This window comes from Bradyrhizobium sp. SZCCHNRI1029, from assembly GCF_032487555.1.
In the GTDB taxonomy this organism is placed as follows: domain Bacteria; phylum Pseudomonadota; class Alphaproteobacteria; order Rhizobiales; family Xanthobacteraceae; genus Bradyrhizobium.
Genome location: NZ_JAUEUK010000004.1, coordinates 114313 through 573864, shown reverse-complemented (window position 1 = coordinate 573864; position 459552 = coordinate 114313). Strand labels below are relative to the sequence as shown.

General features: G+C 65.1%; 413 protein-coding genes, 1 tRNA gene, 5 pseudogenes and 1 riboswitch (2 of these 420 cut by a window edge). Of the genes and pseudogenes, 242 read left to right on the top strand and 177 right to left on the bottom strand.

What is annotated here, in order from left to right; translation table 11 throughout:
* The 7 genes and pseudogenes from QW861_RS14850 to QW861_RS14820 all read left to right on the top strand — a co-directional run.
* Window positions 1-152 carry the 3' end of a 2,3-butanediol dehydrogenase gene (locus QW861_RS14850; protein WP_315706500.1) on the top strand. The gene continues 931 nt to the left of window position 1, outside the view, so 152 of the gene's 1083 nt are visible here — the last part of the coding sequence; the start codon falls outside the window, past its left edge; its stop codon occupies window positions 150-152.
* A gap of 84 nt (window positions 153-236) precedes the next feature.
* Window positions 237-1373 (top strand): ABC transporter substrate-binding protein, encoded by a 1137-nt coding sequence (locus QW861_RS14845; RefSeq protein WP_315706499.1) that lies wholly within the window; start codon window positions 237-239, stop codon window positions 1371-1373.
* A gap of 57 nt (window positions 1374-1430) precedes the next feature.
* Entirely contained in the window at window positions 1431-2921 is a 1491-nt protein-coding gene (locus tag QW861_RS14840; RefSeq protein ID WP_315706498.1) for a sugar ABC transporter ATP-binding protein, read from the top strand.
* Window positions 2918-3883, top strand: coding sequence for an ABC transporter permease (locus QW861_RS14835; protein WP_315706497.1), 966 nt, complete (start codon window positions 2918-2920; stop codon window positions 3881-3883). The genes QW861_RS14840 and QW861_RS14835 overlap by 4 nt, the downstream gene beginning before the upstream one ends.
* Window positions 3884-4035: 152 nt before the next feature.
* Window positions 4036-4860: an ABC transporter permease gene (locus QW861_RS14830; protein WP_315750107.1), complete on the top strand. Its 825-nt coding sequence runs from the start codon at window positions 4036-4038 to the stop codon at window positions 4858-4860.
* A 288-nt stretch (window positions 4861-5148) separates the two neighbouring features.
* Window positions 5149-5226, top strand: a pseudogene (locus QW861_RS14825) (hypothetical protein); the annotation flags it as partial.
* A 43-nt stretch (window positions 5227-5269) separates the two neighbouring features.
* Window positions 5270-5737 (top strand): transposase, encoded by a 468-nt coding sequence (locus QW861_RS14820; protein ID WP_315706495.1) that lies wholly within the window; start codon window positions 5270-5272, stop codon window positions 5735-5737.
* Here QW861_RS14820 and QW861_RS14815 read toward each other — a convergent pair.
* Together QW861_RS14815 and QW861_RS14810 are read right to left on the bottom strand one after the other, a co-directional pair.
* Window positions 5713-5868, bottom strand: a pseudogene (locus tag QW861_RS14815) (IS256 family transposase); the annotation flags it as partial. The gene QW861_RS14820 and the pseudogene QW861_RS14815 overlap by 25 nt on opposite strands.
* A 743-nt stretch (window positions 5869-6611) precedes the next feature.
* Entirely contained in the window at window positions 6612-6905 is a 294-nt protein-coding gene (locus QW861_RS14810; RefSeq protein ID WP_316193222.1) for a hypothetical protein, read from the bottom strand.
* On the opposite strand from QW861_RS14810, the gene QW861_RS14805 reads away from it, so the two are divergent.
* The gene (locus QW861_RS14805; protein ID WP_316172593.1) at window positions 6891-7331 is read left to right on the top strand and encodes a helix-turn-helix transcriptional regulator; all 441 of its coding nucleotides are present in this window, start codon (window positions 6891-6893) and stop codon (window positions 7329-7331) included. The two genes, QW861_RS14810 and QW861_RS14805, sit on opposite strands and share 15 nt — an antisense overlap.
* A gap of 1334 nt (window positions 7332-8665) precedes the next feature.
* On the opposite strand, the gene QW861_RS14800 is transcribed toward QW861_RS14805, so the two are convergent.
* Window positions 8666-9871 (bottom strand): glycosyltransferase, encoded by a 1206-nt coding sequence (locus tag QW861_RS14800; RefSeq protein ID WP_316193221.1) that lies wholly within the window; start codon window positions 9869-9871, stop codon window positions 8666-8668.
* A gap of 116 nt (window positions 9872-9987) precedes the next feature.
* Between QW861_RS14800 and QW861_RS14795 the strand changes: the two genes are divergently transcribed.
* From QW861_RS14795 to QW861_RS14785, 3 genes are all read left to right on the top strand, one after another.
* Window positions 9988-10863: a DUF6502 family protein gene (locus QW861_RS14795; RefSeq protein ID WP_315714183.1), complete on the top strand. Its 876-nt coding sequence runs from the start codon at window positions 9988-9990 to the stop codon at window positions 10861-10863.
* Entirely contained in the window at window positions 10860-12062 is a 1203-nt protein-coding gene (locus QW861_RS14790; protein WP_316169297.1) for a hypothetical protein, read from the top strand. Before QW861_RS14795 ends, QW861_RS14790 begins: the two co-directional genes overlap by 4 nt.
* A 661-nt stretch (window positions 12063-12723) precedes the next feature.
* Complete coding sequence (locus QW861_RS14785; protein ID WP_316169296.1) at window positions 12724-12852, top strand: hypothetical protein; 129 nt, start codon at window positions 12724-12726, stop codon at window positions 12850-12852.
* A gap of 43 nt (window positions 12853-12895) precedes the next feature.
* Here the strand turns inward: QW861_RS14785 and QW861_RS14780 are convergent, their stop codons facing one another.
* Genes QW861_RS14780 through QW861_RS14760 form a run of 5 tightly spaced genes read right to left on the bottom strand, consistent with a single transcriptional unit; the run spans window position 12896 to window position 17856 of the window.
* The gene (locus QW861_RS14780) at window positions 12896-13747 is read right to left on the bottom strand and encodes an ABC transporter permease (RefSeq protein ID WP_316169295.1); all 852 of its coding nucleotides are present in this window, start codon (window positions 13745-13747) and stop codon (window positions 12896-12898) included.
* 15 nt (window positions 13748-13762) lie between these two features.
* Entirely contained in the window at window positions 13763-14611 is an 849-nt protein-coding gene (locus QW861_RS14775) for an ABC transporter ATP-binding protein (RefSeq protein ID WP_410051250.1), read from the bottom strand.
* Window positions 14608-15654 (bottom strand): ABC transporter substrate-binding protein, encoded by a 1047-nt coding sequence (locus tag QW861_RS14770; protein ID WP_316169294.1) that lies wholly within the window; start codon window positions 15652-15654, stop codon window positions 14608-14610. The genes QW861_RS14775 and QW861_RS14770 overlap by 4 nt, the downstream gene beginning before the upstream one ends.
* Before the next feature lie 49 nt (window positions 15655-15703).
* Complete coding sequence (locus QW861_RS14765; RefSeq protein ID WP_316169293.1) at window positions 15704-16921, bottom strand: CaiB/BaiF CoA-transferase family protein; 1218 nt, start codon at window positions 16919-16921, stop codon at window positions 15704-15706.
* Entirely contained in the window at window positions 16921-17856 is a 936-nt protein-coding gene (locus QW861_RS14760; RefSeq protein WP_316193220.1) for a hydroxymethylglutaryl-CoA lyase, read from the bottom strand. The genes QW861_RS14765 and QW861_RS14760 overlap by 1 nt, the downstream gene beginning before the upstream one ends.
* Before the next feature lie 101 nt (window positions 17857-17957).
* Between QW861_RS14760 and QW861_RS14755 the strand changes: the two genes are divergently transcribed.
* From QW861_RS14755 to QW861_RS14725, 7 genes are all read left to right on the top strand, one after another.
* Window positions 17958-18866, top strand: a complete 909-nt coding sequence (locus QW861_RS14755; protein ID WP_316169291.1) for a GntR family transcriptional regulator — start codon at window positions 17958-17960, stop codon at window positions 18864-18866.
* Between the two features lie 261 nt (window positions 18867-19127).
* Entirely contained in the window at window positions 19128-19787 is a 660-nt protein-coding gene (locus QW861_RS14750) for a TetR/AcrR family transcriptional regulator (RefSeq protein ID WP_316169290.1), read from the top strand.
* 173 nt (window positions 19788-19960) lie between these two features.
* Complete coding sequence (locus QW861_RS14745; RefSeq protein WP_316169289.1) at window positions 19961-21568, top strand: DUF2306 domain-containing protein; 1608 nt, start codon at window positions 19961-19963, stop codon at window positions 21566-21568.
* Window positions 21569-21720: 152 nt separating this feature from the next.
* On the top strand, window positions 21721-22179 hold the full coding sequence (locus tag QW861_RS14740; protein WP_315827676.1) for a 4-oxalocrotonate tautomerase family protein: 459 nt from the start codon (window positions 21721-21723) through the stop codon (window positions 22177-22179).
* Between the two features lie 113 nt (window positions 22180-22292).
* Window positions 22293-23723: an aldehyde dehydrogenase family protein gene (locus QW861_RS14735; protein ID WP_316172590.1), complete on the top strand. Its 1431-nt coding sequence runs from the start codon at window positions 22293-22295 to the stop codon at window positions 23721-23723.
* Window positions 23724-24359: 636 nt separating this feature from the next.
* Window positions 24360-25562, top strand: a complete 1203-nt coding sequence (locus tag QW861_RS14730) for an ABC transporter substrate-binding protein (RefSeq protein ID WP_316172589.1) — start codon at window positions 24360-24362, stop codon at window positions 25560-25562.
* Between the two features lie 63 nt (window positions 25563-25625).
* Window positions 25626-27299: a long-chain-fatty-acid--CoA ligase gene (locus QW861_RS14725; RefSeq protein ID WP_316172588.1), complete on the top strand. Its 1674-nt coding sequence runs from the start codon at window positions 25626-25628 to the stop codon at window positions 27297-27299.
* Between the two features lie 53 nt (window positions 27300-27352).
* Here the strand turns inward: QW861_RS14725 and QW861_RS14720 are convergent, their stop codons facing one another.
* Window positions 27353-27871, bottom strand: a complete 519-nt coding sequence (locus QW861_RS14720; RefSeq protein WP_315827680.1) for a helix-turn-helix domain-containing protein — start codon at window positions 27869-27871, stop codon at window positions 27353-27355.
* A gap of 245 nt (window positions 27872-28116) precedes the next feature.
* On the opposite strand from QW861_RS14720, the gene QW861_RS14715 reads away from it, so the two are divergent.
* Together QW861_RS14715 and QW861_RS14710 are read left to right on the top strand one after the other, a co-directional pair.
* Complete coding sequence (locus tag QW861_RS14715; RefSeq protein ID WP_315714388.1) at window positions 28117-28743, top strand: 2-hydroxychromene-2-carboxylate isomerase; 627 nt, start codon at window positions 28117-28119, stop codon at window positions 28741-28743.
* Between the two features lie 84 nt (window positions 28744-28827).
* Complete coding sequence (locus tag QW861_RS14710; RefSeq protein WP_316172587.1) at window positions 28828-30027, top strand: CoA transferase; 1200 nt, start codon at window positions 28828-28830, stop codon at window positions 30025-30027.
* Here QW861_RS14710 and QW861_RS14705 read toward each other — a convergent pair.
* Both QW861_RS14705 and QW861_RS14700 read right to left on the bottom strand, forming a co-directional pair.
* On the bottom strand, window positions 30024-30701 hold the full coding sequence (locus tag QW861_RS14705; RefSeq protein WP_316169625.1) for a glutathione S-transferase family protein: 678 nt from the start codon (window positions 30699-30701) through the stop codon (window positions 30024-30026). The genes QW861_RS14710 and QW861_RS14705 overlap by 4 nt on opposite strands.
* A 10-nt stretch (window positions 30702-30711) precedes the next feature.
* On the bottom strand, window positions 30712-31455 hold the full coding sequence (locus QW861_RS14700) for an SDR family NAD(P)-dependent oxidoreductase (protein WP_316172586.1): 744 nt from the start codon (window positions 31453-31455) through the stop codon (window positions 30712-30714).
* Between the two features lie 241 nt (window positions 31456-31696).
* On the opposite strand from QW861_RS14700, the gene QW861_RS14695 reads away from it, so the two are divergent.
* From QW861_RS14695 to QW861_RS14645, 11 genes and pseudogenes are all read left to right on the top strand, one after another.
* A complete protein-coding gene (locus QW861_RS14695) occupies window positions 31697-32434 on the top strand; it encodes an SDR family oxidoreductase (protein ID WP_315714199.1) in 738 nt (245 codons plus the stop codon).
* A 12-nt stretch (window positions 32435-32446) separates the two neighbouring features.
* Window positions 32447-33628, top strand: a complete 1182-nt coding sequence (locus tag QW861_RS14690) for an acyl-CoA dehydrogenase family protein (RefSeq protein WP_316193219.1) — start codon at window positions 32447-32449, stop codon at window positions 33626-33628.
* A gap of 24 nt (window positions 33629-33652) precedes the next feature.
* Window positions 33653-34792: an acyl-CoA dehydrogenase family protein gene (locus tag QW861_RS14685; protein ID WP_316172584.1), complete on the top strand. Its 1140-nt coding sequence runs from the start codon at window positions 33653-33655 to the stop codon at window positions 34790-34792.
* A gap of 14 nt (window positions 34793-34806) precedes the next feature.
* Complete coding sequence (locus QW861_RS14680) at window positions 34807-35991, top strand: acetyl-CoA C-acyltransferase (RefSeq protein ID WP_316172583.1); 1185 nt, start codon at window positions 34807-34809, stop codon at window positions 35989-35991.
* Between the two features lie 19 nt (window positions 35992-36010).
* Window positions 36011-37015 (top strand): nitronate monooxygenase family protein, encoded by a 1005-nt coding sequence (locus QW861_RS14675; protein WP_316172582.1) that lies wholly within the window; start codon window positions 36011-36013, stop codon window positions 37013-37015.
* A gap of 65 nt (window positions 37016-37080) precedes the next feature.
* The gene (locus QW861_RS14670; protein WP_316172581.1) at window positions 37081-37911 is read left to right on the top strand and encodes an enoyl-CoA hydratase-related protein; all 831 of its coding nucleotides are present in this window, start codon (window positions 37081-37083) and stop codon (window positions 37909-37911) included.
* Window positions 37912-37993: 82 nt separating this feature from the next.
* Window positions 37994-38617 (top strand): SDR family NAD(P)-dependent oxidoreductase, encoded by a 624-nt coding sequence (locus QW861_RS14665; RefSeq protein WP_316172580.1) that lies wholly within the window; start codon window positions 37994-37996, stop codon window positions 38615-38617.
* Window positions 38618-38730: 113 nt separating this feature from the next.
* Window positions 38731-39234 (top strand): annotated as a pseudogene (locus QW861_RS14660) (fumarylacetoacetate hydrolase family protein); the annotation flags it as partial.
* 99 nt (window positions 39235-39333) lie between these two features.
* On the top strand, window positions 39334-40131 hold the full coding sequence (locus QW861_RS14655; RefSeq protein ID WP_315714207.1) for an enoyl-CoA hydratase/isomerase family protein: 798 nt from the start codon (window positions 39334-39336) through the stop codon (window positions 40129-40131).
* A gap of 1 nt (window position 40132) precedes the next feature.
* Window positions 40133-41398 carry a CoA transferase gene (locus QW861_RS14650; protein WP_316193218.1) on the top strand — a complete coding sequence of 422 codons (1266 nt, stop codon included), beginning with the start codon at window positions 40133-40135 and terminating at the stop codon, window positions 41396-41398.
* 154 nt (window positions 41399-41552) lie between these two features.
* Window positions 41553-42056, top strand: a complete 504-nt coding sequence (locus tag QW861_RS14645; RefSeq protein ID WP_315714209.1) for a helix-turn-helix domain-containing protein — start codon at window positions 41553-41555, stop codon at window positions 42054-42056.
* Window positions 42057-42139: 83 nt separating this feature from the next.
* Here the strand turns inward: QW861_RS14645 and fabF are convergent, their stop codons facing one another.
* The 4 genes from fabF to QW861_RS14625 are packed head-to-tail and all read right to left on the bottom strand — an operon-like array spanning window position 42140 to window position 47127.
* Window positions 42140-43402 (bottom strand): beta-ketoacyl-ACP synthase II, encoded by a 1263-nt coding sequence (gene fabF, locus QW861_RS14640; RefSeq protein ID WP_316172578.1) that lies wholly within the window; start codon window positions 43400-43402, stop codon window positions 42140-42142.
* A gap of 13 nt (window positions 43403-43415) precedes the next feature.
* Window positions 43416-44270, bottom strand: a complete 855-nt coding sequence (locus QW861_RS14635) for a xanthine dehydrogenase family protein subunit M (RefSeq protein WP_315714211.1) — start codon at window positions 44268-44270, stop codon at window positions 43416-43418.
* The gene (locus QW861_RS14630; protein ID WP_316172577.1) at window positions 44267-46639 is read right to left on the bottom strand and encodes a xanthine dehydrogenase family protein molybdopterin-binding subunit; all 2373 of its coding nucleotides are present in this window, start codon (window positions 46637-46639) and stop codon (window positions 44267-44269) included. Before QW861_RS14630 ends, QW861_RS14635 begins: the two co-directional genes overlap by 4 nt.
* Window positions 46636-47127, bottom strand: a complete 492-nt coding sequence (locus QW861_RS14625) for a (2Fe-2S)-binding protein (protein WP_315714213.1) — start codon at window positions 47125-47127, stop codon at window positions 46636-46638. The genes QW861_RS14630 and QW861_RS14625 overlap by 4 nt, the downstream gene beginning before the upstream one ends.
* 158 nt (window positions 47128-47285) lie before the next feature.
* On the opposite strand from QW861_RS14625, the gene QW861_RS14620 reads away from it, so the two are divergent.
* On the top strand, window positions 47286-47783 hold the full coding sequence (locus tag QW861_RS14620; RefSeq protein ID WP_316172576.1) for a helix-turn-helix domain-containing protein: 498 nt from the start codon (window positions 47286-47288) through the stop codon (window positions 47781-47783).
* Between the two features lie 103 nt (window positions 47784-47886).
* On the opposite strand, the gene QW861_RS14615 is transcribed toward QW861_RS14620, so the two are convergent.
* Window positions 47887-49083: an acetyl-CoA C-acyltransferase gene (locus QW861_RS14615; protein ID WP_316169273.1), complete on the bottom strand. Its 1197-nt coding sequence runs from the start codon at window positions 49081-49083 to the stop codon at window positions 47887-47889.
* Between the two features lie 219 nt (window positions 49084-49302).
* Between QW861_RS14615 and QW861_RS14610 the strand changes: the two genes are divergently transcribed.
* Complete coding sequence (locus tag QW861_RS14610; RefSeq protein WP_316193217.1) at window positions 49303-49962, top strand: TetR/AcrR family transcriptional regulator; 660 nt, start codon at window positions 49303-49305, stop codon at window positions 49960-49962.
* A 9-nt stretch (window positions 49963-49971) separates the two neighbouring features.
* Here the strand turns inward: QW861_RS14610 and QW861_RS14605 are convergent, their stop codons facing one another.
* Together QW861_RS14605 and QW861_RS14600 are read right to left on the bottom strand one after the other, a co-directional pair.
* Window positions 49972-51066, bottom strand: a complete 1095-nt coding sequence (locus QW861_RS14605) for an alkene reductase (RefSeq protein ID WP_316193216.1) — start codon at window positions 51064-51066, stop codon at window positions 49972-49974.
* Window positions 51067-51179: 113 nt separating this feature from the next.
* Complete coding sequence (locus tag QW861_RS14600; protein WP_315714218.1) at window positions 51180-51965, bottom strand: oxidoreductase; 786 nt, start codon at window positions 51963-51965, stop codon at window positions 51180-51182.
* Between the two features lie 117 nt (window positions 51966-52082).
* Here QW861_RS14600 and QW861_RS14595 point away from each other — a divergent pair, with 117 nt between their 5' ends.
* A complete protein-coding gene (locus QW861_RS14595) occupies window positions 52083-52673 on the top strand; it encodes a TetR/AcrR family transcriptional regulator (protein ID WP_315714219.1) in 591 nt (196 codons plus the stop codon).
* A gap of 66 nt (window positions 52674-52739) precedes the next feature.
* Window positions 52740-53774, top strand: a complete 1035-nt coding sequence (locus QW861_RS14590; RefSeq protein ID WP_316169269.1) for an NAD(P)H-binding protein — start codon at window positions 52740-52742, stop codon at window positions 53772-53774.
* 37 nt (window positions 53775-53811) lie between these two features.
* On the opposite strand, the gene QW861_RS14585 is transcribed toward QW861_RS14590, so the two are convergent.
* Window positions 53812-55137, bottom strand: coding sequence for a 4Fe-4S binding protein (locus QW861_RS14585; protein WP_316193215.1), 1326 nt, complete (start codon window positions 55135-55137; stop codon window positions 53812-53814).
* Window positions 55138-55367: 230 nt separating this feature from the next.
* A complete protein-coding gene (gene grxD / locus QW861_RS14580) occupies window positions 55368-55694 on the bottom strand; it encodes a Grx4 family monothiol glutaredoxin (protein ID WP_315714222.1) in 327 nt (108 codons plus the stop codon).
* A gap of 498 nt (window positions 55695-56192) precedes the next feature.
* Between grxD and QW861_RS14575 the strand changes: the two genes are divergently transcribed.
* From QW861_RS14575 to QW861_RS14550, 6 genes are all read left to right on the top strand, one after another.
* The gene (locus tag QW861_RS14575) at window positions 56193-56642 is read left to right on the top strand and encodes a DsbA family protein (RefSeq protein WP_316169267.1); all 450 of its coding nucleotides are present in this window, start codon (window positions 56193-56195) and stop codon (window positions 56640-56642) included.
* A gap of 4 nt (window positions 56643-56646) precedes the next feature.
* Window positions 56647-56775, top strand: coding sequence for a DsbA family protein (locus QW861_RS14570; RefSeq protein WP_316193214.1), 129 nt, complete (start codon window positions 56647-56649; stop codon window positions 56773-56775).
* The gene (locus QW861_RS14565; RefSeq protein ID WP_316169265.1) at window positions 56772-57485 is read left to right on the top strand and encodes an SDR family NAD(P)-dependent oxidoreductase; all 714 of its coding nucleotides are present in this window, start codon (window positions 56772-56774) and stop codon (window positions 57483-57485) included. Before QW861_RS14570 ends, QW861_RS14565 begins: the two co-directional genes overlap by 4 nt.
* Before the next feature lie 146 nt (window positions 57486-57631).
* Window positions 57632-58801 carry an iron-containing alcohol dehydrogenase gene (locus QW861_RS14560; protein WP_316193213.1) on the top strand — a complete coding sequence of 390 codons (1170 nt, stop codon included), beginning with the start codon at window positions 57632-57634 and terminating at the stop codon, window positions 58799-58801.
* Between the two features lie 145 nt (window positions 58802-58946).
* Window positions 58947-60767, top strand: coding sequence for an AMP-binding protein (locus QW861_RS14555; RefSeq protein WP_316193212.1), 1821 nt, complete (start codon window positions 58947-58949; stop codon window positions 60765-60767).
* Between the two features lie 235 nt (window positions 60768-61002).
* Entirely contained in the window at window positions 61003-61491 is a 489-nt protein-coding gene (locus QW861_RS14550; protein ID WP_315714227.1) for a MaoC family dehydratase, read from the top strand.
* Between the two features lie 156 nt (window positions 61492-61647).
* Here QW861_RS14550 and QW861_RS14545 read toward each other — a convergent pair whose 3' ends face one another.
* Together QW861_RS14545 and QW861_RS14540 are read right to left on the bottom strand one after the other, a co-directional pair.
* Entirely contained in the window at window positions 61648-62583 is a 936-nt protein-coding gene (locus QW861_RS14545) for an alpha/beta hydrolase (RefSeq protein ID WP_316166543.1), read from the bottom strand.
* A gap of 124 nt (window positions 62584-62707) precedes the next feature.
* Window positions 62708-63490: an SDR family oxidoreductase gene (locus tag QW861_RS14540; RefSeq protein ID WP_316193211.1), complete on the bottom strand. Its 783-nt coding sequence runs from the start codon at window positions 63488-63490 to the stop codon at window positions 62708-62710.
* Between QW861_RS14540 and QW861_RS14535 the strand changes: the two genes are divergently transcribed.
* The gene (locus QW861_RS14535; protein WP_315827696.1) at window positions 63474-63665 is read left to right on the top strand and encodes a hypothetical protein; all 192 of its coding nucleotides are present in this window, start codon (window positions 63474-63476) and stop codon (window positions 63663-63665) included. The two genes, QW861_RS14540 and QW861_RS14535, sit on opposite strands and share 17 nt — an antisense overlap.
* Entirely contained in the window at window positions 63649-64158 is a 510-nt protein-coding gene (locus tag QW861_RS14530; protein ID WP_316193210.1) for a helix-turn-helix domain-containing protein, read from the top strand. The genes QW861_RS14535 and QW861_RS14530 overlap by 17 nt, the downstream gene beginning before the upstream one ends.
* A 680-nt stretch (window positions 64159-64838) precedes the next feature.
* Here QW861_RS14530 and QW861_RS14525 read toward each other — a convergent pair.
* The gene (locus QW861_RS14525; protein ID WP_315827697.1) at window positions 64839-65537 is read right to left on the bottom strand and encodes a helix-turn-helix domain-containing protein; all 699 of its coding nucleotides are present in this window, start codon (window positions 65535-65537) and stop codon (window positions 64839-64841) included.
* A gap of 197 nt (window positions 65538-65734) precedes the next feature.
* On the opposite strand from QW861_RS14525, the gene QW861_RS14520 reads away from it, so the two are divergent.
* The 11 genes from QW861_RS14520 (at window position 65735) to QW861_RS14470 (ending at window position 79486) form a co-directional block, all read left to right on the top strand.
* Window positions 65735-68479, top strand: a complete 2745-nt coding sequence (locus QW861_RS14520) for an MFS transporter (protein WP_316193209.1) — start codon at window positions 65735-65737, stop codon at window positions 68477-68479.
* An 11-nt stretch (window positions 68480-68490) separates the two neighbouring features.
* On the top strand, window positions 68491-72243 hold the full coding sequence (locus tag QW861_RS14515; RefSeq protein ID WP_316166544.1) for a nitrate reductase subunit alpha: 3753 nt from the start codon (window positions 68491-68493) through the stop codon (window positions 72241-72243).
* A complete protein-coding gene (gene narH, locus QW861_RS14510) occupies window positions 72240-73760 on the top strand; it encodes a nitrate reductase subunit beta (protein ID WP_315750140.1) in 1521 nt (506 codons plus the stop codon). The genes QW861_RS14515 and narH overlap by 4 nt, the downstream gene beginning before the upstream one ends.
* On the top strand, window positions 73760-74470 hold the full coding sequence (gene narJ / locus QW861_RS14505; protein ID WP_316193208.1) for a nitrate reductase molybdenum cofactor assembly chaperone: 711 nt from the start codon (window positions 73760-73762) through the stop codon (window positions 74468-74470). The genes narH and narJ overlap by 1 nt, the downstream gene beginning before the upstream one ends.
* 10 nt (window positions 74471-74480) lie before the next feature.
* The gene (narI, locus tag QW861_RS14500) at window positions 74481-75203 is read left to right on the top strand and encodes a respiratory nitrate reductase subunit gamma (protein WP_315714236.1); all 723 of its coding nucleotides are present in this window, start codon (window positions 74481-74483) and stop codon (window positions 75201-75203) included.
* A 3-nt stretch (window positions 75204-75206) separates the two neighbouring features.
* Window positions 75207-76031, top strand: a complete 825-nt coding sequence (locus QW861_RS14495; protein WP_316193207.1) for a peptidylprolyl isomerase — start codon at window positions 75207-75209, stop codon at window positions 76029-76031.
* Between the two features lie 10 nt (window positions 76032-76041).
* The gene (locus tag QW861_RS14490; protein WP_315750143.1) at window positions 76042-76335 is read left to right on the top strand and encodes a hypothetical protein; all 294 of its coding nucleotides are present in this window, start codon (window positions 76042-76044) and stop codon (window positions 76333-76335) included.
* A 45-nt stretch (window positions 76336-76380) separates the two neighbouring features.
* The gene (locus tag QW861_RS14485) at window positions 76381-76986 is read left to right on the top strand and encodes a DUF2478 domain-containing protein (RefSeq protein ID WP_316193206.1); all 606 of its coding nucleotides are present in this window, start codon (window positions 76381-76383) and stop codon (window positions 76984-76986) included.
* Window positions 76987-77263: 277 nt separating this feature from the next.
* The gene (locus QW861_RS14480; RefSeq protein WP_316172563.1) at window positions 77264-78655 is read left to right on the top strand and encodes a hypothetical protein; all 1392 of its coding nucleotides are present in this window, start codon (window positions 77264-77266) and stop codon (window positions 78653-78655) included.
* A 10-nt stretch (window positions 78656-78665) separates the two neighbouring features.
* Window positions 78666-79175 (top strand): DUF2249 domain-containing protein, encoded by a 510-nt coding sequence (locus tag QW861_RS14475; RefSeq protein ID WP_316172562.1) that lies wholly within the window; start codon window positions 78666-78668, stop codon window positions 79173-79175.
* Complete coding sequence (locus QW861_RS14470) at window positions 79172-79486, top strand: metal-sulfur cluster assembly factor (protein WP_315750147.1); 315 nt, start codon at window positions 79172-79174, stop codon at window positions 79484-79486. The genes QW861_RS14475 and QW861_RS14470 overlap by 4 nt, the downstream gene beginning before the upstream one ends.
* Window positions 79487-79625: 139 nt before the next feature.
* On the opposite strand, the gene QW861_RS14465 is transcribed toward QW861_RS14470, so the two are convergent.
* Together QW861_RS14465 and QW861_RS14460 are read right to left on the bottom strand one after the other, a co-directional pair.
* The gene (locus QW861_RS14465; protein ID WP_316172561.1) at window positions 79626-80258 is read right to left on the bottom strand and encodes a UbiX family flavin prenyltransferase; all 633 of its coding nucleotides are present in this window, start codon (window positions 80256-80258) and stop codon (window positions 79626-79628) included.
* The gene (locus tag QW861_RS14460; RefSeq protein WP_316172560.1) at window positions 80255-81781 is read right to left on the bottom strand and encodes a UbiD family decarboxylase; all 1527 of its coding nucleotides are present in this window, start codon (window positions 81779-81781) and stop codon (window positions 80255-80257) included. The genes QW861_RS14465 and QW861_RS14460 overlap by 4 nt, the downstream gene beginning before the upstream one ends.
* A gap of 101 nt (window positions 81782-81882) precedes the next feature.
* On the opposite strand from QW861_RS14460, the gene QW861_RS14455 reads away from it, so the two are divergent.
* Genes QW861_RS14455 through QW861_RS14445 form a run of 3 tightly spaced genes read left to right on the top strand, consistent with a single transcriptional unit; the run spans window position 81883 to window position 84338 of the window.
* Window positions 81883-82443 carry an SCP2 domain-containing protein gene (locus QW861_RS14455; protein WP_316172559.1) on the top strand — a complete coding sequence of 187 codons (561 nt, stop codon included), beginning with the start codon at window positions 81883-81885 and terminating at the stop codon, window positions 82441-82443.
* The gene (locus tag QW861_RS14450) at window positions 82434-83411 is read left to right on the top strand and encodes a peptidase U32 family protein (RefSeq protein WP_316172558.1); all 978 of its coding nucleotides are present in this window, start codon (window positions 82434-82436) and stop codon (window positions 83409-83411) included. Before QW861_RS14455 ends, QW861_RS14450 begins: the two co-directional genes overlap by 10 nt.
* Before the next feature lie 36 nt (window positions 83412-83447).
* Window positions 83448-84338, top strand: a complete 891-nt coding sequence (locus QW861_RS14445; protein ID WP_316169255.1) for a U32 family peptidase — start codon at window positions 83448-83450, stop codon at window positions 84336-84338.
* Window positions 84339-84595: 257 nt separating this feature from the next.
* On the opposite strand, the gene QW861_RS14440 is transcribed toward QW861_RS14445, so the two are convergent.
* Entirely contained in the window at window positions 84596-85531 is a 936-nt protein-coding gene (locus tag QW861_RS14440; protein WP_316172557.1) for a LysR family transcriptional regulator, read from the bottom strand.
* A gap of 108 nt (window positions 85532-85639) precedes the next feature.
* Here QW861_RS14440 and QW861_RS14435 point away from each other — a divergent pair, with 108 nt between their 5' ends.
* On the top strand, window positions 85640-86053 hold the full coding sequence (locus QW861_RS14435) for a hypothetical protein (RefSeq protein ID WP_315827709.1): 414 nt from the start codon (window positions 85640-85642) through the stop codon (window positions 86051-86053).
* Window positions 86054-86467: 414 nt separating this feature from the next.
* Here QW861_RS14435 and QW861_RS14430 read toward each other — a convergent pair whose 3' ends face one another.
* Entirely contained in the window at window positions 86468-87805 is a 1338-nt protein-coding gene (locus QW861_RS14430) for an MFS transporter (protein WP_315714254.1), read from the bottom strand.
* Between the two features lie 450 nt (window positions 87806-88255).
* Here QW861_RS14430 and QW861_RS14425 point away from each other — a divergent pair, with 450 nt between their 5' ends.
* A complete protein-coding gene (locus QW861_RS14425; protein ID WP_316172556.1) occupies window positions 88256-89281 on the top strand; it encodes a histone deacetylase family protein in 1026 nt (341 codons plus the stop codon).
* A gap of 224 nt (window positions 89282-89505) precedes the next feature.
* Window positions 89506-90939 carry a lysophospholipase gene (locus QW861_RS14420; protein WP_316172555.1) on the top strand — a complete coding sequence of 478 codons (1434 nt, stop codon included), beginning with the start codon at window positions 89506-89508 and terminating at the stop codon, window positions 90937-90939.
* Window positions 90940-90952: 13 nt separating this feature from the next.
* Here the strand turns inward: QW861_RS14420 and ppsA are convergent, their stop codons facing one another.
* Window positions 90953-93406 (bottom strand): phosphoenolpyruvate synthase, encoded by a 2454-nt coding sequence (gene ppsA / locus QW861_RS14415; protein WP_316193205.1) that lies wholly within the window; start codon window positions 93404-93406, stop codon window positions 90953-90955.
* A gap of 174 nt (window positions 93407-93580) precedes the next feature.
* On the opposite strand from ppsA, the gene QW861_RS14410 reads away from it, so the two are divergent.
* Complete coding sequence (locus QW861_RS14410) at window positions 93581-94708, top strand: SbmA/BacA-like family transporter (protein ID WP_315714258.1); 1128 nt, start codon at window positions 93581-93583, stop codon at window positions 94706-94708.
* Here the strand turns inward: QW861_RS14410 and QW861_RS14405 are convergent.
* The 3 genes from QW861_RS14405 to QW861_RS14395 are packed head-to-tail and all read right to left on the bottom strand — an operon-like array spanning window position 94668 to window position 97948.
* A complete protein-coding gene (locus QW861_RS14405) occupies window positions 94668-95606 on the bottom strand; it encodes a 1-phosphofructokinase family hexose kinase (protein ID WP_315827712.1) in 939 nt (312 codons plus the stop codon). The genes QW861_RS14410 and QW861_RS14405 overlap by 41 nt on opposite strands.
* 6 nt (window positions 95607-95612) lie before the next feature.
* Window positions 95613-96593, bottom strand: coding sequence for a glucokinase (gene glk / locus QW861_RS14400; RefSeq protein ID WP_315827713.1), 981 nt, complete (start codon window positions 96591-96593; stop codon window positions 95613-95615).
* A gap of 2 nt (window positions 96594-96595) precedes the next feature.
* Complete coding sequence (locus QW861_RS14395) at window positions 96596-97948, bottom strand: GH1 family beta-glucosidase (RefSeq protein WP_316172606.1); 1353 nt, start codon at window positions 97946-97948, stop codon at window positions 96596-96598.
* 212 nt (window positions 97949-98160) lie between these two features.
* Between QW861_RS14395 and QW861_RS14390 the strand changes: the two genes are divergently transcribed.
* From QW861_RS14390 to QW861_RS14370, 5 genes are read left to right on the top strand one after another with little or no spacing between them, the layout of a single operon-like run.
* The gene (locus tag QW861_RS14390) at window positions 98161-99111 is read left to right on the top strand and encodes an ABC transporter permease (RefSeq protein WP_316172553.1); all 951 of its coding nucleotides are present in this window, start codon (window positions 98161-98163) and stop codon (window positions 99109-99111) included.
* Between the two features lie 8 nt (window positions 99112-99119).
* Window positions 99120-99986, top strand: coding sequence for an ABC transporter permease (locus tag QW861_RS14385; protein ID WP_316172552.1), 867 nt, complete (start codon window positions 99120-99122; stop codon window positions 99984-99986).
* Window positions 99983-100993, top strand: coding sequence for an ABC transporter ATP-binding protein (locus tag QW861_RS14380; protein ID WP_315714263.1), 1011 nt, complete (start codon window positions 99983-99985; stop codon window positions 100991-100993). The genes QW861_RS14385 and QW861_RS14380 overlap by 4 nt, the downstream gene beginning before the upstream one ends.
* The gene (locus QW861_RS14375) at window positions 100990-102042 is read left to right on the top strand and encodes an oligopeptide/dipeptide ABC transporter ATP-binding protein (protein WP_316172551.1); all 1053 of its coding nucleotides are present in this window, start codon (window positions 100990-100992) and stop codon (window positions 102040-102042) included. The genes QW861_RS14380 and QW861_RS14375 overlap by 4 nt, the downstream gene beginning before the upstream one ends.
* A gap of 34 nt (window positions 102043-102076) precedes the next feature.
* Window positions 102077-103564 carry an ABC transporter substrate-binding protein gene (locus QW861_RS14370; RefSeq protein ID WP_316172550.1) on the top strand — a complete coding sequence of 496 codons (1488 nt, stop codon included), beginning with the start codon at window positions 102077-102079 and terminating at the stop codon, window positions 103562-103564.
* Between the two features lie 212 nt (window positions 103565-103776).
* On the opposite strand, the gene QW861_RS14365 is transcribed toward QW861_RS14370, so the two are convergent.
* Entirely contained in the window at window positions 103777-103938 is a 162-nt protein-coding gene (locus QW861_RS14365) for a hypothetical protein (RefSeq protein WP_315714266.1), read from the bottom strand.
* A gap of 245 nt (window positions 103939-104183) precedes the next feature.
* Between QW861_RS14365 and QW861_RS14360 the strand changes: the two genes are divergently transcribed.
* Window positions 104184-105083 (top strand): NAD(P)/FAD-dependent oxidoreductase, encoded by a 900-nt coding sequence (locus tag QW861_RS14360; protein ID WP_316172548.1) that lies wholly within the window; start codon window positions 104184-104186, stop codon window positions 105081-105083.
* A 277-nt stretch (window positions 105084-105360) separates the two neighbouring features.
* Here QW861_RS14360 and QW861_RS14355 read toward each other — a convergent pair whose 3' ends face one another.
* Genes QW861_RS14355 through QW861_RS14330 form a run of 6 tightly spaced genes read right to left on the bottom strand, consistent with a single transcriptional unit; the run spans window position 105361 to window position 111619 of the window.
* On the bottom strand, window positions 105361-106218 hold the full coding sequence (locus QW861_RS14355; protein WP_316172547.1) for an ABC transporter permease: 858 nt from the start codon (window positions 106216-106218) through the stop codon (window positions 105361-105363).
* On the bottom strand, window positions 106215-107144 hold the full coding sequence (locus QW861_RS14350) for an ABC transporter permease (protein ID WP_315714392.1): 930 nt from the start codon (window positions 107142-107144) through the stop codon (window positions 106215-106217). Before QW861_RS14350 ends, QW861_RS14355 begins: the two co-directional genes overlap by 4 nt.
* Window positions 107144-108136: an oligopeptide/dipeptide ABC transporter ATP-binding protein gene (locus QW861_RS14345; RefSeq protein WP_316172546.1), complete on the bottom strand. Its 993-nt coding sequence runs from the start codon at window positions 108134-108136 to the stop codon at window positions 107144-107146. The genes QW861_RS14350 and QW861_RS14345 overlap by 1 nt, the downstream gene beginning before the upstream one ends.
* Window positions 108133-109107, bottom strand: a complete 975-nt coding sequence (locus QW861_RS14340; protein ID WP_316172605.1) for an ABC transporter ATP-binding protein — start codon at window positions 109105-109107, stop codon at window positions 108133-108135. The genes QW861_RS14345 and QW861_RS14340 overlap by 4 nt, the downstream gene beginning before the upstream one ends.
* A 4-nt stretch (window positions 109108-109111) precedes the next feature.
* Entirely contained in the window at window positions 109112-110749 is a 1638-nt protein-coding gene (locus tag QW861_RS14335; protein WP_315714271.1) for an ABC transporter substrate-binding protein, read from the bottom strand.
* Between the two features lie 48 nt (window positions 110750-110797).
* The gene (locus QW861_RS14330) at window positions 110798-111619 is read right to left on the bottom strand and encodes a sugar phosphate isomerase/epimerase family protein (protein ID WP_316172545.1); all 822 of its coding nucleotides are present in this window, start codon (window positions 111617-111619) and stop codon (window positions 110798-110800) included.
* A gap of 209 nt (window positions 111620-111828) precedes the next feature.
* Between QW861_RS14330 and QW861_RS14325 the strand changes: the two genes are divergently transcribed.
* Window positions 111829-112980 (top strand): hypothetical protein, encoded by a 1152-nt coding sequence (locus tag QW861_RS14325; RefSeq protein ID WP_316172544.1) that lies wholly within the window; start codon window positions 111829-111831, stop codon window positions 112978-112980.
* Between the two features lie 41 nt (window positions 112981-113021).
* On the opposite strand, the gene QW861_RS14320 is transcribed toward QW861_RS14325, so the two are convergent.
* Both QW861_RS14320 and QW861_RS14315 read right to left on the bottom strand, forming a co-directional pair.
* Window positions 113022-113666 (bottom strand): PQQ-binding-like beta-propeller repeat protein, encoded by a 645-nt coding sequence (locus QW861_RS14320; RefSeq protein WP_316172543.1) that lies wholly within the window; start codon window positions 113664-113666, stop codon window positions 113022-113024.
* A 28-nt stretch (window positions 113667-113694) separates the two neighbouring features.
* A complete protein-coding gene (locus tag QW861_RS14315) occupies window positions 113695-114915 on the bottom strand; it encodes a helix-turn-helix domain-containing protein (RefSeq protein ID WP_316193204.1) in 1221 nt (406 codons plus the stop codon).
* Window positions 114916-115001: 86 nt separating this feature from the next.
* Between QW861_RS14315 and QW861_RS14310 the strand changes: the two genes are divergently transcribed.
* The gene (locus tag QW861_RS14310; protein WP_316193203.1) at window positions 115002-115763 is read left to right on the top strand and encodes a DUF899 domain-containing protein; all 762 of its coding nucleotides are present in this window, start codon (window positions 115002-115004) and stop codon (window positions 115761-115763) included.
* A gap of 17 nt (window positions 115764-115780) precedes the next feature.
* Window positions 115781-116068: a hypothetical protein gene (locus QW861_RS14305; RefSeq protein ID WP_316193202.1), complete on the top strand. Its 288-nt coding sequence runs from the start codon at window positions 115781-115783 to the stop codon at window positions 116066-116068.
* 307 nt (window positions 116069-116375) lie between these two features.
* Here the strand turns inward: QW861_RS14305 and QW861_RS14300 are convergent, their stop codons facing one another.
* The 5 genes from QW861_RS14300 to QW861_RS14280 form a co-directional block, all read right to left on the bottom strand.
* Complete coding sequence (locus QW861_RS14300; RefSeq protein ID WP_316193201.1) at window positions 116376-117161, bottom strand: ABC transporter ATP-binding protein; 786 nt, start codon at window positions 117159-117161, stop codon at window positions 116376-116378.
* Window positions 117158-117931: an ABC transporter permease gene (locus QW861_RS14295; RefSeq protein ID WP_316193230.1), complete on the bottom strand. Its 774-nt coding sequence runs from the start codon at window positions 117929-117931 to the stop codon at window positions 117158-117160. The genes QW861_RS14300 and QW861_RS14295 overlap by 4 nt, the downstream gene beginning before the upstream one ends.
* Before the next feature lie 215 nt (window positions 117932-118146).
* A complete protein-coding gene (locus QW861_RS14290; protein ID WP_316191963.1) occupies window positions 118147-119091 on the bottom strand; it encodes an ABC transporter substrate-binding protein in 945 nt (314 codons plus the stop codon).
* Between the two features lie 128 nt (window positions 119092-119219).
* Window positions 119220-119957 carry a histidine utilization repressor gene (gene hutC / locus QW861_RS14285; protein WP_316193200.1) on the bottom strand — a complete coding sequence of 246 codons (738 nt, stop codon included), beginning with the start codon at window positions 119955-119957 and terminating at the stop codon, window positions 119220-119222.
* Window positions 119954-121312 carry a formimidoylglutamate deiminase gene (locus QW861_RS14280; protein ID WP_316193199.1) on the bottom strand — a complete coding sequence of 453 codons (1359 nt, stop codon included), beginning with the start codon at window positions 121310-121312 and terminating at the stop codon, window positions 119954-119956. The genes hutC and QW861_RS14280 overlap by 4 nt, the downstream gene beginning before the upstream one ends.
* A gap of 87 nt (window positions 121313-121399) precedes the next feature.
* On the opposite strand from QW861_RS14280, the gene hutI reads away from it, so the two are divergent.
* The 10 genes from hutI to QW861_RS14230 all read left to right on the top strand — a co-directional run bounded on the left by hutI (window position 121400) and on the right by QW861_RS14230 (window position 133663).
* Window positions 121400-122614, top strand: a complete 1215-nt coding sequence (gene hutI, locus QW861_RS14275; RefSeq protein ID WP_316193198.1) for an imidazolonepropionase — start codon at window positions 121400-121402, stop codon at window positions 122612-122614.
* The gene (hutH, locus tag QW861_RS14270; protein ID WP_316193197.1) at window positions 122611-124158 is read left to right on the top strand and encodes a histidine ammonia-lyase; all 1548 of its coding nucleotides are present in this window, start codon (window positions 122611-122613) and stop codon (window positions 124156-124158) included. Before hutI ends, hutH begins: the two co-directional genes overlap by 4 nt.
* 9 nt (window positions 124159-124167) lie before the next feature.
* A complete protein-coding gene (gene hutU, locus QW861_RS14265; RefSeq protein ID WP_316193196.1) occupies window positions 124168-125838 on the top strand; it encodes a urocanate hydratase in 1671 nt (556 codons plus the stop codon).
* A gap of 84 nt (window positions 125839-125922) precedes the next feature.
* Entirely contained in the window at window positions 125923-126969 is a 1047-nt protein-coding gene (bchI, locus tag QW861_RS14260; RefSeq protein ID WP_316169231.1) for a magnesium chelatase ATPase subunit I, read from the top strand.
* Window positions 126966-128705, top strand: coding sequence for a magnesium chelatase subunit D (locus tag QW861_RS14255; protein ID WP_316193195.1), 1740 nt, complete (start codon window positions 126966-126968; stop codon window positions 128703-128705). Before bchI ends, QW861_RS14255 begins: the two co-directional genes overlap by 4 nt.
* A 133-nt stretch (window positions 128706-128838) precedes the next feature.
* The gene (locus tag QW861_RS14250; protein WP_315750162.1) at window positions 128839-129807 is read left to right on the top strand and encodes an alpha/beta hydrolase; all 969 of its coding nucleotides are present in this window, start codon (window positions 128839-128841) and stop codon (window positions 129805-129807) included.
* Between the two features lie 33 nt (window positions 129808-129840).
* Complete coding sequence (bchO, locus tag QW861_RS14245; RefSeq protein WP_316169228.1) at window positions 129841-130746, top strand: alpha/beta fold hydrolase BchO; 906 nt, start codon at window positions 129841-129843, stop codon at window positions 130744-130746.
* 51 nt (window positions 130747-130797) lie between these two features.
* Entirely contained in the window at window positions 130798-132336 is a 1539-nt protein-coding gene (locus QW861_RS14240) for a phytoene desaturase (RefSeq protein ID WP_316193194.1), read from the top strand.
* Complete coding sequence (locus tag QW861_RS14235) at window positions 132333-133373, top strand: phytoene/squalene synthase family protein (protein WP_316193193.1); 1041 nt, start codon at window positions 132333-132335, stop codon at window positions 133371-133373. Before QW861_RS14240 ends, QW861_RS14235 begins: the two co-directional genes overlap by 4 nt.
* 146 nt (window positions 133374-133519) lie before the next feature.
* A complete protein-coding gene (locus QW861_RS14230; protein ID WP_315714295.1) occupies window positions 133520-133663 on the top strand; it encodes a hypothetical protein in 144 nt (47 codons plus the stop codon).
* 614 nt (window positions 133664-134277) lie between these two features.
* Here the strand turns inward: QW861_RS14230 and QW861_RS14225 are convergent.
* Both QW861_RS14225 and crtD read right to left on the bottom strand, forming a co-directional pair.
* Window positions 134278-134982 (bottom strand): hydratase, encoded by a 705-nt coding sequence (locus QW861_RS14225; RefSeq protein ID WP_315827723.1) that lies wholly within the window; start codon window positions 134980-134982, stop codon window positions 134278-134280.
* Between the two features lie 155 nt (window positions 134983-135137).
* Window positions 135138-136667, bottom strand: a complete 1530-nt coding sequence (gene crtD / locus QW861_RS14220) for a 1-hydroxycarotenoid 3,4-desaturase CrtD (RefSeq protein WP_316193192.1) — start codon at window positions 136665-136667, stop codon at window positions 135138-135140.
* Between the two features lie 123 nt (window positions 136668-136790).
* Between crtD and QW861_RS14215 the strand changes: the two genes are divergently transcribed.
* From QW861_RS14215 to QW861_RS14160, 12 genes are all read left to right on the top strand, one after another.
* Window positions 136791-137660, top strand: coding sequence for a polyprenyl synthetase family protein (locus QW861_RS14215; protein ID WP_315714298.1), 870 nt, complete (start codon window positions 136791-136793; stop codon window positions 137658-137660).
* A gap of 336 nt (window positions 137661-137996) precedes the next feature.
* Window positions 137997-139142, top strand: a complete 1146-nt coding sequence (locus tag QW861_RS14210) for a methyltransferase (RefSeq protein ID WP_316193191.1) — start codon at window positions 137997-137999, stop codon at window positions 139140-139142.
* A gap of 89 nt (window positions 139143-139231) precedes the next feature.
* Window positions 139232-140173 (top strand): chlorophyll synthesis pathway protein BchC, encoded by a 942-nt coding sequence (gene bchC / locus QW861_RS14205; protein ID WP_316193190.1) that lies wholly within the window; start codon window positions 139232-139234, stop codon window positions 140171-140173.
* Window positions 140170-141180, top strand: coding sequence for a chlorophyllide a reductase iron protein subunit X (locus QW861_RS14200; protein WP_316193189.1), 1011 nt, complete (start codon window positions 140170-140172; stop codon window positions 141178-141180). The genes bchC and QW861_RS14200 overlap by 4 nt, the downstream gene beginning before the upstream one ends.
* 31 nt (window positions 141181-141211) lie before the next feature.
* On the top strand, window positions 141212-142762 hold the full coding sequence (gene bchY / locus QW861_RS14195) for a chlorophyllide a reductase subunit Y (RefSeq protein WP_316193188.1): 1551 nt from the start codon (window positions 141212-141214) through the stop codon (window positions 142760-142762).
* Window positions 142762-144213 (top strand): chlorophyllide a reductase subunit Z, encoded by a 1452-nt coding sequence (gene bchZ, locus QW861_RS14190; RefSeq protein ID WP_316193187.1) that lies wholly within the window; start codon window positions 142762-142764, stop codon window positions 144211-144213. Before bchY ends, bchZ begins: the two co-directional genes overlap by 1 nt.
* 30 nt (window positions 144214-144243) lie before the next feature.
* Entirely contained in the window at window positions 144244-144471 is a 228-nt protein-coding gene (locus QW861_RS14185; RefSeq protein ID WP_315714304.1) for a hypothetical protein, read from the top strand.
* A gap of 151 nt (window positions 144472-144622) precedes the next feature.
* Window positions 144623-144856 carry a light-harvesting antenna LH1, beta subunit gene (gene pufB / locus QW861_RS14180; RefSeq protein WP_315714305.1) on the top strand — a complete coding sequence of 78 codons (234 nt, stop codon included), beginning with the start codon at window positions 144623-144625 and terminating at the stop codon, window positions 144854-144856.
* 16 nt (window positions 144857-144872) lie between these two features.
* Window positions 144873-145061 (top strand): light-harvesting antenna LH1, alpha subunit, encoded by a 189-nt coding sequence (gene pufA, locus QW861_RS14175; protein WP_315714306.1) that lies wholly within the window; start codon window positions 144873-144875, stop codon window positions 145059-145061.
* Window positions 145062-145202: 141 nt separating this feature from the next.
* Window positions 145203-146048: a photosynthetic reaction center subunit L gene (gene pufL / locus QW861_RS14170; RefSeq protein WP_315810497.1), complete on the top strand. Its 846-nt coding sequence runs from the start codon at window positions 145203-145205 to the stop codon at window positions 146046-146048.
* A gap of 18 nt (window positions 146049-146066) precedes the next feature.
* Window positions 146067-146993 (top strand): photosynthetic reaction center subunit M, encoded by a 927-nt coding sequence (gene pufM, locus QW861_RS14165; RefSeq protein WP_315750173.1) that lies wholly within the window; start codon window positions 146067-146069, stop codon window positions 146991-146993.
* A 17-nt stretch (window positions 146994-147010) separates the two neighbouring features.
* Window positions 147011-147694: a biliverdin-producing heme oxygenase gene (locus QW861_RS14160; protein ID WP_316193186.1), complete on the top strand. Its 684-nt coding sequence runs from the start codon at window positions 147011-147013 to the stop codon at window positions 147692-147694.
* Window positions 147695-147950: 256 nt separating this feature from the next.
* On the opposite strand, the gene QW861_RS14155 is transcribed toward QW861_RS14160, so the two are convergent.
* Window positions 147951-150125: a GAF domain-containing protein gene (locus QW861_RS14155; RefSeq protein WP_316193185.1), complete on the bottom strand. Its 2175-nt coding sequence runs from the start codon at window positions 150123-150125 to the stop codon at window positions 147951-147953.
* Window positions 150126-151496: a transcriptional regulator PpsR gene (gene ppsR / locus QW861_RS14150; RefSeq protein WP_315714311.1), complete on the bottom strand. Its 1371-nt coding sequence runs from the start codon at window positions 151494-151496 to the stop codon at window positions 150126-150128.
* Window positions 151497-151813: 317 nt separating this feature from the next.
* Between ppsR (QW861_RS14150) and QW861_RS14145 the strand changes: the two genes are divergently transcribed.
* A complete protein-coding gene (locus tag QW861_RS14145; RefSeq protein ID WP_315714312.1) occupies window positions 151814-152248 on the top strand; it encodes a c-type cytochrome in 435 nt (144 codons plus the stop codon).
* A gap of 18 nt (window positions 152249-152266) precedes the next feature.
* Here the strand turns inward: QW861_RS14145 and QW861_RS14140 are convergent, their stop codons facing one another.
* From QW861_RS14140 to QW861_RS14115, 6 genes are all read right to left on the bottom strand, one after another.
* Entirely contained in the window at window positions 152267-152530 is a 264-nt protein-coding gene (locus QW861_RS14140; protein ID WP_315714313.1) for a hypothetical protein, read from the bottom strand.
* A gap of 11 nt (window positions 152531-152541) precedes the next feature.
* On the bottom strand, window positions 152542-153753 hold the full coding sequence (locus tag QW861_RS14135; RefSeq protein WP_315714314.1) for a geranylgeranyl diphosphate reductase: 1212 nt from the start codon (window positions 153751-153753) through the stop codon (window positions 152542-152544).
* Between the two features lie 3 nt (window positions 153754-153756).
* Window positions 153757-155091, bottom strand: coding sequence for a BCD family MFS transporter (locus tag QW861_RS14130; RefSeq protein WP_316193184.1), 1335 nt, complete (start codon window positions 155089-155091; stop codon window positions 153757-153759).
* On the bottom strand, window positions 155088-156002 hold the full coding sequence (gene chlG / locus QW861_RS14125; protein WP_316193183.1) for a chlorophyll synthase ChlG: 915 nt from the start codon (window positions 156000-156002) through the stop codon (window positions 155088-155090). Before chlG ends, QW861_RS14130 begins: the two co-directional genes overlap by 4 nt.
* Before the next feature lie 14 nt (window positions 156003-156016).
* Window positions 156017-157384 carry a transcriptional regulator PpsR gene (gene ppsR / locus QW861_RS14120; RefSeq protein ID WP_316193182.1) on the bottom strand — a complete coding sequence of 456 codons (1368 nt, stop codon included), beginning with the start codon at window positions 157382-157384 and terminating at the stop codon, window positions 156017-156019.
* Window positions 157385-157522: 138 nt separating this feature from the next.
* Window positions 157523-158419: a B12-binding domain-containing protein gene (locus QW861_RS14115; RefSeq protein WP_316193181.1), complete on the bottom strand. Its 897-nt coding sequence runs from the start codon at window positions 158417-158419 to the stop codon at window positions 157523-157525.
* Between the two features lie 229 nt (window positions 158420-158648).
* Between QW861_RS14115 and bchF the strand changes: the two genes are divergently transcribed.
* The 16 genes from bchF to bchJ all read left to right on the top strand — a co-directional run bounded on the left by bchF (window position 158649) and on the right by bchJ (window position 176623).
* Window positions 158649-159248, top strand: coding sequence for a 2-vinyl bacteriochlorophyllide hydratase (bchF, locus tag QW861_RS14110; protein WP_316193180.1), 600 nt, complete (start codon window positions 158649-158651; stop codon window positions 159246-159248).
* Complete coding sequence (locus QW861_RS14105; RefSeq protein WP_316193179.1) at window positions 159245-160531, top strand: ferredoxin:protochlorophyllide reductase (ATP-dependent) subunit N; 1287 nt, start codon at window positions 159245-159247, stop codon at window positions 160529-160531. Before bchF ends, QW861_RS14105 begins: the two co-directional genes overlap by 4 nt.
* Before the next feature lies 1 nt (window position 160532).
* Window positions 160533-162089 (top strand): ferredoxin:protochlorophyllide reductase (ATP-dependent) subunit B, encoded by a 1557-nt coding sequence (bchB, locus tag QW861_RS14100; RefSeq protein ID WP_316172520.1) that lies wholly within the window; start codon window positions 160533-160535, stop codon window positions 162087-162089.
* Complete coding sequence (locus tag QW861_RS14095) at window positions 162064-165654, top strand: magnesium chelatase subunit H (protein ID WP_316172519.1); 3591 nt, start codon at window positions 162064-162066, stop codon at window positions 165652-165654. The genes bchB and QW861_RS14095 overlap by 26 nt, the downstream gene beginning before the upstream one ends.
* Complete coding sequence (gene bchL / locus QW861_RS14090; RefSeq protein WP_315714321.1) at window positions 165651-166556, top strand: ferredoxin:protochlorophyllide reductase (ATP-dependent) iron-sulfur ATP-binding protein; 906 nt, start codon at window positions 165651-165653, stop codon at window positions 166554-166556. Before QW861_RS14095 ends, bchL begins: the two co-directional genes overlap by 4 nt.
* Window positions 166557-166571: 15 nt before the next feature.
* The gene (bchM, locus tag QW861_RS14085) at window positions 166572-167273 is read left to right on the top strand and encodes a magnesium protoporphyrin IX methyltransferase (protein WP_316193178.1); all 702 of its coding nucleotides are present in this window, start codon (window positions 166572-166574) and stop codon (window positions 167271-167273) included.
* Window positions 167270-168700 carry a BCD family MFS transporter gene (locus tag QW861_RS14080; RefSeq protein ID WP_316193177.1) on the top strand — a complete coding sequence of 477 codons (1431 nt, stop codon included), beginning with the start codon at window positions 167270-167272 and terminating at the stop codon, window positions 168698-168700. Before bchM ends, QW861_RS14080 begins: the two co-directional genes overlap by 4 nt.
* Window positions 168701-168719: 19 nt before the next feature.
* Complete coding sequence (puhA, locus tag QW861_RS14075) at window positions 168720-169502, top strand: photosynthetic reaction center subunit H (protein ID WP_316193176.1); 783 nt, start codon at window positions 168720-168722, stop codon at window positions 169500-169502.
* Window positions 169499-170149, top strand: a complete 651-nt coding sequence (puhB, locus tag QW861_RS14070; RefSeq protein WP_316193175.1) for a photosynthetic complex putative assembly protein PuhB — start codon at window positions 169499-169501, stop codon at window positions 170147-170149. Before puhA ends, puhB begins: the two co-directional genes overlap by 4 nt.
* Window positions 170150-170165: 16 nt before the next feature.
* Window positions 170166-170633, top strand: a complete 468-nt coding sequence (puhC, locus tag QW861_RS14065) for a photosynthetic complex assembly protein PuhC (RefSeq protein WP_316172513.1) — start codon at window positions 170166-170168, stop codon at window positions 170631-170633.
* Window positions 170630-170935 (top strand): hypothetical protein, encoded by a 306-nt coding sequence (locus tag QW861_RS14060; RefSeq protein ID WP_315714327.1) that lies wholly within the window; start codon window positions 170630-170632, stop codon window positions 170933-170935. Before puhC ends, QW861_RS14060 begins: the two co-directional genes overlap by 4 nt.
* A complete protein-coding gene (gene acsF / locus QW861_RS14055; RefSeq protein WP_315714328.1) occupies window positions 170932-171993 on the top strand; it encodes a magnesium-protoporphyrin IX monomethyl ester (oxidative) cyclase in 1062 nt (353 codons plus the stop codon). The genes QW861_RS14060 and acsF overlap by 4 nt, the downstream gene beginning before the upstream one ends.
* 13 nt (window positions 171994-172006) lie before the next feature.
* On the top strand, window positions 172007-173050 hold the full coding sequence (gene puhE, locus QW861_RS14050) for a putative photosynthetic complex assembly protein PuhE (RefSeq protein WP_316193174.1): 1044 nt from the start codon (window positions 172007-172009) through the stop codon (window positions 173048-173050).
* On the top strand, window positions 173047-174258 hold the full coding sequence (gene hemA, locus QW861_RS14045) for a 5-aminolevulinate synthase (RefSeq protein ID WP_316169203.1): 1212 nt from the start codon (window positions 173047-173049) through the stop codon (window positions 174256-174258). The genes puhE and hemA overlap by 4 nt, the downstream gene beginning before the upstream one ends.
* Window positions 174259-174351: 93 nt before the next feature.
* Entirely contained in the window at window positions 174352-175956 is a 1605-nt protein-coding gene (gene bchE / locus QW861_RS14040) for a magnesium-protoporphyrin IX monomethyl ester anaerobic oxidative cyclase (protein WP_316172511.1), read from the top strand.
* 1 nt (window position 175957) lies between these two features.
* Window positions 175958-176623 carry a bacteriochlorophyll 4-vinyl reductase gene (bchJ, locus tag QW861_RS14035; protein WP_315714333.1) on the top strand — a complete coding sequence of 222 codons (666 nt, stop codon included), beginning with the start codon at window positions 175958-175960 and terminating at the stop codon, window positions 176621-176623.
* A gap of 48 nt (window positions 176624-176671) precedes the next feature.
* Here bchJ and QW861_RS14030 read toward each other — a convergent pair whose 3' ends face one another.
* The gene (locus tag QW861_RS14030; RefSeq protein ID WP_315714335.1) at window positions 176672-177592 is read right to left on the bottom strand and encodes a LysR family transcriptional regulator; all 921 of its coding nucleotides are present in this window, start codon (window positions 177590-177592) and stop codon (window positions 176672-176674) included.
* A 146-nt stretch (window positions 177593-177738) separates the two neighbouring features.
* On the opposite strand from QW861_RS14030, the gene QW861_RS14025 reads away from it, so the two are divergent.
* The 9 genes from QW861_RS14025 to QW861_RS13985 all read left to right on the top strand — a co-directional run bounded on the left by QW861_RS14025 (window position 177739) and on the right by QW861_RS13985 (window position 187519).
* Window positions 177739-178794: a class 1 fructose-bisphosphatase gene (locus tag QW861_RS14025; protein ID WP_315714336.1), complete on the top strand. Its 1056-nt coding sequence runs from the start codon at window positions 177739-177741 to the stop codon at window positions 178792-178794.
* Between the two features lie 35 nt (window positions 178795-178829).
* Window positions 178830-179705 carry a phosphoribulokinase gene (locus tag QW861_RS14020; RefSeq protein ID WP_315714337.1) on the top strand — a complete coding sequence of 292 codons (876 nt, stop codon included), beginning with the start codon at window positions 178830-178832 and terminating at the stop codon, window positions 179703-179705.
* Window positions 179702-181729 carry a transketolase gene (tkt, locus tag QW861_RS14015; RefSeq protein ID WP_315714338.1) on the top strand — a complete coding sequence of 676 codons (2028 nt, stop codon included), beginning with the start codon at window positions 179702-179704 and terminating at the stop codon, window positions 181727-181729. Before QW861_RS14020 ends, tkt begins: the two co-directional genes overlap by 4 nt.
* 44 nt (window positions 181730-181773) lie before the next feature.
* Complete coding sequence (fba, locus tag QW861_RS14010) at window positions 181774-182856, top strand: class II fructose-bisphosphate aldolase (protein WP_315714339.1); 1083 nt, start codon at window positions 181774-181776, stop codon at window positions 182854-182856.
* A 35-nt stretch (window positions 182857-182891) separates the two neighbouring features.
* Window positions 182892-184352, top strand: coding sequence for a form I ribulose bisphosphate carboxylase large subunit (locus QW861_RS14005; protein ID WP_315714340.1), 1461 nt, complete (start codon window positions 182892-182894; stop codon window positions 184350-184352).
* Between the two features lie 75 nt (window positions 184353-184427).
* Complete coding sequence (locus tag QW861_RS14000) at window positions 184428-184844, top strand: ribulose bisphosphate carboxylase small subunit (protein WP_316172510.1); 417 nt, start codon at window positions 184428-184430, stop codon at window positions 184842-184844.
* 170 nt (window positions 184845-185014) lie between these two features.
* Window positions 185015-185959, top strand: a complete 945-nt coding sequence (cbbX, locus tag QW861_RS13995; protein ID WP_316172603.1) for a CbbX protein — start codon at window positions 185015-185017, stop codon at window positions 185957-185959.
* Complete coding sequence (locus QW861_RS13990; protein WP_315714342.1) at window positions 185956-186678, top strand: HAD-IA family hydrolase; 723 nt, start codon at window positions 185956-185958, stop codon at window positions 186676-186678. The genes cbbX and QW861_RS13990 overlap by 4 nt, the downstream gene beginning before the upstream one ends.
* A 148-nt stretch (window positions 186679-186826) precedes the next feature.
* Window positions 186827-187519, top strand: coding sequence for a TetR/AcrR family transcriptional regulator (locus tag QW861_RS13985; RefSeq protein WP_315714343.1), 693 nt, complete (start codon window positions 186827-186829; stop codon window positions 187517-187519).
* Window positions 187520-187528: 9 nt separating this feature from the next.
* Here QW861_RS13985 and QW861_RS13980 read toward each other — a convergent pair whose 3' ends face one another.
* Window positions 187529-188116: a PepSY domain-containing protein gene (locus QW861_RS13980; protein ID WP_315714344.1), complete on the bottom strand. Its 588-nt coding sequence runs from the start codon at window positions 188114-188116 to the stop codon at window positions 187529-187531.
* Window positions 188117-188729: 613 nt separating this feature from the next.
* Between QW861_RS13980 and QW861_RS13975 the strand changes: the two genes are divergently transcribed.
* Window positions 188730-189545, top strand: a complete 816-nt coding sequence (locus tag QW861_RS13975; protein WP_409977953.1) for a lytic transglycosylase domain-containing protein — start codon at window positions 188730-188732, stop codon at window positions 189543-189545.
* 95 nt (window positions 189546-189640) lie between these two features.
* On the opposite strand, the gene katG is transcribed toward QW861_RS13975, so the two are convergent.
* Window positions 189641-191821 (bottom strand): catalase/peroxidase HPI, encoded by a 2181-nt coding sequence (gene katG / locus QW861_RS13970; protein WP_315714346.1) that lies wholly within the window; start codon window positions 191819-191821, stop codon window positions 189641-189643.
* A gap of 229 nt (window positions 191822-192050) precedes the next feature.
* Between katG and QW861_RS13965 the strand changes: the two genes are divergently transcribed.
* Window positions 192051-192980 carry a hydrogen peroxide-inducible genes activator gene (locus tag QW861_RS13965; RefSeq protein ID WP_315714347.1) on the top strand — a complete coding sequence of 310 codons (930 nt, stop codon included), beginning with the start codon at window positions 192051-192053 and terminating at the stop codon, window positions 192978-192980.
* Window positions 192981-193020: 40 nt separating this feature from the next.
* Here QW861_RS13965 and QW861_RS13960 read toward each other — a convergent pair whose 3' ends face one another.
* Entirely contained in the window at window positions 193021-193338 is a 318-nt protein-coding gene (locus QW861_RS13960) for a hypothetical protein (RefSeq protein WP_316193173.1), read from the bottom strand.
* Window positions 193339-193521: 183 nt separating this feature from the next.
* Between QW861_RS13960 and QW861_RS13955 the strand changes: the two genes are divergently transcribed.
* From QW861_RS13955 to QW861_RS13945, 3 genes are all read left to right on the top strand, one after another.
* Window positions 193522-193944: a hypothetical protein gene (locus tag QW861_RS13955; protein ID WP_316193172.1), complete on the top strand. Its 423-nt coding sequence runs from the start codon at window positions 193522-193524 to the stop codon at window positions 193942-193944.
* A gap of 182 nt (window positions 193945-194126) precedes the next feature.
* Complete coding sequence (locus QW861_RS13950) at window positions 194127-194693, top strand: HPF/RaiA family ribosome-associated protein (RefSeq protein WP_315714350.1); 567 nt, start codon at window positions 194127-194129, stop codon at window positions 194691-194693.
* 51 nt (window positions 194694-194744) lie between these two features.
* Window positions 194745-195737 (top strand): ribose-phosphate diphosphokinase, encoded by a 993-nt coding sequence (locus tag QW861_RS13945; protein WP_315714351.1) that lies wholly within the window; start codon window positions 194745-194747, stop codon window positions 195735-195737.
* 22 nt (window positions 195738-195759) lie between these two features.
* Here the strand turns inward: QW861_RS13945 and QW861_RS13940 are convergent, their stop codons facing one another.
* Window positions 195760-196686: a hypothetical protein gene (locus tag QW861_RS13940; protein WP_315714352.1), complete on the bottom strand. Its 927-nt coding sequence runs from the start codon at window positions 196684-196686 to the stop codon at window positions 195760-195762.
* A 241-nt stretch (window positions 196687-196927) separates the two neighbouring features.
* On the opposite strand from QW861_RS13940, the gene QW861_RS13935 reads away from it, so the two are divergent.
* A complete protein-coding gene (locus QW861_RS13935) occupies window positions 196928-197590 on the top strand; it encodes a phosphoribosyltransferase (RefSeq protein ID WP_315714353.1) in 663 nt (220 codons plus the stop codon).
* A gap of 11 nt (window positions 197591-197601) precedes the next feature.
* Here QW861_RS13935 and QW861_RS13930 read toward each other — a convergent pair whose 3' ends face one another.
* A complete protein-coding gene (locus QW861_RS13930) occupies window positions 197602-197820 on the bottom strand; it encodes a ChaB family protein (protein ID WP_315714354.1) in 219 nt (72 codons plus the stop codon).
* 162 nt (window positions 197821-197982) lie between these two features.
* Between QW861_RS13930 and QW861_RS13925 the strand changes: the two genes are divergently transcribed.
* The 4 genes from QW861_RS13925 to QW861_RS13910 all read left to right on the top strand — a co-directional run bounded on the left by QW861_RS13925 (window position 197983) and on the right by QW861_RS13910 (window position 201920).
* Window positions 197983-199326: a nicotinate phosphoribosyltransferase gene (locus tag QW861_RS13925; protein WP_315768635.1), complete on the top strand. Its 1344-nt coding sequence runs from the start codon at window positions 197983-197985 to the stop codon at window positions 199324-199326.
* Between the two features lie 67 nt (window positions 199327-199393).
* Complete coding sequence (gene polX, locus QW861_RS13920; protein ID WP_316193171.1) at window positions 199394-201109, top strand: DNA polymerase/3'-5' exonuclease PolX; 1716 nt, start codon at window positions 199394-199396, stop codon at window positions 201107-201109.
* A 75-nt stretch (window positions 201110-201184) separates the two neighbouring features.
* Window positions 201185-201514 (top strand): hypothetical protein, encoded by a 330-nt coding sequence (locus tag QW861_RS13915; protein WP_316193170.1) that lies wholly within the window; start codon window positions 201185-201187, stop codon window positions 201512-201514.
* 58 nt (window positions 201515-201572) lie between these two features.
* Complete coding sequence (locus tag QW861_RS13910) at window positions 201573-201920, top strand: cytochrome c (protein WP_315718648.1); 348 nt, start codon at window positions 201573-201575, stop codon at window positions 201918-201920.
* A 193-nt stretch (window positions 201921-202113) separates the two neighbouring features.
* On the opposite strand, the pseudogene QW861_RS13905 reads toward QW861_RS13910, so the two are convergent.
* The 3 genes and pseudogenes from QW861_RS13905 to groL form a co-directional block, all read right to left on the bottom strand.
* A pseudogene (locus QW861_RS13905) lies at window positions 202114-202531 on the bottom strand (DUF2267 domain-containing protein).
* A gap of 110 nt (window positions 202532-202641) precedes the next feature.
* Entirely contained in the window at window positions 202642-203496 is an 855-nt protein-coding gene (locus tag QW861_RS13900) for a universal stress protein (protein WP_315718646.1), read from the bottom strand.
* A 156-nt stretch (window positions 203497-203652) separates the two neighbouring features.
* Entirely contained in the window at window positions 203653-205275 is a 1623-nt protein-coding gene (groL, locus tag QW861_RS13895; protein WP_315718645.1) for a chaperonin GroEL, read from the bottom strand.
* Window positions 205276-205400: 125 nt separating this feature from the next.
* Here groL and QW861_RS13890 point away from each other — a divergent pair, with 125 nt between their 5' ends.
* The 3 genes from QW861_RS13890 to QW861_RS13880 all read left to right on the top strand — a co-directional run bounded on the left by QW861_RS13890 (window position 205401) and on the right by QW861_RS13880 (window position 208687).
* Window positions 205401-206741, top strand: coding sequence for a hypothetical protein (locus QW861_RS13890; RefSeq protein ID WP_315729400.1), 1341 nt, complete (start codon window positions 205401-205403; stop codon window positions 206739-206741).
* Window positions 206742-206965: 224 nt separating this feature from the next.
* Window positions 206966-208054, top strand: a complete 1089-nt coding sequence (locus tag QW861_RS13885; protein WP_316172502.1) for a hypothetical protein — start codon at window positions 206966-206968, stop codon at window positions 208052-208054.
* 288 nt (window positions 208055-208342) lie between these two features.
* Complete coding sequence (locus QW861_RS13880; protein WP_316172501.1) at window positions 208343-208687, top strand: hypothetical protein; 345 nt, start codon at window positions 208343-208345, stop codon at window positions 208685-208687.
* Window positions 208688-208708: 21 nt separating this feature from the next.
* Here QW861_RS13880 and QW861_RS13875 read toward each other — a convergent pair.
* The 5 genes from QW861_RS13875 to mobA all read right to left on the bottom strand — a co-directional run bounded on the left by QW861_RS13875 (window position 208709) and on the right by mobA (window position 212642).
* A tRNA-Ile gene (locus QW861_RS13875) sits at window positions 208709-208784 on the bottom strand.
* Window positions 208785-208959: 175 nt separating this feature from the next.
* Window positions 208960-209931, bottom strand: a complete 972-nt coding sequence (locus QW861_RS13870) for a tripartite tricarboxylate transporter substrate binding protein (RefSeq protein WP_315750189.1) — start codon at window positions 209929-209931, stop codon at window positions 208960-208962.
* 83 nt (window positions 209932-210014) lie between these two features.
* On the bottom strand, window positions 210015-211226 hold the full coding sequence (locus QW861_RS13865; protein ID WP_315828332.1) for an ABC transporter substrate-binding protein: 1212 nt from the start codon (window positions 211224-211226) through the stop codon (window positions 210015-210017).
* Between the two features lie 186 nt (window positions 211227-211412).
* A complete protein-coding gene (locus QW861_RS13860; protein ID WP_315717976.1) occupies window positions 211413-212003 on the bottom strand; it encodes a cation transporter in 591 nt (196 codons plus the stop codon).
* A 9-nt stretch (window positions 212004-212012) separates the two neighbouring features.
* Window positions 212013-212642 carry a molybdenum cofactor guanylyltransferase MobA gene (mobA, locus tag QW861_RS13855; RefSeq protein WP_316193169.1) on the bottom strand — a complete coding sequence of 210 codons (630 nt, stop codon included), beginning with the start codon at window positions 212640-212642 and terminating at the stop codon, window positions 212013-212015.
* A 241-nt stretch (window positions 212643-212883) separates the two neighbouring features.
* On the opposite strand from mobA, the gene mobB reads away from it, so the two are divergent.
* The 3 genes from mobB to QW861_RS13840 all read left to right on the top strand — a co-directional run bounded on the left by mobB (window position 212884) and on the right by QW861_RS13840 (window position 216153).
* Window positions 212884-213417: a molybdopterin-guanine dinucleotide biosynthesis protein B gene (gene mobB, locus QW861_RS13850; protein WP_316169186.1), complete on the top strand. Its 534-nt coding sequence runs from the start codon at window positions 212884-212886 to the stop codon at window positions 213415-213417.
* 106 nt (window positions 213418-213523) lie between these two features.
* Window positions 213524-213787, top strand: coding sequence for a sulfurtransferase TusA family protein (locus tag QW861_RS13845; protein ID WP_409999286.1), 264 nt, complete (start codon window positions 213524-213526; stop codon window positions 213785-213787).
* 710 nt (window positions 213788-214497) lie between these two features.
* The gene (locus QW861_RS13840; RefSeq protein WP_315828329.1) at window positions 214498-216153 is read left to right on the top strand and encodes an OFA family MFS transporter; all 1656 of its coding nucleotides are present in this window, start codon (window positions 214498-214500) and stop codon (window positions 216151-216153) included.
* Here QW861_RS13840 and QW861_RS13835 read toward each other — a convergent pair.
* Both QW861_RS13835 and QW861_RS13830 read right to left on the bottom strand, forming a co-directional pair.
* A complete protein-coding gene (locus QW861_RS13835) occupies window positions 216140-216502 on the bottom strand; it encodes a hypothetical protein (protein WP_316193168.1) in 363 nt (120 codons plus the stop codon). The two genes, QW861_RS13840 and QW861_RS13835, sit on opposite strands and share 14 nt — an antisense overlap.
* A gap of 18 nt (window positions 216503-216520) precedes the next feature.
* Complete coding sequence (locus QW861_RS13830; protein ID WP_315828327.1) at window positions 216521-216973, bottom strand: hypothetical protein; 453 nt, start codon at window positions 216971-216973, stop codon at window positions 216521-216523.
* A 440-nt stretch (window positions 216974-217413) separates the two neighbouring features.
* On the opposite strand from QW861_RS13830, the gene QW861_RS13825 reads away from it, so the two are divergent.
* From QW861_RS13825 to QW861_RS13790, 8 genes are all read left to right on the top strand, one after another.
* Window positions 217414-217503 carry a K(+)-transporting ATPase subunit F gene (locus tag QW861_RS13825; RefSeq protein ID WP_042340291.1) on the top strand — a complete coding sequence of 30 codons (90 nt, stop codon included), beginning with the start codon at window positions 217414-217416 and terminating at the stop codon, window positions 217501-217503.
* A 34-nt stretch (window positions 217504-217537) separates the two neighbouring features.
* On the top strand, window positions 217538-219241 hold the full coding sequence (kdpA, locus tag QW861_RS13820) for a potassium-transporting ATPase subunit KdpA (RefSeq protein ID WP_316191928.1): 1704 nt from the start codon (window positions 217538-217540) through the stop codon (window positions 219239-219241).
* 16 nt (window positions 219242-219257) lie between these two features.
* Entirely contained in the window at window positions 219258-221375 is a 2118-nt protein-coding gene (kdpB, locus tag QW861_RS13815; protein ID WP_316193167.1) for a potassium-transporting ATPase subunit KdpB, read from the top strand.
* 121 nt (window positions 221376-221496) lie between these two features.
* Window positions 221497-222102, top strand: a complete 606-nt coding sequence (locus tag QW861_RS13810; RefSeq protein ID WP_315750193.1) for a K(+)-transporting ATPase subunit C — start codon at window positions 221497-221499, stop codon at window positions 222100-222102.
* A gap of 67 nt (window positions 222103-222169) precedes the next feature.
* Entirely contained in the window at window positions 222170-224887 is a 2718-nt protein-coding gene (locus tag QW861_RS13805; protein ID WP_316166613.1) for a sensor histidine kinase KdpD, read from the top strand.
* Complete coding sequence (locus QW861_RS13800) at window positions 224884-225573, top strand: response regulator transcription factor (RefSeq protein ID WP_316193166.1); 690 nt, start codon at window positions 224884-224886, stop codon at window positions 225571-225573. The genes QW861_RS13805 and QW861_RS13800 overlap by 4 nt, the downstream gene beginning before the upstream one ends.
* 622 nt (window positions 225574-226195) lie before the next feature.
* Window positions 226196-226375 (top strand): hypothetical protein, encoded by a 180-nt coding sequence (locus QW861_RS13795; RefSeq protein ID WP_315717991.1) that lies wholly within the window; start codon window positions 226196-226198, stop codon window positions 226373-226375.
* A gap of 183 nt (window positions 226376-226558) precedes the next feature.
* Window positions 226559-226837: a DUF6496 domain-containing protein gene (locus QW861_RS13790; RefSeq protein WP_315750196.1), complete on the top strand. Its 279-nt coding sequence runs from the start codon at window positions 226559-226561 to the stop codon at window positions 226835-226837.
* 232 nt (window positions 226838-227069) lie between these two features.
* Here QW861_RS13790 and QW861_RS13785 read toward each other — a convergent pair whose 3' ends face one another.
* Entirely contained in the window at window positions 227070-227951 is an 882-nt protein-coding gene (locus QW861_RS13785) for a Ku protein (protein WP_315717994.1), read from the bottom strand.
* A gap of 640 nt (window positions 227952-228591) precedes the next feature.
* Between QW861_RS13785 and ligD the strand changes: the two genes are divergently transcribed.
* Window positions 228592-231282: a DNA ligase D gene (gene ligD / locus QW861_RS13780; protein ID WP_316172482.1), complete on the top strand. Its 2691-nt coding sequence runs from the start codon at window positions 228592-228594 to the stop codon at window positions 231280-231282.
* A gap of 95 nt (window positions 231283-231377) precedes the next feature.
* Here ligD and QW861_RS13775 read toward each other — a convergent pair whose 3' ends face one another.
* Window positions 231378-231542, bottom strand: a complete 165-nt coding sequence (locus QW861_RS13775; protein WP_006614022.1) for a DUF3309 family protein — start codon at window positions 231540-231542, stop codon at window positions 231378-231380.
* A 170-nt stretch (window positions 231543-231712) separates the two neighbouring features.
* Here QW861_RS13775 and QW861_RS13770 point away from each other — a divergent pair, with 170 nt between their 5' ends.
* On the top strand, window positions 231713-232024 hold the full coding sequence (locus QW861_RS13770) for a polyhydroxyalkanoic acid system family protein (RefSeq protein ID WP_316172481.1): 312 nt from the start codon (window positions 231713-231715) through the stop codon (window positions 232022-232024).
* On the opposite strand, the gene treY is transcribed toward QW861_RS13770, so the two are convergent.
* The 5 genes from treY to treS are packed head-to-tail and all read right to left on the bottom strand — an operon-like array spanning window position 232025 to window position 244111.
* Complete coding sequence (gene treY / locus QW861_RS13765) at window positions 232025-234826, bottom strand: malto-oligosyltrehalose synthase (protein ID WP_316172480.1); 2802 nt, start codon at window positions 234824-234826, stop codon at window positions 232025-232027.
* A 1-nt stretch (window position 234827) separates the two neighbouring features.
* Window positions 234828-236594, bottom strand: coding sequence for a malto-oligosyltrehalose trehalohydrolase (gene treZ / locus QW861_RS13760; protein WP_316172479.1), 1767 nt, complete (start codon window positions 236592-236594; stop codon window positions 234828-234830).
* A complete protein-coding gene (gene glgX, locus QW861_RS13755) occupies window positions 236591-238666 on the bottom strand; it encodes a glycogen debranching protein GlgX (protein ID WP_316193165.1) in 2076 nt (691 codons plus the stop codon). The genes treZ and glgX overlap by 4 nt, the downstream gene beginning before the upstream one ends.
* Before the next feature lie 4 nt (window positions 238667-238670).
* Window positions 238671-240809, bottom strand: a complete 2139-nt coding sequence (gene glgB, locus QW861_RS13750) for a 1,4-alpha-glucan branching protein GlgB (protein WP_316193164.1) — start codon at window positions 240807-240809, stop codon at window positions 238671-238673.
* Window positions 240806-244111 (bottom strand): maltose alpha-D-glucosyltransferase, encoded by a 3306-nt coding sequence (treS, locus tag QW861_RS13745; protein ID WP_316193163.1) that lies wholly within the window; start codon window positions 244109-244111, stop codon window positions 240806-240808. The genes glgB and treS overlap by 4 nt, the downstream gene beginning before the upstream one ends.
* A gap of 355 nt (window positions 244112-244466) precedes the next feature.
* Between treS and malQ the strand changes: the two genes are divergently transcribed.
* Together malQ and QW861_RS13735 are read left to right on the top strand one after the other, a co-directional pair.
* Window positions 244467-246419 carry a 4-alpha-glucanotransferase gene (malQ, locus tag QW861_RS13740; RefSeq protein ID WP_316193229.1) on the top strand — a complete coding sequence of 651 codons (1953 nt, stop codon included), beginning with the start codon at window positions 244467-244469 and terminating at the stop codon, window positions 246417-246419.
* A gap of 41 nt (window positions 246420-246460) precedes the next feature.
* Entirely contained in the window at window positions 246461-248272 is a 1812-nt protein-coding gene (locus QW861_RS13735) for a glycoside hydrolase family 15 protein (protein ID WP_316172476.1), read from the top strand.
* 11 nt (window positions 248273-248283) lie between these two features.
* On the opposite strand, the gene QW861_RS13730 is transcribed toward QW861_RS13735, so the two are convergent.
* Genes QW861_RS13730 through QW861_RS13700 form a run of 7 tightly spaced genes read right to left on the bottom strand, consistent with a single transcriptional unit; the run spans window position 248284 to window position 256347 of the window.
* Window positions 248284-249108 carry an HAD family hydrolase gene (locus QW861_RS13730; RefSeq protein ID WP_316172475.1) on the bottom strand — a complete coding sequence of 275 codons (825 nt, stop codon included), beginning with the start codon at window positions 249106-249108 and terminating at the stop codon, window positions 248284-248286.
* A gap of 20 nt (window positions 249109-249128) precedes the next feature.
* Window positions 249129-249623 (bottom strand): gluconokinase, encoded by a 495-nt coding sequence (locus QW861_RS13725; protein ID WP_316166626.1) that lies wholly within the window; start codon window positions 249621-249623, stop codon window positions 249129-249131.
* A 22-nt stretch (window positions 249624-249645) separates the two neighbouring features.
* On the bottom strand, window positions 249646-250395 hold the full coding sequence (gene pgl / locus QW861_RS13720) for a 6-phosphogluconolactonase (RefSeq protein WP_316172474.1): 750 nt from the start codon (window positions 250393-250395) through the stop codon (window positions 249646-249648).
* A 2-nt stretch (window positions 250396-250397) separates the two neighbouring features.
* Window positions 250398-251921 carry a glucose-6-phosphate dehydrogenase gene (zwf, locus tag QW861_RS13715; protein ID WP_316172473.1) on the bottom strand — a complete coding sequence of 508 codons (1524 nt, stop codon included), beginning with the start codon at window positions 251919-251921 and terminating at the stop codon, window positions 250398-250400.
* Complete coding sequence (gnd, locus tag QW861_RS13710; RefSeq protein WP_315718007.1) at window positions 251918-252955, bottom strand: phosphogluconate dehydrogenase (NAD(+)-dependent, decarboxylating); 1038 nt, start codon at window positions 252953-252955, stop codon at window positions 251918-251920. Before gnd ends, zwf begins: the two co-directional genes overlap by 4 nt.
* Before the next feature lie 14 nt (window positions 252956-252969).
* Complete coding sequence (locus tag QW861_RS13705; RefSeq protein ID WP_316172472.1) at window positions 252970-255816, bottom strand: bifunctional transaldolase/phosoglucose isomerase; 2847 nt, start codon at window positions 255814-255816, stop codon at window positions 252970-252972.
* A 9-nt stretch (window positions 255817-255825) separates the two neighbouring features.
* Window positions 255826-256347 carry a hypothetical protein gene (locus tag QW861_RS13700; RefSeq protein ID WP_316172471.1) on the bottom strand — a complete coding sequence of 174 codons (522 nt, stop codon included), beginning with the start codon at window positions 256345-256347 and terminating at the stop codon, window positions 255826-255828.
* 602 nt (window positions 256348-256949) lie between these two features.
* Between QW861_RS13700 and QW861_RS13695 the strand changes: the two genes are divergently transcribed.
* From QW861_RS13695 to QW861_RS13685, 3 genes are all read left to right on the top strand, one after another.
* Window positions 256950-258893, top strand: a complete 1944-nt coding sequence (locus tag QW861_RS13695; protein WP_315718010.1) for a PrkA family serine protein kinase — start codon at window positions 256950-256952, stop codon at window positions 258891-258893.
* A 225-nt stretch (window positions 258894-259118) separates the two neighbouring features.
* Window positions 259119-260396, top strand: coding sequence for a YeaH/YhbH family protein (locus tag QW861_RS13690; RefSeq protein ID WP_315718011.1), 1278 nt, complete (start codon window positions 259119-259121; stop codon window positions 260394-260396).
* A complete protein-coding gene (locus QW861_RS13685; RefSeq protein WP_315750207.1) occupies window positions 260393-261931 on the top strand; it encodes a SpoVR family protein in 1539 nt (512 codons plus the stop codon). The genes QW861_RS13690 and QW861_RS13685 overlap by 4 nt, the downstream gene beginning before the upstream one ends.
* A gap of 25 nt (window positions 261932-261956) precedes the next feature.
* Here QW861_RS13685 and QW861_RS13680 read toward each other — a convergent pair whose 3' ends face one another.
* The gene (locus QW861_RS13680; protein WP_315750208.1) at window positions 261957-262367 is read right to left on the bottom strand and encodes a VOC family protein; all 411 of its coding nucleotides are present in this window, start codon (window positions 262365-262367) and stop codon (window positions 261957-261959) included.
* 147 nt (window positions 262368-262514) lie between these two features.
* On the opposite strand from QW861_RS13680, the gene QW861_RS13675 reads away from it, so the two are divergent.
* On the top strand, window positions 262515-263786 hold the full coding sequence (locus tag QW861_RS13675) for a TMEM143 family protein (protein WP_316193162.1): 1272 nt from the start codon (window positions 262515-262517) through the stop codon (window positions 263784-263786).
* 368 nt (window positions 263787-264154) lie between these two features.
* Here the strand turns inward: QW861_RS13675 and QW861_RS13670 are convergent, their stop codons facing one another.
* The 10 genes from QW861_RS13670 to pqqA form a co-directional block, all read right to left on the bottom strand.
* Complete coding sequence (locus QW861_RS13670; protein WP_315718016.1) at window positions 264155-265210, bottom strand: 2-oxoacid:ferredoxin oxidoreductase subunit beta; 1056 nt, start codon at window positions 265208-265210, stop codon at window positions 264155-264157.
* Window positions 265211-265340: 130 nt separating this feature from the next.
* The gene (locus QW861_RS13665; protein ID WP_315718017.1) at window positions 265341-267191 is read right to left on the bottom strand and encodes a 2-oxoacid:acceptor oxidoreductase subunit alpha; all 1851 of its coding nucleotides are present in this window, start codon (window positions 267189-267191) and stop codon (window positions 265341-265343) included.
* A complete protein-coding gene (locus tag QW861_RS13660; protein ID WP_316193161.1) occupies window positions 267161-268960 on the bottom strand; it encodes an FAD-dependent oxidoreductase in 1800 nt (599 codons plus the stop codon). The genes QW861_RS13665 and QW861_RS13660 overlap by 31 nt, the downstream gene beginning before the upstream one ends.
* A gap of 458 nt (window positions 268961-269418) precedes the next feature.
* Window positions 269419-270090 carry a DUF4286 family protein gene (locus tag QW861_RS13655; protein ID WP_315750210.1) on the bottom strand — a complete coding sequence of 224 codons (672 nt, stop codon included), beginning with the start codon at window positions 270088-270090 and terminating at the stop codon, window positions 269419-269421.
* A gap of 176 nt (window positions 270091-270266) precedes the next feature.
* Window positions 270267-271256, bottom strand: coding sequence for a prolyl aminopeptidase (pip, locus tag QW861_RS13650; protein WP_315718020.1), 990 nt, complete (start codon window positions 271254-271256; stop codon window positions 270267-270269).
* The gene (gene pqqE / locus QW861_RS13645) at window positions 271249-272442 is read right to left on the bottom strand and encodes a pyrroloquinoline quinone biosynthesis protein PqqE (protein WP_315718021.1); all 1194 of its coding nucleotides are present in this window, start codon (window positions 272440-272442) and stop codon (window positions 271249-271251) included. Before pqqE ends, pip begins: the two co-directional genes overlap by 8 nt.
* The gene (gene pqqD, locus QW861_RS13640; protein ID WP_315718023.1) at window positions 272439-272747 is read right to left on the bottom strand and encodes a pyrroloquinoline quinone biosynthesis peptide chaperone PqqD; all 309 of its coding nucleotides are present in this window, start codon (window positions 272745-272747) and stop codon (window positions 272439-272441) included. Before pqqD ends, pqqE begins: the two co-directional genes overlap by 4 nt.
* 245 nt (window positions 272748-272992) lie before the next feature.
* Window positions 272993-273748: a pyrroloquinoline-quinone synthase PqqC gene (pqqC, locus tag QW861_RS13635; protein WP_409977980.1), complete on the bottom strand. Its 756-nt coding sequence runs from the start codon at window positions 273746-273748 to the stop codon at window positions 272993-272995.
* Window positions 273749-273768: 20 nt separating this feature from the next.
* Window positions 273769-274698 (bottom strand): pyrroloquinoline quinone biosynthesis protein PqqB, encoded by a 930-nt coding sequence (pqqB, locus tag QW861_RS13630; protein ID WP_316172467.1) that lies wholly within the window; start codon window positions 274696-274698, stop codon window positions 273769-273771.
* Window positions 274699-274913: 215 nt separating this feature from the next.
* Window positions 274914-274994, bottom strand: a complete 81-nt coding sequence (gene pqqA / locus QW861_RS13625; RefSeq protein ID WP_012029362.1) for a pyrroloquinoline quinone precursor peptide PqqA — start codon at window positions 274992-274994, stop codon at window positions 274914-274916.
* A 305-nt stretch (window positions 274995-275299) separates the two neighbouring features.
* On the opposite strand from pqqA, the gene QW861_RS13620 reads away from it, so the two are divergent.
* Complete coding sequence (locus QW861_RS13620; protein ID WP_315718026.1) at window positions 275300-275557, top strand: DUF6894 family protein; 258 nt, start codon at window positions 275300-275302, stop codon at window positions 275555-275557.
* 54 nt (window positions 275558-275611) lie between these two features.
* Here QW861_RS13620 and QW861_RS13615 read toward each other — a convergent pair whose 3' ends face one another.
* Window positions 275612-276046: a group III truncated hemoglobin gene (locus QW861_RS13615; RefSeq protein ID WP_315828337.1), complete on the bottom strand. Its 435-nt coding sequence runs from the start codon at window positions 276044-276046 to the stop codon at window positions 275612-275614.
* An 80-nt stretch (window positions 276047-276126) separates the two neighbouring features.
* Window positions 276127-277230, bottom strand: a complete 1104-nt coding sequence (locus QW861_RS13610) for a lactonase family protein (protein ID WP_316172466.1) — start codon at window positions 277228-277230, stop codon at window positions 276127-276129.
* 363 nt (window positions 277231-277593) lie between these two features.
* Between QW861_RS13610 and QW861_RS13605 the strand changes: the two genes are divergently transcribed.
* From QW861_RS13605 to QW861_RS13590, 4 genes are all read left to right on the top strand, one after another.
* Window positions 277594-278988, top strand: coding sequence for an amidase family protein (locus QW861_RS13605; protein ID WP_316193160.1), 1395 nt, complete (start codon window positions 277594-277596; stop codon window positions 278986-278988).
* Complete coding sequence (locus QW861_RS13600) at window positions 278988-279464, top strand: glutathione peroxidase (protein ID WP_316193159.1); 477 nt, start codon at window positions 278988-278990, stop codon at window positions 279462-279464. The genes QW861_RS13605 and QW861_RS13600 overlap by 1 nt, the downstream gene beginning before the upstream one ends.
* Window positions 279461-279715, top strand: a complete 255-nt coding sequence (locus QW861_RS13595; protein ID WP_315718031.1) for a DUF3297 family protein — start codon at window positions 279461-279463, stop codon at window positions 279713-279715. The genes QW861_RS13600 and QW861_RS13595 overlap by 4 nt, the downstream gene beginning before the upstream one ends.
* Window positions 279716-280117: 402 nt before the next feature.
* The gene (locus QW861_RS13590; RefSeq protein WP_316193158.1) at window positions 280118-281173 is read left to right on the top strand and encodes a hypothetical protein; all 1056 of its coding nucleotides are present in this window, start codon (window positions 280118-280120) and stop codon (window positions 281171-281173) included.
* A 186-nt stretch (window positions 281174-281359) separates the two neighbouring features.
* Here QW861_RS13590 and QW861_RS13585 read toward each other — a convergent pair whose 3' ends face one another.
* Window positions 281360-281596, bottom strand: coding sequence for a hypothetical protein (locus tag QW861_RS13585; protein ID WP_316193157.1), 237 nt, complete (start codon window positions 281594-281596; stop codon window positions 281360-281362).
* A 929-nt stretch (window positions 281597-282525) separates the two neighbouring features.
* Here QW861_RS13585 and QW861_RS13580 point away from each other — a divergent pair.
* Entirely contained in the window at window positions 282526-282747 is a 222-nt protein-coding gene (locus tag QW861_RS13580) for a hypothetical protein (RefSeq protein WP_316166642.1), read from the top strand.
* A 46-nt stretch (window positions 282748-282793) separates the two neighbouring features.
* Here the strand turns inward: QW861_RS13580 and QW861_RS13575 are convergent, their stop codons facing one another.
* Window positions 282794-283873, bottom strand: a complete 1080-nt coding sequence (locus tag QW861_RS13575) for a serine hydrolase (RefSeq protein ID WP_316172461.1) — start codon at window positions 283871-283873, stop codon at window positions 282794-282796.
* A 239-nt stretch (window positions 283874-284112) separates the two neighbouring features.
* Between QW861_RS13575 and QW861_RS13570 the strand changes: the two genes are divergently transcribed.
* Window positions 284113-284529, top strand: a complete 417-nt coding sequence (locus QW861_RS13570) for an SRPBCC family protein (protein ID WP_316172460.1) — start codon at window positions 284113-284115, stop codon at window positions 284527-284529.
* A gap of 846 nt (window positions 284530-285375) precedes the next feature.
* Here QW861_RS13570 and QW861_RS13565 read toward each other — a convergent pair.
* Together QW861_RS13565 and QW861_RS13560 are read right to left on the bottom strand one after the other, a co-directional pair.
* Window positions 285376-286725: a malonyl-CoA decarboxylase gene (locus QW861_RS13565; protein WP_315718038.1), complete on the bottom strand. Its 1350-nt coding sequence runs from the start codon at window positions 286723-286725 to the stop codon at window positions 285376-285378.
* A gap of 126 nt (window positions 286726-286851) precedes the next feature.
* Window positions 286852-287658, bottom strand: a complete 807-nt coding sequence (locus QW861_RS13560) for a helix-turn-helix transcriptional regulator (protein ID WP_316166645.1) — start codon at window positions 287656-287658, stop codon at window positions 286852-286854.
* Window positions 287659-287720: 62 nt separating this feature from the next.
* Between QW861_RS13560 and QW861_RS13555 the strand changes: the two genes are divergently transcribed.
* From QW861_RS13555 to QW861_RS13540, 4 genes are all read left to right on the top strand, one after another.
* On the top strand, window positions 287721-288914 hold the full coding sequence (locus QW861_RS13555; protein ID WP_316173016.1) for an MFS transporter: 1194 nt from the start codon (window positions 287721-287723) through the stop codon (window positions 288912-288914).
* Between the two features lie 161 nt (window positions 288915-289075).
* A complete protein-coding gene (locus tag QW861_RS13550) occupies window positions 289076-290053 on the top strand; it encodes a hypothetical protein (protein WP_316193156.1) in 978 nt (325 codons plus the stop codon).
* 149 nt (window positions 290054-290202) lie between these two features.
* Window positions 290203-290436, top strand: coding sequence for a hypothetical protein (locus QW861_RS13545; RefSeq protein WP_315718042.1), 234 nt, complete (start codon window positions 290203-290205; stop codon window positions 290434-290436).
* A 165-nt stretch (window positions 290437-290601) separates the two neighbouring features.
* A complete protein-coding gene (locus QW861_RS13540) occupies window positions 290602-291399 on the top strand; it encodes a transporter substrate-binding domain-containing protein (RefSeq protein WP_315718044.1) in 798 nt (265 codons plus the stop codon).
* A 78-nt stretch (window positions 291400-291477) separates the two neighbouring features.
* Here QW861_RS13540 and QW861_RS13535 read toward each other — a convergent pair whose 3' ends face one another.
* The 3 genes from QW861_RS13535 to QW861_RS13525 form a co-directional block, all read right to left on the bottom strand.
* Complete coding sequence (locus QW861_RS13535; RefSeq protein WP_315718045.1) at window positions 291478-292272, bottom strand: substrate-binding domain-containing protein; 795 nt, start codon at window positions 292270-292272, stop codon at window positions 291478-291480.
* A 157-nt stretch (window positions 292273-292429) separates the two neighbouring features.
* The gene (locus tag QW861_RS13530) at window positions 292430-293917 is read right to left on the bottom strand and encodes an NAD(P)/FAD-dependent oxidoreductase (protein ID WP_316173018.1); all 1488 of its coding nucleotides are present in this window, start codon (window positions 293915-293917) and stop codon (window positions 292430-292432) included.
* Between the two features lie 291 nt (window positions 293918-294208).
* The gene (locus tag QW861_RS13525; RefSeq protein WP_315718048.1) at window positions 294209-294658 is read right to left on the bottom strand and encodes a cupin domain-containing protein; all 450 of its coding nucleotides are present in this window, start codon (window positions 294656-294658) and stop codon (window positions 294209-294211) included.
* Window positions 294659-294789: 131 nt separating this feature from the next.
* Between QW861_RS13525 and QW861_RS13520 the strand changes: the two genes are divergently transcribed.
* Complete coding sequence (locus QW861_RS13520) at window positions 294790-295833, top strand: AraC family transcriptional regulator (RefSeq protein WP_315718049.1); 1044 nt, start codon at window positions 294790-294792, stop codon at window positions 295831-295833.
* On the opposite strand, the gene QW861_RS13515 is transcribed toward QW861_RS13520, so the two are convergent.
* Entirely contained in the window at window positions 295823-297043 is a 1221-nt protein-coding gene (locus QW861_RS13515; RefSeq protein WP_316169159.1) for a polyhydroxyalkanoate depolymerase, read from the bottom strand. The genes QW861_RS13520 and QW861_RS13515 overlap by 11 nt on opposite strands.
* A gap of 190 nt (window positions 297044-297233) precedes the next feature.
* Between QW861_RS13515 and QW861_RS13510 the strand changes: the two genes are divergently transcribed.
* The 3 genes from QW861_RS13510 to QW861_RS13500 all read left to right on the top strand — a co-directional run bounded on the left by QW861_RS13510 (window position 297234) and on the right by QW861_RS13500 (window position 299456).
* Entirely contained in the window at window positions 297234-297887 is a 654-nt protein-coding gene (locus QW861_RS13510) for a glutathione S-transferase family protein (protein ID WP_315718051.1), read from the top strand.
* Between the two features lie 349 nt (window positions 297888-298236).
* Window positions 298237-298671, top strand: coding sequence for a cupin domain-containing protein (locus QW861_RS13505; RefSeq protein WP_315718052.1), 435 nt, complete (start codon window positions 298237-298239; stop codon window positions 298669-298671).
* 308 nt (window positions 298672-298979) lie between these two features.
* Complete coding sequence (locus tag QW861_RS13500; RefSeq protein WP_315718053.1) at window positions 298980-299456, top strand: HXXEE domain-containing protein; 477 nt, start codon at window positions 298980-298982, stop codon at window positions 299454-299456.
* 23 nt (window positions 299457-299479) lie between these two features.
* Here QW861_RS13500 and QW861_RS13495 read toward each other — a convergent pair whose 3' ends face one another.
* On the bottom strand, window positions 299480-299752 hold the full coding sequence (locus QW861_RS13495; RefSeq protein WP_315718054.1) for a hypothetical protein: 273 nt from the start codon (window positions 299750-299752) through the stop codon (window positions 299480-299482).
* Window positions 299753-299886: 134 nt separating this feature from the next.
* Between QW861_RS13495 and QW861_RS13490 the strand changes: the two genes are divergently transcribed.
* The 5 genes from QW861_RS13490 (at window position 299887) to QW861_RS13470 (ending at window position 304684) form a co-directional block, all read left to right on the top strand.
* Complete coding sequence (locus QW861_RS13490) at window positions 299887-300264, top strand: hypothetical protein (protein WP_315718055.1); 378 nt, start codon at window positions 299887-299889, stop codon at window positions 300262-300264.
* Between the two features lie 78 nt (window positions 300265-300342).
* Window positions 300343-301182, top strand: a complete 840-nt coding sequence (locus tag QW861_RS13485; protein WP_315828294.1) for an AraC family transcriptional regulator — start codon at window positions 300343-300345, stop codon at window positions 301180-301182.
* A 171-nt stretch (window positions 301183-301353) separates the two neighbouring features.
* Window positions 301354-302280, top strand: a complete 927-nt coding sequence (locus tag QW861_RS13480) for an SMP-30/gluconolactonase/LRE family protein (protein ID WP_316193155.1) — start codon at window positions 301354-301356, stop codon at window positions 302278-302280.
* Window positions 302281-302392: 112 nt separating this feature from the next.
* Complete coding sequence (locus QW861_RS13475) at window positions 302393-302986, top strand: GNAT family protein (protein ID WP_316173020.1); 594 nt, start codon at window positions 302393-302395, stop codon at window positions 302984-302986.
* A gap of 63 nt (window positions 302987-303049) precedes the next feature.
* Window positions 303050-304684: a GMC family oxidoreductase gene (locus QW861_RS13470; RefSeq protein ID WP_316173022.1), complete on the top strand. Its 1635-nt coding sequence runs from the start codon at window positions 303050-303052 to the stop codon at window positions 304682-304684.
* A 303-nt stretch (window positions 304685-304987) separates the two neighbouring features.
* Here the strand turns inward: QW861_RS13470 and QW861_RS13465 are convergent, their stop codons facing one another.
* Window positions 304988-306133 (bottom strand): ABC transporter substrate-binding protein, encoded by a 1146-nt coding sequence (locus QW861_RS13465; RefSeq protein ID WP_316173023.1) that lies wholly within the window; start codon window positions 306131-306133, stop codon window positions 304988-304990.
* A 177-nt stretch (window positions 306134-306310) separates the two neighbouring features.
* Here QW861_RS13465 and QW861_RS13460 point away from each other — a divergent pair, with 177 nt between their 5' ends.
* Window positions 306311-307102 (top strand): helix-turn-helix transcriptional regulator, encoded by a 792-nt coding sequence (locus QW861_RS13460; RefSeq protein ID WP_315718060.1) that lies wholly within the window; start codon window positions 306311-306313, stop codon window positions 307100-307102.
* A gap of 89 nt (window positions 307103-307191) precedes the next feature.
* Window positions 307192-308370 (top strand): cytochrome P450, encoded by a 1179-nt coding sequence (locus QW861_RS13455; protein ID WP_316173024.1) that lies wholly within the window; start codon window positions 307192-307194, stop codon window positions 308368-308370.
* A 45-nt stretch (window positions 308371-308415) separates the two neighbouring features.
* Here QW861_RS13455 and QW861_RS13450 read toward each other — a convergent pair whose 3' ends face one another.
* Window positions 308416-310095, bottom strand: a complete 1680-nt coding sequence (locus QW861_RS13450; protein ID WP_316173025.1) for a PAS domain-containing methyl-accepting chemotaxis protein — start codon at window positions 310093-310095, stop codon at window positions 308416-308418.
* A gap of 325 nt (window positions 310096-310420) precedes the next feature.
* Here QW861_RS13450 and QW861_RS13445 point away from each other — a divergent pair, with 325 nt between their 5' ends.
* A complete protein-coding gene (locus tag QW861_RS13445) occupies window positions 310421-311536 on the top strand; it encodes a PAS domain S-box protein (RefSeq protein ID WP_316173026.1) in 1116 nt (371 codons plus the stop codon).
* 456 nt (window positions 311537-311992) lie between these two features.
* Entirely contained in the window at window positions 311993-313369 is a 1377-nt protein-coding gene (locus QW861_RS13440; RefSeq protein WP_315715219.1) for an IS30 family transposase, read from the top strand.
* Between the two features lie 414 nt (window positions 313370-313783).
* On the opposite strand, the gene QW861_RS13435 is transcribed toward QW861_RS13440, so the two are convergent.
* Window positions 313784-315376, bottom strand: coding sequence for an ATP-binding protein (locus QW861_RS13435; protein WP_316193154.1), 1593 nt, complete (start codon window positions 315374-315376; stop codon window positions 313784-313786).
* Between the two features lie 273 nt (window positions 315377-315649).
* Between QW861_RS13435 and QW861_RS13430 the strand changes: the two genes are divergently transcribed.
* Window positions 315650-317779: a phosphocholine-specific phospholipase C gene (locus tag QW861_RS13430; RefSeq protein ID WP_316193153.1), complete on the top strand. Its 2130-nt coding sequence runs from the start codon at window positions 315650-315652 to the stop codon at window positions 317777-317779.
* 45 nt (window positions 317780-317824) lie between these two features.
* Here QW861_RS13430 and QW861_RS13425 read toward each other — a convergent pair whose 3' ends face one another.
* Window positions 317825-319339, bottom strand: a complete 1515-nt coding sequence (locus tag QW861_RS13425; RefSeq protein ID WP_315750236.1) for an ATP-binding protein — start codon at window positions 319337-319339, stop codon at window positions 317825-317827.
* 233 nt (window positions 319340-319572) lie between these two features.
* Between QW861_RS13425 and QW861_RS13420 the strand changes: the two genes are divergently transcribed.
* Together QW861_RS13420 and QW861_RS13415 are read left to right on the top strand one after the other, a co-directional pair.
* Window positions 319573-323265: a PAS domain-containing protein gene (locus QW861_RS13420; RefSeq protein ID WP_316193152.1), complete on the top strand. Its 3693-nt coding sequence runs from the start codon at window positions 319573-319575 to the stop codon at window positions 323263-323265.
* Window positions 323258-323641: a response regulator gene (locus QW861_RS13415; protein ID WP_315717853.1), complete on the top strand. Its 384-nt coding sequence runs from the start codon at window positions 323258-323260 to the stop codon at window positions 323639-323641. The genes QW861_RS13420 and QW861_RS13415 overlap by 8 nt, the downstream gene beginning before the upstream one ends.
* Window positions 323642-323668: 27 nt before the next feature.
* Here QW861_RS13415 and QW861_RS13410 read toward each other — a convergent pair whose 3' ends face one another.
* Both QW861_RS13410 and QW861_RS13405 read right to left on the bottom strand, forming a co-directional pair.
* Window positions 323669-324511, bottom strand: coding sequence for a MoxR family ATPase (locus QW861_RS13410; protein WP_315717852.1), 843 nt, complete (start codon window positions 324509-324511; stop codon window positions 323669-323671).
* 97 nt (window positions 324512-324608) lie between these two features.
* Entirely contained in the window at window positions 324609-324854 is a 246-nt protein-coding gene (locus QW861_RS13405) for a GlsB/YeaQ/YmgE family stress response membrane protein (RefSeq protein WP_315717851.1), read from the bottom strand.
* A 115-nt stretch (window positions 324855-324969) separates the two neighbouring features.
* Here QW861_RS13405 and QW861_RS13400 point away from each other — a divergent pair, with 115 nt between their 5' ends.
* The 3 genes from QW861_RS13400 (at window position 324970) to sseA (ending at window position 327631) form a co-directional block, all read left to right on the top strand.
* Window positions 324970-326145, top strand: coding sequence for a VWA domain-containing protein (locus tag QW861_RS13400; RefSeq protein ID WP_315827124.1), 1176 nt, complete (start codon window positions 324970-324972; stop codon window positions 326143-326145).
* Between the two features lie 101 nt (window positions 326146-326246).
* The gene (locus tag QW861_RS13395) at window positions 326247-326660 is read left to right on the top strand and encodes a rhodanese-like domain-containing protein (RefSeq protein WP_315717849.1); all 414 of its coding nucleotides are present in this window, start codon (window positions 326247-326249) and stop codon (window positions 326658-326660) included.
* A gap of 113 nt (window positions 326661-326773) precedes the next feature.
* Window positions 326774-327631, top strand: a complete 858-nt coding sequence (gene sseA, locus QW861_RS13390; protein ID WP_316193151.1) for a 3-mercaptopyruvate sulfurtransferase — start codon at window positions 326774-326776, stop codon at window positions 327629-327631.
* A gap of 14 nt (window positions 327632-327645) precedes the next feature.
* On the opposite strand, the gene QW861_RS13385 is transcribed toward sseA, so the two are convergent.
* A complete protein-coding gene (locus QW861_RS13385) occupies window positions 327646-328662 on the bottom strand; it encodes a hypothetical protein (RefSeq protein WP_315750240.1) in 1017 nt (338 codons plus the stop codon).
* A gap of 364 nt (window positions 328663-329026) precedes the next feature.
* Between QW861_RS13385 and QW861_RS13380 the strand changes: the two genes are divergently transcribed.
* Window positions 329027-330259: a L,D-transpeptidase gene (locus tag QW861_RS13380; protein ID WP_316193150.1), complete on the top strand. Its 1233-nt coding sequence runs from the start codon at window positions 329027-329029 to the stop codon at window positions 330257-330259.
* Window positions 330260-330341: 82 nt separating this feature from the next.
* Here QW861_RS13380 and QW861_RS13375 read toward each other — a convergent pair whose 3' ends face one another.
* Window positions 330342-331304 (bottom strand): D-2-hydroxyacid dehydrogenase family protein, encoded by a 963-nt coding sequence (locus QW861_RS13375; RefSeq protein ID WP_316193149.1) that lies wholly within the window; start codon window positions 331302-331304, stop codon window positions 330342-330344.
* A gap of 124 nt (window positions 331305-331428) precedes the next feature.
* The gene (locus tag QW861_RS13370; RefSeq protein WP_315717844.1) at window positions 331429-331647 is read right to left on the bottom strand and encodes a hypothetical protein; all 219 of its coding nucleotides are present in this window, start codon (window positions 331645-331647) and stop codon (window positions 331429-331431) included.
* A 304-nt stretch (window positions 331648-331951) separates the two neighbouring features.
* Here QW861_RS13370 and ettA point away from each other — a divergent pair, with 304 nt between their 5' ends.
* From ettA to QW861_RS13355, 3 genes are all read left to right on the top strand, one after another.
* Window positions 331952-333601 (top strand): energy-dependent translational throttle protein EttA, encoded by a 1650-nt coding sequence (ettA, locus tag QW861_RS13365; protein WP_315717864.1) that lies wholly within the window; start codon window positions 331952-331954, stop codon window positions 333599-333601.
* Window positions 333602-333743: 142 nt separating this feature from the next.
* A complete protein-coding gene (locus QW861_RS13360; protein ID WP_315717843.1) occupies window positions 333744-334322 on the top strand; it encodes a TIGR00645 family protein in 579 nt (192 codons plus the stop codon).
* Between the two features lie 131 nt (window positions 334323-334453).
* Entirely contained in the window at window positions 334454-335641 is a 1188-nt protein-coding gene (locus tag QW861_RS13355; RefSeq protein WP_315717841.1) for a lytic murein transglycosylase, read from the top strand.
* An 87-nt stretch (window positions 335642-335728) separates the two neighbouring features.
* Here the strand turns inward: QW861_RS13355 and QW861_RS13350 are convergent, their stop codons facing one another.
* The gene (locus QW861_RS13350; RefSeq protein WP_257169446.1) at window positions 335729-336010 is read right to left on the bottom strand and encodes a hypothetical protein; all 282 of its coding nucleotides are present in this window, start codon (window positions 336008-336010) and stop codon (window positions 335729-335731) included.
* A 214-nt stretch (window positions 336011-336224) separates the two neighbouring features.
* On the bottom strand, window positions 336225-336545 hold the full coding sequence (locus QW861_RS13345; protein WP_315717840.1) for a hypothetical protein: 321 nt from the start codon (window positions 336543-336545) through the stop codon (window positions 336225-336227).
* 629 nt (window positions 336546-337174) lie between these two features.
* Here QW861_RS13345 and QW861_RS13340 point away from each other — a divergent pair.
* Entirely contained in the window at window positions 337175-337459 is a 285-nt protein-coding gene (locus tag QW861_RS13340) for a bacterioferritin-associated ferredoxin (protein WP_315717838.1), read from the top strand.
* 120 nt (window positions 337460-337579) lie between these two features.
* Window positions 337580-338065, top strand: a complete 486-nt coding sequence (gene bfr / locus QW861_RS13335) for a bacterioferritin (RefSeq protein ID WP_316171679.1) — start codon at window positions 337580-337582, stop codon at window positions 338063-338065.
* Window positions 338066-338160: 95 nt separating this feature from the next.
* Here the strand turns inward: bfr and QW861_RS13330 are convergent, their stop codons facing one another.
* The 5 genes from QW861_RS13330 to QW861_RS13310 all read right to left on the bottom strand — a co-directional run bounded on the left by QW861_RS13330 (window position 338161) and on the right by QW861_RS13310 (window position 344289).
* Window positions 338161-338472 (bottom strand): DUF3240 family protein, encoded by a 312-nt coding sequence (locus QW861_RS13330; protein WP_315717836.1) that lies wholly within the window; start codon window positions 338470-338472, stop codon window positions 338161-338163.
* A complete protein-coding gene (locus QW861_RS13325) occupies window positions 338469-341543 on the bottom strand; it encodes a CusA/CzcA family heavy metal efflux RND transporter (RefSeq protein ID WP_316193148.1) in 3075 nt (1024 codons plus the stop codon). The genes QW861_RS13330 and QW861_RS13325 overlap by 4 nt, the downstream gene beginning before the upstream one ends.
* Window positions 341544-342665 (bottom strand): efflux RND transporter periplasmic adaptor subunit, encoded by a 1122-nt coding sequence (locus QW861_RS13320; RefSeq protein WP_316193147.1) that lies wholly within the window; start codon window positions 342663-342665, stop codon window positions 341544-341546. It lies immediately after the preceding gene.
* Between the two features lie 187 nt (window positions 342666-342852).
* Window positions 342853-343206, bottom strand: coding sequence for a hypothetical protein (locus tag QW861_RS13315; protein WP_410052329.1), 354 nt, complete (start codon window positions 343204-343206; stop codon window positions 342853-342855).
* A 21-nt stretch (window positions 343207-343227) separates the two neighbouring features.
* The gene (locus QW861_RS13310; RefSeq protein WP_316171682.1) at window positions 343228-344289 is read right to left on the bottom strand and encodes an alpha/beta fold hydrolase; all 1062 of its coding nucleotides are present in this window, start codon (window positions 344287-344289) and stop codon (window positions 343228-343230) included.
* 96 nt (window positions 344290-344385) lie between these two features.
* Between QW861_RS13310 and QW861_RS13305 the strand changes: the two genes are divergently transcribed.
* The gene (locus tag QW861_RS13305) at window positions 344386-344658 is read left to right on the top strand and encodes a DUF2277 domain-containing protein (protein ID WP_315717862.1); all 273 of its coding nucleotides are present in this window, start codon (window positions 344386-344388) and stop codon (window positions 344656-344658) included.
* A gap of 30 nt (window positions 344659-344688) precedes the next feature.
* Here the strand turns inward: QW861_RS13305 and QW861_RS13300 are convergent, their stop codons facing one another.
* Window positions 344689-345216 (bottom strand): collagen-like protein, encoded by a 528-nt coding sequence (locus QW861_RS13300; protein ID WP_315827118.1) that lies wholly within the window; start codon window positions 345214-345216, stop codon window positions 344689-344691.
* A 161-nt stretch (window positions 345217-345377) separates the two neighbouring features.
* On the bottom strand, window positions 345378-345647 hold the full coding sequence (locus QW861_RS13295) for a helix-turn-helix domain-containing protein (RefSeq protein ID WP_315717831.1): 270 nt from the start codon (window positions 345645-345647) through the stop codon (window positions 345378-345380).
* Window positions 345648-346089: 442 nt separating this feature from the next.
* On the opposite strand from QW861_RS13295, the gene QW861_RS13290 reads away from it, so the two are divergent.
* Window positions 346090-346530 carry a hypothetical protein gene (locus QW861_RS13290; protein ID WP_315717830.1) on the top strand — a complete coding sequence of 147 codons (441 nt, stop codon included), beginning with the start codon at window positions 346090-346092 and terminating at the stop codon, window positions 346528-346530.
* A gap of 843 nt (window positions 346531-347373) precedes the next feature.
* Here QW861_RS13290 and QW861_RS13285 read toward each other — a convergent pair.
* Window positions 347374-347874, bottom strand: a complete 501-nt coding sequence (locus tag QW861_RS13285) for a mismatch-specific DNA-glycosylase (protein WP_316193146.1) — start codon at window positions 347872-347874, stop codon at window positions 347374-347376.
* Between the two features lie 109 nt (window positions 347875-347983).
* On the opposite strand from QW861_RS13285, the gene QW861_RS13280 reads away from it, so the two are divergent.
* Window positions 347984-348604, top strand: a complete 621-nt coding sequence (locus tag QW861_RS13280) for a glutathione S-transferase (protein WP_316193145.1) — start codon at window positions 347984-347986, stop codon at window positions 348602-348604.
* Window positions 348605-348637: 33 nt separating this feature from the next.
* Here QW861_RS13280 and QW861_RS13275 read toward each other — a convergent pair whose 3' ends face one another.
* From QW861_RS13275 to QW861_RS13265, 3 genes are all read right to left on the bottom strand, one after another.
* Window positions 348638-348907: a hypothetical protein gene (locus tag QW861_RS13275; RefSeq protein ID WP_315750247.1), complete on the bottom strand. Its 270-nt coding sequence runs from the start codon at window positions 348905-348907 to the stop codon at window positions 348638-348640.
* Window positions 348908-349100: 193 nt separating this feature from the next.
* On the bottom strand, window positions 349101-349355 hold the full coding sequence (locus QW861_RS13270; RefSeq protein WP_315750248.1) for a hypothetical protein: 255 nt from the start codon (window positions 349353-349355) through the stop codon (window positions 349101-349103).
* A gap of 226 nt (window positions 349356-349581) precedes the next feature.
* On the bottom strand, window positions 349582-350841 hold the full coding sequence (locus QW861_RS13265; protein ID WP_316193144.1) for an acyltransferase: 1260 nt from the start codon (window positions 350839-350841) through the stop codon (window positions 349582-349584).
* A 549-nt stretch (window positions 350842-351390) separates the two neighbouring features.
* On the opposite strand from QW861_RS13265, the gene QW861_RS13260 reads away from it, so the two are divergent.
* The gene (locus QW861_RS13260; RefSeq protein ID WP_316193143.1) at window positions 351391-351783 is read left to right on the top strand and encodes a hypothetical protein; all 393 of its coding nucleotides are present in this window, start codon (window positions 351391-351393) and stop codon (window positions 351781-351783) included.
* 294 nt (window positions 351784-352077) lie between these two features.
* Here the strand turns inward: QW861_RS13260 and QW861_RS13255 are convergent, their stop codons facing one another.
* The 7 genes from QW861_RS13255 to QW861_RS13225 all read right to left on the bottom strand — a co-directional run bounded on the left by QW861_RS13255 (window position 352078) and on the right by QW861_RS13225 (window position 358918).
* Window positions 352078-352464: a RidA family protein gene (locus QW861_RS13255; RefSeq protein ID WP_316193142.1), complete on the bottom strand. Its 387-nt coding sequence runs from the start codon at window positions 352462-352464 to the stop codon at window positions 352078-352080.
* A gap of 576 nt (window positions 352465-353040) precedes the next feature.
* The gene (gene thiC / locus QW861_RS13250) at window positions 353041-354942 is read right to left on the bottom strand and encodes a phosphomethylpyrimidine synthase ThiC (RefSeq protein ID WP_316193141.1); all 1902 of its coding nucleotides are present in this window, start codon (window positions 354940-354942) and stop codon (window positions 353041-353043) included.
* A 324-nt stretch (window positions 354943-355266) separates the two neighbouring features.
* Window positions 355267-355875 carry a thiamine phosphate synthase gene (locus tag QW861_RS13245; RefSeq protein WP_315717820.1) on the bottom strand — a complete coding sequence of 203 codons (609 nt, stop codon included), beginning with the start codon at window positions 355873-355875 and terminating at the stop codon, window positions 355267-355269.
* Window positions 355862-356644: a thiazole synthase gene (locus tag QW861_RS13240; RefSeq protein ID WP_316191907.1), complete on the bottom strand. Its 783-nt coding sequence runs from the start codon at window positions 356642-356644 to the stop codon at window positions 355862-355864. The genes QW861_RS13245 and QW861_RS13240 overlap by 14 nt, the downstream gene beginning before the upstream one ends.
* A gap of 103 nt (window positions 356645-356747) precedes the next feature.
* Window positions 356748-356945 carry a sulfur carrier protein ThiS gene (gene thiS / locus QW861_RS13235; RefSeq protein WP_315750253.1) on the bottom strand — a complete coding sequence of 66 codons (198 nt, stop codon included), beginning with the start codon at window positions 356943-356945 and terminating at the stop codon, window positions 356748-356750.
* On the bottom strand, window positions 356936-357949 hold the full coding sequence (locus QW861_RS13230; protein ID WP_315717817.1) for an FAD-dependent oxidoreductase: 1014 nt from the start codon (window positions 357947-357949) through the stop codon (window positions 356936-356938). Before QW861_RS13230 ends, thiS begins: the two co-directional genes overlap by 10 nt.
* Window positions 357937-358047, bottom strand: a riboswitch (TPP riboswitch). It overlaps the preceding gene by 13 nt.
* Before the next feature lie 79 nt (window positions 358048-358126).
* Complete coding sequence (locus QW861_RS13225) at window positions 358127-358918, bottom strand: lytic transglycosylase domain-containing protein (protein ID WP_316193140.1); 792 nt, start codon at window positions 358916-358918, stop codon at window positions 358127-358129.
* 216 nt (window positions 358919-359134) lie between these two features.
* Here QW861_RS13225 and QW861_RS13220 point away from each other — a divergent pair, with 216 nt between their 5' ends.
* From QW861_RS13220 to QW861_RS13210, 3 genes are all read left to right on the top strand, one after another.
* Window positions 359135-360649 carry a hypothetical protein gene (locus QW861_RS13220; protein ID WP_315827105.1) on the top strand — a complete coding sequence of 505 codons (1515 nt, stop codon included), beginning with the start codon at window positions 359135-359137 and terminating at the stop codon, window positions 360647-360649.
* 122 nt (window positions 360650-360771) lie between these two features.
* Window positions 360772-361038, top strand: a complete 267-nt coding sequence (locus QW861_RS13215; protein ID WP_315717814.1) for a hypothetical protein — start codon at window positions 360772-360774, stop codon at window positions 361036-361038.
* A gap of 460 nt (window positions 361039-361498) precedes the next feature.
* A complete protein-coding gene (locus QW861_RS13210; RefSeq protein ID WP_315717813.1) occupies window positions 361499-362029 on the top strand; it encodes a PRC-barrel domain-containing protein in 531 nt (176 codons plus the stop codon).
* A gap of 68 nt (window positions 362030-362097) precedes the next feature.
* On the opposite strand, the gene QW861_RS13205 is transcribed toward QW861_RS13210, so the two are convergent.
* The 4 genes from QW861_RS13205 to QW861_RS13190 all read right to left on the bottom strand — a co-directional run bounded on the left by QW861_RS13205 (window position 362098) and on the right by QW861_RS13190 (window position 367178).
* Entirely contained in the window at window positions 362098-363510 is a 1413-nt protein-coding gene (locus tag QW861_RS13205; RefSeq protein ID WP_315717812.1) for an ATP-binding protein, read from the bottom strand.
* Between the two features lie 24 nt (window positions 363511-363534).
* A complete protein-coding gene (locus QW861_RS13200; RefSeq protein WP_315717811.1) occupies window positions 363535-364275 on the bottom strand; it encodes a response regulator in 741 nt (246 codons plus the stop codon).
* Window positions 364276-364594: 319 nt separating this feature from the next.
* On the bottom strand, window positions 364595-366232 hold the full coding sequence (locus tag QW861_RS13195) for a DUF4403 family protein (RefSeq protein WP_315827104.1): 1638 nt from the start codon (window positions 366230-366232) through the stop codon (window positions 364595-364597).
* A gap of 253 nt (window positions 366233-366485) precedes the next feature.
* Complete coding sequence (locus tag QW861_RS13190) at window positions 366486-367178, bottom strand: L,D-transpeptidase (protein ID WP_316193139.1); 693 nt, start codon at window positions 367176-367178, stop codon at window positions 366486-366488.
* 357 nt (window positions 367179-367535) lie between these two features.
* Here QW861_RS13190 and QW861_RS13185 point away from each other — a divergent pair, with 357 nt between their 5' ends.
* The 3 genes from QW861_RS13185 to QW861_RS13175 all read left to right on the top strand — a co-directional run bounded on the left by QW861_RS13185 (window position 367536) and on the right by QW861_RS13175 (window position 370110).
* Window positions 367536-368591, top strand: a complete 1056-nt coding sequence (locus tag QW861_RS13185; RefSeq protein ID WP_315827102.1) for a glycosyltransferase family 1 protein — start codon at window positions 367536-367538, stop codon at window positions 368589-368591.
* A 51-nt stretch (window positions 368592-368642) separates the two neighbouring features.
* Window positions 368643-369332 carry a class I SAM-dependent methyltransferase gene (locus QW861_RS13180; RefSeq protein ID WP_315717807.1) on the top strand — a complete coding sequence of 230 codons (690 nt, stop codon included), beginning with the start codon at window positions 368643-368645 and terminating at the stop codon, window positions 369330-369332.
* A gap of 145 nt (window positions 369333-369477) precedes the next feature.
* Window positions 369478-370110: a hypothetical protein gene (locus tag QW861_RS13175; RefSeq protein WP_315717806.1), complete on the top strand. Its 633-nt coding sequence runs from the start codon at window positions 369478-369480 to the stop codon at window positions 370108-370110.
* 291 nt (window positions 370111-370401) lie between these two features.
* Here the strand turns inward: QW861_RS13175 and QW861_RS13170 are convergent, their stop codons facing one another.
* Window positions 370402-372066 (bottom strand): aminotransferase class III-fold pyridoxal phosphate-dependent enzyme, encoded by a 1665-nt coding sequence (locus QW861_RS13170; RefSeq protein WP_410052246.1) that lies wholly within the window; start codon window positions 372064-372066, stop codon window positions 370402-370404.
* 35 nt (window positions 372067-372101) lie between these two features.
* On the opposite strand from QW861_RS13170, the gene asd reads away from it, so the two are divergent.
* The 6 genes from asd to QW861_RS13140 all read left to right on the top strand — a co-directional run bounded on the left by asd (window position 372102) and on the right by QW861_RS13140 (window position 379046).
* A complete protein-coding gene (asd, locus tag QW861_RS13165) occupies window positions 372102-372977 on the top strand; it encodes an archaetidylserine decarboxylase (RefSeq protein WP_316193138.1) in 876 nt (291 codons plus the stop codon).
* 115 nt (window positions 372978-373092) lie between these two features.
* Window positions 373093-374085, top strand: a complete 993-nt coding sequence (locus tag QW861_RS13160; protein ID WP_315750260.1) for an NUDIX domain-containing protein — start codon at window positions 373093-373095, stop codon at window positions 374083-374085.
* A 153-nt stretch (window positions 374086-374238) separates the two neighbouring features.
* A complete protein-coding gene (locus QW861_RS13155) occupies window positions 374239-374754 on the top strand; it encodes a (2Fe-2S)-binding protein (RefSeq protein WP_315750261.1) in 516 nt (171 codons plus the stop codon).
* Window positions 374751-375767: a xanthine dehydrogenase family protein subunit M gene (locus tag QW861_RS13150; RefSeq protein ID WP_315750262.1), complete on the top strand. Its 1017-nt coding sequence runs from the start codon at window positions 374751-374753 to the stop codon at window positions 375765-375767. Before QW861_RS13155 ends, QW861_RS13150 begins: the two co-directional genes overlap by 4 nt.
* A gap of 4 nt (window positions 375768-375771) precedes the next feature.
* Window positions 375772-377976, top strand: a complete 2205-nt coding sequence (locus QW861_RS13145) for a xanthine dehydrogenase family protein molybdopterin-binding subunit (RefSeq protein WP_315750263.1) — start codon at window positions 375772-375774, stop codon at window positions 377974-377976.
* 176 nt (window positions 377977-378152) lie between these two features.
* Entirely contained in the window at window positions 378153-379046 is an 894-nt protein-coding gene (locus QW861_RS13140; RefSeq protein ID WP_410052122.1) for a DUF3313 domain-containing protein, read from the top strand.
* 113 nt (window positions 379047-379159) lie between these two features.
* On the opposite strand, the gene QW861_RS13135 is transcribed toward QW861_RS13140, so the two are convergent.
* The 4 genes from QW861_RS13135 to QW861_RS13120 all read right to left on the bottom strand — a co-directional run bounded on the left by QW861_RS13135 (window position 379160) and on the right by QW861_RS13120 (window position 385795).
* Window positions 379160-380434 (bottom strand): DUF2130 domain-containing protein, encoded by a 1275-nt coding sequence (locus tag QW861_RS13135; protein WP_316173035.1) that lies wholly within the window; start codon window positions 380432-380434, stop codon window positions 379160-379162.
* A 92-nt stretch (window positions 380435-380526) separates the two neighbouring features.
* Window positions 380527-383604 carry an efflux RND transporter permease subunit gene (locus tag QW861_RS13130; protein ID WP_316173036.1) on the bottom strand — a complete coding sequence of 1026 codons (3078 nt, stop codon included), beginning with the start codon at window positions 383602-383604 and terminating at the stop codon, window positions 380527-380529.
* Window positions 383601-384677: an efflux RND transporter periplasmic adaptor subunit gene (locus QW861_RS13125; RefSeq protein ID WP_316173037.1), complete on the bottom strand. Its 1077-nt coding sequence runs from the start codon at window positions 384675-384677 to the stop codon at window positions 383601-383603. Before QW861_RS13125 ends, QW861_RS13130 begins: the two co-directional genes overlap by 4 nt.
* Entirely contained in the window at window positions 384674-385795 is a 1122-nt protein-coding gene (locus QW861_RS13120) for an efflux RND transporter periplasmic adaptor subunit (protein WP_316173038.1), read from the bottom strand. Before QW861_RS13120 ends, QW861_RS13125 begins: the two co-directional genes overlap by 4 nt.
* 315 nt (window positions 385796-386110) lie before the next feature.
* On the opposite strand from QW861_RS13120, the gene QW861_RS13115 reads away from it, so the two are divergent.
* On the top strand, window positions 386111-386749 hold the full coding sequence (locus QW861_RS13115; protein WP_316173039.1) for a TetR/AcrR family transcriptional regulator: 639 nt from the start codon (window positions 386111-386113) through the stop codon (window positions 386747-386749).
* 310 nt (window positions 386750-387059) lie between these two features.
* Here QW861_RS13115 and QW861_RS13110 read toward each other — a convergent pair whose 3' ends face one another.
* Window positions 387060-387359 (bottom strand): hypothetical protein, encoded by a 300-nt coding sequence (locus QW861_RS13110; protein WP_315717796.1) that lies wholly within the window; start codon window positions 387357-387359, stop codon window positions 387060-387062.
* A 432-nt stretch (window positions 387360-387791) separates the two neighbouring features.
* On the bottom strand, window positions 387792-388976 hold the full coding sequence (locus QW861_RS13105) for a urate hydroxylase PuuD (RefSeq protein ID WP_316193137.1): 1185 nt from the start codon (window positions 388974-388976) through the stop codon (window positions 387792-387794).
* Window positions 388977-389175: 199 nt separating this feature from the next.
* Here QW861_RS13105 and QW861_RS13100 point away from each other — a divergent pair, with 199 nt between their 5' ends.
* On the top strand, window positions 389176-389478 hold the full coding sequence (locus QW861_RS13100) for a hypothetical protein (RefSeq protein ID WP_316171704.1): 303 nt from the start codon (window positions 389176-389178) through the stop codon (window positions 389476-389478).
* 23 nt (window positions 389479-389501) lie between these two features.
* Here the strand turns inward: QW861_RS13100 and QW861_RS13095 are convergent, their stop codons facing one another.
* Window positions 389502-392216, bottom strand: a complete 2715-nt coding sequence (locus QW861_RS13095) for a molybdopterin-dependent oxidoreductase (protein WP_316193136.1) — start codon at window positions 392214-392216, stop codon at window positions 389502-389504.
* Window positions 392213-393037, bottom strand: coding sequence for an FAD binding domain-containing protein (locus tag QW861_RS13090; protein ID WP_316171706.1), 825 nt, complete (start codon window positions 393035-393037; stop codon window positions 392213-392215). The genes QW861_RS13095 and QW861_RS13090 overlap by 4 nt, the downstream gene beginning before the upstream one ends.
* Before the next feature lie 140 nt (window positions 393038-393177).
* Between QW861_RS13090 and QW861_RS13085 the strand changes: the two genes are divergently transcribed.
* The gene (locus QW861_RS13085; RefSeq protein ID WP_315717791.1) at window positions 393178-394524 is read left to right on the top strand and encodes an 8-oxoguanine deaminase; all 1347 of its coding nucleotides are present in this window, start codon (window positions 393178-393180) and stop codon (window positions 394522-394524) included.
* A 75-nt stretch (window positions 394525-394599) separates the two neighbouring features.
* Here the strand turns inward: QW861_RS13085 and QW861_RS13080 are convergent, their stop codons facing one another.
* From QW861_RS13080 to QW861_RS13065, 4 genes are all read right to left on the bottom strand, one after another.
* On the bottom strand, window positions 394600-395679 hold the full coding sequence (locus QW861_RS13080) for a BMP family ABC transporter substrate-binding protein (protein WP_316171707.1): 1080 nt from the start codon (window positions 395677-395679) through the stop codon (window positions 394600-394602).
* Window positions 395680-395760: 81 nt separating this feature from the next.
* Window positions 395761-396678, bottom strand: coding sequence for an ABC transporter permease (locus tag QW861_RS13075; protein ID WP_315717789.1), 918 nt, complete (start codon window positions 396676-396678; stop codon window positions 395761-395763).
* Entirely contained in the window at window positions 396665-397756 is a 1092-nt protein-coding gene (locus QW861_RS13070) for an ABC transporter permease (RefSeq protein WP_316193135.1), read from the bottom strand. Before QW861_RS13070 ends, QW861_RS13075 begins: the two co-directional genes overlap by 14 nt.
* The gene (locus tag QW861_RS13065; RefSeq protein WP_316193134.1) at window positions 397740-399305 is read right to left on the bottom strand and encodes an ABC transporter ATP-binding protein; all 1566 of its coding nucleotides are present in this window, start codon (window positions 399303-399305) and stop codon (window positions 397740-397742) included. Before QW861_RS13065 ends, QW861_RS13070 begins: the two co-directional genes overlap by 17 nt.
* Before the next feature lie 577 nt (window positions 399306-399882).
* Between QW861_RS13065 and QW861_RS13060 the strand changes: the two genes are divergently transcribed.
* Complete coding sequence (locus QW861_RS13060) at window positions 399883-401004, top strand: hypothetical protein (protein ID WP_316187224.1); 1122 nt, start codon at window positions 399883-399885, stop codon at window positions 401002-401004.
* 52 nt (window positions 401005-401056) lie between these two features.
* On the opposite strand, the gene QW861_RS13055 is transcribed toward QW861_RS13060, so the two are convergent.
* Window positions 401057-401581, bottom strand: a complete 525-nt coding sequence (locus QW861_RS13055; protein WP_316193133.1) for a nucleoside deaminase — start codon at window positions 401579-401581, stop codon at window positions 401057-401059.
* Between the two features lie 131 nt (window positions 401582-401712).
* On the opposite strand from QW861_RS13055, the gene QW861_RS13050 reads away from it, so the two are divergent.
* Window positions 401713-402675, top strand: a complete 963-nt coding sequence (locus QW861_RS13050; protein WP_316193132.1) for a cation diffusion facilitator family transporter — start codon at window positions 401713-401715, stop codon at window positions 402673-402675.
* Window positions 402676-402768: 93 nt separating this feature from the next.
* Here the strand turns inward: QW861_RS13050 and QW861_RS13045 are convergent, their stop codons facing one another.
* The 3 genes and pseudogenes from QW861_RS13045 to QW861_RS34005 all read right to left on the bottom strand — a co-directional run.
* Window positions 402769-403905: an MFS transporter gene (locus QW861_RS13045; protein ID WP_316193131.1), complete on the bottom strand. Its 1137-nt coding sequence runs from the start codon at window positions 403903-403905 to the stop codon at window positions 402769-402771.
* 32 nt (window positions 403906-403937) lie between these two features.
* Window positions 403938-404537 carry a DeoR/GlpR family DNA-binding transcription regulator gene (locus tag QW861_RS13040; RefSeq protein WP_410052250.1) on the bottom strand — a complete coding sequence of 200 codons (600 nt, stop codon included), beginning with the start codon at window positions 404535-404537 and terminating at the stop codon, window positions 403938-403940.
* Between the two features lie 57 nt (window positions 404538-404594).
* Window positions 404595-404711: pseudogene (locus QW861_RS34005) on the bottom strand (DeoR/GlpR transcriptional regulator); the annotation flags it as partial.
* Between the two features lie 124 nt (window positions 404712-404835).
* Here QW861_RS34005 and QW861_RS13035 point away from each other — a divergent pair.
* From QW861_RS13035 to QW861_RS13010, 6 genes are all read left to right on the top strand, one after another.
* A complete protein-coding gene (locus tag QW861_RS13035; RefSeq protein WP_315750280.1) occupies window positions 404836-405774 on the top strand; it encodes a 2-dehydro-3-deoxygalactonokinase in 939 nt (312 codons plus the stop codon).
* Window positions 405771-406412: a 2-dehydro-3-deoxy-6-phosphogalactonate aldolase gene (locus QW861_RS13030; RefSeq protein WP_315750281.1), complete on the top strand. Its 642-nt coding sequence runs from the start codon at window positions 405771-405773 to the stop codon at window positions 406410-406412. Before QW861_RS13035 ends, QW861_RS13030 begins: the two co-directional genes overlap by 4 nt.
* Before the next feature lie 95 nt (window positions 406413-406507).
* Window positions 406508-406819, top strand: a complete 312-nt coding sequence (locus tag QW861_RS13025) for a hypothetical protein (protein ID WP_316193130.1) — start codon at window positions 406508-406510, stop codon at window positions 406817-406819.
* On the top strand, window positions 406816-407142 hold the full coding sequence (locus QW861_RS13020; RefSeq protein ID WP_316193129.1) for a phosphatase PAP2 family protein: 327 nt from the start codon (window positions 406816-406818) through the stop codon (window positions 407140-407142). The genes QW861_RS13025 and QW861_RS13020 overlap by 4 nt, the downstream gene beginning before the upstream one ends.
* Window positions 407139-407486, top strand: coding sequence for a DUF3147 family protein (locus QW861_RS13015; protein WP_316193128.1), 348 nt, complete (start codon window positions 407139-407141; stop codon window positions 407484-407486). Before QW861_RS13020 ends, QW861_RS13015 begins: the two co-directional genes overlap by 4 nt.
* A complete protein-coding gene (locus QW861_RS13010; RefSeq protein ID WP_316167619.1) occupies window positions 407486-407986 on the top strand; it encodes a DUF3147 family protein in 501 nt (166 codons plus the stop codon). The genes QW861_RS13015 and QW861_RS13010 overlap by 1 nt, the downstream gene beginning before the upstream one ends.
* Here QW861_RS13010 and QW861_RS13005 read toward each other — a convergent pair.
* Window positions 407967-410621 (bottom strand): flavin-containing monooxygenase, encoded by a 2655-nt coding sequence (locus tag QW861_RS13005; RefSeq protein WP_316193127.1) that lies wholly within the window; start codon window positions 410619-410621, stop codon window positions 407967-407969. The genes QW861_RS13010 and QW861_RS13005 overlap by 20 nt on opposite strands.
* 302 nt (window positions 410622-410923) lie before the next feature.
* Between QW861_RS13005 and serA the strand changes: the two genes are divergently transcribed.
* Complete coding sequence (gene serA / locus QW861_RS13000; RefSeq protein ID WP_315750287.1) at window positions 410924-412171, top strand: phosphoglycerate dehydrogenase; 1248 nt, start codon at window positions 410924-410926, stop codon at window positions 412169-412171.
* A 21-nt stretch (window positions 412172-412192) separates the two neighbouring features.
* Window positions 412193-412672, top strand: a complete 480-nt coding sequence (locus QW861_RS12995) for a TOBE domain-containing protein (protein WP_315717775.1) — start codon at window positions 412193-412195, stop codon at window positions 412670-412672.
* On the opposite strand, the gene QW861_RS12990 is transcribed toward QW861_RS12995, so the two are convergent.
* The 8 genes from QW861_RS12990 to QW861_RS12955 all read right to left on the bottom strand — a co-directional run bounded on the left by QW861_RS12990 (window position 412581) and on the right by QW861_RS12955 (window position 420513).
* A complete protein-coding gene (locus tag QW861_RS12990) occupies window positions 412581-413003 on the bottom strand; it encodes a LysR family transcriptional regulator (protein WP_316171716.1) in 423 nt (140 codons plus the stop codon). The genes QW861_RS12995 and QW861_RS12990 overlap by 92 nt on opposite strands.
* The gene (locus tag QW861_RS12985; RefSeq protein WP_315750289.1) at window positions 413000-413590 is read right to left on the bottom strand and encodes a DUF2478 domain-containing protein; all 591 of its coding nucleotides are present in this window, start codon (window positions 413588-413590) and stop codon (window positions 413000-413002) included. The genes QW861_RS12990 and QW861_RS12985 overlap by 4 nt, the downstream gene beginning before the upstream one ends.
* Before the next feature lie 11 nt (window positions 413591-413601).
* Window positions 413602-414465: a xanthine dehydrogenase gene (locus QW861_RS12980; protein ID WP_316193126.1), complete on the bottom strand. Its 864-nt coding sequence runs from the start codon at window positions 414463-414465 to the stop codon at window positions 413602-413604.
* A gap of 205 nt (window positions 414466-414670) precedes the next feature.
* Window positions 414671-415765, bottom strand: coding sequence for a molybdenum ABC transporter ATP-binding protein (gene modC / locus QW861_RS12975; protein ID WP_316193125.1), 1095 nt, complete (start codon window positions 415763-415765; stop codon window positions 414671-414673).
* Window positions 415762-416451, bottom strand: coding sequence for a molybdate ABC transporter permease subunit (gene modB, locus QW861_RS12970; protein ID WP_316171718.1), 690 nt, complete (start codon window positions 416449-416451; stop codon window positions 415762-415764). Before modB ends, modC begins: the two co-directional genes overlap by 4 nt.
* 26 nt (window positions 416452-416477) lie before the next feature.
* Window positions 416478-417245 carry a molybdate ABC transporter substrate-binding protein gene (gene modA, locus QW861_RS12965; RefSeq protein ID WP_316193124.1) on the bottom strand — a complete coding sequence of 256 codons (768 nt, stop codon included), beginning with the start codon at window positions 417243-417245 and terminating at the stop codon, window positions 416478-416480.
* 259 nt (window positions 417246-417504) lie between these two features.
* Window positions 417505-419070, bottom strand: coding sequence for an amidase family protein (locus QW861_RS12960; RefSeq protein ID WP_315827072.1), 1566 nt, complete (start codon window positions 419068-419070; stop codon window positions 417505-417507).
* A gap of 24 nt (window positions 419071-419094) precedes the next feature.
* A complete protein-coding gene (locus QW861_RS12955; protein WP_316193123.1) occupies window positions 419095-420513 on the bottom strand; it encodes a M20 family metallopeptidase in 1419 nt (472 codons plus the stop codon).
* 301 nt (window positions 420514-420814) lie between these two features.
* On the opposite strand from QW861_RS12955, the gene QW861_RS12950 reads away from it, so the two are divergent.
* The gene (locus tag QW861_RS12950) at window positions 420815-421060 is read left to right on the top strand and encodes a hypothetical protein (protein WP_315717765.1); all 246 of its coding nucleotides are present in this window, start codon (window positions 420815-420817) and stop codon (window positions 421058-421060) included.
* Between the two features lie 6 nt (window positions 421061-421066).
* Here QW861_RS12950 and QW861_RS12945 read toward each other — a convergent pair whose 3' ends face one another.
* Entirely contained in the window at window positions 421067-421255 is a 189-nt protein-coding gene (locus QW861_RS12945; RefSeq protein ID WP_172112235.1) for a hypothetical protein, read from the bottom strand.
* Between the two features lie 53 nt (window positions 421256-421308).
* Window positions 421309-421464: a hypothetical protein gene (locus tag QW861_RS12940; RefSeq protein WP_315717764.1), complete on the bottom strand. Its 156-nt coding sequence runs from the start codon at window positions 421462-421464 to the stop codon at window positions 421309-421311.
* A 115-nt stretch (window positions 421465-421579) separates the two neighbouring features.
* On the opposite strand from QW861_RS12940, the gene QW861_RS12935 reads away from it, so the two are divergent.
* The 6 genes from QW861_RS12935 to QW861_RS12910 all read left to right on the top strand — a co-directional run bounded on the left by QW861_RS12935 (window position 421580) and on the right by QW861_RS12910 (window position 427147).
* Complete coding sequence (locus QW861_RS12935; protein WP_316171722.1) at window positions 421580-422158, top strand: cytochrome c oxidase subunit 3 family protein; 579 nt, start codon at window positions 421580-421582, stop codon at window positions 422156-422158.
* A gap of 3 nt (window positions 422159-422161) precedes the next feature.
* Window positions 422162-422425: a cytochrome C oxidase subunit IV family protein gene (locus QW861_RS12930; RefSeq protein WP_315717762.1), complete on the top strand. Its 264-nt coding sequence runs from the start codon at window positions 422162-422164 to the stop codon at window positions 422423-422425.
* Between the two features lie 101 nt (window positions 422426-422526).
* Window positions 422527-422979 (top strand): cytochrome c, encoded by a 453-nt coding sequence (locus QW861_RS12925; RefSeq protein ID WP_315717761.1) that lies wholly within the window; start codon window positions 422527-422529, stop codon window positions 422977-422979.
* A 35-nt stretch (window positions 422980-423014) separates the two neighbouring features.
* Entirely contained in the window at window positions 423015-424361 is a 1347-nt protein-coding gene (locus tag QW861_RS12920; RefSeq protein ID WP_315717760.1) for a cbb3-type cytochrome c oxidase subunit I, read from the top strand.
* Window positions 424362-424420: 59 nt separating this feature from the next.
* A complete protein-coding gene (locus QW861_RS12915) occupies window positions 424421-425230 on the top strand; it encodes a CbbQ/NirQ/NorQ/GpvN family protein (RefSeq protein ID WP_315717759.1) in 810 nt (269 codons plus the stop codon).
* Between the two features lie 3 nt (window positions 425231-425233).
* Window positions 425234-427147 carry a nitric oxide reductase activation protein NorD gene (locus QW861_RS12910; RefSeq protein ID WP_315750298.1) on the top strand — a complete coding sequence of 638 codons (1914 nt, stop codon included), beginning with the start codon at window positions 425234-425236 and terminating at the stop codon, window positions 427145-427147.
* A gap of 67 nt (window positions 427148-427214) precedes the next feature.
* Here the strand turns inward: QW861_RS12910 and QW861_RS12905 are convergent, their stop codons facing one another.
* Window positions 427215-427649: a DUF2267 domain-containing protein gene (locus QW861_RS12905; RefSeq protein WP_315750299.1), complete on the bottom strand. Its 435-nt coding sequence runs from the start codon at window positions 427647-427649 to the stop codon at window positions 427215-427217.
* Between the two features lie 1258 nt (window positions 427650-428907).
* Between QW861_RS12905 and QW861_RS12900 the strand changes: the two genes are divergently transcribed.
* Window positions 428908-429150, top strand: a complete 243-nt coding sequence (locus tag QW861_RS12900) for a hypothetical protein (RefSeq protein ID WP_315717756.1) — start codon at window positions 428908-428910, stop codon at window positions 429148-429150.
* Between the two features lie 303 nt (window positions 429151-429453).
* Window positions 429454-430242, top strand: coding sequence for a creatininase family protein (locus QW861_RS12895; protein ID WP_315750300.1), 789 nt, complete (start codon window positions 429454-429456; stop codon window positions 430240-430242).
* Between the two features lie 109 nt (window positions 430243-430351).
* Here QW861_RS12895 and QW861_RS12890 read toward each other — a convergent pair whose 3' ends face one another.
* Complete coding sequence (locus tag QW861_RS12890) at window positions 430352-431290, bottom strand: LysR family transcriptional regulator (protein WP_315750301.1); 939 nt, start codon at window positions 431288-431290, stop codon at window positions 430352-430354.
* A gap of 179 nt (window positions 431291-431469) precedes the next feature.
* Between QW861_RS12890 and QW861_RS12885 the strand changes: the two genes are divergently transcribed.
* The 7 genes from QW861_RS12885 to QW861_RS12855 are packed head-to-tail and all read left to right on the top strand — an operon-like array spanning window position 431470 to window position 437953.
* Window positions 431470-432420 (top strand): N-carbamoyl-D-amino-acid hydrolase, encoded by a 951-nt coding sequence (locus QW861_RS12885; RefSeq protein WP_315750302.1) that lies wholly within the window; start codon window positions 431470-431472, stop codon window positions 432418-432420.
* 23 nt (window positions 432421-432443) lie between these two features.
* Window positions 432444-433265: an ABC transporter substrate-binding protein gene (locus QW861_RS12880; RefSeq protein ID WP_315750303.1), complete on the top strand. Its 822-nt coding sequence runs from the start codon at window positions 432444-432446 to the stop codon at window positions 433263-433265.
* Complete coding sequence (locus QW861_RS12875; protein WP_315717751.1) at window positions 433262-434116, top strand: amino acid ABC transporter permease; 855 nt, start codon at window positions 433262-433264, stop codon at window positions 434114-434116. The genes QW861_RS12880 and QW861_RS12875 overlap by 4 nt, the downstream gene beginning before the upstream one ends.
* Complete coding sequence (locus QW861_RS12870; protein ID WP_409998623.1) at window positions 434116-434880, top strand: amino acid ABC transporter ATP-binding protein; 765 nt, start codon at window positions 434116-434118, stop codon at window positions 434878-434880. The genes QW861_RS12875 and QW861_RS12870 overlap by 1 nt, the downstream gene beginning before the upstream one ends.
* 4 nt (window positions 434881-434884) lie before the next feature.
* Window positions 434885-435703, top strand: a complete 819-nt coding sequence (locus tag QW861_RS12865) for an ABC transporter substrate-binding protein (RefSeq protein ID WP_316193122.1) — start codon at window positions 434885-434887, stop codon at window positions 435701-435703.
* The gene (locus tag QW861_RS12860; RefSeq protein ID WP_315750305.1) at window positions 435690-436583 is read left to right on the top strand and encodes a polysaccharide deacetylase; all 894 of its coding nucleotides are present in this window, start codon (window positions 435690-435692) and stop codon (window positions 436581-436583) included. The genes QW861_RS12865 and QW861_RS12860 overlap by 14 nt, the downstream gene beginning before the upstream one ends.
* Complete coding sequence (locus QW861_RS12855; protein WP_316167635.1) at window positions 436580-437953, top strand: amidohydrolase family protein; 1374 nt, start codon at window positions 436580-436582, stop codon at window positions 437951-437953. The genes QW861_RS12860 and QW861_RS12855 overlap by 4 nt, the downstream gene beginning before the upstream one ends.
* 6 nt (window positions 437954-437959) lie before the next feature.
* Here QW861_RS12855 and upp read toward each other — a convergent pair whose 3' ends face one another.
* The 3 genes from upp to QW861_RS12840 form a co-directional block, all read right to left on the bottom strand.
* Window positions 437960-438589 carry a uracil phosphoribosyltransferase gene (gene upp / locus QW861_RS12850; RefSeq protein ID WP_231327004.1) on the bottom strand — a complete coding sequence of 210 codons (630 nt, stop codon included), beginning with the start codon at window positions 438587-438589 and terminating at the stop codon, window positions 437960-437962.
* Window positions 438590-438860: 271 nt separating this feature from the next.
* Window positions 438861-440084, bottom strand: coding sequence for a URC4/urg3 family protein (locus QW861_RS12845; protein WP_316193121.1), 1224 nt, complete (start codon window positions 440082-440084; stop codon window positions 438861-438863).
* 14 nt (window positions 440085-440098) lie between these two features.
* On the bottom strand, window positions 440099-441355 hold the full coding sequence (locus QW861_RS12840; protein WP_315717746.1) for a GTP cyclohydrolase II: 1257 nt from the start codon (window positions 441353-441355) through the stop codon (window positions 440099-440101).
* Window positions 441356-441611: 256 nt separating this feature from the next.
* Between QW861_RS12840 and QW861_RS12835 the strand changes: the two genes are divergently transcribed.
* Window positions 441612-442841 (top strand): amidohydrolase family protein, encoded by a 1230-nt coding sequence (locus tag QW861_RS12835; protein ID WP_316193120.1) that lies wholly within the window; start codon window positions 441612-441614, stop codon window positions 442839-442841.
* A 143-nt stretch (window positions 442842-442984) separates the two neighbouring features.
* Window positions 442985-443911: an N-carbamoyl-D-amino-acid hydrolase gene (locus QW861_RS12830; protein WP_316193119.1), complete on the top strand. Its 927-nt coding sequence runs from the start codon at window positions 442985-442987 to the stop codon at window positions 443909-443911.
* A 256-nt stretch (window positions 443912-444167) separates the two neighbouring features.
* Here QW861_RS12830 and QW861_RS12825 read toward each other — a convergent pair whose 3' ends face one another.
* Window positions 444168-444827: an aspartate/glutamate racemase family protein gene (locus QW861_RS12825; protein ID WP_316193118.1), complete on the bottom strand. Its 660-nt coding sequence runs from the start codon at window positions 444825-444827 to the stop codon at window positions 444168-444170.
* Window positions 444828-444955: 128 nt separating this feature from the next.
* Here QW861_RS12825 and hydA point away from each other — a divergent pair, with 128 nt between their 5' ends.
* From hydA to QW861_RS12810, 3 genes are all read left to right on the top strand, one after another.
* Entirely contained in the window at window positions 444956-446425 is a 1470-nt protein-coding gene (gene hydA / locus QW861_RS12820; RefSeq protein WP_316193117.1) for a dihydropyrimidinase, read from the top strand.
* A gap of 198 nt (window positions 446426-446623) precedes the next feature.
* Window positions 446624-447595 (top strand): NAD(P)-dependent oxidoreductase, encoded by a 972-nt coding sequence (locus tag QW861_RS12815; protein ID WP_316193116.1) that lies wholly within the window; start codon window positions 446624-446626, stop codon window positions 447593-447595.
* 1 nt (window position 447596) lies between these two features.
* Window positions 447597-448358 (top strand): SDR family oxidoreductase, encoded by a 762-nt coding sequence (locus QW861_RS12810; RefSeq protein ID WP_316171556.1) that lies wholly within the window; start codon window positions 447597-447599, stop codon window positions 448356-448358.
* Between the two features lies 1 nt (window position 448359).
* Here QW861_RS12810 and QW861_RS12805 read toward each other — a convergent pair whose 3' ends face one another.
* A complete protein-coding gene (locus QW861_RS12805) occupies window positions 448360-449256 on the bottom strand; it encodes a LysR substrate-binding domain-containing protein (RefSeq protein WP_315750315.1) in 897 nt (298 codons plus the stop codon).
* 210 nt (window positions 449257-449466) lie between these two features.
* Between QW861_RS12805 and QW861_RS12800 the strand changes: the two genes are divergently transcribed.
* The 6 genes from QW861_RS12800 to QW861_RS12775 all read left to right on the top strand — a co-directional run bounded on the left by QW861_RS12800 (window position 449467) and on the right by QW861_RS12775 (window position 457802).
* On the top strand, window positions 449467-450882 hold the full coding sequence (locus QW861_RS12800) for an NAD(P)/FAD-dependent oxidoreductase (protein ID WP_315750316.1): 1416 nt from the start codon (window positions 449467-449469) through the stop codon (window positions 450880-450882).
* Window positions 450883-451025: 143 nt separating this feature from the next.
* Window positions 451026-452645 carry an ABC transporter substrate-binding protein gene (locus QW861_RS12795; RefSeq protein WP_315750317.1) on the top strand — a complete coding sequence of 540 codons (1620 nt, stop codon included), beginning with the start codon at window positions 451026-451028 and terminating at the stop codon, window positions 452643-452645.
* Between the two features lie 18 nt (window positions 452646-452663).
* Window positions 452664-453695 (top strand): ABC transporter permease, encoded by a 1032-nt coding sequence (locus QW861_RS12790; protein WP_315750318.1) that lies wholly within the window; start codon window positions 452664-452666, stop codon window positions 453693-453695.
* Between the two features lie 2 nt (window positions 453696-453697).
* Window positions 453698-454558, top strand: coding sequence for an ABC transporter permease (locus tag QW861_RS12785; protein ID WP_315750319.1), 861 nt, complete (start codon window positions 453698-453700; stop codon window positions 454556-454558).
* Between the two features lie 46 nt (window positions 454559-454604).
* Window positions 454605-456266, top strand: coding sequence for an ABC transporter ATP-binding protein (nikE, locus tag QW861_RS12780; RefSeq protein ID WP_315750320.1), 1662 nt, complete (start codon window positions 454605-454607; stop codon window positions 456264-456266).
* Between the two features lie 120 nt (window positions 456267-456386).
* Window positions 456387-457802, top strand: a complete 1416-nt coding sequence (locus QW861_RS12775) for an FAD-binding oxidoreductase (protein WP_315750321.1) — start codon at window positions 456387-456389, stop codon at window positions 457800-457802.
* A 43-nt stretch (window positions 457803-457845) separates the two neighbouring features.
* Here QW861_RS12775 and QW861_RS12770 read toward each other — a convergent pair whose 3' ends face one another.
* Window positions 457846-459327, bottom strand: coding sequence for a mannitol dehydrogenase family protein (locus tag QW861_RS12770; protein WP_315750322.1), 1482 nt, complete (start codon window positions 459325-459327; stop codon window positions 457846-457848).
* An 11-nt stretch (window positions 459328-459338) separates the two neighbouring features.
* Window positions 459339-459552 carry the final stretch of a Zn-dependent oxidoreductase gene (locus tag QW861_RS12765; protein ID WP_315750323.1) on the bottom strand. It continues 809 nt past the right edge of the window, so 214 of the gene's 1023 nt are visible here — the last part of the coding sequence; its start codon lies beyond the right edge, outside the window — the gene reads right to left on this strand; the stop codon is at window positions 459339-459341.

Below are 459552 nucleotides of genomic sequence, written 5' to 3'. Positions count from 1 at the left end.
TGGTCGAGTCTGGCAAGCTGCCAATCTCGAAGATCATCGATGGCCGTATCCGCGCCGAGGACGTGGTCTCGAAAGGCTTCGACGTCCTCACTGCGCCAAGCAACGACAAGCTGAAGATACTCGTGTCGACGCAGCTGGCGGCACCGTCGTGAGGCGGCGTAGGCAAGACCAGGGTTGATTGTCCAGAGCGACGCTCAAGTCGCCACGATCAGTGAAACCAAAGGGGAGGAACACCAATGAGAGTGACTATCGCGAGCTGCCTGTCACTGGCCTGCCTGGCCATGGTGACACCAATTGCCGTCCAGGCGGAATATTCCGGCGCGCCGCGCACGTTCCTGTTCAATCCAGCGCTCGACGTCTGCATTCGCGACACCGCGAAGTTCAAGAAGGCGCCGCCCTACACCATCGGCTTCTCCAATGCCGGCCTCGGCGACAGCTGGCGCGTGGTTGGCCTGCACTCGCTTCAGAAAGCTGCGCACGACCATGCCGACGTCGTGAAGAAGCTGCTGATCACCGATGCGGGCCATGACGATGCCAAGCAGGTCGCCGACATCCAGGATCTGGTCTCCCGCGGCGTCGATCTCCTGATCGTCAGCGCCAACACGTCGCAGGCGCTCGATCCCGCCGTCACCCAGGCGACCGAACGCGGCATCCCCGTCGTGATGGTGGACCGCCGGGTGGATTCTGACAATTTCGTCACCTTCGTCACAGCGTCCGACGCGATGATGGGGCGCCTGTTCGCGCAATGGATCGTCGAGAAGCTGAACGGCAAGGGCAACGTGATCATCCTCGGAGGCCAGGCCGGCTCCAGCCCGAACGAGAACCGTGTCAAACCAGCGATGCAGGTGTTCTCGGCCTATCCCGGTATCAAGATCCTGGAGACCGTCTACTCCGACTGGAGCCCGGTGAAGGGCAAGCAGGTGATGCAGGCCATGATCGCCAAGTACGGCCATAGCATCAATGCCGTGTTCTCGCCGCACGGATTGCAGGTGCCCGGTGCGATCGAGGCCTTTCTCGATGCCGGCTGGAAGGGAAGCGAAATTCCGCCGATCACCTCGGCCGACATGAACGGACCGATGAAGATGGCTATCAAGAACAAGTTCCCGCTGCTCGACATCGACTATCCGCCCGCGATGATGGGCACGGCGCTCGACGTCGCGCTCAAGGTGCTGTCCGGCGCCGCGGTGCCCTGCGTCTATACCATCAACAGCAATATCGTTCTGACCCACGGTGACGAGACGCCTTCCATTCCGAAGCCTGACATGTATGCGGAGCAGCACATCGTGCCCGACGGTCCCGACGACATGCTCGTGTCCGGCGGCATGGGCCCGACCTACAATCCGAGCACGTTCAAGATCGACTATCCGCACTGAACCCGGAACAATGGCGTACCGGCGAGGCCGGCACGCCAAAGGGGCAAGACGGACCGAATGCTCACACTCAAGGCCATTTCCAAGAGTTTTCCCGGCGTGCGCGCCCTCCACGGCGTAAACTTAGACGTCAAACCTGGCGAAATCCACGGCTTGCTCGGCGAGAACGGCGCCGGCAAATCCACCCTGATCAAGATCATCGCCGGCGCGGTTGCGCCCGACGAAGGCGAGATCACCCTCGCCGGTCAACGCGTGAGATGGTCGTCACCGCGCGAGGCGAAGCTCGCCGGAGTCCACGTCGTCTATCAGGAGTTCGCGCTGTTTTCGCAGTTGTCCGTCGCCGAGAACATCTTCCTCGGCAACGAGCGGCGCAACGCGCTCGGCCTGGTCGATCACGGACGGACACGGAAAGAGGCCGCTGAGCTGATGCGCAAGCTTGGCATCACCCTTGACCCTCGCGAGACGGTGGCCTCTCTCTCGGTCGCCGACCAGCAGATGGTCGAGATCGCGCGCGCGATGACGCACAATGTCCGCCTGTTGATCCTCGACGAGCCCACCGCCGTCATTGCCGGGCGCGAGGTCGAACTGTTGTTCGAGCGCCTGCGCCGGCTGCGCGAGGCCGGTGTGTCCATTCTCTTCATTTCGCATCGGCTCGACGAAGTCTTCGCGCTGTGCGATCGTGCCACGATCCTGAAGGACGGCCGTCTGGTCGGCACGACGGATACCGTCGCCGTCACGCGCGAACGGCTGATCTCGATGATGGTGGGGCGCGATCTCGGCGAGCTGTTTCCCCCGCGCTCGACCGCGTCGCGACCGGATCAACCCGTGCTACGCACCGACGGCATCTGCGTCGGCGACCGGGTCCGTGACGTCTCGATAGAACTGCATGCAGGCGAGGTCGTCGCGCTGGCGGGCATGGTCGGCGCCGGACGCACCGATCTGGCGCTCGGTCTGTTCGGCGCAGCTCCTATCTCGAAGGGCACTCTCCACATCGCCGGCGAGCGCTTTACGGCAATGACGCCCGCCAAGGCGATCGGGCTCGGCATGGGCCTCGTCACCGAGGATCGCAAGTCGCAGGGGCTTGCGATGCTGCTCGACATTGCTGCGAACATCACTGGGCCAGCACTCGGCGAGGTCACCCGCTACGGAGTGATTGATCGCGAGGGCGAACTGGCGATCGCCGCCCACGAAATCGAACGATACCGCATCGCCTGCCGCGGACCGGCAACGCCGGTCGCAACCATGTCGGGCGGAAATCAGCAGAAGGTGATCATCGCGCGCTGGGCACGCCTGTGCAGGTCGATACTGATCCTCGATGAACCGACACGCGGCGTCGACGTCGGCGCCAAGGCCGATATTTACCGGATCATGCGCGAACTTGCCGATTCAGGCCTCGCAATCCTGATGATCAGCTCGGAAATGACCGAGGTCATCGGCATGGCCGATCGCGTGATTGTCATGCGCGAGGGACGGATCGCCGGCGAGCTGCCGGGATGCGACGCCACGGAGGAAAGCATCATGTACCTGGCCACGAGCGAGCGCGCCGCATGACCGCGATCGCCGCCCGTCTCGCGATGCCTTGGTGGCTGCGCAGCAATGCGGGGCTTGCCGGCGTGCTCGTCCTGATCTGCGCGGTATATCTTGTTGGCGCAACGGTCTCCGACCGATTCCTGACGCTGGGCAACCTGCTCAATGTCTATGAGCAGACCACCGACCTTGCGCTGGTCAGTATCGGGCAAACCCTGACCATTCTCAGCGGCGGCATCGACCTCTCGGTCGGCTCGCTGATCAGCCTCACCTCCTGCCTGACATCAGGCCTGATCAACGGCAATCCGGATCGGGTCGTTCCGGTCGTGCTCGGCGTGCTCGCGCTCGGGACATTCGTCGGCGTGCTCAACGCCGGCCTGGTCGTCACCTTGCGCGTTCATCCGCTGATCGTGACGCTCGGCATGGGCGCGGTCCTGCAAGGCGTGACCTTGCTCTACGCACTGGGACCGGTCGGTCGGGTGCCGCGCAGCTTCACCGTGCTCGCCTATGGACGCATCTCGGGCATCCCCATCGGAGCGACGCTTGCAGTCGTCCTTGGCATCCTGGTCGCGCTGCTGCTGCGATATTTGCCGCTCGGCCGCCAGATCTACGCCCTTGGCGATGATGCGAATTCCGCGCGTCTCGTGGGATTGCGGCGGACGCGCATCCTGATGCTGGTCTACGGCATCTCGGGCTTCTGCTGCGGGGCGACCGGGCTTTATCTCGCCGCGAGGTTCGGCGTTGGACAGCCCTACACCGGCGTCAACTACACCTTGGCTTCGATCACTCCGGTCGTGCTCGGCGGTACCTTGCTGAGCGGTGGCAAAGGCGGCGTGATCGGCACGCTGTTCGGCGCCTTTCTGATCACGCTCCTGAACAACCTGCTCAACTTCATGGACGTGTCGAAGCACTATCAATTGGTCGCGCAGGCGGTCATCATCATCCTTGCCGTCTCCATCTATGTCGAACGCCGCAGGATCGGGTGAGCAGGATGTCAGGCTCCGTAGAAATCGCCGGCTCCGTCACCCCGTCCTGGTCGGTCCGCAGCGTCATGGAAAGCTATGGCACAGCCCTCGCTCTGCCGCTGCTGCTCGCGCTTGGTGGCGTGATCTCACCGGCCTTCGTCAGTCCCGGTAATTTGTCCAACCTGCTGCTACAAGTCGCGCCGCTCGCGATCGCAGCCATGGGGCAAAGCCTGGTGATGATCGTTCGCGGCCTCGATCTCTCTGTCGCCTCGATGATGGCGACCGCCGCCGTGATCGCGACCGGTTTCTCGGGCCTCGACCAGAATGTCCCCGCCATCGTCGCGACGGCCTTGGTGGTCGCTGTCAGCGTTGGCCTGCTCAACGGCTTTCTCGTCACCAAGCGTCAGGTGTCCCCGTTCCTGGCAACGCTCGCCACGATGATCCTGCTCCAGGGATTCAGGTTCGCCTACACGCAGGGCGCGCCGTCCGGCAACGTGCCGCCGGTACTGCGGCTGCTCGGCTCCGGAAAATTTCACGGCGTGCCCTATAACGTACTCGTTCTGCTGTTCGTAGCGGTCTTGCTGGCTGGGGTCCTGCACCGTTCCGCTTTCGGAAGGAGGATTTTCATTGTCGGCGGCAATCCAGTGACGGGGCGCCTGTTTGGCATCCGCTCCGACGCGGTCATGATCGGCTGCTACCTGATCTCGAGCTGCCTTGCGGCGCTCGCCGGGCTGATCCTGAGCGGTTATGTCGGGCTCGTCGACAACTGGGTCGGGCAGGGGTACGAGCTCGACTCGATCGTAGCCTGTGTCGTCGGACGGGTGTCGCTGCGGGGCGGCCGCGGCTCGATCCTTGGCGCCCTCACGGGAGCCGCCATCATCGTCATCCTCGCCAACGAAGTGGTGCTGCTCGGCGTGCCGGTCCAGGTCCAATTGATCATCAAGGGCGTCGTCATTGTCCTCGCTGCTGCAATCTACACTCGTAGAGATGCACCATAGCGTTTTCTAAGGATGCGATGAGAGGAAACCCACCATGAGCGAGCATTGAGAGGAAACTGTTCCGGGTAGAAAACCGGGTACTCTCAAAAAAGTCCAATTGATTGTGCCGCTGCACCGAAGTTTGTTGCACGAGCGGACAGACCGGAGCGTTGCACGTGTTGTAGCCCCTGCGGAAGAGGTCTCCACAAGCGCATTGTTATTCGGCGATTGCTGAGGACATTCCGTGTTCATTACGATTGCCGTCAGCGACAATATTGGCTGGTTCATGGAGAACTTGCCGAGCGTTGGATGTCAGCCACCAGCGGCCATGACCCACCCCACCCGCACGTGCACATGATCGTACCGGGCGGCGGCATCTCGCCCGACGGCCAGCGCTGGGTGTCCTGGCGGCCAGGATTCTTCCCTGCCAGTGCGGGCGCTTTCACGCCTGTTCCGTCGGCTGTTCCTGGAGCGCCTGGCCACCCTCCACCAGGCCGGGCGCCTGATCTTCGGCAACGACGCCCACCTCGCCGGAGAACAATCATTAGCAACGTTGCTGGCAGCGTCGGGCAAGATGGAATGGGTCGTTTATGCCAAGCGTCCGTTCGGTGGCCCCGAGGCAGCGCTGGCCTATCTGTCGCGCTATTCCCACCGCGTCGCTATCGCCAACAGCCGCCTGCTCGCCTGCGGCCAGCAAGGCGTCACCTTCAGATGGAAGGATTACCGCGTCGAAGGGCCGCGACCGTCAAAAGCGGATGACGCTCGCGACGGACGAGTTCATTCGCCGCTTCCTCATCCACGTGCTCGCCTCCGCCGCATCCGCCACTACGGCCTGCTGGCGCGAGGCGCCTGCACCGACAACGTCGCACGCGCGCGCGAGCTGCTCTTCTCGCCATAGGCGGCTCCAGTCAGCCCGGCGACCTCCATCTCCATCAACCGCTGGGCGGCAAAGCCGATCATCTCGCGCAGAAGATCCGCGTCCGGGGCCTCCTCGACGAGCGCGCGAAGGTTCATCATCTCGTCGGTCATCGGTGGTTCCTCGAATCGAGTTGGTGTCAGCAACCCGACCCTACCGGGCAATCACCGGTGACCACCGCAAAGCCGTCCGCCCGCTACGGCGCTATGGGAGAGCGCGCGGGCGGACGGCTTTGCTCTACCAAGTTACACCACGCCCGGGAACACCGCCCTTAAAAGTATCGCAAAGCGGCAACCCGGACAAGCGCAACGACGGCTCTGGGTCGCGGGCGGAAGTCTCATGCAGAGTAAATCTCGTCTGCACAACCTCGGGCAACTGATACGCGTGGCCCTGACGGGCTTCACCTGAACCGCCTCCGTACCGCGATAGGAAATCTGTGCGTCTTCTCCGTCGTGACCGAAGCGCGACCCTTCTGGCGCCCTAGCGTCCACCCGAAGTCGCCTCCGGATCCTCACCAAGGGCCTACCTCGCCACCCTCGGTCTCGCCGCTTGGCGCGGCAAAGATCGATGTTTGATAATGCGATAGGCCCCGGACGGCTAAGGCCTTGAGCCGGTTCACGGCCTATCGGGTGCTGCGGCGCTTGGTCCTGCGGCCGAGGTCCATGCCGTCAATTGGCCAGGAGACTAAGGCCGCTATCCTACTCGACTTGCCGGCCGACCATTTGGCGGCCACTGATCGCTCACGAACGGCGGTTTTTGGGCGGGTCTTCGAGATCCGACCTTCCGAATTAGGCTGCTCTCCTGTAACAAAATAGGGCTTCTGCGATAGTGGGCTTCACGATGTAGCGGACCCCCGCTACCACCTTTCCCACACTCCCTTTACTCTGCTTGGGTATGCCTCCCCGCCAATCAGCGAGTTGAGACGGCCAGCAATTTCAACACAGACCCCGCCCGGGCGCGTGTCATCTCTCGACACCGTCACCGTCTCCACAAGATCTCGAATTGCTTCGGCAGCCTCCTCGTCGCCTGCGCTCACACCTTTGCCGAGCGCATTTTCGAGCCGCACCAATTGCTCTTCGTATCGCCGAAGAATGACGGGGTGGAGCGCAATCGGCTGCGGAGCGGAGGGCTGGCTTTGCAATTCAGCCATGATCCGCTTCCGATCGGCATCCAGAGCCGTGGACCGCGGGCCGAGAATCGAAGGATCGCCATGCCCCTTGGCGATGGCGTCAGCTGGATGCCGCAGCGAAGAAAAAGAAGCTCAATTATCCAGTATGATTGCGGGAACAGTTTTGCCGGCCGCTTCACAGACTGCCTCGATAAGCAGGCGAACCGCTTTGGCATGCCAATAGATTTTCGCTCACGAATGAACGATTTGCGGGATACTGTTGCTCGGAATTTGCGTCGCCTCCGAACGGGGAAGGGCTGGACGCAGGAGGAGCTTGCGTTCCGAGCAAAAGTCGATCGGAGCTATGTCAGTCAGCTGGAGACAGGGGTATACAGCGCATCTGTGACGATGCTCGGTAAGCTGTCCAAGGCGCTCGGCGTAGAGCCCAGCGAATTTCTAAAACCTTGACCAGAGCCTCTGGTGCTCGTTTCGCTGGGGTGCTCTGGCAGAATTGGCGACAATCGCTCGGGCTATCCCCTATAGTGAAGACCAGCCACGTCGGCCGATCGGCCAGCGCCAGTAGCCCTCTATACTTGGGAGTCGCGCGACCGGGCCCAGCTTGGTGCGGTATTGGTGCGTGAGGATTTGAAGTAAGTACTGATCCCGCTAACGCGTTGATCGTCCGTGAGACCTTATCACGCTAGGGCTGCGACCGGGCCGTTATGGGCGGCAAGGTATCGATCGGCTTCGTTGATTTTGCTGCGTTCTCGTTCGTTTTCGATTGAGTTCGTTGCGGTTTGTTCGGATCGTTCTGGTGCGAGACTGGTGCGGCCCGTTGGGGGCAACATCCTCTCTAGGCTGAAACAGAGGGCGATTCCAGGAAACCTTAAGATCACTTGGCAATCAGGGGGCCACCTCGTGTTGTCCGGAAGCCATCATTGGTACACAATGCATTTTCCGAGAGCTGGGAAGCGGGTATCGACAAATTCACGATACACGACTTGAGGCGCAGCTTACGCACCGTCATGCCGCGCGCGTCTACGTCCCATCAATAAGAAGCCCGCCGGCAATCTGGGCCGTCAGCGCGAGAGCAGGGGGGTCCGGCAGAGGGCAGCGGACGAGGCACTGACGACTGCACAGTCGATGACTGCGCCCGGGGTTGCGAGAGTCTATGCTGCGGGATCGGGGCCGCCTGCTGCTGGGACAGCGACGAAGGCGGGGTTGTCGACATTCTCTGTCTGATGTCGTCTGCGACAGCTTGCAGCGTCGCAATGTTCTGGGCCATCAGCTCTTGCTTGGCGGTGAGTTGCTCTACGCTGCGCCGCACGACATCGAGATTGAACGCCAGGGGCTCAAGCTGCTGCATCGGGTCCGGGGCAGTTGAAGCAATGGCTGGCGACTTCGTCGTCGAGACGGATAACAACCAGCCCAGCGATGGAACCCGGGCCACTACCTTGTCCCTTGCTGCGTCACCGTAGGACTGCCAGGCAAGGGTGGCGCCGATACCGATGAGAACTGCAATAACAAACCGGGCAAGGGTATGGAGTGTTCGCCTGCCAGTCGACGGCCGGTCGCTCGCGATATTGTCGTCGTTGAGGCCGGAGGGGCGAGGAGAACGGCCAGGCGGTTTCATGGGCCGTCCAATCCGCGGATCGAATCGGGCGTTTGGATCGCGCGCAGGCCCGTCCCACGCATTCTCTACGAGAGGTATGCTTTGCGAGTACATAAGTAGCTCCTTCCTGACTATTCACGGATCGTGATCGCGAGCTGAGCCGGCGCGACGAGTTTCAGCACAATCAGTCTCAGCAATGTCGTTTTTCCGGACCCGTTCCGATTGTTCCGGGACGTGAAGCCAGGGTCGACCGGCTTGATGCCTTGGTCGTCACGGCATGGCGATAGACAGTTTCGATTCCTTTCCCGAAGGCGTCGACGGAATATTGCGTCGTTGCGCGAAGCCGGGCGGCATGGCCCATGCGCCAGCGCCGCTCCGGATCGCGGAGCAATGTTTCGATCGCTTCCGCCAACCGAACATGATTGCCGGGTGGAACGGTGATGGCCTCGATGCCGTGGCGTGCAACGCGTGGAACGGCCGTGTCAAGCCATGTATTGATGATCGGCCGTCCCGCCGCCATCGCTTCCAGTTGAGCGATGCCAAACGTTTCCGCATTGGTCAGGGACGGCAGGACAAAGACGTCCGCTGTACACATGAGACTGGCGAGTTTGGCCTTCGGAGCGGAGCCGAGCAGGCGGACGCGATCCGCGACGCCGAGGCTATGAATCATTCGTTCAAGCCGTGCCCGTTCTGGACCCTCGCCGATGATCCAGACCTCAAAGCGGTGGCCGACCGCCGCTCGCACCAGCACATCGAAGCCCTTGTAGGGGACGAGTTGCCCGCAAGCCAGCACGAGCCGTCCACGATCGCGTTCGGCAGCGTCATTGTCGCGCGGCTCCGGCCAATCGTACTTCGAGGCATCGACGCCGAACGGAACGACGTGACATTTCGCAGCGAATTCCTGCAGCAGCGGGCTGTTGTACAGCAGAATGGCATTGGACACGATGATTGCGTCCGCCCGCCGCAGCGTCCGGCGCAACAGCTGCTCCACAAACCACCTCAGTCCAGCATGCGAAGCGATGTCCGCATGGTAGTGCACGACCAAAGGTCGATCGCGGCCCAACCCCAGGGCGAGCATGAGATCGGCGAGCGGAAACGGTGCATGAAGCGCGAGTAGATCGTGATCGGCGACCTGGCGCCACAACCGCAGCGGATAAGTCGGCGCGGCCGGAAGCGAACATACATCGCCGAACGAGCGCACGCGCTCGATCGTTACGCCGTTCACGACGATGCGCCGTTGCCCGTTCGACTTGGAGCAGACCAGCACGCAGGCGGTGAACGCGTTTTTCAGTCCTGCGCATATGTCGCGGATCACCGACGGGGCTCCGCCGAACAGGTCGGGATAGCAGTCATTGAAGATGTGAAGCACCGAGAGGCGCCGAGAGGGAGCGAGCATAGCCGAACTCTCCATGACTGAGCGCCTCCTGTATATGTGGGAAAATTTCACACGTCAATTGATCTCGACGGAAAAGTGGGATTGTATCCCACGGGACTCGCCGCTACAATTTCGCCATGAACGCCAAATCCCGGAGATCGAAGTCGGCTTCACATCAGCCGATTGCGGCGGCGAGCCTGCGCGCGCCCTTGGCGCGCCTGCTGCGCCCGCTGGTGCGGCTATGCATCCGCGGTGGAATGACATTTCCTGAGCTGGCTCAGCTGTTGCGAGAACTCTTCGTCAATGTTGCCGAGCACGACTTTGCCCTGGAGGGAAAGGAGCAGACCGACAGCCGCGTGAGTCTGCTCACCGGAATTCACCGCAAGGAGGTTGCGCGGCTGCGCGGCGCCGGTGCGCCGGTCAATGAAACGCCTGCCACTCTGTCGCTGACCAGCGCGATCATGGCACGCTGGCTCGCCGCTCCGGAGTTCACGGACGCGAACGGCGATCCGCTGCCCTTGCCGCGCATGGCCAGTGGCGATGCGCCCTCGTTCGAGCAGCTCGTCAGTTCGATCACGAAGGATGTCCGCCCGCGCGCAGTGCTGGATGAATGGCTGGACCGCGAGCTCGTGACCATCAACGGCGATGAAGAGATCGTGTTGGTGGATACCGGCTTCGTTCCGCGCGGCGACGACGAGCGCAAATGGCACTATCTCGGCCGTAACCTGCATGATCATATCGCGGCAGCCGCCGAAAACGTATCCGGGCCAGCACCCCGTTTCCTCGAACGCGCGGTGCACTATGACGGCCTTTCAGCCAAGCTCGCAAAACGTCTCGAAGGGCGTTCGCGCGAACTGGCCATGGACGCCCTGAAGATCGCCAACCGGGAAGCAAACCGCGCGCTCGCCAGGGACAAGGGCGGCGACCACCGCTGGAATTTCGGCATCTACATTTACAGCGAAGGTCCGGACGACGCGGCGAATGGTGATGCTGACGAAGGCGGCTCGTCATGACCAGGCAGCCCGTCATCTCGCGCCGCTCGTTGCTTATGGGACTCTGGCTTGCCGGATCGTCCTCCGCCTGGGCACAGGTGCGCCGCGGCAGCGATCAGGGTATCGGCGGCACCGGTATCACCCGTGGCCACGATCAGGGCATCGGCGGCACCGGCATTGTTGGCGTCATTCAGCGTTTCGGCAGCATTTTCGTCAACGGCCAACGCATCAGCTATGCGCCGAACGTTCCGGTGCGGATCGATGGCGAACCGGTATCGGCGAAGGCGCTCAAGATCGGACATCTGGCCCGTGTGCTGGCGCTGCCGCAGGCGAACGGTTCGCTGATCACCCGCGGCGTCAACGTGGTCAGTGAGGTGATGGGGCCGATCGAAAGCGTCAGGGACGGCGAGATGACCGTGCTGGGCCAGCGGATCATAGCGGCCGGCCACGAAAGCTGGCGCCATCCGGGCGCCAATGTCGCGGTCTTCGGGGTGCGCCGCATCGACGGCGTGATCGTCTCAAGCCTGGTCGAGCAACGCCTTAACGCGACAACGCGGGTTTCCGGACCACTCGAACGCGATCGCGGCGGCCTGCGAATAGGCGGGCTGCGACTCAACGGCGCCGATGCCGCACTCGTCGGACAACGTGTTCAGGCTGAGGGCCGCGTTACGCAAGGGGTGATGCAGATCTCGCGCATAAGGGCTGACAACCTTTCTGATTTCTTCGGCGCGAATCGTCTGTCGATCGAAGGCTATGTCCGCCGCATCGGCAGCTATCTGCAATTCGGCTCGGGCTATGTCGCGCATGACGATAGTCGCTTCGCATCCTCAGGCAATGCCCGCGTGGTCGTGAACGCCACCTTTGACAGTTCCCGTGGCTTGCGGGTTGAATCCATCCAATCCGTCAACAAATTTCCGGGTGACTCGATCCAAGGTACGAGATCCGAGCAAACTCCGGGCGCGACGCCCGGCGGCTCGGACGTCCCGGGCGGTGGCGCTACTGTGCCGGGCGGCGGTCCTCCCGGGCTGGGCGGCGGCGGTCCTCCCGGGCTGGGCGGTGGCGGTCCTCCCGGCCTTGGCGGTGGTGGTCCTCCCGGTCTTGGCGGTGGTGGTCCTCCCGGTCTTGGCGGTGGCGGTCCTCCCGGCCTTGGCGGTGGCGGTCCTCCCGGCCTGGGCGGCGGCAGTCCTCCTGGCCTGGGCGGCGGCCGCGGCCGGCGATGAACAACGAAGATTTGGCAGAGCGGGCGAGAGGCGCGCGCTCGCAAATCGGGATTTTGCGATTTTTTGGCGAGCTAAGTAATTGATCTGCAAAGGGTGGGGTGTTCGATTTCGGCCGAGAATGGCTGTCGTGAAGACCTCCCCGATTCCCAAGGGCGTGGCGATGCGGGTGGATCCGCCGCGCGAGGTTTCTGCGACGCACGGAGCGACGAGCCCGCGGCTGACCAGAATATGAACAACCCGACGGCGCTCGCCGCTCTGGCGAGCGCCGTCTCGCAGACAGTGCGACGACAGAAGATTGGCTGAGTTTCTGCTGATCGGCGGAGAGACGTTTGGTGGATCGAAGCGGATGCGGAGAGCACGCTATCTTGTCGGCGACGACAACTCGATTGAGACGTCGAGCGCGCTAATTGTCTGTGTTGCCCCGTGATCCTGACGAGGACATGTGCGCCCGCTTGCCAGGCGGGGCTGAGCACGGACTCCTGGATGGACCACCAGATGTCATCGCCGCGAGATCACGACGGAAGCCGGACCAATGCTATGTTGTCGACCGCTCGTGTGCAGCCGTGTAGTATCGAACAGAGGAGACGATCACGTCGAAGATGAAGGCGGAGAGACGCCCGATGTAAGCGTCCGGCCGCTGCACATGGCCTCAGATCTTGACATGATCGGCCGGCTCGATCGCCGCCGGGTGCACGGTGACGATGTCGGAACCGGCCGCGATCTGTGCAAGCTCGGCCTCTACGCGCTTACGTTCTGCCGCGAGCTCATTGACCTTCGGGTTGTGCGCTGAGCGGGATCAGCAGTCCGAGACGAGCTATGGACAGTCGTCTTGGTCAGGCCGCGCGCTCGAACTGCGGCTGCCAGCGGAGCAAGTAGGATTGCAGCGACTGGACGGCGAGCGCCAGCAGGATGCCGACGAACATCATGATGAAGATCGCCACCATCATCTCGCTCGCATTGGCGCGGGCCTCGGCCTCGATGATCAGCTTGCCGAGCCCGCGCTCGGCGCCGATGAACTCGCCGACGATGACGCCGACGAGCGCGAAGGAGACCGCCGGGAGAAGCGAGGCGAACACCCAGGCCAGCGCGGACGGGACGACGACGGTGCGCAGCACGGTCAGCTCGCTCGCGCCCATCAGCCGGGCCGCGGCGATCTGGTCGCGGTCGACCGCGCGGGTGCCCTCGAAGGTGTTGAAGAAGACGACGAAGAACACGACGAGCCATGCGGTCGCGATCTTGGAGAGATCGCCGAGACCGAAGATCAGGATGACGAGCGGCACCAGCGCGATGCGCGGGATCGAGTTGAGCGCGATGATGTAGGGACCGAACACGCGGGCGAGAAAGTCCGACCGCCCGAGCACCACGCCGGCGGCGATGCCGGTCAGCGCGCCGAACAGAAAACCCCACCAGGTGTTCTTGAGCGTGACGAGGGTCGCGGTCCACAGATTGTTGTCGGTGGCTCCGATGCAGGCGACGACTCCGGCGGGATCGCTGAAGCAGCCGAGGCGCAGGAAGCTCTGCCAGATCAGCGAGGGCTTTGCGACGAAGTAGGGATCGAGGATCTTCGGCACGTAGGCCTTCGGCAGCAGCGCCTTGCTCCACTCGAAGCCCCATTGCCAGACCACGAGCACAATGACCAGGATGGCGATCTGCCAGAATAGGATGGCGGCGCGACGGGTCGACATGATCGGTCAGCCTTCTCAGTCAGCCTTGGTGCGGCGGAATTCCTCGCCGAGCGAATGCCAGATATGGGAATAGAGCCGGCCGAACTCGGCGGTCTCACGCAGGCTCACGGGATCGCGCGGCCTGGGGAATGACACTTCGAAATCGTCCTTGAGGCGCCCGGGCCGGGCCGACAGCAGGATGATGCGGCTGGCGAGCGTCAGCGCCTCGCCGAGATCGTGGGTCACGAACAGCACGGTCTGCCGCTCGCGCTCCCAGATCTCGAGCAGGGTCTTGTGCATCTCGAGCTTGGTGTGGGTATCGAGCGCGCCGAACGGCTCGTCCATCAGCAGGATCTCCGGCGCGAGGATCAGCGTGCGCATCAGCGCCACGCGCTGCCGCATGCCGCCGGACAGCATGCGCGGAAAGCTGCGGCCGAAGCCGGTCAGCCCGGCCTTGCCGATGGCCTCGGTGACGCGCTGCGCGCGCTCCGGCTTCGGCACGCCGGCGATCTCCAGGCCGTAGCCGATGTTCTGCTCCACCGTCCGCCACGGAAACAGCGTGTCGCGCTGGAACACGTAGCCGACCCTGGGATTCACCTTGCCGGTCTCGACCGTGTCGCCGTCGATCAGGATGCGCCCGCCCGAGCGCGGCAGCAGCCCGGCGACCATGTTGAGGATCGTGCTCTTGCCGCAACCGGACGGACCCAGGAGGGCAACGAATTCGCCCTCCCGCACATCGAAGGACACGTTGTCGACGGCGACGAATTCGCTTCCGCCGGTGCTGTAGGTCTTCATCAAGCCCTGCACCGCGATCCGGGTGCGTTCCGCGGCAGGGCTCTCGGCGCCGCGCACCGTGGCGTAGCCTGCATTGGAGGGCGGCATCATTTGGTCTTCGCCTTTGCAGCCGCGAGGAAGCTGGGATCGACGATGTCCTCATATTTGATCTCGGGAATGTCCGTCCCCTTGCGGTACCAGGGCTTGGCGCCGCGCGCATAGGACGCCTGGTCGATAAAGCCATCATAGGCCCAGGTTGAAGTGTCGAAGCCGAGCTCGGCGCTGACCGCTTCGGGATCGATGCCGGAGAAGTACTTCGGCGTCACCAGCGCCTGCACCTCGGCGAGCGGCGTGGCCTTGACCCAGGCCATGGCGCGGGTGATCGCATTGACGAAGGCCTGCACCAGCGCCTTGTCCTGCTCGATCGTGTCCTTCAAGGCGTAGATGACGAGCACCGGGACCGTGCCGCCGAAATCCTTCTCGAACAGTCCGGGCTTGGAGGTGTCGTAGATCACCTTGCCAAAACCCTTCTTCTCGACCTCGACGATCCAGCTCGGCGGCGCCATGATGGCGTCGAACTGCTTGGTCTGCAGCGATGGAAACATCGTGTTCGGTCCGCCGCCTGCGACCCAGTTCACCTTGTCGCCCAGGCCGCGCGACTCGAACACATAGGTGCCGTAGACCCAGGTGCCCGATCCGATCGCCGTGGCGGCGACGATCGGCTTCGCACCGTCGGCGCGCTTGGAGGCGGCGAGCGCCTCGACCGAGGTGATGCCGCTGTCGTAGAGATCCCGGCGCACCACGATGTTGGCGTAGGAGCACACCATCTCGGTTGCCAGCAGGATCTTGCACGGCTTGCCGCGTGCCGTGAGCTGCAGCGGGTGGCTGGCGTCGCCATGCGCGAACAGCGCTTGATCGGCGGCGAGCGTCTGGCGGCCGAAGGTGCCGGAATTGCCGGTGAGGAGCTTGGGATCGAGGCCCTCGTCCTTGAAGTAGCCCTTCAGCTCCGCGATCATTGCAATCGCGTAGACCGGCGACACCGGTCCGAACGCGATCGACGCAGGCCGCGTCTCGGCCAGCAGCCGTCCTGGCAGCAGCGAAGCGCCCGCGAAGGCCGCGCCGGACGCGAGCGCGCGGCGCCGTGTGATCGTCATGGAATCCTCCCGCAGTTCTTATGTTCTCGACGATGTGCGACGTGACCGCTCAACCTGGCGGCTTCGTAGGCGAAATCGTTCCGTCCGCTTCCAGCACGCCAATCTCGTCGGGCAGCAGCCCGATTTCGGCCAGGACGTCGCGCGTGTGCTCGCCGATATCAGGCGGATCGTAGCGGTTCGGCAGCCGCTGCCCGTCCAGCGACACCGGCAGCACCGGCGTCTTGGCGCGACGGCCGTCGGGCATGCGGATCTCGGTCAGGCCGCCCGATGCGTTGAGATGCGGATCGTCGAACAGGTCGCCGGGCTTGTTGACCGGCGCGTAGGGCAGTTCGAGCCGCTCCAGCACCGCGGCGAGATCGTCCCTCGCCCACGTCCTGAAGATCGCGGCGATCTCGGGGATCAGCCAGCCGCGATGATCGACCCGGCCCTGCGCGGTGGCGAAGCGCGGATCGTCCAGCCATTCCGTGCGCTCGAAGGCGCGACAGAACGCCACCCATTGCTCCTCGCCGACGATGGTCACGAACAGCTTCGAGCCGTCCTTGGTGTCGAACAGGTCGTAGACCGGCCACGGGCTGTCCTTGATCGAATAGGGGATCGAGGGCTGGCCGGTGACGACCTCGCACATCATGGCCTGCGCCATCAGGAACACGTTGTTCTCATACAGCGCGCTCTGCACGTAACGGCCACGTCCGGTGCGCTGACGCTCGGCCAGCGCGGCCTGGATCGCGATCACCCCGAACATGCCGCCCATGATGTCGTTGACCGATGCTCCGGCGCGCATCGGACGATCAGGCAGGCCGGTCATGTAGGCAAGGCCCCCCATCATCTGCACGACCTCGTCGAGCGCGAGGCGGTTCTCGTAAGGTCCGGGCAGATAGCCTTTCAGCGAGCAGTAGATCAGCTGCGGGGCAAACGCCGCCACGGACTCGTAGTCGAGTCCGATTCGCTTCATCAGCCCGGGGCGGAAATTCTCGATCAGCACGTCGCTGCGCGCGATCAGCCTGCGCGCAACATTCTGGCCCTGCGCCGTCGAGGTATCGAGCGCGATGCTGCGCTTGTTGCGGCAATAGGTGGCGAAAAAGCCGGCCGCCGGTCCCTTGAAGGAGCGGGTGCGATCGCCCTTGATCGGCTCGACCTTGATCACGTCGGCGCCGAGATCGGCGAGGATGAGCCCGCAGCTCGGACCCATCACCATCTGGCTGAACTCGACGACGCGCACGCCCTCGAGCGGCCGAAGCGGAGCGTCGTGCTCTCGGGCCGCGCCCATCACGCTGCCGTCCGCAGCACCTTGGGGATGCCGGCCTCGTGCAGATGGCCGGTGAGGTGCTTCGGCGCGATGTGACGGGCCAGGATCTCGCGCGTGAGCATCAGCCGGTCCAGATCGATCCCGGTCGACAATCCCATACGCTCGAGCATGAACACGAGATCCTCGGTGACGATGTTGCCGCGTGCGCCCGGCGCGAACGGACAGCCGCCGAGCCCGGAGACCGCGGCATCGAAGCGGCGGATGCCGGCCTCGAGGCCGGCGACCGCGTTGGCGAGGCCGGCGCCGAGCGTGTCGTGCAGGTGCAGGCGCAGCGTGACATCCGGCCCGACCTCGCGCCGGACGGCCGCAACGATCTGCTTGACGAGCATGGGCGTCGCGTAGCCGACGGTATCGGCGAGCCCGATCTCGTCGGCGCCCGCCTCGGCGAAACGGCGCGCCAGATCACAGACCGCCGCCTCGCTGACATCGCCTTCGAGCGAGCAGCCGAACGAGGTGGAGATCGCGCCCATCAATTGCGGCCGCTCGGCGGCCGGCCGGGCATCGATCGCGGCGCGCACGGCATGGAAGGCTTCGACCTGCTCGGCCACGGTGCGGCGGACATTGGCGCGGTTATGGGTCTCGCTGGCCGAGATCACGAAATAGATAGTGTCCACGCCTGCGGCGATGGCGCGCTCCGCGCCCTTGAAATTGGGGACCAACGCGCCGATCCTCGTCGCCTGATGAGACAGCGCATGGGCCATCACCGCATCGACATCAGCGAATTGCGGCACGACCTTCGGCGGCACGAAGGAGCCGGCATCGATCTCGCGCACCCCTGCGGCCGCGATGGCGTCGATCAGCGCGCACTTCGCTTCGGTCGGCACGAACATGTCGAGGTTCTGCAGACCGTCGCGCGGCGCGACCTCGCAGATATGGACGTCCGGCTCACGGATCATTGGCGTTGCTTCCCCGTCGCTCGCTTCTCGATTGTATATTTTTCATATAAAGAACAATCTGATCGACGATCTGTCAAGCTGAAAGAGGTTTCCTCGGCATCATGACCGATTGGGACGCATCGCCCTCCGCTGCACGGACGGGCACGACCGACCGCGCCGAGCAGCTCGCCGGCCTGATCCTGGCGTTCGCACGCCGCGAAGGCATGAAGGCCGGGGACCGCCTGATCGAGCAAAGGCTGGCCGATGCGCTCGACGTGTCGCGTGCGCCGATCCGGCTCGGGCTGAAGGCCCTGGAGGCGGCGGGGCTGGCGCGGGGCGAGCCCCATCGCGGCTTCGTGCTGACCCAGAGCCCGACGAGCGGTGCGGCACGCCCGACGCTCGCCGCGGTGAGCCGCGCCGAGCAGGCCTATGTGGACATCGCGGCCGACGTTCTCGACCGGCGCATCGAGGCCGACGTCACCGAGGCCGAGCTGATGCGCCGCTACGCGCTGAGCCGCACCGAGCTGCAGCGCCTGCTCGATCGCATCGCGGCCGAGGGCTGGATCGCCCGCCTGCCCGGCTATGGCTGGCGCTTCGCCGAGACGCTGTCGAGCCCAGAAGCCCAGGACCAGGCTGCGGCCTTCCGGGCCGTGATCGAGCCGGCAGCGATTCTGCAGCCCGGCTTCGGGCTTCAGCAGGACGTCATCGCGAAGCTTCGCCAGCATCAGCAGCGCGTACTTGGTGGCGAGCTCGACAAGATGACGATCGGCGAGGTCTATCAGTCGGGCTGCGAGTTTCACGAGGAGATCGCGCGCGGCGCCCGCAATCCGTTCTTCGTCGAGTCGCTGCGACGCGTGAACTCGATCCGCCGCCTGTTCGCCTATCGCAGCTTCGCCGATCGAGATGGCATGCGCCGGCACGTCGAGGAGCATTTGCGCCTGCTTAATCTGCTCGAAGCAGGACGTAATCTAGATGCCGCCGAGCTGATGCGCAGTCACCTTCAGCGTCCGCTATCATCGCGCTTGCCTTGAGCGTTTTGGCTCCGCGGCATGTAGTCGGAGAGCGGAACAGCAAGTAGCAACTTCTGAGCCGTTCGATTGCGATCCCTGGAAGGAGCAACAGCCGGCTATGGGCCGCAAAGGGGAAGCAAGCGTTCGAGGCGGACCCGACGACATACGAGGGGACAGATTGAAGTGTGCCAGAAGTTCGTTGTGATGCACGCCGAATAACACTTTTGAGGTTTTTCTTTTGAGCTTCTGTAGCGCGCAACGATAGTGGTAATACTGTCAATTATGGCTACCGGCACGGCGTTTCCTGATCTCCGCACCAAGTTGATTCATACCACGATCAAGCTGCTGGCCGAGCAAGGTCCGGCGGCCGTTCAAGCTCGGTCCGTGGCCAATGAGGCTGGCGTCTCTACGATGGCTGTTTACAGCCATTTCGGAGGCATGCCGGAGCTATTGCGCGCAGTTGCCGATCAAGGGTTCCGATATCTGGCCTCTGCCTTTGAGGGGACGCCGAAGACCGATGATCCCGTTACAGACGTCTTCCGTTTGGCGTTGTGTTACCGCGACGTGGCCCGGCAGAACCCGCACCTCTACGATCTCATGTTCGGGCTATCAACTCGAGGCGCCTATCGGGCGATCGAGTATGATCCTACTCCGCTGTCTCGCTCGGAATCCCCTGCATTTCAAGAAGCCTTTGGCCATGTGGTTCGAGCCGCGACTCGTCTTATCGAGGCTCGCCGGATCCGCGACGATGATCCGAATGTCATCGCGGTACAGCTGTGGGGCTTCGTTCACGGGTTCATTACCCTCGAATTGGCTGGCCTCTTGGCTCGCTTTGATGACAGCGTCGAACAGATCCTTTTCCCGATGGCAATAAATATGTTGGTTGGCCTCGGCGACACGCCGGAACGCGCCGTCACCTCCATGACGCCATGCGTCAGGTGAGGGCATCCGCTCTCTGTTGATCCTTACGCCCGTTCCCTGAAACGAATAGGGACATTCAGCACTCCTTGCGTCTGCACTATAACGATGTTATTGTCGGTTAATAACATCGTTATAGCTGCTCAAGCAGTGACGCCAGCATCTGAACTGGCGCTCGTAACAGAGGGAGGATTTGTATGGCTGTATCAGTTCTGCCTGATTCGCCTCAGGGCCGGTCGACGCCGCTTGTTCGGCTACCAGCAATTCCGTTGCGCATCTGGCTGCTCCGCGCCATCGCGCTGGCGCTCCTCCTGGCTGCGTCCCTTGATGGGTTCGCGGCGATTATGGCGGGGATCGCGTATTACAAAGGAGCCGGGAATTCTGAGATTGCTGCAAAGCGCATCGCGCTGCTGAACGCCGCCGAAGCCGGCCAAGCCGTGGATACTCCCTCAAAAGTCGAGGAGTACGCTGGCAGCACGGTCGCGCTGGTGGGATCGGTCAGTTCGTCCACTTATGCTTATGGCAAGGAGAGCATCGCCGAGCATCTCCTCGTCTACAATGTCATGAGCAAGGAAAAGGCCGCAATGCTCATGGTCCATTCCTTGCTGGGCGGCGTATGCATGCTTTTCGGCGGCCTGCAATTCTGGCCCGCTTTTCGCCGCCGCTTTCCCAAGTGGCACCGCATATCCGGTGGCATCTATATCGTCGTACTGCAGGGCACGATGATCACCGCCATGATCCATCTTGTGCGCACGTCGGTTGCCGACACGCTGGATCATCTGTTTTTCTACGTGGGACTGTGGGGGCTGGCCCTGGGCATATCGTTCAGCCTCTGGATGGCCGTACATGCGTTGTGGCGCAAGCAGATTGCCAACCACCAAGCCTGGATGTGCATAAGCTACGGGCTCTTGCTGAGCACACCCATCCAGCGTTACGGCTGGCTGCTTTTTGGCGCGCTGGATCCGGGTATCCGCTTTACCGAAGCAAATTATGCCGTCACAGGGGTGCTGATCCCCCTTTCTTTGACGGTCGGCTACCTTCTGTTTACGATCAACCGCTGGGTGCAGCCGGTTCGACGGGCCGAGTCCGCAAGCATGACTGCGGCTTCCGAAAAGCGCGCGCGTCTTGCACGCAACCTCGCGCTCGTGAGTTTCCCCGCCCTCGTCGCAGCCGCCGCCATTGTTGTTCAATACTACATGGTGACCCCCGCGCTGGAGCAGGCTTTCAGCGCCCGAGAACTGGTCCCGGCGGGTGTCATCCACCTTCATGACACCGTGATTGCAAGCGATGTCGTAAGCCGCGCGACGTTTGCTCTGGCGACGTTAGTTGGTTTGTTGAGCGGAGCGCATCTGCTGTGGATCGCCTTCGTCCGACGGCAACCGGACGGTGTTCTGGTTGCGTCGTCCTGGGCGTTGGCGTTCTCCGGCGCCGTCGCGGGAATTGTATTGATGTACTGGGGCCTGCGGATGGGTATGCCGAGCTTCGCTACCCTTGCAGGCGGTTCGATGCACATGATTGGAGGAGCCGCCACTCTGTTGTTCGCGGTTCTGCTTGCCTTCGCCTTGCGCCGCGGAGAGGTGGCCTGGGTCAAGGAATGGGGCGTATTCGTCCTCGCCTGCATCGCGGCTACGCCCACCTTCTACTTTCTACTGCCCGTTATGGGCGCGTCCGGATTTGACGCGCAGTGGGCGAGGGAGGGCCACATCTTCCGCCTGGCCCTCGCTGGCCAATGGTTGGTGGCGATAATGGGCGCCTTCATCTACGCGGCCTATGGACAAGCAACCCAAAGTAGACTGGCTCGCTGAAACCGGAGCCGCGGTGGCCATCAAGGGCGGGGACGAGTCCTCCTCGCCCACGCGCCGTGACGTGCGGAGCCCGACCCCACGAGTCCAACTGGTGCGATAACCAGAGGGTTTCTCCTGATGGGAGAGGCCACCTACAAAAAGGAGTGATGTCAATGCCAACCTATTATTGCTCCAGCATCGAGGGACGCCTTTCGGGCAGGCAGAAGAGTGCGATTGCGGCTGAGATCACGCGGATCCATGCGGAGGTGACGGGAGCGCCGACCTACTTCGCGCAAGTCATTTTCGAAGACGTGAAAGCTGAGAACTACTTTATGGGCGGCGCGCCACTGACGCATGACCAGGTGTTTGTCTACGGTCACATCCGAGGCGGGCGCGCTGCGATCGACAAGACACGAATGATCAAATTGATGGCAGAGGCCGTCGCGGTTGCCGCCTCTGCCGCGGATCACCGCAGCGTATGGGTATATGTCGGCGAGCTTCCAGCGCGGCAGATGATCGAATTTGGTCACGTACTGCCAGAGGCCGGCGATGAACCGGCGTGGACAGCCAATCTGCCGGCAGCGGATCGCGATTTCATGCAATCCGTGGGACCGCAGACAAAGGGCAACTGAAAGAAGGGCGGCAACGCCCGTGCCGCGGTTAGCCCGTCGGCAAATAGCGCTCGGACTGCCTGCAAGAGGCTGGCGATTCGATACGCGAAAATGTCAATCAGGGAAGGTCTTCAATGCGCAACTATACCCGATTCTACATCGACGGTGACTGGGTGGAACCACTCGGTGGCAACGCGATCCACGTGATCAATCCCGCCAACGAGCAGCCGGCAGGATTAATCACTCTAGGAACAGCTGCGGACGTCGATCGCGCTGTGAAGGCCGCGCGAACGGCATTTGCCAGCTTCTCCCGCAGCAGCCGCCAGGAGCGGATCGATATCCTTTCCAGCATTTTGAACGTGTACGCGAAGCGCCATGCCGATCTCGGCGCCGCTCTTACCGAAGAACTCGGCGCACCCACGAAGTTCGCGATGGAATTGCAGGCCGGCGTTGGCCTTGCGCATCTCCAGACCGCAATCAATGCCCTGAAGAATTACGAGTTCGAGCATCCGCAGGGACCGCGCACAGTGGTGCGCCGTGAGCCTATTGGGGTGGTCGGAATGATCACGCCTTGGAACTGGCCGATCAACCAAATCATGGTTAAGGTCGTTCCGGCCCTGGCCACTGGGTGCACCGCCGTGCATAAGCCTTCCGAGGTTGCCCCGTTCACTGCTCATGTCCTCGCGGAGATCTTCCACGAAGCCGGCGTTCCGAAGGGCGTCTATAATCTGGTCGACGGTGATGGGCCGACCGTCGGAGCCGCCATATCCGCGCATCCCGGTGTCGACATGGTTTCTTTCACTGGATCGACTGCGGCGGGGATTGATGTTGCGAAACGCGCGGCTGACACCGTGAAGCGTGTGCATCAGGAGTTGGGCGGCAAGTCGCCCAACATCATCTTGGATGACGCCAATTTCGCAACCGCGATCACAGAGAACATTTATCGACTGATGCTCAACTCGGGGCAGACGTGTCATGCGCCGACCCGGATGCTGGTTCCCCAGAACCAGATGGAAGGAGCCAAGCAAATTGCAAAACAGGTCGTGGCGTCGATCACTTATGGCGACCCAAAAACGGACGTGTACATGGGTCCCGTCGTTTCCGAACGCCAGTGGGATCGAATCCAGCGGTTGATCAAGACGGGGATCGATGAGGGCGCCACGCTCGTTACAGGCGGTATGGGGCGCCCGGAAAATATGAAGGTCGGATACTACGTCAAGCCCACGGTGTTTGCGGACGTTGAAAACACCATGGCCATCGCGCGTGAGGAAATTTTCGGACCTGTTCTCGCCATCATCGGCTACACGGACGTCGACGACGCAGTAACAATCGCCAACGATACCGTGTACGGGCTCGGCGCTTATGTGCAATCGGCGAGCATTGAAAAGGCCCGGGCTGTCGCTGACCGACTTCAAGCGGGCATGGTCTATATTAATGGCGCGTCAGAAGATGCCGAAGCTCCTTTCGGCGGATACAAAATGTCCGGTAACGGTCGTGAATGGGGCGAACTCGCCTTCAGTGAATTCCTCGAGACCAAGGCTGTCATTCATGCGACGGCGGACTGACAGGATCGAATATTGCGTCGAAACCGTTCGGCGGCAGTAGGTCCCAGCAGCAGAGCCGGCGGTCGTTGCGTGCACGGTCGGAGATGAACGCGCGGCGCCGGCTCGTCCAGTCCGTAGTAGTCGAGCCGAGCCCTCGCATGGTCGTTGAGGGGAACTCATATCGTGGGCGAGCCTTTCGGCGGCGACTTTAGTCGTCCGAAGGAGCCAACCGAAGTCGGTATGGACGATCAAAATCGAGAGATGTGGCTTGGCTGCGGCGCGTAAAGGCGTGAACGTCTGCTCGCCACCGGTCGGACCCGGATTAGTTCTATAAAAGAATTGAAATCAGCTTTCGAAGGCGCGCCTCCAGGAGGTACGGTGGGTCAGGGGGCGGCGCACGCATAGTCGCGGGCTGCAACAAGTAAATAGTTCAAAGATGATCTAATTTTGCGCTTTTTCCGCCGAAGCGAGCGTGCGCCTAGGTGGTCGTGAGCTTGAGCGGATGCGTCCCGCTCTGGCGATCGAGGGGGGAGACTTGAGTGGCTTGACTAGTTCCAAAAAAGAACGTTAGATCGGCGAGGAACGACGGTCGATCAAGGCCGCGCTTTGTTGGATCGTGCCACTCGGGCATGCAATCCTCATTTTTGGGAGGAAGTGATGCTGGGGCTCTTCAGGTCTGCTTTCGCGGTGCTGCTTCTGGCGTTCGGGTCATCGGCTTCTGCTGCTGATATGCCGGGGATCACGCCAACGGAGATCAGGATCGGGGGCATCTTTCCCTTTAGCGGTCCTGCTTCGTCGATCGGTCTCGTTGGTCGAGGGCTTCTCGCGTATGTCCAGTCGATTAACGACCGCGGCGGAGTAAACGGCCGAAAGGTCAACTACATTGCGTATGACGATGCCTATAGCCCACCAAAAGCGGTTGAGCATGCGCGAAGGCTCGTCGAAAGCGATGAAGTGGCCTTCATGTTCAGCCAGCTCGGCACGCCCGGCAACTCGGCCACTGCAAAGTATCTGAAGTCGAGGGGCGTGCCGGCGATCGGCATCGTCTCGGGATCGAACAAGTTCACGAATGTGGCGGAGTTTCCGCTGACGACGACCAGTCTGGTCAGCTTCGACACCGAAGGGAAAATCTACGCCAGGTTCCTGACCAAGACGCTGCCGAACGCGAAGTACGCGATCCTGTATCAGAACGATGATCTCGGAAAAGACTACCTCAACGCTTTCAAGGGGGTCCTTAAAGACGAGTTCGACAAGAAGGTCGTCGCAATTGCCTACGAGGTCAGCGAGCCGACGGTGGATTCGCAGGTGGTGAGTCTCAAGAGTTCGGGCGCCGATGCATTGTTGGTGGCTGGTACCCCGAAGTTCGCGGCGCAGGCAATCCGCAAAGCTGCCGAAATCGGTTGGAGCCCGATGATCGTACTGAACTACCCATCAAGCTCGGTTGGCGCCACGCTGAAGCCCGCAGGTCTCGATAATTCAATAGGCGTCATCGTTGGAACGGTGGCGATGGACCCGACCGACTCGCAGTGGGATAACAACGACGGAATGAAGAACTTTCGAGCATTTGTCGCGCGGTATTTGCCCGGAATCGATATCGCCGACACGAACTATCTGTTCGGGTATACGCAAGGCATGCTGCTCGAACGCCTGCTCAAGCAGTGTGGGAACGATCTGTCGCGCGAAAATATCATCGGGCAGGCCAAGAACCTCAAGAACGTCGCGCTTCCCACGCTGCTGCCTGGGATCACGGTCAATACAAGCGACAAGATCAACATGAATTTCAAGCAAATGAGGCTACAGCGCTGGACCGGGACGCGGTGGGATCAATTCAGCGAGGTTCTCGATGCCAGCTCGGAGTGATGAGGTTGGTGGTGTCTCGCTAACGCCGGTGGCGTCAATCGCTGCAGCTGAAATGAGGTTATCGTGAAAGGATTGATGCAGAATCAGCCTTTGCTGCTGTCCTCGCTCTTGAAGCATGCGGAGCGCTTCCATTCGCGGACGGAGATCGTTTCGCGCACCGTGGAGGGCTCGATTCATCGCTATACGTATGGGGATGCGGCGCGTCGCACCAGAAAGCTTGCCGATGCTTTGACCCGCCATGGCATCTTGCAGGGCGATCGTGTCGCAACTCTTGCCTGGAACACGTTCAGGCATTTCGAGATCGAGCATGGCGTCACGGGAATCGGTGCAGTATGGCATGCGATCAACCCGAGGCTTATCCCGGATCAGATCAGCTACATTGCAAATCACGCCGAAGACAAGATCCTGTTCTTCGACAGCTCGTTTCTTCCCCTCGTGGAGAAGCTGGCGGCCGGGCTTTCCTCCGTGAAGATGTTTGTCCTGATGGCGGATCGAGCCGACATGCCAAGGACGACGCTTCCGAATTTGCTGTGCTACGAGGAATTCGTGGACTTGGGAAAGGAGGAGTTTGAATGGCCGGTATTCGACGAACTTTCGGCCTCCTCCCTGTTCTACACGTCGGGGACCACAGGCAATCCCAAGGGCGTTCTCTACTCGCATCGATCGGATATCCTGCATTGCCTCTGCATCTGCGGTGCATACGCAATGGGCATTGCGCCGCGCGACACGCTTCTGCCGATGACTCCGATGTTTCACGCCAACGGGGCCTGGGACCTGACCCATGCAGCTCCCATGGTCGGTGCCAAGCTGGTCCTGCCAGGACCCAAAATGGACGGCGCCGCCATTGCGGAGTTGATCGACAGGGAAGGCGTGACCATGACCGCCGGGGTCCCGACACTCTATTCAAACCTGCTCCAGTACTTAGAGTCCAGGGGTACCGGTGCTGGGACGCTCGAGCGCATCATAGTTGCCGGTTCGGCGCCCGCGCCTAGCCTGATCGAGGGTCTTGAGCGCCTGGGCGTCTCTGTCAACCATCTGTGGGGCATGACTGAGACGAGTCCTTGCGGTACGTCTTCGCAGCCGTCGCGACGCACGGCGAGCCGTTCCCCGCAGGATCGGCTTCGACGCAAGACCAGCCAGGGGCAGCCGATCTACGGCGTCGACATCAAGATCGCTGACGAGCGGGGCAGTGAGATGCCACGCGACGGAAAATCCAGCGGCCGATTGATGGTGCGTGGACCGTGGATCATCAGCGGTTACTACGGGGAGGACAAGCCGCTGCTGGAGGACGGCTGGTTCAATACCGGGGATCTCGCTGTGATGGATGACGATAATTACATCCAGCTGACCGATCGCGCCAAAGACGTTGTGAAGTCAGGCGGGGAATGGATTTCGTCCATCGACCTGGAAAACCTGGCGAAGGGATGCCCGGGAGTCACGGAGGCGGCCGTGATCGGCGTTCCTCATCCGAGATGGGAGGAGCGACCGCTGCTTATCGTCGTGCCGACATCCGGAGCCATAACGGCGCAATCGATCAGGGCCTATCTGGACAACAAAATCGCCAAATGGTGGATGCCTGACGATATCGTCTTCGTTGACGCGCTCAGCTATGGCGCGACGGGCAAGATCCAGAAGATGGAGCTACGCCAACGCTTCTCAGGGCATTATTCCGCGCCAGCGCGAGGGGATAGTGCAAGAGTGCCACAGGGCACTTCAGCGCAGAGCAACGCATCGTGATGCGAACCTCATCGAGCCGTCGCCAGTCCCCGCCGAAAGGCAAACGCCCGGGATCACGCTGCTTGTCTGCGGGTCCTTGCCTTGCTCGGCTTCTGTTCGGGAGAGGCCTTCTCGAGCTTCGCGCGCGCGCCGGGGCCCGGATGGGTATGAACTTCCTTCGCCGACAGCGGTTCGCCGCATTCCGAGCACACCATTACGGGATCGAAGACCTTGCCGCATTTCTTATGCTCATGCAGCAGAGGTCGCCCGCGTTCGTCGACCATGTGCGTGTCGCCCCAATGGACGAGCGCCATCATGATCGGATAGAGATCGAGGCCCTTTTGCGTCAGGATGTACTCATGGCGCTTGGGTGAATCCTGATACGGAATTCGCCGCAACACGCCGTTCCGCACCAGCTTCTTCAGCCGCTCGGCAAGCAGATGGCGCGTGATCCCGAGCGCAGACTGGAAGCCTTCAAATCGTCGGGTGCGCAGAAAGCATTCGCGTAAAATCAGAAGGGTCCAACGGTCGCCAATTACACCTATGGTTCGTGCCAGTGAACATGGCTCTTCCTCGAGGGCATCCCACTTCATTCGTACTTCTCCACTCTTCCAGAGACGGGGCGCTCGAATCGCCGACGCAACCGTCTTTTCAAGAACCATTCTAGATAGGGACTACGTTCCAAACAACCTCTAACCGATCTGAGCCAAAATAGCAGAATCTGCCAGTTTATTGACAGTTCGTTTTTAGAACTGTATGAGAGTTGGCGATACGGTTCGTGCGGACCAAACATGACCACTTCAACAATGCCTATGCGGGAGAGGCCGGCGTGACAGCTCTGAAGGTTGAATTCCAGTTCGATTTCGGCAGTCCCAACGCCTATCTGGCGGAACGCGCAATACCTGGCGTCGAGCGACGGACAGGCGTGAAGTTTGATTATGTGCCGATACTTCTCGGCGGCATCTACAAGGCGACCGGCAACATGTCCCCGGCGGAGTCGCTGCACGGCATCAAGAACAAGCCCGAATACATGGCGCTCGAGACGCAGCGCTTCATCCGTCGCCACAACATCACGACATTTCGGCAAAATCCGTTTTTCCCGGTGAATACGCTGATGCTGATGCGCGGTGCGGTCGCCGCTCAGTTCGAGGGTATGTTCGAGCCGTATTTCCGGGCCGCTTACCATCACATGTGGGAGGATCCGAAGAAGATGGACGACGTCGAGGTGTTCCGCGCGGCTTTCAAATCCTCAGGGCTCGACATCGACAGGCTGATGGCACGAGCTCAGCAGGACGACGTCAAGAAGAGGCTCATCGACCTGACCACGGATGCGGTCAACCGCGGAGCATTCGGTTCGCCGACGTTCTTCGTCGGCAAGGAGATGTTCTTCGGCAAGGACCAGCTCCGGGACGTCGAGGAATCGATCGTCGAGCAGATGCGACAGCCTGCCGCCAGCATTGCGTGACTCGAAACGCAGCACGAGATAATGCGCCTGGCCGAAGGAGTTGGCGTAAAGGCCGGAAGAACCAGCCAGGAGAGGGGAAACGTCATGCCAGGGCCGCTTAGCGGAGTTCGTGTGCTCGATCTGACCGGTGTGGTATCAGGTCCGTTCGCGACGATGTTTTTGGCCGATCAGGGCGCCGACGTGATCAAGATCGAGCCCATTGGTGGCGACATCACCCGCCGCAGCCGCGCCACCATCGACAAGCGCGGTGAGTTCTCGGCGTTGTTCATCTCATCAAACCGTGGCAAGCGTTCGCTTGCGCTCGACGTCAAGAGCGAAGCCGGTCGCGAGGTGCTTGCCAAACTTGTCGCGCAATCCGACGTGCTGGTGCAGAATTTTCGGCCCGGCACGATGGAACGCCTCGGGCTCGGCGCCGCCGAGTTGCGCGGCCGCTATCCGCGGCTGATTTACGTTTCCATCAGCGGCGTCGGCGAAACCGGCCCTTATGTCAAGAAGCGCGTCTACGATCCGATCATTCAGGGTCTCTCGGGGTTCGCCGACATCCAGTCGCAGCCCGTGACCAACCGGCCACAGATGATCAGAACCATCGTTTGCGACAAGACCACGGCCGTCATGACGGCACAAGCGGTTGCAGCAGCGCTCTATGCGCGAGAGAAGAGCGGACAAGGGGATCACATCCAGGTCGCGATGCTGGATGCAATGATCTCTTACCTCTGGCCAGAAGGTATGATGCAATACACTGTGGTGGGCGCCGAGGCTGCTGCGGCCGATCCCAATGATCGCCCCGACCTCGTGTTCAAGACCAGCGACGGCTACATCACTTGCGGTACTATCTCGGACTCGGAATGGCAGGGGTTTTGTCGCGCGACAGGTGATCCGGAGCTTGGCACCGACCCACGTTTTGCGACGCCGGCGGCGCGTTCCGTCAATGCGACTGCTCGCATCAACAAGATGGCTGAATACATCGCGCAGCACAACACCGCCGAATGGCTGGAGCGGCTCGATGCAGCGGACGTCCCCTGCGCGCCGATCCTGCGCCGTGGGGAGATCATTCACAACGAGCAGGTGATTGCGCGCGATCTCATTGCCGAGTTGGACCAGCCCAGTGTTGGTCGCATTCGACAGCCCAAGCCGGCCGCTCGCTTCGAAGTCAATCCGGCTGCGATCGGTGGCCCCGCCCCCCGAATCGGTGAGCATTCGCGCGAGATCCTGGGTGCGCTCGGCTATGACAATGCCGCAATCGAGAAGATGGCGACCGAAAAATCGGTCCGGATCTCGGGTTAAGCCGGCGGAGCTTTTGGCAGCACCGGCGTAATCGGAACGAGCGGAATGTTAGCTTCCTGGCCGAGCCGATAGGCAGGCCGGGCGTGGATGCGCTCCAGATAGGGCAGGGCGTTATCGCAGACGCCCACCTCATAGGTGATCGCCCATTCGAGACACGTGGTCAGCAGGATATCGGCGCTGGTGAACTGATCGCCCATCAGGTATCGGCGTCCATCGGCAAGCGCGACCTCCACATGGCGCAATTGCTCGCGGAAATACTCGCCTGCCCTGGCGACGACTTCGGGAGCAATGCCGTAGATGGTGCCAAGCCCATCTGCCCGATGGCGCCGCATTACATAGAGGCTAGTGGAATCAAGCTCTGCAACGATGAAGAAGCACCATTCCAGCCAGGCAGCATAGTCGCGCTGCTTTTCTGGGATCAGCGCCCGGTCCCGCGTGGAGTAAGTGCGTGACAGGTACGCGACGATGGCGGCACTCTCGCCGATGCAGAAATCGCCGTCCTGTAGCAGCGGAACCTTCTGCCGCGGATTGAGCGCGGTATATTCCGCCGTCTTGGTTTCCCCAGTACGCGGCCCAATCGGCTTGCTCGTGTAGGCGAGACCGAGCTCGTACATCGCCCAGTGCGCCCGTACGGTCCGGCTGGTGCCTGCTCCCCACAGCGTCAGATTCGGCATGGTGTCCATCTCACCATTTCTCCGCGGAAGGACGGAGGTCGAGTTCATGGGTCCAGCCATCTCTGGTCTGCTCGTGCGCGAACCAATAGGCTTCCGCGATCGATGATGTTTTCGTCAGGCTGTCCGGTGGAATCTCGCTCGCCTCCATGCCTTTAGCCGCCTTCATTCGGGCATGGATCGCCGGGCTGTCGACGCCGGCATCGATAATGAGGTGCACCACGTGGATATTTTTTGGGCCCAATTCCCGGGCCATTGACTGCGCGACAGCGCGTAGACCGAATTTCGCGCTGGCGAAGGCCGCATAGCCCGTTCCGCCGCGGAGGCTGGCGGTCGCGCCGGTGAACAGGATGCTGCCCCGACCGCGCGATACCATGTAGCGTGCGGCCTCGCGGCCGACCAGAAATCCGGCGTAACAGGCGAGTTCCCACGCTTTAGAGAACAGCTTCTCGGTTGTCTCCAGTAAAGGCTTGTTGACGTTCGATCCGGCGTTGAAAAGGCAGACCTCGATTGGCCCGATCTCCTTCTCGATGCGCGCGAATATTTCCTGAACCCCGGATTCCTGGCGAGCATCGACACTAAAGGCGTGAATCCTGTGACCCGCCGCTCTCAGCTCCGCCACGAGCGCCTGCGATTTTGCTGCCTCCCGCCTGCAGATACAAACGGTATATCCGCCCTTCGCAAAGCGGCGGGCGACGGCCGCCCCGATCGCGTCGCCAGCGCCGACAAGTATCGCCACTCCGCGGGCTCTCGCCATCTCAATTCCTCCCCCATAAGTTCGTATTTGAAACTGTGTAAATAGACTGTGTCGACGATGCTGTAAACGGCGTCTGCGAGTGAGAGAACCAGTTTCGATGCACAGGCCAGGTAAATCAATCTGAAAATGTCGATTGACTAGTTCTAAAAAAGAACGTTCAATCGTCGTTAGATGCGGTGATTGAGCGGGCTGCCGGCGCTAAGCCAAAGACGCCAGACCTAGCCTGATCGGAGGAAGAGCCATGCAAAAGCGGAGCGCGACCGTCGCTGTGATCGGCGCCGGTGACTATATCGGTGCCGAGATCGCGAAGAAATTTGCTTCGGAAGGCTTCACGGTCTTCGCCGGTCGCCGCAACGGCGACAAGCTGGAGCCCTTGGTCAAGGAAATCGAGAAGGCAGGGGGCGAGATTCATGCGCGTTCGCTCGACGCGCGCAAGGAAGATGAGATCGTTTCATTCCTCGGCGATGCCGACAAGCACGCTCCGCTCGAGGTCTGCATCTTCAACATCGGCGCCAATGTCAATTTTCCCATTCTCGACACCACTGAACGGGTGTTCCGCAAAGTTTGGGAAATGGCGTGCTATTCCGGCTTTCTCGCGGGGCGCGAAGCCGCGCGGCTGATGCTGCCCCGCGGCAAGGGCAACATCTTCTTCACAGGCGCGACCGCCAGTCTCCGCGGCGGAACGGGCTATGCGGCGTTCGCCAGCGCAAAGTTTGGCCTTCGCGCGGTTGCGCAGGCGATCGCGCGCGAATTGGGCCCCAAGAACATCCACGTCGCGCACCTCGTCATCGATTCCGGCGTCGATACCGAATGGGTTCGCCAGAGACGGATCGAGGCGCTTGGGCCGAATGCACTGGACAATCCCGACCTGCTGATGCCCCCAGCCTCCGTCGCAGAATCGTATTGGCAGCTCTATCAACAGCCCCGCAGCGCGTGGACGTTCGAGATGGAAATTCGACCGTTCGGCGAAAAGTGGTAACGAGGCCTTTCGATGGAGCTTAAGCTTTCGAAAGAGGATGCTGCTTTCCGCGATGAAGTGCGTGCATTCATCGTGGAGCACTATCCGCAGGAAATGCGGGTGCCGAACCCGGAGACCGACCTGACCAAGGAGCAGACGCTCCTTTGGCATCGCATCCTCTACAAGAAGGGCTGGATCGCGCCGCTGTGGCCGAAGGAATATGGTGGGCCCGGCTGGTCGATCACGCAGCGCTTCATCTTCGAGCAGGAAACCAGCCGAGCCGGGACGCTGCCGCCTTTGGCATTCAGCGTCACCATGGTCGGGCCCGTCATCTACACTTTCGGTAGCAAGGCGCAGAAGGAGAAATTCCTGCCGCGCATTCTCTCCGGCGAGGACTGGTGGTGTCAGGGCTATTCGGAGCCCGGCTCAGGATCGGACCTTGCGTCGGTCAGAACCAAGGCCGTACGTGATGGCGACCATTACGTCGTCAACGGCCACAAGACCTGGACGACGCTGGCGCAGCACGCCGACTGGATCTTTTGCCTGGTGCGGACCGACCCGGCGGCCAAACCGCAGGCCGGCATATCCTTTCTCCTGATCGATATGAAATCGCCCGGCGTGACCGTGCGCCCGATCATCACCATCGACGGCAGCCACGAGGTCAATGACGTCTTCCTGGAAAATGTCCGCGTTCCGATCGAAAACCTGATCGGTGAGGAGAATAAGGGCTGGACCTACGCAAAATTCCTGCTCGGAAACGAGCGCACCAGTATGGCTGGCATCGGCCGTTCGACGCGCTACCTGGATCGGCTGAAGCAAATCGTGAAGGCCGAGATTCCCGAAGAAGATCCGACGTATCTCGAATTCGTGCGGGATATCGCACGGATCGAGCTGGACGTGTTGGCCTTGGAAGCAACCGAGCTTCGCGTGGTGGCACAAATGGCCCGCGGGATCGATCCAGGCGCCGCCGCGTCGTTGTTCAAGATTTGGGGTACGGAGATCTTCCAGAACATCACCGAGCTGACGCACCGGGCAATCGGTAATTTCGGTCTGGCGATCCGGGAGCATCCCGTCAGTGCCAACCACTTCATGCCGGGCCCGGCCTACGGTCACACTGCGTCCGAGAAGTACCTGAACTCACGCAAGCTCTCGATCTACGGCGGATCGAACGAGATCCAGCGCAACATCATCGCCAAGGCCGTGCTCGGACTTTAGGCCGAGCGGAGTACGGGGGATCGGATGGATATTCAGTTCACGGAAGAGCAGGAACTATTGCGGTCCAGCGTGCAGCGGCTTCTGCGGGATCGATACGACTTTGAAGCGCGTCGCAAGATCGTAGCCAGCGAAGAAGGCTTCAGTCGCAAGCACTGGGCCTCGTTCGCCGAACTCGGCCTGCTTGCCGCACCTTTTTCGGAGGATGCGGGCGGCCTCGGCGGTGGTCCCCTGGCGACCATGATCGTGATGCGGGAATTCGGCCGTCACCTCGTGGTCGAGCCATTTTTGGAGACGGTCGTTCTGGCCGGCGGCCTGATCGAGAGTGAAGCCTCGCCTGCACAGAGGGATCAGTTCATTCCCAACATCATCTCCGGGAAATCAATCTGGGCGCTGGCCTGGGCAGAAAAGAGCTCGCGCTACGATTTCGCTGACGTCACCACAACGGCGCGCCGCGAAGGTACTGACTATGTCCTGAACGGCGAAAAGGCGGTCGCGATCGCGGCCCCCTGGGCGGATTACCTGATCGTCTCAGCACGCACCTCGGGCCACCGTCTCGATTCGGAAGGCGTCAGTCTGTTCATCGTTGATCGTCGCGCCGCCAATCTTCACCTGCAAGGCTTCAAGACGATCGACGGCCGCCGAGCGGCCGAGGTCAGCCTCAAGGACGTGCGCGTCGGCAACGATAGCTTGCTAGGCGAAGAAGGAGGGGGCGCCGCCGCGCTAGAAGCGATTTCCGAACGCGTCATTGGCGCGCTGTGTGCCGAGGCCGTCGGCGCGATGGCCGAATTGAACTCGGCGACGCTGGAATACACCAAGACGCGAAAGCAGTTCGGCGTGGCGCTCGGCACCTTCCAGGTTTTGCAGCATCGGATGGTAGACATGTTCATCGCGCATCAGGAAGCGGTGTCCCTGATGCAGCATCTCAACTTAGGTCTGGCGGCAAACGAATCGGGCCTATCGAGACTGGCGTCGGGAGCCAAGGCAAAGGTCGGCTACGCCGCTAGATTCGTGGCCGATCAGGCCGTGCAACTGCATGGCGGCATGGGCATGAGCGACGAGCTCAATGTCGGCCACTACTTCAAGCGGATTTCTTCCATCAACATCCAGTACGGCGATCCCGCATTCCATGTTCTGCGCTATGCGCAGACCGATGCGGCCGCTTAAATCAGAGGCAAAATATGACAGAAGCAGTCATCGTATCGACCGCGCGCACCGGGGTCGGGAAGGCCTACCGCGGGGCGTTGAACAACACCGACGGACCGACCATGGCGGGCCATGTGATCGCGGAAGCCGTCAGGCGCGCCAAGATCGAGCCCGGCGAAGTCGAGGACATCGTGATGGGTTGCGCGATGCAGCAGGGCACCATGGTTATGAACGTCGCTCGCAAAGGCGCGATCCGTGCCGGATTGCCGGTGACGGTTGCCGGCACGACCATTGATCGGCAATGCGCATCCGGCTTGCAGGCCATCGCGGTCGCCGCGCGCTCGATCATGCTTGACGGCGTCGATGTCGCCATCGGAGGCGGCATCGAATCCATCAGCCTCGTCCAGAACGAGTATATGAACAAGTTTCACGCTGTCGACGCCGATTTGATGGCGATGAAGCCGGAAATGTACATGTCGATGCTGGAGACCGCCGAAGTGGTCGCCGAGCGCTACAAGATCGGGCGCGACCGCCAGGATGAATATTCGCTCGAATGCCAGCGTCGCGTCGGAGCCGCGCTGCAGGGTGGGCGCTTCAGTGACGAGATCGTTCCGATCACGACGAAAATGGCTGTCGTCGACAAGGACACCAAGGAGATCTCCTACCAGGAGGTTACCCTGGCACAAGACGAAGGTCCGCGCCCGGAGACCACGGCCGAGGGCTTGGCCAAAATCAAGCCGGTGTTCGAAGGCAAGACCATCAGCGCCGGCAATGCCAGCCAGCTCTCCGATGGCGCGTCGGCTTGCGTAATCATGAGCGACAAGATTGCTGCAAAGAAGGGAATCCAACCGCTTGGCATTTTCCGCGGCTTCGTCGCCGCGGGTGTCGAGCCCGACGAGATGGGGGTCGGGCCGGTGGCCGCGATCCCTCGCTTGCTGAAACGGCACGGCTTGCGAATCGACGATATCGATCTGTGGGAGCTGAACGAGGCCTATGCGGTTCAGGTGATCTACTGCCGCGACAAGCTGGGCATTGATCCGGACAAATTGAACGTCAATGGTGGGGCGATCGCCATCGGCCACCCCTATGGCATGACGGGCTCGCGACTGGCCGGCCATATCCTGATCGAGGGCCGGCGCCGCAAAGCGAAATTCGGCGTGGTGACGATGTGCATCGGCGGCGGCATGGGCGCGGCCGGGCTTTTCGAGATCGTGCACTGATCGGAAACTGGAGGCTTACGTGAAGACAGCTATCACTGAACTATTTGGCATCCAGCATCCGATTATTCAGGGCGGCATGCATTATGTCGGCTTTGCCGAACTGGCTGCAGCGGTGTCCAACGCCGGCGGCCTTGGCATCATCACCGGCTTGACGCAGAAGACGCCGGAGCTGTTGGCCAAGGAGATCGCGCGCTGCCGCGATATGACGGACAAGCCGTTCGGCGTAAACCTCACCTTCCTGCCGACCTTTTCGGCGCCACCCTATCCCGAATACATTCAAGCCATCGCCGAAGGCGGCGTCAGGGCCGTCGAGACCGCGGGCCGCAGTCCCGAGCAATACATGCCAGCGCTCAAGGCGGCCGGCATCAAGGTGATCCACAAGTGCACGTCCGTCCGGCATTCGCTCAAAGCCCAGGAAATCGGGTGCGACGCCGTCAGCGTCGACGGTTTCGAATGCGGCGGTCATCCCGGCGAAGACGACATGCCCAACATGATCCTGTTGCCGCGCGCCGCCGATGAGCTGTCGATCCCATTCGTGGCGTCGGGCGGCATGGCGGATGCCCGCAGCCTAGTCGCGGCGCTGGCGATGGGCGCGGCAGGCATCAATATGGGCACGCGTTTCATCGCTACCAAGGAAGCGCCGGTGCACGACAACGTCAAGAACGCGCTGTTGGAAGCTACCGAACTCGACACCCGCCTTGTAATGCGCAACTTGCGCAACACCGAGCGTGTGTTGAAGAACAAGGGCGTCGATCGCCTGCTAGAGATCGAGCGTGAAAAGGGCAAGAGCCTGAAGATCGAGGACATCCTCGACCAGGTCGCGGGCGTCTACCCCAGGGTCATGATCGATGGCGACATGGATGCCGGGGCCTGGAGCTGCGGCATGGTCGTCGGCCTCATCCATGACATTCCAACGGTGAAGGAACTGATCGATCGCATCATGACCGATGCGGATGCGATCATCCGTCAGCGACTAACCGGCTTCCTCGATGCCGACGAAAATTCCGTCCGAAAGGGGGCTTGAGGCGACAGACGTCCGCTAACGAGGTGGCGGATTGCTGATGGTCCTGGGCCGGGAGGCTGCGTATCATGACCGATGGATCAATTTCGATCGACACCGGAACGAACGAACTACTCTGTTCGGTCCGAGATCGCGTTGCCATTATCACGCTGAACCGGCCCGAAGCGCGGAATTCACTATCGGACCATTTGACGCCGGCGCTGCGCCGGATGATCAGGCAGACTGGCAGCGATCCTGATGTCGGCGCTCTGCTGATCACCGGCGCCGGCACCGCGTTTTGCTCCGGCGGTGATGTCAAGGGTATGGGCACAAAGTCGTCCACGAGGCCCATGGCCTATGGAGACAAGGTCGTAGGCCTGATGGAAGGGCAGCGGACGCTGACCGGGGCGCTTGTTTCTCTCCGCAAGCCAACGATCGCGGCGCTTCCGGGGCCGGCCGCCGGCGCCGGCCTTGCCATCGCGCTTGCTTGCGATATCCGGATTGCCTCCGAATCTGCCTTAATGACTACTGGTTATGCCAAGATTGCATTGACCGGAGACTACGGAATTTCCTGGCTGCTGACCCGGTTGGCCGGGACGGCGCGCGCGAGAGAGCTGATGTATTTGTCAGAACGGATCGATGCCCGCCGCTGCGAGGCGTTTGGCCTTGTCAACCGTGTAGTACCCGATGCAGATCTGCTAAGCGAAGCGTTTGTCATCGCAAGAACACTCGCGAATGGTCCGGCCCATGCGTATGCAGCGATCAAAGACAATCTCGATCTGGCGCTGTCGACAGATTTTGTGACATCGCTGGACCATGAAGCCAAAAACATGGTCATGGCGGCGGAGACTGCACAGCATGCTGAAGCCGTAAAGGCGTTCATCGAGAAGCGCGCGCCTGATTTTCGAGGCATTCCATGAAGACAGCAATTGTCATCGGAGTGGGCCCAGAGCGGGGACTGGGGCCCAGTTGTGCAAGAGATTCGCCGCTGAAGGTTTGAGGGTGATAGTCGCCGGCCGTACGAAACTCGCGCTCGAGACGATCGCAAATGACATTACCTCATCGGGCGGACAGGCTCTCCCGATAGTGGCGGATGCGACGAACGAAGCCGATGTAGTAGCAATGTTCGACAGAGCCGGCGATGAACTCGATCTGGCGATCTATAATGCGGGCAACAACACACCCGGGCGTATTCTGGAGATGGAAGCGGGGTACTTCGAGCAAAGCTGGCGTGTCGTCTGCTTCGGTGGGTTCCTGTTTGGCCGCGAGGCCGTTCGCCGCATGCTGCCGAACAAGGCCGGCACGCTTTTGTTTACCGGCGCCAGTGCTTCGCTGCGCGGAAAAGCGGGGTATGGCGCGTTCAATTCGGCGAAAGCTGGCCTGCGGATTCTCGCGCAGGCCATGGCAAAGGAATATGCCAGCGAAGGGATCCATGTAGGGCACGTCGTTGTCGACGGAGCCATCGCCGGTGACAAGATCTTCAAGCGCATACCCGACGCAGCCCAGCGGGAGAACAGCCTGGTCAGTATCGAGGGCATAGTCGACGCATTTGCGTTCCTCTACCGGCAATCACCGCGAGCATGGTCGTTTGAAGTTGATGTCCGTACCTCCCAGGAAAGGTGGTGATCGCCGTCAGGCCGGTGCGTCATTCATGGGAGGCGGGCCCGTGGCCGCCTGAAATTTCTCAGCGTCATGACGTGCGAATTGCAATCCGTGGCCTATGCTCCGCTTCACGGTGCAGGAAGGTGATGGACTACGAACTGGCGTTTGGAATCGTCACCAAGGGTAAAGGCGCGAACATTTCGGCTGCGAAGGCGCGCGATCACATATTTGGCTAAACGATTTTCAATGGTTTTTCCGCGCGAGATGCCCAGCTCATAGAGATGGCAGGCCGGCTCGGGCCGGCCAAGGGTAAAAGCTTTGATGGGGGCAATGTGCTGGGACCCTGGATCGTCACGCCTGACGAAATTGACGACTCCGACAAACTCAGGATGGAAGCTCGCGTGAACTGAGAACTACGTTCTCAAGGTACCAGCGAAGGCGTGCTTTTCTCGTTCGAGGAAATCATTGCACACGTCACCCTGGATGAGACGTTGATGCCCGGCGAGTTCATCGAGTCCGACACGGTTGGCAATGGCTGCGGCCTCGAACTCGGCTGGTACCTCGAGCATGGAGAGAGCATTGAGCTCGAAGTCGAGAAGATCGGCATCCTGAAGAACCGCGTGGAACGCCGGACTGGTTGATATCGATGACGACTTGCAAAACGCAAGTCATCATGTATTGTGCCTGCAAGGGCCGGAGTGTGCATCTGCAGGTGCGGGGCCGGAAAACAGGAGGCAACTTTGTCCGAGGAAGCGATGGTTGCGCGCGAGGAGCGTGGCAATATCTCCGTTTTGACGATGGTTTACCGGCCGTACAATCTGCTCGGCCCGAAGCTCATCAACGCTATCGTGGAGCAGGTGGAAGCATCGCGAAAGGCGGGTAGCCGTGCCATCGTGATCCGGAGCGGATTGCGCCACTTTTCTGCCGGCGCCGACCTGGACATCTTTGACAAGCGCGTAGCGGAGGGCACATCTGATCAGAGCGGTGAAAATCGGCTGCTGAGCGGGGTCGAGTTCCTCCGCTTCATGGAATTATTGCCGATTCCGTTGATCGCCAGCGTTCATGGCGTTTGCCTCGGCGGCGGGCTCGAGCTCGCGCTGTCATGCGACTATGTCATCGCAGCTTCGTCAGCAAAGATCGGCTCGGTCGAGGCGACGCTTGGGTTGCATCCGCTACTTGGCGGAATCCAGCGGCAAGTTCAGCGGATCGGGGCACAGCGAGCCAAAGAGATGTCGATGTTGGCACGGCGCTACGATGCGCCGACATTGGAGAAGTGGGGCCTGATTAATCTTACCGTGCCCGAGGAATCCTTGGAAAAGGCGACGATGTCTATCGCGGAGGAGTTCGCGCAGGGGCCGACGGTAGCGCACGCGGCGACCAAGGAGCTAGTGCATATTGCGGTCAACGACGGTGTGGTGGCGGCAGACGAGGCGATGGCAAGAGTGCAGGCGCCGATCTGGGCATCGGAAGATCTGAAAACCGGTCTTGCGTCATTCCGCAAGAACGGCCCGGGTCTCGCCAAGTTCGCGGGGCGCTGACATGGGCGGTCCTCTCAACGGAATCCGTGTCGTCGACTTCTCCCGTGTGTTGGCAGGCCCCTTATGCGCGCGAACCTTGCAGGATCTCGGTGCCGAGGTCATCAAGGTGGAGCCGCCAAGCCCGGACGTCTCACGCTTCGCCTTTCCCTCAACCGACGGGATGTCGGGCTATTACGCGCAGCAGAACGCCGGTAAACGCAACGTCAGCATCAATCTCAATGTTCCCGGTGCTTATGAACTCGCACTGAAGCTCTGCGATACCGCCGATGTCGTCGTGGAAAACTTCCGCGCGGGCACGCTTGGTTTCTTCGGCCTTGATTATGAAACCCTGTCCAAGCGCAATCCGCGATTGGTATATGCCTCGATCACTGGCTATGGCCAGGGCGGACCCTGGCGCAGCCGGATGGCCTATGCGCCGACCGTGCAGGCCGAGGCCGGCTTCACCGAAAACAGCATTCGTCACTATGGAGAGGCGTTGACTGAACCGCGCACGGACAGCCTCTCGCACGCGGACGTCTACGCCGGCCTGCAGGCCACCATCGCGATTCTTGGCGCGCTGAATAGCCGCCAAAGGACAGGTCAGGGCCAATATATCGATGTCGCGATGGCTGCGACACTGCTCGCGGTCAACGAACGTGCACATGTCGATCTTTCCGACGATGATATTGGAGCCGAGCCCGCCGTGCTCGGCGCGACGGACTGCTCATTCTTTACCGGACCTAATGGAGAGCATTTCACGGTTGCGACGAGCATTATCGGCAGCCGGACCTTCCCATCCTGGCTGCGCGCGATGCGTCGCGTGGATTTGATGGACGACCCGCGCTTTGCGAGCGCGGCCGCGCGTCGCTTGAATTTCGGTGTGCTGCACCAGATGATCCAGTCGTGGATCTTGACCTTCCCCGACATGGCGACGCTCGATGCCCAATTCGACGAAGCCAAGATCGCGATGGGCGAGATCCGCTCGATCAAGGAACTGAGCGCGTCGGAATGGAGCGATTATTGGGGCGCAGTGCAGCACGTGCCGGACCGCAGCGGCGGCGAATATCGACTGCCGGGTCGGCCGTGGCGGTTCTCGGCGGAGGAGTTGAAGCCGATCGGAGCACCTGCGTTCCAGGGAGAGCACAATTTCGAGGTGTTCAGCGAGCTGGGCGTGAGCCAGGAGGAACTGAGACGCTTGAGCGAAGCGGGTGTGCTGGTCACGCATCCCCGCGCTCTGGAGCCCGAGATTGGCGTCAAACCGCCGGCCGAGTCGGGCTATGCGGCATGAGATCCGAGAGAACCATTCGGCTGCGAAGGTTTGCAACCCGCTAGCTGGCACTGGACATACTGGGATTCCGCTCAATATGGTATGAGCTGAATTCGAAGCTAGGAAAACTATGTCCGGTGCGAAGCAGAGCCGTCTTGCCAATAAGGAATGCTCCATGGCTCGTGCCATGGAGGTGGTCGGCGACCGCTGGTCCATCCTGATTCTCCGTGAAGCCTATTATGGCGTGAAGCGGTTCGATGAGTTCGAACACTACATTGGCATTGCTCCCAATATCTTGAGCAATCGCTTGAAGAAGTTCGTCGATGCTGGTGTGATGACGCGCGTGCCGCTGCCCGAACATTCCGGACGATACGAGTACGTACTGACCGAGAAGGGGCGCGCTTTCTTTCCGGCCTACCTGGCTCTCAAGAAGTGGGGCGATGATTGGCTCGCAGAGCCTGAGGGACCGCAGGTCGTCTTCCGCGATCGTGTCGCTGGGCGCCCGATTGAATTTCCCGTACTGCGGACGTCCAGCGGCAAGCCTCTGCGGCTCGAGGACGTCGAAGTGGTGCCGGGCTCGGGCGCCGTTCCCTTCAATCGCAAGCGATTTGGTGGCACGGCTTCCGCGGAAGCCTCGGCTGGTGTGAGGGCAAGCGCCCAAAGACGAAAGCGGAAGTAACGGCTTGCCAAGATGTAGCTAAAGCGGCCGGGAGAACGCAGCAGCCGTGGCCCGCTCCGCTTTTGCTGGAGCTGAGCCCCGCTCTACTGCCAGCGCCGAAAAATGATGCTCGCGTTGACGCCTCCAAAGCCGAAACCGTTGGAGATCGCATGCTCCATCGTCATGGGCCGGGCCTGACCGGCGACAAGGTCGACACCTGCCGCGGCGGCATCGCAAGTTTCGAGATTGAGAGTAGGTGGCGCGACTTGATCGCGCAGCGCCAGAATCGTGAAGATTGCTTCCGCTCCGCCGGCCGCTCCGAGCAGATGGCCAGTTGCGGATTTGGTGGCACTCACGGCAATCTGCCCCTCGCGGCCGAAGACCGCCTTGATCGCCTCCAGTTCGGATACATCGCCAACTGGCGTTGACGTGGAATGCGCGTTGAGGTGCTGGACGTCACCGGGTTTGAGGCCGGCCTGCCGCAATGCGCCTTCCATGGCGCGGCGCGCACCGTCGCCGTCCTCGGGCCCTGACGTGATGTGGTACGCATCTGCCGTCGTTCCGTAGCCGACGATTTCCGCAATCGGCTTTGCGCCGCGGCGGATCGCATGCTCCAGATCTTCTATGACCAGGACGCCCGCGCCTTCGCCCATGACAAAGCCGTCGCGATCACGGTCGAAGGGACGGGAAGCGCGGGCGGGCGTTTCATTGAAGCCGGTCGAAAGCGCACGCGCAGCGGCGAACCCGCCCAGGCTCACGAGATCGATGCAGGCTTCCGAACCGCCGCAAACCGCGGCGTCGGCTTCTCCAGATCGGATCAGGCGTGCGGCATCGCCGATTGCCTGCACGCTCGCGGCGCAGGCGGTGACCGGCGCGCCGATGGGACCCTTGAAGCCGTAGCGGATCGAGATGTGGCCAGCCGCGAGATTTGCGAGAAAGGACGGCACGGTGAAAGGCGAGAGACGCCGGACCCCGCGCTGGTCTGTGGTGCGGACCGCTTCCACGATCGCCGGAAAGCCTCCGATGCCGGAAGCGATCACTGTCGCCGTGCGCTCGAGCGAATGCGCATCGGACGGAGTCCATTCCGCCTGGGCAATGGCCTCGGCCGCGGCGGCAAGCGCGAACAGGATGAAGCGATCCATCCTTCGCTGATCCTTAGGCGCGACGGTCAGATCCGGATCGAATCCGCCCTCTTGATCTTTGGCCCTTGTCGGCACCATTCCTGCGACCCGCGCCGGCAGGGCCGCCGCCCACTCGGGAAGGGCGGCAAGCCCCGAACGGGCCGCGAGCAGCCGTGACCACGCCAGCTCGCTGCCGCAACCCACCGGCGATACCAATCCCAATCCCGTAACGACGACTCGGCGCATCACGGATTCCGTCTCACGAGGAAAGCGCAAGTAGCGCGCGTCTGGTCTCGGTCCGGATCAGATTCGCCCGATACTCCGCCGAAGCGTAGCGATCCGAGAGGCATTCGGTGGTCTCGCTCAGCAATGTGGCCGCCTGGTCGATATTCTCCCGCGACAACGTCTTTCCGGTCAGGAAATCGGCAGCGGCCTGGCCGGCGAAAGCGTGGTTCGCCGCGCCTGTCACGCCGAGGGAGACCTCGGCCACCACGCCGTCTCGCATGCGCACGCCGACCGCAATGCCCACGACAGCAAAGCCGCTCGCGGGATGCCGGATCTTTCGGTATATGAAGCGCATGCCGGCTGTCGGCCGCGGGATATGAATGCTGGTGAGAACCTCGTCCGGTTCCAGCACAGTAGAAAAGATATCGACAAAGAAATCCTGCGCCGCGACCCGTCTGTGGCCGTTCGCGCCGGCGATCTCGATCTCTGCCTTCAGCGCGACGACGACCGCCGGCCAGTCAGCCGCCGGATCGGCATTCGCAAGCGAGCCGCCGATCGTGCCACGGTTGCGCACCTGGGGATCGGCTATCAGACTCGCCGCCTGGCGAAAGATGGGCAATTCCTCGAACAGCGTCTCTGATGCAAGCAGGTCGGCATGCCGCGTCAGCGCGCCGATCCTGACTCCGGCTTTGCCGATCTCGATGCCCTTGAGCTCGGTGATGCCTCCGATATCGATCAGAAGTTCGGGCGACGCCAGCCGCAGCTTCAGGGCCGGAAGCAAGGTATGGCCACCGGCCAGGAGCTTCGTCCCGTCGGGATCTTCCCGCAGCAGATCGATGGCCTGGGCGAGCGAAGCCGCGCGGACATAGTTGAAGGCTGCCGGGATCATTGGAGTTCTCCCGAGCGCGCCTCTTGTACCGCCTTCCAGATTCGCGGCGGCGTCAGCGGCATATCGAGATGTTTGATACCGAACGGTGACAACGCATCGAGTACGGCGTGGACCATGCAGGGGGGCGCCGCGATCGAGCCACTCTCGCCGATGCCCTTGACGCCAATCGGATTGGTCGGCGAGGGCGTCTCCTGGAACTGCGAACGGATGTTCGGCACGTGCTCGGCGCGCGGAACGGCATAGTCGAGCAGCGAGCCGGTCAGGAGTTGTCCATTGTCTGGATCGTAGCTGACCTCTTCATAGAGCGCCTGCGCGATGCCCTGCACGACGCCACCATGAATCTGGCCCGCCGCGAGACGTGGATTGATCAGGGTGCCGACGTCGTCAACCGCGACATAGTCGAGAATGTCGACGATGCCAGTCTCAGGATCGACCTCGACGTAGGTGAGGTGGACGCCTGACGGCGAGCCCATACCGGTTGGGTCGTAAAACTCCGTTTCGTCCAGGCCCGGTGTAACGCCATCCGGCAGCTTGTGGCCGACATAAGCCATGCGGGCCACCTTCGAGAACGTTAACGGCGCGATATCCGTGCCAGGCACGCTGAACGCACCGGCGGAATAGGAAACGTCCTTCTCATCCACTTCCAGCATGCTCGCCGCGATCTTCTTTGCTTTGGCCACGACGCGCTGCGAGCACACATGCACACTGGATCCGCCGACCGCCATCGAGCGGGAATTGAACGTGCCGTGGCCGGCCTGCACTTGCCGCGTGTCCCCCTGCACGATGTCGATGTCCTCAACGGGAATCTGCAGCACGTCCGCGGCAATCTGCGACAGCGACGTGATATGGCCCTGACCCTGGCTCATCGAGCCTGAATAGATCGTAGCCCGGCCGCTGGAATCGATGCTGACCCGCGCACTTTCCCAGCCGCCGCGATCAAATCCGCTGAGCGCCAGCCGCCGCGACGGCGCCATGCCACACATATGCGTATAGGCGGCGATGCCGACGCCGCGATAGACACCGCTGGCACGCAAGGCATCACATTCCTTTCGGCGCCCTTCGTAGTCGAAGGCGGCAAGCGCCTTGTCGAGCAGTCCCTGATAATTGCCGCTGTCGTACATCACGCCCGTGCTGCCATACGGTCGATACGGAAATTCCGCTGCTTGAACGAAATTCTTCCGCCGCACCTCGACCTGGTCGAGATGAAGGTGGCGCGCGACCGCATCGATCGCCCGCTCGGCGATATAGGCGCCCTCTGGTCGTCCATAGCCGCGATAGGCATCCACCGGCACCGTATTGGTGACAACGACTCGGGATATCGCCTCGTAGTTATCGATCTTATAGGTTCCGGTACCGAAGTTGACGGTGTTCACGGTGGGACCGCCGCTCGCCATGTTCGATAGATAGGCGCCGACATTACCAAGGGTCTCGACTTTCAGGCCTAGGATCTTGCCGTCGTTTTTGAACGCGATCTCGATATTTTCCGTGTGCGCGCGACCGTGGCTGGTCGATTGATGGCTTTCGGAGCGGCTTTCCCACCATTTGACTGGCACGCCGAGCTCGCGTGCGAGATAGGGGCAGAGCAAGTCTTCAGGGTAGAGGTGCATTTTGGCGCCAAACCCACCTCCGATATCAGGCGCGATCACCCGCAACTGATGCTCGGGAATGCGAACCGTCTCGGCGATCCAGCGCCGGTGCATGTGCGGAACTTGGCTGCCAATATAGACCGTCAGCGTCCCGTCTGGCTCCGGCGTGGCAACGATCGCGCGCGTTTCCATGCAGGTCGGGATCAGGCGGTTGTTGACGACGCGCAGTCCGATGACCTGATCGGCCTCGTTGGCGGCCTTCTGGTAGTCGCCGCCACGCACCTTGTAGATCGTAGTGATGTTGCCGGGAACGTTGTCATGAAGTTGCGGCACGTCCTGCCGGATAGCGGTCTCTTCGTCGATCACGGCAGGCAGCACTTCGTAACCGACGTCGATCAGCCCGACGGCGTCGTAGGCTTCGGCCAACGTTTCCGCCACTACCAACGCGACGCATTCGCCGACAAAGCGGACGCGGTCGGTCGCGACTACAGGGCGGAACGGCACCTTGCTGCCCGGAAGAACCCAGTTCGGAACAATCGGGCCAATCTTGCCGGCGAGCGCCATCCCGGAAAGGACCAAGCGAACCCCTGGTGCGGCTTTTGCTGCAGAGAGATCGACGCTTCTAATCTCGGCGTGGGCGTGCGGCGATCGCAGTACCGCCATGTGCAGCATGCCCGGCAGCCTGACGTCATCGACGTAGCGGCCCTTGCCAGCGAGCAGCTTGAAATCTTCGCGCCGCTTTAAGGGCCGACCGATATGGCGGATCGCAGGCGTGTCGTTCAAGGCTGCTGCTCCTTCGCTGCGAGGCTTTCAACGGCGCGGACAATGTTGTGATAGCCGGTGCAGCGGCAGATATTGCCGGCAAGTCCATGGCGGATGTCGTGCTCGCCGGGATTGGGATGATCCCTCAGGAGCTGCCGTACGCTCATCACCATGCCCGGCGTACAGAAGCCGCATTGCAGCGCGTGATGTTCGTGAAAGGCGGCCTGAACAGCGCTGAGTTCGCCACCGGGATCGGTCAATCCCTCGACTGTGGTGATCGACGCGCCGTCCGCCGTCACGGCCAGTACCGTGCAGGATTTGACCGCCAGTCCATCGATTTCGACGGTGCAGGCACCGCATTGGGAGGTGTCGCAGCCGACATGGGTGCCGGTGAGGCCAAGATCCTCCCGGATCAGATGGACCAGCAACTTTCGCGCTTCAACGAAAACCGTCTTGCGCGATCCGTTTATCTCGAATGTCACCAAGTGCCGGCTGTGAGGGTCGGGCATTTATCCTCCTGGGATCGGCGCGCGGTTTTTGTTATCCAATAGCCACTCTAATAATAAGAGTGACAAAAATGCAAGACATTTCTTGTCGATGTTCGCGGCTTGGCGCTTGGATGGCGTCCCGAGCATGATTATTCTGCTGAGAAGTGTTGTTAGGAGGGATGATGCGCTCGAAGGGCTTTGAAGGAATGGCGTGCTCGATCGCCGGCGTATTGAACGCTGTCGGTGACCGCTGGGCCATGCTCATCCTGCGCGATCTGTCACTGGGATTGAGCAGATATGAGGAGTTGAGGAAGTCGACCGGCGTCACACATGCCACCCTGTCCGATCGGCTCAAGCATCTCGAAGAAAATGAACTGCTCGAGCGGCGTCGGTATCAGACCGGCCCTGAACGCTACGAATACCTTCTGACCCGAAAGGGCAGGGACATTATCCTGGTGATCCAGGCGCTTGCCCAGGTCGGGGACAAGTGGGCGATTACGGGGGATGCGGGTCCGCCGCTCAAATTCATCAACAAGAACAGCGGACGTCCGGTTAAGCTCGCTCTTGTCGATGACAAGTCGGGCGAATTGGTACGCATGAGGGATGTCCGGCCGCTGGCCGGACCAGGGGCTGACGACCTTGTTCGGTGGCGGCTCGCCAAGTTCGACCAGCGATGATTCGGATTGCAGAAGGTGGACCGGGGCTGAGCTTCCCGATAGAAAATCGGCAAGCGACACCATTTGGGCCGCTTGCCAAGTGCTTTTTGCGAGCTGGCCTCGACTAGCGAACGATACGCTGGACGGCGATTGCAGTGGCTTCACCGCCGCCGATGCAGAGTGCGGCGACGCCGCGTTTGAGGTTCTGCGCTTCCAGCGCATGCAGCAGCGTCACGATCAATCGCGCGCCGGTGGCGCCGATCGGGTGGCCGAGCGCGCAGGCGCCACCATGGACGTTGAGCTTTTCGCGGGGAATGCCGAGGTCCTTCTGCGCGGCCATCGCCACCACCGCAAAGGCTTCGTTGATTTCAAACAGGTCGACGTCGCCGACGCTCCAGCCGACCTTGTCCAGGAGCTTGCGGATCGCCGGGATCGGCGCGGTGGTGAACCATTGCGGTTCTTGGCTATGGGTGGCATGGCCCCTGATTTCCGCCAGTGCCGGCAGTCCCTCGCGATCGACGAGCGAGCGCTTCGCCAGGATCAGGGCGGCGGCTCCGTCGGCGTTCGCCGAGGAAGCGGCAGGCGTGATGGTGCCGTTGGCGCGGAACGCCGCCTTCAAGCCTGGGATCTTGGCAGGGTCTACCTTCAGCGGATGCTCGTCATTGGCGATGACGCGCGGCCCTGCTTTTTCGGTCAGAGTGATCGGTGCGATCTCGGCCTTGAACGCGCCGCTTTCCACGGCCTTGCGTGCTCGGATCAGCGTCTCCATCGCATAGGCGTCTTGGTCCTTGCGGGTGAACTGATAGGCTTCGGCCGTGGCCTCGCCGAAGTCCCCCATCGAACGGCCGGTCTCATAGGCATCTTCCAGGCCGTCCATCAACATGTGGTCGATGATCCGGTCGTGGCCGGCCCGATAGCCGGCGCGCGCCTTTGCCAGCAGATATGGCGCGTTGCTCATGCTCTCCATGCCACCGGACAGCACGATGGCGGCAGAGCCCGCATTGATGATGTCGTGGCCGAGCATGGTCGCCTTCATGCCGGAGCCGCAAACCTTGTTGATCGTGGTGGCCCCGGTCGCATCAGGCAGCCGGGCGCCGCGCGCAGCCTGGCGGGCCGGCGCCTGACCCTGGCCGGCCGGCAGCACGTTACCCATGAAGACCTCGTCGATCCGCTCCGGCGCGAGCTTGGCACGCTCCAGCGCTGCCGCGATCGCGTGAGAGCCGAGCTTATGTGCCGAGAGCGGCGACAACTCACCCATGAAACGTCCCAAAGGCGTGCGTACGGCCGAAAGAATGACAACGGGATCGGTGACTGCGGACATGATGAAATCTCCCCGACAAGCGGTGTTGTTTGTATGACGATAATCATATAACTTGGCTCATCTTGCAATGAAATGTTGCGGGGAGGCATGGCGCAAAATCCAGGACTGAAACGCCGTCGCCGATGCTTAGATGTCGGCTGGAATCGGAGCGGCCGGCCATGGGGCGTTTGGCGTCTGATGAGCCGCCCAACAGATCTTCTGCAAATCGGATGAAGCACGATGCGTTACGTGAGAGATCATAAGCGTCAGACCCGCGACCGGATCGTCGAGAATGCCTCCTACGGTCTGCGCAAGAAAGGTGCCGAAGCGCTCAGCGTTGTCGATTTTATGCAGCTCGTCGGTCTGACACATGGCGGCTTCTATAACTATTTCGCGTCCCGTGCGGCTCTCGTTGCTGAAGCAACTGGCTTTGCAATGGATCAGACGATCGAGCGCTGGAAGCGGCTGACGAATGGGAGCGCTGTCCCGACGTGCGTTGATGCGATCGTTGCCGATTACCTCAGTCCTCGCCACCGTGACGATTCCACGCACGGTTGCGCGCTTCCGGCGCTCGCCGCCGACATCGGGCGATCAGAAGCGCGGGCACGCCGGAGCTTTGAGCGTAAGCTGGATCAAATGGTCGACGTCCTAGCTGAGCTAAATTCCGGCGGTTCTTCTCAAGAGGCACGCCAGATCGCCACAGGCATCATCTCGACCATGGTAGGTTCAATTCTGCTCGCCCGTGCTGTCAACAGCAAAGCAGCTTCTGACCATATTCTTGGGGCCGGTCGAGAGATCGTTGGTGAACTTGGTGCTCGACGGTCCGACCGCGCGGCCAGCAGCTTAGTTCGAAAAAGTGATCGTGATGGCGCTTCTGTTCCACACCGAGGTGTTCGGTGAGGCCCGCTCCTATGTTTTCGCCGGATCTTCGCGCCCCACGTTCTCCGGAGATTTCGGCAGTGTAGGATAGTCGGTATAACCGTGGGCATCCGGACCGTAGAAAGTTTCGGGGCGGGGCTGATTGAGCGGCGCGCCGAGCGCCAAGCGCTTAGGCAGATCCGGATTGGCAATGAATGCCTTTCCGAAGGCAACCGCATCGGCCCAACCCGCATCGAGAACCGCCTGGGCGGTTTCCGCAGTGAAACCTTCATTTGCAATGTACTTTCCGCCGAAGGCGGCCTTGAGAGACGGTCCCAAGCTGTCGGGTCCCAAGCGCTCGCGAGCGCAGATGAAGGCGATGCCGCGCCGTCCGAGTTCAGCTGCCACGTATCCGAACGTCGAGGCACGGTCGGAGTCGCCCATGGAATGCACGTCAGCCCGAGGCGCAAGATGCATTCCCACCCGGTCGGGTCCCCATACCGACACTGCAGCATCTGTGGCCTCGAGCAAGAGCCTGGCGCGGCTTTCGATTGAGCCTCCGTACCGATCCGTCCTTTGGTTGGAGCTATCTTGGAGGAATTGGTCCAGCAAATACCCATTCGCGCCGTGGAGCTCCACGCCATCGAAGCCAGCTATCTGGGCAAACTTGGCAGCATTGCGAAATGCTTCGACAACGTCCAAGACTTCTTCTGTCGTAAGCGGGCGCGGCACGCTGAAAGCCCGTTCCGGACGGACAAGGCTGACGTTGCCTTTCGCGGCGATGGGGCTGGGGCCGACCGGCGCCTGACCATCCAGGAATATTGGATCGGAGATCCGGCCGACGTGACAGATCTGCATGAAAATCCGCCCCCCACGTGCCTTCACCGCGCGTGTAACGGCTTTCCAGCCCTCGACGTGGTCTGCCGACCAAATGCCGGGAACGCCGGCATAGCCCACTGCCTGAGGCGAAACAGGAACACCTTCTGTGATGATCAGACCCGCCGAAGCCCTCTGCGCGTAATACTCCGCCATGATCGCATTGGGGATCCGGCTCTGGCCTGCGCGTAGCCTGGTCAGCGGGGCCATGATGACCCGGTTCGGCAGATGCAGATCGCCAATAGTTACGGGGTCAAACAGCGACGGCATTTAGCCTCCGGAATACGGTTGCAAGGCGTTCGCGCGAAGTTGTTGATCGGGAGGTTCAAACATCCTGTCGCGGCGATCGTGGAAATCGCTCGCGATCGACTGTTTCGACGGGATCACCCCGGCAGCCCCATCTGCTTGCGAAGGCTTTTGTCGAACATTCCTTCAGGCACAAAACGACGAAGGATGCTCACCTGGCGCGCAACCTTTCCGCAGGTGTATCGCCGACGAGGTGATGGCGTTGTCGCGGCCAAAATCACCTTCTCGGCAACAACCTCGGGACTCTCGGCTGTATTCATCACATCGCGTAGCAGCGCGCTGGCTCGGGTTCGCGCCGACACATATTCCTTCAGGTTCCGGTCCGGAAGCACCATGTTCTGCTCAAACGAGGTGCGGGTATAGGCCGGCTCAAGCAGGCAAACGCGAACGCCAAAGATCCGCACTTCGTGGTCGAGAGATTCGGAGTAACCCTCGATGGCATGCTTCGTAGAAGAATAGAGGGCGGAAAACGGCGCAGGTATCAATCCCAGGACAGAACTAATGTTGATGATCCGTCCGGCTTTTCGATCTCGCATGGTCGGGAGGACCGCATTTGTCATGCGCATCACTCCGAAGACGTTCACGTCGAACAAGGCCTTGGCCTGATCGGCCGAGGATTCTTCGGCCCCGCCCAGCAAGCCGAAGCCTGCGTTGTTCACCAGAACATCGATCCTGCCGGTCGCAGCCAGTACCTTGTCGACGGCCGCTTTCACCGAGGCGTCGTCCGTCACATCGCAGCTTAGCATCTCAGGATCGCTCGCGGCAGCTCGTCGGCTGGTCCCGAACACCCGGAATCCCGCCTCGCGCAATGCTCTTGCGGAGGACAGCCCGATTCCCGTCGAAGCCCCGGTCACGATCGCCACTTTTCCGTCCTGTCGCACAGAAGCTCTCCGTTGACGCAGTTGAACCCTAGATTAGATTAAGATATACATATCACATGATTTACATCATACAATAGGCTGTTCGTTCGGAGGGCCTGCATGCGGTATGCCAAGGGGCACAAGGATAGTTCGCACGAACGGATACTGAAGGTCGCCGCAAGGAAATTCCGGCGACAAGGCATTGCGGCGACTGGAATGACGGGAATTATGTCCGAGGCGGGCCTTACGAATGGCGGCTTCTATTCTCACTTCGGCTCGAAAAGCGATCTCGTTCGGGAAGGGCTTGAGCGGGCGCTGGACGAGCAGTTGCGGCGACTGAGTGAAGCCGACGTTGTCCCCGGGGAACTGAGCACGCTGATCCGGTCTTACCTGTCTGCGGAGCATCGCGATCGGCCGGACGTTGGATGCGCCTCGGCTGCACTGCTTCCAGAGATCGGTCGCCAACCTCGATCCGTCCGAAAGGCCTACACAGCTAGATTGCGCGAAATATTCGAGCAGCTAAAGAGGCGATTGCCGCGGAAAACGTCCAGCCGCGCCGCGCAAGAGGCCGCAATCGGAATTTTCGCTGTACTCGTCGGCTCTCTCCAGCTTGCTCGTGCCGCCGAAGACTCGTCGATGTCGGATGCGATACTTGCGGCTGGCATTCATGCAGCAAATGCGCTCGCGCTCGTACCTCAACAAGAGCGCTGAGCTTGTCTCGTCCGGCTTTCAGATAATCAGACCAAGTAAACGATCGAGATCAGGGAGGACACGAGTATGAAGAGCAAGGCGCCAATTCTGGTGACGAGCGCCGGTGGACAAACCGGCTCGGTTGGCCGAACCATTGTTCGCGGCCTGCTGCAGCGCGGCCTTCCCGTCCGTGCGTTCGTGCGGAAAAATGACGAGCGGGCGCAGAGTTTGCGCGACATGGGAGCCGAGGTGTTCGTGGGCGATCTCCTAAATCCGCGTGACGTCACGCAGGCCGTCAAGGGTGTGCGGCGCATCTATTTCAGCATGAGCCTGAACCCGTCCTACGCCGATGCCACCATCTTAATGGCCGCAGCGGCCAAGAAGGAAGGAGGCACCGAGATATTCGTCAACATGTCGGACTATGAGCAATGTTACATGACGCTCGAGACCATGTCGGCGCCGGACGCGGAGCGCATCGCCGTGCTGGGCGTGGACGTCCAGTGGTCGCCCCAGCAAAGGGCGCATTGGGCGGGCGAGCGAGCCCTCGATTGGTCAGGCCTGCCGATCGTTCATATCCAGGCGGCGATGTTCGTCGAGAACCCAATCACACTGTGGGTGCCGGCTATGACCATCAAGGAGGACGGCACGATCCGTCTGCCATTCGGCCTGGGAAAGACCGCGCCGGTGGCAACGGCCGACGTCGCTGATGTCTGTATTGAGGTGTTAGCTGACCCAGCCGGCCACGCTGGGAAGTCCTACGAGTTGACGGGGCCGGAACGAAAGGACATGTACGGGTTTGCCGAGGATTACTCGGCGGCGCTCGGTCGAAAGATCGAATACCTGCCGACGACGATGGAAGAGTTTCGGCAACGTATGCGTAAGCTCATGCCTCATATCGCTGAGCATCCTGCGTTGCATCTGGAAAACCTGTGCATGCAAAATGGCGGTGATCGGTATATTGCCGAGGTAACGCAGGACGTCGAGAAGCTGCTCGGCCGGCCGGCCACCACATTCAGGAAGGTCATTGAAAAGGAGGCGTGGCGCTTCGAGAGGGGGACGCCAAACCATCTGCAGCACCGCGAAGTGAAGGATCTGAACCCGACCCGTGTCTTGCAGGCATAGCGGCCTTGCCTCGCTCAAAACTCCGGACCTGAAAGCCCTAGAATGGAAAGCAGCGCATATAGGCGGCGAACAGATCTGCATCGCTTGGAACGATGAGCCGCGACTCGATCGCCTCCGCAAGCTCGAGATCGCGGCTAAGCACTCGAAGCCATGCCTCGCTATCGGCCGTGATCGAAAGCCGGGCGTCGCCGGCATGGGTTCCGGGCGTTACATCCAGAATCTTGTCGTTGATGCGCACTGTCCCTTGGAACGGAGTTTTTCCCGTAAAGGTCCAATGAGTGACCAGATCGAGCTTCTTTGCCTTTCCACGCTGGAAGCCGAGCCTCAGTGTAAAGAGGTACGCCTGAACGCTTCCGATCGGACGTCCTGCGCGCACATGCCGGATCGTCTTATTCGGGAACCGTCGTGGCGCACTCTCCTCGGCGTCCGATCCAGGAATCACGAACAGCGTCTCTTCTTTCTCGAGCAGAGGTTTGACCACATCATTCACATAGGACACCCGGTCATCAAGATATGGTCCGATTACATCCTCGCCAGCCGGGCAGACCGATACGCAATATGCAGCCTTGTACCCGGGCTTGAATGAGAGAGATTGCCAAATGCTCTGAGTCTCGGAAGGGCTCACGCGGGACCTGTAGTCCTTCGCGTCACGCGAGTCCGCAACCTCTTCGACCCATTTGGTAAAGTTTCCGAGAAAATCGTGGTAGTTGTGCGTGAAGCAGGTCTGAAAATCGAAGTACCCATCGTGCTTTATCGCGCCGACGGGGCAAGCTCCGACACATAGTCGGCATTCCAAGCAAGGATTATAGTCGATCGGCTGGTCATAGGCATCGATCTCGTCCGCCAGCAAGATCGTTCCAAGCAGGATGAAGCTGCCAAATTTCGGGTGGATGATGTTGCGATGAATCCCCATGCGACCCAGCCCGGCCTCGACGGCGACCGGCTTGTGCTGCACCATCATGATGCGTGCCTGGTCCATCTCCATGGGAAATGCGGCAACCGAATTGCAGGCCGCGATGCCGTGCTCCGCCAGGGCGCGGACAATTGCGCGCGAAGTCTCGTTCACATGGTCATAGGTTCCATGAAATTCCTCATTAGCCACCGAGCGAGTGGGAGAGCGTACCGGCTCGCGATTCATATGATATGCGATCGCCATCAAGGACTTCGTGCGGCCATAGACCTTTCGGATGTAGTCGACTTGGGGACTGATTGCCGGACGGCCAATCTCGACCAGCCCGACATCGTCCGCTCCACAGCTTATCGCGATCCTCTTGAAGAGCTCCGCCGACAGCGGCGCCGCGTCGGTCCGGGCCAGGCTGCGCGACCGAAAGGCCTTTACCGTCGGATGATCCTCAATGGTCAATTTTCGTCTCCTCGGATGCGTCGAGTTTCATTCCGACTGCGAAGCGACCGGCTATTGATGCAACGAAAGAATGCTGAGACTGCCACCAGGCGCTGCCCCATCCTCGATAGCGCTTGGCCCTGCACATCACACTGCAAATGACCAAACATTGCGCGGACGCTCATGTGTTTTCGCGACATCGGCGCCCTCTGATGACGGGGTAGGCCATCGACAGAGAGCCCAGCCGTGGTTCATGATCGCGCCGCTTCCTGCGGCTCCGAGAGAATGGCCTGCAGCTCTCCAGACCGGAACATCTCCGTCACGATATCGCAGCCACCTACGAATTCGCCCCGTACATACAGCTGTGGAATGGTCGGCCAGTCCGAGTAGTCCTTGATACCCTGCCGCAACTCCTCCGACTCGTAGATGTTGTGCGATTTGAACGAAACTCCCAGATGATCGAGGATGCGAACTACCTGCGCCGAGAACCCGCAGGCCGGCGACGAGGGCGTACCTTTCATGAACAGGACGATCTCGTTGGACTCCACCTCACTGCGAATGAACTGCGCAACGCTCATGTTGGTCTCTCCATCTGTCCGTCGCATCAGTTCGAATTTAGCACTTAATGGTCGGGCCAGAAAAGAGCAAAATTGCCTTGAAGCCTGCTTGGCCGGCCTCGCGCTAAGGCGCGGTAGCTATTATTTTCCGCAGAGTCCACGAAGGATGCCGGTCGATCGGACAGTCGACCATCGCTTGGAGGGATTAGAACGACCGGGCGCTCGATTAGATCGAATATCAATTCTAAAAAGGAATTGACGAGCGTTCTGTGGCAGCTAAAGTCGGGTCAATCACAAGAAGAGACTGATGGCTGTCGTCTGCGCCGAAGCCACTGTTTCAGGAGGGAAAATGGGCGCTCGACCCCAATTTTTGGAATTTGGAGGTTGTCCGCGCATCAGGGGGCGGCAAGCTCAAGGCGACCGGGGCGGTCGAATTCGTCTGGCCCAGACTCAAGGCGTCTTAACATTCCGTCTTGGCAGGCTCCGCTGCTTCTGCCGGGGAGTTGGATGACGAGCGCAATGACCAGCATCGACTTCTATTTCGACTTTCGCAGTCCTTATTCCTATCTCGCCCACTCTCAGCTCGGCACGCTGGATGCTGAGCTGAGCTACCATCCTGTAGATATCGTCGCAGCCATGAAGCAGGGCGGTAACACGCCGACGACCTTGACCTGTCCGGCCAAAGGCAAATACGCCGGCGCAGATCTACAGCGCTGGGCGAAGAGATACGGCGTACCGCTGAGCCGGCATAAGGACATAAAATCGATCGACGGCCGCAGGCTGCAGCGCGCGGTGCTCGCGGCGGAAGATTGCGGTCTCGCCAAGGAGGTCGTTGCGGCGATCTTTCCGGCGTTCTGGCGACATGGCTTGCCGCGGAGCACAGCCGGGGATCTGGTGCGGATCCTTGAAGCTTCCGGAATACGTGACCCCCAAGTTGCTTCCAGAGCCGATAGGCAGAGAATTGGATGATCGGTTGACGCAGAGAAGTGAAGCGGCGGGAGCGCGTGGCGTCACCGGCGCGCCGACCTTCATCGTGAACGACGAAATGTTTTTCGACAATGACCGCCTTGAATTCATTCGCGAAGCACTGAGGGCAGCATGAGCAAGATTGATGCGCAGCCGCTGGCAATTGTCACCGGAGTCGGACCTGGTACCGGCTCTGCTATCGTCAGGCGGTTCGCGGCCGGAGGGTATCGCGTCGCGATGCTCGCGCGCGACAAGGCGCGCCTGGACGCGCTATCGGCGGAGATTCCGTCGAGTATTCCGATGGCGTGTGACGTCTCGGACTCGGCAGCGCTCGCGCGGGTGCTCGACGAGATCGACCGGCGGTCCGGCCCGCCGAAGGTCGTTGTCCATAATGCGGTTGGCGGGGCGTTCGGAAAGTTTCAGGAGGTAGGTCCCGAGGTTCTCCGAGCCAATTTCGAGACAAACGTGATGGCACTGCTCCATCTCGCGCGGCACGTCGCGCCCCCAATGATAGCGGCTGGCGGCGGAGCGCTCCTCGTAACGGGCAACACGTCGGCTCTGCGAGGAAAGGCGAACTTCGCGGGTTTTGCGCCGACGAAGGCAGCCCAGCGTATCCTCGCCGAGTCGATCGCGCGCGACCTCGGCCCGCAGGGGATTCACGTGGCTTATCTGGTCATCGATGCGGTCATTGACGTGCCGTGGCAGCGGGAGCGAATGAAGGACGCGCCCGACGATTTCTTCATCAAACCCGCGGCGATCGCCGAGGAAATCTACCACATCGCGCATCAGGACCGCTCGGCGTGGTCTTTCCTCGCGGAAGTGCGACCGTACCGCGAACCCTGGTAGACCCGGGGCGAGCGGTCCGTCGTCGTTCGCGGTGTTGGCGCCGCGCTCCACATCTGAACCGCCATCGGGCAGCCCGCCTGACTGATCGGGAGGAAACAGCCAACTCCCGGTTGGTGCGACGACAACCTCTTTTTAGGAGAGAGCCCATGATCAAGGTTGGACTTCATCAATATCCCCCGATGGATCAGGTGATCTTCGGAAAGCCTGCCGGGCAAGCGCTGGCCGAGGAGGCGGAGCGGCTCAACGCGCACAGGGTGTTTCTGATTGCCAGCCATACGTTGAATACGAAAACCGACGAGATCGAAAAAATCCGCAAAGCATTAGGTTCCAGGTATGCGGGGACGTTTGATGGGGTCCCGCAGCACACCACCCGTACGTCTGCCGTAGCTGCAGCCGCAAGGGCGGTCGGGGCGGGCGCCGACCTGATCGTGGCCGTCGGCGGTGGTTCTGTCGTCGACGCGGCAAAAATCGTTCTGATGTGCATTGAGCACAAGATCACCGATGAGGGCGGCCTCGACGGGTTTGAAGTAGTCTCGACCCCGGAGGGCCCGCGCCCTGGTCCGTTTCGAGCCCCGCGCGTCAGGATGATCGCCATCCCGAGTACATTGTCCGGCGGCGAATACAACGCCGGTAGCCTCGTTACCGATACACGGCGGAAACTGAAGCAGATCTTTCACCATCCCTTGATGATGCCTCGTTCGATCATCCTCGATCCCGCGATTACGGTTCACACGCCCCAAAACTTGTGGCTCGGCTCCGGAACGCGCGCGATGGACCACGGGATCGAAGCCGTCTGCTCGCCGAGAGGCAATCCCCTCGTCGAAAGCGTTTGCCTGCGGGGACTGCGCTATCTCTATGACGGGCTGCTCGCGACAAAAATGAATCCGGACGATCTTGAGGCCCGGCAATCCTGCCAACTCGGGTCGTGGCTGTCCGCCTTCGGGCTGCAGTGTCGGGTTCCGATGGGGGCGAGCCATGCTATCGGGCACGTACTTGGCGGTACATGCGATGTGCCGCATTACTTTTGCACCGCGGTCATGATGCCCAGCGTGTTGGAGTTCAATCGCCCGGATACGGCTGGAGCACAAGACAAGCTCGCCGAAGCTTGGGGAGTGCCGGGGGCGAAAGCAAGCGAGACGTTCGCCGAATTTATACGACAGTTGGAGCTCCCGCGTCGATTGTCTGAAGTTGGCGTGACCGAGGACAAATTCGATCTGATCGGACGGAACGCAATGCTTTCGGTTTTCACGCGCGCAAACCCGCGTCCAATCAAAGGCCCCGAAGACATCGTTAAGATTCTCCGGATGGCCGCTTAGCGCGTGTCAGCCCGGCGGCCAGGGATGCGGTGGGCCGTACGGTCGGTACAAAGCTCGTCTATTTCAATCGGATAGACCGGCCGAACGGAAGGCGAGAAAATTGCAGAGTGTTCAAGTCGCTCGTGAATGGGAGCGGAGGAAATCCATGACGACGAATGTTGCCGCGCGCGCCACGTCTGACGTCAACTTCGCTCCACGCGAGGTCAGTATCGAAGCGCATCCCGATGGAAGCCTCATCCTGAGGTCGCCGATCAACTTCGTCGAGCCGAGCTGGTCGGTCACCGACTTTCTACCCGTATGGGCGATGCAGGAGCCCGATCGCGTCTTTCTGGCGCAACGCGAAGCTGCCGGGTGGCAAAAGATATCGTATCGGCAGATGTGGCTACGGACTCAGTCCGTAGGTCAGGGGTTGATCGATCGCGGAGCTCAGCCGGGCGAAAGGATTGCAATTCTCTCGGGGAATTCGATCGAGCATGCAATCGTCATGTTCGCGGCCATGTCGATCGGGATGGCCGTCGCTCCCATTTCGCCCAACTATACATTGATGCCGGGCGGGCTGTCCCGCTTGACGGACATCGCTCGGCTGCTCAGGCCATCATTTGTATTCGTCCAGGACGGCAGCGCCTTTGCGGCAGCCCGATCAGTTAGTGGGCTGGAGGAGGCGACTTGGATCGCATGCGGTGGATCCGACGGGCTTCTGCCGCTTGAGGCCCTGTACGAGGGACGACCAACCTCGGAGTTTCAGCGGCGGTTCGGAAACCTCGATCGTGACGCCATCGCAAAAATTCTGTTCACGTCGGGCTCGACCGGCCTGCCGAAGGGCGTCATCAACACGCATCGCATGATGGCATGCGCCCTCGAAATGGGCAGTCTGCTGGCTCCGGCAAACCAAGCTCCGGTTCAGGTCGAGTGGTTGCCCTGGCATCACACGATGGGGGGCAATGTCATTCTGCAGGGCACCCTGAAGAATGGGGGGACGCTCTACATCGACGACGGACGCCCCGTCCCACAACTCTTCCATAAGACCATCGCCAACCTGAGGGAAATTTCCCCCACAGCGATGTTCAACGTGCCCGGCGGCTACACGCTCCTGTGTGATGTTCTCGAAGCGGACGAGCATTTCAGAAATACATTCTTCAACCGCATGGAGCGAATGACCTACGCCGGAGCGGCAATTCCGCAGTCCACGCTGGACAAGCTCTATGACCTGTCGTTTCGTGCGACCGGCCGCCGCATTCCCGTCATGTCTGGGTACGGCACGACCGAAACGGCGCCAACGATCAGCACGACGCACTGGGCCACCGAGGAACCGGGAGAGGTCGGTCTTCCGGGACCTGGTCTCAGGCTCAAGCTGCTGCCTGCGGGAGACAGTTACGAGGTTCGCGTAAAGGGGCCGAACGTCACGCCGGGATACTTCGGCAGATCCGATCTCACGGAAAGTGCATTCGACGAGGAGGGCTACTACCGGGTCGGAGACACCGTGGCTTTCCTCGATCCGAAGCAGCCGCATCTCGGATTGAGATTCACGGGACGTCTTTCCGAAAACTTCAAGCTCACGAACGGGACCTGGGTGGTTGTCGGGAACCTCAGGGCGACCATCCTGGGCGCAACGCGTGGCGTTCTTCAGGACGTCGTCATTGCGGGCGAAAACCGGGACCAATGCGCGGTTCTCGCCTGGCTAAATCCCAGCCAAGCCAAACAACACGCCTCCGCGCCCGTTGGCGATCTCGAGCGAGATCCAGGCGTGCTGGCATTCCTGAGAGAGTGCTTTCGGGCACACAACGAAACAGTCGGAAGCAGCGAACGAATCCGCTCATTCAAGTTGCTGAAGGAGCTTCCGTCGCTTGCCGCTGGTGAAATCACCGACAAGGCCTATGTAAATCAGCGGGCTGTACTCGGCCACCGAGCGCATAGCGTTGAGGAATTGTATGCCGGGTCACCTGCTGAAGATGTGACCTTCATCTGAGTGCCCCAACTTCGCAAGGAGTGCTCCTGGAAGTGAGGGTCCGAGGTGGCGCTGAACCGGCTCTGAGCAAGGTCCGTCCATCTCAGACGTTGTCGTCGCGGCGAAGCCATCGGCTGAAGTTGAGACGCTCGTCGGCGCCGGACAGTCGACCTCATCAGAGGAGAGCCGATGGTCGGTGCGGCGCAGACTCGGCTCACGCGGAATAAATCATCGGTCTCTAACGAGGAAGAGGGCAATGAAAGGATCGAGCCTGCCTGACATTTCGCCGAAGGAATATGCGGCAATGGTGGGCAAGGAGGTCGGCGTGTCACGCTGGTTCGAGATTGACCAATCTCGCATCGACCAATTCGCCGACATTACGGAGGATTGGCAATTCATCCACATAGATCCGGTGAAGGCCGCCGAGACGCCGTTTGCCGGAACCGTCGCTCACGGCTTCCTGACGCTTTCTTTGCTTGCGCCGATGGCGTTTGACGCGCTTCCGAAGCTTTCGGGGAGAGTCATGGCGGTCAACTATGGTTTCGACAGGATACGATTTGTGTCCGCCGTACGATCCGGAGGTCGGGTGCGGGCCAGATTCAAACTTCTGGATATGACGGCTCGCAATCCGAAGGAGGTGGCCACCAAGTTGGAGGTCTCTGTTGAGATCGAGGGGGCGCAAAAACCCGCGTTGATCGCCGAATGGCTCGGAGTGGCCTATTTCGCCGAAGCAGTCGTCGTCTAATTTGCCGCGGATACTTTCCACCTGCGTCCGGTCGACATAGCGAAGAAGAGCCGCGAACATTATGCTCTGCTCGCAAGGTCTGCCGCGGAAGAGAGGGAGCAGTTAGCGGTTATCTCTTTTGTCCAACTGCCCCTCGCTCCGCGCCCTCGAAAATGTTCAGCCCTTGCTGGTGGCCTTGATGAAAGCGCCGATTTGGGCGGAAGCCTCGTCCGGATATTGATGATGCGGCCCGTGCCCGGCTCGCGCATAGGTGATCAGATGAAGGGTCGGCAGCTGTCGATTCAACGCATACCAGTTCTCGATCGGGAACACGATGTCGTGGTCGGCTCCCAGGTGCAGGATCGGAACCGACGTCGTCTTCAAGAGCTGCAAAATCTGGTCTGATGGAAACACCGGGTTACGCGGCGTGTTGCCGATCTGCGCCATGGCCCAGTCGGCCGGAACGTCGGGGCTGCGGTCTTTCTTTCGCGCCATGATGCGATCGAACGAGCGCTTTGAAGCCGCCCGGCTGCCTGCGTCCGCAGGTTCGAAGAACACAGTCGTGAACTGCTCCAATGCGATGCCGGGGATTGCCGCGGTATCATAGAAGAGTTGTTCGCCCGTCTTGACCAGCGGGCCCGGAGGTGTCGTGGCCAACAGAACCACATGAGTTGCCATCGGCCCGGTCATTGCCAGCAAGATCTGCGCGGCGATCCCACCGATCGACCATCCACCGATCGCGACGTCCTTGAGGCCGAGTGCCTCGATGAGATCCTTACCATCCTTCGCGAGCGACATCGGATTGTAGGATTTTTCGCCAGTCGACTGGCCGAGACCTGAATAGTCGAAGGTTACGACCTGAAAGCCCTGAGCGGCCAATCCGTCGATGAAGGCGGGATCCCAAAGATCGAGGACGCCTCGAAAACGGTTGCACAGGACCAGCGGCTTGCCCGTGCCGACGGATCGATAGGCGAGGCGGCGTCCGCCAACGTCGACGAACTGGGTGGAGGCGGTCGCCGAACTGGCGGCGGCCTGCGCCTTCAGCGGTAGCGCAAGTGCCGCAGCGCCCAGCGCTCCGGCGGTGATCATCGTGCGACGAGATTGAGAGTTCATGTCCGCAATTCCTGATGAGGCAGCATTGAGGCTGCACGCTGGATCGAAGGGATGGCTACGCGTTTCGAGATGAGGAGCGGGAGTACCGATCGGCCGGTATCGCCGGCCGATCGGAGCGTTGTGACTAGGCGCTGGCGCGCGCGCGGTAGCGCTCGGCGGGCTGCGCCCCCAAACCTGAGGGCAGAACCGCTCGTGCGCCCTCGAACGCCTCCCAGAGGCCCAGGTCCGAAAGGGGCGGTATCGTCACGGCTTCGCGGCGATCGAAGCCGACCAGCGCCGCGTCGACCAGGTCCTCGACGCCCATGAGATTGGGAATTTTCGAGAGATCGGCACCCGCCCGTTCCCAGATTTCGGTCCTGGTTGCCGCCGGTACCACGGCCTGGACGTAGACGCCCTTGGGCCCGACCTCGGCCGCCAGCCCCTGCGAGAACGTGAGCACGTAAGACTTGGTCGCCGAATAAATCCCCGGAAAAAACGCGGGCATGAACGACACCACCGAACCGAGATTGATGATGGCGCCGCTTCCGCGTTTCACCATGCCCCCGATCGCCGCCGAAGCCAGCAGCGTCGGCGCAGTCACATTGAGCTTGAGCAGTTGCTCCATGGCGGCGGGATCCGCCGCCTCGAACGGGCCGAGCAGCGCCGCGCCAGCGTTGTTGACCAGAATCTCGACTGGGCTGCCCAAATGGAGCCGGTTCGCCACCATTTGCAGCTGCGCGGCATCCGTCAAATCCGCTGTCAGGACTTCGACGGCAATCCCGTGCGCCTTGCGCAGTTCCGCGGCCAGGGCCGCCATTCGCTCCGTCGCGCGAGCGACGAGGACGAGGTCATGGCCGCGCGCGGCGAGGCGCCGCGCATAGACGGCGCCGATGCCGCTGGAGGCGCCAGTAATGAGTGCAGTAGACATGTCTTCTTCTCCGTGGGAGGGGCCAATCTGTCCCCAAAATGTAGATGACAATCATCATCTACTTGCAAAGATGATGTTTGTCATCTACATTTTTGAACTGAGGGAGATTTATTTTGGCAAGAAGCCGGGAGCAGAAGGCGGAGAGCAGGCGGGCGATCGTGAACTCGGCCGCTAAGTTGTTCCGGGAGAAGGGAATTGACGGTGTTACCGTCGCCGAGATCATGGACGCAGCGGGGCTGACGCACGGCGGCTTTCCAAGGCACTTTGCGAGCAAACAGGAGCTCGTGACCGAGGCCCTGGCGGACGTTTTCGAGGCCAGCAGGCGTCAACCCCTGCTGCCGACGGATGTCCGTGGCTTCGCCCGCGCGTATCTGCGGCCAGAACATCGGGATGCGGCGGGGGCGGGATGCGTCTTCGCGGCGCTCGGGCCCGAGATGTCGCGGGCGCCGGCGCCCACACGCCGCGTCCTGACCGAGGAGATGCGACGGCAGATCGAACAATTCATGGCCTCGGCGCCAGGTGACGATCCGCACCAGAAGCGTGTCGCGGCGATCGGCAGTTGGGCAGCGATGATTGGGGCGATGTTGCTCGCGCGCATCTCCGATTCAGAAGAACTGTCGGACGAAATCCTACGGGCGACCCGCGCGTTCCTCGGCGCGGAGCCCTGAGAGCTGGAATTCCCAAAGTGCGGTCATAGTCGCCTGTCCAAAGCCGTCGCGCAGATCCTCGCTGGCGAAGCGGGCGGTCAATTCGATACGTGCGCGAAGAGGGCGCAACGCCGAAGATCGCCAAAAGACGGTCCTGAAGGTGCTCCCGTCTAGTAGGCGCCAAACCTTTCTGTGCGCATCGCAATCACCTCTGCCGATGTCGGAACGCTTCATGGACCGCTTAGCGCAGAAATCCAACGGCGGCCCGAGCCTCGCCTGGAACGCGGGTCCGAGGCCGGAAGCGATGGTCCAGCATGAGGTGCTGACCGAGCCAGCACCAAGGAGCCTCGTTGTGCGTAGGATTGCAGGAAGTATCGTAGGTCCGCCGGCTGTGGGGAAAGGCGGTAGCGCTCCCCCGCGACCACCTTTCCCTGCACTCGCTTCATTCGGCTCGGATACGCCTCTCCGCCAAGCGGTGAGGCTGTGACCGTTTCCACCGGGTCCGGTTTGCTTTCCTCGGCATCGCCCGCGATCACGGCTTTGCCGGCCGCACGTTCCAGGGCCCATCGGTTTCGGGGCGTCCCAGCGACTGCCACGCGGGGTGGGTGTGCGGCGGAGAAGAACTATATCGACGGCTCCGTTTCCGTACTCTGCTGATTTGCCGTTCCCAACAGAGGGGCAGGACCGATCGCAAAAGAAGCCTACGAGCCGGGATCGTCGATCAGGGGCTTTGGCCGGGCAAACAGCTCCAACCGCTCCTTGTGGTCGATGACGATCTCTCGTCCGCGGACGCGAACCCCATGGCTCGTAAGTTGGGCGAGACTGCGTGACAGGTTTTCGCGCGTCGTGCCGATGTGGGAGGCCAGCGTGCCGCGGTCGAATGGGATGACGATATTCGCATGCCCCGGCTCGCGCTGGGCCTCGGCGAGGATCCAGTTGGCGAGGCGCTCGATGCTCGACCGGGCCAGGGTGCCCTTCAGCTTCTTGACAGAAGCGCGATAGGCATACGCCAGCTCCTGAGCAACAATCCGTGCGAATGCGATGTCTTCGTCGAAGAGCGCCCTTACATCGCGGGCGGGGATCAGCAGCACCCGCGACTCCGTCAGCGTGCGGGCTGAATTGAGATACGCCTGATCGACGACGACTGCAGCAAGTATGAAGGTCGACACGGGACGCAGCAGTGAGATGCCCCACTCGGCCTCGTCGAGCTCGGTGTAGATTTCCACCAACCCGCCAATCAGCACATGCAGGAAGTCGGCCTGATCTCCCTCGCGAGCCAACCGCACCCCGGGCGGAAATTGCTGCAGCAGAGCCGCGCCGAGCAGCCGCTTCAGGTTCTCCTCGCTGAGGTCCGCAAACAGCGGCAGCGTCTTCAACTGGGCGAGTTCGTCGGGGCGCAAGCGAAGCTCCAAGAGTCACTCATCCGCTATCGCGCCGAACTGTGACAAAAGTCAATTGCATACGTGCAGTCTGACAATTCGATCTGGGACATTTGGCAGATTGTGGCCGACCGGACCGTCCGGTTGATGCATCGCAAAACCTTTTCCCGGTGCCCCGAATAACTGCTGTGGCGTCGAAGCCATACGTCGAGGCCACCATGGACGCCGTAGATTTCAGCCCTGAGCACCGAACGCGAGCACTCTGGCTCTCAACAATCTCGTTCACGATCTGCTTTGCGGTGTGGACGATCTTCTCGATCATCGGCATCCGGATCAAGCAAGAGCTGGATCTGAACGAAACCGAGTTCGGTCTCCTGATCGGCACCCCGATCCTGAGCGGCTCGCTGATCCGGCTGGTGCTCGGCATCTGGACCGATCAGTATGGCGGGCGCCGCGTCTACACCGTCGTGATGCTCGCCGCGGCGGTCGCGACCTATCTCCTGACCTGGGCGCATACCTATCCGCAATTTCTCGTCGCCGCGCTCTTCGTAGGAATCGCCGGTGGCTCGTTCGCGGTCGGCGTCGCCTATGTGTCGCGGTTCTATCCGACGGCCAAGCAGGGCACTGCGCTGGGAATCTTCGGCGCCGGCAATGTGGGCGCCGCCGTTACCAAGTTCGTCGCGCCGTTCGTGCTGGTCGCCTATGGCTGGCAGACCGTGGCCCAGATATGGGCGCTCGCGATCGGCGTCATGGCGATCGTCTTCTGGCTGTTCTCCGAGGAGGACCCGGTGGTCCGCTCGCGAAGGCAGCGCAAGCAGAAGGCCGGCAGCGCCTGGCTCGAGCTCGCGCCGCTCAAGAACATCCAGGTCTGGCGCTTCGCGCTGTACTACCTCTTCGTTTTCGGCGCCTTCGTCGCGCTGTCGCTGTGGCTGCCGCAATACCTGATCAAGGTCTACGGCGTCGGAATCCAGTCGGCCGGCATGATGGCCGCCATGTTCTCGTTTCCGGCCAGCGTGTTTCGCGCCTATGGCGGACACTTGTCCGATCGCTTCGGTGCCCGTCGCGTGATGTACTGGACATTTCTGGTCGGTGTCGCGGCGACCTTCCTGTTGTCCTACCCGCCGACGGACTACGTCGTGACGACCGTCAACGGAAAGGTCGGCTTTCATCTGGAGATGGGGCTCGTCCCGTTCGTCGTCATCGTCTTCGTGCTCGGCTTCTTCATGGCGCTCGGCAAGGCCGCCGTCTACAAGCACATCCCCGTCTACTATCCGAACAATGTCGGAGCCGTCGGCGGCCTGGTCGGCATGATCGGCGGGCTCGGCGGATTCGTGCTCCCGATCGCGTTCGGCGCGCTGGTCGATCTCACCGGTCTGCGAACCAGCTGCTTCATGCTGCTCTTCCTGCTCGTCGGGGTCGCGCTGGTCTGGATGCATCTCTCGATCCGGCAGATGGAGCGCGGCGTTGCCGGCGAGGCGCTGAAGCGGCTGCCGGAGCTGCCCGAAATGGAGGAGATCCACCGGCCCGAGCACATCGGAGCCCTGTCCGGCGCGGTTCTCACCGACTGGCGGCCTGAGGACGACACGTTCTGGAGGGAGCAGGGCCGAGCCATCGCGCGACGCAATCTCTGGATCTCCATTCCGGCGCTGCTGTTGTCCTTCGCGGTCTGGCAGGTCTGGTCTGTCGTGGTTGCGAAGCTGCCTTCGGTCGGCTTCAAGTTCACGACCGATGAGCTGTTCTGGCTGGCGTCGCTGCCTGGGATCTCCGGTGCAGTTCTGCGCATCTTCTACTCCTTCATGGTGCCGATCTTCGGCGGCCGGCTGTGGACCACGCTGGCCACGTGGTCGCTGCTGATACCCGCGATCGGAATCGGCTATGCGGTGCAGAATCCCGCAACGCCCTATCCGGTGTTCCTGATACTGGCGCTGTTGTGCGGCTTTGGCGGCGGCAATTTCGCCTCGTCGATGGCTAACATCTCCTTCTTCTTTCCCCGCGCCGAGAAGGGCAACGCGCTCGCGCTCAATGCCGGCCTCGGCAATCTCGGCGTCAGCGTGGTCCAGTTCGTGGTGCCAATCGTCATCACGGTCGGCGTGTTCGGCTGGTTCGGCGGAGATCCGGCGATGGCAACGAGCGGGTCGCAGCCGATGCCGATCTGGCTTCAGAACGCCGGCTTCGTCTGGGTGCCGTTCATCGTCGCCAGTGCTTTCGCCGCCTGGTTCGGGATGAACGACATCGCCTCCGCGAAAGCGTCCTTCGCTGATCAGGCCGTCATCTTCCAGCGGCGGCACAACTGGATCATGTGCTGGCTCTACACCGGCACGTTCGGCTCGTTCATCGGCTATTCTGCGGGCTTCCCGCTGCTGGCGAAGACCCAGTTCCCGGCCGTCGACGCGTTGCAGTTCGCATTCCTCGGGCCGCTGGTGGGTGCCTTGTCGCGGTCCGCGACGGGCTGGATGGCCGACAAATGGGGCGGCGGGCGCGTGACCGTCGGGGTGTTCCTGCTGATGATGGCCGGCGTGCTCGGGGTGCTCTACTTCCTCGGCATCAAGGATCAGCCCGGTGCATTCTGGGGCTTCTTCGCGATGTTCCTGCTGCTGTTCTTCGCGACCGGCGTCGGCAATGCATCGACCTTCCAGATGATCCCCAACATCATGCGCCAGGAAATGACCCGGCTCATGCCGACCGCGGACGCGGAGACGCGGCTGCGCCAGGCCGAAAAGGAATCCGCCGCCATCACCGGCTTCACCTCCGCGATTGCCGCCTTTGGCGCATTCTTCATTCCCAAATCCTACGGCACCTCGATCGACCTCACCGGCGGCGTGCAGGCCGCCCTATGGGGCTTCTTCGGCTTCTACGTCACCTGCGTGCTGATCACCTGGGCCGTCTACACCCGCAAGGGCGGCGTCCTGCACGATGTCGAACGGCGCCGGGCGATCGCGGCCGCTGCCCAACCCGCTGAATGAGGACGTAAAAGATGAGCCATTTTCTCGATAGGCTGACCTTCTTCACCCGGGCCAAGGAGGAGTTCGCAGGCGGACACGGCGTGACGACGACCGAGGACCGTTCCTGGGAGGAGGGCTATCGCAAGCGCTGGCAGCACGACAAGATCGTGCGCTCGACGCACGGCGTGAACTGCACCGGCTCCTGCTCGTGGAAGGTCTACGTCAAGGGCGGCATCGTCACCTGGGAGACCCAGCAGACCGACTACCCCCGGACGCGCCCTGATCTTCCCAATCATGAGCCGCGCGGCTGCGCCCGCGGCGCGAGCTACAGCTGGTACCTCTATTCCGGAAACCGGGTGAAATATCCGCTGGTGCGCTCGCGGCTGCTCAGGCTGTGGCGCGAGGCGCGAGCGCGGATGACGCCGGTCGCAGCCTGGAAGTCGATCGTCGAGAATCCGGGCAAGCGCTCGGACTATGTGCAGAAGCGCGGACTGGGCGGCTTCGTGCGGGCGAGTTGGGCCGAGGTCAATGAGCTGATCGCGGCAGCCAATGCCTATACGGTCAGAGCCCATGGTCCGGACCGCGTGTTCGGATTTTCGCCGATCCCGGCGATGTCCATGGTGAGCTACGCGGCCGGCGCGCGCTATCTGTCGCTGCTCGGCGGCGTCTGCATGTCGTTCTACGATTGGTATTGCGACCTGCCGCCGGCCTCGCCACAGACCTGGGGCGAGCAGACCGACGTACCTGAAAGCGCGGACTGGTACAATTCAGGCTTCCTGATGCTGTGGGGCTCCAACGTGCCACAGACGCGTACGCCGGATGCGCACTTCTACACGGAGGTACGCTACAAGGGGACCAAGAGCGTCATTGTCTGCCCGGATTATTCCGAGGCTGCGAAATTCGCCGATCTCTGGCTGTCGCCGAAGCAGGGCACCGACGCGGCGCTCGCGATGGCGATGGGTCACGTGATCCTCAAGGAGTTTCACATCGACCGGCAGACGCCGTACTTCAACGACTATGTGCGCCAGTATACGGATATGCCATTTCTGGTGCGGCTGGTGAAATCCGAGGGACGGCTCGTTCCTGAGCGGTTCGTGCGCGCCTCGGATTTCGCCACATCTCTCGACGAGGCCAACAATCCCGAATGGAAGACCGTCGCCTATGATGAGATCAGCGGGGCCATTGTCGTGCCCAAGGGATCGGTCGGCTTCCGCTGGGGCGAAAAAGGCAAGTGGAGCCTGGAAGAGAAGAGCTCGGCGAACAACGACACCCGGCTGCGGCTGTCTCTGGCCGGCATCGAGGACGACATCGCACCGGTGGGATTCCCCTATTTCGGCAACCGTCAGCACGATCACTTCAGCGGCACCAATCATCCGGATGTGCTGACCCGCAACGTGCCGGTGAAGCGACTTCGTCTTGCCGATGGCGAGGCGGTCGTGGCCACTGTGTTCGATCTGTTCGCCGCCAATTATGGCGTCGATCGCGGCTTCGGCGGCGACCACCTCGGCAGGAGCTACGACGATCTGGAACCGTACACTCCGGCATGGGCCGAGGCGATCTGCGGCGTGCCGCGCGGCCAGATCATCGCGGTTGCCCGCGAGTTTGCCTCGAACGCGTCCAAGACCCGGGGGCGCTCGATGGTCATCGTCGGGGCCGGTCTGAACCACTGGTACCACATGGACATGAACTATCGCGGCATCATCAACATGCTGGTGATGTGCGGCTGTGTCGGCCAGTCCGGCGGTGGCTGGTCGCATTATGTGGGGCAGGAAAAGCTGCGGCCGCAGTCGGGCTGGACGCCGCTCGCCTTTGCGCTCGATTGGGGGCGCCCGCCGAGGCAGATGAATTCGACTTCGGCGTTCTACGCTCACACCGACCAATGGCGCTACGAGACGGTCAATGTCAGCGAGATTCTCTCACCGACCGCACCGGCCGGTTCTTGGGAGGGAGCGCTGATCGACTACAATGTCCGCGCGGAGCGCATGGGATGGCTGCCGTCCGCGCCGCAACTGCAGGCCAATCCGATCGAGGTATCGAAGCGCTCCGCCGCCGCGGGCCTGGAGCCGAAGGACTACGTCGCGAAGGCCTTGAAGTCGGGCGAGCTGAAGCTCGCCTGCGAGGATCCCGACCATCCGAAGAACTGGCCCCGCAACCTGTTCGTCTGGCGCTCCAATCTGCTCGGCGCCTCAGGCAAGGGCCACGAATACTTCCTCAAGCATCTGCTCGGCACCAAGCATGGCGTGATCGGCAAGGATCTCGGCGACCAGGGCCACAATAGACCGGTCGAGGTCGCTTGGCACGAAGAGGCCCCGGAAGGAAAGCTCGATCTGCTGGTCACGCTCGACTTCCGGATGTCGACCACGTGCATGTATTCGGACGTCGTGCTGCCGACGGCCACTTGGTACGAGAAGAACGACCTCAATACGTCCGACATGCATCCATTCATCCATCCGCTCTCGGCGGCGATCGATCCGGTGTGGGAATCGCGCAGCGATTGGGACATCTACAAGGGGATCGCCGAGGCCTTCTCCAGGGTCGCGCCCGAAGTGCTCGGGGTCGAGAAGGACGTCGTGCTGACGCCGATCATGCATGACAGTCCGGGCGAAATCGCGCAGGCGTTCGACGTCAAGGACTGGAAGCAGGGCGAGATCGATCCGATCCCCGGCAAGACCATGCCAGCGGTCACCGTGGTCGAACGTGACTATCCGAATCTCTACAAGCGCTTCACCTCGCTTGGACCGTTGATGAACAAGCTCGGCAATGGCGGCAAGGGGATGGCCTGGAACACCGACCATGAGGTCGAGCTTCTGAAGCGCCTCAACGGCGTCGTCGCTGACGACGGACCGACCCAGGGGCTGGCTCGCATCGACAGTGCGGTCGACGCTTGCGAGGTGATCCTCAGCCTGGCGCCGGAAACCAATGGCGAGGTCGCGGTCAAGGCGTGGTCGTCCCTGGAGCAATTCACCGGCCGCGACCATGCTCATCTCGCCATTCCGAAGGAAGACGAGAAGATCCGATTCCGCGACGTCGTCGCGCAGCCGCGCAAGATCATCTCGTCGCCGATCTGGTCGGGGCTCGAGTCGGAGAAGGTCTGCTACAACGCCGGCTACACCAATGTCCACGAGCTGATCCCCTGGCGGACGCTGACCGGCAGGCAGCAGCTCTATCAGGATCACCTATGGATGAGGGCCTTCGGCGAGGGCTTCTGCGTCTACCGGCCGCCGATCGATACCAAGACCGTCAAGCCGGTGATCGATCGCAAGCCGAATGGCAATGCGTCCGTCATCCTGAACTTCATTACGCCCCACCAGAAGTGGGGCATCCACTCCACCTATACCGACAATCTCCTGATGCTGACCCTGTCGCGCGGCGGTCCCATCGTGTGGATCAGCGAGATCGACGCAAAGGCTGCCGGTATCGCCGACAATGACTGGATCGAGGCCTACAACACCAATGGCGCGCTGGTTGCGCGCGCTGTGGTCTCCCAGCGGGTCAAGCAGGGCATGTGCATGATGTATCATGCTCAGGAAAAGATCGTGAACGTGCCGGGCTCCGAGCAGACGGGGCTGCGCGGCGGCATCCACAATTCGGTCACGCGTGTCGTTCCGAAGCCGACGCACATGATCGGGGGCTACGCTCAGCAGGCCTATGGCTTCAACTACTACGGCACGGTCGGCGCCAACCGCGACGAGTTCGTCATCGTCCGGAAGATGTCGAAGATTGATTGGCTGGACCAGCCGACTGCTGACCGGTCGGCCACGACCCCCTCGGAGGCTGCAGAATGAAGATCCGTGCTCAGATCGCAATGGTGCTCAATCTCGACAAGTGCATCGGCTGCCACACCTGCAGCGTGACCTGCAAGAACGTCTGGACCAGCCGCGAGGGGATGGAATACGCGTGGTTCAACAACGTCGAGACCAAACCAGGCGTTGGCTATCCCAAGGATTGGGAGAACCAGTCCCGCTGGAAGGGAGGCTGGTCGCGCAATCGCGACGGGTCGATCCAGCCGCGGATCGGCGGCAAGTGGCGGGTTCTGGCGAATATCTTCGCCAATCCCGACCTCCCCGAGATCGATGACTACTACGAGCCGTTCACCTTCGACTATCAGCACCTGCAAAGTGCGCCCGAGGTATCTGCGATGCCCACGGCACGGCCGCGCTCGCTGGTGTCTGGAGAGCGGATGGAAAAGATCGAGTGGGGACCGAACTGGGAAGAGATCCTGGGCGGCGAATTCGCCAAGCGCTCTCAGGACATCAATTTCGACGGCGTGCAGAAGGAGATCTACGGCCAGTTCGAGAACACCTTCATGATGTATCTGCCGCGGCTGTGCGAGCATTGCCTCAATCCGGCATGCGTCGCATCCTGCCCGTCCGGCGCGATCTACAAGCGCGAGGAGGACGGCATCGTCCTCATCGATCAGGACAAGTGCCGCGGCTGGAGAATGTGCGTCTCCGGCTGTCCATACAAGAAGATCTATTATAACTGGTCCTCGGGAAAATCGGAGAAGTGCATCTTCTGCTATCCTCGGATCGAGGCGGGGCAGCCGACCGTGTGCTCCGAGACCTGTGTCGGGCGCATTCGCTATCTCGGTGTCGTGCTGTATGACGCGGACCGCATCGCAGAGGCCGCGGCCAAGCCCGACGAGGGCGATCTCTACCAGGCCCAGCTCGACATCTTTCTCGATCCGAACGATCCGAACGTGCTTGCGGAAGCCGAGCGCCAGGGCATCCCTCATGCATGGCTGGAGGCGGCGATACGGTCGCCGATCTGGAAGATGGCGATGGAATGGAAGGTCGCCTTCCCCTTGCACCCGGAATATCGGACCCTGCCGATGGTCTGGTATGTGCCGCCGCTGTCGCCGATCACGTCGGCGGCCTCGTCCGGCAAGATCGGGCACGATGGCGAGATGCCCGACGTCAAATCCTTGCGCATTCCGATGCGGTACCTCGCCAATCTGCTGACTGCGGGCGACGAGAAGCCGGTAACGTTGGCGCTCGAGCGAATGCTGGCCATGCGTGCCTATATGCGGGCCAAGACCATCGACGGCGTGGTCGACGAGGCGATCGCGAGGCGCGTCGGCCTGAGCGGCCCGCAGATCGACGACATGTACCACATCATGGCGATCGCCAACTACGAGGACCGCTTCGTGATCCCGACCGCGCACCGCGAGCTCGGTGCCGACGCGTTTGATATCCGCGGCTCGTGCGGCTTCTCGTTCGGCAACGGCTGCTCCGGGGGCGAAAGCGAAGTCAACCTGTTCGGATCGCCGCGTAAGGCCAAGAACCCGATGGAGGTCGCCTGATGAAGACGTTCAAGGTGCTGTCGGCATTGCTGAACTATCCGAGCGGGGAATTGATCACGGCCATCCCGGAGCTCGCGCGGGTGCTCGACCAGGAAGGCCTCGTCCAGCCCGGCATTCGCCGGGAGCTCGATGTGCTGCTGCAGGAGATCGCCACGGGCGACGTCTACGACCTGCAGGAGCGCTACGGCCTGCTGTTCGACCGCAGCAAGACCCTGGCGCTGCATCTGTTCGAGCACGTCCATGGCGAAGGCCGCGACCGCGGCCAGGCCATGGTCGACCTGCGGGCCATGTATGACCGTGCGAACCTCGTCATCGCCGGCAACGAGCTGCCGGATTATCTGCCGCTGTTCCTCGAATTTCTCGCCACCCGGGAGCTTGCGGACGCGCGCGAGTTGCTTGGCCAGACCAGCCACATCATCGCCGCGCTCGCGGAACGATTGGGGCGTCGGCAGTCGAGCTATCGGGCGGTGTTCGATGCGCTGCTCCAGATCGCCGCGGATCAGCCCCGCGCGGAGATCGTCGATGAGCTGCTGAAGGCGGCGGACGTGGATCCGATGGACCTGCACGCGCTCGACGCGGCCTGGGAGGATGAAGAGGTCAGGTTCGGCCCGGGAGGGGGCGACCAGGCAGCCTGTGGGCACGACCATCTGATCGCAAAACTGCGCCACGCCAAACGTGCGGTCAACGCGCCGCCGTCACAGTTGCAATGAGGGATTGGCCATGCAAACGCTCAATGCCATCGTCTTCGGCTGGTATCCCTATCTCTGCCTGACAGTCTTTCTGGTCGGCAGTCTGATTCGGTTCGACCGCGAGCAATACACGTGGCGCTCAGGCTCGAGTCAGCTGCTTCGGCGGCGCCAATTGATCTGGGGCTCGAACCTTTTCCATGTTGGGATCCTCTTCATTTTTGCGGGTCATTTCGTCGGGCTGCTGACGCCGATCTGGGTGTTTGACATGCTCGGCGTGTCCCACGGCTTCAAGCAGATGCTCGCGATCGTCGCCGGTGGCGGTGCCGGACTGATGTGTCTGGTCGGCATTTCACTCCTCGCGCATCGCAGGCTTTTCGATCCCAGGATTCGCGCGACGTCGTCTTTTGCTGACACGGGTATCCTTCTGGTGCTGTTCGTCCAGTTGCTGCTTGGCTTGGCGACCATCCCCGTGTCGCTCGGTCATCTCGATGGTCATGAAATGGTCAAGTTCATGGCCTGGGCGCAGGGCATTCTCACGTTGCAGCCCGGAATCGCCGCCAACATTGTCGACGTCCATCCGATCTTCAAGGCGCATCTGGTCCTGGGAATGACTATCTTCCTGCTCTTCCCCTTCACCCGCCTTGTCCACATCTGGAGTGCGCCGGTGTGGTATCTCGGCCGCCGCGGCTATCAGGTGGTGCGCAGCCGCGACGGGCGCCGTCATCTTGTGCAACCAATTCAGCCCGCGGAGTAGCCGATGGACTGTTCATTGGGCGCGGCGCTTCCAAAGCCGAAGCCGGTCAGTGTGAACGGGGTCGTGATCGAACGCGACGTCATTGCCCGGGAAGTTCAGAACCATCCGTCGGACAAGCCGATCCTCGCCTGGCAGGCGGCGGCGCGCGCGCTTGCGGTGCGCGAATTGCTGAGACAGGAGGTCATGCGGCTCGGCATAACGGCCGCTCCCCTGCGCGATGCCGAAGGTCGCAGCGAAACCGAGGAAGAGGCGGCGATGCGGGCGCTGATCGCACGTGAGGTTCTGATACACGAGCCGGACGAATCGACGTGCCGTCGCTTCTACGATCAGAACAGGCAGCGGTTCCTGGTCGGAGAACTCTACGAAGCGTCTCACATCCTGCTGATCGCGCCGAGCAGCGATTCGCTGGCTCGGTCGGCTGCGCGAGACGAGGGGCGGACGATCGTGGAGGCCGTGCAGAGAAGCCCGGAACTGTTCGAGACCATCGCGCGCGATCGCTCCGATTGCAGGGTCTCGGCGGAGAATGGTGGCAGGCTCGGGCAGCTGTCGCGTGGGCAGACGACCGCAGAGTTCGACGCCGCGCTGGCCCGGATGTCGGTTGGAGAGGTCGGTCTGATTGAGACACGCTTTGGTATCCATGTCGTGCGCCTCGACCGACGGGCCCTCGGACAAGTCCTGCCGTTCGACATGGCAAGGTCGCGCATTTCGCAATATCTCACCGAGCGTGTGCGGCATCAGGCGCTCGCGCAATATGTAGCCAATCTGGCAGACCGCGCGGAGATCGTTGGCGTGACGTTGCCGGCGCCGCAATCGGTACTGCCGCAGTAGGGGGGCGATCATGCTGCTCGGGGATCTCATTCACGATCTCAGTGACGACGCGAAGTCGAGTGCGGTGTTGCAGGGGTGCGGCGACCTCACGCTCCTGGTGCGCATCAGCTCTGTCGCGGATCGCCTCGGCGAGGATGTCGGTGAGTATGCGTCGGCTGCTGTCCGGCGTTTTGCAAATCTCGCAGAGAACGAGGATTGGCTCGGGTTGATGAGCGCTATCGACCGCGCCGCCGACCCCGCGATCGTCTGTCTGACGTCCATGATCAAGTGGTCGCTGCAGAGGGATGAAATCGAGCTCTCCTAGAACGGATCCACCGCAGGCTATCCGTGCTGGAGGGGCGGGTCAAAAATGTCGAAGCGTCAAATTGATGTTGGGATTCGCATGCACGATGAGATGGTAGAGAAAGTCGGCGTTGCGGCCGCGCCGCTGGTGGCGCTCGTATACGACGACGGGAAATATCCCTACGAGACGTTCAATCACCTCGTGGATCACTCGCGTCGAGCGCGATTGAAGGTCGCCGGCGCACTGCAGCGAAGGCTGTTCCTCGACGAAAATCGCAGGTGCGACGTCCTGCTCGAGGAGATCGACACGGCAAATCAGACCCCGATCTTCGAGGATCGTGGATCGGGAGCGAGAGGTTGCCGGCTGGATGAATCGGCGCTGGCAGAGGTGACAGTTCGAGTCCTCGCCAGCCTGGATGCGCGTCCAAACATCCTGGTGCTGAACAAATTTGGTAAGGCAGAGTGCGGGGGAGGCGGAACGCTTGATCTGATTGCCCGGGCGTTGGACCTTGCGATACCGACGATTGTCGGCGTGCCGCGCAGCAATATCGATGCCTGGAGAGGTTTCGCCGGAGATATGGGGGTTGAGTTCGAAGCCCGCGGAGACGTGGAGCGGTGGCTGGAAAGTGTTCGGCAGGATCGAACCATAGACTCAGCCAGCCAGCTGCGCTGATTGCGATTGCGAGCAATCGAGAGGTCGGGGACACAGAACCGCCAAGCCAGACCGTCGAAGATGTCTGCCGGCTGACATGGATGTTCCTCGACGCGACAGGAAACCCGCCGGTCGAGCTGGAGTGGTCATCACGACGCTGATGACGCGGAATGTTGCGCTCCGACAAAGAATGGCCGGTCGGGCCAGTTTAGCATCTTTCCGATCGGGATTGTATGGCGCAAGCTCATTGTTCGCGCCCCCTTGGCTGCGTTCCTCCGGGCGCCACGGCAACTGCCGAATGGCGCATCGTCGTGGCGAGTGCTGCGTCCGCGATCAAGAACTGGAGCCGCTCATGATTGGGGCGAAAATCTCGCGCTGGACGATGAGCTATTTCGCGGCAGCGCTGGGGTGGCTGCTCGTTGCCTTGGCAATGCTGGTCGGCGGACTCGGTTACCCCGCCGCAGAGCTCGGCGCTCCCGATACGCTTGTCGTTGTGCATGCGGTCTGTATCGGTTGGCTCAGTCTCTCGGTATGCGGCGCCTTGTTCCAGTTCGTTCCCGTTCTCGTCGCAAGGCCGCTCCCCTTCGACAAATGGGCCTTGCCGGCCTTGTTCCTCATCAACGTCGGTCTGGTCTGCTTGATATTGGGCTTCCTCTCACTGGCCGGACGAATTGCTCCAGCCGTTTGGCTTCTGCCGGCCGGCAGCGTGGTGCTCGGCGCGGGTCTGGCGATGGTCGCGCTCGATCTGGGCCTGACCCTCTTCAGCCAGCCGAAGGGATCTGCTCTCTTTGTCATCGCCGGACTTGGCGCGCTATGCGCAACTGTCGCACTCGGCGCCGTGTTCGCGTTTGCTCTCGCCGGATCGGCGGGCGCCTTCGGCGACGCGCTCCTGGCCGCGGCGATTCCGATCCATGCGATTGCCGGGCTGGGAGGCTGGCTGACCCTGACCGCCATGGGGGTGAGCTATCGCCTGCTGGCCATGTTCATGCTCTCGGCGGACCTCGGCGAGCGACAGAGCACATCCGCGCTGAAATTTGGTGCGCTCGCGCTATCGGTCGCTGTCGTGGGCGGATTGTTCGCGATCGGCCTCGAGGCCGGGCTCGGAGCCGTGCTCATCGTCGCCGCCGTTCTTGGGGTGATCTCGCTTGCGCTCTATGGACGGGACATCGCGACGATCTATCGCTCGCGCAAACGGCGCCAGCTCGAGTTGAACATGCGGATGGCAACCGTGTCTTTCGCCAACCTGGCGGCGACGGTGACGCTCGGGACCGTCATCATCGTCAGCGGAAAGGTCGGCGTTCATGTCGGCGCGTTCGCGTTCTTGGCCGTGTTCGGCTGGCTGTCTGGTCTCATATTCGCGAAGCTCTACAAGATTGTCGCCTTTCTGACCTGGCTCGAAACCTACGGTCCCGTGATGGGGCGCGCCCAGACGCCACGGGTTCAGGACCTGGCGGTGGAACGTCGGTCCGAGAAGTGGTTCATCATCTATTTTCTAGGCGTCTGGGCGGCGACCATCATGTTGATGATGGGCGAGGGCCAGGCGTTTCGCGGCGCCGCGGCGGTCATGGCCGTGGGCAGTATTGGAATCATACACGAGCTTGTGCGAGTCCGACGTCTTTCCGACGTTGCGGGCTCCCGTAGGCTTCCGGCTGGAGCCATCGCGCCAAGCCTGTTGTTCGCCAGAAACTAGGAGGAGAGCCATGACCGCGTACATTGACGTCGACGTCCGACCGATTCTCAGGGCCGGAGGCGAACCGTTCTCCATCATCATGGACGCGGTCGACCGGCTGGCGCCAGGCCAGGGTGTGCGGCTGATCGCGAGCTTCAGGCCGGTTCCGCTGCTCTCCGTCATGGCAAGAAAGGGCTTCGCCCACACCGATCGACCGCTCGACGATGGCGATTGGGAAGTGCTGTTTTCGCCGCTGGCTGCCGAGGACGCCGGTCAGGAAGACGCTGGTGCCGGCCTCGCCTTCGAGCAATGGCCAGATCCCGTAGTCACGCTCGACAACCGAGAGCTCGACCCACCCGAGCCGATGGTGCGCATCCTCGCGGCTGCGGAGGAGCTGGGCCCTGGAGAGACCTTGTCGGCACTTCTGGGCCGCGAGCCGGTCTTCCTGTTCCCTGAACTTGAGAAGCGCGGCTTTCGCTGGCTCGGCGGGTTTACGCCGGATGGATCGACCTACGAACTGTCGGTGAGGGCTCCGCTATGAGCCGCGATGTCATCGACCGCATCCGCGACGCAATGCGCGTGGTCATCGATCCGGAACTGGGGGAAAACGTGGTCGATCTCGGCTTCATCTATGAGATCACGGCGACGGATGGCGTCGTGCATGTCACGATGACGGCCACAACGCCCGGGTGCCCCGCAACAGGTTTTCTCAAGGAAGGGGTCGCAAGCAGCATTGCGGAGATTGCGGGCGTCGAAGCCGTGGACGTGACGATGACATTCGATCCGCCGTGGACCCCATCCAGAATTGATCCGGCCGTTCGTGCTGCGCTGGGTTTCGACAACGTCAATTGACTGAACGAAAGCGAAAAGCTGGCAGCGGCTCGGCCGGAGAGGCGGCGTCGTTACGCCCGCTCGTCGAAGAACACGTCAACCGCCGTGGACGCCTTCGGCCCATCGCCCGAGTGCGTCTGTCGTGTTCTGTCTTCAAATCCTATCGCCTGTCTTGCTTCCCTATCTCAACAAGGTTGCCTGCTTCGGTCGTCCGGTCCGGAAGCCACTCACGCGCGTTGGCGTGGAGCCCGGGGACGCCGAGCAGGTTGATCGCGCGACAGGCGATCTGCTCGATGACGTCATCGAGCGACTGGGGCTTCAGGTAGAACGCCGGCATTGGCGGCGCGATGATCGCGCCGATCTCGGTGGCCTGCGTCATCGCTCGGAGATGACCGAGATGCAGCGGGCTCTCCCGCACCAACAGTATCAGCCGGCGGCGCTCCTTGAGTTGAACGTCGGCGGCGCGGACCAGCAGGTTGTCGAGCTGGCCCCAGGCGATCGCCGAGAGGGTGCGGATCGAGCAGGGCGCCACGATCATGCCGGCTGCAGAAAACGAGCCGCTGGCGATGCTCGCACCGATGTCGGCGACATCATGAGCATGCGCCGCCAGATCACGCAGCCGCGCGAGGCCGCCCTGGCCGACCTCCTCGTGCAAGGTGCGCACGGCAGCGCCGGACACCACGAGATGGACCGCGCATTGCGGCTGCTCCGCGAGCCGTTCGACGATGCGCGCACCGATCGCGGCGCCCGAGGCGCCGCTGATGCCGACGATGACGTGATGCCGCCCATTCATGTCGAGGCCGTTCGGTCGGCCATGGCGTCGCCGAGGCCGAGGCTCGGCCACATCGCGTCGATGCGCGCGGCTACAGCAGGGTCCATCGCCAGCACCTCGCCCCAGGCGCGTTCGGTCTCGACCCCGAGCTTGGTTGTGGCGTCGATGCCGAGCTTCCCGCCGAGGCCGGATTTTGGCGAGGCGAAGTCGAGATAGTCGATCGGCGTGTCGGCAAGCGGCACGAGGTCGCGCGAGGAGTCGCTGCGCGTCGCGACGGCCCACATTACCGCGCGCCAGTCGCGGACGTCGATGTCTTGGTCGACCACGATGAGGAGCTTGGTGTAGCTGAACTGCGGCAGCATCGACCAAAGGCCGAGCATGATGCGCCTTGCTTGGCCCGGATAGCGCTTCTTGATCGCCACCACGGCGATCCTGTAGGAACAGGCCTCCGGCGGCAGATAGCAGTCGACGACCTCCGGGAATTGTCGTCGGATCAAGGGGACGAACAGCGTGTTCAGCGCCTCGCCAATTCGAGACGGCTCGTCCGGCGCGCGTCCCGTGAACGTCGACAGATAGAGCGGACTTCGACGCGTGGTGATCGCGGTGACCTGAAGCACCGGAAAGCTCTCGACGGCGTTGTAGTAGCCGGTGTGATCGCCATAGGGCCCCTCCGGCGCGGTCTCCGTGGCCGACACGATGCCCTCGATCACGATCTCGGCGGCCGCCGGCACCGTCAGGGGCACGGTGAGGCATTCGACCAGCTCGGGACGGTCGCCGCGCAGGACGCCGGCGAAGCGCAGCTCGGAGATGGTCTCGGGCAATGGCAACACGGCGCTGAGGATGGTGGCGGGATCGGCCCCGATCACGACCGCAATCGGCATGTCGCGCCCCTGCGCCTGCCACTGCTGGTGGTGGCGGGCGCCGCCGCGATGGGCGAGCCAGCGCATGATGGCGCGATCGCGGCCGAGCACCTGCATGCGGTAGACGCCGACATTTTCCTGCTCGCCGGCGGACGCGTCCGGCGGCACGGTGATGACGAGCGGCCACGTCAACAGCGGCGCCGGCTCGCCCGGCCAGCAGATCTGGGCCGGCAAGGTGGTCAGGTCGATGTCATCGCCCATCGTGACACGTTCATGCACCGGCGCGGCTGATCGCAGCCTCGGCCGGGTCGACAGTGCTGCGCGTGCCAGCGGCAGCTTCTGCAGCGCTTCCCTGATGTCGCGCGGCGGCTGCGGGGCGCGCAACTCCGCCATCATCTCGCCGAGCTCCGCCAATCGTTCCGGCTGCACGCCCATGCCCCAGGCCACCCGCTCCACGGTGCCGAAAAGATTGGTGACGAGCGGCATTGCCGAGAGCGATCCGCATGCCTTGATCGGCCGTTCGAACAGCAGCACGGGCCCTTCGGCGGAGATGACGCGGCGATGGATCTCGGTGATCTCGTGGACGACCGAGACGTTGTCGCGAATGCGTCGCAGCTGTCCCCGCTCGTCGAGAAAGCGCAGGAAATCCGACAGCTCGCGGAAGCGAGGGACATCACGTCGCAACGATAGGCTCCGTTCAAAAAACGCCTCGTAGCTGGAACAATCAGTGTGATCTTTGTTCCGGGTCAAATACTTCCGCCGCCGATCCGGCCAGAGCTTGTGCCATGAGCTCTCTTCAGGACGCGTCTTCGACCTCACTGCCCCTGTTGCCGCCACTGCTCAGGCAGGTGCTGCGTCCGTTGCCGTTGCTGCCCCTGCAGATCGCGCTCGGCGCTTTCCTGCGTGGGCTCTTGCGCCGGCATCCGCATCTGCTCGACCGGCTCGGGTCGCATCGCGGAAAGCGCTTTGGCATCAAGCCGACCGATCTGCCGTTCGCATTCGTGATTCAGGCGGGTCCACAGCAGCCGCAACTCGCGGCGGTGCGCGAGCTGCCCACCGGCCTCGATGCCTCCATCTCCGCGTCGATCGTGAGCCTGTTGGCGCTGGTCGAGGGCCGGCTCGACGGCGATGCGCTGATGTTTTCGCGTCAGCTCGTCGTCGAAGGCGATATCGAGGCGGTGCTGGCGCTCCGCAATGCGATCGACGATGCCGGTCTGGATCTGGTCGGCGAGATCGCAGCGCTTTCGGGACCGTTCGGCGTGCCCGCGCAACGCCTGCTGGCGGCCGCGCGTGACTCGCTGCTGAGATCAACGACGAACGAAAGCGGGATGCGACGATGGAGTTGATCTGTCCGGCAGGGACGCCGGCGGCGCTGAAGAGCGCGGTCGAAGCCGGTGCCGATGCCGTCTATTGCGGCTTCGCCGACGAGACCAATGCCCGCAACTTTCCTGGGCTGAATTTCAGCCGCGAGCAGATGCGCGAAGGAGTAACGTTCGCGCATCGGCGCGGCGCCAAGGTGCTGGTTGCGATCAACACCTTCCCGCGCGCCGGCGCCGTCGAGCTGTGGCGTCGCGCGGTCGACGATGCCGTCGAGGCCGGGGCCGACGCGCTGATCCTTGCCGATGTCGGGCTGATGCACTATGCCGCGCGGCGCCATCCCGAACAGCGACTGCATGTCTCGGTGCAGGCGGCGGCGGCGAATGTCGACGCGATCGCGTTCTATGTCGAGAATTTCGGCGCCCGCCGCGTGGTGCTGCCGCGCGTGCTGAGCGTACCCGAGATCGCCGAGATCACCCGTGAGACGGCATGCGAGACCGAAGTGTTCGTGTTTGGCGGACTATGCGTTATGGCCGAGGGGCGCTGCTCGCTGTCCTCCTACGCCACCGGCAAGTCGCCGAACATGCAGGGGGTATGCTCGCCGGCCAGTCATGTCGTCTATCAGGAGACGATACTGGGCACGACCTCGCGGCTTGGTGCTTTCACAATCAACCGATTCGGACGCAACGAACCTGCCGGCTATCCAACGCTGTGCAAGGGGCGTTTCTCGACCGCACAGGGCTCTGGCTACATCTTTGAGGATCCGGTCAGCCTCGATGCCACGACCCTGCTCGCAGGCTTGCGCGAAGCCGGCGTCACCGCGCTCAAGATCGAGGGCCGCCAGCGCGGCCGCGCCTATGTCGACGGGGTCGTGCGGCATTTCCGCAGCGTGCTGGCAGCGCTCGATGCCGGCCGGTCCGCCGACGCGTCCGACCTCACGCCGTTCACTGAAGGGCAGGCCACCACGCAGGGCGCCTACCGCAAGACCTGGCGCTAGGACCACATGACAATGGCGGAACAAGGCGCAGGCCGAATGCAGCTCACTCTGGGGCCCGTGCTCTACAATTGGCAGCCCGAGCGCTGGCGTGATTTTTACTTTCGCATGGCCGACGAGGCCCCGCTCGACCGCGTCGTGGTCGGCGAGGTCGTCTGCTCGAAGCGCGCGCCGTTCTTCGAACCCCATTTGCCTGAAGTCATCGAGCGGCTTATGGCTGCCGGCAAGCAGGTGCTGCTGGGTTCGCTGGTCCTGGTGTCGTTGCGACGCGAGCGCCGGCAGACGGCAAGCCTCGCCGAGTATGGCCACGGTCTGGTGGAGGTCAACGACCTCACCTGCCTCAAATCGATCGCCGGTCGGCCGCATGCCATCGGGCCATTCGTCAACATCTACAACGAGGCCAGCGCCGCGTTTCATGCCGCCCAGGGCGCTTCCCGGATCTGCCTCCCGCCGGAGCTGCCGCTGTCCTCGGTTGCCGCGATCGCCGGCGCCGTGCCGCAGGTGGCGATCGAAGTGTTCGCCTTCGGCCGTGTGCCGCTCGCGATCTCCGCGCGCTGCTATCACGCCCGCCTGCACAAGCTCGCCAAGGACAATTGCCGCTTCGTGTGCGAGCAGGATCCGGACGGCCTCGTCGTGACGACGCTGGACAATGAAGCGTTCCTCACCATGAATGGCGTGCAGACGTTGTCGCATGGTTGCTGCAATCTGCTCGGCGATCTCGATCGTCTGACGCAGAGCGGCGTGAGATCGCTGCGGCTGTCACCTCAGGCCTGCGACATGGTCGCGGTGTCCGAGCAATTTCAGGCGGTCCTGGCGGGCCGCGTGGAAGCTGGGGCCGCCAGGGACCGCTTGCGCGAGATCTATCCGGACGTTCCATTCGCCAACGGCTTCTTGCACGGCGCCCCCGGTGCCTCCTACGTCTCGGGGTAGGTACTGCCGTGTCCTTCTGTCGAGGTGAACTCGGATATGCTCAGTGTGCATGTCGACCCATCTCAAATTGACTGACCACGGATGGACGACGTTGAGAGACGGCGCGCAGCCGTTCTTGCCGGCGTGCTGCAGATTGCTGACCGCGCCAAGGCGGAAGCCCAGGAAGCCGGGGAAATCGTGGTCTGTCCCCGATTTCCCCTCCCAAGCCGGCTGGCGTCCGACGCGCCGACCGCAGAGCCCAGCTGACGGCCGACGCCTCATCCCGATTTGTCGCTGAACGCGGCGGGAAGCGTAGCGAGGAACGCCATGACGCGCTGCGTGCGCAGCGGCGGCCGGCGGTTCGAGGTGCGCAGCATCCATAGGGGCTCCGCCGGCGCGCGCCACGGCTCAAGCACTTCGACGAGCCGACCTGTGCGCAAGTCGTCGTGGACGAGCCATGCCGGGCCCCAGCCAATGCCGAACCCATTCGCGATCAAAGCGACCGAAGCGTGCGCGTCGTCACAAATGTGCTTGGGCTTGGGCGCGACGCGAACGAGTTTTTTGCCGCGCGGGTCGGTGAAGCGCCAGGTCAGGATCTGCCCGCTCGCGGGATTGCGGAAGCCGACGTGGTCATGTTCGGAAAGCTCGTATGGAGTCGCCGGCGCACCGCGCGCGTTCAGATAGGCGGGCGAGGCGCAAGCGATCCAGGAGAACGTGCAAAGCCGCCGCGCCAGATGACCGGGCGCGCGATCGAGGGGTCCTGAGCGGATGGCGATGTCGACGCCTTCCGCCGCGAGATCAAGAATCTCGTTGCGGAATTTGATCTCGATCTCGATTTCGGGCCGCTCCCGCAGGAACGCAGGCAGTCGCGGCAGGATGCAGGCACGCGCGAACGAGGCGGGGGCGGTCACTCGCACCCGTCCGCCATCGTTACGCGCGGCTTCGCTGAGCGCGGATTGGACGCGATCGAGACTGTCGGCCAGCGCGCGTCCCGCTGCCATCAGCCGCTCGCCCTCTTCGGTCAGCGCCAGCGAGTGGGTCGTGCGATGCAAAAGCCGTATTCCGCGAGCCTGTTCGAGGCGGGCGACCGCCTTGGACATCGCCGAGGTGGTCGTCCCCGCCCGCCGCGCGGCTTCGGCGAAGGAGCCCGCCTCGACGACGCGGACGAAGGCGAGGAGGCGCGAGAGGTCGGGAGGCAAGGCCGTTGTGGACATCCAGTCCACATAGTCATGGCGGCGTGGTCGCTACAAGAGACCGTTCCGATGGGCCAAATGGGGAGCGTCAGCGCGCATGCTGCGCCGCTAGAAACCGCGAGAAGTCCCATGCACCCCATCGAAATCACGCTGCAAGCCCTCGACGTCGCCGAGCGCGCGATTCCCCCCGGCCAGCCGGTCTACATGCTCAATCTGTTGCGCTACCGCGCGTATGCGCGTTACGAGGACGGCTTCGACGCCGCGCCCTGTTCGGGCCGCGAAGCCTTTAACGAACGCTATAGACCGGCCTTCCGGCGTCTCGCAGCCGGTAAGCCGCTGGTGCGGATGTTTTCCGGGCCGGTTCTGGCGAGCCTGGTCGGCCCGCAAGGCGAACGCTGGGACGAAGCGGCGATCAATGAATACGGCGATTTCGCCGCCTTCCGCTCGATCGTCGACACCGAGACCTACCAGCGCGAAGTCGCTCCGCATCGGCACGCGGCGCTCGAGGATTTCCGGTTGTTCGCGCTCGCCAAGGCGATGTGAACGCCTTGAGGCGGCGGCCTCATGCATTTGCCTTAACCAAGCGTGACGCTCCGACGAGCCCGGGAAACCGTTCCACCGATCGCAAGAATTGGTGTCGCGGGCCCCGGGATTTGGACTTGTCCATCGGCATTTGGGCTACCCGCCGATAAGAAAACAGGGCTTCCGAAATAGTGGGTCTAGCGATGTCGCGGACCCCTGCTATCAATGTTCCCCGCGTTCCCTTTTTGCTGGGCTCGACATGTCTGTCCGCTGATCGGCGGGTTGAGATGGTGAGACCGTGTCCGTTTCCACGGGTCCGGGTTGCTTCTGATGGCTGTCGCGCGTCGCCCTGGAATGGCGGCGAGGCGCCGACAAAAAAACGGCGGCCGGGGGGCCGCCGTTGGAGTCGAGACCACGCGACGCTGATCGTGGTGCTCAGGAGGTTCGGAGCTGGACGCGCTGGATCTTGCCGACGATCAGCAAGTAGGCACACGCCGCGACCAGGGCGTTGAGGCCGACGAACACCAGCGCGCCGTTGAAGGAGCCGGTGGCCGACAGGATGTAGCCGATCACGATCGGCGTCGTGATGCTGGAGAGGTTGCCGAAGGTGTTGAACAGGCCGCCGGAGACGCCGCCGGCTTCCTTCGGCGAGGTGTCGGAGACGACCGCCCAGCCGAGCGCGCCGATGCCCTTGCCGAAGAACGCCAGCGCCATCAGGCCGACCACCAGCGCCTGGCCGTCGACATAGTTGCAGCCGATGATCGCCATCGACAGCAGCATGCCGCCGACAATCGGGATCTTGCGGGCGAGTGTCAGCGATCCCGTCTTGCGCAGGATGGCGTCGGAGATGAAACCGCCGAGCACGCCGCCGATGAAGCCGCACAGCGCCGGCAGGGTGGCGACGAAGCCGGCCTGCAGGATCGAGAGGCCGCGCTCCTTGACGAGATAGACCGGGAACCAGGTCAGGAAGAAATAGGTCAGCGTGTTGATGCAGTACTGGCCGATATAGACGCCGAGCATCATGCGGTTCGACAGCAACTGCCCGATATGCGACCAGGTCGGACCACCGGAGCTGGCCTTGGCGTCTTTCGCGCCTTCCATGTCGACCAGCGCGCCGCCGTCCTTGATGTAGTCGAGCTCGGCCTGGTTGACGCTCGCGTGCTCCTTCGGTCCGTACATGGTCCTGATCCACATTAGGCCCATGAGAATGCCGAGCGCGCCCATCACGGTGAAGACGTGGCGCCAGCCGAATTCATGCGCGATCCAGCCCATCAGCGGTGCGAAGATCACTGTCGCGAAATACTGGCCCGAGTTGAAGAACGCCGACGCCGTGCCGCGCTCGTTGCTCGGAAACCAGGCGGCGACGATGCGGGCATTGGCCGGGAAGCTCGGCGCTTCGGCGAGACCGACCAGGAAGCGCAGCGCGAACAGCGCGGTGACCGCGGCGGCGCCGGAGAAGAAGCCGATCCAGCCCTGCATCATGGTGAAGATCGACCAGATCACGATGCTGCAGGCATAGACCCAGCGCGAACCGAAGCGGTCGAGCAGCCAGCCGCCCGGCACCTGCGCGAGCACATAGGACCAGCCGAAGGCGGAGAACACATAGCCCATCGCGACGGGATCGAGATGCAGCTCCTTGGACAGCGAAGGTCCTGCGATCGACAAGGTCGCCCGGTCGGCGTAGTTCACGGTCGTGACCAGGAACAGCATGGTCACGATGAATAGCCGCACGCGCGATCGGCGCAATTCGGCCGTGGTTACGATTGCGCTCATGCGCTCCACCTCTCTTGTCACGTTCCTCGATGACTGTCCTAGAGGAGAGGGAGGGCCGGGGTCCAAACCGAAGCCTGTATCGATCGATCCAAATTTTGGATCAATCCCGGGGTCTCCATGCCGGACAAAGGCGCTCTTTCCTGAGCAGCCGCGGCGTGCGACGCATGAGCCGATCAGGCTTGCACGTCGAGGTTTTGCAGATTTCGTCGCGCATTCCGACGGCCGTCGCGGCAATCGCCAGCATGCGGATCTCTCCTCACGTCCACCGCGCTTCGCGCCAGATCGCCCGGATCCCGGCGAACCCGCTGCCGGCAAGATGCGAGGCGCAGCGTTCCGTTCCGCCGGTTGGAAGCTGCGGGCACGGACCAACGGACGTGCGAACCATCTGTGCTTGTATCGGCTGCGACTGCGTGCACAATCGTCGGTGCAAGCGAACAGGAGCCACTGCGCGTGAAGGCCGTCTACACCGAGCTGCATCGCAGCCATGATCCGCAATTCTATCTGGTGCGCGGCGTCGTCAAGCGCACCACCGAGCAGCCCGAGCGGGCGGATCGTCTGCTTGCGGGATTGAAGGCCGGCCATCACGAGGTGGTCGCGCCGCTTCATTTCGGCCAGGAAGCTCGCGCGCGCGTGCACAGTCCGGAATACCTCAGTTTCCTGGAAGAGGCTTGGGACGCTTGGGCCGCGCTCGGCGATGCCGGTGCGGAGATGATCCCGAACATCCATCCCGTTCGCAATGCCGCCACCTATCCGACGCACATCGTCGGGCGGCTGGGCTGGCACACGACCGATACCTCGGCGCCGATCGGGCCGGGGACGTGGGAAGGCGCCTGCGCCGCGACCGACGTGGCTGCGACCGCGGCGCAACTGCTGCTCGATGGCGAGGATGCGGTGTACGCGCTGTGCCGGCCGCCGGGCCACCATGCCTATCGAGACATGGCCTCGGGCTTCTGCTTCTTGAACAACTCCGCCATCGCGGCCGCGCATCTGCGTCAGCGCTACGAGCGCGTCGCCATCCTCGACGTCGACGTCCATCACGGCAACGGCACGCAGGGCATCTTCTACGAGCGGCCCGACGTGCTCACCATCTCGATCCACGCCGACCCCACGCATTACTACCCGTTCGTCTGGGGCTATGCGTATGAGCGCGGCGCAGGCGCGGGGCTTGGCGCCAACCTCAACATTCCGCTGCCGCTGAAGAGCGGCGACGACACCTATCTCAAGGCGTTCGAGACCGCGGCCAAGACGATTCATGCGTTCGCGCCCGGCGCGCTCGTGGTGGCGCTCGGTCTCGATGCCTCCGAGCACGATCCGCTCAAGGGGCTCTCCGTGACGACGCCGGGTTTCCGTCGCATCGGCGGCGCGATCGCGCGGCTCGGCCTTCCCACGGTGTTCGTGCAGGAGGGCGGCTATCTCTCGGACATTCTTGGGCAGAACCTGACCGCAGTGCTCGGAGGTTTCGAGGCCGCGCGGTAGGCCATCATCTCTTCCTCGCGATCTCTTCTTGGTGTGTACCCCAGAACGCCATCGCAAATCATTCGCATGGCGGCATCTGACGTGTGGAGGCGAGCCGCGACGCGACCACTCGAGGCTCGACGGTGCAGGCGACCGTCGAAACATCCGGCTCCAATTGCTGCACCATTTAGCAAGTGCTAGGCTTTGTGAACTACCCTCGGCTGTAGGCGGCTCGGAGGGACGTGATGAAGCGGCGAATGATCGGCCTGGAGACCCTGGTCACGGGATCCGAAGAGGCGTTGGCTCCGCCGAAGTCCAAGCCGACCGGGCCGGAGCTCAGCTCTGCAGCCTCGGCCGGCCGGCCATCCCGCCGAAGGCTGCTGGCCTCAGCCGGCCTTGGCTTCGGCGCTGCGGCATTGTCGTTCTCCGCCGGCCCGGCTGTCGCGCAGCCACGTGACGGCGCAAGCCTCGGCCAGCCGGTGCGCATCAGCAAGGATCGGCTCGATGCGCTCGCAGCGAAGCTCCACGCCGTCTTCAATGAGCACAATATCTTGCCGCCATTCTCGGCCGACAAGCACGGGGCGCGGGTCGACGTCGAACTGCGTCGGCTGACGACCTACACGCGCATTCCCGGCACCGGTGAGCGCGTCAAGGTCAGCGGCTTGCTCGCGCTGCCCGCCGATCACAAGGGCGCACTGCCGGTCGTGTCGTGGCAGCACGGCACCATCCTGTCGTTCGACCAGGTCCCGTCCAATCTCGTCAAGCTGGCCGATCCGAACTACGAGCCGCGCGACAATGTCGATTCGATCGAGACGCTGTTCAACGTCCAGCGCCTTGTCGGCAACGGCTTTGCGTTGATCGCGGCCGACTATCTCGGCAAGGGACCGTATCGCCAGGGGCGAGGCGAGGCCTATGCGGTGAAGGACGCGACCGTGCAGTGCTGCCTGGACGTGCTGAGCGCGGGTCTGCTCGCGCTCGATCATCTCCGCCTGCGAAAGTCCGGGCTGTTCCTGAACGGCTGGTCGCAGGGTGCCTTGAACACGCAATGGCTGCGCCAGGAACTGCAGCGGCGGCGCGTCGCGGTGGCGGCGAGCGCCACGCAGAGTCCGTTCAACAATCTTGCGGATTCGATGCGCTATTGGGTGTCGGCCCAACCGGGCAGCGCGTCGACCGACAGCACCTATCCGAAGCAGCCGATCTGGATAACGCCCTGCGTCATCGTCCTCCTGGGCAGCTATCGCCAGTATTACCGGCTCGGCGACCTGTTCAAGACTGCGATCAAGCCGCAGCACCTCGCGCTGGCCGAGAAATACTGGGCCGACTACAGCATGGACGAGGCGTTCAGCAAGTCGGTGCCGCAGCCCTCGGACCTGCTGGTCGACGGCTTCTTCGAGCGCTTCACCCACGAGACCAACAGCCGCTTCCTCCGTCGTCTGGCCGGCAATAGCTCGACCTATTGGGACTATGACGCCCCGATGCGGTTCTATTACGGTCTTCTCGACGAGGCGCTGCCGCCGAGCCTCGTCAAGATGCCGCTGGCGGCCGACGGCCGCTTTGCGCAAGGCATCGCGGTCACCGGCGCCAGCCATCGCGGCACGTTCCTGGCAAGCCTGTATGGCGGCGGCGACGTCACCGGCGGCGCTTCGACCGTGCTGGACTTCTTCAAGGCCAGCTCCTGAGCTTCGGCCATGATCAGCTCGCCAGCGCCTGCGGCGTGCGCGAGGCGAGCTCCCGCTCAGCGGTACGGACGATCTCCATGGTGCGCACGATGCTCGCCGGATTGACGCTGATCGAATCGATGCCGAGTTCGGCCAGATAGCGCGCGACTTCCGGATAGTTTGCCGGCGCCTCGCCGCAGATGCCGACATGGCGATGGTTGCGGTGCGCGCCCTCCACCGCCATCCGCAGCATCGCCAGCAGGCCGGGATCGCGCTCGTCGAAATCGAACGCGACGATGTCGGAGTCGCGGTCGACGCCGAGCGTGAGCTGGGTGAGATCGTTGGAGCCGATCGAGAAGCCGTCGAAATGTTTGGCGAACTCATCGATCAGGATCACGTTGTTCGGGATCTCGCACATCATGTAGATTTCGAGCCCGTTTTCGCCTCTGACGAGGCCATGCCCGGCCATCGCCGCGATCACCTTGCGTGCCTCCTCGACCCGGCGGCAGAACGGGATCATGATCTTCAGATTGGAGAGCCCCATCGTGTCGCGCACGCGCTTCATCGCCGCGCATTCCAGCGCGAAACCGGCGGCGTAGGCGGGATGCGCATAGCGCGAGGCGCCGCGGAAGCCGAGCATGGGGTTCTCTTCCTTCGGCTCGAAATCGGAGCCGCCGATCAGGCTGGCATATTCGTTGGTCTTGAAGTCCGAGAGGCGCACGATCACCGGCCGCGGGTAGAATGCCGCGGCGATGGTGCCGACGCCTTCCGACAGCCGCTCGACGAAGAAGTCGGCGGGCTTCTTGTAGCGCGCGGTCAGGCGCTTGATCGTCGCGCGGTCCTTTGCCGCGGTCACCTTTGCGGGCGTCGCCAGCGCCATCGGGTGGATGCCGATCGCCTGGTTGATGATGAACTCCATGCGGGCGAGGCCGACGCCATCGTTCGGCAGCAGCGCGGTCTTGAAGGCCAGTTCGGGATTGCCGAGATTGACCATGATCTCGGTGCGCGGCTTCTCCAATCTGTCGATCGCCAGGCGCTCGACATCGAACGGCAGTGCGCCGTCGTAGACATGGCCGGCGTCGCCCTCCGCGCAGCAGACAGTGACCGTCGTTCCGGTCTTCGCGCGCTTGCTGAAATCCTCCGTGCCGACCACGGCCGGCACGCCGAGCTCGCGAGCGACGATCGCGGCATGGCAGGTGCGGCCGCCATGATCGGTGACGATCGCCGCCGCGGTCTTCATCACCGGCTCCCAGTCCGGACTGGTCGACGCGGCGACCAGCACCTCGCCGGGGCGGAACGCGTTCAGATCCTTGGGAGTGCGGATCAAGCGGATCTTGCCGGTGGCGATCTTTTCGCCCACGGCGCGGCCGGTTGCCAGCGTTCTGCCGGTCTTCTTCAGAACGTAGGTCTCGATCGCCTCGGGCCGCCGCTGCGAGGCCACCGTCTCCGGCCGCGCCTGGATGATGTAGAGCGCACCGTCGCGACCGTCCTTGGCCCATTCGATGTCCATCGGCGTCGGCCTGCCGGCCTTCTGCGAGTAGTGCTCCTCGACTACGATGGTGGCCTGCGCGAGCTCCAGCACGTCGGCATCGCTGATGCAGAATTTCGCCCTGTCAGCCGGCGGCGTCGCCTCGGTGCGCGTCGTCGGGCCACGGCTGCGCGCGCCGGCCTTTGCGCTGGCTTTGGCATAGACCATCCGCTTGTCCTTGGCGCCGAGCCGGCGCGACAGCACGCTGCGGAAGCCGGCCGCGAAGGTGGGCTTGTGGACGTAGAACTCGTCCGGATCGACCGTGCCCTGCACGATGGTCTCGCCGAGGCCGTAGACCCCGGTGATGAAGGCGACGTCGCGAAAGCCGCTCTCGGTGTCCAACGAGAACATCACGCCGCTCGCGGCGCGGTCCGAGCGCACCATCTTCATCACGGCCACCGACAGCGCGACCTTGTCGTGGTCGAAGCCGTTGTCGATGCGGTAGGAGATCGCGCGGTCCGTATAGAGCGAGGCGAAGCAGTGGCGGCACGCCTCGAACAGGTCCTTGGCGCCGCGAATGTTGAGAAAGCTCTCGTGCTGGCCTGCGAAGCTCGCATTCGGCAGGTCCTCGGCGGTGGCCGAGCTGCGCACGGCAACCGCGACGCCGCGGCCATACTCCTGCTCCAGCTGCTTGTAAGCCTCTGCGACCTCGTGGCGTAGATCGTCACGGTCGGTCGCCGCGAACACGATCGCGCGCGCCTTCGCCGCGCGTTTGGCGAGATCGGCGATGCGGCGCTTGTCGAGGCCGGCGAGCAGCTTGCGCAGCGCGTCGTCGGCGCCGGTCGCGCGCAAGGCGTCGCGATAGGCGGCGGCCGTCAGTGCGAAGCCGTTGGGTACGCGCACGCCTTGCGACGCCAGCGCCGAATACAGCTCTCCGAGCGAGGCCGTCTTGCCGCCGACGCCGGGCACGTCCTCGATACGAAGGTCCTTGAACCAGCGGATGTAGCCGGGTGCCGTCATCGGTGATCTCCCGCATCGCAGCGCGAACTTCAGTTTGTCGCGGCGGGCGGCGACTGCCTTGCGCAAGATCAAGCAAGGCGCTTCGCGAGCCCCTTAAATCGCGGGATGACAACGGTTCCACCATAGGCGAGGATGTTTGTTAAGACCCATCAATCGTACCCATCCGGATCACCAATGATCTCCGACGACGAGAACGAGGACGGCAATCGCGAATGGTCGCGGTTCTGGCTCACGGCGCGGCAATTCTGGCTCGGATCGACGGCATGGCGGGTCTGGCTGCTCTGCGTCGCCCTGATCGTCCTCGTGGTGCTTCAGCTCTACGTGCAGTTTCGGTTCAATTACTGGAACAGGGATTTCTTCGACGCATTGGAGGGCCGCGATCCGACGCGGCTGCGGCAGCAGGCCGTTCTGCTCATTCCGCTTTGTCTGGCGAGCGTCGTGCTGGCGATCGTCTCGGTGTGGGGCCGCATGGTGATGCAACGCAACTGGCGGCAATGGTTGAGCGCCAAGGTGATCAACTACTGGGTCGAGAACGATCGCTATGCGCGGCTCGCGACGGTGCAGGGCGATCTGAAGATTCCGGAGTATCGTATTGCCGAGGATGTCCGCATCGCCACCGATGCACCGATCGACTTCGTGGTCAGTGTGATCTCCTCGCTGCTGACGGCGGTCGTGTTCGTCCAGGTGCTGTGGCAGGTCGGCGGATCCATCGGCTTTGCCGTGGCCGGGCACCAATTGTGGATTCCAGGCTACCTGGTGGTCAGCGTCGTCATCTATTCCGGGCTGGTGACCGGGGCCATGCTGTGGGTCGGTTCGCCACTCACGCGCGTCATCCAGACCAAGAACCAGGCCGAGTCGGAGCTGATCACCGCAGCCCATCACTTGCGCGACATCGGCGAAGGCATCGCGCCCAAGCAGGAAGAACGCAGCGTCGTTGCCGGGCTGTGGATGGCGCTCGACCGCACGATCCAGCAATGGAAGCGGCTGTGCTGGCAGCTGATGCGCAACACCCTGGTGTCTCATCTGAATACGCTGCTCGCGCCGATCATCGGCCTCGTGCTGTGCGCGCCGAAGTTCCTCGGCGATCAGATGACCCTGGGCGAACTCACCCAGGCAGCCGCTGCGTTCACGCTGGTGCAGGGGTCGTTCAATTGGATGGTGGACAATTTCAACCGCCTCGCAGAGTGGATGTCGTCGCTGGAGCGCGTCGGCGGGTTGCTGCTCTCGCTCGATCGGCTCAACGGTGATGCGGCGAGCGATGTCACGCCGTCTCAAGCCGCACGTCAGCCTGCAGACGGCTGACGTCGGCGGGATCGGACAGCGCGGTGCCGGTGCGCAGCAGCGCCGCGGCACCTGCGGCGACCGCAAAGCGAAACGCGTCGTCCAGCAACTCGCCCGCGGCGAGCTTCGCGACCAATGCGCCGAGAAAACTGTCACCGGCGCCGACTGCGTTGACCGGCACCATCGTCAGCGGCTGAGCGCGCAGCACGCGGTCGCGGGTGACCAGCAGGGCGCCGAGATGACCCATGGTCAGCGCGACGGTGCCGGCCTTGCCGCTCGCGACCAGCGCGTGGGCGGCTTTCTCCCACGCCGTGGCATCGGGCAGCGCGCCGCCGACCAGCTCTTGCATCTCGTGCAGCGACGGCTTCATCAGGTCGATGCCGCCGGCTACCGCCGCGGCCAAAGCTGGCCCCGAGGTGTCGAGCACGAATTGCGCGCCGCGTGACCGTGCAAGCGTCGCAACGCGCGCATAGAAGTCGGTCGGCACGCCGCGCGGCAGGCTGCCGCTGCCGACGACGAAGCGGGGAAACGGATCCTGGGCTGCGAGCAAGGCAAGGCCGGCCTGCCATTCGGCCTCGGTCAGCGTCGGACCCGGCAGGATGAAGCGATAGGGCTGGCCGCTGACGCGCTCCTGGACGAAGAAGTCCTCGCGCGTGTCCTCGGCCGTCGCCCAGGTGCGGCTGGCGACGCCTTCCTTCTCGACGAGCTGCTTCAGCAGCAGGCCGGTCGGACCGCCGACCGGATAGAGCGCGGTGACGTCGCCGCCGAGGCGGGCGATGACACGGGCGACGTTGATGCCGCCACCACCGGGATCTCGCTGTTGCGTCGTGCCGCGCAGCTTGGCCACCGGCACGATTTTCTCGACGGTCGTCGAGATGTCGACGGCCGGGTTCGGCGTGATCGTGACGATGTCGCTCATTCGATCTCAGTGGGTCGGGGAGCCGCCGCTCGCGGTGATGCCGGCCTCGAAGAACGATTTGAGACCGAGGAAGCTGATGTCGGGCTTGATAACGAGATGAACCGGGATCGGACGCAGATAGCTGTCATAGCGCCCCTTGCCCTCGAACTGCCGGCGGAAATCGGATCTGGCAAAGTAGTCGGGAAACCGCGGCGGGATGCCGCCGGCGATGTAGACGCCGCCGCGGGCGCAGAAGGTGAGCGCGAGGTTGCCGGCGACGGCACCGAGCCAGGCGCAGAACATGTCGAGAGTCGCGCGGCTGGTGGCGCAACTGCCGTCCAGCGCGGCGTGGGTGATCGCTGCGGCATCGCGCGGCGGCACCGTGACCCCGTCGACCGCGGCAATGGCCTGATAGACGTTCGAAAGGCCCATGCCCGACAGCGCACGCTCGATCGAGACATGGCCGAAGCGCTCGCGCATCTTGGCGAGCACGGCGGCCTCGCGCGCCGTCGTCGCCGGCAGCGTGGCATGGCCGGCCTCGGTCACGGCAACCGTGGGACGGCCTTCTGCCGGGAGATAGCACGCGGCGCCGAAGCCGGTGCCGGGGCCGATCACCAGCATCGGCGCGCCGTCGACCGCGGCGCTTCCGCCAAGCGGAAACAGGTCGTCGGGATGCAGCGCCGGCAGCGACCAGCCGACCGCCTCGAAATCGTTCAGGAGCTTGGCCGAGCGCAGCTTGAACCGCTCCGCCAGCTCGGCGCCGTCGATCACCCAGGTCGAGTTGGTGAGCATGCCGCGATTGCGCTCGATCGGGCCGGCGATGTCGAGCACGGCTGCGGTGGGCGGGCCGCCGGCGGCGTGTCGCAATAGGAAGTCGGTGATCGCGTCCGTGATGGTCGGGAAGTCGGCGACCTTGAGATGCGCGACCTCGCTGATGACGTGGCCGTCAAGCAGCGCGAACCGCGCATTGGTGCCGCCGATGTCACCCAGAAGAACGCGTTCGCTCATCCTCACTCTTCCGCCCGGTTGTGCCGCCCGGCGGGATCGTCGGATACCCGGTGAGCGGCAATCATGTTCGAATACCACCGCGCCGACGCCTTGGGAATGCGGCGCTGGGTGGCGCGATCGACATAGACAATGCCGAAGCGCTGCGAATAGCCCGCTCCCCATTCAAAATTATCCAGGAGCGACCAGACGAAATAGCCGCGCACGTCGGCGCCCGCCGCGATCGCCTGTTCCATCGCGGTCGTATAGGCCTTGAGATAGCCGATCCTGCCGTCGTCCTGGATGCAGCCGGATGCATCGACGGTGTCATTGGCCGCCGTTCCGTTCTCCAGCACGTAGATCGGAAGCCGGAACCGGCTGTGGATGTCCAGGAGCGTATCGCGGAACGCCTCGGGCACGACGGGCCAGCCGATTGCGCTGCGCGGCACTGCCGCGGGAGGCGCTCCGAAGCTGGCGCCCATCAGGTTGCTGCCCGCCTTGATGTAATGCGGCGAATAGTGATTGAGCCCGAACCAGTCGACGGGGCGCGCGATCTGCGCCATGTCGCCGGGTGCGATATAGGGCGCGACGGCGTCCTGGAGCTCCGGCGGGTAGCAGGCAAAGGCCTGCGGAAACGGGAAGGCATCGTTCCAATAGGCGGCGAGCCGCAAGGCGGCCGCGGCGTCCTCCGCACCGTCGCTCGCAGGGTAGCAGGGCTGCCGATTGTGGATGGCGCCGATCGAGGCGCCGGCCACGTCCCTGCGCAGCACGTCGACGGTGCGGCCATGGCTGAGATTGACGTGATGAATGGCCTTGTGCAGGGCCGCTCCGTCGGCGATCCCCGGCGCGTGCCAGCCGAGGCCGTAGCCGAACAGCGTGAACACGCAGGGCTCGTTGAAGGTGGCGAAGCGCTTGACCCGGTCGCCATAGCGCCGCGCGACCAGCGCGGCATAGTCGGCGAACCAGCCGACGATGTCGCGGTTCTGCCAGCCGCCGAGCGCCTCCAGCGCCTGCGGCAGGTCCCAGTGGTAGAGACAGAGCCACGGCTCTATCTCAGCGGCAAGCAGGGCGTCGATGAGGCGGTCGTAGAAGGCGAGGCCGGCTTCGTTGGCCGCGCCGCGGCCTTGCGGTAGCAGCCGCGGCCAGGCGATCGAGAACCGATAGGCATTGAGGCCGAGATCGCGCATCAGCGCCACGTCCTCCGCGTAGCGATGATAGTGATCGCAGGCGGTCTCGGCGGTGTCGTTGTGGCTCACCCGGCCGGGGGCGCGCAGATAGACATCCCAGATGCTGTCGGCGCGGCCGTCGAGGTGCGCCGCGCCCTCGATCTGGAAGGCCGAGGTCGAGGCGCCCCAGAGAAAGCTCGGACGGATGGTCATGATCGAGATGGGCCCTTGCGTTGTTGCGATCAGCCGCATGATGACGGTCGCCGGCGCTCCGCCGTTGACCGGGATCAAGCCGGCGATACCCCGGCGGGTGCGGTGTGCGAAGGTGCCTCCGCCCGGCAATGGCAATCATGCAGGCAATGGGCTTGCATCGGAGCCGAAAGCTGTGGAACGTGCGGCCGCCGAAAACTGGAGTCCCGGCGCGAATGAGCGTTTTTCTGCTGCGGCGCTTCCTGACCTTGCTGGCGACCCTCGTCGGCGCGTCGCTGATCATATTCCTGGTGCTCGACGCGCTGCCGGGCAATGCCGCCCAGATGCTGATGGGCGCGGATGCCTCGCCGGATGCGGTCAGGGCGCTGACCGTCAAGCTCGGGCTGGATCAGCCGCTGGCGTTGCGTTACCTGCACTGGATCGGCGGCCTGCTGAGCGGCGATCTCGGCAACAGCTACGCCTATGGCACGCCGGTGGCCGAACTGATCCGCGAGCGGCTGGCGATGACCATTCCGCTCGCGATCCTGGCGATGGGGCTCACGACCGTGCTGGCGCTCGCGGCCGGCATCTACACGGCCGCCAATCACAACCGCCTCGGCGATGTCGGCGTCATGTCGCTGACCCAGATCGGCATCGCCTTGCCGAACTTCTGGTTCGCGATCCTGCTGATCCTCCTGTTCGCGGTGAAGCTGCAATGGCTGTCGGCCGGCGGCTTTCCCGGCTGGGAGGACGGCATCTGGCCCGGTCTGCGCGCGCTGCTGTTGCCCGCTGTGGCGCTGGCAGTGGTGCAGGCCGCGATCCTGGCGCGGGTGACGCGTTCGGCCGTGCTCGACGTTCTGCGCGAGGATTTCGTCCGCACCGCGCGCGCCAAGGGCCTGACGAAGCGCGAGGTGCTGTGGCAGCACGTGCTGCGCAACGCCATGATCCCGGTGCTCACCGTGATGGGGCTGCAATTCGCCAACCTGCTCGCCGGCACCATCGTGATCGAGAACGTGTTCTATCTCCCGGGCCTGGGGCGCCTCATCTTACAGTCGATCGCCAATCGCGACCTGATCGTGGTGCGCAACTGCGTGATGCTGCTGGCGGCCATGGTGATCATCGTCAACTTCGTGGTCGATGTCCTGTATGCGGTGATCGATCCGCGCATCAAGGTGCACGAGCTGTGAGTTCCGCCGTGGTCGTTCAAACGGGCGCTGCGCCTGCGTCCAACGCGTTCTGGCGCCGCGCGCTGCGCCATCGCAGCTTCACGATCGGCGCGCTGCTCTGTCTGCTGGTGCTCGGCGCCGCGCTGCTGTCGCTGCTCTGGACGCCATGGTCGGCCTATGAGATCGATGTCGCGTCCAAATTGCGGCCGCCATCAGCAGCGCATTGGCTGGGCACCGACGTGCTCGGCCGCGACATCGTCTCGCTATTGCTGGTGGGTGCGCGCGCGACCATTCTGGTCGGCATCATCGCCGTCGGCATCGGTCTCACCTGCGGCGTCTGCCTTGGCCTGGTCGCAGCCGCGCAGCGCGGCTGGAGCGAGGAACTGATCATGCGCTTCAGCGACTTCACCTTCGCCTTTCCCGCGGTGCTGTCGGCGATCATGCTGGCGGCGGTGATCGGGCCGGGCATGGTGACGTCGATCACCGCGATCGGCATCTTCCAGATCCCGGTGTTCGTGCGCGTCACCCGCGGCTCCGCCGGTGCGGTCTGGGCGCGCGAGTTCATCCTGGCTGCGCGCGCCGCCGGCAAGGGCCGCTTCCGCATCACCATCGAGCACGTGCTGCCGAACATCTTGTCGATTCTGATCGTGCAGGCGACGATCCAGTTCGCGCTGGCGATCCTGGCGGAAGCGGCGCTGTCCTATCTGGGCCTCGGCACGCAGCCGCCGCAGCCGTCCTGGGGACGCATGCTGAACGATGCGCAGACCCTGTTGTTCCAGTCGCCGAGCCTCGCCGTGTATCCCGGTGCCGCCATCGCGCTCGCGGTGCTCGGCCTCAACCTGCTCGGCGACGGCCTGCGCGATCTGCTCGACCCACGGCTGGCGAGGCAGCGATGACGGTAGGCGATCAGCCTCTGCTCGATGTGTCGGGTCTCGGCATCCGCCTCAATACCAGCCGCGGCTCGGCGCAAGCCGTGCGCGAGGTCTCCTTCACGCTCCGGCGCGGCGAGACGCTCGGCATCGTCGGCGAGTCCGGTTGCGGCAAGTCGATCACGGCGCTCGCTCTGCTTGGCCTTCTGCCTGACAGCGCCGTCGTCAGCGGCAGCATCACGCTCGACGGCCGCGAGCTGGTCGGTCTCGGTGATGCCGATTACTGCAAGCTGCGCGGCAACCGCATCAGCATGATCTTTCAGGAGCCGATGACCGCGCTCAACCCGATGCATACGATCGGTCATCAGGTGGCCGAGCCGCTGCTGCGGCATATCGGCTGCACGGCGACCGAGGCGAAACGACAGGCGATCGCGCTCCTCGACCGCGTCGGTCTGCCGGATCCCGCCCGACGCTACGGCGCCTATCCGCACCAGTTCTCCGGCGGCCAGCGCCAGCGCATCACCATCGCGATGGCGCTCGCCTGCAAGCCCGACGTGCTGATCGCCGACGAGCCGACCACTGCGCTCGACGTCACCATCCAGCGCCAGATCCTCGACCTCATCGCCGATCTGGTCGCCGAGCGCGGCATGGCGATGATCTTGATCTCGCATGATCTTGGCGTCATCGCCGAGAACGTCCAGCGCATGATCGTGATGTATGGCGGCACGGTGGTCGAGAGCGGCACCACGGACGCCGTGTTCTCGCGCATGGGGCATCCCTACACGCAGGGCCTGTTCCGCGCGCGGCCGCGGCTCGGGGCCCGCAAGGGCACGCGCCTTGCGACCATCGCCGGTACCGTGCCGGAGCTCGCCGATCTGCCGGCCGGTTGTCCGTTCGCAGATCGCTGCGGGCTGGCGATCGACGCCTGTCGCACGGCGCTGCCGCCGTCGATCGAGATCGGCGCCGGGCACGGCGTCCGGTGCATCCGGACCGGCGTCGCGCTCGCGTGTGATCCGGCGGGAGTGGTCGCTTGAGCACCGCCGCGCAAGGAGTTGCAGAGACGCCGCTGCTCGAGGTCAGGGATCTCGTACAGCGCTACGCGCTGCCGCGCGAGAGTCTGCTGCGGCCGCCCGGCGAGGTGCTCGCGCTGAACGGCGTGTCACTGTCGTTGAAGGCGGGCAAGAGCCTCGGCATCGTCGGCGAGTCCGGCTCTGGCAAGTCGACCCTGGCGCGGCTGATCATGGCGCTGGAGCGGCCGTCAGCGGGATCGGTGCTGATGGTGGGCCGCGACCTCAACCGCCTCCCGGTGGATGAGCTGCGGCGGGCGCGCCGCGATTTCCAGATGGTATTTCAGGATCCGTACGGATCACTCGATCCGCGCCAGACCATTGCGCGCATCGTCGCCGAGCCGCTGACCGCTCTCGAACACCCGGATCGCGATTCTCTCCGCAGGCGCGTCGCGAGCGTGCTGCGGCAGGTCGGATTGCGCGATGCCGACATGGACAAATATCCGCATGAATTTTCCGGGGGGCAGCGCCAGCGCATCGCGATCGCGCGGGCCCTGATCACCCAGCCGAAGCTGATCGTCGCCGACGAGCCGGTGTCGGCGCTGGATGTCTCCGTGCAGGCGCAGGTTCTCAACCTGATGCAGGATCTGCAGGAGCAGTTCGGCCTGAGCTACGTGCTGATCAGTCATGATCTCGCGGTCGTCGACTATCTCTGCGACGAGGTTGCGGTGATGTATCTCGGCCGCATCGTCGAGCGCGGGCGGCCGGAGGACTTGTTCGGAAGTTGCGCGCATCCCTACACGCGGGCGCTCCTCGACGCCGTGCCGCGGGCCCAGGCCGGCGCGGTCCGGCGCCGTCGCGAGAGCGTTGCGATCGCTTCGCAATCCCTCGGCGCGGCCGGATGCGCCTACGCGCCGCGCTGTCTGCTCGCCGATGCCCAGTGCCGCGCGACGGCCCCCGCGTTGCGAGCGCTCACCGGACAGCATTCCGCTGCCTGCCATCGGGCGGAAAGCGTAATGGCGCTGCCGGCGCTCGTCGCAACGGAACTGCAGCCACTTGTCTCGAAGCCGCTTTGACGCGTAATTTGGCTTCCTCAGGGAGAAACAAACAATGTTCAAGAAACTATCGATCATCGCCATGGCCGCGCTCGTTGCGGCCGTCGCGCCGGCTCTCGCGCAGAGCAAGAAGGATAGCGTCGTTGTCGGCATGACCTTGGAGCCGCCGGGGCTCGATCCGACCAGCGCGGCCGCGGCGGCCATCGCCGAGGTGACGCTCTACAACGTCTATGAGACGCTGACCAAGATCAACGAGGACGGCTCGGTCTCGCCGCTGCTGGCCTCGAGCTGGCAGGCCTCGTCCGATCTGAAGAGCTACACGTTCAAGCTCGCCAAGGGCGTGAAATTCCAGAACGGCGAGGCGTTCGATTCCGCCGCGGTGAAGTTCTCGTTCGAGCGCGCCGGCGCCGCCAACAGCACCAACAAGGACAAGGCGCTGTTCCAGTCGATGGAGTCCGTGACGGCTCCCGACGCGGAGACCATCGTCGTCAAGCTGAAATATTCTGAGCCCAACCTGCCGTTCCTGCTCGGACAGGCCACCGCCTCGATCGTCGAGCCGAAGAGCGCGCCGACCAACGCGACGCAGCCGGTCGGTACTGGGCCGTACACGCTGGGTAGCTGGGCCAAGGGCTCGTCCCTGACCTTGAACAAATGGCCCGATTATCGCAACGCCGCAGCCGTGAAGCTGTCCAAGGTGACGATCCGCTTCATCTCCGATCCGGCGGCGCAGGTCGCTGCGCTGTTGTCGGGTGACGTCGATGCCTTCCCGCGCGGCACCACGGCGCGCACCATCGCGCAGTTCAAGTCCGACCCGCGCTTCACCGTGCTGATCGGCGGCTCAAAGGCGAAGACGATCGTCACCATCAACAACAAGAAGAAGCCGCTCGACGACGTCCGCGTCCGCCGCGCGATCCTTGCTGCGATCGATCGCAAGGCGATGGTCGAAGGCGCCGTCGACGGCCTGGGTACGCCGATCGGCAGCTTCTACGTGCCGGGCTCGCTCGGCTATGTCGACACCACCGACATCAATCCCTACGACCCGGAGAAGGCCAAGAAGCTGCTCGCCGAAGCCGGCGTGACCACGCCGCTGCAACTGTCGCTGCGGCTGCCGCCGCCGGCCTATGCGCGCCAGGGCGGTGAGGTGCTCGCGGCTCAATTGGCCAAGGTCGGCATCGTCGCCAAGATCGAGAATCTCGAATGGGCGGCGTGGCTGTCACAGGTCTTCAACGGACCGCATGATTTCGACCTGACCATCGTCTCGCATGTCGAGCCGTTCGATCTCGTGAAGTTCACCGACAAGAATTACTACTTCGGCTATCAGTCCGAGGCCTTTGACAAGCTCTACCAGTCGATCGTCGATACGCCGAACGAGACCGAGCGCGCCAAGCTGCTCGGCGATGCCCAGCGCATGCTGGCGACCGATGCCGCTGCGGGCTTCCTGTTCCAGCCGCAGTGGATCACAATCATCAACAAGAAGCTCAAGGGTGTCTGGAAGGACGTGCCGCAGTTCGAGAATGATTTCTCGAGCTGGTCGTGGGAATGATGACGACCCCGTTTCGCACGGCTTTGCGGTGACACTGCAGAATACAGCGCCCTCTCCCCTTGTGGGAGAGGGCATCGCAAGCCTGTCCGCAAACTCTGTCCTACTTGCCCTCTCCCATAAGGGAAGAGGGCGCAATAACGACCGCCGCGCTGTCTGGTCGAACGCAATACTTCAACTTGAGCGCTGAGGTGAGCCCCACGATCCTTGCCCAGTCAGTTCGGCCAATCGATCGGCGTGAAGCGCAACTGCCGCCGCCGCATCTCGGCCTGGAGCTCCTGCGCGTACTGCTTGGCCCGATCGCCGATCAAACGGTAGGGGCCTCCGATCCGGCTGTCGGCGGCCACCTGCTTTCGGACACTTTCGTAGTACGCCATCAAGCTTTCATCAGTCGAATTTACAAATCGCATCCACGCGCCCTCGCAACAAATCCCCTCGCTGCCAAGTTTGCACGGCTTTTCCGCCGCGGCAGCGACATAGGTTAACGTCCCTCGGTGGCAAAAGTTCCACTTGTGTTCCAGAGAGTTCCGGGTCGATTTCATCGATACGTTTGCCGAAATGTTTTCCGCGCGAGAACTTTCTGCTCCGATGCAGCTTGAGCCAAGACTGGAGCAGGGCGGCAATGCGCACCGAAGTCCTCGTCATAGGCGGCGGGCCAGCTGGACTGATGGCCGCGATTTACCTGGCCCGGTTCCGGCGTGAGGTCGTGGTCGTCGATGGCGGCGCATCGCGGGCAGCGCTGATTCCGCGGAGCCACAACCTGCCGGGGTTCCCGAACGGCGTGCCCGGAAGCGAGCTGCTCGCACGAATGCAGCGGCAGGTCGAGGAACTTCACGTTCCTATCGTCCGGAGGACGGTGAGCGCTCTCGAGACGCATGATGGAGATCTGGTCGCCACTCACGAGCGCGGTACGGTCGCGGCACAGCGCGTCATCCTCGCGACGGGTATCGTCGACAAGCAGACGCCGCTCGCCGATTGGAGAGTGGCGGTCCGTGACGGCGAGCTGCGCTATTGTCCGGTCTGCGACGGCTTTGAAACCATCGACCACAAGATCGCGATCGTGGGCGCGCTCGGTCACGCCGCTGGTAAGGCGCTGTTCATGCGCGTCTACAGTTCGGACGTCACCTTGATCCCGATCGATGATGAGCAGGATGCGGCGAAGCGGCAGGAGCTTGCCGCCGCCGGCGTCCGGGTGACGCCGCAACTTCATGCGTTGCAGCGCCGAAACGGTGCGATCGAGGCGTCATTCGTCGACGGCAGCAGCGAACGGTTCGAGATCGTGTATCCTGCGATGGGCGCCGATGTCCGCTCCGAGCTCGCCATCAAGCTCGGCGCGCGGCATACATCCGATGGCTTTCTCGAGGTCGATGCCAAGCAGCGCTGCGGCGTGGCGGGACTCTATGGCATCGGCGACGTCGTCACCGACCTGCATCAGATCGCGGTGGCATTCGGCCACGCCGCGGTCGCCGCCTGTCACGCGCATCATTCATTGCCGATGCGTCATGCGGATCCATCGGGGTAAGGCAGGCCTGGAATTGATCACAACCGGAAGTCGCGATATCATATGTAGGTGCCGTTTTCGTTGATGTGTCGGACCATGATTCATGGACAGAAGATCGGCGTGCATGACTGCGGCATTGAGCTGTCGCGAGGAGGCCGAACGCGATCCGGCTCGCCGCGATCTTTGGTTGCAGCAGGCGTCGAGATGGATGGCGCTGGCGGGCGAGCAGGCGGGGCATGCCCTGATCATCTGCGAGCATAGTGCCGCGGCGAGTCACGAGGCTCGTCGCTGATCGAGGCTATTGCAGCGTCGGATCGAGCCGGTCGCGCAGCCAGTCGCCGATCACCGAGACGGCGAGCGTCGTCACCACGATGGTGATCGCCGGTGCCAGCATGATCCATGGTGCACGCGTCAGATATTCGCGGCCATAGCCGACCATGTTGCCAAGGCTCGTCATCGGCGGCTGCACGCCGAGGCCGAGGAAGGAGAGACCGGACTCCAGCAGGATGACTTCGGGAAACACCAGCGTCATCGACACGATGAGGGTCGAGGCGATGTTCGGCAGGATGTGCCTGAGATAGACGCGCTGCGGCGTTGCGCCGAGCTGTCGGACGGCGGCGGCATAGCCTTGTGCATTGGCGGAGATGGCGAGGCCGCGCGCGATGCGCGCATAGCGCTCCCAGCCGAACAGGCCCATCAACCCGATCAAGAGCGGCAGCGAGTTGCCGAAGAAGGCGAGCACGGCGAGCGCCAGAATCAGGAACGGCATGCTGGCCTGGAAGTCCGCCAGCATCAGCACGGCCTGCTCGACCAGGCCGCGGAAATGCGCGGCGAGAAAGCCGAGCGTGGTGCCGGCGATGGCGGAGATCGCGGTCGCGCCGAACGCGATCAAGAGCGAAATCCGGATCGACACGATCAGACGCGACAGCACGTCGCGACCGAGCTCGTCGGTGCCGAGCCAATGCGCCGGGCTGCCCGGCAGCGACAGGCGATTGCGCAGATCGAATTTGGTGAAGCCATGCGGCGCGAGCTGATCGGCGAAGATCGCCAGCAGCAGCATCGCGACGATCCAGCCGACTGCGATGGTCACGGAGACGGGAATGTTCGGCCAGCACAGCCGCCGCGCGGCAGGCGATTTCAATGCAAGGTCGGTCATGCCTCGGCTCCCTTGCTACGCAGCCGCGGATCCAGCAGGCCGTAGAGGAAATCCACCATCAGGTTCGACGTGACCATGGTCATCGCCACCAGCAGCAGGATGCATTGCACGACCGCGAGGTCGCGGTTGGCGACGGCGACGACCAGGAGACGGCCGACGCCGGGCCAGGAGAACACGCTCTCGACGACGACCGCGCCGGCGATCAGGCTGCCGACCATGAAGCCGAGAATGGTGACGGTGGGGATCGCCGCGTTGGGCAGCGCGTGATCCGTGATCACCCGGCGCCACGGCACGCCCTTGGCCGACGCCGTTCTGATGTAGGGCTGGCCGAGAATTTCCAGCATGGCGCTGCGCGTGAACCGCGCCAGCACCGCGGCGCCGCCGAAGCCGAGCGTCACGATCGGCAGGATGGCGTGCCGCCACGAGTCCTGTCCGCCCGACGGCAGCCAGCCGAGCTGCACGGCGAAGATCAGCACCAGGATCAGGGCCAGCACGAAGCTCGGCACCGTGAAGCCCGCCACCGCCGTGATCATCACGGCGCGGTCGATCGCCGATCCCCGATGCAGCGCGGCGTAGATGCCGGCGGGAATGCCGAGCAGCACTTTCAGCAGGAACGCCGGAATGGTCAGCGCCAAGGTCGCGGGGATGCGCTCGATGACGAGCTGGATCGCGGGCCGGCCGTCGCGCATCGAGCGTCCGAGCTCGCCCTGGCCGATCGCCTTGAAGTAGTCGAGATACTGCATCCAGATCGGATGATCGAGACCCCACGCCTTGCGGAAGGCGGCGATGACCTCGGGCGGCGCCTCGGGCCCCATGATCATCAGCGCGGGATCGCCCGACAGCCGGAGCACGATGAAGGCGAAGGTGACGACGAGCGCGATGGTCAGCAGCGCGCGCGCCAGGCGGATGGCGAAATAGCGCAGCATCACGCGGCGACCTCGGTCTGCGACTGCGGCCCCGAAACGAGATGACAGGCCACCTGGCGCTGCCGATCCAGGGCGGCGAGCGCGGGCAACTCGTTGGCGCAGCGGGCGGTCGCGTGGCTGCAGCGCGGGTGGAAGGCACAGCCGGCGGGGCGCGCCGCCGGATTCGGCGGGTCGCCCGTCAGTACGATGCGGCTGGTGCTGCGGCGTCCCGGAGCAGGGGAAGCGGACACCAGCGCCTGCGTGTAGGGATGTTGCGGCCGCGCGAACAGGTCGTCGGCATCGCCATATTCGACGATGCGGCCGAGATACATCACGGCCACCTTGCTGCTGATCTGCCGGACGACGCGCAGATCATGGCTGATGAACAGCATCGTCAGACCGAGCCGGGCCTGGAGATCGACCAGCAGGTTCACCACCTGCGCCTGGATCGAGACGTCGAGCGCGCTGACCGGTTCGTCGCAGACGAGGAAGTCGGGCTTGGTCGCCAGCGCACGGGCGAGCACGATGCGCTGGCGCTGACCGCCCGACAGCGCGCCGGGATAGCGGGCGCCATGGCCGTCGTTGAGATCGACAGCCTGGAGCAGCTCATGCACGCGCGCGTCGCGCTCGGCGGCCGTGCCGATGTCGTGGATGTCGAGCGGCTCGCGGATCTGCGCGGCAACGGGAAGTCGTCGATCGAGCGCGCCGAGCGGATCCTGGAAGATCATCTGCATGCGCGCGCGCTGGGCGCGCCACGCCGCCGAGCCTGGTGCTGCGATCGGGGCGCCGTCGAAGCGCACACTGCCGCGGTCGGGCGGCTCGAGACCGAGCACCATGCGTCCGGTGGTGGATTTGCCGGAGCCGGACTCGCCGACGATACCGAGCGTCTCGCCCTTCTGGATCGAGAAGCTCAGGCCGTCGACGGCGTGGACGGATGCGGCGCGTCCGAACAGGCCGGTCCTCATCCGATAGGTGCGCGAGATCGCCTGGACCTCGACCAGCGGCGCTGTCATTCGGCGGCGAGCTCCATCGGCAGGCGCTGCGGCCGCAGGCAGGCCACCGCGCGGTCCGGCTCGACCGGCGCCAGCGGCGGCACGCCGGCATGGCAGCCGTCGCCGGCAAACGTGCAGCGCGGCGCGAAGGCGCAGCCGCTGGGCAGCGCGCGCGGATCAGGCACCGTTCCGGGAATGGCCTGCAGCCGCCGCCTGATGCCATCGAGCGGCGGCAGCGCGCCGATCAGGCCCTGCGCATAAGGGTGCCAGGGATCATCGAACAGCCGCGCCGCGGGCGCGCGCTCGACGATGCGGCCGGCATACATCACGCAGACGCGGTCGCAATTCTCCGCGACGACGCCGAGGTCATGGCTGATCAGGACCATCGCCATGTTGAACTCGCGCCGGATGGCCGACAGCAGATCGAGGATCTGCGCCTGGATGGTGGCGTCGAGCGCGGTGGTGGGCTCGTCGGCGATCAGCAGCTCGGGCTGTCCGGCCAGCGCCATTGCGATCATGATGCGCTGGACTTGGCCGCCGGAGAACTCGTGCGGATAGGCGGACAGCCGGCGTGCCGCATCGGGGATGCCGACGAGATCGAGCAGCCTGAGCGCCTCGGCCCGCGCAGCCTCGCCGCGCAGCCCGCGGTGCAGCGCGAGGCTTTCGCACAACTGGCGCCGGATCGTGAGCACCGGATTGAGCGCGCTGGCGGGATCCTGGAAGATCATCGCGATGCGGCGGCCGCGCACCTGGTCGAGCACCTTGCCGTCAGCGCCGAGCAGTTCGCGGCCTTCGAGCCTGGCCGAGCCTGATACTTTCGCCTTGCAGGGCAGGAGACCCAGCGCCGCGAGCCACGTCACCGACTTGCCGGATCCGGACTCGCCGACGAGGCCGATGGCCTCGCCCCTGCCGACGTCGAGATCGATGCCGTGCAGCACCGGCGTGCCGTCGAAGGCGACCTTCAGTTCGGAGATGCTGACCAGCGGCGCCACGGCGTCACGCACCGTAGTTGCCGGTGCGGAAGTCCATCGCGAAGGCCGGCGAGGCCTTCCACTTGATCGACTTCGGCTTGGCGGTGAAGGTCGCGTTCTGGTGCAGCACCGTGTAGGCGGGGTCCTCGCGCTCGGCGATCTCCAGCATGCGGCGGAACGCCTTCTTGCGCGCCTCGCGATCGGTCGAGGTCTCCAGGAATTCGGAAAGACGATTGAGCTCGTCATTGCTCCATTCGCCGACCTGCTGCTGCTGGCCGTTGGGGCCATGCTGGGCGACGAGCGAGGAGACGGGATCGTTGAACGCGGCCGAGTTGGACCAGTCGCGCACCGCGCGGGTCGGAGCGCGCTCGAGAATCTGGGACCAGTTCTCCTTGGTCTCGATCTGAACGTTGAGGCCGACCGCCTGCCACATCTCGACCAGCACCTGCGCGGTCGCGACCTGGTTGGTGTAGTAGTTGTTGAGCAGTCGATACGGGATCGGGTCACCCTTGTAGCCGGCCTGCTTGAGCAGGTCCTGTGCCAGCTTCGGATCGAATGCCGGCACGCTCCAGTCGGCGATGAACATGTCGCCGTAGAATTCCCACTGCAGGCCCTTCGGCACCCGGGTGCGGCCGGCCCACAGGCTGTCGACGATGGCCTGGCGGTCGATCGCATGGGTGAAGGCGCGGCGCACCAGCGGATTGGCGAGCTGCGGGTGGTTCTTGTCGAACACGGTGAGACGGTGATTGAGGATGGTGCCGCCCTGGACCTCGAACGCCGCGTTCTTCTCGATGCCGGCGATCTGGTCCGGCGGGATGTCGCAGGCGAACTGATATTCGCCAGACAGAAGCCCGTTGATGCGGCTCGCGACCTCCGGCACTTCCAGGAATCGGATGCGCTTCAGCGGCGGACGGCCGCCCCAATATTCGTCATGGGCTTCGAGCGTCAGCGACACGTCCGGCTTGAACTCGACGATCTTGTAGGGACCCGTCGTGATCGGCTTGCGCGCCCAGTCGAGATAGCTCGCCGCTTCCTCCCAGCCGCGCCGGCTCATGATGTCGGAGCCATAGCGCATCAGGCGGCCTTCGATGGTCACGTCGGGCGTCGCGTTGACGAAGCGCACGGTGTATTTGTCGACGGCGTCGACGCGAACCAGATCCGGCCACATCCGGCGCGCGACGCCAATCACGTCCGGCGGCAGCTCCTTGCCCGGGCGCGGCGTCGGGATCTTCTCGAAGGCCTTGATGGTGGTGCGGCTCTTGGCCTCGCTGTCGCCGAACATGCGCTCGCGGCTGAACGAGAACACGACGTCCTCGGACGTCATCTCGTCGCCATTGTGGAACTTGACGCCCTGGCGCAGCTTCAATTCGACGGTCTGGTCGTCGATGCGCTTCCACTCGGTGGCGAGGCCGGGGACGGCTTCGAGATTGCCGCGGAAGTTCTTCGAGATCAGGCTTTCCCACAGCGACGAGTAGAACACGCGCTCGCCGACATTGGACTGCTCGCGCAGCACGTCGAGCACGTTCGAATTGGTCACCTTCTGCACGGCGATGGTGACCGAGGGTCGGTTGTCTCCCTGCGCGATCGACACGCGCGGCAGGATGAAGCTGCCGCCGATCGCGGCGCCGGCGCCGAGCAGGCCGCGGCGGGTGAGCTTGGTCATGGCAATCTCTCTAGGGTGCGAGGTTGTCAGGAAATGACGGTCGTTGGCTTACTGAGCGAGGCCGAGCGCGGCGAGGTGCGCTGCGCCGGCTTTGACGTGATCGTGGTTGCGCAATTCGAGGATCAGGCGCGGATTGGAGCTGAGCTTCGCCAAAGCGCGGAACACGGCGATCCAGCGAATGTTGCCTTCGCCGGGCGCCCAGTGTCGGTCGGCATAGCCGTCGGTGTCCTGCAGATGCACATGGGTCAGCATGTCGCCGGCGGCATCGACATAGTAGTCGACCGGCGGCGCGCCGGTGGAATGATGCGCGTAGTTGGCATGGCCGGTGTCGAGCGACACGCGCACTTTGCTGCTGCCCAGCGCCTTGGCAAGCGTGACGCGATCCAGCGGATCCTTGTCCTCGATGTTCTCGATCACCAGCTCGCAATTGGCCTGCTCGGCCGAGGCGATGACGTCGGACAGCGTCGCACGGACACGCTCGATCAGCGCCTCGCGATTGTCCGGCAGCATGTCGATGTTGTTGTAGTCCCAGGTCGTGTAGGGCGAGTGGATCACCATCTGGGTGGCGCCGAGGAACTCTGCGACTTCCAGGCCCTGCAGCAGCCGCTTGGTCACCGCGCGGCGGATCATCGGATCGTGGCTGGCGATGGTGAAGCCCCAGAACGGGCCGTGGATGCCGAGCCGGCCGGTATGGCCCGACAGCATCGACTTGATATCCTTGGCGGTGCCGCGCCAGTCGCTGTCGAGCAGGTCGGCGCGGAAGAAGTCCTGGATCTCGAGATCCCGCTGGCGCTCGAGCAGCCAGTCGGTGTGGGCCGGAATCGATTTGACGGAGAGGGCGGCGCCCAGGACAGGCAGCGTGGCGGACATTTGGCGAGATCCCTTCTTGAGACCTCGTGAGCGCTAGCGGAGTTCGATGACGCCCCCATGAAGGGCTGTGGATGGCGACCGCGACATCTTGTGTGGTTGAGCCCGCGGCAGGCCGCAGTCGTTCTATTCCTGGGGTAGACGAACGCGCTCGGGATCTACTTGACGTAGCCGCGGGAATTGCAACAATGCGGCAAAAAAGGGGATGTGCGATGACGGTGCGGCGGGCAATCCTTGGCGCGATGCTGTCGGTCCTGATACTGACCTCAGTGGCGCTGATCGAGGCGTCCTTGATAGCGGCTGCCTACGCGAAGGGACCGTATGGCACGATCTCGGTCGCCGGATGGTCGGGCGGCGCCTATACTGACGACAACACCGGCAAGTTCTCCAGCTGCATTGCCTCGGCGAGCTACAAGAGCGGCATCAATTTCGGCGTGCTCGCGCTGCCGACCTACAATTGGGCGCTCGCCTTCATTCATCCGAGCTGGTCGCTGTCGCAGGGGCAGAAGTTTCCCATCGTGCTCAGCTTCGACGGCCGCAATTCGTACAACGTCGAGGGCTCGGTCTGGTCGGCCAACATGGTCGTGGTTCCGATGCCGAACGATTCCAGCCTGATCAAGGCGTTCCGGGCGGCGCGGACGATGTCCGCCTTCGCACAGGGCAACCTGTTCCAGTTCGATCTCAACGGCACCTCCGTGCTGTTGCCCTCGCTGGCGAACTGTGTGCGCATGATCAATGCCGGTGGGATGGCCGCGGCGACGAACTTCACGGTGCAGCCCGGCGCCGCTTCGGCGCAGCGTCAGGCCGCGCCCCCCGTCGCGACCACGCCGGCCGCGACGGCGAGCGTGCAGCCGGCACGTGCGTCCGAGGATTCGCCCGAGCTGCAGCTCGAGGCGATGCAGATCGCCTCCAACTTCATTCTGAAGGCGGCGCTGTCGCATCCGGCGATCCTCGGCGGCGGCGAACGGCCGGTGTGGCTGACCGCAGGCGGCGTCGCCTGGAAGGCGGACAATGCCACCGGCTTCGTTCGGATCGTGCCGCCGCAGCGCAACCTGGACGGCCTCGAGGTCGCTGCCACGATCATCGGCAACGACGCCCGCGACTGCAAAGGCAAGTTCATCTCCGCCCGCAACAGCGAGCTGGTCGACAGCGCGGTGGTGTTCCGCGGCATGTCGTCCTGCGAGGACAGCGAGAAGTCGGACATCGCCGAGTACTTCATCTTCCCGCGCAAGGCGGGCGGCTTCGTCCTGTTCTCCGTGATCACGCCGACCAAGCCGGTCAGCGGCGGCGGCCAGCAGTTGCAGACGCGCGAGGAAGCCAACGCCAACTTTCGCAAGGCGGCGTTCACATCCATCGCGAAGTAGGCTGCCTCCGCTCGCTGAGCCTGCCGTGGCTCATTTGCGTGTTACCCCCGTGCCTGCTTCGGCCGCCTGACCGCACGCACCTTGCCGCTGCCGCCGCCGCCGCAATACAGCGTCTCGCTCCCGTCGGACTCCATGCCGGAGACGCCGGTGCCGACCGGCATGTCGAGCTGATCGAGCACCTCGCCGGTCGCGGGATCGATGCGCCTGATGTCGCTGACATCGTCCTCCCAGGTGCCGTGCCAGAGCTCGCCATCCACCCAGGTCACGCCGGTGACGAAGCGCGTGCAGGAAATGCTGCGCAGGATCTGCCCAGTTGCCGGGTCGATCTGGTGGATCTTGCGGTCGCGATAGGCACCAACCCAGAGCGCCCCTTCAGCCCAGGCCAGCCCGGAATCGCCACCGCCCGAGGGCGCCGGGATCGTCGCGAGCACGCGGCCACTGTCGGGATCGACCTTGTGGATGCGATCTTCGGCGATCTGATAGAGATGCTTGCCATCGAAGGCGGTCCCGGCATGCGAGGGCACGTCGAGCGACTTGCGGACCGCGCCGTCGGCAGGATCGAACGCCTTGATGCTGGCGCCGGTCGCAATCCACACCTGCTTGCCGTCATAGCTGACGCCGTTGACGCGGTCGGTGCCGTCGAACGGGCCGTATTCGCGGATGATCTCTGCAGGTGCGCGTGTCATGATCTTCTCCATTGCTGACGGCCGAACGCTAATCGAGCGACGACCACGCCGGGAGTAACAAGCTGGTCGCGAATGCCGGCACCACCGGACAGGTCCAGCGCTGCGCGCGGCCGCGGCCGAACGACTGGACCTTGCCGGACAGAGCGAGCGCGTCGAGCGCGCGCTGCATCGTGCGCTGGCTGGCGCCGAGCGCCAGCGCAAGGCCGGAGCTCGACCACGCCTCGCCGTCGGCGAGGCAGGCGAGCACGGGCGCATTCTCGTCCTCGATCGGCTGTGCCAGTACGACGACGCGGCGGCCATCGCGCGGCAGCAGGGCAAAGCCGTCGCGCGTCGCATTGACGTCGGCCATGTCTTTCAAGAGCCGGCGCAAGCGCCCGATCTCGACACGCAAGCGGGCGCGATGCGACTCATCGGCTTCCTTGCCGCGGAAAGCCGCGGCGATCAGCTCCGATCGCGAGACATCATCGGGCGTCGCCTCCGCCAGCCTGCGGGCGAGAGCAAACAACACCGGACGCCGCGCCAACGGCACGACGAGGCTGCCCTGGCGCACCACGAGCCGGCAGGCATCGACGATCAGGCCGTCGGATCGGAAGAGCGCTTCGACCTCATCGAGCTGCAGCAGCCGTTGCTCGCCTCCTCGGATCAAGCGAGCGGCCGGCGCGGACAGCGTGGCCGCGAGCCGCTCGACCTCGGCTTGCAGCTCCGGACTCCGCGTCCGCCAGGCCATGGCTCCGGCCCGCTCGAGCGCCGCCTGCGCCGCCTTGGTCTGCAGGCGGCGCAGCGCCAGGCCGGCGACGATCAGTTCATAGATGGTGCGCGCCGCCGGCTGCAGCGGTGAGGGATCGAGATCGGCGAGCCCCCGCTCGGCGTCATCGAGGTGGCCGATGAGGACCATGCGCCGGATTTCGAGGCTCCGCGCATAGGCGGCATTGGTGCGGTCGCCGTGCTGCTCCAGCGTTGCGCGCGCCTCGGCCAGCGCCTTCGTCGGCCATGACAGATCGCGCGCCGCCAGCGCGATCTCGGCCTCCGCCACGGCGCAGCGGGCGCGCGCCATGGCCGCCTTCGGGCCGAAGCTGCGCGCGGCCTGGCGCAGCAGCGCCTTCGCCCTGATGACATCGCCGAGCCTGGCCATCGCGATGCCGCGCAGCGCCAGCGCCGGCGGATCGTCGCGCAGCGCGACGCGATTGAGCGCGCCGAGCGGATCACCCGCGGCCAGCGCCTGTGCCGCCGCCGAGATCAGCGAGTCCATGCAAATCCCGCCACACTTGTCACTCCGCATTCCTCCCGCGGCGATCCTAGTCTCAGATGCGGTCAACACGCAAAAGGAACACCGACATGACCATGCATCTCACCGGAACTCGCGAAGACTGGCTCAAGGCACGCCTCGATTTGCTGCAGGCCGAGAAGGAGTTCACCCGCCGCGGCGATGAACTGGCGCAGCGTCGCCAGGCCTTGCCCTGGGTGCGCGTCGATAAGGCCTATCGCTTCGATACCGAGGAGGGGCCTGCCAGCTTGCCCGATCTGTTCCAGGGCCGCTCGCAGCTGCTCGTCTATCACTTCATGTTCGGCCCCGACTTCCAGGCCGGCTGCCCGTCCTGCTCGATGATCTCCGACGGCTTCAACGGCTTCCAGGTCCATCTCGCCAATCACGACGTGATGCTGTGGGCGGTGTCGCGCGCGCCGCTGGCGAAGCTCAGGGCCTACAAGAGCCGCATGGGCTGGAGCTTCCCCTGGGCGTCGTCGGCGAGCAGCGATTTCAACTTCGACTTCAATGTCGCGATCACCGAGGAGCAGCAGCGCCAGGGGGGCAGCGAGTACAACTACCGCACCAGCCCGCCGATGAAGCCGTCCGACGTCCCGGCCATGGTGGCGGAAGTCGCCGCCGGCACGGGCACGGACGGCGCCACCTTCATGCGCGACCGCCCGGGCATGAGTGCCTTCATTGTCGAAGACGGCGTCGTCTACCACACCTATTCGAGCTACGCCCGTGGCCTCGATGGGCTGTGGGGCGCCTATCAGTGGCTCGACCGCGCGCCGAAGGGCCGCAACGAGCAGGGCGTGTGGTGGCGCCGCCGCGACGAATACGCGGCACGCTGAGAGCAGGGAGCGAAGCCATGGCGTTCGTCCCGTCCAAGCGGCGCGTGATGCCGGACCTCGCTGAGGCACTCCGCTTTGCTGCGGCGCCGACCTTCGCGTTGATGGCGGTGCTGAACGCCATGGCCCGCGACGGCCGGGCAGATATGATCTGCTCGGCGATGCCAGCGGGCGCGCCGCTCGGCGACATGACGGTCATGTATCTGCTGATGAGCGCGTTTCACTTGGTGCCGTGGCTGAAGCGGATGCGGCGGAGCCTGCCGAGGGCGAGGTCCGCCGGGGCTCGATCGCAGCAGCCTTTGAGTTAGTTCGGCGTCGACCAGCGTTGGTTGCCGAGAGAGACCCCTCACCTGAGCGAGCCCGCGGGTGGGCCGGCGATGCCCTCTCCTACAAGGGGCGAGGGCGCTGTATCGGGCAGTCTTGTCGCGGCGACCGTTGGGAAAGTACTGCTCGCCATTCGAGCCAGCGCAGGGCCAGTTACTGCGCCCTCTCCCCTTGTGGGAGAGGGCATGTAAGACAGCGCGGCACACTCACTTGGGTGAGGGGTATGTTTCCGCAAGCATCACCGCCAGTTTGAGCGCACAGTTAAACACCGCGCACCGCGACAGCGCGGCGTCACGCCTCCGCGGCCACCTTCAGCGCCTCGGCGCGGATCTCCTCGACCAGCCGCTCCTTCAGCGCGATGAACTCCGGCGAGGTCTTGATCTTGTAGGAGCGGGGATGCGGCAGCTCGATCTTGATGTCGGCCTTGATGCGGCCCGGGCGGGCGCTCATCACCAGCACGCGGCTGCCGAGGAAGATCGCCTCCTCGATGTCGTGGGTGACGAACAGCACCGTCTTTTGGTCGCGCTCCCAGATGCCGAGCAGCATCTCCTGCATCAGCACGCGGGTCTGGTTGTCGAGCGCGCCGAACGGCTCGTCGAGCAGCAGAATCTTCGGATCATTGGCGAGCGCGCGCGCGATCGCGCAGCGCTGCTGCATGCCGCCGGAGAGCTGCTTGGGCCAGTGGTTCTCGAAACCCTCAAGGCCGATCTGCTGGATGAAGCGGTCGGCGACGGCGTTGCGCTTGTCCTCAGGCACGCCGCGCTCGCGCAGGCCGAAGGCGATGTTCTCACGCACGGTGAGCCAGGGAAACAGCGTGTAGGACTGGAACACCATGCCGCGATCGGCGCCGGGGCCTTCGACCTCGCGGCCGTCGAGCAGCACCTTGCCGCTCGTCGGATGGTCGAGCCCGGCGACGATGCGCAGCAGGGTCGACTTGCCGCAGCCGGAGGGGCCGAGGATGGTGACGAAATCGTTGTTGCCGATCGTGAGCGCGACCGGCTCCAGCGCGCGCGTCGGCGCGTGGCCCTGGCGGGCCGGGAAAATTCGGGTGACCTGATCGATGACGAGCGTGGTCATGCGAGCTTCCACGGGAACAGCCAGGCGTTGAATGCCTTGAACAGGAAATCCGAGATCAGCCCGATCAGGCCGATGATGATGATGCCGAAGATGATTTGCCCGGTGTTGAGTAGCGCCTGGCTGTCGGTGATCATGTGGCCGATGCCGGAGGACGAGCCGATCAGCTCGGCGACGATGACGTAGGTCCAGGCCCAGCCGAGCACCAGCCGCAGGATCTCGGCTATGTCGGGCGCCGCCGAGGGCAGCAGCACGCGGCCGATGATGCCGCGATCGCTGGCGCCGAGCGTATAGGCGGCTTCGACGAGGTCGCGCCGCGTGTTGCCGACGGTGACGGTGATCATCAGGATGATCTGGAACACCGAGCCGATGAAGATGATCAGGAGCTTCTGCAACTCGCCGATGCCGGCCCACAGGATCAGGAGCGGGATGAAGGCGGAGGCAGGCAGGTAGCGCGCGAAGGAGACGAACGGCTCGAGGAACGCCTCGATCGGCTTGTAGGCGCCCATCAACAGGCCGAGCGGAACGGCGATGACGGCCGCGAGCACGAAACCGCCGACGACGCGCCACACGGTCATGCCGATGTCGGTGAGGAAGCCGAACTTGACAAGCAGGTCCCAGCCCTCGCGCAGCATGGTCAGGGGATCTGCCAGGAACGTCTTCGGTACATAGCCGCCAAACGTCGCCAGCGACCACGCCGCGACGAACACGACGAAGAAGGCGAGGCCGAGCGCTGTTCTTGACCTGGCGCTGACGGGATCGAGAGGACGGATCACGGATCGGGCTTTCGTGTTGGGTGCGGCCCGCGAGGGGGCGCGGGCCGCTGATGTTGAGTTGGCTTCGGAATACGCTGCTCAATATCGGGCGGGATGCCTCAACACCGTCATTGCGAGGAGCGAAGCGACGAAGCAATCCAGAGTCTCACGCCGGGTCCTGGATTGCTTCGCTTCGCTCGCAATGACGGATCGTGCGGGGCACGCTTCAGCGCCTACTTGATGAAGCTCGCATCATACAGATCCTCGATCTTCGGGATCTGCTTGATGATGCCGACCTCGAGCAGGAGCTCGGCCGCCTCCTTGTTGAAGGTCTTGAACTCCGTCTCGAAGAACTTCTGGCTCGCGGCCTTGTCCTGCCAGCGCAGATACTTCGCGGAGTTGCCGAACTGCTCAGCCGTCTGCTTCACGTCGGCACCCATGATCTCATAGGCCTTGGCCTGGTCCTTGGCGATCATGTCGAGCGCCTCGTAGTAGCTGTCGGCGAGCGCCTTGGCGGCCTTGGGGTTCTCGGTGAGGAATTTCGGCGTGCAGCCGAAGGTGTCCATCACCATCGGATAATCCAGGGTGGTGGCGATGATCTTGCCCTTGTCGGGAGCGGCGCGCACCGTCGACAGATACGGCTCGTAGGTCATCGCCGCGTCGTTCTGGCCGGAGACGAAGGCCTGCGCGGCCGCGGCCGGCTCCAGGTTCACGATGGTGACGTCCTTCACCGTGAGGCCGTTCTTCTTGAGCATCCAGGCCAGCCCGAAATAGGGCGAGGTGCCGGGCGCGGATGCTGCGACGGTCTTGCCCTTGAGGTCCTTGATGGAGGCGATGTCGTTGCGCACGGCCATGCCGTCGGCGCCGTAGCTCTTGTCGAGCTGGAAGATCTGCTTGGTGGCGACGCCGTTGGCGTTCCAGGAGATCCAGGTCTCGACCGTGGTCGCCGCGCACTGCACGTCTCCAGCGGCGATGGCGAGGTGGCGATCCTTCTGCGGGATCTTCTTGATGGTGACGTCGAGGCCGTTCTTCTTGAAGATGCCGGCTTCCTTCGCCAAGGTCAGCGGCGCAAAACCGGTCCAGCCGGAAATGCCGATACCGACCTTGACGTCGTCGGCATAGGCGGTCGTCGAGGCCAGGAGCGCGGCAGTTACTGCGAGTAGCCCAAATCTGCGCATCGTCATCGTCCTTTGCTGTGAGAAGAAAGCCCTTCGTGCGGCTCGCAGCCGTGACGGCTGCGATCTCCGCTCATCTCTGCAAGCGTGCTTGCAAATCCCATGCTCAGTTCGGGCGCGGGTGAGCTGTCTCATTCGCTGCCCCTGAACCGCGCCACGAGACGATGCTGCTCGCCGGGATAGAGCAGCCTGACAGCCGTGAGCGGCTGTCCCTTGCGCCAGGTGTGGCGCTCGATCACGAGGCAGGGTGCGCCGACCGCGATGTCGAGGCCTTCGGCGATTGCGTCGTCGGCGACGATGGCGCTGATCGCGTGCTCCGCCTCGGTCCAGGGCACGTGATGCAGCAGCCAGGAGCCCGGTGGATCGATCTTGAAATTCGCCTTCGCGGCATCGGGTACGGCGTCGAGATCGATCAGCCGGTCCTCGATCGCGAACGGGACGTTGTCGGCGCTGTGCCGGCAGCGGATCGCGATGACCTTGCACGGTGTCTTGACGCCGAGGCGCTCACGATCGGCGGCGTTGGCGGTGCGGCGCGTCGATGAGATCAGTTCATAGCCATAGGCGCGGCCGAGCGCGCTGATCTCGGCGCGGATGTCGGGGATCTTCAGCACCGCCGACAGGAACTGCGGACGCCGCACGAACGTTCCGGCACGGCGACGCCGCTCGATCAGGTCGGCCTGGGCGAGCTCCGATAGTGCCTTGTTCACGGTCATGCGTGAGCAGCCGTAATGCTCCATGATCTCGTGCTCGAACGGGATGCGGTGGCCGGGCGGCCATTCGCCGGTGAGGATGCGGCGCTCGATGTCCTGCCGGATCGTCTTGTAGAGCGTGCCGGCTCCCGGCTTGGCGCTGTCATCGGCGAGGCTCATGCGAGCAGCCTCCGCACCGCCGTGTTAAAGCCGCGCCTTGCCGCCTCGCGCGACCGATGATGGCCTCCCTGCACGACCTTGGCGCCGCCGGCCCAGACACAATCGATGGCGCCGTGCGACGTCGCGAAGATCCAGCCGTCGAGCAGCGCATCGCGCGTTCGCCCTGCGAGCGACGGATGCGACAGATCGAGCGTGAGGATGTCGGCGCGGCCGCCGACCTGCAGGCCGGCGAGCGGTTGCGCCAGCGCCTGTGCGCCGCCAGCAAGAGCGGCATCCAAGAGCGTGCGGCCTGTCGACGCATCCGGACCTGACGTCAGCACGTTGCGCTCACGATGCGTCAGCCGCTGGCCGTATTCGAGCTGGCGCAACTCGTCGCTCACGCCGACCAGCACGTTCGAGTCGGTCCCGACGCCGATGCGCCCACGCGCGCGCAGATAGTCGCGTGCCGGGAAGATGCCGTCGCCGAGGCTGGCTTCGGTGACCGGACAAAGGCCCGCCGTCGCGCCGCTCCTCGCAAGCGCCGCCGTTTCATCCGCCGTCATATGCGTCGCGTGGATCAGGCACCAGCGATCGTTGAGGTCGTGATGATCCAGCAGCCATTGCACCGGGCGCTGGCCGGACCAGGCGAGGCAGTCCTCGACCTCCTTCACCTGTTCGGCGGCGTGAATGTGGATAGGGCCACCATCGGCGAGCGGCAGCAGCGCGGCCAGTTCATCCGGCGCCACCGCGCGCAGGCTGTGCGGCGCGATGCCGAGATTGGCGCCATGAAGCGAGCTGATTGCCTTGCGGGAGGCCGTCAGCAGTTTGGCGAACTGATCGATATCGCAGATGAAGCGCCGCTGGCCGTCATGCGGCGCCGCGCCGCCAAAGCCGCCATGCGCGTAAAAGGTCGGTAGCAGGGTCAGGCCGATGCCGGATGTCTGGGCCGCCGCGGCGATGCGCACCGCCATCTCGGCGACATCGGCGTAAGGCGTACCGTCGCGATCGTGGTGCAGATAATGGAATTCACCGACCCGCGTGAAGCCGCGCTCCAGCATCTCGACATAGAGCAGGACCGCGACCGCCTCGACATCCTCGGGGCGCATCGACAGGGCGAAACGGTACATCGTCTCGCGCCAGGTCCAGAACGTATCCGTCGAGTGGCCGCTGATCTCGGCAAGCCCGGCCATGCCGCGCTGGAACGCGTGGCTGTGCAGGCTGGCGATGCCGGGGATCGCGACCTCATGTTGCTCGTCGTCGGAGGTCGGAGGCACGCCGGCGGATACCGACTCGATTGCGCCATTGCTGATGACGACCTGCACGTCCTCGGCCCACCCCCTGGGCAGAAGCGCGGATGCGAAGTGCAGTGACGCCATGATCGATAAGCCCGCTGGACAGGACGGCGGAGCTAAGTTTATGTATAGACATATCGCCCGTCAAGCTTTCGTGAAGGGGGAGGCAGCATGGCCCAGCGTTTCGACCGGATCTGGCAGAATGCGCGGCTCGCGACCTTGTGCGAGGGGCAGCCGGGCCTCGGCGTGATCGAGCAGGGCGTGATCGCTGCACGCGATGGCCGCATCGCCTTTGCCGGTCCGCAATCGGAGTTTCCGGCAGATGGAGATGCGCCCGAGCGCATCGATTGCGAGGGACGCTGGATCACGCCGGGTCTCGTCGACTGCCACACCCATCTTGTCTTTGGAGGCGACCGTGCGCACGAGTTCGAGCTGCGGCTCGCCGGCGCGAGCTATGAGGAGATCGCGCGTGCCGGCGGTGGCATCGTGTCCACCGTCGCGGCGACGCGCGCCGCCAGCGAACAGGAATTGATCGCCCGCGCGCTGCCGCGGCTCGATGCGCTACTCGCCGAAGGCGTCACGACGATCGAGATCAAATCCGGCTATGGCCTGGAGGCCGCGACAGAGCTGCGACAATTGTCCGCAGCCCGCGCGCTCGGCAGCCAGCGGCCGGTCAGCGTGCGCACCAGCTTTCTCGGCGCGCATGCGTTGCCGGTCGAAGCCGGTGGCGACAAGGACCGCTACATCGACCTCGTCTGCAACGAGATGCTGCCGGCGGTTGCCAGGTCAGGCCTCGCCGATGCGGTCGACGCATTCATGGAAAATATCGCTTTCTCCGCTGCGCAGACATCGCGCGTGTTCGCTGCGGCCAAGGCGCTCGGCCTGCGGGTCAAGCTGCATGCCGATCAGTTGTCGAACCTCGGCGGCGCCGCGCTCGCGGCCGAGTTCGGCGCGCTGTCGGCCGATCATCTCGAGCACACCGACGAAGCGGGTGCTGTTGCGATGGTGCGGAGCGGCACGGTGGCGGTGCTCCTGCCTGGCGCGTTCTACTTCATTCGCGAGACGCAGAAGCCGCCGGTCGAGCTGTTTCGCAAGCACGGCGTAAAGCTCGCGCTGGCGACCGACTGCAATCCGGGCTCGTCGCCGCTGACCTCGTTGCTGCTGACCATGAACATGGCGGCGACCTTGTTCCGGATGACGGTCGATGAATGCATCGCCGGCGTCACGCGCGAAGGCGCCCGGGCCTTGGGCTTGCTGGCCGAGACCGGCACGCTGGAGGCCGGCAAGTGGTGCGATCTTGCGATCTGGGACATCGGCCGTCCCGCGGAGTTGGTCTACCGCATGGGCTTCAACCCGCTGCACCGGCGCGTGTGGAGAGGCCAATGAGCGCGATCATCGCAGAGCCCGGCCACGTCAGCGTCGATGATCTTGTGCGCGTCTACACCGGCGCGTCGCTCACGCTGGATTCGGCGTATTGGCCGCGTGTCGAAGCGGCAGCAGGGATCGTGGCGAAGGCGGCGCAGGGCGCCGAGCCGGTCTATGGCATCAACACCGGCTTCGGAAAGCTGGCCTCGAAGCGCATCCCGCCTGACCAGACGGCCCAGCTCCAGCGCAATCTCATTCTCTCGCATTGCTGCGGCGTCGGCCCCGCGACGCCTGAGCCGGTGGTGCGGCTGATGATGGCGTTGAAGATCATCTCGCTCGGTCGCGGCGCCTCCGGCGTGCGCTGTGAGATCATCGAACAGTTGCAGGCGATGCTGGCGCAAGGTGTGTTGCCGTTCGTGCCGCAGCAGGGCTCGGTCGGCGCCTCGGGCGATCTCGCGCCGCTCGCGCATATGACCGCCGTCATGATCGGCGAAGGCCAGGCCTTCGTCGACGGCCGGCTCGTGCCGGGCCGCGAGGCGCTGGCGCGCGCCGGCCTCACGCCGGTTACGCTCGGGCCGAAGGAAGGGCTGGCGCTGATCAACGGCACGCAGTTCTCGACGGCCTATGCGCTCGCCGGTCTGTTCCGCGCACATGATCTGCTCAACGCTGCCCTGGTGACGGGCGCACTGTCGGTCGATGCGGCGATGGCTTCGACGGCGCCGTTCCGGCCCGAAATTCAGGCGCTGCGCGGTCATCCCGGCCAGATCGCAGCCGGCCGCGTGCTCACCGAACTGCTCGACGGCAGCGCCATCCGGCTGTCGCATCTCGAAGGGGATGAACGCGTGCAGGATCCGTATTGCCTGCGCTGCCAGCCGCAGGTCGCCGGCGCTGCGCTCGATCTGCTGATACAGGCCGCGCGCACGCTGGTGACCGAGGCCAATGCCGTCACCGACAATCCGCTGGTGCTGGCCGACGCCGGCGAGATCATCTCCGGTGGCAATTTTCACGCCGAGCCGGTGGCGTTCGCGGCGGACCAGATCGCGCTGGCGCTGTCGGAACTCGGCGCGATCAGCGAGCGGCGCATCGCTACGCTTGTCGACCCCGCGCTGAATTTCGGCCTGCCGCCGTTCCTCACGCCGGAGCCAGGACTCAATTCCGGTTTCATGATCGCGGAGGTCACAGCCGCGGCGCTGTTCGCCGAGAACAAGCAGCGCGCGCTGCCGTGCTCGATCGACTCGACGCCGACCAGCGCCAACCAGGAAGACCACGTCTCGATGGCCGCGCATGCGGCGCGGCGGCTGCACGACATGGCCGACAATCTCGCACACATCATCGGCATTGAACTCCTGGTCGCCGCCCAAGGCATCGAGCTGCGAGCGCCGCACGGCACCAGCGCGGCGCTGTCTGCTGTCATTGCCGCGCTTCGCGCGCATGTGCCGGCGCTGGTGCACGACCGCTACATGGCCGACGATCTCGCCAAGGCGGCCGCGCTCGTCGGTGGCGGTGTGCTGGCCACGGTTGCAACGCATGCACTCGGACGCGATCCGTTTCCCAAGCTTGGATGAGAGGGACCCATGAACCGACGCCTGGACAACGAACGGGTGATCCGCGCTCCCCGTGGCAGCGACATCAGCGCCAAGAGCTGGCTCACCGAAGCGCCCTTGCGCATGCTGATGAACAATCTCGATCCTGATGTGGCGGAGAAGCCGAGCGAACTGATCGTCTATGGCGGCATCGGCCGCGCCGCGCGCGACTGGGACAGCTTTGATCGCATCGTCGCATCCTTGCGCAAGCTCGAGGCGGATCAGACGCTGGTCGTGCAGTCGGGCAAGCCGGTCGGCATCTTCCGCACCCATCCGGATGCGCCGCGCGTCCTGATCGCCAACTCCAACATCGTGCCGCATTGGGCGACGCTCGATCACTTCAATGCGCTCGATAGAATGGGCCTGATGATGTACGGCCAGATGACGGCCGGCTCCTGGATCTATATCGGCAGCCAGGGCATCGTGCAGGGCACCTACGAGACATTCGTCGAAGTCGGCCGCCGTCACTACAACGGTGATCTCTCCGGCAAGTGGATTCTGACCGCGGGCCTCGGCGGCATGGGCGGCGCGCAGCCGCTTGCGGCGACCATGGCCGGCGCCTCGATGCTCGCCGTTGAATGCCAGCCGAGCCGCATCGAGATGCGGCTGCGCACCGGCTATCTCGATCGCCAGGCCACGACGCTCGACGAGGCGCTGGCGCTGATGGCCGACGCCGCGACGACCAAGAAGGCGGTGTCGGTCGGCCTGCTCGGCAATGCCGCCGAGATCTTCCCCGAGCTCGTGCGTCGTGGCGTGCGGCCGGATATCGTCACCGACCAGACCAGCGCGCATGATCCGATCAACGGCTATCTGCCGAAGGGCTGGACTCTCGCAGAGTGGGAAGCCAAGCGTGCTTCGGAGCCGAAGGCGGTCGAGCAGGCGTCGAAGACGTCGATGGTCGGCCACGTCCAGGCGATGCTCGACTTCCACGCCATGGGCATTCCGACGCTCGACTATGGCAACAACATCCGCCAGATGGCGAAGGACATGGGCCTCGCGAATGCCTTCGATTTTCCGGGCTTCGTGCCGGCGTATATCCGTCCGTTGTTCTGCCGCGGCATCGGCCCGTTCCGCTGGGCGGCGCTGTCGGGCGATCCGGAGGACATCTACAAGACCGACGCCAAGGTGAAGGAGCTGTTGCCGGACAACAAGCACCTGCACAACTGGCTCGACATGGCGAGGCAGCGCATCAAGTTCCAGGGCCTGCCGGCGCGGATCTGCTGGGTCGGGCTCGGCGATCGCCATCGCCTTGGGCTTGCCTTCAACGAGATGGTCGCCCGCGGCGAAGTGAAGGCGCCGATCGTGATCGGCCGTGACCATCTCGATTCCGGCTCGGTGGCGAGCCCGAACCGCGAGACCGAGGCGATGAAGGATGGCTCGGACGCAGTGTCGGACTGGCCGCTGCTCAACGCACTGCTCAATTGTGCGAGCGGCGCCACATGGGTGTCGTTGCATCATGGCGGCGGCGTCGGCATCGGCTATTCGCAGCATGCCGGCATGGTGATCGTCGCCGACGGCACGGCGGACGCTGCGCGGCGGCTGGAACGCGTGCTGTGGAACGACCCGGCGACCGGCGTGATGCGCCACGCCGATGCCGGCTATGAGGACGCCATCGCCTGCGCCGAGGCCAATGGTCTCGATCTGCCGAGCCTCGTCCGTTAAGCGCTGATGGGTTGAAGAGCGGCCCCTGATTGTGGTCTCATGCTGGCAACGCGGCGGGAACGCGTCGCGGCGCAGGGGACGCTCATGGGAATCGCCTTTCCGTTCTCGGCCATCGTCGGCCAGGACGAGATGAAGCTGGCGCTGATGATCGCTGCTGTCGATCCCAAGGTCGGTGGCGTGCTGGCCTTTGGCGATCGCGGCGCCGGAAAATCCACCGCGGTGCGGGCGCTCGCCGCGCTCTTGCCGCCGATGAGCGCCGTGATCGGCTGTCCCTATCAATGCGATCCGGCCGACGTCGCTGCGCAATGTGCCGCGTGTCGCGCGCGCTCCAAGCCGAGCGGCAAGACAAAGAAGCCGGCGGCGTTGAAGGCGCACCAGGTGCCGGTTCCGGTCATCGACCTGCCGCTCGGCGCCACCGAGGATCGCGTCGTCGGCGCGCTCGATCTCGAGCGTGCGCTGGCTCATGGCGAGAAATCGTTCGAGCCGGGGCTGCTCGCGCGCGCCAATCGCGGCTTTCTCTATATCGACGAGGTCAATCTGCTGGAGGATCATCTCGTCGATCTCCTGCTCGACGTCGCCGCGTCAGGCGAGAACGTGGTCGAGCGCGACGGTCTCAGCATCCGCCATCCCGCCCGCATCGTGCTGGTCGGCACCGGCAATCCGGAGGAGGGCGAGTTGCGGCCGCAATTGCTCGATCGTTTTGGCCTCTCGGTCGAGGTCAAGACGCCCAATGATCTGCCGACGCGCATCGAGGTGGTCAAGCGGCGCGATGCCTTCGAGACCGATCCCAGCGCCTTCGTTGCGCATTGGGAGAAGGAGGAGGCGAAGCAGCGCAAGCGTATCCTCGCGGGCCGTGAGCACATCGGAGCGGTCAAGGTCGCCGATCGTGAGCTCGAGCAGGCCGCACGCCTCTGCATGGCGCTCGGCACCGATGGCCTGCGTGGCGAACTCACCTTGATGCGGGCGGCGCGCGCGGTAGCGGCGCTGGAGGGCGCAAAGGCGGTCGATGACCGCCATCTGAAGACGGTCGCGCCGATGGCGTTGCGGCACCGTCTCAGGCGCAATCCGCTCGACGATTCCGGCTCGTCGGTGCGGGTCGAGCGCGCGCTCGACGAGCTGTTCGCGCCGTGAGCGATGGCGCCGCGATCTGGGCCGATGCGATGATCGCGGCCGCTCTGGCCGCGATCGACCCGTCCGCATCGGTGCTGCTGCGTGCGGGCGCAGGTCCCGTGCGCGAGCAGTGGCTGGAGCTGTTGCACGAGCTGATGCCGCCGTCGACACCCTTGCGCAAGCTGCCGCCGTCGATCTCGGACGATCGCCTGCTTGGCGGCCTCGATCTCGCCGCGACGTTGCAGGCGGGGCGGCCGGTGCTGCAACGTGGGCTGCTCGCCGATGCCGATGGCGGCGGGCTGATCGCCGTGATGGCCGAGCGCATGTCGCGGTCGACGGTCGCACATCTCTGTGTTGCCGTCGACACCGGGGCTATCAGCATCGAGCGCGATGGCATGTCGCTGCGCGCACCGGCTCGGCTCGGACTGATTGCGCTCGACGAGGGCATCGGTGATGAGCGCGTGTCGCCTGCCTTGGCCGACCGCCTGGCCTGCCATCTCGATCTCAGCAAAGTTGCGCGCGTCGATCTCGGCGAGAGCCTGTTCAAATCGTCCGACATCGCAGCAGCGCGTGCGCTGCTGCCGCGGGTCCGTTCGTCGGACGAGGCGATCGCGGCGCTGACGATGACGGCCGGCGCGCTCGGCATCGACTCGCTGCGCGCGCCGCTGCTCGCCTGTCGCGTCGCGCGCATCGCAGCGGCCCTTGATGGTGAGGTCGAAGTCGCCGAAGCGCACATCGCCTGCGCCGCGCGGCTGGTGCTGGCGCCGCGCGCCACCCGGCTGCCCGCAGCGGATGACGAGACTGAGAACAGCGAGGCGCCGGAGCCCGAGAATGAGTCGGCCGAGAGTGAGGACGACGACCGCAGCGAGGACGGTCCGCTCGAGGATCGCGTGGTCGAAGCGGCGCAGGCGGCCATCCCAGCCGACCTGCTGAAGCGGCTGCAGGAGGAACGCGCGACCCGCGTCCGCAGCAGCAGCGTCAGCAAGCAGGGCACCGCTCAGAAGGTGCCGAAGCGCGGCCGTCCGATCGGCGCGCGTCGTGGCGAATGGCGCGCCGGCGCGCAGCTGAACGTGCTCGAGACCTTGCGCGCGGCAGCGCCGTGGCAGCCGCTGCGGCGGCGGACGCAACATTCGGGCAAGAGTGGCCGGCTGATCGTGCACAAGGACGACATTCGGATCACCCGCTTCAAGCAGCGCTCGGGCACCACGACCATCTTCGTCGTCGATGCTTCCGGCTCCTCGGCCTTGCAGCGGCTTGCGGAAGTGAAGGGCGCCGTCGAGCTGCTGCTGGCCGAATGCTACATTCGCCGCGACGAGGTCGCGCTGATCGCGTTCCGCGTCAGGGGCGCCGAGCTGCTGCTGCCGCCGACGCGCTCGCTGACGCGCGCCAAGCGCAGCCTCGCGGCGCTGCCCGGCGGCGGCGGCACGCCGCTGTCGGCGGCGATCTTCGCCGCAACCGAGCTCGCGCTCGCCGTGAAGGCCAAGGGCCAGACGCCGACGATCGTTTTGATGACCGACGGCCGGGCGAATGTCGCGCGCGATGGCGGCGGCCGCAGCGAGGCCGAGGCGGAGGCGCTGGTGGCCGCACGGCAGCTCGCGTTGACCGGCATTCCGGTCGTGCTGGTCGATTCCTCGCCGCGCCCGCAGGACAAGGCCGCGCAGCTCGCCGGTGCGATGCAGGCGCGTTACGTCGCGCTGCCTCATGCCGATGCCGTACGGTTGTCGCAGGCCGTTATGGCGCAAGCCGGCCGCGGCTGATGGCGGTGGAACCCCCGGCGTCAAGCTGCGTTCCCAACGGCGACTGACAAGAGGATCGGTCATCGCTATGCTCACCCACTCGTATGGCAGCGCTTGCCTGCCGTCGCCCGATATCGTCACACAGGAGCACGCCATGCAGGTCGCCTCGACTACACAGAGTGATCATGCGGCTGACACGCGCGCTGTGACGATGCCGCCGCCGCTTGCAGCGCCAAGCTTCGAACTCGCCAATCCGCGTACGGGCCGCATCACCTGCTATGGCGACGGCCCCGCCACCCCGGCGGAGCAGCGGCCGCTGCTCTTGATTCACAGCGTCAACGCCGCGGCGACGGCCTACGAGATGAAGCCGCTGTTCGAGCACTACCGCCAGACGCGTCCGGTCTATGCGCTCGACCTGCCGGGCTTCGGCCTGTCGGACCGCGCCGACCGCATCTATACGCCGCGCATCATGACCGATGCGATTCTGCTCGCCACGAACGAAATTCGCCGCCGTCATGGCGACGTCGCGATCGACGCCATCGCGTTGTCGCTCGGCTGCGAGTTCGCCGCGCGCGCCGGCACCGAGGCGCCGAACCTGTTTCGCACCTTGGCGCTGCTCAGCCCGACCGGCTTCGATCGCCGCGCCGAGGCCGCGGCCGAGTCGGCGGGCACCAAGGACACGACCCGCGCCATGCCGTGGCTCCGCAACATCCTCAACGTCCCGCTGTGGAAGCACGGCTTCTTCACCCTGCTGACCTCGCGCGCCAGCATTCGTTTTTTCCTGCAGAAGACCTTCGGCCGCAAGGACATCGACGAGGGCCTGCTGGAGTATGACTACATCACGACCCATCAGCCCGGCGCCGAGAACGCGCCGTATTCCTTCGTCTCCGGCTATCTGTTCAGCACCAATGCCCTGAAGCTCTACCAGGCACTGGCGATGCCGGTCTGGATGGTGCATGGCGTGCGCGGCGATTTCGTCGACTATCACGGCAAGCACGCCGTCGAGGCTCTGCCCAACTGGCAGATCGAGGTGATGCAGACCGGCGCGATGCCGCATTTCGAACAGCTTGATAAAGTCGTCGCCAGCTACGATGATTTCCTGACGCGCGCGGCCGATCGTTGACGATGCCGGCGGCGTCCAACCGCGTGGGCCGGCATGAGCGACAAGCCGAACTGGAGCGTCGACGGCAGCGACTGGCCCAACCGCGCAGCCAGCCGCTTCGTCGAGGCCGCGGGCCTGCGCTGGCATGTTCAGATCATGGGCGAGGGGCCCGTTGCGCTGCTCGCCCATGGCACGGGAGCCGCGACCCATTCCTGGCGCGATCTCGCGCCGCTGCTCGCCAGGCACTTCACCGTCGTCGCGCCGGATCTCTCCGGCCACGGCTTCACCTCCACGCCGCATGGGCGGCGGCTGTCGCTCGACGGCATGTCGCGCGATCTCGCTGGCCTCTGCGAGAAGCTTGCGATCGCGCCTGAAATCGCGATCGGCCATTCCGCGGGCGCGGCGATCCTGACGCGCATGACGCTCGACAATCTCATCAGGCCGAAGCTGATCGTCAGCCTCAATGGCGCCTATCTGCCGTTCGGCGGCGCGGCCGCGCAGTTCCTGTCGCCGCTCGCCAAGATGATGGCGCTCAATCCGCTGGTGCCGCGGCTGTTCGCCTGGCGGGGCCGCGATCCGGCGGCGGTGCATCGGCTGCTGAAGGGCACGGGCTCGACGATCGACGCGACAGGCGAGCGGCTGTATCGGCGGCTGGTCGGCAGCCCCGGCCATGTCGGCGCCGCGCTCGAGATGATGGCGAACTGGGACCTGCATCCGCTTGGGCGCGAGCTGCCGCGGTTGAAGACCGCGCTGCTTCTGGTCGCGGCCGCGAATGACCGCGCCATCCCGCCAGACGTCGCGCGTCGCGTCCAGCGATTGGTGCCCCAGGCGCAGCTCGAACTCATTGAGGGCCTTGGTCATTTGGCCCATGAGGAGCAGCCGGCCAGGATCGCGGGCCTGATCGTCAACGCCGCCGAGCGCGCGGGCGTCCTTGCAGCGCAACAGGAAACGTCCAGTTAAGTTGACATTTTTGGCTGGCGAAAACGTCAATTTAGATTTACGCTTTCCTCCATGCTCGACGTCTCCACCATCAAGGCCGCTGTCCCGGCTGTGCTCGGAGACCGGCCGCATGCGGTCGTGATCGGCTCCGGCTTCGGCGGCCTCGCCGCAGCGGTCCGGCTCGGTGCGCGCGGTTTTCGCGTCACGGTCTACGAGCAGCTCGATGCGCCCGGCGGCCGCGCCTATGTGCATCGCCAGGATGGCTTCACCTTCGATGCCGGCCCGACCATCGTCACCGCGCCGTTCCTGTTCGAGGAGCTGTGGCAGCTGTGCGGTCGGAAGATGTCCGACGACGTCACGCTCAAGCCGATCTCGCCATTCTATCGCATCCGCTTCGACGACGGCACCATGTTCGACTGCTCGGGCGACCCGGCCGAGATGCGCGCCGAGGTGGCGCGGCTGGCACCCGGCGACGTCGATGGCTATGAGCGCTTCATGAAGGCGAGCGAGGCGATCTTCAAGGTCGGCTTCGAGGAGCTCGGCGACGTGCCGTTCTCGTCGCTGCTCGACATGGCCAAGATCGCGCCGGCGATGATCAAGCTGCGGAGCTTTCGCTCGGTCTACGGTCTCGTCTCACGCTACGTCCGCGACGAGCGGCTGCGCGTCATCCTCAGCTTCCATCCGCTGCTGATCGGCGGCAACCCGTTTACGACCACGTCGATCTACTGCCTGATCGCCTATCTCGAGCGTCGCTGGGGCGTGCACTTTGCGATGGGCGGCACCGGCGCGCTGGTGACAGGGCTCGTCAGCCTGATCGAGGGGCAGGGCGGCCAGGTGCGCTGCTCGGCGCCCGTGGCCGAGATCACCACGAAGAACGGCGTTGCGACCGGCGTGCGGCTCGCATCCGGTGAGACGATCGCCGCCGATGCAGTCGTCTCCAACGGCTGCGCGGCCTGGACCTACAAGCATCTGCTGCCGAGCGTGCCGCGCCGGCGCTGGACCGATGCGCGCATCGACCGTGCGCGCTACTCGATGAGCCTGTTCGTCTGGTATTTCGGCACGAAGCGCCGCTATGATGACGTTCAGCATCACACCATCCTGCTCGGCCCGCGCTATCGCGGCCTGCTCGACGACATCTTCCGCCGCAAGGTGCTGGCGGATGATTTCAGCCTTTATCTGCATCGCCCCACCGCGACCGATCCGTCACTGGCGCCCGATGGCTGCGATGCTTTCTACGTGCTGTCGCCGGTGCCGCATCAGCAGAGCGGCATCGACTGGGCTTCCGCCGCGGAGCCGTTCCGCAAGCGGATCGAGGCCGCGCTGAGCGACACGCTGCTGCCGGACCTTGCCGGCCAGCTCGTTACGTCGCGGCTGCTGACGCCGGATGATTTCGAGCATCGCCTGTCGTCCTATCGCGGCGCGGCGTTCGGGCTCGAGCCGGTGCTGATGCAGAGCGCCTGGTTCCGGCCACACAACAAGAGCGAAGAGGTCGAGCGGCTCTATCTGGTCGGCGCGGGCACCCATCCCGGCGCCGGCCTGCCGGGCGTGCTGTCCTCGGCGCGTGTGCTCGATGATCTCGTGCCCGCGCCGCATGAGCTGGAGCGGCGATGAGCTGGCAAACGGACATTGCGATCTGTCGGCGGATGTTGCGGGGCGGATCGAAGACGTTCTTTGCCGCCTCGAAAGTGCTGCCTCGCGCGGTCGGCGATCCCGCCGTCGCGCTCTACGCGTTCTGCCGCGAGGCCGATGATGCGATCGACGGGCCCCGCCGCCGCGTCGACGCCGTCGAGCTGCTGCACGAACGGCTCGACCGGATCTATCATGGCACGCCGGACGACAGTCCCGTCGATCGTGCGCTGGCCGGCGTCGTGGCGCAGTTCACGATTCCGCGCACGCTGCCGGAGGCGCTGCTCGAAGGTCTCGCCTGGGATGCGCAGGGGCGCCGCTATGAGACCCTGAGCGACGTGCTCGCCTATGCCGTGCGCGTCGCCGGCACGGTCGGTGTGATGATGTCGCTGCTGATGAACCGGCGTGAGGCCGAGACGATCGGACGCGCCTGCGACCTCGGCATCGCCATGCAGCTCACCAACATTGCCCGCGACGTCGGCGAGGACGCGCGCGCCGGCCGGCTCTATCTGCCGCGGCAATGGCTGCGCGAGGCGGGTCTCGATATCGAGACCTGGCGTGCCGCGCCGTTCTTCGACGACCGCATCGGGCGGGTCACCGCGCGACTGCTCGCGGTCGCCGACGTGTTCTATGCGCGCGCTGCTGCGGGCATCGCCGATCTGCCGTGGACCTGCCGGCCCGGCATCCATGCGGCGCGGCTGATCTATGCCGAGATCGGCCGCGAGGTCGCACGTGCCGAATTCGATTCGCTGTCGCGGCGCGCATTCGTCTCGATGCCGCGCAAGCTGCAGCTTCTCGGCAAGGCGGCGGTGATGTCGCTGCTGCAGGAGCAGCCGTCGCTGGCGCCGCCGCGGCCGGAGGCGCGCATTTTGATCGAGGCGGTCGTCGCGGCCGATGCGCAGCGCCCGCACGCGATCGCGCCGCCGCGCCGGACTGTTCACGATCGCGCGCTGTGGGTGCTCGATCTGTTCGAGCGCCTGGAGCGACGCGATCAGTTGCTGCGCTCGGGGCGGATGTCGTAGCGAGGCGAGGTCGTCGCCATCACGTATGAGACGACTCGCGTACGACGGTACGACCGCGTTGGCGCGACCAGTGTGGCTCGGCTGCGATGTCATGACACGCGAAGTCATGAGCTGGACACCAGGTGAGACGCGATGAGTGACGCGCCATGAGCGAGATGGGCGGCCTGCTCGAATTCGTCGTCGTCACCATGTGTGTGCTCGGCTGGCTCGTGCTCGAATGGCAAGGCCGCCGCCTCGACCGCCAGCGCGCCGAGCGCGAGGCCAGGGAGCGCGAGGCGGAGAAGCGGTAGGGTGGGGGAGGCGGATTCACGTCTCAAACAGCGATCGACATGGCTTCGCGTTCTCGCGGCAGAGGTTGCCCGAGTCTGCGATGATCTTGTCCCTCGCAAACAGTGCAGAGGGCGCAGGGAATGCCGGGTGAAGGCCTCACCCATGGCCCGCCTGCAGAAAAAATGCAGGCGGCAGGTACCACAGGCAAAGCCGATTCAACCGGCATTCCCTGCGCGACGGTCTTCACGCTTATACGCAGTCTCCCTGGTGCGCCGGGCTTGTTGGCCACCATCACCACGCGGCACATGAGCGCCATCGCGGCTTGATACCAGCGTCGGGGTATCAGGACGCTGCGACTTCACGTCCGCAAGACATCGTTCGTCGGCACCCTCGTCGAAGAGAATGCTGCGATCTCTCTCGGCCATCGCATCCCCACCTCGCGTGTCGTGACGATCGCGCGCTACGCCCCTCTGCGGTGAGGCGGGATGCGCGTAGACAATCATGATTTCAGATAAATAGCAAGAGATTTATTATTATCGGAATCTGTCTCGCCGCATTCCGCCGTCGTTCCGCGACCATTGCAGGTCCGCTGCGCTCGCCAGCGACTGCAGCCAACGTCGCCCCTGTCCCATCCTCACCACCGCGGCATCCGGAACGGCAGCATGGCCTGGACGATCGGCATCTGGAAGCGGTCGAGCGACAGGCTCTCATGCATCACCTCGACATCCTCGCCGTGCAGACGGGCAGCGAGATGGGAGCGCGCGTAGAACGGGGCGTCCTCCAGCGTGTTCACGACGCGCACCGGTGCGTCGGCGTCGGCGCGGGCGCTGCGGTCGACCCGCCACAGGGTCTTGCGCAAAGGCGCCTCCGTGAGCGGCGTGATCGATTCCAAACGGCCCGCGGGGTCGACGTGCAGCGCGAGCGACGTATTGGCGCCGTCGCGCGCGACCGTGTCATACGAGATCACGGTGCCGGTGCGCGTCGCCGCGCGCGACCATTGCCAGCTCTGGAAGTCGCGCTCCAGCGGCGCGTCGCCATGGTTGATGTCGAAATAGCCGTCGCCACGCCAGCGCAGATCGGGATGATCGAAATCGACCGACACGCGGCAGCATGGCGCGATCGGCTGCCAGCGGTGGCGTCCCTCGGCATCGAGCGTGAACGCGATCTCGTTCAGCGCCGTCGGCACGACGCGGACGCGACCGCGCAGCGGCAGCGGCCAGGGCACGCTGACCTCGCTGATCTCGATGGTGAGTTCGCGGCCGTTCCAGGCGAGGCTGCTCGGACCGAGCCTGAGGCTCGCAGGCTCACGCGTGAGCGCGCCGCGTCCGCGCTCGGTCATGGCCCAGCGCCGCGCGCGCGCGCCATAGAGCGCGACGTTGAGCGCACAGTGATTTTCGGGATCAGCCGCTCCCCGCCGCCGCGCCCACGCGTAGTACGGTGAGAACACGCTGCCGACGAAGGCAATGAGCGTAATGCCGAAGCGGCCGTCATCGCTCAGCGCGTCGACATACCACCACGCATAGCCGTGTTCCGGGACAAGGCGGTCGAAGCGAGGTCCGCGATCGCCCGTGCAGCGGCCATCCGGCCCGACAGCGCCGCCATCGGCACGCCCGGTCCCGGATGCGCGCTGCCCCCCGCCACGTAGAGCCCCGGCAGCTTCGTCGGTGCGCCCGGCCGCTGGAACGATGCCATCCAGCCGTGCGAGCTGCGGCCGTACAGCGCGCCCCCCGTGCCCGGAAACATCCGGTTGAAGTCCGTCGGCGTCGTCACGCGGGTCAATTCCGGCGTCGTCGCGATGCTGAGGCCGCAGCGCTGCAACAGGTCGAAGGTCTGGCGGGCACATTGGCTGATCTCCGAGGGAGCAAAGCTGTGATGGTCACCGGTGGCGGGGGCGTTGATCAGCACGAACAGCGGCTCGCTCGTCGCAGCCTCGTGCGGCTGGTCGTCGCGCGCCTGCGCGCAGACATAGACGGTCGGCTCCTGCGGCATCGTGCGACGGTCGATCAACTGCTCGAACTCGGCGCGGGAGTCGCGCGAGAAGAACACGTTGTGACGCAACAGCGGAAAGCCGTCGGCGCGCGCCATGCAGCTCCAGGTCATCGCCGAGAGCGAGCGCGCCGATTCCGGGATTGCGGGGAGGGCTCGCGCCGCCTCGGGTCCGAACAGGCCCTGCGCCAATGCCGCGACATCGGCGGTGGCGATGACGGCGTCGGCGTCGATCTGCTCGCCATTGGCGAGCCGCACGCCCGCAGCGCGGCCGGCGTTCGTCGCGATGCCCGCGACCTCGGCGTCATAGCGGATGGTGACACCGTGGCGCCGCGCCAGCGCCGCGAGGCACGCGGCGAGCTCGTGCATGCCGCCGTCGATCAGCCAGACGCCGGACTGCTCGACATGAGCGACCAGCATCAGCGTCGCCGGAGCATGGAACGGCGACGAGCCGCAATAGGTCGCGTAGCGGCCGAACAATTGCTGCAGTCGGGCATCGCGGAAATAGCCGCCGAGCGCCTTCCACAGCGTCTGGAACGGGCGGATTGCAGTGAGGTCGCGGAAGCCGGCGGTGCGCAGGAGATGCGTCATGCTCGGCGCCGGCGTGCGGATGAAGGGATCCTTGAGCACCTCGAAGATGCGGCGGGCGTCGCGGCAAAAGGCGCGATAGCCCTCGGCCTCGCTGCGTCCGGCGAAATGGCCGATGGCGTCGGCCGATTGCTCCTCATCGGCGAACAGATCGAGCGTGCGGCGATCGGTCCAGGCGTGGCGAGCGAGAACGTCGAGCGGCGTCAGGGTGAGATGATCGTCGAGTGCGGTGCCGATCTCGGCAAATAGCTCGTCGAACACCCAGCGCATCGTGAACACCGTAGGACCGGAGTCGATGCTGACAGGTCCGATCGCGATCTGGCGCATCTTGCCGCCGGGCGCGGGCGCGCGCTCCAGCACCGTCACCTCGGCGCCGTGCGCGGCGAGCGTGAGCGCAGCGGCCAGCCCGGCGATGCCGGCGCCGACCACGATCAGGCGGGGATCGGCCATTTCCTCGCACCTCCCGTCCGCAGGACCTGACACGGGAAATGTCTAGCATGATTTACATTATGGGTGTAAGTTGTAATTTACATAAGCGAGGACCGGGTGGACCTCGCGGCAGGGGAGGCGGACATGGATGTGGTGGCCCGGATCGAGAAATCCCTCGTCGCAGCGGTCGCTTTGGCCGACCGGCCCGGATGTCCGCCGCGGCTGTCGGCGGCAATGCAGGCCGCAGTGTTTCCCAAGGGCGCGCGGGTCCGGCCCCGGCTCTGTCATGCCGTGGCCGCGGCCTGTGGCGACGACGAGCCCGCGGCGACCGACGCGGCCGGGTCGGCGATCGAGCTGCTGCACTGCGCCTCGCTGGTGCATGACGATCTGCCGTGTTTCGACAACGCGGCGCTGCGACGCGGGCGGCCCTCGGTGCATGCCGCGTTCGGCGAGCCGCTCGCGGTGCTCGCGGGCGACGCGCTGATCGTGCTCGCGTTCCAGACGCTGGCCAAGTCGCGCTGCTCGCCGCTGCGGCTGGCGCAGCTGATCGCGACCATCGGCGATGCCGTCGGCGTACCGCATGGCATCTCGGCTGGACAAGCCTGGGAATGCGAGCCGCAGATCGATCTGTCGCGCTATCACCGCTCGAAGACCGGCGCGCTGTTTGCGGCGGCCACCGTGTCGGGTGCCGCTGCGGCAGGGCATGAGAATCCGGAAGCGTGGCGCACGCTCGGCGAGACCATTGGCGAGGCCTATCAGGTCGCCGACGACATTCGCGATGCCGCCAGTGACGAAGAGGAGGCGGGCAAGCCCGTTGGCCAGGACGCCGCGCATGGGCGGCCCAACGCCGTGCTGATCTATGGGCTCACTGGCGCCGTCAGCTATCTGCACGATCTCGTCGCCGACGGCATCCGCACCATGCCGCCCTGCGCCCACGCGCACGAGCTGCGTTTGCTGATGGAGCAGGAAGCCAAGCGCCTCGTGCCGCGCCGCCTGGCGGCGTCGGCGGCGTGATTGTTCGGCCGCATGGGATGGCGACGGTCTCACCACACGAGCGTTGCTCACCCTCCCCTGGAGGGGGAGGGTCGACGCGCGCGAAGCGCGCGGCGGGGTGGGGTGACAGCCCATCCGCGCGCGCAGTGCCGGTGATACCCCGCAGGCTTAGGCAGGCGCAGCGAAGAGCATCGGGACTCATAAGCACCAATTTCCGAGCCCACCCCACCCCGCCGCGCGCTTCGCGCGCGGCGACCCTCCCCCTCCAGGGGAGGGTGGGCACCTGCGTGTGTCGAGCCATTCGGACCAATCAACTGCGTCAGCCAGCGCAACCTTCGTGGTTGGAGCCCTAGCGCCATGCCTGGGGCCATCCGCCACAACGCGCCGGCGCCGGTCAGCTTCGGCGATCGCTGGCGCGGCTGGCGGGACGGGCTGCTGGCGAGTGCGGCGTTCCAACGCTGGGCGGCGGCGTTTCCGTTGACGCGGCCGATCGCGCGCAAGCGTGCCGCGCAGCTGTTCGATCTCTGCGCCGGCTTCGTCTATTCGCAGACCTTGGCGGCCTGCGTGCAGCTCGATCTGTTCGAAGGCTTGCGTTCCAGCCCCCGCGATGTCGCGACATTGGCGTCGCGCGCGGCGATGGCCCCCGACGCGATGCTCAGCCTGTGCGAGGCGGCGTCCGCGCTTCAGCTGCTCGAGCGCCGCGGTGCGGCGCGCTACGGGCTCGGGCCGCTCGGCGCGGCGCTGGTCGGCAATCCCGGCATCGCCGCCATGGTTCGACATCACGCCGCGCTGTATGCCGATCTCACCGATCCCGTGGCGCTGCTGCGCGGACATGACCGCCAGCGCCGGCTCGCACAGTACTGGCCGTATGCGCTGGACAAGACCGGCGATTCGCTGACACCCGACAGCGTCGCGCCCTACACGGCGCTGATGGCGGCGTCGCAGCCGATGATCGCGGACATCGTCCTCGCAGCCTATCCCCTGAGCGGCCACCGTTGCCTGCTCGATGTCGGCGGTGGTGACGGCAGCTTCCTCGCCGCCGCCGCGCGGGCTGCGCCGCAGCTGCAGCTCAAGCTGTTCGATCTGCCGGAGGTCGCCGCGATCGCGAAGGAGCGTCTCGCCAAGGCCGGCCTGGCCGATCGCGTCACGATCACGGCCGGCAGCTTCTACGATGATGCGCTCCCGACCGGCGCGGACGTGATCTCGCTGATTCGTGTCGTGCACGATCACGACGACGACGCCGTGGCGCGGTTGCTCGCGAAGGTGCGCGCTGCCTTGCCTGACGATGGCGTGCTGCTGCTGGGCGAGCCGATGCGCGAGGCGGCCGGCGGGGCCGACGGCGTCAGCGCCTATTTCGAGATCTATCTCCGCGCGATGGGACAGGGGCGGCCGCGCAGCGCCGCCCGCTTGCGCGACCTGCTCCAGGCGGCGGGTTTTTCACAGGTGCGAGTACTTCGTACGCGAATTCCGCTGATCGCAAGCGTGATTGTCGCGAAAAGCTGACACCCGGACTGTAAATAAATATTGACACTTCTTTCAGTCAGGCTAACCTGACACCCGTAACTAAGCGGGCGTCGCCGGGGAGTTGGGCTATGGACGCGATCGCCGTCGTACTGGGGAGGCCGAGGCAATTGTCGCTGCAGCACCTGGTGCTCGCAGACGTCCCGGACTGCCTGACCGTCGACATCGAATGGAGCGCGATCAGCACCGGCACCGAACGGTTGCTGTACGAAGGGCGGATGCCGTCCTTCCCGGGCATGGGCTATCCGCTCGTGCCGGGCTACGAGGCGGTGGGCCGTGTCGCACGCACGGACCGCAATTCCGGTTTCCGGAAAGGCGAGCGCGTGTTCGTTCCGGGCGCGGCGCGCTGCTTCGGCGAGGTCAAGAGCCTGTTCGGCGCCGCTGCCTCGCGCCTCAACGTTCCCGCGCAGCGCGTCGTCGCGATCGACGAATCCATCGGCGAGCAGGGCGTGCTGCTGGCGCTGGCGGCCACCGCCTATCATGCGCTTGCGATCGGCGGCGATGGCCGCGCCGAATGTGTGGTCGGCCATGGCGTGCTCGGCCGCCTGCTGGCGCGACTCATCATGGCCATGGGCGGCGATCCGCCTGTGGTGTGGGAGAGCAATCCGGGACGCGCCGCCGGCGCTGTGGGCTACCGCGTCATCGATCCCGCTGATGATACCAGGCGCGACTACCGCCTGATCTTCGATGCCAGCGGCGATGCCGGTCTGCTCGACAGTCTCATTGCTCGTCTGGCGCCCAGGGGCGAGATCATCCTCGCCGGCTTCTACAGCGCGCCGCTGACCTTCTCCTATCCGCCGGCCTTCATGCGCGAGGCGGCGATCCGCGTCGCTGCCGAATGGAAGCACGAGGATCTGCTCGCGGTCCGCAATCTCATCGATACCGGCCGGCTGTCGCTGGACGGGCTGATCACGCATCACGCCGAGGCCACGTCGGCTGAGAGCGCCTACCGGACCGCGTTCGACGATCCGTCATGTCTCAAGATGGTCCTGGACTGGAGAGCTGCCGCATGAATGCCCCGACCAAGATCAGCGCCGAGATCAGCGCGATGACGGATGCCCTGCGGGCCGAAGCCGCGATCGAGCCGGACGCGCCGGTGACGGCCGCGCCGAAGAAGACCACGCAGATCATCGCGATCTACGGCAAGGGCGGCATCGGCAAGAGCTTCACGCTGGCCAACCTGTCCTACATGATGGCGCAGCAGGGCAAGAAGGTGCTGCTGATCGGCTGCGATCCGAAGAGCGATACCACGTCGCTGCTGTTCGGCGGCCGCGCCTGTCCGACCATCCTGGAAACCTCGTCGAAGAAGAAGCTCGCCGGCGAAGAGGTCAAGATCGGGGACGTCTGCTTCAAGCGCGACGGCGTGTTCGCGATGGAGCTCGGCGGCCCCGAAGTCGGTCGCGGCTGCGGCGGACGCGGCATCATCCACGGCTTCGAGCTGATCGAGAAGCTCGGCTTCCACGATTGGGGCTTCGACTACGTGCTGCTCGACTTCCTCGGCGACGTCGTCTGCGGCGGCTTCGGCCTGCCGATCGCGCGCGACATGTGCCAGAAGGTGATCATCGTCGGCTCCAACGATCTGCAGTCGCTCTACGTCGCCAACAATGTCTGCTCGGCGGTGGAGTATTTCCGCAAGCTCGGCGGCAATGTCGGGGTCGCCGGCATCGTCATCAACAAGGATGACGGCACCGGCGAGGCGCAGGCTTTTGCGAATGCGGTTGGCATCCCGGTGCTGGCCTCGATTCCGGCCGACGACGACATCCGCCGCAAGAGCGCGAGCTATCAGATCATCGGCCGGCCTGGAACGCCCTGGGCGCCGCTGTTCGAGCATCTCGCCAAGAACGTCGCCGAGGCGCCGCCGCAGCATCCGCACCCCCTGACGCATGACGGCCTGCTCGGTTTGTTCAAGGGCTCGGATGTGGGACGCGGCGTCGTGCTGGAGCAGGCGACGCTCGAAGACATGTGTGGCAGCGCCGCGGTGACCAAGCCGTCGCTCGAAGTGATCTACGACAATTTGTGATGGGATCGGCCGACGAGCGGAATGTAATGCAATGAGCGATCCTGTGGTCCATCAGGCAATGAGCGCGCAGAGCGGCGCAGAGGCAGGCCTCCTGCCGGTGCAGCCCGAGGCGCTCGGCTGTCATGCCGGCAAAGCCGAGCTCAAGAAGGCGGCGGATGCCGCCGGCAAGAGCGAGGTGCTGGCGCGCTATGCCGCGGATTATCCGGCGGGACCGCACGACCAGCCGCAGAGCATGTGTCCGGCGTTCGGCTCGCTGCGCGTCGGCCTGCGGATGCGGCGCACCGCGACCGTGCTGTCGGGCTCGGCCTGCTGCGTCTACGGCCTGACCTTCACCTCCCACTTCTACGGCGCGCGGCGCAGCGTCGGCTACGTCCCGTTCAACTCGGAGACGCTGGTCACCGGAAAACTGTTCGAGGACATCCGTGAGGCGGTCTTCAAGCTGGCCGATCCCGCCAACTACGACTGCGTCGTCATCATCAATCTCTGCGTCCCCACCGCCTCGGGCGTGCCGCTGCAGATCCTGCCGAAGGAGATCAACGGCGTCCGCGTGATCGGCATCGACGTGCCCGGGTTTGGCGTGCCGACCCATGCCGAGGCCAAGGACGTGCTCGCCGGCGCGATGCTGAGCTACGCACGCCGCGAGGCGGAGCAGGGCCCGGTGCAGGCGCCGCGCGCGCCACGCGGCGATCGGCCGACCATCGCGCTGTTAGGTGAGATGTTTCCCGCCGATCCCGTCGGCATCGGCATGATGCTGGCGCCGCTCGGCCTCGCCGCAGGCCCCACCGTGCCGACGCGCGAATGGCGCGAGCTCTATGGCGCGCTGGATTGCGCGGCGGTGGCGGCGATCCACCCGTTCTATACGGCTTCGATCCGCGAGTTCGAGACGGCGGGCCGTCCGATCATCGGCTCGGCGCCGGTCGGCTGCGATGGCACCGCGGATTGGCTGGAAGCTGTCGGCAAGACCTGCGGCGTCGGGCGCGCGCAGATCGATGCGGCCAAGACCGCGGTGCTGCCGGCAATTCGCGCGGCGCTTGCGGCCACGCCGATCCGCGGCCGCATCACGCTGTCGGGATATGAGGGATCGGAGCTGCTGGTCGGGCGTCTGCTGGCCGAGAGCGGCGCCGATCTGCGCTATGTTGGCACCGCCTGTCCGCGCACGCGCTGGTCGGAGGCCGATTGTGCCTGGCTCGAGAGCCGCGGTGTGCGCGTGCAGTACCGGGCCTCGCTGGAGCAGGATCTCGCGGCGGTCGATGAGTTCGCGCCGGATCTCGCCATCGGCACCACGCCGGTCGTGCAGAAGGCCAAGGCGCGCGCGATCCCGTCGCTCTACTTCACCAATCTGATCTCGGCGCGGCCGCTGTTCGGCGTGTCCGGAGCCGGCTCGCTGGCGCAGGTCGTCAACGCGGCGATCGCAGGCAAGGCGCGCTTCGACGAGATGCGCGACTTCTTCGAAGGTGTCGGCGAGGGCGACAATGCTGGCGTGTGGCAGGGCACACCGGTCGAACGTCCCGAATTCCGCGACAAGTTCCGCAAGGCGGTCGCGGCGCAGGCCAGGAAGCGCACGTCCGAGGAGATGGTGTGATGCTGATCCTCGACCACGATCGCGCCGGCGGCTATTGGGGGGCGGTCTACGCGTTCACCGCGATCAAGGGCCTGCAGGTCATCATCGACGGCCCCGTGGGCTGCGAGAATTTGCCGGTGACCTCGGTGCTGCACTACACCGACGGCCTGCCGCCGCACGAGCTGCCGATCGTCGTGACAGGGCTTGGCGAGGACGAGCTCGGCCAGAAGGGCACCGAGCAGGCGATGAAGCGCGCCCGCGCCGCGCTCGATCCGGATCTGCCGGCGGTGGTCGTCACCGGCTCGATCGCCGAGATGATCGGCGGCGGCGTCACGCCGGAAGGCTCCAACATCAAGCGCTTCCTGCCCCGCACGATCGACGAGGACCAGTGGCAGAGCGCCAACCGCGCGTTGAGCTGGCTGTGGAGCGAATACGGCCTGCGCAAGATCCCGGAGCGCAGGCCTCGCAAGGACGGCGAGAAGCCGCGCGTCAACATCATCGGCCCGATCTACGGCACCTTCAACACGCCGTCGGATGTCGCCGAGATCCGTCGCCTGCTCGAAGGCATCGGCGCCGAGATCAACATGGTGTTTCCGCTCGGCAGCCATCTCGCCGATGTCGGAAAGCTGGTCGATGCCGACGTCAACGTCTGCATGTATCGCGAGTTCGGGCGGCTGTTGTGCGAGACCTTGGAGCGGCCTTATCTGCAGGCGCCGATCGGGCTGCATTCGACGACGAAATTCCTGCGCTCCCTGGGCGAGATGCTCGGCCTCGATCCCGAGCCGTTCATCACCCGGGAGAAGCATACGACGATCAAGCCGCTGTGGGACCTGTGGCGCTCGGTGACGCAGGACTTCTTCGGCACCGCGAGCTTCGGCATCGTCGCGTCCGAGACCTACGCGCGGGGCCTGCGCAATTTCCTGGAGACCGAGCTCGGGCTGCCCTGCAGCTTCGCGATCTCGCGCTGCGCCGGCGCCAAGACCGACAACGACGCCATCCGCAAGGCCATCCATGAGCGGCCGCCGCTGGTGCTGTTCGGCAGCTATAACGAGCGCATGTATGCGGCGGAAGCCGGCAACCGGTCGATCTACATCCCGGCCTCGTTCCCGGGGACGGTGATCCGCCGCCACACCGGCACGCCGTTCATGGGCTACTCCGGCGCGACCTATGTCGTGCAGGAGGTCTGCAACGCGCTGTTCGATGCGCTGTTCAACATCCTGCCGCTCGCCAACCAGCTCGACCAGATCGCGGCGACGCCGGCGCGACTCGAGCGTGAATTGCCGTGGGATGACGGCGCCAAGCTCGCGCTGGATCAGATCATCGAGACGCAGCCGGTGCTGGTGCGGATTTCGGCGGCCAAGCGGCTGCGCGACGCGGCCGAGCGCGGCGCGCGCCAGGCCGGGTTGGACAAGGTGACGGAGGACGTTCTCGCGCATGCGCGGTCGCAGCTCGCAACGGGCCAGGCCGCGTAGGGCACGAGGATAGCGGACAGGGAGAGGACGATGTCGTTATACGAACGCATGGATCGTGACGTCGCACCGAGATCGCGCGAGCGCATCGACTATCTCCTGGTCTACGCGGTGTGCTTCGCCGTGCTGATGGTCGAGGGCGTGCTGCGCCGGATCGGCTCCATCATCACCGGCCACCGGCCCGCGCCGCTCGGCGCGATCGTCGGTGAAGCAAGGATCAAGGCCGCGAACTGCGCGACCTCGTCCTTCATGGGACTTTGAGTTCGAGAGCTATGAGTTCGCTCTCCAAGGCTTGCTAGGAATTCGTGCGGCTCGCCGCATGGATGCCATCCCGGCGACGGGATGGCGCTTCGACGCCGCTCATCTCGGTGAGTGGCATCCGGCCGAAAGGCCAACACCAGGAGGTACCACTATGGTGGACGTACCAAACAAGGGAGGCTCTCTGTCGGGGCTGACCGAAGCGGAGGCGAGGGAATTCCATAGCATCTTCATGACGAGCTTTGTGGTCTTCACGGCGGTTGCGATCGTCGCCCACATTCTCGCCTGGATGTGGCGTCCCTGGCTGCCCGGGCCGACTGGCTACAAGGCGGCGGCGCTGGATGGGGCGACCCATTACGCCAATATCGTGCTCTCCTACCTGACCTGATCGAAAGGAGAAAACTATGTGGCGCTTGTGGTTGTTGTTCGATCCCCGCAGGGTTCTCGTGGCTCTCGGCGTGTTCCTGTTCGGGCTGGCATTGGTGATTCACTTCATCCTGCTCAGCACCAACCGGTTCAACTGGCTGGAGGGACCGCGTGCAGCGAAGACGTCGTCGATCTCCGAGCCGGCGACCCCGCTGAAGCTCAGCTAACAGCTCGACGACCAGAGGGAAGCGGACGTGCGACGGCGGCAGACCCCGTTCGCCCGCTTCCCAAATCCTCTTGTCCACGAATTCACGACACGACGACACGACACGCAGCATATCGAGCGACGGGCAGCGGAGGCAGGACCGATGGCAATGCTCAGCTTTGAACGAAAATACCGCGTCCGCGGCGGCACGTTGATCGGCGGTGACCTCTTCGATTTCTGGGTCGGACCGTTTTATGTCGGCTTCTTCGGCGTGACGACGATCTTCTTCACCTTCGTCGGCGTGGCGCTGATCCTCTACGCCACGGCGCTCGGACCGACGTGGAATCTCTGGCAGATCAGCATCAACCCGCCCGATGCCAAATACGGGCTGTCGTTCGCGCCCCTCACGGAGGGCGGCTTCTGGCAGCTCATCACGGTGTGCGCGCATGGCGCATTCGTCTCCTGGGCGCTGCGGGAGGTCGAGATCTGCCGCAAGCTCGCGATCGGCTATCACGTACCGTTCGCCTTCGGCTTTGCGATCTTCGCCTATTTCACGCTGGAGGTGATCCGTCCGGTGCTGATGGGCTCGTGGAGCTACGCCTTCCCCTACGGCATCATCACCCATCTCGATTGGGTGTCGAACACCGGCTATCAGTTCGGCAACTTCCACTACAACCCCGCGCACATGATCGCGATCACGTTCTTCTTCACGACGTGTCTCGCGCTCGCGCTGCACGGCGGACTGATCCTCTCGGCGAGCAATCCGGGCCGGGGTGAGGAGATGAAGTCGCCGGAGCACGAGAACACGATGTTCCGAGATCTGATCGGCTATTCGGTCGGCACGCTCGGCATCCACCGGGTCGGCCTGTTCCTGGCGTTGTCGGCCGTGTTCTTCAGCGCGGTGTGCATCGTCATCTCCGGTCCCGCCTGGCTGCTGCCGGAAGGCAATGCCTGGTCGGACTGGTGGGAGTGGTGGCGCAGGGTCCCGATCTGGTCGCCGCCGCAATGAGTTCAAGGAGAGGTCACCATGGCCCAATACCAGAACATCTTCACGCAGATCCAAGTTCGCAGTGCGATCTACCCGGGCATCCCGATCGAGCCCGGAATCTGGGAGCGGCTCGGCAAGGGCAGCTTCAACTACTGGTTCGGCAAGGTCGGCGACGCCCAGGTGGGGCCGGTCTATCTCGGCTTCCTTGGCCTCGCCTCGCTGATGTCCGGCTTCGTCGCGATCGAGATCATCGGTCTCAACATGCTGGCGTCGGTGAACTGGAGCCCGCTCGAGTTCATTCGACAGTTCCCGTGGCTGGCGCTGCAGCCGCCGGCGCCGGAATATGGCCTGCAGATCTTCCCGCCGCTGCAGGAGGGCGGCTGGTGGCTGATGGCCGGCTTCTTCCTGACGACGTCGATCCTGCTGTGGTGGGCGCGCACCTATCGCCGCGCCCGGGCGCTCGGCCTCGGCACGCATGTGTCGTGGGCGTTCGCGGCGGCGATCTGGCTCTATCTGGTGCTCGGCTTCATCCGGCCGATCTTCATGGGGAGCTGGAGCGAGGCGGTGCCGTTCGGCATCTTCCCGCATCTCGACTGGACCAACAACTTCTCCATCACCCACGGCAATTTGTTCTACAACCCGTTCCACATGCTCTCGATCGCCTTCCTGTACGGATCGGCGCTGCTGTTCGCGATGCATGGCGCGACGGTGCTCGCGATCAGCCGCTACGGCGGCGAGCGTGAGCTCGAGCAGATCGTCGACCGCGGCACGGCCTTCGAACGCGGTGCGCTGTTCTGGCGCTGGACGATGGGCTTCAATGCCACGGCCGAATCGATCCATCGCTGGGCCTGGTGGTTCGCCGTGCTTTGTCCCTTGACCGGCGGCATCGGTATCCTACTGTCGGGCACCGTCGTCGACAGCTGGTTCGACTGGGGCGTGAAACACGGGCTGGCGCCGCCGCGCTGACTCCTGCAGGTCGAGGCATGTTGGACAGAGTCGAATTGGATCGGATCGAGACGGCCGGACGCAGCGCGCGCCCGGCCAGTCTCTTGCAGGCGATGCGCGAGCGTACCAAGACGCTGCACGTCACCGCGGAGCGGACCGGGATCGTCGCCGAGCTGCTGCGGGGGCGCGGCACGCGGCAGGCCTACGCGTTGTTGTTGCGCAATCTGCTGCCGGTCTACGAGACGCTCGAAGCGGAGCTGCTCCGCCATCAGGGAACGCCGGTGATGGGCCGCATCGTGCGGCCGGAGCTGCATCGCAGTGCTGCGATCAAGCTTGATCTTGCGTGGTTCGACGCGAGCCCTCTGCCGCTGCTGCCCGAGGCCATCGCCTATGTCCGGGTCATCCAGGAAGCGGGAGCCGGCTCCGCCCATCGGCTGCTGGCCCATGCCTATACGCGCTATCTCGGTGATCTCAGCGGCGGCCAGATCATCAAGAAGATTCTCGCGCGTTCGCTCGAGCTACGGCCCGAGGCGACGTCGTTCTACGAATTCCCCGAGATCGCTGATATCCCGCGGTTCAAGGACGACTACCGCGACGTGCTGGAGCAGGCCGGCGCGGCGATGGCGGAGCATGAGACCGTCGTCGAGGAGGCGGCATTGGCGTTCGAGATGAACATCACGCTGTCGCAAGCGCTGCAGGAGGCGGCCGGGCTGAGAACGTGATGTGCGGAGGCCTGATTGATCCTTCGCCATCGGTTTGGTCGAATACGATCGCGTGAGACCCCGCGTCCTCCCCCGGGGGCGGTGGGCTCCGCTCCTCCTTTCCGGCAGGGCAATCGCATATGCCCTTCCAATTCGGCCCAGCCGCAACTTGGATCGCAGAGGCCGACGTCGGGAGATTTTCGAATCCAGATTGGCTCTCCGGAGGCAGGACGGACAAGGCAGTCGAGGTCGCCCGGACGAGAGCTGCGGCCCGCCGTCACTCTTCGCTCTGCGAGCGGTACCACACCAGGTGCTCGAGGATCTCCAGTGTCCGCGTGGTCGAATTGCGGATGCTCTCCAGCATCTCCGGCATGCTGCTGGCCTGTGCTCCGTGCGTCACCTCGAGCGCCGCGAGCTGCGCGTTCTCCACGGTGGAGGCAGCGAGCTCCTTGTAGATCAGGCTTGCGCTCTGATCGAGCCGCAGCGTCGGCCGGCGGGCGCCGTCGATCTCTTCCTGGAAGCGCGCGCGGGCCGCCTCGGCGGTCTTGCGCTCGGTCAAGTCCGAGAAGATCAGCACGAAGCCGAGCACGCGATCATACGGTGCGATCACCGGGTCGGCGCGCACCATCAACGGCCGTTGCGGCGAGGCGCCGCCCGTCAGTGTCAGCTCGCCGCGCCAGCTCCGCTTGTTGCGCATGAGGTCGTCGAGATTGGCGCGGAATTCCGCCGGCGCCGTGCAGTAGCTGCCGAGATCGCGCAGATGCGGGATGTGCGGATGCGGGGCGCGCAGCTGCTGCTCGAACGCTTCGTTCATCAGCAGGATGCGGCCCTCGACATCGGCGATGATGACCGGCTGCTCCGAGCGCAGCACCTGAGCGCTGATCGTGGCGAGCTGGTCCTGCGCGATCACCATGCGGACCGAACGCAGCTGCAGCGCCACGTCGGCGACCGTTTCGCTCACCGCGCGGGCGGAGGCGAGCTCGGCGCTCGACCACGGCTCGGACTTGCCTTCGACCAGCTGATGCCATTTCGCAAACGAGCGCCGCGGCGACAGATCCGACGGATCGTCGCCGATGATGACGGCCTTGAGCGGATCGCCGCCCCAGGTCACCGTCCGGACCTGCTCCGGCCGGAACCACAACAGATACTCGCCCTCGCTCGCCGACAGCGGAGCGGCGATCAAGCCGCTGGCGATCGAGCGGATGTCGGCAAAGGACGGCTCATCGAGCGTCAGCGAGCTGGTCGCCGTCAAGCCCTCGGGGGCTGCTCCCGGAGTGTTGCGCCGGCGATCGAGCCAGGCGGCGAGGTCGCGGATGCGCTGCGTCGACGGGACGTCGCCGGCGGTCGTGACCTGGCCCTCGAACAGCAGCGCCGCGCCGCTGGCACCGAGCGGCTGCAGCAGCGACTGCGAGCCGTCGAACAGCGCGGCCTGCCATTCGCCGTCGCGCGACACCGCTTCGACCAGCCGCTGCTCCAGCCGGCGCACGACCAGCTCGGACTGGCTTTGGGCAAAGCTCTCCAGCGCCGCGATCCGGATCGCGCAGGTCTCGGCCAGCGCCTCGCCTGCCGCGCGAATGTCGAACGGCACGAAGCGCGGCTCATAGTGATGGCAGGCGATCAGTCCCCACAGCCTTCCGCTGACCATCAGCGAGCACACCAGTGTCGCGCCGACACCCATGTTCTGCAGATATTTCTGGTGGATCGGCGACATGCTGCGCAGGCAGCTCAGGGACATGTCGAGATCGCGGCCGTTGAGCGGCGAGATGCGCGGCTGCAGCGGCACCGGCCTGTAGTTGACGTCGACCAGGAGGCGCACCCGGTTGCGCTCGTAGAGCCGGCGCGCGATCTGCGGAATGTCGGACGCCGGATAGCGGTTGCCGAGAAAGGCCTCCAGATCCGGCCGCCGCCGCTCCGACAACACCTCGCCATGGCCATCTTCGTCGAAGCGATAGACCATGACGCGGTCGTAGCCGGCGATCTCCCTGAAGATGGTCGCCGTCTCGTCGCACAGGCCGAGCAGCGATGAGGCCGAGGTGATGCGGTGGAAGGCGCCGTCGAGCGCAGGCGCGATGTTGGTCGTCTTCGTCGCCGGCTCCAGCTCGACGATCAGCCCGCCATTCGAGGGCCGGTGAAGCGTGCAGTCGACCCGGCGCGGCGGCGCCCCGGCGGTGCATCGCAGGGTCATCGGAGCCAGATGGAGCGGGCTGTTGAGATGCGGCAGGATCTGCAGCGCGAGATCGCCGCCAAGATCGCGTAACGGACGTCCGACCACGGAGCCGGTGTTGAGGAAGGCGGCCGCGTTGGTGCTGGCCTGGATGACGATGTTGTCGGGCTCCTTGACCGCCAGGAGAATGCCGTGCGGCTGGATCGAGCCTGCGAGATGAATCTGTTCACGCTCGCAATCCGCAAGAGTAGCGTGGCCGAAGGCCGGCGTTGTCAGCGGAACGGGCAACTATCTCCCCTTTTCGGTTTCCTCGTCGCTTTCTTCGAGCTGGCTCAGATTATACCGATCGAGCTTGGCGTAAAGACTCTGGCGGCTGAGGCCGAGAATTTCGGCAGCCGACGTCCGGTTTCCGTTGGCGAGCTCGAGCGCAGCGCGGACGTAATGCTGCTCGACGACTTCGACCGTGCTCCTCACCAGGTCGCGCAATGGTGTTTTGCCGACCGATTCGTTGATGCCCGCGAGGGCGACCCGCAGATTGTCATGCTCCGCCGTGGGCGACAACCGCCTGGCGATGTTGCGCAACACCAGGCCGATCCGGCGCTGGCCGTCGAGGCCATGGGCGGCGGCCGAGATCTCGACCTCGGTCTCGGTTCCGAGCTCGCCCTGGATCGTGGTCGACAGCAGTCGGACGGCTCCATGGCGCTCGACGTTGGAGATCAGCACCGAAAGGTCGGCGCCGGGGCGCGTCAGCCACCGGCTGAGCTTCTCGCCGATCAGCGCCTCTTTCGATCCGACCTCGACCAGCTCCAGGAAGGCCCGATTGGCGCGCTTGACGGCACCGGTGCCATCGATGCTGATGACGGCATCGGGAAGATTGTCGATCAGCGCCTCGGGATCGTCGGGCAGCGGACCGGGCTGCGCGGCCTTGCCGATCGGCGCCATCTGCAGCAGGAACATCGGGGCGGTGTCGCTGCTCATCAGCGATCCCCGGAGCATCCAGGGGGCGGTGTCCTGGCCGAGGTGAATCACGATGCCCGGCGCCTTGCCCTGGTCGCGGACGCGCCTCAGCATCAGCTCCACCGGCTCGCGATCCTTTTGCGGGATCTCCTGCAGGAACTCGCGGCCCACCAGATTGTCCCGGCGCCGGCTTGAAACGCCGAGCGCGGCTGCCGCCGTCCGATTCGCTTCGACGATGCGCAGATCTGACACCTTCGTCAGCAGCACAGCCTCGTTGGAATCCTCGATGACCAAGCGGTAGCGCGTCTCGATCTCGCGCAGCTTCCAGTAGTCGCGCTCGATGGTCTGCTGGGCCGAGATCAGCCGGGCCTGGAGCTCCGCGACCGCCTGCAGATTCTTGCCGATCGCCAGCATGCCGGCCCGGCCGCCGAGCAGCACGGTCGTGAATTCCATCGGCAGCTCGAGACCGCTCGGGAATCGCTGCGTGATCTGTCGGAACGCGGAAATGCCGGTCCGCCTGGTGTCCTGCATGATGCGCTCGATCTTCTCGCTCGCATCATCGACGATCTCGGACCAGGGACGGCCGAGCCAGATGTCGACATTCTCGGCTGACATGTTCGGCGACAGCGTCGCCTCACGGATCACGCCGTCCATGTCCAGCAGCAATGTCACGTCGGGTCGTGGACCGTGAAACTCGGCCATGGTCTTGGCACCCGTTATCTTGGCACCCTCTTGAGACGCTCGGGGGATCGCGGCCAGTTCATTTGGCGCGCATTTTGAAGGTGTTGCGCCCCATCCCGCTAACGTATTGAGAGTCTTGAGAATGTCGTTAGCCCATGCAGGGCGCTCGCTGTCAAGGCTTATTTCGGAGCATCCAGCTTTCGTTGGTATCCCTGCGCCTATTGCATGTTCGAGCTGCGACTTAATCACTCGGGTGAGAATGACAAGATATCATGACACTGATAAATGTAACGATGAGGTCACATGGGCTAACGGAACGACAAATTGGGAGGATGCACATGCTCAAGGCGGGTTTGGTTGCGGCAGTCGTGGTTGCAACGTCGGGAGGCGCCGCATTGGCGCTGGACGGCGGCGACGCTGCGAAGGGCGAACAGGTCTTCAAGCAGTGCATGACCTGCCATCGGATCGGACCGGAGGCGAAGAACGCGGTCGGTCCCGTGCTCACCGGCGTGGTCGGCCGGCCTACCGGGACCTATCCGGGCTTCGCCTATTCTGAGCTGAACAAGCATGCCGGCGAGGCCGGGCTGGTCTGGACCGAGGACAACATCTTCGCATACCTCCCAGATCCCAACGCCTTCCTGAAGAAGTTCCTCACCGACAAGGGCAAAGCGGATCAGGCCACTGGATCGACCAAGATGGTGTTCAAGCTCGCCAACGAGCAGCAGCGCAAGGACGTCATCGCGTATCTGAAGACATTCTCCGAGAAGAAGTGATCGGTATCTGCCGACCCCTCATCGCCAGCGCTGCCGCAGATCGGCGGCGTTGGCGAGACCCGAGGCCGCCAGACAGCCTGCGAGCCAGAACCAAGGCGCCCCGATCAGCGCGCAGCGCAGCGCCAGCAGCAGGAACACGCCGGCGAGCAGGTTGGGCAGCAGTCCAAGCGGGCTGATGCCGCGGCGGTGCCGCTGCCAGATCCACGCCACGGCGGCGAACTCCACGGCGACCACCGCGAGGATCAGGTCGACCAGATGCGGGCTGCGAAACAGCTCACCCATTGCGCGAGCCGCTAGGCGGCCCTCGCGAGTCCGGTGAGGTGCGCGATGTTCTTGAAGAAGATCCGCACATGCGACAGCGGTTTCGCCTTCACCAGTTCCTTGTTCATGTAGGCGTCCCAGGTCAGCTGCTGGACGTCCTTGTCACGGCAGATCGCGACGAAGCGCTCGCGGCGGGCGTCGTTCGTGTACCAGTAGCGCTGCATCATGCCGAGGATGAAGAACACGGCGCCATGCTTGCGCATGAAGGATTTGCGGGCGGTGGCCAGGGCGGCTGCGTCGCCGGTCTTGAGGAACAGGGCAACGGCGTCGGCGGCCGCGCGGCCGCCGGCCATTGCGTAGTAGATGCCTTCACCGGAGGCCGGGGCCACCACGCCCGACGCATCGCCGGCCAGCACGACGTCGCGGCCATTGTCCCACCGCGACAGCGGCTTCAGCGGGATCGGCGCGCCTTCGCGGCGGACGGTTTCGAGATCGTCGAGCGCGGCGGCCTTGCGGAATTCGGCGACTGAGCCCCGCAGCGAAAAGCCCTTATGCGCGCTGCCGGTGCCGATGCTGGTGGTCGGTCCGTGCGGAAACACCCAGCTGTAGAAGTCCGGCGACAGCCGGCCGCGATAGACGACATCGCACCGCGCGGCATCGAACACCGGATGGCTAAGGTCCGGCGAGCGGATGATCTCGTGATACGCGAACACGTAGCGCATCTCGCTGGCTTCGGGGATGCACTGGCGCGCCACGGCCGAGACCGCCCCGTCGGCGCCGATCACGGCGCGCGTCCGCACGCTGTCCTCGCGCACGCTGCCGTCGTCCATGCGCCTGACATAGTGCACCACCGACTTGCCGTCGTCGTCGCGCGCGATATGGCTGAAGGTCCCGGTGCGGCGGATCGCGCCGTTTGCGGCGGCGCGCGCGCGCAGCCATTTGTCGAAATGTTCGCGATCGACCATGCCGACGAAGCCGCCATCGATCGGCATGTCGACGTCCCGGTTGCTCGGCGACACCATGCGGGCGGAGGAGATGCGCGCCACCAGGAGTTGGTCGGGGATCTCGAACTCGGCGATCAGCCGCGGCGGAATCGCACCGCCGCAGGGCTTGATGCGGCCGGCCTTGTCGAGCAGCAGCACACGCTGGCCCTTGCGGGCGAGATCATTGGCGGCGGTCGCGCCGGCGGGGCCGCCGCCGATGACCACGACGTCGAAGGTTTCCGGGCTGGAAGAGGAAGTCATCGCTCAGGCTCCGATGTTGGCCGGCTGTGGCGCAAGGCTCGGTTGAGCTTCGCGTGGGCTCTTGATCCAGATTGCGAGCCAGGCGGCGAAGACGAACAGTGCGGCCTCGGCGGCGAACACCGCCGCATAGGCCGAGGCGGTGGTGGGCATGAAATGGCGCGCGGCGTCCGCCGCGGCGGTGCCGACGAAGCCGCCGATGCCGAACGAGATCGCCTGCGAGGCGCCCCATAGGCCCATCCGCGTGCCCTCGCGGTTGTCGCGTCCTTCGCTGACCATGTTCATCATCGCGCCGATCGCCGCGATCGCGTAGACGCCGTTGGTGACGCCGAGCAAGAGCACGGAGGCGCGCAGCGGCCACGCCGGGCCGACGGTCGCGGCTGCGACGAGGCTGAGCAGCGCCAGCGCCGAGGCGAGGCAGCCGCCGATGATCCAGGGTTGCGGCCGCGTCCGCCAGTCGGCACGCAGGCTCGCCATCGCCGGCATCAGGATCATGCCGATCAGCGCACCCATGTGCTGGACCGAGGACAGCTGCGTGGTCTGGCCCGGCGTCATGCCGAACACGCTGCCGGCGAACGGCTCCAGGATGAGGTCCTGGGCGCTGTAGGCCAGCATCGACACGAAGATGAAGATGGCGAAGCGCCGCGCCTGCGGCTCCCGGCAGATCTCGCGGAAATCCTCCATGAAGCCGCCGCGCTCGGTGGTGGCCGATGTCGGCGTCACGGAGATCTCCGGCTGCTCGATGCCCCAGACGCCGAGCAGGGTCAGAACTATGGCGACCGCCGAGACCGTGCCCGACACCAGCATCAGCCGCTCGCCGGAGAACGGATCGAGCGCCTTGCCGGCCACCGCCGTGGTGACGATGAAGCCTGCGATCATCATGATCCAGGCGATCGAGGCGGCGGCGCTGCGCCGCTCTGGCGCGGTACGCTTGGCGAGCAGCACCAAGAGCGACGTGCCGGCGGCGCCGACGCCGATGCCGATCATGATGAACGCGATCACGGCGAGCGTCAGGCCGAGGGCGAGGTGGGTCGCCATCAGCGCAGTGGCCGCTGCGGCCAGCAGGCCGCCAGCCGCGAGCACGGCCATGCCGCCGACGATCCAGGCGAAACGACGCCCGCCGACATCGGAGCCGTGGCCGAGCCAGGGCCTGAGCACCTGCATCGCATAGTGGATCGCGACCAGCAGGCCGGGGATCATCGCCGGCAGCGCCAGTTCGATGACCATGACGCGGTTGAGCGTCGAAGTCGTCAGCACCACGACCGCGCCGAGCGCGGTCTGCACCAGGCCGAGCCTGACGATGCCGAACCAGGACAGAGGAGCGGACGCAGCGCTGCTCATGCCGACAACCCCGCCAGCGCGAACGCCGTGACCAGCATGCCCAGCACGTAGAGCAGCACGCCCGTGCCGTTGTACCAGGGCGCGAGCTCGCGCGGGTTCGTCATCAGCCGCCGCATCAGCACCAGCTGGGCCGCGATCAGCGCTGCGACGATCGCGGCATGGGCCGGTCGGCTCCAGACGACCAGCAGCACGAGCACCGCGACCTGCGCCAGCGCCATCGTGATGCAGGCGAGGCGCGCGGCGCGCTCGGGCCCGAGCAGCACAGGCAGCGAGTTGACGCCGCTGACGCGATCGCCATTGATCGACTTGAAGTCGTTCAGGGTCATGATGCCGTGCGCGCCGGCGCTGTACAACAGGGCGATCGAAAGCACCGGCCACGACGGCGCCTGCGCGCTCATGATCGCCGCCGCCGTGATCCAGGGCAGCCCTTCGTAGCAGAGGCCGACAGCGCTGTTGCCCCACCAGCCGTTCTGCTTCAGGCGGATCGGCGGCGCGCTGTAGGCCCAGGCGAGCGCAAGGCCGAGCGCTGCCGCGGCAAAGCCCCAGGTGCCGAGCAGGGTGGCGACGCCGAGCGACAGCACCGTCCAGATCAGCGCGATATAAAGGCCCCAGCGTCCGGGAATGCGGCCCGACGGGATCGGGCGGTCCGGTTCGTTGAGCGCATCGACATGACGGTCGAACCAGTCGTTGACGGCCTGGCTGGTGGCGCACACCATCGGCCCGGCGAGCACGAGGCCCGCGATCACGATCGGCCAGCGCGTCGTCAGCGGCGCGCCTGACGACACCACACCGCAGCCGAACGCCCAGATCGGCGGAAACCAGGTGATCGGCTTCAACAGCTCGAGAACGGCCGAGGGCTGAAGCCTTGAAGGAATCCTTGGAGCGATCGGGACGGGCGCGATCTCGGTCATTGCAACTGTTCCACCTATTCCAACTGGCTGTCTTCTTCGCTCGGCTCGGCAAGGCCATAGCGCCGCAGCTTGACGTAGAGGCTCTGTCGGCTGAGGCCGAGCATTTCGGCCGCGGTCGCGCGGTTGTCGCCGGTCAGCTTGAGCGCCGTCTCGATGCACATCCGCTCGATCACGTCGGTGGTCTCGCGCACCAGCTCCTTGAGCGGCACGCGGCCGATCAGCTCGGCGAGCTGCTCACGGGAGCGTGGAATATAGCCGTGGTCGCCGCCGTCGCCGGAGATGCGCGGGCCGACATTGCGGATGGTGAAGCCGAGCCGGGTCTGGCCGGGCGCCCCGACCGTGCTGGCGGAGATCTCGACATCGACCGGCGAGCCGTGCTCGCCGCGGACGACGCTGGAGAACAGCTTCACGCTGCCATGCTGGCGCAGATTGGTCAGCATGACCGAGAAATCGATCGCCGACTTGCCGATCCAGCGGTCGATCGTCTCGCCCATGATCTGGTGCATGTTCTCGATCTGGGCAAGCTGGAGGAAGGTGGCGTTGGCGTGCAGCAGGCGGCCGTCCATGTCGGTGATGACGAAGCCGTCGGGCGCCGATTCGACGAACTGCACGAGCTGGGTGTTGACGTCGGACGTCCTGGGGAGCGCAGGCTGCGACGTCTGCGGCGAGAACCGCAGCAGGAACAGCGACGAGTTGTCCTGCCGGAAGAAGGTGCCGTCGAGCAGATAGTCGCGGCCACCGTCGAGCCGGATCTTGGCGCGTTCGATCTTGCCCTGCGAGCGGATCGCCAGCGACAGGGATTGCGACATCGCCATGTCGTCGAGCAGCAGCACGTCGGGAAACAGCTTGCCGATCAGATTGGCGGCGCCATGGTCGAGCAGGGCGGCCGCGGCCGGATTGGCCTCGACGATGCGATGGCTCACCGCATCGACGATCAGCACCGGCTCGGCCGTGATCTGAAACAGGATCCGGTAGCGCGATTCGGCGTTGCGCATGCGCGAGTAGTCGCGCTCGATGGCAACTTGCGCCTCGATCAGCTTCTGCTGGAGCGCGGCGGTGGCGCGCACGTCGCGGCCGACCGCGATGAAGCGCGCCGCGCCCTTGATCGCCACCACCGCGAACAGGATCGGGATGTCCGGTCCGCGCGCGGCCGGATAACGCACCTCGCGCCAGCGCGACACCTTGCGCTGGGAGGCTTCGGCGAGCAGCAGCTCTGGCTTGGTCTGGCTTTCCTCGGACACTGTTGCTTGCCAGGATCGGCCGATCCACGCGTCTGTGTTTCTCAATTCAAGCGGCAGGCCGGCTTGTTGAAAAGCCAGGTCCTGAATGTTGCCGTCGGCGTCGAGCGCGAGCGCAATGTCGGACGCTGCGGCCACCAGCATGCCCGCAACATCCGCATTGAGGTCGCCAAGCGACTCTTTCGGAGCTCTGAACGCCCTCACCAACGCCGTTGTCCTCCCAGTCAAGGAGCCTTCGCGCGGCAAGTCTCGTTCCAGCATTCATCTTCACTGCACCCTCAGCTATTGCCGTTCGGTCAGAAGACTCACGACGTGCCGGGCTTGCGAAGCCTCTCTGCTCGGATCGGAGACGACACCGTCGCCGCCGACCAGGAGAACGAGTTCAGGCCGTTCAATAAAAGCAGGACCGCAGACCAGCACGCCGACATCCTGGTTGGAGGACTCGCGCCGGACCATCCTTATGTTCGAGGCAAGATCGTCAAGCTTCTTGTCGCTGTTGGCGAAGAACTCGACGACGTTGAACCACTGCGAGCGAAGCGTCTCGACGAAGCCGCGATCGGCCGTGTCCGGCTCGATCCAGGTCTCGAAGCCGTCGCGACGGAAGAACTCGCCGGCCAGCACGAGACCGAACATCATGTGGCCCAGCTCGCGCCTGTCGCCCGGCGCCGTGGTCAGCAGCACGCGCAGCCCCGCGGGCGCGACCGAGAGCTCGGCGCAGAAGGCCGAGCTGAAATGCCGCAGCAGCTGCTGCAGCCGCCACAGCGCGAGCGTGACGTCGGCGAAGTCGCGCTCGTCGTCGGCCCACAGATGGCGCAGATGGTTCGCGGTGGGGACCAGGAGATCGAGATAGATGCGTTCCAGGGTCTCGCCGTGATCGCGATGCGCCTGGATGCAGGCCACCGCGCCAACATCGTCCGCATCCAGCACGAGTTCGGCGAAATCGGCCGCCTCCTGCGCCGAGGCCGTGATGATTGCCGGGACGCGTTCGAGCGCGGAGGCATGGGCCATCACGAGCCGCGGAATGATCTCGGCTTCGATCGCGTCGTTGAGTTGGGGGTGACGTGTGTTGCGCAGCGGCGCGATGATGCGCGGCGATGCAGGCGCATGAAAGCCGGGCTGCCCACGCTTCGTCCGAAAGCGGGCTCGCGGAAATCGGGCTGTCTCATTGAGCTCGGTCATAAGCGCCTCCCCTCCATATGAGCGCACGTCACTCGTTGCGTCAATATTATTTGACGTCAATTTTGATTGACACTCTTCCTGCCCAGGTCTAGCGTTTCCCCATCGGGCTCGCACTCGGGGATTTGCGATGCGCCACCTGCGAACTGCACAACGTAGCGCTGATCAGACCGAGTGCGGTGCACCACAAATCCCCCTGTGGTTGTCGTCATCGCATCACTGGGCACCGATGTTGTCAAATCATCTTTACACATGGTGTGACGCCCAGTTCACATCCGCCACCGATCCGTCGCTCTGGAACCAGCTCTGCTTCGCGCCTGAATCGGCGCCGCGTGCAAAGCGGCAAGCGCTTTACACGCCTGAGGAAAAGCGCCGGCGCGACGCCACGCCATGGACCCTGGTGCAGGGCATTCTGGCGCCGCTGCAATTCCTCGTCTTCCTGATCAGCCTCGGACTCGTGGCGCGCTATCTCGCGACCGGCGAGGGACTCTGGCTCGCGACCGCCTCGGTCGTTCTGAAAACAGCGCTGCTCTACACCATCATGATCACCGGCTCGATCTGGGAGCGGGTCGTGTTCGGGCGTTATCTGTTCGCACCGGCCTTCTTCTGGGAGGACGTGTTCTCGATGCTGGTGATCGCGCTGCATACGGCCTATCTGGCCGCGATCATCGGTCATATCGGCGGCGCCCAGCAGCAGATGCTGCTCGTGCTCGCCGCCTACGCCGCCTACGCGATCAACGCCGCGCAATTCCTGCTCAAGCTGCGCGCGGCACGGCTGCAGGACGAGGCGATGGCGCCGGCCGCCGTCACCAGCGTGGAGCGCGCGTCATGACCATTCCCGCGCAAGCCTGCACCGTTTCAGCTGCATCGTCACCGGATGGCGTGCTGCGCGAGCGCGGACAGCGCGAGGTGTTCTGCGGCCTCACCGGCATCGTCTGGCTGCATAGGAAGATCCAGGACGCGTTCTTCCTCGTCGTCGGCTCGCGCACCTGCGCGCATCTGATCCAGTCGGCCGCCGGCGTCATGATCTTCGCCGAGCCGCGCTTCGCCACCGCCATCATGGAGGAGCGCGATCTCGCCGGCCTCGTCGACGCCAATGACGAGCTCGACCGCATCGTCGCACAGCTGCTGGCGCGTCGGCCCGAGATCAAGCTGCTGTTTCTGGTCGGCTCCTGCCCGTCGGAAGTGATCAAGCTCGACCTGTCACGCGCGGCGCTGCGGCTGTCGCAGCGCTTCTCACCTGATGTGCGCGTGCTCAACTACTCCGGCAGCGGCATCGAGACGACGTTCACGCAAGGCGAGGATGCCTGCCTCGCGTCGCTGGTGCCGGTGCTCCCCGCAGCCGATCGGGCTGCGCGGCCATCGCTGCTGGTGGTCGGCGCGCTCGCCGATGTCGTCGAGGACCAGTTCAGGCGGACCTTGGCGGCAATCGGCGTCGACCAGGTCTCCTTCCTGCCGCCGCGCCGCTCCTCGGAGCTGCCCGCGATCGGCCCCGAGACGCGCGTGCTGCTGGCGCAGCCCTTCCTCGGCGACACCGCACGTGCGCTCGAGGAGCGCGGTTGCCGCCGCATCGCTGCGCCATTTCCGCTCGGCGGCGAAGGCACCGCGCTGTGGCTCGCAGCCGCCGCCGACGCCTTCGGTGTCTCTCGCCCCCATGTCGAGCGGACCCTCGCGCCGCTGAAGGCGCGGGCCGAGCGCGCGCTGGCGCGCTACCGCGCGCAGCTCGCCGGCAAGCGCGTCTTCCTGTTTCCGGACTCCCAGATCGAGATCCCGCTGGCGCGTTTCCTGGCGCGCGAGATCGGCATGGAGCTGGTCGAGGTCGGCACGCCCTATCTGCACCGCGATCATCTCGCCTTCGAGCTGAACCTCCTGCCCCAGGGCGTCCTGCTCAGCGAAGGCCAGGACGTCGAGCGCCAGCTCGACCGTTGCCGCGCCGCGCGGCCCGATTTCGTCGTGTGCGGGCTCGGCCTCGCCAATCCGCTGGAGGCCGAGGGTCTCACGACCAAATGGTCGATCGAGCTGATCTTCACGCCGATTCAGGGTTTTGAGCAGGCCGGCGATCTCGCCGAGCTGTTCGCGCGGCCCTTGCTGCGTCAAACCAGACTGGCGGTGTGAGATGCAGCTGTCGGTCTGGACCTATGAAGGACCTCCGCACATTGGCGCGATGCGCATCGCGACCGCGATGCGCGACGTGCACTACGTGCTGCACGCGCCGCAGGGCGACACCTACGCCGATCTCCTGTTCACGATGATCGAGCGCCGCGACCGCCGCCCGCCGGTCACCTACACCACGTTCCAGGCGCGCGATCTCGGCGGCGACACTGCGGATCTGCTTCAGAGCGCGGTGCGCGCCGCTTACGAGCGCTTCCAGCCGCAGGCGATGCTGGTCGGCGCGTCCTGCACGGCCGAGCTGATCCAGGATGATCCCGGCGGGCTCGCGCAGGCCTTGAAGCTTCCCATTCCGGTGATCCCGCTCGAGCTGCCGGCCTATCAGCGCAAGGAGAATTGGGGCGCCTCGGAAACGCTCTACCGGATTGTACGGGCGTTAGCTGCGTCTTCCGCTGATGGTTCCCCCCGCCGTGAAAGGAAAACAGGCGCCCGTCCAGTCTGCAACCTGCTTGGTCCGACGGCGCTCGGCTTCCGTCACCGCGACGACCTCGCGGAAGTGACCAGGCAGGTTGTGGAGCTCGGCATCGAGATCAACGTCGTCGCGCCGTGGAACGCGACGCCGGCCGATCTCGCCCGCCTTCCCGACGCCGATTTCAACATCGTGCTGTATCTCGAGATCGCGCTGACGACGGCGCAATGGCTCAATCGCCAGTTCGGCCAGCCTTTCACGCGCACGATCCCGATCGGCGTCGGCGCGACGCGCGACTTCATTGCGGAGGTCGCAGGCCTCGCCGGCGTCGATGCCGCGCCGGTGCTGGCGCGCAGCGAGAGCCGGCTGCCGTGGTACTCGCGCTCGGTCGATTCGACCTATCTCACCGGCAAGCGCGTCTTCATCTTCGGCGACGCGACCCATGCGGTCGCCGCGGCGCGCGTCGCGACGCAGGAGCTCGGCTTCGAGGTCGTCGGCCTCGGCACCTATGCCCGCGAGTTCGCCCGCGAGATCCGCGAAGCCGCCGCGATCTACGGCGTGGAGCCGCTGATCACGGATGATTACCTGGAGGTCGAGGCCCGCGTCGGCGAGCTGCGGCCCGAGCTCGTGCTTGGCACGCAGATGGAGCGTCACATCGCCAAGCGGCTCGGCATTCCCTGCGCCGTGATCTCCTCGCCGTGCCACGTGCAGGATTTTCCCGCGCGCTATTCGCCGCAGATGGGCTTCGAAGGCGCCAACGTGCTGTTCGACACCTGGGTGCATCCTTTGATGATGGGCCTGGAGGAGCATCTGCTCGGCATGTTCCGCGAGGACCATGAATTCGCCGATCACGCGCCGTCGCATCTCGGCGCAGCACCGGCCGCGCCGCCGCAGCAGCCGCAGCTGCGCGTCGTCGAAACCAACGTCACCACCGAGCTTGCCTGGGCGTCCGACGCCGAGCGCGAGCTGACCAAGATCCCCTTCTTCGTGCGCGGCAAGGCCCGCCGCAACACCGAACGATTCGCGCGCGAGCGCAACGTCAACCTGATCACGCTCGAGACCTTGTACGATGCCAAAGCGCATTTCGGTCGCTGACGTCACACCCATCCGGGTGGTGATCGTGACGATGGACAGCCATCTCGCCTCGGCTGCCGTGCGCGCGCGCACGGCGTTGCAGGCGGAGCTGCCCGGGCTCGATCTGAAGGTGCATGCGGCCGACGAGTGGGGCTGCAATCCGACCGCGCTCGAACATTGCCTTGCCGATATCGCCACCGGCGACATCGTCGTCGCCACGATGCTGTTCATGGAGGATCACATCCAGCCGGTGCTGCCGGCGTTGCAGGCGCGCCGCGACCAATGCGACGCCATGATCGGCTGCCTCTCGGCCGGCGAGGTGGTGCGCCTGACCCGGCTCGGCAAGCTGACGATGTCGGGCTCCGCCACCGGCGTGCTCGGCCTGTTGAAGCGGCTGCGCGGCAGCAACCGCTCCGGCAATTCCAGCGGCCAGGGCCAGATGAAGATGCTGCAGCGGATGCCGCGCCTGCTGCGCTACATCCCCGGCACCGCACAGGACCTGCGCGCCTACTTCCTCACGCTGCAATATTGGCTCGCCGGCTCCGAGCAGAATTTTGCGAACATGGTGCGCTTCCTGGTCGGCCGCTACGCCGACGGCCCGCGCGCCGCGCTGCGTGGCAAGACCAACGCGGCCGAGCCGGTGACCTATCCGGATGTCGGCCTCTATCATCCGCGGCTGTCGCCGCGGATGATAGAGCGCGCCGACCAGTTGCCGGCCCTGGCGAAGCCGGCCGGCCGCGTCGGCGTGATCTTGATGCGCTCCTATCTGCTCGCCGCCAACACCGCGCATTATGACGGCGTGATCGCAGCGCTGGAGGCGCGCGGGCTTGCGGTCATTCCGGTGTTCGCCTGCGGGCTGGACTCGCGCCCTGCGATCGAGCGCTATTTCCAGAAGGACGGCGTTGCCACCGTCGATGCCGTGATCTCGCTCACCGGTTTCTCGCTGGTCGGCGGCCCCGCCTACAATGACGCGCGCGCCGCGGAAGAGGTGATGGCCGGCCTCGACGTGCCGCTGATCGCGGCGCATCCGCTCGAATTCCAGACCGTCGAGCAGTGGCGCGATGACGCGCGCGGGCTGACGCCGGTTGAAGCGACGATGATGGTCGCGATTCCCGAGCTCGACGGCGCCGTCGGCCCGACCGTGTTCGGCGGCCGCTCGGCGATGGCCGATGCCGGCCGCGACATGGCCTCGCTGCCGGAGCGCGCGGCGCAACTCGCCGCGCGTGTGGCCAGGCTCGTCGAGCTGCGCCGCTCCGCGCGCGCCGAGCGGAAGCTCGGCGTGGTGTTGTTCAACTTCCCGCCGAACGGCGGCAGCGCCGGCACCGCCGCCTATCTCTCGGTGTTCGAGTCGCTGCACAATGTAATGACATCGCTGCGCGCGGCGGGCTACACGATCGACGTCCCCGACACCGTGGACGCGCTGCGTGCGCGTGTGCTCAAGGGCAACGCCGAGCGCTTCGGCACCGCCGCCAACGTCGCGGCGCGCATCCCGGTGGATCAGCATGTCCGGCGCGAGCGCCACCTCGCCGAGATCGAGAAGCAGTGGGGGCCGGCGCCCGGCCGTCACCAGACCGATGGCGCCAGCCTCCTCGTGCTGGGCGAGCAGTTCGGCAATCTGTTCGTCGGCCTGCAGCCGGCGTTCGGCTACGAAGGCGATCCGATGCGGCTGCTGTTCGAGCGCAGCTTTGCGCCGACGCATGCGTTTGCGGCGTTCTATCGCTGGCTGCGCGAGGATTTCCTTGCCCACGCCGTGCTGCATTTCGGCACCCATGGCGCGCTCGAATTCATGCCGGGCAAGCAGGCCGGGCTGTCCGCGGAATGCTGGCCGGAGCGTCTGATCGGCGACCTGCCGAACTTCTACATCTACGCGTCCAACAACCCGTCCGAGGGCGCGCTCGCCAAGCGGCGCGGCGGTGCCACCCTGATCAGTTATCTCACGCCCTCGATCACGCGCGCCGGCCTCTACAAGGGGCTCGCCGATCTGAAATCCTCGCTCGACGCCTGGCGCAATCTGTCGCCGGACGCGACCGAGCAGGTGAGGGGCGACAGCGCGGCGCTGATCCAGGCGCAGGCGGCGGCGGTCGATCTTGCCGCGGCCGAGCCGCTGTGGGGTGACGAGCGCGATGCCAGCATCGGCGCGCTGTCCGCGAGCGTGCTGGAGCTGGAATACTCGCTGATCCCGCATGGCCTGCATGTCGTCGGCGCGCCGCCGCCCGAGGGGCAGCGGACCGAGCTGCTCGACCTCGCCGGCATCGCCGATCCGGCCAAGCGTGCCGAGCTCGACAGGATGCTCGCCACCGACGGCGAGACGCCCGCGATCCTGCACGCGCTCGACGGCGGCTACATCCGCCCCGTGCCCGGCGGCGATCTGCTGCGCAACACCGACGTGCTGCCCACCGGCCGCAATCTCCATGGCTTCGATCCCTTCCGCATTCCCAGCGCCTTCGCGCTCAAGGATGCCGAGCGCCAGGTCGCGCGGCTGCTCGCCCGCCATGCAGGTGAAGGCCACAAGCTGCCCGAGACAATCGCGCTGGTGCTGTGGGGCACCGACAATCTCAAGACCGAGGGCGGGCCGATCGCGCAGGCGCTGTGGCTGATGGGCGCCGAGCCACGCCATGACAGCTATGGCCGCCTCTGCGGCGCGAAGCTGATCCCGCTGGAGCAGTTGGGCCGCCCGCGCATCGATGTCGTCATCACTCTCTCGGGCATCTTCCGCGACCTGATGCCGTTGCAGACCAAGTTGCTCGCCGAAGCAGCGCTGCTTGCGGCGTCCGCCGACGAGCCGGCCGACATGAATTACGTGCGCAAGCACGCGGTCGCGTTCCAGGCCGCGCATGGCGGCGAGCTGGCGGATGCGTCGCTGCGTGTGTTCGGCAATGCCGAGGGTGCCTATGGCGCCAACGTCAATCATCTGATCGATTGCGGCGCCTGGACCGATGAGGACGAACTCGCCGACGTCTACACACGGCGCAAGGGCTTTGCCTACGGCACCGACGGACGCCCTGTCCGGCGCGACGCGTTGCTCGGCCATGTGCTGGCCGGCGTCGATGCGGCGTATCAGAACGTCGACTCGGTCGAGCTCGGCGTCACCACCATCGATCACTATTTCGATACGCTCGGCGGCATCAGCCGCGCGGTGAAGCGCGCCAAGGGCGAGGCGGCGCCGGTCTATATCGGCGACCAGACCCGCGGCGAAGGCACGGTGCGCACGCTGTCAGAGCAGGTGGCGCTGGAGACCCGTACCCGCACGCTCAATCCGAAATGGTACGAGGCGCTGCTCGCCCACGGCTATGAGGGCGTGCGCCAGATCGAGTCGCATGTGACCAACACCGTCGGCTGGTCGGCCACCACGGGCCAGGTCGCGCCCTGGGTCTATCAGCAGATCACGACGACCTTCGTGCTCGACCCCGCGATGCGCGAGCGGCTTGCCTCGCTCAATCCGGCCGCGTCGGCGAAGATCGCCAACCGACTGATCGAGGCGCATGAGCGCAATTACTGGACCCCGGACCCTGACATGCTCGACGTGCTGCGCAAGGCGGGGGAAGAGCTCGAAGATCGCCTCGAAGGCGTGGGAGTTGCCGCATGAACGTGACATTACGACCGCCGCTGACGACCGCGCCGCGACGCCCCGACGGGGCCGGCAGCGTGCAGGTGCAGCTCGATCCGAACGTCGTCATCGACACCGCGAAGGTGTTCTCGGTGTATGGCAAGGGCGGCATCGGCAAGAGCACGACGTCGTCGAACCTCTCGGTCGCGCTGTCCAAGCTCGGCAAGCGCGTGCTGCAGATCGGCTGCGATCCCAAGCACGACTCCACCTTCACTTTGACCAAGCGGCTGGTACCGACGGTCATCGACATTCTCGAGCAGGTCAATTTCCACGCCGAGGAGCTGCGCCCGGAGGACTTCGTCTACCAGGGTTATAACGGCGTGATGTGCGTCGAGGCGGGCGGGCCGCCGGCCGGCACCGGCTGCGGCGGCTACGTCGTCGGCCAGACCGTCAAGCTGCTCAAGGAACACCATCTGCTCGAAGACACCGACGTCGTGATCTTCGACGTGCTCGGCGACGTCGTCTGCGGCGGCTTCGCAGCGCCCTTGCAGCACGCCGACCGTGCGCTGATCGTGGCTGCGAACGACTTCGACTCGATCTTCGCGATGAACCGCATCGTCGCCGCGATCCAGGCCAAGTCGCGCAACTATCCGGTGCGGCTCGGCGGCGTGATCGCCAACCGTAGCGCCGCGACGGACCAGATCGACAAGTTCAACGAGCGGGCCGGATTGAGGACGGTGGCGCACTTCCCCGATCTCGACGTCATCAGAAAGAGCCGGCTGAAGAAGTGCACGCTGTTCGAGATGGAGGCCTCGCCCGACGTCGAGCGCGCCCAGAACGAGTATCTGCGCCTCGCCGCCTCGCTGCTCGCCGGCAGCGAGCCGATGCAGGCGGTGCCGCTCAAGGACCGCGACATCTTCGATCTCCTTGGTTTCGATTGAGTAGGGCTCTCTCCGATGACCTCAGCGCAATATCTCGCCCGCCGCAGTGAAGTGGAGACCTATTTCGACCGCACCGCGGTCGCCGCCTGGACACGGCTGACGTCGGATGCGCCGGTCGGCCGCATCCGCGCCACGGTGCGGGCCGGCCGTGACGAGATGCGGCGGACGCTGCTGTCATGGCTCCCGCTCGATCTGCGCGGCGCGCGCATTCTCGACGCCGGCTGCGGCACCGGCAGCTTCTCGATCGAAGCGGCGCGCCGCGGCGCCGACGTCGTCGCCGTCGACATCTCGCCGACCCTGATCGAGATCGCCCAGCGCCGGCTGCCCGACGACATCAGCCGCAACGCCATTCAGTTCGTCGCCGGCGACATGCTCGATCCCAGGTACGGCGGCTTCAACTTCGTCGTCGCGATGGACTCGTTCATCCACTACCGCGCCGAGGATGCCGTGCGGATTGTCGCCGGTGTGGCCGCTCGCACCTCCGACGCGATCCTGATGACCTACGCGCCGCGCACGCCGATGCTCGCCGTCATGCATGCCGTCGGTGGCGTGTTCCCGCGCGGCAACCGCGCGCCGTCGATCGAGCCGGTCGCCGAGCAGAAGCTGTATCGCCTGATCGCCGACCATCACGATCTCGCCGACTGGCGCTGCGCCCGCAGCCGCCGCATCGCCAACGGCTTCTATATCTCGCAGGCGCTGGAGCTCCGCCCGGCATGAGCGCACGCGCACCATCGATCATGCAGGCGTGGATGCGGCTGTCGTCGCGCTATCTGCCGTTTGCGGATGCCGCCTCGACCGAGCTGCCGCTGTCGCGCCTGATGCGGCTGTCGCTGTTCCAGGTCTCGATCGGCATATCGGTGGTGCTGCTCAACGGCACGCTCAACCGCGTCATGATCGTGGAGCTCGGCGTGCCCTCCTGGCTGGTCGCGACCATGGTGGCGCTGCCGCTGGTGTTCGCACCGCTGCGGGTGCTGATCGGCTTCAAGTCCGATCATCACCGCTCGGTACTCGGCTGGCGCCGGGTGCCCTACATCTGGATGGGCACCCTGTTGCAGTTCGGCGGCCTCGCGATCATGCCGTTCGCGCTGCTGCTGCTGTCGTCGGCCGATGCGCCGGGCCAGGTGATTGCCGGCCGTCTCGGTGCGGCGCTCGCCTTCCTGCTGGTCGGCGCCGGGTTGCACACCACGCAGACGGCAGGCCTGTCACTCGCGACCGACATCGCGCCGGAGCATTCGCGTCCGCGCGTCGTCGCCTTTCTCTACGTGATGCTGATGTTCGGCATGATGGCGAGCGCGCTGACCTTCGGTGGGCTGCTCGCCGAGTTCAGCGAGATGCGGCTGATCCAGGTGATCCAGGGCGCGGCGCTGACCGAGATGGTGCTCAACGTCATCGCGCTGTGGAAGCAGGAGGCGCGTGATCCGTCGCGCACGTCGGCGGCCCGCGAGCGGCCGCGCTTCGGCGACTCCTGGCGACACTTCCGGGAGGCGGGTGGCTCGGCACGCGTGCTGCTCGCGGTCGGGCTCGGCACCGCCGGCTTCACCATGCAGGACATCCTGCTGGAGCCTTACGGGGCTGAGATCCTGCATCTGACCGTCGGCGAGACCACGGCGCTGACCGCCTTGTTCGCTGCGGGCACGCTGGCCGGCTTCGGTCTCTCCGCGCGCCGCCTCGGCAAGGGCTCCGATCCCTATCGGATCGCCGCCGTCGGCGGACTGGTCGGGCTGTTCGCCTTCTCTGCTGTCATCTTCTCGGCGCCGCTGGCCTCACCCTTGTTGTTCCGGATCGGCACCACGCTGATCGGGTTCGGCGGCGGGCTGTTCGCCGTGGGCACGCTGACGGCGGCGATGGCACTGGTGCAGAACGGCGAGAGCGGGCTTGCGCTCGGTGCCTGGGGCGCGGTGCAGGCGACGGCGGCGGGGCTCGCGATCGCCGGAGGCGGCGCCATTCGCGATGTGATGTCGCAGCTCGCGCTGGATGGCCGCCTCGGCGTCGCCCTTGCCGGTCCCGCGACCGGCTACAGCATCGTCTACCACGTCGAAATCGCGCTGCTGTTCGTCACGCTTGCGGTCATCGGACCGCTGGTGCGGCGGCGAGCGGCGGAGCCGCAGCAACTACAATTCGGAATCGCTGAATTTCCAGGTTAGCCCGGTCGGGGAGGAAACCATGCAGACGTCTTTCACGAGCTACATCGATGTCGCCCAGGTGGTGCTTTACGGGTTCTGGGTGTTCTTCGCAGCCCTGATCTTCTACCTGCGCACCGAGGACAAGCGCGAAGGCTATCCGCTGCAGTTCGAGGGCCGCGTCGGCCGCCGGACCGCCTCGAGCGGTCACGGCTTCCCGACCCCGCCGAGCCCGAAGACCTACCACATGCATGGCGGCCGCACCGCGACCCTGCCGAACTGGGACAACGACCGCGCCGATGCGCCGGTGACGCCGATGTATCCCTGGCCGGGCACGCCCTACCTGCCGACCGGCAATCCGATGCTCGACGGTGTCGGTCCGGGCTCCTTTGCCGCGCGCAAGGACGAGCCGGAGCTGACCATCGACAACATCCCTGCGATCGTGCCGCTGCGCGTCGACGGCAGCATCTTCATCGCCTCCGAAGATCCGGATCCGCGCGGCATGCCAGTGCTGGGTTGCGACGGCAGGCTCGGCGGCAAGGTTCGGGAGGTCTGGGTCGACCGCGCCGAGATGCTGATCCGATACCTCGAGGTCGAGGTCGACGGCATCGTCGGACGTCACGTGCTGCTGCCGATGACCATGGCCATCGTCGACAGGTCGCGCAAGGCGGTGCTGGTCGATGCCATCCTCGGCTCGCAATTCGCCAGCGTGCCGGGCCTTGCCAACCCCGACCAGGTCACCAAGCTCGAGGAAGACAAGATCGTCGGCTACTATGGCGGCGGTCATCTCTACGCGACTGCTGCACGGCAGGAGCCGCTGCTGTGAGTACGCGCAGGGAGATGGACACGCTGATGCTGCCGGAGGGCGAGCGGCTGCTTTGGCAGGGACGGCCCACGGTGAAGGCGCTGCTGCTGCGGGTGTTCCACCTGCGCCTGGTGCTGGCTTATTTCGCGGCGCTGTTCGGCGCGCGCGTTGTGGCGGGCGTGCTCGATCATCAGCCGCTCGCGGCCTCGGTCGCCGGCGCCTCGTCGCTGGTGACGCCGGTGGCACTGGCGACGCTGCTGCTCACCGGGCTCGCGGTGCTCTACAGCCGCACCACGCGCTATACCATTACCAGCCGGCGCGTACTGCTGCAGTTCGGCGCCGTGTTGCCGATGACCCTGAACGTGCCGTTCAAGCAGGTGGCACGGGCGGATGCGAAGCTGTTCTCCGATGGCTCCGGCGATCTGCCGCTCGGCGTCACCGCGCAGCAGCGGCTGTCGTATCTGCTGCTGTGGCCGCATGCGCGGCCGTGGCGGCTGAACGAGGTCGAGCCGATGCTGCGCGGCGTTCCGGACGCCCGCAACGTCGCCGAGATTCTTGCCAAGGCGCTGGTTGCGGCGTCGGATGGCGCCGTCGCCGCGCAGCCGCTGCCGACAGCCAATGGTCAGTCGCAAGGCGCACCGCCGGCGGCGGTCGCCAGCGCGGCGTGATCGGGAGGAGGGCGCGATGAGCAACGCCGATAGCCATGCCGAAGCCGAGATCATCATTCCGAAGGGCGCGCTCCGCGCGGCCTTCGCGCTGGTCGCCTTTGCCCTGCTCGCGGCCGGCGTCGGCCGGGTCACGGGTATCGGCACGGTGCGCAACGACCACGTCACGGCGGTGCAGTCGACGGCGCTGCGGTTCGAGGACCGTGCCGATGGCGGCATTGCGGTGGTGTCGCCCGACAGCGGCAAGCTCGTGACCGTGGTCGAGGCCGGCGGCGATGGCTTCCTGCGCACCGTGCTGCGCAGCATGGCCTTCGACCGCCAGCGTCACGCGATCGGATCGGGCCCGGCGTTCACGATCAACCGCTGGTCCGACGGCCATCTGACACTGGACGATCCCGCCACCGGCCGGCGGATCGATCTCGCGCCGTTCGGCGCCGACAACATGCGCCGGTTCACGGGATTGATGGCGATGGGAGAGCCGCGATGAGAGGATTATGGGCCGCCGGGCCGCGCCGCTTCGACATCGGCTGCAGCATCGAGATCGAGCAGACCTCCGAGACCTTGCATGCCCATGTCACGCTCGACCGCGACGTCAACATTCGTCCGGGCGACGAAGTGCTGATCCAGGGCGCGCCGATCGTGGTGAAGTTCGGCGAGCAGCTCAACCTGCGCCGCACCGCCACGGTGGTGCGGGCAGGTCCCTTGAAGCGCCTGATGATGCATGTCGCGGGCTATCTCGAGCTCACGGAATTGTACGACGTCAGCTTTTCGGACGGGAGGGTCAGATGATCGCGATGGAAGGCGGAAGCGGCAACATCTCCACCAAGATGGCATTGGAGGACACGATCCTCACGCCGCGCTTCTACACCACCGACTTTGCGGCGATGGACCGGCTCAACGTCGACCTGGTGCGCCGCGAATGGGATGCGGTCATGGCCGAGCTGCGCGCCGACCACAACCGCAAGCACTTCGTGCGCACGCCGGAATTCGAGAAGGATCTGAACGAGCTGCCCGAGGCGCTTCGCGTGGAGTTCAAGGACTTCCTGGTGTCGTCCTTGACCGCCGAGTTCTCCGGCTGCGTGCTCTATGCCGAGATCAAGAAGCGGATCACCAATCCCGATATCCGCGAGCTGTTCCAGTTCATGAGCCGCGACGAGGCGCGCCATGCCGGCTTCATCAACGAGATCCTCAAGGATCACGGCATCGGCGTCGACCTCAGCTTCCTCACCAAGACGAAGAAGTACACCTACTTCAAGCCGAAGTTCATCTTCTACGCGACCTATCTGTCCGAGAAGATCGGCTACGCCCGCTACATCACCATCTATCGCCAGATGGAGCGGCATCCGGAGCGCCAGTTCCACCCGATCTTCAAGTGGTTCGAGCGGTGGTGCAACGACGAGTTCCGGCACGGCGAGGCGTTCGCGCTTCTCATGCGCGCCGATCCGAAGCTGCTCAGCGGCCTCAACAAGCTGTGGATCAAGTTCTTCCTGCTCGCGGTGTTCGCGACGATGCATGTCCGCGACCACATGCGCCCCGCCTTCTACGAGGCGCTCGGCATGCCGGTGGACGAGTACGACATGCGCGTGTTCCGGATCACCTCGGAGATCTCGCGCCAGGTGTTCCCGGTCATGCTGGACATCGATAATCCGCGCTTCTGGGCCGGCTTGAGGCAGCTGCGCCAGGTATCGGAGGCGATTGCCGATGCAAAGGCACAGGGGGGCATCATGGGCACGCTCAAGCGCGCCGTGCTGCCGCTCAAGGCGGCGCTGACCTTCGGCCGGCTGTACATGCTGCCGGCCAAGAGCAACGAACTGCCACGGGAGATCAGGCTGCAACCCGCCTGGTGACAAGGAGCCGGCCATGGGCGCGACCGCGATTGCCATTCCCTACGTCGTGTTCGTCTGGTGGTTCTCGACCGGCGCCGTGCTGGTGCTGGTCGGGCTCGCCGCCCGCCATCCGGCCGCGTTCAAATGGGGCACGGCCGCGGCGTTCGTCGCGGCCCTGTCGGGCGTCGCGGTGTCGAGCCAGGCGGCGGAGGATGCCAACGCCTATTGCGCCTTCACCTGCGCCATTCTCCTGTGGGGCACGGTCGAGATGTCGCTGCTCGCCGGCTGGATCACCGGCCCGCGGCCCGAGTCGTGCCCGCGGGACTGCACGCCGGCCTCGCGCGTCGGCTTCGCGCTGCAGGCGATCGCCTATCACGAGTTGGCGCTGATCGCGACCGCGGGCCTCGTCTTCGCGGTGACATCGGGCGCGCCGAACCGGCTGAGCTGGTGGACCTTCGCGGCACTGCTGGTGCTGCGGCAAAGCGCCAAGATCAATTTGTTCCTTGGCGTGCGCACCCTGAACGACGAGCTGCTGCCGCAGCAGGTCCGCTTCATGCGCAGCTATTTTGCAAAGAAGTCCACCAACCCGTTGTTCCCGTTCTCGATTGCCGCGGCGACCACCGCGACCGTGATGGTCGCCGCTGCCGCGATCGGCGCTACGTCATCGTTCGACGGCGTCGCGCTGTCACTGCTCGCATCGTTGATCGCGCTCGGCCTGCTCGAGCATGGCTTCATGGCGCTGCCGATGCCGGTGATCAATCTGTGGCGCTGGAGCGCGCCAGTCGAGCCTGCCGTGCCAGCGATGGCGGTCGTGGCTGCCGCTCCCGCACCAGTGCCCGCGACGCCTTTGGTCCGGCCGGTGCTCGCGGTAGTCTCTCCTGCGCCGCAGGCCGAGCGTCCCGTCTCTGTTCAGAAGAATGCAGCAGCCGCAGCACGGCAGCGGCTCGAAGAGCAATTCCGCCAAGCCTATCGCCAGGCCCGCGCTGACGCGCAGGCGCAAACCATCACCGGACTGGCCGCGGTGCCGGTCACGCCGCCGGTCGATCCGAACACGACAGCACAGGGGGGAGTACCATGAACTACGAAGACTATTTCCGCCGCCAGCTCGACGGTCTCAGGCGCGAAGGACGCTATCGCGTGTTCGCCGACCTCGAGCGCAAGGCCGGCGCCTTCCCGCGTGCGACCTATCGTGGCCCCCATGGCGAGCGCGATGTCGCGGTGTGGTGTTCCAACGACTATCTCGGCATGGGCCAGCACCCCAAGGTTCTGGAGGTGATGCACGAGGCGCTCGACCGCTGCGGTGCCGGCGCCGGCGGCACCCGCAACATCAGCGGCACCAACCACTATCATGTCCTGCTGGAGGAGGAGCTCGCCGATCTCCACGGCAAGCAGGCTGCGCTCTTGTTCAACTCCGGCTATGTCTCGAACTGGACGTCGCTGTCGACCTTGGCTTCGCGCATGCCCGGCTGCGTGATCCTGTCCGACGAGCTCAACCACGCCTCGATGATCGAGGGCATCCGCCACAGCCGCTGCGACACCCGGATCTGGCGCCACAACGACGTCGCCGATCTCCGCGACAAGCTGTCGGGTCTCGATCCCAAGGCGCCGAAGCTGATCGCGTTCGAGAGCGTCTATTCGATGGACGGCGACATCTCGCCGATCTCGGACGTCTGCGACGTCGCCGACGAGTTCAACGCCATGACCTATCTCGACGAGGTCCACGCCGTCGGCCTGTACGGTCCGCGCGGCGGCGGCATCTCGGAGCGCGACGGCGTGGCCGATCGCCTGACCGTGATCGAGGGTACCCTGGCCAAGGCGTTCGGCGTGATCGGCGGCTATATCACGGCCTCCAACACGGTCTGCGACTTCGTTCGCAGCTTTGCCTCCGGCTTCATCTTCTCCAGCTCGCTGCCGCCGGCGGTGGCGGCGGGGGCGCTGACCAGCATCCGGCATCTGAAGGCCAGCAATGCCGAGCGCGCCCGGCACCAGGACCGCGTCGCTCGGCTGCGCCGCCGGCTCGACGAGGCCGGCGTCAGCCATCTCGACAATCCCAGTCACATCGTGCCGGTGATGGTGCGGGATCCTGTGCTGTGCAAGCGGATCAGCGACATCCTGCTCGAGCGCTATGGCATCTATGTGCAGCCGATCAACTATCCGACGGTGCCGCGCGGCACCGAACGGCTGCGCATCACGCCGTCGCCCTATCATTCCGATGCGGATATCGAGCATCTCGTTGCGGCACTCTCGGAGATCTGGGCCGAGATGGGTCTCGCGCAAGCGGCATGAGGTGACGCTTCGCGCGGCGTTTGAGTCAGATCAAATTGTCAATCGATCTTGACGTTAAGATTGATAGACAAATTGATAGTCGGGGAGAACGCCGTGCGGATCTTGTTGCTGCATCCGAATTATCACTCCGGCGGCGCCGAGATCGCCGGCAACTGGCCGCCCGCCTGGGCGGCCTATATCTCTGGCGCGCTGAAGGCGGCCGGCTTCACCGACCTCCGCTTCATCGACGCGATGACCAACGATCTCTCCGAGGATCAGGTCCGCGCCATCCTGCGCAGCGAAAAGCCTGACGTGATCGGGTGCACCGCGATCACGCCCTCCATCTACAAGGCCGAGCGTCTTCTGGAGATCGCTCGGGAGGAGCACCCGGACGCACTGACCGTGCTCGGCGGCATCCACGCCACCTTCATGTATCAGCAGGTGCTGACCGAGGCGCCGTGGATCGACGCCATCGTGCGCGGCGAGGGCGAGGAGATCATCGTCGACCTGATGCGCGCCCGCGAGGACGGCCGCTGGGCGACGGACCGCCGCAGCATCAAGGGCATCGCCTATCGCGACGGCAGCGAGGTCGTGGCGACGGTGGCGGCGCCGACGGTGAAGAACCTCGATGCGATCACGCCGGATTGGAGCGTGCTCGAATGGAGCAAGTACATCTACATCCCGATGAACAAGCGGGTCGCCATCCCCAACATGGCGCGCGGCTGCCCGTTCACCTGCAGCTTCTGCTCGCAATGGAAATTCTGGCGCGACTATCGCATCCGCGACCCGAAGAAGGTGGTTGATGAGATCGAGACATTGATGCGCGAGCACGATGTCGGCTTCTTCATCCTCGCCGACGAGGAGCCGACCATCAACAAGAAGAAGTTCATAGCCTTCTGCGAGGAGCTGATCCGCCGCGACCTCAAGATCCTCTGGGGCATCAACACCCGCGTCACCGACATCCTGCGCGACGAGGCGCTGCTGCCGCTGTACCGCAAGGCCGGCCTGATCCACGTCTCGCTGGGGACGGAAGCCGCGGCGCAGATGAAGCTCGACCGCTTCAACAAGGAGACCACGGTCGCGCAGAACAAGAAGGCGATCCAGCTCTTGCGCGACGCCGGCATCGTCGTCGAGGCCCAGTTCATCGTTGGCCTCGAGAACGAGACCCGCGAGACCCTGGAAGAGACCTACCAGATGGCGCGCGACTGGAAGCCGGATCTCGCCAACTGGGCGATGTACACGCCCTGGCCGTTCTCCGATCTGTTCCGCGACCTCGGCGACAAGGTCGAGATCTTCGACTACGAGAAGTACAATTTCGTCACCCCGATCATGAAGCCGGACGCGATGGACCGCGGCGAGCTGCTCGACGGCGTCATGAACAACTATCGCCGCTTCTACATCCTAAAGGCGCTGTTCTCCTATCCCTGGGCCGGCTCCGGCGAGCGCCGCCGCTATCTGCTCGGCTGCCTCAAGGCGTTCCTGAAGTCGGGCTTCGAGCGGAAATTCTACGATCTCGGCCGCGTTAATTACTGGGGGCCGCAGTCCAAGGGCAAGGTCGATTTCGGCTTCGATACGTCGCGCAGGCGCGCCGATCCCGGCAAGATCGAATGGAAGACGAGCCATAATCGCAAGCTGAGCGGACCGCAGCAGGCGCAGGTGATGGCCTGTGGCGGCGGCGCCGGGCAGATGAGCGACGAGACCGAGACGCGGGTGCATTGAGATGCACGGCACGTGCGCCCGGCACGTTCCGCTGCCGCGTGCTGACGCCGCGCCTGACCATCAGGACGGCGTTGCTGAAGGCCACATCGCCGGCCGCATCGGTCCCAACGCGATCATCCAGACCGCGGAGGCCTTGCGTCAGCTGCACGGCGAGGAGGCGGCGCGCCGCGTCTTCGCGGCCGCGCGGCTCGACACCTATCTCGCGACGCCTCCGGCGGCGATGGTCGACGAAGCCGAGGTCACGCGGCTCCATCGTGCGCTTCGGACCGAGCTCGACGACGATGCTGCGCGCGCCGTCAGCACCAGGGCAGGGCGGCTGACGGCGGCCTATCTGCTCGCGCATCGCATCCCCTCCGCGGCGCACCGCGTGCTCCGGCTGCTGCCGGCCCGGCTCGCGAGCGGCGTGCTGACGCGGGCGATATCCGCGCATGCCTGGACGTTTGCCGGGACCGGCACCTTCACCGTACGCCCAGGTCGGCCCACCATCTACCAGATCAGCCATTGTCCGCTGTGCCGCGGCCATCACGGCGATCACGCCATCTGCGACTTCTACGCTGGGACGTTCGAGACGCTGTTCGCAAGGCTCGTGCATCCCGACGCCCATGCGCGCGAGATTGCCTGCGAAGCCTGGGGTGACGAGGCCTGCCGGTTCGAGATCGGCTGGTGAGACGGCGCCATGCGAGACGTGACACCGCAATGGCATCGGTTGTCGCGCTCAGCTCGGCAGAAACCGCGCTCCTTCCTTGCCGAAGAAGTCCAGCATCGCCTGCGCCGGCGGCAGCAGCAGCTTGTCGGCGCGCCGCACCGCGTGCCACTGGCGGATGATCGGCAATCCCGCGACCTTCAACGTCACCAGCCGCCCCTCGCTGAGCTCATGGGCGACGGTGTGCTGCGAGATGAAGGCGATGCCGAGGCCGGCGATCACGGCCTGCTTGATGGTCTCGTTGCTGTCCATCTCCATGCTGGTCTTCGGCTTCAGACCATGCTTCTCGAAGAATGTCTCCATCAGCAGCCGGGTGCCCGATCCCGGCTCCCGGGTGATGAACACCTCGCCGGCGAGATCCTCGGCCGCGATCCGCTTGCGGCGCGCCAGCCGGTGGTTGGCTGGGGCGATGATGATGTGCGGGTGCTTTCCGAACGGCCGCATATCCACGGGAACGTCGGCCGGTGGCCGGCCCATGATGGCGATGTCGAGATCATAGCCGCGCAGTGCCTCGCGCAGGCTGTCGCGATTGCCGATCCGCAAGGTGACGTCGATCTTGGGGAAGCGCCGCGAAAATTCCGCGATCGCAAACGGCACGAAATATTTCGCGGTGCTGACCGCGCCGATCGCCACGCGGCCGCCGCTGCGTCCCGCCAGAATGTCGAGCGCCTGCTCGCAGTCCTGCAGCGCGGCTTCGACGCGCTCGGCGAGTGCCAGGACGCTGCGGCCGGCCTCGGTCAGGATCATGCCGTCGGTGGTGCGCTGGATCAGCGGCAGCCCGGCGAGCTCCTGAAGATTGCGAATCTGCAGGGTCACGGCAGGCTGAGTGAGGTTCAAACGGCCGGCCGCAGACGTCACCGACCCCGAGTTTTGCACGGCAGCCAGCGCCCGAAGCTGGCGGATGGTGAGATCGCGAGAGAAGTGCCGGCTCATGGAACCCTCGATGAGATCGCCAGTATAAGGAAAACTTTGGTCTATCCAAAGATAATGAAATTTCCCTAATTAGGCAAATCGAGTGTTGATAGCAGCGCGGCACGACGCATTCGTGCGGCTTCATCAAGTTCCCGGCAGAGGAGCTGATGGCGAGGGAGTGGCCCATGAATCACCAAATGGATCAACATCAGACATTGCAGGCACATCTGGCGGCGCAGGGTGCCGACGCCGATTGCGCCGCGGTCATCGAGGCTCTGGCCGGGGCGGCGCGCGAACTCGCGCGGCAGATCGCGGTCGCACCGCTGTCTGGCGTCGACGAAGGCGCCGCCACCGTGAACGCCGACGGCGACGTCCAGAAGGCGCTCGACATCGTCGCCGACAATCTGATGCGGGATGCGCTGCGCCGGGCTCCGGTCGCTGGCATCCTGTCCGAGGAGGTCGACCGGCCGGAAACGGTCAATGCTGCTGCCCCACTTTGCGTGGCGATCGACCCGCTCGACGGCTCGTCGAACCTGCAGAACAACATCTCCGTCGGCACCATCTTCTCGATCCGCCCGCGGGGCCGCGACGTGCTCTCCAGCTTCTTCGAGCCCGGCACGGCACAGCTTGCCGCCGGCTTCTTTGTCTATGGACCACAGACCTGCCTGGTGCTCGCGATCGACCATCGCGTCGATCTCTACGTCCTGCATCCGACCTTGCACGAGTTCATGCTCGCCAAGTCTGGCATCCGCATCCCGCAGGATACGCCGGAGTTCGCCATCAACGCGTCGAACCGCCGGCACTGGAGCGGGACCGTGCGCAACTATGTCGACGAATGCCTGTCGGGCGCGGCCGGCCCGCGCGGCCGCGACTTCAACATGCGCTGGATCGCCTCGCTGGTCGCCGAGGCCTATCGTATCCTGATGCGCGGCGGCGTGTTCCTCTATCCGGCCGACTCCCGCCCCGGCTATCGCGAGGGCCGGCTGCGGCTGGTCTACGAAGCGCATCCGATGGCGCTGATCATGGAATGGGCCGGCGGCTCGGCCTCGAGCGGCCGTTCGCGCATCCTCGAACTGTCGGCGCGCTCGCCGCATCAGCGCGCGCCGCTGATCATGGGCGACGTCCGCCTTGTCCGCGACGTCGACCAGTTGCATGAGGGCATCGAGCCGCTGTTCGAAACCAGCGATGCGCCCCTGTTCGCGCGGCGCGGCCTGTTCCGCTGAGCCCGCCTGCCGAACGCGCCTTCCGGAGAAAGTTCATGTCACGTCGTCATCCCATCATCTCGATCACCGGCTCGTCGGGCGCCGGCACCACGTCCGTCAAGAAGACCTTCGAGAACATCTTCCGCCGCGAGAACGTCAAGGCGGCCTATATCGAGGGCGACGCCTTCCATCGCTACAATCGCGAGGAGATGCGCCGCAAGATGGTCGAGGAGGCCGAGATCGGCAACAAGCACTTCAGCCATTTCAGCCCCGACACCAATCTGTTCGAGGAGCTCGAGAAGACTTTTCGCGATTATTCCGAGACCGGCACCGGCATGACGCGCCACTACGTTCACGATGAGGAGGAGGCGCGGCTCTACGACACAAGGCCCGGCAACTTCACCGAGTGGAGCCGGCTGCCGGAGGATTCCGATCTGCTGTTCTACGAAGGCCTGCACGGCGCCGTTGTCACGGACAAGGTCAACATCGCGCAGCACGCCGATCTGAAGATCGGCGTTGTTCCGGTGATGAACCTGGAGTGGATCCAGAAGCTGCACCGCGACCGCGCGTCGCGCGGCTACACCACCGAGGCGGTCACCGACACGATCCTGCGCCGTATGCCGGACTACGTGAACTACATCATCCCGCAGTTCTCCGAGACCGACATCAACTTCCAGCGCGTGCCGACGGTCGACACCTCGAACCCGTTCGTCGCCCGCTGGATCCCGACGCCCGATGAATCGATGGTCGTGATCCGGCTGAAGAACCCGCGCGGCATCGACTTCCCCTATCTGCTCTCGATGATTCCGCAGAGCTTCATGTCGCGCGCCAATTCGATCGTGATCCACGGCGCCAAGCTCGATCTCGCGATGCAGCTCATTCTCACCCCCATGATCATGCAACTGATGGACCGAAAGAGGCGCACGCTATGACCGCCACCGCCGTGCAAACGCTGGCTCCGAAAGCCGATCCCAGCCATGCCGAGATGGCGAATGCCATCCGCTTCCTGGCCATCGACGCAGTCGAAAAGGCGAAATCGGGTCATCCGGGCATGCCGATGGGCATGGCCGACGTGGCAACCGTCCTTTTCTCACGCTTCATGAAATTCGATCCCGCCGATCCGGCCTGGCCCGATCGCGACCGTTTCGTGCTGTCGGCCGGACACGGCTCGATGCTGCTCTATGCGCTGCTGCATCTGACTGGCTACGAGGCCGTCACGATCGATGAGCTGAAGCGGTTCCGGCAATGGGGCGCCAAGACGCCGGGGCATCCTGAGTATGGCCACACGCCTGGTGTCGAGACCACCACCGGTCCGCTCGGGCAGGGCATCGCGACGGCGGTCGGCATGGCGCTCGCCGAGCGCCTGATGAACGCGCGCTACGGCGACGATCTGGTCGATCACTATACCTACGTGATCGCCGGCGACGGCTGCCTGATGGAGGGCATCAGCCACGAGGCGATCTCGCTCGCGGGCCATCTCAAGCTGAATCGCTTGATCGTGCTGTTCGACGACAACGGCATCTCGATCGACGGCTCGACGGGTCTTGCCTGCTCCGACGATCAGCTCGCACGCTTCGCGGCGTCGGGCTGGGCGACGTCCCGCATTGACGGCCATGATCCCGAAGCCATCGAGGCTGCTATCGCGGCGGCGCGGCAGAGCAACCGCCCGAGCATGATTGCGTGCCGGACGACGATCGGCTTCGGCTCACCCGGACGGCAGGGCTCGGAGAAGGCGCATGGCGCGCCGCTCGGGCCGGAGGAGGTCGAGAAGACCCGCGCGGCACTGCACTGGCCGCACCGTCCGTTCGAGGTGCCAGCCGATGTGTTGGTGAGCTGGCGCGAGATCGGCGCGCGCGGCCGCAGCGTGCGCCAGGCCTGGAAGGAGCGTGCGCGCAAGCTGTGCACCGCGGACCGATCGCCGTGCCATGACGCGCTGAACAAGAAGCTGCCGGCCGCCTATACCGAGCGCATGGCGCAGTTCATCGCGCAGCTCACGGCCGAGCGGCCGAAGATCGCCACCCGCCAGGCCTCGCAGAACGTCATCGATGTCATTGCGACAGTGCTGCCAAATCTGCTCGGCGGCTCGGCGGACCTGACTCATTCCAACCTGACCAAGGCAAAGACGCACAAATCCGTCACACCGGCCGCAATGGATGGCAACTACGTGCACTATGGTGTGCGCGAACACGCGATGGCTGCGGCCATGAACGGCATCGCGCTGCATGGCGGTTTCATTCCCTATGGCGGCACCTTCCTCGCGTTCGCCGACTACAGCCGGCCGGCGATTCGGCTGGCCGCGCTGATGGGCATCCGCGTTATCCACGTGATGACCCACGATTCCATCGGCCTCGGCGAGGACGGCCCGACGCATCAGCCAGTCGAGCATGTCGCGAGCTTGCGCGCCATTCCGAACCTCCTGGTCTTCCGCCCGGCCGACGCGGTCGAGACGGCGGAAGCCTGGGACTGCGCGCTGCGCGCGGAGACCTCGCCGTCGGTGCTGTGCCTGTCTCGGCAAGCCCTGCCGGCCTTCCGCACCGAGGCATCGGATCACAACAAGGTCGCGCGCGGCGCTTACGTGGTCATCGAGCCCGAGGCTGGGCGCGATGTGACCTTGATTGCGACCGGCTCGGAGGTGGCGATCGCGCTGGAGGCGGCCAAGCTGCTGGCGGCCGAGGGCGTCCAGGCGGCGGTGGTGTCGGCGCCGTGCTTCGAGTTGTTTCGCAAGCAGTCGGCAGAGTATCGCGCCGCGGTGCTCGGCCACGTGCCGCGCATCGGCGTGGAGGCCGCGATCGAGGGCGACTGGGCGCGCTGGCTCGGCGATGCCGGCGAGTTCGTCGGCATGCACGGCTTCGGCGCCTCGGCGCCGGCCGAGGTGCTGTACCGCGAATTCGGCATCACGCCTGCGGCGGTGGCCGATGCGGCGATGCGCAACATCATCCGGGCGCGGGCTTCCTGAGCCGCGCCACCAAGCAGAACATCGAACCAGGGACGGAGACCAACATGGCGCGGATCACGCTCAGACAATTGCTGGACCATGCGGCCGAGCGCGGCTACGGCGTGCCGGCGTTCAACATCAACAACATGGAGCAGGGGCTGGCGATCATGGAGGCGGCCGCGGCCGTCGATGCCCCCGTGATCATCCAGGCCTCGCGCGGCGCGCGCTCCTATGCCGGCGACATCATGCTGTCCAAGATGATCGACGCGCTGGAGGAGATGTATCCGCAGATCCCGCTCTGCCTGCACCAGGACCACGGCAATGACGAGGCGACCTGCGCCACCGCGATCAAGTACGGCTTTACGTCCGTGATGATGGACGGCTCGCTCAGGGCCGATGCCAAGACCGCGGCCGACTACGACTACAACGTCGACATCACCCGCCGCGTCACCGACATGGCGCACTGGGTCGGCGCCTCGGTCGAGGGCGAGCTCGGCGTGCTCGGCTCGCTCGAACATGGTGGCGGCGAGCAGGAGGATGGTCACGGCCTCGAGGGCAAGGTCAGCCGCGAGCAGCTGCTGACCGATCCCGACCAGGCGGTCGACTTCGTCCGCGCCACCAAGGTCGATGCGCTGGCGATCGCGATGGGCACCTCGCACGGCGCCTACAAATTCTCGCGCAAGCCGGACGGCGAGATTCTCGCCATGAACGTGATCGAGGAGATCCATCGCCGGCTGCCGAATACGCATCTCGTCATGCACGGCTCGTCCTCGGTGCCGCAGAGCCTGCAGGACATGTTCAACCAGTTCGGCGGCGAGATGCCGCAGACCTGGGGCGTCCCGGTCGAGGAGATCGTGCGCGGCATCCGTCACGGCGTGCGCAAGGTCAACATCGACACCGACTGCCGGCTGGCAATGACCGCCATCTTCCGAAAAGTCGGCGCGTCGTCGAAGAGCGAGTTCGATCCGCGCAAATTCCTGAAGCCCGCGATGGATTCGATGCGCGAGCTCTGCCGCGAGCGGTTCGAGCAGTTCGGCGCCGCCGGCAATGCATCCAGGATCAAGGTGCTGCCGCTGTCGGAGATGGCCAAGCGCTATCGCTCCGGCGCGCTCGATCCACGAATTGGGGGAATGACCGAAGCTGCGTGACGTCCACAGCCACAACGAAAATCCAGGAGGAACACATGAACGACCAATCGATCACGGTGCGCGGCAAGGATCGCTACAAGTCCGGCGTGATGGAATACAAGAAGATGGGCTATTGGGAGCCGTCCTATCAGCCCAAGGACACCGACGTCATCGCGCTGTTCCGCGTCACGCCGCAGGACGGTGTCGATCCGACCGAGGCCTGCGCCGCGGTCGCCGGCGAATCCTCGACCGCGACCTGGACCGTGGTGTGGACCGACCGTCTGACCGCAGCCGAGAAGTATCGCGCCAAGTGCTACCGCGTCGAGCCGGTGCCGGGCTCGCCCGGCAGCTATTTCGCCTATATCGCCTATGACCTCGATCTGTTCGAGCCCGGCTCGATCTCCAATCTGACCGCCTCGATCATCGGCAATGTGTTCGGCTTCAAGCCGCTGAAGGCGCTGCGGCTGGAGGACATGCGGCTGCCGGTGGCCTATGTGAAGACGTTCCAGGGGCCGGCGACCGGCATCGTCGTCGAGCGCGAGCGGCTCGACAAGTTCGGCCGGCCGCTACTGGGCGCCACCGTCAAGCCGAAGCTCGGCCTGTCCGGCCGCAACTACGGACGCGTCGTCTACGAGGCGCTGAAGGGCGGGCTCGACTTCACCAAGGACGACGAGAACATCAACTCGCAGCCGTTCATGCATTGGCGCGAGCGCTTTCTGTACTGCATGGAGGCGGTCAACAAGGCGCAGGCGGCGACCGGCGAGATCAAGGGCACCTACCTCAACGTCACCGCGGCGACGATGGAGGACATGTATGAGCGCGCCGAGTTCGCCAAGGAGCTCGGCTCGACGATCGTCATGATCGACCTCGTGATCGGCTACACCGCGATCCAGTCGATGGCGAAATGGGCGCGCCGGAACGACATGATCCTGCATCTGCATCGTGCCGGTCACTCGACCTACACGCGGCAGCGCGCGCACGGCGTGTCGTTCCGCGTCATCGCCAAATGGATGAGGCTCGCCGGCGTCGACCACATCCATGCCGGTACCGTGGTCGGCAAGCTCGAAGGCGATCCGAACACCACGCGCGGCTATTACGACATCTGCCGCGAGGACTTCAATCCGATGCGGCTGGAGCATGGCGTGTTCTTCGACCAGAACTGGGCCAGCCTGAACAAGCTGATGCCGGTGGCCTCCGGCGGCATCCATGCCGGCCAGATGCACCAGTTGCTCGACCTGCTCGGCGAGGACGTCGTGCTGCAGTTCGGCGGCGGCACGATCGGCCATCCGCGCGGCATCGCCGCCGGTGCGACCGCCAACCGCGTCGCGCTGGAAGCGATGATCCTCGCCCGCAATGAGGGCCGCGACTACGTGCATGAAGGTCCGGAGATCCTGGCCAAGGCGGCACAGACCTGCACGCCGCTGCGCGAGGCGCTGGAGATCTGGAAGGACGTCACCTTCAACTACGAATCGACCGATTCGCCGGACTTCGTCCCGACAGTGACGCCTGCCGCCTAACAATCGTTCGATGCGACGCCGCGATGCGAGCCGGACACCGGCTCGCCCGTTTCAGCGATATCAGGAGACATCAACATGCGCGTGACCCAGGGTTGCTTTTCTTTCCTGCCCGATCTGACCGACGAGCAGATCTCCGCTCAGATCCAGTATTGCCTCGAGAAGAATTGGGCCGTGAACATCGAGTTCACCGACGATCCGCATCCCCGCAACACCTATTGGGAGATGTGGGGCCTGCCGATGTTCGACCTGCGTGACGCCGCCGGCATCATGCACGAGCTGACCGAGTGCCGGAAGATCTACGGCGACCGCTACATCCGCATCTCGGCCTTCGATTCCAGCCATGGCTGGGAATCGACCCGGTTGTCCTTCATCGTCAACCGGCCGCAGAACGAGCCGGGCTTCCGGCTCGACCGGCAGGAAACCGTCGGGCGCAATCAGCGTTATTCGACGCGGTCCTACGCGGCCGAGCGCCCGGAAGGCCAGCGTTACTGATCCCTGGCGGGCGGAGGTCGCTGCTGCGTCTGCGGGTCTGCGGCGTGGCAGGGATCTCCGCCCGGAGCGGCCATATCACCTTCTATTTGCCGTTGCTTCGTTGTTGCCAGGTTCGCAATCGAACGCACGGCGATCTGATGCGAACGTCCAGAACGGAGCACCAGTCGATGATGCAGGCCACGCAGACGGACACCACCGAGGCGACGCCGGTCGACACCGTCGACCTGCGCCGCGAGTTCGAGAGCGTCGATATTGCGCCGGTGCTGGAGCAGCTCGACCGCGAGCTGGTCGGGCTCACCCCGGTCAAGACGCGAATCCGCGAGATCGCGTCGCTGCTGATGATGGAGCGGATCCGCCGCAAGATGGGGCTGGCGACGACGTTTCCGACCCTGCACATGTCGTTCACCGGCAATCCCGGCACCGGCAAGACCACTGTCGCGCTGCGCATGGCCGGCATCCTGCACCGGCTCGGCTTCGTGCGCCGCGGCCACGTCATCAGCGTCACCCGCGACGACCTCGTCGGCCAGTATATCGGCCACACCGCGCCGAAGACCAAGGAGGTGCTGAAGAAGGCGATGGGGGGCGTCCTGTTCATCGACGAGGCGTATTATCTCTACCGTCCCGAGAACGAGCGCGACTACGGCCAGGAGTCGATCGAGATCCTGCTGCAGATCATGGAGTCGCAGCGCGAGGATCTCGTGGTCATTCTTGCCGGCTATGCCGACCGGATGGAGAAGTTCTTCCAGAGCAATCCCGGCTTCCGCTCGCGCATCGCCCACCACATCGACTTCCCCGACTATTCGGAGGCCGAGCTGCTGACGATCTCCGAGATGATGCTGGAAGGGCAGAATTATCGCTTCACGCCGGAGGCCCGCGCCGCTTTCGAAAGATACATCGCCGTCCGGCGCACTCAGCCCATGTTCTCCAACGCGCGCTCGATCCGCAATGCGCTGGATCGGATCCGCCTGCGCCAGGCCAACCGGCTGGTGTCGCGGCTCGACCGCGTGCTGACGTCCGATGACGTGATGTCGATCGAAGCCAGCGACGTGCTGGCAAGCCGCGTGTTCGCCAAGGGGGCCGACGCGGGCGACGGCAGGGCGGAGGCGCAATCATGAGTCTGGCTCTGGTGAGGAACGCGCCGCTCGACGACCTCCGGCGCCGCATCGCCGACGCCGGCGCACTGATCTTCGACGTCGACGGCACGATGGCCGAGACCGAGGAAATCCATCGCGAGGCCTTCAACGAGGCGTTCGTCGCGGTGGGCATCGACTGGCACTGGGGCCGCCGCATCTACAAGGAGCTGCTGCGTGTCACCGGTGGCAAGGAGCGCGTCCGTGCGTTCGACCAGATGCGGCGCACGGGTCCGCCGCTCAGCGACGCCGTCGTTGCCCGGCTTCATCGCATCAAGACGGAGCGGTTTGCCGCGCTGATGGCCGACAAGGGCTGCCCGTTGCGCCCGGGCGTGCAAGCATTGCTGGAGGCTGCCTCGGCCCGCGGGCAGCGGCTCGCGATCGCGACGACGACCACGCGCGCCAATATCGATGCCCTGTTGGCGCCCGCGCTGGGCGCGAACTGGGAGGCAGGATTTGCCGCCGTCGTGGCGGCCGACGATGTCGTGCGCAAGAAGCCTGCGCCCGATGTCTACCTGGAGGTCTTGTCGCAGCTCGATCTACCCGCGGCCAGTTGCATCGCGATCGAGGACTCCGGTAACGGGTTGATGGCTGCGACCCGCGCCGGCGTTCCCGTGCTGATCACGCGCAGCCTCTACTTTCATGACGACGCGTTCGACGGTGCGCTCGCCGTGTTCGACGATCTCGGGGAGCTTGTTACCTGAGGTATTTTGAGGTGTTTGTGCTGATGCGTTGCCGATTATGTACGCCACCATGCGCATAGCCGCGTGGCGTGGTCGTTCTATTGCCGTCTCGACAAGAACGTGTAATCCCTTGACGACATATCTTCATGTCGAGTCGAGGTCGTTGAGTATGGCCCGCACGCAGGCCAAATTGAAACGTACGGACGTTGCACGCACGGAAGCGTTTCGCGGGCGGGTGGGACGGCCGCCGAAGGCGCTGGCTGGAAATATCGAGGAACGTATTCTGGACGCTGCGCGCGCGGTGTTTCTCGAGCGCGGCTTTGACGGCGCCAGCATCGACGAGATCGCCGAGCGCGCCCCCGCCAGCAAGCCGACGATTTATGCCCGATACACCGGCAAGGCCGCCTTGTTTGCCGCCGTCGTCGCGCGCTCCATCAACGACGTGATGAATCTCGGGTCCTACACGCCGGTGGCCGGCACCGCACAGGAAAAGCTGGTTGGACTGGCCATCGCCATCGTCGATCGCGCGCTGAAGGACTCGCTGGGATTGTTACGGGTCACGATCGGGGAGGCTTACCGGTTTCCCGATCTCAGTTGTCAGTTTCATGACGTCTCGCGCAAGCGGGCCACCCATGCTGTGGCGGTGCTGCTCGGCGAGACGATCGGCGCCTCGGCCACGACCGCTCGCCGGACGCCGTCGAAGGCGTCGGCCGTTTCTGCCGAGATCTTCATCGATCTGATCGTCATGCCGGTGATCATGCGCTCGCTCATGGGCGAGAGCGAGAGGACGATCCGCAGGGAGCTGCCCGGCTTCGTCCGTGACCGGGTCAAGACGTTCCTGGCGCTGCAGCCGAAGGTCTGAGCAGCGCGATCAGCGTCGCCGGAGCGATGACGGTTCGAGCGTCACCTGCTTGAGATCGTTGCCGCTGACGACGACCACGACGAAGGCGAGCTTGCCGTCCTTGTTCATCAGGCCGCCACTGATCGCCCGGCCGGCCGCCGAGCGCTCGGCGATCCGAATCGCATCCGACATCTTGAGCCGGACCGTGGTGAGGGCAGCCAGGCTGTTACGATCGCTTTCGCTCAGTCCATCCACGGTGGAGAACAGCACGCTGTTGCGCACCTTCGCCGTGGTGCCGTCGATGTCGGATTCCCAGATCCGTCCGCTCTGCAGGGTTCGGACCTTGTAGACGGGCGCGTCGAGCCCACCCTCGAAGCTGATGTCCGCGGTCTTGGAGCCCGGATGAATCCTTTCGGCGATCCGCAGCGCCTGGTGCAGTGACACCTCCGTCCGCCGGAACTTGTCGAGCTCGCGATCGATCGTCTCCTGGCTCAGTGCCGGATCGGTGGAGGCTGACGGATCCCTCTCGGTCTGCATGCCGGAGCCGGTCCCGGCGACCGCGTGCGCCAGGGGCGCCCATGACAGCAGGATCAAGGTCAACAGAATGATTCGTTTCATGACGGCCTGCTGTCTCCGATCTCGGTCGGTGCTTGTAGAGCATTCCCTCGGAAAACGGTTGTGGTAAAACGAAACTGTATCGTTTTATAATTAAGGGCAGCGTATATGTCAAGGTTACGGTATCGGCGGCGTCATGTAGTCGGTGTCGAAGCCGACGCCGTGGCCCTCGGGGATGGAGGGGCGATCGCCGTTATGTTGAAGGCCAAGCCATTGTGCCTGGCGAACTGATAAGGTGGCGGGAGATAGCTCTGGATCTCGCGTTTGCTCTTCATGGCCAGCGAGCGGATCGCGATCGCCTTGGCGCTGTTTTCGACCGGCTGGAAATCGGTGGACGTCCGCCGTTTATGATGATGTCGATGGCGCTGATCACGATTGCGGGAGCTGCATCCTTGGAACCCGCACGGCCACGGATGTCGATGGGCGGCTGCGCAATCACGGGTGCTCGGCGCGTTCATCTGCGGCTAATACGCCGCCGGCTATGATTTTCTTCCATTTCCGATAGGTTGTCGCCGTTTCAACCGGGAGCGGCCGATATTGCCGCGCAGCGGCGTCCGATGTCCCGATAGGGGTCACGATGCAGGCCGCATCGGCGGACGCGACCAGAGGAGTCTGAATGATTAAGCGCCGGGCCATGATCACCTTCACGTTCACCGTCGCGACGCTGCTCGCAGCCTGCGGCGGCGTTGCGCAAGCGGCGCAGTGCGGTTCGTCGCCGGCGGGGTTCGAGGCGTGGAAGCGCGAATTCAGCGAGGAGGCGCGGGCGAAGGGCGTCGGCGGCGCCGCGATCGCCGCGCTGATGCAGACCAACTACGCCTCCGCGACGATCGCCGCCGATCGCGGCCAGCGCAGCTTCTCGCTGTCGCTCGATCAGTTCCTCGCCAAGCGCGGGGCTGCTGCGATCGTCGCGCGCGGCCGCCAGCTCAAGCAGTCGCAGGCGGCGATGTTCGCCTCGATCGAGCAGCGTTACGGCGTGCCGCCCGGACCGCTGATCGCGATCTGGGGCATGGAGAGCGCGTTCGGCAGCCAGCGCGGCAATCAGCACATGCTGTCGTCGATCGCGACGCTCGCCTATGACTGCCGCCGTCCGGAGTTCTTCACCGACCAGCTCTATGCCGCGCTCAAGCTGATCGACCGCGGCGTGCTCTCGGGCAACACCCGCGGCTCGATGCATGGCGAGGTCGGGCAGACGCAATTCATGCCGAAGAACATCCTCGCTTACGGCGTCGGCAATCTCGACGTCGCCGCCAACGCGCTGGCCTCGACCGCGAACTTCCTGCGCGCCAACGGCTGGAAGGCAGGCGCCGGCTATCAGCCGGGCGAGCCGAACTTCGCCGCCATCGAGGCCTGGAACGCCGCCGGCGTCTATCAGAAGGCGATCGCGCTGATGGGCCGCCAGATCGACGGCGGCGGCTCGGCCGCGGCGCGCTGACGGGCCCGCGACTGATAGACATGTCCAATGAAAGAAGCGGCGCTTCATCACTGAAGCGCCGCTTCTCTTTGGTGTCGGTCAGTCGGCTTGTCGCCTCAGGCCTTCAGATCGAACCGGTCGAGGTTCATCACCTTGGTCCAGGCGGCGACGAAGTCCTTGACGAACTTCTGCTTGGCATCCGAGCTGGCATAGACCTCGGCCAGCGCGCGCAACTGCGAGTGCGAGCCGAAGATCAGGTCGGCGCGGGTCGCCGTCCACTTGATCGCGCCGGACTTGCGGTCGCGGCCCTCGAAGGTGTGCTCGCCCTGATCGACCGGACGCCAGGCCACGCCCATGTCGAGCAGGTTGGCGAAGAAGTCGTTGGAGAGCGTCTCGGTCTGCTCGGTGAACACGCCATGCTTGGAGCCGTTGGCGTTGGCGCCGAGCACGCGCAGGCCGCCGACCAGCACGGTCATCTCCGGCGCGGTCAAGGTGAGCAGTTGCGCCTTGTCGACCAGCAGCTCCTCGCCCGACAGCCACTGCTTGCCGCTGAGATAGTTGCGGAAGCCGTCATGGGTCGGTTCGAGCACCGCGAACGACTCGACGTCGGTCTGCTCCTGCGAGGCATCGGTGCGGCCGGGCGCGAACGGCACGGTCACCTCGACGCCGGCCTTCTTGGCGGCCGCCTCGACGCCGGCATTGCCGGCCAGCACGATCAGGTCGGCGAGCGAGATCTTCTTGCCGCCGGAGGCCTGCGCGTTGAACTCCTTCTGGATGGCCTCGAGCGTCGAGAGCACCTTGGCGAGTTCGGCCGGGTTGTTGACCGCCCAGTCCTTCTGCGGAGCCAGGCGAATGCGCGCGCCATTGGCGCCGCCGCGCTTGTCCGAGCCGCGGAAGGTCGAGGCTGAGGCCCAGGCCGTCGACACCAGTTGCGACACCGACAGACCCGAGGCGAGGATCTTCGCCTTGAGCGCCGCGACGTCCTTGTCGTCGACAACGGGATGATCGAGGGCCGGCACCGGATCCTGCCAGATCAGATCCTCCTTCGGCACCAGCGGGCCAAGGTAACGCACCTTCGGACCCATGTCGCGATGGGTCAGCTTGAACCAGGCGCGGGCGAAGGCGTCGGCGAACTGATCCGGGTTCTCCAGGAAGCGGCGCGAGATCTTCTCGTAGGCCGGATCGAAGCGCAGCGCGAGGTCGGTGGTGAGCATCGACGGCGCATGCCGCTTCGACTTGTCATGCGCGTCCGGCACCGTGTTGGCGCCGGCGCCGTGCTTCGGCTTCCACTGATGCGCGCCGGCCGGGCTCTTGGTCAGCTCCCATTCGTAGCCGAACAGATTCCAGAAGAAGTTGTTGCTCCACTTGGTCGGCGTCGTCGTCCAGATCACTTCGAGGCCGGAGGTGATGGTATCGCCGCCCTTGCCCGAGCCGTATTTGCTGGCCCAGCCGAGACCCTGCTGCGCGATGTCGGCGCCTTCCGGCTCGGCCCCGACCAGCGACGCATCACCCGCGCCGTGGGTCTTGCCGAAGGTGTGACCGCCGGCGATCAGCGCCACCGTCTCTTCGTCGTTCATCGCCATGCGGGCGAAGGTCTCGCGGATGTCGCGCGCGGCAGCCAGCGGATCGGGATTGCCGTTCGGGCCTTCCGGGTTGACGTAGATGAGGCCCATCTGCACGGCAGCGAGCGAGCCTGCGAGCTCGCGGTCGCCGCTGTAGCGCTCGTCGGCGAGCCACTTGCCCTCGGGGCCCCAATAGATGTCCTGCTCGGGCTCCCAGGTATCGGCGCGGCCGCCGCCGAAGCCGAAGGTCTTGAACCCCATCGATTCCAGCGCGACGTTGCCGGTCAGCACGAACAGGTCGGCCCAGGAGATCTTCTGGCCGTACTTCTGCTTGATCGGCCACAGCAGGCGGCGGGCCTTGTCGAGGTTGGCGTTGTCAGGCCAGCTGTTCAGCGGCGCGAAGCGCTGCTGGCCGGTGCCGGCACCGCCACGGCCGTCGCCAATGCGATAGGTGCCGGCGGCGTGCCAGGCCATGCGGATGAACAGCGGACCGTAATGGCCGAAATCGGCCGGCCACCAGTCCTGCGAATCGGTCATCAGCGCGTGCAGGTCCTTGACCAGCGCGTCGAGATCGAGGCTCTTGAATTCCTTGGAATAATCGAACGCCTCACCGAGCGGATCGGAGAGGTTCGAGTGCTGATGCAGCACCGACAGATTGAGCTGGTTCGGCCACCAATCCTTGTTCGAAAATCCCTTCAAGCCGCCCGAGAACGGGCACTTGCTGACGTCATCCATGTTTCTCTCCTGACGTGATCGTCATGGTTCCCCCCTGGGGTGGGAGCCGGGACCCTACGCGGCTGCTTCGATCAGGGGAAATTGAGATTGGTGATCGCAACGATAAGATTATCTGATGAACCTGGTCTGACGCCATTCAAACGCATATGGACACGGTGCATGACCGCTGCATCTCAAGATTGTGGTCAGGGAAAATTGACTCCGCGGCGGTGAACGATAAGATAAACTGATGATACATTTGACGATGCGGCAGCTTCGCTATTTCGATGCGCTGGCGCGTCTCGGCCATTTCGGCCGCGCCGCGGAGGCCTGCGCGATCTCGCAGCCGGCGCTGTCGATGCAGATCAAGGAGATGGAGGACGCGCTTGGCGGCGTGCTGCTGGAGCGCAATGCGCGCCAGGTGGTGCTGACGCGATTCGGCGAGCAGCTCGCCGAGCGCGTGCGCGAGATCCTGCGCTCGGTCGATGAGCTCGGCGACTTCGCCCGCGCCTCGCGCGACAAGCTCACGGGCCGGCTGCGGCTCGGCATGATCCCGACGATCGCGCCCTATCTGCTGCCCAAGGTGATTGGGAACCTGACGCGCAGACATCCCGAGATCGACATCCACGTCCGCGAGTCCAAGACGCCGAAGCTGATCGAGGAACTGGTCGAGGGCCGCCTCGATGCCGCGATCGTCGCGCTGCCGGTGTCGGAGCCGTCGCTGACCGAGGTCGCGCTGTTCGCGGAGAGCTTCCTGCTGGTGCGGCCGCCGGAATATGAAGGCGCGGCGGTGCCGAGCAGCGAGATGCTGCGCGAGATGCGGCTGCTGTTGCTGGAGGAGGGGCACTGCTTCCGCGACCAGGCGCTGTCGTTCTGCAACATGCAGGCGCCGCGCGAGATGCTCGATGCCTCCTCGCTGTCGACCCTGGTGCAGATGGTCGGCGCCGGCATGGGCGTGACGTTGATTCCGGAGATGGCGGTCGGCGTCGAGACGCGGTCGGCGTCGGTGTCGCTCGCGCGTTTCGCCGATCCGCAGCCGCAGCGTACGGTCGGCATGGTCTGGCGCAAGACCAGCCCGCTCGCCAAGCAACTGATGCAGATTTCCGAGATCGTCGGCAGCGCGGCCGAGGGTCTGCGCAAGCAGGCCGCGGCAGCGCAGGGCCGCAAACGGCGAAGCTGATCCTTCGGGACCATCCCGTCCGAGGCGGCCTTGTCCTTCCTTAAGGAAGGACATCCTCCACGAAATTGGCCTTGATCGCATCCGCTGCTGCGCTCGCGTTGTCGAGCCAGCTCGCCTTGGCTGATAGCAGCGGCACGGGTGGCAGCAGCGCCGGCGCCTCCCGCGACGCGACAACCTCAACGCCGGGCGGACCCGGAAACGCGACGGGGACGACCGGAATGGGATCGGGCGCGGCGGGAGCCACCGCTGCGGCGGGGAACAGATCGGGGCGCACGCCACCGGCGCCGAATGACGCCCCCGGCTTGCTCGACAACAACAGCCCGAGCACCGGCGCCGACAATTCCGGCAGCTCGAGCAATCTCGGCCGGCATTGAAGGGATGTTCGCCGGCGATCGCGCTTTTGCAATGGAACGGTCGCGCCGACAGGTGGTTCGTAGCGACGAGCAACTCATTTGCTCGTCGCCGCGATCGCGGCGGAGGACTGCGCCGGATGACCTTCGCGGCAGTCATGCGTGATGACCTTGGTCGAGGAGTCCTTGCGATGCGAAGCTTGAACTATGTGGGAGCGCTGGCCCTGTCCGGCGCGCTGCTGGCCGGAGCGAGCGCTCCGGCCTTGTCTGCACCCGTTACTGCGCTGTCGGCCGCGGCGAAGGCCGACGTTGCGCCGCTCAGCACGGTTCAGGTCCGCTATGGCGGCTGGCATGGCGGCGGCTGGCATGGCGGCGGTTGGCGTGGCGGCGGCTGGGGCTGGGGAGCAGGCGCGCTCGCGGCCGGTGCGCTTCTCGGCGCCGGGATCGCGGCGACGGCATCGCCTTATTACTACGACGATCCCTATTATTATGGTCCGCCCTACGGCTATGTCGGCGTCGGCTACGGGCCGTATTACGGCCGTCCCTATTATGCCCGCCCGTATTGGCGGCATCGCTATTATGGCTGGGGCGGTCCGTGGGGCGGCCCCTGGTGAGATCGGCTGATTGGTTCCGGATGCCCTGTCGTCTGCGCGAGCGATCGCGCAGACGATTTCGTGTTTGCTGCGAGCTGATCGTGATCGCGTGGCAGCCAAAACGCTGAAGGCAAGTTGATCTTGCTCAAAGCTGCTCCTCGCTCCCGTGGTCCAATAAGTTCGACACGGGAGAGGAGCCGGAAATGCAAACACCAGTTCAAATCGAATTTGAAGGGATTCGCGTCTCCGCTGAAATCCGGGCTGCCGTTGAGCAACATGTCGCGGAACTGGAGAGCCGCTTTGGCCGGATCACTGCGGCGCGCGTCATGGTCAAAGGTCCGGGTGGTCATCACCAAACCGGCGGTCAATATCTGGTGAGCGTTCGGCTGGCACTGCCCGACGGTCGGGAAGTCCACGTTGGACGTACCCCGAAGCTGGATGAACGGTACGTCGACTTGACCTTCGCCGTAGACAACGCATTCAAACGCGCGCGTCGACAACTGCAGGACCGGGCGCGACTGATGCGTGGCGATGTCAAGACGCACGAGCCTCAACCGATCGGAACCGTTGCGCGTATCGATCCAAGCGGCCAGTTCGGCTTTCTGGAAGCCGCCGACGGCCACGAAGTCTATTTCAACTGTAATAGTGTCGTTGATGGTGGACCAAGCATCGTGCCCGGCGCCCGCGTAAGCTACGTCGAGGAGATCGGAGAAAAAGGACCGCAGGCGAGCACGGTCAGATTGCTCGGGAAACATGGGCTGCGGGCTTAGATCGGCGGCCGAGACGCGAGCGGCGAGCAGGTTTGACGTTGGAGGTAACCGATGATTGGTGATCGCCTGCGTTTGTTCTGTCTTCATGGCACGGAAGGGCTTGGCGAAAAAATCGCTCACGCGCTCGGATGCCGTCTCGCCGCTGTCGAAGAACGCAGCTTCGAGGACGGCGAACACAAGGTGCGGCCGCTGGAAGTTGTCGCCGGCTGCGACGTCTACGTTCTGCATAGCCTCCATGGCGGTCCTGACGAGAGTCCGAACGACAAGCTGTGCCGGCTGCTGTTCCTGGTCGGAGCGTTGAAGGATGCCGGTGCTGCGCGGGTGACGGCGGTCGCACCGTATCTGTGTTATGCGCGAAAGGATCGGCGCACCAAGGCCAATGACCCCGTCACGATCCGTTATCTTGCGACCATGTTCGAGGCGATCGGTGTTGATGCAGTGGTGACCCTCGAAGTTCACAACGAGGCCGCGTTCGAGAACGCGTTCCGTTGCCCATCGGTAGCGCTGAGCACGGCGCCGCTCTTGATCGGCAGGATCAAGGCGATCGCGGCTGATCGGCCGATTGCCGTGGTTTCGCCGGATCTCGGAGGCGGCAAGCGCGCGGACCTGCTCCGCGAGGTTCTGGGGAAAGCGCTCGGCCGTCCGATCGGCAAGGCATTCGTGGAGAAGCATCGCAGCTCCGGCGTCGTTTCGGGCGACTTGTTCGCCGGAGAGGTGGCGAACGCGCTGTGCGTGATCGTGGATGATCTCATCAGCAGCGGTGGAACCCTGGTGCGGGCGGCGAAGGCGGCCCGTGCCCATGGGGCCGAAGAGGTGATAGCTTGCGTGGCGCACGGCTTGTTCATGCCGGGCGCGGCAACGACGCTCGCCGACCCTGCGATCGGCCGCATCATCGCGACCGACAGCGTGCCACCGTTCAGGCTTCCGCCGGGCGCGGTTCGCGATAAGCTCGAGATTGTCTCGGCGGCGCCCCTTCTCGGAGAGACCATTCGTCGGCTGCACCACAACGAGCCGCTGACGGAGCTGCTTCCGTATCAGGATTGATCCCCGCAATTCAAATTCTGGCTCACGCCGTGAGCTGCCGCTCAAGCTGCGCTGCGTCCGCCTTGGCAAGTTTGAGATAGGTGCGCGCCAGCCGCGGCCATTTTTCCGGCGTCCGTGGATGGGCGTCGGCGAGATGAGCGATGGATAGCCTGGCGCGCAGCATGGCGCGGCCAATCCGATAGAACAAGAACAGTCCGCTGGCCGGGTCATCATTGAGCTGGACGGCCAGATATCGCCGAAGCCTCTCACCGACCCACGGTCCTCCCAGTCGAGCGCATTCCAAGTGCAGGAAGGCAATTTCGTCCAGTGCATCCGACGTCCGCAAGCGGGCATTGAACTCCAGGCAGTCGATGATGGGGAAGGGAGGGCTCAACCAGATATGTTCCGGCCGCAGATCGCCATGGCCGTCGAGGACGAGCCGGTGATGCACCCGCTGCGCCAGTAGATCGGTCCGCTGCCGCAGGAAACGGCATTGCAGGTTGGCGATGCGCTCGATGGTGCCGCGGGGCAGGTCGAAGGCCGACTCGAGCAAACCTCGCCGATCCGCCAGAACTGCCTTTTGCAGGGTCACCATGTAGCTCTCCGGATTGATCATGATCCGGCGCGCATGCGAATAGAAGCGGCTCAAGCGACTGGCCAAACCATCGATCTGGGCCTGGGAGACCTTGCGATTGCGAAGCCCGACTTCGAGTGTTTGGCCTTCGTCGAGCCGGCGCATGACGACGAGCCAATCAACGATGTGTCCGCCTCCTCTGATGGCGTAACCACCCGGCGCAGCCGTCAGCGGCACCAGGCCGTGATAGACGTCGGGCGCCAGCCTTCGGTTCAGCGAAACCTCAGCGCGGCAGGCCTCTGCGCGGCGCTCAAGGCTGGAGAAATCGAGATATGGAAAATGAACCGGCTTCTTGAGCTTGTAGACGCGCTCGTCAACCATGAAGACCCAGGACATGTGGGTCTCCCGCGTGATCACAGCGTCGGGCGCCGGGACATAACTGTCCGGCCGGCTGAGAAACGCCACCTTGCGAGCAAGAGCGGTCGCGCTGCCATTCTCAGCGTCCTCGCCCCAGGGTTCATTCTGCCATCCGGGCATATGATGCCTATCGCCAATCGAGGCAGCCGGCAGCTTGATACGGATCAATAGCAGTGGTTGTCCGGCTCATATCCTGCCCCTCTTCCGCATGAGGTCTGCCATGCTGTTCCAGAACCGAACCGATGCCGGCCGGCAACTCGCCGAGGCGCTGCTCAAATACAAGGGGCGGCACCCGGTCGTTCTTGCGCTGCCACGCGGCGGCGTGCCGGTTGCGGCGGAAGTCGCAGCAGCCCTCAATGCGCCACTCGATCTGCTGCTGGTCCGCAAGATCGGGCTGCCGGGGCAGCCGGAGCTCGCAATGGGCGCCATCGCGGATGGTGAGGGCATGACCACCATACGTAACCAGGACGTGATCGAGCTATCCGGCGTCACCTCCGAAGAATTTGAGGTCGTCTGCAGGGAGGAACGTGCTGAGATCGAACGGCGCCGCAAGCGCTATCTGGGCGATCGGGCTCGCGCCGAAGTCAAGGGGCAGGTTGCGATCATCGTCGATGACGGCGTTGCGACAGGCGCAACCACGCTTGCCGCCATCAAGGCTGTTCGGAAGCAGGAACCGAAAGAGCTCGTGCTTGCGGTCCCGGTCGCGCCGCCGGACGCCATCAGGAAATTGCATGCGGAAGTCGATGCCGTCGTCTGTCTGCATGAGCCTCAGGAGTTTGGCGCGATCGGCTATTTCTATCGCGACTTTCATCAGGTCAGCGACGACGAGGTGATTGCCACTTTGAGGCAGTTTCCATCAAGCAGATCCATGCACGCCTCCTGACGAGCCGGCGCCTAATGGTCGTGGGGCAGCGGCTCCCAGCGGTCGCCGACCTTCACGTAGGATCGCTTCACCGCTGCCCAGGCTGTGCGGTGAGCAATCTCTTCCTGCCGTTCGTCTTCCGCATGGGAGGCAAAGGCGTGGTTGAATGCTTCCCGATAGATGTCCTGCGCGTGCGATGGGAGGTGAGCGCGAACAGCAGGGGGAAGATCGATGTTTGTGCGATAGGGCATGGCTCTTGCCTCGGACGCTCACTGCCGCGCCTTGCTCGCGACGCCGCGGCGTTTCCACCAAAGAGGATAGAGGCAACTTGCTTCCGCCTCTTGACCGGCGTCAAATAGGGATGCGCAGACATCGAAGGGATGGCTGACGTCATGTGAGCGCCGAGGACATCGATGGACCCGTTACCGAGCGCGCTGCTAACCGATCTGTATCAGATGACCATGATCGAAGCGTACCTTGAATCGGGCCAGACTGATACAGCGGTATTTGAGTTCTTTGTGCGCAAGCTGCCGCCTCAGCGCAGCTTCCTGATGGCGGCCGGACTGGAGCAGGCGCTCGACTTCCTGCAAAACATACGGTTCTCGCAAGACGAACTCGGCTGGCTTGAGCGAACGGAAAAGTTCAGCAAGTCGTTGATCGACTATCTCGCCAATTTCCGCTTCACCGGCGAGGTTCATGCGATGCCGGAAGGCACCGTGTTCTTTGGCAACGAACCGATCCTTAGGGTTACGGCTCCTTTACCGGAGGCGCAGCTTGTCGAGACGCGCCTGATCAACATCCTGCATTTTCAGACGCTGATTGCCTCCAAGGCCGCGCGCATGGTCTTACTCGCGCCAGACAAGCTCCTGGTCGATTTTGGCTTGCGTCGCTCCCATGGTGCCGAGGCAGGGCTGCTGGCCGCCCGCGCGAGCTATGTCGCTGGATTCTCCGGTACGGCAACCCTCCTGGCCGAGAAGTCATTCGGCATTCCGACCTATGGCACCATGGCGCATTCGTTTGTTCAATCCTTTGATGACGAAGCTACAGCATTCGAGGCGTTTGCGCGCGCCAGGCCAGAGAATCTCGTCCTGCTGATCGACACTTATGACACCGAGGCGGCCGCGAGGAAGGTCGTCATGCTGGCGCCCCGATTGAAGGAACTTGGAATTGCGGTCAGCGCCGTGCGGCTTGACAGCGGGGATCTGTCTGCGCTCGCCAAGAAGGTGCGCTGCATTCTGGATTCCGGCGGACTCAAGGACACCGGCATCTTCGTCAGTGGCGGGATAGAGGAGGGTACCCTGATTGCCTTCGCTCGGGATGCGGCGCCGATCGACGGTATCGGCATCGGCACGGGCCTCGTCACGTCGTCCGATGCGCCAGCACTCGACTGTGCCTATAAGCTGCAGGAGTATGCGGGCTTGCCCCGTCGCAAGCGCTCGACGGGAAAGGCCACCTGGCCCGGCCGCAAGCAGGTTTGGCGCCGGTATGACAGGAAGGGCCGCATGCTCGCAGACATTCTTTCGACCGAGGAGGACCAACAAGAGGGGGAAACGCTGATCCAGGCGGTGATGCTCGGCGGACGCCCTATCGCCTCTCAACCTTCACTTCACGACATCCGGGCTCACGCGCGCCGGCAGCTCGATCTGCTGCCTCCGGAGCTGAGAACCTCCAAAGCGGTCGCGCCCTATCCGGTGCAGATTTCAAGCCATCTTGAACAGCTGGCAGCTGTCGCCGACCGGATAGGCTCGCGTCCCTGAATTCTGATCTGCATCAAGGGAAGCGGCTCGATCCCTCTCTAGCCTGTCAAGCGACGGAGGTGCATCGATGCCGGTACAGAATGCCGAAATTGCAGAGATGTTCGACCAGACCGCCGAACTTCTCGAGATCAAAGGCGACAATCCGTTTCGTTCGCGGGCCTATCGCAATGCTGCGCGGGTGATTGAACGTCTGCCCAGGAGCATCACCAACCTCTTGAAGGCGGGTGAGGATCTTTCCGAGCTGCCAGGTATCGGCAAGGATCTGGCAGGAAAGATCGAAACGATCGTCGCAACCCATCATTTCGATGTGCTGGACAAGCTCAAGCGTGAACTGCCCGGCGATCTCGGAGAGATCGCGGCACTCCCGGGCTTGGGTCCGAAACGCGTCAAACTGCTCTACGACAAGCTGGGCGTGCGGTCACTCGCGGACCTCAGGCGCGCGGTGAGGTCGGGTCGGCTGAGAGAGCTTCGGGGCTTCGGTGCCAAGAGCGAGGAAAAGCTCACCGCGGCGTTGGCCAAGCCTCGAGCCGAGAGGCGCTTCAGACTATCCGAGGCCGAAGCCGAAGCGGAAGCACTCCTCAGCTATCTGAGGCCAGACGCGACCGATGGAAAGGTGATCGTCGCCGGAAGCTACCGTCGCAGGCGCGATACCGTCGGTGATCTTGATATCTTGATGGTGGCACGTGACGGCCACGCCGCCGGCGGGAGACTCTCTCGATACGACAATGTCGCCAATGTGCTCGCTCATGGCGATACGCGGACGGCAGTGGTGCTGCGCTCCGGGCTGCACGTCGACCTGCGCGTTGTTTCTGAGGCCAGCTACGGCGCCGCGCTGATGTATTTCACCGGATCCAAGGCGCACAACATCTCCTTGCGCGGACTCGCTAACGATCACGGCTGGAAGCTGAACGAATATGGCCTGTTCGCCGGCAAGCGGCGCATCGCCGGAGCAACCGAGGAGGAGATCTATGGCAAGCTCGGGCTGCCCCTGATTCCGCCCGAGATGCGCGAGGATCGCGGCGAGATCGCGCTCGCAAAAGCAAAAAAGCTCCCGAAACTGATTACGCTGTCCGATATTCGAGGCGACCTGCACGTCCATTCCAAATGGACCGACGGCACCGCCGCGATCGCCGAGATGGCGACGGCCGCCAAGGCAAGAGGCTATGCCTATATGGCTCTGACCGACCATAGCCAACACGTCACTGTCGCCCATGGTCTCGATGCCGGACGTCTGTCGCGTCAGATCGACGAGATCGACCGTTTGAACGACCGGCTGGATGGATTTACGGTGCTGAAAGGCGCCGAAGTCGATATTCTGGCGGGCGGACGGCTTGATCTGCCCGACAAGATCCGGTCGCGGCTCGATCTGGTCGTTGCTTCCGTTCACTACAAGTTCGAGCTCTCGCGCAAGATGCAGACCGAGCGCATCATCCGGGCGATGGACAATCGCCATGTCTCGATTATCGGTCATCCGACCGGACGGTTGATCGGGGACCGCGAGCCTTACGAGATCGACATGGAAGCCGTCATTGCGGCGGCGGGCGAGCGCGGCTGTCATCTCGAGCTCAACGCCGACCCGGACCGGCTCGATCTCAACGATATCCATGTTCATGCCGCCAAGTCCGCGGGCGTCAAGCTGGCGATCTCGACGGACGCACATTCGACCGCTGGATTCGCCAACATGCGTTTCGGCGTCGATCAGGCGCGCCGAGGCTGGCTCGAAGCCGCAGACGTCATCAACACTCAACCCTTGTCGCGGACGAAGAAAATGCTGAAGCGCTAGCCGGATTGCTTGATCCTTCGCAACGTGGCGCACGCGAAGTTGCGCTCATCTTAGATGACAGCACAGGAGGGTGAAATGAGCTTCGGGAAGAAGATTGGCACGGTTGCGACCGCGGCCGTCCTGACCCTCGCGCTGCTTGCACCCACGGGTGCCGACGCTCGCAACGGGCGCATTGCCGCGGGAATCGTCGGCGGCCTGGCTGCCGGCGCGCTGTTCGGCGCGGCCCTCGGCGGCGGCTATTGGGGGCCGGATCCCTATTACGGCTATCCGGGGCCAGCCTATTACTACCCACCGGCACCGTATTGGGGGCCAGGTCCGTTCTGGGGACCGTACGGATACGGCGACTGCTATGTCCGAGCTGTCCGGCACAGGCGGCATGTGCATTACGTGCGGGTCTGCTATTAAATCCGCTTGCACTCGAGCAACGGGCGGGGCTGTTATATTGCCGCGGAGAGCCAGACGCATGTCGGGGCGTTTCAAGTTTCGGGCTCTGGGCCTCTTCGTCGGACTGCTCTCGTGTTGGCCGACAAACGTGGATGCCGCGAACCTCAGCAAGGCCGCGCAACGAGGCAGGACCATCCTGCAGGAAAGATGCGGGCGCTGTCATGCGATCAAATCGGTTGGCGAAAGCCCGCTCGAGAATGCTCCGCCGATGCGCGATATCTACGCCCGGTTCAATCGGCGCGAGTTGCAGGCGGAGCTGTCGGAAGGCATGGTGTCGAAGCACAGGGACATGCCGCAAATCGAATTTTCCGACGAGGACGTCTACGCGATCATGAGCTACCTCTACATTCTTGCAGTCAGGAAATGAATGCTCGCTGCTCAGGAAAGCGCTGATCCCTGCACATCGAAGCTCACTTGGGAAGCTCACTTGGCCGGCTGCGCGGTCCATTCGACGGTCTGACGGCATCGCCGCTGGTCTGGCGACACGCGATTGGGCCGGTACGAAGGCGTCCCGTCGCTGAGTGCGCGGCGGACGTGCCGGGCGGGGCCAGATGACCGGATTAGGATTTCAATTCGCGGAGCTGCACCGGCAGATGGTGCATCAGTTTCTCAAATTCACCGGGATCGAGCTTCTCCCACGCGATCTCGAACACCCCGCGAATGACGGTCAGCGGCGCGATGGGAAACTGCTGGGGCAGCTCCATGGCGACGTGATCCGCGAAGTCGCTGGCATGTCGCTCCTTGGTCGGCGTTCCCGCCGCGTGCCAGTTCTCGTAGTAGATCCCGCGCAGGCAGCTGGGCGCCAAGCTTGATCGCCACCTCCGGAGGTACGCGATCGCGCAACGCATGCAGAACAGCCCGGAGCGCGTTGTAGGCCTGTTGACGACTACCGAGCTCCAGCTTCTCCTCGATCGCCTTGAGCCAGAGATTGGTCTCCTGAATGGTGTGATCCAGCGCGGCAACACCTGTTACGCCCATGATGCGTTCTCCTGGATTGGCCACATCAGAACAGCGGCATCCCGGATCGACGGCGTCACCGCAATCACGTCCGTTGTCATGATCCGGCGAGCACGGATGCCGGCCTCGATTCAATGCGACAGCAGGGTCGGGATCGTCATCGTCCTCAGCATTTCATGGGTGACGCCGCCGAAAATGCCTTCCCGCAGGCGGGAATGCCCATATGCCCCCATCACCAGCATGTCGAGACTTTCGTCGGCGGCCAGGGACAGGATGGACGGCTGAATTTCGGAATGCTCTGCCGTCAGCTCGAGCAGCGTTGTCGTAAGTCCGGCGCGAGCCATGTGTTCAGTCAATTTCCGCGCTGAGGCCTCGGTGGGAGCAACCTGCGCCTCATTGATCGAAATCGTGACCAGCGCTTCTGCTTGAGAAAGAAACGGTCTTGCGTCCTTGAAAGCGCGGGCGGCAAGGCGGCTTCCATCCCAGCAGATGCCGATACGGTTGGCCCTGAAGGTGCCGCGGAAGATATGCGGCACGAACAGGACGGGTCCGCCCGCCTGGAGCAGGATCTCCGTCGCAGTCCTAGTGTCGTAGCTGTCCTGTGTTGCGTCCGTCTGCAGGACCACCGTCAGTCCATAGAGCCTGGCCGCAGCGCCGAGCGCGGACGCGGCTTCACCGGGCAGGTCCTCGACCGAGCGGCTTGCGTGAGAGATGTTCGCATTCCGGGCTTCCGTCTCGAAAATGGCGAGTGCAGCCGCGCTGCGTTGGGCGGCGCGTTGCCGCTCCATTTCGAAGATCTCTGAAGCGGCGACTGCTGCGCCCGCGCCTCCATCGACCACATACGCGCTACTGGGCGGGATGTATCCGACTGCAATCGCATCGAGATGGGCGTCGAACCGGGCAGCCAACGAGACGGCGGCATCAACGACAGGCTGCGGTGGCTGCTCGGTCGGAATATGCACGAGAATGTCGTTGATATTGATCACGACGACCTCCCTCCGGGACCCACTCCATACTCTCCGTCGGATGAAGCGGCATGTTGACTTGAATCAACAGTCAATGGCCGGCCGTCACTAACCGGTCCGCCGCAAAGTTGTGCTCCGCTCGGGGGAGGGGGCACGGCCCCGTTTCGTGGTCTAGCGTCACACCGGAATTTCGGGTTCCGCTAACCGTTCGCGCTTTGGCTCCGCGATTTCGGTCATCGTCGCCTCGGTGAGCAGGAGGATGCCGGCAACCGACACCGCGTTCTCGAGGGCTGTCCGAACGACCTTCGCGGGATCGACAATGCCGGCCTCGACGAGATCGACATATTGCTTGCGCGCGGCGTCAAACCCGAAACTGCCGACGCCACTCAGCATGCGCGCCACGACCACGCCGCCATCCGTTGCCGAGTTCTCCGCGATCTGGCGAGCGGGGGCCTCGAGCGCGCGCTTCAAGATCTGTACACCGGTCTTTTCGTCGCCTTCGCAGAGTGCTTCCTCCTTGCCGACGGCTTCGATGCATCGAAGCAAGGCAAGCCCGCCGCCCGGCACGATACCTTCTGCAACGGCCGCCTTCGTCGAACTGATGGCGTCGTCAAGCGCCTCTTTTCGTGATTTCATCTCAGCTTCAGTCGGCGCTCCGACACGGATAACGGCAACCCCGCCCGACAGCTTGGCGAGCCGCTCCTCAAGCTTCTCCTTGTCGTACTCGCTGGTCGTTTTCTCGATCTCGCGGCGGAGTTGTTGCAGCCGCGCATCGATCTGGCTGCGTTCGCCCTTGCTGCCGATCAGCGTGGTGTTTTCCTTGTCGGCAACCACACGGGCGACATGTCCCAACTGCTGCAAAGTGGTGTTTTCGAGCTTCGAACCGAGATCGTCGGAGATGACCTGGGCGCCAGTGAGGATTGCAATATCCTGCAACATCGCCTTGCGTCGCTCACCAAAACCGGGCGCCTTGACGGCGCAGCCTTTGAGCACGCCGCGAAGCTGATTGACGATGAGCGTGGCCAACGCCTCGCCTTCAATGTCTTCGGCGATGATCAGGAGCGGTTGTGCCGACTTTGCGATCTGTTCGAGCAGCGGAATGAGGTCGCGCAGAGCGCTGATCTTGTGGTCGCACAACAGGATGAATGGCTCTTCAAGAACCGCTTCCATGCGATCGGCATCGGTCACGAAGTAGGGCGACAGGAAGCCGCGGTCGAATTTCATCCCTTCCACCACGTCGAGCGACGTTTCGGTGGTCTTGGATTCCTCCACCGAGATCACTCCATCGCTGCCGACTTTCTCGAGCGCGTCGGCGACCAGCGCGCCAATCGATGGATCATTGTGAGCCGAAATGGTGGCGACCTGAGCTCTTTCCGCCTTTGTCTTGACGGGGCGCGCCATGGCATGGAGGGCCGCTATCGTCGCGTGGGCAGCGCGGTCGAGGCCCCGCTTCAGATCGATGGCACTGGCGCCGGCGACCACGTTCCTGACGCCGTCGGCAAGAATCGCATGTGCCAGGATCGTCGAGGTGCTTGTTCCGTCGCCAACGAGATCGCCGGTCTTCTCCGCGGCCTGACGCAGCACCTGCGCTCCGAGATTCTCCTCCGGATCCTTGAGGTCAAATTCCTTGGCGATCGTGACGCCGTCGTTGCATACGATCGGGGTGCCCCAGCTCTTCTGGATCAACACTGATTTTGATTTGGGGCCGAGCGTCACGCGCACGGCGTCCGCAAGCAGCGAGGCTCCGCGCAGGATCTTTTCACGGGCCGCGGAATGAAACAGCACCTGCTTGTGAGGCATCAATCGCTCCTCAGAAGGACGGCTTTCATCAGATCAAGATAGAAGTGACGCCGTTTTGGACGCTTGATCCTGATCAAGCCTAGGCCTGGGAGCAACTCGCCGGTCGGATGCCGAGTGGTCTTGCATTGCCCACCGAGCAAGCCTACGCTGTTGCAAGCTTTAGTAGAAAACAGCTTTGCTGCGGTAACGCGCCGCGCAGCTTGCGCTGCGAAATTCATTGGGAGCGGGACGTGCGCTCTATTCCAATTCCTCGGCTCAATGGGGCTTTTTGGACCATCGTCCTTCAACTGATGGCCTGCTTGCTTCCCGGCCTCACCTGGGCCGATGCTCCCGGCAAGCCGGCGTTGACGGTTATTCTCGCGCGCAATGAAATCCTCGCCGGCCAGACGATGGGCTTCAGCATATGGATCGAGAATGCGACCGAAGCCAGGATCATGGACGCGGGTCTTAGCTTGTTTGGTCCTCCTTCTTTGAAGATCGGAAGCCTCGGGCCAGACGGCACATGCGACGTGAAAGACACCATCGGTCTCGGCACCGTTGAGCCCGGTTCGACTTTGGTGCGCAGCAGAATGTGCCTCAAAGCCGATTCCAGCATCGCAGAGCGGGACGAGAACCTGGCGTTCAGTGTCAGTTATTCGCTCCAAAACGTGAAGGACAACAAAACGATCGCCGGCGCATCTGTTGCGGAAAAGAAGATGAGCATCGGTCTTTTCGGGACTGAGAGCGTGGGCGGTGTTTCGCTCCGCCTCGCGTCGTACGTCATTCCCGGCACGTTCTTCTTGATGATTTTGCGGCTATTCGCCCCCAAGGAGTCAAGAGTTGAACTGGGCGCGACCGAGTCCGTTACACTCAGCATCTTTATCTCGACTCTTTTGTTCCTTGGGACGGCGTACCTCATTCCTTCCTTGCAGCTGCATTTTGCGGGGATCGGATCGACTGTGAGCGCGATCGCGTTTCTCGCGCTGTGTGGCGCTGCAATTGTGCTTGGCGGAATCTTGGCTGCCGTCTTGCAAGGTATTTCGATGATCGGCGCCCGGGAGCGCAACGCGCGCATTGTCCAGGAAACCGACAGGGTCGGCCCGATCATTCAGAAAGCCGTGCGTGCGGCCGGGGGCAAGCTCGATCCGGTTATGATGATCGCGGATGGCAAGCAATATTTCGGCTCGCTTGTCGTGCCTGCAAGCAATGGCGGCAGGATTTTGCTCGGCTGGTTTCAGCTCAAGGCGCCTGATGCGAAGTGCCGATCGGAAATGAAAGAATGGTTCGATAAAGACGAGTTCATCAAACCCATTGATGCAGCAGCCCGATGGGGAGTCGAACCGACCATGTTCGACCCGATCAAGGAATCAAGAGCCGGCAATCTTGAGCCGACCGAATTTCTCTGGATGTACTTTGACGAAAAGGCAGCGCGGTTGCCGGCCGGGCGCGAGGATCTTGCACAAATGAAACCGCTCACCTTAACCTGAAGAGCCGGCCGGGACCGGCCTTGCGGCCGGTCCCAGGAGATCGCTGCCGCCTTGCTCGCCTGGTCGGTAAGCACTGGCGACATATTTGGGCAGTCGCCCAGCTGTACAGCTCGTTGAGAATAGCGCGCAAAGCGCGAGAAGACAATGGTTTGCGGATGACCGGCGAAGCGAGATGCCGGGGATGCTGCGCTTGTGAGGAAATCGATCTTGTGAGGAAATCGATAATGGCGCGCGCTGTCTATTGTGTTTTTGACGTTCACCTCTGGTCGCAGCCGTTCGTTGCGGCCGATTTTGATCCACGGGTTCACTTCCTTTGGTCCTCTCGTGATTATCGCGAGATGCGCAGCCAGGGGGCCAGGATCGAGCTCGCGAACCTTGTCCTTCTTCCACTGAATGATGAATTCGACCTGCGCCGGAATCACTTCTGGCCGCGCTATCAGGCGGTCGCTAGCAATATCCCGGGGACCATAACCTCGTTTGGAGATGCCTGCGATCTCGTGTGGCCTCTACGCTGCAGGCCCAAGAATCTCGACTTAACGCTGAACGAGGCCGTGTGGCACACGACGGGGAAAGTGCGGTCAACCATCTGGCTGTGGCCGTTCGGCTGGTCTTCCACGCTCGAGATCGACCTGCCTGCAGACGATGAATTTGACGGCCTGCTGGATATTGGAATCGCGTTGCGTGAGAAAGACCCGGCGCCTTTGCTCTTGAAGGGGAAGGCGGTCGGGGTATCAGGCGCGCTCGCTCATCTCTCCCAACTCGTCAGGCAGGATCTGTGCACGCCGGCCGCACAGGGAAAGGCGATGGAAACGACCCGCCTTCCGCGCTACGTAGTCTGCGCGCTTGAACTGTCGAAAGGATTTCAGATCCGTGAGAACATTCCTGTAGCGGATCAGATGCTGCTGATCGGGGCCGTGCGTGGACAGGAGCTCGACCTTGCCAAGTTTCTCAGCAATCGTCCGCTATTTACTCGGCTCGGCTACGGCAATTTTGCCGTTACAGATTTCGATGCGGGGACCGCAATCGTGCAGCGGCATTGGCAGGACCGGCCGGGCACAAAGCTCGAAAGCAATCATTGCTTCTACGTCAATACACGGAACTTTTTCTCGATTTTTCTGACACTTCACCGAATGATCGCCTACATCACCGTGAAATCAAAGGACGATGCAAGGGCGGTGGCGGCCGCATCGGTGCTTGCGTCGTTACCTATCGAGTACCAGAACAAGCTCTGCTCGGATTTCGCAGCCAACTACGCGCCGCTGCACGGTGTTCCTGTTGCCGGAAATAAGAGTCCTGCTGGGCCAGCTTCTTGAGGCAACCGTATGCAGTATCGATCCGCTGATCGTTCAGTGGATCGCAGGTTGAAGTGCAGGGACATACGAAGCGGTCTTGCGCGAGGTGCGCCGCCGGGTGCCGCGCTCACAGGTGCATCGCAGGCCTTGCGGCGCATGCGGCGGGCTCAACACGTCAATCGGCACCAGGTGCGCCTCGGAACACGTCCAAGACATCGTTCCACATTGCCGGCGTCATTTCCATCTCGTGGCGCACGTCAGGATAGAGCCTGAAGTGCGCGTCCAGCCCGGCAGCGTGGTACAGCTGCCGTGCGGGCCAACCAGCTTAACGACCGGCTCTGCGTCCTCGCCGCACGTGAAGCCAACCGTGCCATACAGACGCGTGCGGCTGTCAGGGCTGTTGCCGAAGGAGGGGAAGATCTCGCCGCACACGCTGCGCCACACGGCGGCGACGTGGCTCATGCAGCGGCACGCTATCCGGGGCAGGTCTCAGGCCTTCTCGGAATGTCGGTCAAGGTGCTGCTCGACACCTTCGGCCATCATCATCCCGGACTGCATGCGCGAGGCCGCGGCCGCGATTACCTCGAGGGATCGCAAGCAGAACGTATCGGTGGTCGAAACGGTGGTTCACCTCGAAAAACACTTGGCGCGTGAGCCGTAAACTCTTGAGCTCATTGGTGGGCCCGGCAGGACTCGAACCTGCAACCAGACCGTTATGAGCGGTCGGCTCTAACCATTGAGCTACAGGCCCCGCGACGCTGAGGTCTTGCCGGCGGCGGGCAGGAGCGGGCCTGTCCGGCGCGGCGTCGGAACCCCAACGACGGCTCGGGCTCCGTTTACAGCCTGGCCAGCCATCCGGCAATGCCGCTGCCCGATTGTTTTGGCGCGCTTCCGTCGACGCCGGTCCGTCCCGGCGCGCCGCGACGCTAGTCCACCGAAACCCCGGCGAATTCCACCACCTTGCGCCACTTCTCGGTCTCGTCGACGACCAGCTTGCCGAACTCCGCCGGTGTCATCGCGCGCGGGATGCCGCCGGTCTCGGTGAGACGCGCCACCAGCTTGGGGTCCTTCAGCGCCTCGCCGACCGCCTTGTTGAGGATCTCGACGATGTCGGGCGGCGTGCCCTTGGGCGCCGAGATGCCGTAGAAGCCGACCGATTCGTAGCCCGGCACGGTCTCGGCGATCGCGGGCACGTCCGGCACCGTCGGCCAGCGCTGCGGCGAGGTGACGCCGAGCGCGCGGACGCTGCCGCCGCGCGACTGTTCCAGCGCCGTCGGGAGGTTGTCGAAAATCAACTGCACCTTGTTGGAGATGATGTCGGGAAAGGCCAGCGCCGAGCCGCGATAGGGCACGTGCAGCATGTCGCATTTGGTCATCGCCTTGAACAGCTCGGCCGCCATGTGCACCGAGGTGCCGTTGCCGGAGGACGCGAAGGCGATCTTGCCCGGGTTGGCCTTGCAGTAGTCGATGAACTCCTTGACGGTCTTGGCCGGTACGTCGTTGCTCACCACCAGCATGTTGGTGAGCTGCATGATGCTGGCGACCGGCACGGTGTCACGGATGAAGTCATAGGGCAGCTTCTTGTAGAGCGAGGTGCTGATCGCGTTGTTGGGCGCGACGAACAGCAGCGTATAGCCGTCGGGCGGCGAGTTGATCGCGGCGGCGGCCGCGATGTTGCCGCCCGAGCCGGTGCGGTTCTCGACCACGACCTGCTGGCCCAGGTGGTCGGACAGCCACTGCGCCATGATGCGGGCGACGATGTCGACGGGCCCGCCGGGGGCGAAGCCGATCAGCCAGCGGATGGGACGGTCCGGATAGGCGGCGAGCGCCGGTCCCGGTTTGGCGGCGAGTCCCGCCGCGACGATCAACCCGAACAGCAGCGCGCGCGCCAGCTTCATGCTCGTCTTCCCCCATTGATTGTTGTCGTTCAGCTCGCATGCGGCGGCCCGGTCGCCCCGGCCGCCGATCGTTCAGTGCGCCGTCACTTCTTGATCAGCGGGCACGCCGGATCCGGCGGGCCGAACGCGTCATCGCCTTTGATGGTCGCGAGGATCTTGTAGTAGTCCCAGGGATATTTGCTCTCCTCCGGCGATTTGACCTGCGCCAGCACGAGATCATGCACCATCAGATTGTCGGCTCGCAGCTTGCCGTTGCGGGCGAAGAAGTCCTCGACCGGCGTGTCCCGCATCTTCGCGGCGACCGCGAGGGGATCGTCGCTGCCCGCCGCCTTGATGGCGTTGAGATAGTGCATGACGGCGGAGTAGACGCCGGCCTGCCACATCGTCGGCATCCGGTTCATCTTGGCGAAATAGCGCTTCGACCATTCGCGCGTCTTGTCGTCCATGTCCCAGTAGAACGAGGTGGTGAGCAGGAGCCCCTGCGCCGCCGGCAGGCCGAGCGAATGGATGTCGGTGACCAGCGCGAGCAGCGCCGCCATCTGCTGGCCTCCCTTGAGCAGGCCGAACTCGGATGCGGTCTTGATCTCGTTCATGTTGTTGGGCGGGCCGGCGGCGATGCCGATGATCTTGGCCTTGGAGGCCTGCGCCTGCAGGATGAAGGACGACAGATCGGGCGTCGCGAATGGCGGCCGCACCGCGCCCACGACCTTGCCGCCATTGGCGGTGACGACGCTGGAGGCGTCGCGCTCCAGCGAATGGCCGAAGGCGTAGTCGTCGGTGATGAAGAACCAGCTGTCGCCGCCGCGCTTGACGACCTCCTTCGCCGTGCCGGTGGCGAGTGCGCGGGTGTCGAACACCCATTGCATCGCGTAGGGCGAGCAGAACTTGCCGTGAAAATCGGCGGCACCGGTCGACTGGGTGATGAACAGCTTCTTCTTCTCGGTGGCGATGGTCTGCACGGCGAGGCCCACCGCGGAGACCGGCACGTCGACGATGAGATCGACCTGCTCGGTGTCGTACCAGCGGCGCGCGATCGCGGCGCCGATGTCGGGCTTGAGCTGATGATCGCCGACGATGACGCTGATCGGCTTGTCCAGCACCTTGCCGCCGAAATCATCGACCGCCATCTGCGCCGCGGTGACGGAGCCTTGTCCGGTCGGCGTCGAGGCCGGGCCGTTCATGTCGCTGAGCACGCCGATCTTGACGACGTTGTCGGAGATCTCGGCCTGCGCGGCGGTCGTGACCAGCAGCGCGGCTGCGGCCCACGCCGCCCGCTTCAAACAGCTGAGTTGCAATCAGTCCTCCACCGGTAGCGGCGTGACGCCGTTGTTTGTTCCGGCTCTGCCGGCCGGTCCGCCTATCTGCAATCAATCCAGGGCGGCCGTCAATCATGCCGGACGGCGGAGCGGTGGAGCGATCCCGTGCGCTGCAATGCCGCAAGCAGTGAGGTCGTCGCGCACGCGCGCAGGATTCTCGGCCGTTCAGGCCTTGGCGGTCTTTTGCTCCTCGTGCGCAGCCTCCCACACCTCGCGCGCGGCGTCCGCATTCATGAGCGCGATACCGACCCCCACGATCAGGTCGGGCCAGATCGAGGGCCACACAAAGGCGGTCACGAGACCGACCGCGATGATCGCGATGTTGGCGAAGGCGTCGTTGCGTGCGGACAGGAAGGCGGCGCGGGTGAGGCTGCCCTGGTGGTCCCTGACCCGCGCCAGGATCAACGCGCAGCCGAGATTGACGATCAGCGCGCCGAGGCCGGTCACGGTGAGCGGCAGCGGTGCGGGTACGATCGGCGTGAAGAACTTCTCGCCGGCGGTCCACAGTCCGGCGACCGCCGGCGCCAGCAGGATCAGCGCCAGCACCTTGCCGAGTAGCGCCCGCCGCGGGGCGCTCCAGCGCAGCGCCAGCGCAATCAGGATGTTGACCGAGGCGTCCTCCAGAAAGTCGACGCTGTCGGCGAACAGCGACACCGAGCCGATCGCCAGCGCCACGGCGAACTCGATGCCGAAATATCCGAGATTGAGCGCGGCAACGGCAAGCACGGCGCGGCGAACGATGGTTGTCGCGTCCATCAGGCGTCCTCAATCCTCGAGAGCTGCGAGCCGCTCCGCCTCGGCGAGGTCGACTGCGGTATTGGCATTGAAGAACGGATCCAGCGGCACCGTCGGCCAGCTCACGATCGCGACCTTGTAGCGCGCCGTGAAGCGGGTGACCTTCCGGATGTCCTCCGCGACCAGGGCGTGCCGGAGATCCTCGCGCAGCCCGACCGGCCACAGTCCGATCACCGGGTGGATCTGTCCGCCGGACGCCGCCAACGCCAGCTTGGCCTGCTCGGCCGCCTGCGCTGTTGCCAGCCGCGCGACGAGATCACGCGGCAGGAATGGGCAGTCGCCGGCGGCGCTCAGCATCCACCGGGCCTCCGGCATGTGCGCCGCAACCCAGTCGAGGCCGGCGAGAATGCCGGCGAGCGGGCCCGGGAAGCCTGCGACGCCATCCGGCACGACGGGCAGACCGTTGCCTGCGAACCGCGCGGGGTCGCCATTGGCGTTGAGGATCAGCCGGCTGCACTGCGGCGCCAGCCGCGCGATCGCGCGCTCGAGGATGGTGCGGCCGTCGACCATGCGCAACGGCTTGTCGCCGCCGCCCATCCGCTGCGCGCGACCGCCGGCGAGCAGCACGCCGGGGATCGAAGTCGAGGTCATGGCTGTCATCGCGGGTTCGTTACCACGACTGCTGCCAGGGCGTCAGCGTTGCGCCGCGCGCGATCCACCATTTGCGCCTGCCCGGCGGCCATGCCGGCATGGCCCTCCCCACGGGCCCTTGCCTGGTCCATGGGGCTGCTGGCATGACATCGCCAAGCGTGGACGTGGCGTTCCACGGGGCCTTCGGGCCATCGATCGATCCCGCGCTCCTGGCTGTGCGAAAAACGCCGGGGCCTTTCTGGAGACCGCGATGAAAGTCATCGGCCTCGCCGGCTGGAGCGGCGCCGGCAAGACCACGCTGCTGACGCGGCTGATTCCTCATCTCAGGGGGCAGGGAGTGCGCGTCTCGGTGATCAAGCACGCCCATCACAAGTTCGACGTCGACGTCCCGGGTAAGGATTCGTGGCGGCATCGCGAGGCCGGGGCCGAGGAGGTCCTCGTCGCGTCGGGCACGCGCTGGGCGCTGATGCACGAGCTGCGCGGAGCAAGGGAGCCCGCACTCGCGGAGCTTCTGGCGAAATTGTCTCCCGTCGATCTGGTCGTCATCGAAGGGTACAAGGCCGGGCCGCATCGCCGTATCGAGGTGCATCGCGCGGCCAATGGCAAGCCGCTGCTGTTTCCCGACGATCCAGGCATTGTCGGGCTCGCCAGCGACGGCGATGTCGAGACGGCGCTGCCGCGCGTTCATCTCGACGACATTCCGGCGATCGCGGCGCTCGTCCTACATCTGGCGACGCCGCGGGCGGACGTTCTCGCGCTGTGCGACAAACCTGGTGTTCCGTGATGGAGCTCGCGCGAGCTCGCACCTGTATCTTCTGGCATCCCAGGAACCCGGCTCCGAGTTCCATAGGAGGCTGCCGCCCCGGTTGACGTCCCGGAACCGCTTCTCCATGGTCGCGCGCATGATGATGACGAGGCTGGATCTGACGGGCCTGAAGTGCCCATTGCCGGTGCTGAAGACCCGGAAGGCGCTGCAGACGCTCAAGGCGGGAGAGCGGCTCGAAGTGTGCTGTACCGACCCGCTTGCCGTGATCGACATCCCGAATCTGGTGCGGGAGACCGGAGATCGGGTCGAGAGCGTCGATCGCACCGAGCACGGCATTCTGTTTCGGATCGAGAAGGCCGCGGAACCGGCCGGATCCGTGCGGCGGTGAACATCCTCTGCTGCGGGCTGCTCGAACTACGTAGTTCGCGCGCTGTCTTGGTCGGACTGTCAAGAGATTGCGCTGCTTCCTATCGTCGCAGCGGCGCCAACCCGAGCTCACAACAATGCCGCGTTCTCAGTCCAGGCTTGCGACGCTGTTGCAAGGCAAGGACAAGTTGTTCCTTCTTCACGTTTCCGCGAGCGCGCGCATGCGGCTATGAGCGTGTCCGTCGCTGACGGTCGGTACATCTCATTAGTTGATTTCATCAGGGATGGTCGTGACGCGTCGAGAAAGTAATCGAGAGCAACATGACTACAGCCGGGAGTGGCGGTCGCGTTGGTTGCACGTGAATTTGTGTGTGTGTTAGCAACACATTCGCGCTGCAGTGCGATCAATCCACCAAGATTGACCGATTATTACCATTTTACTATCGACAATTTGCCTCGGTTCTGCACCAATTGGGGCGCTTTCCGCGGAGGTTGCGGGAGACGAGTCATGCCCGCTGGGGAGCGGGCCAGGCAGACCAGCGGCACAAGAATGGTGAGGGCATAACGTCTCGGGTGGGGTGTTATGCGCATCGAGGCAGTGATGAGCGTTTGTGCGTTGCAAGACTGCTCTGGTACGCGATAGCGGGCGGGGTGAGTGGGCGTATTGATTCTGATCAAGGGGACAGAACATGACGTTGTTGCGTTGGACGAGAGTCCGTAGGGGAGGGATGCATGGCTACCATTGAAAGCGCGGGCACGCTCCCGGGCGCGCAGGCGGGGATCTTCGATCGTGAGCACACGGTCGCCAAGGCGGGGTTCAACCGCTGGCTGGTTCCTCCGGCTGCGCTGTGCATCCATCTCTGCATCGGCATGGCCTATGGCTTCTCGGTGTTCTGGCTGCCGTTGTCGCGCGCGATCGGCGTGACCAAGACCCAGGCCTGCCCGGACATGACCCTGGTGCAGGAGCTGTTCACGACGAGCTGCGACTGGAAGGTCGCGAGCCTCGGCTGGATGTACACCCTGTTCTTCGTGCTGCTGGGCGGCTCCGCTGCCGTCTGGGGCGGCTGGCTCGAGCGGGCCGGACCGCGCAAGGCGGGTGCCGTCGCAGCCTGCTGCTGGGGCGGTGGCCTCTTGATCGCGGCGCTCGGCATCTATGTTCACCAGCTCTGGATGATGTGGCTCGGTGCCGGCGTCATCGGCGGCATCGGCCTCGGCCTCGGCTACATCTCGCCGGTGTCGACCCTGGTGAAATGGTTCCCGGACCGGCGCGGCATGGCGACCGGCATGGCCATCATGGGCTTCGGCGGCGGCGCGATGATCGGTGCTCCGCTCGCCAACCTGCTGATGAACTACTTCAAGACCCCGACCTCGGTGGGTGTCTGGGAGACTTTCGTCACGATGGGCGTGATCTACTTCGTCTTCATGATGATCGGTGCCTTTGCCTATCGCGTCGCTCCGGTCGGCTGGCAGCCCGAAGGCTGGACGCCGCCGGCGGTCAAGAAGGCGATGATCTCGGAGCACCATGTGCACCTCGACAACGCGCACAAGACTCCGCAGTTCTGGCTGGTCTGGTGGGTGCTCTGCTTGAACGTGTCGGCCGGTATCGGCGTGATCGGCATGGCCTCGCCGATGCTGCAGGAGATCTTCGCCGGCAAGCTGATCGGTCTGCCCGACGTCAGCTTCAACCAGCTCGACGCCGGCCAGAAGGCCGCGATCGCGGGCATCGCGGCAGGCTTTGCCGGCCTGTTGTCGTTGTTCAACATCGGCGGCCGCTTCTTCTGGGCGTCGCTGTCGGACCACATCGGCCGCAAGAACACCTATTACTGCTTCTTCCTGATCGGCATCGTGCTCTATGCGCTGGCGCCGACCTTCGCAGCGATGGGTTCGAAGCTGTTGTTCGTGGCGGCCTTCGCCATCATCCTCTCGATGTATGGCGGCGGCTTCGCGACGGTGCCTGCCTATCTGGCCGACCTGTTCGGCACCCAGTTCGTGGGCGCCATCCACGGCCGTCTGCTGACGGCCTGGGCGACGGCCGGCATCATCGGTCCGGTGGTCGTCAACTACATCCGCGAGTTCCAGCTTGCCGCCGGCGTGCCGCGCGACCAGCTGTACAACACGACGATGTATATTCTCTGCGCCATGCTGCTCGCCGGCCTGATCTGCAACTTCTTGATCAAGCCCGTCGATGACAAGTGGAACATGAGCGCGGACGAAGTCGCGAAGTACCAGGCGGAGCTCGCCAAGAACGAGTCGGCGATCCAGCACGGGTCGTTCGGCATCGGCAAGGGCGGTCTCGACGTCAAGGCCGCCCTGTTCTGGGCCTTCGTCGGCGTGCCGCTGGCATGGGGTGTCTGGAAGACGTTGGAAAGCGCGGTCAAGATCTTCTGACCGATCGACGATGAGACAAGCGGGGCGGCCGGATCGGCCGCTCCTTTTTTTGCGGCGCAGGGGCTTGGTTTCCGGACGACTGAATCAGCGCCATCGCCGCGCAAAAGAGCGCGGTGTAGCCGATCATCTCGTCCCAATGGTTCAGGCCTGCGGCGAACACGCCCTCGCGGCGCAGCACCGCAAGCATGGCACACAGGATCATGGTCATCCAGAGCAGGGCGGCGAGGCTGCGACCGAAGCCGATGCGGCCGAACGTGGCGAACAGGATGAGGATTGCTAGTCGCAGCACAAATCGCAGCAGGACCCTGGCCGCCGGAAGCTCAGCGGGCCTGTCGGTGGGGATGAGCATCGCGCAGGTAATACCGGCTCAGAAGTTGTCGCAGCAGAGCAGGTCGGCAAGCCCGGGTTCGGCCTGGACGCCGCGCCTTGCGTCAGTCTGCGAGACGCCGGGCTCGAGACGGCGGGCCTCGGCGGCTGCGTGGAGAATGGCGAGGGCGAGATCGGCGTGGCGGGCTTCGACGCAATGATCGAGCCAGTCCGGCAATTCGCGCTGTTGCGACAATGCGCAGTGCCATTCGCCGTCATCATAGGCGATGCGCCGGAGCTGCCATCGTGGCAATTGCAGCGCGGCCAGCTCCAGCGCGGCATCGATCCGCGCGTCGGTCTCCAGCAATCGTGCGATCCGCAGCCGGCGTCGCCCTCGCGCCGACAACGGTGAGACGCCCTCGTCTTCGCCAAGCAGGGCCGTCAGCATCGCCGTCGTGGTCTGCGCGAGTTGTACCCGCTCGGGCACATCCGGTCGTGTCGTCAAGGCAGCCATGCCGGCCTCCCGTCGTCAGTGAGCGATGGCCCGATGGGCCTTGATCGGCAATGTGGTCGACGGCGGCGTAGGAATGCGAGAGGGGCGAAGGCGGGAAGAAATAGCCGGCGCATAAAGACGCCGCGGCGGCATGGCCGGTTCATATGCGGCTGCGGCCGCGCGGTTCTGCCGGGGGGCGCGAGAACGCCGCGGTCTTTATGAGTTTCCTATAACTCTGTCGGCAGTGCTGTCTCGAAAACCTATGAGGCCGGATGCCATCTGTCCGCCATGGAACGGACCGTGGCCGCACCGGCGCTCCCGGCCGCTCCAAGCGTTGCGCGTCTTTCGCGCGCATGAGGAGCACACCATGCTGGACATCCTGATGCTGGCGCTGGCCGCCGGCTTGTTCGCCCTGGCGATCGGCTACACCTACGCCTGCGAGCGGCTCTAGGAGACGAGCCATGATCTTCGACTATTCGCTCGCCGGCGCGGTATCGCTCGGCCTTCTGATCTACCTCACCTACGCGCTGTTGCGGCCCGAGCGGTTCTGACCGCCACCGTCGCACCTTCAAGGACAACATCCCCATGACTGTGATCGGCTGGATCCAGATCCTGCTCTACTGCGCCGTCATCGTCGCGCTTGCCAAGCCGCTCGGCTGGTACATGACGCGCGTCTTCAATGGCGAGCGCACCTTCCTGTCGCCGGTGCTGCGGCCGGTCGAGTCCGCAATCTACTGGATCGGCGGCGTCGACGAGCGCCGCGAGCAGCATTGGCTGACCTACACGGTCGCGATGCTGCTGTTCCATGTCGGCGGCTTCCTGATCATCTACGGCGTGATGCGGCTGCAGGCCGTGCTGCCGTTCAATCCCGCGGGACAGTCTGCGGTCGCCGAGGATCTCTCCTTCAACACCGCGATCAGCTTCCTGACCAACACCAATTGGCAGAACTACGGCGGCGAGAGCACGCTCTCCTATCTCGTGCAGATGCTCGGGCTCACGCACCAGAACTTCCTGTCGGCCGCGACCGGCATCGTGCTCGCGATCGCGCTGATCCGCGGCTTCTCACGCGCCTCGGCGCGGACCGTCGGCAATTTCTGGGTCGACGTCGTCAGATGCACGCTCTATGTGCTGCTGCCGCTCTGCATCGTCTACACGCTGTTCCTGGTCTGGCAGGGCATCCCGCAGACGCTCGGGCCCTATGTCGAGGCCACGACGCTGGAAGGGGCGAAGCAGACCATCGCGGTCGGCCCGGTGGCTTCGCAGGTCGCGATCAAAATGCTCGGCACCAATGGCGGCGGCTTCTTCAATGCCAACGCCGCGCATCCGTTCGAGAACCCGAACGCGCTGTCGAACTTCATCCAGATGCTCTCGATCTTCGCGCTCGGTGCCGCGCTGACCAACGTGTTCGGCCGCATGGTCGGCAACCAGCGCCAGGGCTGGGCGCTCCTCGCCGTGATGGGCGTCCTGTTCATCGCCGGCGTCGCCATCACCTACTGGGCCGAGGCCAACGGTACGACCACGTTGAACGCGCTCGGACTGACGGGCGGCAACATGGAAGGCAAGGAGGTCCGCTTCGGCATCGTCGCGTCGTCACTGTTCGCCGTGATCACGACGGCCGCCTCCTGCGGCGCGGTCAATGCCATGCATGACAGCTTCACCGCGCTGGGCGGCATGATCCCGCTGATCAACATGCAGCTCGGCGAGATCATCATAGGCGGCGTCGGCGCCGGGCTCTACGGCATACTGCTGTTCGTCGTGCTCGCGATCTTCGTCGCCGGCCTGATGGTCGGGCGCACGCCGGAATATGTCGGCAAGAAGATCGAGGCGCGCGAGGTCAAGATGGCGATGCTGGCAATCCTGGTGCTGCCGCTGATGTATCTCGGCTGGACCGCGGTCGCGGTGGTGCTGCCGTCGGCCGTCGCGTCGATGGCCAATGCCGGTCCGCACGGCTTCACCGAGGTGCTCTACGCCTACACTTCCGCGACCGCCAACAACGGCTCGGCATTCGCAGGACTCACGGGCAACACCTTCTTCTACAACCTCACGCTCGCGTCCTCGATGTTCGTCGGCCGCTTCTTCATGATCATTCCGGCGATGGCGATCGCGGGCTCGCTCGCCGGGAAGAAGTCGATCCCGCCCTCGGCCGGCACGTTCCCGACCACGGGCGGCCTGTTCGTCGGCCTCGTGGTCGGCGTCATCCTGATCATCGGCGGCCTCACCTTCTTCCCGGCTCTCGCCCTCGGTCCGATCGTCGAGCATCTCGCGATGGCCGCCGGCACCGTGTTTTGATCTCGGAGCAACCTCCATGGACACCATGAAACTGCAGAAGCGCTCGTCGATGTCGACGATGCTCGACCCGAAGATCGTGCTGCCGGCCATCAAGGCCGCGGTTGTCAAGCTCGACCCGCGGCTGATGATCAGAAATCCGGTGATGTTCGTGGTCGAGGTCGTCGCCGCGCTGACCACGGTGATCTTCCTGCGCGACGTCGTGACCGGCGGAGCGGATCTCGGCTTCACCTTCCAGATCATTCTCTGGCTGTGGTTCACCGTGCTGTTCGCCAATTTCGCCGAAGCCGTCGCCGAAGGCCGCGGCAAGGCGCAGGCGGATTCGCTGCGCAAGACGCGCACCGAGAGCCAGGCCAAGCTGCTGACGGGCACGAACCCGGCCGATCACACCTACAAGCTCGTGCCCGGCACCAGCCTGAAGGTCGGCGATCTCGTGCTGGTCGAGGCCGGCGACACCATCCCTTCCGACGGCGAGGTGATCGAGGGCGTCGCCTCGGTCAACGAGGCTGCCATCACCGGCGAATCCGCGCCCGTCATCCGCGAATCCGGCGGCGACCGCTCGGCGGTGACCGGCGGCACGCAGGTGCTGTCGGACTGGATCCGCGTCAGGATCACGGCCGCGCAAGGCTCGACCTTCATCGACCGCATGATCAAGCTGGTCGAGGGCGCGGAGCGGCAGAAGACGCCGAACGAGATCGCGCTCAACATCCTGCTCGCCGGCCTCACCATCATCTTCGTGTTCGCGACGGTGACGATCCCGAGCTACGCGGCCTATGCCGGCGGCTCGATCTCGGTGGTGGTGCTGGTGGCGCTGTTCGTGACCTTGATCCCGACCACGATCGGCGCGCTGCTGTCGGCGATCGGCATCGCTGGCATGGACCGCCTGGTGCGCTTCAACGTGCTGGCGATGTCGGGCCGCGCGGTCGAGGCCGCTGGCGACGTCGATACGCTCCTGCTCGACAAGACCGGCACCATCACGCTCGGCAATCGCCAGGCGACTGCATTCCGTCCCGTCAAGGGCGTGAGCGAGCAGGAGCTCGCCGACGCGGCGCAGCTCGCATCGCTCGCCGACGAGACACCGGAGGGCCGCTCGATCGTGGTGCTCGCGAAGGACAAATACGGCATCCGCGGCCGCGACATGGCCGAGCTCGGCGCCACCTTCGTGCCGTTCACGGCGCAGACCCGCATGAGCGGCGTCGATGCCGGCGGCTCCTCGGTGCGCAAGGGTGCGGTCGACGCCATCCTCAACTCCATCGGCGGCGGCCCCACCCAGCCCGTCTCCGGCAACACGGTGCGCGCGGTTCAGCCGGTCGAGAGCGAGCTTGTCCGCGAGATCCGTGCAATCTCCGACGACATCGCCAAATCCGGCGGCACGCCGCTCGCGGTCGCCAGGGACGGGCGCCTGCTCGGCGTCGTCCAGCTCAAGGACATCGTCAAGGGCGGCATCCGCGAACGCTTCGCCGAGCTGCGCCGGATGGGCATCCGCACCATCATGATCACCGGCGACAACCCGATGACCGCGGCGGCGATCGCCGCCGAAGCCGGCGTCGATGATTTCCTGGCGCAGGCGACGCCTGAGGACAAGCTCAAGCTGATCCGCGACGAGCAGGCCAAGGGCAAGCTGGTGGCGATGTGCGGCGACGGCACCAACGATGCGCCCGCGCTGGCGCAGGCCGATGTCGGCGTTGCCATGAACACCGGCACGCAGGCCGCGCGCGAAGCCGGCAACATGGTCGATCTCGACTCCAACCCGACCAAACTGATCGAGGTGGTCGAGATCGGCAAGCAGCTCTTGATGACGCGCGGCGCGCTGACGACGTTCTCGATCGCCAACGACGTCGCCAAATATTTCGCGATCATCCCGGCGATGTTCCTGGCGTTCTACCCGCAGCTCAACGTGCTGAACGTCATGAACCTGGCGAGCCCGCAGAGCGCGATCCTGTCGGCGATCATCTTCAACGCGCTCGTCATCATCGCGCTGATCCCGCTGGCGCTGAAGGGCGTCGCCTACCGCGCCATCGGCGCCGGCGCGCTGCTCGGCCGTAACCTGATGATCTACGGGCTGGGCGGCATCATCATCCCCTTCATCGGCATCAAGGCGATCGACCTGATCGTGACCGCCTTGCATCTGGCTTAAAGCCCCAACCGCCGTCATTGCGAGCGAAGCGAAGCAATCCAGGACTGTCTCGGGCCACGCGACTCTGGATTGCTTCGTCGCTTCGCTCCTCGCAATGACGGGAGAGACACAGGAGATTCCCATGCTCAAAGAAATCCGTCCCGCCATCTTGGTCCTGGTCGCGCTGACCCTGATTACCGGGCTGCTCTACCCGCTCGCCATGACCGTCGTCGCCGGCACCATCTTTCCGGCGCAGGCCGAGGGCAGCCTGATCACGCGCAACGGCAAGGTGATCGGATCGGCGCTGATCGGTCAGGAGTTCAAGGACGACAAATATTTCCACGGCCGTCCGTCGGCGACCTCGGCCGCCGATCCGAACGACTCCACCAAGACGGTTTCTGCGCCCTACAACGCCGCCAACTCGTCCGGCTCCAATCTCGGCCCGACCAGCAAGGCGCTGGCCGACCGCGTCAAGGAGGACGTCGACAAGCTGAAGGCGGAGAATCCCGCGCAGGCCGTGCCGGTCGATCTGGTGACGACCTCGGCGAGCGGGCTCGATCCGGACATCTCTCCGGAGGCGGCGCTGTTCCAGGTGCCGCGGGTGGCCAAGGCACGCGGCTTGCCGGAGGCGAGCGTCCAGGCCGTGATCGCCCGGCAGACCCAGGGCCGTCTGCTCGGACTGCTCGGCGAACCCCGCGTTAACGTGCTTGCGCTCAACCTGGCACTCGATGCTGCCAAACCGCAATGACGCCCTGAAGGTCTTGGCCTTGAAGGTCTTGGCCTTGGCGCCGAGGTCCCTCCGTCTATAATGCCGCATGGCCAGTCAACGCCGCGATCCTGACCAACGTCCCTCGCCGGAGGCCCTGCTCGAAGCGGCCCGGCGGGAGGACAGTCCTGCCGGCAAGCTCAAGATCTTCGTCGGCGCCGCCCCCGGCGTCGGCAAGACCTATGAGATGCTGTCGAGCGCGCATGCCAAGCTGAGGGCCGGCGTCGACGTCGTGATCGGCTTCGTCGAGACGCATGGCCGCGCCGAAACCGAGGCGCTGGTGCGCGGCCTGGAGGTCGTCCCGCGCAAACGTATTTCCTACAAGGACCAGATCGTCGAGGAGATGGATCTGGATGCCGTGATCGCGCGCCGCCCCAAGCTCGCGATCGTCGACGAGCTCGCGCATACCAATGCGGCGGGCAGCCGCCACCCCAAGCGCTATCTCGACGTCGAGGAGCTGCTGTCGCACGGCATCGACGTCTACACGGCGGTCAACGTCCAGCACATCGAGAGCCTCAACGACGTCGTCGCCCAGATCACCCATGTGCGCGTGCGCGAGACCGTCCCGGACTCGGTCCTCGACCGCGCCGACGCCATCGAACTGATCGACCTCACGCCCGACGATCTGATCCAGCGACTGAAGGAGGGCAAGGTTTATGTGCCCAAGCAGGCAGAGCGGGCGCTGGAGCATTATTTCTCGCCCGGCAACCTGACCGCGCTGCGCGAGCTCGCGCTGCGCCGGACGGCCGAGCGCGTCGACGAGCAACTACTCACCCACATGCAGGCCAATGCCATCGCCGGCCCCTGGGCAGCCGGCGAGCGCATCCTCGTCTGCGTGTCGGAGGACCCGCGAGCGACAGGGCTGGTGCGCTACACCAAGCGGCTCGCCGACCGCGTCCACGCGCCGTGGACCGCCGTTACCATCGAGACCCGGCGCAACCTGCAGCTCACGGACAAGCAGCGCGACCGGCTCGCCGATACGCTGCGGCTGGCCGAGACTCTCGGCGGCGAGGCGCTGACGATTCCGGGCGTCGGCCGGCGTATCGCGGATGACCTCATCAACTTCGCGCAGGCCAACAACGTCACCCAGATCATCATCGGCAAGTCGAGCCGCTCGCGCCTGTTCGAGATCATCAGGGGCTCCGTGGTCCACGACCTCGTCAGGGGCGCCGGCAACATCAGCATCCACGTCATCGCCGGCGAGGAGGCGCCGGACACCACGAGCAGCTCGGTGCAGACGCGAGCGCGCAGCGAGCCGCTGCAGCCGAAGCCCTATCTGAAGGCGCTGCTGATCACGGCTGTCGGCCTTGGCCTCGCCGAGCTGATCCAGCCCGTCTTCGGCATCGAGAACGTCGATCTGGTGTTCCTCACGGCCGTGGTCGGCGTCGCCGCACGCTACGGCCTGTGGCCGTCACTGCTGGCGAGCCTCGCCGCCTCGCTCTGCTACAACTTCTTCTTCCTGCCGCCGCTGTATACGTTCACGATCACCGATCCGACCAACATCGGCGCGTTCTTCTTCTTCATGTTGATCGCGATCCTGGTGTCCAACGTCGCCGCGCGCGTTCGCGTTCAGGCTGACGCCGCCACCCACCGCGTCCGGACCACCGAGCAGCTCTATGCCTTCAGCCGCAAGCTTGCGGGCACCGCGACCCTCGATGACGTGCTGTGGGCCACGGCCTATCAGGCGGCGTTGATGCTGAAGGTACGGGTCGTGCTGCTGCTGCCGCAGGACGGCAAGCTCACGGTCATGACCGGCTACCCGCCGGAGGATCAGCTCGACGACGCCGACCTCGCCGCCGCGAGCTGGGCCTGGAGCAACGACCGCGCCGCCGGCCGCGGCTCCGACACGCTGCCGGGCGCCAAGCGGCTGTTCCTGCCGATGCGCACCGGGCGCGGCTCGATCGGCGTCATCGGCATTGATGACGATCGCACCGGGCCGCTGCTGACGCCGGACCAGCGCCGGCTGCTCGATGCCCTGGTCGACCAGGGCGCGCTCGCGATCGAGCGCGTGCTGCTGGTCGAAGACATGGACAAGGTCAAGCGCACCATGGAGCAGGACCGGCTGCGCTCGGCGCTGCTCACCTCGATCTCGCACGATCTGAAGACGCCACTCGCCTCCGTGCTCGGCGCGGCCTCGACGATGCGCGATCTCGCGGCCCGGCTGTCCGACAAGGAGAAGCTCGACCTGCTCGCCACCGTCATCGACGAATCCGAACGGCTCAACCGCTTCATCGCCAATCTCCTGGACATGACCAGGCTGGAATCGGGCGCAATCGTGCCGAACGCCGCGCGCCACGACGTCGGCGAGATCGTCGGCAGCGCGCTGCGGCGCGCGAGCAAGATCCTCGCCGGTCATCATGTCTCGCTCGAGCTGGCCCCCGATCTGCCGATGGTCGAGGTCGACGCGGTGCTGTTCGAGCAGGTGCTGTTCAATCTGCTCGACAACGCCGCCAAATATGCGCCTCCCGAGACCTCGATCGCGATCCGCGCGGCCCGCGACAACAACTGGGTCATGCTCGAGATCCGTGACGAAGGCGACGGCATTCCCGCCGCGGAGGTCGAGCACGTGTTCGACAAGTTCTATCGCGTGCAGAAGGGCGACCAGGTGCGGCCCGGCACCGGTCTGGGGCTCGCGATCTCGCGCGGCTTCATCGAGGCGATGCATGGCCGCATCTTCGCCGGCAACCGCACCGATCGGCCCGGCGCGGTCCTCACCATCCGCCTGCCCGTGCCGGCGCAGGCCAGACCGCTGGATACGGCCGCATGACCGGCGCTCCGATCAAGGTGCTCGTGATCGACGACGAGCCGCCGATCCGCAAGCTGCTGCGGATGGGCCTGACCACGCAGGGCTACGAGATTCTCGAAGCCTCGAACGGCAGGATCGCGCTGGAGCTGTTGGGCCAGGAGCCGGCGCTGATCATTCTCGACCTTGGCCTGCCCGACGTCGGCGGGCTCGAGCTGCTGCGAACCATCCGTGGCCGCAACGAGGCCGTGCCGGTCGTGGTGCTGTCCAGCCGCGGCGACGAGGCGGGCAAGGTCCAGGCGCTCGATCTCGGCGCCGACGACTACATCACCAAGCCGTTCGGCATGGATGAGCTGCTGGCGCGGCTGCGCGCGGCGTTGCGGCATCAGTTGCAGGTGCAGGGCGAGCGTCCGGTGTTCCGCACCGGCGATCTCTCCGTCGATCTGGTGCGCCGCATCGTCAAGGTCGGCGAGCGCGAGATCAAGCTGTCGCCCAAGGAGTACGATCTGCTCCGCGTCCTGGTGCAGCACGCCGGCAAGGTGCTGACGCACCGCTTCCTGCTCAAGGAGCTGTGGGACGAATTGACCGACGCGCAATATCTGCGCGTCTATGTGCGTCAGCTGCGGCAGAAGATCGAGGCCGATCCCGAGCGCCCGCAATTCGTATTGACCGAGACCGGCATCGGCTATCGGCTGCGCGCGCCGGACTGAGCTTTGGCCGTATCGGCCGACTGGTCCTGTGTGTCAGGGGCGTTGGCATCGCCATTCGATGGGCGAGCTTGCGTGTCCCGCGGGCGGCATCAGCTCGTTTCGTTATATTTTCGAGCAATTTTGACCAGCCGGTCATCTCGCGCTGCGGCACAGTACGTCCGCAGGCGCCCGTTCTCTGGATCAACGGATGATCGAGACCGCGGTCGTGCCACCTCATCGGCGCAGCTGATCGTGCGTTTGCATGCACGACGGTGTAAACACGGGACGTGCCATGTCTCGGCTTGTCAGAACACGATCTGAATTTGGGGGGGCGAGGCTGCCGACTGCGGCGCAGAGATTGTCATCGGCGATACTGGGAAGAGCATCATGCCCGAAATTCATCTCAATCAAGGTCAGCCCGACGCGTTGCGGTGCCGCTTTGGCATGAAGGCCGGCCTATGTCCCGGTGAGGGGTTCTGCGCGTTCGATCTTTCAGCCTGCAGGGACTGTTCGAGATCGCAGCACAAGATCCAGACCTTGACGGGTTCGGAAGACCCGATGAGATCAAAGATATTGCACACCTGGATTTCGTTTGCCGTTCGTCCATCGACGTCGTTCTTGGCTCCCATCAGTGAGGTCGGTCATGGAAGAATACATTCATCTGCAGAACCTCATCCTGTTCAGGAAACGTCTCGCTGAATTCAACGATGAGTCCAAGCGGACGGTGCTCCTGAAATTGCTGACTGAGGAAGAGGCCAGGGACGCATCATTCGGACCGTCGCCTTGTCCAGTTGCGCCTCATGCGGCGGATCAGAACGTCTGATTGGCTTCTCGGTCTATCCGTCATCGAAACGATGAGCGCGAAGCTGCATTGGAATCTCGATGTATCGACGGGCTTCGATTCCCGCGATCGTGAAAGCATGGGTGGAGGTACGCGGCATCAGCTTGCGCTTTGGAACTTTCGTCTCGCCGACGCGGTTTACGTGTCGCAATCGGGAGGATGTTCATGGCACGACAATACTCGCGCAAGGCATCGGCCAAGGTCGGCCGGGCCATGAAGAAGCGCAAGGCCGGCACGCTGCGCAGCGGCGGTTCCGGTCGCAAGGTCAAGAGCCGCAAGCAGGCCATCGCGATCGGCCTGTCGGAGGCGCGCCGCGAAGGCAAGAAGGTGCCCGCGAAAAAGAGCGCGAGGGCCTCAGCGAAGAAGACGGCCAAGAAGGCGAGCAAGAAGAGCACGAAGAAGACTACCAAGAAAACGACGAAGAAGAAGTCGAAGAAGAGCTGACGAGGCGATCATTCGGGCTACGATCATCGCGCACGCCATGACCCGCAGCCGTCGTAAAATTCTCCGCTGTCGTCCCGGCGAACGCCGGGACCCATAACCCCAGGGAGATGTTATTGCGCGGGATGTGGGACAAGTCTTACAACACCCGCCGCGGAGTATGGGTCCCGGCGTTCGCCGGGACGACGGCGGTGGGTGTGGAGGCCGCTTGCGCCACGCAGGCAGCTGCTGGCTTTCACCCTGCCTTCCTCTGCCGCGCCGCCGACCGATGCGCCTTCTTCGCCGGGCGTCGATGCGTGCGCGTCCGCCGCGACGCCGCACGCGCTGTCTTTTTTCGGCTCTTGCCGTTCAGGCTCTGCTTCAGCGCATCCATCAGGCTGACGACGTTGTCGGGCCGCTCCGCCGGCTCTGGCAGCTTGATCGGCTTGCCCGAGGCCTTGCGCTTCACCAGCGCCTTCAGCGCGGTCTCGTACTGATCCTTGAACTCCGAGGGGTCGAAATGGGCTGCCTTGGTCTGCAAGATGTGGCCGGCCAGCTCGACCATGTCCTTGCTGATCTTCGGCGCCTTGATGTCGTCGAAGAACTCGGCTTCGTCGCGCAGCTCATAGGGAAAGCGCAGCGTGGTGCCGAGCATGCCCTTGCCCATCGGCTCGATGGCGATGACGTGCTCACGGTTGGTCAGCACGATCCGCGCCAGCGCCACGCGCTCCTGGTCCTTCATGGCGTCGCGGATAACCGCGAAGGCGTCGAGCGCCGCCTTGCCGTCGGGGGCGATGTAGTAGGGGTGGTTGAGATAGCGCTGGTCGATCTCGTCGCGCGGCACGAAGCTGTCGATGTCGATCGTATGGTTGCTCTCGATCTGGACCGCCTCGAGCTCCTCCGGCTCGATCTCGACATACTGTCCCTTGGCGAGTTCATAGCCGCGGCCCTTCTGGTCGCCCTCGACGATGTCGCCGGTCTCGGCGTCCACCATCTGCTGCTTGAGCCGGTTGCCGGTCTCGCGGTTGATCAGATGGAAGCGCGTCTTCTCGACCGACGTCGACGCCGGATAGAGCACGACGGGGCAGCTGACGAGCGAGAGTTTGAGCGAGCCTTTCCAGTAGGCGCGGGGGGCCATCGTGGTCTCCTTGGACAATCCGGACGAGGCTGCAACGGGCAAGCATCGGTGTGGGTTCCATGGGCCCGGCGAAGGTCGCTTCGGGAAAAAATAATTCGCTTGACGACTTCGTAAAATCAGCATTATGGTCCGACCCGTTCCGTTGCGTCGGAGGGGACGTATCGCGGTCGTCACGGACGTCGGCAGCGGAATGCGATGGGTGTGCCGGGTTGCAGCGTGATTCAGTCGCGCCGACGAACAATCCGGCATGCACGGTCAAGTCGCACGGTCCTGATACCCCGATGCTGGTATCCAGCGCAATGCGCGCAGGCGCATTGTCGCGACACGGTGGCCAACAAGCCCGGCGCACCGGGGAGAACGCGAAGCAGCCGTTAAAGCCGTCGCGCAGGGAGGGCCGGGATGTCTCGGCTGCACCTGTGGTACCTGCCGCCTGCATTTCTTTCTGCAGGCGGGCCATGGGGGCGGCGAGCTCCCGGCCTTCCCTGCGCCCTCTCGACTGGCAGAGGGCGGACGCCAGCACAGCCTGGGCCCTCCATGAGCCGCGGGAACGCGGAACTTTGCCCGAAGTTATCCTGCCGATGCGGCCGGTTCCACGAGTTCGCCGGCTTTGCTACGCTACCACTCAACGCGAGGGATCACCGTGGCGCTCGGGAAGCTTTCCACCTATCGCAAGAAGCGCGATTTCGACAAGACGGCGGAGCCGTCCGGCGACGCCAAGGTCGCGCGTACGGCGCGGCCGCGCTTCGTCATCCAGAAGCATGATGCAACGCGCCTGCACTACGACCTGCGGCTCGAATTCGACGGCGTCTTCAAGTCGTGGGCCGTCACCAAGGGGCCGTCGCTCGATCCGCACGACAAGCGGCTGGCGGTCGAGGTCGAGGATCATCCGCTCGACTACGGCGATTTCGAAGGTACGATCCCGGAAGGCGAGTATGGCGGCGGCACCGTCATGCTGTGGGACCGCGGCTATTGGGACAGCGAGGACCCGGAGCGCGGGTTCAAGAAGGGCGATCTCAAATTCACTCTCGAGGGCGAAAAGCTGCATGGCAGCTGGGTGCTGGTGCGGATGCGCCATGATCGCACCGGCGGCAAGCGGACCAATTGGCTGCTGATCAAGCATCGCGACGAGTTTGCCCGGGAAGGCGAGGCCAACGATATCCTGGATGCCGACAAGTCGGTCGCCTCGGGCCGCACGATGGAGCAGATCGCGGCCGGCAAGGGCAAGGCGCCGAAGCCGTTCATGCTCGCCAAGACGCAGCGCATGAACGCGGATGCGGTGTGGCACTCCAACCGCAGTGACAGCGAAACCAAGCCGACTACGAAGGCCTCATCGCCGAAAGCGAGGGCCGCGAAGGCAAACGGCACCAAGGCCCGCGTTGCGCCGAAGACGGTATCGTCGCTGCCCGATTTCGTGCCGCCCGAGCTTTGCACGTCGGTCGCGCAACCGCCGAGCGGCGAGGGCTGGGGGCATGAGATCAAGTTCGACGGCTACCGCGTGCAGATCAGGGTCGAGGGCGGCGAGGCAACCCTGAAGACCCGCAAGGGCCTGGACTGGACCGCCAAGTTCGGCGCGATTGCGGAGGAGGCTGCGAAGCTGCCGGACGCGATCATCGACGGCGAGATCGTCGCGCTCGACAAGGACGGCAATCCGAACTTCTCCGCCCTGCAGGCGGCGATCTCGGCGGGTGAAACCGACGAGCTGATCTTCTTCGCCTTCGACCTGATGTTCGCCGAGGAGTTCGACCTGCGCCGCCAGCCTTTGCGCGAGCGCAAGGCACGGCTGGCGAAGCTGCTGAAGGCGCATATCAAGGGCAAGACACCGCGGATCCGCTACGTCGAGCATTTCGAGAGCGACGGCGAAGCCGTGCTGGAGTCGGCGCGCAAGCTGAACCTCGAAGGCATCGTCTCGAAGAAGTTGGACTCGGCCTATCATTCGGGACGGACGGAGAGCTGGACCAAAGCCAAGACCAGGCCCGGCCACGAGGTCGTCATCGGCGGCTGGAAGACGACCAACGGCAAATTCCGATCGTTGATGGTCGGCGTCAACAAGGACGATCATCTCGCTTATGTCGGGATCGTCGGCACCGGCTTCGGCCAGGACACGGTGAAGGCGATCATGCCGGCGCTGAAGGCGGCGGCATCCGACAAGAGCCCGTTCAGCGGCAAGAACGCGCCGCGTAAGACGCGTGACGTGCATTGGCTCAAGCCCGAGCTGGTCGCCGAGATCGAGTTTGCCGGCTTCACCGGCGACGGCAATGTCAGGCAGGCCTCGTTCAAGGGACTGCGCGAGGACAAGCCAGCCCGCGAGGTCGTTGCCGAGGCGCCGGTGGTGACGACGAAGGTTGCCAGGCCGGTGGCGCGGGCCGCCGCGAGCGTCGCGACCGTCGGCACCACGCTGCACAAGACGCCGTCACGCACGAAGGGCTCGGCGACCGTGATGGGCGTTGCAATCTCCAAGCCCGACAAGGCGCTGTGGCCGGACGCCGGCGACGGCGAGCCCGTCACCAAGCTTGATCTTGCGACCTATCTGGAAGCCGTCGGCAACTGGATGATCGGGCATCTGAGGGGGCGGCCGTGCTCGATCGTGCGTGCGCCTGATGGCATCGGTGGCGAAAAATTCTTCCAGCGGCACGGCATGCAGGGCATGTCGGACCTGCTGGAGCTGGTCAAGGTCTCGGGCGACCGCAAACCGTATCTGCAGATCGACCGCGTCGAGGGATTGATCGCGGTGGCCCAGGTCGCCGCCGTCGAGCTGCATCCATGGAATTGCGCGCCGGACGCCTATGACGTCCCGGGTCGGCTGGTGTTCGATCTCGATCCGGCGCCGAACGTCGCGTTCGAGGAGGTGATCGCGGCCGCCAAGGAGATGCGCCAGCGCTTGAAGAGCCTCGGACTCGAGAGCTTCTGCAAGACCACGGGCGGCAAGGGTCTGCATGTGGTGACGCCGTTGCTGCACGGCGCGCGCGACAAGGTGAGCTGGCCCGAAGCGAAGGCGTTTGCACAGGGCGTGTGCCAATGGATGGCGAACGACCGCCCGGAGCAGTACCTGCTCAACATGTCGAAGAAGCTGCGCAAGGGGAAGATCTTCCTCGACTATCTGCGCAACGACCGGATGTCGACGGCGGTCGCCGTGCTGTCGCCGCGCGCTCGCGAAGGCGCCACCGTGTCGATGCCGCTGACCTGGGCGCAGGTGAAGAACGGGCTCGAACCCGAGCGGTACACGGTCCGAACCGCGCCGGCGCTCTTGCCCAAGACCAAGGCGTGGGAGGGCTATGACGACGCGGCCGGAGCGATCAAGCCGGCGATGAGGAAGCTCGCGAACGAAGTGTAAGGGATACGATGCGGGGGCGCAATCAAGGCCAGGCCGACGTGGCGCGGCCACGTCAGCCCGAGCTGATCAGTTGGATGGCTATGAGATCGATCGGATCAGATGCGTCCGAGCAGGACGAGAATCAGCACGATGACGATGATCAGGCCGAGGCCGCCGCCGCCGTAGTAGCCGGTGCCGTAGAACGGACCGCCGCCGATGCCGGAAAAGCCGCCGAGCAGGGCGATGATGAGAATGATGAGGATGATAGTTCCGATGGACATGTGCTTCCCTCCAGTGCCCGGCAGCGGGGCGACAACGTGCTCTGCCTTCGCCGAGGAAACTGGTTGGAACTTCGAAAGTTCCGCGTGGGAACAAGTAAAATGCAGCGTGTGTCTTTGCGGTCGTAGTCACCGATGACTACGTAGAGAGGGTTGTTAGTCAGGAGATCGCGATGTCAAGACCGCTTGTCGTTTCCATTCCGCATCGCCTCGGCAAGGACGAGGCCGTGCGCCGGCTCCAGGCCGGTCTCAGCCGCGCCGCGACCAGCGTTCCGGTCCTGAAGGTCGACGAAGAGCGCTGGGAGGGCGACAAGATGATCTTTCGCGTTCGCGCGCTCGGTCAGGCGGCCTCGGGCCATGTCGACGTCGCCGACGATCACGTGCGTGTCGAGGTCGTGCTGCCCTGGCTGCTGCAGCGCTTTGCCGAGGTGGCGCAATCCGCGATCCGCAGCCGCGGCCAGCTGCTGTTGACGAAGAAGAGCTGATCAGGTCGGCGCCGCTGCTGTCCGACGTCGACCAGGCGGGTGGGCTGCCGCGTCGGTCCGCGCCGGGATCGCCGCTGCAGGCAAATGCGTGAAGATGGAGGACACCGCCAGGATGCCGTCCTGCATGTCTGCCGGTATGTAGCCGCGGGCATGAACCTCGGCGTCGAAACCATCTGCGTGGGGCCACACCCGGCCACCGTCGGTGAAGGGTGCAAAGTTGCGCACAGTGACGACGACGACGGCGTCCCGCCCACGCCGCCGTGCGAAGGCAATGACGTGATCGGCATGACGTCCGCTCACCTCGAGCGGCTCGTAGGAGCCGTCGGTGAACACGGCGGGCATCTGGTTGCGAAGCTTCAGCAGCTCCCGCGTCCAGGCGAGCTTGATGCGGCCGTCCGGCCAATGGTCCGCGAGGTGGGCCCAGTCGGGAGTCTCGCACGCACGCAGCGCGTGCTCACGCGCGGCGAAATCGACCGGGCGGCGGTTGTCCGGATCGACCATCGAAAGGTCCCAGAACTCGGTGCCCTGATAGAAATCCGGCACGCCGGGCATCGTCGCCTTCAGCGTGAGCTGGGTCAGCGAGTTCAGCGCGCCGAGCAAAGCGAGTCGCCTGGAAAGCGTCTCCAGCGACTGCAGGAACTCGGGCGAGCGCTCGCGATCCAGGATGCGGTCGATGAAGGCGCGCAGGCCGTTCTCATAGGCCTCGTTCGGATTGAGCCAGCTGGTCTCCTCCTTGCCCTCGCGCGCGGCCTTCAGCGCATAGGCCTGCAGCCGCTCGGGCAGGGTGCCATCGGTGCCGCTTGCCGGCCAGATGCCGACGAGTGTCTGATACAGCATGTATTCGAACGCCGCCGAGGGCGCGCGCATCTTGCCATCCGTGATGACGTGCGGCGCGTTCAAGGTCTTCCAGCGCGCCATTGCGGACGTCCAATCGTTGGGCAGCTCGGTGATGGCGGCGAGCCGCGTGCGCGCATCCTCGCCGCGCTTGGTGTCGTGGGTAGCAGTGGCGGTCATGCCGTGCGGCCAATGCCTGCCGCGGTCCCGCATCAGCTTGTGGAAGTCGGCGATCGCCAGAGCATGCGCCGCTGGATCGCCACCGACCTCGTTGAGCGCGAGCAGTCGGTGGAAGCGGTAGAAGGCGGTGTCCTCCAGCGACTTCGCCATCATCGGCCCGGTGAGCTGCTGCACCTTGAGGGCGAAGCGGCGCACACGCGGGACGCTGTGGTTGGTGCTGCGGTCGCGCTTGATGAGATCCATGGTCAGCGCATCGCGCAGGAACTCGAAGATCGAGCCGTCGGAGGCGAACCATTCGGCCCGGGCGCCTGCGATGGCGTGGTCGATCAGCTTGCGGTCGGTCTCGGTCGGGCCGGCTGTGGTGAGATAGGTGCGATAGACCGGGAAGTGAAGAACATACAGCTCGAGCGCCTGGCGCAGGATGTCTTCCGAATAGTCGCGCGTCGAGTAGTGGCCGTTGGCGATGCGCGCCAGCAGGCGGGTCAGCACGGTGAACTCGCTGGTCAGCAGCGTCTCCAGCACGCGCCGCTTGGCCTCCTTGATCACAGGCGCGAGCTTCGGCGGCTTGTTGCTGATCTGGCGCCAGATCTCGTCCAAGGGCTCCAGACCTTTGCCGTCGATCAGCACCTGGGTGATGACGTTCATCCACTCGTAGCCGGTGGTGCCGTGCACGCCGGCAAAACCCGGCAGCTTCTCGTGCTCGCAGAGAATCTTCTCGATGACGACGTAGAACGGCCCGGCTGCGGGCCCCCGAGCGTCGCGGATCAGCCGGCGCAGGCGCTGAAAATATTGTGCGGGATCGCGCAGGCCATCGATATGGTCGAGCCGCAGACCCTGCAACTGACCATCCGCGATCAGCTTCTTGACCAGCCGGTGGATAGCCTCGAACGTGCCGGCGTCCTCGACGCGCAGGCCCGCCAGCGTGTTGACGTCGAAGAAGCGGCGGTAGTTGATGTCGCTGGACGCAAGCCGCCAATGGCCGAGCTTGTAGTGCTGTCGCTCCAGCAGATGATGCAGAGCGAGCGTCTGCGCACCACGGTCGGGGCCGGCCTTATAGGCCGCGATCCCCTGGGCAATGACGTCGGCCGCGCCGGGAATGGCCTTGAGGGCCGCCTTGAACGCCGGCGCTTCCTTGCGGTTCGGATGGCGCAAGCCGCGATAGCGCGACGCCAGGTCGAGAATCGCCTTGCCGGCCTCGCTGCTCTCCTCACCGGCCTCCTTGACGATGATGCGCAATACCTCGCCGTAGCGCTCCGGCGCGATCGGCAACCGATGCTCGAAGTACCAGCAGGAGAACGAGCCTTCGTCCGGGTCATAGCGCAGCTCGATGTCGCCATGTTCGAGCGCGTGGCCGTAGGAGGTGCCGATGATCGGCAGCAGCACGCCGCCGCGCGCGCGGTACGGCAACTGGTCCCAGTCGATGTCGAACGAGGCGGCGTGCGGCGAAGCCTGGCCCCATTCGAGCACGTCGAGCCACCACGGATTGTCGTCGAAATGCACGCCGACATGGTTCGGCACGAAGTCGAGGATGAGGCCGAGATCGTACTGCTTCAGCGCCGCGCTCAGTTTCGCAAAGCCGTCCTCGCCGCCGAGCTCGGGATTGAGCTTGGAATGATCGGTGATGTCGTAGCCATGCGTCGAGCCCTTCCGCGCCGTCATGAAGGGCGAAGCGTAGACGTGGCTGATGCCCAGCGCCTTCAGATATGGCAAGACGCGTGCGGCCGATTCGAAGTTGAAATCACCCGTGAGCTGCAGGCGATAGGTCGCGAGGGGAATGGCCGGAGGCATGCTATCCCCCGATGCTCCAGAACACCGACCACGGCGGCAGGCGGTCTCCAGGCGTGTCGCCCCAGATCGGGGTGCCCGGGACGCCGGTCGGCGAAGCCGCGAGCTCCTTGTCGGAGACGTTGGCAAGCAGATTTAGCCGGCTGCCATCGCCCATCAGCCAATGCGCGCTCAGGCGACCGTCATCGGTCACGTCCGCCTCGCCGAATTTCGCTCCCGGAAGCCGCGGCGCAACCTCCTTGTGACGCACCGCAAGGAGCGCGCGCACCAGCGCGAGACGCTCGCGCCCCGGCGACTCATTGCGGGAGTCCCAGTCGATGATTGCGGACTGGAAGGTTTCGATGTCGAGCGGATCGGGAACCTCGTCGCCATATTTGGCGTACGCCCACTCGTACTCCCTGCGGCGTCCGTTGCGCACGGCATGCGCGAGGTCGCCCTGGAAGTCGCAGAAGAACGGGAACGGCTGCTTCGAGCCCCATTCCTCGCCCATGTACAGCATCGGGACGGTGGGCGCGAGCAGCGTCACCGCGAGTGCCGCCGCGATCCCTTCCGGCGACGCCAGCGCCTCCAGGCGGTCGCCGAACACGCGGTTGCCGATCTGGTCGTGGTTCTGCAGGAAGTTGACGAACGCGCCGGGGGCCAGATGACCGCTCGGCTCGCCCCGCGGATCGCCGCCCCAGAATGCCGCGGGTTCGCCTTGGTAGACGAAGCCGGAGGCGAGCGCGCGAGCGAGATCGCGGCGCGGCGCCTGCTGGTAGTCGCCGTAATAGCCGCCGCTCTCGCCGGTCAGGATCACGTGCCAGGCGTGATGATAGTCGTCGTTCCACTGCGCGCGAAATTTGCCGCGCGGCGGCTCCTCTGCGGAATCCAACATGCTGGCGCGGTTGTCGCCGTTTTCGAGCACGAGATGGATGTGCCGCCCGGTTGCTTCGACCAGCTTGCCCACGGCGGCACTGAGATCGTGCAGCATCGGAATCTCACCCTCGTTGGACAGGATGTGATTCACGGCGTCGAAGCGCAGGCCGTCGAAGCGATAGTCCGTCAGCCAATGCAACGCGTTCTGAATCGCGAAGGCGCGCACTTCGGAGAGCCGGTAGTCGATTGCGCTGCCCCACGGCGTATGCGCGTCGGTGAAGAAGGTCGGCGCATAGCGGCCGATGTAGTTTCCCTCCGGGCCGAAGTGATTGTAGACGACGTCGAGAAACACCATGATGCCACGCAGATGCGCCTCGTCGATCAGCGCGCGCAGATCATCGGGACGCCCATAGACGCTGTCCGGCGCGTAGAGCAGCACGCCGTCATAGCCCCAGTTGCGGGAGCCGGCGAAGTCCGCCAGCGGCATCAGTTCGAGCGCGGTGATGCCGGTTTCAACGAGATGATCGAGCTTGTCGATCATTGCGCGGTAGGTGCCTTCCGTCGTGAAGGTGCCGACATGGCTTTCGAGGAACACGGCATCCTGCCATGGACGACCGCGCCAGTTTTCGGAGCGCCAGGTGTAGGCACGGTGGTCGATGATTTCGCTCGGGCCGGAGACATCCTCCGGCTGGAAATCCGAGCCGGGATCTGGAACGTCGAGCTCATCGTCAATACGGAACTTATACCGCGTGCCGGCGCCGGCGCCGGCGACGTCGAGCGAATACCAACCGCCATCCCCGCGTTGCATCTCATGCTTGACGTCGAGGATCAGATCGACGCGCCTGGCGGCGGGCGCCCACAGCCGGAACGTCGTGCCGTCCTGCGTGAGCCGAGGTCCGAATTGACGGCCGTTCATGACTGGCCCGCATACGCCAGCACGGAGCGGGACGGGGCCTTGAGGTCCGCACCGGACGCGAAATCGATCGGCGTCTGCTGGGCTTCGGTGGTGTTCAGGACCTGTTGCCACGTCTTGTACTCGGCAAGCTTGGGCAATTTGAATCCGATCTCTTCGGGGGCCGCGTTCAGAACGATAAAGATCGGAGCCTGTTCCTGTTCCACCGGAGCGAGCACATAGGCGAGAAATCGTCCGTCGGGAAAGGTCCAGTCGGTTTGCGTCATCTCCTCCGCCGAAGGCGTCAGCCACAGCACGCCGAAGCTGCCGTCCGGGCGGCGGCCATCGAGCCAGCGGCGTGCGCGAATCTGGCCGAAGCGGCGGCGCAGCTCGGTCATGTGCGCGATGAAGTCGATGAGATCATCGCCCTCGCGGCCCATGCCGCTCCAGTCCACCCAGCCGACCTCGTTGTCCTGGCAATAGGCGTTGTTGTTGCCATGCTGCGAGTTGCCGACCTCGTCGCCTGCGAGCAGCAGCGGCAGGCCCTGTGCGAGGAACAGACAGGCGAGCTGGTTCTTGCGCGACTGCCGCCGCAGCGCCGTGATCGTCACGTCGTCGGTCGGCCCCTCATGACCGAAATTGTTGCTGTGGTTGTCGTTGGAGCCGTCGCGATTGTCCTCGCCGTTCGCTTCATTGTGCTTGCTGTTGTAGCTGAAGAGATCGGCCAGCGTGAACCCGTCATGGACGGTGACGTGATTAACGCTGGCGCGCTGGGTGCGGCCGTCATGGTTGAAGATGTCGGACGAGCCGGTCATGCGGCTCGACACCTCGCCGATCAGGCTGCCTTCGCCACTCCAGTAGCGACGCATGGCGCTACGATAGCGGTCGTTCCATTCGGACCATTGCGAGGGGAATGCGCCGACCTGATAGCCGCCGAGACCGACGTCCCAGGGCTCAGCGACCAGCTTGACGCTCGCCAGCACCGGGTCCTGGCGGATCGCGGTGAGAAAGCCGCTGCGCCGGTCGAAGCCGTGCTTCTCGCGCGCCAGGGTGGTGGCAAGGTCGAAGCGGAAGCCGTCGACGTGGCAGACCTCGACCCAGTAGCGCAGCGAGTCCATCACCATCTGGAGCACACGCGGATGCGTCAGGTTAACGGACGAGCCGCAGCCGGTGAAATCGTCGTAGAAGCGCGGATTGTCGGGCTTCAGCCAGTAGTAGGACGCGTTGTCGATGCCGCGATAGCACAGGGTGGGTCCGAGATGGTTGCCCTCGGCGGTATGGTTGTAGACGACGTCGAGCATGACCTCTATGCTGGCATCGTGCAGCCTTGCCACCGTCGTCCGGAAGGCATCGAGCGGATTGTCCTGCGCGTAGCGAAGCTCCGGCGCGAAGAACGAGATCGTGTTGTAGCCCCAGTAGTTGACCAGCTTCTTCTCGACCAGCATGCGGTCGTCGATGAAGGCGTGGATGGGAAGCAGCTCGATCGTCGTGACGCCGAGCCGCTTCAGATGCTTGATCATCGCCGGCGACGACAGCCCGCCATAGGTGCCGCGCAGATTGGGTGGGACGTCGTCGCGCTTGTTGGTCAGGCCCTTGACATGGGCCTCGTAGATGATCGTGTCCTCCCACGGGATCTGCGGCCGCATTTCGCGCCGGCCCCAGTTGAAGGTCTCGTCGATGACGACAGCCTTGGGCATGCCGCGGGCGTTGTCGCGCCGGTCGAACGAGAGATCCTCGCGCGGCGAGCCGGCGCGGTAGGCGAAATGGGCGTCGCTCCAGACCAGCCGGCCGGCGAGCCGCTTGGCATAGGGGTCGAGCAGCAGCTTGTTGGCATTGAAGCGGTGGCCCTGCTCCGGCTCGTAAGGACCGTAGACACGGTAGCCATAGAGCTGCCCCGGCGAGACATCGTTGAGATAGCCGTGCCAGACATCCTCCGTCCGCTCCGGCAGTTCGATGCGCTCGATCTCGCGCCGGCCCTGGCTGTCGAACAGGCAGAGCTCGACCTTCTCGGCATTGGCGGAGAACAGGGCAAAATTGGTCCCCCGTCCGTCCCAGGTTGCTCCGAGACGGGCGTGGCTTCCAGCGGCCAGGCGCATTGCGTCAGGCTTCCGGGAGGAGAAATACCGCTGCCATGGGCGGGAGGATGAGGTTGAGCTGGTGTTCTTCAGAGGCATGGACCTGGCCGACGTTGCCGACATTGCTGCCGCCATAATGCAGGGAGTCGGAATTGAAAGCTTCCCTCCATCTGCCGCCGAACGGCACGCGGACCCGGTAATTGTAATACACGTTGGGCGAAAAGTTCACGACCACGACGCAGCGCGCGTGCTCATCGAAGCCCTTGCGCACCCAGGCGAAGACGTTTCGGTCGGAGTCGTCGGTCATCAACCACTCGAAGCCGTCCGGCTCGCAGTCCCGCTCATGCAGCGCCGGCACGTTGCGGTAGAGGTGGTTGAGGTCGCGGATCAGGGCCTGGATGCCGGCATATTTGGCGTCGCCGAGCAGATGCCAGTCGAGCGAGGCATCGTGATTCCACTCGCGCTCCTGGGCGAGCTCGCAGCCCATGAACAGGAGCTTCTTGCCGGGATGCCCGAACATGAAGCTGTAGTACGCACGCAGGTTGGCAAAACGCTGCCAGTCGTCGCCCGGCATCCGGCCAAGGATGGAGCGCTTGCCGTGCACGACCTCGTCATGCGACAGCGGCAGGATGAAGTTTTCCGAAAAGGCGTAGTGCAGGCCGAACAGGATCTCGCCGTGGTGATATTTGCGGTGGATCGGGTCCTTGCTGATGTAGCGCAAGGTGTCGTGCATCCAGCCCATGTTCCACTTGTAGCCGAAACCGAGCCCGCCCATGTCGACCGGGCGAGACACCTGCGGCCACGCCGTGGATTCCTCGGCAGCCGTCGTCGCCTGCGGGAAATGGCCGAACACGTCGATATTGGTCCGGCGCAGAAACTCGATGGCCTCGAGGTTCTCGCGCCCGCCATATTTGTTCGGAATCCAGCCACCGGACGGACGGCTGTAGTCGAGATAGAGCATCGAGGCTACGGCGTCGACGCGCAGACCGTCGATGCCGTAGCGCTCCAGCCAGAACAGCGCGTTCGAGCGCAGGAAATTGGCGACTTCGGTGCGGCCGTAATTGTAGATCAGCGTGCCCCAGTCGAGATGCCGGCCCTGCATCGGGTTGGCGTGCTCGTACAGCGCGGTGCCGTCGAAATGGCCGAGGCCGTGCGGATCATCCGGGAAATGGCCCGGCACCCAGTCGAGCCACACCGCGAGGCCCTCGCGGTGGCACGCATCAACCAGCGCACAGAAGTCCTCAGGACTGCCGAAGCGGCTGGTCGGCGCGAACAGGCCGGTCGGCTGATAGCCCCAGGAGCCGTCGAACGGATGCTCGCTGACCGGCAGGAATTCGATGTGCGTGAAGCCCATGTCGCGTGCATAGGCCGGCAGTTGCTCGGCGAGTTCGCGATAGGTCAGCCACTGGTTATTGTCCTTGCGCCGCCACGAGCCGAGATGCACCTCATAGATCGAGACCGGCCTGTTCAGCTTGTTGATGTCATGCGGCGCGGGCCGAGGTCGCGGCAGGCTGGACTCGTCGACCACGATCGATGCGGTCTTGGGACGCATCTCGGCCGCGAAGGCCATCGGGTCCGATTTCAGCGGCAGGTGCTCGCCCTGCGGGCCGATGATGTCGAACTTGTAGTGGTCGCCGGCCCTGGCGCGGGGAATGAACAGCTCCCAGTAGCCGTTGCCGCGGACCCGCATCGGGTGGCGCCGCGCATTCCAGAAGTTGAAATCGCCGACCACGCTGACGCGACGCGCGTTCGGCGCGAGCACGACGAATCCGACGCCGTCGACGCCGTCGAGCACCATTGGATGCGCGCCGAGCTTGTCATAGAGCCGCTCATGATTGCCTTCGCCGAGCAGATGCAGGTCGAAGTCGCTCAGGATCGGCAGGAAACGATAAGGATCCTCGAGGTCGGTGACGTGGTCGCCGAATGTCGCCCGAAGCCGATAGCGCTGCAGCGAGGGCATGGTCCCGGTGAACAGGCCGGCATCATGGATGCGCGTCAGCGCGACGACGTCGCCGTGCTCCCCGACCACCTCGACGCGGGAGGCCTCGGGCAGGAACGCGCGCACGACGGCCCGCCCGTCGACATTGTGCTGACCGAGATAGCGAAACGGGTCGGCATGCCGACCTTCGATTATCGCAAACGCCTCGGGAGAAAGATGGGTCATGAGGACTCGCTGGCTGATGCTGGCTCGGACAGGACGCGAAGCAGGTTGCTCAATGCGATGCGCAACCAGTCCGGCCGGTGAGCCAGATCATATTCGAGCGCTCCGAGGGCTTTTTCCAGCATGAAAAAGTTAAGGAGCGCCTCCGCCGTATGCGGATCGTCCGGCCAGAGGCGCTGACTGGCCTTGATCTCGCGATAGCCAGCCAAGAAGGCGGTCGCGGCCTGGTCGCGCCATTCCGACAGCGCGGCGGCGATACGGCCGTGATCGTCCTGGCTCGCCCTCAGGGCGCGCTCCTGGGCGACGCGGACCGAGCAATCGATCGAGCGCAGGAAGCCTGCGATGTCGCGCGCCGGCGGCGCCTTGCGCCGACGCTCGGCAAGCGGCTGCTCCTCGTCACCGTCGAAGTCGATGATGAAAATGTCGTCCTTGACGATGAGGATCTGGCCGAGATGGAAATCGCCATGCAGCCGGATGTCGCAGCCGCCGATATAGTGCGGGATCAGGCTGCTGAGGCGCTCCGACAGCTCGCCGCGCCTGGCGAGCACCTGGTCGACCAGCCCTCGTTCCGGATCCTTGAGGTGATCGCGGCGCTCGCTCAGGCCCGTGAGGATCCGGTCAGCCTGGCCGCGCAGCCGGTCGATCCAGTGATCGAGATGATCTGCGTTCGTGGGCTCGGGCGCGAAATCGACGATGTCGCTGCGCGAGGCGAGCGCCGCATGCAACTCGCCGACGCGACGGCCTGCCTGCGCCATGTAGCGCAGATAGGGCGACAGCTCCTCGCTCTGCCGCTCGTCGCCGCTCGCGGCGAACACGCGCTGGTCGTCGACGTAGCGATCGAGATAGGCGGCGCTGACGGTCCAGCCGTCGCCCTGGTTCTCGACGAAGCCGTGGACGCAGCCGACGGTCTGCCGCTCGCCCTCCTGGATCACCTCGACACTGCCGAGCAGCGGCGGGACATTGGCGAAGCCTACGGTTTCCGTGAGGAAACCGCCGATCTCGATCTCCGGGTGCGGACCAGCCTCCAGCTCGCGGCGGAGCTTGATGAAGAACTCGTTGTTGACCACCGCCTTGCTGCTGCAGCGGTCGGTCTCGACCACGCGCACCTGTTCCGATTCGCGGATCTGCTTGTCGGGAAACCGCGACGTCGGCCGGAATTCGAGGCGCACCCCGTTTTCCTCGACCGTCAACGCTTGCTTCAGATTGTGCAGGAGCAGCGCAAGAAAGATCGGGCTCGTCGCTGCATCGAGCAGCGTTCCCTCGCGGGCGCCCTGGCGCACGGCGGCGAAGGCCTGCGGATTGTAGCGATCGCGATCGAAACGCACCCACTCGATCTGCATCGGCAGCAGATAGCGCCGCTTCTCGTCGCGCTCGGCGGCCTTGAAGAAGATCAGCCAGGGCCGGTTGTCGCCGATGTCGCAGAACGGGATCGCCGAGGTCAGCGTCGGATGGATCGCGTCCGCCGAGCGCTCGGGGTACCATCGTGCGCGCGCCAGATGACCGGGCAGAACGTCGCGTTCGAACACGCTGCGAGTGCGAGCCAGCGATACCCAGGTCGAGCCGAGCGGCACGACCAGCGTCTCGAACTCCGGTACCGCGCGCTGGATGATGGGCTCCGACTTCTCGCGCTCCTTGAGCTGGAACCAGTAGAATCCGTAGGGCGCGAGCGTGATCATGTAAGGCAGCTCGCCGATGGCGGGAAAGCGCGAGCGGCCGAGCATTTCGATCGGGACGCGATCCTTGAACGGCGAGAGATCGAGCTCGGTCGCCTGCGCCGAGCGCGACAGGTTGGCGACGCAGAGGATGACCTCGTCCTTGTATTGGCGGACATAGGCCAGAACCGACCGGTTGGCCGGGCGGATGAAGGTCATGGTGCCCCTGCCGAAGGCCAGCGTCGACTTGCGCACCGAGATCAGCTTCTTGGTGGCGTTCAAAAGCGACGACAGGCTGCGCGACTGCGCCTCGACATTGACCGCCTCGTAGCCGTACACCGGGTCCATGATCATCGGCGCGTAGAGCCGCGCCGGGTCGGCGCGCGAGAAGCCCCCATTGCGGTCGGGCGTCCATTGCATCGGCGTTCGTACGCCGTTGCGGTCGCCGAGATAGATGTTGTCACCCATCCCGATCTCGTCGCCGTAATAGATGATCGGCGTGCCGGGGAACGACATCAGCAGCGAGTTCATCAGCTCGATCTTGCGCCGGTCGTTGTCCATCAGCGGCGCGAGGCGGCGGCGGATGCCGACATTGATGCGCGCACGCGGATCGTTGGCGTAGGTCGACCACAGATAGTCGCGCTCGACGTCGGTCACCATCTCCAGCGTCAGCTCGTCATGATTGCGCAGGAACAGCGCCCATTGGCAGGTCGCGGGAATGTCGGGCGTCTGGCGCAGGATGTCGGTGATCGGGAAGCGGTCCTCCTGGGCGATCGCCATGTAGATGCGCGGCATCAGCGGGAAGTGGTAGGCCATGTGGCACTCGTCGCCCTGGCCGAAATACTCCTGCACGTCCTCGGGCCACTGGTTGGCCTCGGCCAGCAGCAGCTTATCCTTGGCGTAACTGTCGAGCTCGACACGCAGGCGCTTGATGATCGCATGCGTCTCCGGGAGGTTCTCGTTGTTGGTGCCGTCGCGTTCGCAGAGATAGGGAATGGCGTCGAGCCGGAAGCCGTCGACGCCGGCATCGAGCCAGCGCTTCATCACCTGGACGATCGCGTTGACCACGCGTGGATTGTCGAAGTTGAGGTCCGGCTGGTGCGAGAAGAAGCGGTGCCAGTAGAACTGGCCGGCCTCCGGATCCCAGGTCCAGTTGGACTTCTCGGTATCGGTGAAGATGATTCGGGTGCCGAGATATTTCTGGTCGGTGTCGCTCCAGACGTACCAGTTGCGGGCGCTGGAGCCGGGCGGGCTGCGCCGGGCGCGCTTGAACCAGTGATGCTGGTCGGAGGTGTGGTTGACGACGAGTTCGGTGATCACCCGCAGGCCGCGCCGCTTGGCTTCCTGGATGAAGCGCTTGAACTCCTTCATCGTCCCGAAATCGGGATTGATGCTGCCGTAATCGGCGATGTCGTAACCGTCGTCGCGGCCGGGCGAGGGGTAGAACGGCAACAGCCACAGCGTGGTGACGCCGAGGTCCTGCAGATAGTCCAGCTTGTCGGTCAGGCCGGCGAAGTCGCCGACGCCGTCATTGTTGCTGTCGGCGAACGCCTTGACGTGCAGCTGATAGATGATCGCGTCCTTGTACCAGAGACCGTCGCCGTCGGGCTCGGTCTGCAGGCTGGGCGAATCCAGGGATGACATCAGGTTCATGAGGCCCTCACCTAGGAGAGAGGATGATGATGCGGCTGCGATCGGAGGCGTCTCGAAAGATGTCTCGGCCTCGACAGATGCGGCTCTCCTCAAAAGAGGGCAGAATAGGGGAGAAAGCGTCTTTGAGGGCGACGCTCTCGAACGTGTGCGCAAATTTGTTCACGGTGATGCCATTGACAATAAAACGGCGTCCCGGTTCGCTAGAAACCGAGACGACCCCAATTACAAAGCCGCAAGGCTCGTTTTGTTCCCCGGGGAACGACGGCCTTGCCGCGGCGTTAGGGGCTTATCCTCTTGCCGTCCCACAACAATTTTACGACGTACGACTTGCCGTTACGTCCAGATCGCGTGCCGAATGGATCTCTACAGCGAAGCCCATAGTCTCGGAATCCTGACAGAATTCTACGATGGTCAGGGGCACCGTCGTGTGACCGACGAAGCGGCCCTCAAGATCATCGTGGAGGCCTTTCCCCGGCCCACGCCGCATCGGCTGCTGAGCGATGCGGTGGTGATTCGCTCTGGGCAGCCCGCGCGCAGCCGCCTGACCGAGGCGGCGAAGCTGCCGGTCAGGTGGACCATCAGGCGTGGCGACGCTGAGATCGCGAAGGGAGACGCCGGCGAGGCCCTGGTCGAGTGGCCGGGTGATCTGCCGGTCGGCAGCTACCGCCTCGAGCTGGTGGATGCGTCGTCGTACCGCGAGGAGCTGCCGCTGCTCGTCGCACCGGCGAAGGCCTTCGCCGGTGATTTCGACCGCGTCTGGCTGCTGGCGGTCCAGCTCTACGGCATTCGATCCGGCCGCAACTGGGGCATGGGCGATTTCACCGACCTTGCCAATCTCATCACGCTTTGCGCCGAACTCGGCGCCGATGGCGTCGGCCTCAATCCGTTGCACGCGCTGTTCGACGATCGGCCGGGCGATTTCAGCCCTTATGCGCCGAACAGCCGGCTGTTCCTGAATGCGCTCTATGTCGATGTCGAGCAGGCCCCGGGCTTCGCGAAGGGGCCCGGCAGCAAGGTGCTGGAGCCGCTGCGGCAGGCCGAGCTGGTGGACTACAAGGGTGTGGCGGCGTTGAAATGGCCGGCCCTGCGTGCCGCCTTCGACGCTTTCATGGCTGCGCCCGACGCCGCGGCCGCTGCGGAGTTCAAGGCCTATCGGGCCGAGCGTGGCGAGCTGCTGGCCCGCTTCACCTGCTTCGAGGTGTTGCGGCATCGCTTCCAGAAGCCCTGGTGGGACTGGCCCGAGGAGTGGCGGCAGCCCGATGCTGCGCGCTGCGCGGCGCTGCTCAGCGGCCCCGACCGGAGGGAGGCCGAGTTCATCGCCTATGTGCAATGGCTCGCCGAGCGACAATTGCGCCATTGCCGGGATCTCGCGCATCGGCTGGGAATGAAGGTCGGCTTGTATCTCGACGTCGCGGTCGGCGTTCAATCCGACGGCTTCGATGCCTGGAACGAGCAGGGCGCCATTTCGCGCACGCTCTCGGTTGGGGCGCCCCCCGATCCCTTGAACACGGTCGGGCAGAACTGGGGGCTCGCCGGGTTCAACGCGCCCGGACTGGCGCTGAAGAATTTCGAGCCGTTCCGGGAGATGGTTCGGGCGTCGATGCGGCATGCCGGCGCGATCCGGCTCGACCATGTGCTCGGTTTGAAGCGACTCTATCTGGTGCCGCACGGATTTCCGGCCAAGCAGGGCGCGTACGTGCAGATGCCGTTCGAGGCGCTGTTGGCCGCGACCGTCATCGAGAGCGTCGCCAATGAATGCATCGTCATCGGCGAGGATCTCGGCACCGTGCCGGAGGGCTTTCGCGAACAGATGGCCGATTGGGGATTGTGGTCCTACAAGGTGATGATCTTCGAACGCGACGACAACGGCCGCTTCCGCGATGTCGACTTCTATCCGCCGAACGCGCTGGTGACGCTGAATACCCACGACCTCTCGACCTACGCCGGCTGGCGCTCGTTCGGCGATCTCAAGACCAAACGCGGGCTGGGCATCGATCCCGGTGAAAGCGACCAGGATCGCTGGGATGCGTTGGGGCTCTGGGACGAGGTGCTCCGCCAACACGGCATTCAAGCCAACGACGTCCACTCAGCGATCGCCTTCCTGTCGCGGACGCGGTCCCGGCTGCTGGTGATTTCCCTGGAGGATCTGCTGGAGGTGGTCGATCAGCCCAATATTCCCGGCACGATCGACGAGCATCCGAACTGGCGCCGCAAGATGCCGATCAAGCTCGAGGACATCGCCGGTGCGACCAGCGTCGCGGCGTTGAAGGCGGCGACCGCCGAACGGATCAGCCCGGCCGGCGTTTAGAACGGGGGGATTGCTGGGGGGCAGTTGCACGCGGATGCCAAATGTCCTGCAGGATCGAAGACTACGCCCTGATTGGCGATTGTGAGACGGCTGCCCTGGTGAGCCGGAACGGGTCGATCGACTGGCTGTGCTGGCCGGCGTTCGATTCCGACGCCTGTTTCGCCGGCCTGCTGGGTGATCGCAGCCACGGCCGCTGGCTGATCGAGCCGCGCGGCGTCGTCCGATCGACGTCTCGACGTTATCGCGGCGACAGCCTCATCCTTGAGACACGATACGAAACTGCGACCGGCACCGTCGAGATGATCGATTTCATGCCGCCGCGGGGCAGGGCCTCCGATGTCGTTCGGCTGGTCCGCGGCGTCTCCGGCCGGGTCGCCATGCGGATGGAGCTGATCATCCGCTTCGGGTTCGGCATCGAGATTCCCTGGGTCAAGCGTTCCGAGGATCGCTCCGCGCTGCTCGCCATCTGCGGCCAGGACATGGCGGTGCTGCATACGCCCGTCGCGACCCGCGGCGCGGACATGACCACGGTGGCGGAGTTCGAGGTCGCTGCCGGCGAAACCGTGCCTTTCGTGCTCACCTACGGTCCGTCGCATCTGCCGGCGCCCAAGGCGATCGATCCGGATCAGGCGCTGGATGACACCGAAACGTTCTGGGCCGACTGGTCGCGGCGCTGCACCCATCAGGGCGAGCATCGCGCACTCGTGATGCGCTCGCTGATCACCTTGAAGGCGCTCACCTACGCGCCGACCGGCGGCATCGTCGCGGCGCCGACCACCTCGCTGCCGGAGAAGCTCGGCGGCCGGCGCAACTGGGACTACCGATTCTGCTGGCTGCGTGACGCGACGTTCACGCTGCTCGCGTTGATGAACTCAGGCTACACCGAGGAAGCGCTGGCCTGGCACAACTGGCTGCTGCGCGCCGCGGCGGGCGCTCCCGCCTACATGCAGATCATGTATGGCATCATGGGCCAGCGGCGGCTGATGGAGTGGGAGGCCGAGTGGCTGCCGGGCTACGAGGGTGCCCAGCCGGTGCGGATCGGCAATGCCGCGCATGCGCAGCTCCAGCTCGACGTCTACGGCGAGCTGATGGATGCCTTCCATCAGGCCCGCATGACCAAGCTCAAGCTGGACGACGGCACCTGGGACCTGGAATGCGCGGTGCTCGACCATCTCACCGACGTCTGGGACCAGCCCGACCACGGCATCTGGGAACGCCGCGGCGATGGCCGTCACTACGTGTTCTCCAAGGTGATGACCTGGGTGGCGTTCGATCGCGCGATCAAGAGCGCGGAGAAATTCGGGTTCAAGGCGCCGCTGGAGCGCTGGCGGCGGCTGCGCGAGACGATTCATCGCGATGTCTGCGCCAAGGGCTACGACGAAAGCCTCGGCAGCTTCGTCGAGTCCTATGGCTCGCGGCTGCTCGATGCCAGCCTGCTGCTGTTGCCGGCGGTCGGCTTCCTGCCGTGCTCCGATTCGCGCATTCGCGGCACGGTCGACGCGATCGAGGAGCATCTGCTGCGGGACGGCTTCGTGCTCCGGCACGATCCGCGCGAGGTCCCGCCGGACGAGCAGCAGCCGATCGAAGGCGCGTTCCTGGCCTGCACGCTGTGGCTGGCCGACGCCCATGTCCTGGCGGGCGATACGGAGAAGGCCGAGACGCTGTTCCGCCGCGTGGTGAACATCGCCAACGACGTTGGACTGCTGGCCGAAGAATACGACACCGAGGCACGGCGGCAGACCGGCAACTTTCCCCAGGCGCTGACCCATATCGCGCTGATCAACACGGCGCAAAATCTGAGCAGCGCCAAGAAGGCCAGCGACAAACCCGCAAGGCAGCGGTCGGGAGCCTGAGCTGCCGCGCGTCAGCTTGCGGATGAGCCTTGCGCGTTTTCCGCCAGGATCATCTCCATGGCATTGGCAAAGCCTTCGTCCTGATTGGACGTGGTGATGCGCTTGGCCTTGCTCTTCACCTCGTCGCTGGCATTGCCCATGGCGATCGACAATCCGCTCACCTCGAACATCGCGACATCATTGTGCATGTCGCCGATGGTCGCGACCTGGTCGAGCGGAACGCCGAGCCGCTTGGCCATCGCCGTGACGAAGGTGCCCTTGTTGCGCCCGGGCGGAGTGATGTCGAGATAGTAGCTCTGCGAGCGGACCGCCGTCGCCTCGGTCCCCAGCGTCTGCTGCATCTGGCTCTCGCAGTGCGCCAGCAGCTCGAAATCGCTGCTGGCGCCGACGATCTTGCAGGCGTTCGACAGATAGGGGGAGAAATCGTCGACGATCGTCGGCTCCGCGCGTATCGCGCGCCGCTCGTTCGGGACGTATTCGCCGTCCGGATTGCGCGTCAGCCAGGCATCATTGGTGAAGACCCAGATGTCGACCCTGGATTGTTGGAGAAGATCGACGCAGCGCGCGGCGGCGGCGGGCGGGATCAGGCTCTGCTCGAGCGGGCGCATATCGGCGTCGATGATCGAGCTGCCGTTGAACGGGCCGACCGGAAGGCTGATCTGCAGCGGCTCGATCAGAAAGCGCATTCCGATCGCTGGGCGGCTCGAGGTGAGCGTGAAGGCGACGCCACATTCGTGCAGCCGTCGCGCCACCTTCGCGGCCCGCTCGGTCAGAACCTTGTCCTTGGTCAGCAGCGTGCCGTCGACGTCGGATACGACGAGAGCGATGCGGGTCATGAGCCCTTCCTGTTCGCGGGTCAGGCGCAGCCCCGACCGGCGTGAAGCTGTTGCATGATGTCGTCCACGATCGCCGCGACTGGCGCGTCGACCGAGACTGTAATGGGACGCTCGGCGGCGTCAGGTGGTTCCAGGGTGGCGAATTGGCTGGCGAGCAGGCCCGGCGGCATGAAGTGCCCCTTGCGATGGCTCATCCGTCTGCCGATCAGCTCCTGACTGCCTTGGAGATAGACCATGCGGACATCGTTACAGCCGCCGACCAGGATATCGCGATAGGCCTTCTTGAGTGCAGAGCAGGCGATGATGATGTGCTGGCCCGCAGTACGGCAACGCGCGATCTCCTGGGCAATCGCCTGCAGCCAGGGCCAGCGATCCTCGTCCGTGAGCGGGTGGCCGGCGCTCATCTTGGCGACGTTTGCGGGCGGGTGAAAGCTGTCGCCATCCTCGAAGCGCCAGCCGAGGCGTTGCCCCAATGTTTTCCCGATCGTGCTCTTGCCGGAGCCGGACACGCCCATGATGACGAGCGCATGGGGCAGGTCAGATGTCGCCACTTCGCCCCTCCGGCCAGGCCTCGCTGTCGATGAGCAGGATCGTCTCCCGATTTGAGCGGGCGCGATTGGCCGGCAGGTCCTCACCGGCCAGCACCCGCGTCATGATCGCGCGCTTGTCGGTACCGGCGATCTCAAACAGCATGGTTCGGCAGGAGGCGAGCGCAGGCAAGGTCAGGCTGATCCGCGGCACGAAGGGAGCGACGTGAGCCTTGTCGACGCCGACGACCCAGCGATCGGCGACATCAACGGCGGGAAAACCGGGGAATAGCGACGCGACATGGCCGTCGGGGCCGATGCCGAGCAGCACAAGGTCGAACAGCGGCCGCGCGGGGGCGAGCCGCCCGGCGCCGTAGAACGCTTCCAGCGTGCGCTGATAGTCGCGGGCACTGGCCTCCGGGTCCGACCTATCGGTCGCGATCGGGTGGATGTTGGCGGCCGGCGCGCAGGCATCGAGGAACGCGTGGCGGGCCATGGTCATGTTGTGCAGGGGATCTCCGGCCGGAACATAGCGCTCGTCGCCGATGAACCAGTGCACGCGCGGCCATGCAATCCGCTCGCGATAGGCGTCCGTCGCCAGCAGCTGATAAAGCTGCCTCGGGCTCGATCCCCCGGTGAGGCAGACGGCTATGGTCCCCGGATTTGCGTCGATGCGGGCCAGGAGATGTTCGGCCGCGACCCTCGCCATCGTCGCCTGGTCCGCGACTCGCACGAGTTTGCGGTTCTGCGGCCCGACCACGGCTAAACCAGCTTGCGCCAGCTGCGGCCGTCGCGGGCCAGGAGATCGGCCGCCGCCTCAGGTCCCTCGCTGCCGGCCGCGTAGGAATGCAGGCCATCGCGGCCGGCCTTCTTCCACGCCCCGATGAACGGCTCGACGGCCTTCCAGCCGGCCTCGACGCTGTCGGCGCGCTGGAACAGGATGTTGTCGCCGATCATGCAGTCATAGATCAGCGTCTCGTAGCCGGTGGCGGGCTCGGCCTGGAAATAGTCCTTGTAATTGAACTTCATCTGCACGCCATCGGTGCGGATGGTGGGGCCGGGCACCTTGGTGTTGAACTGCAGCGTGATGCTCTGGGTCGGCTCGATGCCGATGACCAGATAGTTCTCGGCCAAGGTCTCGATCGGCGTGCAACTGAACATCGCGAACGGCGCCTGGCGGAACTTGATCGCGACCTCGGTGCGCTTGGCGCCGAGCGCCTTGCCGGTGCGCAGATAGAACGGAACGCCGGCCCAGCGCCAATTGTCGATCGTGAGCTTGAAGGCGGCATAGGTCTCGGTGGTGCTGTTGGGGCGGACGTCCTTGCTCCTCAGATAGTCGGGCAGCTCGGCGTCGCCGATCATGCCAGCCGTGTACTGGCCGCGCACCGAATTGAGCAGCGCCTCCCGTTCGCTCAACGGCTGGATCGCCGACAGCACCTCCGCCTTCTCGGAGCGGACGGTATGCGCATCGAACCGTGCCGGCGGCTCCATCGCCACCAGCGACAGCAATTGGAAGAGATGGTTGGGGACCATGTCGCGCAGCGCGCCGGTCGCGTCGTAGAAGCTGCCGCGCGTGCCGACGCCGAGCTTCTCCTCGACGGTGATCTGCACGTGGTCGATGTGATGCCTGTTCCAGATCGGCTCGAACATGCCATTGGCGAAACGCAGCACCAGGATGTTCTGCACCGTCTCCTTGCCGAGGTAATGATCGATCCGGTAGATCTGGTGCTCGGTCACGAGCTGCAGAAGCTCGTCGTTCAGCTTCTTGGCCGAGGCGAGGTCGGTGCCGAACGGCTTTTCCACCACGAGGCGGCGCCAAGCCTTGCCGTCCTCGCGCAGCAACCCGACGCGCCCGAGCTGTTGCGCGATCGGCGCAAAGGCGCTCGGCGGCGTCGCGAGATAGAACAGCCGATTGCCGTGGGTCTCCCGCGCGGCTTCCAGCTTTTCCAGCTTCGCCTTCAACTGATCGAAGCTTTCCGGCTCCTTCGGATCGGCCTCGATCGCAGTCACGCATTGCAACAGGCGCTGCGCGATCTCATCCTCGATCGGGCGTGTGGCGTATTTGCGTAGGCCTTCCATGAGATTGTCGCGCAGTTGCTCGCTCGACATGCCCTTGCGGGCAATGCCGACGATGCAGAACCTGTCCGGCAGCAGATGATTGGCCGCGAGATTGTAAAGCGATGGCAAGACGAGCCGATGGGTCAGATCGCCGGTCACACCGAAGATCACGAAGGCGCAAGCGTCAGGCTTCTGATGTTGCGGCTGGTGCGGATGCAGCGGGGTCACGCGCGGTCGTCCCTGGGCTTGACGATCTCGGGCGCGCTCTGGCGCGCCGGGTCTGGGTGCTGTTCAGGCTCCTTGTGCCCGCCAAAGCCTTCGCGCATCGCCGAGAGAATCTTTTCCGCGAAGGTGTGCTCCTGGCGCGAGCGGAAACGGGCGAACAAGGCGGCGGTCAACACCTCGGCCGGCACCGCTTCGTCGATCGCCGCATTCACGGTCCAGCGGCCCTCGCCGGAATCCTCGACATAGCCGGAATATTTCTCCAGACCGGGCTGCCGCGCGAGCGCGCTGGCGGTGAGGTCGAGCAGCCAGGACGGAATGACGCTGCCGCGGCGCCACACCTCGGCGATGTCAGCGAGATCGAAGTCGAAGCGATGCGCCTCGGGCAGCGCCGCGCTGTTCGCATTCCTGAGGATGTCGAAGCCCTCGGCATAGGCCTGCATCAGGCCATATTCGATGCCGTTGTGGATCATCTTGACGAAATGGCCGGCGCCAGTCGGCCCCGCATGGATGTAGCCCTGTTCGACGCGCGGGTCGCGGCCGTCACGGCCCGGTGTGCGCGGGATGTCGCCGATGCCTGGCGCTAGCGTCGCGAAGATCGGATCGAGCCGGTCGACGACCGGCTTGTCGCCGCCGATCATCATGCAGTAGCCGCGGTCGAGGCCCCAGACTCCGCCGGAGGTGCCGACGTCGACGTAGTGCAGACCGCGCTCCTTGAGCGCCTTGCCGCGGCGGACGTCGTCCTGCCAGAAACTGTTGCCGCCGTCGATGACGACGTCGTCTCGGCTCATCAGCTTGGTGAGCTGCTCGACGGTGGCTTCCGTGATCTTGCCGGCCGGCAGCATGACCCAGGCGTGCCGCGGGAGGGCGAGTTTGCCGACGAACTCCTCGAGGCTCGCGGCGCCGGTGGCGCCCTCGGAAACCAGCGCGGCGACGGCCTTTGCGTCGCGATCATAGACCACGCAGGCGTGTCCGGCGCGCATCAGGCGGCGCACGATGTTGCCGCCCATCCGCCCGAGACCGATCATTCCCAATTGCATCGACGATGCCCTTCCTAGCTCAGCGCTTCACTGATCGCGCTGTCGAGCATCTTCAGGCCCGATTTCAGATTGCCCTTGAGATGGACCCGAAGAGCCCTACGCCCGCGCTCGGTGAGTACGTCGAAGTCGCCGCGCGCCTGCGCCGCCTTGATCACGCCGAAGCTCGCCTTCTGCCCGGGGATCGGCAGATCCTGGGCATCGTCGGCCGTGATCTGGAGAAACACGCCGCTGTCCGGGCCGCCCTTGTAGGCCTGGCCGGTCGAGTGCAGGAAGCGCGGACCGAACTCGGCGCAGGTGGCGAGGTGCTTGGCATCGCGCAGCCTCAGCCGGATCCGCTGCAGCGTGTCGATATTGCCTGCGTTGCGGTCGATATAGCCGAGCAGGGCGATGTAGTCGCCGTCGCCGGCGCGGCCGAGATGCGCCTTCAGCCAGGACGCGAGCGTGCCGTCGGCGCCATGCTCGCGCAGGCTCTCGACGTTCTGTGCATCCGTGTAGAGCTCGCAGCCCTTGATCGAGACCACCGGCTCCTCGGCCGGCAGCGCGCCGCTCTGCTCGAACGCCGCCGTCAGTTCGCGGGTCTTGATCTTGGCCGATTCGACGTCGGGCTGGTCGAACGGGTTGATGCCGAGCACGGCGCCGGCAACGGCGGTCGCCATTTCGAAGCGGAAGAATTCCTGGCCGAGCTGGTCGATCGACTTCATGACGATGCGCACGACCGGATGGCCGGCCTCCTCGAGCGCGGCGAGCTTTGCATCATGGCCGGCCACGTCGTCGCCGCCGATCCTGATGTCGATGAAGAAGCGATCATGACCGTAGACCTCGGGCGAGGCGACTGGCTCGCCATCGATCGGGATGAGGCCCTTGCCTTCCTTGCCCGTGGACTCCGCGATCAACTGCTCGGCCCAGGCACCGAAATCGGCGATCTTGGGCGAGGCGAAGATCGTTATCTTGTCGCGGCCTTCGAGGCCGGCGAGACCCATCGCCAAGCCGAGCTGAACGCCCGGGTTCTGCAGCGGCGGCACGTCGGGCCCGCAGGAGCGCACCATTGACAGCGCCTGCGTAATCAGCCTGCGCACGTCGATGCCGGCGGTGGCGGCCGGCACCAGGCCGAACGGCGACAGCACCGAATAGCGGCCGCCGATGGTCGGCTCGCCGTGGAAGATGCGGGCGAAGCCTTGCGCCTTGGCCGCCTTCTCCAGCGACGAGCCGGGATCGGTCACGGCAATGAAGCGATGGCCGGCCTTCTTCGGCCCGATCGCCTCGGAGACGCGCGCGAAGAAGTAGTCCTTCATCGCGTTCGGCTCGGTGGTGCCGCCCGACTTCGAGGAGACGATGAACACCGTACGGGTGATGTCGATCGCCTTCTCCATCGCGCGCACCTGCGCGGGATCGGTGGAATCGAGCACGTGCAGCCTGGGGAAGCCGGCCCTGCGCGGGAACGTCTCGGCGAGCACTTCCGGCCCGAGGCTGGAGCCGCCCATGCCGAGGACCACGGCGTCGGAAAACTTCTGTCCCTTCACCCGTTGCGCATAGTCCTCATAATCGGCGATATCGGCTTTCTCCGCGCTGGTCAGCCAGCCCAGCCATTTGTGCTCGTCATGGCCGGTCCAGACCGTCGCATCCTTGTGCCAGAGCCGGCGGATCCTGGCGTCCTTGCGCCAGTCCTCGGTCGCGGAGGCGACCTTCTTCTCGAGATCAGCAGCAACGGCGATCGTCTGCTGCCCAAGTCCTGTCCCCAGCACGACGGCGCGCTTGTGCGCAACCGCGCCGTAGAGCTTGTCGGCGGCGTCCGCGAACTGCCTGACGCCGTCGACCACGAGATCTGCGGTGATGTCGTCGAGCGAGATGCCGGTCTTCGCCAGATCCTCCAGGGCGGCCTGGGCGGCATCGACGTCTTCCTCCAGGCTGTCGCGCACCTCTCCGTGATCGCGGAAGGCGTCCAGCGTGGCCGGCGGCACAGTGTTGACGGTGTTCGGCCCGATCAGCTCCTCGACATAGAGGACATCGCTGTAATCCTTGTTCTTGGTACCTGTGGAGGCCCAGAGCAGCCGCTGCGGCTTGGCGCCTTGCTCGGCCAGCCGCTCCCAGCGCGCGCCTGCGAACAGCCGCTTGTAATCCTGATACGCCATCTTGGCGTTGGCGATGGCGATCCTGCCCTTGAGCGCCGCCAGCCGCTCCTTCTCCGAGGGATCGTTGGCCTGGGCGATCTTCTCGTCCAGTTGCTTGTCGACCACGCTGTCGATGCGGCTGACGAAGAACGACGCCACGCTGGCGACATGCGACGGATCGCCGCCGGCGCCGACGTAGGCCTCGAGGCCGGCAATGTAGGCTTCGGCGACCTGCCGGTAGACGTCTTGCGAAAACAGCAAGGTGATGTTGACGCTGATGCCCTTGGAGATCAGGTGCTGGATGGCCGGCAGGCAGGCGTCGGTCGCCGGCACCTTGATCATCAGATTCCTGCGGTCGACCGCCTTCCAGAGCTGTTCGGCCTCGGTGATGGTCGCTTTGCTGTCCATCGCCAGATAGGGCGAGACTTCGAGGCTGACGAAGCCGTCATTGCCATCGAAGCGGTCGTAGACCGGCCGCAGCACGTCGGCAGCATTCTGGATGTCCTCGACGGCGACGGCCTCGAACAGCTGCGTCGGCGATCGATCGCCGTTCTTCAGCGCCGTGGCGATCGGCGCGTCATATTCATCGGAGCTGCCGATCGCCTTCTCGAAAATCGCGGGATTCGAGGTGACGCCCTTGACGCCATCCTCATCGATCAGCCGCTTCAGGTCGCCTTTGGCGACGAAGCCGCGTGCGAGGAAATCGAGCCAGACCGCCTGGCCGTGTTCTTCGAGAGCTTTGACCGGATTCATGATGCCTATCTATGTGCGTCGGCTTGCTTTTTCGGGTTCCCGCCTGGCGGCCTGCCAGGTCGTGGACCTCACATGAACAACTATGCGCCAGCCCACAGGAGAACGCCATTCATAATGGATTGATCCCTCTGGAATCCCAAGAGCTTCGCGCCGGGCTCGACGTGCCGGCGGCGCGCGCCCCGCGGGAGACGTGCAGGCAGCCTGAAGCCTGCTGCCGACCGTTCGACCAAGGCGTGGCGAAGGTTCGCCAAGCGCGGCCAGCGTTCGGCTCGCGTCGGCCTCCGCGACACCCGCGCGCCGGAGGTCTCCCATCGTGGCGAGCAAATGCCGTCGATCAAACCTTCTCCGCCTTGCAATGCCGGAAAGCGGCCACATGTGTTCTGGGTAATGGTGCCTCACGTCACGGATCAAGGCGAGCGTCATGCGATTGTCGCGTCGGCTGCGGCTCGTGATCGGCGGATAACCCATGATGCTTTCTGCTTGCAGACATTCGGTGGCGAGCCGCAAGCTGATCATGGCAATGATCAGCATCGAGTGATCCGTCCGGGTTCGGCCGCGCGTTACGTCACGACATTCGGTTCTAGCGGTGAACATGTGTGCGGATGGCTGTGAGATGCGCGCGTTCATCGCTCGCCTGATCACGATGGCGTCGCGTGAGCGATGGCTGACGTGCTCGCAGCGGGGCCATTGGTTCGACCACAGTGGCCGGCGCGCATCATGTCGCGCCACGAATGAGACATTCGCTGCCTGGCGCAGCTGCGCGACCGTTGGCGTTCACTCGCGGTTCACTTCCGGAAGACAGACTGATCCCGGAGCTGTCACGCCACCAGTTCACGTGGCTTCACAACACCTTGTGCGGCGCAGGAAGACTACGGTGCCGGGGTATTGCGGATGTTGCGAAGCAGAGACAATGGGGTACAAATGGGGAGAGTCGGCCGGCTTTTGCCGAACTATTGAGCGAAGTGCATGTTGATAGGGCATATGCTGCATGCACTTTGCGTTGCGGAAAAGGACGAAGACGGTGCCCAATGGGGGCTAGCGCGCTTCACTCTGAGTCGGTTCGGGATCAGCAGGAACGTACTTGGATCTCGGCCCGTTGCAGCAGTGCAGCGGAACCTACGTGGAGAGGGATCATGTACAACGATTCGTTGTTCAACGCGTTCGCAAGGTCGTTCGAGGCACGCAGCCAGACCGACATGTCGATGCAGGAATATCTAGAATCGTGTCGAACCGACCCGATGCGATACGCGAACGCCGCTGAACGACTACTAGCTGCGATCGGTGAGCCTCAGATGATCGATACGGCCAAGGACCCACGCCTTGGCCGTATTTTTTTGAACCGGACGGTTCGGCTGTATCCCGCGTTCGCCGGCTTCTACGGCATGGAAGACACGATCGAGCGCATCGTCGGATTCTTCCGTCACGCCGCGCAGGGTCTCGAAGAGCGCAAGCAGATCCTCTATCTGCTCGGACCGGTCGGCGGCGGCAAGTCGTCGCTCGCCGAACGGTTGAAGCAGTTGATGGAAACTCATCCGATCTACGTGCTCAAGGCGGGAGATGAGTTGAGCCCCGTGTTCGAGTCGCCGCTCGGCCTGTTCGATCCCGACACGCTGGGCCCGATGCTCGAGGAGAAATACGGCATTCCGCGCCGCCGCCTGTCGGGCCTGATGAGCCCGTGGTGCTACAAGCGGCTCGAAGCCTTCGGCGGCGACATCTCGCAGTTCCGCGTCGCCAAGATCCAGCCGTCGCGGCTGCGCCAGATCGGCATCGCCAAGACCGAGCCCGGCGACGAGAACAACCAGGACATCTCCTCGCTGGTCGGCAAGGTCGACATCCGCAAGCTCGAAACCTACGCCCAGAACGATCCCGACGCCTACTCCTATTCGGGCGGCCTCAACCGCGCCAACCAGGGCATCCTCGAATTCGTCGAGATGTTCAAGGCGCCGATCAAGATGCTGCATCCGCTGCTGACGGCGACGCAGGAGGGCAACTATATCGGCACCGAGAACATCGGCGCGATTCCCTACAATGGCGTGATCCTCGCCCACTCCAACGAGGCGGAGTGGCAGAGCTTCAAGACCAACAAGAACAACGAGGCCTTCATCGACCGCATCTGCGTCATCAAGGTGCCGTACTGCCTGCGCGTCACCGAGGAGCGCAAGATCTATGAGAAGCTGATCCAGGGCTCCGAGCTCTCCGCCGCGCCGTGCGCGCCCGCGACCTTGGACACGCTCGCCAGATTCTCGGTGATGTCGCGCCTGCGCAAGCACGAGAATTCGACGTTGTACGCCAAGATGCGGGTCTATGACGGCGAGAGCCTCAAGGAGTCCGATCCGAAGGCGCGCAGCGTGCAGGAATATCGCGACGCCGCCGGCGTCGACGAGGGCATGGACGGCATCTCCACCCGCTTTGCCTTCAAGGTGCTGGCTGCGACCTACAATCACGACACGGCGGAAGTGTCGGCCGATGCCGTGCATCTGATGTACGTGCTGGAACAGTCGATCAAGCGCGAGCAACTGCCCGAGGAGATCGAGAAGCGCTACCTCGAATTCATCAAGGCGGATCTGGCGCCGCGCTACGCCGAGTTCATCGGTCACGAGATCCAGAAGGCCTATCTGGAATCCTACTCCGATTACGGCCAGAACCTGTTCGACCGCTACGTCGACTACGCCGACGCCTGGATCGAAGATCAGGACTTCAAGGATCCCGATACGGGACAGCTGCTCAATCGCGAGCTGTTGAACCAGGAGCTGACCAAGATCGAGAAGCCGGCCGGGATCGCCAACCCGAAGGATTTCCGCAACGAGGTTGTCAAGTTCTCGCTGCGCTTCCGGGCCCAGAATGGTGGCAAAAATCCGTCCTGGACCTCCTACGAAAAGATCCGCGAAGTCATCGAAAAGAGGATATTCTCGCAGGTCGAGGATCTGCTTCCGGTCATCTCGTTCGGTACCAAGAAGGACGGCGAGACCGAGAAGAAGCACGACGACTTCGTCGCGCGCATGGTCGAACGCGGCTACACCGAGCGGCAGGTCCGCCGGCTGGTCGAGTGGTACATGCGCGTGAAGCAGGCGGGTTGATCGTGGTCCGGCGCCGATGTTCACTGCAGGTGCGGCAGGCCATCGGTCTGACGTCGGCGCCAGGGCTACGAAACGAGCGAAACGTTCGACGCGGAGCTTCGCTGGGAGGCGTCGGACAGGCAGAGGGTGCCGTTGCAGTGTCGGGTCCGATACTGCACCGCGGCATCGCGGCGGGGGAGAGCAGGAGTCGAAGCCGCTGCAGCAGGAGGCGTATGGAACGTGGTCATGCACATCATTGATCGGCGCCTGAATCCGGGCGGCAAAAGTCTCGAAAATCGCCAGCGATTTTTGCGCCGCGCCAAGGCCCTGGTTCAGGGAGCGGTCAAGAAGACCTCGCAGGACCGCGACATCAAGGACGTGCTGGAGGGCGGCGAGGTCTCGATCCCGCTCGACGGCATGGACGAGCCTCGCTTCCGCCGCGAGGGCGGCACCCGCGACATGGTGTTGCCCGGCAACAAGAAGTTCGTCGAAGGCGACATCCTGCCGCGCTCCGGCGACGGCAGCGGCCGCAAGTCGGCGCCCGGACAAGGCGACAGCGAGGACGCGTTCCGCTTCGTGCTGAGCAAGGAGGAGTTCGTCAACCTCTTCCTCGACGATCTCGAACTGCCCGATCTCGCCAAGCGCAAATTCGCCGAGGCCGAGAGCGAGGGGCTGGTACGCGCGGGCTATTCGACCTCGGGTTCGCCGGCCAATATCTCGATCAGCCGCACCGTCACCCGCGCCTTGGCCCGCCGCGTCGCGCTGCGCCGTCCGCGGCCGGAGGCGATTGCCGAGCTCGAAGCCCAGCTGGAGCAGGAGACCGACGACGACAAGCGCGCCGCGCTTCTGGCCGAGATCGAGGCGCTGAAGGCGAAGGCCAAGCGCATCCCCTTCATCGACCCGATCGACATCCGCTACCGGCGCTTCGAGGCCGTGCCGAAGCCGATCGCACAGGCCGTGATGTTCTGCCTGATGGACGTGTCCGGCTCGATGTCGGAGCACATGAAGGACCTCGCCAAGCGATTCTACATGCTGCTCTACGTGTTCCTGACCCGGCGCTACCGCCATGTCGAGATCGTCTTCATCCGCCATACCGATCGCGCCGAGGAGGTCGACGAGCAGACGTTCTTCTACGGACCGGCGTCCGGCGGCACCTTGGTGTCGAGCGCCTTGCAATGCATGCACGACATCGTCCGCTCGCGCTTCCGCCCGTCGGACTGGAACATCTACGCGGCGCAGGCCTCCGACGGCGACAACGCCACCTCGGATTCCGAGAACGTCGCGCGGCTCTTGACCGACAACATCCTGCCGGTGTCGCAGTTCTTCGCCTATCTCGAGGTCGGCGAATCCGGCACCTATTCGTTCGAGATGCCCGACTCGGCGCTGTGGTCGCTGTATGAGCGGCTGCGCGCCAATGGCGAGCCGCTGTCGATGCGCAAGGTCCGCGACCGCAGCGAGATCTTCCCGGTGTTCCACGACCTGTTTCAGCGTCGCGGCACCACGCAGGAGAGGGCGGCGTCATGAGCGGGTTGCTGTTCGAGGGCGCAGACTGGAATTTCCTCACCCTGCAGCGCATCCACGATGCCTGCGAAGCCGTCGCCGAGAAGGAGCTCGGGCTCGACACCTATCCCAACCAGATCGAGGTGATCACGGCCGAGCAGATGCTCGACGCCTATTCCTCGGTCGGCATGCCCCTGTTCTACAAACACTGGTCGTTTGGCAAGCACTTCGCCTATCACGAGGCCTCGTACCGCAAGGGCCTGATGGGCCTCGCCTATGAGATCGTGATCAACTCCTCGCCCTGTATCTCCTATCTGATGGAGGAGAACACGGCGACGATGCAGACCTTGGTGATCGCGCACGCGGCGTTCGGCCACAACCATTTCTTCAAGAACAACTATCTGTTCAAGCAGTGGACCGACGCCGACGGCATCCTCGACTATCTCGATTTCGCCCGCGGCTACATCGCGCAATGCGAGGAGCGTTATGGCCGGCTCGCGGTCGAGCATACGCTCGACGCGGCGCATGCGCTGATGTCGCACGGCGTCGACCGCTATCCGGGCAAGAAGAAGCTCGACTTCCGCGAGGAGGAGAAGCGCGCCGGCAAGCGCAGGCTCTACGAGGAGGGCCAGTTCAACGATCTCTGGCGCACGGTGCCGACCGGCCCGGTCAAGACCAATGCGATGCTGAACGTCGAGCGGCGCCGCGCGCTGCTCGGCCTCCCGCAGGAGAACCTGCTCTATTTCCTGGAGAAGACCGCGCCGCGGCTGGCGCCCTGGCAGCGCGAGTTGCTGCGCATCGTTCGCCACATCGCGCAGTATTTCTATCCGCAGGGCCAGACCAAGGTCATGAACGAGGGCACGGCGACCTATGTGCACTATCGCATCATGAACCGGCTGCACCAGGACGGCCGCCTCACCGACGGCAACTTCCTGGAGTTCCTGCAGTCGCACACCAACGTCGTGTTCCAGCCGGAGTTCGACGATCCGCGCTTCTCCGGCTTCAACCCATATGCGCTCGGCTTTGCGATCATGCAGGACATCGAGCGCATCGTGAAGGACCCGACCGACGAGGATCGCGAATGGTTTCCGGACATCGCCGGCACCGGCGACGAAATGGCGGTGCTGCGTGACGTCTGGGCGAATTATCGCGACGAGAGCTTCATCAGCCAGTTCCTCAGCCCCAACCTGATCCGGCGCTTCAAGCTGTTCCATTTGCATGACGATCCGGCCGAACGCGCCGGCATCCTGGTCGACGCCATCCATGACGAGCGCGGCTATCGTCGCATCCGGCGCGAGCTGTCGAAACAGTACGATGTCGGCTACATCGACCCGAACATCGAGGTGGTCGATGTCGATCTCGCCGGCGATCGCCGCCTGATGCTGCGACATACGGTGGTCAAGGGCGCCCAGCTCAACGAGACCGACACCAAGCGCGTGCTGCAGCATCTCGCCGATCTCTGGAGCTACGACGTGTCGCTGGTCGAAGTCGACGCCGCCACCGACAAGGTGCTGAAGGAGTACGTGCTCAATCCCCGGATACAACCGGCGGCCGCCTAGCGCGGCCGCCAAGCCCTGAGCGACGTCAGATTTCCGCGAAGATCTCCAGCAGATTGCCGTCGGGATCCCTGAAGAACAGCGTCCGATGGCCGAAGGGCTGGTCCCTCGGCTGCTCCAGGAGCGCGACGCCCTTCTCCGTCAGCTCGGCCGCGCAGCGGTCGACGTCGACGCGTCCCACCTTGAAGGCGAGTTGAAGCGCCGCGCTTCCCGGCGGTGTCGGCTGGTGCGATGTCAGCCGCTGCGGCCGAGCGAGCGCGAGCGTGTTGGAGCCGATCTGAAATTCGATCCACCCCTGCGACAGTTCCCGGAGCAGCGGAAAGCCCAGGACCTCCTCGTAGAACTGCCGCATGACGTCCCAGTCGCGGGCGAGGATCACCGTGTAGTCGATGGCGCGAATGGCGCGAAATGCGGACACCCTCTTTACATCATTGGTCACGATCTCTCCCTCCCGGCCGGCCTCACCAAGCTTTTCCATCCCGCGTCGAGTGGCGCAAGGCTGATGAGCCCGCTATGGTGCCCGCCGTTGGCCGGGTGGTTGCAGCCGGCCGTTGCGGACGATGATCAAAGCTCGGGCGTAAGGCGCGTGGTTGGACCAAAGGAGACGGCGGCAACGGATCGGCGGGACCGGTTCATTCCGATACGCAAGTCCGACGTCCTGGACACCGTCATTTCGCATGGCGGCCTGGATGACGCCCTGGCGGCCGACCTGCGCCAGCTGGCGCACATGCTCGGCGCCATCCTGCACCACGAATATTTCGACGAGCTCGATCGGCTGCGCGACGTCTATTTCGACTTCGATCCCGAGGTCCCCGCCGGCCGCCATCGCTCCGCTCAGGAGCTCGACACCGCCTATTGCAACCTCACCGACGAATTCGTCCGGGTGCTGAGCGAAGCGAACTTCATCGAGATCAGCCACGATGAGATCGAGCGCGCCTTCGCCGAGCACGCGCTTGTCAGGGTCAAGCTGAGGGCGCCGGTCTCCGACTTTCGCGCCGTCCGCATGTTCCGGCGCGGCACGCATCAAGAGACCATCGAGGTCCCCATGCTGTATGGCCTGCGGAGGCGCAAGCAGGAGATCGAGGTCTACGACGACATCATCCTGATGGTCGCGACCAGGCCAGACGAGCCGTCTCAGAAGAAGCGCAAGACCGCCGCCTGGCGTGGCCGCAACAAGATCCGCGGCGGCGCGGTGCTGTTCAAATATTTCCGCCACATCGCGCGCTTCGACCTCGAGGCGCTGCTGCCGAACGTCCGCGTCGTCATGGGCCTGCGCGAGCAACTGACGCTGGGCGTGCCGGCGCTGGTCGGCGGCGTACCGATCCTGCTCAAGCTGGCTTCGACGCTCACCGTGCTGTTCATCGTCGCCGGCTTTTATCTCGGCCTCAGCGGCACCGTGCACGACAACGATACGGAGCAGGCGCTGGCGGCGCTGTCGGGCCTGTTCGCGCTCGGCGCCTTCATCCTGCGGCAATGGGGCAACTTCCATCGCCAGTCGCTGATCCATCAGAAGCAGGTCACCGACAACATCTACTTCCGCAACGTCAACAACAATTCCGGCATCTTCAACTATTTGATCGGCGAGGCCGAGGACCAGGACTGGAAGGAAGCGATGCTGGCCTATGGCGGCCTGCTGCTGGCGTCGGTGCCGCTCTCGCGTGCAGCATTGTGCAGCCATGTCGAGGAGTTGCTGCAGCAGATGTTTGGATTGAGCCGCGCGTTCAATGTCGAGGAGGCCTTGATCAGGCTGTGGGAGTTCGGCCTTGTGACCGGCGGAGATGACGCGCTGTCCGCGCTGCCGCTGCGCGAGGCGATCGCGCAGCTCGATCGCGTCTGGGCAAGCGCGTTGCGGGCGTAATCGTCATCAACGATGACGGGCCTCATGGTTCAAGACGCGCCTGCGGCGCTCCTCATGATGAGGAGCGAGGGCGCGGCTCACCAGGATATGCCGAGCTGTCGCAACGAACGATCTGACAGTTAGTTACTCCGTCATGGCCGGGCTTGTCCCGGGCATCCACGTGGTTATCAGCGTGCCGAACGACGTGGATGGCCGGGACAAGCCCGGCCATGACGTGGAGATAGACAAGCGCAAAACTCCGATTGTGAAATGCGATAGCCCCGCCAGAAGCGGGCGCAATGCACTCCACCTTTGTCCTGAGGAGCCCGCCGGAGGCGGGCGTCTCGATGGACGGCTACAGAGCACACGCTTTCCACGCAGCGGTCTGCCTAGCGCAGACTCGCATTGATTTTGTCGAGCGCGGCCTGCCCAGGGCACAGATCCGCTGCCTCCAGCCGGTTGAGCGGTCGCTCCACCGTGTTGAGGTGGCTGTGCAGATCGTCGGCCTCAGGGTCGACATAGAGCAGGCCGGTCACGATCTGGCCTTGCGCGGCATGTTTCTGGAGGAAGGTCATGGCGCCGAGCCGGTCGTGCGGGTCGTAGTCGGCGTCGATCTTGCGCAGCGCCAGCCTGGAGCCGTCGTGCTGCTCGACGATCTGCACCGTGCCCGGATCCTGGTCGATCTCGATCGGATCGCGCCCGGTCAGCACGTCCAACCGGTTCACGGCATCGTTGTGCTCGCGGACATAGTCGAAGCTCTTGGTTGAGCCGGCGTGATTGTTGAACGCGATGCACGGGCTGATGACGTCGATGAACGCCGCGCCCTTGTGCCGGATGGCGCCCTCGATGATCGGCACCAGCTGCTTCTTGTCGCCGGAGAACGACCGCGCCACATAGGTGGCCCCGAGCTGCAGCGCGATGCCGACCAGGTCGATCGGATTGTCGGTGTTGGTGACGCCCTTCTTCGACTTCGACCCGCGGTCGGCGGTCGCCGAGAATTGGCCCTTGGTCAGGCCGTAGACGCCGTTGTTCTCGACGATATAGGTCATGTTCACGCCGCGCCGGATCGCGTGGGCGAACTGGCCGAAGCCGATCGAGGCGGAATCGCCGTCGCCGGAGACGCCGAGATAGATCAGCTCGCGGTTGGCGAGGTTGGCGCCGGTCAGCACCGAGGGCATGCGGCCGTGCACGGTGTTGAAGCCGTGCGAATTGCCGAGAAAGTAGTCCGGTGTCTTCGACGAGCAGCCGATGCCGGAGATTTTTGCCACCCGATGCGGCTCGATCGACAGCTCGAAGCAGGCCTCGATGATCGAGGCCGTGATCGAATCGTGGCCGCAGCCGGCGCACAAGGTCGAGATCTTGCCCTCGTAGTCGCGATGGCTGTAGCCGAGTGCGTTCTTCTTGATGCCGGGATGCTGGAATTTCGGCTTTGCGATGTAGGTCATGAGAGCACCCTGTCGCCCAGTGCCGTCATGGCCGGGCTTGTCCCGGCCATCCACGTGGGAGTCCGAGGAAAGAGAGGCGTGGATGCCCGGGACAAGCCCGGGCATGACCGTGGAGAGAGTGGCTGTAAAGTCATGACACCGCCTTGCGCAGCGGTGTGACCTTGATGTGGTCCTGGTGGTCGCCGATCGCATCGGCGATGAAGCGCGCCGTGATCGGCGTGCCGTCATAATGCAGAATCGGCACCAGCCGGACCGGGTCGATGCCGTTCTCGGTGACGATCAGCTGGCGCAGCTGCGCGTCGCGGTTCTGCTCGACCACATAGACGAAGTCGTGCTCGGCGATGAAGCTCGCCACGCTCGAATGGAACGGGAAGGCGCGGATGCGCAGGCGGTCGAGCTGACAGCCGCGCGCCTCTAGCAGTCCGATTGCCTCGTCCATCGCCGGCGCGGTCGAGCCGAAATAGATCACGCCATATCTGGTCGGCTTGCTCGCATTGGCCTGCAGCGGCCGCGGCACCATGTCCTGCGCGGTCTGGAACTTGCGCAGCAGGCGCTGCACGTTGTCGGCATAGACGGCGCCTTCCTCGGAATAGCGCGCGTAGCGGTCACGCGAGGTGCCGCGGGTGAAGTAGGAGCCCTTCGTCGGATGCGTGCCGGGGTAGGTGCGGAACGGAATGCCGTCGCCGTCGACGTCGAGATAGCGGCCGAAGTCGCGGCCTTCGTCGAGCATTTCCGCCGTCATCACCTTGCCGCGGTCATACTGCTTGGCGTCGTCCCACTTCAGCGGCCGGGACAGCCGCTGGTTCATGCCGATGTCGAGATCGAGCATCAGGAAGATCGTGGTCTGTAGCCGCTCGGCGAGGTCGAACGCCGCAGCGGCAAACTCAAACGCCTCCGCCGGATCTTCGGGGAACAGCATCACATGCTTGGTATCGCCGTGCGAGGCATAGCCGCAGGCGATCAGGTCGCATTGCTGCGTCCGCGTCGGCATGCCGGTCGAGGGGCCGGCGCGCTGCACGTTCATGATCACGGCCGGGATCTCGGCAAAGTAGGAGAGGCCGATGAACTCGGTCATCAGCGACACGCCGGGGCCCGATGTCGTGGTAAAGGCGCGGGCGCCGTTCCAGGACGCGCCAACCACCATGCCGATCGAGGCGAGCTCGTCCTCGGCCTGCACGATCGCGTATTTGGCCTGCCCGGTTTCCGGATCGTGCCGCAGTTTCTTGCAGTGGTTGCTGAACGCTTCGGCCAGCGACGACGACGGCGTGATCGGGTACCAGGCGCAGACCGTGGCGCCGCCATAGACGGCGCCGAGCGCGGCGGCGTTGTTGCCCTCGATGAAGATGCGGTCGCCGACCTTGTCGGCCTTCTTGATGCGCAGGCCGATCGGGCACTTCAAATTCTGCAGCGCCCAGTCGCGGCCGAGATGCAGCGCGTGGACGTTGGAGGAGAGCAGCTTCTCCTTGCCCTTGTACTGCTCACCGATCAATTGCTCGATCAGCTTCGGATCCATGTCGAGCAGCGCTGAGAGCGCGCCGAGATAGATGATGTTCTTGAACAGCTGGCGCTGGCGCGGATCCGAATAGGTCGAGTTGGTGATCGCGGTCAGCGGGACGCCGATGACGGTGATGTCGTCGCGGAACTTGGTTGCCGGCATCGGCTTGGTGGAATCGTAGAACAGATAGCCACCCGGCGCGATACCGGCGACGTCCTTGTCCCAGGTCTGCGGGTTCATCGCCACCATCAGATCAGTGCCGCCGCCGCGGGCGCCGAGATGGCCCGCTTCGGTGACGCGCACCTCGTACCAGGTCGGCAGGCCCTGGATGTTCGACGGGAAGATGTTGCGCGGGCTGACCGGCACGCCGTGGCGGAGCACGGCGCGCGCGAAGAGTTCGTTCGCGCTGGCCGAGCCGGAGCCGTTGACGTTGGCGAAGCGGACGACGAAGTCGTTTACGCTGCTGAGCGGCGCTTGCTGGGACATGCGTTACCTGCGTGAGTCGTCTCGATGAAGTATTTCTGCATGTCCCACGCACCGGTGGGACAGCGCTCGGCGCACAGGCCGCAATGGAGGCAGACGTCCTCGTCCTTCACCATCACCCGCCCGGTCTTCAGATCCGAGGACACGTAGAGGCTCTGGTCGGGATGCGGCGCCGGCGCCTTCAGGCGCGAACGCAGATCCGCCTCTTCGCCGTTGTCGGTGAAGGTGATGCAGTCCATCGGACAGATGTCGGCGCAGGCGTCGCATTCGATGCACAGCGTGTCGGAGAATACCGTCTGCACGTCGCAATTCAGGCAGCGATGCGCCTCGCCGAGCGCAAGCTTGACGTCGTAGCCGAGCTCGACCTCGGCGCGGATGTCCTTCAGCGCGACCACCTTGTCGCGGTGCGGCACCTTGAAGCGCTTCTCGGACGAAACGTCGTTGTCATAGCTCCATTCATGGATGCCCATCTTCTGCGAGGAGACATGCACCTCGGGCAGCGGCCGCTCGGTGATGTCCTCGCCGGACAGCAGGCGGTGGATCGACAGCGCGGCCTCGTGGCCCTGGGCGACCGCCCAGATGATGTTCTTCGGACCGAACGCCGCATCGCCGCCGAAGAACACTTTCGGGTTGGTCGAGACGAAGGTTGTCGGATCGACCACCGGCATGTGCCATTTGTCGAACGCGATGTCGCAATCGGCCTCGATCCAGGGGAACGCGTTCTCCTGGCCGACGGCGACCAGCACGTCGTCGCAGTCATAGGTCACATCGGGCTCGCCCGACGGCACCAGCGAGCGACGGCCGCTGGCGTCATATTCGGCCTTCACCTTCTGGAAGGTGACGCCGGTGAGCCTGCCATTGTCGTGATTGAAGGCGACCGGCACGAGATAGTTGAGGATCGGAATGTCCTCGTGCAGCGCGTCCTCCTTCTCCCAGGGCGACGCCTTCATCTCCTCGAAGCCGGAGCGCACGATGACCTTGACGTCCTCGCCGCCGAGCCGTCGCGCGGTGCGGCAGCAATCCATCGCGGTGTTGCCGCCGCCGAGCACGATCACGCGCTTGCCGATCTTGTCGGTGTGTCCGAACGAGACGCTGGAGAGCCAGTCGATGCCGAGATGGATGTTCGCGGCGGCTTCCTTGCGTCCGGGAATGTTCAGCTCCCGGCCGCGCGGCGCGCCGGAGCCGATGAAGATGGCATCATAGTTCTCGGCCAGCAGCGTCTTGAGGCTGTCGACGCGATGTCCGGCCTTGTAGTCGACGCCGAGGCCGAGCACGTAGCCCGTCTCCTCGTCGATGACGCTGTCGGGCAGGCGGAATTTGGGGATCTGCGAGCGCATCATGCCGCCGGGCTTTGGGTCGGCATCGAACACGGTGCAGTGATAGCCGAGCGGCGCGAGATCGCGCGCCACCGTCAGCGAGGCCGGGCCGCCGCCGACCAGCGCGATGCGCCGGCCGTTCTTCGGGGCAGGGCGCGGCAGGCGCTGATGGATGTCGTCCTTGAAATCGGCCGCAACGCGCTTCAGGCGGCAGATCGCGACCGGGCTTTCCTCGACACGCCCCCGTCGGCAGGCGGGCTCGCAAGGGCGATCGCAGGTGCGTCCGAGAATGCCCGGGAATACATTCGATTTCCAATTGATCATGTAGGCGTCGCTGTAGCGACCCTCAGCGATCAGGCGGATGTATTCAGGGACCGGAGTGTGTGCGGGACAAGCCCATTGGCAGTCGACCACTTTGTGAAAGTAGTCGGGGGCCGAGATATCAGTCGCTCTCATTCATACCCTGTCCGCGCGGCGAACCATGAGCGCGCGGCCTTCCTGACGTGAGGACGACTGCTTGTTCAGGATCGGCTAGGGATCGATGTGGGTCCGGAGCAGGTCCTGTTCGTCGCCCTTCTGTTTTTTGAATGGCTCAATTGAATAGTCTTATCAGACTAGAGCCATTCCAAGGCGCGCACAAAGGCAAATTTGCAAAGCTGCCCCTCATGCACAGTGTGCGGCGCCGCATTGCCGGCCTGATGCTGCCACGTGTTGCGATGCGGCATTTTCGGTGACGATAGATTGCGAGGATGATGATAAATTAAAGAATGGAGGGTGGAGCACGCGGGTTGCCACGCACTCCGCCGTCATGCCCGGGCTTGTCCCGGGCATCCACGTCGTTCCCAGGATGCCGCACAACGTGGATGGCCGGGACGAGCCCGGCCATGACGATGTGGAGAGAGGCGGGATCTAACTCACTTCGCCGCCGCGATGTCGGCGCGGCTCAAGTCCCACATCAGGCGATAGATGCCGGCCGAGATCTGCGTCGCCAGCGGACCGTCGATCGCCGCGAAGCGGGTGGTCATCAAGGTGGCGATGGCATGACTGTCGGTACCGTCGATGAGGATGAACCAGTCGGCATCGCGCGAGCTCGCAGGAACTCCGGCCGCGGGACCGGAGAGGTCGGCATCGCCTTCGAGCAGATGCATTGAGATGATGCCCCTCAGCTTGCTTGGGTCGAGCTCGACCTGCAGCGCGTCGCGCAACGCTTTGTCCTGCCCGGGTTTGGGCCGCAGGCGGATGATGCCCAGCACGGCGCCGCGACCGGCGCCGATCGAGATCGTGATGCGCGCGACGCTGCGGATCATGTTCTTGAACCGCGCCATCACCGCCTTCGACCATTCCGTCGGCGACTCCAGCCGGGCGCGGTAGGCCGCGCTGTCGAGCACGTCGATCGTTTCGGTCGAATACAGGCAGAGATATTTCGGGCTGCCCTGCTCGGCGACATAGCGTCGCGCCTCGATGAAGCCGGGGATGGCCACGCGCTCTTCGAGATGCTCGCTGTCATACCAATGGTTGAAATCGGCTTCATGCTCAGCATCGATGTTCATCGATGTCAAAAGCATGCCTTTCCCGGCGATGGGCATTGCAGATGTCCTTGTTCAGCGGCCAATTCCTCATGGTGAGGGCGTCACTTGGCGCGTCTCCCGGACAATGCTGCGCATTGCCTGGTGAACCATGAGGCGGGGGATGTCTGGGGCCTCATCCTTTGAGACGCCATGCCGCGCATGGCTCCTCAGGATGAGGAGAGATGACCATGTGTTTAAGGCGCAGTCGTGCGCGTCGCCATATCGCAGATGGCTTTCATGACCGCATCGCGGATGCCGGGATCATAAAGATTGTGACCTGCGGCTTCGACGACACGGATTTCGGCGTCGCGCCAGATTTCGGCCAGGCGCGCGGAGGTGGAGGGCGGACAGAGCAGGTCATAGCGGCCCTGCACGATGATTCCGGGAATCCCGCTGAGCCTGCTCGCATCACGCAGCAACTGGCCTTTCGCCATGAAGCTGTCCTGCGAGAAGTAATGCGCCTCCATGAACGGCGTCGCCGGCAAGGCGGTGCCGGAGCGGATGGCGAGCCGATCCAGATGGGCGCGGGCGGGTTTGATCTCGGACAGCGCCCGCTCGGTGTCGTGCCAGGCGCGCGCAGCCGGGCCATGAATCGCCGGATCGGGATCGAGGATGCGGCGGAAATAGGCGTCGCACGGGTTGGCGCGTTCGTTCTCCGGCAGCATCTCCAGGAAGTCGCGGTGCAGGGCAGGGTGAAAGCGCGCCAGCGTCTCGCCGAATGCCGTCTCCACTTCCGCACGGGTGCCGAGGAACGTCGCCCGCAGCACCAGCCCCGTGACGCGCGTCGGGTGCGCCTGCGTATAGGCCAGCGCCAAGGTGGCGCCCCAGGAGCCGCCGGCGACGATCCAGCGGTCGAAACCGAACTTTTCGCGGATCGCCTCCATGTCGGCGATCAGGTCGGGCAGGGTGTTGTTGTCGCGGCTGCGCGCAGGACGCGAGCGGCCGGCGCCGCGCTGGTCGAACAGCACGGCATGGAAGCGCTCGGGATCGAACAGCCGGCGGTGATCCGGCTGGCATCCGGAGCCCGGCCCACCATGCAGATAGACGGCGGGGATGCCGGCGGCGCAGCCGCTGCTCTCGACGTAGATCTGGTGACCGCCGGAGACATCTAGCCATTCCGACGTCAGCGGCGCGAACGGATCGCTGCGGCGCGCGGAGGCGCGGCCGGCTTCGGCGTCAGGCATCATTGCTCTCGGGCGTGCCGCCGGCGAAGTTGCGATAGAGGAAGCGGTCCTTGCCCGAGGCCGCGTCACGCTCGGCCTGCTTGAAGATGCTCTCGTGCAGCGGCGACAGCGTGCAGGCCGGATCGGTATTCCCCGCATCGCCGGTCAGCGCGAACGCCTGGCAGCGGCAGCCGCCGAAATCGATCTCGCGGAACTCGCAGGATTTGCACGGCTCCTTCATCCAGCCGGTGCCACGGTAGCGGTTGAAGGCCTCGGAGTTCTGCCAGATCCAGGCGATCGAATGGTTCGACCGCACGGACATGAAGTCGAGCCCGGTGATGCTCTCGGCAGCGTGGCAGGGCAGGATCTTGCCCGAGGGAGAGATGTTGAAGAACTGCCGGCCCCAGCCGCCCATGCACTTCTTCGGCCGCAGCGCGTAGTAGTCCGGCACGACGTAGTCGATCGTCAGCGTGCCCTTCAGCCGCTCGCGCGCCTCTTCGACCAGACGGTCGGTCTCCTCCAACTGGGCATAGGTCGGCATCAGGCTGGCGCGATTCTTCAGCGCCCAGCCGTAATATTGCACGTTGGCGACCTCGAGCCGGTCGGCATCGAGATCGACCGCCATCTGGATGATGTCGGGCAGCTGATGCAGGTTCTGCCGGTGCATCACGGCGTTGACCGTCAGCGGCAGGTCGAGCTCGCGGGTCCAGCGCGCGACCTCGAGCTTCTTGACGTGGCCGCCCTTGTAGCCGCCGACGCGGTCGGCGATGCCGGCCTCGCTGCCCTGGAAGCTGATCTGGACATGGGACAGCCCGGCATCGGCCAGCTCCTTCAGCCGCTCCCGCGTCAGCAGCACGGCCGAGGTGATCAGGTTGGTGTAGAGGCCGACGTCGTTGGCATGCTGCACCAGCTCGACCAGATCCTTGCGCGCGGTCGGCTCGCCGCCGGAGAAGTGGATCTGCAGCACGCCGATCTCGGCGAGCTCGGACAGCACCTTCTTCCATTCCGTGGTGGTCAGCTCCTGTCCGGCGCGATCTAGCTCCAGCGGGTTGGAGCAATAGGGGCATTGCAGCGGACAGCGATGCGTGAGTTCGAGCAGTACGGCGAGCGGAATGCCGTAGGTTTCGGCCACGGAACCGCGTCGCTCCAGCACGGCGAGGCCGTCATTGCTGTCGACGGGCGGTGAGGTGTCGGTCAGCTCGGTCATGATGTCGTCTCCCGAACCTCGGTCAGGAATCCCTTGTCGGCGAGATCCTGCAGCATGGCAACCACATCGGTCGCGATGACGTCGCGAGGCGCGGCATATTTCGCCGCGAGCTCGTCGATGATATCAGCAACGCTGCGCGCGCCATCGCACAGCTTGAGCACCTCGACTGAGATCTCGTCCGGCGCCAGCACGCGCTCCGGCGCCAGGATCACCCAGACCTGCCGGGTCTCGTCGAACTTCAGCTTGGCATGCCGCGGCAGCACCACGCGGCTGGTCTCGGCAACTTGGATGTGACGCGGGGCCATGGCGGGTCTCTAGCCGATGATTGTTGCGTTCTGTCCGATGCCGCGGCATCGGCGGTGCCCACCCTCCCCTGGAGGGGGAGGGTCGTTGCGCATCGCCCGCGATGCGCAACGGGGTGGGGTGATCTCTCCATACGCACCGCGGCAGGTGGCTTCACCCCACCCCGCCTCGCGCTTTGCGCGAGCCGACCCTCCCCCTCCAGGGGAGGGTGGCACCGGTACCCTTGAGAGAGCCGCGAAGACCACGCTCAGCCCTCCTTCGGCACGAAGGCGCCGGGCGGGATGTGGCCCTCGACATAGGCATGATACAGCGCGTCGAGCTGCACCCACAGCACGTTGGTCTTGAAGATCAGCGCGTTGCACACGGCGGCGCGCTGCTCCGGCGTGGTGGCGTGCTCCTTGACGTAATGCAGCGCGAAGTTCGCGTCGCGCGGCGCCTGGGTGAGACGGCGCTTGAAGTAGCTCATGGTGTCGTTGTTGACGAAATCGTAGTGCTCGAGCATGCCCGAGATGCGCTCTTCATGGATGCTCGGCGCGAACAGCTCGGTCAGCGACGAGGCGATCGCCTCCAGCGGCGAGCGGTCGCGGCAGAAATGCACATAGGCTTCGACCGCGAAGCGGGTGGCCGGCAGGATGCCTTCGGTCGATTCGACGTAGGCCGTGTCGAGGCCGAGGCCTTCGGTCAGTTTGATCCAGCGCTCGATGCCGCCCTCGCTGCCGACATCGCCATCATGATCCTCGATGCGGTGCCGCCATTCCAGCCGCGTGGCGCGGTCGCGGAAGCGCGTCATCACCATCGCGTCCTTCAGCGGGATCGTCGACTGGTAGTAGTAGCGGTTGAGCGCCCAGGCCTGCACCTGGCCCTTGTTGAGCTTGCCGCCGTGCAGCAGCTTATGAAACGGGTGGTGGTTGTGATAGCGCGTCGCGCCGATATGGCGAAGTGCTGCTTCCAATTCGCTTGCACTGTTCAGCGTCACGCCGCGTCCGATCGACAGCGCCGTCATTCCGCTCAGATTGACCTCATTCACAGTACGATCTCCATCCCTTCAGCGGGGATTTCCCATCCCTCGCGTTCCAACGTTTGCCGCTCGGGGGAGGCGTGCAGCCACGCCGGATTGGAGTTGTTGATGTGCAGGAAGACCTTCCTACCGATCGCGAGGTCCGCCAGCTGCTTGATCGCGCCGCTTTCTCCGGACATCGCGATATGTCCCATGCTCTGCCCGGTCTTGTTGCCGAGTCCGGCCTGGATCATCTCGTCGTCGCGCCACACCGTGCCGTCGAACAGCACCAAGGGCGCGCCCCTCAATCTCGTTCTCAGATCATCGTCCACGCCGGCACAGGCGGCGATGACGTAGCAATATTGCCCGCCTTCGAGATCGGCGATCTTCAGGCCCAGCGTGTCGCCGGTCGAGGAGCTGCCGCCGGGATGCTGCTTGTCGCGCAGATACCACGCGCTCGTTCCCGAGACGGCGAAGGCCGTGATCTCCAGGCCCGAGGGCCGGCCGTCCTGCAGCAGCGGCCGGAACGGTACGTCGATCACGATCGGCACGCGCTTGACGGTCTCGTCCTTCAGCACATCGAAGATGTTGTTCGATCTGAGGATCGCAAGCACCTTGGGGTGCGCATGGATCGAGAAAGGTGAACTCTCGCGCATCGACAGCAGCCCCGTGACCGCGTCGATCTCGCCATTGGTCAGGATCACGCCGGCGATCGGACTGTGGCGCAGGGCGCCGGGCTTCGGATGCAGTTGCGGCGTGCGGGTAACCTGCTGGCGCAGATCGGGCGAGGCGTTGATCAGGAACCAGTTGGCGCCATCAGCGCTGACCGCGACCGAGGCCTGGCTGTTGCTGATCTCGGGATGATCGGTGCGCGCGGCATGGCACACGGCGCAGCCGCAATTCCACTGTGGCACTCCACCGCCTGCGGCGGCGCCCAGGACGACGAGGCGAAGCATGAGCCGTCTCCTGGAATTCAGCTGTGGTGGCGCACGCGATTACCAGCGGCAGGATCACCGACAGGCAGGCTGACCAATGGTCAGGACCGCCCGCAGGGAAGGTGACGAGGGTGGGACATCCGACCAGCGTACGGGCTGGCACATACGCGGTCGCTGATCCCCACCCTCAAGCGTCGACGTCCCGATCGCCGAGACCTGGACGTCACACCCGCGAATTATTTGCGGGCCGCGCAGGCGTACATGTTGATTTCCATGCCGACCGGCACTTCAACGATCTTCGGTGCTTTCCAGGCCATTGTCCTCTCCTTCAAGTCGGGACGGTTATCGTCCTCAGCAATAAACTACCGTGCTACGAAAAGTTCGCCAGTGGAATCTTTTTGTTTGAGCCTCTCAGGCCTGTTTATTGCAGTGCGAAGTTGCAGATGCGAGTTGCTGCCGTTTTCGTCGGAACGAGCCGTGAAAACAACGAATTCGTGATCGATGGCTTCGCAACACCGTTCAATTCGGTCCCTAGCTTGGGGGACTGAGCTGGCCGGATAAAGCAGTCGTGAGATGTTCGAGACTTCAAAACCCCAGCGCGCGACCCCATTGGAAGCTGATGATGCCTAGATATTTCTTCAACACACGGATCGGCGAGGAACTGGTCTCCGACACCGACGGCGAGGTGCTGCGCAGTCCCGACCGCGCCTGGGAAGTCGCGCGCGACATGATCAAGGAACTGCTGCGGACCGAAGGCGGCAACGCGGCGCTGATGACGGCCGTCATCGAGGTGACCGACGAGGACGGTGAGATCGTGCTGGAGTTCCCGTTCTCCGAAGCGATCTTCAACATGCCGGCGCAATCGATGACGCGCCATTGAGCGCAGAACGGCCGCATGGCCGTTTCCCGAACGCCCGCGTGCTTGCGGCCGAGATCAGACCGAATGGCGCGGGCGCGCGATGTCGCCGCGCGTGCTGGCGATGCCCATCTCGAAACTGTCGGCGATGCGGCGGGCGCGGACGATGAAGAGCTCCGCGAGCTCCGGCGCGAACAGGTCCTTCGCCGTCGCCTCGAACAGTTGCAGCCAGCGGTCGAAATGCGGCCCCTGCAACGATAGCAACAGATGCGGCCGCATCGGCGCGCCGCTGTAGCGGCCGGTCTTCAGGAACATCGACGACCAGAAATCGCTGATCCTGCCGATATGGTCGTCCCAATCCTCCACGGTACGGTTGAAGATCGGGCCGATCAGCTCGTCCTCCCTTGCGCGCCCGTAGAAGGTCTCGACCAGCAGGCGGATCGAGGCGTCGTCGAGTTCCGGATGTTGAACTGCGAGGGGATGGCGGTCAGGCTGGGCGGCAGGCATCGTCATGGCGTTGTATATAGGCACTCGCAGCGCCGATGGAAACGCCGGGCCGCCACGTCCGATCTTGTGGCGGCCCTGTCGTTCGCTCACGGCAGGCTGACGAACTCCACCCAGTTCGGCTTCTTGCCCACGGCGTAGGATTTCAGGCTCGTGAGCGCGCCGCTGGCCGGGTCGATCCGATACACCGTCATCCCGTTCGACACTTCGCCGACGGCGGCGAGATAGCGCCCGGTGGGATCGATGGCGAAGCCGCGTGGCTGGGTCTCGGTCGGCACGCTGCCGATCAGGCTCACGCGCCCGCTGGCCGCATCGACCTTGAAGCCGGCAATGGTGTTCGAGCCGCGCTCCGAGGCGTAGAGGAACTTGCCATCCGGCGTCACGTGCAGATCGGCCGCCCAGGGCTTGCCGGTGAAGCCTGAGGGCAGGGCGGTGGTGCGCTGCTGCTCGCTCCAGGTGCCGTTCTCCGCGTCATAGGCATAGACCGCGAGATCCGCGTTGAGCTCGTGCAGAAGGTAGATGAACTTGCCGTTCGGGTGGAAGATGAAGTGGCGCGGCCCTGACTTCTCCGGCGTCTTCACCGTCAGCGCCTCCTTGGCCGTCAGCGTGCCCGTCGCGGCGTCGAAGGCGAAGCCGAGCACCTGGTCGGAGCCGAGATTGGTCGCGAACACGAAGCGGTTGTCGGGCGAGGGCAGGAAGGCGTGGGCGTTCAGGCCGGTCGGGATCACCTGGCTCGGCGCCGCGACGACGCCATTGGCCTGGATCGGATTCACCGCCACCTTGTTGCCGCCATAGGAGGCGCTGAACAGCACCTTGCCGGTGCGGTCGAAGGCGATGTTGGCCATGCTGTCGGCGAGCGGGCCGTTGCCGAGGTGGCTGAGCTGACCGGTCTTGGCATTGATCGCAAAGCTCTCGGCCTGGAACGGTTGCGACCGGATGCCGGCGATCAGCACCGTCTTGTCCGGGCTGACCGCGAGCGGGGTCGACGAGCCCGGCTTGTCGACGCCGACGAAGGAAGCCGTCTGCGCCGGGGTCATCTCGCCGGTGGAAGCATCGAACTTGAAGACGCTGATGTCGTTGCTGTCGGCGTTGCCGACATAGGCGTAGGTCTCGGCGTGGCCCGCGCGCGGCGCCAGCGTTGCTGCAGCGGCGAGAACGAATGTTGCGGCCATGATGGTGCCCGGTCTGATCATGTGGTTTCCCCCTTTTGTGATGTGCTTGCTTCAGCTCTTAAAGTCGAACGTGAAGCTTGACCAAGCCTGATTCCGGATCGATCGATGCAGGATGGGTATTGATCGCGACCGCACTTCGCACCCCTAACACGCGGCCAGTTTGGCTCTCCGTCATGCCCGGGCTTGTCCCGGGCATCCACGTCGGTCCACGCGCGCTGCACGACGTGGATGCCGGGACAAGCCCGGCCATGACGAGGAGGCGAGGGCGAGTGCAACAAGACCCATGCGGTTTGCTGCCGAAGCTATGCTGGAGTGCCGCGCCGCGACGGCTTTCTCCCGACAAGTGCTCGCGCTAGAACAAGCCCCGACACCACGGAGCTCCCCATGACCGATCTCTGGCGCCTGCCGGCTGCCGACCTCGCCGCCCTCATCAAGTCGAAGCAGGTCTCCGCCCGCGATGCCGCGACCGCGGCGCTGGCGCGGCTCGATGCGGTGAACCCCGCGATCAACGCCGTGGTCGACCATCGCCCCGAGGACGTGCTGCAACAGGCCGACGCCATCGACTCCCGGCTGGCGCGCGGCGAGGATCCGGGGCCGCTCGCCGGCGTGCCGGTGACGATCAAGGTCAATGTCGACCAGGCCGGCTTCGCCACCACCAACGGCCTCAATCTGCAGAAGGACGCGATCGCCTCGGCGCACAATCCGGTCGTCAACAACCTGGTCAAGGCCGGTGCCGTGCTGCTCGGCCGCACCAACACCCCGGCGGTGTCCTATCGCTGGTTCACCAGTAACCTTATCCACGGCCACACCAAGAACCCACGCGACCCCGGCATCACGCCGGGCGGCTCCTCGGGCGGCGCAGGATCGGCCACCGCGGCGGGCATCGGCCATATCGGGCATGGCACCGACATCGCCGGCTCCGTCCGCTATCCCGCCTATGCCTGCGGCATCCACGGCCTGCGCCCGACGGTCGGCCGCATCCCGGCCTTCAATACACAGTTCCCCGAGCGCCCGATCGGCCCGCAGATCAGCGCCGTCTCCGGCCCGCTCGCCCGCACGGTCAACGACGTCAGGATCGCGCTGGCCGCGATGTCGGCGCGCGACGTCCGCGATGTCTGGTGGATGCCGGTGCCGCTCGAGGGCCCGCCGCTGCCGAAGCGCGTCACCCTCTGCGTCAACCCGGACGGGCTGAACCCGGTGCCGGAGGTCGTGGCCGCCTTGCGCGATGCCGCCAGGCGGCTCGAAGCCGCCGGCTGGACCGTCGAGGAGATCGCGGACACGCCGCCGATGCAGGAGGCCGCGCTGCTGCAGACCCGTCTCTGGCTCGGCGACGGCTACGAGGCGCAACTCGCAGCGGCCGAGAAGGAGGGCGACCCGGGCGCGCTGGCCTGCCTGCGCGGCGTCAGTGACAAGGTTCACCCATTCGACCTGTCGCAGACGCTCGCGCGCCGCGCCGCGCTGACCCGGCAATGGCTCCTGTTCATGGAGCAGCATCCGCTGCTGCTGATGCCGGTGTCGGGCATGCTGCCGTTCGCCGATCAGCTCGACCGCAAGGACGAGGAGTCCTTCCAGCAGGTCTGGCACGCGCAGCTCACGCAGATCGCGATTCCGTTCTTCGGCCTGCCGGGCCTGACGGTCTCGACCGGCATGGTCGGCCGCGTCCCGGTCGGCGTCCAGCTTGTCGGCCAGCGCTTTCGCGAGGACGCGTGCCTTCTCGCTGGCGAAGCGATCGAGGCTGGCGGTACCCCGGCTTCGCCGATCGATCCGGTGCTGGGCTGATGGCCAGCATCTATGATTTCACCGCGACCTCGCTGAAGGGCGAGGAGGTGCCGCTGAAGCGCTTCGCAGGCCAGGTGCTGCTGATCGTCAACACCGCCAGCGCCTGCGGCTTCACGCCGCAATATCGCGGCCTCGAGGCGCTGCACCGCGCCTATGCGGACAGGGGCTTTGCCGTGCTCGGATTTCCCTGTAACCAGTTCGGCGCCCAGGAGCCCGGCACGGCCGAGGAGATCGGCGCGTTCTGCGCCGGCAAGTACGACGTCACCTTCCCGCTGTTTGCGAAGATCGACGTCAACGGTACCGATGCACATCCGCTCTACAAGTTCCTGAAGGGCGAGAAGACCGGCCTCTTGGGGTCGGCGATCAAATGGAATTTCACCAAATTCCTGGTCGATCGCCGTGGGAATGTGGTGTCGCGCCATGCGCCGACCACCACGCCCGAGGCGTTGAAGAAAGAGATCGAGGCACTGCTGTGAGCGACAACGAGACGACTGCGACCCCATTTCCTGACCGGCTGTCGGTCGATCCGAAGAGCCCCTATTACAATGCGGAGATCCTGTCGCGCGACGTCGGCATCCGCTTCAAGGGCGCCGAGAAGACCAATGTCGAGGAATACTGCATCAGCGAAGGCTGGATCCGCGTCGCCGCAGGGAATGCCAAGGACCGCCACGGCAACCCGCTGACCATCAAGGTCCACGGCCCGGTCGAGCCGTATTTCAAGGATTGAGGCGACTGCGCCGCGGGCCTGTGGTGGTCGTATCCGCCAACCTCTGCCCTCAGCGATGAGGCAAACCGCCAACCCAGGACTCGTCATGCCCGGGCCTGTCCCGGGCATCCCCGTCGTCATTCCAGGTGCACGACATGGATGGCCGGGACAAGCCCGGCCATGACGGTGTGGAGAAGGGCGGGGTCGAAGCAGCTTTAGCCCCCGCGTCGCGATGGGTATTTTAGAACGTTGGTCGTAGATATTTGAGCGTCGTTCAAAATTATATTGAACGTCGCTCACAATCCGCTACACTCACCCATATCCGCCCCGTCGGCACCGGTCCCGAGGCGCGACGTCCCCAGGCGTTTGCGCGATCGGACCCCTGCGTGCCGTCTCCCGGCGGGGTCACAGAGGGTGATGACGATGGCCTATTCGGAACAAGATCTGCGCGCCGCCGCCGGGGCAGGCGCGATCGGGCCCGACGAGTTGCAGCGGTTGCTGACCTACCTCGAGCAACAGGCGAAGGCGGGTCCGGCGGCGCACGCCAAATTCGATGCCGCGCATCTGCTCTGGTACGCCGGCGCGCTGATCGTGATCGGCGCCATGGGCCTGTTCTCGACGGTGGCCTTCTCGCAGATGGGGGGCCGCGCCCTGACGGCCTGCGCGCTCGCCTATGCCGCCGCGTTCGGCTTCGCCGGCGACCACCTCTGGCGCCGGAGCTTGCGCGTCCCCGGCGGCCTGCTGATCGCCATCGCCGTGTCGATGGCACCGCTCGCCGTCTACGGCGTCCAGGCCGAATTCGGCTGGTGGGGCAAGTTCGGCAAGCCCGGCACGGTTCATGACTTCTACGTCTGGATCAAGGGCAGTTGGCTGTTCATGGAGATCGCCACCATCGCGGCGGGCGCGATCGCGCTGCGCTTCTATCGCGTACCCTTCATCGTCGCGATCATGTCGGTCGCGCTGTGGTTCATGTCGATGGACCTCACGCCCTGGATCTTCAACGTCAGCCATTTCGACTGGGAGATGCGCCGCGTCGTGTCGATCTGGTTCGGCCTCGGCATTCTCGCGGTGGCGTGGATCGTCGACTACACCAGCCACAGCCGCGACTTCGGCTTTTGGCTGCACTTGTTCGGCCTGATGGCCTTCTGGGGCGGCGTCAGCGCCACGGAAGGCGCGACCGAGCTGGGCAAGGCGATCTACTGCCTGCTGAACGTCGGCCTGCTCGCGATCGCCGTCATCATCGTCCGCCGCGCCTACGCCGTGTTCGGCGCCATCGGCATCACCATGTATCTCGGCCACCTCGCCGACGTCGTCTTCAAGGACTCGCTGCTGTTCCCGTTCGCACTGTCGCTGATCGGCGTCGCGGTGGTCGCGGTGGGACTGGCGTATCACCGAAAGCAGAAGGTGATTGCGGAATGGCTGGCAGCCAATCTGCCGCCGGCGGTGCTGCGGCTCAGGCCGCAGGGCGCGGTGGAATAACGCTTGGACGCCTCTGAGCGCGCCACCGTCCTTCGAGACGCCCACCGTCGGCGGGCTCCTCGGGACGAGGTCCGTATCGGCAGCGACAGCATAAACCCTCATGGTGAGGAGCGCCGCTCGCGGCGCGTCTCGAACCATGAGGCCCTAGCACGCGCAACTTGCGCCGCGAGCGGACCTCGACGAAGTTCACCGTGCTGTTGCTACGATGAACCCTTCGCTCCGAGCATCTTTGTCGAGTTCATATTCGTCGACATGAAAGTAGTTTGGATAGTCACGAAAGCCTTCGAATTGAATCTTGCGCTTTCTTGCGGCATCCGCTTCGGCAGCGCTGCTGTAAGCCCCGATCAGTTTGTTATCAGCGCAGTCGTCATCGAGACGGTCGGCAGTTGGCCGCATATGCCAGAGCAGGAAAACGCTACCCATTGAACGGTTCTCCTGGCATCTAGCCCTTATTTGGAAGGGAGTCGCGACTACGGTGTGAAAGCTGCGATCAGGACTGCCGAGACGAATATTGTCGAAGAGATCAGGAAGATCGCAATGTTGGCTCCCTTCCAGGCAATCAGTCGCGCTCGCAGATTTAGAGTCCAAACGCTGTGGCCCGCGGCCTCAAGTTGCTTCGCGGTCCTGACGTTGCTCCACATCCCGCCGCACCACGCCAGCAGGGCGACTACACTCCAAAAAATAGTGCGCATTTTGCGGCTCCGGGGTCGTTCTACACCAGATGCGGCCTGCAGAATTCCTCACATGTTCCGAATTGCAGTGAATGTCCCGAGTGCAAGAGCCACACGGAGTGCCCATTCATGTGGAGTTACCCTAAGCCACGGGACCAAAGGCCGTACAGAACGGCCGGTGTCGAACACCAGACGAAAAAATAAAAGATCAGTCTAAGAAGGTCGTTGTCATTGCGCCGGTAGAAGGAATGGTCCGGATTGGATGTCTGCTTCTCCTCCTGAACCAAAATGCGAAACCGCCATGCAAACACAAGCGTTCCAACCAAAATCCAAATTTGCAGCAGAATGGAGAACCAGGGGATCATTAGCGTTTCTCAGATGCTGCCCGATCTGCGAACCCAAGAGGGGCTACCTGCAATCGAACGTATGCTGGTCATGTTATACGTGTTTTTGCGCGCAAACGAAGCGGCTTGGCGGTCGGTTGAATAAGGCGAAATCATATAATGAAGTTTCGCTAAACGTTGAGCCTTAAATCGAAAGACTGGGATTTCGCGGTTACGGTGACGCTGCATAAAACTGTTCGTCGAGGACGGCGATGTGGCCGCGCTCCCCCGCGGTCCTTGCTTCGCGTCAGCCTGTTGCCGTCCTGGACGTCCATTTCATGAGTAAGGACTATTGATCATGCCGACTGGCACAGACGTCACGACGGAGCCGCTCACGCCCGAAGGCTTTGCGCCCTATGGCTGGGTGCGCGGCAAGCCCTGTCCGGAGGCGTCAGGCGCCATCGCCTTTAAATGCGCCGCGAGCGCGTTCTGGCATGAGCATGATTTCAACGCGCGCGCAGGCGGCGAGGTCGAGGTGCTGCGGGTCACCTACCGGCCCGGACGTCGTCCAGCGCCGTGAGTTTGGGGCCGCGCTGCTACAACTCGAAATGTCGATGCGTACGAGGCTAGCCTACGCTCGCCAGAACGATTTCCCGGAGCACGCGAGTCGGCGGAATCCACTGATCGTCGCTGCCGTAGTTTCCTGCCGTGAGGGCGATGACGAGCTGCAGCGCAGGGATGATGAACAGGCGCTGGCCGCCTTCGCCCTGTGCCATCCACATGCGCTCCAGGCGCCCGACCGCCCATCCCTTCGGCTTTCCGAAAGCTACATCGAGAAGAAACCATTGATAGCCGTAACGGCGAAGCTCGTCGGAGCTGACCACCGGCGTCGTGCAACGCGTGATCCATTCGGCGGGAACGATCTGTCGGCCATCGCACTGCCCGCCGGAGAGCATCAACGTTCCGATCCGCGAGAAGTCGCGGACCGACATCCGCGCGCCTGACGCCGCGAATGGCTCGCCGTCTGGTCCGGCTGCCCATTGTGTCGGCCCCATGCCCAGCGGATCGAAAAGAAACTCGCGTGCAAAGTCATGCAGTGACTTGCCCGACCCCTTGGCGATCAAACGGGCGAGCAACGCGGTTGTTCCGCCGCAATAGGTCCAGTGCGCACCGGGCCTGTCGACGATCGGCCGCTCCAGAATGTAGCGATAGCGGTCGGGGGCGTCGTCCATAGCGATTTCGCTGTTGCGGGGATCGGCGTAAGGCAAGCTGCTCTCATCCCAATCCGTTCCCATGGTCATTGAGAGCGCGTGATGCACGGTCAAGCGCGAGCGATCCTCGTTGACGAGATCACGATATTCCGGGAATCCGGACAGCAGGCTCGCCTCCGGCGCCGGGACCTTGCCTTGCTGAAGAGCGATTCCATAAAGCAAGGCCACGATGCTCTTCGAGCAGGATCGCAGGTCGTGGAGCGTCTCCGCCGTAAACTTGACCGTCCCGAGATCGCCAACGCCTCTCTCGCGATCCTGGCCTTCAAAATAGCGCTCGACGATCAGCGTGCCGTTCTGCAGAACGACAAGGCCGTGGATGTTCCACACGCGCCGCTCAGCGAGCGCCTGATCGAGTCGCTGGGTGACGCCGGCTGCGAATGTGTCGGAATCGAATGCAGCCTGGTGCCCGCGCGCCGGCATGATCGGCGATCCCATGGCGGCGGCTCCTATGGCTGACAGGATCTGGCGACGAGTGGGCACTGCGACAACGTCCTCACCGGGATGTCGGCTTATATCAGCCGGGCGCCTTCCGGTGAAGGTCGGTCTGACGGCCGGTGCAGCGACGCATCGAACGCTAAGGCTTGTCGGGATCGGCCAGTCTGGATCGTCCTTGGGCGGACACAACTCCTGCACAGCTGCAGTGGGACGTCAAAATCGAACTAGGAGCAATGTTCATGAGGATCACCGTCCAAACCAACGTCGCAGCCCCGATCGATCAGGTCTGGCGTGCCTATACGACGCCGGCCGACATCGTGAGATGGAACGCGGCCTCCGACGATTGGCATACGACCAAGGCCACGGTCGACCTGAGAGAGGGCGGCGCGTTCTCGTCGCGGATGGAGGCCAAGGACGGCAGCATGGGCTTCGACTTTGCCGGGACCTACACGAAGATCGTCGAGCACAAGCTGATCGAATATGCCTTCGGCGACCGGAAGGCCGAGGTCCACTTCGAGCCCGGCCCGAATGGCGTTGTCGTTCGTGTCGCCTTCGATGCCGAAACGACCCATTCGGTCGAGCAGCAGCAGGGCGGCTGGCAGGCCATTCTCGACAGCTTCGCGCGCCATGTGGAAGCGAAACGCAAGGCGTCGTGAGGGCGAGGGGGCCGAGGTCCCGGCGGGCGCCGCGAGCGGTGCCCGAATCTTTCACCTTGACAAATTCCGAAAATCAGCAATGATGCGCATGTCCTGTCCTTTTCGCAGAGGGGCGTACGCGTCGTCACGAACGTCGGGGCAGGGATGCGGTGGCGGCGACGGTGGACGACCGGCGTCGCTACGGACGGAGAAGTCGTGTGGTCCTGGCCTCTCGACGCTGAGGTCTGCGCAACGCGCCAAAGGCGCGTTGTCGCAAAATGGGGGCAAGAACGCCGATCCCCAGGGAGAGCACGAAGGACACCGTTCAAACCATCGCGCAGGGAAGGCCGGAATGCACCGGTCGTACCTGTGGTTCCTGCCCCGTGCATTTTCTCACGCACGGGGGCCATGGGTGTGGCCAGCACCCCGGTCTTCCCTGCGCCCTCTGTATTTGTCGGAGGGACATGCTTCGCAGCAACTCGGGCGCCATGCGCCGCGAGGCTATGATCGCGCGTCCCCAAGCTGTTTGAAATGTGAAACCGGTCCAACCTCATCGTCGTCCCGGCGAACGCCGGGACCCATACGCCGCGGCGGATGTGGCTTGGCGAGGTCTAACGACTGGCCTGCCTCAAACGACGACCTGTGGTTATGGATCCCGGCGTTCGCCGGGATGACGACGGTGGCTGTGGCGTAAGCACAGTCTCTCACCGGCGTCATTGCGAGCGAAACGAAGCAATCTAGGGCGACGCGAAAGACTCTGGATTGCTTCGTCGCTTCGCTCCTCGCAACGACGGAGTTTGGAGTGGGCGGCGTGCCCAGCAATGGCGCGAGGTGGATGTGAGACAGTGCTGCAGTCTGCCGCAAGCCCTACGACGACAACCGCATATCCAGCAGCCGCCGGCCCTCGGCGCGCAGCAGCTTCTTGACCGCGCTCGAGGCCACGACCTCGCCGTCATTGGCATAGGCTTCGTGGTTCTTCTCGATGTCCTCGAGCCGATACAGGTAGTTCACCATCACGGTCGCGGATTCGCGCTGGCCCTTGGACGAGAGGTCGCCGAGCCAGTTGATGCGCTCGAGTCTCGCGCCGTTGCCGAGGTGGAAGCGGGCGACGGGATCGATCACCTTGCCCTTCGACGTCCGCGCCTTCAGGAAGTAGTGCGCGGCGAGCGGCTCGATCACCGGGCGCAGCTCGGCGGTCATCTCGGCATCCTCGACCCAGCGCGGCTCGTTCAGCAGCTTGAGCACGTTGCGATCCTCTTCGGTCGCATCGGTCGTCGACTTCAGCCAGTGCATGAAGCCGGGCACCGGCGACAGCGTGACGAAGGTGTCCAGCTTCGGCAGCTCGCGCCGCAGCTCCTCGACCACCTGCTTGATCAGGAAGTTGCCGAACGAGATGCCGCCGAGGCCGCGCTGGGTGTTGGAGATCGAATAGAATACGGCGGTGCGGGCGCGGTCGGCCGGCACCGGCGGACGATCGACGGCGAGCAGCGGCGCGATGGCGCCGGGGATGGTCTCGGTCAGCGCGATCTCGACGAAGATCAAGGGCGCATCGGGCATCGCGGGATGGAAGAAGGCGTAGCAGCGGCGATCGACCGGATCGATGCGGCGGCGCAGATCGTCCCAGTCGTGGATCTCGTGCACTGCCTCGTAGCGGATGATCTGCTCCAGAATGTTCGCCGGCGTCGACCAGTCGATCTTACGCAGCACGAGAAACCCCCTGTTGAACCATGAGCTCAAGAGATGCACGACGTCGCGATCGAGCGCGGCGAGTTCCGGATTGCCCTTGATGAGATCCAGGAGATCGGTGCGCATCGCCACCAGCTCGGGCGTGCCGCCCGGCGCGCGGTTGAGCCGGCGGATCAGCTCCTGCCGGCGCGGCTCGGAGGCGAAATGCAGCGCGCTCGCGCCTTCGTCCGAAGGCGTCGCGCGCCAGTCGTCGATCGCCTTGGCGAGCCTGGCCTTGTCCGGCCCGAAATCATGCACCAGCGCGGTGAAGAACGCCTTGCGGCCCTCGGGGTCGAGATCGTGATAGCCGTCGAGAACGTCGCGGGCCATCGCCGTGCCCGAGGCCTCGCCGGCGCCGGACACCAGCGCCTCGCACAGCTCGGCCAGGCTTTTCGCATCATGTTTGTCGACAGGGGCGCCGCCGCCGCGCAGCAGCGTCCGGCCTCGCTCGGAAATTGTGGTGATCAGGTCGGTGAAAAAGGCATTGGCCATCTGATGTCGGTCGAATCCCGGAGCGTGATGAGGGCGATGTTACATGGATTTATGGCAAAGCTGGCGACATTCAAACATAACAAATCGTCAACGCCGCCGTCGCGGCGTGCATATGCGGCCGGCGCGTCATGCACCTGTCTGCTCCGCGAATTCGGTCGGAGTGCGGCCGGTGACCTGCCTGAAGGCATGCGAAAACGCCGGCACGCTGGCATAGCCGAGATCGGCGGCGAGCTGCTTGATGGAGAGGTGACGGTCGGTGGACAGCCGCTCGATCGCGGCGGCGATCCGGGCGCGCTGGCACCACGCCTTGAAGCTCAGCCGCGTCTCCGCCGCGAACAGCCGCGACAAAGTGCGGGCCGAGCTGCCGACCTTGCCCGCCAGGGTCGCCAGGTCCTCCTCGCTCGCGGGAGAGGCGAGGACGAGCTGGGCGGCACGTCTCGCGCGCGGATCCTGCGGCAAGGGGATGAAGGTCGAGGAATCCTCGGCGCGGCGCAATTCGAGCAGAGCGAGCCGCACCAGCAGCGCCGTCCGCTCCGGCCCGCCGTCCGCCGCGAACAGCGCCAGGATCGCCTGATGCAGCAGCGGCGACACCTGCACGACGAATTCGCGGTCGAGCCGCGCGCCCCGTGTCTCCCGCTTCAGCCAGTCCAGCTCGAAATACAGCGTCCGCATCTGGCTGTCGGCCAGCATGTCGATGGCGTGGCCATGGCGCGCCGGCACCCAGACCGCGCGGTCCGGTGGCACCAGCCAGCGTCCCCGCGGCGTCGTCACCTGCATCGTGCCGCGCGAGGCGTAGATCAACTGGGATTCACGGTGCATGTGCGGATCGAGCCGCGCACCTTTTTGATAGAGGCGCGCGATCAGATGGACGCCGGGCTCGGTCGTCACCCGGTCGGCGCCGAGCGGCTTCAATGGCGTGTCCACGATGGTCATTGGCGGCTTCTCGTTGGTCGCGTCGACTATAACCGATCCGTCAGGAATCGAGGACAGCTCCCATGAACAGCGCCCGCCGCGTCATCGGCTTCGTCAACGCGGCCCATTTCATCGACCATTATGCGATGCTGATCTTCGCAGCCGCGGTCATCATCATGGGCCCGGCGCTCGGCATGGCCTATGCGGACCTCTTGCCCTATGCGACGCCGGGCTTCATCGCCTTCGGCGCCGGGTCGCTCCTGACCGGCTGGCTCGGCGACCGCTGGAGCCGGCGGCACATGATGCTGATCTTCTATCTCGGCATCGGCTTGTCGATGATCTCGGTCGGCCTGGTGCAGACGCCGTGGCAGCTCGGCGCGGCGCTGCTTTCGATCGGCCTGTTCGCCTCGATCTATCATCCGGTGGGAACGGCGATGCTGGTGTCCTATGCCGACCGGCTCGGCCGCGACATGGGGCTGAACGGCGTGTTCGGAAATCTCGGCGTCGCCTCGTCTGCGCTGGTCACCGGCGTGGTCGGGCAATATCTCGGCTGGCGCTTCGCCTTCGTCGTACCCGGGGTGATCACGGTGGCGATCGGCGTGGTATTCGCGCTGGCGGTCGTGCATGAGGACCGCCGCGGATCGAAGCAGGCGGCGGCGCAGGCCCGCGTCGCGCGCGACCAGATGTGGCGCGTGGTGCTGGCGCTGCTGCTGGTGGTGATCGCGATCTCGACGACGTTCAACGCGATCACCGTGGCGCTGCCAAAACTGTTCGCGGAACGGCTGGCGGGGCTGACGCAGAGCCCGGCACTGCTCGGCGTGATCGCGGCCGGTGTCTACGTGTTCGGCGCGATGACGCAGTATACGATCGGCCGGCTGCTCGATCGCCACGCGCTGAAGACGATCGCGCTGCCGCTGTCGCTGGTGCTGGCGCCGCTGCTGTATCTCGCCGCCGACGCGCGCGACTGGGCGCTGATCCTGGCCTCGATCGGCATCGTCATGGGTGCGTTCGGGCAGGTCACGGTCAACGACGCCATGGTCGGCAAGTACACCGCCGAGGAATGGCGTTCGCGCGCCTATGCGGTGCGCTATTTCATCGGCTTCACCGCGGCCGGCGCCTCCGTCGGCCTCGTCGCCTGGCTGTATGAGCGCGGCGGCTTCGTCACCATGCTGCAGGCCTTCGCCGCGCTCTGCCTGGTCGCGGTCATCGCCGCGCTGATCCTGCCGCCGGAGCTTCCGGCGGCGCAGCCGGCGCTGCGGCCGGCGCCGGCGGAGTGAGGATGCGATCCACCCAAATTTTCCCAATTGTCAGGCATCCGCCGCCGGCGCAGCCTGGGCCGATATGCACGTGCGCATACTGATGAGACCCGATTGGCCACCATGCGGGCGGCTGCGCTGGCGACAAGTCATTGAAGCACGACACCATTGAGGATCGACCGATGATCAATCGCTTCAGGAGAATGCTGGTGCTCGGGATGGCCGCGGCGGCCGGCCTTGCAGCAACGCAGGCGCTGGCGCAGAGCGATGCGCAGCGCAACGCGATCAAGTCGGCGTGCCGGTCGGACTACATGGCGAAATGCGCGAGCGTGCCGCCCGGCGGCACGGCGGCGTTCCAATGCCTGCAGAAGAACATCGCGAGCCTGTCCTCATCTTGTCAGACGGCGGTCAAGGCGCTCGAGCCTGCCGCGGAGGCCAAGCCTGCCGCGGAGGCCAAGCCTGCGGCAGAGGCCAAGCCTGCGGCAGAGGTCAAGCCCGCGGCAGAGACCAGGCCCGCGGCGGAAGCCAAGCCGCCGGCGGAAACCAAGCCTGCCGCGGAAGCCAAGCCGGCTTCGGCGCCGTCCGCCCCGACCAAGCCGGCCGTCGCCGAGGCGAGCAAGCCTCCCGAGCCTCCGAAGGCAGCGGCGCAGCCGGCCGCGGCCGTTGCGGCCGTGCCCACGCAGTCCCCGGCAGCGAAGCCGGCTGCAGCGGCGTCAGCGCCTGCAGCCAAACCGAGCGAGGCGCAGGTGGCCGCGATCCGGAGTGCCTGCGGCTCCGATTACCGCAAGGTCTGCAGCAGCGTGCCGCCGGGCGGCGCCGCGGCGCTGCAATGCCTGGAGCAGAACAAGGCCAAGCTGTCCGCTCCCTGCGCTCAGGCGATGGCGTCTTCGCGCGGCGGCGCCGCGCCGGCAACTGCGGCTGTCGCCGCGCCCGCGGTGACAGCCACTGCTGCACCGGCGGCGCCGGCGCTGGTGCTGCGACCGCTGCGGCCGCTCGAGGAGTTGCGCATCGTCAGGGCCGCCTGCGGCGCCGATGCGCGGGCGTTGTGCAGCGGCATCGAGCCGGGTGGCGGTCGAATCGCGCAGTGCCTCGCGGCCAATGCCGGCGCGCTGACGCCTGGCTGCAAGGGCATGCTCGCGCAGTTCGCGGCCAATCGCTGATGCGGAGCGGCTGCCGTCCATGGTTACCGTCCGAGATGCATACGAGCGCGATCCACCCAAATTGTCACAATTGTCGGGCGGGGAAGTCCCAGGCAAGGTCGCGACGGGGTGGATATTTGACCAATCAGATCATGATCAGGAGTTTGAAGATGAGCGCCATTGTCTCACGTGCCATTATTTCCACGCTGTGCGGATTGTTCATCCTGGCGGCGATGCCGTTCGTGTCGATGTCGGATGCCAACGCCGTGGTCTGCGCTCGGGGCGTCGTGCGGGCCGGCTGCGCCGGTGCGGCGGGCGCCGTGGTGGTTCGCAAGCCGCCGGTGGCGGCTGCGGCGTGCCGCACGGTCATCGTCAATGGCGTCGCGGTTCGGCGCTGCGTTTAAGCGACGCTTAATCGGTTTTCGGTATCGAGTTATTTGAAACCGTAATTGCGACGCGCAAGTTTTGCGCGTCGCATGCTGCTTTGCGTAAGCGAGGTAAGCTGTATTTAACGGTGCTCCCGGCAAGGTGCGGCTCGTATCCAACTTGCAATCCAATGGGAGAGGGCCATGGCGTTTTGGCGCTGGCTGCGTGACGCAGCCCTGGCAGCTGCGGTAGTCACGTTTGCTGGCAACGCCGCCGGCGCAGCCGGCTTGAAGGAAGAAATCGCGCCGACCGGCAAGCTTCGTGTCGCCATTGCCGTTGGCCCCGCCGGCGGTGCGTTCTGGTGCGTCAAGTCGGACAGCGGCTATTCAGGCGTTCCGGTCGAACTCGGCAAGGCCATGGCCGCGCAGGTCGGTGTGCCCGTCGAGTTCGTCGAGCATCCGAATTCCAATGCGATCACCGATGAAGCTGCTCGGGGCGTCTGGGATGTGGCCTTCATGCCGAAGGACGCGGAGCGCGAAACCAAGGTCTCGTTCGGTCCGGTCTACGATTCGGTCGAAACCACCTTCATCATCCGCGCCGGTCTCGACGTCGCCAACATCGCCGCGCTGGACCAGGCCGGCACCGAGGTTGCGGCCATCAACGACACGACCGTGCTGCGCGGTGCCAAGGCTTTCCTGAAGAAGGCGACCGTCACCGGCTTCAAATCCTACGAGGAAGTCTATGCGCTGCTCAGCGCCGGCGAGATCGACGCGCTCGCACTGGCGCGCGATCAATTGAATCTCATCGCCAAGCAGATTTCCGGCACCAAGGTGCTCGCCGAGACCTTCAAGAAGACGGACACCGCGGTCGCGGTGCCGCTGAAGCATCCGCAATCGCTGGCCTTCGTCACCAAGTTCATGACGGATTCCAAGGCGAACGGTCTGCTCAAGAAGGCCTACGGCGCCAACAATCTGAGCGAGTCGACTTTGCTCACCCAGTGAGCGCACCGACGCTGCTTGGCGGACTCTCCTACGCCACCCGGCGGGGAGAGCCATCGTCTCAGCCGGCACGCTTTCATCTCAGTTCGGCGCCCGCCTCACGATCGGATCGAGGCCGCTTTCCGCGATGACGTGACGCGCGTCCGGTGATTGTAGGAACTTGATGAGCGCCTCGCCGGCCTCCGGCTCCTTGGCGGCCGTAGCGATGCCGGCGGAGAACACGGTGATCTTCTGCAGTCCGGCCGGCAGCGGCCCGACGATGTCGATGCCCTTCACCGGCTTGAGCTCGCTGATCTGCTGAAAGCCGATCTCCGCTTCGCCCTGGGCGACGATCTCGCCGACGGGAGTGGCCGGAATCATCCGCGCCTTGCCTTTCATCTCGTCCTTGATGCCAAGCTTGTCGAACATCTCGGTGGAGACGTAGACGCCGCTCGCGCTGTCCGAATAGGCGATGGTCTTGGCGGCGATCAGCATGCGTCTCACGGCTTCCGCGTTCGAAATATCGGGATGCGGCGTCCCCGACTTGACCGCGACGCCGATCGGCGAGTTGGCGAGGTCCGCGCGGCTATCCGGCGTCACCTTGCCCTTGGTGGTGAGATCGCTGAGCGCGTAGCCCACCATGATGAGGACATCGGCCGGTTCGCCGCGCTCGAGGCGAACGGGAATCGCATTCGTGGTTGTTCCCATCGACGGGCCGTAGGCAATCGTGACCTTGTGACCCGAGCGCCGCTCGAATTCCGGCACCAGGGATTTGAACGCAGCGGTCATGCCGCCGGAGATCATGACGTGGACTTCTGCGGCTTGGGCCGCGGTGGTCAGGAGGAACGCGGCCGAAGCGGCGAGACCGATGGTGCGGAGATGGGTCGAGAGGATCATGGCAGGCTCCGAGGCGAACGGCTGGAGGCCGGGGCGCCTTGGATAGCCCGACTGTGTCGGGAAGGCCAGCGCTCCACAGGGCCGGCCATCCCTCTGCAATGCGTCGCGCTTGCGGCGTCACTGTGTCTGCAGCGCGGCGAGACTGTTCGCCGCCACCTCAGCCGGCCTGATAGGCCGGCGCGGATGCGAGAAAGTCGTTATACGCGTCCGCATCGGGCGGCGTGAACATCTCGGCCAATGGATTGCGCCGTCGGCGCTGAGCGCCGATGTCGGCAAGCAGTTCATCGAAATGCTTGAAGTGATAGGGCGCGACGCAAAGTCCGCCATACACGCCCGCGGCAGGGCGCTCGATCCGCTTGAAATGCAGCATCATCTCGATGTTGTCGCGCATCTCGCGCTCGCTCGGTTGATGCGCCAGCTGTTTGTCGGCATACCGCACCAGCCAGTTGGCGGCCATGTCCGCACAGAGCACGGTGCAGAAGCTCGAATTGAAGCCGACGAATCCCATGTCGGGAAGATCGGGATTGGCGATCAGCCGATAGAGCCGGTACTGCCCGTCCGGATCGACCAGTCTGGCGCGGTCGGCATCCGACAGAAACGGGACCCCGAGCTTGTAGCCGATGGCGAGGATCGCGACGTCGGCCGGAATTCGTTCGCCGCCGCTGGTCACGATGGTGTTCGGCTCGTAATGGCCGAAGGTGCCGTAGACGGCCTTGATCCGGCCGTCTGCGACCATCGGGAAGAAGTCGGGCGTCGCGATCGGGACTGAGCAGTTCACGCCGTCCTCGATCCTGCCCTTCGGCACCATGTTGCATTTGGCGAGCTTCAACTGCATCTTGAGCAGGCTTTCCAGGCCGCGCCAATTGGCCCAGACGAGCGGCTTGGCCAGCAGATGGGCAAGGCGCGAGAGCGGGCCCATGCCCCAGCTTGGGAACATCTGCTCCTGGGCGCGGATATAGAGGATGCGCTTGAAGTTGATCAGACCGCCGATGAAGTAGGGAATGCGCCACACCGCTTCACGAAGCACGATCGTGACCGAGCGCGCGCCGGAGCGCACGGCGTTGACCGCGATGTCGGTTGCCGATTTCGAGCCGCCGAGGACCACCACGTCGCGCCCCTTCGTGAGCGCGGCATCGTTGTATTTCGAGGAATGCAGGATCAAGCCGCCGGCGGCCGCGAATTGATCTTCGCCGCCAAGCGACAACGTCTGCGGCTCGTTGAACTGACCGGTGCAGACGGCGACGAAATCGAAATCCTCCCGGCGCGTCCGGTCTCCTGTTTTGAGGTCGAGGCTCCATCCAGGCTTGCCGTCACTGCGGCGCTGCATCGCAAGCACGGTCGTGTTCAACCGCATCAGGCGGATGAGGTCGTGGGATTTCGCGTAGTCGGCAAGATAGGCATGGACCTGCGGTCCCTTCGGCCATTCGGGGTAGTGATCCGGCATCGCCTTGTCGGTGTAGCGATAGAGCTCCTTGGGGCTCTGCGTCTGCACGTCGGGATAGGACCGCGCGGGCTCCCAGACGCCGCCGAGATCGACGCTCCGCTCGACGATGGTGACGTCGTGCCCGCGGGCGGTGAATGCTTTGGCTGCAGCCAGGCCGGAGACGCCGGCGCCGATCACACAGACATTCTTTCGGCTGATCATGGGACCTCCTTGTTGTCGAGCGCGCAGCCGCGTTCGGGCGGCATTCGCCCGCCGCGCTGCAGAAGCCCGCGAGAGTTTGATGGTGACGAAGGTCGCCCGGCGCGACCGAGGCGTGCGATGCCGACGGATGGGGCAGCATCGAAATCAGGGCGAGAAGGATCTCGCCGATCGCATCTCGTTCGAGCGCAGCCGCTGCTCATGCCGCAGGCGCACGGAGCCGATAGCGATGATCGCGCGCCGTTCGTACCGCAACAAAAGGGCGGGGGCGCCCGCTGGGGCCCGCGCTGCCGCCTAGTCGTTGGCCTCCGGGGGCAGGAAGTCGACCTCGTGTTCCGCCGAGATCCGCACCACTTCGGCTGGGTCGGCGAGATTGTCGAGCATGTTGAACAGCGCTTCCAGCTTCTGCATCGGGGAGACCCAGAACAGCGCGCGCGCCGGCTTGTCGGATTTGTTGAAGTAGCCATGCGGAATGCCGCGCGGCATGCGCACGAGGTCGCCGGCATTCGCCTTGACCCAGACGCCGTCGAGCTTGAGGTCGAGGACGCCTTCCTGCACCAGGATGAACTCGTCCTGGGTGGGATGAACGTGAACCGGCACGAACTGCCCGGGCTCGCTGTTGGTCTCGAAGGCGAACGTGGAGTCGGTGACGGCTTTCGGATAATAGAGCTGACCCAGGATATTCCAGGTCTTGCCGGCATAGCCGGTACCTGCGCGCGTGATGCCTTTTTCGAGTGTGATCATGGCGGATCTCCTTGCTGCACGCGTGGGAGGATCAAGCCGGGGCGACGCCGAGTCTATCCAGAAAACGAATCCCTCGACGTCAGTTGCTAATTATTATAGGTTTCAAACGATCTCGACGGGCGACGTAGGCCATGACTGCAGATGCAGCCGCTGATCGTAGTTGGAAGTCTCCGGCTGTGCCGCGGCTTACAGCCTATGGCCGTGTTGCAACGCACGATGTCGATGAGGCGGCTGAACAAATAGGCCGCATCTTCTGTCCGCATGGGCTGCAACCGGAGGCGGATACTGCGCGCGATTTCCTCGCTCTGCATAATTGCGCGGCATTCGATGGCTTTTCCATCAACTACGTCGCCTATGGCGGTGCGGTAACCATCGATCCGGGCTGTCTCGACCGCTTCTTTCTGCTGCAGCTCCCGCTGGCGGGGACCGCGCGGGTCTTTGCCGGGGCCGGCGAGGTCGCGACGGCGCCAGACCATGCGGCATCACTGCTGTCGCCGACATTGCCCACGCGGATGGTCTGGGACGCTTGCGCTCAGTTGATCCTGTTGCTCGACCGCCGTCTCGTGGAACAGCGCGCAGCAGCGCTGTCCGGGCGCGCGGTGCAACCGATCGAATTCGATCCCGCAATCGCGTTGTCGGGATGTCCTGGCTCGCGGCTCCGGGCTCACATGCTCGGGCTCGCGGACCTCGCCGAGCGTCTCGGCGGTGGGCGCGGCCTGCCACCGGTTGCGGCAGCCAATTGGCGCGAGACGCTGCTGGACATTCTGTTCGAGCAGCCCGGCAATGGCCTGGCGGAAGCGATCAGGCTGCATTCCGGCCGGGTCGAGACATTGCCGCAGGCCGTCCGCCGGGCGCGTGATCTTCTGGCAGCGCACGCAGCCGAACCGCTCGATCTGGCGCAACTTGCGGCGTCGTCAGGCGTGGGGATCCGGGCGCTGCAGGGCGGCTTTCGCCGCCATTTCGGGATGTCGATCTCCGACATGCTGCTCGACATCCGGCTGGCGCGGCTCAATGCGCAATTGATGGCGGCTCCACCGGAGGCGCGGATCATCGACATCGCCTTCGACCTTGGCTTCACCCATCTCGGGCGGATGGCGGGGGCCTATCGCAACAAGTTCGGGGAGGCGCCGTCGGCCACGCTGCAACGCGTGCAGCGCGGTCGCTTCACGAATTGACGTGCACGAAATCCCGCAGCAGCGGATAGATCTCGTTATTCCACTTCTTGCCGCTGAACACGCCGTAATGGCCGACGCCGGCCTGCATGTGATGGACGCGGCGATAGGCGCGCACATTGGTGCAGATGTCCTGCGCCGAGAGCGTCTGGCCGATCGAGCAGATGTCGTCACGCTCGCCCTCGACCGTCATCAGGCCGATGCGCCGGACTGCCTTCGGGTCGACGGGACGGCCGCGATGCATCAGTCTGCCTTGCGGCAGCAGATGCTCTTGGAAAACGTCGCGCACCGTCTCGATGTAGAACTCCGCCGGCAGATCCATCACCGCGAAGTACTCGTCGTAGAAGGTCTTGATCGTTTCGGCCTTCTCGACCTCGCCTTTGGCGAGATGGTTGGCGAGATCCATGTGCTGCTTGACGTGGCGCTCGAGATTCATCGAGACGAAGGCCGTGAGCTGCACGAAGCCCGGATAGACCTTTCGGAAGGCGCCCCTGCATTGAAAGGGCACGTAGTGGATCAGATTGTCCTCGAACCAGTCGATCGGCTTGCTCTTGGCGAACTCGTTGACCTTGGTCGGCTGGATCCGCGTGTCGATCGGTCCGGCCATCAAGGTCAAGGTGGCGGGGCGCGACGGATGGTCGTCCTCGCACATCACGGCGGTGGCCGCGAGTGCCGACACCGACGGTTGGCAGATCGCGACCATGTGCGGCCGCGGACCGAGCTGGCTGAGAAAACTGATGAGATGATCGGTGTAATCTTCCAGACCGAAGCGGCCGTGATCGCGCGGGATGTCTCGCGGATTGTGCCAGTCTGTGATATATACGTCGTGATCCTGCAGTAGCGTCTTCACGGTGCCGCGCAGCAGGGTGGCGAAATGGCCGGACATTGGCGCGACAAGCAGCACCTTGGGCTGCTCCGGCGCAGCGTCCTTCTTGAAGTGCAGGAGCGAGCCGAACGGCGTCTTGAACGTGACCTCTTCGGTGACGGCGAGTTCGCGGTTGCCGACCATTACGCTATCGATGCCATACGCCGGGCGGGCGTAGGTCAAGGCTGAGCGGGAGATCAGCTCGAGCGCGGCGGACAGACGCCGCATGGCGCGGCTGGATAGCCCTGATGGGATCAGGTTGAGATAGCGCATGGCGGCTGCCGCGCTCTGGCGCCACGGCTCGGTCAGGTCCATGTGGTTCTGATAGGCTTGGTACAGCAGCGCCATCGCGTCCGATCCATTACATGCATTGCTGTATGCAATATCGGAGCCAGAACGGCCGAGTCTTGCCTGAAAAACTGGCATGTCGCTTGCTCGATGATATCTCCGACGTATCCGGCTCCGCGCATGATGCCGGTCGCACGAGCGGCACGATGGGCGAACGACAAACGACAATGCGGCAAGAGGGTAGGGCGACATGGCCAAAGCGACGTTGACCATCAGCAGCAAGAATTACTCGTCGTGGTCGCTGCGCGGCTGGCTGCTCGCCAGGTTTGCCGGACTGGATTTTGACGAGGTGATCGTCGGTCCGGACGACGCATCGGCTCGCGCCGAGATCCTGCTGCTGTCGTCCTCGATCCTGGTGCCGTGCCTGCGCCACGATGGTGCGACGATCTGGGATACGCTGGCGATCGGCGAGTATCTCAACGAGACCTTTCCGGAGGCGGGCCTGCTGCCAGCCGACCGCATCCAGCGCGCGCATTGCCGCTCGATTTCGGGCGAGATCCATTCTGGCTTCACGACCCTGCGGGCGTCGCTGCCGGTCAATCTCAAGGGCCACTTTCCGGGCTTCAAGGTCTGGACGCGGGCGCAGGCCGACATCGATCGCATCTGGGCGATCTGGCGCGACTGCCTGGACATATCCGGCGGCCCATTTCTGTTCGGCCAGCGTGGCATGGCGGATGCGATGTATGCGCCGGTGGTGACGCGCTTCGTGACTTATGACGTGAAGCTCGAGCCGCGGCTCAGGGCCTATGCCGACCTGATCATGGCGATGCCGGAGATGCAGCAATGGATCGAGGCCGCCAAGGCCGAGCCCGAGGAGATCGAGGAGCTGGAGGTCGAGTACTAGGTGTTCTGCCGTCAGCGGCGCGTGCCCGCGGCCCTTTGCAGCCGCGGCTCCAGCGAGAACGGCTCACGCCGCGGGCAGCGGCTGCTCAATTTGAAGCCGGATTTGCGTCTTCTCGGCGCGTGGCGCGAGCTGTCAGCACGTCACCATTGCCGTGTGGCGTCGGCCAAAACCCGGTTGTTGGCAATCAGTTCGGCTCGCGATGCCGCCCTGGCCTACCGATCTCTGCGTTGCAGACAGAGCGTGGCGTGGCTTTCGCATGGCACAATCCGCTTTCGGACGTGGTGGCCGCTGTGGCCGATCGATGGGCCGCAACGGTCGCCGATGTCGCGATCAACCGGTGGAGGCCGTCATGAACCAGCATGCAGTGGTGACCAAGTTCTCGCACGTGAAGCCCGAGGACACCGACTACAAGGGCGGTGGGTTGCGCGACTTCTTCCTGTACCGCGATCTCGGCATCGCCGACGCCACCGGCGGCCAGGTGATCTGCCACCTCGTCAAGGCCAATCCGGATTGTCCGCCGGTGGATGGCACAGGTTGGCATCGCCATGATTGCGATTTCCAGATCGTCATCATGATGAAGGGCTGGGCCCGCTTCATGTACGAGGACAAGCCGACCCTGGTGAAGGCCGGCGACGTCGTGCACCAGCGTCCCGGCATCGTGCACTACCTCTACGATTATTCCCCTGACATGGAATATATGGAGATCGTCAGCCCGGCCGACTTCAAGACGGTCGAGATGCCGCCGGCGACCGACAACGTGCCGCCGGTCACGCCCTGGACCTGAGCGCCAGATCTGCCTCTCCGTTAGTCTTTGGCATCCGGTTGCGGCAAGCGGCCGGAGGCTTCCTCTCACGATGTGGTGGGTCGTCTCCGATGTGTCCGACATCTAGCGTGAACAGATCGCGCACCAGATGCGGCATCCGATTCGGACGCGATTCGTTCCAGCAGCGTTCCAAGGATTAAGACTGCAAGGAAGCGCCGTCGCATTTTGAAACACGGCACGCGCGCTGCCCGTCTCGCGCCTTGGTGCTCTACATTGCCCCTTGCGACCGGTCTGGCGCCGGTCCATCACCCGCGAGGGGAGCATCGATCATGACATTGACCACATTGGCTTGGCTCGCGCTCGCGGCCTACGGCGCGCATATTCTCGAGGAATACACGTTCGATTGGCGCAATTGGGCGCGGACGGTGATGAAGCTGCCGGTCGAGTGGAGCGACTTCTACGTGACGAACGCGCTGGTGGTCGTGCTCGGCGCGGTGCAGGCAGAGCTTGCCGAGACGTGGCCGCCGGCCGCGCTCACCTACGCGGCGCTGATGATCATCAACGCCGTCTTCTTCCACATCCTGCCGTTCCTGCGCAGCGGAGGCAGATTCTCGCCGGGGCTGGCGACGGCGCTGATTCTGTTCTTTCCGATTGCAATTGCGATGTGGCGGCGAGCGTGGGGTGACGGTGTGCTCGACGTTGGAACGGCTGCCCTCGCGATCGTCGCCGGCTCGCTGCTGATGGCCTATCCGGTCGTGATGCTCAATCTGCGTTCAAAACCATATTTTCGGCAAGACCGGCCCTGAGCAGAACTCAGGGCCCGGCATGATCAATAAGACGAAGCGCGATCGGCAACGAAGCTCGGCTGCGGACGGCGTCCATTGCGCTCGTCAAATCGCGCGCGCGGGAACCGCCAGCCGATGACGGTGGCTTCGAGCGCGCCGCCGGATTCCTTGTTGTGCCATTTGCCATCAATGTAGAAGCAGGGGAACGGCAGTTGATAGGTGCCGCTGTGATCCTCGCACAGCACCTCGACCGTCTGTCCGGGCGGCGGCTCACCGCTGCCGTCGAATTGCGCCAGCCGTTTTTCGCGCGTAGCCATTCTGTCCATCTCCCTAAAAACGGGTCCCAGCCGGAACTTCAATGCGCGATTGAGGTCTCAGTATGGTATCAATCAGGAAACTCCGTCAGTTCCACGCAAAATCATGTGTTGGGCAAGCCAATGAGAAAATTGTGATGCGAAAATTCATTGCCGCGCGAATCATCTTTGCCGCGAGCGCGCTCGCGACAGGTGTGAGTTCTGCCGGACATGCGCAGGATATTCCGGGCATCGAAATCTGCACTGCAGAAAAGGCGATGGATCGACGGACATCATGTCTGCAGAGCAATATCGATTTCCTGCAGAAGACGATGACCAAGCAATCGCTCGATCAGCAGCAGAAGCTCGATGCGGCGAATCGGCAGATCCAGGCGCTGAAGGCTGCGCTGATCTCGCAGCAGGGCCTGATCGACGAACTCAAGGCGTCGCAGGCGAAACTTGCGGACGAGCTGAGGAAGAAGGCCGATGCGCCGGCCGCCAAGGACGCGGCGCCGGCGAAGCCGGCCGGCAAATAGTACGGCCCGCAGCGCAACAACGATCAAGCGCATGTGGATCTCCGCGCGCAGGATCGGGCGCTTCGACAGGAGAGAGGCGTGTCCACCAACCCGGCCCAGAAAGCGCTCTGGTTCATCGAGAGCCATCTGTCGGCGCCATTGACGCTGGATGAGGTCGCGGCCATCGCCGGCGTGTCGCGCTTCCACATCGTGCGCGCGTTCGCGGCGGCGACCGGCGTCTCGGTGATGCGCTATGTCAGGCTGCGCCGTCTCAGCGAGGCGGCACGGGCTCTGGCCTCTGGCGCACCCGACATTCTCAGTCTCGCGCTCGAGGCTGACTACGGCTCCCACGAAGCGTTCACGCGCGCGTTCCGCGACCAGTTCGGCGTCACGCCGGAAGCGGTGCGCGCCCGTGCGCGCCTCGACGGCCTCGCACTGCAGGAGCCGATCCTGATGGACCAGACCCCGCTCGATGATCTCGCCGCCCCACGCTTCGTCACCGCGCAGCCGCTGCTCGTCGCCGGCCTCGGCGACCGCGTCAGCGTCGACAATGGCGCCGGCATCCCGGCCTTGTGGCGTCGCTTCAACGAGATCGTGGACGAGGTTCCGGCGCGCCGCGGCGTGGTGGCTTATGGCGTGTGCTGCAACGGCGACGATGCCGGCAATTTCGACTATATCGCCGGCGTCGAGGTGGCCGATTTTTCCGACCTGCTTCGGACCTTCAGCCGCGTGCGGGTTCCGGCGGCGACGTTCGCCGTGTTCACCCATGCCGGCCACGTCTCGTCGATCCGCCGCACTGTACACACGATCTGGAATCGCTGGTTGCCCCAGTCGGGCTATGAGGTCGCCGATGCGCCGAACTTCGAGCGCTATGATCGGCGTTTCGACCCGCTCACCGGCAATGGCGGCCTGGAAATCTGGCTGCCGGTGATCCGCTAAACATCGCGCGCGGTACCAACTTGCGTCGACACGCTGCAAGCGTCTCCCTCAGCAGGGCTGCTCTGCGGTCTCGCGCTCAGCCGCTTGCTTGGCAAGCCGTGCCGGCTTTGCGATAACTCACGCCTAACAACCATGCGCCGCAGCGCGGCGACGAAAGCGGGAGGTCGTCCGATGTCCGACATGCGCGTGCTCGCCACAGATCTGGAATTTCCGGAAGGGCCCGTGGTGATCCCCGACGGCTCGGTGGTGCTGGTCGAGATCCGCGGCAAGCGCCTGACGCGGGTGTTTCCCGACGGCCGCAAGGAGATCGTGGCGCAGATTCCGGGCGGGCCGAACGGCGCAGCCCTCGGGCCCGACGGCAAGATCTACATCTGCAACAATGGCGGCTTTTCCTGGATTCCGACCGGCAAGATGATCATGCCGGGCCCACAGCCCGAGGACTATCTCGGCGGCTCGATCCAGCGCGTCGATCTGCAGAGCGGCAAGATCGAGACCGTCGTCAGCCGCTGCGGCGAGCACGCGCTGCGCGGGCCGAACGATCTGGTGTTCGACCGTCACGGCGGCCTGTGGTTCTCGGACCTCGGCAAGCGCCGCGCCCGCGACATGGACGTCGGCGCGTTCTATTACCTCAAGCCCGGCATGAGCGAGATCATCGAGGCCGTCCACGGCATTCTGCCGGCCAACGGCATCGGGCTATCGCCGGACGAGAAGACGGTCTACATCGCGGAGACGCCGACCGCACGTCTCTGGGCCTACGATCTCGCCGAGCCCGGCACCGTGAAGCCGCGCGAGGTGATCTATCGCGGCGAGCGCGGCCGCCCGATCGCGGGGCTCGGAGGCTACCAGATGTTCGATTCGCTCGCGGTCGAGGCGAACGGCAATGTCTGCGTCGCCACGCTGGTGACCGGCTGCATCAGCGTCATCGCGCCCGACGGCACGCTGGTAGAGCAGGTGCCGACCGGTGACCGAGTCACGACGAACATCGCCTTCGGTGGTCCCGAGCTGAAGACGGCCTACATCACGCTGTCGGGCAGGGGTGAGCTGGTGGCGATGGACTGGCCGCGACCGGGCCTGGCGCTGAATTTTCTGAACAAGTGACGCTCTACGTGATAGTTCCGTCATCGCGAGCGTCAGCGAAGCCATCCGGAGCGGCACATGCGACTCTGGATTGCTTCGTCGCTCGCTCTCCTCGCAATGACGGACACTGCTGATGCCCTTTCTTGAACCAGTCACCCTTCGCGGCCCGCATGCGAGCCTTGTGCCGCTGTCGGCGGACCATCACGACGCGCTGGTCGAGGCCGTCAGTGACGGCGAATTGTGGAAGCTGTGGTACACCGCAGTTCCGAAACCCGAGACCATGACCAAGGAGATCGAGCGGCGGCTCGGCCTGTTCGCCACGGGAAGCATGCTTCCGTTCACGGTGCTCGATGCCGACGGCCGTGTCGCCGGCATGACCACCTACATGAACGTCGATGCCGCCAACCGCCGCGTCGAGATCGGCTCGACCTGGTATGCGAAGCGGGTGCAGCGCAGCGCGCTCAACACGCAGTGCAAGCGGCTGCTGCTGGCGCACGCCTTCGAGGCGATGGACTGTATCGCCGTCGAGTTCCGCACCCATTTCTTCAACCACCAGAGCCGGCGCGCCATCGAGCGGCTCGGCGCCAAGCAGGACGGCATTTTGCGCAGCCACCAGATCGCGCCGAACGGCACGCTGCGGGATACCGTCGTCTACAGCATCACCGCGGCCGAATGGCCGACCGTGAAGGCGCATCTCGACTACCAATTGAATGACAAGCCGCGCTGACCGCGCTATGGCCGCTTGCCGCCTCGCGCGGCTGATGATGACGAGACCGGGACGAACGACCAGATGGATACCTTCGACTATGTGATCGTGGGCGCCGGCTCCGCCGGCTGCGTGCTGGCGAGCCGCCTCAGCGAGGACCCTGAGGTCACGGTGTGCGTGCTGGAGGCGGGGCCGCGCGACTGGCATCCCTACATCCATCTGCCCGCCGGCTTCATCAAGACCTTCTACATGAAGAGCATCAACTGGGGCTATCAGCAGGAGCCGGGGCCGTACACGGCGGGGCGCAGCATCTATGCGCCGCGCGGCAAGACGCTCGGCGGCTCCTCCTCGATCAACGGCCATGTCTACAATCGCGGCCAGCGCCAGGATTTTGACACCTGGGCGCAGATGGGCAATCGCGGCTGGAGCTATTCCGACGTGCTGCCGAATTTCAAGCGCATGGAGAAGCGCATCGGCGCCGGCGAGGACCAGTATCGCGGCCGCGACGGCAACCTCATCGTGACCACCATGGAGTGGAAGGACACGCTGTGCGAGGCTTTCATGGATGGCGCTGTCTCGCTCGGTATCCCGCGCAACCCGGACTACAACGGCGCCATCCAGGAAGGCGTCTCATACGTCCAGCGCACCATCCAGAACGGCCGCCGCGTGTCGTCGGCGACCGCATTCCTGCGTCCGGCCAGCAAGCGGCCGAACGTCGAGGTTCGCACCCACGCCCATGCCACCGGCATTGTGCTGGAAGGCAAACGCGCGGTCGGCGTGCGTTACAGCCGCGGCGGGCGCGGTGGGGCGCCGGTCGAGGTGCGCGCGCGAAAAGAGGTGATCCTGTCCGGCGGTGCCTACAACTCGCCGCAGCTCTTGCAGCTCTCGGGCATCGGCGCGCCCGCGCTGCTGCAGGAGCATGGCATCGAGGTGCGCCATGCGCTCAACAGCGTCGGCGAGGGCCTGCAGGACCATTACGCGCCGCGCACGGTGGCGCGTGTCAAGAACATCAAGACCGTCAACGAGCTCGCGCGCGGCCTCAATCTATGGGGCGAGGCGCTGAAATGGGCGGTGACGCGGCGCGGCATCCTGTCGCTGTCGCCGACCATGGTCTACTGCTTCTGGCACTCCGGCGAGACCGCGGAGCGCTCCGACCTGCAGCTCACCTTCACGCCGGCGAGCTACAAGGAGGGCGTGCAGGGCCAGCTCGAGGACGAGCCCGGCATGACGGTCGCTTCCTGGCAGCAGCGCCCGGAGAGCCGCGGCTACGTCCGCATCCGCTCCGCCGACCCGTTCGCGCCGCCGCTGATCCAGACCAACTATCTCACCGCCGAGCTCGACCGCCGCGTGGTCGTCGCCGGCATGAAGCTGGCGCGCCGGCTGCTGGCCTCGGCCCCGCTCGCGCCGTACTACGCCTATGAGGATTTCCCGGGACCGAAGGTGAACAGCGACGACGAGTTCCTGGCCGCGGCGACGCAGCGCGCCACCACCACCTTCCATCCCGGCTGCTCCTGCCGGATGGGCCCAGCGGACTCGACCTGGGCAACGGTCGATGACCAGCTCCGCGTCCATGGTCTCGAGGGCCTGCGCGTCGCCGACGCCTCGATCATGCCGCGCATGATCTCCGCCAACCTCAACGCCGCGACCTTGATGATCGGCGACAAGGCGGCGGACCTGATTTTGGGCAAGGCGCCGGTGGCGGAGAGTTTGTCGGCGTAGTTGGGGCCGTCGCCGCTTATCGTTCGAGCCCGTGTCGTGCCGCACGACCAGTGCGCCCCCCTCCCCCTTGCGGGGAGGGGTCGGGGGTCCCCGGGCGCTGAACTAAGTTGCAAGCTCACGTTCGGCAGATGGGCTTCGGCGTGAGCATTGACTTCGCCCTCTACGATTTAGTCTGTCTCGCGCGCGTTCAATCGCACATCATTGACAGTGGGACTCGTGGACCCCCACCCCCGACCCCTCCCCGCAAGGGGGAGGGGAGTGCACCGCCTGCGCGGCAGACTATGCTTCCGATCACGAGCTTGACTACTTCACCAGCCTGAATCTCCCGCCCTCGACCTTGATCAGGAACGCCGAGCGTTCGTCGTAGCCGTTGTGGTCGGTCGGGCTCATGTTGGAGAGGCCGTTGTTGAGATAGATATCCTTGCCGCGCTCGAGTTCGTCGCGCAGCGCGGCGCGGAATTCCGGCGTGCCGGGCTTGGCGGCCTTCAGCGCGCCGGGAATGGCGCCCTTGAGCAGGGTTGCGGTGTCCCACAGATGCGCGGCGAAGATGTTGGGCTTGTCGCCATTGGCGGCCTGATAGGCGGAGACGAACGCGTCGTTGGCGCGGCGGAACGGATCCTCGGGCGCCAGATCGTCGGCGATCGAGAACGCTTCGCCGGCGAACACCGCGCCCTCGACATTCTCCTTGCCGAGCTTGATGAACTCCTGCGTCGCGACGCCATGGGTCTGGAAAATCCTCCCCGCATAGCCGCGCTCGCGCAGCGCCTGTTGCGGCAGCACCGCCGGCGTGCCGGCGGACGCGATGAACACCGCATCCGGATTGGTGGCGATCACCTTGAGCGCCTGGCCGGTGACGCTGGTGTCGCCGCGCGCATAGACCTCGTGCGTGGTCACCGTGAGCCCGAGCTTCGGCGCCAGCTTCGTCACCTCCTGATAATAGCCCTCGCCATAGCCGTCGGACACGCCGATGAAGCCGAGCGTCTTCACCCCGGTCTTGGCGATGTATTTGAGCATCGCCGCGGCCATGATGTCGTCATTGGGCACGACCTTGAATGCCCATTTGCGCTTGTCGTCCATCGGCTGCACGATCGCGGTCGAGGCCGCCAGCGACAGCAGCGGCGTCCTGCTTTCGAGCGCGACGTCGAGCATCGGCATGGTGACCGGCGTCAGCGAGGAGCCGATGATGACGTCGACACCGTCCTGGATCACCAGGCGGCGCGCGTTCTGCAGTCCCTTCACGCTGTCGGATTCGTCGTCGAGCGCGATGTAGACGATCTTCTCGCCGTCGATCTCCTTCGGCAGCGCGGCCACCGCCTTGATCTGCGGCTGCCCGAGCGCCGAGCCGGGCCCGGTTGCGGACACCACGATACCGACCTTGATGTCGGCGCGCGCGGGCGCGCCGAAAGCCATCGTTGCAGCAATTCCGATCGCCGTGAGCGCGGCTCTCATCGCATATCCTCCCCGTTGAGCGTGCTCGGCGCGTTGACTGGCCGAGACTTTGGCCGATGAGCGTAGCCGGACCGGCGGCCTCGTGTCTGTCCCCGTGGTTGGTGACGCGGGGCGGCGCTTCCAGCCAGGGCGGGTTGCTGCTAGGTTTCGGCGAACAAAGAGATCCGGGAGGAACGCATGGAGGCTCAGGAGCCTGGCATCGAGGCGGCCGGTGCCGTCGGCGCGATGGTGCTCGCGATCGGACAGCCCGCATTTCCGCAAGTCCTGATCGAGACGTTGCGCATCGTTGCCGATGTCGGCCACTGCATGGTGTTCGCCTTCGAGGACCAGCGCTCGGCGCGCTGCCTGCTCAGCACGGGGAACATCGCGATCGGGCCCGACCTCGGCGCGGCCTATTCGGAGCACTTCCACATCGCCGATCCGAACCGGGATACGATCTTTCGCGAGCGCGCGGAGGCGCGCCACATCCTGCTGCCGAACTTCGCGCGCCGCATGTACCCGAAGGGCTACCGGAAGCTGTTCTTCGAGGACTCCGAGATCGTCGACAAGGCCGCCACCGCGATCTGGGTCGGCGAGCACTGCACCTACGTGAACTTCTATCGCACTGCTGCCCAAGGCGGTTTTGCGCCCCACGAGCGCCAGCGCATCGCCGCGGTCGCCCCGATCGTGGGGGCCATCGTCGCGCGTCATTGCCAGGATCGCGCTGCCGCGATGGATCCGGCCGACAGATTTGCTTCGTTGTTCGCCGCCGGCGGACCGCTGTCGGTCCTCACCGCGCGGGAGAAGGACGTCTGCCGTCGCATCCTCGAAGGCTTCACCTCCGAGGCGATCGCCGGGGCTCTCGGCATCGCCCTCAACTCCGTCTTCACCTATCGCAAGCGCGCCTATGAGAAGCTCGGCATCGCCTCGCAGAACGAGCTGTTCGCGATCGCCCTCCGCCTGATGACGACACCGCGGCCGCTGAACTGAGCGAGGGGCTCGCCTGCTGTCACCCATCGCCGGGACAGACGTTGCCGGAGCGTGCGGCTAGCCTGCGCCGTCAGAACCGGAGACCGAGAGTGAGCACAGCACCGCGCTTCGATATCGACACCGCCACCTTCTGGACCGATCCCTATCCGGCGCTGGCGCGCATGCGCCAGGAGGCGCCGATCGCCTTCGTGCCGCAGCTCGGCAGCACGCTGTTGTGCCGTCGCGACGACATCTTCGTCTCCGAGAAGCAGATCGACGTCTTCAGCTCGCATCAGCCGCAGGGCCTGATGAACCGACTGATGGGCCACAACATGATGCGCAAGGACGGCGCGGCGCACATGGCGGAGCGCCAGGCGATCGCGCCGGCGGTGTCGCCGCGCGCCGTGCGCGTGCACTGGCTGGCGCAGTTCCAGGCCCACGCCGACCGGCTGCTCGATGCGCTCGACCCGGCGAGGGATGTCGATCTCGTCGGCGATTTCGCGCTGCCGTTCTCGGCCGAGTGCCTGAAGCTGATCACCGGCCTCACCAACATGCGCTTCCAGGACATGAATGCGTGGTCGCAGGCAATGATCGACGGCATCGCCAACTACACCGGGGATCCCGCGGTCGAGGCGCGTTGCAACGCCGCGACATCAGGCATCGACGCTGCCATCGACGACATGCTGCCGGTGCTGGAGAAGACCCCGAACCAGAGCCTGCTTGGCGTGATGCTCGCCACGCAAATGCCGATGGAGAGCATCCGCGCCAACATCAAGCTCGCCATCTCGGGCGGCCAGAACGAACCGCGCGATGCGATCGCCGGCACGGTGTGGGCGCTTCTGACGCATCCCGAGCAGCTCGCGCTGGCCATCCATGGCGAGGTGCGCTGGCTCCAGGTGTTCGAGGAATATGCCCGCTGGATCTCGCCGATCGGCATGTCGCCCCGGCGCATCGCCAAGCCCTGGACGATTCGCGACGTCGCCTTCGAACCGGAGGAGCGCGTGTTCCTGATGTTCGGCTCGGCCAATCGCGACGAGGCGCATTTCACCGACCCCGATCGCTTCGACATCCGCCGCGACGTCTCCAAGAGCATCGCCTTCGGCGCAGGCCCGCATTTCTGTGCGGGCGCCTGGGCCTCGCGCGCGATGATCGCCGACGTCGCGCTCCCGACGCTGTTCGCGCGGCTCAAGAACCTGCGCCTGCGTGACACCGAGCCGGTGCGCATCGGCGGCTGGGCCTTTCGCGGCCTGCTCAATCTGCCGGTGACCTGGGACGCGACGCAGGATTGATCCTCGCCGCGGCCCTTGCGGGGGGGCGCCGTGCTCAGGCGGCCTCTACGCCCTGCCTGCTGCGATCGCCTGCGCCTCTGCGGCTGCGCGCTGCATGCTGGACGACATCTCGCCGGTGACCGTGCTCTGCTCCTCGACGGCGGCGGCGGTCGAGGTGACGTATTCGCTGACGTTCTGGATCTCGACCTTGATCGCGTTCAGCGCATTCACGACCTCGCTGGAGATCCCGTTCAGTCCGGCGATCTCCGCGCCGATCTTGTCGGTGGCGGCCTTGGCCTGCGTGGCGAGATTCTTGACCTCCGACGCGACCACGGCAAAGCCGCGGCCGGCATCGCCGGCGCGCGCCGATTCGATCGTGGCATTGAGTGCCAGCAGGTTGATCTGCCCGGTGATGTTGCCGATCAGCTCGACGATGCCGCTCATCGCCTGCGTCGCCTCGCTCAGGCGCTTGGCCTGCGAATCGGCGGAGGCGACCCGGTCAGCCGCCCCCATCGCGGTCTCGCGGGACTTCGTCATGGCCTCGGAAATCTCGCGCACCGAGGCGTTCAATTCCTCGGCACCCGCGGCGACGGACTCCATCATACCGCGGACTCGCTCATTGCCCATCCGCACCAGCACTTGCTTGGTGACGTCGGTGGCGTATTTCACGACCTTGAACGGCTTGCCGTTGAGGTCGAGGATTGGATTGTAGGAGGCCTGAATCCAGACCTCGCGACCGCCCTTTCCGATCCGCTTGTATTCCGCGGTCTGATATTCGCCGCGGTTCAGGGCGGCCCAGAAGTTGCGGTAGGCCGCACCGTCGCGCTCTGACGGATCGACGAACATCGAATGATGGCGGCCCTTGATCTCGGACAGCGTATAGCCGAGCGCCTGCAGGAAATTGTTGTTGGCGTCGATGATGGTGCCGTCCAGTTCGAACTCGATCACGGCCTGCGATTTGCTGATGGCGGCGATCTGTCCGGCGAGATCGGCATTCCGAAGCTTCTGAGCGGTCACGTCGGTGGCGAACTTGACGACCTTGAAGGGCTTTCCGTTCTGATCGAACACCGGATTATAGGACGCCTGAATCCATACCTCCTTGCCGCCCTTTCCGATTCGCTTGTATTCCGCGGCCTGATATTCGCCGCGGTTCAGGGCGGCCCAGAACTCGCGATAGGCGGCACTGTTGCGCTCCTCCGGCGAAACGAACATGCTGTGATGTTTGCCCTGGATCTCCGGAAGGCTGTAGCCCAGCGCATTCAGAAAATTGTCGTTGGCGGTGACGATGGTGCCGTCCAGGTTGAATTCGATCACGGCCTGTGATCGGCCGATGGCCGCGACCTGAGCGCTGTAGTCGAGGTTCTGCAGCCGCACGCTGGCGTCGGACCACTCGACGACCGTTCCGGCGCGGCTTCCGTCCGGGTGCTTCAAGGGCTGCGCGATCAGATCGAACGTCCACTTGCCGATCTTGATGGTGGCCCGGTGCTCGGAGGCGAGGGCCTGCAGCATGCGACGCTGGTGGGTCGGGTCCTTGTGGAAGACGTCGATGTTGGTGCCGATGAGGCCGTCGACGCGGAAGTTCGGCAACTGCGTCTTGAGATCGGCCTCCGCCTCACGCATCAGCGCCCGTACCGCCTCGTTCATGTAGACGATGTTGAGCTTGTCGTCAGCGACCATCACCTTCGCGGTGATCGCGTTTGCGGCCAGGGCGGTCAGGGATGCGGCGTTGTTCTTGCGGCCAAACATGATGGTCTCCTGTGCAAACGATCACGCCAGCGATGTGCACATCCTCGTGATCACGCGGTAGTTGCTGTGATCCGGAGACGGCGCTGACTGCGATCATTCCTGAACTCGATGATCCCCGTAAATCCCCGGGGGGCTTTATTCAATCTAACAGCTCGTCAGTAAGATTCGGTTAGGCAGCAATCTGCAGCGATGTTCTGATTGTGCAGGAATGGCCGTGAATCTGCGGGGCGTGTTCAGGTGTCGCAGGGCCGGGATTGCCTTAGATCAAGATCGACATGATCCTCGGCGCTAGGCTCCATTCGGATTGGATGGTATCGGCTTCGACATGCCAGAGAAGGACATTGCCGAAGTCATCGCGGTGCCGAGGGTGTTTCTCGACAGCCTCGGCATCGGCATCTCGATCATCGACAGTGCAACGGGACATATCCGGTTTGCGAACGCCGAATGCTGCCGGATCGTCGGATACACGCTGGAGCAGCTCAAGACCGGTGGGCTGACCTTTGTCGATCTGACGCATCCAGAGGACCGGGAGCGCAATCGGCTGCAGCACGACAAGCTGCTTGCAGGCGAGATCGCGACCTATCAGCTCGACAAGCGCTATCTTCGGCCGGACGGAAGCGTCGTGTGGGGACGCGTGACCGTCAATCCCGTCAGGGACGCCAGGGGCCGCCTGAAGTGGTTCTGCGCCGTGGTCGAGGACATCACGACAACCAGGATCCTGGAAGAACAGCTTGCGGCCGCGGAGAAGCTCGCTGGGCTGTCGACGTTCAACCTGATCGTCGATGCAGACGATTCCAAGGGAGATTTTCCGCCGGCGTCGCCATCGTCGCTGCGCGACATGTTGTGCCATGTGCATCCCGAGGATCGGAACGGGCTCGCGCAGGTCATCCGTCGTGCGATCATGAAGCGAACCGGCTACACGCGCGACTACCGGGTGCTTGGCAAAGCCGGTGCGGTGCGCTGGGTCCGTGGCATGGCGACCTCCGTCTACAGCCCGTCCGACGGACGAACCCATCTCGTCGGCGCGACGATCGACGTCACCGCGGATCATCTCGATCGCGATAGCCACGTGCCGGAGCCCATTCGCAGGATCCTGGAACACATTGAGACGAACTGGGATCAGAAGATATCGATCCAGCAACTCGCGGTTCGCTACGGCGTCAGCCCCCGCACGGTCTATCAGTACTTCGCGAAGAGTGGCGTGTCCTTGGCCGAGAAGATCAAGCTGACGCGAATCCAACATGCGCACCGCATGCTGTATGATGCGAAAGCGGGTGACACGGTGACGTCGATCGCCCTGCGATGTGGCTTCAGCAATCCGGGGCATTTCGCCAGGGAGTATCGAAAGATCTATGGTGAGACCCCGTCGGAAAGTCTGAGGCAGGCGTCATTGCCGCTGGCGGCGCGGGGTGAAGCCGCCGCTGCTCCGTCCGTCCGCTGATCGTCAGCCGACCTTCACGGCATCACGTCTGGATGGAGCACCGGCCGGATGTGCCCGACGAGCAATCTCCGCATGCTTCGTATGCGCGAAATGCCCGTCGAGTTAGTTTGCCGCAGCCGCGCCGGCTTGCGTCGTCGGGCAAATCAGACCGATAGTCTTGCCCATCCCGCCTCGAGCAGAGGGACGTACGCGTCGTCACGAACGTGGAGGCGGGCTGCGATGGACGTGACGGCTGCGCTGGACGAGCGTAGCCGGCGCGGACGGCGAAGTCGTGTGGTCCTGACCTCTCGACGCTGAGGTCAAGCTCGCGAGCGTTGCTTGGCGGCACGCGCGGGCGATGGGGGCAAGAGAGCCGATCCCCAGGGAGAGCACGAAGGACACCGTTAAAACCGTTGCGCGGGGAAGGCCGGGTGGCGGATTCAATTGGTCGTCGCAACACTCGATGAGGAGGTTGCGATGGGCATTCGAAAGAAACGGTCAACGCGGGGCAAGCTGGGATCATTGGGGCGCCCACCAGTTGCGGGGCGTGCGGAACAGCAGAAATTTTGGCGTGGGATTGCCGCTGGGTTGAACAGCGAGAATGCTGCGCTGGCTGCTGGATTATCGGATGCTGTCGGCCCCCGATTATTTCGAAAAGCGGGCGGCGTGGCACCGGCAATGTTCCGACCTTCAGCGAAGCCGCTCTCCGGACGGCACCTCTCTTTTTCTGAGCGCGAAGAGATTGCGCTGCTGAATGCGCAGCGCCATTCTGTACGAGAGATAGCGCGGCGTCTCAATCGATCTCCCTCGACCATCTCCCGTGAACTCGATCGCAATGCGGCCACGCACGGCGGCAAGATGGCCTATCGGGCGACGGCCGCCCAGTGGCATGCAGATCGATCGGCCCGGCGTCCTAAGCCGAGCAAGCTTGCAAGCAACGCCGCCTTACGCGCTTATGTTGAAGAGCGGCTTGCAGGGTTTGTCGCACCTCCAGGCGGCGTTCGGCGGAAGGCCGGTCGTGCGGGCTCTAGCCAGGATCAGGGGTGGACGAAAGCGTGGAGTCCCGAGCAGATTGCCCGGCGCTTACCGATCGACTTCCCGGATGACGAGGCGATGCGCATCAGCCACGAAGCCATTTACCAGGCGCTTTTTGTTCAGGGCCGAGGAGCGCTGAAACGCGAGTTGTCGTCCTGTTTGCGAACGGGACGTGCGCTGCGCGTGCCCCGAGCGCGTACGCGGAAGCGCAGCAAAGGCTTCATATCGCCAGAGATCATGATCAGTGAGCGTCCGGCCGAAGTCGCGGATCGAGCTGTGCCGGGACATTGGGAAGGAGATCTGATCGTCGGCTCCGCCAGCTCGGCAATCGGCACGCTGGTCGAACGCAGCACGCGGTTTACAATGCTCCTGCACCTTCCACGGCTGCCGGGGTTTGACGATGGCCCACGTACGAAGGATGGGCCTGCGCTCTCCGGACACGGAGCTGAAGCGGTACGCGATGCGATCACGCGCACCATCGTCACCTTGCCCAAAGAACTCCGCCGCTCGCTAACCTGGGATCAGGGGACCGAAATGGCTCAACACAGTGACCTCAAGATCGATACAGACCTTCAGATCTACTTCTGCGATCCAAGAAGCCCCTGGCAACGTGGCACGAACGAGAACACGAATGGCCTGCTGCGGCAGTACTTCCCGAAAGGTACCGATCTGAGCGTCTACGATGCTGACGAGATCGCCGCCGTGGCCGCAGCGCTCAATTCCCGACCGAGAAAGACGCTAGGATGGAAAACTCCAGCAGAAGCGCTTGACGAGCTGCTGTCACGAATGAAAACACTTGGTGTTGCGACCACCGCTTGAGCCCGCCGGTCTGTCCGGCTGTACCTGTGGTACCTGCCGCCTGCATTCTTTTGAGCAGGCGGGCCACGGGCCTCAGCCGAGGTCCGGCCTTCCTCGCGCCCTCTCGATTTTCAGGAGGGGCATGATTGCCGCATCACCTGCGCCTCATGGGCGGCGGGAAGGCGGTGTCGTGTCTTATGGGATGTCTCGGGCACAGTGTGATGGAAGGCGCCAACCGCAACCTCAGCCGTCGTCCCGGCCTTGCGCCGGGACCCATAACCCCAGGAAGATGTGTGAGGCACGCTGGTGGATCGATTTCGCTGCGCCACCATGGCCGGTGGCCATGGGTCCCGGCGCAAGGCCGGGACGACACCGGTCGTGACGCGCGAGTTCTGGCAAACGAGACATCGACCGGCGCCACCATCGCGGTTCGCCTTACGCTTCCAGCGCCGTCCTGATCATGCGCGCGAGGTCGGCGCTGACATACGGCTTCGCCAGCAGCAGCACGTCGGCATCGAGCCGGCCATGATGCACGATCGCGTTCTCGGTGTAGCCAGATGTGTAGAGCACCTTCAGCCCGGGGCGGCGCTTCTCGGCCTCGATGGCGAGCTGCCGGCCGTTCATGCCGCCGGGAATGATGACGTCGGTGAACAGCAGGTCGATGCGTTCCTGGCTGTCGATGATTGTCAGCCCATCGGCGGCATTGCTGGCCGACAGGGTGCGATAGCCGAGACGGCGCACCTGAGCCACGACGTAGTCGCGCACCAGCGCATCGTCCTCGACGATCAGGATGGTCTCGTCGCCGCGCGCGACCGCCGGCCGGCCGGGCTCTGCGGCCGGCGTCTCCGGCAGTCCGGCGGCGCGCGGCAGATAGAGCTTGACCGTCGTGCCGTGGCCTTCCTCGCTGTAGATCTTGACGTGGCCGTTCGATTGTTTGACGAAGCCGTAGACCATGCTCAGCCCGAGGCCCGATCCCTTGCCGACGTCCTTGGTGGTGAAGAACGGCTCGAACACCTTGTCGAGCAGTGGAGCCGGAATGCCCTGGCCGGTGTCGCTGACCGCGATCATGACGTAGCTTCCGGGCTTGGCGTCGCGGTTCAGTTGCGCGTAGTGCTCGTCGAGCGTGACGTTCTTGGTCTCCAGGGTCAGCTTGCCGCCGTCCGGCATCGCGTCGCGCGCATTGAGCGCGAGGTTGAGGATCGCGGTCGACAATTGGCTCGGATCGATCAGCGCCGGCGCGCTGTCATGGGCCAGCATCGATTCGATCTCGATCTGCTCGCCGAGCGTCGGCCGCAGCAGACGGCCGGCCTCGACGATGAGCGCATTTATGTCGGTGGCGCGCGGCTGCAGCGGCTGGCGGCGCGAGAAGGCGAGCAGGTGCCGGGTCAGATCGGCGCCGCGCTCGGCGGCGGCGCTGATCATGCCGGCGATGCCGGCGAGCTGGGGCTTGTCCTTGACCGCATCGGCAAGGATCTCGATCGTCCCGGTGATGACGGTCAGGATGTTGTTGAAGTCGTGCGCGACGCCGCCGGTGAGCTGGCCGATCGCCTCCATCTTCTGCGCCTGACGGACCTGGGCCTCGTTGGCCTCGATTTCCTGGAATCGCCGCACCATCGCTTCCGCGGCGCGGCGCTGCCGGATCTCCTCCTCGAGCTGCGCATAGGCCTTCTGCAAGGTGATGCGCGTCGGCAGCACCAGAAGCTGCGGCAGCATCTTGATCATGATGACGATGATTCCGATCGAGGTGACGCCGAGAAAGACGTTGATGATGTCCGTGATGGTCGAGGTCGGTACCCAGAGATCGACGATCGCAAGCAGGCGGGTGACCCCGACGACGGCCACGAAGGTCGCAAGCGCCCCGACGATTCCGCGGAACATGACGTCGCGCCAGCGCCGCCGCAGGAACGTGCCGACGACGAAGGCGATGGTGAAGAAGGCGCTGGCGATCAGTCCGTTGGATACGACCTGCAGCCATGCCCATACCGACGCTCCCTGCAGACCCGCCGCTTGCACCGTCAACGTCGGCATATGCAAATCATCCTCAACAACGCAACGCGCCAAAATCCGGGGGCGGCCCGGCCGGTCGTCGTCGCAACCCGAACGGATCATTCAGCTTTTCGTCTCCGGCGCAAGGGCAATGGCGGCTTCGACGCGCATCGCGGCAGGGCGCCCTCGCCGCGAATGCCGCTCCGCCGCGCGGCGTCAAAAGCCTGCCACACATCCTTTACCGCCCGGTCACGCGGTTGTTAACGCGCCGACCTAAGCCGCTCGACACCGTCATCACCATGGGGAATGAACGAGATGTCGAACACGATCGCGCACAACCGGCGCGAGTTCCTGCGGCTGCTCGGAGCGTCGGCTGCGACCGCCGCCCTCGGCCAGAGCATCGAGCGCGCGCATGCCATTCCGGCGTTCAACCGCCACGGCAGCATCGAGGACGTCAAGCACATCGTGGTGCTGATGCAGGAGAACCGCGCCTTCGATCATTATTTCGGCGCGATGCGCGGCGTCCGCGGCTTCAACGATCCGCGCGCCGTGAAGCTGCCGAATGGCAATCCGGTGTGGCAGCAGCCGAACGGCGCGGGGGCAGTGATGCCGTTCCGCGTCGACAATGCCGGCCAGGTCTATGTCGAGGACGTCGCCCATGGCTGGAACGACGGCCAGAAGGCCTGGAACAACGGCAACTACGACAAGTGGATCGCCAACAAGGGCACCACGACCATGACCTGCTTGAACCGGCAGGATCTGCCCTGGCACTATGCGCTGGCCGACGCCTTCACGGTGTGCGATTCCTATTTCTGCTCGGTGATGGGCCCGACCGATCCGAATCGCTACTACTTGTGGACCGGTTGGGACGGCAACGACGGCAAGGGCGGCGGCCCGGTCATCACCAATGCGGAAGCCGGCTACGACTGGACCACGTTTCCGGAGCGGCTGGAGAAGGCCGGCATCTCCTGGAGGGTCTACCAGGACATCGGTCTCGGCCTGACGGCGGAAGGCTCCTGGGGCTGGACCCAGAATCCGTGGATCGGCAATTACGGCGACAACTCGCTGCTGTATTTCCACCAGTATCAGAATTCGCAAGCAGGCAGCCCGCTGTACGAGAAGGCGCTGCGCGGCAGCAACATCGCCAATGGCGGCACGTTCGAGAATCTGTTCGACGGGCTGCGCAACGACGTCCGCAACGGCACCCTGCCGCAGGTGTCGTGGATCGCAGCACCGGAGGCGTTCAGCGAGCATCCGAACTGGCTGCCCGGGCCGGGCGCCTGGTACATCTCCAAGGTGCTCGACATCCTGACGGCGAACCCGGAGCTGTGGAGCAAGACCGCGCTGATCATCAACTACGACGAGGGCGGCGGATTCTTCGACCATGTCGTCGGCCCGTATCCGGCGATGTCGCAGGCCTGGGGCCAGTCGACCGTCGACGTGAGCACGGACCTCTTCGCTGGCGACGGAAGCCACGTTGCCGGCCCCTACGGACTAGGCGTCCGCGTGCCGATGCTGGTGGTGTCGCCGTGGTCGCGCGGCGGCTTCGTGTGCTCGGAAGTGTTCGACCACACGTCTGTGATCCGCTTCATCGAGCGCCGCTTCCATCACAAGGCGCCCGATCTGTTCGAGAGCAACATCCCGGCGTGGCGGCGCGCGGTGTGCGGCGATCTCACCTCGGCGTTCAACTTCACTTCGCCCAACGAAGGCATGGCGCCGCTGCCGAGCACGGCCGGCTACAAGCCGCCGGCCGCCGACATCACCTCCGGTGCCCGCTTCGACGACTATCATCCGGTGCCGCCGGCCAAGCAGGCGTTGCCGCAGCAGGAGCCGGGCATTCGCCCGGCGCGCCCGCTGCCCTACGATCTCAGGGTCGATGGCGACGCCGATGCTGCGCACAAGACGTTCGCGATCCGCTTCGCCAATCCGGGGCAGGCGGGCGCCTGCTTCCACGTCCGCTCCGGCAACACCGCGACCGGCCCGTGGAGCTACACCGTCGAAGCCGGGAAATCGCTGCACGGCGTGTGGGACCTCGCGGCCAGCGCCGGCCAGTACGATCTGTCGGTGTACGGCCCGAACGGCTTCTTCCGCCACTTCAAGGGCGGCGTCGCCACCACCGCCGCGCTGGTCGACGTCGATACGGTCCATCTCTGTGATTGGGATGATGACGACGATTCGCGCAGCCTTGCGATCGCGCTCACCAACAAGGGGGCGAGCTGTGTCGTGACACTGGCCGACAACTATACGGGACGCAGCGAGCGGCACCGCCTGCAGCGTGGCCAGCGGCTGGAGACGCGGGTTCGCCTGCAGCAGACCCATGGCTGGTACGACCTGACGGTCACGACGGACAGCGATGCCGACTTCAACTGGCAGCTCGCGGGTCACGTCGAGAACGGCCGGCCCAGCATCAGCGACCCGGCGATGGGCAGGATCGCCGCGACCTGATCGCGAACGATATCGGGATGCGCCCGGAGCGATTCGGGCGCATCCTCAAGATGACGAGGTGACGAGACCTTCGGGTGCTGCGTCGTCGGCATTGGGATCGCCGGGCGCCGTCGCCCAGGCAAGTTCGACCAGGGTGACGATGCGGCGGCCGGCGCCGTCGAGCTGGCACACGATGAGCCCCTGGTCCTCGATATAGGTCAGCAGGCGCTGCGCCCGGCGCAGCGAATGCGAGCCATAGGCGCGGGCGATCGCCGCATCGCTCGGGCAGGGGCGGCCGTCCTTGGCGGCGCGGGCGATCATCATGAACACGCCCTGCATGTCCTCAGGCAGCAGCGAGGCGCGCAGCGTGACGTCCTGCCAGCCGGCATCGTCGGCCGTCTCGTCGCCGCCGAGCCCGGCGCGGGCGCGGGTCAGCATGCGGCGGAACTCGTTGAGGTCGGGCACGGCCGTGCCCAGCCCCTCGATGCGGCAGCGGACGACGAATTCCTGGTAGAGCACGCCGACGGCGCGGAAGCCGGCGTCGGGCTCGGCCAAGACCGCGCGCAGCACGCGCTCGACGCGGGCTTTGCGTTCGGCGAGCTCCTCCTCGCTGACGGCGGGTGCTGGCGGTTCGGGGCGCAGCTCGAGCGCGGCGGACTTCGCCGCCATGAGCTGGTCGAGCAGCTCCGGTTGCGGCTTGCGCTGCGGCCGCGCGTTGGTCTCGGGCGGCGGTGCGGCGAGAATCACCGCGCGGGCGTCCTCGAGCGAAGCCTCCGGCAGCGGCATCAGCCGCGGCGTTGCGTTGCGCGGCTTGGTATCGGTCGGGCCGATGCGCAGGCCGAGTGGACGGCGCGACAGCGCGGGCCCCAAGGCCATGAACTGGCCGCGCTCGAGGTCGCGGAACGCCTCCGCCTGGCGCCGCTCCATGCCGAGCAGGTCGGCGGCGCGGGCCATGTCGATGTCGAGGAAGGTGCGGCCCATCAGGAAGTTCGAGGCCTCGGCCGCGACATTCTTGGCGAGCTTCGCCAGTCGTTGCGTCGCGATCACGCCCGCCAGCCCGCGCTTGCGGCCGCGGCACATCAGGTTGGTCATCGCGCCGAGAGAGGCCTTGCGGGCCTCGTCGGAGACTTCGCCCGCGACGGCCGGTGCGAACAGCTGGGCTTCGTCGACCACGACCAGCATCGGGTACCAGTGGTCGCGGGAGATCTCGAACAGGCCGTTGAGAAAGGCGGCCGCGCGCCGCATCTGATTCTCGGCGTCGAGGCCTTCGAGGTTGAGCACCGTCGAGACGCGATGCATCCGCGCCCGTTCGCCGGCGACCTGCAGCGCGCGCTCGGTGTGGTCCTCGGCCGCGATCACGAGATGGCCGAATCGCTCGGCCAGCGTGACGAAGTCGCCCTCCGGATCGATGATCGTCTGCTGCACCCAGGGCGCGCTCTGCTCCAGCAGGCGACGCAGGAGATGCGACTTGCCGGAGCCGGAATTGCCCTGCACCAGGAGCCGGGTCGCCAGCAGTTCCTCGAGGTCCAGGGCGGCAGGCGATCCCGCCGCCGTCTGCCCCATCTCGATTGCAACCGTCATGTGCCCCGACTCAAGCCCGCTTCACGCAGAGGCTGGCGCTTAACAAGCGCGGGCGCGCACGTCGAGCGTTTGCAATGGACTGTCCCAGATTGCGGGATGGGCTGTGGATGGTTCGCAGATGGAACCCGATCGCGGGCTGCCCAGTTCCCTGTCGACGCGCCTCTTGCCGTGAGGGCCGGTGCTTGGCGCCCGCGCGCATTTGACGGTACTGTGCGGCGAAAAAGGGGCCAGGAGTGAACGAGCATTCGGATGCCGGTCACGCGACGTTCAAGGCGTTCGCGCGCGGAGCCGACTTCCTGCAGGGTGGCGGGGAGATGGGGGCGCTCATGCGCATCCATGATTGGTCGCGGACGCCGTTGGGGCCGCCCGAGAGCTGGCCTCAGTCCTTGCGCACTTCGATCAGCACCTGCCTGGACTGCGCGTTCCCGATCCTGATCTGGTGGGGCCCGGAGCTCGTCATGCTCTACAATGACGAGTATCGCCTGATCCTCGGCTCGCAGAAGCATCCCGCGGCGCTGGGGGCGCCGGGGCGCGCGGTATGGTCCGAGATCTGGGAGGTCATCGGCCCGATGCTGCGGCACGTCGTTGGGCTTGGCGAAGCGACCCGCTCACGCGACATGCCGCTGTTCATCGACCGCCACGGCTACCTGGAGGAGACCTATTTTTCGTTCTCCTATTCGCCGATTCGCGATGAGACCGGCGGCGTCGGCGGCGTCTTCACCCCCGTCATCGAGACGACGGCCCGGGTCGTAGGCGAGCGCCGTATGCGGACCTTGCGCGATCTTGCCGCGCGCGGCCGTGCCGACAGTCTGGCGCATGCTTGTCGCGAAGCCACCGACGTCCTCGCCGAGAATCCGCATGATGTCCCGTTTGCGCTGATCTACCAACTCAGCGAGGATCAGCGATCGGCACGGTTGTTGAGCGCCGCGGGGGGACACCCGGACAGTGCAATCGCGCCGGCGCAGATTGCCCTCGACAGTGACGGGCTGTGGCCGATCCGGGCGGCGGCGCGCGCGGTGGCGCCGATTCGCGTCGTGCTGGATCGTGGGAAATTTGCCGGCGTGCCGACCGGCGCATGGCCCGAGCCGCCACAGCTGGCGCTGGTGCTGCCGGTTGCGACGGGCCGGGAGCAGGCGACGGCGATCCTGATCTGTGGCGTCAATCCGCGCCGCGCCCTCGATGCCGAGCACCAGGGCTTCTTCGATCTGATGGCCGCTCAGCTCGGCAGCTCCTTTGCGGAGACGCTGGCCTATGAACAGGAGCGGCGCCGCGCAGAGGCGCTCGCCGAGATCGATCGGGCCAAGACCGCGTTCTTCACCAATGTCAGCCACGAATTCCGTACGCCGCTGACGCTGATGCTCGGTCCGCTCGAAGATGTCCTGCTGCGGTCGCAGGCCTTGCCGCCTGCGGATCGCGACCGGTTGGAGATCGCCGAGCGCAATGCCTTGCGGATGCTCAAGCTGGTCAACACGCTGCTGGATTTCTCGCGGATCGAGGCCGGCAGGATGCAGGCAGTCTACGCGCCGGTCGACCTCGCGAGCCTGACCGCGGAGATCGCCAGCACCTTCCGCTCGGCGATCGAGGCCGCCGGCCTCAGGCTGATGGTGGATTGCCCGCCGCTGCCGGAGCCGGCCTATGTCGATCCCGAAATGTGGGAGAAGATCGTCCTCAACCTGCTGTCCAACGCGTTCAAATTCACCTTTGCGGGCGACATCGAGGTCCGGCTCGTCACCTGCGATCGTCATTTCGAACTGAGCGTGAAGGACACCGGGACCGGCATCCCGCAGCACGAGCTGCCGCGGCTGTTCGAGCGTTTCCATCGCGTCGCCGGCGCGTTCGGCCGCACCCATGAAGGCTCGGGCATCGGGCTCGCGCTGGTGCATGAGCTCGCCAAGCTGCACGGCGGATCCGTCGCAGCGACCAGCGAAGCCGGGCAGGGCAGCACGTTCGCGGTCAGGATTCCCAGGGGACGAAGTCATCTGCCGTTCGACCAGGTCGACGCGGCGCCAGCGCAGGAACCGATCCTTCGCGGTGCGCGGCCCTTCATCGAGGAGGCGTTGCGCTGGCTGCCGGATCCGCCGACGCTCGACGCGCACGCCGTTCCGGACATCGACATCACCACCCCGTCAGCTGACAGGGCCGGGCCGCGCCCCCGTATCCTGCTGGCCGACGACAATGCCGATATGCGCGACTATGTCCGCCGCCTGCTCGCCTCGCGCTACGATGTCGAGACCGTCGCCGATGGTGAAGCCGCGCTCGCGGCCATCGCCCGCGACAAGCCCGACCTCGTTCTGTCTGATGTGATGATGCCGCGCATCGACGGCATGCAGTTGCTTGCGCGGCTGCGCGCCGATGAACGGGTCGGCACCATTCCGGTGATCCTGGTGTCGGCCCGGGCCGGAGAAGAGAGCCGCGTCGAAGGCATGGAGGCCGGTGCGGATGACTATCTCATCAAGCCGTTCAGTGCGCGTGAACTGCTGGCGCGCGTCGAGGCGCATCTCAAGATGGCTCGTCTGCGTGCCGAAGCGACGGAGCGGCTGCGCGCCAGCGAGGAGCGCTATCGCGCTTTCGTAACCGCGAGTTCCGACGTCATCTATCGCATGAGCCCCGACTGGCGGGAGATGCGCCAGTTGCAGGGCAAGGACTTCATCGCCGATACAATGAACCCGAGCCAAGGCTGGCTCGCGAAATACATTCATCCGGACGATCAGGCGCAGGTGACTGCGGCGATCAGCAGGGCGGTCGCGACGAAAAGCATGTTCGAGCTGGAGCACCGTGTCATCCGGATCGATGGCAGCCTCGGTTGGATCCATTCGCGCGCCATCCCCATTCTCGGGCGTGACGGCGAGATCATCGAGTGGTTCGGGACGGCGCGCGACATCTCCGAGCAGAACAAGGCCGAACGGGAGTTGCGCAAGAGCGAGGAGCGCCTGCGCAGCGCGGTCGAGGTCGGTCGGCTCGGCCTGTGGGACTGGAACGTCGCGACCGGCGAGGTCTACTGGTCGGACGAGCACTTCCGCATGGAAGGCTATGGCGTTGGCGAACTGACTCCGAGCTACGAGGCCTGGGCGGCACGCATCCATCCCGACGATCGTCCCGCAGCCGAAGCTGCGCTTCACCGCGCGATGGAGGCGCACCAAGAGTATGTCAGCGAGTTTCGCGTGGTGCATCCGGGCGGCGCAATTCGCTACCTCTACGGCCGTGGGCGCTTCTTCTATGACGACGCGGGACGACCGATCCGCATGACCGGCGCCATGGTCGACGTGACCGAGCGGCGTGAATGGGAGGAGCGGCAGAAGGTGCTGGTGGCCGAACTGCAGCATCGCACCCGCAACCTGCTGGGCGTGGTCCGCTCGATGGCCGACAAGACGGCGCGCGCCAGCACCGATCTCGGCGATTTTCGAGCTCGCTTCCGTGATCGGCTGGATACGCTGTCACGCGCCCAGGGCCTGCTGTCCCGCCTCAAGGAGCATGATCGCGTCACCTTCGACGATCTGATCCGTAGCGAGCTGTGGGCTGTCGCCGGCGGTTCGGAGCGCATCGGGCTGTCGGGGCCGTCCGGCGTAAGGCTGCGGTCGTCGACCGTTCAGACCCTTGCCATGGCGCTGCACGAGCTCGCCACCAACGCGGTCAAGTATGGCGCGCTGGCGCAGCCGTCGGGCCGGCTCTGCGTGGTCTGGTCGCTCGAGCGCGAAGGCGCGGAGGGACAGCCCTGGCTGCATATCGAGTGGCGCGAAAGCGGCGTCGACATGCCGCCGCCAGACACGATGCCCAGCGGCACGGGGCAGGGGCGCGAGCTGATCGAACAGGCCTTGCCCTATCAGCTCAGCGCGAGGACCTCGTACGCCTTCGAATCCGACGGTGTCCGTTGCACGATATCGATTCCCGTTTCGCTCGCCACACTGGAGCTCGAGGATCATGCCTGAACGCTCGCTTCGCGACCGTCATATCCTCATCGTCGAGGACGAGTACATGCTTGCCGACGAGCTGCGCTGCGCCTTCGGCGACGCCGGCGGCACGATCCTGGGCCCGGTCGGAACCGTCCCCGACGCGCTCGCCTTGATCAAACGCGAGGGGCGGATCGAAGGCGCCGTTCTCGACGTGAATCTGCGCGGCGACATGGCGTTTCCGGTTGCCGATCTGCTGGTCGAACGCGGCGTGCCCTTCGTCTTCACCACCGGCTATGACGAATCGGTCATCCCGGACCGCTTCTCGAAGATCCTCCGCTGCGAGAAGCCGATTGCCGTCGATGGGATCATGCGCGCGCTCGGACGCCTGATCAAGAAGACGGCGCCGCAATGACGCGCCGGTCGGATGGAGCTGGGCGCCTCACACCTCGCGCCGGCTGAGGAAGGCGAGCCGCTCGAACAGGTGGACGTCCTGCTCGTTCTTGAGCAGCGCACCGTGCAGCGGCGGGATCAGCTTGCGCGGGTCGCGCTCGCGCAGCTGCTCAGGACCGATGTCCTCGTTGAGCAGCAGCTTGAGCCAGTCGAGCAGCTCGGAGGTCGACGGCTTCTTCTTCAGGCCGGGCACGTCGCGGACCTCGAAGAAGATGCGCAGGGCCTCCTCGACCAGTCGCTTCTTGATGTTCGGGAAGTGCACGTCGACGATGCGGCCCATCGTATCCGGATCGGGGAACTTGATGTAGTGGAAGAAGCAGCGGCGCAGGAACGCATCCGGCAACTCCTTCTCGTTGTTGGACGTGATGATGACGATCGGGCGCAGCTTCGCCTTGATGGTCTCGTTGGTCTCGTAGACGTGGAATTCCATCCGGTCGAGCTCGAGCAGCAGGTCGTTCGGAAACTCGATGTCGGCCTTGTCGATCTCGTCGATCAAGAGCACCGGTCGCTGCTCGGCCGTGAAGGCCTCCCACAGCTTGCCGCGCTTGATGTAGTTCTTGATGTCGGACACCCTGGAGTCGCCGAGCTGGCTGTCGCGTAGCCGCGAGACGGCGTCGTATTCGTAAAGGCCCTGCTGCGCCTTGGTGGTCGACTTGATGTGCCAGGTGAGCAGCGGCGCGTTGACGGCCTTGGCGACTTCCTCGGCCAGCACGGTCTTGCCCGTCCCCGGCTCGCCCTTCACCAGCAGCGGGCGCTCGAGCACGATCGCCGCATTGACGGCCACTTTGAGGTCGTCGGTGGCGACGTAGTCCTGGGTGCCGGTAAATTTCATTGCGTCTCGCTCATCGTTCGAACTTGTGTTGAGTGGCTACACAGCGGCAACGCCGCTGCGGCCTTAAGATGATGGCTGCCATCGGAAGCAGAAATAATCAAGCGCGCCTGATCAATGAGAGGATCACGAGCACGATGACGGCGCCGATCGTGGCGTCCAGGATCGCCCCCAGCGTGCCGCTGGCAAGCGCAATGTGCAGCGCCGGCAGCACGTAGCTTGCGACCAGCGCGCCGATGATGCCGATGACCATGTTGCCGATCAGGCCGAAACCTGCGCCGCGCACGATCAGCCCCGCCAGCCAGCCCGCGACGGCGCCGATGATCAGTGCTGCAATAATACCCATCAAAGCCCCCATTCCACCTGTTGTTCCAGGGATTGTAGAGCAAAATGCCGGCGGGTCCAGCGTGGGGCGTGGAGCGGCCCTTGACGCGCCCTCCCAGCCGCGCGATCTAATGGGCATGTTCCTGCAATTCTTCACAGCACTGCGCGATGCGCAGGTCCCGGTCTCCTTGCGTGAATATCTCACGCTGATGGAGGCCGTCGACGCCGACCTCGCCGAGCATTCGGTAGAGAACTTCTACTATCTCTCGCGCACCGCGCTGGTGAAGGACGAGCGCAATCTCGACAAGTTCGATCGCGTATTCGGCACCGTGTTCAAGGGGCTGGAGAACCTGCTCGACGCGATGGAGAAGGCCGAGATTCCCGAGGAATGGCTGAGGAAGCTGGCCGAGAAATACCTCACCGAGGAGGAGAAGAAAGAGATCGAGGCCATGGGCTGGGACAAGCTCATGGAGACCTTGAAGAAGCGCCTGGAGGAGCAGAAGGGCCGTCATCAGGGCGGCAACAAGTGGATCGGCACCGCCGGCACCTCGCCGTTCGGCGCCTATGGCTACAACCCCGAGGGCGTCCGCATCGGCCAGGAGAAGAACCGCAACAACCGCGCCGTGAAGGTGTGGGACCGGCGCGAGTTCAAGGATCTCGACGGCAATGTCGAGCTGGGCATCCGCAACATCAAGGTGGCGCTGCGCCGGCTGCGCAAGTTCGCCCGCACCGGTGCGCCCGACGAGCTCGATCTGGACACCACGATCCGCGAAACCGCCAACCACGGCTATCTCGACGTGCACATGCGTCCCGAGCGGCGCAATGCGGTGAAGGTGCTGGTGTTCTTCGACATCGGCGGCTCGATGGATTCCCACGTCGCGCAGGTCGAGGAGCTGTTCTCGGCCGCCAAGAGCGAATTCAAGCACATGGAATATTTCTACTTCCACAACTGCCTCTACGAGGGCGTATGGAAGCAGAACAAGCGGCGTTTCACCGACCGCACGCCGACCTGGGACGTGCTGCACAAGTACCCGCACGACTACAAGGTCGTATTCGTCGGCGACGCCTCGATGTCGCCTTATGAGATCATGGTGCCCGGCGGTTCGGTCGAGCACGTCAACGAAGAGCCGGGGTCGGTGTGGCTCGACCGCGTCATCCGCACCTATCCACACGCGGTGTGGCTCAATCCGGTGGCGCAGAAGCACTGGGACTATTCCGAGTCCACCACCATCATTCGCCGCATCTTCTCCGAGCGCATGTATCCGATCACGATTGAGGGATTGGAAGCGGCGATGAAGGAGCTGGTCCGGTAGGCAATCCCGTCATTCCGGGCGGTTCGGTCCTGACCGACCACCCCGAATGACGAGGTCGAAACGGCGCCGCGCGACGGCTGGACACGACGAAGGAAGAAGGCATGCCCCAGACCATCACGCGCGGCATCAAGGCGCTGCTCGATGAAGCCAACGCCGAGATCGAGACGCTCTCGGCGGCTGAGGCGATCGCGGCGGCGAAGCGCGACGATGTCGTGATCGTCGATATCAGGGATCCCCGGGAGATCGAGCGCGAGGGCAGGATTCCCGGCGCGTTCTCGTGCACCCGCGGCATGCTGGAGTTCTGGATCGACCCGCAGAGCCCCTACGCCAAGCCGATCTTTCAGCAGGACAAGACGTTCATCTTTCATTGCGCCGGCGGCCTGCGCTCGGCGCTCGCGGCCAAGACCGCACAGGACATGGGTCTGACGCCGGTCGCCCATATCGGCGGCGGCTTCGCGGCGTGGCGCGACGCCGGCGGGCCGGTCGAGGCCTGGGCGCCGAAGAAGAAGGATTGATCGCTGCCCATCCCGCGCGGACTTGACCCGCGTGTCCATCGCTTCGACAAGGTGGATCGCCCGATCTCAAGTCCGGCGATGACGACTGAATGTGAAGTCCGGAGCTCTTGCGCATGACCATCCCCGACGACCCTCTCGTCTCCACCGACTGGCTCGCTGCGCATCTGTGCGATCCCAAGGTGAAGGTGCTCGACGCGACCTTCAAGATGCCGGGTGTGCTGCCGCTGCCGAAGGACGATTATCTGAAGGCGCACATCCCCGGCGCCGTGTTCTTCGACGTCGACGAGGTCTCCGACCATTCCAATCCGCTGCCGCACATGTATCCGAGCGCCGAGCAGTTCGGCCGCGACGCGGGCCGGCTCGGCGTCAGCAATGGCGATACGGTCGTGGTCTATGATTCCGGCGGCTGGGTCGCCGCGCCGCGCGCCTGGTGGATGTTCCTGTCATTCGGCCACACGGATGTGCGCGTGCTCGACGGCGGGCTGAAGAAGTGGATGGCGGAGGGGCGCCCGGTCGAGAGCGGACAGGTCACGCCGGCGCTCGGCACGTTCAGCGCGAAGTTCGATGCCGCGCGCGTGCGCCGGATCGAGCAGATGGTTGCCAATCTCGCCGGCAATGCCGAGCAGGTGATCGATGCACGGCAGGCGCCGCGCTTCGCGGGCGAGGTCGCCGAGCCGCGGCCCGGCCTCCGATCCGGCCATATCCCCGGCAGCCGAAATCTGCCTTATGCGGAGCTGTTTGACGCGGCGACCGGCGTGATGAAGCCGCTCGACCGGTTGCGCGAGGCATTCGGCGCCGCTGGCGTCGATCTCGCCAAGCCGATCGTCACCTCCTGCGGCTCCGGGGTGTCGGCGGCGGTGCTGACGCTGGCGCTCTATCGTCTCGGCATCCGCGACACCGCGCTCTACGACGGCTCGTGGTCGGAGTGGGGCATCGAGAACGGTCCGCCGGTTGCGACGGGGCCGGCCTGATCGGCTGGCTCCGCCTATCGCGTGCGCGGCCCGGCAGCCTGCTGGCCGACCGCCTGCGGTTGACCAAACGGCTGCTGTCCGAATGGATCGGGGAAGGCAGTCTGTTGCTGCTGGGCGGCCGCGGCTTGCCGAGCCGACCGGAGCCGCTGGGCGATGCGCCGCTGCTTGGCGCGGCGCGCAGCGATCTGCTTCTCCCGGGCCTGGCGCTTCTTGAGGATGCTCCGGCGCAACTGAACGCTCGCGACCTTCACCGAGGCACGATGCTCGCTGGCGGCGGGCCGCTCCTGATGAGCCGGCTGTTCGGCCAGCGCGGCGAGCTTGGCCGCGATCGGATCGAGCACCGCCGGAACGGGCGCGAGCGCGGTTGAAGCGGCGGCTGCGGTCGTCATCATCGGATCGGCGCTGGCGATGACCTGAGGAACTGGCGGCGGTGGTGCGACCACGGCGGCCGCCGTTTCGCTCGACGCCCGCGGCGGGGCCGGCGCTGCAGTCTCGGGCGAGCTGTCCATGCTCGGCCTGTCGGACGCTTTTTCGACCGGAGCGACGATCGAAGCGGTCGTGTCCGGAATGGGGCGCTCCGGCTTGGTGCTCTCGATCCGGTCGTTCGTCGCGGACGCGGTCGCGACAATGGCGGAGGTGCGGGACGTGTCGACCGTTTCCGCGGGCAGCGAGGGCGTCGGCACGTCGGTGGCCACCGCAACGGGTGTCACTTCGGGCGCTTCTGTGAGCGGCGCCGCCGTCGACGGCGCGCTCGGCTGTTCGGACGTTGCCGGGGCAGCATCGGCCACGACCGGCGGCGGCGTCACCGGCGGTGTCGGAATCGAATCCACCCGCAGCACTGCGAGCACCGGCGTGGGCTCGGCCGGCGGTAGGAACGTCGTGAAGCCCGACGCCTGAGTCGTGCGCCAGGACGCGTTGCTGGCGAACTGCTCGTGGGCGGCGCGCAACAGGGCCGCGGCGCCCATGCCGAAGATGGTGAGAGAGATGGAACAGACGATCGCGGCGACCAGAAAACGAAAGCCGGGAAGCATTGACGGTAACTCTCGCCACGGCAGCGGGGACTGCCGAGACATTCGAGCCAGTAGGGAACGCGGTGATCACAGGGAATAGCCGCGTTCGCGACGAGGCCGGCTTCTGCCGTGCATCGCGAATCAGGCTCAGGTCAGAATACCGGAAGTGTTCCCGCCCGCTCGGCAAATCACGGCATCGATAGGGCCTGCGGGGGCTTCGCCGCACTTTTTCGGCGGCGTGAGACTTCCGTGCAACGACGCAGACATGATCACAAATTGCCGAAGTCGGGCCGCTCTGGCCGGAATTGTCTTGAATGCGCCGCTATCTTCGGCCATCTGGCACAGCAAAGGTCCCAATCGGCGGCTTGGGGATACTGCAAGGGCGATGATGATCAGACAAATCCTGACGGTTTGCGCGGTCGCGGCAGCGGGCGTGACGGCAACTTCGTTTGCCGAGGCACAGCAGGTCTATCAGACCGCGCCTGGAGCGTATTCACCGGCGCCGACGCCTTACCCGGCCGACGCGCGCGGGCAGGGGCAGGATTTTGACGCGCTCGACGATGAGGATGCGCCCGGCAATTCCGCGGCGTTGCCGCCGCCCGGCCCGGTGATCTCGCCGGACGATCCGCGCTACGGTCGTCCAGCCAATGCGCCGGTTTATGGTGCTGCGGCTCCGACCGGTCCCATCCTTTCTCCCGACGATCCCCGATACGGACGTCCGGCCGGTGCGACGGTCTATGGGGCCGCTCCGACCGGCCCGGTGATGTCCCCGGACGATCCGCGGTATGGCCGCCCGGCTGGTCCGCCCCCGGTGATCTATGGTGATCGTCCCGCCTCCAGCCAACAGGCCTATGGTGGCGCTTATGGCAACAGCGCTCCCGGTGGCGACGCAGGCGCGCCGCGGCCGCCCGGCGCCGTCGGTGGCGCTCCCGCCGTCGCGGGCGCGGCGCAGGCCCCGTCCGCCGGGGATCGTCCGATGACGGTAGCAGCTCTGCCGCCTGAGGAACAACCCGATGCGGCGCCGGCGCCGCTGCCGGCGAACCTGCGCCGCCAGGAGGTCGACTTCGTCACCAAGGAGCCGCCGGGAACGATCGTCGTCGATACGCCCAACACCTACCTCTATCTGGTGCTCGGCAACGGCCGGGCGATGCGCTACGGCGTCCGCGTCGGCCGCGAAGGCTTCACCTGGACCGGCGTGCAGAAGATCACCAAGAAGACCGAGTGGCCGGACTGGTATCCGCCGAGCGAGATGATCGAGCGGCAGCCCTATCTGCCGCGCTTCATGGCCGGCGGGCCGGGCAATCCGCTCGGTGCCCGCGCGATGTATCTCGGCTCGACCGTGTACCGCATCCACGGCACCAACCAGCCGTCGACGATCGGCAAGTTCGTGTCCTCCGGCTGCATCGGCATGCTGAACGACGACGTCGCCGACCTGTTCGACCGGGTCAAGGTCGGCACCCGCGTGGTCGTGATGCCGGGCGGTGCGCCTCCGGGTTCCGGCAAGAACATGGCTGCTGCCGCGGCCTCTCCGGCGCCCGTCCAGGCCCAGGCGACTGTGCCGGCGGCTGGCCAGCCCGCCAACATGCAGCCGCTGCCGCCGCCGGTGACGATCCGCTGAGGCGGGCGTGGTGCGCGCTGATTACGTTGAAAACACCCTCCTCGCGGAGGGTGTTTTGCTGTGAGGGCCGCGCTCGCCTGCTTCAAGCCAGCCGGCGCGGCGGCTCGGCTCCTGCGAGCCAAGTGGCGATACAATCGACCATCTGGCCGTAATGGGCGCGAAAACTCTCCTCGGTGACGTAGCCGAGATGCGGCGTGAGCACGACATTGCCGAGCCGGCGCAGCGGATGGGCGACGGGCAGCGGTTCCACCGAGAACACGTCAAGGCCGGCGCCGGCGATGCGCTTGTCGCGCAGCGCCTGCAGCAGTGCGGCCTCGTCGACGATCGGCGCGCGCGAGGTGTTGACGAGATAGGCGGTGGCCTTCATGCGCGCGATGTCGGCCGCGCCCACCAGCCCGCGTGAGCGGTCGCTGAGCACGACGTGGACGGTGATGACGTCGGCGGCGGTGAACAGCTCCTCCTTGGTCGCGTAGCCTACTCCTGCCGCCTTGCAGCGTTCGGGGGTCAGGTTGGGGCTCCAGGCGATCACGTTCATGCCGAACGCCTTGCCGAGCTCTGCGACCTTGGTGCCGAGCTTGCCCAGCCCGATCACGCCCAGCGTCTTGCCCTCGATCTCCACGCCGCCCAGCGTCTGCCAGGGCTGCCCGGCATGCATGAGAGCATTCTCCTGGCCGATCCTGCGGGTCAGCTCCAGGATCAGGCCCATGGTGAGCGCTGCGGTGGGGTCACGGCCATATTGCGTGCCGCAGACCATGATGCCGCGCGCCTTGGCGGCCTCCAGGTCGATGGCGGCGTTGCGCATGCCGGAGGTGATCAGGAGCTTCAGCTTCGGCAACCGCTCGATCAGGGAGCGCGGCAATGGCGTCCGCTCGCGCATCGCACAGATGATGTCGGCATCGGTGAGCGCGCCGGCGGCCGCTTCCTCGTTGCCGAACGGCTGTGTGAAAGCCGTCACATCCACTCTGTCGGCCAGCCGGGGCCAGTCGGCCAATGAGAGGGCCGTATCGTAATAGTCGTCGAGGATCGCACAGCGCAGCCGTGTCATCGGCAGGGTCCATTCATCGGGGGACGGCGGCAATGGTGAATGCCGTCAGGAATGGAGCCATGCTTGCGCGCAACGCGGTGGTTGCGCAAGGCATCGTCACGCTCTCACGCGGAACCAGGAGACATCAGTCGAGGCGGGTCTTCAGCCTGAACGCGGCGTCATGGCCGTACTTGGCGCGCCAGGCGGGGCCGGGGCCGCGCATGTAGTGCAATTCTGGCCGGTACGGGTTGAAGGCGCGCGCGACGAATTCGCGCCAGAAGCCGCGGATGTCGTCCGCGATCCCAGATCGGTCTTTGCGGTGTGCCGCCGGAGCGGGCAGGGAGGCTGAGGTGAAGGCTGCCATGACGGGCTCTCGCTGTTGTCGGTCGCGGCTTTTGCCGCTTGGGCGCGCGGGGTCTTGCGGGCCGAGACCGAGTGTCCCGCCGAATTAATTAAAAGATGGTTGCAATTGTCGTGATCCGCCACACACAAGGTGATGGACCCGTATTCGTCCGTGGGCGGCAGGCCGGGCCGGCGCAGGAACGACCGTGATTCTCCCGGCATTTGTTCCCGCCGAGACCGGCTCGCCGGTTGCCCTTTGGGGACCGCGCGGTTACATCAGCGGCAACCATTTTCCGAAAATTCCGGCAGGCTTCAAGGGACACGCGATGGCGCGCCAGTTCGTCTATTTCATGCAGGGTCTGTCCAAGACCTACCCGACCCGCAAGGTGCTCGATAACATTCACCTGTCGTTCTATCCGGACGCCAAGATCGGCGTGCTCGGTGTCAACGGCTCGGGCAAGTCGACCCTGCTCAAGATCATGGCCGGTATCGACAAGGACTATACCGGCGAGGCCTGGGTGGCCGAGGGTGCCCGCGTCGGCTATCTCGAGCAGGAGCCGCAGCTCGATCCGAAGCTCACAGTGCGCGAGAACGTCATGCTCGGCGTCGGCAAGCAGAAGGCGATCCTCGATCGCTACAACGAGCTGGCGATGAACTACTCGGAAGAGACCGCCGACGAGATGACCAAGCTGCAGGACGAGATCGAGGCGCAGGGCCTTTGGGATCTCGACAGCAAGGTCGACCAGGCGATGGATGCGCTGCGCTGTCCGCCCGACGATGCCGACGTCACCAAGCTGTCCGGTGGTGAGCGCCGCCGCGTCGCGTTGTGCAAGCTGCTGCTCGACCAGCCCGAGCTGTTGCTGCTGGACGAGCCGACCAACCATCTCGACGCCGAATCGGTGTCCTGGCTCGAAGGTCACCTGCGCAATTATCCGGGCGCGATCCTGATCGTGACCCACGATCGCTACTTCCTCGACAACGTCACCAGCTGGATCCTGGAGCTCGATCGCGGCAAGGGCATCCCCTACGAGGGCAATTATTCCTCCTGGCTGCAGCAGAAGCAGAAGCGGCTGGAGCAGGAGGGCCGCGAGGATGCCGCGCATCAGCGCACTTTGGCGCGCGAGCAGGAGTGGATCGCGGCCTCGCCGAAGGCCCGCCAGGCCAAGTCCAAGGCGCGCTACCAGCGCTATGAGGAGCTGCTCAAGAAGGCCAGCGAGAAGCAGACCCAGACCGCCCAGATCATCATTCCGGTCGCCGAGCGGCTCGGCCAGAACGTCGTCGATTTCGACGGATTGTCCAAGAGCTTCGGCGACCGCCTGCTGATCGACAATCTCACCTTCAAGTTGCCGCCGGGCGGCATCGTCGGCGTGATCGGTCCGAACGGCGCCGGCAAGACCACACTGTTCCGCATGATCACCGGGCAGGAAAAGCCGGACGCTGGCACCATCACCATCGGTGAGACCGTGCATCTCGGCTATGTCGACCAGTCGCGCGACGCGCTCGATGGCAACAAGACCGTGTGGGAGGAGATCTCCGGCGGCAACGAGCTGATCCTGCTCGGCAAGAAGGAAGTGAACTCGCGCGGCTATTGCTCGGCGTTCAACTTCAAGGGCGCCGACCAGCAGAAGAAGGTCGGGGCGCTGTCCGGCGGCGAGCGCAATCGCGTGCATCTCGCCAAGATGTTGAAGTCGGGCGCCAACGTGCTGCTGCTCGACGAGCCGACCAACGATCTCGACGTCGACACCCTGCGTGCGCTCGAAGAGGCGCTGGAGGATTTCGCCGGCTGCGCCGTCATCATCAGCCACGATCGCTGGTTCCTCGACCGCATCGCGACCCACATGCTGGCCTTCGAGGGCGACAGCCATGTCGAATGGTTCGAAGGAAACTTCCAGGACTACGAGAAGGACAAGATGCGCCGGCTCGGCCAGGACAGCGTGATTCCGCACCGGGTCAAGTACAAGAAGCTGACGCGCTGATCCCTGATCTCGCGAGGCGCGACGCGGTCTCTGTTCCGAGACAAAGCGTCGCGCCCCGGCTGCGGCCAGTTGTCGCTTTTCCGCGTGCTGCGATTGCGTAGATACATGATCCGCAATCCCTCCCAGCCGCGAGATTCTTCACATGTCTTCCTCCGACGCGACCCTGTCCTCCAAGGGCGGAGCGCTGCGCCCCATTCCCATGCTGATCTTCGGCTCGCGCTGGCTGCAGCTGCCGCTCTATGTCGGGCTGATCATCGCGCAGGGCGTCTATGTCGTGCTGTTCCTGAAGGAGCTCTGGCACCTGTTCGCGCACGCGTTCGATTTCTCCGAGCAGCAGATCATGCTCGCCGTGCTCGGACTGATCGACGTGGTCATGATCTCGAACCTGCTCGTGATGGTGATCGTCGGCGGCTACGAAACGTTCGTGTCGCGGCTCAATCTGCAGGGCCATCCCGACGAGCCGGAATGGCTCAGCCACGTCAATGCCAGCGTGCTGAAGATCAAGCTGGCGATGGCCATCATCGGCATCTCGTCGATCCACCTGCTGCGCACCTTCATCGAGGCCGGCGCGCTTTCGTCGGGCAAGTCGAACTACACCGAGACCGGCGTGATGTGGCAGACGATCATCCACACGGTCTTCATCCTCTCCGCGATCGGCATCGCCGTGGTCGACAAATTGTCGAATGCCGCGATCGAAGAGACGAAGCAGGCGGGGCATTGAGCGGCAGCCTCGGGTTCCGTCGGTGGCCTGCTGACGTTCACAAGTGCCGCGGGCTATGGTAGCCCTGAGGCATGGTTCGGCAGCTGCTACTCCGTTTGCGCAGGCTCGTTCTCGTCGGTCTGGCGCTCTGCATGTTCGGCGATGGCCAAGCGAGCGCGGCTGACGCCGCCTTCACGCAGTTCATCAACTCGCTCTGGCCCGAAGCCAAGGAGCAGGGCGTCTCCCGTGCGACGTTCGAGGCGGAGACGCGCGGGTTGGAGCCTGACTACAAGCTTCCCGATCTGCTGCTGCCCGGCCGGCCCGCGACGGGGGCGCCGGCGCAGGCCGAGTTCGTGCAGGTGCCAGCCGACTACATCAAGGAAGCGTCGATCGCGCGGCTGGCCGCGCACGGCGAGAAGCTGATCCAGCAATATCGTCCGGCACTCGCCGAGATCGAGCGCCGCTTCGGCGTGCCGGGGCCGGTCGTGCTTGCGATCTGGGGCCGGGAGACCGATTTCGGCCGCTATGCGCTGCCCTACGATGCGCTGCGCGTGCTGGCGACGCAGGCCTATGTCGGCCGCCGCAAGGACCAGTACCGCACCGAGTTCATCATGGCGCTGAAGATGCTGAGCGACGGCGTGGTGTCGCGCCGCGATCTCAGGGCGTCATGGGGCGGGGCGGTCGGGCTCACCCAGTTCCTGCCGTCGGAGTACTACAAGCACGGTGTCGATCTCGATGGCGACGGCAAGGTCGATCTCTGGCATTCGGTGCCGGACGCGCTGGGCTCGGCGGCGCTGCAGCTTGCCAACAAGGGGTGGCAGCGCGGCCTGCGCTGGGCCTACGAGGTCAAGCCGCCGGCGACTGTCGACTGCGCGATCGGCGTGCCGGAGGTGAAGAAGCCGATCGGCGAATGGCTGCGCGCCGGCTTTGTCCCGGTACGCGGCCAGCGGCTCAGCGCAGCCGAGCAGCAGCAGCCCGCGTCGCTGCTGCAGCCTGAGGGCATCTATGGTCCGGCGTTCCTGACGACGGCGAACTACTTCGTCATCAAGGAATACAATTTTTCCGATCTCTATGTGCTGTTCGTCGGTCACCTCGCGGACCGTATGACGAGCCCGGCTCCGTTCGCGACACCATGGTCGGCGTCAAAGCAGCTTCGGAGCAAGGACGTCGAGGCGATGCAGAAGGGCCTGACGCGGCTCGGTCTCTACGGCGACAAGCTCGACGGCAAGGCCGGCATGCAGACCCGCGCCGCGCTCGGCGCATTTCAGAAGAAGGCGGGCCTGAAGGTCGACTGCTGGCCGAGCGAATCGGTGCTGCAGGCGATCAACGCCGCGCGCTGAGCGGCCGATTCGGTGCGAAGGCCGGAGCCGGCAGTAAAAAGCCCGGCCGCAAGGCCGGGCTTTTCGCATCGAGATGTATCGTCAGGATCAGTAGCAGACGCGAACCGGGCGGGACACCCAGCCATAGCCGTCCCAATAGCGCTCACGGCGCCACACGCACGGCGGCGGGCCCGGCGGAGGGGCTTCGACGTAGACCGGACCGCCATAGGCCGGACGGCTGGACGCGATCGCGCCGCCGAGCAGGGCGCCGCCGATCAGGCCGGCTGCCACGCCGGCACCCACGTCGCCAGCCTTGGCGGCCGGTGCCGTCACGCTCAGCGAACCGGCGATGGTCGCAACCGCAAGCACTGCGGTCAGGATCTTCTTCATGTTCCGAGATCTCCTGGAAGGCGCCCTCGCAGGCGCCGGGTTGGTGATTCACGCACGATCTGGGCCGTCAGCATCGTGAGAAAACACGACAATCCGTCAACCCTTCGTAAACTCTGTTCGACCTGATGCGACGGAAAAACGGTTTTTTCTGGCCGTGCCGGCCGCCGTTCTCGAAATTCCGGTGCAAGGTCATGGAATTAATGAAGGTGAACGATCACTCGCAAACCCGGACGCGGCGAATCCGCCAGCCGTAGCCGTCCCAGAAGCGCTGGCGCTGCCAATAGCAGGCGTAGCCAGGATCGGCGACGTAGGCAGGCCCGCCGTAATAGGAGTAGCCCGGTTCGTAAGAATATCCGGGCCCATAATAATAGGGATTGCTGCCCGCAGCGATGGCGCCACCGATGAGGGCACCCCCGAGCAGGCCGGCAGCGACACCGGCGGCGACACGACCATTGCGCGCTTCAGCAGGAGCAGGGGCCAGCGCTGCGGTCGACAGCGTTGCGACGGCGGCCAGGGCCGCAAGAGTCTTCTTCATGACCTTAACCTCTCTCACTCCAGGTCGGCGGATCGCGTATCAAGCGATACGGCAGGTTCACACATCCCGCTTGAATGATCAATGAACGGGGGCGTCCCATTGGACGACCCAAGTCCAGGATACGTTCAATGCTGCATTGCACAAAATTCACTGCCGCATTGGAGCCGGCATGACCCCCACGATGGCGATGGTCGTGGCGATCGGATTGACCTCGGCCGTCTGCTACGCGCTGTTGGTTCGTGTCGACCGCAGGCCCAACCGCCGCCGTTCGTCCGCGGACAGCACCAGCGTCGACTCCCACGGGGGGTCCAGCTCCAGTCAGGGCGGCGGTCTCGCAAGTTGGTTTTCCAATACCTCGTCGGACGTCATGGGAAACCCGATCGACGGCGGAGGTGACAGTGGGGACGGTGGTGGAGGGGACGGTGGTGGTGGCGACTGAGTTGCGCCTGCTCGATCGCCGCCCACCATTGTTATTCGGCGGTAACTTTGATCTGCGGCAAGCTCGTACAGTTGGAGGCATTCTAGATTGATCGCGAAATTGGAATAGCTTCAAAAGCGCCGTTTTCCCTTTGCGCGGGTAGCTGCGGATGACTATCGATACCTGACCAAGGACGATTGGCCGGTTTCTCATGATTGTTTGTTCCTGCAACGTCATCAGCGATCACGATATCCGCAACGCGGTGAAGTCCGCGGACGAACTGCCGCGGAACCCCAAGCAGGTCTACGGTTGCCTGGGGTGCAGCGCGGAATGCGGCCGCTGTGCGCGCACGATCAAGACGATCATCGACGAGGCGCTGGGTCCCTGTGCTCGCGCCTGCCAGGCCGGCTGTCAGCACGGCCACCACCATGGGACGACACCGGTGAAGGCGATCGATGACGACCTTCAGAGCCGTTTCGCGCTCGCTGCCTGCTGACAGGCATTGCCGTCAGTCGCGTCGTTCTCCGCCCGAAAAATGCACATGAACGGGGGTCGTCTCCGCACTTCGAACCTGTTATTGAGCGCCTGCGGCCTCTAACTTTTTCGGAGCTTATCCATGCAGGGCGACCCCAAGGTCATCGAATATCTCAACAAGGGATTGCGCAGCGAGCTGACTGCCATCAACCAATATTGGCTGCACTATCGTCTGTTGAACAATTGGGGCCTTCTCGACATGGCGAAGGTCTGGCGCAAGGAATCCATCGAGGAGATGGAGCACGCCGACAAGTTCACCGACCGCATTCTCTTCCTCGACGGCTTCCCCAACATGCAGGTGCTCGATCCCCTGCGCATCGGCCAGAACGTCAAGGAGATCATCGAATGCGATCTCGCCGCCGAGATCGGTGCGCGGACGCTGTATCAGGAAGCCGCAACCTATTGTCATGGCGTCAAGGACTACGTGTCGCGCGACCTGTTCGAGCAGCTGATGAAGGACGAGGAGCATCACATCGACTTCCTCGAGACCCAGCTCGACCTCATCGACCGCATCGGTCTCGAACTCTACACGCAGAAGCACGTCGGCGGCCTCGAGAGCGAGCACTGACGGCGTCGGCGAGGCGGCAGTCCGCTTCGGAACGGGAGGCGATTCAGGGCTGGTGTTTCAAGCCTTGAATCGACCGCCCCTGACGTCGAACCCGCTCACGCGATGATGCCGAAGGCGGTGACGGGTACGACCCAATAGACGAGCTGGGTTCCCGCAAACGCGCTTCTGAGCCGCTCGAGGAGCCGCTCGAGATCCTCTTCCGGCAACACGATCCGCACGACGACCTCGTCGGCATGTCCTTTCACCCGCTCTGCAGCGCTCCGTAGCCGGACGCGCGCACCGTGTCCGGCTGCTTCCGAGGCGGTAAAGCCCGTCACGAGATCGGTCTGCTCGCTCAGATGGTCGAGTACCTCGCTGTGAAGTGCATCCGGCACGATCAGGGTCAGGCAGACGGCTTGGCTGCTCATGTGGCTTCCTTCGCAGCAGCGCCGTAGCGGCGATACAGGATCGGCAACAGGATCAGCGTCAGCAGCGTGGACGACAGCAGGCCGCCGATCACGACGATCGCGAGCGGACGCTGGACCTCCGATCCGGGCCCCGATGCAAACAGCAGCGGGATCAAACCCAGCGCCGTGATGCTCGCCGTCATCAGCACAGGCCGCAGCCTGCGCTTGGCGCCTTCGACCACGATGCGCTGCTCGGGGACCCCGTGAGCGCGCAACTGGTTGAAATAAGACACCAGCACGACACCATTGAGCACGGCGATTCCGAGTAGTGCGATGAAGCCGACAGAGGCTGGAACGGAGAGGTATTCGCCGGTCGAGACCAGCGCGAACACGCCGCCGATCAGCGCAAACGGAATGTTGACGAGGACGAGCAGGGCTTGGCGCACCGAGCCGAACGTGGTGAAGAGCAGCACGAAGATCAAGCCGATCGCCACCGGCACCACGACCGATAGACGCGCGGCCGCACGTTGCTGGTTCTCGAACTGCCCGCCCCATGTCAGCCGATAGCCGGACGGCAGCGGCAGCTCGGCTGCGACCCTTTGCTGAGCCGCCTGGACGAAACCGACCATGTCGCGGCCGCGGACATTGCTGCGAACCACGCTCATGCGGTTGCCGTCCTCACGATCGATCTTCACCGGGCCATCGACCCGCTGGATGCGTGCGACCTGCGAGAGCGCAACATGCTGGCCGGACGCAAGCGTCAGCGGCAGCGCCGCCAGCATCGTCGGCGCCTGCCGCGTGGCCTCGCCGCCGCGGACCAGGATCGGCGTCCGGCGTCCCTCCTCGAGCGCGGTGCCGATCGTTCGGCCTTCGATCTGCGTGCGCAGGGAGGCCGAGATCGAGTCCACCGTGAGCCCGAGCCGGCCCGCCTCCATCCGGTTGACGACGATCGTGTAGTACTGCGCGCCTTCGTTGAGGGTCGTGTAGACGTCCTGGGCTCCATCGATCTCGGACAGAATCGCCGACAGCTTCGCTGCGATCTCGTTGAGCTTGGTGATGTCCGGGCCGAAGATCTTGACCGCGACGTCGCCGCGCACGCCGCTGATCATCTCCTGCACGCGCATGTCGATGGGCTGCGTGAAGCTGAGCGAGACGCCGGGGAAGCCGGTCAGGACCTCGCGAAGCGTCTCGAGCAGGACATCGCGGTCGCTGGTCTGCCGCTGGTCTGCCGGCTTGAGCACCAGGAACGTGTCGGTCTGATTGGGTCCCATCGGATCGAGCCCGAGCTCGTCCGAGCCGGTGCGCGCGATGATGCCGGCGACGTCTGGCACCTTCATCAACGCCGTCTGCAGCCGGGCATTGATGGCGAGGGACTCGTCGAGATTGACGGACGGCAGCGTCTCCACGCTGACGATGACGTCGCCTTCGTCCATCGTCGGCATGAAGGTCTTGCCCAGCCGGGTGTAGCCATATCCCGCGGCAACGAGGCAGACCAGCGCCGCGATGATCACCTTGCGCTCGTTGCCGAGCGCCCAGTCGAGCGCGGGCGCATAGACGCGCTGCGCTGCGCGGATCAGCAATGGATCGTCATGCGACGCGGATGTGAGCACGAAGGATGTTGCGACCGGAAGCACCGTCAGCGCCAGCAGCAGCGACGCGGCCAGGGCGAAGATGATCGCCAGCGCGACCGGAATGAAGAGCTTGCCCTCCAGCCCCTGCAAGGTCAGCAGCGGAACGAACACGATGATGATGATCAGGACGCCCGAGGCGACCGGCTGCAGAACCTCGCAGACCGAGCGGTAGACGACGTGGATCAGCGGCGTGGTGCTTGCGTGATCGTGCTTTGCGAGATTGCCGACGATGTTCTCGACCACCACGACCAGCGCGTCGATCAGCATGCCGATGGCGATCGCAAGGCCGCCGAGACTCATCAGGTTGGCGGACATGCCGACAGCCCGCATCACGATCAGCGCCATCACGATCGCGAGCGGCAGGCTGAGCGCAATCACCAGCGAGGCGCGCCAATTGCCGAGGAACAGCAGCAGCAGCACGACGACGAGCACCGTGGCTTCGCCCAGCGCCCGCACCACCGTGCCGACGGCGCGGTTGACCAGCCGGCTGCGGTCGTAGAACACGTTGATGGTGACGCTGCTCGGCAGCGACGGCTTCAGCTCATCCAGCCGCGCCCGAACGTCGCGCACCAATTGTCCGGCGTTGGCGCCGCGCAAGCCGAGCACGAGCCCCTCGACGGTCTCGCCCTTGCCGTCTTTCGTGACGGCGCCATAGCGGGTGAGGGCGCCGATCTTGACCCGGGCGACGTCGCTGACCCGGATCGGGATTCCGTCGCGGGTGTCGACGATGATCGCGCGGATGTCGTCGATGCCGCGGATGCTGCCCTCGATGCGGACCAGCGCGCTGTCCTCGCCCTGGTTGACCCGCCCGGCACCGTCGTTGCGGCTGTTGGCCTCGATGGCTTTGCGAAACAGCTCGGACGAGATGCCGCGCGCCGCCAGCGCATCGTTCCGCGGCACGATTTCGAAGGCGCGAACATAGCCGCCGAGCGCGTTGACGTCGGCAACCCCGGGCACGGTGCGCAGGGCCGGGCGGATGACCCAGTCGAGCAAGGTCCGGCGCTCGGCCAGCGACAGATCGGGACTGTCGATCGTGAACATGAACATCTCGCCGAGCGGACTCGTGATCGGCGCAAGGCCGCCGCTCACGCCCTCGGGGAAGTCGCGCGAAATGTTGGAGAGCCGCTCCGAGACCTGATTGCGGGCCCAGTAGATGTCGGTGCCGTCCTCGAAGTCGACGGTGATGTCGGCCAGCGCATATTTCGTCGCCGAGCGCAGGATCTTCTTGTTCGGCAATCCGAGCAGCTCCAGCTCGATCGGGACCGTGATGCGCTGCTCGACCTCTTCCGGCGTCAGACCGGGGGCCTTCATGATGATCTTCACCTGGACCGGCGAGACGTCCGGAAAGGCATCGATCGGCAGGCTCGGCAGGACGACGGCGCCAGCGCCGATCACCAGCAGTGTGCTCAGGATGACGAAGAGCCGCTGCGACAGCGCGAATGCGACAAGCCGCTGTAGCATCTACTGCCCCAGTCGCGAGAGGATGCCGCGCAGCGCCGAGATGCCGCCGATGGCGATCTCGTCCTTGTCCGTGAGGGGGCCGGCGATGACGACGTGATCCTGATCCTCCGCGAGCAGCGTCACGGGGACGAGCCGGAAACCGCCTTCCGTGGCGACGAACACCGAGGTCTGCTCGCCGCGACGGACGAGGCCGCTATAGGGAATCTCCCATGCGCTTTCGCCTGCCGAGATGAAGCCGATGCGAGCGGCCGCCATCTGTCCGGAATGCAGCTCACCGTTGTTTGGAATCTCGGCGCGGACGAGAATGGTCTGCGTGGCGGCATCTGTCGTCTCGGACACCAGGATGACCTGGCCCGGTGTCGCATAGCCTTCGATGTCGACCTTGGCGCCGGTCTTGATGGCGCCGATGTTGGTCGCGGGGATCGCGATCTCGGCCCATAGCGGCGACAGCCGCGCAAGCTTTACCAGGGACGCGGCCTGCTCAAGGCGCTGGCCCGGCGATACCGCGATCTCGACCACGGACGCGGCGCGTGGCGCCGTCACGGTGAGTGTCGCGCTGATCGCCGCCTCATTGCTGAGCCGGGCGATGGCTTCGTCCGACAGCCCGCTGATGTGCAGCATCTGCCGTCGTTCGGCGACGACGATGCTGGCCTGGCGCGCTTCGGCCTGGCTCGACTCCAGCACGCGTTGCGGGATGGCTTTGCCTTCGAACAGGTCGGCGTTGCGCTTCAACTGCTGAGCCGCGAGTCCCTCCTGTGCCAGCGCGTGCAGGTAATCGCGCTGGAGCGAGACGAAGCTCGGACTCTCCAGCGTGAGCAGCGGCTGTCCGACGGTCACGCGATCGCCGCGGGCAACAGCGAGGTTGGTGATCATCCCCGCAACCGGCGCGCTGACGACCCATAGTTGAGGCGTGGGAATGACGATCTGCGCGGGATAAGGCAGGGTCCTGTCCATCCGGCTGGAGATCGGATGCGTCACGCGCACGCCGAGGTTCTGCGCCTGGCTTGGCGTGAGCTTCAGCTCATCATCGGCCAACGCGGCGCAGGGCGCGACGATGAGAGCCAGCGCGAGAGACGCGCGGGCCAGACGGCCTGCGGACCGGAAAAACAATCGCTTGAGCATTTCGATCAGGAATCTTCGCGTTCATGCATGACGCATTCTGCACACTATTTCGGCCAATTTCCGTATTTGTTGACCTGCGTCAACAGGGGCCGGTCACGAGCCCGCGAGCCGAGCTGAAAATCTCGCTTGAGACCTGTCTTGTCGCCAACGACTCGCAGCAGTCGCAGTCAGATGGCGCACATGCGCATCATACCGCATCGGCGGGAACGAAACAGCTGATGATGATGTCGCCGCGGTGATGGACGTACCACACCACGGCTTCGCCGATCGGGTTGCCGCGGTCGCGGATGATGGCGCGTTCCGGCACTGGCATCCACCGGCCTTCGATCGGTACCCAATAGGTGCCGTCACGGACGTCATAGGTGGTGCGGTGGCCGTCGGAGACATCGCAGCATGGCACGCCGTTCGGCGCGATCACGCTCTTGAACCACGCGCGGATATCGGGCGGGACGTTGTCGAACTGCCCATTGTCGAAGGCCGGCGCGACGGTCGCGCAGGCGAACGAGCCGATCGTGACAGCGGCCAGCATCGTCCTGCGCATTCGTTCGCTCCCTCCGCCGATCTACATGCCGCGCTGCGGCGCCGTCGCCAGCAATTCGCGCAGCGGCTCGGCGTAGAACTTCGCGTTTCCCGTGGTCAGGTGGCCGCGCGTTTCGGCCGAGGTCGGGATGAGGAAGAGCTTGCCGTTGGCGACGCGCTTCATCGCGTCGACCGTGACGCCGGTCTCCGGCGGATTGCGCTCGTCGTCGGCCGAGTTGATCAGCATCACGGTTGCCTTGATCTTGTCGAGATCGGCGGACGGATTGTAGTCGTGCGAGGAGTCCCACTGATAGATGAAGTCGTTGGCGTCGGTGGGGATCGGCGTGGCGAGCCGCTCCTCGATCAGCTTGTCGGCCTTGGCGGCGGTCGGTGCCGCGAGCTGGTAGGCGATGGTGCCGCCGGCCGAGGCGGTGGCGTAGGCCGTGACGGCGTATTTCATCATGCGCGGCTGTGCGGTGTAGTTGCCGCCGTTGTAGTCGGGATCGTTGCGGATCGTCTCCAGCATCAGCCGGCGCAGCATCCAGTTGCGGGCCGCCATTTCGGTCGGCTGCGAGGCCATCGGCACCGCGACGTCCATGAAGTCCGGATAGCGCGTGGCCCACACCCAGCTGTGCATGCCGCCCATCGAATTGCCGATCACGAGCCGCAGGTGCTTGATGCCGAGGCCCTCGGTCAGCAGGCGGTGCTGCGCGTCGACCATGTCGGCATAGTCATAGGCGGGAAATTTCGTCTTCAGCCCGTCGGAGGGTTTTGACGATTTGCCGTGGCCGATGCTGTCGGGAATGATGATGTAGTACTTGCTCGCATCGAGCGGCTGGTCCTTGCCGAACAATTCGCCGGCGAAGGTCGGCACCAGCATGCTTCCGCCTGAGCCGCCGGTGCCATGCAGCACCAGCACCGGCTGCCCGGTCGGCTCGCCGACGGTCGTATAGTGCAGCCTCAGCTCCGGCAGCGTCTCGCCGGTGTGGAACTTGAAATCCTTGACGACGAAGTCGCCCTGCTTCGGGGCGGGATAGTCGGCGGCGCGGGCCGGCGCGCAAACAACGACGACGGCGGCAAGAACGGCGGCAAGCGGTCGAAACATGGACTCCCCCTGATCATGCGCGACTCTTCCGGCCGCGTCGGAGGCATGATAGCACGGTCTGCGACCTGGTTCAGTACCGGATTGATGGGACTCATCATGTGCCGCAACATCAAGACGCTGTTCAATTTCGAGCCGCCGGCGACGGAGGCTGAAATTCAGGCCTCGGCCCTGCAATTCGTGCGCAAGCTGTCCGGCTTCAACGCGCCCTCCCAGGCCAACGAGGCCGCCTTCGCCCGCGCGGTCGAGGAGGTGGCCGACGCCGCGCGGCGGCTCCTGACCTCGCTGCAGACCCAGGCGCCGCCGCGCGACCGCGAGATCGAGGCGGCCAAGGCGCGGGAACGCTCGGCGGCCCGGTTCGGCCCGCGCTGAGGCCTATCGTGCCCTGACGGAGGGCGAAGCTCAGAAACCCTCGTCGTCGTGGTCGCCGCGCCCCTGGGCGTGCTTGTCGTGCTTCTTCTTTTTCTTGCCCTTCTTCTTTTTCTTCTTCTTCGGGAGGTCGATGTCGTGCGGATCGTCGTCCTCGAAGGCCTCGTCCAGTGCATCGTCATGCGTGGTGGCGGCGAAGATGTCGCGCACCGCGACCAGCTCGGCCTCGCGCTCATGCGCCTCGCGATCGCGGTTGCGCTTGTAGTCGTCATAGGCGGCGAAGATCTGCTCCAGCCAGGGCATCAGCTGATCGATCGTCGGCAGCGTGCCTGGCGCTCCCGGCTCGCCCTGCGGACCTTGCGGTCCGGCAGGTCCCGGCTTGCCTGGCGGACCGGCCTCGCCGCGGGGCCCCTGCGGACCGGGCCTGCCTTGCGGACCCGCCTTGCCGTCGGGACCGGGCTTGCCGCGCTGACCATCCGGTCCGCGCCGCCCGGGCTGCCCTTGCGGGCCACGTGGACCCACCGGGCCCTGCAGGCCGCGTCCGGCCGGATTCCTTGCCACTACCGCAACTCCGCTACACGTCTTTGATTCGCAGCGAAGCCTAACAGAGCCGCGACGACGGCAGCAATTGCAGCAGGGCTGCGAGGCCGATTGATCAACATCAATCGGCGCCGCATCCTGATGAGTTCCACGCGATGGGATATCGCGTGGCCGCCGTCGGATCAGGCCGAATAGGCCGGCACCGCGATGCCGTCGGCCGTGTAGATGCGGATCTTGTTGCGCAAGGTACGCACGGGCATGCCGAGCAGCCTTGCGGCGTGGGTACGATTGCCGTTGCAGCGCGCCAGGGTCTGCACGATCAGCTCGCGCTCGATCTCGGACAAGGGCGTGCCGATCAACAGCGGCAGGACCTCCGCCGCGGAGCGCGACGGTGGCATGGCAAGCGGCACGAGTGACGGACTTGCGGCTTCGGATGACAACTCTTGCGACATAACTCCTCCCGATCAACGCCCGCGCCGCCACTGAAACGACGCGTAAACATCGAGACCAACTAAACATCCAGCCCGTAAATCACCGTGGTCGGACAAGGTTAATGGGGCCTTAACGCCGGCGTCCGGCCGCCTTGCACGCGCCAAATACCCTGAAATCGCCTTGGTTCTGCGCGGGTCTCGACCCATTTCGCCGGCGGCACATCACGGCCCGCCCGGTCGGCATGCCCTCCGACAGCCATCGTCGATGTCGGCGGCGGGCCGTTTGCATTGCCAAATTCCTGCGGTGAGAGCGCGTCATTTCGAACACACCGGCGGCGGCGCATGCGTGGTGCCGCGCAAAGGGCTAAATTCGGCCCGATCGATTCGCTTGGTGGGGCACGATCGTCACACACGGCCATCGAATGACCTCAAGCCCAAATTCACTTCGCTGGAGACTTCACCCATGACAATTGCATCCTCGCTTCGCGGCCTGCTGGTGGCACTGACGGCTGCTTGCGGCGCCGTCATTCCGGCCACGGCGCACGCGGATGGCGGCTTCATCACGCTGACCATCTACAAGGCGGGGTGGATCATCGGCGGCTCCGGCGGCAGCGGCGTGTTGAACTTCCACGGCCGCGCCTATCCGCTGTCGACCGGCGGCCTCGACTGGGGCCTGGTGTTCGGCGGCTCGCGCACGGTGCTGCGCGGCCGCGTCAGCAACATCTGGCGTCCGTCCGACGTCGAGGGCGTCTACGGCGCCGCCGGCGCGGGCCTCGCCGTCGGCCGCGGCGTGCGCGGCATCGTGCTGACCAACCAGAAGGGCGCGGTGCTGGAACTCTCGGGTGAACAGATCGGCCTCTTGGCGAACGTCGATCTGTCCGGGCTCGCGATCACGATCAGGTAGTTGCGTCATCGTCGTCGCTGCGTAGCAACTCACAACAGGTGTCATCGCCCGCCTGCGCGGGCGAGGACCGTCGTTGCGTGCTGAGCACTGCCAACACCATCTCCCTCCCTCACTCCTGCTCATAAGTCCGCGTTCTCGCCGCACCGCGTGCGCGAGGGATGCATCGTGCGAGCCCCATCGAAAATTGAGAGGGGCAGGGAAGGCCGGGAGCTCGCCGCTCCCATGGTCCGCGTGCAACAGATAAGCACGCGGCAGAACCACAGGTTCGGCGGAGACATCCCGGCCTTCCCTGCGCGCATGGTCTGACGGCTTATACGTGGTCTCCCTGGCGCGCCGGCTTGTTGGCCGCCATTGCGCGCGTCACGCTTCCGCATGAGCACGCACGTGATACCAGCTTCGGGGTATCAGGACATCACGATTTCGCCGTACGTGACAGCCGCGCTCGTCGGGCGCAGCGATCACGTCCACCGCGGCCCACCTCCACGTATCGTGACGACGCGTACGTCCCTCTGCATGAGGCGGGTTGAGCGGAAACATCGTCCTGATTTGCCCGACATGGCAAGCGCTGATGCCTGCGGCAAACTAACACGACGGGCAGTTCGTGCATGGTGTGCATGCGCGGATTGCCCGTCGGGCAGAGCTTGACGATGTTGATGGCTTCCAACACTGCCGTTGCAGCCCGCCTGAACTGTCACTGGCTGGATCGTCGCAATTGGTTGTGGTGCCATGCCTGGGCTTGTCCCGGGCATTCACGTCATCCTCCGAGCACAATCGACGTGGATGGATGGGACAAACCCGGCCATGACGGGGCGGAGAGAGCTGTTCGCCGCGAAGATGCCGTTACTAATCCGATAGGACATGCGCCGCCAGCTCCTCCCACGGATCGAGCGTCCACGCACCCGACGCCGCGCCGGAGGGCGAGGCGAGCACGAACACGACCGGGAAATCATCCTGCTTCGGCCGTCGCCCGAGCGTGATCGCACTGGTGGGCCGGCCATAAAACAGGCTCGCGGCCTTCTTGCTGGTGAAGGCGACGGTTGCCGGGCGATGGTGTCGGATCTTTGCGGCGAAACCGGCGACGTCGACGCCGGCCTTCAGCGCGACATGGTCCATGCCCGCGCCCAGCTTGCACAGATCGGTGAAGCCGATGCCGAGCGACAGCAGCGCCGGAAATTCCTGCGGCTGGTACAGCCGCGGTGTCAGGCCGACCGCGAACAGCGTGCGCCAGAAACGGTTGCCGGGATGGGCGTAGTAGTGCCCGGTCGCCGCCGAGCGTTCGCTCGCGGCGGTGCCGACGAAGACGAGGCGCAGGCCGGGCCGGAGCTGGTCGGGGAGGCGGTCCATGGCTGGCGTTGTCGCATTGTTGCAGCCGCTGCAACAGCCTGTTGCCGGGAGACTGCATTGTTGCTGCGGCGTCCCTGGTCTAGGTGACGTGGAGCCACGGGAGCACCTGATGTCACAACGTCGTCTGTACCATTTCGCCCTCTCCGGCCACGCGCATCGCGCGCGGCTGATGCTGAGCCTGCTCGGCCTGCCTTGCGAGCTCATCGAGGTCGACCTCAAGGGCGGCGCGCACAAGCGGCCGGACTTCCTCGCGCTCAATTCGTTCGGCCAGGTGCCGGTGCTGGTCGACGGCGATGCCGTGATCCCCGATTCCAATGCGATCCTGGTCTATCTCGCCGGCCGCTATGACGGCTCCAGCACGTGGCTGCCGCGCGATCCGCTCGGCCAGGCCCAGGTCCAGCGCTGGCTGTCGGCGGCGGCCGGTCCGCTCGCGTTCGGCCCGGCGGCGGCGCGGGTTGCGACCTTGTTCGGCGTGCCGCTGGACATGGCGCGGGCGCACCAGCTCGCCAACAGCCTGTTCGGGGTGATGGAATGCGAACTTGCCGCACGACCCTATCTGACCGGCGCGACGCCGACCATCGCCGACGTCGCGCTCTATAGCTACACCGCGCATGCGCCCGAAGGCGGCGTATCGCTGACGCCGTACCCCAACGTGCAGGCATGGCTGGCGCGGATCGCCGATCTGCCCGGCTTCGTGCCGATGCAGGCGAGCGCGGTCAGCGCAGCCTGACCGCCGCCATGTACGACTGCGTGCGAACGCCGCTTACAGGAAGCAGCGGCGCTCGTCGCGCAGCTTGAGCTGGATGTTGGTCGCCTCGACGAAGGTCGGCACCGGCTTGGACACGATCTTGTAGGTCGACGGCCACTCCACCGGCTTCGATTGCAGCTCGGTGTTCCAGATCTGGCAGATGCCGGTGTTGTCCCAGCGGATCACGTAGTAGCCGGACTTGGGCGCAGGCGCGGCGAAGGCGGCGGGCACGATCGAGGCGGCTGCAATGGCCGCGGCGGCGGCGAGCGTGGTCAGGCGACGCATCATCAATCTCCTCAAACGAAACAACGACAATCGCCCGCCCGCGCGGGCCACCGGCCTTGCGGCCGGACCAAGGCCAAAGTGGTGCGACAAAAGCACGCGCGACGCAAGCCGCGCGTGCCGTCATTCACAGCGATGTCCTGGATGTGAACGACGACTTGCCGCCGTCACGTGATGCCATAAGGCGCGCGCGGGCTCACAGCGTGCAGCGGCCCTGCTGGCGCAGCCTGATCTGCCGGGTCACGGCGTCGTTGAACGTCGGCTCCGGCCGGCTGATGACCTGATAGCTCGACGGCCATGCGACCGGCTTGAAGGCGAAGGCCTCGCTCCAGACCTGGCAGATGCCGGTGTTGTCCCAGCGGATGATGTAGTAGCCGGCCTGGGCGGGCGCGGCGGCGAGCAGCGCGGCCGCGAGAGATGCAGCAAAAAAGATTGTGGTGAAACGAGGCATCGTCAACTCCGGCAACGAACTGGCCCGGCCAGCGGGTGGCCCTATGTCGGAGCGGTCTCGTTCATTTTGAAGGCAAGTCTGCGGAACGTGTGCGTCAAAAGCGCGCGATCGTGGTCACCTGATCACTCCTGATGATCTCGGCGGAACGGGAGGCGGGTTTGCAGGCTCGGCGCGTCGACTTGATTGCGGGGCTGGCGCGGTCGTTTCGGCGACCTCGGCGCACGGCTCAGGGGCGGAAGCCTTCGGTGCTCGCATGCGACGAGAAGCGGAGATCCGGGCCGAAGCTCGCTGCCGGAACCAGCACCGGAGACGCGCCCGTGACGATCGGCGGCGAGGTGACCGGCTGCGCGCGCCGGCGCAGGAAGTGGCGCTCGAGATAGGCGTAGGACAGCGTCGCCGCCACGATCGACAGCGGCAGCCCGATCGCGAGCCGCAGCGGCCACCACACGCTGTAGCTGTCGAGGAAGTTCAGGATCGGCAGATGCCAGAGATAGATGCCGTAGAAGATCCGGCCGAGGAAGATCGCCACCGGCCATTCGAAGATGCGATGGCAGATCGTGCCGTGGCTCCGCCCCAGCATGGTCAGCGCGAGGATGCCCGGAAGCACGCCGCACACCATGCTGCCGAACAGATAGTAGTTCATGCTCGGCCCGTCCGCTGGCCAGAACAGGAAGGTGACCGTGATCCAGTAGATCAGCAGCGGCCATGCGAGCTTAGGCCACAGACGATCGAGCGCGGGATAGGCGGCTTGCGGCACCAGCCTGAGCACGACGGCCATGGCGCAGCCTGCCATCAGCGCATCGGCGCGGGTATCGAACGCGGTGTAGAGCCGACGCCACTCCGCCCCGTCGATCACCAGCGCCACGCGCCAGGCCCAGATTGCGGCCGCGATGGCGCAGATGGCCCCGACCAGCCGCCAGGTCACGCCGAACCGCTTCACCAGGATTGCGAAGGTCAGCGGCCACAGCAGATAGAACTGCTCCTCGGTCGACAAGGTCCAGGTGTGGCCGATGTCCTCGATCGTCTTCGGGTCGAACACGTACCAGTAGTTGGCGATATAGGAGAGCGCGATCGCGGCACGCTCGACCGCCGGCAGCAATGGCGGCCGCAGCAGCCAGGTGAACAGCAGATAGGCCGCGAGCATCAGGAGCAGCGGCGGCACGATCCGGGCGAAGCGCCGCGCATAGAACTGCCGGAACCTGATGTGGCCGTGCTTGTCGATGTCCCGCAGCAGCAGGCCGGTGATGTAATAGGCGCTGGCGACGAAGAACAGGTCGATATAGAGCACCGCGCCCGGCACGAGGCTGTGGGAGACATGCGCCGTGACGACGCCCAGCGTCATCAGCCCGCGCATGCCGTCATGCGAGGGAACGTAGCCGAGCGGATAGACCTGGGCCTGGAAGGCCTCCCGGATCGCCTCCCGCAACGGCGCCGTGGCGGTGCCTGCGAGGCGCAACAGGGCATGGATCGGCAATGAATAAAACATCTATCGTGAAATTTTCGGAGATAATGTTTCGGACTATTAAATCTTATTTAAAATTTAAATCGACCGCAAGAGACGAAATAGCAGGACGGGGGCCATCACGACGCAGGGTTGCGGCGGAATGAGGCAGGCCGCCGCGGTGGCGGCAAACGGCGGCGTCAGTGCAGGTGATGCGAAGGGAAACTCGCGGTGCTGCTGCGGAGTGCAACGGCGTGTTGCTCGACCGGCATCTTCCGCTCGTCGAGGTCGCGTGAACGGCAGAGCGGCGTCCGCTGATCGGCAGCACGATCGCTGGACGACGATCATAGTCATTGACCGTCGCCTCATCGGCAAAACCGCAGGGTGAGCAAAGCGACGTCTCGCTGCATCGCCGCGCGTCGGCTGACGCGTGCCCACCCTGCGGTGTCGCGGCCGCCGCGACGCCCTCGATCAGCATCTTCTGGAGTGCGGGCGCTCGACGGGTGAATGCGCGTCCACGACGGTGTCGGTGTCACCAACATGGAGCGACAATCAGTGGTTGTAAATCGCGGAATTGAAGTCTAAAATCCGCGATTGTTTGAGCGCGGCCAATTTTTGAGTTTCATTTCAACGGAGCTTGTCATGGAAGAAGCGCATATCAAGTCATTCGAGGCTCTGCCTCAGTCCACCTCATGCAGGATCATCACGTTCGACAGCGCGACGGTGGTGCCTGGCATCGTTCCGAACACCTATTTCCTGATCGTCACCGGCACCAAGCCCTGGGTCACGATGAAGGTCGAATTGCATCCGCTGATCTATATCCGGCAACCCGAATATTGGGGCATCGAGGTGGTCGGCTGCCAAAGCGGCATCGGCTTGCCGCAGACCGCGCCGTATCACGTTGTCCTCGACATCACACACGTGCGCGGCACGAAGGGGATCGAAGTGATCGGCGCCACGAGCAGGAAGCAGATCAACGTGCCGTAGGTCGGTCGACGGTCGGGTGCGGGGGCATTCGCGCGCTCCGAAGCGGATCGCGCAAAGCCCTCGGCCTGACCAGCTCACGTTACGACGAGCGCCGCGACACCCTCGATCTCGATCAGCATCTTCGGATCGGGCAGAACGTAGGGCGGGTTAGCGCCCGCGGGACGATTTCACCGCGCAGGGGAATGTTTGCCAGGGCGCGTAACCCGCCGCCTGCGCGGAATGGTGGGTTACGCGAACGGCCTTCAGCCATGTGCGAGCATGGAGAGATCGTCGGTTGCCGTCCGCTAACCCACCCTACCGTTTCACGACCGCCGCGACGCCCTCGATCTCGATCAGCATCTTCGAATCAGGCAGCGCTGCGACCACGCAGGTGGTGCGCGCGGGGTAGGGTGCCGGCCCGAACGCCTCGGCATAGAGCCGGTTCATGGTCGCGACGTCAGCGGCTCGCGTCAGCAGCACGTTGACCTTGACCAACTCGCGGATGGTCGCGCCGCCTTCGGTCAGGACGCGGGTGAAGTTGGTCACGACATTGGCGAACTGCGCGTCGAACTCGGCGGGCAGGTTGCCGTGGGCATCGAAGCCGGGAATGCCGGAGATGAAGAGGAGGTCGCCGATCCGGGTGCCAAACGACAGCGGCGGGGCTTTGATGTGGGGTGGGGCGAGGATGTGGTGGATGGGCATGGGACGTCCATTTCGATCTCGTAACTATTCACAAGAGGCGCAAAGCACGCGCTAGGACCTGGGCAGTGGATTTCGGCAGGCTACCGAAAATTCCTACTAGTGCAAAGGCGACCGGCCACAGGCAGGCGGCTAGACCGAACAACCAGTGCTGCTTTGGCTCGCGGGAAGACCGTCCGGACATCAGATTCTCCTGCTTCTTTCGCCGCGAAGGTGATGTCCTTTCCTACAAAGTACAATGATGAAATAACTTAGTTGGCGGTCGGTTTAACGGGCCACTAAACCGAAATTGACCTAATCCCTTGGATTTACTTACTCGCGTTCCTTGCGGATAGTTGTGGATTGGGAACGTGAAGGAGGCTGTTTCTGCATTCGTCGACCGTTCCTTGTCGCTGAAATTGAGAAGGCGGACATCAGCGAGCTTCCGTCATTGTCGCAACAAGCGGCAACCAACGCATCAATTGCGAAATCGAAGGACCGAGCAGATCTCAAACAAGAAAGCCGGGCTTGCGCCCGGCTTCGATGGGTGGCCGGGTCAAGCCCGGCCATGACGACGGAGAGAGTGGAACTGAGCGGGCTTCAGGACAACGCCTTGTTGCTCTCCTTCACCTTCTCCGCATCCAGATACACGCTGCCGCCCATTTCCTTGAACTTGGCGCTCATCTGGGCCATGCCGTCCTCGATGGTGCCGCTGATGGTCATGCCGACGGTGGCTGGATCATTCAGCGTCGCGGCGTAGTCGCGGACGTCCTGGGTGATCTTCATCGAGCAGAATTTCGGGCCGCACATCGAGCAGAAATGCGCGACCTTGTGGGCTTCCTTCGGCAAGGTCTCGTCGTGGAAGCTCTTGGCCGTGTCCGGGTCGAGGCCGAGGTTGAACTGGTCGGTCCAGCGGAACTCGAAGCGGGCGCGGGAGAGGGCGTCGTCGCGCAGTTGCGCTGCGGGATGGCCCTTGGCGAGATCGGCGGCGTGGGCGGCGATCTTGTAGGTGATGACGCCGGTCTTGACGTCGTTGCGATCGGGCAGGCCGAGATGCTCCTTCGGCGTCACGTAGCACAGCATGGCGCAGCCGAACCAGCCGATCATGGCTGCACCGATGCCTGACGTGATGTGGTCGTAGCCCGGCGCGATGTCGGTGGTCAGCGGCCCCAGCGTATAGAACGGCGCCTCGCCGCACTCCTTGAGCTGCTTGTCCATGTTGATCTTGATCTTGTGCATCGGCACGTGGCCGGGGCCCTCGATCATGACCTGGCAGCCCTTGTCCCAGGCGATCTTGGTCAGCTCGCCGAGGGTTTCCAATTCGGCGAACTGGGCGCGGTCGTTGGCATCCGCGATCGAGCCGGGACGCAGGCCGTCGCCGAGCGAGAACGAGACGTCATACTTGCGCATGATGTCGCAGATCTCCTCGAAATGCGTATAGAGGAAGCTCTCCTTGTGATGCGCGAGGCACCACTTCGCCATGATCGAGCCGCCGCGCGAGACGATGCCAGTGACGCGGCTCGCGGTGAGGTGGATGTAGGCGAGACGCACGCCGGCGTGGATGGTGAAGTAGTCGACGCCCTGCTCGCACTGCTCGATCAGGGTGTCCTTGTAGAGCTCCCAGGTCAGCGCGACCGGATCGCCGTTGCACTTCTCCAGCGCCTGGTAGATCGGCACGGTGCCGATCGGCACCGGCGAGTTGCGCAGGATCCATTCGCGGGTGGTGTGGATGTTGCGGCCCGTCGAGAGGTCCATCACGGTGTCGGCGCCCCAGCGGATCGCCCACACCATCTTGTCCACTTCCTCTTCAACGGAAGATGTCACCGCCGAGTTGCCGATATTGGCGTTGATCTTGGTCAGGAAGTTGCGGCCGATGATCATCGGCTCCAACTCGGCATGGTTGATGTTGCAGGGAATGATGGCGCGGCCACGCGCGATCTCGTCGCGCACGAACTCCGGGGTGATGAAGGCGGGCACGGATGCGCCAAAACTCTCGCCGTCGGCAAGCGCAGCTTCGGCGCGCTCGAGCTGGGTCTTGCGGCCGAGATTCTCGCGCTCGGCGACGTAGATCATCTCCTTGGTGACGATGCCGGCGCGGGCGAATTCGAGCTGGGTGATCTTGTGGCCGTCGAGGCCGCGCAGCGGCTTGTGATGCGCGGTGAACGACTTTGCGGCCTTGTCGGCGCCGACATTGCCGTTGTCCTCGGGCTTGATGTCGCGGCCTTCGTACTCCTCGACGCCGCCACGCTCGCGCACCCAGGCGGTGCGGGCGCGCGACAGGCCGGCGTTGACGTCGATCGTCACGGTCGGATCGGTGTAGGGACCGGAGGTGTCGTAGACCGGCAGGTTCGGCTCGGAGGCCGCTTCCGAGAGGATGATCTCGCGCAGCGGCACGCGCAGGTCGGGCGCGGAGTCCGGCGTTGCGTAGATCTTGCGCGAGGACGGCAGCGGGCCGGTGGTGACGGCGGGCAGGGTGGTGTCGGGATTGGAGCGGATGTTCATGGGATCCTCCTTCTCAATTGTTGTTATTCCGGCCAAAGCGCCCGGCGTTCAGAGGCGATGTGTTGGCGGGAGGTCTTGCGGCGAGTGCAGTGCGCCCCCCTCCCCCTTGCGGGGAGGGGTTGGGGGTGGGGGTGCCCGGAATGCGATGCTGATGAGTGGGCGATTCCTTAGAGCTGCAGCGTGCCGGACGTGACGTCACATGGAGAGCTGTGCGCGTGGACCCCCACCCCCGACCCCTCCCCGCAAGGGGGAGGGGGGCACACCGCGTTCGCGGAGGTGATCTCCTGCAACAATTCTCAGACGCATTCGCAAAATCCGCGCGCATCATGCCGGCTCCTTGGTCGCATCGAGCCACGCGCGGACGCGGGCGTCGGGGTCGGGGTTCTGCGTCACGTCGCTGACGACGGCGATGGAGTCGGCGCCGGCGGCGAAGATCTCCGCGGCCTGCTCCAGCTTGATGCCGCCGATCGCGACCAGCGGGATGGTGCCGACACGCTTCTTCCACTCGCCGATCTTCGCGATGCCCTGCGGGGCGAAGCGCATCGCCTTCAGCGTCGTCGGGAAGATCGGCCCCAACGCGACATAGTCGGGCTTGGCGGCGAGCGCGGTCTCCAGCTCGGCATCGTCATGCGTCGAGAGGCCGAGCGTCAGGCCGGCCTCCTTGATCGCGGCGACGTCGGCGTCGGCGAGGTCCTCCTGGCCGAGATGGAGGTGCTGCGCGCCGGCAACGATCGCGGCGCGCCAGTAGTCGTTGACGATCAGCTTCGTCGCCGTGCCCTTGGTGATCGCCAGCGCGTCGGTGACGATCTGCAGCGCCTCGCCGTCGTTGAGGTCCTTCGCGCGCAGCTGCACGGTGCCGACGCCGAGCCTGGTCAGGCGCTCGACCCAGGCGAGGCTGTCGACGACGGGATAGAAGCGATCAGGATACGGCATGCCAGAACGGTGTCCCAACGACAGGGGTGGAGGGCGAGGCGAAATCGCGGGCGTCCATCAGCCCGGCCTCGTAGGCGGTGCGGCCGGCTTCGACCCCGAGCCGGAAGGCGCGCGCCATCGCCACCGGGTCGGCAGCCTTGGCAATCGCCGTGTTGAGCAGCACGGCGTCGTAGCCGAGCTCGAGTGCTTCCGCCGCGTGGCTCGGCGCGCCCAGGCCGGCGTCGACCACCAGGGTGATATCGGGCAGGCGGTCGCGCAGCAGCTTCAGCGCGTCGCGGTTGATGATGCCCTTGGCCGAGCCGATCGGCGCCGCCCAGGGCATCACGACCTTGCAGCCGGCATCGACCAGCCGCATCGCGACCGTGAGATCCTCGGTGCAGTAGGGGAACACCTCGAAACCGTCCTTGATCAGGATATCAGCGGCTTCGACGAGACCAACCACGTCGGGCTGCAGGGTGTCGTTGTCGCCGATCACTTCGAGCTTGATCCAGCTCGTGCCGAACAATTCGCGCGCGAGCTTCGCCGTCGTCACCGCCTCGCGCACGCTGCGGCAGCCGGCGGTGTTCGGCAGCACGGTGACATCGAGCGCGTTGATCAGCTTCCAGAACGCATCGCCGGTCTTGCCGCCGGCCGACTCGCGCCGCAGCGACACGGTGACGATCTGCGCGCCCGAGGCGCGGATCGCATCCTGCATGATCGCAGGCGATGGGTAGAGCGCGGTGCCGATCAGCAGGCGGGAGGCGAAAGTCTTGTCGTAGAAGGTGGGCATCAATGGTCTCCGTCATGTCGGACGGTGGTCGCCGCAACGAAGCCTGTCATCCCCGCGAAAGCGGGCGATGACAGTGGTGGTTGTGGCGCGAGCTCCATGAGCATCACCCTCCCTGCCGGGGGGTGATGATCTCGATCTCGTCGCCGGTCTTGAGCTGCGTCTCGGCCCAGCGGCTCTTCGGCACCACGTCGTAGTTCAGCGCGATCGCGAAATGGGTGCCTTCGTAGTCGAGCTCGGAGAGCAGCGCGGCGACGCTGGTCGCGCTGATGTCGCGGGCCTCGCCGTTGACGGTCACGCGCATCGCATCACCTCGTTGTCGATCTGGCCGTGCGCGAGATAGTTCAAGGTCGCCTGCGCCAGCGCCGGCGCGATCAGGAAGCCGTGGCGGTAGAGGCCGTTGACGCGGATCTCGCGCTCGCCCTTGATGGTGATGCGCGGCAGATTGTCGGGATAGGCCGGCCTGAGCCCCGAGCCGAATTCGAGGATGCGCGCCTCGCCGAACGCCGGATGCACCGAGTAGGCGGCACCGAGCAATTCCAGCGCCGAGCGCAGGCTGACGCCGGTGTCCTCGGCCTCGAGCGAAGTCGCCCCCAGCATGAACAGGTTGTCCTCGCGCGGGATCAGATAGAGCGGGAAGCGCGGATGCATCAGCCGCACGGGCCGCGCGAGCTGCACCTCGGCGGTCTCGATCAGGATCATCTCGCCCTTGACGCCGCGCAGCTCGGGCTCGGCGTCGCGCGCCTCCAGCCCGCGGCAGTCGATCACGAGGCCGTCGAGATCATCAGCCGTGACGTCGCTGTTGAACAGCACGCGGCCGCCAGCCTCGACGATGCGCTGATGCAGCTTCGGCAGCACGCGGCGTGGCTCGACATGGCCCTCGGTCGGATAGAACAGGCCCTCGCGGAAGCGGCCCTCCAGCGACGGCTCCAACGCCGCAAGCTGCTGCGCGTCGAGCCGCTGATAGCCGGAGGTGCGGCGGGCGAAGCGGTCGTAGTCGGCGCGGTCGCGGGCATGCGCGATCACCAGCGAACCGTTGAACGGCGTGTCCGGCAGCTCGCGCCGCCAGATGTCGAGCGAGGCGAGCCCGAGCCGGCTGATGATCGGCTCGGCGACCTCGCTCTCGCAATAAGGCGCCAGCATGCCGCCGGCCCAATGGCTGGTGGAGAGCATCAGATCGGCGTCGCTGCGCTCGTGCAGCGTGACCTCGCGGCCCGCGCGCGCGAGCAGCAAGGCTTGCCAGGCACCCGCGATGCCCGCACCGATGATGGAAACGGGGACATCCCCGCGCGTGGTTGTCTGCTGCATCCCTGTCCCTTCGCCGGCATGACCCGGATCAGGTTCAAAGGGTCACCGCATCACGCTGCGGTATCTCAGCTCCCCTCGGAGCTCCCCTCGGAACGCACTTAAAATAGACCGATATCCCCCCGTGTCAACGGAGTGTCACGGAAAGACAAAGCCGGTGGCCCTTGGAACCAATGGCGATCAGTGCGCCCGCGCGTGGCGGCCGGTTGCAATCTTCGGGGTGATGTCGAGCGGGCCGCTCGTCCGCTCGGAGCGGCCGGCGGGCCGCGCGTCGGCCAGGCGCTGCCGCTTGGCCTCCTCGTAGTAGCCCCTGGCGAAGTAGAGCACGGCGCGGTCGTGATCGCCGCGGGCGGCACGGTAGGCGCCGGCGAGATAGCGCACGCCATAGGTGAGATTGGTGTTCGGATCGTGCAGGCCCTGTGCGTCGCCGGTGTAGCCCAGGCCGCGCGCGGTGCCGAGCTTGATCTGCATCAGGCCGATGCAGCCGCAGCGGCCGACCAGGTCCTTCTGGTATTTGCTCTCGCGCACGATGACGCGGTGGATCAGCGATTCCGGAATGTTGTTGGCGGCGGCGTGCACCGCCACCAGCGCGTCGATGTGCGGATGGCCGGTGTCGATGTGGCGCGGCTTGGCCTCGGCCGCCCTGCGCTCGGCCTCGCGGGGCTCGGCCGCAGCGGCCGGGATGGCGTCGGTGTCGGCGGACGCTGAGGCATTGGCGTCCATCGGCGGCGACGTGTCGGCGCTGCTGACGGCCTCGATCGCCTCGACCTCGCGCGCGGCCTTCGTCACCGCGCTGCGTGCCGCCAGCTCCCTGGTGCCGTCAGAGCGGACATGGGCGAGCTTGACCTTGCCGGCCTTCGGTTTGGCTGCACTGTCCGATGCGGTGCTCGCATCATCGGCAGCCATTGCGAACGGCACGGGACCAGCCATTGCGAAGCCTGCGATGCAGGCCGTCAGCACAAGACGTCTCATGTGTCAGGATCCCCCGGGAACCACACGCATGCCGAGTAGCCCCCCAGCACGCGCTTTACACTTTGCACACCGTAATTGGCGCGAACGCCGGGCGATAATGTGGCAACAATGGGGCGAAGACGCCGGGCCGGGTCCGGATGCGCCGGCGGTTTACCGCGAATTATGCCGTGCATGCTTGGCTGGGCGGAGCAATTCCGCCAACGGGGCCATGCCGCGATGACGCTGTCCGTCACCCACACCGAAGCGACCGCCGGGCGCGCGCAGGCGCTGCTGCCACTATGGGTCGGCGCCGGCGTCTATGCGCTGCTGCTGATCTCCGGCAACCGGCTGCTCAACGATCCCGACACGCTGTGGCAGATCACGGTGGGGCAGTGGATCGTCGACCACCGTGCGGTCCCCGAGGTCGACGTCTATTCCTTCACCATGCGCGGCGCGCCTTGGATCTCCACGCAGTGGCTGGCGCAGGTCGCCTATGCGGCCGCTTACACGTTCGCCGGCTGGGCCGGGCCGGTGGTGCTGGCGGCCTCGGCGACCGCGCTGTCCTTCGCGCTGTTCGCGCGCGCCCTCGGCCGGCATCTGCGCGACGCCACGACATTGGTGTTCGTGGTCGCGGCGTTCCTGCTCTGCCTGCCGCATCTGCTGGCGCGGCCGCATGTGCTGGCGTTTCCGATCCTGGTCGCCTGGATCGCCGGACTTGTCGATGCGGCCGATCGCAGGGCCGCGCCGCCATGGCAGCTGGTGCCGCTGATCGCGCTGTGGGCCAATCTGCATGGCGGATTCGTGTTCGGCCTGTTCTTCATCGCGCCCGCCGCGCTCGACGCGCTGGTGAATGCCGATCGCTCGGTCCGCGCCGGCCTGGCGCTGCGCTGGGCCGGGTTTGCCGCGCTCGCGCTGGCGGCGAGCTGCTGCACGCCCTATGGCTGGAATGCGCTGCTGGCGTCGCAGAAGATCCTCTCGCTGGGCCAGGCGCTGCCGTTGATCGTGGAATGGAAGGCGACCGACTTCCAGGGGCTCGGTCCGTTCGAGATCTGCCTGCTGATCGCCATCGGGGTCGCGCTGTTCCATGGTCTCAGGCTGCCTCCGGTGCGGATCCTGATGCTGCTCGGCCTGCTGCACATGGCGCTGGCGCAGGCGCGCGCGGCGGAGATCCTGGCGTTGGTCGGTCCGCTGGTGCTCGCCGCACCGCTGGCGCGGCAGGCGGGCGCGTCGCCCGTGCTGCCGCCGGGGCGCGCGTCGGGAGCGGCGCTGACGGCGGCAGTGATGCTCGCGCTCGGCGCCGGCACGGTCGCCTCGGCTTCGATCCTGAACTACACGCCAAACATGCGCGGCACCCCGGTCGCGGCCGTGACCGAGCTGAAGAAGCTCAACCTCACGCGGGTTCTCAATGACTATGATTTCGGCGGCTACCTGATCTCAGCCGGTGTCGCGCCGTTCATCGACGGCCGCACCGAGCTCTATGGCGAAAAGTTCTTCGTCGATCACAACGCCGCGTCCGGCCTGATGGAGCCGGACAATCTGTTCCGCCTGCTCAAGGACTACGACATCGAGGCGACCCTGCTGCGCACGCAGAGTGCTGCGACCAAGCTGCTCGATCACGTCGACGGCTGGCAGAAGGTTTATGCCGACGACATCGCCACCATCCATCTGCGCAAGGCGGATGCCCGTCATGTCGCGGAACCGGCGGTCTCTCCGGCGGCAATTGAATCAAACGCGTTGATCCCATCTCCGTGAGGTCGGATGTCGCGCGGCATCCCGGCGCGTGCAAAACAACCGCCGCGCGGCTAAGATCAGGGCCGTCAGTTCGACAGCATGCCTGACTCATTCAAGAAGACTGAACAGAGAGGGAGCGCGTCATGGCCGTGAAGGCAGCCGACGATCATTCACCCAGCATCGACCATTCATTCGATATCGACGCGATGCCATCCACGGTTCGCGTCGTGGATCTGCCGCGCAACAATCCCTGCGCCCAATGTGGCGAGGCGATCGCATTGCCGTCCTGGGTCGAAAAGGATGGCCGCCGCACCGCCTATCTCTGGCACTGCCGCCTCTGCGACTATCGCTACGAAACCATCGCCTTCTATGCCGAGTCCGTCGACGAGAACGGCGCGATGGCGGCGTAGGCTCGATTGACTATCGCGGGACGTTGCAGCGCTGACGGTCGGCTCCCTCTCCCCGTTCTTACGGGGGCGCGACGAGCTTCGCTCGCGCTGAGAGGGTTGGGGGGAGGGCAGACCCACGAGAAGCGCCGATGGGGAGATCTGTACCCTCTTACCCGGATCGCAACTGGCGATGCAATCCGACCCACCCCGCAGGCGGGGGAGAGGTGAAACCGAGCTAGCAGCAATAGGCTTACACCAGCTCCAGCCAATGTAGACCTGTTAGTCGGGCTCCCGTGCTAGGCGCGGCGGTGCGGCTTGGCGATGTGAGCGACGTCACCCGGATCCCCCGAACGTCACAAAGTGACACTGCCGCGGCGCACTGAGGCTGCTTGTCGCGCAGCATGACGAAATCGTGGTTCCCGCGGAACGCCGACTGTCCATTGCCGTTCTCTCGTCACCATCCACCTAGAGGAGACACCACATGATGATGAAGACTGTTGCGGCCGGCCTCGCCGGTTCCCTGCTGCTCGCGACCGCCGCCTTTGCTGCGGAGAGCACCACCACCACAACCAACACCACGATCAAGAGCGACACCACCGTCGCGTCCTATCAGGGCGACTGGCGCAGCTCCAAGCTCGTCGGCGTGAAGGTCTACAACAACAACAACGAGAATGTCGGCTCGATCGACGATCTGCTGATCGACAAGAGCGGCGCAGTCAAGGGCGTCGTGATCGGCGTCGGCGGCTTCCTCGGCATGGGTGAGCACCTCGTCGCTGTCTCGTTCGACCAGATCAAGTTCTCGGACCAGCCGGTTCAGGCCAACACCGCCTCCAACGCTCCGGCCTCGGGCAAGGCGACCACGCCGCCGGCCACGACGACCGGCGCCGCCACCGGCACTTCGTCATCCTCGTCGATGAGCTCCTCGAAGAATCGCTGGTATCCCGACCATGCGATGATCAACGCCACCAAGGACCAGCTGAAGTCGATGCCCGAGTTCAAGTACTCAGAGTAAACGGCGTCACTGACGTCTAGCTGACTGCCCAAGCGGCGCGCCCGGATCCGTCCGGGCGCGTTCGCGCGTCATGCTGCGGGGCGCAAGGTGGTCTGGCCGAGCGGCAGCTCGATGCGGGCGATCAGTCCGCGTGGCTTGCGATCGTGCAATGACAGCTCGCCGCCATGCGCCTGGACGATCGCCTTCGCGATCGAGAGGCCCAGGCCGAACCCGGTGGCCTCGTCCATGTTGCGGGCATCGTCGCCGCGCACGAAGGGCTCCAGCATGTCGGGCTTGCGCGCATCGGCGATCCCGGGTCCATCATCCTCCACGTCGATCGTCAGGCACTTCCCCGACGCCACCAGTCTGATGACGGTTTCCTTGCCGTACTTCACGGCGTTCTCGACCAGGTTGGTGACCGAACGCATCAGGTCGTCGGGACGCACCGTCGCCATCGCGTGCGCCGGGCCGATATAGGTGACGCTGTGGCCGACATCGGCGAATTGGTCGGCGACGAGCTGCAGGATGCTCGCGATATCGACCAGCGTCATCGGCTCGAGCTTGCGGCCGTTGCGCAGGAATGACAGCACCGAGCCCAGCATCGCATGCATCTGATCGAGATCGGCCAGCATGCGATTGCGCTGCAGCTCGTCCTCGACGAACTCACAGCGCAGCCGCATGCGGGTCAGCGGTGTCCGCAGATCGTGGCTGATGGCCGCCAGCATCTTGGTCCGGTCGTTCATCAGCGCCGTGATGCGTTGGCGCATACGGTTCAGGGCGCGCGCCAGCGACCGGATCTCTTCCGGTCCGCGCTCGGGCAGGGCAGTGGCATCGCCATCGAGGCTGAAGCTCTCGGCAGCCTTGGCGAAGCTCGACAGCGGTGAGGTCAGCGCGCGGGCCGCCCACAGGCCGAGCAGTGTCGTGCTGATCAGCGCGAACATGATCGTCGTCAGCCATGGGGCGCCCCAGAACGGTGGCCGGTGCGGCCGGTCGGCCATTCGAGCCGAAACCATGTTGCCATCGGGCAGAGCGAAGATGACGGTGCGCGTCTGGGAGCCGGGCGGCGGCATGAAGACGCGATAGCCTGGGCCAAGGCCACGAAAGCCGCCTGGACCGTGAGGCCGTCCGTCGGCGAGCTCCGGAGGGGCCGGCCGTCGCTCGTCGCCACCGGTCCCGGCCTCGACGTCGGGGCCGGCCGGCTCGCGCCGGCGGCCGGAAGCACCCGGCAGAGGCCCCACGTGAGGCTTAAGCTCGAACTCAGGATAGGCGCGGGCAATGTCGGAGATCAGTCGAGGCCGTTCGGCAGCGGGCGCGCGTCCAAGAATGCGGATGGCGGTCGCGAGCTGAAGTGGCCCGACTTCGTTTTCGGGGTCGGGCTGCTCGGCGCGATAGATCAGGAACGTCGCCGTGATGATGGCATGGAGCGCCACGATCGAAATGGCGACCAGCGCCGTGATCTGGCCGCGGATTCCCTTGAGGTTGAGAAAGCCGAACGACATCATGACATCGCCATTCGATCGGGCCGGTCAATGGCTTTGCGGGCCAGTCACCACCTCGACGACGGGTGTGAACATGTAGCCGCCGGAGCGCACGGTCTTGATCATGGTGGCCTCCTGCGGGTCCGGCTCGATCTTGCGGCGGATGCGGCTGACCAGCACGTCGATCGAGCGCTCGAACGAGCCGGCGCTGCGGCCCTGCGTCAGGTCGAGCAGGCTGTCGCGCGACAGCACGCGGCCCGGCCGCTCGCAGAAGGTGCGGAGCAGATCGAACTCGGCGCTCGTCATCGCGACGCGTGCGCCTTCGGGATTGCGTAGTTCGCGCAGCCGGAAGTCGATCGTCCAGCCGAGGAAGCTCAGCGCCGTCGCGCCTTCGGTTGCGCTCGCCGTCATCGCGGCCGCCTGCCGGCGCAGCACCGCGTTGATGCGGGCGAGCAGCTCGCGCGGATTGAACGGCTTTGGCAGATAGTCGTCGGCGCCCATCTCCAGTCCGAGGATGCGGTCGACGTCCTCGCCGCGCGCGGTGAGCATGATGATCGGCACCTGCGATTCCGCGCGCAGCTTGCGGCACAAGGTCAGGCCGTCCTCGCCGGGCAGCATGACGTCGAGGATCAGGAGATCGACACGGTGGTCGCCCATGATGCGGGTCATCTCGCGGCCGTCGGTCGCGGTGGTCACGTTGCAGGCATTGTTGCGCAGATATTTCGCGATCAGCGTCCGCGTCTCGCGGTCGTCCTCGACGACAAGAATGTGTGGTTGTGTCTGGGCCATACCGACAAGTGACCTAGAATCGCGGCGTTTTGCGAAGAATTTTGTTACGGAATGTTTCCTGCGACGGGCGCGCGGAAAGGGCCCGACAACGTCTCTCTGCGCCGTGTTGCGGAATTCGTGAGGGCGCGTCAAGCCTCGCGAAACGTATGGCCTCGGGGCCGCCGCACGCTCGCGCGATGCGGCTGCATCCGGCTACCGGAAACGGCGCGGACATTCGTGAGTGTCGCCAGACCAGGTCAGGCCCGATTGAATCATTGCCGGTCGTTGCACGGTCCGCAAACGCGTGCAGCGACGGGATGCGACGTTCCGAAACGGCCCGTCACAGTCCTGGCAATGTATTGACTCGAACCGACATCGTGCCCTCCGCCGAGGCGATCACGCGCAGCACGGTGGCGTCGAAGGCGATGTCGGTCAAAGCGAGGTTGTTGATGTCGGTGTCGACGCGGATGCCGTTCTCGTTCTTCTGCAGTTCGGCGACCGCGGTCGCGATCTTGTCGCGGACATTGTCGGCGAACGGCTTGAGATCGACCACCGACCGCTCTAGCAGCGCGCGTTGCAGATGTGGCACCACGGCGCGCGCGGCGGCGCCGAGCAGGCCGAACGCCGCGTCGGATTCGACGGCGAGCTGCAGGTCGGACAGCCGCAGGATCTGCTGCGCCTGATCGACCATCGGCCGTCCCCAGATGTGCACCGTCGCGTCGGCGCCGAGGCCGAAGAAGCTCTCCTTCTCTTTTCCCTTCACCTGCAGCGAGATCAGCAGCCGGTTGCCCGAGGGCACGACGGTCGCATGCTTCACCGTGACCGTGACCGGGCCGGAGCCGTCCTCGGGGAACGTCCGCCCGGCGAGCTGCGAGTCGACGAGCTTGCTGAGCTCGGTGAATGGGACATCGATCGGAACCGCGACGTTGACGGTGCCCGCGGTGGGCGGAACGATCGTGATCTTGTCCGGGAACGGGCACTCCGGCTTGGTCTCGGCCGCCGTGACCCGGGTCTCCGCCTCGATCCCCATGGTGACGCTGACGACGTTCGCATCGATCGCGGGCTGCGCGGCCAGCGCCCGTGTCGGCTTGATCTCGAGCCAGACGGCGGGCAGTCCCGGCGTGGTGCCCTGAAGCGGCACCGAGCGGCAGGCGCGGGCCCACTGCGCCTGCGCCACGCGCCGCATGGTCGGGTCCTTGCGCAGCCTCTCGCTGAGCGCGTTGAGCTGGTCGTTGACGGTCTTGTCGATGACCGGTTTCATCTGCGCGGGCACGTTGACGCGGGCGCCGGCGACGGTCAGCGCGGTGTCGCCGAGATTGACCTGGGCGGTGAAGTTCGGCTCGACATACCAGGAGGCGGCCAGCCGTGGCCGCATCGCGATCAGGACGTTGCCCTTGATGTCGGCGGTGGCGTTCAGGTTCTTGATGTTGATGCCGCCAATCTGCTTGGCGGCATCCGCGCCGAGCAGGCCGCCGATGGCGTCGCCGAGCGCGCCGGTCGCTTTGGCGGACAGCGATCCGGTGACGTTCAGCCGGCCCGAGAGCGGCGTCGCCAGCGACAAAGTGTCCTGGGTGCCGGTGGCGGCGATGGCGCCGCGGGTGACCGTCCAGCCGATGTCGGCATTCTGCAGGATCTGGTTGACGGGGTTGTCGGCCTTGCCGGAGAAATTACGCGGCGTGGCCTTTTCGGCGGCGTCACGAATCGCGCCGAGCGAGATCGAGACCGGCGTCATGATGATCGAGTTGCGCGTGGCCGGCGGCAGCGGCGGCAGTTGGGTCAGCTGCGGCGCCGGCGTGCTGCCCGAGAACAGAAACACCTCCACGATGATGATGCCGATCAGCACGACGGCGGCAAGGCCGGCGGTGCCGATCAGGATCAGCCGCAGCCGGGGCGGCGAGCGCCGCGGCGGCGGCTGCGTTTTCGGGGCGAGCGGATGCGGCCTGCTCTGCCAATCCGGTCGCGGTGTCGGAAGGTTCATGTCGGATCCACGGACTCCAACTGCCGCGCCGGCCCATGCCGGAAGCGGCGAGATCGCGGTTAATACAAGATTGCCGAGCTTACAGGGCCGGACGGAGGCGCGCCAGGGCAGCCCGTGACGCGGACCATCATCAATCGGCCGTGATGGTGAACGGCGGCATGCGCGCAAAGAAATGACCGCCGCGGCTTTCGGGCCTCGGCGGTCCAGTCAGGGAGGATCCGGGAGAAGGAACGAGCGGTGCGGCCCGCGCAGCTCAGCGGGTCATGCGGCCGAGATCGGCGCGGCGCTCCATCGGCAGCACGATCACCTTGGCGCCGACGCTGACGCGGGCATAGAGGTCGATCACGTCCTGATTGGTCAGGCGGATGCAGCCCGACGACACATGCGTGCCGATCGTCTCGGGCGCGTTGGTGCCGTGAATGCGGTAGACGGTGCCGCCGAGATACATCGCGCGGGCGCCGAGCGGATTGCCGGGACCGCCGGCCATGTGACGCGGCAGATAAGGCTGGCGCGCGATCATCTCCGGCGGCGGCGTCCAGTCCGGCCATTCCGCCTTCCTGGTCACCGACTGCACGCCGGACCAGGTAAAGCCGTCGCGGCCCACGCCGATGCCGTAGCGCATCGCCTGGCCGCTGCCGAGCACGTAGTACAAATACTTGTTTGGTGTGTCGATGATGATCGTGCCGGGCGCTTCGCGGGTGGCGTAGCTCACGACCTGGCGGCGCAGGCGCGCGGGCATCTCATAAGCGGTCGCCTCGTCCTCGCGCGGCGTGATCAGTTGCGGCGTTGTTGCCGGCGGCTCGTAGGTCGCCATCGGCGGCGGCAGCAGGAAAGGGAACGGGGCCGGAGGCGCGGCTCGCGTCGGCGTTGCCGCAGCGAACGTACCGACGATCAGCGCAGCAAACAGGATGCGGGATCGCGAACCGACTGTGCCTGACGTGAACATGGACGTCCCCTCGTTTGATCGCTTGGTGCGCGCCGTGCTTGTCTCGACCGGCGTCGTCAAAATCAGTTGCCTGTCATCATTCCCTGCGGCGCATTGACCCGCGCCCGATGCTGCAACTCATAGGGGAGAAAAGTTTCGTTGCGTTTGCGCGCTGCGCGCAAAAAGGTTTCGTCGGCTTAACCGTTTGTTTCATGACGGTTTCACGACAGCAGCCGCGCGGGACAGCCACAGATCGCGGGGAAAACAGCAGTTGGCGGGCAAAAAGACCCTTCGACAGTTCGATGACGTCACACGCCTGAAATAACAATGTCGGAATTTGCGGCTGTTCAGAATCGCTGCAACTTTCCGGATCGCCTTATGCGGATCTTAATCGCAACCGACGCCTGGCACCCGCAGGTCAACGGCGTAGTGCGCACGCTCACCTCGCTGGCTCGCGCGGCCGCCGGCCTCGGCGCTGACATCACCTTCCTCACGCCGGAAGGCTTTCCGTCGTTCGGCGTGCCGACCTATCCGGGCCTGCGGCTCGCCATGACCAACGGCCGCGAGATCGCCCGGCGCATCGAGGCGGCGGCGCCGGATGCGATCCACATTGCCACCGAAGGCACGGTCGGCTGGGCGGTGCGCCGCTACTGCCTGCGCCATGGCCTGCCGTTCACGACGTCCTACACGACGCGCTTTCCGGAGTACGTCGCTGTGCGCACCGGCATTCCCGATGCCGTCGGCTATTGGGTGATGCGCCGCTTCCACGACGCCGCCGCGATGACCATGGTCGCGACAAATTCGCTGAAGCAGGACCTCGCGTCGCGCGGCTTCAAGCGGCTCGGCTTCTGGACCCGGGGCGTCGATACGAAGCTGTTCAATCCGGACGCGCCGGTCGCGCTGGATCTGCCGCGTCCGGTGTTCATGACCGTCGGCCGCGTCGCGGTCGAGAAGAACCTGGAAGCCTTCCTGGCGCTCGACCTGCCGGGCTCGAAGGTGGTGATCGGTAACGGCCCGCAGAAGGCGGAGCTCGAGCGTCGCTTCCCGGCGGCGCATTTCCTCGGCGAGAAGACCGGCAACGATCTGACCGCGCACATGGCGGCCGCCGACGTCTTCGTGTTTCCGAGCCTGACCGATACGTTCGGCGTCGTGCAGCTGGAGTCGCTGGCCTGCGGCACGCCGGTCGCGGCCTTCCCCGTCACCGGTCCGCTCGACGTCATCGCCGATCATCCGATCGGGGCGATCGACTGGGACCTGCGCGCCGCCTGCCTGAAGGCGCTGACGATGTCGCGCGAGACCTGCCGGGCATTTGCGCTCGACCGCTCCTGGGAGAACAGCGCGCGCCAGTTCATCGGCAATCTCGCCGTGCTGCAGCCGTCCCGCGTCGTGCGTCCGACACCGGTGCTGGCCGGTCAGAGCGCCGTGCGCGGCTGACGGCGAACTTTGCGTCACTCCATCAATTCCAAACCCAAGTGAGATGTAACGATGGCAGAAACCATGAAGCTCGGCGGCGCGCGGGAGCTCGACTTCGATCGCGAGCAGGTCGAGCAGGCCTATGACCGCTGGGCACCGATCTACGACCTCGTGTTCGGCGGCGTGTTCGAGAAGGGCCGCAAGGCCGCGATATCAGCCACGAACAAGCTCGGCGGGCGCGTGCTCGAGGTCGGCGTCGGCACCGGCATCTCGCTGCCGCTCTATGCGCCGCATGTCCGCGTGTTCGGCACCGACATCTCCGAGGCGATGCTCGGCAAGGCGATGCGGCGCGTCGCCGACCAGCGGCTGAAGAACGTCGAGGGTCTCGCGGTGATGGACGCCGAGCAGCTCGACTTTCCCGACGATTCGTTCGACGTCGTTATGGCGCAATATGTCGTCACCGCGGTGCCGAACCCGGAGGTCGCGCTGGACGAGTTCGCGCGCGTGCTGCGCCCGGGCGGCGAACTGATCATCCTGACCCGCGTCAGCGCCGATGACGGCCTGCGCCGGGTGATCGAGCAGGCGCTGCAGCCGGTGGTGCGCCGGCTCGGTTTCCGTACCGCCGAGTTCGGCTGGTCGCGCTACCTGCGCTGGCTCGCCGGCGCCGAGCGCATGGAGCTGGTCGAGCGCCGCCTGATCCCGCCGCTCGGCCATTTCTCGCTGGTCCGCTTCCGCAAGCTGGAGCGTGCCGCCGCGGCCTGAAGCCGCGGCCGCCCTCTACCGCCTCCGCGACGTTCTACGTAGTCCGAAACGTTTCGCTGCGTCCGATCGCATGACATCTTGATGATGTCATGCGATCTACACCGAATCCCTGTACAAGACCTGCAACTCATTCTTCGGAGCAACCATGATCAAGCATTTCCTGGAGCAGCTGCGGATCCAGCGCTGGGACGACCATCGCTACTATCATCACAGCCGTATCAACCAGAGCCTCCACTTCGTCAGCGCGCTCAGCTTCATGATCGCCTATGTGATGATGGTGTTCGACCCGCTGGTCTCGGCGCTGATCGGCTGGCTGGTGTCGATGACCTCGCGCCAGGCGGGCCATTTCTTCTTCGAGCCGAAGGGCTACGACCACGTCAACCAGGCGACGCACGAGCACAAGGAAGAGATCAAGGTCGGCTACAATCTGCAGCGCAAGGTCGTGCTGATGTCGATCTGGGCCGCGGCCCCCGTGGTGCTCTATCTGCAGCCGACCCTGTTCGGCCTGCTGCCGCCCTGGACCTCGGCGATGGAATTCGTGCGCGAGACCGCCAAGCTGTGGCTCGTGATCGGTATCGGCGGCCTGCTGTTCCGCACCATTCATTTGTTCTTCATCCGTGACGTCGAGACCGGGCTGGTCTGGATGACCAAGATCATCACCGACCCGTTCAACGATTTCATGCAGTACCGCGCGGCTCCGCTGGCGCTGCTGCGTGGCGAGCTGATCGACCCCGGCCTGCACCTGATGAACGAAGGCCTCGAAGAGCAGCACGCCTGAGCCGGCTTGAAGCCCAGAGTAAAGCGATGCCCGGGCCGGTCCCGGGCATCGGTGTTTGTGGGGGGCTGTGAGGTGAAATCGAGCGAGCTTGCAGCCATGCGGCACGTGCCACCTTCCCCTGGAGGGGGAGGGGGAGGGTCGACGCGTGCGAAGCGCGCGTCGGGGTGGGGTGATCTCTCCACTTGCTCACCCGCACCTCATGTGCGGACAGGCCGTCACCCCACCCCGGCGCGCATTTCGCTCCGCTCATGCGAGCCGACCCTCCCCCTTCAGGGGAGGGTGGTTGCGCCGTCAGCGCCCGAATGCGGCGCCGAGCATCTCTTTCAGAATCTGGCGCTTGATCGCCTTGTTGGTGAGCGTGCCGTCGTTCCACCACCAGCCGTCCTGCTTCATCTTCTCGGCCGCCGAGACGAAGCGCTTCGTCACCTCGGCAAAATCGGCGTCGGTGTAGTTCAGGCTGAAGATCAAGCGGCCGGTGCCGACCCAGCTCAGCGCCAGGCCCTCGGCACGCAGGTAGTATTGCAGCATCCAATTGTAGCGCGACGGCACGGTGTATTCGACCAGCCAGATCGAATGCATATTGGAGACGCGCACCGGCAGGTCGTGCTCGGCCAGCGCGGCGTTGAGCTGCGCGGCGCGGCCATTCCAGGTTTCATCCAGGCCGTCGTAGATGGCGCGGAGGTTCGGGCTGTCGAGCCGGCTCAGGAACTCGTCCATCGCCGCCATCACATAAGGATGCGAGTTGAAGGTGCCGCGGGCGAAGCAGATGTCGGCCGGGCGGTCGTCGCGGAAGCGGCGCATCAGCTCGCGCTTGCCGCAGACGACGCCGATCGGCAGGCCGCCGCCGAGGCTCTTGCCGTAGGTCACCATGTCGGCCTTGACGCCGAAATACTCCTGGGCGCCGCCCGGCGCGAGCCGGAAGCCGAGGAACACCTCGTCGAACAGCAGCACGATGCCGCGTTCCGTGCAGACCTCGCGCAGCTGCTTCAGCCAGGCGGTGTAGGCTTCGCGGTCGTAGCGACCCTTGCGCGAGGAATCGACCAGCGCCGAGTCGCCGGGCGCATTGCCGTTCGGATGCAGCGCCTGCAGCGGATTGACCAGCACGCAGGCGATGTCGCGCCGCGTGCGCAGGACGTGCAGCGTGCGCTCGGACATCTCGGCCAAGGTGTAGGTCTCGTGCGGCGCGATCGGGTTGCCGACGCCGGGCTGTACGTCGCCCCACCAGCCGTGATAGGCGCCGGCGAAGCGGACCAGATGCGTGCGGCCGGTGTGGTAGCGGGCGAGCCGCACCGCCTGCATCACCGCCTCGGTGCCGGACATGTGGAACGAGACCTCGTCCATGCCGGACAGCTCGGTCAGGCGCTTCACGTTGTCAGCGACGACCGGGTGATAGAGCCCGAGCACCGGGCCGAGCGCGCTCGCGCGCCGCTCGGCAGCCGCGATGCACTCCTTGTAGAAGTCATAGCCGAAGATGTTGACGCCGTAGGAGCCGGTGAGGTCGTAGAACCGGTTGCCGTCGAGATCGGTCAGGGTCACGCCGGAGGAAGCCTGCATGAACGAGCCGGCGCCGAGCTGCTCCTTGACCAGACGGCTGTACTGGAACGGGACCCGGTAGCTCTGGGTGAACTGCAGGTCGGAGATGCGGCTTGCGGCTTCCGCCGTCAGCGCGCGGCTCTTGGCGAAGGTCTCCTGGAACAGCGCGCCGAGCCGGAAGAAGCCGTCCTGGCGCTTCGTGGCGATCGCCTGCGGTGCGCCGTCGGAGCGGAAGAAGTCGTCGATCTCGAACTCATAGCGCGGGATCAGCCTGGAGATCCGGCGCGACATCTTGGAATGGCCGGCCAGCGAGCGGTGCTTGGCGCGCGACAGTTCGATGCGGGCCTTGACCTTCGGGGCCATGGCGGCCGTCACGGCAGCGCCAACGGCGAGCGATACATAAGGAATCGAGTTTTCCATCATGTCCAAAAGCGCTAACCCCTCCTGCTGACAGATTCATGACAGTCAAAAGCCTGATCGCCTCCGTCACCCAACAGGAAGACCTCAACTTCCTGCTCACCAACCGCGTGCCGCGCGCCGCGCTGACCCGCTTCATGGGCTGGTTCTCCAAGATCGAGAACCCGCTCGTCCGGGACGCGTCGATCGCGCTCTGGAAGCTGTTCTCCGACCTGGATCTCTCCGAGGCCAAGGAGAGCCGCTTCAAGAGCCTGCACGCCTGCTTCACGCGCGAGCTGAAGCCCGGCCTGCGGCCGTTCGATCCGGATCCCGCCATCGTCACCAGCCCGTCCGACGGCATCATCGGCGCCCACGGCCTGATCCGCGACGGCGAGCTCTACCAGATCAAGGGCGCGCCCTATTCGCTGCGCGAACTCGTCGCCGATCCCGCCGTGGTCGAGACCCATCGCAATGGCTGCTTCGTCACCTTGCGTCTGACCTCGAGCATGTATCACCGCTTCCACGCGCCGGCCGACATGACGATCGAGCATGTCAGCCTGATTCATGGCGACGTCTGGAACGTCAATCCGATCGCGCTGAAGCGGGTCGAGCGGCTGTTCTGCAAGAACGAGCGCGCGGTGATCCGCACGCATCTTACCTCCGGCGAGCCGTTCACGATCGTGCCGGTGGCGGCGATCCTGGTGGCGAGTATCCGCCTGCATGCGCTCGACCGCGTATTGAACGCGCAGACCGAGCGACCGCTCGCCTATGCCTGTAACAACAATGTGCGCAAGGGGGACGAGCTCGGCTGGTTCGAGCACGGCTCCACCATCATCCTGCTCGCGCCCGGCGACTTCACATTCTGCCCCGATGTGGCGGAAGGCGCCCGCATCCGGGCCGGACAGCCACTGTGGCGCAGGCGCGTCGCCGCCGGATGAATGTCAGGTCCACGCTTGCGGAATCTCGATTTCGGCGTTGCGCAGTCCTATATCGGAGCGTTCAACTGACGAATCAGACCGCGGGAGTTGCGGTCGTTGCGGCTCGGGAGAGGCGATGGCGAGAGCGCCGATCATGGCGGCAGGGGGCATCGTGCTGCGGCGGGAACAGCCGCCGCGCATCGCGGTCGTGCGCCTGCGCAAGCGCGACGAATGGGTGCTGCCGAAGGGCAAGCTCGACGACGGCGAGACGCCGCGCGACGCCGCCAGGCGCGAGGTGCTGGAGGAGACCGGCCACAAGGTCACCGTGCATGAATTCCTCGGCACCCTGGTCTACGATACCGGCACGCGTGCCAAGGTCGTGCACTACTGGCGCATGGAAGCGGCCGACGAGCCGTCGCAGCCGCTGATGGACGATGTCCGCGCCGTCGACTGGCTGCCGCTCGATGCGGCGGTGGGGCGGCTGTCGCGCGATCATGAGAAGACGTTCCTGGAGACCGTCGGGCCGTACGCGCTCGCAGGCCTGATCCGCAAGACCAAGGCGAAGTCCGCGCCCGAGGTGGTGGCGAAGACCGCCGCTGACAAGAAGCCGGTCGAGAAGGTCGCAGCGGAGACGGCGGCGGTCGCGGCAAAGCCTGCAACCGCCAGGAAGCGCCGCAGCCGGGTCGTGGAGCCCGCCCCAGCGCCGGCTCCGGAGATCGCCGACTTCGCGATCGCAGTGCCGGGCGAGCAGCCCGCCGAAGCCGTGCTTGCGGCTGCGGCGCCCGACCTCGGTCAATCCGAACCGACTGCTTCGGATCCGGCAGCAGTGCCGGCGGAGGCCCACCCGGTCCCGATGGCGGCCGAACCCGCTGCAAGCGCGCGTGAGCCGGCGGACCTCGAGCGTATCGAGGCCGTGGCCGCAGCGATCAAGTCGCTCGTGCCGAGCAAGGCCGCGCCGGATGCCGAAAGCAGCCCGAGTAAGGACAGGCCGTCGGACGTGCCGAATGCCGGCGCAGAAGCCGCCGCGCCGCGCGAAGACGTGGCCGCCGCGGATGCGGAGGCGCTGGATGGTGCGCCACGCCGCAGCCTGGCCCAGAAGATGCGGGCGTGGCTCGGCCGCGCCGCCTGAGTCTGGTTGACGAAACGATTGATCGGCAAGCGGTTCTGCCGTGCACATTCTGCGCGTGCCGGCTGAGCAATTCCTGCTGTCCGCTGCTCGAAGATTGCCAAGAACCATTCGCGCCATCGCGGGTTGATGCGGGTCCGTCAACGGAGACCCCGCATGAGCCCGTCGCCACCGCGCCAGAGCGCCGCGTCCACCGCAAAGCCTGCCCCTCTGTCCGTCACGCTTCAGATCAATGGCCAGTCGCACACGCTGTCGGTGGCACCCTGGACCACGCTGCTCGATCTCCTGCGCAATCATCTCGACCTCACCGGCACCAAGAAGGGCTGCGATCACGGCCAATGCGGCGCTTGCACCGTGCTGATCGACGGCCGCCGCGTGCTCTCCTGCCTGACGCTCGCGGTCATGAAAGACGGCGCCGAGATCACGACCATCGAGGGACTCGCCAAGGGTGATGAGCTGCACCCGCTGCAGCAGGCCTTCATCGATCACGATGCCTTCCAATGCGGCTATTGCACGCCGGGCCAGATCTGCTCGGCCGCCGGCCTGATCGCCGAGGGCAGGGCGAAGACGAAGGACGAGATCCGCGAGCTGATGAGCGGCAACATCTGTCGTTGCGGCGCCTATCCGAACATCGTCGGCGCCATCGAGCAGGCGATGGGAGGCAGCCGATGAACAATTTCGACTACGCGCGCGCCAGCGATGTCGCCGAGGCCGTCAGGCTGAAGGCGGCGACGCCGGAGGCCAAGTTCATCGCCGGCGGCACCAACCTGATCGACCTGATGAAGTATCACGTCGAGCAGCCGCGTCAGCTGATCGACATCAGCCACCTGCCGCTGACGAATGTGGAGGAGACGAGCGCCGGCGGCGTCAGGATCGGCGCGCTGGTCCCGAACAACACGCTCGCCTATCACCCCCTCATCGAGAGCCGCTATCCGCTGCTGGCGAGCGCGATCCTCGCCGGCGCCTCGGCGCAGCTGCGCAACATGGCCTCGACCGGCGGCAATCTGCTGCAGCGGACGCGCTGCGCCTACTTCTACGACGTCGCCACGCCCTGCAACAAGCGCACGCCCGGCGCCGGCTGCTCGGCGGTCGACGGTCTCAACCGCGGCCATGCCATCCTCGGCGCCAGCGCCGATTGCATCGCGACCCACCCCTCCGACATGTGCGTGGCGCTCGCCGCGCTCGACGCCAAGGTGCAGGTCGCGGGCTCCTCGGGCGAGCGCGTCATCGCCCTTGCGGACTTCCATCGGCTGCCCGGCGACCGGCCGGATCTCGACAACACGCTGCGCGTCGACGAGATCATCACCGCGATCGAGCTGCCCCCGCAGGGCTTCGCCGCGAATCACAGCTATCTGAAGATCCGCGATCGCCTGTCCTACGCATTCGCGCTGGTCTCGGTCGCCGCTGCGCTCGAGCTCGACGGCGGCCGCATCGGCGAGGCGCGCCTGGCGCTCGGCGGCGTCGCCCACAAGCCGTGGCGCAATGAGGCGGCCGAAGCCGCGCTGCGCGGGCAGGCGCCGGATCCCCAGGCGTTCGGCCGCGCTGCGAACATCCTGCTGAGCGATGCGAAAGCCGCCACGCACAACGCCTTCAAGATCCCGTTGGCGCGCCGCGCCATCGTGCGCACCCTGACCCAGGCCGCGAACGCAACGCCCCAGATTCAAGCCATCAAGACCATCCGGTGATGTCATGACAGCTCGCATCGGCACAGCCACCTCCCGCATCGACGGCCGCGCCAAGGTCACCGGTGTCGCCAAATATGCCGCCGAGTTCACCGCGCCCGATCTCGCCTTCGGCGTCGTGGTCAATTCCACCATTCCGAAGGGGCGGGTCGTGCGCATCGATACCGGCCGCGCCCTGGCCGTCGACGGCGTCCTCGACGTGCTGACCCACGCCAACCGGGTCAGGATGGCGGACAACGATGACGCATTTCGCGACGAGGTCGCGCCGGAGGACGGCTCGCCCTATCGTCCGCTCTATGACGACCGGGTGCATTTCAACTACCAGCCGGTGGCGCTGGTCGTCGCCGAGGACGAGGACACCGCGCGTTTCGCGGCGACGCTGGTCGCGGTAGAGTATCTGGCCGAGAGCTTCGCGACCGACCTCCATGCGCGGCGCGAGCAGGCTTTCAAGGTCGACAAGCCGCTCAAGCCGCGCGGCGACGCGACAAAGGCGCTTGCCGGCGCAGCCGTGCGTCACGATGCCGACTATGGCGTCCCGATCGAATATCACAACCCGATGGAGCTCTACGCGTCGACAGTGCTCTGGCGCGAGGGCGGCAAGCTCGTGGTCTACGACAAGACCCAGGGCGTGCAGAATGTGCAGCGCTACGTCTGCAGCGTGTTCCAGCTGAAGGAGGACGACGTCCAGGTGATGTCGCCGTTCGTCGGCGGCGCGTTCGGCTCCGGCCTGCGGCCGCAATACCAGGCGGTGCTCGCCGCCATGGCCGCGCTGAAGCTGAAGCGCGCGGTGCGCGTCGTGCTCAGCCGCGCCCAGATGTATGGCCTGTGCTATCGCCCTGCGACGATCGAGCGGCTGGCGCTCGGCGCCCGTGAGGACGGTACGCTGGCGGCGCTGACGCACGAGGCCGTTGCGATGACCTCGCAGCACGAGGCGTTCTCGCGCAACGACATCGGCTGGGGCGATGTGCTCTACACCTCCGCCACTTCGCGCGCGACGCACCGCCTCGCCAAGCTCGACGTGCCGACGCCCGGCGACATGCGCGCTCCCGGCGCCGCCAGTGGCGTCTACGGGCTGGAATGCGCGATGGACGAGCTCGCCGTCGCGCTGAAGATGGATCCTCTCGAATTGCGCCTGCGCTGCTATTGTGTTCGGGATCAGGACAAGGATCTGCCGTTCTCCAGCAAGCGGCTGAAGGAGTGCTATCAGCAGGGCGCCGAGGCGTTCGGCTGGTCGAAGCGCAATCCCGAGCCGCGGTCGATGCGTGACGGCCGAGAACTCGTCGGCTGGGGCATGGCGAGTGGTGCCTGGGAGGCATTGCAGATGCCGTTCGCGACGCGGATCGTGATGACGGCGAATGGACATGTCGAGGTGGCGAGCGCGACCTCCGATATCGGCACCGGCACCTACACGATCATGGCGCAGGTCGCCGCCGACATGCTCGGCGTGCCGCTCGACAGCATCAATGTGAAGCTGGGCGACTCCACGCTGCCCAAGGCGCCGGTGGAGGGAGGTTCGTGGACCGCAGCCTCGATCTCGCATGCGATCGTCAACGCGGCCGATGATATCCGGGCGGAGCTGCTGAAGATCGCGCACACCATCCCGGGCTCGCCGTTGCAGGGGCTCACCGCCGACGAAGTGACGCTCGCCGATGGCGCCATCGTCGCCATTTCCGATCGCAGCCGGTCGTTGGCGATGTCGGACGTGATGCGTCACGGTGGCAAGGACCGCATCGAGAAGGAGCGCGGCTCGGATTTCGAGGACGACGACAAGCACGCCCACAACACCCACTCGGCGGTTTTCGCCGAAGCGAAGGTTGATGAGGAGCTCGGTGTGATCAGGGTGACGCGTATCGTCAATGCCGTCGCCGCCGGGCGCATCCTCAACACCAAGACGGCTTTGAGCCAGATCATGGGCGGGGTCGTCATGGGCATCGGCATGGCGTTGCACGAAGAAGCCCAAATCGACCAGCGGTTCGGGCGCATCATGAACGCCAACATCGCCGAGTATCACATGCCGGTGAATGCCGACGTTCACGATATCAAGGTGATCTTCGTCGACGAGGAGGATCGCATCATCAACAAGATGGGCATCAAGGGCGTCGGCGAGATCGGCATCGTCGGCGTCGCCGCGGCGATCGCCAACGCGGTCTATCACGCCACCGGAAGGCGCATACGGGATTTGCCGATCACGTTGGACAAGCTGGTGGGGTGAACCGTCTTCTCTCGGCCATAATGGCGCCGGAGCGAGCCGCGCTCGCCACACCGTCTCCCTTGTTGGTGCCGTTTCGAAACATCTCTCCATGCTTCCGCCCCACGCCGTCCGAAATCTCGGAGAAGGATGCGCCGCCCGCGAGAGGGCGATCATCGTGGGCGTGAGGCGGGAGAAGCATGGTCGAGATCGACGTCGCGGCTTTCGTGAGATCCTGTACCCCCGCCACCATCCGCCTGATGATGCTGTGCGCGGCGCTCGGCCTGTCGGGCTGCGCCACGGCGCAGATGACGCAGAGCGGCGCGCTCGCATCCTATCAGTCGCTGGCGGAATCGAACGGTCTGCTCGCCAAGTCGCAGCTCAACGTCGACAAGGACAATGTGCTCGCGGCCCAGACCGTGCGTATCATGCCGACATCCTTCTCGGGCCAGGCCGGCGCGGTGCTGACGGACCAGCAGCGGCAGCTCGTCGCCAATGCCGTCGACCGCGCGCTGTGTCTCAACCTGAGCGAACGCTTCACGGTCGTGGCGCCCAATCAGAGGGCCGATCTGACGACGCGCACCTTCATCACCCAGGCGACGCCGACCGATCCGGTCGCCGCCGGTGCGTCGAAGGTCGTGTCGGCCGTGCCGGGCGCGCTCGGCGTTCCCGTTCCGGTGCCGCGGCTGCCGATCGGGCTCGGCAGTCTCACGATCGAGGCTGAAGCGCTCGACCGCAAGGGCCGGCAGCAGGCCGCAATGGTATGGGCGCGCGGCGCCAATTCGTTCACCAACTCGCCGGTGCTGTCGCAGGCCGGCGATGCCTATGATTTGGCAGGTTCGTTCAGCGCTGATTTCGGCCAGATGCTGGTGACCGGCGAGACCCCGTTCGGCAAGGTGCCGAAGCTGCCGTCGATCGAACGGATCAGCGCGGCGCTCGGCGGCAAGCCGAAGAACGCGGCGTGCGAGGCGTTCGGCAGGGATCCCGGGGTCATCGGCATGGTCGCCAACCGTCTGGGCGCACCGCCGGAATGGGTCGACAAGGGCGCTGTGCCAAGGGACGCACAGGCGAGCACGCAGATCGCGAAGCAGTAGCGGTCATCTGCATCCGCATGCCGCCATGGGAATTCGAGACGCGGCCGCGTCGGAAAGCATAAACGCGCTGCGGGTGTTGGCACACCTCGGATCGGGGCGGCGGCCGGTGTGCGCTACTCCGCCGCCTCGCTCTTGCCCTCGATCAGCAGCACGTCGAGGCTCTCGATCTCCTGCATCGCGCGGCCGGCGATGCCCTGCAGGTCGCCATACAGGCCTGCCGTCGAATCCAGCACGCTGCGCAGTTGCTCCTCGCGCTTGGCCCACAGCCGCATCATGGTCTTGCGCTCGCGGTCGAGATCCGACTGCATCTCGGTGAAGCGCTCGACGATGGCGTCGATGCGGTGGCGGAAGCGGGGCCCCGTGAGATAGGCGTAGACCATCTCCATCTTGGTCTGCTGGCCCTCCTGCGCGAGCTTGCTGCAGGCGACGTCGATCAGCGACTGCCGCAGTGCCAGCGACAGTGGCAGCGCGAAGCGCGGCTCGGCGACCCAGACGCCGTCGATCAGGTCGAAGCCGTCGACCCCCTTGGGCAGCGCGCTCGAGACGATCAGCGCGATGTCGGCCTTGGCGGCGCGTAGGTCGTCGCGCAGTTTCACCAGCCAGCCATCGCTCCAGTTCTTGGTGCGCTTGGATTCCCACAGGATCGCGCCGCAGGCCTGGCCACCGGGGCCGACCACGCGATGGATCACGTCGCCGCCGAACTCGCCCTTCGGAACCGGCTCGACCAGGTCGCGGGGAAAGCGCGCGCGCAGTTGTGACTCCAGCTCGATCTCCAGTGCCTCGCCCTGCAGCTGCTGCGAGCCCTGCTCGGCCTTGCGGCGAAGCTCCTCGATCTGGCGCTGCATGCCTGCGATCTGGGTCTCCTTCTCGGCGACCTTGGCCTTCAGAGACTCCTCCGCCTCGAGCCGCGCCTTGTCGCGCACCGCGACGAGATTTTCCTGCACCTTGGTCTCGATGGTGAGATCGAGCTCGCGGCGGGCCTCGTCGAGCTCACGCTGCTTGCGCATCATCTCCGCCTGCGCCTTCTGCGCATCCGCCAGCTTGGCGTCCTTGCTGACGATGGCCTCGTGCAGCTCCGCGAGCTGGCGATCGCGGTTGCCCATCTCGTCGGCCACCGCCTGTCGTGCCTTCTCGGCCTCGGCCTGCGCGATCGCAGCGCGTTCGGCCTTCAGCTTGGTGGCGACCTGCTGGTCGATCGCAGCCTTGGCCTGCGCGATCTGCTCCTGCGCGGCCTTGAGCTGCGCCTCGCGGCGGCCGAAATCGACTTCTTTCGCCTGGAGCTGCCTCTCGAACTGCCGGCGCGTCTCCGCGATCAGGGGCGCTGCGAGCTGCTCGGTCAGCTTGATCTCGGTGCGGCAGGAGGGGCAGACGATCTGAGGATCGGTCATGATTCGCTTCCTTCCATGAAAGCCGAATCTAACCGGCCGCCGCGTGGCGTTTAACCCACGCGAACGGCTTATCCCACGCAATTATCCGCGATTCACGCCCCGTGCGGCGTGGCCTCGGACGTCGCCGTCGTGTCCGGCGCCTTGATGCGGAACCAGGCGACGTAGAGCGCCGGCAGGAACAGCAAGGTCAGCACCGTGCCGACGATGATGCCGCCCATCATCGCATAGGCCATCGGACCCCAGAACACTTCGCGCGCGATCGGGATCAGCGCCAGCGAGGCCGCGGCCGCCGTCAGCATGATCGGCCGCATGCGGTGCTCGGTCGCCTCCATCACGGCCTCCCACGGCGGCCGTCCTTCTTCGCGCAGATGCTCGATCTGCACGATCAGGATCACCGAGTTTCTGATCAGGATGCCGATCAGCGCGAGCACGCCGAGGATGGCGACGAAGCCCAGCGGCGCGCCGCTCGGCAGCAGTGCTGCGACGACGCCGATCAAGGCCAGCGGGGCCACCGCGAACACCAGGAACAGCCGCTGGAAGCTCTGCAGTTGCAGCATCAGGATGGTGGCCATGGTGAACAGCATGATCGGGACGACCGCGATGATCGGCGCCTGGCTCTTGGCGCTCTCCTCGACGCTGCCGCCGGTGACGACCTTGTAGCCGGCCGGAAGCTTGGCGTCGAAGGCCGTGATCGCCGGCTTGAGCTGATCGACCACCGTGTTCGGCTGCACCTGATCGATCACGCTGGCCTTCAAGGTCAGCGTCGGCTGGCGCGAGCGGCGCCAGATCTCCGGCTGCTCGATCTGGTAGCGCAGGGTCGCGAGCGCCGCGAGCGGGATCGACTGGCCGTTGGATCCGGAGAGCTGCAGGTCGCGCAAGGTCTCCAGCGACTGCCGTTCCTTGGCCTGGGCGCGGCCGCGTACGTCGATCAGATAGATGTCGTCGCGCACCTGGGTGATCGAGGTGCCGTCGAGCACGCTGTTCAGCGCATTCGCGATGTCCTCCGAGGTGACGCCGAGCTGGCGCGCCTTGTCCTGCAGCACGTCGACCTTCACGACGCGCGCCGGCTCCATCCAGTCGAAGATGACCGCCCCGAGATGGCTGTTGCCGCGCAGGACGCCGGCCAATTCCTGCGCGATCTCGCGCACTTTGGCGACATCGGGCCCGCTGACGCGATACTGCACCGGGCGGCCGACCGGCGGGCCGATGTCGAGCAGATGCACATAGGCGTCGGTGCCGGGGAACGTCTTGGTCAGATAGGCCTGCAGCTTGGCGCGGGCACGGTCGCGCGCCTCGAGGCTCTTGGTCACGATGATGATCTGGCCGAACGACACGTCGGCCGGCTGCACGTCGAACGACAGCACGAAGCGCTGGGCGCCGGAGCCGACATAGGTCGACCAATGGTCGATGTCGGGATCGCCCTTCAGCGCCTCCTTCTCGAACTGCGCCATCTGCGTGTTGGTCTCGGCGATCGAGGAGTTCTGCGGCAGGTTGAAGTCGATGACGAGCTCATTGCGGTCAGAGGAGGGGAAGAACTGCTGTTGCACGAAGCGCATGCCGAACACCGACAGCCCGAAGATCAGGACCGTGGCGACGATCGTGGTCCAGCGGTTCCGCATGCAGGCATTGAGCATGGCGCGGAAGATCCGGGTCAGCCGGCCGCCCTCGGCATGGTGACTCGGCAAGGTCGCGGGCAGGATGGTGACGCCGAGCAGCGGCGCGAACAGCACGGCCACGATCCAGGACACGACCAGCGACACCGCGATCACGACGAACAGCGTGAAGGTGAACTCGCCGGCGGCGCTGTTGTTGAGGCCGATCGGGATGAAGCCGGCGACCGTGACCAGCGTGCCCGTCAGCATGGGGAAGGCGGTCGAGGTGTAGACGTAGGTTGCGGCCTTGCGCAAGGAGTCGCCGACCTCGAGCCGCGCCACCATCATCTCGACCGCGATCATGGCGTCGTCGACCAAGAGGCCGAGCGCGATGATCAGCGCGCCCAGCGAGATACGTTGCAGCGAGATGCCGGTGTAGGCCATGAACAAGAAGGTGATGGCGAGTACCAGCGGGATAGAGATCGCGACCACGAGGCCGGCGCGGACGCCGAGGCTGACGAAGCTGATCGCGAGCACGATGATCACGGCCTCATACAGCGCCTTGGTGAAGCCGCCGACGGCTTCCTCGACGATCTTGGGCTGGTCCGAGACGAGATGCACGCCGACGCCGACCGGCAGGTCGGCGACGACCTTGGTCATCTCCTCCTTCAGCGCCTCGCCGAAGTCGAGCAGATTGGCGCCGGCCTTCATGCCGATGGCAAGTCCGATCGCCGGCTGGCCGTTGAAGCGGAACAGCGACGTCGGCGGGTCCTCATAGCCGCGGGTGATGGTGGCGACGTCGGTGAGCGGGAAGAAGCGGTCGTTGATGCGCAGGTTGATCGCCTTGAGGCTCTCCTCGGAGGTGAACTGGCCGGAGACGCGTACGGCGACGCGCTCGGGGCCGGCCTGCAGCACGCCGGACGGCGACACCGCATTCTGCGCCTGCAGCGCGTTGAGGATGGTGCGCTGGTCGATGCCGAGCGCGGCCACCTTGCGCGGCGAGAATTCGAGATAGATCACCTCGTTCTGCGCGCCGACGATGTCGACCCGGCCGACATTGGGCACGGTCAGCACCTTGGCGCGGACCTCCTCGACGCGGTCGCGCAGCTGGCGCTGGCTGAGGCCGTCGCTGGTGAAGGCGTAGATGTTGCCGAACACGTCACCGAAGCGGTCGTTGAATCCCGGCCCGACGACGCCGGACGGGAAGTCGCCCCTGATGTCGTTGATCAGGTTGCGCACCTGCAGCCAGGTCGGGACGACGTCGCGTGCCTTGGTGGTGTCGCGCAGATTGACGAACACGGTGGTCTGGCCGGGCACCGTCAGGCTCTTGGTGTAGTCGAGCGCCGGCAGCTCCTCCAGCTTCTTCTCGATGCGGTCGGTGACTTGCCGCGTCATCTCCTCGGCGGAGGCGCCGGGCCATTTGGCCTGGATCAGCATCGTCTTGATCGTGAAGGACGGATCCTCCTCGCGGCCGAGATGCACGTAGGAGAAGAGGCCCGCGGCCATGAAGGCGATCATGAAATACCAGACGAGCGAGCGGTGCTCGAGCGCCCAGTCGGAGAGGTTGAAGGACTTCACGGCTGAGATTCCTGATCGATGCGGACGGACTGGCCATCCTTGAGACTGTGCACGCCGGCGGTGACGACGCGCTGCCCGGCTTCGAGGCCGCCGGTGACGCGGACGCTGCCGTCCTCGTTGCGGGCGATCGTGATTTCCTGCCGCTTCACCGTCTTGCTGGTAGCGTCGACCAGCCAGACGAAGCTCTTGTCGTTCTGCTCGAGCACAGCCGAGCGCGGCAGCCGGATGACGGTCTTCTGCTCGATATCGAGCGAGGCGGTCACCGTGGTGCCGAGCCGCATGATCTCGGGCGGATTGTCGAGCGTGATGCGGATGCGGCGCGTGCGCGTGGTGGCGTCGGCGCGCGGCGCGATCTCGCGCACCTTGCCGGCGGCGCTGACGCTGGGATCGACCTGTAGCCGCACGGTGAACGGCGTGCCGGCCTGCAAGGCCCCGGCGATGTCGTCGCCGACATCGATGACGGCTTCGCGGATGTCGGGCCGCGCGACGGTGACGACGCTCACGCCCGGCGAGACGACCTGTCCGACTTCCGCGCCGACCGCGGTGACGATGCCGGCGAAATCCGCCTTGAGCTGGGCGTAGCCGAGCTGCTCACGCGCCTTGGCGAGATTGGACTGCGCCTTGACGACGGAGGCCTGGGCGGCTGCGCGCGACTGCTCCGCGCTCTCCAAGGTCGCCTTGGTGGTGGCGTCGGTTTCCAGCAAGGTCCGCTGCCGGCCCTCGGTGCCGGTCGCATTGGTCAGTTGCGCCTGGCTGCGCGAGACCTCGGCGGCCGAGGCACGCACGGCGAGCTCGAGCGCGGCGGGATCGATCGCCGCGACGACCTGGTCCTGCTTGACCATGTCGCCGATATAGACGGGCCGTGCGATCAGCCGTCCGAGCACGCGGAAACTGAGATCGGCCTTGTAGCGCGGCTCGATCGTGCCGGTGACGGCCGAGCCGTTGGCCGCCTGCGGCTCGATCTTCATCGACAGCACCGGCCGGACCGGCTCGGGAGCGGCGGCCTTTTCGTTGCAGCCGGCGAGCAGAGCGAGCGCGCCGAGCGGAAGAACACAACGCATGGGCGTCATCACGACCGCTTCTCCTCGTTGAATACGATCTGTTGGCCGACGCTGAGCAGCTTGCCGCCATCGGTCACGACGCGGTCACCCGGTTGCAGCCCGGCCGACACCACGATCGCGCCGGTCTCGTAGTCCTCGATCGTGATCGGCTTCAGCGACACGGTCTTGTCGGCGGCATCGACCAGCCACACCGCCGGCGTCTTGCCGGCCGCGGTGAGCGCGCTCCAGGGCAGCACGATGCGTTGCTCCGGCTTGATGAAGCCGGTGACGCTGACGGCGCTGCCGAGGATCATCTCGGGCGGCGGATTTTCGATTGCCATCTTGACACGGACGGTCCCGGATTTGGGATCGATGGTCGGCGAGACTTCGCGCACTTGACCCTTGGCCGTCACCGAGGGATCCGAGAGCAGCGCAATCGCGGCCTTGGTGCCGTCGAACTTCAACGACAGCGCCGCCTCGTAGACGTCGACCACGGCATCGCGATCGCCGTCACGCGCGAGCGTGAACACGGACTGCGCCGCCTGTGCCACCTGGCCGACCTCGATATTGCGCGCGGTGATCGTGCCGTCGGCGTCGGCGCGCAACTCGGTGAAGGTCAGCGCGTCCTTGGCGGTGTCGCGCTGGGCCTTGGCGGATTCCAGCGAGCCTTCCGCCGTCCGCAGCGTCTCCTGGGCCTGGTCGAAGGTCGCGCGCGTCGTGAAGCCGCTGGAGAGCAGCGTCTGCTGCCGATTGAAGTTGGAGGTCGCGACCTTCACCTGCGACTCCGCGGCGGTCACGGCGGCCTCGGCGGAATCCAGGTCGGCCTGCTGCTCGGCCGGATCGATCCTGGCGAGCAACTGTCCGGCCTTGACGTGCGCGCCGACCTCGACGAGCCGCTCCGTGACGCGGCCGCTGACCCTGAACGACAGGTCGGCGAGCACGCGCGCCTGGACGTCGCCGGTCAGCGTGATTGATTGCCGGCGCTCCGACAGCTTGACGACCTCGGTTCGCACCAGCCGGGACGGCGGTGCGGTTGCGGCCGTTTTCTGCTCGCAGCCGGCCAGCAGCAGGCCGACGGCAGCACAGCCGGCCGCGGCCAGCAGGCGTGAGCCCGGCGCCCGAAGGAAGGGGAATCCTGTGATTGGAGACATGGTCGTATCTTCGGCCCGGTTGGGTGGTGGCGATCATTCCCGTCCTGCCGCGCAAGCACGCAAGGACAGGAAAGCGCCTGTTGGTCGTCAGCAGCGCCGCAGAATCCGCGCAGCGCCCGCCGTTGCAGGCAAGGTTCACGCGAAAGTTGAACACCATCCTCTTGACAGTGCGTGAATTAGACAATCAAATCTAGAATATTTCGTCTAGTAACATTCTCGTGGCGGTTTCGAATTCCCCCTGTGTGGGTTGCCGGGCGCTCCCGTTGGGACATCGGCCATCGCTGCCGCCGCGGTGAGCCAAGGCATGACGCGAACGTGCGACGCAAAGCTGCGACCGACCTGAATGACCCCGCGCGCACGACATCACGTGCGCCGCGCCAGGCGCGGGGCCGTGAGCGGCGCGAGCAGCTGCTCGACGCCGCAGCCGCCATCATCGCCGAGTCCGGGATTGGTGCCGTCAGCATGCATGCCGCGGCCCAGCGCGCCGGCGCCTCGATCGGCTCGGTCTATCACTTCTTCCGTGACAAGGATCAGATGCTGGATGTGCTCGCCGAACGTCACGATGCCGAGCTGCAGCCGGCATTCGATCGCGTGCTGCAGCGGAGCGATGCGGAATGGGCAGCGTTGGCGCCCGCCGAGGTCATCGAGCAACTGATCGGCTGGGCGATCCGCTACTTCGTCCGCCACCCCGATGCGCTGGCGACGCTCGATCTGCACGACCAGACCGTGCATGCCGAGTTCAGGGCCGTCATCGACCGCGTCATGCGCGCCAGGCTTGGCGACGAACTGGGCAAACAGGCGGCCACTACGCTCGATGCCGTCGTGCTCGGCACCCTGCTGTTCACGCGCGAGCAGGATCCGCGCAGTCGCGACGTCGTGGTCGCCGCGTTGCCGGAGATGATGGCTACCTATCTGAACGCTCTCGAGGCGAAGCGGAAGCGGACGAAGGCATGAGGTACAGGCGGCGTATCGATGCGATCAGGGCGGCTATCTGAACGGCCACGCGCTGCTCTTCCGATGCATCGCCACTGTGCGCGGCGTCGCCGTGTCCGCGATCGGCTGGGCCGGAAGGACGATCTGGTCGTCGACGTTCCAACGGTCGAGCTCGTAGCGCCATTTGCCATTCTCCGATGTGCGATAATCGCAGTCCTTCAGCGCGCGATCGCGAGACGGTGGATCGATGACCGTAGACGTCGTTCGGCGCTGGCGACGATGCTGACGATCAGGCGGAACGACGAGGCCGGCGCGGACGTACGCATCCCGCTCATCGCACGGGGCCCGCCGGCGACGGCGTGTCGACATGATCCATCGTCGTCATCGACACCGGCTGCGGCTCGTCGATGAGAGCGGAGCGATCGCGACGACGTGCCAGACGCCGCTCGCTGCTCCGGTCGCGCCTGATGGCGATCCCTTCGACCAGCCGGGCCACGACGCCGACCACGGCAAAGCTCAAGAGCAGCGAGATGCACAGCAGCCCCAGATAGAGCTTCAGCACCGAGCTTGCGAAGCAGGCAAGCGCGATGAGCGCGACAATGGCCAGCCGGCCTTTGACGGAGATCGACATGATGGGGCGTTTCGCTGGTAGCTGATTGTGGGCGCCACTCTAGCGCCATGTTTTCTGCCGCCAAGCCGCGTCCCAATGGGTGGTAAATTTTGCCGCAAGGTCATGACGACAATCGGATGTGCTCCAGCTCAATCGTCGTCGCACGCGTCGCAGTTCAACTCCGCGTTGCGAAGATCCGGTTGTCCTTGTGCCGGCTTCGCGCATTCGTCGTGGGGAACCGAAGCGAGCATCCATCGTCGCCGAGGTCCGGCCTTCCCTGCGCCCTCTCGTTACGATGAGGGCCGAGATATCGCACGATCCGGGCGCATCGCGTCGCGGCAACGCGAAGCCGCGTCATCTCTCCGAGTAACGGATCAAATGCGTTTCTGCGCATCAGTACCCGACGAGACCGGCTGTTTGAGATGGCCAGCAAGACGATCGGCAGACGTGCTGCTACTGCGCGCTGGCCCACGCCGCAAGCACGGCGCGCTCCTCGCCGGTGATCTCGGTGATGTTGCCGGGCGGCATCGCGTTGGACCAGGCGGCGTTGCGCGCGATCAGCCGCGCATTGCGCTGGATGTGCTCGGCGGTGTCGAGCCGCACGCCCCGGGGCGCGCTGACGATGCCGTCCCACACCGGCTCGGCGGCATGGCACATGCTGCAGCGGGAGGTCACGATCTCCTCGACCTGCGCGAAACTCGGCTGTGCCGTTGCGGCGACCTTGGCGTCGCGTGGGCCGGCCGCGGACAGCAGCAGGATGCCGATCATGCCGGCGGCGGCCACGCCCCACACCCACCATGGCGACGGGTTGCCCTTGTGACGCTCGTTGAAGAAATGCCGGATGACGGGTCCGAGCGCGACCACGATGGCGACGATCACCCAATTGTAGCGGGTGCCGAACAAGAGCGGATAGTGATTGCTGATCATCAGCACCACCACCGGCAGGGTCAGATAGTTGTTGTGGACCGAGCGCTCCTTGCCGGCCTTGCCAAGCTTGGGATCCGGCGACTCGCCGGCGAGCAGCGCGGCGACGATCTTCTTCTGGTTGGGGATGATCACCGCGAACACGTTGGCGACCATGATGGTGCCGATGATGGCGCCGATCTGGTTGAAGGCGCCGCGGCCGCTCAGCACGTGGGTGAAGGCGTAGGTGAGCGCGACGAGGAAGATGTAGCCGCCGATCGCGAATGGCAGTTCGTGCCGGGCAAGGCCGCTGCGGCAGGCGGCCTCGTAGAGCAGCCACGCCAGCGCCAGCGAGCCGAAGCTGAACAGGCCGGCCTGAAGGGGCGTGAGATCGAGGATCGACTTGTCCACCAGGAACAGGTCGGCGTTGAGATAGTACACCACGATCATCAGCACGAAGCCGGACAGCCAAGTGGTGTAGGCCTCCCATTTGAACCAGGTCAGCTCGCTCGGCATCTGCGCCGGGGCCACCAGATATTTGACGATGTGGTAGAAGCCGCCGCCATGCACCTGCCAGGCCTCGCCCATCACGCCGGTCGGCAGGCCCTCGCGCGGTCTCAGGCCGAGGTCGAGCGCGATGAAGTAGAACGAGCTGCCGATCCAGGCGACGGCGGCGATCACGTGCAGCCAGCGGAAGATCAGGCTCAGCCATTCCGATATGATCGAAGCCCACATCGTGCGCTCATCTCCTTCGACAGGGCAAGTCCAGAGCCGAGTGCCGGCGTCTCATCTGTGGCATCGATCGCATCTGATTTCCAGCGCGTCGCTGTGGCAGTCAGTGCACAACAGATTAGCTGTCATGCGCGCGTGATGCGGTGGACTCCGGCGGCGCGATTGCGTCCAATGTGGCGGTCTGACAAGCGGGACGGGCGGAATGACGAGACTGGTTCTGATCATGCTGGTGTTGGGACAGTTCGCTGGTGTGCCTCTGGCGGCGGCGCAGACCGCACCCAAGCAGAGCACGGCCAAGCGCGCCGATGCCTGCGCGCCGATCGGACGAACCGAGGACGGCAAGCTGGTCTATGCGATGAAATGCGAGAGCATCCCCAAGCCGGTCGCTCCCGTCGCCCCGCCACAGGCGGCCGCCCAGCCGTCGGAGCCGGCTGCGGAACCGGAGCCCGAGACCCAGCGGAGCGGCCTGTTCGGTTGGTCGTACGATCGCCGACCCAAGCCATAGCGCAGCCGTTTCCCCAGACCGCCTCATTCACCGAATTTCTCCTGCAACTGCGGAAGCAGCCGGTCCGGCTTGAACGGCACGGCCGTGAAGCGGATGCCGGTCGCGGCGCGCAGCGCGTTGCCGAGCGCGGCGGCGACCGGATTATAGGGGCTCTCGCTCATCGACTTCGCCCCCAATGGGCCGATCGTGTCGTGGGTGTCGGCAAACAGCACCTCGGTGCGCGGCACGTCGGCATAGGACGGCAGGTGATAGTCGCGGAAGCGCGGATTGATCACGCGGCCCGTGTCGTCGATCACGATCTCCTCGTACAGCGCGGCACCGAGCGCTTGGGCCACGCCGCCCTCGACCTGGCCGCGGCACTGCATCGGATTGGCGACCCGGCCGGCATCCGCGGCCTGCACGCTCTTGAGGATCCTGACCTCGCCGGTCCCCTTGTTCACAGCGACGCGAAAACCCTGGACGTTGAACGCGACCGAGCGCGGCGTGCCCTGCGAACTGCCGCTCGCGGTGAGCGGCGATCCGCTGGCGTTCGCGAGCTCGGCGAAAGCGAGACGGTGTGCGCCGCAGGTGATTGCATCATCGGCGATCACGCAGGCGCCGGGAGCGACGTTCCACCTGTCGGCAGCGAACCGCTTGATCGTCTCGGCCAGCGCCTCGGCCGCAGCCTGGGTCGCGCGTCCCGCGACGAAGGTGCCTGTCGAGCCATAGGCGCCGGTGTCGTGGCCGCCATGCGCCGTGTCGGACTGCTTCAGCGTGATGCGATCGACGGTGGTGCCGAGCACGGTCGCGGCGATCTGGCGATGGACGGTGCTGGTGCCGTTGCCGAATTCGGCGGTGCCGACGGTGAGCACGAAGCCGCCGTCGTCGCGCAGGCTGACGGTGGCATCGGCGATATGGCCATCGGGCGGCACGGTGTCGATCATCGTCAGCGCGATGCCATCGCCCTTCAGCCACTCGGCCGCCAGCTCCGGCGTCGGCGTGGCCTCGGCCATCGCGCGCTCGACCAGATCAAGGCACTGGTCGAGCCCGTAGGAGCCGTACAGCACGTCGCTGGGCTCCGATGCCGGCGGCGCCAGCATGGCATCGCCCAGCCTGACGATGTTGCGGCGTCGCATCTCGAAAGCGTCGATGCCGAGCTGCCGCGCGAGCTCGTCGATCGCGGCTTCGACCGCGAAGGTGGTTTGCGGCAGGCCGTAGCCCCGATAGGCGCCGGCCGGCACCGTGTTGGTGTAGACGGCGAGGCCGTCGACCTTCTTGTTGGGACAATTGTAGACCGAGATCGACTCGGCGCAGGCATGGAACAGCACGGGCCCGGCATGATTGCCGTAGGCGCCGGTGTTGGAAAGAACATCGAGCTGCAGCGCGGTCAGCTTGCCATCCTTGTCGGCGCCGGCCTTGACCGTGACGCGCATCGGATGCCGCGTCGAGGTCGCGATGAACTGCTCCTCTCTGGTGAATTCGAGCTTCACGGGGCGCTTTGTCTTCAGCGCGGCGAGCGCGAGGATGTCCTCGACGAACATCTCCTGCTTGCCGCCGAAGCCGCCGCCGACGCGCTCGCAGAACACGCGGACATTATCGGGCGCGAGGTCGAAGATCTCGCACAGCGCCCGTTTAGTCAGGAACGGCACCTGCGTGCTGGAACGGACGGTGAGCACGCCCTTCTCGTCGAGCCAAGCGAGACCGCCGTGCGTTTCCAGCGCCGCATGCTGCACGCGCTGGGTGGTGAAGGTGCCTTCATAGGTCGCGGCGGCGGACGCGAGCGCGGCGGCGACGTCGCCGAACTCGCCATGGGTCTCGGCGACGATGTTGCGGGCGACGTCCGCGATGCGATGCGCGCTGCCACGGCCGGCGTGAATGACCGGCGCGCCGGGCTCGATCGCGTCAGCGGGATCGACCACGGCAGGCAGGATCTCGTAGTCGACGACGAGACACCGACAGGCCTTTTCGGCCGCTGCCTCGGTCTCGGCGACGACGGCCGCGACCTTCTGGCCGATGAAGCGCACGAGATCGTCGAGCACGCGGGTGTCGGCCGGATCCATCCACGCCTGCTCATGGCGCGCGGTGGAGAACAGCGCCGCCGGCGCATCCTCGTGCGTCAGCACCGCATGCACGCCGGGCACGGCCAGCGCAGCCCTCTTGTCGATGCCGACGATGCGCGCATGCGCGTGCGGCGAGCGCGCGAGCTTGACGTGCAGCAGGCCTTCGACCGTCGTGTCGAAGGTATAGCGCGCCCGGCCGCGTACGACGTCGGGGCCGGCGGGGGCGGGCAGGCTGCGTCCGAAGGCTTCGCCGGCTGTGACCTGCTCGACATGAACGTGGCCGAGCAGCGCGTCCTCGATGGCGCGATAGCCGGTGCAGCGGCATAGATTGCCCTTCAGCGCCGCGCCGAGATCCTTCTTCTGCGCCTGGTTCAACGAGGCGCAGGTGACGATCATGCCGGCGGTGCAGAAGCCGCATTGGAACGCCTGCGCATCGAGGAAGGCCTGCTGCATCGGATGCAGGCCGTCATCGGTCGCGAGGCCTTCGACAGTCGTGACCGCCTTGCCATCGGCACGAAAGGCAGGGATCAGGCAGCTATGCACCGGTTCGCCGTCGAGCAGCACAGTGCAGGCACCGCAATCGCCGGCGTCGCAGCCCTTCTTGACGCCGAAATGGCCGGTGTCGCGCAGAAAGGTCCGCAGGCATTGCCCGGGGCGCGGGGCAGCATCGACCTCCTTGCCATCCACGATCACGCTCATGGCCTGAAGCCCGCGAACTCGGCGCGGATCTCCTCGGCGAGGCGCAGAGTCATCGCCTTGCGCCAGGCGGGCTTGCCATGAACATCATCATGATACGACGCGTCTGGGATGCTGCCGAGAATGCCGGCGCGCAATTCGGTTGGGTCGGGCATCGTGGCGAAGCGCAGCTGCTGCGGCTTGATCGTCGATCCGGTTACCGTGAGCAGCAGGTCGCCGCTGCGGCCCGAGGTGCCGATCAGCAGCGCGCCGGAGCGTCCGACCGGTGTGAGGGCGATCTGGCGGAAGGCAGTGCGGCGCTTGAGCGCGGCCAGCGGAACGTCGATCTGGCGCAGCAGATCTCCAGGCGCGAGCACGTTGCTGTTGTTTCCGGTGACGAAGTCGGTGACCTGGATGCGCTGCTCGCTGCCGTCGTTCTTCCAGATCGTGCAGACGCCCTCGAGCGCGGCGAGCAGCGAGATCATCGGCCCGGCCGGCAGCGACATGCAGAGATTGCCGCCCACGGTCGCCGTCTTCCAGATCTTGAACGAAGCGAGGAACGCGCGGCAGCATCGATCGATCAGCGGCGCCGCGATCCACTCGGCCGGGCAGGGCAGCGCGTCCAGATCGGCGACGCTGCAGGTCGCGGCGATGCACAGGCCCTGATCGCTGATGCTGAGAGACGGCCAGGCGAGATCGCTGAGATCGATCAGCCGCGACAGGCGCGGCTGCGGTTCCGAGAAAAGCCACGTGCCGCCGGCCAGCCAGGCATCGCCTGCCTGCCAGCTGGGCAGTTCGGCCCGCGTCCTCGGGCGCACGACCGCCGTGATGGTGTTCAGATCCATGGTGAAGCCAGCTCGTGGGCGCAGCCTATCGCGGGTGGAATCCTTGCAAGACCAGCGCCAACTGGCAATAGGATGACGCTGGCCTTCCGCTTGCAAGTTACCGGCACATGCAAACGCCCAATCACCGAGACGAGGCAGCCATGAGCACGACGCCGATCTGGATCAAGGACCCGCTCGCCATTCTCGCCGAGGGTGCTGCGCGCGGTGTCGTCGTCAAGGACGGCCGCATCGCCGAGCTGGTGCCTGCCGGGGCCGAGCCGGCCACCGCTGATGCGGCGATCTATGATGCCAGCGGGCATGTCGTGATCCCCGGGCTGATCAACACCCATCATCACTTCTACCAGACGCTGACGCGCGCGCTGCCGGCTGCGATGGACCGCGAGCTGTTCCCCTGGCTGAAGGCGCTCTATCCGATCTGGGCGAAGCTGACGCCGGAGGCACTGGATGCGGCGGTCACGGTTGCGATGGCCGAGCTGATGCTGTCCGGCTGCACGACGACGACCGATCATCACTACGTGTTTCCGGCCGGCCTCGAGGACGCGGTCGGCATCGAGGTGGCGGCTGCGAAGCGGCTGGGCATTCGAGTGCTATTGACCCGCGGCTCGATGAACCTGTCCGAGCGCGACGGCGGACTGCCGCCGGACAGTGTGGTGCAGGACGAGGATACGATCCTCGCCGACAGCGAGCGCGTGGTCGCGACCTATCACGAGCGCGGGCCGGATGCGATGGTGCAGATCGCGCTGGCGCCATGCTCGCCGTTTTCGGTCACGGGATCGCTGATGCAGAAGACGGCCGATCTCGCCGACAAGCTCGACGTGCGGCTGCATACCCATCTCGCGGAGACCGAGGACGAGAACCGCTTCTGCGAGGCGATGTTCGGCTGCCGTCCGCTCGACTATCTGGAGAAGCATGGCTGGCTCGGACCGCGAACCTGGCTGGCGCACGGCATCTTCTTCAATGCCGAGGAGATGAAACGGCTCGGCAAGGCCAAGACCGCGATCACTCACTGCGCCTGCTCGAACCAGTTGCTCGCATCCGGCTGCTGCCCGGTGTGCGAGATGGAGGAGGCGGGCGTCGGGATCGGCCTCGGCGTCGACGGCTCGGCGTCGAACGACGGCTCAAACCTGATGCAGGAGGTGCGTGCCGCGTTCCTGCTGCAGCGGGCGCGCTACGGCGTTGGCCGGATCAGCCACAAGGATGCGCTGCGCTGGGCGACGAAGGGCTCGGCCGCCTGCGTCGGCCGGCCGGAGCTCGGCGAGATCGCGGTCGGCAAGGCCGCCGACCTCGCGCTGTTCAAGCTCGACGAGCTGCGCTTCTCGGGTTCAGGGGATCCGATCGCGGCGCTGGTGCTGTGCGGTGCGCATCGCGCCGATCGCGTGATGGTCGGCGGAAGATGGACCGTGATCGACGGTGCCATTCCGGGGCTGGACGTCGGCGGGCTGATCGATCGGCACAGCGCGGCCGCCAAGGCCATGCGGGGAGGGTGAAGCGCGCAGCGTTGGAAAATATCCGCTTGAGAACTCCCCCCGACGTGTGGGGGGAGTTCTTGCCGGGTGCTGCGTCTACTTGCCCGGCACCTTGTCGTCGACGCCCTTGACGTAGAAGTTCATGCCGAGGATCTGGCCGTCGGCGAGATGGTCGCCGCCCTTGCACTCGATCTCCTTGCCGTCCTGGCCGAGCACCGGGCACTTGAACGGGTGCAGCTTGCCGGCGGTGATCGCGGCCTGGGTCTCCTCGGCCAGCTTCTTCACGTCATCGGGCATGTTGGTATAGGGCGCCATCTCGAACATCTTGGAATCGAGGCCGCCCCAGGTGTCCTCCGACTTCCAGGTGCCGTCGAGCTCGGCCTTGACGCGCGCGATGTAGTAGGGGCCCCAGGTGTCGAGGATCGAGGTGAGCTGCGCCTTGGGGCCGAACTTGATCATTTCGGAGTCCTGGCCGAAGGCGAGCTTGCCGCGCTCGGCTGCGATCTGCATGGCAGCCGGGCTGTCGGTGTGCTGCATGATGATGTCGGCGCCCTGGTCGATCAGTGCCTTGGCGGCGTCGGCTTCCTTGCCCGGGTCGAACCAGGTGTTGGCCCAGATGATCTTGACCTTGATGTTCGGATTGACCGTCTGCGCGCCGATGATGGTGGCGTTGATGCCCGAAATGACCTCCGGGATCGGGAACGAGCCGATATAGCCGAGCACGCCGGCCTTCGACATCTTGCCGGCGATGATGCCCTGGATGTAGCGGCCCTGATACCAGCGCGCCGAATAGGTCGACATGTTCTTGTCGCGCTTGTAGCCCGTGGCGTGCTCGAAATGCACGTTGGGATACTTCTTGGCGACCTTCAGGGTCGGATCCATGTAGCCGAACGAGGTCGTGAAGATCAGCTTGTTGCCGGCGCGGACCAACTGCTCGATGGCGCGCTCGGCGTCCGGGCCTTCCGGTACGTTCTCCAGATAGGTCGTCTCGATCTTGTCACCGAGCTCCTTCACCAACGCCTGGCGCGCGAGCTCATGCTGATAGGTCCAGCCGAGGTCACCGATCGGCCCGAGATAGATGAAGCCGACCTTCAGCTTGTCGGCGGCGTGCGCCACGCCGGCGACGCTTCCCGCCAGCACCAGCGCGGCGGCAGCCCCCAGAAGCCTTTTCATCATCGTCCATGCCTCCAAACAATCCGGGGAAAACCTCGTGAGCCAGAGCGCAGCGCCCCATCGCTGGCGCTCCGGATGATTGGTTCAGCGATCCGGCACGAACACCGTCCCCAGCGCTGCCGGCGCGGTGGAGCCGCCGGTGCGGGCGCGCGACAGCAGCACCAGGACGATCACGGTGGCGAGGTACGGCAGCGCCGACATGAACTGCGAGGGGATGCCGACGCCGGCGCCCTGCGCATGCAGCTGCAGGATCGTCACCGCACCGAACAGGTAGGCGCCGATGACAAGGCGGCCCGGTCGCCAGGATGCGAACACGACCAGCGCCAGCGCGATCCAGCCGCGCCCCGCGGTCATGCCGGGGATGAAGAACGGCGTATAAGCCAGCGGCAGATAGGCGCCGGCGAGCCCGGCGCAGCCGCCGCCGAATAGCACCGCGAGCAAACGGATGCGCAGCACGGGATAGCCGAGCGCGTGGGCGGAGACATGGTTGTCGCCGCAGGCGCGCAGCACCAGGCCGGCACGGGTGCGGTACAGGAACCACCAGACGGCGATGATCAAGACGAGCGACAGATAGACGAACGCATCCTCGCCGAACGCGATACGGCCGACCAGCGGGATGTCGCTGAGGCCGGGAATGGAAAGGTGCGGCGCGGTGCTGATGCGTTCGCCGACAAAGCGCGCGCCGATCAGGCCGGACAGACCGGTGCCGAGAATGGTCAGCGCGAGGCCCGTCGCCACCTGGTTCACGGCGAGGCCGAGGGTCATGAACGCGAAGATCAGCGACATCAGCATGCCGGCGACGATGCCGCACAGCGCGCCGACGATGATCGAGCCGGACAGCCAGGCCCCGCCGAAGCCGCAGGCCGCGCCGACGATCATCATGCCCTCGACGCCGAGGTTGAGGACGCCCGAGCGCTCGGTGACCAGCTCGCCGGTGGCCGCCAGCAGCAGCGGCGTCGATGCTGCGAGCACCGACAGGATGATTGCTTCAACCAGCACCACTTTGCACCTGCCGCGCGGCGAAGACGAGCTTGAAACGGTAGAGGATGAGCGAATCGCAGGCGAGCACGTAGAACAGCAGGATGCCCTGGAACACCTTGGTCACATCGAGCGGAATCTTCATCGTGATCTGGGCCTGCTCGCCGCCAATGAACGTCAATGAGAGAAAAAGCCCTGCAATCAATATTCCAACCGGATTGAGCCGTCCGAGGAAGGCCACGATGATCGCGGTGAAGCCATAGCCCGGCGAGATGCCAGGCTGCAGATGTCCGATGGGTCCCGCCACCTCGATGATCCCTGCGAGACCGGCCAATGCGCCCGACACGGCGAACGTCAGAAGGATGAGCTGGTTCGCATTGAAGCCGCCGAAGCGCGCCGCACGCGGCGCCACGCCCACGACTCGGATCTCGAACCCCTTGATGGTGCGCTCGAGCAGCACGAAGGCGCCGGCAACGACAATCAGCGCGATGATGCTGCCGAGATGCAGGCGTCCGCCCTCGATCAGCACCGGCACGGTGGCGACCGGATCGAACTCCGCCGTGGTGGGGAAGTTGAAGCCGGCGGGATCGCGCCAGGGGCCGCGAACGAGATAGTCGAGCAGGAGATCGGCGACATAGACCAGCATCAGGCTAATGAGGATCTCGCTGGCGCCGAACTTGACGCGGCACAGCGCGGGGATCAGCGCATAGAGCGCGCCGGCTGCGGCGCCCGCGACCAGCATCGCCGGCAGCACCCAGTGTCCCGCTTCGGTGCCTTGCGTCTTCACCGCGATCCAGCTGCCGGCAACGGCCCCGATCAGGAACTGGCCCTCGGCACCGATGTTCCAGGCGTTGGCGAGGTAGCACAGCGACAAGCCGATCGCGATCATGACCAGCGGCGTGGCCTTCACGGCGATCTCCTGTAGCGAATAGCCGTCGGTGAGCGGCGCGATGAAGTAGACGCCGAGCGCGGTGATCGGGTTCTTGCCGAGCACGGCGAACAGCACGCTCATGGTCACCAGCGTCAGTCCGATCGCGATCAGCGGCGAAACCAGCGCGATGGTGCGCGAACGCTCGGCGCGCTTCTCAAGCACGAGCTGCATGCGCCGCCTCCTTCTCGAGGCTGGCGCCGCCCATCAACAGGCCTAGCCTTTCCCGGGTCGCCTCCGCGCGTGGCAGCGCCTCCGACAAGTGTCCGTGAAACATCACCGCGATGCGGTCGGCGATCTCGAGCAGTTCGTCAAGGTCCTGGCTGGTGACGAGGACGGCAGCGCCCGCGCTGGCGAGATCGATCAGCGCCTGGCGGATGATCGCGGCGGCGCCTGCGTCGACGCCCCAGGTCGGCTGGTTGACGACCAGCACCGCCGGCGTGCGCAGGATCTCGCGGCCGACGACGAACTTCTGCAGATTCCCGCCGGACAGGCTCGCCGCTTCCGGATCGCGCTTGGCCTTGCGGACATCGAACGTCTCGGTCGTCAGATCGACCGTCCGCAATGTCGCTGCGGCGTTGATGAAGCCGTGCCGGACCATGTCGCCCGCGGCGTGTCCGGTCAGCAGCGCATTCTCGGACAACCTCATCCGCGGCGCGGTGCCATGCCCCAGCCGCTCCTCCGGCACGAACGCCGCGCCCATCTTGCGGCGCTCGGTGATCGAGAGATTGCCGCAGGCGAGGCCGTCGATGATGATCGCGCCGGGCTCTTTGACGAGGCGTTCGCCGGACAACGCAGCAAACAGCTCGTCCTGGCCGTTGCCGGCGACACCGGCGATGCCGAGGATCTCGCCGCCCTTCAGCTCGAGGGAAATGTTCTTGAGGCCCACGCCATGCGGCTCGCTGGGGGCGAGGGTGAGATCATTGACGACCAGACGCGGCACGGTGGCGTGCCGCTCGGCCGGCGGCTTCACGTCCTTGATCTCGGTCCCCACCATCATGCGGGCCAGCGAGGCAGCCGTCTCCAGCTTCGGATTGCAGGTCGCGACCTTCCTGCCGCCGCGCAGGATGGTGGCGGTGTCGCACAGCCGCTTCACCTCCTCGAGCTTGTGGCTGATGTAGAGGATGGCGCGGCCTTCCGCTTTCAGTCGCTCCAGCACGACGAACAACTGGTCGGCCTCCTGCGGCGTCAGCACGGCGGTGGGCTCGTCCAGGACGAGGAATTTCGGATTCTGCATCAGCGCGCGCACGATCTCGATGCGCTGCCGCTCGCCCACCGACAATTGCCAGACTTCGCGCTTCGGATCGAGCGGCAGTCCGTAGTCACGCGCGACGTCCGCGAGCCGCGCCGACATGGCCTTGAATGGCTCCTTGCCATCGAGCCCGAGCGCCACGTTCTCAGCCACGGTGAGGTTGTCGAACAGGGAGAAATGCTGAAACACCATGCCGATGCCGAGGGATCGCGCTTCCGCGGGACCGGACAGCCTGATGGGCACACCCTGCCAGCGCAGCTCACCGGCGCTCGGCTGCACCAGTCCGTAGACCGTCTTCACCAGCGTCGACTTCCCGGCGCCGTTCTCGCCGAGCAAGGCGTGAATCTCGCGTGGCCGGATCTCGATGTCGATCTTGTCGTTGGCAACGAAGTCGCCATAGCGCTTGGTCAATCCGATCGTCTGCAGGAGCGGAGGCGTAGGGGTCGGATCGGCCGGCGCGAGGTCAGGCATTTGCTGCGTCATGGGGCAGGGGAATGAAGCTGCCTCAATTGTGATCTAATTTGCCGCGGCGCGTAAGAGGCGAAAAGCGCCATCCTCTGCCCAACTCTTGTCCAAGCGTCCATCGCGCCGCGATCGGCGAATGCCGTGCGCCAGTGGTTGCAGGCATCACGTCCCGCAATCGGTCGAGCGGAGCGAACGATAAAGTTCTGTGGCAGTTTTGAGACACCGGCCGGAAATCGATCCGCCGCAGCACGTTGCCCGTTGGATGAGCAGCGTCATCCCATGCGCGTCCAGGGGCGCGCTTGCGCTCGCGCGTTGCCGCGAACGCGCGCGGAAGGGCAGGCGGGGCTCTTCGGAAAAACTTCAGCAATGTGAAGCCGCAAGATCGGAGTCTGGGAGCATCGTGGCCGCGGCCAATCGTCCCATGCCCAAGCTCGCGACCGATGTCGTCGCCGCTGCAATACGACGGAACCTTGATCAAACTGCGGGCAAGTCCTGGAGAAAGTTGAGGCTTCTCCCACCCGTGGAACGGCGCAACTGTGCATGCAAGTCGGGAATCGGCGCTTGTCAACTGGGGGTGTTCTGAATGTCGTTACGTCAAACAATCGCGGCGGTCGTCGCACTGGGCGCGGCAGCGCTGACGTCGGTCGGTGCAGCGGGGGCCGCTGACCTGCCCGCCAAGGCGATCGCGAAGAAGGCGCCGGCCGAGGTGCCGTTCTTCCTCGTCGTCGACAATCGCGTCAGCTACTCCTATATCTTCGATGCCAGCCAGCCTGGTGCATGGAGTGTCAACGGCAACGGCACATTCAACGCCAAGACCGCCAAGCAGGTCTACTCGTTCACCCATTTCGACGTCTGGGGTTACGGCACCAACTTCTTCACGATCTCGCTGTTCAAGTCGGACCACAACGACCCGGCTGGGCCGTGCACGCAGACCGGCGGGATCGTGTCGCCCAACGCAGGTTTCGCCTTCACGCCGGCGAGCTGTGCCGGTGCGACCGAAATCTACGGACTGTTCCGCTCGACCTTCGGCTGGAACCAGATCTTCAACACCAAGGCCTTCACGATGGGCCCGCTGCAGAACATTTCGTTCGAAGTGGGCATGGATGCCAATACCGAGAACCGCTATTTCGGCGCCGCCAAACGCGACGTGGTTGCCGGCCTGCAGTTCGCGTTCAACCTGCCCTACAAGGGCTATTTCAACGTCGCTCCCCTGATGTATTGGGAGTTCGCCAACCACAATTCGTTCTCGCAGTGCGGGGCCGGCTGGTCGAACCCCTGCATCAATGACGGCAATACCTCGTTCAAGCCGACCTGGGCCGTCGAGACCAACTACTACATGGATCTCGGCTTCCTGCCGGAGAGCATGCAGTTCTTCTCGATCTCGGGCCGCGCCGGCTGGTACGGCAAGAAGGGCACCGACACCGAGCCGCTCCCGGCGAGCGTCGCGAACGGCGTCTATCCGACCAAGATCGAGTTCAATTCCGAGCCGATCCGCCTGACCTTCGATGCGTCGAAGGCGATGTGGGGTGAGAAGCAGAGCCACCTGATCGACGTCTGGGTGGCCTATCGCTACTGGCAGAACAAGTTCGGCCTCGACCACAACAACGCGGTCGGCTGTTCCGTCGCCGGTGTCGGCGGCACCCGTGTCGCCACGGGCGCCTGCACCGAGTCGTCGCTGTATTCGGGCGTGACCGTGAAGTTCTGATATCGATCGAGCCACGCAAGCGGGCGCCGCGCCTCCGGTCGCGGCGCCTGCTTCATTTGTCCCAGGCTCCCTCATGCAGCGTCGCGGCTTCCTCCTCCAGCAGGGGGCCGACGATTTCGGTCGCACGCTGGCCGCTCGCGAACACGTCGCGGCACGGCAGATCGAGCGTCGGGTTCTCCGGATGGTTGCCGGTGAGGTCGCGCAGTCGCCGCTCGCTGAGGCCGTACACCACGCGCCCGATGCCGGCCCAGTAGATGGCGCCCGCGCACATCGCGCACGGCTCTGCCGATGAATACAGCGTGGCCGCCGCCCTGATCTCGGGCGCTATCGAAACGCAGGCCTGGGTCGCGACCAGCCGCTCGGCATGGGCCGTGGCGTCATGAGCTGGCATGTAGCCGTTCTCAGCCTCGATCAGAACGCGGCCGTCGGCAGCGATCAGCACCGCTCCGAATGGATGATTGCCGTTGGACGTCGCGCGGCGGGCGATGGCGAAGCTGTGCCGCAGGAAATGTGTGTCCCGGTCTTGGGCGCCGGCTTGCCTCTGTCCGTCTCTCGCCTGATCTCTCGGCGCCATCATCACTCTGCTCCGTTGCGGATCGGGCGATCCTGCTCCGGCGCGACGACGTCCGCAAGCGCGCCAAGGGAACCGATGCCCCGCAGCTCGCGTTGCCCGGCGCACGAGCGCAGAGAAGAGAACAGGCAGGCGACATGGCGGCAAACGCGGATTCCAAGGTTGCCGTCTATGCCGCGCTTGCCGGCAATCTGCTCGTGGCCTGCACCAAGACCGCCGCGGCGGTGTGGACCGGCAGCTCGGCCATGATGAGCGAGGCGATCCACTCCGCCGTCGACACCTCGAACGAACTGCTGCTGCTCTACGGCTTTCATCGCGCAAGCCGTCCGCCCGACCAGCGGCATCCGCTCGGCCATGGCCGTGAGCTCTATTTCTGGAGCTTCATCGTTGCGCTGCTCTTGTTCGCGCTGGGCGCCGGCGTCTCGCTGTACGAAGGCGTGGCGCACCTGATGCATCCGCTGCCGATCGAAGACCCGACGGTGAACTACGTCGTGCTCGGGCTCTCCTTCGTGTTCGAGGCAGGCTCCTGGTGGGTGGCGGTGCGGCGGTTTCGCTCGGCTGCGCCGGGTCTCTCCTATCTCGAGGCGTTCAGGCGCAGCAAGGACCCGCCGGCCTTCATGGTCGTGTTCGAGGACAGCGCGGCACTGATCGGCATCGTGATTGCTGCTGCCGCGATGGCTGCGGCCGTCGCCTTCGATGAGCCGGCATGGGACGGCATCGGATCGATCCTGATCGGTGTGCTGCTTGCGGCGACCTCGATGGTGCTCGCGCGGGAGAGCAAGAGTCTCCTGATCGGCGAGCCGGCGGACCCGGAGCTGGCGCGTTCGATCCTCGACATCGCGCGCAAGAGGAAGGGCGTCAAGTCAGCCAATGGCCTGCTCACGGTGCAGCTGTCACCGCAGCATGTCGTTGTCGCGCTGAGCATCGAGTTTGCGGACGATCAGCGCGCCGACGACATTGAGCGCGCCGTGGTTGCGATCGAGAGCGAGCTGAGGGCGCGGCATCCGATCGTCGCGGCGCTGTTCGTCAAGCCGCAGACCGGTGCGCGCTATCAGGAAATGCGCGAGAGCGTGCTCCAAGATGGCTCGACTCCGGCGTGAGATCGGCAGCTCAGCGATAGACGACGTCGCTTCGTGCAGACGAACGGCCGAGGCATGAGATGCCGGGTCAAGCCGGCGCCGCGCTCCTCGTTCCTAAGGCTGCGTGCTCGCGGCCAACGGCGCGCTCAGCAGCACGATCACCAGCAGCGCAGCCAACATCCAGAATGCGGCCGGCAGGCTGGTGGCTGCGGCGATGAAGCCGATGCCTGCGGGGCCCAGCAGCACGCCTGAGTAGCCTGCGGTGGTGACGGCCGCGACGGCCAGCCCGACCGGCATGGCGGTCTGCGCCCCGGCTCGGCGGAACAGCACCGGGACCAGGTTCGACGCGCCGAGGCCGATCAGCGCAAAGCCCGCCATGGCAGCAGCAACCCACGGAGCCGTGAGCAGCAGGACGAAGCCCGCGATGGCGGTGGCGCTGCCCCCGAGCAACGTTGCGCGATCACCGATCCGTGCAACCACGGCGTCACCGACGAGGCGCCCTGCGGTCATTGCGATCGAGAACATGATGTAGCCCAATCCGGCCTGCGCGGCCGGCAGGCGGCCGGAACCGGCGAGCAGCAGCGCGCTCCAGTCGAGCATCGCGCCCTCGACCAGGAACATGATTGCGGCGAGCGCCGCCAGCAGCAGCACCGCGCCGTGCGGAAGCACGAGCAGAGGCCCCGATTGCGCGGGTTTGCTCGCCATCAGTCGCGGGGCAGCCACGATCATCGCGGCCAGGGCGAGGGCACAGCAGGCGAGCGTGCCGAGCAGCGGCGCGACGTCGAACGCGAGCAGCGCGGTCATGACGCCGGAGCCCGCGAAGCCGCCGATGCTGAACTGGGCATGGAAACCTGACATCAGCGGACGTTCGCTCAGCCGCTCGACGTCGATCGCCTGGATGTTCACCGCGACGTCGAGCGAGCCCAGCGCCGCACCGAAGGCGAACAATGCGAGTGCGAGAGTCGCTGGCGTTGCTGCGATCGCCAGCAGCGGCAGGAACAGCGCGAGAGCGATGCCGCTGACGATGACGACCGGCTTGCTGCCATAGTGGGCGGTCAGCAGTCCGGCGGCCAGCATCGATGCGACTGAGCCCACGCCGAGCGAGAGCAGTAGCAGCCCGAGCGTCGCATCATCGACGCCGAGCCGCTGTTTGGCAAACGGCACCAGCGGTGCCCAGCAGGCGATGCCGAAGCCGGCGACGAAGAAGGCCAGGCGGGTCGCGAGCCGCGCCGCGCTGTGATCAGAACTCATTTGGAAGATCCCTGACTTTCTGAAGGGCGCCGTCACACCGGCGGGGCGGCCGTCATGATGGCGGCTCCCGCCCGTTTGAGCAGGGCGAGGCGGGCCGCCGGCGCATCATGCTCGACGGTGAGCTGGCTGATGGTCTTGGCGCCGGCGATACGGTGGGGGGCTCGGGTCTCGAGCTTCTCGTTGGTGACCATTGCGACGCTTACGCGGCTCAGCGACAGCAGCGTCCGCTTGAATGCTGCGTCAGTCGGATCAACCGCGCTGATGCCGCCTTGCGCCGATACAGCGCAGACGCCGATGAAGCAGCGGTCGATGTTCAAGCGCTGCACCTGCATGAGGGCGTCGGCGTCGACACTGCCGCCGACTGCGGGGTGAACGGAGCCGCCGATCATGGTCAGCTGCAGGTCCTGCCGGTGCAGCACGGTTGCGGCAATGTCGATGGCGTTGGTTGCGACGGTGAGATCGAAATCATCGGGCAGGACTTCAGCGAGGGCGAGATTGGTGCTGCCACTATCGAGGAAGAGAAATTCGCCACGCGCGATGCCGCGGGCGGCCGTCCGGGCGAGCGCCAGCTTGCGTTCGCGATCTTGCCCGATCCGCGCCGCCATCGGTGTCATGCCGCCGGCGATCGGCAATGCGCCGCCATACACCCGGCGGCAGCGTCCTTCGGCGGCAAGCGCACGAAGATCGCGCCGGATGGCATCCTCGGAGACGCCGAATTCGTGGGCCAGGGCGGCCGCGACGACCGCGTGCCCCGCCGAGAGGCGGCCGGCGATCTGGTCGCGGCGCGCCAGTGGAAGGTCTGACATGGCCGTCCTCATATCAGGCATAAACAAGAATAACAACGTGCATAATCGTGCACCGCGCAATTTGTTGTTTGCGCGGCCCGCGCGGCATGGCATTGCCAGATGTCGAAGTGATCGGGAGCAGGGTGTGACCGCCGTCTATTCGTCAGCAACGCCGGCCCTTGTCGCCGTCGACTGGGGGACATCCAGCTTCCGCGCCTGGCTGATGGCCGGAGACGGGACGGAGCTGGCCGAGAGCCGCGGTAGCGAGGGCATGCTGCATTGCGCGACATCTGGCTTCGCGCCGGTGCTGCGCGACCATCTGGCGAAGCTCGGCGCGCCGGCCGATGTTCCGGTGCTGATCTGCGGCATGGCCGGCGCGCGGCAAGGCTGGGTCGAGGCGCCTTATCTGCACACGCCCACCCGGCTGGAGGCGCTGCATGCCGGCGCGATTGGCGTCGACACGGATGGCGACGTCAGGATTCTGCCGGGACTGGCGCAGGCGCGGGCGGATCAGCCGGACGTGATGCGCGGCGAGGAAACCCAGCTGCTCGGCGTCACCGAGCCGGACTTCACCGGGATCGTCTGCATTCCGGGCACCCACAGCAAATGGATCCGGATCGATGCCGGCGCTGTGATCGACTTTGCCACCTACATGACCGGCGAGCTGTTCGCGGTCGTCTCTCAACATAGCATTTTGATGCACGCCGTCGAACCGGAGGCCTCGGCCGTCGAGCACGACGCGGCGTTCCGCGAGAGCTTCGCAGCGTCGCTTGCCGCGCCGACGGCACTGACCAATGCGCTGTTCCGGCTGCGCGCAGCCCAGCTCCTCGGTTTTGAGCAGCGGTCCGATGGGGCTGCGAGGCTCTCCGGGCTTCTGATCGGCAGTGAGATCGCCGACGCTCGGGCGCGGTTTGGCGCCGAGCTTCCACTCCGGTTGATCGGAGCGGGCCGGCTCGGCCGGCTCTATCGCGCGGCGCTGGCCGCTGCTGGTTTCGACGTGAACGAATGTGATGCCGAGCAGGCGTCCCGGCGCGGCCTGGTCAAGGCCGCGCGGCAGATCTGGGGAGCGCGTTTCCGACCATGACAAAGTCCGTTGCCTGGCCGCATGTCAAGCGGTCGCTGGTTGCGATCCTGCGCGGTATCAAACCCGACGAGTCCGAGGCCATCGTCGATGTCCTGATCGAAGCCGGTTTCGAGCTGATCGAGGTTCCTCTCAACTCGCCGGAACCGTTCGTCTCGATCGAGCGTCTCGCCGCCCGGTTCGGCAAGGACTGCCTGATCGGTGCAGGGACGGTCGTCAATGCCGCAGATTGCGTGCGTGTCGCGGAGGCCGGCGGGCGTCTGATGGTCAGCCCCAACGTCGATGTCGAAGTGCTGGCGACGGCGCAGGCCTACGACATGGTCACCATGCCCGGGGTCTTCACGCCGACGGAGGCCTTTCTTGCTTTGCGTTGCGGCGCCTCGGCCCTGAAATACTTTCCGGCGTCGGTGCTCGGTCCGTCGGGGATTGCAGCGCAACTTGCCGTCCTGCCGAAAGGCGTCGTGGTCGGCGCCGTCGGCGGTGTGTCGGACAAGACGCTCGCCTCCTACGTCGCCGTCGGCGTGCGCGCCTTCGGTCTCGGCTCGAGCCTGTACAAGCCGGGCATGAGCGCGAGCGATGTGCGGGAGACAGCTCGCGCCTCGGTCAAGGCGTATGACGAGACTATTCGCGATCAGGGCTGAGCTGGTAACTCGTGACAGTTTCGTGACTGTTCCTGAAACCCGTGGTGAGGGCTCGGCGTTGTAGGTGAACATATCGTTCGTCCTTGGCAAGTGCCATGATCCGCGCCATCGGGAAGAAGATCACACCGGCAATTTCGGTGCCCTTTCTCAAGCAAAGTTCCGCCACGGCCATCCACGTCGAGCCGACCAAGGCGGACCGCATCATTGCGGACGTAGCTGCACGAACCACGGAGCCGTGGCTGCAAAAGCTCGCACGCGGCCTCGCGTGGGGTGCGGACGAGAAGGTGTGGTTGGCCCTGACATCGGTGGCTTGGCTGGTGACGCGCGGCCAAAGCAGCCGCGTTCGCGCGACGACCACTCATGCATTGCTGGTCACGGTTGCGGCTCGGCTCTGCCGCATGCCTTGAAGGCGATCTTCGATCAGACCCGGCCGGATCGCACCACCTTGCGCGGCCATCTCAACGGCGTGGCGCCGTCCGGCCATGCACAGGACGCCTTTCCCTCGGGACATGCGCTGCACATGGGTGCGCTCTACTCCGCCGCCGGTCCGCTGCCGGCACGCGCAAGGATTGCGGTGAGGAGTGCTGCCGTCGGGCTCAGCGTCACGCGCGTGATGCTGCTTGCGCATTGGGCCAGCGACGTCGTTGTCGGATTCATGCTCGGCGCTGCCCTCGAGCGCAGCTTGCGCGCATGGACCGGCTACGAACAACCGGGAGCAAGCCGGATATGACCGAATCCGTCATCCGCTTCCTGATCGGCTGCGTCATCGTTTCGACATTCGCGATAATTGGCGATGTGTTGCGTCCGAAGAGCTTTGCCGGCCTGTTCGGAGCAGCGCCCTCGGTCGCGCTGGCGACGTTGGGCGTTGCGGTTGTCACGCATGATGCCGCTTATGCGGCGGTCCAGAGCCATTCGATGATGTTCGGCGCAGCCGCGCTCTGTCTCTATAGCATGACCGTGTGCCGGCTGCTGATGCGGCAGCATATGCGCGCATTGAGCGCGAGCCTGCTCGCAACGGCCGTGTGGCTGGTCGCAGCGCTGGGACTGCAGGCGGTCTTCTCCGGAGGGGCGTGATGCTGATCTGCATCTCGCCCTCGGCGCTGAAGGACGGCAAGTGGCACGAATACGTCATCCGCTTTGCGCTGGGCGGCGCCGCCACAGTCGCGACCGGGCTCATTGCCAAAGCCTTCGGTCCTGCGATCGGCGGCCTCTTCCTGGCATTGCCGGCGATCTTCTGTGCCAGCGTCACCCTGATCGAGGCGCACGAGATCAGGCGCAAGCGCCGTCAGGGACTCTCCGGCGAGCGGCGCGGACGCGAAGCGGCTGCACTCGACACCGCAGGTGCAGTGCTCGGCAGTCTCGGCATGCTGGCGTTCGCGGCCGTATTCTCCACGCTGGTTCAGTCAAGCGTCGCGGCCGCCTTCGTCGCCGCAACGACGGCGTGGCTCGTCGTCTCGGTGACAGCGTGGGCGATCCGGCGCAAGCTGCGTGTTGCGGCAACGACCCGCAAAGTTGCGGGCCGTCGCGATACGTCTCGGCCGCAGCCTCCGCTGGTCAGCTGGCGGCGGCGTTGATCTCCGGCGATTCGCCTTCTTCCGCAGACTGCGTGAATGCCTGCAGCGCCTCCGCCATCTGCATGCGGCCGCCGACGCCGGTGATGACGACGTCGACCATCGTGAACGACGAGTGGAAGTGGCCGTGGGCCTTGAGCTGCCCGACCGGCACGCCGTTGGCGGCGAGCGCCTCCGCATAGGCGACGCCCTCGTCGCGCAGCGGATCGAACTCGCAGGTGACGATGTAGGCCGGCGGCAGGCCCTGCAGCTTGCCCCGCAACGGCGACGCGCGCGGATCGGTGCGATCCGCCGGCGAGCAGTAGATGTCCCAGAACCAGTACATCAGGCCGCGCGTCAGGAAGTAGCCGGCCGCGTTGTCGGTGTAGGACGGCCGATCGAAGCTGCAATCGGTCACCGGGCAGACCAGCAACTGTCCGCCGACGAGAGGCCCGCCGCGATCCCGCGCGAGCTGGCAAGTGACCGCAGCGATGTTTCCGCCGGCGCTCCAGCCGGCCACCAGCACCGGTCCGTCGCGTCCGCCGAGCTCGGCGGCGTGCTCGGCCACCCAGCGCGTCGCCGCATAGCCGTCCTCGGCCGCCGCCGGGAAGCGGTGCTCGGGCGCATGGCGATAGCCGACGCTGACGAAGATCATGTTGGAGCGGCGGCACATGTCGCGGCAGAATGGATCGTCCGATTGCTCGTCGCCGAGCACCCAGCCGCCGCCATGGAAGTAGACGACGATCGGATGCGGCCCGGGCGTCGCCGGCCGATACAGCCGATAGGGCAGGGGACCGTCGGCGCCCTGCAATGTGCCATCCTTGACTTCGCCAACGGGACGTCCAGGCGGCCTCGTCGCGTTGAACTGCGCAACGAATTCGCGGGCGCCAGCCGCGCCCATCGATTCGATCGGCGGCAAGTTCATCTCGGCCAGCATGTTCAGCACCAGCCTGACATCCGGCTGCAGCCGCACGATCTCGCCGTCATTGCATTGGGACGCGCCGTTCGGACCTGACAGCTTGAAGCCGAGCATGCCGCGGCTGACGATTTCGTTGCAGATGCCGCGATAGGGGCCGACGCCGCCAGTATAGGGCATCAGGGTCTGCGGCTTGCCCGGCACGTTGGCACCAGTGTACCAGGTGTTGGCGAGCCGATGCAGCGTCACGGTCGCGCAGTCCGCCATGTGGCGTGCCCAGCCGGCCTGCGCAGTCTCCGTGGCCTCGATGGTCGTGAACCCGGCTTCGCGCAGGGCGACGAGACGATCGACGACCCAGTCGACATGCTGCTCGATCGAGACCGCCATGTTCGACAGCACCGATGGGCTGCCGGGACCCGTGATCAGGAACAGATTGGGAAAGTCTGCGACCGTGAGCCCGAGATAGGTTTGCGGTCCGTTGGCCCAGACATCCTCCAGCGATTTGCCGCCGCGCCCGGTGATCGGATGCACGGCGCGGATCGCACCGGTCATGGCATCGAAGCCGGTCGCGAACACGATGACGTCGATGTCGAAGCTGCGCCTGTCGGTCTTGATGCCATCAGCGGTGATGGATGTGATCGGCTCCTGGCGCAGATTGACCAGCGTGACATTGGGGCGGTTGAACGTCTGATAGTAGTTGGTGTCCAAGCACGGGCGCTTGGCGCCGAACGGATGGTCGTGAGGCGTGAGCGCGGCGGCGGTCTCGGGATCCTTGACGATCTCGTGAATCTTCTCGCGGATGAGGTCGGCGAGCAGCGCATTGCCGTCGGGGTCGACACCCTGGTCGGCCCAGAGCTGCGTCAGCATGCCGACGAGGTCGCCCGACGCCCACAGCTTCTCGAAGCGTTCGCGGCGCTCGGCCTCGCTCAACGCCCAGCTGAAGTCGGTGGCCGGCGGGATCGGCACGCCAGCCATCGACCAGCGCGCCTGCTCGCGCAGCCCGTTGCGATCTTCTGCGAGCTGCGCGGCGCGATCGGCCGGGAGCGGGCCGTTATGCGCCGGCAGTGCGAAGTTCGGCGTGCGCTGGAAAACCGTGAGCTGTGCTGCCTGCTCGGCGATGATCGGGATCGACTGGATGCCGGACGAGCCGGTGCCGATCACCGCGACGCGCTTGCCGCGGAGGTCGACACCGTCATGCGGCCAGCGGCTGGTGAAGTAGATCTCGCCCTTGAAGTCGTGCACGCCGTCGATCTCCGGCGGCTTCGGCTGCGACAGGCAGCCGGTCGCCATGATGTAGTGGCGGCAGGAGACGGCGGGGCCCTTGTCGGTCGTCAGCAGCCAGCGCTCCTTGGCGTCATCCCAGGAGGCGCCGAGCACGCGGGTGCCGAAGCGGATGTCGCGGCGCAGATCGTAGCGATCGGCGACAAAGCCGAGATAGCGCAGGATCTCCGGCTGGGTGGCGTATTTCTCCGACCATTGCCAGGCCTTCTCGAGCGCGGGATCGAAGGTGTAGCTGTAGTCGACGGTCTGGATGTCGCAGCGCGCGCCGGGATAGCGGTTCCAGTACCAGGTGCCGCCGACATCGTTGGCCGTATCCAGAGCCACGGTCGAGAAGCCCGCCTTGCGCAGGCGGTGCAGCAGGTAAAGTCCCGCAAATCCGGCACCCACGACGGCGACATCGACCGTCTGCGTTTCACCGCCCGACACCTCCGACGCGCGTGTCTCGACAACCCCGTCTGACATGCTGACCTCCCGATGATTTTGTGATTGGAAGAAAGGCTAGCTCTGCTCGCATGGTTTGTCAGCAGCCAAAACAGCGATCTGCGGTTGTTGCAGTGCGGGCCGTGCAGTGCGGGCCGTGCGGTGCGGCCGGTATGCCAGGCGCTGATTTTGCATCGCCGGTCAAAAGGCCGCGACGGAGTGGACAAGACCCTGAGAAAGCGACAGAAAGCGACCCTGCCGCGTCGCATTCACCAAGTTTCAACGCATCGCGACTGTAACAACCGCTACACTACGCCACATCCACGACTGATCAGGCCAGGCCCATGCCGTTATCGCTTCCCAAGCAAAAGATCCGCGTTCTGCTCCTCGAGGGCGTGAACGACTCGGCCGTCCGCATGTTCGAGGCCAACGGCTATACGGAAATCGAGCGGTTGCCGAAGGCGCTCGGTTCGGCGGAGTTGAAGCGTATGCTGTCGGGCGTGCACATGCTTGGCATTCGCTCGCGGACGCATCTCACCGCCGATGTGCTGCAGGCCGCCGACCGGCTGATGGTGGTCGGCTGCTTCTCCGTCGGCACCAACCAGGTCGATCTCGATGCCGCGAAGCGGCTCGGCATCCCCGTATTCAATGCGCCCTATTCGAACACCCGCAGCGTCGCCGAGCTGACGATCGCCGAGGTCGTGATGCTGATGCGCCGCATCTTCCCGCGCTCGGTGTCGGCGCATGCCGGCGGCTGGGACAAGTCGGCCAATGGCAGCCGAGAGGTGCGCGGCAAGACGCTCGGCATCATCGGCTATGGCAACATCGGCTCGCAGCTGTCGAACCTCGCCGAGGCCATGGGTATGCGGGTGATCTTCTTCGATCTCACCGACAAGCTCCGTCACGGCAACACCGAGCCGGTCGAGAGCCTCGACGAGCTCCTGGCGATGAGCGACGTCGTGTCGCTGCACGTGCCGGAGACGCCGGCGACCGCCAACATGATCGGCGAGCGCCAGATCCGTCACATGAAGGACGGGGCCTATCTGATCAACAATTCGCGCGGCACGGTGGTCGACATCGAGGCGCTGGCCAGCGCATTGCGCGAGGGCAAGCTCTCAGGTGCTGCCGTCGACGTGTTTCCGGTCGAACCGGCATCGAACGCCGATCCGTTCGTCTCGCCGCTGCAGGGCCTGCCCAACGTGATCCTGACCCCGCATGTCGGCGGCTCCACCGAGGAGGCGCAGGACCGAATTGGTGGCGAGGTCGCGCGCAAGCTGATCGACTATTCCGATGTCGGCTCGACCTTCGGCGCCGTGAACTTCCCGCAGGTGCAACTGCCGGCGCGCCCGACGGGCACGCGCTTCATCCACGTTCATCGCAACGTGCCCGGCGTGCTGCGCCAGGTCAACGAGGCGGTATCGCGGCACAACATCAACATCCTCGCGCAATATCTGCAAACCGATCCCGAGGTCGGCTATGTCGTGCTCGAGACCGACGTGGTCGGCGGTGAGGGCGAGGCGCTGCTGTCGGAGCTGCGCGCGGTGGAGGGCACGATCCGCGTTCGCGTCCTGTACGATCACGACCGGCCTTGAGGCTGTGGAGGCTGCCGCGCGATGACCGGCTCGTCTGCATCGTCTTCAGCCTCGTCCGTCGTTCTCAGCACGACGGTGCCTGCGCGCGTGCTGCGCCATGATCCGCAATATGGCATGTCGACGTTGTTCTTCGCCGACGGCGAGTTGCGCGTTCCGATGGTCGACGCCGCGATCGACGCCGGCGTCTCCGTGACCATCGAGGCCCGCGACGTGTCGATCGCGCTGTCGCGGCCGATGGATGTTTCGATCACCAACCGGCTGCCCGGCCGGATCGAGGAGATCCTGCCGCTCGATCCGCCCTATGTGCGCGTGACGTTCGATCTCGGTGCGACGAAGCTGCACGCCTTGGTCACGCTGGAGTCCGTCGAGCGGCTGGCGTTGGAGCCGGATCTGTCGGCCTGGGCGATGATCAAGAGCGTCGCGATCGGACCCGGCGCGGTTCGGCCTTCGGAGCTGCCTCGGCCGCGCCGCTGGCCCGCTTCTGATAGCGGGGATCGGTAGCCTTCTGCAGCTCAGCGAGCGCCGCGGCGGTGGCCGTGCGGGTGCGCCGCTCCATCGAGCGATACAGCGCGATCAGCCGCTCGCCGAACGGCGTGATCTCGGCGCCGCCGCCCCGTCGCCCCGGATGAGTCTCGAACACCGGCGTCTCGAAGGTGCGGTTGAGCGCATCGACCATCAGCCAGCATTTGCGGTAGGAGATGCCGCTCGCGCGCGCGGCGCCGAGGATCGAGCGCTCCCGGCGGATGAAGTCGATCAGCAGCAGATCTTCGGGCGACAGACTTCCGCCGTTGCCGAAAGTGATGGTCAATGCGATCTGAGCTTCGCGCTTCATCCTATTCCGATCCGCTCGCGTTGTGAGCCGATCATGTCACGCGGGCTTCGCGCTGTCACCATGCGGCCGGACCACGCCTCGATCCAGCCGGGACGGCGCGCGACATCGACCGGGACGCATTCGGCGAACACGCCGGCGAAGCGCGTCCACGCCTCCATCATCGCGGGCGATACCGCCGTGATGATCGGAAGCCCGGCTGACATCGCCGAGCCGAAGGCGTCGGCGAGGCCTCCTCCCGCCGCCTCCTGCTTGCCGAACTTGCTGAGGATCACGACATCCGTGCCGCGCGCGATCGACTGCTGCACGGCGGCGCAGGCCAGCACCAATCCTTCGGGATCGAGATTGCAGGCCTGCGATCCCGGGCCGAGATCCTGCGAGATCGAGAACACGCGGTCGTCGTCGAGGCTGCGCAGCATCATGGCCTTGCACGGCCTGGTCTTGTCGGCGCTGCTCTCGATCACGCCGGAGACGCGCAGCCCGATGCCTGCGAGCCGTGTGGCGAGCTCATCGAGCAGCTCCTGGATGACGGTGGACGCAGCGCCCTGCAGCGCCACGATCTGACACGTCCCGACCTCAGCGACACCCATGGCAGTCCTCCTCACACGTTGGCGGAGACGCGGCCCGCCTTCCGACCGGTTTGCATGATCGCGTGGACCGCCGAGACGACGCTCGCGGCGATCGATCGCCCGCGGTCGTCCATGCCGGTCCATGCGGCGTGGCGGCCGCGCGGATCGATCTCCAGCAGCTTGACGTTGGCCGGCACGCGCAAACCGTCGCGCGCGATGCCGCGCAGTGCGCCATCGAGCGGCGCCAGCACCGGCGTGCCGCCGAGCGAGCCGAGCTGCAGTTCCTTGTAGACGCGGGTGCCGATGTCGAGCGGCGTATGCCAGACGGCGTCCTGATTGGAATAGACGAAGCGCTCGCGGCCGGCGCCGCCGAGCGCGCGCGCCTTGCTGTCCGCGTCGCGCGTGGTGCCGTGCGCCACGATCGCGCCGGTCTCGCAAGGATGCGTCTCGATCGCGATGTCGCAATTGTGCCCGACCGCAAAGCGCGGTCCGATGCCGACGGCGATGCCGGCAACGCCGCGCAGATCCGGCGTGGCCAGATGCTTCTGCATCCGTGCGTCGACGATGACCGCGGGATAGCGGAACGCGATGATGTCGGTGAGATGCATCCCGGTGACGGCGACCTGGCTGGGCTCGCGATGAATGCGCACGACGTCCGCGATGCCCTCGGCCCGGCAGCCGACCACGCCGTCGATGTCGCAGGCCTCGCCATACAGGACGTCGTGGAAGGCCATGCCGCGTCGGATCACCGGCGGAAAGGCGTCGTGACAGAGGACGAGCGCGAAGCGCTCATGGTTGAGCTTGGCCGCGATCGCGGAGGCGATCTCGTTGGTGCCCAGCACCAGCGCGAGCGGCTTGGGCGAGTTCGGATGCCAAGTGACGGCGGCGGCTTTCATGCTGATGACCTCGTGTTGCGAGATCGAATGAGCAAGCCGCGGGCCAGATCGTTGCGCGCCGATCAACTTGTTCATTGCATTGAGGAAAAGCAGGCATGCCTCGGTTTGTCTGATCCAGAGCTGTATTGTCTAGGATATAACAGCGGATGCTATATTGTCGCTTATACAACATGTCGTGATGGTGGGGCAGGTCGGCGCGTGCCGATCAGGCGATGGGCTCTTCGCGGCGCACCAGCGCGACGCCCTTGACCTGGGCGTAGACGGCAAGCCCTGCCTGCAGGCCGAGCTCGTTCCACGAGCGTTGGGTGACCCGCGACAGCAATCGTGCACCCTGGCCGTCCTCGCCGAGGCCGAGCAGGGCGGTGACGCGGTGGTCCGATTGGCTGCGGATTTCCAGGATCTTCGCGCGTAGCACGTTGACGATGGTGCTGCGGCTCGGCGTTTCCAAGGCGAGGCTGACATCATCGGCCAGCACGCGCAGGCGGCGGCGTGTTCCCGGCGCAAGCGGCTCGGCCGGCAGCACGAAATGCCCGCCCGGCACCGCAAGCGTCACCATGCCGTCGATGGCGTCGTGCTTCAGAACGGTGGCGTCGAGACTGACCGCTGCATCGCGGGAGAGCGCGAGCGGCAGTGTCAGGTCGGCTTGGAGCACGGACAGCGGACCTGAATCCAGGACGCTGCCATTGCGCATCAGCACCAGCTGATCGGCGAGCCGCTCGACCTCCGCGATATCGTGGCTGATGTAGAGGATCGGCAGGTCGAGCGCGGCATGCAGCCGCTCCAGATAGGGCAGGATCTCGTCCTTGGTGATCTGGTCGAGCGCCGACAGCGGCTCGTCCATCAGCAGCAGCTTCGGCTGGCTGAGCAGCGCGCGGCCGATCGCCACGCGCTGCCGCTCGCCGCCGGACAGATGGCGCGGCGAGCGCTCCAGCAGCTTGGCAATGCCGAGCAGCGACACGACCTCATCGAAGCCGATGGCGGTGGGGCCGGACGGGCCGGGATGCCCGTACATCAGGTTGCGGCGGACGGAGAGGTGCGGGAACAGATTGGCTTCCTGAAAGACGTAGCCGATCGGGCGCCGGTGCACCGGGCGGAAGGTCTTCTCGTCCTGCCAGACGTCGCCGGCGACGGAGCATCGTCCGTCCAGGCGGTTGAGGCCGGCGATGCTGCGCATGACGGCGGTCTTGCCGCAGCCGGACGGGCCGAAGATCGCGGTGACGCCGCGCGCCGGCACCTCGAACCGCGCGTTCAGCTCGAAGCGCCCGAGCGTACCGCGGAAATCGACCTTGACGGTGCTCATGACGCGCGTCGCGTCATCTTCTTCTCGATCAGCATCATCGTCAGAATGACGCCGAACGAGAACACGACCATGCCGAGCGCCAGCACCGAGGCTTCGGTCCATTGCGAGGTCTCGACGTAGTCGTAGATCGCGACCGACAGCACCTTTGTCCTGCCGGGAATGTTGCCGCCGATCATCAGCACGACGCCGAACTCGCCGACGGTGTGGGCAAAGCCGAGGATCGCGCCGGTGAGGAAGCCGGGGCTCGCCAGCGGCACGGCGATCGTCCAGAACGCGCGCCAGGGCGTGGCCCGCAGCGTGGCGGCTGCTTCCAGGGGCTTCTCGCCCATGGCCTCGAAGGCGTTGCGGATCGGCTGCACCACGAACGGCATCGAGAACAGCACCGAGCCGATAACCAGGCCTGGGAAAGTGAAGGCGAGGGTGCGTGCGCCCCACAAGGAAGCCAGCGCTCCGCCCGGACCGCTCGGGCCGAGCGCGACCAGTAGATAGAAGCCGAGCACGGTCGGCGGCAGCACCAGCGGAATCGCCACCAGGGCTGCGACCGCCTCCTTCCACCACGCCTGCGACCGCGCCAGCCACCATGCGATCGGTGTTCCCACGATCATCAGAATGACGGTCGTGATCGCCGCCAATTCGAGGGTCAGACTGACCGGTTGCCAGATATCGGCCGAGACGTGCAAGTTCATCCTTGGAAGTTCATCGACGTGAGCGCTCAGCTGCCGGACTTCGGGTCCAGAGCATAGCCGAACTTCTCGATGAACGCACGGGCTTCCGGAGTCTTGAGGAAGGTCAGGAACGCGGTCGCCGCCTCGTTGCCGGCGGATGCCTTCAGCAGCACGGCATCCTGACGGATCTCGCTGTAGAGGTTCTGCGGCACCAGCCAGCGCGAGCCGCCCGCATTCGGCATCAGCTGCGACAGTGCGACGAAGCCGACCTCGGCATTGCCGGTATCGACGAACTGGAACGCCTGCGAGATCGTGTTGCCCTGCACGATCTTGGGCTTGATCGTCTCATAGAGATTGAGCGCCTTCAGCGTCTCCACTGCAGCCGCGCCATAGGGCGCGGCGGCGGGATTGGCGATCGACAGCTTGTTGAACGCGTTCGCCTTCAGCGTTTCCTCGCCTTTCACCGCGTTCGGGTCCTTGCTCCACAGCACGAGCTTGCCGATCGCGTAGGTGAAACGGCTCCCGGCGACGCCGAGGCCCTCGTCGACCAGCTTCTTCGGCCGTTCGTCGTCGGCGGAGAGCAGGATCGCGAACGGCGCGTTCTCCTTGATCTGGGTGTAGAATTGTCCGGACGCGCCGAAGCTCAGCACCAATTCGTGTCCCGTCTTGGCCTTGAACAGACCGGCGATCTCCTTGGCCGGCTCGGTGAAGTTGGCGGCCACGGCGATGTTGGCGCTCCCGGCGAGCGCATTTGCGCCAGTCAGGAGAGCGGCAGCCGCGCACAGAGCAGCGGCGACGAAGCGCATCGATCTCATCACAATTGTCCTCGTTCATATCGCAGAGACGGGTTCGCTTCGGTGAATTGCAAGTCCCGTTCCGGCGCAGCGCCCGTACCGATGTCGTGCTATATTCATTCGTATACATCAAAATAGACAGGTCGGCGACGTCCCGTCAACCCGAGGGGCTCCTCGGGCAAACGCGATGGGCGTCAGTGTTCGACTTTCGACAATCGAGGCTGAAGCGATGTCGGAAACATGACGGCCCGAGAGCCGGGATTCTCGGGCCGTCGCGAGACTAAGCCATCCGCTCCCAGAGCTGCCGCACCAGCATGCCCGCACGCTTCTCGATCGCCGCGGCGGCATCGAGCGCGAGATCCTCGCGATAGCGGCCGGCGATCAGCTGCACGCCGATCGGCTGGCCATTGTGAACCGCCACCGGCACCACCGCGCCGGGCAGCCCGAGCACGTTGATGGCCGAGATGAAGCGGATCTCGTTGAAGAAGATTTCGCGCACGCGCTCCGGGCTTACCGTGTCCTCGCGCGGGCCCGGCGTCGGCTTGACCGTCGTCGGCGCCAGCACCACCGGATAATCCTCGAAGAACAGCTGCCAGGCGCGGATATGGGTGGAGCGCTGCGCCGTCGCGTTCATCCAGCCCGCGAGGTCGAGGATCTCGGCCTTGGCCCGCATCCCGCCCCACGCCTTGTGGAAGTCTTCCGAGGTGACGGCCAGCATCTTGGCCTCCTGCATCACGACGACCTCGGTGGTGATGACGTCGCACCAGGTCTGCCAGACGCCGGAGATGTCGGGGACCTCGACCTCGCTGACCCGGTAGCCGGAGCGCTCCAGATGATCCGCGGCCTGCCGCAGCGCGGCCTGCACCGAAGGATCGACGTCCATGTCATCGGGGATCTTGGCGAGCGCGACCTTGATCGGCCGCTTGGGCTTCTCGCCCTCGAGCGGGGCCGGCACCCACCAGGGATCGCGCGGATCGCGCCGGCTCATCACCTCCAGCGCCAGCCTGACGTCGGCGACGCTACGCGCCAGCGGGCCCTGCGACGACATCAGATGCGCCAGCATCGGCCGCTCGGCCGCGGCGCTTTCGTTGTAGGCCGGGATGCGCCCCTGCGTCGGCTTGATCGTGACAACGCCGTTGCAATGCGCCGGCCAGCGCAGCGAGCCGCCGATGTCGTTGCCATGCGCGATGGTGCCGATACCGGCGGCGACCGCAGCTCCAGCGCCGCCCGACGAGCCGCCGCAGGTGATCTCGGGATCCCACGGGTTCAAGGTCAGTCCGTGCAGCGGGTTGTCGGTGAAGCCGCGGAATGAGAATTCCGGCGTGTTGGTGAGGCCGAGCACGATCGCGCCCGCGTTCTTGAGGTTGCGCACGACGGGCGCGTCCGACGGCGCGATGATTCCCATCTGCGCCTGAACGCCGTTGGGGTTTGGCCGTCCCTGGTAGTCGACGTTCTCCTTGATGGTGACGGGCACGCCATGCAGCAGGCCGTCCTTGTTGCGCGCCTTGTCCGCGGCGCGCGCAGCTTTCAATGCTTCTTCGGACAGATCGACGACGACCGCATTCAGCTTCGGATTGACCTCATGCATGCGCGCGATGTGCGCCTCGGTCACCTCGACCGAGGAGACCGCGCCCGAGCGGATCGCAGCGGCGGTGTCGAGCGCCGACCACTGCCAGACCGGTCCTCTCGGCAGCCGCGGCTTCGGCGCGGCGGCCCTCGCCTGTGGTCTGGCCTGCGGCTTCGCCTTTGCGGGCTTCCTGTTGGCCGTGGCGCGCGTGGCCACGCGCTTCGGAGCCGGCTTGGCGGTCTTTGCCTCCGGCTTCTTCCTTGTCGCTGTTTTCGCCATTGTGTTTCCCCCCCAGTGTATCTCTCAAACGACCGACATGGTCAGCGGCGGCTCGACCTCGGCGGGCAGCGGGCTGACATAGGGCGTGCGCAGCGTCCGCTTCTTCAGGTCGGCCTTGGCGGCTGCGATCAGCGCCGGCTCATTGAGCGCCTTGATGCCGAGACCGGCCATCGCCTTGGCGGCCTGCACCATCGCCTTGTGCGCGGCCGGCGTCTTGCCTTGCGCAACGACCTGCCAGGTGTGGAACGGCGTGCCGATCGCCACCGTCGGCGCGTGCACCTGCACCGTTGGCACCACCCAGCTGACGTCGCCGACATCGGTCGAGCCGATCTGCGGATTGCGCTTGGCGTTCAGCGGCACCAGGAAGTCGGCCAGCGGCTTGTCGGTCGGATCCATGCCGATGCTGTAGTAGACGGATTCGATGTCCTTGTCGGTCAGGGTCGCCTGGATCTGACCGGCAAAATCCTTGTCGCTCGCGTCGAAATGCGGCGGCCCCAGCTCCTCCATGATCCCGTGCAGCGCCTCTTCGAGCGGCGTGTTGGGCAGGATGTTGGAGACCGCCGAGATGATCTTCATCTCGACCCTGGTCTCGGTCATCATCGCGGCACCTTGCGCGATCTTGTGTACGCGCCCGACCAGCTCGTTCATGCCGGGCAGGTCGCGCGCGCGGATCGAGTAGCGGACGCGCGCATGCGCCTGCACGACGTTGGGCGCAATGCCGCCGGTGTCGAGCAGCGCGTAATGCACGCGGGCGTCGCTCGGCATGTGCTCGCGCATGTAGTTGACGCCGACATTCATCAGCTCCACCGCGTCGAGCGCGCTGCGGCCGAGATGCGGCGAGGCGGCCGCATGCGAGGTGCGTCCGGTGAAGATGAAGTCCGCGCGCGTGTTGGCGAGAGAGGGCGTCATCACCACTTCCCAGAAGCTCGACGGATGCCAGGTGATCGCGATGTCGGCATCCTCGAACGCGCCTGAGCGCACCATGAAGGCCTTTGCGGCGCCGCCTTCCTCGGCAGGGCAGCCGTAGTAGCGCACGCGTCCCGGAACCTTGTTGGCGGCGAGCCAGTCCTTCACGGCGGTTGCCGCGAGCAGCGCCGCCGAGCCCAGGAGATTGTGGCCGCAGCCATGGCCATGGCCGCCGGTCTCGATCGGACGATGTTCGGCGACGCCGGCCTCCTGGCTGAGGCCGGGCAGGGCGTCGTATTCGCCCATGAACGCGATGACCGGACCACCTTCGCCCCATTCGCCCATCAGCGCGGTCGGGATGCCCGCGACCTTTTCGATGATCCGAAAACCCTGGTGCTTCAACTCGGCGAGGTGTTCGGCGGACGAGCGGGCCTCGGTGTAGCAGACCTCGGGCATGCTCCACACCCGGTCGCTGAGCTCGATGAAACGGGTCTTGATCGCGTCGACGCCGCGCCAGATCTCGCTGCGGTTGTCCATCTCCGGTCCTTGTCCTCTGCTGCCGATAGGGAGCCGGTATGGTTATCAGCTAAGTTCCCTGACGCCTAGCGATCCGCCGCGAGAGCAGCCATGCGGCGCGCGGCAAGGCGCGGTGGAGCGCGCGTCATCCTTTGAGCAGATGATGCTGCGATTGGATGCAGCGCGATGCTTTCGGCGGCGCAGCGAGAAGGGTGGGGACGCCGTCCTCAAATTTCGGAACTGCCGCCGTGCGCCGTTACCGCACCCGTCCAGGAACGATCGTGGTCGCGCGTCCTGTTCTCGTGTCAGGAGTGCGACCGCCATGCGTGCAGGACCCATCACTATCATCGTCGCATTGCTGCTGATTCTCGCGGCCGCCGTCGTCTTCGCCTATCAGGGCATGACCTTGCCCGGCGATCCGATGCCGACCGAGGGCTGGATCGCGCTCACGCTCGGCGTGGTGTTTTCGCTCATCGTGGGGATCGGGCTGATGGTGCTGTTGTTCTACAGCAGCCGCAAGGGCTACGACGAGCCATCACAGTTCGGGGCTGATGATCATCGCGACTGAGACCGCTCAAGCCGGATGCGGCGGATGCTGTGTCCGCGGATGCCGGTCGTGAAGCAGCTTGGCGAGTTCGTGCCTCAGATCGTCGTGACCGCGCATCGCCGTCTCGAACAGCGCTTCCTGGATGTCGCGCGGCATGTCGCCCCAGACGCCGATGGCGGCGTTGCCGAGCAGCTCTGCGAACCGGTTGTCGTCCATGCGGCACCTCCGGACGATCTGACGCCCGAGGACGGCAAAGGTTCCAGGCCAGGTTATTGCGTGGTGAACAGGACAACCGCAATCGCAACGGAGAGCGCGATCGCGGACACGGTCCCCGTGGTCGACAGCACGCCCATGCGCCGCAGCGCCGCTGCAAACACGATGATGATCGGGGTGGCGGTGACGAGGCCGAGCTGCGCTTCGGTCATGGACATGCTCCTGATGTCGATCCGGTAGCGCATCCGGGCGCCGTGCTGTTTGTGCGCCGACAAAGAGCATGTCTGCCGCCCCGATTAGCTTTGCGACATCTGATCGGAGATGGCGGTGTCGGCACTCACATACGAACCGGAACCAACGGAGCGCTGGGGCGTGCTCGACGGGTTGCCGGGCGACCCCATGATGTGGGTCCTGATCCTCAGCGAGCTTGTCGCTTTCGGCCTGCTGCTCGGCGCCTTCGTCGTGGCGCGCGCAGTCAATCCAGTCGTGTTCGCAGCCGGGCAGGCCATGCTGGACGGACCTCTCGCCGCATTGAACACGATCGTGCTTGTGACGAGCGGGTGGGCTGCGGCGCGCGGGGCGGCGGCGGCGAGAGGCGCATCGCCGGCCACCGCACGGCGTTGGATCATGCTGGCGATCCTGCTCGGCGCGGCCTTCATTGCCGTCAAGCTGACCGAGTATGGCAGGGAGATTGCCGCCGGCGCAGGCCTGGAGACGTCGCCGTTCTTCACGCTCTATTTTCTGCTCACGGGCTTCCATCTGCTTCACGTCGTACTCGGGATGGTCATCCTCGGAATCGTCGGTCGTCATGCCGCGCCCAACAGCGTCGAGACCGGGACGGCGTTCTGGCACATGGTCGACCTGGTCTGGATCGTGATGTTCCCGATCCTCTATCTGGTGGGATGAGTCATGGTCCGCGATCGCCTCACGCTCGCCTGGCTTCAATTGCTGAGCTTCGCCGTCGCCACGCTCGCGGCCTCGCTGCTGCTGCCGAATCGCTGGCTCGCCGATGCCCTCGTGCTCGCGCTCGCATTGGCAAAGGGCAGGGTGATCGTGCTGGATTTTCTCGGCCTCCGCCATGCGCCCGCGCTGTGGCGCGGCCTGCTCGCATCGTGGCTCCTAGGCCTGGTTGCGCTCGCCGGGCTCGCGGTGGCGCTCCGCGCGCTGGTCTGACGGGCCATCGCCGTGCTGCTTGCGCCGCGACAAAGAGACTCCCGGCAGTGCCGGTAGATTGCCTTCACCATCGACCTTCACCAAAACGGAAAGGACGTGTCATGGCGGAACGCCTGACCAAGTCGGCCGCACGGAACGTCTTCTACGGCGGTTCGGCCTTCTTCTTTGCGATCTTCCTCGGGCTCACAGCGCACAGCCACTACTACATGGTCACGACCTCGACCAATGCGTCGACGCTGTCCGACGGAGTCGCTCGCGGCAAGCACGTCTGGGAGAGAAACTCCTGCATCAACTGCCATACCCTGCTCGGCGAGGGCGCCTATTTCGCGCCAGAGGTCGGCAATGTCTGGGACCGCTGGGGCGGGAGGCAGGACCCGGCCGCCGCGCGCGAGATGCTGAAATCCTGGATGCAGTCGCAACCCTCCGGTGCGCCCGGCCGCAGGCAGATGCCGCAGTTCAATCTGTCCGACCAGGAGCTCAACGACCTCGCCGACTTCCTGCAATGGACCGACACGATCAAGCGCCAGGACTGGCCGCCGAACAAGGCCGGCTGAGCCGGCTCCCGTCCCCGTCATGAGAGAGATCCGCGATGAGATATGAGACCCAGAAGGTCGCGATGCTGTATTTCTACGGCGCGCTGACGCTCTTCCTCGCCCAGGTCATCTTCGGCCTGCTCGCCGGCACCATCTACGTGCTGCCGAACACGCTGTCGGTCCTGCTTCCCTTCAACATCGTCCGCATGATCCACACCAACGCGCTGATCGTGTGGTCGCTGATCGGCTTCATGGGCGCCACCTACTTCCTGCTGCCCGAGGAGACCGAGACCGAGCTCTACAGCCCGCTGCTCGCCAAGATCCAGTTCTGGATGTTCTTCGGCGCCGCGGGTGCGGCCGTCGTCGGCTATCTCTTCCACTACCATGAGGGCCGTGAGTTCCTCGAGCAGCCCTTCATCATCAAGGTCGGCATCGTCGTCGTCTGCCTGATGTTCCTGTTCAACGTCACGATGACCGCCCTGAAGGGTCGCAAGACGACGGTGACCAACATCCTGCTGTTCGGTCTGTGGGGCGTCGCGATCTTCTTCCTGTTCGCGTTCTACAATCCGGCAAATCTCGCCGTCGACAAGATGTACTGGTGGTACATCGTCCATCTCTGGGTGGAGGGCGTCTGGGAGTTGATCATGGCCTCGATCCTGGCCTTCCTGATGATCAAGCTCAACGGCATCGACCGCGAGGTGGTGGAGAAGTGGCTCTACGTCATCATTGGCCTGGCGCTGTTCTCTGGCATCCTCGGCACCGGCCATCATTTCTACTGGATCGGCGCGCCCGGCTATTGGCAGTGGATCGGCTCGCTGTTCTCAACGCTCGAGGTCGCGCCGTTCTTCACCATGGTGATCTTCACGGTGCAGATGACGCTCAAGGCGGGACGCAAGCATCCGAATCGCGCCGCGCTGCTGTGGTCGGTCGGCTGCTCCGTCATGGCGTTCCTCGGCGCCGGCGTGTGGGGCTTCCTGCACACGCTGTCCAGCGTGAACTACTACACCCACGGCACCCAGGTGACCGCCGCGCACGGCCATCTCGCCTTCTTCGGCGCCTATGTGATGCTCAACCTCGCGGTCATGGCCTATGCGGTGCCGCAGCTGCGCCAGCGTGCGCCGTATAATCAGTGGCTCTCGATGGCGAGCTTCTGGATCATGTGCACGGCGATGATGACGATGACCTTTGCGCTGACCTTCGCCGGCATCATCCAGGTGCATCTGCAGCGCGTGCTCGGCCAGAGCTACATGGACGTGCAGGACCAGCTCGCGATGTTCTACTGGGTTCGGCTCGGCTCCGGTGTGTTCGTGGCGATCGCGGCGCTGATGTTCGTCTGGGCCGTGCTGGTGCCCGGCCGCGCCAAGCAGGCGATCATCCCCGGCGCCCTGCAGCCGGCGGAGTAAAACCCCGCAGGCGGCGGCTTCGATGCCGCCGCCTGCATCCCCCGATTCGGAGAGTGATCATGAAGCCCGCGCTGCACGCGATCGATACCGTCCTGTCGTTCCCCTCGTACACGCCGACCGGCAATGAATGCGCGCTGTTCGAGCATGCGTTCCGACATCGCCTACCGGTGCTGCTGAAGGGGCCGACCGGCTGCGGCAAGACCCGCTTCGTCGCGCACATGGCGGCGCGACTGGGCCTGCCGCTGCACACGGTCGCCTGTCACGACGACCTCACCGCCGCCGACCTCACCGGGCGATATCTGCTCAAGGGCGGTGACACCGTGTGGACCGACGGCCCGCTGACCCGCGCGGTGCGCGAGGGCGGCATCTGCTATCTCGACGAGGTCGTCGAGGCGCGGAAGGATGTGACCGTCGTGCTGCATCCTCTCACCGACGACCGCCGCATTCTTCCGCTGGAGCGCACCGGCGAGGAGCTGCTCGCGCCCGACGGCTTCATGCTGGTGGTGTCCTACAATCCGGGTTATCAGTCGCTGCACAAGGCGCTGAAGCCATCGACACGGCAGCGCTTCATCGCCATCGAATTCGGCTTCCTGCCCGCCGAGCAGGAGATCGCGGTGGTTGCCGCCGAGAGCGGGCTGGCGCCGGAGCGCGTTCGGCCGCTGGTGGCGCTCGCGCATCGGCTGCGCGCGCTGCAAGGCCATGACTTGGAGGAGGGCGTCTCGACGCGGCTCCTGGTCTATTGCGCGACGCTCGTCGCTGCCGGAGCATCCATCGCGGACGCCGTGCTCGCCGCGATGATCGAGCCGCTCACCGACGACGCCGACGTCAAGGCCGCGTTGCGCGAGGTCGCGCATGCCGTGATCGGGTGAGCCATGCTCGACTTCCTCGAACTGGAGGAGACCGTCGGCCGCGCCTGGCATCGCCTGGTCGGCACGACCTCGAGCTATCCGGTCCATCCGGATCAGGCCGTCGCCCTGAACGAGATCAGCGGCCGCATCGCCGTGATGTTCCGCGCGCTGGGCGGCGAGAGCGGCGTGCAGGTCGCCGGAGCCAAGGCGCGCAAATCGGGCCATCGGCTCGGCTGGCGCCAGCGCATTGGCCTCGGGGACGAATGCCTCGATCAGGCCGGGCGCGATGGCGCCACCGTGTTCCTGCCGGAGACCATCGCGCTGCTGCCGGGGCGCGCGCTCAATGCGCAGCTCTATCACTGGCTCGCGGCGTGGTTCGCGACCATGGCGGTCGAGCCGATCACGGAGCGCGATCCGCTGCGGCATGATCTGCTGGCGCTGCGCCGGGCCTGTGAGACGACCTCGCTGGTGCTGGCGCGCTTCCCTGGACTGGCGTGTCCGCATGCGCAACTCGCCGAAGCGCTGGCTGCGGCGCGGCCGCGGCGGCCGCTGCCTCGGCTCGAGCAGCAGGTCGAGCACATCGTCATGGCCCTGCTCGGCGCCGGCGCGCCGCCCAAGGGCGCGCTGTGGAATGCGGTCATCGCTGGCGGCGCGTTGCCGGAGGCCGCCCCGCCCGGCTATCGGCCGATGCTGCCGTGTCCGCTGTGGGGCGATTGCTGGAGCCGCGATGCCGTTGCCGCGGCGCGCGAGGACGACGAGACGCAGACGCCCGCAGAGCAGGAGGGGGCACCCGACACCCGCAAGCGCTTCGCACGGCGCGAGCGCGACGACACGGCCAAGCGCGATCCATTCATCCTCAACCGCTTCGAGAAGATCCTGGCGATGGCGGAGATGGTCAATGTCGATCGTCCGTCCGACGATACCGACGATGACGACGCCCGCAAGGCTGCCGACGATCTTGATGAGCTCGCGATCGCCAGGCGCAAGGGGCGTCCGGCGAGCAAGCTGAAGTTCGATCTCGACCTGCCGCCCGAGGCGGTGGACACGGCCCGGCTCGACAGCGGCCGGCTGTATCCCGAGTGGAATTATCGCAGCGGCGCCTATCTGCCGGACCATTGTCGCGTCGTGACCGGCGATGCCGCCGAGGCGGGCGAGGCGTGGTCTCCGGACGATGCGATGCGCCGGCGCATCCGCAGCGTGCGGCGCAGGTTCGAGACCTTGCGGCCGCGTCATGAGGTGATGCGCGCGCAGGCCGACGGCCACGACCTCGACATCGACGCGCTGGTGCGCGCGCGCAGCGATCTCAATGCCGGCCATGGCGGACTTGATCGCGTGCATCTGGCGATGCGCCCGCTCGCGCATGATCTCGCGGTGACTCTCCTGGTCGACGTGTCCCTATCGACCGATGCGTGGATCGACGGCGTGCGCGTTCTCGACGTCGAGAAGGAGGCGCTGCTGGTGCTGGCGCATGGGCTGTCGGCCTGCGGCGACAGCCACAGCATTCTCACCTTCACCTCGCGGCGCAACTCATGGGTCCGCCTGGAGACCGTGAAGGCATTCGACGAGCCGATGAGCGGGCGGGTCGAGCGCCGCATCGGCGCGCTCAGGCCCGGCTACTATACGCGTATCGGCACGGCGGTGCGTCATGCCGCCAGCCAGCTCGCCGAGCGATCCGAGCGCAAGCGCCTGCTGCTGGTGCTGACCGACGGCAAGCCGAACGACGTCGATCACTATGAGGGACGGTTCGCGATCGAGGACACGCGCAAGGCGGTGCAGGAAGCGCGGCGCGGCGGCGTCGCGGTGTTCGGCGTGACCATCGATGCGTCGGCGCAGTCGTATTTTCCCACCCTGTTCGGCCGCGGCGGCTACGCCATCGTCGGCAACATCAGGCGACTGCCCGCCGCGCTGCCGGCGCTGTACCGGCAGCTCGCGCATTGAAGGCGAGAGGCGCACTGCCGCCGTACCGACGACCGATACCGGTCAGCTGATCGAAGGGGTCCGGCCCTCAGGTCGCCGGCTCGCGCAGATTGCGCAGCGGCACCGGCAGGTGGCCCATCAGCTTGTCGAACTCGCCGGGATCGAGCTTCTCCCAGAGAATTTCGAAGATGCCGCGCGCAGCCGTGAGCGGATCGACCGGGAATTGCGGCGGCAGTTGGCGGAAGATGTCATCGACGAAATATTCGAGATGGCGGTCCTTGGTCGGGGTTGCCGCGTGGTGCCAGCCCTCGTAGTAGATCCCGCGAATGAGCATCGGCAACTGGGCGCCGAAATTCACGGCGACGGCCATCGGCATACGGTCGCGCAGCACATGCAGCACGGCACGCAGTGCATTGTAGGCCTGCTGCCGGCTCGCCAGCGCGAGGCGTTGCTCGATGGCCTTCAGCCAGATGTTGGTTTCCTGGACGGTGTGATCCAGGGCGGTCACGCCGGTCTCGCTCATGTGGTTCTCCATGATGACAAGTGCACAGGACCGTTCGAGGGACGCCGAACAAGGTAACGGCAAGGCCTGATTCGCTTGAACGCCTTGTCAGTAGGTGGTGCGTTCGGGTCGGTCATGTTGACCTGCATCAAATCACGATGTCGTGGTTGGACCGTGAGGTAAATGGCGGGTCAACGTCCCGCGCAGTCGTTTACGATCCCTCGCTGCCGCAGCGGCACCAGCGGTCGGCAAGCCCATCCGTCATCTTACGGGGATCGTCGTGGTCCCGTGCGCGGCACGTGGTCAGCAGTTCACACTGATAAACAGCCATCGACAAACAGAACGTCTACAAATCAGCACGTCGCGATCTCGCGGCGCCTATCGCGCCCGAGTCTTGCTTGACGGAGCCCTCTTCAAGTGAGAGGGCGCAGGGAAGGCCGGGAGCTCGCCGCCCCCATGGCCCCCGTGCGGAAAGAATGCACGGGGCAGGAACCACAGGATCGGCTGAGACATCCCGGCCTTCCCTGCGCGATAGTGTTACGGTTTATACGCATTCTCCCCGGTGAACGGGCTGTCTTGCCACCGTCACCCGCGCGAGGTTGAAACCTCGTCACGAGCTTGACGCCAGCGTCGCGGCGCCAGGACCATGCGACTTCGCCGTCCGCGCCGTGCCGTTCGTCCGCAGGCATGACACCCGCTGCGACACGTCGCGTCCATCGCATCCCGCACTCCACGTCTCGTGACGTTCGCGACACGCCCCTCTTCATGAGGCGGGATGCGCGGAAATGTCGTCCTGATTTGCCCGACGGGGCAAGCTGTTTATCTGCGGCAGACTGGCACGACGGGCAATTCGCGCATGGCGGTCATGCTGATTCGTTCGTCCGAGGGCCCCGGGATTTTGCGTCTACCCGTGCTCAGTCGGAGAGCGCATCCAAGTTGGGATCGGGCTGCTGCCTTGGGGGCGGCGCGAGGTGGGCGCTGCGGGCGCTGAGAGACGCGCGACCACGGCGCTCCTCGTTCGCGGTGGCGCGCATGATGGCGAGCGACCGGAACGTTCGCGTTGCAAGTCCGGAACTTGCGCGACTCGTTCGCGCCGAACATCCCGAGATCATCGCGGGCCGTCGCTGCGCCGTCAGGTTGAACCCGTAATCGCCCTGCTTGTGAAGAACACGTCTTCGCTTGCTCGTCGCGACAGACTCACCTTACATCGGAGTCGTCCGAGGCGGAGAGATCGCGCGCTCGACACCCCTTTCAACTCACGAATCGACGTCGGCTCGCAATGCTCAAGTCTGCCCAAGAGAAGTCTGTTCACAACAAGCCTGCTCAAGACAAATCCGGCAACGACCTTCCGCTGACCGGCTATGCCGTCGTGGTCGATGGTCAGATCAAGACCGAATTCAAGACCAAGGATGGCGCACACAACGGCGCGCATGACCTCAAGCGCCGGTTTCCGATGTTGCAGATCAGGGTGTACGACGCGGAGACGAAGCAGACCCACGACATCGAACTGACGCGGGCGTGAGACCGGCCTGCCGCGCGGGCCGTGGTGTTGTGAGGACGCAAGGCCGTTGCACCTTGTCGAGCCCGCAATCGCTGTCGATGTTTGAGTGCATGGAGAGCATGCTCCTGATGTAGCCGAGGGTGCGGTGTCGGTCGCCGCGTCCTCGCCCCTGTGGGAGAGGGCGCAGTATCGCGCAGGGGCGTGCGGTCTGAGGTGCACGCAGGCGACTGTCGGCCTGCGCGCCCGATACGCCGGGATGGGCTGTTGCGGTGGCTGCGTGATATGAGCCAATCTGCCTCATCTCCGACCATGCGAGCAGCCATCATGACCGAAACCGCCTGGAACAGACTTTCCGCCGCAGCGCTTCGCGCGCTCGCGGCCCGAGACGCGATCGTGCTGTTGCCGGTGGCCTCGACCGAGCAGCACGGCCCGCATCTGCCGACGGGAGTTGACGACTTCCTGTGCAGCGAGGTCTGCCGTCGCACCGCGCTGGAGCTGACTCCAGACCATCCCATCGTGGTCGCGCCGACCGTTTGGTGCGGGCTCGCCGACCATCACGTTCCGTTCGGTGGCACCTTCACCCTCGGTCTCTCCACCTACCACGCCGTGCTCAGAGACCTGTGCCGCTCGATTCTGAATGCCGGCTTCCGCCGCATCGTGATCGTCAACGGCCATGGCGGCAACATCCAGGCGCTGGCCACCCTCACCGGCGAACTGACGCGCGAGCTCAACGCGCCGATCGCGACGACGACCTATTTCATGGAAGGGCGGGAGACCATGGCCAAGGTCCTCGAGGATCAGGCGGGCGTGATGCATGCCTGCGAAGCCGAGACCTCGATGATGATGGCGGCTCATCCCGGCCTCGTCGACGCGGCGGGGCTCGACGCTGCCTTTGGGCCGAGCTTCGACATCATGGGCTCGCTGGTCCCGTCGCTGAAAATGTTCAGATCGTTCGCCGACATCACCACCTCCGGCGTCGCAGGCGATGCGCGCAAGGCATCTGCTGCAAAGGGCGAGAAGCTGCTCGCCGGCTGCGCGGCGGCGCTGGCGGCGCGATTGCGGGCGGGCGAGCCATGGTCCACTGCACCAATTCCGCCGCCAGCCGCAAGATGACAGTGACGCGGAGCATCATCCCGAGAAGCCCGTCGCAGGCGGGCGTTTCGGATGATGGGCCGCAAACGATACGTCCACGGGTTTGATGGACGCATGCCGATCGGCAAGCTCAGCCGTGCTGCGCGGAAGCGGCGAGGCTCGGAGCTCCGATCGCGTCGAGGCCGTCCGCAAGACTGCGGCTCGCGTTTCGCACCTCGCTGCGAAACGTCTTCGCCAGGTTCGACAGCGGCCGCGCCTCCGACCACAGCACATAGGCCGAGACTTTGGTGCTCGGCGTGAACGGCCGTACCACGAGATCATGCCCGCCCTGGCGCGGCGAGAATGGATCGACCACGGCGACGCCGACGCCGGTCGAAGCCAGCACGCAGGCCGTGTTGCAGTAACGCACTTCGACGGTCGGCTGGAAGTCGGCATCGGCTTGCCGGAAGCTCTCGCGCACCGCTTCGCCGAGGCGCGTGCCGCGTTCAAGGCCGATCAGCGGGAAGCCGGCGAGATCCCGCGCTGAAATCACGTCGCATTCGGCAAGCGGATGCCGGGCCGGCATCACGCACACCATCTCCCCGGTATGCACGACCTCATGGGCGATCCCGGGATGATCGGACAGTCCGAGCGCGAAGCCGAGCTCGGCGACGTTGCCGAGCACGCCCTCGATGATGCCCTCGTAGCGGCGCACGTCGAAGAACATCCGCGTCTGCGGCCGGCGCCGCAGGAAGCCTGACAAGGTCGGCGGGATGATGCTGTAGGCGAGCGGCGGCGTGGCGACGATCGACAGATGACCCGTCTTCTGCTCGCGCAGGTCACGCACGCGGTTTTCCAGCCGGACGTGCAGGGTGAAGATCGCCTCGCTCTCCTCATAGAGCGTCATCGCCTCGGGTGTCGGGAACAGCCGGTTGTTGACGCGCTCGAACAGCGTGAAGCCGGCCTGCGCCTCCATCGCCTTCAGCGCATTGCTGATCGCAGGCTGCGACAGCGCGAGCTCCTCGGCCGCAGCGACCGTGGTGTGGTGGCGGATGACCGCCCGCAGGATCTCCAACTGGCGCAGGTTCATGGCATGGTCGCCCTATTAGCCCGGGTGATGGTCTCGGCCAAAATATCATAGACCGAGGTCGTCCCGACTGGTTGCAATTCCTGCGCCGGTTTCGCTTCATTGATGCTTCTCTTGCGCGTCGCAGGGGGCGGTGCTGCCGCCTGCTGGAAAGGCATGACGCACAGATCGGAGGCAGAGTTTTGAGCCGTATCTTCCGCGCCGCCGCCGCCCAGATGGGGCCGACCCAGCGCGCCGACAGCCGCGGGCACACGCTGTCGCGCATGATCGGGCTCTTGGAACAGGCGGCCGCCCAGGGCGCGAAGCTGGTGGTGTTTCCGGAACTCGCATTCACGACCTTCTTCCCGCGTTGGATCCTCGAAGGCGATGAGCTCGACAGCTATTTCGAGCGCGCGATGCCGAACCCGTCCGTTGCCGCGCTGTTCGACCGGGCGCGGGCGCTTCGCGTCGGCTTCTATGTCGGCTATGCCGAGCTGACACCGGACGGACGCCGCTTCAACAGCTCCATCCTGGTCGATCCCGACGGCGAGATCATCAGCAAATATCGCAAGGTGCATCTGCCCGGCTCCGTCGAGCCGCGCCCGAGTGCCAAGTATCAGCAGCTGGAGAAGCGCTATTTCAGCTATGGCGATCTCGGCTTTCCGGCCGTGCGCGCCGGCCGCGAGTGGGGCGGCGCCATCATGGGCATGATGATCTGCAACGACCGGCGCTGGCCGGAATCGTGGCGGGTGCTGGGGCTGCAGGGCGTCGAGCTGGTCTGCGTCGGCTACAATTCCGCGGCCTATGATCCGAATGGCGGCAACACCGAGGATGCCTCGCTGCGCACCTTCCATTCGACCCTGGTGGCGCAGGCCAACGCCTACATGAATGCGACGTGGGCGATCGCGGTCGCAAAGGCGGGCGACGAGGACGGCAGCGGGCTGATCGGCGGCTCCTGCATCGTCGATCCCAATGGCTGCATCGTGGCGCGGGCGAAGACGCTCGCCGACGAGGTCGTCGTCGCCGACATCGACCTCGATCTGTGCCGCCAGGGCAAGGACAAGATGTTCAACTTCGCGGCGCATCGTCGGCCGGATCAGTACAGGCTCATCACCGAGCGCGCCGGCGCCGTCGAGCCGGTCGTGGTCGATTAGCCGTTCACGTGGGGAGTTGCAGGATGCGCCGTTCGTTGTTCGCAGGTTTCGTCATCCTCGCCTCGCTTGCTCCGGCGGGGGCCGCGGAGCTGCCCGCTGAGATCAAGCAGGCTGGCGTGCTCAAGCTCACGGTCAACTCGACCTACGCGCCGATGGAATATCACGACCCCGCCACCAACGAGCTGAAGGGGCTCGACATCGATCTCGCCAACGAACTGGCGAAGCGGTTCGGCGTCAAGATCGTGTGGAGCGAGACGGCGTTCGCCGAACTCATTCCCTCGCTGCAGACCCGGCGCGCCGACTTCATCATCTCGGGCATCTCCGACCGTGCCTCGCGGCGCGAGACCGCCGACTTCGTCGACTATCTCGTCACCGGCCCGCAGTTCTTCGTGCTGGCGGAGAGCGATGCCAAGGTCGCGACCGATCTGTGCGGCCGGAAGATCGGCACCACGCGCTCGACGAGCTTCCCGCAGGAGATCGAGAAATGGAGCAAGGCCAATTGCGAGGCCGCAGGCAAGCCTGCCGCGCAATATGTGCCGGGGGAGAACTCGATCGATGTCCGCAATCAGCTCAAGCAGAGCCGCATCGATGCCGCCGTGCAGGGCAGCGAGACCTTGCCCTATGCGCAGTCGCAGGAGGCCGGCAAGTATCGCATCGTCGGTGAGCCCATCGCCTTCGGCTACCAGGGCATCATGTTCCGCAAGGACGATGCAGGCTTTCGCGAGGTCGTGACCGAACAGCTCAAGTCGATGATCGCCGACGGCAGCTACAAGGCCATTCTCGACAAATGGGGTCTCGGCGCCAATGCGGTGCGCGAGCCGATGCTCAACGCGGCGCCGCAATGAGCCGCGCCGACGTACTGGCCGATGGCTTTCCCGACCTGTCGGCGCACAGGATCGCGCGCAAGGCGCATTGGGGCCGCTGGCTTACGGCTGCCGTCATTGTCGTGATCCTGCTGGCGATCGGCCGCGCCTTCGCCAGAGGCCAGATCGAATGGTCTTACGTCGAACGCTTCGTGACCGCGCCGGTGATCCTGCGCGGCATCGTCAACACCATGGTCATGGCTGTCGCGGCGATGGCGCTGGGCATCGCGCTCGGCGTGGTCGTCGCGATCATGCGGCTGTCGCCCAATCCGGTGCTGCGGTCGGTCGCCGCCGGCTACACCTGGCTGTTTCGCGGTACGCCGCTGATCCTCCAGTTGTTGTTGTGGTTCAACCTCGCGCTGGTGTTTCCGACCATCGGCATTCCCGGCCTGTGGAGCGCGCGCGCCGTCGACGTGATGACGCCGTTCCTGGCCGCGCTGCTCGGGCTCGGCATCAACCAGGGCGCCTACACCTCGGAGGTGATGCGAGCCGGGCTGCTGTCGGTCGACATCGGGCAATACGAGGCGGCGCAGGCGATCGGCATGGGACGGCTGCAGGCGCTGCGCCGGATCATCCTGCCGCAGGCGATGCGCGTGGTGATCCCGCCGCTCGGCAACGAGTTCATTGGTCTGGTCAAGGCGACCTCGCTCGCCAGCGTGATCCAGTATCCGGAGGTGTTGCACTCGGCCGAGAACATCTACTACGCCAATTCGCGCGTCATCGAGCTCCTGATCGTCGCCGGCCTCTGGTATCTGCTCGTGGTCTCGGTCCTGACGCCGCTGCAGATGCTGCTCGAACATCGTTTTGCCCGTGGCATCGCGCGGGGGCGCTGATGACGCCGCTCGTCGCCATCCGTCAGGTCAGCAAGCGCTTCGGGGAATTCCAGGCGCTCAAGCAAGTCTCGCTCGATGTCTTCGAGGGCGAGGTGGTGTGCCTGATCGGGCAATCCGGCTCCGGCAAGACCACCTTGCTCCGTTGCGTCAACCAGCTGGCCACGGCGGACAGCGGCGGCATCTGGCTCGACGGCGCGCTGCTCGGCTTCCGCGAGACGGCCGGTCGGCTGCATCGGCTGTCAGAGCGCGAGATCGCGCGGCAACGCCTCGCCTGCGGCATGGTGTTCCAGCGCTTCAACCTGTTCCCGCACATGACGGCGCTGGAGAACGTGATCGAGGGGCCGGTGCAGGTGCAGAGGCGCAGGCTTGCCGAGGCGAAGGACGAGGCCTTGTCGCTGCTGCGCCGGGTCGGCCTCGCCGACAAGGCGCAGTCCTATCCGGCGCAACTGTCCGGCGGTCAGCAGCAGCGCGTGGCGATCGCACGCGCGCTCGCAATGAAGCCGCGGCTGGTGCTGTTCGACGAGCCGACCTCGGCGCTCGACCCGGAGCTGGTCGGCGAGGTGCTCGGTGTGATGAAGGAGCTGGCGAGGTCCGGCATGACCATGCTGGTCGTCACGCATGAGCTCGGCTTCGCGCGCGAGGTCGCCGACCGGGTCGTCTATATGGACCAGGGCGTGATCGTGGAGAGTGGTCCGGCCGGCGAGGTGCTGCGTGCGCCGCGCGAGGCGAGGACCAAGGCATTTCTGGCAGCTGAAGTGGGGTGAGGTGATGGAATTGAAGTCGATCGTGTTGGCTGGGCTCATGAGCGCGGCCGTGGCGGGCGCGGCTCTCGCCGCCGAGCTGCCGGCCGATATCAAGCAGAACGGCCTGCGCATCGCGGTGGTGCCGAACTATCCGCCGATGGAGTTCAAGGATCCGGCCACCGCGACCCTGACCGGCTTCGACGTCGAGCTCGGCGAGGCGCTGGCCAAGAAGCTCGGCGTCAACGCGGTGTGGCAGGAGACCAGCTTCGACCAGCTGATGCCGGGCCTCGCCACGCAGCGTTTCGACATCATCCTGACCGGCATGACCGACTACAAGAGCCGGCAGGATACCGCGACCTTCATCGACTACCTGCGCAGCGGTCCGCGATTCTTCGTGCAGGCTTCGCGCGCCAGCGAGTTCAAGGAGCCGACGGCGCTGTGCGGCAAGAGGGTCGGCGCCTCCAGGCGCACGATGTTCCCGAAGGACATCGCCGCCTGGAGCGAGAAGAACTGCGGCGCGAGCGGATTCGAGTTCGTCGGCACCGAGGGCTCGGCCGACGCCCGCACGCAGCTCAAGCAGGGCCGCATCGACGCCGCCGTGCAGGGCAACGAGACCTTGCCCTACATCATGGATCTCGAGCCGAACACTTACGTGCCGGTCGGCACGCCCATCGCGTACCAATATACGGGGCTGGCGACGCCGGTGAAGGCGGACGAACTGCGCGAGGCGCTGCGCGCCGCGCTGGAGGGCCTGATTGCCGACGGCAGCTACAAGGCGCTGCTGGCGAAGTGGAAGCTGAGCGACAATGGAATCGAGAAGGTGCTGATCAATGCTGGACAGTAAGGCGCTCGCGGGAATCCCGGTCGTTCCCGCCAACACCGCGCCGCCGGCGCCGGACTATCCATGGCCTGCGCCGCACAGAGCGGCGATGTTCCTTTCGTTCGACATCGACGCCGAGAGCGCCTGGACCTCGAAGGATCCCGCGCATGCGGCGCGTCTGGTCACGATGAGCTTCGGCGGCTTCGAGGCGCGCGTCGGCACGCCGAAGCTGCTCGAGCTGCTCGCCGAGCTCGATCTCAAGGCGACGTTCTTCATCACGGGATGGGCGGTCGACGCGCATCCGGCGATGGCGGAAGCGGTGCTGAAGGCGGGCCACGAGATCGGCCATCACGGCTATCACCATCTGCTGCCGGATCCCGGCGATCCCTTCATCGTCGAGGAGATCGAGCGCGGCTTCGAGGCGATCCAGCGCCGGCTCGGAATCCGGCCGATCGGCTACCGCGCGCCGTTCGGCGAGTTCTGCGAGGAGCTGCTGACAGCGCTGGTGCGCCAGGGCATCGTCTACACCTCCTCGTTCCGCGATGACGTCAGGCCCTATCGCCATCGCTTGGCCTCCGGCTCGCCGGGCACGATCGAAATCCCGGTGACCGCGAGCTATGACGACTGGATGCACGGCCTGTCGGCGCGGTTCTCGCCGCGCTCGATCTTTCCGAAAGAGCACGTGCTGTCGATGTGGAAGGATGAGCTGGACGAAGTCCGCGATTGGGGCGCGATGGTGACGACCGTGCTGCATCCGCAGGTCTCGGGCCGGCCGATGCGCTTCCGGCTGCTGCGCGAGTTCCTGACCTACGCCAAATCGTGCCGGGACGTGTGGATCACGACCGGAGCCGAGATCGCGGCGAACTACCAGCGCCATGAGGCGGCGGAAGCGAAGGACGCATGAGTACGACGGCGATCTTCGGCAGCTACGTGCTGACGCGCAAGGACGGCGCGCAGGACGTCCTGCGCGATCACTGGGTGCTGGTCGAGGGCAGGCGCATCGCGGCCGTGACGCGCGATCGGCCGGCGGCGGACGAGGTGTTCGATCGTCCGGGTCGCTTCGTGCTGCCGGGCCTGTTGAACCTGCACAACCACATCTTCAGCGAGGCGATCGCACGCACGCTCACCGAGGACGGCAACGGCCGGCGCAACAACAAGAGCATCGTCTACACCGTGCTGCTGCCGCTGTCCAAGCGCGGGGCCGAGATCCTTTCGGTGGAGGAGCGGCTGGCGATCGGCCGCATGGGGGTGTTGCAGCTCCTGAAGGGCGGCGCCACCACGGTGATGGAGCCGTTCCGCAACACGATCCCGGAGCTGTTCGATGCGGCTCTCGAGATGGGCCTGCGCTTCTATGGCGCGCCCTATCTGTTCTCGACCGGCGATGCCAAGGCGGATGCCTCCGGCGTCGTGACTTACGCCGGCGATGACGGCGAGGCCGACATGGCGGTCTGGAATGCGCTCCATCAGCGCTGGCACGGCCAGGGCGACGGCCGCATTCGTCTTGCGATGAGCCCGCACGCGACCGATACCTGCGGACCGGATCTGTTGCGCGCGGCTGCCAGCCGGGCGCGCGAGCTCGGCGTTCCCATCACCACGCACATGGCGCAGAGCGCGGGCGAGGTCGCGACGATCGCGCAGCGCCATGGCGGCCGCACCCCGGCCGAATATCTCGACTGGCTCGGCCTGCTCGGACCCGATCTGCTGGCGGCGCATTGCCACGCGTCGACCGATGCGGACCTTGCGCTGATGGCGGCGCGTGGTGCCGGCGTGCTGAACTGCCCGCGCGTGTTCGCGCGCGCCGGAGTCACCGCCGCCTTCGGCCGCTTCGCCGCGCATGGCGTCCGCACCGCGGTCGGCACCGACGGCTACAACATGGATCTGCTCGGCGAGCTCAACGCGGCGTCGATGATCTCGAAGATCGCGCTGGGAAGCGCCGAGACGGCGAGCGCGCCGGAACTGATCGACGCCGTCACCACGACGGCCGCCGCCATGATCAAGCGCGACGATCTCGGCGTCATCGCGCCCGGCGCGACCGCCGACCTCACCGTCGTCGACATGACGCATCCACATCTTCAGCCGCTACACGACCCGCGCCGCGGCCTGATCGCGCTCGCGAACCGCGCCAACATCGACCAGGTGATGATCGACGGCCGGCTGCTGATCCACGACGGCCGCTATCTCCACGGTGACGAGGCTGCCATCACCGCCGCAGGGACTGCCGCGATCGAGAGGATCTGGGCGCTGCCGGAGGCGGAGGCCGCATTCGCCGGCTGAATGCTGCTACCGCGTGCCGTAGGCGCGGTCGCCGGCGTCGCCGAGGCCGGGAACGATGAAGGCGTCGTCGTCGAGGCCGTCGTCGATCGCGGCGGTCCACAGTGCGACATCGGGATGCAGGCCGCGGACGCGCTCGACGCCCTCGGGCGCCGCGATCATGCAGACCATGCGGATATCCTTGGCGCCGCGCTCCTTGAGCCGGTCGACCGCGGCGACTGCGCTGTTGCCGGTCGCCAGCACCGGCGTGACCACGACGGCGAGGCGCTCGTGCAGGTCGGACGGCGCCTTGAAGAAATACTCGACGGCGGTGAAGGTCTGCGGCTCGCGATACAGGCCGATATGGGCGACGCGGGCGGTCGGCACCAGATCGAGCATGCCGTCGACGAAGGTGACGCCGGCGCGCAGCACCGGCACGAACACCAGCTTCTTGCCGGCGATCTTGGCCGACTGCATTCGCGCCAGCGGCGTCTCGATCTCGACCTCCGTGAGCGGCAGGTCGCGCGTGACCTCGTAACACAGGAGCATGCCGATCTCCTTCAAGAGCTCGCGGAACGACTTGGTCGAGATCGACTTGTCGCGGATCAAGGTCAGCTTGTGCTGCACCAGCGGATGATCGACGACCGTGACGCCTTCCATGGCTTTCATCTCCGAAGCGTAGGGTGGGCAAAGGCGCGAAGCGCCGTGCCCACCTGATACTAGCTCAGCTTGGAATGGTGGGCACGCTGCGCTTTGCCCACCCTACGCGCAACTTATGAATTGCGTCATTGCGAGGAGCGAAGCGACGAAGCAATCCAGACTTTCTTCCGGGCTCTGGATTGCTTCCGCCGTCGCCCTTCGGGCTATGGCGGACAAGTCGCTTCGCTCGCAATGACGTCGGCTGTTATGAAGCAAGGCTGCCAAACACCTCTTAAAACACCGTGCCGTCGCTGAGGATGGTCAGCGGCGGCGAACCGTCCGGGCGGCGGGCGAAGGCGAGCTTGCGGCCGGCGGCCCAGCTGCCGCCTTCGAGGATGCGCGCCAAGGGCAGCTGTTCCGCCGTCTGGCCGGTGCGCTGGCGGATCAGCGCGGCCAGGCGATCGAGCAGGGCGACGGTCAGCGCGCGCCATTCCACCACCAGCAGGGAATCAACAGCATGCGCCCGCGCGGCATCGGCGGGATCGCGCAGCACCAGCACGCCGCCGTCGACGAACAGGCCGCCATTGCGGTATTCGGCGAGTCCCGTAAGGCCGTCGATGTTCTCGACCACGAGGCTGGCGCGCTGCAGCGGTTCGATCAGCGAATAGCTCAGCCATTGCGACAGCTTGTGCAATGGGACGAGACCGCTGGTCGCGTCATCGGTGACCAGGGAAGCATGGCGCCAGCAGTCGCCGAGCGCGATGCCTTGCAGCGTCAGCCGCGACGGCCAGATCGGGCCGAGCTGCAGCAGCACCTGCTGCAGAATGTCGGCGGCCTGGAGGTGGCCGCCGGTCGCACCGGCGGCGAGCTGATCGAACAGACCGCCGGGACGTGGGGTATCTTTCCGACCGAAGATATCCGGCTTTGCAGCCGTGACCTCGCCTAGCCGGCGCAGCAGCGCAACGCGGCCTTCGAGTCCGACCAGCGGATTGTCGGCGCTCACCTGGAAGCCGCGTTCGAGATCGGCGACGATGATGTGCTGCAGCTTCGCGGCGTCGGCCCGCAGCGGATGGCTTGCATCGGCCGAAAACGCACCGCGTGCGAACATGTCGAGGCTCGCCAGTGCCAACCCTTCGGAGCGGCCGATGCGCGCGCCGGTCACGGCATCCCGATAGCGCCACGCCGCGCCGGCGCCGGCGTCGAGCAGCACGCTGGTGATGGCGAGATCGAACTCGGCGCGCGCCCGTGAAGCCGCATTCGGCCAATTCACTTTGTCGGCGATCGCGGCCCAGCGATCGACACCGCCGACCACGAAATGCCGCCAGCGCGAGTGGAACGGCACCTCGCCACCGGGATAGGCCCTGCGGGTCACGTCGAGCACGAGGTCGGCAATCGCATCGAGCTTTGCGAGGTCGATGCGGAAGTGCGGCAGCTTGTCGGCGAGACCGAGCGCAAGCAGCTGATGCGCCCGCTCGCGCACTGCGCGGGCGGACAGGAGATATGAAACGTCGGTCATGATCAGCCGCTGCGCTAGTACTTTTCGAGCGGTCGGCCGACGGTGTCGCCGAGCGCCTCGGGCTTCTGCGGCTCCAGCGAGAAATAGCCGGCGGCCTTCTTGGCCGCGATCTCGACATGGGCATCCGCCGGGATCAGCTCGTCGGGGATCGGCACGCGCTCGACGATGTCGACACCCTGGCCCACCAGCGCGTCATGCTTCATGTCGCTCATCGAGATGAAGCGGTCGATGCGTTTGACGCCGAGCCAGTGGATGACGTCGGGCATCAACTGCTGGAAGCGCGCATCCTGCACGCCGGCGACGCATTCGGTGCGCTCGAAATAGGCCGCCGCGGCGTCGCCGTCCTCCTGGCGCTTGCGCGCATTGTAGACCAGGAACTTCGTCACTTCGCCGAGCGCGCGGCCTTCCTTGCGGTTGTAGACGATGATGCCGAGGCCGCCGTTCTGCCCGGCCGCAACGCATTCTTCGATACCGTGGATCAGATACGGGCGACAGGTGCAGATGTCGGAGCCGAACACGTCGGAGCCGTTGCACTCGTCATGCACGCGACATGTGATCTTCGTCCGGCTGTCATTGAGCTTGTCGACGTCGCCGAACAGATAGACCGTGGTGCCGCCGATCGGCGGCAGGAATACCTGCAGGTCGGGCCGGGTCACCAGCTCCGGATACATGCCGCCGGTCTGCTCGAACAGGCCGCGGCGCAGACTGGTCTCGCTGGTGCCGAAGCGCGCGGCCACGCCGGGCAGGTACCACACCGGGTCGATCGCGATCTTCACCACGGAGACGCTGCCATTGGCATGCACGACGTCGCCGTCATGAACGAGGCGCTTGGCCGCGAGCGCCGCATGCAACTCAGGAAGCTCGATCCGCGCCTTGGTCACGGCGATCGTCGGCCGGATATCGATTCCTTCCGCGATCTCGCCGCCGAAATTCTCGGCCACCAGATGACCCCAGGGATCGAGTGCGACGATCTTCGCCGGCTCTCGCCACTGCGCGAACGGGCCGATCGTGGCGGCGGGATGGGTGTTGGTGAGATCGGGGCGGCGGATCGGGTCGAGCGCACCAGATGATACCGCGAGCGCGCGGTAGACCGTGTAGGAACCGCCATGGCTGCCGATCACGTTGCGGTCCTGCGGACGTGATACCGTGCCGATCACGGGTCCGCGCTCGCGTGCGCTTTCGGCGCCCCAGTGGAGCGGGAAATTATGCTTGGCGCCTGGCACCGGGTGCGAGGTCAGGCGGATGTGATCCGTACGGTTGGAGCGAGTCATCGGACAGCCACCCCCAAAACGGCAACGGCCCGCCTTGACGACGGGCCTGAGCAGAACGCGTTCACGTTTTCCATGCACCAATATAGCAGTTTTTCCCCGCCAAACAAGTGGTCCCGGGTGGCCGGTTATTTGTAAACGAATGGTTTCGGATCCCGGTCGGCGGTCCCGCGGCGTCAGGCCCTGGCATGGCGCTTGCCTTTTGCAGGCGGCGCCGCCAGCTTGGCGCGCATCTGGAATTCTCGACGGCAACGGCGGCATGGACCTGATCATTCGCAATGCGGTGCTGGCGCAGCACAGTGAGCTGCGCCGGGCCGATATCGGAATTTCCGACGGCACCATCGTGGCGATCGCGCCGTCATTGCAGGCCGACGGCGAACAGCGCGATGCCGAGAACTGCCTCGTCGTGCCCGGCTTCATCGAGACGCACATCCATCTCGACAAGACCTGCATCCTCGACCGCTGCACGATCAGGGAAGGGACCGTGGCAGAGGCGGTGCGCGAGACTGCGGCCGCCAAGCGCAACTTCACGGCCGACGATGTCTATGACAGGGCGAAGCGGACCGTTGAACGCTGCGTCAGCCACGGCACGATGCGGATGCGCACCCATGTCGAGCTCGATCCCGGCATCGGCTTCATCGGCTTCGAGGCGATCCAGCAGCTCGCGCGCGACTATGCCTGGGCGCTCGACCTCGAGATCTGCGTGTTTCCGCAGGAAGGGCTCACCAACTATCCGGGCACCGAGGAGCTCTTGATCGAGGGCCTGCGCCGCGGCGCACGCACCATCGGCGCCGCCCCGTATTTCGACACCGACCCGCCGGCGCAGATCGACCGCATCTTCGCGATCGCGCGTGACCGCGACGTCGACATCGACATGCATCTCGATCTTGCCGAGACGCTCGATCACATGCAGATCGAATATGTCTGCCGCAAGACGGAGGAATACAGCTGGGGCGGACGCGTCGCGGTCGGCCACGTCACGCAGCTGTCGCTGCTGCCGCCGGAGCGTTTCGACGCGATCGCAACGCAGCTCGCCAATGCCGGCGTCGCAGTCACCGTGCTGCCCTCGACCGACCTGCATCTGATGGGGCGCCGGCACGATCATGCGATCCCGCGCGGCGTGGTCCCGCTGGAGCCGCTGCGCGCGCAAGGGGTGACCTGCTCGCTCTCGACCAACAACGTGCTGAACCCGTTCACGCCGTATGGCGACGGCTCGCTGATCCGGATGGCGAACCTCTACGCCAACGTCTGCCACGTCTCGCGGCCGGATCATCTTGCGGGGTGTCTCGACATGGTCACGCACGACGCGGCGCGGCTGATGCGGCTCGATGACTACGGCATCGAGGTCGGCGCGCCGGCCGATCTCGTCTGCATCGATGCGGCGACGCCGACCGAGGCCGTGGCGACCCTGGCGCAGCCGCTCTGGGGCCTCAAGCGCGGCCGGCCGTCGTTCTCGCGGACGCGGCCGGTGCTGTACCGGCCGGGGTGAAACGATGAGGGGTGTTGCATGACGCTGTCGCCACATTCGTCATTGCGAGGAGCGAAGCGACGAGGCAATCCAGAGTCCTCGTGTAGCCCTGGATTGCTTCGCTTCGCTCGCAATGACGTCGGAGTCCGGATAGGAGTTCTGCAATGCGCGTGATCAACGTCGCCGCCGCCCAGATGGGACCGATTCAGCGCGCTGACAGCCACGAGGCGGTCGTCGCGCGCATGATCGCACTGATGGACGAGGCCAAGCGCAAGGACGCCGACCTGATCGTCTACCCGGAGCTGGCGCTGACCACGTTTTTTCCACGCTGGTACATGGAGGATCAGGCCGAAGTCGACAGCTGGTTCGAGCGCGAGATGCCCAATGCGGCCGTGCAGCCGCTGTTCGATCGCGCCGCGCAGCATCAGATGGCCATGCATCTCGGCTATGCCGAGCTGACACCGGACGGGCACCACTACAACACGGCAGTTCTCACCGACCGCGCCGGCAACGTCGTCGGCAAGTATCGCAAGGTGCATCTGCCCGGCCACGAGGAGTTCGAGCCGGAGCGCAGCCACCAGCATCTGGAGAAGCGCTATTTTGAGCCGGGCGATCTCGGCTTTCCCGTCTGGCGCAGTCTCGATGGCATTATCGGCATGGCGATCTGCAACGATCGCCGTTGGCCGGAGACCTATCGCGTCATGGGGCTGCAGGACGTCGAGCTGGTGCTGATCGGCTATAACACGCCGTCGGTGAACTCATTGAAATCGGCCGAGGGACTGCAGCAGCGCCTGTTCCACAACCGGCTCTCCGCGCAGGCCGGCGCCTATCACAACTCGTGTTGGGTCGTCGCGGTCGCGAAGGCCGGCGTCGAGGACGGTCATCACCTGATCGGTGGCAGCCTGATCGTCAATCCCGACGGCGAGATCGTCGCGGAGGCGGTGACGGAAGGCGACGAGGTGCTGGTCGCACCCTGCGATCTCGATGCGACGCGGTTCGGCAAGCAGACGATCTTCGATTTCGCAAGGCATCGGCGGATCGAGCATTACGGGCTGATCACCAGCCGCACGGGCGCGGTGCCGCCGGAGTGAGGCAGGAGAGAGAGTGGGCCTGACCACGCTGATCAGCAGTTGCATTGTCAGGCACCAGCGCCGCTACACAAACAGTGTCGTCCCGGCGAACGCCGGGACCCATACCGCGGAAGCTATCGAGGAACGGAGCTGACAGTTGCCTGCCTCACGTCGGCCGGCGGCTATGGGTCCCGGCTCAAGGCCGGGACGACAGCGGAGTGTGAGATGGCCGGCCGGGCAGGTCCGTGCAGGGGCAAACGACGGATGTGCGAACCACTCACCCCGCAAACGCCACCGCGCCGAGCGCCATGGTCACTGCGGCCTGGGTCGGATCGATCACCGGAATTCCCAGCGCGTCCTCCAGGTTCTTGCGATGCCGTGCCATGCCGGCGCAGCCCATGACGATGGCACCGGCGCCGTCCTCCTCCTTCAGCGCGCGGCCGACAGCAATCATCTTCGCCAAAGTACCTTCGCCTGACGCCGTCTCCGCCACGGTCATGTCCAGCGGGCGCTCCGCGGCCAACCGATCCATCAAGCCCATCTGGCGGAGATAGCGGATGTGGCGGCGGATCGAGCGCTGCGCGATGGCGAGCACGCCGAACGTATCGGCGCGAGTCAGTGCAGTGAGCACGCCGCATTCGGCGATGCCGAGCACCGGCCGTGCCGTGGCCTCGCGGCAGACGTGCAGGCCAGGGTCGCTGTAGCAGGCGATCACGAACGCGCTGGATGCGTTGTCGCCCTCGACGAAACGCCGCAGCGGCAGGGTGACGCTGTCGGCATCCTTCTGGCTCTCGATGCCGTAGGGACCTTCCTTCAAGGTCTCGCAGACGATCTCCGGTCCGTCGGCGAACATCAGCGGCTTGAGCGCCGCCGCCAAGCCGTCGGTGACCACCTGGTTGGAGTTCGGATTGATCACGGTGATGCGCGGGCGGGACATGGGAGCTACCTGCTTCTTCAGTGTTGACGGCGCGTGACAGGCAACCACTATGCCACGGCTGACGCAATGGGGCCGATGCGGTCACCTCGCGTCCACGGCGTTCCATCTGGCAGAACTAGGAGATCGCGATGACCGAGCCGGCCTATGACCTGATCATCCGAGGCGGGCGCGTCGCCACCACCACCGATACGTTCGAGGCCGATGTCGCCATCACAGGCGAGACCATCGCGGCGATCGGCCGCGGCCTCGGCCCGGCGAAGCGCGAGATCTACGCGCGCGGCAAATATGTGCTGCCCGGCGGCGTCGACAGCCATTGCCATATCGAGCAGCTCTCGGCGGCAGGGATCGTCAACGCCGACACGTTCGAGAGCGCCACCAGGTCGGCCGCGTTCGGTGGCACCACGTCCGTGATCTCCTTCGCGGCCCAGCATGTCGGCATGCAGTTGCCGCAGGTGGTCGAGGACTATCACGCGCTGGCGCGCAAGGGTGCCGTGATCGACTACGCGTTCCACATGATCGTCGCCGATCCGACCAGGGAGACGCTGGAGCGCGACCTGCCGGCGCTGATCCGCCAGGGCCACGGCTCGATCAAGATCTTCATGACCTACGACCGGCTCAAGATCGACGACGAGCCGCTGCTCGACATTCTCGTCGCCGCGCGCGAGGGCGGCGCCATGCTGTGCGCGCACGCCGAGAACCATGGCATCATCTCCTGGATGGTGAAGCGGTTGCTGTCGCGCGGCTACACCGCGCCGAAATACCACGCCATCAGCCACGCGCGGTTCTCCGAGGCCGAGGCGTTCAACCGCCTGATCGGCATGGCCGCCCTCGTCGATCAGCCGATCATGATCTTCCACGTCTCGACCGCGGAAGGCGCCAAGGTGATCCGCGATGCGCGCGGGCAGGGGCTGAAGGTGTTCGCGGAGACCTGTCCGCAATACCTGTTCATGACGGCCGAGGATCTCGACAAGCCCGGCATCGAGGGCGCGAAGTGGATGTGCAGCCCGCCGCCGCGCCGCGCGCCCGACCAGGAGGCGCTGTGGCAGGCGCTGTCGCTCGGCGATTTGCAGACCATCTCCTCCGATCACGCGCCGTATCGCTTCGACGAGACCGGCAAGCTGCGCGCCGGCTCCAACCCCAACTTCAAGCAGATCGCCAACGGCCTGCCGGGCCTGGAGCTGCGGCTGCCGCTGCTGTTCGATGCGATGGTGTCAAAGGGCCGGCTCGGCCTCAACAAGTTCGTCGAGCTCACGGCGACGGCGCCGGCCAAGATCTACAATCTGCATCCGAGGAAGGGCGCGATCGCGATCGGCGCCGATGCCGACATCGCGCTGTGGGATCCGGACAAGCACGTCACGATCAGCGATGCCGCCATGCACGACCTCGCCGGCTACACGCCGTTTGCGGGGCGCAGCGTGCAGGGCTGGCCGGTGACCGTGCTGTCGCGCGGCCGCGTCATCATTGACAACGGCAGACTGTCGGCCGCGCCCGGCTCCGGCCAGTTCCTCGCCCGCAGCGGCGGCGAGGCTGCGAAGCCGACGGGGCGCCTGGTCGCGGATATGGACCCGGAGCAGAATTTTGGGGCGAAGCTGCTCTAGACGCGAAGAGCTGTTGGAGTAGCTGATCATGTTGACGCGGTCGCTCCGCTCTCCGCCGTCATGCCCGGGCTCGAGCCGGGCATCCACGTGCTTCCCGGGATGCCGCCGGACGTGGATGGCCGGGACGGCGCCAGGCCATGACGTGGGGCGAGAGCTGAATGCCCCTCGTCGATCGCTGTCCATGCGAGGACCTCCTTGATGCATGTCCTGATCTTCGGCGGCGCCGGCTTCGTCGGGCTCAACATCGCGCAAGGCCTGCTGGAGCGCGGCCATGCCGCGACGGTCTTCGATGCAGCGGCTCTGCCGAACGCGGCGGAGCGCGCCTTTGCGCCGTATTGCGAGCGTCTGCACCTCGTGCAGGGCGACGTCACCGATGCGAGCGCTGTTGCGGCCGCGATCGCCAGCGGCTGCGATGCCGTTGTCATGGGCGCCGCGATCACCGCCGGTCCGGAGCGTGACGCATCCGACCCCGAGCGCATCCTCGCGGTCAATCTGCTGGCGCAGGTGCCGATCCTGCAGGCGGCGCGGCGCAGCGGCATCCGCCGCGTCATCAACCTGTCCTCGGCGGCGTCCTACGGCGCCAGCGGTCAGCGCTTTGCCGTGCTGGAGGAGAGCACGCCGTGCGAGCCGGTGTCGCTCTATGCGATCAGCAAGTTCGCCTCTGAGCGCGTCGCGGCGCGGCTGTCGGACCTGTGGCAAACCGACGTGATCAGCGTGCGTCTGTCGGCCGTGTTCGGCCCGTTCGAGCGCGGCGGCGGCGTGCGCGACACGCCATCGCCGCAGGCGCTGATCGCGGCCTGTTGCGCGCGCAATGCGCCGGCGCTGCTGAACGAGCCGGGCGACAAGGACTGGGTCTATGCGGTCGACGTCGCCGACGCCGTCTACCGGTTGCTGGAAGCCGAGAGGCCGCAGCACACGCTCTACAACATCTCCAGCGTAGCCACGTTTACAGCCGAGGCCTGGGGCCGCGCCTTCGCGCAAGGCCGCCCCTGCTTCGTCTGCCGGCTCGCGGAGCAGGGCGAGACGCCCACGGTGCCTGTGTTCGCGCCGAGCCGCGGCCGGCTGTCGACGACGCGACTGGCCGAGGAGTTCGGCTGGCGCGCGCGCTTCGACTGCGCGGCATCGGCCGAGCATTTCGGCCGCTGGTTCGATCAGTACGGGAGAGACTGAGATGAGGCTCAAGGCGAAGGTCGCGGTCATCACCGGCGGCGGCTCCGGCATCGGCCGCGCCAGCGCCGTCATGTTCGCGCGCGAGGGCGCTTATGTTGCGCTGGTCGACCGCGACGCGGCAGGCGCGGAGGAAACCCTGTTGCTCCTGGCCAAGGCCGGAGGCCAGGGCCGCGTGTATGTCGGCGATGTCGGTGATGCGGATTTTGCAAAGGCGACGGTCGAGAGCGTGGCAGCCGCGCGCGGCCGGCTGGATGTGCTGATGACCGCTGCCGGCTTCTCCTGCGGCGGCACCGTGGTCACGACCGATCCCATGGATTGGGACGCGGTGTTCCGCGCCAATGTCGGCGGCACCTGGCTGTGGGCGAAGGTCGCGGTGCCGATCATGCAGAAGCAGAAGGCCGGGTCGATCATCACCGTGGCATCGCAGCTTGCGGTCGCCGGCGGCAAAGGCAATAGCGCCTATATCGCCGCCAAGGGCGCGATCATCAGCCTGACCCGCACCATGGCGGTCGACTTCGCTACCGACGGCATCCGCGTCAATGCGCTGGCGCCGGGTGCGATCGACACGCCGCTGCTGCGCCGGAGCTTTGCGCGCCACGTCGATCCGGAGCCGGTGCGCGAGGCCTCGCGCCAGCGCCACGCGATGAAGCGCTTTGGCGCGGCCGACGAGGTCGCCGCCGCCGCGCTGTTCCTGGCCAGCGACGAGGCGTCGTTCACGACCGGCATCGTGCTGCCGGTGGATGGCGGCTGGCTCGCGGCGTAGCTCAACGCCTGGCCGTGCCGGACTTCCGATCGCGCCCGCGCAAAATGTCCGCAAGCGCGGCCGCGTTGCGAGACAGCGGCTCGAAGCGAGGCGTCAGGAGATACGCGCGCATCGGAATCTTCGGTGCGAGTGGCCGTGCCGCGAGGTCGGGCCAGGCGCGGCCGCGCAGCACGAATTGGTCGACCACGGCAAGGCCCGCGCCGGCGCGGGCCATGGCGCAGGCGTCGGGCGTGTAGCGCACGATCGTGGTCGGCTCCGGGCCGCCGGCCAGGGCCGACGTGACGATGTGACCATAAGGCGTCTGCGGGCCGAAGCCGACCAGCGGATAGGGCAGCATGTCCTTCGGCCTGATGCTGCGCAGCCTCGTCAGGGCATGGTCGGCCGGCATGATCACGTGCAGCGCGCCCTCCGCGATCGTCTCTGCCGCGACTGTCGGCTCGTCGACCGGCAGCACAGTGATGCCGAGATCGGCGCGGGCTGTGCCGACGCGGCTGACGATCTCCAGCAGGGTCAACGATTCGAACTCGACGCGCAGATCTGGAAAGCGGCCGCGCAGCCGCGCCAGCGCCTCCGGCACCATGCTGTGGGCCGCGCTCGGGCTCGCCACCACGCGGATGGTGCCCGTGCCGCCGGCGCGCAGCTCGTCGGCGAGGTCGTTGATGCGCGCGACGCCGCGATGGACGTGCTCGACCTCGGCGAACAACCGCTTGGCCTCCGGCGTCGGCTGCACCCGGCCGCTGATGCGCTCGAACAGCTTGAGCTTGAGGCCATCCTCGGTATAGGCCAGCAGCCGGCTGATCGCAGGCTGCGACACCGAGAGCAGCCGCGCAGCGCCGCTGATCGAGCCTGTCATCATAATCGCGCGGAACACCTCGATCTGGCGCAGATTGAGCGGCATGCGACCTCTTGTCTCGCTGTGGATGGCTGTCGACTCTAGCCGCCGCTGCCGCCCCATAACAAGCTGTTATGGGCGGCGGACAAATCGGTATGGTCGGTGCCGGACCTGCTTTGCTAAGCTTCGCGTGCCGGGTGACATGACTGATGGAGAGAGCGTGAGCGACAGCGAGCGTTTCGATCGCGATTGCGCGTGTCAATTCCGGTGCCCGGCATGAGCGATGGCCTCGCCGCGCTGACGGCCCAGGTCCGTGGCGATCTTGCCAGGATCGCCCATCCCAGCATGCCATGGCTGACGCCCGTCGTCGGTCCCGATGGCCGGCCTGCGCGCGATGTGCTGATCGTCGGCGGCGGCCAATCGGGTCTTGCCACCGCCTTCGCGCTGCTGCGCTCGCGCGTCAGCAACATTCTCGTGCTCGACAAAGCCGAGGCAGGCCGCGAAGGACCGTGGCTCAGCTATGCGCGCATGCCGACCCTGCGCAGCCCGAAGGACTTCACCGGACCCGATCTCGACATCCCCTGTCTGACCTATCAGGCGTGGCACGAGGCGAAGTTTGGCGGCGAGAGCTGGCGCAATCTTGATCTGATTCCGCGCGAATATTGGGCAGATTATCTCGCCTGGTATCGCGAGGTGCTCGACCTTCCCGTGCGCAACGGCTGCGAAGTCGTCGATATCGCACCGGCCGCTGACGGACTGCTGCAGGCGACACTGCGCAGCAAGGATGGTGAGACGACGATCTATGCCCGCAAGATCGTGCTGGCGACCGGGCAGGAGGGGATGGGCGATTGGAGCATTCCGGAGCCGCTGCGCCATTTGCCCGCAACGCGCTGCGCCCATTCCGGCGCCGAGATCGATTTCGACAGCTTGCGCGGCCGCCGCGTCGCCGTGATCGGGGCCGGTGCCTCGGCGTTCGACAATGCGGCGGCTGCGCTCGAATCCGGTGCGAACAGCGTCGATCTGCTATGCCGCCGCACGGAAATCCAACTGATCCAACCCTATCGCTGGCTGACGTTCCGTGGTTTCCTGCGGCATTTCTCCGAACTCGACGACGTCTGGCGCTGGCGTTTCATGCGCGCGGTCCTCGAGTTGCGCGAGGGCTTTCCGCAGCACACCTATGATCGCTGCGCCCGTCATGCTGCGTTCCACCTGCATGAGGGCGCGCCTGTGCTGATCGCGTGCGAAACGTCAGAGGGAGTCGTGCTGCGGACACCGCAAGGCGAAGTCACAGTCGATTTCGTGGTCAGCGCGACGGGCATCTCGATGGACTTCGCAAAGCGTCCGGAGCTGCAGCGCTTTGCCGCCAACATCGCGCGTTGGTGCGATCGCTACACGCCCGATGCCGGCGAGCGCAACGACCGGCTTGGCGCCTTTCCCTATCTCGCCGACGACTATGCGCTGTGCGAGCGTGTGGCTGGCCGGACGCCGTGGATCCGCGACGTCCATGTGTTTGCCATTGCCTCGACGATGAGCTTCGGCGCGTCGGGATCTTCCATCAATGCAATGACCACCGCGGTGCCGAAGCTCGTGCATGGGCTGACGCGCGGGCTGTTCAAGGCCGACATCGACAAGCATTGGGCCAACTTCCAGGCCTACGATGTGAAGCAGGCCGAGGTGCGCCGTGGCACGTGATTTGCTGCTGAACTCCCATCTGATGCGCTCCCATCTGATGCGCTCCCATCTGATGCGCTTCCATCTGATGTGCTTGCGTCGCCGGTGACCGCTGGCAGGGTATTTCAGTCCCGGATTTTGAGACCAATGAGGGAACAAGGGCGATGAGTTTCGAGATGTCCAAACGTTCGTTGTTCGCTGCGCCCGCCTTGCTCGCGGTGATGCTGGCTGCGCCATCGGCGCATGCGCAGAGCCGCGCCGAGACTCTGCGCTATGTCACCGGTGCCACCGTCAACACGCTCGATCCGAACATTCCGGGCTCGACGCGCGAGGCCTTCGCGCTGTCGATGTCGAGCTACGACCGGCTGGTGTCGTTCGGCCGCAAGCAGCTCAATGGTAAGTGGGTGTTCGATCTCGACACGATCACCGGCGAGCTCGCTGAATCCTATCAGGTCAGCTCTGACGGTTTGAAGATCACCTTCAAGCTGCGCCCCGACGCCAAGTTCCAGGACGGCTCGCCGGTGACGGCCGAGGACGTCAAATGGTCGCTCGACCGCTGCGTCACCGCGCCAATCCTCGGCAAGGCGCAACTGCTGACGGGCTCGCTGACGTCGGCCGATCAGTTCAAGGTCATTGATCCCCTGACGTTCGAAGTGACCTTGCCGAAGCCGGACAAGCTGGCGCTGCCGAATCTCGCGACCGTCTATCCGATCATCATCAACTCCAAGCTCGCCAAGGCGCATGCGACGGCCGAAGACCCATGGGCGCTGAACTGGACCAAGGAGAACGCGGCCGGCAGCGGTGCCTACATCGTCGAGACCTTCAAGCCCGGCGAGCAGGTGATCGCCAAGCGCAGCGAGGCCTGGAATCGCGGCGCGCCGGACAAGCCGGCGGCGTTCAAGCGCCTGATCATCCAGTCGGTGCCTGAACCGGCGACGCGCGCCAACCTCGTGGAGCGCGGCGACGCCGACCTCGTCATCGACCTGCAGGCGAGCGACGTGCAGTCGCTCGAAGGCAAGGGCAAGCTGAAGGTGATCTCGACGCCGCAATACAACGCGGTGACCTTCATCTCGATGAACAACACCATCCCGCCGTTCGACAACGTCAATGTGCGTCGCGCCATAGCCTACGCGCTGCCCTATGACGACATGTTCAAGGCGGCCTTGTTCGGCCGCGGCGCGCCGCTCTACGGCGCGACGTGGGCCGACGGCAAGCCGCCGAGCGGCGGCTATCCGATCCCGCAGCCGATCAAGCTCGATCTGGAGAAGGCCAAGGCCTATCTGAAGAACGCCGGCATGGCGGACGGCTTCTCCACCACCTTCAGCTTCAATGTCGGCCAGGCGGCGACCGCCGAGCCGATGGCCGCGCTGGTCAAGGAATCGCTCGCCAAGATCGGCATCAAGGTGGACATCCAGAAGCTGCCGGATGCGCAGATGTCGACCGCGATCAACGAGAAGAAGCTGCCGTTCTTCACCGAAGGCATCGTCGCCTGGCTGCCCTCGACCGACTACTTCTATCGCAACTTCTACACGGGCAAGCAGCGCTGGAACTATTCCTCGACTGACAATGCCGAGCTGGAGAAGATCGCGCAGGAGGCGCGCTTCGAGGCCGACAAGGCGAAATATGAAGAGCAGGGCAAGGCGCTCAACGCCATCCATTTCGACCAGATGTTCCAGATCCCGATCTGGCAGGCGGCGCAGGACGCGGTGATGCAGCCGACGGTGGACGGCTACGTCTACCAGTTCACGCGGCAGGTCGATTATCGTAACCTGAGTCGCAAGTAACGGGGACGGCTGATAACCATGGGCACGATCGTCGCAACCTTGGCTCGGGCGGGACGACGCTTCGTCTCGTCGCTGCCGGCGCTGTTCGGGGTCCTGGTCTTCACCTTCCTGCTGATGCGCGTGCTGCCGGGGGATCCGGCCGTGTTCTTTGCCTCCGGCCCCAATGCCGGCCAGGAGGAGATCGAGGTCATCCGCCGGCAGCTCGGGCTCGACAAGCCGCTGCCGAACCAGCTCGCGATCTATCTCTACGACGTCGGCCGCGGCAATCTCGGCCGCTCGATGATGACCGGGCAGGCGGTCGCCAAGGATCTCAAGGAGCGGCTGCCGGCCTCGCTCGAATTGACCCTGACGGCGCTGCTGATCGCGCTGGTGTCGGCGGTGCCGCTCGGCGTGCTGGCTGCGCTGCGGCCGGGCTCGCTGGTCGATCACGGCGTGCGGCTGTTCTGCTCGCTCGGCGTCTGCGTTCCGACCTTCGTCTCCGGTCTGCTGCTGATCTACGTGTTCTATTATCTGCTCGGCCTGGCGCCGGACCCCACGGGCCGCATCGATATCTTCGCCACACTGCCGCCGTCGCGGACCGGCTTCCTGATCATCGACTTCCTGCTCGCCGGCGATGTCGAGGGCTGGTGGGCGGCGGCCCGGCAGCTGATGCTGCCGGCACTGACCATGGCGCTGTTCGTGATCGCGCCGCTGGCGCGCATCACCCGCGCCTCGATGCTGGTGTCGCTCGGCAGCGACTTCGTGCGCACGGCGCGCTCGGTCGGGCTGTCGTGGTGGCGCATCGTCGTGACCTATGCGCTGAGGAACGCGATCCTGCCGGTCATCACCATCGCCGGGATCGTGTTCTCGACCATGCTCGGCGCCAATGTGCTGGTGGAGAAGGTGTTCTCCTGGCCCGGCGTCGCCTCCTACGCGCTCGATGCGCTGCTGGTCTCCGACTACGCGCCGGTGCAGGGCTTCGTGCTGCTGATGGCGACGATCTTCGTGATCGTCAATCTGCTGGTCGATGTACTCTATGGCATCGCCGATCCCAGGGCGACGGTGGCGTGAGCATGAGCACGATCGAGGCCTCGTCGACCCTGCGCCACACTGCCTTCGTGCTGCGCGGCAATCCGGTCACCGCCGTCGCGGCTGGCGGTGCGCTGCTGCTGGCTCTGATCGCGATCTTTGCGCCGTGGCTCGCGCCCTATGATCCGGTCGTCTCCGACGTACCGCAGGCGCTGCAGCCGCCGAGCGCGGCGCACTGGTTCGGCACCGACCAGCTCGGTCGCGATGTGCTCAGCCGCCTGATCGTCGCGAGCCGGCTCGACCTCACGATCGCGGTGACGGCGGTTGCTGTGTCCTTCGCGCTCGGCTCGGTGATCGGTGCACTCTGCGGCTATGCCGGCGGCCGGCTCGACAAGGCGGTCGGCCGCTTCATCGACGTCCTGATGGCGTTCCCGCTGTTCGTGCTGGCGATGGCGATGGTCGCCGCGCTCGGCAACCGCGTCGAGAACATCGTGATCGCGACCGCGATCATCAATCTGCCGTTCTACATCCGCTTCGCCCGCGCCGAAGTGAACATCCGCCGCAATCTCGGCTGGGTCGAGGCCGCGCGGGCCTGCGGCGAGAGCCATGTCGCGGTCGTGCTGCGCTTCCTGTTGCCGAACGTGCTGCCGGCGATGGCGGTGCAGATGTCGCTCAATCTCGGCTGGGCGATCCTCAATGCCGCGGGCCTCTCCTTCATCGGCCTCGGCGTCAAGCCGCCGACGCCGGAATGGGGCATCATGGTCGCCGAGGGCGCGCGCTTCATCTCCACCGGGCGCTGGTGGCTGGTGGCGTTTCCCGGACTTGCGCTGATGAGCGCGGTGCTGTGCTTCAATCTGCTCGGCGACGGCCTGCGCGATATCCTCGATCCCCGGATGCGCACATGACGGGCGAATTGAAGATGATCAGCGTGGCGCATCCGAGGATGAGAACGTGAGCGCACCGCTGCTCGAGGTCGAGAACCTCAAGGTCTCCTTCTCCACCCGCCGTGGCATCGTCGAGGCCGTGCGCGGCGTGTCTCTTTCGCTGGCACCGGGTGAGATGCTTGGCCTCGTCGGCGAGAGCGGCTCCGGCAAATCGGTGACCGGCTTTGCCATCACCCACCTGCTCGACAAGGCCGGCCGCATCACCGACGGTCGGATCCGCTTCAAGGGCCAGGACATCACCCGCGCCGGCGGCGCCGATCTGCGCAGCCTGCATGGTGCTGCGATGGCGATGATCTTCCAGAACCCGCGCGCGGCGCTCAATCCCATCCGCACCGTCGGCCAGCAGATTGCGGATGCGATCCTTGCGCATAGACGGCTGTCGCGGCAGGAGGCGCAGGCCGAGGCGCTGCAACTCTTGAAGGCCGTGCAGATCCGCGATCCCAAGCGGCGCATGAGCGCCTATCCGCATGAGCTCTCCGGCGGCATGTGCCAACGGGTGATGATCGCGATCGCGATCTCCTGCAGCCCGCAGCTGCTGATCGCGGACGAGCCGACCACCGGCCTCGACGTCACCACGCAGAAGGTGGTGATGGACCTGCTCGCTCATATCGCCGGCGACCGCGGCATGGCGACGATCCTGATCACGCATGATCTCGGGCTGGCCGCGCGCTACTGCGCGCGCGTCGCGGTGATGGAGCAGGGCAGGCTGGTCGAGGAGGCCGAGCCGCTCACGCTGTTCCATCGGCCGCAGCACCCCTACACCAAACGGCTGGTCGCGGCGTCGCCGACGGCGACCTCGCGCATCGAGGATCTGGTGCCCGATGGCGAGAGGCTTCCGTTGGTCGAGATAAGCGAGCTGCCGCCTCCGCCGCACGGCACGCCGCTGCTGCTCGACGTCAGGACTGTCAGCAAGCGTTTCGACGACGGCACCGTGGGCGTCGCGGACTTCTCGATGACCATGCGCGGCGGCGAGAGCGTCGGCCTGGTCGGCGAGAGCGGCTCCGGCAAGAGCACGACGTCGCGCATGATCTGCCGGCTGATCGATGCCAGCGCCGGCGAGATCCTGTTCGACGGCCAGTCCATCGGCCAGATCCCGGCGCGCGACTTCCACCGTTCCGAGCTGCGCAGGGACATCCAGATCGTCTTCCAGGATCCGAACGACAGCCTCAATCCGCGCTACACGGCGTTCGACTGCATCGCCCATCCGCTGCTGCGGCTGATGAACATGCGCAGCGGTGACAAGCTGCGCCAGCGCGTCGAGGAATGCGCCGAGCGTGTCGGCCTGCCGCGCGAGCTGCTGTCGCGCTTTCCGCATCAGCTCTCTGGCGGGCAGAAGGCGCGCGTCGGCATTGCCCGCGCAATTGCCTGCAAGCCGCGGCTGCTGGTGCTGGACGAGCCGACCGCGGCGCTCGACGTCTCCGTTCAGGCCGTGGTGCTGCAGCTCCTGAACCGGCTTCGGCGCGAGGACAACCTCGCCTTCCTGTTCGTCAGCCACGATCTCAATGTCGTGCGCATGATGTGCGACCGTACCATCGTGCTGCGCACAGGCCTCATCATCGAGCAGGGCGAGAGCCGGGCGCTGTTCGCCAATCCGCAGACCGACTACACGCGCGAGCTGGTCGACGCCGTCCCGCATATCGACCCGCCGATGGCGCTGGCACCGGCCTGATCCTCGCCCATAACAATCGATTATGGACGGCGGACAACTTGGTATTGGGGCCGCGATCGGCGGAGCTGTTAGTTTGTGCGCATCGCCATCTCAGGTCATCAAAGGGTTAGATCGCGCGTCATGACGGAGCTGATCGAAAGGCTGCAGAGCGCCGTCGGCGCAGCGCATGTTCTCGTCGCAGCCGAAGATCGGGCGCCGTATCTGCGCGACTGGCTGGGCAAGTATCGTGGCGATGCCATCGCCGTCGTGCGCCCTGCGTCGACGGCAGAGGTCGCCGCGGTCATGGCGGCCTGCGCCGAGGCCCGCGTCGCCGTGGTGCCGCAGGGCGGCCACACGAGCCTGTCCGGCGGCGCGACGCCGGATGCGAGCGGCGGGGCGATCGTGCTGTCGCTGGCGCGGATGAACCGCATCCGCGCGCTCGATCCCATCGGCCAGACCATGGTGGTCGATGCCGGCGTCGTGCTGGCGAAGGTGCAGGAGACCGCCGGCGCGGCCGGCCTGCTGTTTCCACTCAGTCTCGGGTCCGAGGGGAGCTGCACCGTCGGCGGCAATCTCGCGGCCAACGCCGGCGGCGTCGCCGTGTTAAGGTATGGCGTCATGCGCGAGCTGACTCTCGGGCTGGAAGTGGTGCTGCCGGATGGCCGCATCTGGGACGGGCTGCGCAGCCTTCGCAAGGACAACACCGGCTATGCGCTGCGCGATCTCTTCATCGGCTCGGAAGGCACGATCGGCATCATCACCGGTGCCGTGCTCAAGCTGTTCCCGCAGCCGACGGCGCGCGCGACGGCGTTCGTCGCAGTCCCCGATGCGGCTGCCGCGCTGAAGCTTCTACAGTTGTCGCGCGCTCATTGCGGCGATCGCCTCACTGCATTCGAATTCCTGACCTCGGCGACGCTCGACATGATCCTGCGCCAGATCCCGGATGCGCGGCTGCCGTTCACGGCGCTGCCCGACGCAGCGGTGCTGATCGAGCTCAGCGACATCAGCGACGAGCCCGCGCTGACGGCGCGTCTCGAAACCGCGCTGGCTCAGGCGATGGCGGAAGGACTTGCCTCCGACGCCGTCGTGGCCCAGGACGGCATCCAGGCCAAGGCGTTCTGGCGCGTACGCGAGAGCGTGTCCGAGGCGCTGGTGCGCGAAGGCAAGGCGCTGAAGCACGACGTCGCGGTGCCCGTGGCCGAGATCGCCGATTTCGTCGGTGTCATGGATACGGCGGTCGACGCCGCGCTGCCCGGCATCCGTCCCATGGTGTTCGGCCATCTCGGCGACGGCAACCTGCATTACAATCTGATGCGGCCGCTCGACATCAGCGAGGCCGAGTTTGACGGGCACGGTCCGCGGATCACTCGCCTCGTCCATGACGAGATCACCCGCCGCCGCGGCTCGATCAGCGCCGAGCATGGCATCGGCCAGCTCCGCACCGCGGAGATGCCGCTGTGCAAGCCACCGCTCGAGCTCGAACTGATGCGTCAGCTCAAGCGCGCGCTCGATCCGCATGGTCTGATGAACCCGGGCAAGCTGCTGCCGAACGTGTAGTCGGTGCTGACGTCGCGTTCGTCCAGCCAGGGCCGGTGTGACGTCAGCCTGGGTTCTGTCGGGTCTGCGCGACAGTTGCACGGGTTCCCTTCAGGAAGAGACCGTCGAGTGCTGTCTCAACTGCGCGCGTGAAGCGAGGATTGTTCGGCAGCTCGGTGCCGAACACCGATGTGACCGACAACAATGCGGGCGCAAGCCGGCCTGCAACCGGGCCGGCGTCATCCGCCAGGGCCCGCAGTCTGGCCGCCAGCGGGTCGCGCAGCGCGATCGGCTGGCGGTGTTCGTCGGTGCCGCTGACGTAGCGCATCCACCCGGCGACGGCGAGCGCGAGGCGGGTGATCGGCTGGCCGCGGGCGAGCCGGTCGCTGATGGTGCCGAGCAGGCGCTGCGGCAGCTTCTGCGAGCCGTCCATCGCGATCTGCGCTGTCAGATGCTTCAGTGCCGGATTGCGGAAGCGTTGCAGCAGCGCGGCGCGATAGGCTGTCACGTCGAAGCCGCCGAGTGCGGGCAGAGTCGGCGTGACCTCGTCGCACATCATGTCCTCGACGAGGCCGGCGAGGTCGGGCTCGGCCATGGCCGCGGCAACCGTCTCGCAGCCCATGAGATAGCCGAGATAGGCGATGGTGGAGTGCGCGCCATTGAGCAACCGGAGCTTCATCAGCTCGAACGGCGCAACGTCGCGGACGAACTGGGCGCCGCTGACGTCCCAGGCCGGGCGCTCGCCGCCGAAATCGTCCTCGATCACCCATTGGCTGAACGGCTCTGTGACAACCGGCCAGGCGTCGACGAGGCCGAGCGCGGCGCTGACGGCGGCGCGATCGGCATCCGTCGTGGCCGGCACGATGCGGTCGACCATGGTCGAGGGGAAACGCACCTCGTCCGCGATCCACTTGGCGAGATTGCGGTCGACCAGCTCGGCGAAGGCGATGGCGAGGCCGCGCAGGGTGTGGCCGTTGGCGGGAAGGTTGTCGCAGGCGAGCACCGTGTAGGGCGGCAGGCCCTGCTGCCGCCGCAGCCGCAGGCCGCTGACGATGAGTCCGAGCGTGCTGCGAGGATGCGCGAGGTTGATGCTGTCGTGGCGGATGTCGGGATCGTCAGCGCGCAGTGCGCCGGTGGCCGGATCGTGGCTGTAGCCCTTCTCGGTCACAGTGGTGGAGATGATACGGACAGCGGGATCGGCGAGGCGCTTGAGTAGGTCAGCCGGATCATCCGGCGCGACCGCAAGCCCGGTGAGTGCGCCGATGACCTGCCGCTGCTGTCCGGCACCGTCGCTCGCCGTCACGCTGTAGAGCCCGCCTTGCGGCTGCAGCGCGTCGCGTGTGTCTGGCGAGCGCAAGGAGACGCCGAGGATGCCCCAGCGCGGATCGTCCTTGAGCAGCGCATCCGTGTAGACCGCCTGATGGCCCCGATGAAACGCGCCGAGCCCGAGATGGACGATGCCGGTCGCGACCGCCGCGCGGTCGTAATCCGGCGCGAGGACGCCGGCGGGCAGGCGGCGGAGCGTGGCGGGGCTGAGGCGGTCCATGCCGGGAGCTCTCAGAAGATCAGCTGCACTTTGCAGCATTCGGTCTGGTTGTGCTCGAACGTCTCGAATGCGGCGGCGTAGGCGTCGAGCCCGAAGCGGTGGGTGATCAGACGCTCGGGTTGCAGCGTGCCGCGCGCGAACCAGTCGACGACCTTGGCGAACTTGCCGCTGTTGAGCCTGGAAGCGTGGATCGCGAGCTCCTTGGCGGTCACCTTCTGCTGCACG

Bases quoted from the DNA above. Each gene is read 5' to 3' on its own strand.
- ettA (WP_315717864.1), top strand. From the start codon at position 331,952: ATGGCGCGCCAGTTCGTCTATTTCATGCAGGGTCTGTCCAAGACCTAC.
- pufL (WP_315810497.1), top strand. From the start codon at position 145,203: ATGGCAATGCTCAGCTTTGAACGAAAATACCGCGTCCGCGGCGGCACG.
- QW861_RS13660 (WP_316193161.1), bottom strand. From the start codon at position 268,960: ATGAGAGCGACTGATATCTCGGCCCCCGACTACTTTCACAAAGTGGTC.
- QW861_RS14355 (WP_316172547.1), bottom strand. From the start codon at position 106,218: ATGACCGACCTTGCATTGAAATCGCCTGCCGCGCGGCGGCTGTGCTGG.
- QW861_RS13925 (WP_315768635.1), top strand. From the start codon at position 197,983: ATGGACCCGTTACCGAGCGCGCTGCTAACCGATCTGTATCAGATGACC.
- QW861_RS13085 (WP_315717791.1), top strand. From the start codon at position 393,178: ATGAGCACGACGCCGATCTGGATCAAGGACCCGCTCGCCATTCTCGCC.
- QW861_RS13305 (WP_315717862.1), top strand. From the start codon at position 344,386: ATGTGCCGCAACATCAAGACGCTGTTCAATTTCGAGCCGCCGGCGACG.
- QW861_RS13265 (WP_316193144.1), bottom strand. From the start codon at position 350,841: ATGTTTTATTCATTGCCGATCCATGCCCTGTTGCGCCTCGCAGGCACC.
- QW861_RS14360 (WP_316172548.1), top strand. From the start codon at position 104,184: ATGCGCACCGAAGTCCTCGTCATAGGCGGCGGGCCAGCTGGACTGATG.
- QW861_RS13155 (WP_315750261.1), top strand. From the start codon at position 374,239: ATGAGCCCGTCGCCACCGCGCCAGAGCGCCGCGTCCACCGCAAAGCCT.
- QW861_RS13910 (WP_315718648.1), top strand. From the start codon at position 201,573: ATGTCGGGGCGTTTCAAGTTTCGGGCTCTGGGCCTCTTCGTCGGACTG.
- QW861_RS13345 (WP_315717840.1), bottom strand. From the start codon at position 336,545: ATGAAGAAGACTCTTGCGGCCCTGGCCGCCGTCGCAACGCTGTCGACC.
- QW861_RS13015 (WP_316193128.1), top strand. From the start codon at position 407,139: ATGACCGAATCCGTCATCCGCTTCCTGATCGGCTGCGTCATCGTTTCG.
- QW861_RS13665 (WP_315718017.1), bottom strand. From the start codon at position 267,191: ATGTCCCAGCAAGCGCCGCTCAGCAGCGTAAACGACTTCGTCGTCCGC.
- QW861_RS14440 (WP_316172557.1), bottom strand. From the start codon at position 85,531: ATGTCCACAACGGCCTTGCCTCCCGACCTCTCGCGCCTCCTCGCCTTC.
- QW861_RS13195 (WP_315827104.1), bottom strand. From the start codon at position 366,232: ATGAACCTTCCGACACCGCGACCGGATTGGCAGAGCAGGCCGCATCCG.
- QW861_RS12985 (WP_315750289.1), bottom strand. From the start codon at position 413,590: ATGGGTGTCGCTGAGGTCGGGACGTGTCAGATCGTGGCGCTGCAGGGC.
- QW861_RS13730 (WP_316172475.1), bottom strand. From the start codon at position 249,108: ATGACCCGCATCGCTCTCGTCGTATCCGACGTCGACGGCACGCTGCTG.
- mobB (WP_316169186.1), top strand. From the start codon at position 212,884: ATGAAAGTCATCGGCCTCGCCGGCTGGAGCGGCGCCGGCAAGACCACG.
- narJ (WP_316193208.1), top strand. From the start codon at position 73,760: ATGAAGACGTTCAAGGTGCTGTCGGCATTGCTGAACTATCCGAGCGGG.
- QW861_RS13045 (WP_316193131.1), bottom strand. From the start codon at position 403,905: ATGAGTTCTGATCACAGCGCGGCGCGGCTCGCGACCCGCCTGGCCTTC.
- QW861_RS13435 (WP_316193154.1), bottom strand. From the start codon at position 315,376: ATGCCGACGTTGACGGTGCAAGCGGCGGGTCTGCAGGGAGCGTCGGTA.
- QW861_RS13010 (WP_316167619.1), top strand. From the start codon at position 407,486: ATGCTGATCTGCATCTCGCCCTCGGCGCTGAAGGACGGCAAGTGGCAC.
- kdpA (WP_316191928.1), top strand. From the start codon at position 217,538: ATGACTGTGATCGGCTGGATCCAGATCCTGCTCTACTGCGCCGTCATC.
- QW861_RS13830 (WP_315828327.1), bottom strand. From the start codon at position 216,973: ATGGCTGCCTTGACGACACGACCGGATGTGCCCGAGCGGGTACAACTC.
- QW861_RS14435 (WP_315827709.1), top strand. From the start codon at position 85,640: ATGCACCCCATCGAAATCACGCTGCAAGCCCTCGACGTCGCCGAGCGC.
- QW861_RS14335 (WP_315714271.1), bottom strand. From the start codon at position 110,749: ATGACCAAGCTCACCCGCCGCGGCCTGCTCGGCGCCGGCGCCGCGATC.
- QW861_RS14595 (WP_315714219.1), top strand. From the start codon at position 52,083: ATGCGGTATGCCAAGGGGCACAAGGATAGTTCGCACGAACGGATACTG.
- asd (WP_316193138.1), top strand. From the start codon at position 372,102: ATGACAGTCAAAAGCCTGATCGCCTCCGTCACCCAACAGGAAGACCTC.
- QW861_RS13725 (WP_316166626.1), bottom strand. From the start codon at position 249,623: ATGGGCGTGTCCGGCTCCGGCAAGAGCACGATCGGGAAAACATTGGGG.
- QW861_RS13290 (WP_315717830.1), top strand. From the start codon at position 346,090: ATGACAATTGCATCCTCGCTTCGCGGCCTGCTGGTGGCACTGACGGCT.
- QW861_RS14535 (WP_315827696.1), top strand. From the start codon at position 63,474: ATGAGTGCAGTAGACATGTCTTCTTCTCCGTGGGAGGGGCCAATCTGT.
- puhA (WP_316193176.1), top strand. From the start codon at position 168,720: ATGCAGACGTCTTTCACGAGCTACATCGATGTCGCCCAGGTGGTGCTT.
- QW861_RS14430 (WP_315714254.1), bottom strand. From the start codon at position 87,805: ATGAGCGCAATCGTAACCACGGCCGAATTGCGCCGATCGCGCGTGCGG.
- QW861_RS13240 (WP_316191907.1), bottom strand. From the start codon at position 356,644: ATGCCCACCTTCTACGACAAGACTTTCGCCTCCCGCCTGCTGATCGGC.
- QW861_RS14555 (WP_316193212.1), top strand. From the start codon at position 58,947: ATGACGACGAATGTTGCCGCGCGCGCCACGTCTGACGTCAACTTCGCT.
- glgB (WP_316193164.1), bottom strand. From the start codon at position 240,809: ATGACCCATCTTTCTCCCGAGGCGTTTGCGATAATCGAAGGTCGGCAT.
- QW861_RS14410 (WP_315714258.1), top strand. From the start codon at position 93,581: ATGATCTCCGACGACGAGAACGAGGACGGCAATCGCGAATGGTCGCGG.
- QW861_RS14550 (WP_315714227.1), top strand. From the start codon at position 61,003: ATGAAAGGATCGAGCCTGCCTGACATTTCGCCGAAGGAATATGCGGCA.
- QW861_RS12930 (WP_315717762.1), top strand. From the start codon at position 422,162: ATGGTCCGCGATCGCCTCACGCTCGCCTGGCTTCAATTGCTGAGCTTC.
- bchO (WP_316169228.1), top strand. From the start codon at position 129,841: ATGAGCGACAAGCCGAACTGGAGCGTCGACGGCAGCGACTGGCCCAAC.
- QW861_RS14470 (WP_315750147.1), top strand. From the start codon at position 79,172: ATGAGCCGCGATGTCATCGACCGCATCCGCGACGCAATGCGCGTGGTC.
- QW861_RS13540 (WP_315718044.1), top strand. From the start codon at position 290,602: ATGGCGTTTTGGCGCTGGCTGCGTGACGCAGCCCTGGCAGCTGCGGTA.
- QW861_RS13205 (WP_315717812.1), bottom strand. From the start codon at position 363,510: ATGATGTCGTTCGGCTTTCTCAACCTCAAGGGAATCCGCGGCCAGATC.
- QW861_RS12845 (WP_316193121.1), bottom strand. From the start codon at position 440,084: ATGACCGACGTTTCATATCTCCTGTCCGCCCGCGCAGTGCGCGAGCGG.
- QW861_RS14240 (WP_316193194.1), top strand. From the start codon at position 130,798: ATGCTCGACGTCTCCACCATCAAGGCCGCTGTCCCGGCTGTGCTCGGA.
- QW861_RS12880 (WP_315750303.1), top strand. From the start codon at position 432,444: ATGCGCCGTTCGTTGTTCGCAGGTTTCGTCATCCTCGCCTCGCTTGCT.
- QW861_RS13145 (WP_315750263.1), top strand. From the start codon at position 375,772: ATGACAGCTCGCATCGGCACAGCCACCTCCCGCATCGACGGCCGCGCC.
- ppsR (WP_316193182.1), bottom strand. From the start codon at position 157,384: ATGCTGGTGGCCGCAGCGTCCGACATTGCGCTCGCGCTCGACGCCGAC.
- pufM (WP_315750173.1), top strand. From the start codon at position 146,067: ATGGCCCAATACCAGAACATCTTCACGCAGATCCAAGTTCGCAGTGCG.
- QW861_RS14115 (WP_316193181.1), bottom strand. From the start codon at position 158,419: ATGACCGAGCTCAATGAGACAGCCCGATTTCCGCGAGCCCGCTTTCGG.
- gnd (WP_315718007.1), bottom strand. From the start codon at position 252,955: ATGCAATTGGGAATGATCGGTCTCGGGCGGATGGGCGGCAACATCGTG.
- QW861_RS12800 (WP_315750316.1), top strand. From the start codon at position 449,467: ATGAGCGATGGCCTCGCCGCGCTGACGGCCCAGGTCCGTGGCGATCTT.
- QW861_RS12980 (WP_316193126.1), bottom strand. From the start codon at position 414,465: ATGAAAGCCGCCGCCGTCACTTGGCATCCGAACTCGCCCAAGCCGCTC.
- QW861_RS13790 (WP_315750196.1), top strand. From the start codon at position 226,559: ATGGCACGACAATACTCGCGCAAGGCATCGGCCAAGGTCGGCCGGGCC.
- QW861_RS13055 (WP_316193133.1), bottom strand. From the start codon at position 401,581: ATGATGGCGCCGAGAGATCAGGCGAGAGACGGACAGAGGCAAGCCGGC.
- bchB (WP_316172520.1), top strand. From the start codon at position 160,533: ATGCAGCTGTCGGTCTGGACCTATGAAGGACCTCCGCACATTGGCGCG.
- QW861_RS14290 (WP_316191963.1), bottom strand. From the start codon at position 119,091: ATGCGCAGATTTGGGCTACTCGCAGTAACTGCCGCGCTCCTGGCCTCG.
- QW861_RS12840 (WP_315717746.1), bottom strand. From the start codon at position 441,355: ATGACTCGCTCCAACCGTACGGATCACATCCGCCTGACCTCGCACCCG.
- QW861_RS14160 (WP_316193186.1), top strand. From the start codon at position 147,011: ATGTTGGACAGAGTCGAATTGGATCGGATCGAGACGGCCGGACGCAGC.
- QW861_RS13275 (WP_315750247.1), bottom strand. From the start codon at position 348,907: ATGCGTCGCCTGACCACGCTCGCCGCCGCCGCGGCCATTGCAGCCGCC.
- QW861_RS13785 (WP_315717994.1), bottom strand. From the start codon at position 227,951: ATGGCCCCCCGCGCCTACTGGAAAGGCTCGCTCAAACTCTCGCTCGTC.
- QW861_RS14450 (WP_316172558.1), top strand. From the start codon at position 82,434: ATGGAGTTGATCTGTCCGGCAGGGACGCCGGCGGCGCTGAAGAGCGCG.
- QW861_RS14590 (WP_316169269.1), top strand. From the start codon at position 52,740: ATGAAGAGCAAGGCGCCAATTCTGGTGACGAGCGCCGGTGGACAAACC.
- QW861_RS13520 (WP_315718049.1), top strand. From the start codon at position 294,790: ATGACTGCAGATGCAGCCGCTGATCGTAGTTGGAAGTCTCCGGCTGTG.
- QW861_RS13555 (WP_316173016.1), top strand. From the start codon at position 287,721: ATGAACAGCGCCCGCCGCGTCATCGGCTTCGTCAACGCGGCCCATTTC.
- QW861_RS12775 (WP_315750321.1), top strand. From the start codon at position 456,387: ATGACGGAGCTGATCGAAAGGCTGCAGAGCGCCGTCGGCGCAGCGCAT.
- bchL (WP_315714321.1), top strand. From the start codon at position 165,651: ATGAACGTGACATTACGACCGCCGCTGACGACCGCGCCGCGACGCCCC.
- QW861_RS14680 (WP_316172583.1), top strand. From the start codon at position 34,807: ATGACAGAAGCAGTCATCGTATCGACCGCGCGCACCGGGGTCGGGAAG.
- QW861_RS13270 (WP_315750248.1), bottom strand. From the start codon at position 349,355: ATGCCTCGTTTCACCACAATCTTTTTTGCTGCATCTCTCGCGGCCGCG.
- QW861_RS13490 (WP_315718055.1), top strand. From the start codon at position 299,887: ATGCGAAAATTCATTGCCGCGCGAATCATCTTTGCCGCGAGCGCGCTC.
- QW861_RS13170 (WP_410052246.1), bottom strand. From the start codon at position 372,066: ATGATGGAAAACTCGATTCCTTATGTATCGCTCGCCGTTGGCGCTGCC.
- QW861_RS14455 (WP_316172559.1), top strand. From the start codon at position 81,883: ATGAGCTCTCTTCAGGACGCGTCTTCGACCTCACTGCCCCTGTTGCCG.
- QW861_RS13605 (WP_316193160.1), top strand. From the start codon at position 277,594: ATGACCGATCTCTGGCGCCTGCCGGCTGCCGACCTCGCCGCCCTCATC.
- hemA (WP_316169203.1), top strand. From the start codon at position 173,047: ATGAACTACGAAGACTATTTCCGCCGCCAGCTCGACGGTCTCAGGCGC.
- QW861_RS13400 (WP_315827124.1), top strand. From the start codon at position 324,970: ATGTTCCTGCAATTCTTCACAGCACTGCGCGATGCGCAGGTCCCGGTC.
- QW861_RS14310 (WP_316193203.1), top strand. From the start codon at position 115,002: ATGACCATGCATCTCACCGGAACTCGCGAAGACTGGCTCAAGGCACGC.
- QW861_RS14320 (WP_316172543.1), bottom strand. From the start codon at position 113,666: ATGACACGCGCACCTGCAGAGATCATCCGCGAATACGGCCCGTTCGAC.
- QW861_RS13470 (WP_316173022.1), top strand. From the start codon at position 303,050: ATGGATACCTTCGACTATGTGATCGTGGGCGCCGGCTCCGCCGGCTGC.
- QW861_RS13430 (WP_316193153.1), top strand. From the start codon at position 315,650: ATGTCGAACACGATCGCGCACAACCGGCGCGAGTTCCTGCGGCTGCTC.
- QW861_RS14705 (WP_316169625.1), bottom strand. From the start codon at position 30,701: ATGCCGAATCTGACGCTGTGGGGAGCAGGCACCAGCCGGACCGTACGG.
- QW861_RS14790 (WP_316169297.1), top strand. From the start codon at position 10,860: ATGACCAGGCAGCCCGTCATCTCGCGCCGCTCGTTGCTTATGGGACTC.
- groL (WP_315718645.1), bottom strand. From the start codon at position 205,275: ATGCCTCACAAGCAGGTGCTGTTTCATTCCGCGGCCCGTGAAAAGATC.
- ppsA (WP_316193205.1), bottom strand. From the start codon at position 93,406: ATGACGGCACCCGGCTACATCCGCTGGTTCAAGGACCTTCGTATCGAG.
- QW861_RS14720 (WP_315827680.1), bottom strand. From the start codon at position 27,871: ATGAAGTGGGATGCCCTCGAGGAAGAGCCATGTTCACTGGCACGAACC.
- chlG (WP_316193183.1), bottom strand. From the start codon at position 156,002: ATGACCGAGATCGCGCCCGTCCCGATCGCTCCAAGGATTCCTTCAAGG.
- QW861_RS14080 (WP_316193177.1), top strand. From the start codon at position 167,270: ATGAGCGCACGCGCACCATCGATCATGCAGGCGTGGATGCGGCTGTCG.
- QW861_RS12945 (WP_172112235.1), bottom strand. From the start codon at position 421,255: ATGGACGACAACCGGTTCGCAGAGCTGCTCGGCAACGCCGCCATCGGC.
- pufA (WP_315714306.1), top strand. From the start codon at position 144,873: ATGTGGCGCTTGTGGTTGTTGTTCGATCCCCGCAGGGTTCTCGTGGCT.
- ppsR (WP_315714311.1), bottom strand. From the start codon at position 151,496: ATGGCCGAGTTTCACGGTCCACGACCCGACGTGACATTGCTGCTGGAC.
- QW861_RS13310 (WP_316171682.1), bottom strand. From the start codon at position 344,289: ATGTTTCGACCGCTTGCCGCCGTTCTTGCCGCCGTCGTCGTTGTTTGC.
- QW861_RS13935 (WP_315714353.1), top strand. From the start codon at position 196,928: ATGCTGTTCCAGAACCGAACCGATGCCGGCCGGCAACTCGCCGAGGCG.
- QW861_RS12865 (WP_316193122.1), top strand. From the start codon at position 434,885: ATGGAATTGAAGTCGATCGTGTTGGCTGGGCTCATGAGCGCGGCCGTG.
- QW861_RS13060 (WP_316187224.1), top strand. From the start codon at position 399,883: ATGTCGTTACGTCAAACAATCGCGGCGGTCGTCGCACTGGGCGCGGCA.
- QW861_RS13445 (WP_316173026.1), top strand. From the start codon at position 310,421: ATGCCAGAGAAGGACATTGCCGAAGTCATCGCGGTGCCGAGGGTGTTT.
- narI (WP_315714236.1), top strand. From the start codon at position 74,481: ATGCAAACGCTCAATGCCATCGTCTTCGGCTGGTATCCCTATCTCTGC.
- hutU (WP_316193196.1), top strand. From the start codon at position 124,168: ATGAACCGACGCCTGGACAACGAACGGGTGATCCGCGCTCCCCGTGGC.
- treS (WP_316193163.1), bottom strand. From the start codon at position 244,111: ATGAACCTGATGTCATCCCTGGATTCGCCCAGCCTGCAGACCGAGCCC.
- QW861_RS14475 (WP_316172562.1), top strand. From the start codon at position 78,666: ATGACCGCGTACATTGACGTCGACGTCCGACCGATTCTCAGGGCCGGA.
- QW861_RS14770 (WP_316169294.1), bottom strand. From the start codon at position 15,654: ATGACGATCACACGGCGCCGCGCGCTCGCGTCCGGCGCGGCCTTCGCG.
- QW861_RS13110 (WP_315717796.1), bottom strand. From the start codon at position 387,359: ATGTCGATCTCCGTCAAAGGCCGGCTGGCCATTGTCGCGCTCATCGCG.
- QW861_RS12870 (WP_409998623.1), top strand. From the start codon at position 434,116: ATGACGCCGCTCGTCGCCATCCGTCAGGTCAGCAAGCGCTTCGGGGAA.
- QW861_RS13190 (WP_316193139.1), bottom strand. From the start codon at position 367,178: ATGTTCACGTCAGGCACAGTCGGTTCGCGATCCCGCATCCTGTTTGCT.
- malQ (WP_316193229.1), top strand. From the start codon at position 244,467: ATGGATCTCTACAGCGAAGCCCATAGTCTCGGAATCCTGACAGAATTC.
- QW861_RS13690 (WP_315718011.1), top strand. From the start codon at position 259,119: ATGCACATCATTGATCGGCGCCTGAATCCGGGCGGCAAAAGTCTCGAA.
- QW861_RS13885 (WP_316172502.1), top strand. From the start codon at position 206,966: ATGGCGCGCGCTGTCTATTGTGTTTTTGACGTTCACCTCTGGTCGCAG.
- QW861_RS13135 (WP_316173035.1), bottom strand. From the start codon at position 380,434: ATGACCGATCCTCAGATCGTCTGCCCCTCCTGCCGCACCGAGATCAAG.
- QW861_RS14380 (WP_315714263.1), top strand. From the start codon at position 99,983: ATGACGGTAGGCGATCAGCCTCTGCTCGATGTGTCGGGTCTCGGCATC.
- QW861_RS13590 (WP_316193158.1), top strand. From the start codon at position 280,118: ATGGCCTATTCGGAACAAGATCTGCGCGCCGCCGCCGGGGCAGGCGCG.
- pqqA (WP_012029362.1), bottom strand. From the start codon at position 274,994: ATGGCCTGGAAAGCACCGAAGATCGTTGAAGTGCCGGTCGGCATGGAA.
- kdpB (WP_316193167.1), top strand. From the start codon at position 219,258: ATGGACACCATGAAACTGCAGAAGCGCTCGTCGATGTCGACGATGCTC.
- QW861_RS14735 (WP_316172590.1), top strand. From the start codon at position 22,293: ATGCGCAACTATACCCGATTCTACATCGACGGTGACTGGGTGGAACCA.
- cbbX (WP_316172603.1), top strand. From the start codon at position 185,015: ATGCAGGCCACGCAGACGGACACCACCGAGGCGACGCCGGTCGACACC.
- QW861_RS14495 (WP_316193207.1), top strand. From the start codon at position 75,207: ATGGACTGTTCATTGGGCGCGGCGCTTCCAAAGCCGAAGCCGGTCAGT.
- QW861_RS14300 (WP_316193201.1), bottom strand. From the start codon at position 117,161: ATGACCACGCTCGTCATCGATCAGGTCACCCGAATTTTCCCGGCCCGC.
- QW861_RS12815 (WP_316193116.1), top strand. From the start codon at position 446,624: ATGCATGTCCTGATCTTCGGCGGCGCCGGCTTCGTCGGGCTCAACATC.
- bchM (WP_316193178.1), top strand. From the start codon at position 166,572: ATGACCTCAGCGCAATATCTCGCCCGCCGCAGTGAAGTGGAGACCTAT.
- QW861_RS14615 (WP_316169273.1), bottom strand. From the start codon at position 49,083: ATGTCCGCAGTCACCGATCCCGTTGTCATTCTTTCGGCCGTACGCACG.
- QW861_RS14345 (WP_316172546.1), bottom strand. From the start codon at position 108,136: ATGACAGCGCCGCTGGTCGAGGTCCAGGCGATCTCGCGCACCTATCGG.
- QW861_RS14785 (WP_316169296.1), top strand. From the start codon at position 12,724: ATGATCGGCCGGCTCGATCGCCGCCGGGTGCACGGTGACGATGTCGGA.
- mobA (WP_316193169.1), bottom strand. From the start codon at position 212,642: ATGACAGCCATGACCTCGACTTCGATCCCCGGCGTGCTGCTCGCCGGC.
- QW861_RS12835 (WP_316193120.1), top strand. From the start codon at position 441,612: ATGGACCTGATCATTCGCAATGCGGTGCTGGCGCAGCACAGTGAGCTG.
- hutH (WP_316193197.1), top strand. From the start codon at position 122,611: ATGAGCGCGATCATCGCAGAGCCCGGCCACGTCAGCGTCGATGATCTT.
- QW861_RS14230 (WP_315714295.1), top strand. From the start codon at position 133,520: ATGAGCGAGATGGGCGGCCTGCTCGAATTCGTCGTCGTCACCATGTGT.
- bchI (WP_316169231.1), top strand. From the start codon at position 125,923: ATGGGAATCGCCTTTCCGTTCTCGGCCATCGTCGGCCAGGACGAGATG.
- QW861_RS13615 (WP_315828337.1), bottom strand. From the start codon at position 276,046: ATGACGATGCCTGCCGCCCAGCCTGACCGCCATCCCCTCGCAGTTCAA.
- bchC (WP_316193190.1), top strand. From the start codon at position 139,232: ATGGACGCGATCGCCGTCGTACTGGGGAGGCCGAGGCAATTGTCGCTG.
- QW861_RS14670 (WP_316172581.1), top strand. From the start codon at position 37,081: ATGACCGATGGATCAATTTCGATCGACACCGGAACGAACGAACTACTC.
- QW861_RS13320 (WP_316193147.1), bottom strand. From the start codon at position 342,665: ATGCTCAAGCGATTGTTTTTCCGGTCCGCAGGCCGTCTGGCCCGCGCG.
- glgX (WP_316193165.1), bottom strand. From the start codon at position 238,666: ATGCGCCTGGCCGCTGGAAGCCACGCCCGTCTCGGAGCAACCTGGGAC.
- QW861_RS12805 (WP_315750315.1), bottom strand. From the start codon at position 449,256: ATGCCGCTCAATCTGCGCCAGATCGAGGTGTTCCGCGCGATTATGATG.
- QW861_RS13030 (WP_315750281.1), top strand. From the start codon at position 405,771: ATGACAAAGTCCGTTGCCTGGCCGCATGTCAAGCGGTCGCTGGTTGCG.
- QW861_RS13965 (WP_315714347.1), top strand. From the start codon at position 192,051: ATGATACATTTGACGATGCGGCAGCTTCGCTATTTCGATGCGCTGGCG.
- QW861_RS14835 (WP_315706497.1), top strand. From the start codon at position 2,918: ATGACCGCGATCGCCGCCCGTCTCGCGATGCCTTGGTGGCTGCGCAGC.
- QW861_RS13180 (WP_315717807.1), top strand. From the start codon at position 368,643: ATGGCAGAAACCATGAAGCTCGGCGGCGCGCGGGAGCTCGACTTCGAT.
- QW861_RS13620 (WP_315718026.1), top strand. From the start codon at position 275,300: ATGCCTAGATATTTCTTCAACACACGGATCGGCGAGGAACTGGTCTCC.
- QW861_RS13770 (WP_316172481.1), top strand. From the start codon at position 231,713: ATGTCAAGACCGCTTGTCGTTTCCATTCCGCATCGCCTCGGCAAGGAC.
- QW861_RS14395 (WP_316172606.1), bottom strand. From the start codon at position 97,948: ATGACCATCCGTCCGAGCTTTCTCTGGGGCGCCTCGACCTCGGCCTTC.
- QW861_RS14605 (WP_316193216.1), bottom strand. From the start codon at position 51,066: ATGCCGTCGCTGTTTGACCCCGTAACTATTGGCGATCTGCATCTGCCG.
- QW861_RS13695 (WP_315718010.1), top strand. From the start codon at position 256,950: ATGTACAACGATTCGTTGTTCAACGCGTTCGCAAGGTCGTTCGAGGCA.
- QW861_RS13580 (WP_316166642.1), top strand. From the start codon at position 282,526: ATGCCGACTGGCACAGACGTCACGACGGAGCCGCTCACGCCCGAAGGC.
- QW861_RS14000 (WP_316172510.1), top strand. From the start codon at position 184,428: ATGCGCGTGACCCAGGGTTGCTTTTCTTTCCTGCCCGATCTGACCGAC.
- QW861_RS14745 (WP_316169289.1), top strand. From the start codon at position 19,961: ATGGCTGTATCAGTTCTGCCTGATTCGCCTCAGGGCCGGTCGACGCCG.
- QW861_RS13600 (WP_316193159.1), top strand. From the start codon at position 278,988: ATGGCCAGCATCTATGATTTCACCGCGACCTCGCTGAAGGGCGAGGAG.
- QW861_RS12990 (WP_316171716.1), bottom strand. From the start codon at position 413,003: ATGAAGCGCGAAGCTCAGATCGCATTGACCATCACTTTCGGCAACGGC.
- QW861_RS12790 (WP_315750318.1), top strand. From the start codon at position 452,664: ATGGGCACGATCGTCGCAACCTTGGCTCGGGCGGGACGACGCTTCGTC.
- QW861_RS13200 (WP_315717811.1), bottom strand. From the start codon at position 364,275: ATGGCCCAGACACAACCACACATTCTTGTCGTCGAGGACGACCGCGAG.
- QW861_RS14130 (WP_316193184.1), bottom strand. From the start codon at position 155,091: ATGAGCAGCGCTGCGTCCGCTCCTCTGTCCTGGTTCGGCATCGTCAGG.
- QW861_RS12770 (WP_315750322.1), bottom strand. From the start codon at position 459,327: ATGGACCGCCTCAGCCCCGCCACGCTCCGCCGCCTGCCCGCCGGCGTC.
- QW861_RS14200 (WP_316193189.1), top strand. From the start codon at position 140,170: ATGAATGCCCCGACCAAGATCAGCGCCGAGATCAGCGCGATGACGGAT.
- QW861_RS13405 (WP_315717851.1), bottom strand. From the start codon at position 324,854: ATGGGTATTATTGCAGCACTGATCATCGGCGCCGTCGCGGGCTGGCTG.
- QW861_RS13840 (WP_315828329.1), top strand. From the start codon at position 214,498: ATGGCTACCATTGAAAGCGCGGGCACGCTCCCGGGCGCGCAGGCGGGG.
- QW861_RS14405 (WP_315827712.1), bottom strand. From the start codon at position 95,606: ATGAGCGACATCGTCACGATCACGCCGAACCCGGCCGTCGACATCTCG.
- QW861_RS14365 (WP_315714266.1), bottom strand. From the start codon at position 103,938: ATGGCGTACTACGAAAGTGTCCGAAAGCAGGTGGCCGCCGACAGCCGG.
- QW861_RS12890 (WP_315750301.1), bottom strand. From the start codon at position 431,290: ATGAACCTGCGCCAGTTGGAGATCCTGCGGGCGGTCATCCGCCACCAC.
- hutI (WP_316193198.1), top strand. From the start codon at position 121,400: ATGGCCCAGCGTTTCGACCGGATCTGGCAGAATGCGCGGCTCGCGACC.
- pufB (WP_315714305.1), top strand. From the start codon at position 144,623: ATGGTGGACGTACCAAACAAGGGAGGCTCTCTGTCGGGGCTGACCGAA.
- QW861_RS13425 (WP_315750236.1), bottom strand. From the start codon at position 319,339: ATGACGGTTGCAATCGAGATGGGGCAGACGGCGGCGGGATCGCCTGCC.
- QW861_RS14350 (WP_315714392.1), bottom strand. From the start codon at position 107,144: ATGCTGCGCTATTTCGCCATCCGCCTGGCGCGCGCGCTGCTGACCATC.
- polX (WP_316193171.1), top strand. From the start codon at position 199,394: ATGCCGGTACAGAATGCCGAAATTGCAGAGATGTTCGACCAGACCGCC.
- bchY (WP_316193188.1), top strand. From the start codon at position 141,212: ATGAGCGATCCTGTGGTCCATCAGGCAATGAGCGCGCAGAGCGGCGCA.
- QW861_RS13440 (WP_315715219.1), top strand. From the start codon at position 311,993: ATGGGCATTCGAAAGAAACGGTCAACGCGGGGCAAGCTGGGATCATTG.
- QW861_RS14760 (WP_316193220.1), bottom strand. From the start codon at position 17,856: ATGATCCGTGAGCCGGACGTCCATATCTGCGAGGTCGCGCCGCGCGAC.
- fba (WP_315714339.1), top strand. From the start codon at position 181,774: ATGGCGCGGATCACGCTCAGACAATTGCTGGACCATGCGGCCGAGCGC.
- QW861_RS13560 (WP_316166645.1), bottom strand. From the start codon at position 287,658: ATGACCATCGTGGACACGCCATTGAAGCCGCTCGGCGCCGACCGGGTG.
- QW861_RS13220 (WP_315827105.1), top strand. From the start codon at position 359,135: ATGACGCTGTCCGTCACCCACACCGAAGCGACCGCCGGGCGCGCGCAG.
- QW861_RS14690 (WP_316193219.1), top strand. From the start codon at position 32,447: ATGGAGCTTAAGCTTTCGAAAGAGGATGCTGCTTTCCGCGATGAAGTG.
- QW861_RS13025 (WP_316193130.1), top strand. From the start codon at position 406,508: ATGATCCGCGCCATCGGGAAGAAGATCACACCGGCAATTTCGGTGCCC.
- QW861_RS14765 (WP_316169293.1), bottom strand. From the start codon at position 16,921: ATGGGCGCGGCCCGAGAGCACGACGCTCCGCTTCGGCCGCTCGAGGGC.
- QW861_RS14315 (WP_316193204.1), bottom strand. From the start codon at position 114,915: ATGGACTCGCTGATCTCGGCGGCGGCACAGGCGCTGGCCGCGGGTGAT.
- QW861_RS14695 (WP_315714199.1), top strand. From the start codon at position 31,697: ATGCAAAAGCGGAGCGCGACCGTCGCTGTGATCGGCGCCGGTGACTAT.
- QW861_RS13670 (WP_315718016.1), bottom strand. From the start codon at position 265,210: ATGACCTACATCGCAAAGCCGAAATTCCAGCATCCCGGCATCAAGAAG.
- QW861_RS14445 (WP_316169255.1), top strand. From the start codon at position 83,448: ATGCAGCTCACTCTGGGGCCCGTGCTCTACAATTGGCAGCCCGAGCGC.
- QW861_RS13410 (WP_315717852.1), bottom strand. From the start codon at position 324,511: ATGAAATTTACCGGCACCCAGGACTACGTCGCCACCGACGACCTCAAA.
- QW861_RS13245 (WP_315717820.1), bottom strand. From the start codon at position 355,875: ATGCCGTATCCTGATCGCTTCTATCCCGTCGTCGACAGCCTCGCCTGG.
- QW861_RS13330 (WP_315717836.1), bottom strand. From the start codon at position 338,472: ATGAGCAGCCAAGCCGTCTGCCTGACCCTGATCGTGCCGGATGCACTT.
- QW861_RS13810 (WP_315750193.1), top strand. From the start codon at position 221,497: ATGCTCAAAGAAATCCGTCCCGCCATCTTGGTCCTGGTCGCGCTGACC.
- grxD (WP_315714222.1), bottom strand. From the start codon at position 55,694: ATGAGCGTTGCGCAGTTCATTCGCAGTGAGGTGGAGTCCAACGAGATC.
- QW861_RS13565 (WP_315718038.1), bottom strand. From the start codon at position 286,725: ATGGCCAATGCCTTTTTCACCGACCTGATCACCACAATTTCCGAGCGA.
- QW861_RS13545 (WP_315718042.1), top strand. From the start codon at position 290,203: ATGAGCGCCATTGTCTCACGTGCCATTATTTCCACGCTGTGCGGATTG.
- QW861_RS14215 (WP_315714298.1), top strand. From the start codon at position 136,791: ATGGATGTGGTGGCCCGGATCGAGAAATCCCTCGTCGCAGCGGTCGCT.
- QW861_RS14810 (WP_316193222.1), bottom strand. From the start codon at position 6,905: ATGGCTGAATTGCAAAGCCAGCCCTCCGCTCCGCAGCCGATTGCGCTC.
- QW861_RS12900 (WP_315717756.1), top strand. From the start codon at position 428,908: ATGCTCAAGTCTGCCCAAGAGAAGTCTGTTCACAACAAGCCTGCTCAA.
- QW861_RS12810 (WP_316171556.1), top strand. From the start codon at position 447,597: ATGAGGCTCAAGGCGAAGGTCGCGGTCATCACCGGCGGCGGCTCCGGC.
- QW861_RS13495 (WP_315718054.1), bottom strand. From the start codon at position 299,752: ATGGCTACGCGCGAAAAACGGCTGGCGCAATTCGACGGCAGCGGTGAG.
- QW861_RS14095 (WP_316172519.1), top strand. From the start codon at position 162,064: ATGCCAAAGCGCATTTCGGTCGCTGACGTCACACCCATCCGGGTGGTG.
- QW861_RS14840 (WP_315706498.1), top strand. From the start codon at position 1,431: ATGCTCACACTCAAGGCCATTTCCAAGAGTTTTCCCGGCGTGCGCGCC.
- QW861_RS13870 (WP_315750189.1), bottom strand. From the start codon at position 209,931: ATGAAGCTGGCGCGCGCGCTGCTGTTCGGGTTGATCGTCGCGGCGGGA.
- QW861_RS13530 (WP_316173018.1), bottom strand. From the start codon at position 293,917: ATGATCAGCCGAAAGAATGTCTGTGTGATCGGCGCCGGCGTCTCCGGC.
- QW861_RS12925 (WP_315717761.1), top strand. From the start codon at position 422,527: ATGGCGGAACGCCTGACCAAGTCGGCCGCACGGAACGTCTTCTACGGC.
- QW861_RS13355 (WP_315717841.1), top strand. From the start codon at position 334,454: ATGTTCGGCGATGGCCAAGCGAGCGCGGCTGACGCCGCCTTCACGCAG.
- QW861_RS14620 (WP_316172576.1), top strand. From the start codon at position 47,286: ATGATGCGCTCGAAGGGCTTTGAAGGAATGGCGTGCTCGATCGCCGGC.
- QW861_RS14235 (WP_316193193.1), top strand. From the start codon at position 132,333: ATGAGCTGGCAAACGGACATTGCGATCTGTCGGCGGATGTTGCGGGGC.
- QW861_RS13160 (WP_315750260.1), top strand. From the start codon at position 373,093: ATGGCGAGAGCGCCGATCATGGCGGCAGGGGGCATCGTGCTGCGGCGG.
- QW861_RS14250 (WP_315750162.1), top strand. From the start codon at position 128,839: ATGCAGGTCGCCTCGACTACACAGAGTGATCATGCGGCTGACACGCGC.
- pqqE (WP_315718021.1), bottom strand. From the start codon at position 272,442: ATGACCGAGCTGACCGACACCTCACCGCCCGTCGACAGCAATGACGGC.
- QW861_RS14135 (WP_315714314.1), bottom strand. From the start codon at position 153,753: ATGACTTCCTCTTCCAGCCCGGAAACCTTCGACGTCGTGGTCATCGGC.
- QW861_RS12860 (WP_315750305.1), top strand. From the start codon at position 435,690: ATGCTGGACAGTAAGGCGCTCGCGGGAATCCCGGTCGTTCCCGCCAAC.
- QW861_RS13955 (WP_316193172.1), top strand. From the start codon at position 193,522: ATGCGAAGCTTGAACTATGTGGGAGCGCTGGCCCTGTCCGGCGCGCTG.
- QW861_RS14755 (WP_316169291.1), top strand. From the start codon at position 17,958: ATGACCGATTGGGACGCATCGCCCTCCGCTGCACGGACGGGCACGACC.
- QW861_RS13370 (WP_315717844.1), bottom strand. From the start codon at position 331,647: ATGGCAGCCTTCACCTCAGCCTCCCTGCCCGCTCCGGCGGCACACCGC.
- QW861_RS14025 (WP_315714336.1), top strand. From the start codon at position 177,739: ATGGCGAGGGAGTGGCCCATGAATCACCAAATGGATCAACATCAGACA.
- QW861_RS14780 (WP_316169295.1), bottom strand. From the start codon at position 13,747: ATGTCGACCCGTCGCGCCGCCATCCTATTCTGGCAGATCGCCATCCTG.
- QW861_RS13800 (WP_316193166.1), top strand. From the start codon at position 224,884: ATGACCGGCGCTCCGATCAAGGTGCTCGTGATCGACGACGAGCCGCCG.
- QW861_RS14800 (WP_316193221.1), bottom strand. From the start codon at position 9,871: ATGCTCGCTCCCTCTCGGCGCCTCTCGGTGCTTCACATCTTCAATGAC.
- QW861_RS13175 (WP_315717806.1), top strand. From the start codon at position 369,478: ATGATCAAGCATTTCCTGGAGCAGCTGCGGATCCAGCGCTGGGACGAC.
- QW861_RS12875 (WP_315717751.1), top strand. From the start codon at position 433,262: ATGAGCCGCGCCGACGTACTGGCCGATGGCTTTCCCGACCTGTCGGCG.
- QW861_RS14545 (WP_316166543.1), bottom strand. From the start codon at position 62,583: ATGAACTCTCAATCTCGTCGCACGATGATCACCGCCGGAGCGCTGGGC.
- QW861_RS13460 (WP_315718060.1), top strand. From the start codon at position 306,311: ATGGAGGCTCAGGAGCCTGGCATCGAGGCGGCCGGTGCCGTCGGCGCG.
- QW861_RS14710 (WP_316172587.1), top strand. From the start codon at position 28,828: ATGCCAGGGCCGCTTAGCGGAGTTCGTGTGCTCGATCTGACCGGTGTG.
- QW861_RS13775 (WP_006614022.1), bottom strand. From the start codon at position 231,542: ATGTCCATCGGAACTATCATCCTCATCATTCTCATCATCGCCCTGCTC.
- QW861_RS14145 (WP_315714312.1), top strand. From the start codon at position 151,814: ATGCTCAAGGCGGGTTTGGTTGCGGCAGTCGTGGTTGCAACGTCGGGA.
- QW861_RS14325 (WP_316172544.1), top strand. From the start codon at position 111,829: ATGACGGTGCGGCGGGCAATCCTTGGCGCGATGCTGTCGGTCCTGATA.
- bfr (WP_316171679.1), top strand. From the start codon at position 337,580: ATGCAGGGCGACCCCAAGGTCATCGAATATCTCAACAAGGGATTGCGC.
- bchJ (WP_315714333.1), top strand. From the start codon at position 175,958: ATGCACGGCACGTGCGCCCGGCACGTTCCGCTGCCGCGTGCTGACGCC.
- QW861_RS13360 (WP_315717843.1), top strand. From the start codon at position 333,744: ATGTCTTCCTCCGACGCGACCCTGTCCTCCAAGGGCGGAGCGCTGCGC.
- hutC (WP_316193200.1), bottom strand. From the start codon at position 119,957: ATGAGCCTCGCCGATGACAGCGCCAAGCCGGGAGCCGGCACGCTCTAC.
- fabF (WP_316172578.1), bottom strand. From the start codon at position 43,402: ATGCGCCGAGTCGTCGTTACGGGATTGGGATTGGTATCGCCGGTGGGT.
- QW861_RS13475 (WP_316173020.1), top strand. From the start codon at position 302,393: ATGCCCTTTCTTGAACCAGTCACCCTTCGCGGCCCGCATGCGAGCCTT.
- QW861_RS13515 (WP_316169159.1), bottom strand. From the start codon at position 297,043: ATGGCGCTGCTGTACCAAGCCTATCAGAACCACATGGACCTGACCGAG.
- QW861_RS13095 (WP_316193136.1), bottom strand. From the start codon at position 392,216: ATGAGCGTGATCGTGGATGGCAAGGAGGTCGATGCTGCCCCGCGCCCC.
- QW861_RS12825 (WP_316193118.1), bottom strand. From the start codon at position 444,827: ATGTCCCGCCCGCGCATCACCGTGATCAATCCGAACTCCAACCAGGTG.
- QW861_RS14005 (WP_315714340.1), top strand. From the start codon at position 182,892: ATGAACGACCAATCGATCACGGTGCGCGGCAAGGATCGCTACAAGTCC.
- QW861_RS14645 (WP_315714209.1), top strand. From the start codon at position 41,553: ATGGCTCGTGCCATGGAGGTGGTCGGCGACCGCTGGTCCATCCTGATT.
- QW861_RS14775 (WP_410051250.1), bottom strand. From the start codon at position 14,611: ATGATGCCGCCCTCCAATGCAGGCTACGCCACGGTGCGCGGCGCCGAG.
- QW861_RS13210 (WP_315717813.1), top strand. From the start codon at position 361,499: ATGATGATGAAGACTGTTGCGGCCGGCCTCGCCGGTTCCCTGCTGCTC.
- QW861_RS12950 (WP_315717765.1), top strand. From the start codon at position 420,815: ATGCGTGCAGGACCCATCACTATCATCGTCGCATTGCTGCTGATTCTC.
- pqqC (WP_409977980.1), bottom strand. From the start codon at position 273,748: ATGACGGCGCTGTCGATCGGACGCGGCGTGACGCTGAACAGTGCAAGC.
- QW861_RS13655 (WP_315750210.1), bottom strand. From the start codon at position 270,090: ATGCCCATCGCCGGGAAAGGCATGCTTTTGACATCGATGAACATCGAT.
- QW861_RS13185 (WP_315827102.1), top strand. From the start codon at position 367,536: ATGCGGATCTTAATCGCAACCGACGCCTGGCACCCGCAGGTCAACGGC.
- QW861_RS13080 (WP_316171707.1), bottom strand. From the start codon at position 395,679: ATGATGAAAAGGCTTCTGGGGGCTGCCGCCGCGCTGGTGCTGGCGGGA.
- serA (WP_315750287.1), top strand. From the start codon at position 410,924: ATGCCGTTATCGCTTCCCAAGCAAAAGATCCGCGTTCTGCTCCTCGAG.
- QW861_RS14210 (WP_316193191.1), top strand. From the start codon at position 137,997: ATGCCTGGGGCCATCCGCCACAACGCGCCGGCGCCGGTCAGCTTCGGC.
- QW861_RS13150 (WP_315750262.1), top strand. From the start codon at position 374,751: ATGAACAATTTCGACTACGCGCGCGCCAGCGATGTCGCCGAGGCCGTC.
- QW861_RS14540 (WP_316193211.1), bottom strand. From the start codon at position 63,490: ATGTCTACTGCACTCATTACTGGCGCCTCCAGCGGCATCGGCGCCGTC.
- puhC (WP_316172513.1), top strand. From the start codon at position 170,166: ATGAGCAACGCCGATAGCCATGCCGAAGCCGAGATCATCATTCCGAAG.
- QW861_RS13945 (WP_315714351.1), top strand. From the start codon at position 194,745: ATGATTGGTGATCGCCTGCGTTTGTTCTGTCTTCATGGCACGGAAGGG.
- QW861_RS13065 (WP_316193134.1), bottom strand. From the start codon at position 399,305: ATGCCTGACCTCGCGCCGGCCGATCCGACCCCTACGCCTCCGCTCCTG.
- QW861_RS14225 (WP_315827723.1), bottom strand. From the start codon at position 134,982: ATGACCGAGCGCGGACGCGGCGCGCTCACGCGTGAGCCTGCGAGCCTC.
- pqqD (WP_315718023.1), bottom strand. From the start codon at position 272,747: ATGGCCCCGCGTCACATCCAAGTTGCCGAGACCAGCCGCGTGGTGCTG.
- QW861_RS13915 (WP_316193170.1), top strand. From the start codon at position 201,185: ATGAGCTTCGGGAAGAAGATTGGCACGGTTGCGACCGCGGCCGTCCTG.
- puhE (WP_316193174.1), top strand. From the start codon at position 172,007: ATGGGCGCGACCGCGATTGCCATTCCCTACGTCGTGTTCGTCTGGTGG.
- QW861_RS14730 (WP_316172589.1), top strand. From the start codon at position 24,360: ATGCTGGGGCTCTTCAGGTCTGCTTTCGCGGTGCTGCTTCTGGCGTTC.
- QW861_RS12785 (WP_315750319.1), top strand. From the start codon at position 453,698: ATGAGCACGATCGAGGCCTCGTCGACCCTGCGCCACACTGCCTTCGTG.
- QW861_RS14625 (WP_315714213.1), bottom strand. From the start codon at position 47,127: ATGCCCGACCCTCACAGCCGGCACTTGGTGACATTCGAGATAAACGGA.
- QW861_RS13215 (WP_315717814.1), top strand. From the start codon at position 360,772: ATGGCCGTGAAGGCAGCCGACGATCATTCACCCAGCATCGACCATTCA.
- QW861_RS12905 (WP_315750299.1), bottom strand. From the start codon at position 427,649: ATGAGCGAGACCGGCGTGACCGCCCTGGATCACACCGTCCAGGAAACC.
- QW861_RS13450 (WP_316173025.1), bottom strand. From the start codon at position 310,095: ATGTTTGGCCGCAAGAACAACGCCGCATCCCTGACCGCCCTGGCCGCA.
- acsF (WP_315714328.1), top strand. From the start codon at position 170,932: ATGATCGCGATGGAAGGCGGAAGCGGCAACATCTCCACCAAGATGGCA.
- QW861_RS14305 (WP_316193202.1), top strand. From the start codon at position 115,781: ATGGCGTTCGTCCCGTCCAAGCGGCGCGTGATGCCGGACCTCGCTGAG.
- QW861_RS12915 (WP_315717759.1), top strand. From the start codon at position 424,421: ATGAAGCCCGCGCTGCACGCGATCGATACCGTCCTGTCGTTCCCCTCG.
- QW861_RS14105 (WP_316193179.1), top strand. From the start codon at position 159,245: ATGACCATTCCCGCGCAAGCCTGCACCGTTTCAGCTGCATCGTCACCG.
- QW861_RS12940 (WP_315717764.1), bottom strand. From the start codon at position 421,464: ATGACCGAAGCGCAGCTCGGCCTCGTCACCGCCACCCCGATCATCATC.
- sseA (WP_316193151.1), top strand. From the start codon at position 326,774: ATGACCATCCCCGACGACCCTCTCGTCTCCACCGACTGGCTCGCTGCG.
- QW861_RS13825 (WP_042340291.1), top strand. From the start codon at position 217,414: ATGATCTTCGACTATTCGCTCGCCGGCGCGGTATCGCTCGGCCTTCTG.
- bchZ (WP_316193187.1), top strand. From the start codon at position 142,762: ATGCTGATCCTCGACCACGATCGCGCCGGCGGCTATTGGGGGGCGGTC.
- katG (WP_315714346.1), bottom strand. From the start codon at position 191,821: ATGGATGACGTCAGCAAGTGCCCGTTCTCGGGCGGCTTGAAGGGATTT.
- hydA (WP_316193117.1), top strand. From the start codon at position 444,956: ATGACCGAGCCGGCCTATGACCTGATCATCCGAGGCGGGCGCGTCGCC.
- QW861_RS14465 (WP_316172561.1), bottom strand. From the start codon at position 80,258: ATGAATGGGCGGCATCACGTCATCGTCGGCATCAGCGGCGCCTCGGGC.
- QW861_RS13350 (WP_257169446.1), bottom strand. From the start codon at position 336,010: ATGAAGAAGATCCTGACCGCAGTGCTTGCGGTTGCGACCATCGCCGGT.
- QW861_RS13835 (WP_316193168.1), bottom strand. From the start codon at position 216,502: ATGCTCATCCCCACCGACAGGCCCGCTGAGCTTCCGGCGGCCAGGGTC.
- narH (WP_315750140.1), top strand. From the start codon at position 72,240: ATGAAGATCCGTGCTCAGATCGCAATGGTGCTCAATCTCGACAAGTGC.
- modA (WP_316193124.1), bottom strand. From the start codon at position 417,245: ATGAGATCGATGCGCTTCGTCGCCGCTGCTCTGTGCGCGGCTGCCGCT.
- QW861_RS13005 (WP_316193127.1), bottom strand. From the start codon at position 410,621: ATGTCAGACGGGGTTGTCGAGACACGCGCGTCGGAGGTGTCGGGCGGT.
- QW861_RS13940 (WP_315714352.1), bottom strand. From the start codon at position 196,686: ATGTCCTGGGTCTTCATGGTTGACGAGCGCGTCTACAAGCTCAAGAAG.
- QW861_RS14750 (WP_316169290.1), top strand. From the start codon at position 19,128: ATGGCTACCGGCACGGCGTTTCCTGATCTCCGCACCAAGTTGATTCAT.
- QW861_RS13795 (WP_315717991.1), top strand. From the start codon at position 226,196: ATGGAAGAATACATTCATCTGCAGAACCTCATCCTGTTCAGGAAACGT.
- QW861_RS14490 (WP_315750143.1), top strand. From the start codon at position 76,042: ATGCTGCTCGGGGATCTCATTCACGATCTCAGTGACGACGCGAAGTCG.
- treY (WP_316172480.1), bottom strand. From the start codon at position 234,826: ATGCCTCCGGCCATTCCCCTCGCGACCTATCGCCTGCAGCTCACGGGT.
- QW861_RS14520 (WP_316193209.1), top strand. From the start codon at position 65,735: ATGGACGCCGTAGATTTCAGCCCTGAGCACCGAACGCGAGCACTCTGG.
- QW861_RS12830 (WP_316193119.1), top strand. From the start codon at position 442,985: ATGCGCGTGATCAACGTCGCCGCCGCCCAGATGGGACCGATTCAGCGC.
- QW861_RS13735 (WP_316172476.1), top strand. From the start codon at position 246,461: ATGTCCTGCAGGATCGAAGACTACGCCCTGATTGGCGATTGTGAGACG.
- QW861_RS12895 (WP_315750300.1), top strand. From the start codon at position 429,454: ATGACCGAAACCGCCTGGAACAGACTTTCCGCCGCAGCGCTTCGCGCG.
- QW861_RS13070 (WP_316193135.1), bottom strand. From the start codon at position 397,756: ATGCAGCTCGTGCTTGAGAAGCGCGCCGAGCGTTCGCGCACCATCGCG.
- QW861_RS14280 (WP_316193199.1), bottom strand. From the start codon at position 121,312: ATGGCGTCACTGCACTTCGCATCCGCGCTTCTGCCCAGGGGGTGGGCC.
- QW861_RS14515 (WP_316166544.1), top strand. From the start codon at position 68,491: ATGAGCCATTTTCTCGATAGGCTGACCTTCTTCACCCGGGCCAAGGAG.
- QW861_RS13700 (WP_316172471.1), bottom strand. From the start codon at position 256,347: ATGCTGATCATTGCCATGATCAGCTTGCGGCTCGCCACCGAATGTCTG.
- QW861_RS14845 (WP_315706499.1), top strand. From the start codon at position 237: ATGAGAGTGACTATCGCGAGCTGCCTGTCACTGGCCTGCCTGGCCATG.
- QW861_RS13480 (WP_316193155.1), top strand. From the start codon at position 301,354: ATGTCCGACATGCGCGTGCTCGCCACAGATCTGGAATTTCCGGAAGGG.
- QW861_RS13325 (WP_316193148.1), bottom strand. From the start codon at position 341,543: ATGCTACAGCGGCTTGTCGCATTCGCGCTGTCGCAGCGGCTCTTCGTC.
- QW861_RS12920 (WP_315717760.1), top strand. From the start codon at position 423,015: ATGAGATATGAGACCCAGAAGGTCGCGATGCTGTATTTCTACGGCGCG.
- QW861_RS13230 (WP_315717817.1), bottom strand. From the start codon at position 357,949: ATGCAGCAGACAACCACGCGCGGGGATGTCCCCGTTTCCATCATCGGT.
- modC (WP_316193125.1), bottom strand. From the start codon at position 415,765: ATGAGCACCGTCAAGGTCGATTTCCGCGGTACGCTCGGGCGCTTCGAG.
- QW861_RS13510 (WP_315718051.1), top strand. From the start codon at position 297,234: ATGGCCAAAGCGACGTTGACCATCAGCAGCAAGAATTACTCGTCGTGG.
- QW861_RS14480 (WP_316172563.1), top strand. From the start codon at position 77,264: ATGGCGCATCGTCGTGGCGAGTGCTGCGTCCGCGATCAAGAACTGGAG.
- QW861_RS13315 (WP_410052329.1), bottom strand. From the start codon at position 343,206: ATGCGCAGGACGATGCTGGCCGCTGTCACGATCGGCTCGTTCGCCTGC.
- QW861_RS13610 (WP_316172466.1), bottom strand. From the start codon at position 277,230: ATGATCAGACCGGGCACCATCATGGCCGCAACATTCGTTCTCGCCGCT.
- thiC (WP_316193141.1), bottom strand. From the start codon at position 354,942: ATGAACATCCGCTCCAATCCCGACACCACCCTGCCCGCCGTCACCACC.
- QW861_RS13805 (WP_316166613.1), top strand. From the start codon at position 222,170: ATGGCCAGTCAACGCCGCGATCCTGACCAACGTCCCTCGCCGGAGGCC.
- QW861_RS14635 (WP_315714211.1), bottom strand. From the start codon at position 44,270: ATGATCCCGGCAGCCTTCAACTATGTCCGCGCGGCTTCGCTCGCCCAG.
- QW861_RS13375 (WP_316193149.1), bottom strand. From the start codon at position 331,304: ATGACACGGCTGCGCTGTGCGATCCTCGACGACTATTACGATACGGCC.
- QW861_RS14560 (WP_316193213.1), top strand. From the start codon at position 57,632: ATGATCAAGGTTGGACTTCATCAATATCCCCCGATGGATCAGGTGATC.
- QW861_RS13280 (WP_316193145.1), top strand. From the start codon at position 347,984: ATGTCACAACGTCGTCTGTACCATTTCGCCCTCTCCGGCCACGCGCAT.
- QW861_RS12995 (WP_315717775.1), top strand. From the start codon at position 412,193: ATGACCGGCTCGTCTGCATCGTCTTCAGCCTCGTCCGTCGTTCTCAGC.
- QW861_RS13090 (WP_316171706.1), bottom strand. From the start codon at position 393,037: ATGGATCTGAACACCATCACGGCGGTCGTGCGCCCGAGGACGCGGGCC.
- QW861_RS14610 (WP_316193217.1), top strand. From the start codon at position 49,303: ATGCGTTACGTGAGAGATCATAAGCGTCAGACCCGCGACCGGATCGTC.
- QW861_RS13705 (WP_316172472.1), bottom strand. From the start codon at position 255,816: ATGAATCCGGTCAAAGCTCTCGAAGAACACGGCCAGGCGGTCTGGCTC.
- QW861_RS13100 (WP_316171704.1), top strand. From the start codon at position 389,176: ATGACGAGACTGGTTCTGATCATGCTGGTGTTGGGACAGTTCGCTGGT.
- QW861_RS13685 (WP_315750207.1), top strand. From the start codon at position 260,393: ATGAGCGGGTTGCTGTTCGAGGGCGCAGACTGGAATTTCCTCACCCTG.
- QW861_RS13395 (WP_315717849.1), top strand. From the start codon at position 326,247: ATGCCCCAGACCATCACGCGCGGCATCAAGGCGCTGCTCGATGAAGCC.
- modB (WP_316171718.1), bottom strand. From the start codon at position 416,451: ATGAACTTGCACGTCTCGGCCGATATCTGGCAACCGGTCAGTCTGACC.
- QW861_RS14740 (WP_315827676.1), top strand. From the start codon at position 21,721: ATGCCAACCTATTATTGCTCCAGCATCGAGGGACGCCTTTCGGGCAGG.
- QW861_RS14685 (WP_316172584.1), top strand. From the start codon at position 33,653: ATGGATATTCAGTTCACGGAAGAGCAGGAACTATTGCGGTCCAGCGTG.
- QW861_RS14700 (WP_316172586.1), bottom strand. From the start codon at position 31,455: ATGGCGAGAGCCCGCGGAGTGGCGATACTTGTCGGCGCTGGCGACGCG.
- QW861_RS13120 (WP_316173038.1), bottom strand. From the start codon at position 385,795: ATGTCTCCAATCACAGGATTCCCCTTCCTTCGGGCGCCGGGCTCACGC.
- QW861_RS13225 (WP_316193140.1), bottom strand. From the start codon at position 358,918: ATGAGACGTCTTGTGCTGACGGCCTGCATCGCAGGCTTCGCAATGGCT.
- QW861_RS14485 (WP_316193206.1), top strand. From the start codon at position 76,381: ATGTCGAAGCGTCAAATTGATGTTGGGATTCGCATGCACGATGAGATG.
- QW861_RS13285 (WP_316193146.1), bottom strand. From the start codon at position 347,874: ATGGACCGCCTCCCCGACCAGCTCCGGCCCGGCCTGCGCCTCGTCTTC.
- QW861_RS13980 (WP_315714344.1), bottom strand. From the start codon at position 188,116: ATGAAACGAATCATTCTGTTGACCTTGATCCTGCTGTCATGGGCGCCC.
- QW861_RS14575 (WP_316169267.1), top strand. From the start codon at position 56,193: ATGACCAGCATCGACTTCTATTTCGACTTTCGCAGTCCTTATTCCTAT.
- QW861_RS13505 (WP_315718052.1), top strand. From the start codon at position 298,237: ATGAACCAGCATGCAGTGGTGACCAAGTTCTCGCACGTGAAGCCCGAG.
- QW861_RS13340 (WP_315717838.1), top strand. From the start codon at position 337,175: ATGATTGTTTGTTCCTGCAACGTCATCAGCGATCACGATATCCGCAAC.
- QW861_RS14650 (WP_316193218.1), top strand. From the start codon at position 40,133: ATGGGCGGTCCTCTCAACGGAATCCGTGTCGTCGACTTCTCCCGTGTG.
- QW861_RS13570 (WP_316172460.1), top strand. From the start codon at position 284,113: ATGAGGATCACCGTCCAAACCAACGTCGCAGCCCCGATCGATCAGGTC.
- QW861_RS13525 (WP_315718048.1), bottom strand. From the start codon at position 294,658: ATGATCACACTCGAAAAAGGCATCACGCGCGCAGGTACCGGCTATGCC.
- QW861_RS13105 (WP_316193137.1), bottom strand. From the start codon at position 388,976: ATGTGGGCTTCGATCATATCGGAATGGCTGAGCCTGATCTTCCGCTGG.
- tkt (WP_315714338.1), top strand. From the start codon at position 179,702: ATGACCGCCACCGCCGTGCAAACGCTGGCTCCGAAAGCCGATCCCAGC.
- QW861_RS12960 (WP_315827072.1), bottom strand. From the start codon at position 419,070: ATGGCGAAAACAGCGACAAGGAAGAAGCCGGAGGCAAAGACCGCCAAG.
- QW861_RS13385 (WP_315750240.1), bottom strand. From the start codon at position 328,662: ATGCTTCCCGGCTTTCGTTTTCTGGTCGCCGCGATCGTCTGTTCCATC.
- crtD (WP_316193192.1), bottom strand. From the start codon at position 136,667: ATGGCCGATCCCCGCCTGATCGTGGTCGGCGCCGGCATCGCCGGGCTG.
- pqqB (WP_316172467.1), bottom strand. From the start codon at position 274,698: ATGCTTCGCCTCGTCGTCCTGGGCGCCGCCGCAGGCGGTGGAGTGCCA.
- upp (WP_231327004.1), bottom strand. From the start codon at position 438,589: ATGGAAGGCGTCACGGTCGTCGATCATCCGCTGGTGCAGCACAAGCTG.
- QW861_RS13845 (WP_409999286.1), top strand. From the start codon at position 213,524: ATGGTCGCGCGCATGATGATGACGAGGCTGGATCTGACGGGCCTGAAG.
- glk (WP_315827713.1), bottom strand. From the start codon at position 96,593: ATGAGCGAACGCGTTCTTCTGGGTGACATCGGCGGCACCAATGCGCGG.
- QW861_RS13950 (WP_315714350.1), top strand. From the start codon at position 194,127: ATGCAAACACCAGTTCAAATCGAATTTGAAGGGATTCGCGTCTCCGCT.
- QW861_RS13575 (WP_316172461.1), bottom strand. From the start codon at position 283,873: ATGGGATCGCCGATCATGCCGGCGCGCGGGCACCAGGCTGCATTCGAT.
- QW861_RS13255 (WP_316193142.1), bottom strand. From the start codon at position 352,464: ATGCCCATCCACCACATCCTCGCCCCACCCCACATCAAAGCCCCGCCG.
- QW861_RS13985 (WP_315714343.1), top strand. From the start codon at position 186,827: ATGGCCCGCACGCAGGCCAAATTGAAACGTACGGACGTTGCACGCACG.
- QW861_RS13050 (WP_316193132.1), top strand. From the start codon at position 401,713: ATGGCGGCAAACGCGGATTCCAAGGTTGCCGTCTATGCCGCGCTTGCC.
- QW861_RS13860 (WP_315717976.1), bottom strand. From the start codon at position 212,003: ATGGACGCGACAACCATCGTTCGCCGCGCCGTGCTTGCCGTTGCCGCG.
- QW861_RS13585 (WP_316193157.1), bottom strand. From the start codon at position 281,596: ATGGGTAGCGTTTTCCTGCTCTGGCATATGCGGCCAACTGCCGACCGT.
- QW861_RS14185 (WP_315714304.1), top strand. From the start codon at position 144,244: ATGTCGTTATACGAACGCATGGATCGTGACGTCGCACCGAGATCGCGC.
- QW861_RS14390 (WP_316172553.1), top strand. From the start codon at position 98,161: ATGAGCGTTTTTCTGCTGCGGCGCTTCCTGACCTTGCTGGCGACCCTC.
- QW861_RS12795 (WP_315750317.1), top strand. From the start codon at position 451,026: ATGAGTTTCGAGATGTCCAAACGTTCGTTGTTCGCTGCGCCCGCCTTG.
- QW861_RS13140 (WP_410052122.1), top strand. From the start codon at position 378,153: ATGGTCGAGATCGACGTCGCGGCTTTCGTGAGATCCTGTACCCCCGCC.
- QW861_RS13550 (WP_316193156.1), top strand. From the start codon at position 289,076: ATGATCAATCGCTTCAGGAGAATGCTGGTGCTCGGGATGGCCGCGGCG.
- QW861_RS14795 (WP_315714183.1), top strand. From the start codon at position 9,988: ATGAACGCCAAATCCCGGAGATCGAAGTCGGCTTCACATCAGCCGATT.
- QW861_RS13380 (WP_316193150.1), top strand. From the start codon at position 329,027: ATGATGATCAGACAAATCCTGACGGTTTGCGCGGTCGCGGCAGCGGGC.
- QW861_RS13535 (WP_315718045.1), bottom strand. From the start codon at position 292,272: ATGATCCTCTCGACCCATCTCCGCACCATCGGTCTCGCCGCTTCGGCC.
- thiS (WP_315750253.1), bottom strand. From the start codon at position 356,945: ATGCGCGTGACCGTCAACGGCGAGGCCCGCGACATCAGCGCGACCAGC.
- QW861_RS12910 (WP_315750298.1), top strand. From the start codon at position 425,234: ATGCTCGACTTCCTCGAACTGGAGGAGACCGTCGGCCGCGCCTGGCAT.
- QW861_RS13465 (WP_316173023.1), bottom strand. From the start codon at position 306,133: ATGAGAGCCGCGCTCACGGCGATCGGAATTGCTGCAACGATGGCTTTC.
- QW861_RS13990 (WP_315714342.1), top strand. From the start codon at position 185,956: ATGAGTCTGGCTCTGGTGAGGAACGCGCCGCTCGACGACCTCCGGCGC.
- treZ (WP_316172479.1), bottom strand. From the start codon at position 236,594: ATGAACGGCCGTCAATTCGGACCTCGGCTCACGCAGGACGGCACGACG.
- QW861_RS14030 (WP_315714335.1), bottom strand. From the start codon at position 177,592: ATGAGCCGGCACTTCTCTCGCGATCTCACCATCCGCCAGCTTCGGGCG.
- QW861_RS12955 (WP_316193123.1), bottom strand. From the start codon at position 420,513: ATGGACAACCGCAGCGAGATCTGGCGCGGCGTCGACGCGATCAAGACC.
- QW861_RS14370 (WP_316172550.1), top strand. From the start codon at position 102,077: ATGTTCAAGAAACTATCGATCATCGCCATGGCCGCGCTCGTTGCGGCC.
- QW861_RS14020 (WP_315714337.1), top strand. From the start codon at position 178,830: ATGTCACGTCGTCATCCCATCATCTCGATCACCGGCTCGTCGGGCGCC.
- QW861_RS13415 (WP_315717853.1), top strand. From the start codon at position 323,258: ATGCCTGAACGCTCGCTTCGCGACCGTCATATCCTCATCGTCGAGGAC.
- QW861_RS13975 (WP_409977953.1), top strand. From the start codon at position 188,730: ATGATTAAGCGCCGGGCCATGATCACCTTCACGTTCACCGTCGCGACG.
- pip (WP_315718020.1), bottom strand. From the start codon at position 271,256: ATGCCTGACGCCGAAGCCGGCCGCGCCTCCGCGCGCCGCAGCGATCCG.
- QW861_RS12855 (WP_316167635.1), top strand. From the start codon at position 436,580: ATGAGTACGACGGCGATCTTCGGCAGCTACGTGCTGACGCGCAAGGAC.
- QW861_RS13295 (WP_315717831.1), bottom strand. From the start codon at position 345,647: ATGTCGCAAGAGTTGTCATCCGAAGCCGCAAGTCCGTCACTCGTGCCG.
- QW861_RS14420 (WP_316172555.1), top strand. From the start codon at position 89,506: ATGAAGCGGCGAATGATCGGCCTGGAGACCCTGGTCACGGGATCCGAA.
- QW861_RS13930 (WP_315714354.1), bottom strand. From the start codon at position 197,820: ATGCCCTATCGCACAAACATCGATCTTCCCCCTGCTGTTCGCGCTCAC.
- QW861_RS14565 (WP_316169265.1), top strand. From the start codon at position 56,772: ATGAGCAAGATTGATGCGCAGCCGCTGGCAATTGTCACCGGAGTCGGA.
- QW861_RS14140 (WP_315714313.1), bottom strand. From the start codon at position 152,530: ATGGGTGAGCTGTTTCGCAGCCCGCATCTGGTCGACCTGATCCTCGCG.
- QW861_RS14330 (WP_316172545.1), bottom strand. From the start codon at position 111,619: ATGTCCGCCACGCTGCCTGTCCTGGGCGCCGCCCTCTCCGTCAAATCG.
- QW861_RS14060 (WP_315714327.1), top strand. From the start codon at position 170,630: ATGAGAGGATTATGGGCCGCCGGGCCGCGCCGCTTCGACATCGGCTGC.
- QW861_RS13500 (WP_315718053.1), top strand. From the start codon at position 298,980: ATGACATTGACCACATTGGCTTGGCTCGCGCTCGCGGCCTACGGCGCG.